Raw genomic sequence first — 351,348 nt, 5'->3', positions numbered from 1 at the left:
CCACCCACCCGACCTGCCCCAGGATTACTGCGCCGAACGCACCGCCATGATGCCCCGACGCCGCCGCACCCGCGCCCAACACCGCGCCCACCGGGTCGCTACCGAACGCCGCCACAACCGCAACGCGCGACTGAACCCTCAATCTCAGACCTGCGACCACGCCGCCCTACCACCACCCACCGACGACGAACCACCACCGTTTTAGACGGCGAACAAACGCCACTCACCCGGCACGCCCTTGAGCTGATGCGCGCCGCGGTCCTCGAACTCCAGCCCGGACCCGATCACCAGATCGCGCAGCGTGCTCGACACCAGCACCTCGTTGGGCCCCGCCAACGCGCTCACCCGCGCCCCGATGTGCACCGAGATCCCGCCGATGTCATCACCGCGGACTTCGCACTCACCGGTATGCAAACCGGCCCGCACCTCAATACCCAACGCCTGCACCGCATCCCGAATAGCCATCGCGCAACGGATCGCCCGCTGCGGGCCGTCAAACATCGCCAGGAAGCCATCACCGGACGTGTTCACCTCGCGACCCCGGAACCGAGACAGTTGCGACCGCACCACCGCGTCGTGCGCATCCAGCAGCGCATGCCAATCCCGGTCACCCATCTCAGCGGCCCGCCGCGTCGAATTTACGATGTCGGTGAACAACACCGTCGCCAAAACCCGATCATCATTCACCGCGGCCTGCTCGCCGGTCAGAAACTCGGCGATGTGACGGAAGGAATCGCGCCACGGTTCGACGAAGTGGTACATGTTGCGGCCAGGCAACTCAACGTATTTGGCGCCCGATATGTGGTCTGCGACGGCTCGCCCCATGGCCGGCGTGATCATCGGATCGTCGCTGTGCTGCACGACGAGTGTCGGCACGCGCACGGACGGAAGTACCGCCCGCACATCCATTTCAACCACAATCGGGAGCATGAGGGAAAGTGTCCACGGGCTCGCAGCCAGGCGTTCCTCTCGTGCCCACGCTGCACGGATCTGCTCGTTCCACGGCATGTCCGGATTGAGCACATGGTTGAACTCGCCCGTGCCCCACATCGCCGTCATGGCACCGAGGACTTCGCCAGGATCCATCCCAGTGCGTTCCGAAAGCGGAATCGCGTAGCTCTCAAGCAAGACCAGCGCCGCTGTACGGGACGGATATGTTGCGGCGAACAAAGCAGCTGGTGCCAACGCTCCGTCGATTGCGACGAGGACCGCCTCCGAGCTGCCGAGATCGTCCAACACTGCGGTGATGCTGTCGGCCCACTGCTCCAAGGTCGGCAGCGCGCCCGGTGTGACCGGGTCGGACGCTCCGGTGCCCAGCTGGTCGAAGAAGATCAGCCGACCCAGCGATGTCATCGCCTCGGCCCAGCCCTGGATGGGCGGTAGTTCCGGGAAGAGCTCGCAGCACGTGAACCAGTTCGGGACGAACACAATGTCGCGTGGGCCTGCACTAGACGCGCGATAGGCGACCCGTAAGTCCCCGTTCTGCGCGTAGCGCGTCTCCGAAAACATTGCGGAAGTCTAACTCCGAAAGAACGGAGTAATCACACGTTTCTGCAGCTCAAGTGCGTTCTCGATATCTAGGTGGGCCACGAACTCGCGGTGCTCCGGAAGTTGGCATTCGGCGGACCGCAGAAGTCCGAGTTGGTTCCGGCCAGCAGGACGAAATAGCCCTCGCCGCGGCGGGTGTCGCTGTACGGCGGGTAGCTCCACCCGCTGTTGCACATGGATGTCGGCGTGCCCACGGTGGCCCGGCGCCAACTGTTCTTCACGCACGCCTTCAATGCTTCGACGTCCTTCACGCTGCTCTTGGCGATCACCAGCATTCCGCCGCCCCATTGCCCGTCGGCCCTACGGTAGGCGCGCGCACCGAAACCCGCGTTGTTCGTCTGACACCCCAACGCCCGCTGCAACGGCTGGAACACGGTCGCGAGGTCGCGGTTGGTGAGACCCGCTGCGGCAGTGATGAATCCAGCGGCGTCGTTACCGTCGACCTCTTGCACGTTGGCATCGTGGAAACTGAACAGCTGCTGCCCGATGGCGGCATTGGCGCCGCCGCCGACGACCGGGCCGCTGCCGGTGGATGGCATCGGCGGCAGCTCGCCGGCGGGGTCGGCGTCGGCCGCGGGTGCCAGGGCGACAGACAAGCCAACGGCAATGACCAGGCGTGCAATTACTTTCACCGGTTACCTCCGAATCCGACATCACCATCTTCTTGTACGCGTCGGCCGTCAGCAACTGGCAGCAGACGACGTAAGGGTGCTACCGGAAGGCGGCCACGCCGGTGAACGCTTGGCCGAGAACCAGCTGGTGCATCTCCGGGGTGCCTTCGTAGGTGAGCACGGACTCCAGGTTGACCATGTGCCGAATCACCGGGTATTCCAGCGATATCCCATTGCCGCCCAATATGGTTCGTGCGGTGCGACAGATCTCGATCGCCTCCCGGGTGTTGTTGAGCTTGCCGAAGCTGACCTGGTCGGGGCGCAGGCCGACCCCGTCCTTCAGGCGGCCCAGGTGCAGCGACAGCAATTGGCCCTTGTGCAACTCGACCGCCATGTCGACGAGCTTGGCCTGAGTCAGCTGGAAGCCGGCGATCGGTCGGCCGAACTGGGTGCGTTGCGTCGCGTATTCGAGCGCGGACTGCCAGGCTGAGCGTGCCGCGCCCATCGAGCCCCAGATGATTCCGTAGCGCGCCTCCGACAGACACGCCAGCGGCCCCTTCAGACCGGTGGCCCCGGGCAGCAGAGCATCGGCGGGCAACCGGACGTCGTCGAGCACCAATTCGCTGGTGATCGAGGCCCGCAGCGACAGCTTGTGATGGATCGTGTTCGCCGCGAAACCCGGGGTGTCGGTCGGCACGATGAACCCCCGGATCCCCTCGTCCGTCGCGGCCCACACCACAGCCAGGTCGGCGATCGATCCGTTGGTGATCCACATCTTGCGGCCGTTGAGCACCCAGTCCGACCCGTCGCGCCTGGCCCGCGTCTTCATCGCGGCCGGGTCGGATCCGACGTCGGGCTCGGTCAGCCCGAAGCAGCCGATGAGCTCGCCCGCCGCCATGCCGGGCAACCACCGCTGCTTCTGCTCCTCGGAGCCGTTATTCCAGATCGCGAACATCGCCAGCGAGCCCTGCACCGACACCAGCGACCGGATACCGGAATCGGCGGCTTCGAGCTCCAGGCACGCCAGGCCATAGTGCACCGCGGACGCACCGCCGCATCCATAGCCATGCAGATGCATGCCCAGCAACCCCAGTTCACCGAACTGCTTGGCCAATTCGCGCGCCACCGGAAGGTCGCCGTCCTCGAACCACTGGCCCACATACGGGATCACCTGCTCGGCGCAGAATGCCCGCACCGTGTCGCGCACGGCGATTTCGTCGTCGGACAACGACGCGTCCAAACCGAGTGGGTCGTAGGGATCGAAGGCGGGCGTGGTCGAGTTACTTGCAGCGGTGCTCATGCCTCAATCCTGCCCTTGCCCGGTAGTCTCGCTGCATGCAACCACGGCGGGGGCCGGCCTGGCTGGGCTGGCTGGTGACCGATGTCGTGGCCGTTCTGGTGTTTTGCGCACTGGGGCGTCGCAGCCACGACGAAGGCGTCACCGCCAGCGGCCTCGCGACGACGGCCTGGCCGTTTCTGACCGGTACGGCGGTGGGCTGGCTATTGTCGCGGGGCTGGCGGCGGCCGACGGCGGTGGCGCCGACCGGTGTGATCGTGTGGGTATCGACCGTGCTGGTCGGCATGCTGTTGCGGAAAGCAAGTTCGGCCAGCGTGGCGGTGGCGTTCATCGCGGTGGCCTCGACGGTGACCGCGGTGTTCCTGCTCGGCTGGCGCGCGGCGGTCGAACTGGCCGCCCGGCGACGTTCGGACGGCTGAAAGGTCGGCCGGTTTGGTACGCGAGGACGGCGACACGTGGGATCTGGCTACCGGCGTCGGTATGACGGCCACCTTCGGTGCGGTCGCCAGGGCGGTGGGCACCAACAAGGGCCTGCTTGACGATCCCTTTGCCGAAGCGTTGGTGCGGGCGGCCGGCGTGGATTTCTTCATCCGGGTCATCGAGGACGACCGTTATGCGACCGACGGCGGCAACGATCCCACGATGACGGGCATGATCAATGTCCTCGCCGTGCACGGCCGGTTCCTGGACGAGCTGTTGACCAGCGCCGCCAGGGCCGGTATCCGGCAGGTGGTGAACCTGGGATGTGGCCTGGACACTCGGGCGTTCCGGTTGTGGTGGCCGTCCGGAATGCGGTTCTACGAGATCGATCGGTCCAAGGTGGTGGACTTCAAAGAGCAAGTCCTGCACCAGGTCGGCGCCAAACTGACCGCACACCGGTACGCGCTGGGCGTCGATCTCCGCGGTGATTGGTTGACCGCGTTGCGCCGAGTCGGATTCGACCCGGCCCAACGCACCGTCTGGGTCGCCGAAAACCTGCTCGTCGGCTACCTGCCGCCGGACGCTCAGGATCGGCTATTACGCGACATCACCTCGATGAGCGCGGCCGGCAGCTGGTTCGCTGCCGATCACCTGCCGTGGACTCCGGAGCAGCTGGAGGAGGGCCGGGCATTCCTCGATGGCTGGCGTCAGCAGGGGCTGGACATCGACCTGACCAAGGTCACCTATGAGGCCGAATTCCGTTCGGTGTCAGAATATTTGGCGGCGCACGGGTGGCACACCACCGACCGCACGCTGGTTGACCTATTGACCGCCACCGGGCTGGGCGGCCGGCGACCGGTCAGTTCACACGAAATGGCGATCACGCCCCGATACGTCACCGCGATCCTGGCCGCAAGCAGTGACGGGAACGGGTCAAGTGACAGCCGCTAACGGGGATCGACTGCGCTTCATCGCGACCGCATTGCAAGATCCACTGGCTCAGCCCCTGCTTGTGGCGCTGGCCGACGAGTACGCGGAGCGCTACGGCGGCGAGCCGGCGCGCTACTTGGCGTGGCTCGTCGACAGCCCGGACGGTGAGTTCGCCGAGCCGAACGGGGGCATGTTGATCGGCGTCGTGGACGGGGAGCCGGTGACCGGCGGCGCATTCTGCCGATTCGACGCCGAGACGGCCGAACTCAAGCGGATATGGACCCACCGCGACCACCGCCGCCGCGGCTACGCAACGGCGCTGCTGGCGGCGCTGGAATCTCAGATCGCCGCCCGCGGTTACACCAGGGTGTACCTGATAACCGGTGATCGTCAGCCCGAGGCCGAAGAGCTCTACCAGGCCACCGGCTACACCCGGTTGGCCGAACCGCTGCCCGCCCGGGGCCCGGTGTTCCCGGTGGCCTTCCTGAAAACCCTCCAACGGGAACAGACATGACGTTTCATCTGGGCGTGGCCCTCGACGGGTATGGCTGGCACACCCACGCGTGGGCATTGACGTCCGAGACCCGCTCGGTGCTCAGCGGAAACTACTGGGCCGATCTGGCGGTCACCGCCGAACGCGGGCTGCTGGACTTCCTCACCATCGACGACTCGCTGATGCCCCAGATCGGCCGCAGCTCCCGGATGCATCCGGACCGACTGACCGGGCGTGGGGACGCGGTGCTCACCGCTGCGCGCATCGCGCCGCTCACTCGGCATATCGGGCTGATCCCGGTGGCTACGGTCACTCATACCGAACCCTTCCATGTCTCCAAAGCCATTGCCACGCTGGACTTCGTATCGCACGGCCGGGCGGGTTGGCAGCCCCGCGTCAGCGGCACCGCCCACGAGGCGGCCCTGTTCGGGCGCCGAACCATCAACCCTGCCGAATTGTTCGACGAGGCAGTCGAATTCGTCGACGTGGTGCGCAGGTTGTGGGACAGCTGGGAGGATGACGCGGTAATCCGCGACGTCTACACGGGCCGCTACATCGACCGGGACAAGCTGCACTACATCGATTTCACCGGGAAGTACTTTTCCGTGAAGGGCCCGTCAATCACGCCGCGGCCGCCGCAAGGTCAGCCGGTGGTGGCCGCCCTCGCCCACGCCACACCCGTGTATCACTTTGCAGCCGAAACCTCCGACCTGGTTTTGGTAACTCCCGCCGACGAAGCCGGCGCGAGCCGCATCCTCGACGAAGTGCGCGGCATCAGCGAACACCTGAAAGTGTTTGCCGACCTCGTGGTCTCGTTTCACGGGCAGGACGACTTCCGCTCTGACACCTGGGTATGGACCGGCACCCCGATCGAACTGGTGGACCTGCTGCTGGGTTGGCAACGCGCGGGTTTCGACGGGGCGCGCCTGCGTCCGGCCGTGCACGCCACCGATCTTGCGGTGATCGCCGACCAGGTGGTGCCGCTTTTGCAACGTGCCGGCCAATTCCGCACCCAATACCGGGAATCCGAGACGCTGCGCGAGCGGCTCGGGTTACCGGTGGCACCCAATCGATATGTGGCGGTGAACCGATGATCCCGTTGTCAATCCTGGACCTGGCGCCGATCAGCGCCGGCAGCGACGCGACCACCGCGTTGCGCAACACCATCGATCTGGCGCAGCGGGCCGAGCAGTGGGGCTTCAAACGCTACTGGGTGGCCGAGCACCACTTCGTCGGCGTCGCCAGTTCGTCGCCGGCGGTCCTGATCGGCCAGATCGCCGCCGCCACCAACCGAATTCGGGTTGGCGCGGCCGCGGTCCAGCTGGGCTACACCACCGCGATTGCCGTCGTTGAGAACTTCGGCATGCTCGACGCCTTCTACCCCGGGCGCATCGACCTGGGCGTCGGCCGCTCCGGGCAGCGCCGGTCGGACGAGCGCAAACCCAAGCCGCCCAGAGACCCCCGCCCGCCGCGACAATGGCATGAGGTCGACGGAGTGGTGGTGCCAGCCCCGTTCGATCTGCGCGGGTTGCTCGACCTCGAACGGCTGCAGGCCACCATGGCGATCCTGCAACAGCCCGAGGCGATCTCACCGGACTTCGACGAACAGGTGCGTGACATTCTCGCCTTCCTTGAAGGCACGTACCACGCGGGGGAGTTCGACGTCCACGCGGTACCGGGCGAGCATTCGGGCCTGCGGCCGTGGATCTTTGGCAGCAGCCGGGGACAAAGCGCCCGGGTGGCCGGTGCGCTGGGACTGCCCTTTGTCGCCAGCTACCACATCACCCCCGCCACCGCGCTGGAAGCCGTCGAGGCGTACCGGCAAAGCTTCGTGCCGTCGGCCGCGCTGGAGCGCCCCTACGTGGTGGTCTCGGCCGACATCGTGGTGGCCGACGACACCGCTACCGCCCAGCGACTGGCTGCGGGCTACGGGCACTGGGTCTACTCGATCCGAACCGGCGTCGGCGCAATGCCCTATCCCGAACCCGATGCGTGCGGACCGCTCACCGAGGAACAGCTGGCGCTGGTAAAAGACCGTATCGCAACGCAATTCGTGGGCAACCCTGACGAGGTCGCCGAACGTCTGCAGGCCCTGCAACGGGTCACCGGTGCCGACGAACTCGTCGTCACCTCGGTCACCCACCGCCATGAGGACCGCCTGCGATCGCATGAGCTGATTGCCCGGAGGTGGGGGATAACCCCATGAGTCGCAAGCCCATTCACTTGGCGGGTCACTTTCCCGGGGTCAACAACACGACGGTGTGGACCGACCCCACCGCCGGCAGCCAGGTCGAGTTCGACTCCTTCGTCCATCTCGCCCGCACCGCCGAACGCGGATTGTTCGACTTCTTCTTCCTGGCCGAGGGCCTGCGACTGCGCGAGCACCGCGGGCGCATCCACGACCTGGATGTCGTCGGCCGGCCGGACACCTTCACCGTGCTCGCGGCGCTGGCCGGAGTCACCGACCGGATCGGGCTCACCGGGACCATCAATACCACCTTCAACGAACCTTTCGAAGTGGCAAGGCAATTCGCCACGCTCGACCACCTGTCGGAAGGCCGCGCCGGCTGGAACATCGTCACCTCGTCGGATGCGTTCACCGGTGCGAACTTCCGGCGCGGCGGGTTCCTGCACCATGCGGACCGCTACCGGCGGGCCGAGGAATTCGTCACCGTCGCCCGGACATTCTGGGACAGCTGGGCGCCCGACGCCATCGTCGCCGACCGCAGCAAACGGGTGTATGTCAATCCGGACGGCATCCGCAGCGTCGACCACTCCGGCGAGCAGTTCGACGTGCGCGGCTTCGCGACGCTACCCGCTGGGCCGCAGGGTCACCCGGTGCTGCTGCAAGCCGGCGACTCCGACGAGGGCCGCGCGTTCGGCGCTCGGTATGCCGACGCGTTGTTCACCCTGCACGGGTCATTGGAGGACGGCCGCCGGTACTACGCCGACGTCAAGGGCCGCGTGCGGGCCGCCGGCCGAGATCCCGAGCAGGTCAAGGTCTTTCCCGCCGCGACGTTTGTGCTGGGGGACACCGACGAGGAGGCCCAGGACAAGGCGCGCTACATTCGTTATCAGCAGGTCAGCGGCGCGACCGCGATCACGATGCTCGAACAGGTGTGGGGCCGCGAGCTCACCGGCTTCGATCCCGACGGCCCACTGCCCGATTTCGATCCGGTCGTCGACAGTGACATCACCCAGGGCCGGGTCCGGCACGGCGACCCGGTCGCGGTGGCCCGGCGTTTCCGGGAACGTGCCGAGGCGGAGGGGCTATCGATCCGCGAGTTGGTGATCGCGGTGACCAGCAGGCAACAGTTCGTCGGCACCGCCGCCCACATCGCCGACGAGGTGGACCGCTACGTCCAGGCCGACGCCTGCGACGGGTTCATCCTGGTTCCCCACCTCACGCCGCACGGCCTCGACGAGTTCGTCGACCGAGTGGTGCCGCTACTACAGGAGCGGGGCGCCTACCGCACCGAGTACACCGGGGCGACGCTGCGCGAGCACCTGGGCCTGGCGAGTTAGCGGGCTTTCTTCAGAGCCGCCTCGGTCGCTTCGCGGATGGGCCCGCGCCACAAGGGACCATGCCCCGGCGCCAGGATCTCGGTGTCCAGCAGCGCCAGCGCCGACAGCGTGCGGATGCAGTCCTCCTGACTGTGACTGAAGATCGCCGGCAGCAGTTGCGGCCCGTCGTGGCGTATCAGCGGGTGCCCGGTGACCAGCGCGTCGCCGCTGGCCAGCACGCCGTCGACCAAGTATGAGCAATGCCCGTGGGTGTGCCCGGGACTGAAAACGGGCCTCGGATGGCCGGGCAAGCTCGCCGCGATGTCCGGCGTCAACGGCTGCGCGGTCGGAATGCCGTCGCGGACCAACCCGCCGCTGCGCACCACATGCGCGGTCCACACCGCCCAGCGAGGACGCCAGAGCCGGAGCGCGAGATCGGCCACCGACACCTGCTCCAGGTACTCGCGCTTGGCGTGGCCCACCTCCTCGGCGTGGCAGTACACCGGCGTGCCGTGCTCCTTGGCGAACCAGATCGCGGTGCCGAAGTGGTCGATATGTGCGTGCGTGAGCACGATCGCGCGCAGGTCCGCCGGACCGTAGCCCAGCTTGCGCAGCGAGTTCAGCACCTCCTCGCGGTCACCCGGATATCCGGCGTCGATCAGCATCACGCCGGTGTCGTCGGTGACCAACACCCAATTCACAGCAGGACCGTGCGCGAGGTGGACGGTGTCGGTGACTTGAACAAGCTCCGTCTGGCTCATGGCCGCGAGTGTAGGGGGCGGGCGGGTAGGAGCGATCGCAAGCGCGGCGAAGCCGGGCGCAGCGGGTCGCGACCAGAAGGGTGGGAGCGATCGCAAGCGCGGCGAAGCCGGGCGCAGCGGGTCGCGACCAGAACAGTAGGAGTAGAAAAGACTGGTGGCTGAACTGAAACTCGGATACAAAGCGTCCGCTGAGCAATTCGCACCCCGTGAGCTCGTCGAACTGGCCGTTCTTGCCGAAGCGCACGGCATGGACAGCGCCACCGTCAGCGACCACTTCCAGCCGTGGCGGCACAAGGGCGGCCACGCGCCGTTCTCGCTGGCCTGGATGACCGCTGTCGGCGAACGCACCGAGCGGCTGCAGCTGGGCACCTCGGTGCTGACTCCCACGTTCCGGTACAACCCCGCCGTGATCGCGCAGGCCTTCGCGACCATGTCGTGCCTCTACCCGAACCGCATCTTCCTTGGCGTGGGCACCGGCGAGGCGCTGAACGAGATCGCCACCGGATACGAGGGCGACTGGCCGGAGTTCAAGGAGCGCTTCGCCCGGCTGCGTGAGTCGGTCCGGCTGATGCGCGAGTTGTGGCGCGGCGACCGTGTCGACTTCGACGGCGAGTACTACCGGACCAAGGGCGCCTCGATCTACGACGTGCCCGAGGGCGGCGTCCCGGTGTACATCGCCGCCGGTGGCCCCGCAGTGGCCAAGTACGCGGGCCGCGCCGGCGACGGTTTCATCTGCACCTCCGGCAAGGGCGAAGAGCTCTACACCGAGAAGCTGATCCCGGCGGTCAAGGAGGGCGCGGCGATCAACGACCGCAACATCGACGAGATCGACAAGATGATCGAGATCAAGATCTCCTACGACACCGACCCGGACCTGTCTCTGGAGAACACCCGATTCTGGGCGCCGCTGTCCCTCTCGGCCGAGCAGAAGCACAGCATCGACGATCCGATCGAAATGGAGAAGGCCGCCGACGCGCTGCCGATCGAGCAGATCGCGAAACGGTGGATCGTGGCATCCGACCCCGACGAGGCCGTCGAGAAGGTCGGCCAGTACGTGACGTGGGGCCTGAACCACCTGGTGTTCCACGCGCCCGGACACGACCAGCGCCGCTTCCTCGAGCTGTTCGAAAAGGACCTCGCGCCGAGGTTGCGCAAGCTTGCCTGAAGGGCAGGCCGTTCCGGCCAGCATCTACATCGCCGCACCCGAGCCGGAGACAGGCAAGTCGACCATTGCGCTCGGGCTGCTGCACCGGCTGGCCGCCACCGTCGCCAAAGTCGGTGTGTTCCGGCCGATTACCCGGCCCGGCCCCGCCCCGGACTACATTCTCGAGATGCTCCTGGAGCACTCCACCGCGGCTCTGCCCTACGAACAGTGTGCGGGCGTCACCTACCAGCAACTGCACGATGACCGCGATGGCGCGATCGCCACGATCGTCGACCGGTATCACGCGATGGCCGCAGAGTGTGACGCGGTGGTGATCGTTGGTAGCGACTACTCCGACGTGGGCACCCCGGCCGAATTGTCGGTCAACGCCCGGATCGCGGTGAATCTGGGCGCGCCGGTGCTGCTGACCGTGCGTGCCAAGGGCCGCACCCCCGACGAGATCGCCGCCGTCGTCGACGTGTGTCTGGCCGAGCTGTCCGCACAACGCGCGCACCCCGCCGCCGTGGTGGCCAACCGGTGTGACCCGGCCGAATTAGCCTCGGTTGCCGAAGCTTTGGAAGAATTCACGCCACGGGGCTATGTGCTGCCCGAGGAACCGCTGTTGGCCGCACCGACGGTGGCCGAATTGACCGAGGCGGTCAACGGCACCCCGGTGCGCGGCGACGCACCGCTGGCCCAGCGCGAGGTGATGGGAGTGCTGGTCGCCGGGATGACCGCCGACCACGTGCTGGAGCGGCTGCGCGACGGGATGGCGGTGATCACGCCCGGCGACCGCTCGGACGTGGTGCTCGCGGTAGCCAGCGCCCATGCGGCACAAGGCTTTCCGTCGTTGTCGTGCATCGTCCTCAACGGTGGCTTCGAGCTGCATCCCTCCATCGCTGCCCTGGTCGAGGGGTTGCGGCTGCGCCTGCCGATCATCGCCACCGACCTGGGGACCTACGACACGGCCAGCGCGGCGGCATCGGCGCGCGGTCGGCTGACCGCATCCTCGCAGCGCAAGATCGACACCGCGCTGGAGCTGATGGGCCGCCACGTCGACATCACCGACCTGCTCGAACAGCTCACCATTCCGATCCCGACGGTCACCACACCGCAGATGTTCACTCACCAGCTGCAGGAACGGGCCAGGGCGGACCGTCAGCGCATCGTCCTGCCCGAGGGTGAGGACGATCGGATCCTCAAGTCGGCGGGCCGGTTGCTGCAACGCTCGGTCGCCGACCTGACGATCCTGGGCGACGAAGCTCAAGTGCGTTTGCGCGCAGCAGAACTCGGCGTCAGTCTGGACGACGCGACGGTGATCGACCCGCGCACCAGCGACCTGCATGAGCAGTTCGCCGAACAGTACGCCGAGCTGCGCAAGGCCAAAGGCGTCACGCTGGAGCATGCCCGCGAAATCATCCACGACGCAACGTACTTCGGGACCATGCTGGTGTACAACGGCCTCGTCGACGGCATGGTGTCCGGCGCCGTGCACACCACGGCGCACACCGTCCGGCCCGCGCTGGAGATCATCCGTACGGTTCCGGATGTCTCGACGGTGTCCAGCATCTTCCTGATGTGTCTACCGGACCGGGTGCTGGCCTATGGCGACTGCGCGATCGTGCCGAACCCGTCGCCCGAGCAGCTCGCCGACATCGCGATCTCGTCGGCGCGCACGGCCGCGCAGTTCGGCATCGAGCCGCGGGTGGCGATGCTGTCCTACTCCACCGGCACCTCGGGTTCGGGCGAGGATGTCGAGAAGGTCAGGGAGGCAACCGAAATCGTGCGGTCCCGGCAGCCGGACCTGCTGGTGGAAGGGCCGATTCAATACGACGCGGCCGTCGACCCGTCGGTCGCAGCGACCAAGATGAAGGATTCCCCGGTGGCCGGGCGTGCCACCGTGCTGATCTTCCCGGACCTCAATACCGGCAACAACACCTACAAGGCCGTGCAGCGTTCGGCCGGAGCGATAGCGGTGGGACCGGTTTTGCAGGGGTTGCGCAAGCCGGTCAACGACCTGTCCCGCGGTGCGCTGATCGAGGACATCGTCAATACCGTTGCGATCACGGCGATTCAGGCACAGGACGTCCATGGCTGACCGGCTGGTGCTGGTGATCAACTCCGGCTCGTCGTCGCTGAAATTCCAGCTCGTCGATCCCGACTCCGGGGCGTCGCGGTTCAGTGGCAGCGTCGAGCAGATCGGGGAACCCTCCTCGGATGTCGCCGACCACGATGCCGCGTTGCGTCGCGCGTTCGATCTGCTGGCCGAGGACGGGATCGATCTGAAGCACTGCGGGCTGGTGGCGGTGGGACACCGGGTGGTGCACGGCGGCAAGCGGTTTCACCGGCCGACGCGGCTTGACGACGAGGTGATCGCCGAACTGGAGAAGCTGTCGCCGCTGGCGCCGCTGCACAACCCGCCCGCGCTGCAGGGTATCGAGGTCGCCCGCAAGCTGCTACCCGAGGTTCCGCACATCGCGGTGTTCGATACCGCGTTCTTCCATCACCTTCCCCCGGCGGCCGCCACCTATGCCATCGAACGGGAGCTGGCCGAGAAGTGGGACATTCGCCGGTACGGCTTCCACGGCACTTCGCACGAGTACGTCAGCCAGCAGGCCGCCGAGTTCCTTGGCAAGCCGCTGGAGATCGTGAATCAGATTGTGCTGCACCTGGGCAACGGTGCGTCGGCATCAGCGATCGTCGGTGGCCGGCCGGTCGAGACATCGATGGGTTTGACGCCGTTAGAGGGTCTGGTGATGGGCACCCGCAGCGGTGACATCGACCCCGGCGTGTACAGCTACCTGTGGCGCACCGCGAAGATGGACGTCGACGAGATTGAATCGATGCTCAACAAGAAGTCCGGGGTGCAGGGCCTGGCGGGTGAGCGGGACTTCCGGCGGCTGCGGTCGATGATCGAATCCGGCGACGCCGCAGCCAAACTCGCCTACGATGTGTTCATTCACCGGCTACGCAAATACATCGGTGCCTACCTGGCGGTGTTGGGTCACACCGACGTGGTGAGCTTCACCGCCGGGATCGGCCAGCATGCCGCGACGGTGCGGCGGGATGCGCTGGCAGGCCTGGTCGAGTTGGGTATCGAGTTGGACGAGGAGCGCAACGGCACCGGCTCCGGGACGCGGCGCATCTCCACCGACGATTCGCGGATTGCGGTCCTGGTGGTGCCGACCGACGAGGAACTGGCCATCGCCCGCGACTGCGTCAGCGTCCTATAAGAACCCGATTCCGGACCGTCCGGTTCCAACCGACGGGGTGGGGTCGGTGGTCAGGGTGTGCACCAGCAGGTCGTGGTAGACGTCGCGGAAATCGGTGGTGTACTTCAGGTCTCCGTGATCGAGGTCGATCAGGCTCGGGTCCTCGCCGTAGAACCCGCCCTTGACCGAAGCGCCGGCGAGGAAGGCCGGCCCGGCGGTGCCGTGGTCGGTGCCCTGCGAGGCGTTGGCCGCCACCCGCCGCCCGAACTCGGAGTAAGCCAGCACCACGACGTTGCGGCCACAGGGATCGGGTGCCATCTTCTGCAGGAAGCCGCTGATTGCTTCGTCGAAGGTCCGCAATAGCCGCTGCTGGGTGCCGCGCTCGTTGGCGTGGGTGTCGAAACCGCCGAGGTGCACGAGGTACACCCGGGTCGGCACGCGGGCAAGGATCGCGGCGGCGACCATGCTCAACCGGCTTGCCAGGGCGTTGTTTTCGTCCTGTTGCGCGGTGATCGGTGCGAAGGCCGCCTCGGTGGTTCGCGCGGCGCGATAGGACTGGCGCACGGCGGCCATCGCGGGCGTATCGGTCGGATCGTCGACCCCGAGAGCCTGGATCGTCGGCCGGAACATGTCCGTCCGGCCGGCCCGCCCGGCCGGCACTGTAGTCGTCGACAGCGCTGCCGCCGTGTGCTTTTCGCCGACCCCAACCAGCGGCAGCACGCTGCCGATGTTCACCGCCCGCAGCGGGTCGTCCCCGGTGGCATCCAGCCACCGCCCGATCCAGCCCGTCGGCACGGGTTCGGCCGGTGACGCGGTCTGCCAGATGTCCATGGACCGGAAGTGGCTGTGATCGGGTTTGGGATAGCCCACGCCCCGCACGATCGCGAGTTGCCGTTGCTCCCAGAGTTGAGCAAGTCCGGACAGTGCGGGATTCAGTCCGAGCTGTGCGTCGAGCCGCAAGACGTGTTCCGGGGTATACGCCAATTCCGGGCGGGCATCGTGATAGGCGTTGTCCGCGTACGGAATCACCGTGTTGATCCCGTCGTTGCCGCCATACAGCGTGACGATCACCAGGATGCCGACGTTGTCGGTCAGCGGTCTCTCGTGGGCCGCGTGCAACAAATCGTCCCAACCGACGGCCACGGTGCCGGACAGCAACCCGATCGCGCCGACGCCCGCGCCGCCGACGAGGAACTTACGGCGATTCATGAGGTCAGGTACTCCGGTGTGTTGACCGCGGCGGCAACCAACTGCGCCGGTCTGCGGATCACCGGTCGCAGCGCCTCGACGGTCCGATCGGTCCAGGCGCCGACGCCGATCAGGTAGCCGACCGCGTCGATGCGCTCGCCGGTCGGCACGCCGTCCAACAGGGACAGGTCGGCGTCTCGCGCCAGCGCGATCGCCGCGCGCAGCCGGGTGCGGGCCGACGCGGTGGACAGCCAAACCTGGCCACGGGGCCAGCCATTGACGTCGGTGGGGAAAAACGGCCGATGTCCCAGTGCCTTGAGTGTCGCGTCGAGCAACTTGGCGTGGGCGTCGACGGAGACCTTGAGCATCCGGACCACACCGACCAGCCATTCAACCGGGGTGTTGACGACGGTCGCTCGCCCGCCGGTGAATTCGTCGTCCACCAGGATGGCGCGCGTCAGGGCCTTGAGGTCGCGCCGTGTGCCGTAGGCGGCGACGATACGGCTCAACGCCGAAGGTGACGCCGGCTCGTCCGAGGCCAGTTGTTGCCACAGCCGCCCGGCAACGTACGCCGCAGACTGCGGCTGAGCCAGTACGGCATCGCAGAAGCCGTCCGCGTCGAAATCACCGGTGCTCCCGAAAAGCGTCTTGGGCGTCGGGTCGTGGAGCCGCGGCACCAGCACCGCCTGGCCGTCGCCGATGGTCCAGCCCGTCAGCGCTCGCGCGCCGGCGCGCACGTCGTCCTCGGAGTAGCCGTTGTTGTGGCCCAGTGCGAACAACTCCATGAACTCGCGGGCCAGGTTTTCGTTGGGGGCTTTCGCGGAGTTGAGTTGTCCGTCCAGCCAACGCAGCATCGCGGCGTCGGTCAGCATGCTGAAGGCGAGCGTGCGAAAGTCACCCAGGGCCAGGATACGCAGCTTCTGGTTTTGCGCAGCCATGTACGCCGCGACCCGCACCTTCTGCGCCGAGGTGGCAAAGTGGTTGTGCCACAACAATGTCAGCTTCTCATGTAGGGGCACGTCGACGGCGGCCATGCGGCCCAGCCACCACCGGACCAATTGATCGTTCTGTTCGGCGAGTTGGCGCCGGTACTGCGTGCGGGCCGCGGGCGTGGCGCCCCTGCCCGGCGGTTGAGGCGGCGCGAGCGTCGGCATCGGCGTCGAGACGGCACCGCGGTCCGCATCAGGGTTTGCGTTGAGCACGGTGTCGACGTAATTGGGCCAGTCCTGTCCGGCCACCGCGTCGATCTCGGGCCCGGTGGCCCCGAACCCGGTCCGGCGCAGCACGCGGGCCGTCATCATCCACCGCGGAGACTGCCCGGCCATAGTGTCCTACTGTCGCCGCTGAACCTATGTTTTTGCTGAGGGAAGGCGCTATTCGCGACGTCGATAAATCACCGCTGCTAATGTCCGCTCTTGATATGAACGAGCTGGTTTTGAGATTGTTTGCCGGACGTTCGGTTCACCCCATGTCCGACCCCGAATCGGCTGTATTGTTCGACGTTTCAAAGGAGTCGAAATGAAGTTCAAACTCGGTCGCCGCGGCGCAGCGATATTGGGTTGTGCAGCGGCGTTTGTGTTCTCTCCAGCGGTTGCCGTCGCAGATCCGCCGGACCCACACCAGCCGGACATGACCAAGGGTTGGTGCCCAGGCGGCCGTTGGGGATGGGGCCAATTGGCCGTGTGCGACGGCGAGAAATACCCCGACGGGTCGTTTTGGCACCAGTGGATGAAGACCTGGATGGTCGGCCCGCAGTTCTATTACGACTGCGTCGGCGGCGACGAGCCGATGCCCGGACCGCCGCCACCCGGCGGCTGCAACGGGGCCATTCCGCCGGACGCCCCGCCCGCACCCTGACCTAGAACGTGCTGGTGGGCCGTACCTGGTTGGCCATGTCGACCAGCGTGTAGCGGTGCCGCTGGGTCGGGGCGACCCGGGCCAGCTTGCGCAGCGACGCCTCGACACCGAGCCGCAGGCCGTGGTCGGTGAACGGGAAACCCAGAATGTGGTTGGTGCTGGCTTTATTTTGGTTGTCCTGCAGCCAGTCCATCGCCCCGCCCAGCACCAGGGCGCGGATCTGCAACACCCGGGGCTCGGTCGGTGGCAGCGCCTCCACCCGCCGGGCGGCGTCGCGGATCTGCTCCTCGGTGATCTCGCTCTGCGAGCGGCCGGACAGCAGGGTCACCGCGCTGGTCAGCCGCGCAGTGGTGAAATGCCTTGAGGTGGGCGGTACTTCGTCCAGGGTCTGCACCGCACCCTCGCGATCGCCTTGTGCGGAACGGGCTCTGGCCAACCCGAAAGCCGCCGAGATCACTCCGTCGTTGGTGTTCCAGACCGTCTGGTAGAAGTTTTGCTCGTCGGTCTTGCCGGCCAGCTCGGCGGTGGCGGCCAGCGCCAGTTTCGGCGCCAGTTCGCCGGGGAAGGTGTCCAGCACTTCGGTGAAATGCTTGATGGCAGAGTCGTAGTCGCCGGTGAGCAACTCGGCCACGGCCTTGTACCAGATCAACCGCCACTGCCAGCCGACGCGCTCGGCGAGGTCGTCGAGCTTGCGGGTTGCCTTGCTGACGTCGCCCAGATCGAGCAGTGCGCGCACTTCCATCAGCGGCAGCTCGACGGACTCCGACAGGTCCAGGCCTTCGGCGTCCAACGATCCGTGCCGCGCCGCCCGCAACGAATCCAGCGTCTGCACCGGCTGGGAGAGCACCGTCGCCTGCAACACCGGTGCGGCCACGTCGGCCGGATCCACCAGCGGTACCGACAGTGCGGTCACGATCTCCTTGGCGGTCAGCTTCTCCGAATGCACCTGGCCGTCCAGGTACACGTCGGTGTGGGCGACCAGCAGGTCCACCCCGAAGGTGGAACGGCTGGGACTGAAGACGGTGGACAGGCCGGGCCGGGAGACGCCGGTGTCCTGGGCGACCACCTCACGCAGCACGCCCATCAACTGCGCGGACATCTCCTCGGCGCTGCGGAAGCGCCGACGCGGATCGGGGTCTATGGCGCGGCGCAGCAACCGGCCGAAGGAGTCGTACTTGGCCAGCACCGGGTCGCTGTCGGGCAGCCCGTCGACGTAGCGGCCGTTGCGGGTCCGCAGATCCAGCGTCAACGCCGCCAGCGTGCGTCCCACGGTGTAGATGTCGGTGGCGACCGTCGGGCCGGTGCGCACGATCTCGGGCGCCTGGTAGCCGGGCGTGCCGTAGAGGTAGCCGAACGAGTTGATCCGCGACACAGCGCCCAGGTCGATGAGCTTCAGCTGCTCCTCGGTGAGCATGATGTTCTCCGGCTTCAGGTCGTTGTAGACCAAACCGATGGAATGCAGATAGCTCAGCGCGGGCAGGATCTCCAGGATGTAGGCGATCGCTTCGGCAACCCGCAACTTTTCGCCCTTACCGCGCTTGAGCGACTGCCCGCCGATGTACTCCATGACGATGTACCCGACCGGGTCACCGTGCTTGTCGTTGTGTTCGACGAAATTGAAGATCTGCACGATCGAGGGGTGCACGACCTCGGCCAGGAACTGCCGTTCGGCCATCGCGATGGCCTGCGCCTCCGCGTCGCCGGAGTGCACCAGGCCTTTGAGCACGACCGGACGGTCGTTGACGTTGTGGTCCACGGCGAGATACACCCAGCCCAGGCCGCCGTGTGCGATGCAGCCCTTGACCTCGTACTGGTTGGCGATCAGGTCACCCGGACTGAGCTGCGGCACAAAGGAATACGGACTGCCGCAGTACGGGCACCAGCCCTCTTTAGATCCTTTGGTGCCCTTGTCGGCGGTCGACCGGCCGACCGGCCGGCCGCAATTCCAGCAAAACCGTTTCGATTCCGGCACAACCGGATTGGTCATCAGGGCCTTGAGCGGGTCGATGTCGGGAACCCGCGGGATCTCTACCAGGCCACCACCGAGGCGCCGGACCGCGGGAAGCGCTCTCGTCGCCCCCGGCATCCGCTCCTGCGGCTGGGTTTCGAGGTTGCCCAGCGAGATGGAGAAGTCGTCGTCGTCCTCGTCGTCGAAATCCGGCCGGAACAGCGCCTGCGTGGCCTGCGGTCGGCTGCCCGTGGTCGCCGTCGCGCCGGTCTGCACGTCGGCCGCCTGGCCGCCGGCCGAGTCGTCCTGTTCGGTCGGGGTCAGTTCGTTCTGCTGATCCGCTTTGGGGGGTTTGGCCATCAGTCCAGATACCTCGGCTGCGGCGGTAGCGGCGCGGGCCCGAGCACCGTCAACCACTTGCGGTACAACGTGTTCCAGGTCCCGTCGGTGCGGATGCGTTCCAGGGTGCCGTTGACGAACCGGACCAGCCCGGTGTTGTCCAGGTTGATCCCGATGCCGTACGGCTGGGTGGCCATGTTCGGACCGACGATGTGTAGGTACGGATCCTCCTCCACCAGCCCGGCCAGGATCGAGTCGTCGGTGCTCACCGCGTCGATCTGGCGCTGCTGCATCGCCACCAGGCAGTCCGCCCAATTCACCACCGAGACGATGATCGCCGGCGGTGCGATTTCGCGGATCCGTTGCAGCGAGGTGGTGCCGCGCGCCACGCACACGCGCTTGCCGGACAGGTCGGCCACCTTCGCGATGCTCGAGTCGCGCGGGGCCAGGATGCGCTGGTTGGCGTCGAGGTAGACGGTGGAGAAGTTCACCAGCTTGCGGCGTTCGCAGGTGATGGTCATGGTCTTGACCACGACGTCGACCTGCGATCGCTGCAGAGCCGTGATGCGTTCGTCGGCCGACAGAATGCGGTATTCGACATGGTTGGGGCCGCCGAAGATGTCCCGGGCCACCTCGCCGGCGATGTCGACGTCGAATCCGGTGATCTCACCGGTGATGGGGTCGCGGAAGCTGAACAGATTGCTGCCGATGTCGAGGCCGACGATCAGCCGGCCGCGGCTGCGGATGTTGGCGACCGCGGCGTCGGCGTCGGCCTTGTTCGGGAACGGGCGCAGGCTCGCGGTGGGATTACAGTCCTGTCCGGTGGTGTTGGCCGGCAGCGGCGCCTCGACCGGCAGCACCTCCATGCCGACCGGGGTCGGCTGCGGCAGCGTCGGCGTCACCTCGGCCTTGAGCGGTTCGGAGTGGCCGCAACCGGCCAGCAGGGCCGCGACGCCGAGCAACCCGGCGGCCCGCCGGAGTCGGGACGCCCGCTTCATCACCGATACTCTTTCAGCCGGGGCCACAGGCCCAGGGCGACCGCAATCGCGGCACCGAGGCTGAGCACCACGGCGCCGACCTGTGCCCCGGCCAGTCCGCGCTTGGCGTTCAGCACGTCGTTACGCAGATGGTTGCGGCTTTGCTCGATGGTCTTGGTCAGCGCTTCGTCGAGCTTGTCGAACGCCGGGGTGGAGTCGTCCTCGCCCTTGCCGAGGGCCACCTGGGTGGCCGCGCGGTAGTTGCCGACCGAGATGAAGGCGTTGATCCGGTCGTTGGCCTGCTGCCAGCGGATCAGCAGCTGCCCGGCGCCCTGCAGATCGGGCTTGTCGACCGCGTCGTCGCGGGCCATGTAGGCGTCCAGCTGGCGGTGCATGGCGTCGATGCGCTGGTAGAAGGCCTGCTTGCGCACCTCTTCGTCGCCGCGCCGGATCAACGACAGTGTCTCGTCCGCGCGCGCCTGCTGGGCGGTGATGGCCAGATTCGTAACGGTCTTCAACGACTCGGCCGCGGTGTCCTTCGCACTACGGCTGGCCGTCGTCGAGATCGTCAGCGCCGTCCCCACCCACACCACCATGATGAGGATACCGAGACCACCCACCACCAGGCCGGGGTTGATGCGACGCCGGGTGCGCCGGGCCAGCCAGCGATGGGAGAAGGCGCCGAACACCACGGTGGTGGCCACGACGAGGATCACCGGAGCCGGGATCTGGGTGGATGCCGTGGTCTCGCTGTCCACCCGCGCCGACGTCGCCTGGTAAAGCCGCTGCGCGTTGGGCAGGATCGTGTTCTGCATCAGGCCTGAGGCCTCCGACAGATACGACGAACCCACCGGGTTGCCCGCTCGGTTGTTGGTGCGGGCTATCTCCACCAGCCCGGTGTACACGGCCAGTTCCGCGTTGATCTGGCCGAGCAGCTGCACCAGCGATTCGTCGGTCAACCCGCTGGAGGCCCGGGTCACCGCCACCGAGGCGTCGGTGATGGCCTGCTCGTAGCGGAGCCGGACCGCCCGCGGTTCGGCCTGGGCGATGAACGCGGTGGCCGCGGCGGCATCGGCTACCGACAGCGCCGTGTAAAGCTGTCCGGCCGCGAACGACAACGGCTCGGTGTGCTCGAGCACCGTGGTCAGCACCTGCTGTCGGTGGTTGATGGTGGTCGAGGTGGCGAAGGCGCTCGAGACGCCCAACGCGGCCAGCACGATTCCGATGGTCAGGATCCGGCCGGGCGTCGTAGAGATGAACCACCAGCGCGGATGAGCCGGTTCGGCGGGCGAGCGCGATCCCAGTGGCTCGGTCGACGGGTGCGCCAGCTCAACCGTCACGTTTGCTCAGCCCTCATCTTTCGGCCATTTTACGAACCCGTATAAGCAAATTCTAAGAGCAAGAGCCGACGGATGGGGGGAGGCGGAGCCAATTGCCCGCGGGTTCAGCACGCCGACTCTTGGAAGCTGCATATCCTGAATCCGTGCGGGGCGACGGCGACGGATGGGTGATCTCCAAGCGCGGCGCGCATTACTGGGGCAGATTCGGCGCGGCCGGGCTGTTGTTGCGGGCCCCCCGACCGGACGGCACCCCGGCGGTCCTGCTGCAGCACCGGGCGGTGTGGAGCCACCAGGGCGGAACCTGGGGGTTGCCCGGCGGTGCGCGGGACAGCCATGAGACTCCCGAGCAGACCGCGGTGCGCGAAGCCCACGAAGAGGCGGGGCTGGACGCGCAGCGGGTCACCGTGCGGGCGACCCTGGTCACCGCCGAGGTCGCGGGGATGGGCGGCGCCCGCTGGAGCTACACGACCGTCGTCGCCGACGCCGACGAGATGCTGGACACCGTGCCCAACGGGGAAAGCGCGGAACTGCGCTGGGTCGGTGAGGACGAAGTCGCCGGCCTGCCTCTGCATCCCGGATTCGCGGCCAGCTGGGAGCGCCTGCGCACCACGGCGGTCACCGTGGCCGAGCACGACGACGTGCCCCGCACCGTCGAGCACGGCACGAAGTTCTACTGGTGCATGCCGGGCGCCGTCGACCAGGAGGCGTCGGAGCTCAGCCAGCACATCAGCGCACTGTTGCAAGCGCCGAACTGAGTTCGGCCGCCGCCGCCCGGGGATCCTTGGCCGCCGTGATCGCACGCACCACGACCACGCGCCGGGCCCCGGCTTCGAGCACCTCCGGCAGCCGCGAGGTGTCGATGCCCCCGATCGCGAACCAGGGCTTTTCGGTGCCCAGCGCGGCGGCGGCACGTACCAGGTCCAGGCCGGGCGCCGGCCGCCCCGGCTTGGTGGGGGTGGGCCAGCACGGCCCGACGCAGAAGTAGTCGGCTTCGGCGGCGGCCGCCCGCGCCGCCTGGTCCCGGTCGTGACTGGACAGGCCCAGCACGGTGTCCGGACCCACGATGTCCCGCGCGACGGGCAGCGGCAGGTCGTTTTGGCCCAGGTGCAGCACGTCGGCGCCGGCCGCCCGGGCGATGTCGGCGCGGTCGTTCACCGCGAACAGGGCGCCGTGCCTGCGGGCGGCGTCCGCCAGAATCTCGCAGGCCGCCAACTCATCGAGCGCCTCCAGCGGGCCGAACCGCTGCTCACCGGCCGAACCCTTGTCGCGCAACTGGATGATGTCGACCCCACCGGCCAGCGCGGCGTCGGCGAACTCGGCCAAATCACCGCGCTCCCGCCGGGCATCGGTGCACAGATAAAGCCGTGCTGCGGCAAGGCGGGCTAGGGGAGGCTGCACACCGCGACGTTAGCGCGCTAGCGTGGACCGGGAGGAACACACATAGACACACGGGAGTCCCGGGACCAGCGGGGCTGAGAGTGGGCACACCCTCTTGTTGAGGACCTGCCCTGACCGTCACACCTGATCCGGATCATGCCGGCGAAGGGAGCGAACGATGCCGAACTCGTTGGCCGTCATCGGCGGCGGCGTCATCGGCCTGGCGGTGGCCCGTCGGGCCGCGCAGGCCGGCCTGTCGGTGACCCTGCACCGTCGAGACGACCAGGGCGCCTCCTGGGTCGCCGGCGGCATGCTGGCCCCGCACAGCGAGGGCTGGCCCGGCGAAGAGGGCCTGCTGCGGCTGGGCCTGGAATCACTGCGCCTGTGGCGCGAGGGCGGTTTCCTCGACGGCCTGGACCCGCAGGTGGTGACGGCGCACGAGTCCCTGGTGGTGGGGGTCGACCGGGCCGACGTCGCCGACCTGCACACCGTGGCGGACTGGTTGTGTGGGCAGGGTCATCCGGTGGCGTGGGAGAGTGCCGCCCGTGATGTGGAACCACTGCTGGCGCAAGGCATTCGGCAAGGATTCCGGGCGCCCACGGAGCTGGCGGTGGACAATCGCGGCGTCCTGGCCGGGTTGAGCCGCGAGTGCGACCGACTCGGCGTGCGGTCCGCCCCGCCGGTGCGCGACATCGCCGCGGCGCAAGGCGACACGGTAGTGATCGCCAACGGGATCGACGCACCGAGTCTGTGGCCGGGACTGCCGGTGCGGGCGGTCAAGGGCGAGGTGCTGCGGCTGCGCTGGCGAAAAGGCTGTATGCCGTTGCCGCAACGAGTGGTTCGGGCGCGGGTGCACGGGCGGCAGGTGTACCTGGTCCCGCGCGCGGACGGTGTGGTGGTCGGCGCCACCCAGTACGAACACGGCCGCGACACCGCGCCGGTGGTGTCGGGGATACGTGACCTGCTCGACGACGCGTGCGCGGTGTTGCCGGCGCTCGGCGAATACGAACTGGCCGAGTGCGCCGCCGGGCTGCGCCCGATGACTCCGGACAACCTGCCGATCGTGCAGCGACTGGACGAGCGGACGCTGGTGGCCACCGGCCACGGCCGATCGGGATTCCTGCTGGCGCCGTGGACCGCCGAGCAGATTGTGTCCGAACTGATTCCGGTGGGAGTGTCCTCGTGATCGTGGTGGTGAACGAGCAGCGGGTCGAGGTGGACGACCAGACGACCGTAGCGACGCTGCTGCAGTCGATGGGTTTTCCGAATCGCGGCATCGCGGTGGCGCTGGACGCCACCGTGTTGCCGCGGTCCGATTGGGCCACAACGCTTTCCGATGGAGCACAACTCGAGATAGTGACGGCGGTGCAGGGTGGCTGATTCGAAACTCACTATCGCCGACCGCAGCTTCGCCTCCCGGCTCATCATGGGCACCGGGGGAGCGACCAACCTGGCGGTGCTCGAGGAGGCGCTGGTTGCCTCGGGTACCGAGCTGACCACCGTGGCGATCCGCCGCGTCGACGCCGAGGGCGGTACCGGGTTGCTCGACCTGCTGAACCGGCTCGGCATCACGCCGCTGCCCAACACCGCCGGCTGCCGCAGCGCCGCCGAGGCGGTGTTGACGGCGCAACTGGCCCGGGAGGCGTTGAGCACCAATTGGGTCAAGCTCGAAGTGATCGCCGACGAACGCACCCTGCTGCCCGACGCTGTGGAATTGGTCAAAGCTGCCGAACAACTGGTGGATGACGGGTTCGTGGTGCTGCCCTACACCAACGACGACCCAGCGCTGGCGCGACGGTTGGAGGACGCCGGCTGCGCCGCGGTGATGCCGCTGGGCGCGCCGATCGGCACGGGACTGGGAATCACCAACCCGCACAACATCGAGATGATCGTGGCGCGCGCCGAGGTTCCGGTGGTGCTGGATGCCGGTATCGGCACGGCCAGCGATGCCGCACTGGCCATGGAATTGGGTTGTGACGCCGTGCTGTTGGCCACCGCGGTCACCCGCGCGGCCGACCCGCCCGCCATGGCTGCCGCGATGGCGGCCGCGGTCACCGCCGGATACCTGGCCCGGCGGGCCGGGCGCATCCCGAAGCGCTTCTGGGCGCAGGCGTCCAGTCCCTCTCGCTGATGGGACGCTATGTCGCGCTGGGTAGTTCGATGGCGGCGGGTCCCGGCATCCGGCCGCGCGCGGCGGGCGCACCGTGGCGGGCGGGCAGATCCGCTCGCAATTACCCGCATCTGGTCGCCGAGCGCGCCGGTCTGGACCTGACCGACGTCACCTATTCCGGCGCCACCACCGCCCACGTCCTCACCGATCGTCAGCACGGCAGGGCACCCCAGATCACCGCGCTGAACGGATCAGAAACGCTGGTCACCATCACCATCGGCGGCAACGACGTGGGCTACGTTCCGTTGCTGACGGCTGCGTCATTGCCGGCGCTGGCGCGGCGCCTATTGGGCGGGCTCACCGGTGAACTGCTCGACGCCGACGCGCGCGAGGATGCTCTGACCGAGGTTTTCGGCTCGCTCTGCGAGGTGGGTCGCGCGGTCCGGCAGCGTGCACCGCAGGCCCGGGTGCTGTTCGTCGATTACCTGACCATCCTGCCGCCCGCAGACCAGGCCGCGCCGCCGCTGGACCGCGGGCACGCCGAGTTGGGTCGGCGAGTGGCTGCGACGCTGGAGCGACTAACGGCCGAAGCCGCCGCGGCGACCGACTGCGAAGTCGTGCGCGCCGCGGCGGCCAGCCGCGATCATCATGCGTGGTCAGAGCGGCCGTGGACCACCAAACCTGGTGTGCCGCTGCCGTTTCGGCCGGCTCCGCTGCACCCCAACGGTGCGGGCATGCGCGCGGTCGCCGACTTGATCCTGGCCGAGTTGTAGGGCTCAGCCGTTGGTGCGCCACCACTGGTAGAGCGCGCCGGTGTTGCCGTCGGCTGCGCGAACGAAGGCGAGCACGTTCTTGGCGTCGGTGGTCCAGATGACTTCGGCTTTACCGCTATCGGTGCCGCAAGCGACCTGCCCGGCCGACTCGGTCGAGCTGCCCTGGTGCCATGTGGTCGGCGACTTGGCGTCCCCGCAGTTGGTCAGCTCGTCGCTGCCGATCAGCTTGGTGAAGGCGCTGGCCAGGTCGGCGCTATTGGGAAATTGGAAGTACTTTGCCGATGCGGGCCCGGTGCTGTCCGAGTTCTGCCCGCACTGCAGCACGGCCTGGACGGTGGGAAATGCCGACTGCACTTCCGAAACCGGTTGCGAGGAGCAGTTGCTGGAGCTGTAGCCCTTCGAGAGTGTTGAGGTTAGCGTGTCGCTCGGGTCCGCGGACGCGGTGGCGGCGCCGACGCAGGCGAAACTACTGAGGAGCGCGGCGGTGGTAATACCACGCAGCGCGTGCGAGAGGTGACTCATTGGTAGCTCCTTGTGATTGGGACGGCGCGGATCGGCAGCAAGACATACTTTGCTCATAGAATCGTAGGGCCATCTTTGTACCACGCAATATTTTTCGCAAAGAATTCTTCAGCGGTATTTTTCGCGACCCCTATTGGCCGGACCGATTGTTCAGCCGTTGGTTTTCCACCACTGATAAAGCGCCGGCACGTCGGCGTTGGGTGCCCGGATGTAGCTCAGCAAATTTTTGGCATCGGTGGTCCAGATGATCTCGGCGGCATCCTGGTAGATGCCACAGGCCACCTGCCCCGCGGTGCCGCCGTTGCCCTGGTGCCAAGTGGTCGGTGACTGGCCGCTGTCACCGCACGCGGTGAGGGCTTCGTCCTTGATGCTGGCGGTGAAACCGGCGCTGAGATCGTTGGAGTTGTTGTACAGCAAATAGGTCGCCTTGACGGGGCCGGCCGGGTCGGCGTTCTGTCCGCAGTTGATAGCGGCGGCCACCCCCGGGGGTGGATCCTTGACGGTGCAGTTGCTCAACGAGTAGCCCTTGGACAATGCCGCGGCCAGGGTGTCGTTGGGATCGGCGTCCGCGGTGGCCGTACCGGTGTAGGCCAAGCCGCCCATCAGCGCTGCGGCCGCCGCGGCGCGCAGCACAGTTTTGCGGTGAGACATCTCCGCAGTGTATTTCGCTGGCGCACCGGAGAACAGGTGCCGGTCGCAGCTCTGCATCGCGGATATCCGCTGGCCCGGGTACCAGGGGCCAAATCCATTGCAGAGCAACAGTTTCTCAGTGACACAACTGACCGTCCACCCATGCCGGCGGGCCCCGGAGCGAAACGGGAAAAGCCGCCCAGCACCAATTTCAGATTGGTAGTGCTGTTGGGTCGGGTCTCCGGTATGGTAAGCCTCGTTTCACGCCAGCTAACTTCTTCGAGCAGGAGAATCCATGACACAACCACCACCGCCCGGTTACCCGCCGCAGCAGCCGCCGGCGGGGCAGCAGCCGGACAACTACCTGGTCTGGTCGATCCTGGCGACGCTATTCTGCTGTCTTCCGCTCGGAGTCGTGGCGATCGTCAAGTCCACCCAGGTCAGTGGTCTGTGGGCGCAGGGTCAGTACGCCGAGGCCCAGGCCGCAGCGGACAGCGCGAAGAAGTTCGTCAAGTACTCGGTGATCGCCGGCATCGTCGTTGCCGTCATCTACGGCATCTTGATTGCGGTCGGTGCGATGAACACCGACGTGAACACGGCGATGGTCGCTTTCGATTACCTGAATCTGGGCTGATCCCATGGTGACCCGCCAAGGGTCGGCGCCCGTGAAGCTGGGTGCGCCACTGATTGTGGCCGCAACCGCAGCGGCAGCGTGCGTCGGCATTTGGCTGGGTGACCCGACAACCCCGCACGGCCCACTGCCGGTCTGCCCCACCAAAGCGTTGCTGGGCATCGATTGCCCGGGCTGTGGCAGCCTGCGCATGATCTACAGCTTGTTGCACGGCAATGTGTTGGCGGCCGCCAGGTTTAACGCGCTTGGCCTGGCGGCGCTCGTGCTGCTCCTGTGGGCCTACCTGGCCTGGACATACGGGCGGGTGGTGGGTCGGCGAATCGGCAGCTGGCAACACAGTCGCTGGGCTTCGGTGGTGACGCTGTCGCTGGTGCTGGCCTGGTTTGTGGTGCGCAACGTGCCGTTCGCGCCGTTCAATGCCCTGTTCGTCTAACGATGCGAAAGCCGCATTCGCCTGTGCGGATGCGGCTTTCGCGCGTGGCGACGATCTCGAGGCCCATCTGGTCTAGTCTGGGCGCAATGGTGCACAAATCGAAGGCGATGCCGGCGGTGCTTGCCGCGGTATTGATCGCCGCCCTCATGATGACCGGCTGCGGACGCGGCACCAGCCAGCAGTCCGGCGGCAGCAACCAATCCGCCACCGAGTTCGCCACCACGCTGCGCAACAAGGTCACCACCGACGCGATGATGGCGCACCTGTCCAAACTTCAGGACATCGCCAACGCCAACAACGGCACCAGGGCGGTGGGCACCCCCGGCTATGAAGCCAGCGTCGACTATGTGGTGGATACGTTGCGCAAGCAGGGTTTTGACGTCCAGACCCCGGAGTTCTCGGCCCGGGTGTTCCACGCCGAGAAAGGGTCGGTATCGGCGGGTGAGCTGACCGCCGAGGCGCGCGCGCTGGAGTACAGCCGGGGCACGCCGGCCGAGGGCGTGACCGGGCCGCTGTTGTTCGCCCCCACCGACGAAAGCCCCGGGTGCACGCCGTCGGACTACGACAGGCTGCCCGTGCAGGGCGCGGTAGTGGTGGTCGATCGAGGCTCGTGCCAGTTCGCGCAGAAGGAGGATGCCGCCGCGCAGCGCGGAGCGGCGGCGCTGATTGTCATCGACAACGTCGACGAGCAGGCGATGGGCGGCACCCTTGGAGCAAACACCGACGTCAAGATCCCAGTAGTCAGCGTCACCAAATCCGTCGGGTTCCAGCTACGCGCCAAGTCCGGCCCCGTGACCATCAAACTCGACGCGCACACCCAGGATTTCAAGGCCCGCAATGTCATTGCCCAGACCAAGACGGGGTCCACCTCGGACGTTGTGATGGCCGGCGCGCATCTGGACAGCGTCCCGGAGGGACCGGGCATCAACGACAACGGCTCGGGCGTGGCGGCCGTGCTGGAAACGGCTGTGCAGCTTGGGAGTTCGCCGCAGGTGCGCAATGCGGTGCGGTTCGGCTTCTGGGGCGCCGAGGAACTCGGCTTGATCGGTTCGCGCAACTACGTCGAGTCGCTGGACCTGGACGGACTGAAGAACATCGCTCTGTACCTGAACTTCGACATGCTCGCCTCACCGAACCCGGGTTACTTCACCTACGACGGCGACCAATCGCTGCCGGCGGACGAACGTGGCCAGCCGGTCGTGCCGGAAGGCTCGGCCGGGATCGAACGCACCCTGGTGGCCTACCTGAAGGAGGCCGGAAAGACCGCGGAGGACACCTCCTTCGATGGCCGGTCCGACTACGACGGGTTCACCCTGGCCGGGATCCCGTCGGGCGGTCTGTTCTCCGGCGCCGAGGGCAAGAAGTCCGATGAGCAGGCCAAGCTGTGGGGCGGCGCGGCCAACGAGCCGTTCGACCCCAACTATCACCAGAAGGGTGACAACCTCGAGCACATCGACCGCACCTCGCTGGGCATCCAGGGTGGTGGTGTCGCTTACGCCGTGGCCCTTTATGCGCAGGATCTCAGCGGCCGAAACGGGGTTCCGATCATTGGAGACCGCACCCGCCACGTGCTCGCCAAGCCATGACGCGTCGGCTCGCCGTCCTCCTGCTGACACTTCTGCTCGCGGCGTGTTCGGCATCGCGTCCGTCGCATCCGTCGCCGGGCGTGGCGCCCGATCCGGCCCGATCCCTGGCTGCCAAGGTGACCGCGGACGGGATGTTCGTTCACCTGCGGGCCCTGCAAGACATCGCCAACGCCAACCGCGGCAGCCGGGCGGCAGGCACGTCCGGCTATGACTCGAGTGTGGATTACATCGCGAAAGCATTACGGGACAAGGGGTTTGAAGTCACCACGCCCCAATTCCAGCGGTTGCACACGGTGTCGGAGGGCAAACCGACCCTTACCGTGGCCGGCCGTAGCTTTCCCGTTGACCAGGCCTCGTTGCTGGTCCGGACGCCGACGGGTGGTTTGACGGGGCAGGTGGTCCGGCCGACCCAGCCGGCCGGCTGTGCGGCGGCCGACTACCCGGCCGCGTTGCCCAAGGGCGCCATCGCGGTGGTCGACGACAGCCGCTGCTCGGTGGTCGACAAGCAGAACAGCGCGGTGGCCAAGGGCGCGGCGGCGGTGATCGTGACCAGCCAGCCCATCGGTCAGGGGGCCCCGGCCACCCTGTTCAATCCCGGTTACTACAACCAGCTCACCCTGCCGGTCGCGGTCGTCGGAGCCGCCGGAGCCGCTGCGCTGGGACGCGGCACGGCGACGGTGCGGCTGGTGCTGGACGCCGAGAACGTCAAGATCATCTCCCGCAATGTGCTGGCGCAGACCAAGACCGGCGCCGCGGACGAGGTGGTGATGGTCGGCTCACACCTGGACAGCCCAGTGGACAGCCCCGGCGTCAACAACGCCGGATCCGGGGTGGCCGCCGTGCTGGAAACGGCGCTGCAGCTGGGCCCGTTGCCGCCGGTGGCCAATGCGGTGCGGTTCGCGTTCTGGGGTGCCGCCGAGAACGGACTCAACGGCTCGATGGACTACGTGTTCGGCCTCGACAACGCGGCGCTCAACAACATCGCGCTGTATCTGAATTTCGACATGCTGGGCTCCCCGAACCCGGGTTTTTTCACCGATGACGGGGACCAGTCCGGTCCAGCGGGCCCGGGCGTGGCGTCGGCAGATGTGCCGGAAGGTTCGGCCGGTATCGAGCGCACGCTGGCGGGTTATCTGAACCTGGCTGGGAAGCGGCCGGCCGACATGCCGTTGAACACCAACACCGATTACCACCCGTTCCTGGTTGCCGGCGTGCCGGTCGGGGGCATGAACACCGGCGCATCACAGACCAAAACGACTGTGCAGGCGCGTCTTTGGGGCGGCCAGGCCGGCGCGGCGTTCGATCCTGGCTACCGCAGCCCGCGAGACACGGTGGAGGCGGTGAACCGCGAGGCGCTGGCGGTGATGGGCGCCGGGGTGGCGTTTGCGGTGGGCACCTATGCGGAGTCGATCAACGGGGTAAACGGTGTCACGCCCCATGACAAGCGGCATCGGACGCGAGTTTCCTAGCGCGACGCCGTGAGGTGTCTAAACTAAGGGATCCTTGCGTGCAGGCCGGTCGGGACGGGGTTGGTGGATGAAGTTGCGCTCGCACACATTGATTGCCTGGTTACGGGCTGGATCGGCGTGCCTCGGGGTGGTGCTGATGGTCGTGGGTTGCACCACCATGGTGCCCGGACGCGCGGTGTCGATCCTCAACGATCCGTTCCGGGTGGGTGGTTTGCCGGCCACCAGCGGGCCCAGCGGTACCAAGCCGAACGGACCGGCGCCCACCGGCACCGTGCTCAACACCAACAACGGTCCGATCGACAAGTTGTCGTTGTACTCCATCAACGACATCGAGGAGTTCTGGAAAGCCAACTACACAGCCCCGTTGAAGGGCTCGTTCAAACCCGTCGACAAACTGGTGTCTTATGACTCGAACGACCGGAACAGTCCGATCGTCTGTTACAACGAGACCTATCAGTTGGTCAACGCGTTCTTCACGTCGCGCTGCAACATGATCGCTTGGGACCGTGGGGTGTTCATGGCGGTCGCCCAACAGTACTTCGGGGACATGTCTGTGAACGGTGTGCTCGCACATGAATTCGGGCACGCGTTACAGACCATGGCCAAACTGGTCACCCGGCGCGACCCGACCATCGTTCGCGAGCAGCAGGCCGACTGCTTTGCCGGGGTTTATCTGTACAACGTGGCCGCGGGCAAGTCGTCGCGCTTCAACCTGAGCACCGCCGACGGGCTCGACCACGTACTCGCCGGGATCATCACCACCCGCGACCCGGTGATGGACGCGGACTCGCAGAACGACGACGAACACGGGTCGGCGCTGGATCGGGTCAGCGCTTTCCAGATGGGCTTCGTCACCGGAACTCAGGCGTGCGCCGCGATCAACAAGGCCGAGGTCGAGCAGCGCCGCGGTGACCTACCGACCGCGCTGCGGGTGGACACCAGTGGCGGCACGGAGACGGGCGAAGTGAAGATCACCAAGGAAACCCTGGACACGCTGATGGAGCTGATGGGCAAAATCTTCGCGCCGAAGAATCCGCCGACCCTGTCCATGACGGAGGGCGGTTGCTCAAATGCCAAGCCCAGCCCGCCGGCCTCCTACTGCCCGGCTACCAACACCATCGCCGTGGACCTGCCCGCGCTGGCGACCATGGGCAAGGTTGCCGGCGAGAAGGAGCACAGTCTGCCCCAGGGCGACGACACCGCGCTGTCGATCGTGATGTCGAGATACGCCCTGGCGGTGCAACACGAGCGCAAGTTGCCGATGCAGAGTCCCTGGACCGCACTGCGTACGGCGTGCCTCACCGGCGTCGCGCACAAGAAGATGGCCGAGAACATCGAGCTGCCTTCGGGTAATTCGCTGGTATTGACGGCCGGCGACCTCGACGAGGCCGTGGCCGGATTGCTCACCAACCACCTCGTCGCCAGTGACGCCGACGGTGCCAGCGTCCCCGCCGGTTTCACCCGGATCGCGGCGTTCCGCGCCGGTGTGGGCGGGGAGATGGAAGGGTGCTACTCGCGCTACCCGGGATAAGGAGGCTCCTGTGACCGAACCGCCCTACTACCCACCGCCACCGGGTGACTACCCGCCGCCGGGCGGTGGTTACCAGCCGCCGCAGGGCGGGGGCTATGGCTACCCGCCGCCGCAACCGCCGGGATATGGATATGGCTACCCGTCGCCGGGCTACCCGCAGCAGAGCGTCGGCACGAACGGGATGGCGATCGCGTCTCTGGTGACGGCGCTGGTCGGTTTCCTGATTTGCATCATCGGCTCGTTCCTGGGGGTGATCTTCGGGATCATCGCGCTCAATCAGATCCGCAACACCGGCCAGGGTGGGCGCGGGATGGCAATCGCCGGGATCATCATCGGCGGACTCGGCACCGCTTTGGCCCTGGTCCTGTTCATCGTCTTCGTGATCATCGGCGCCAACTCGAAGCCGGACGACACCTACTCCGGGGCACCCGCTCCGGTGGTCGCCGTGCAGTATCACGCGGTGCCGGCCGTGGCGGCGTAGCTACGAACGCCGCCCGGTCCACCATCCCGTGGTGGGGCCGGCGATCTCGGGATGCGGCACGTAATGGGCGGGCTCTTCCTCCAGGTGTTCGTCGCGCACCCACATCACCACGAACGCGGTGACCAGGACCCACCCGATGGCAACGGTGGGAATCGACCACAACCGCCGGACTAACAAAGCGGTGCCGCACCGGGCCGCGGTCTCGCCTTCGACCTGCGTCTGGACCACCATGGCGCCGATCCCATTACCGCAGTTGACCTTCATGCCGTAGATGTCGAACTGATCGAGGTAGACCGGGAACCACAGGGCACCCAGCCCGATCAACGCCATTGCCAGGCCGGCGATCCCGAGGTATATCTGACGACGACTCACATTTCCCCCAGACGATGTTAATGAGTGCTTGACTGGCTGCGGTTCAGGTCATGCAGACGTTCGAGAACAGCAGTACCGGCCAGGACACGATCGATCCCAAATAGGAAACCGCCAGGTCGGCGCCGTGCAGGTCGCGCAGGTGATCGGTGTGTGTATTTGACCAAACCGTCCCAACCAGCAGGTACGGCACGCCGACAACGATTCCGATGGCTAGCAGCCGCCCGACTGCGAGCTGATAGCTCAGCACCCGGCGAATTGTCCGCAACATCTGTCCCGCCCACCGATCGGAGCCCCCTCGTGCGTCCATATGTTAATGGGCATTCTACAGGGATGTGGCTGAATGTGGGATTTGGCGGTAGGCCTCAGACCAGCAGTCGAAGGGCCGCCGCGACCGCCAGCTGGGCGACGTCGAGGTTCTTGGAGCCGAGGTCGTGCCGGGCGCCGGTGATCTCGACGATCTCGGTGCGTGCCGGGATCAGCGCGGCGGCGTCGCGCAGTTCGGCGATGCTGCCGAACGGGTCGGAGGTGCCGTGGGTGAACACCGTGGGGGTGGTAACCTCCGGCAGGTGTTCGGTGCGGGCACGCTCCGGCTTGCCCGGCGGATGGACCGGGTAGGAGAACAGCGTCAGCACGTCCACCGGTGTGCGGTTTTCGGCGACCACCATGGAGGTCTGCCGCCCGCCGTAGGAATGTCCGCCGACCACCAAGGGGCCGTCGGCGAGGTCGCGGCACAACTGGATTGCCTCGACGATGCCGTCGCGGTCGGTGGCGGCCGAACCCGACGGCGGGCCCTTCGGGCGACGGCGCCGGTACGGCAGGTTGTATCGCACCGCGAGCCAGCCAACTCGGGCCCACTCGTCGCAAACCCGTTGCAACAGTGCGGAATCCCGATTGCCGCCGGCACCATGGGTCAACACCACCACGCCGTGCGGGTTGCCTTCGGGCCGGTGCGCGACTCCGGCGATCTGATCGAGGTTCACGATCCGAGCCGGAACAACGGTGATACGGGTCCGTGGCCTCCGCCCAGGGGGTAGGCGGCGCGCAGACATTCGGTCACCCAACGCTTTCCGAATGCCACCGCGTCCGGCACGGAATATCCGTGCGCGAGCGCGCAGGCCACCGCGGACGCCAGAGTGTCCCCACCGCCGTGGTCGTCACCGGTGGGCAGTCGCGGCGTGTCGAACTCGTAGAAGTCGGCGCCGTCGTATAGCAGGTCGCAACTACGGTCCGACGATCGCAGATGGCCACCCTTGACCAGCGCCCAGGCCGGACCCAGGGCGTGCAGGGCCTTGGCCGCGGCGCGCTGAGAGTCGGGGTCGACGACGTCGATGTCCACCAGCAGGCGCACCTCGTCCAGGTTCGGCGTCACCAGCGTGGCCAACGGAAACAGTTGCGTCCGAAGCGAATCCAATGCGGAGCCGGCCAGCAGCGGATCGCCGTGCATGGACGCGCACACCGGGTCGACGACCAGCGGCACGGTCAGTTCCAGCCGCCGCCAGGTCCGGGCTACCGCGCCGATGATGGACGACGACGCCAACATCCCGGTTTTGGCGGCCTGGATGCCGATGTCGGTGGCCACCGCTTCGATCTGGCCGGCCACCACATCGTCGGGCACTTCATGAAAACTCCTGACACCCAGCGTGTTCTGCACGGTGACCGCGGTGACGGCCACGCATGCGTGCACGCCCAGCAGGCTGATGGTGCGCATGTCGGCCTGGATGCCGGCACCGCCTCCGGAGTCGGATCCGGCAATCGTCAGTACCCGCAGCGGCGTCGCTGCCGGCTGCGGTAACGGCAGGAAATTCACGCGAGCGGGAGATACACCCGGTTGCCGTGTTCGGCGAACTCGCGTGACTTTTCGGCCATGCCGCTGGCGAGCATGGCCTCTACGTCTTCTTCGGTCTCCAGCCCGTGCTTGGCGGCGTAGTCGCGGACGTCCTGAGTGATGCGCATCGAGCAGAACTTCGGGCCGCACATCGAGCAGAAGTGCGCGGTCTTGGCGGGCTCGGCCGGCAGCGTCTCGTCGTGGTACTCCCGAGCGGTGTCGGGGTCGAGTGACAATGCGAACTGGTCGTTCCACCGGAACTCGAAACGGGCCTGCGACAGGGCGTTGTCGCGCTCCTGCGCGTGCGGGTGCCCCTTGGCCAAATCGCCTGCGTGCGCGGCGATCTTGTAAGCGATAACCCCGTCCTTGACGTCCTTGCGGTCGGGCAGGCCGAGGTGTTCCTTCGGGGTGACGTAGCACAGCATCGCGGTGCCCGCCTGGGCGATGATCGCGGCGCCGATCGCCGAGGTGATGTGGTCATAGGCCGGTGCGATATCGGTGGCCAGCGGTCCCAGGGTGTAGAAGGGAGCCTCGTCGCACAGCTCCTCTTCCAGGCGCACGTTCTCCACGATCTTGTGCATCGGGACGTGGCCCGGACCCTCGATCATCACCTGCACGCCATGGGCTTTGGCGATCTTGGTCAGTTCGCCGAGGGTGCGCAGCTCGGCGAACTGCGCGGCGTCGTTGGCGTCGGCGATGGAACCCGGGCGCAGGCCGTCACCGAGGGAGAAGGTGACGTCGTACTGCGCCAGAATGTCGCAAAGCTCCTCAAAGTTGGTGTACAGGAACGACTCCCGGTGATGCGCCAGGCACCAGGCGGCCATGATGGATCCGCCGCGGGAGACGATGCCGGTGACCCGTTTGGCCGTCAGCGGCACGTACCGCAGCAGCACCCCGGCGTGCACGGTCATGTAGTCGACACCCTGCTCGCACTGCTCGATCACGGTGTCGCGGTAGAGCTCCCAGGTCAGTTCAGTCGGGTCGCCCTTGACCTTTTCCAGCGCCTGGTAGATCGGCACGGTGCCCACCGGGACGGGCGAGTTACGCAGGATCCACTCGCGGGTTTCGTGGATGTTCTTGCCGGTGGACAGGTCCATGATGGTGTCCGCGCCCCAGCGGGTGGCCCACACCATCTTGTCGACCTCCTCGGCGATCGACGAGGTGACGGCCGAGTTGCCGATGTTCGCGTTCACCTTGACCGCGAATGCCTTGCCGATGATCATCGGCTCGCTCTCGGGGTGGTTGTGGTTGGCCGGGATCACCGCGCGTCCGCGGGCGACCTCGTCGCGGACCAGTTCGGCCGGCATGCCTTCGCGCGCGGCGATGAACGCCATCTCGGCGGTGATCTCACCGGTGCGGGCCCGCTGCAGCTGAGTGCCGCGGTCGCGGACCACGCCGGGTCGCGGCGGCAACCCGGCCGCCAGATCGATCACCGCGTTCGGGTCGGTGTAGGGCCCGGAGGTGTCGTACAGATCGAAGTGGTCGCCGGTGGACAAATCCACCCGCCGGAACGGCACTCGCATGCCGTCCACGTCTCGATACACCTTGTGGCTGCCCGCGATCGGGCCGGTGGTAACGGACGGTTCAATGGTGACGGTCATCCTGCATCTCCCTACGCCGGCATTACCCGGTCAGGTTCTTACGGTCGACGGCCCCAGCCGTCCTCTCAGCGCACTAGGCATGCGCTCCCGCGTCATTTGTTGGTGGCGCCTCCCACGCTAGCGCAGCGCCGCCCGCGCATGCGAGGGGAGAACGTCCGCGGCCGAGTTGAACTGCTCGTATGTGGTGTCACCGGCGAATGGGATGATGGCGGGGTGCAACCCGCCGGAGCCCGCCCCTACCTCAATGTGGGTAGCTTCCGGTTCTGGTTCGTCGGCCAGCGCTGGGAATGGTCGGACGAGGTGGCCCGGATGCACGGCTATGAGCCCGGTTCGGTCGAGCCCACCACCAAACTGCTGCTGTCGCACAAGCATCCCGAAGACCGCGCGCACGTGCAGGACCTGCTGGACTACGCGCTGCGTTCGGGGGAGTCGTTCTCCAGCAGACACCGATTCATCGATACGCGTGGTCAGGTGCATGACGCGATCGTGGTGGCCGACCGGATGCTGGACGAGTCGGGTGCGGTGCTCGGCACCGCGGGCCACTACATCGATCTCACCGACACCTTCGACGAGGCCCGCCAAGAAATGCTCGACGAAGCGTTACCCGACCTGTTCGAGAACCGCGCGACCATCGAGCAAGCCAAAGGCGTGCTGATGTACGTGTACCGGGTCAACGCCGAGCAGGCGTTTCGGGTGCTGCAGTGGCGGTCGCAGGAAACCAACGTCAAACTGCGCGCGCTGGCCAAGCAACTGCTGGACGAGGTCACGTCGCTGGCCAATCCGTCGACCGTCGCGCAGGGACAGTTCGACCACCTGTTGCTGACTGTGCATGAACGCATCCCTGCCGAATCCAGCCCCTAACCAGCGCGTTATTCTCCACAGCACTGAGAAAGGGCGGCGGAGTCGGGCATCCGCGCCTTGCCCACCGGCCGAAATCTGACACATTTAGGCGGGTAATACCGATGGAGCTGCTGAAGGTCACCCAGGAGTCGCGTGCGGACGGGGTCGTCGTGCTCGCCGAGGGGGATATCGATTCGAGTAGCGTCGACATGCTGATCGTCGAACTCAAAAGGGCGCTCGAGGTGGCCGCCACCCACCCGGCGCGCCTGGTGATCGTCGATCTGGAGCGGGTGAACCTACTCGGCAGCGCCGGGTTGAACGCATTGCTCGACAGCCATGAGGAGGGCGTGGCCGCCGGGACATCGGTGCGACTGGTCGCCGACCATCCCCCGGTGCTGCAGCCGATCGAGGTCACGGAACTGGACCGCATTCTGCAGGTCTATCCGACCGTGCCTGACGCGCTGCTCGATCACCAGGACCGCTGACCGCCTCGTATTACACGTCTTCCAGCGCCTCGCCGAGTTCCTCCAGAAGCTGATTGCGGTGATTGCTGGCCAGCACGTGCCCGGTGGCGATGACCAAGGCGACCGGCCAGTCGATGAGTTCGAAGGCCGCCAACGCCGCCAAGCCGCCGTAATAGGCCAGTTGCTCGGGCCGGGGCACGGCCACCTTGCCCACCACCGGCAGGTTGATGGCGAAGGTTTGGCCTGCCCGGATCTTGTCCACGGCGTCGCGCTGGGAGGTTTCCCGGCGAGTTTTGTTTTCCGCCATCATTTGCCTTTCAGTAACGAAGGGTTTGCCGTTGCGCCCGATGGAGCGGTCACCGTCGGGAATATGACGACGACAGATCATCTGGCTGACCCGCTGGCTTCGTCGTTCGCCGCGTTGCTGAGGGGGCCTTTGACCGAGCTTTATGCGCTGATGTGGCGCGTCGGGGTGCTTGAAGTCGGGACGAGCGATCGGGCTGATCACCGGCGCGTTGCTCAACAGTGCTGATCGCCGCGATCAGTTGGTGCTACGCAGGTTGCCGGTTCCTGCCCGCCGGCCGGATGCCTTCTTGGCCGCCGTCTTGGCTGGGGCCTTCTTAGCCGCGGCCTTGCGCGGTGTCGATGTCTTCGGCGCTTCCGTCGTCTCCGGCGCTTCCTCGGTGGGTACCGCAGTCAGTTTCGTCGGGGTCGGCGGCGCGGGCTGCCCGGGTCCGTGACCCAGCTTGCGCAACAGCAGCGCGCCGCCTCCGACGGCCAACAGGATCGGCCACTCGACCAGACCCGCGGCGCCGACCGCCCCGAGCGCCAGCGCGGCCGCGGGGGTGGACTTGCTACCGGTGCTGAGTCCCTGCTGGATGCCTTCGGCGGCGCCTTTGACGCCGCCGACGATGCCGTTGACCGCGGCGCCACCGACAGCGCCGGCCGCAGCCGTGGTCGCTGTCGCCGCCCGACTCACCGTTCGACCCACACTGCGCACCGCTCCGTCGACGACACCCATGATGACTCCCTGGCTTGGCTCTCCTGCCTGTATACCCCGCCGTCGCGCAGTTCACCAGAATCAGCAATGTGATTCACAGCAGGCCCCAAACTTGCTGGGGCCTCAGGGGGCACGAAGATCGACCAGCACCGGGGCGTGATCGCTGGGCGCCTTGCCTTTGCGCTCTTCCCGGACGATCTGCGCGTCAGCGACGCGTGCCGCCAGCGCCGGCGAGCCGAGGATGAAATCGATACGCATCCCTTGCCTTTTCGGGAAACGCAACTGGGTGTAGTCCCAATAGGTGTAGACCCCGGGTCCGGGCGTGAAAGGCCTTACCACGTCGACGAATTGCGCTTCGACGATGGCGTTGAAGGCCTGCCGCTCGGGCTCGGACACGTGGGTGCTGCCCCGGTAGAAATCGGTGCTCCAGACGTCCTCGTCGGTGGGCGCAATGTTCCAGTCGCCGACCAGTGCAATCGGGGCGGTCGGGTCCTCGCGCAGCCATTCGGAGGCGGTATCCCGAAGCGCCGCAAGCCATTCCAGCTTGTAGACGTAGTGCGGATCGGTGAGGGTGCGGCCGTTGGGGACGTACAGGCTCCACACCCGCACGCCGGCGCAGGTCGCGCCAAGGGCACGGGCCTCCGCCGCGGCGGCCACGTCGGGCTTGCTGCTCCAGGTGGGCTGTCCGTCGAAGCCGATCTGCACGTCGTCGAGGCCGACGCGGGATGCGATCGCCACGCCGTTCCACTGGTTGAACCCGACGTGCGCGGTCTCATAGCCGAGCTCGAAGAAGGGCAGGGCCGGAAACTGCGTGTCCGAGCATTTGGTTTCCTGCATCGCCAGCACGTCCACCTCCCCGCGTTGCAGCCAGTCGAGGACGCGGTCCAGGCGGCTACGGATCGAGTTCACGTTCCAGGTGGCCAGCCGCAGCGTGCCGTCGGGCATGGGTTCTCCTATCTCATGGATGGCAGGACGTACCGCCGGCGATGATGCAGCCGAAAGCCCAAAGACTGTGCCGCGCAGGTCGAGTCGGGCTCCGCCACCGCCAGGTGCGCCCGGGTGGCGCCGTGACTGGCGCCCCAGGCCAGCAGCTCCTCGCACCGTCCGGTGTGGTCCGCGGGCGCGGCGGACAGGCCCACCCACCGAGTGCCGTCGGGTGCATCGGATATCGCGGCGCGAACCGGCCCCTCGTCCGGCCGCGCCGACAGGACGGGCTCGCCCGGCTCACCGACGAGGTCGCGGACCAGAACCTGTTCGACGGTTTCGCACGCCGGATCCGGCGGCGTTGACAGCAGCCGGTCGGGAATGACCAGTCGCGCGGTCAGTCCGCGGCTTTCGTACCACGCGGCAATCGCCGGAACAGCGTCAATTCGAGCCGAAATATGCAGTGGTGCAGCACAATTGGCGGCCAAGACAGGTCCGTGCGCGCGCAGCAGCCAGCCATCGAGCCAGGTTTGTGCGGTGCCGGGCCAGGCCGCCGCGGCGACATACTCGAGAGCCCGGATGTCGGCGGTGCGCACCGGCGCGTCGGTCAGGACGCGCAGCGCCACCACATCGCCGGGTGCCACTTCGACGATAGCGCCGGACTTCGTCTGCACCCTTGCCCTGGGCTCGACGGACAGCAGGCGTCCGACCGCATCGGACAGCGGCGGGACCGAGCCGGGGGGCCGCCGGTATCGGAGCGTCACCCGGGTGCCGAGGGGCGGCCAGGAGATCATCAGTGACCGAACGGGTCGGGCCCCTCACCCGGCAACCAGGACAAACCGGGCACGCCCCAACCGTTCGACTTGACCGCCCGCTTCGCGGCGCGCGCGTGCCGGCCGACCAAGCGGTCCAGGTAGAGGAACCCGTCGAGGTGCCCGGTCTCGTGCTGCAGCATGCGGGCGAACAAACCGGTGCCCTCGATGCTGACCGGTTTGCCGTCGGCGTCGAGCCCGGTGACGCGGGCCCAGTCGGCGCGGCCGGTGGGGAAGGACTCGCCGGGAACGGACAGGCAGCCTTCGTCGTCGTCATGCCCGGCGCTGGGCATGGTTTCCGGGATCTCGGAGGTCTCCAGCACTGGGTTGATCACGACTCCGCGGCGGCGGTCGGTCAGCCCGCGGTCGTCGGAGCAGTCGTAGACGAACAGCCGCAGTCCGTACCCGATTTGGTTTGCCGCCAGCCCGACGCCGTGGGCGGCGTCCATCGTGTCGTACATGGTCTTGATGAGTTCGGGCAGATCCGCCGGCAACGATCCGTCGGCGCCGACCTGGACTGGCGTCGTGGGCGTGTGCAGGACGGGATCTCCCACGATGCGGATGGGTACGACTGCCATGGTCGGCTAGCTTAAGCGCAGCCCGGATCGGACCGGCATCCCAGTGTGACCAAGACGACGCAGCGCGCCCGCGACGGTCGCTGCCTGCTACGCAGCACGGGTCGGGGCGAACAAGTCAGCCGACTCGCGGGGCTGCATTCCGGTCCAACGCAAACGCGCGTGTTTCAATATTCGCGCAAAGCATTTGCCCCTATGTAGGTCAAAGTCATTCGAGTTTTCGCCGGAAGGGTCCAGGGGAAGCGATATGGACAGCGCGATGGCGCGGGCAAATCAAGCGGGGGGCGACTCGGAGATCACCGATGGCCTGACCCGTCGTGAACACGACATCCTGGCCTTCGAACGTCAGTGGTGGAAGTTCGCCGGCGTCAAGGAAGACGCCATCAAAGAGCTGTTCTCGATGTCGGCCACCCGCTACTACCAGGTGCTCAACGCCCTGGTTGACCGGCCCGAGGCGCTGGCCGCCGACCCGATGCTGGTTAAGCGGTTGCGGCGGTTGCGGGCCAGCCGTCAGAAGGCCAGGGCCGCGCGCCGCCTCGGCTTCGAGGTCACCTGACGGTTCCCGGCTACAGTTGGCTCGATGAACGAGCGCGTACCTGATTCTTCGGGTCTTCCCCTGCGGGCCATGGTGATGGTGCTGCTGTTCCTGGGTGTGATCTTCCTGTTGCTGGGCTGGCAGGCGCTGGACTCGGCCGGAAAGTCCGACGACGACACTTCCGCGGTCACAACGGCGCTCACCACCAGCGCGCCGACGTCGACAAGTGCAAAGCCGGCGGCGAATCAGGCCGAGGTGCGGGTGTACAACATCTCGTCTCGCGAGGGCATCGCCGCACGCACCGCCGACGAGCTCAAGGCCGCCGGGTTCAAGGTGACGGAAGTGACCAACCTGGCCATACCGGACATCCCAGCTACCACCGTCTACTACAACGACGAGGGCGAGAAGGCAACCGCGGATGCGGTCGGCCAGAAGCTGGGCGCACCGGTCGAAAAGCGCATCCCCGCACTTTCCGACCAGCCGCCGGGTGTCATCGTTTTGGTGACGGGTTGATCCTGAGTTCGCCTCGCCGCCAGGCTAGGCTCTCGGCTATGCCTAAGCTCGCCGGTCTCAATGTCGCAGCCGCCACCATTTCCGCCCTGTCTGCCGTTGCGCTGCTAAGCGCCTGCAACTCGCCCCAACATGCGTCGACGACACCCGGCACGACGCCGTCGGTCTGGACCGGAACCCCGGCGCCGGCGACCTCGGGTCACCAGGAAGCCACGCCGAGCCCGCAAGCCGGGGCCGCGGCGCAGACGTTGCTGTCGGTGCTCAAGGGGCCCGACGGAGCGCAGATCGCGACGGCGAAGTTCGAATTCGCCAACGGCTACGCCACCGTCACGATCACCACAACAGGTTCCGGCGTGCTCTCGCCCGGCTTCCACGGCGTGCACATCCACAAAGTCGGCAAGTGCGAACCCAATTCGGTCGCACCAACCGGCGGTGCGCCAGGCGACTTCCTTTCCGCCGGTGGGCATTTCTCCGCCCCAGGAGCCACCGGTCCGCACGCCAGCGGCGACCTGACCTCGTTGCAGGTCCGCAAGGATGGGCAGGGGATGCTGGTGACGACGACGGACGGCTTCACCGCCGAGGACCTGTTGGCCGGCAGCAAGACCGCGATCATGATTCATGCCGGCGCGGACAACTTCACCAACATCCCGGACCGCTATCAGGTCAACGGACAGCCCGGTCCGGACGAGACGACCATGACCACCGGTGACGCCGGCAAGCGGGTGGCGTGCGGTGTCATCGGGACTGGGTAAGGGACCGGATAAGGGTCCGAGCGCTCTGCCGGCCACCAGGGCGGCCCACCGCATCGATTTCGCTCGTTCGCCGCGCCCGACCGTCGGCGTGGAGTGGGAGTTCGCCCTCGTCGACGCCCAAACCAGGGACCTGAGCAACGAGGCCACCGCCGTCATCGCCGAGATCGGCGAAAACCCTTGCGTGCACAAAGAATTGCTGCGCAACACCGTCGAGGTGGTCAGCGGTATCTGTGAGAACGCGGGGGAGGCGATGGAAGACCTGCGCCGCACCCTGGGCCCCGCGCGCCGGATCGTCCGGGACCGCGGGATGGAGCTGTTCTGCGCGGGCACCCACCCGTTCGCGCAGTGGTCGAGCCAGAAGCTCACCGATGCCCCCCGCTACGCCGAGCTGATCAAGCGCACGCAGTGGTGGGGCCGGCAGATGCTGATCTGGGGTGTGCATGTGCACGTGGGGATTTCGTCGGCCAACAAGGTGATGCCGATCATGTCCTCGCTGCTCAACCAGTACCCGCACCTGTTGGCGCTCTCGGCGTCCTCGCCCTGGTGGGGCGGCGAAGACACCGGGTACGCAAGCAACCGGTCGATGATGTTCCAGCAGTTGCCGACGGCGGGACTGCCCTTCCACTTCCAGAAATGGTCGGAGTTCGAAGGGTTCGTCTACGACCAGAAGAAGACCGGCATCATCGACCATGTCGACGAAGTGCGTTGGGACATAAGACCTTCGCCACATCTCGGCACGCTCGAGGTGCGCATCTGCGACGGGGTGTCCAACCTGCGCGAGTTGGGTGCGCTGGTGGCGCTGACGCACTGCCTGATCGTGGACCTGGACCGCCGCCTGGAAGCCGACGAATCGCTGCCCACCATGCCGCCCTGGCACGTTCAGGAGAACAAGTGGCGGGCGGCCCGGTACGGGCTGGACGCGGTGATCATCCTGGACGCCGACAGCAACGAGCGGTTGGTCACCGAGGACCTCGACGACGTGCTGAACCGGTTGGAGCCCATCGCCAAGTCGCTGCGATGCTCCGACGAGCTCGCCGCGGTGGCCGACATCCCGCGCCGTGGCGCGTCCTATCAGCGGCAGCGCCGGGTCGCCGAGGAACACGACGGTGACCTGCGGTCGGTGGTGGACGCGCTGGTCGCGGAATTGGAGATCTGACGGAGCGCGTTCACACCGGAATCAACGCACCGCCGATTCCTGCGAATGTGTCAGTGCGGCAATCTGTCTCAGCATTCGATGGACTACCACGCGGTGTGCGCCGGTGCCGATGACCAGGGCGCGATAGATTCTCCCGTGCGGTCCCGGAAAGGCGGCAAAGGTGACCGCCCGCAGCCGGGTGCCATCCAGGTCGCTGCCATAGGGCTCGATCTCGAAGATCAGCCGGTAGACGGCGAAGGGATGCCGGCCCCGCAACGCCAGGCGGCGCGGCTCGATTGCCTCGTGCAGCTTGAAGCCGACGGGAAGCGTAGTGGGGTCTGCCGGGTCGCGGCACATCTTGCGCAACAGCGCGGACCAGACTTCGGCCGTTGAGGCGTGGATCGCGATAGCATGCTCATCGATATAGGGTAATCGTTCCATATGGAAGGATCGTACTAGATCGTGGCCCCGCCGCGGAAGCATGAAACCGATGTGATCCTGGACGCGACGCGAGCGCTGGTGCTTACCGGCGGCCCGCGTGCTGCCAGTGTGGCGGCGATAGCCAAGGCCAGTGGCGCACCGGCCGGGACGCTCTATCACCGGTTCGGCAACCGGGACGGGGTGGTGATCGCGGCATGGCTGCGCGCCCTCGAGCGGTTTCAGACCCGCGCGCTGGCAGCTTCGGCTGACAGCGCCGTAGAAGTGGCGGTGGCCATGGCCGTCGCGGCAGTCGAATTCGCCCGCGAGCAGCCGGAGGACGCGCGACTGCTGTTGACCATCCGGCCCGACGATCTGGTGGACGGCCGCCCCGACGCGTCGTTCCGGCAGACGTTGACCGCGATGAATGCGCCGCTGATCGAGCGGGTGCGGGAGTTGGCGCAAGCGTTGTACGGCACCAGCGATCCGCGCGCCGTCGATGCGGTGAATCGTGCGGTCGCGGACCTGCCGTACGCGGTCGTGCGCCGTCACGCTCACGACGATCCGCCGCCCGAATGGCTGGCCGACGACGTCGCGGCCGCCGCCCGGGCGGTGCTGACTAGTTATGGTGGGCAAGGGGATAGGAAGGGGGCGCAGGTGTGATGGATCGTGAACCCGTCGAGATGGCGATGTTCCCGCTCGAATCCGTGCTGCTGCCCGGCGAGGATCTGCCGTTGCGCATCTTCGAGCCCCGCTACACAGCGCTGGTCCGCGATTGCCTGGATCGGCCGGAGCCCCGGTTCGGGGTGGTGCTGATCTCCCGTGGCCGCGAAGTCGGTGGGGCCGATGCCCGTTGCGATGTCGGGGCGGTGGCGCGGATCGCCGAGTACGTAAACGCCGGTGCGGGCCGGTACGTGCTCGATTGCCAGATGGGCGAACGCATTCAGGTGGTGGGATGGTTGCCCGACGACCCCTACCCGCGGGCGCGGGTCCGGGCGTGGCCGGATGAGCCGGGGCCGCCGGTGGCCGCCGCCCAGTTCCGCGATGTCGAGGACCGGGTACTGGCGCTGTTCGAGCGGATCGCAGCGGTGCGCGACGTGGAGCTGCCGGAGCGCGACGTGCTGCTCAACTATCCGGACGAGGCTGCCGACGACATCGGGAAAATGTTGTACGCGTTGGCAACCCGAATCCCGATGGGCCCGGCCGACAAATACGCGGTGCTGTCGGCGGCGTCACCCGCGGACCGGTTGGTGGCGTTGCGGGAGGCGGTGGACTCGGTTGCGGCGATGATCGAATTCCAGTTGTCCGAGTAGTTCCTCAGCCGTCTCCGGCGAAGGCACGCAGCGCCTCCACCTGCAGCGGGTCCAACGAGGGCCGCACCTTTTCCCGCGCGGCGGCCAGGTCGGCCGCGGTGACGTCAGCGGCGTCGATGGAGCGCCGCATCGCCGTCAGCGCCGCCTCGCGCAGCAACGCCACACAATCGGCCGCGCTGTAGCCATCCAGGCCGGCGGCCACCACGTCCAGATCCACATCGGAGCTCAGCGGAATGGATTTGCCCGCGGTCCGCAGGATTTCGCGTCGCGCCTCGGCGTCGGGGGGCTCGACGAACACCCGGCGTTCCAGCCGGCCGGGCCGCAACAACGCCGGGTCGATCAAGTCGGGACGGTTGGTGGCGCCGAGCACCACGACATCGCGCAGCGGGTCGATGCCGTCGAGTTCGGTCAACAGTGCGGCCACCACCCGGTCGGTGACGCCGGAGTCGAAGCTCTGACCACGCCGCGGCGCCAGCGCGTCGACCTCGTCGAGGAACACCAGCGACGGCGCGGAATCCCTTGCCCGTCTGAACAATTCGCGGACTGCCTTCTCCGAAGAGCCCACCCACTTGTCCATCAGTTCCGAACCCTTGACGGCGTGCACGCTCAGCTGGCCGGTGCTGGCCAGCGCGCGAACAACGAAGGTCTTCCCGCAACCGGGCGGGCCGTAGAGCAACACCCCGCGCGGCGGGTCGACGCCCAAGCGGGAGAAGGTGTCGGGGTGCTGTAACGGCCACAGCACCGCCTCGGTCAGCGCCTGCTTGGCGTCGGCCATGTCGCCGACGTCGGCCAGGGTCACGCTGCCGACGCTGACCTCCTCGCTCGCCGAGCGCGACAACGGCCGGATGACGGTGAGCGCCCCCAGCAGGTCTTCTTGGTTGAGCTTCGGCGGCTGGCCGTCGGCGCTGGCCCGCGACGCCGCCCGCAGCGCCGCCTCCCGGGTCAGCGCGGCCAGATCCGCGACGACGAAACCCGGTGTGCGACTAGCGATTTCGTCAAGGCTGAGCTCGCCGGTCGGCACCGGCTTGAGCACCGCCTCCAACAGGGCCCGGCGGGTGCCGGCGTCCGGCAGTGGCACGCTGAGCTCGCGGTCGCACAACTCGGGTGACCGCAGCCGCGAGTCCAGCTGGTCGGGCCGCGCGCTCGTCGCGATCAGTGCGACCCCGTCGGTGGCGACAGCGGTGCGCAGCTCGGCCAGGATCAGGGCGGCGACCGGCTCGGCGGTCTCGGGGAGCAGGGCGTCGACGTCGGTGATCAGCAGCACCCCGCCGCCGTCGCGCACGGCCGTCACCGCCGACGCAACGGACTGCAGCCGGTCGTCGGCGGCCAGCGCGCCTACCTCCGGGCCGTCCAGCTCGACCAGCCGGCGGCCGGCGCACACCGCCCGCACCAATGTCACCTTGCCGACACCCGGCGGTCCCGAGACCAGCACGCCCAGGTTGGTGCCGGCGCCGAGGGTTTTGAGGAGATGGGGCTCGTCGAGTGCGAGCTTGAGCCATTCGGTCAGTTTGGCGGCCTGCGGCTGGGCACCCTTGAGCTCTTCCACCTGAATGTCCGGGCTGGCGACGCTGACCCGCTCGCGGGACGTGTCGCCGGCGCGCCGGTCGACCGCACCGCCCCAGCTGACCAAGGTGTTCGGCTGCACACTGACCGGCCCCTCCGGGTCCACCCCGGTGACGGTCAACAGTTCCGAGGTCCAGCTGATGCCGACCGACGAGGCGAGGGCGCGGGTGGCGGCCGAGGTGGACGTGCCCGGACCCAGGTCGCGCGGCAGCAGCGACACCGCGTCACCGACCGTCATCACCTTGCCGAGCAATGCCAGCCGCAGCGTGGCCGACGACAGGGATTGCATCGCCATCGTGGAGCCGCGCAGCGTCACGGTGCGCGCGCCATAGACGGTGACCGCGCTGACTATGACCTCGGTACCCTCGCGCAGCCCGGCATTCGACAAGGTGACGTCATCGAGCAACACGGTGCCGAACGGGATGGTGCCGGCGGCCATCCCCGCGACCGCCGCCGTGGTCCGAGACCCGGTCAACGACACCGCATCCCATTCCCGGATGCCAAGGGCCGCAATGGCATTCGGATGCAAGCGAACTACGCCCCGGCGCGAGTCGACCGCCGAGGTGTTCAGGCGTGCGACGAACGTGAGCTGGCTGGCGCCGGTCAAAGTCGCCTGCCCGGCTTGCGCAGCCCGAGCCGCGCCATCGACCGTCGGTGCGGCTGGGCCCGTCGGGTCGCGCGCCGGGCGGCGCGGCGTTGTTTGTTGTTGTCTTCCCACGCCTCGGGATGCTTGGCCAGCCACCGCTTGCTGCGGACCGCGAACGGGATGTGGCAGACGTAGGAAATGATGATCACCCAGATCAGGATGTAAGGCTGCAACACCGCGGCGGCCGCGGCGATCGCCAGGACCGCCAACAGCGGAGCCGCCCAGTTCGGCGGTACCGCCAGGGTGTGGAACTTCTTCATCGGCAGCGCGCTGACCATGAGCAGCGAAGTGCCGGCGATCCAGAACGCCAGGAACCAGATCGACGTCCACCAGCCCTCACCGAATTGCAGCTTGAGGGCGATCGTGCCGATCATGGACACCGCACCCGCCGGCGCCGGCATGCCCACGAAGTACTCCTTGGCGAACGGCGGCAGCGTTCCGTCGTCCTGCTGAGCGTTGTAGCGGGCCAGCCGCAGCACCACGCACACGGCGTACAGCAACACCACCGCCCAGCCGACCGGCCACTCGTACAGCAGCGTCACGTACACCACCAGCGCCGGGGTGACGCCGAAGTTCACCGCGTCGGCCAGCGAGTCGATCTCGGCGCCCATCCTGGACTGGGCGTCCAGAATTCGCGCCACCCGCCCGTCGAGCGCGTCGAGGATCGCGGCCACCGCGATCAGCGCCATGGCGGGGATCGGCTTGTGGTCGAGGGCGAACTTGATCGAGGTCAGACCCGCGCAGATGGACAGCACGGTCATCGCGCTCGGCAGCAGATGCAGGTCGACCGTCCGTCGTCCCCGGGGCTTCTCGATCATGACAACTCGGCCAGGACTGTTTCGCCGCCGACGGCGTGCTGGCCCACCCGGACGAGCGGCTCGGTGCCCGGCGGGAGGTAGGTGTCCAGCCGGGAGCCGAACCGGATCACCCCGTAGGTGTCGCCGATGGAAAGCTTGTCGCCGATGTGCGCCTGGCACACGATGCGGCGCGCCAACAGGCCGGCGATCTGGACGACGACCACCTCGGCGCCGCTGGCCGTGCGCAGCCGCATACTGGTCCGTTCGTTGGCCTCGCTGGCCTCGGGCAGGTCGGCGGACAGGAACTGGCCGGGGCGGTGCTGGACGGCGAGCACCTCACCACTGACCGGCGCCCGCTGGACGTGGACATCGAGCAGGGACAGGAAAATGCTCACCCTGGGGAGCGGGGTGTCGCCCAGGCTGAGTTCGGCCGGCGGGGCGGCGAAGTCGACCAACGCGACCGTGCCGTCGGCGGGCGCGACGACCGCGCCCGGGCGGTTGGGCGGCACCCGTGGCGGATGACGGAAGAACCCCGCGCAGGCGCCCGCCGCCACCAGGGCAGTCCGGCGCACCCACCGATGGCGATATCCGACGGCGGCCACGGCCAGGCCGGCGGAGACGAAAGGTATACCCGCCGGGTGGAGCGGGGGAATGGTCGACCGCACCAACTCGAGCCAGTGTGCAGGACCATCGGAAGAACCAGGGCGTCGTGCCACGCGGGTCATCTTACGGAAGGCTGGACAACCGGGGTTCGTTCCGGCCCTTGCTGGGAACGCATAGAACCGATTTGCCTGTCTGAGGAGTCTGATTCCAATTCCGCCGGAAGTTCTGGACGCGGCACGGCTGCGTCGCGCGAAGCTGGGTGTCACGGCGGTGTTCATTGCTCATGCTGTGGTGTTTTCCTCATGGGCTGCCCATATTCCGCAGGTCAAGGCGAGTTTGGGGCTGTCGGACGCGGCGCTGGGCACGGCGTTGTTCGGGGCGCCGCTGGGGTCGGTGCTGGCGACGGTGTGCTGCCACTGGGCGCTGCCCCGGTGGGGCAGTCAGCGATTGGTGCCCATCCTGGTCGCGGGCTACGCCTTCGCTGGGATGACGGTCGGGCTGGCGACGTCCGGCGGTTGGCTGTTCGTTGCGCTGGCGCTGTGGGGGATGTTCCAGGGCGGCTTGGGTGTTGCGATGAACACCCAGGCCGGCACGGTCGAGCGGCTCGAGCGCAGCCCGATCATGGCGCGATTCCACGGCATGTGGAGCCTGGGCGCCTTGCTGGGAGCGACGATCGGTGCGGCCTGCGTGAGCGTCGGCATCGGCCTTGCGCCCCAGTTGACGGTCCTGGGGGCGGTGGTGCTGTTGCTCGGGGCGGCGCTGGCGCGGGCCTTCGTCGCCGACGAAACCGCCAGCGGCGCCTCGGCTGAATCCAGGCGCGGCTGGATGAACGGCACCGTGGCGGTCCTGGCCGCGGTGGCGTTCAGCTCGTTCCTGTGTGAGGGTGCGGCCGCCGACTGGTCGGCCAATTACGTACATGACGTCGTCGGTGCCGGCCCGGGTGTCGCCGGAGTGAGCTACGCGGCCTACACGCTGGCGATGGTCGTGGTCCGGTTCGGCGCCCTGCGGCTGCATTCGCGGATCCGGGCGCGTCGGCTACTGCCGGCGTTGGCGGTGCTCGCCGCCGTCGGCGTGAGCGTCATGCTCGCCACCGCCAACCCCGTGTTGAGCGTGATCGGCTGGGCCAGCCTGGGCGCCGGGGTGGCACTGCTGGTGCCGACCGCGTTCAGCGCCGCCTACTCGGCCGGCAACGGCGGATCGGCGATCGCGATCGTCGCGGCAACCGGCTGGGCGGGATATCTATTGTCGCCGCCCCTGATCGGGCACCTCGCCCACTGGGTCGGGCTGAGTGCGGCACTGGTCGGCATTCCGGTGGTGATCCTGATTGCCGCGGCGGCGATAGCCGGCACCACCGCCTTCGACGCGGCCGACGAATTCCACCGGTCCTAGCGCAGGTCCCACACCTGTAGCTCGGACCCGGCCGGCACCTCGACGACATCCTCCGGGATGTCCAGTAGCGCGTTGGCCGAGGCCAGCCAGCGCAGATGGTGCGATGCCGGGGGGCCGTAACTGGTGACCTGGTTGGCCTCGGGATCCAGGACCGCCCGCCGGAATTGGCGCTTACCCCGCGGTGAGGTCACCGCCTCGGTGAGCACGGCGGTGCGATGCGGCCGGTGCGGATCCGGCAGGCCCATCGCGGCGCGCAGGGCGGGCCGGATGAACACCTCGAAGGACACCAGCGCGCTGACCGGGTTGCCGGGCAGCGTGACGATCGGCGTTCCCGCCACCCGCCCGACCCCCTGCGGCATGCCCGGCTGCATCGCCACCTTCACGAACTGCACCCCCTGGTCGCCCTCGCGGCCGAAGGCGTCCTTGACCACTTCGTAGGCGCCGGCGCTGACGCCGCCGCTGGTGATGATCAGGTCGGACTCGCCGGCGTAGCGATCCAGCACCGCGCTGAACTGCGCTACGTCGTCGCCCGCCGTCGGGGTGGCGACCACGTCCGCACCGGCGTCGCGGACGGCGGCGGCCAGCATGGTCGAATTCGACTCGTAGATCTGCCCGGGCCGCAGCGGGGTGCCCGGCGACACCAGCTCGGAACCGGTCGAGATGACCAGCACTCGCTGCCGGGGGAGCACCGGCAAGGCATCCAGACCCAGCGCGGCCACCAGTCCCAGTGCGGCCGGTGTCACCTGCTGGCCGGCGCGCAGCACTGTGGCCCCGGAGGTGACGTCCTCCCCGGCGTGGCGGATGTGTTTCCCGGCTTCGGAATGCTGCCGGATCTGCACCGTCGTCACCCCGCCGTCGGTGGCCTCGACAGGCACGATGGCCGTCGCCCCGGCCGGTACCGGGGCACCGGTCATGATCCGGTGGGCGGTCCCGGGCTGCAGCTGCAACCGGTCGGTGCGCCCCGCCGGGATGTCCTCGGCGACCGGCAGCACCACCGGGTTGTCGGGTGTGGCGGCGGCGGTGTCCTCGGCGCGTACCGCGTACCCGTCCATCGCCGAATTGTCGAAGACCGGCAGTGACAGCGGCGCGGTGACGTCCTCGGCCAATACCAGACCCAGGGCGTCGGCCAGACCGACGGCGACCGCTGGACGGCGCTGGATCAGCTCGGCGACGACACGTTGGTGTTCGGTGACGGATCGCATGTCAGACGGGAAACTTGACGCCGGTGAGTTCTTCGGAGACGTCCCACAACCGGCGTTGCAGCTCCGCGTCGTGGGATTGGGCGCTGGACTGCACCAGCTTGGGACGGCCGCGCTGCTCACCCAATCCGTCGGGGCCGTAATACTGACCGCCCTCGACGGTGGGGTCGGTGGCGGCCCGCAGCGTCGGCCACGCGCCGCTCTCCGGGCCCTGGAACAGCACGGGTGCGAGCACCGCCTTGATCGGCTGGAAGATGCCCGGCAGATTGCGGGCCAGTTCGGTATTGGAGCCGCCGGGGTGCGCCGCAACGGCGACAGTGGGGGCGGCGGCGTCGGCCAACCGGCGCTGCAGTTCGTAGGTGAAGAGCAGGTTGGCCAGCTTGGACTGGCCGTAGGCTCCGACCCGGCTGTAGCCGTGTTCCCAGTGCAGGTCGTCGAAGTGAATGGCGGCACGCATCCGGTGGCCTAGGCTGCTGACCGTCACCACCCGGGACCCGCGCACCGGCAGCAGGTGATCGAGCAGCAGACCGGTGAGGGCGTAGTGGCCGAGGTGGTTGGTGCCGAACTGCAGCTCGAAGCCGTCCTCGGTGACCTGCTTGGGCGTCCACATCACCCCGGCGTTGTTGATCAGCAGATCGATGCGCGGATAACTGGCGCGCAGCGCCTGGGCGGCGCGGCGGATTGACGCCAGCGACCCGAGATCGAGTTCCTGCAGCGTGATGTCCGCGTCGGGTTTCACCGCGATGATGCGGGCCAATGCGGCGTTGCCCTTTTCCAGATTGCGCACCGCGAGCACCACATGCGCACCGCGAAAGGCGAGTTCAGCCGCGGTGTGGTAACCGATTCCGGTGTTGGCGCCGGTGACGACGACGGTGCGACCGCTCTGGTCGGGTATGTCGGAGACTGCCCATTTGCGGTTCTTCTGGTCGTTGGAGGCCATGGCCCCGAACATACTCAGCCGCGTCGACGGCCAGTCGTGCGTGCTCAGCTCAGGCGGTAGTCGCTCAGGTCGATGGACACCATCAACTCGTCACGCATCGGCCTGCCGGCGGTGCCGCGGCGAAACGCCCGGCGCTTGGTGGGGAACGCGAAGCCATCCACCCGGACCATCTCCGAGACGTATTGAATGGCCGCGAAGCCGCCGGCGACATCGACGCGGTAGTCGTGGCGGCACAACAAGCAGTCCGCGTCGAAGTAGAACTCCTGCAGCGGGCAGTGGCTGGCGAGGGTCTCCGGGAAGCGCACCTGAAGTCCCGGCCACCGCTGGCCGTGGTCCTCGACGGGCGCAATCTCGGTGACGGTGACCCCAGGCAGTGCCATCAGGAACGGCGAGTTCAGGTACGTCCACATGGCGTAGCCGTTGAAGTAGGCGCGCTGCAACGGATCCCACGGGGTGTCGAGCCGGTGCCCGGCGAATGAATCCCGCGGATTCTTGCGCTCCGACACGACGCGGCCGTCCAGCTTTTCGATAGCGATGCGCTGGGGCGCAAAGTCCGTCCGCTGATCCGGCGCGCCGAATGGATGCAACGACGCCCACTCTTGGTGCAACGCCGCAGTCATCCGGCGCGGCGTGGGGTCCTGCGGTTGACCCTTGAGCTGGAACAGCTTGCCGCCGCTGACGACGGTTGCCTGAACCTCGCGGAGCTGTCGCCAGCGGGCCAGTCCGCCGTGCGCGTCGAGCACCGAGTCGAGCAGTCCGGCCATCGCTTGACGTTAGATCCGGGTCGCGTCCAGGGTCGCTTCGGTCAACACGTTGCGCAGCCAGGCGATGACCATAAGCACCACTTCGGGCGCCTTGCTCATCGCCACGTGTCCGGTGCCTTCGATGAGGTGCACTTCGGTGTTCGGTCGGCCCTCGAACACCAGCGTGTCGGACTGCGGGATGAAATAGTCGTCGGCGCCGTTGACCACCAGCATTGCCGAATTGCGTTGCTGCGCAAGCAATCCCCGACGGTTCAGGCGTGCCAGTCCGGCGCTGAGCTGCCCGACGGTGGGCGAATGGTCCCAGTGCATGGCGTTGCCGACGATGTCGTGCATGCCGTAGGGCAGCCTGCCGATGTGCTCGGGTGCGAACGAGTCGACCACCGGACCGCCCAGGTCGACCGCGGCGTCGACGATGCCGGCCAGCCCGGACATCGCGGCGAAGTTCCCGCCGAACGAGGCACCGAAGTGGGCCGTGCGGCCGTTGCCCAGCGCTCGGGCGTACTCAACGATCCCTACGATCACGTCGTCGGCGTGTTCGTCGAGCGGAATCGCCGTCTCACCCGTGCCGGGATGATCGAAGGCCAGTGTCGTCACACCCGCGTTGCGGGTGAACCCGACCCACCAGGGATGAAGGTCCATCTTCCAGCTGTCCACGCCGCCGCTGGCGATCAGGACCGGCCGCGTCGCATAGTCACCGTCGGCGGAGTACAGGTGGATGGGCACGTCGACGGTGCCGTCCCGGTGCCCGACCGTGATGACGCGGCGCTCGAAGGCCACCGGGAAATCCTGGGCCGCCAGCTGGAACTGCTCGAGCTGATGCTGCATGGCCCGCGTTCGCGCCGGGTCATTCAAGCAGGGAAATTTCGCGCAGCCGTAGGTCAGCGAAGCCAGGTAATGGTCGCCGCCCTCGGCGTATGCGTGGGCGAGTCTCGACCATTCGTATGGCCATCCGCCCGGGCCGTCGGCCCACATGTCGGTGGTGGCATTGCGAACTCGCTCGATGTCTTCGAGGGGAATGCCGAACTTCTCGAACTGGTGGGTGCGGTCGGTGAACATGTCGGCGGCGGCGACGTCGTAGGTGTACATGGCTGTCAACTCCTGAGGGTGGCGAAGTAGTGGGTGATGGTGGTGGTGTCGTCGAGAGAGGCGACGGCACCGAGGTAGCCGTCCGGGCGGATGACGACCCGCCCGCCGTTGCACAGACCGAACCGGCGTGCAATGACCCCGTCGGGATCGGCGATGACGGTGTCGTACCCCCCGACTGAGGCGTCGCCATCGGTGACCAGCACCTGACGTTGATCCAGGCCGGCCGGGGCAGGGGGCTCCCCGCTGGCTGCGACGGTCAGGACCACATGACCGGTGTGCCGTGCGGCGCTGAGCTGCTTTTGCACGGCGGCGTCGGGCACCGGCGGTAGGTGGTCACCGGCCGCGACCTTTGCACGCCGCGGGCGGCGGCCTACCGCGAGGGGGCTCTTGGGATAGGCGAGATTGGTTTCCTCAGCGGTATTAGCCATGGCGCGCCGGGCCGCGGGTAGGTGGGAGACCACCCGCACGACCGTGTTGCGAACCCGGCTCGGCAGACCCGACAGGGTGCCGGCCCTGGTGAGGCGATCGGTGAACGCGATGACGCCGTCGGCGACGGGCAACCGCTCGGCCTCGTAGCTGTCGAGCAGGGAGTCGCCGGCTTCGCCCTGGATGACCGCGGCCAGTTTCCAGGCCAGGTTGTAGGCGTCCTGCATGCCGGTGTTCATGCCCTGGCCGCCGGCCGGGCTGTGGATGTGGGCGGCGTCGCCGGCCAGGAAGACCCGGCCCCAGCGGTATGCCGGCACCCGCGCGTGACGGACCTCGAAAGTGGTCAGCCAGTGCGACCGGGTCAGCTGCATGCCGCCGATCCGCCGGTCGAGGATCGCCTGCAGCGCTTCCATCGTCTCGTCGATCGGTGTACCGGCGGCGTCACGCACCTGGGCGAGGAACCGCATGCGGCCGTCTCGCATCGGCAGCACCACCACGGGACCGTCCGGAGAGAAGAAGGTGTGCATGGAGTCCAGGTCCAGGTGGTGCCTGGCGTCGACGTCGCCGAGCAGGAACCGTTCACCTTCGAAGCAACCCTCGAGTTTGGTGCCCACCAGGCGGCGCACCGCGCTGTGACCGCCGTCAGCGCCGATTACCCAGTCGGCGCGGACTTGCTCGTTCGACCCGTCTGGGTGGCGCAACCTCACGTGCGTGGTGTGGCCGGCCTGGGTGAGCGCGACGAGCTCGACACCGCGTTCGACGGTTGCCCCGAGCGACCGGAGGTGCTCGTCCAGCACGCGTTCGGTCTCGGTCTGGGCCGTGGTCAGCGTGAAGGGAAAGACGGCCTCCACCCCGCCGAGCGGGACGCGGAAGAGCTTGCGATGCCCGGCGTAAAGCTGCATTGCCGTTGCCTTGATGCCGGTGCTGACCAGTTCGTCGACGATCCCCATCCGTTCGAACATGTCCAGGCTGCGCGCATGTATCGCGATGGCGCGGGATTGGTCGGTGGGTTGGGCGAGCTTGTCGATCACCCGCACGGACACGCCACGGCGGGCGAGTTCACAGGCTGCGACCAGGCCGACCGGTCCGGCGCCGACCACTAGAACGTCGGTGCTTGGGGGAGTGGTCATCGGCGGACCCCTTTTCACGCAGCGTTGAGACTTTTTGCTGAGTCTCACGCTACGTTGAAACTATTCTCAACGCAAGAGGAATTTCACGTTACGATGAAACTCGTGGCGAAGAAACCGTCGGCCCCCGGTCCCCGCGACGAACGTGGCGTGCTCTCGGCGCGCATCCTGGCCGCGGCGCGGGACGAGTTCGCGCAGCACGGGTGGGCCGGGACCACGATTCGGGCGGTGGCGCGCGCCGCGGACGTCGACCCCGCGCTCGTCTATCACTACTTCGGCTCCAAGGAGCGGTTGCTCGACGCCGCCACGAATCCACCGCAGAAATTCCTGGATAACGTCGCCAAGGTCTGGGCGACGCCCACCCAACAACTCGGTCGCGCGCTGATCGAAGTGCTGCTGGCCAATTGGGCCGACGAGGAGATCGGGCCGACGCTGCGGGCCATCCTGCAGACCGCCGCGCATGAGCAGACCACCCGAGAGAAATTGGGGCGGGTGGTGGCGAGCAGCCTGATGGGCGTTTCACACATCGGCAGCGACGAACGCGATCGCCTGGTACGCAGTGGGTTGATCTCATCGCAGCTGATGGGCTTCGGCCTGATGCGCTACATCTGGAAAATCGAACCCATTGCCTCCATGAGCGAGCAAGAGGCGATTGCCGCACTCGGCCCGAACTTGCAGCGGTATGTCGACGGCGACCTCAGGCCGACGGGCTGACCTCGAACGCCAGCCCCCTTTCTTGCACTCGGCATAGGCGAGTGCTAAGAATGACGTTGGCACTCGCGACCGGCGAGTGCCAGGTCGGGACGGTGAGGCCACTCTGGTCGTCCGTCGCGGGCACTGCGCCCGGCCAGCGTAAGTAACGGGGTCGCCCTGGTGACCCGTCATTCCCAATCCGGAGGAATCACTTCGCAATGGCCAAGACAATTGCGTACGACGAAGAGGCCCGTCGCGGCCTCGAGCGGGGCTTGAACAGCCTCGCCGACGCGGTAAAGGTGACGTTGGGTCCCAAGGGCCGCAACGTCGTCCTGGAGAAGAAGTGGGGCGCTCCCACGATCACCAACGATGGTGTGTCCATCGCCAAGGAGATCGAGCTGGAGGACCCGTACGAGAAGATCGGCGCCGAGCTGGTCAAGGAAGTCGCCAAGAAGACCGACGACGTGGCCGGTGACGGCACCACGACGGCCACCGTGCTGGCACAGGCGCTGGTCAAGGAGGGCCTGCGCAACGTTGCCGCCGGCGCCAACCCGTTGGGCCTGAAGCGCGGCATCGAGAAGGCCGTCGAGAAGGTCACCCAGACCCTGCTCAGCTCGGCCAAGGACGTCGAGACCAAGGAGCAGATCGCGGCCACCGCGGGCATCTCCGCGGGCGACCAGTCGATCGGCGACCTGATCGCCGAGGCGATGGACAAGGTCGGCAACGAGGGCGTCATCACCGTCGAGGAGTCCAACACCTTCGGCCTGCAGCTCGAGCTCACCGAGGGCATGCGGTTCGACAAGGGTTACATCTCGGGCTACTTCGTCACCGACGCCGAGCGTCAGGAAGCCGTCCTTGAGGACCCGTACATCCTGCTGGTTTCCAGCAAGGTGTCGACCGTCAAGGACCTGCTGCCGCTGCTGGAGAAGGTCATCCAGGGTGGTAAGCCGCTGCTGATCATCGCCGAGGACGTCGAGGGCGAGGCGCTGTCCACCCTGGTCGTCAACAAGATCCGCGGCACCTTCAAGTCGGTGGCCGTCAAGGCTCCCGGCTTCGGTGACCGTCGCAAGGCGATGCTGCAGGACATGGCCATCCTCACCGGCGGCCAGGTCATCAGCGAAGAGGTCGGTCTGTCCCTGGAGACTGCCGACATCTCGCTGCTCGGCAAGGCCCGCAAGGTCGTCATCACCAAGGACGAGACCACCATCGTCGAGGGTGCCGGTGACGCCGACGCCATCGCCGGACGGGTGGCACAGATCCGCGCCGAGATCGAGAACAGCGACTCCGACTACGACCGCGAGAAGCTGCAGGAGCGCCTGGCCAAGCTGGCCGGCGGTGTTGCGGTGATCAAGGCCGGCGCTGCCACCGAGGTGGAGCTCAAGGAGCGCAAGCACCGCATCGAGGACGCTGTCCGCAACGCCAAGGCGGCCGTCGAAGAGGGCATCGTCGCCGGTGGTGGCGTGGCCCTGCTGCAGGCGGCTCCGGCTCTGGCCGAGCTGGACCTCAAGGGCGACGAGGCGACCGGTGCCAACATCGTGCGCGTGGCGCTCGAGGCTCCGCTGAAGCAGATCGCCTTCAACTCCGGGCTGGAGCCTGGTGTGGTGGCCGAGAAGGTGCGCAACTCCGACGCCGGGACCGGCCTGAACGCCGCCACCGGTGAGTACGAGGACCTGCTGAAGGCCGGCGTTGCCGACCCGGTGAAGGTGACTCGTTCGGCGCTGCAGAACGCCGCGTCCATCGCGGGCCTGTTCCTGACCACCGAGGCCGTTGTTGCCGACAAGCCGGAGAAGGCGGCCGCTCCCGCGGGCGACCCGACCGGTGGCATGGGCGGTATGGACTTCTAAGTCCCTTCTACGGAGAAGCCCGGTTCCCTCTCGAGGGACCGGGCTTTTTCGTCTCCGCTCTTGTCGCGATTTGGCGCCGAGCGTGGGCCTCCAACCGACAGCCAGCCCACAGTCACCGCCAGTAGGTTGTACGCGTGACCCTTCCGCCTCCCTCACCCACCACTACCGCCGTCGTCACCGGCGCGTCCTCGGGCATCGGCGCCGACATCGCGCGCGAGCTCGCGCACCGCGGCTACGGCGTCACGCTGGTCGCCCGCCGGGAAGATCGGCTGCGTGAGCTGGCCGGTGAACTCAACAAGAATGTCCGCGTCGAGGTCATCAGCTGTGATGTCTCCGACGCCGCCGCTCGCGCCCAGTTGTTCGACGACCTCGAAAGCCGTGGGCTGACCGTCGACATCCTGGTCAACAACGCGGGCCTCGGCACCATCGGGTCGGTGACGAAGACGGAAGTCGACAACGAGATCGCGCAGGTGCGAGTCAACGTCGAGGCGGTCGTCGACCTGTGCACCCGGGCCGTGCAACAGATGGTGCCGCGCGGCCGCGGCGCAATCCTCAACGTCGGCTCCACCGCCGGCTTCCACCCGTTCCCAGGGCAGGTCGGCTACGCCGCCAGCAAGGCGTTCGTGCACTCCTACACCGAGGGGCTGGGTGGTGAGCTCGCGGGCACCGGCATCACCGTTGCCCTGCTGTGCCCGGGGCCGGTCCGCACCGAATTCCTGGTGAAGGCGGGCATGGATGAGAAGACGTTCGCCGACGCTTTCCCTAAATTCATGTGGATGCCGTCACGGGAGGTGGCGCGCGCTGGAGTGGACGCACTCGACACCGACAAGGGCACGGTGCTCCCCGGGCTGCCCAGCCACATCAGCGCGCGCCTCTTGCAGTTCATGCCGCGACGGCTGTTACTCCCGCTGCTGAAGAGCCAGCACCCGGGTCTCAAAAGGGACCTCTCACTCAGCTGAACCCGGCCAGCGCCGCATCCAGCCCTCCAGCGGCAGGGCCAGCGCATTGCACAGCGTGCAAATGGTCCGGTACCAGCCGACGGCCGCGAGCAATTCGATCCGTTGCTCGTCGTTGAGGAAGCGCCCCAGTTCTGTCCAAGTCGCCTCCGACCACGAGCCGGTGCGCTCCAATTCGTCCACTGCACCGATCAGTGTCCGCTCGGCCGGGCTCCACCGCGGGTCGTCCGGTCCGCCGGTGACCAGCGCGTCGCACTCCTCGAAAGCGACTCCCGCGATCGGCCCCCAGAACGCCGCCTGGCCACCCCATTCGTACGCGCAACCCACCAGTGCGCAGATCCGCAATATCGCGAGCGTGCGCGTCCGGGCCGGCAGCAGCGCGGCAACGTACAGCGATTCGCCAAGCTTGCGTAGCCGGGCGGCCAGCGTCGGATGACGCTGCAGGCAACGCACCAACAGCAGTGGCTCGTAGGCCCGGTCCGGGTGCCCCCAGCTGTTGATGCCGGCGGCGTCTTCTTCACTCCACGGCGGAGCGAGCGGTTGTATCCGGCTCACTGAGCCGGCACCGAAAACACCACGCAGTCGTGCAGGCAGCCCTTGGCCACCGATGGGGCGTCGGCGTTGCGGTGCAGTAACGCGCGGGTAGGCACCACCACGCAGTGGGCGGTGTCGGCGTCGGGGTCGTCGTCGGAGACTTCCGCGGTGCCGTCCACGATCAGTGAGTAACCGCCCGGCTCAGCCGGCGGCCACAGCACGGTGACCGAGCCGCGACGAGCCAGGTTCCGGCGGGTCCCCCCTCCCACCATCCCCACATCCAGCACGGCCCCGCGCAGCGTCGGCTCGACCGTCACGGTGTGCACGCGGTAGTCGTCGTCGACGCTGACCAGATAGCCGAACGGGAAGTCGGGCAGCGCTGCCGCCAGCCGCTCGAGGTCCACCTTTTTCGCGGTTTTCGCACCCATGAGCCGAGAATAGGCCGCGGGCTACTCCGACCGGATCGGGAACTTGATGATCCGGCTTTGATCACCCGTGTCGCGTCCCGCGTCCGGGTAGAAGTTCGACTTCGGAATGCCTGAATTCGGCAGGTTCGGGTTGCCGAGACCAGGATCGCGACCGAGGGTCGTCCGCACACCCTGTTCGGCGCTGCCGGGGCTGACGAAGCCGGTGACCGGGCCCCCTGGGGAGGTCCGCAACCCGGCGTTGGCCGCCGCACTGCTGGTCGGGTTGGCTGTCACGGACCCTGGGCTGCCTGCGTCGACAACGGGACCTGTGGCGGCGGCCGGGGCGACCGCGGGTGCGGTGTTCAGCCCCGAGTTCAACGCGCCCACCAGGCCGGAGTGCAGCCCGCCGGTGTTGGCCAGGGCCGACCCCAACAGTCCAGAGCTCAGCGCAGCCGTGCCCAACCCGCCGGTCGCGTAATGCGCTGAGTTGGCCAGTCCTTCGGCGCCAACCATGTTGCCCAGCCCGTCGGTGAACCCTGAGCGCCAGTAGTTCATGGCGCCGCCCAAGCCGCCGTTGATAGATCCGGAGTTGCCCAGACCGGCGTTCAACGAACCGGAGTTGCCGACCCCCATGTTGCCGTTGCCGGAGTTGAAGAATCCGGTGTTGCCAGTGCCGGAATTCCCGAAGCCGGTATTGCCACTGCCGGAGTTGAACCCGCCGAAGCCGAACTTGTTGTCGCCGGTCAGCCCGAAGCCGAGCGCGTCGCTGCCGGTGTTAGCAAAGCCCAGGTTATTGCTTCCGAGGTTGCCGAACCCGAGGTTGTTGTTGCCGGTGTTCCCGATGCCGATATTGCCGCTGCCGGTGTTGCCGCTACCGATATTGCTGCTACCGGTATTGCCGCTGCCCAGGTTGTTGTTGCCGACGTTGTAGTTACCGATGTTGCCGCTGCCGCTGTTGCCGAAGCCGAAGTTGATCTGCCCGTTCTTGCCGATGTCGATGCCGAGGTTGCGCAGCACCTGCTGCCACGGCGCCAGCTGGGCGGCCGCCGCCGATGCGTCGAAGTGATAGTTCGCCATCGCGGCCACGTCCAGCGCCCACATTTGCTCGTAGGCGGATTCGGTGTCCATGATCGCCGGCCAGTTCATGCCGAAGAAGTTGGTCGACGCCAACATTTGCACCAGGCCACGGTTTGCTGCGACGACGGCGGGCTGCACGGTCGCGGCCAGCGCGGCTTCGAAGGCGGACGCCGTCGCCGTCGCCTGTGCGGCGGCCTGCTCCGCCTGGACCGCCGCCGCGCTCAGCCAGCCCATGTACTGCGTGGCGACGACCATCATGGCCGCGGCCGACGCGCCCTGCCAGGACCCGTTTGTCAATTCCTCGGTTACCTGGCCGAAAGATGACACCGCCGAAACCAATTCCTCGGCCAAACCGCTCCACGCTGAGGCAGCCGCCAGCAGCGGTCCCGCGCCGGGACCGGCGAACATCAGTGCCGAGTTGATTTCTGGCGGCAACCACGCGAAATGCGGGCTTGTCACCAACTCAACCTACCCGCCGAAGGCCGTTAACGTGGGCGGATTGGATATCCCGGTGCAGCTAATTCCAAGGAGCGCGGACCCCCGCCTTAGAAAGCTCAGACCGGCACGGGTGCGGCCTGCCGACCCCGAACGAGTCGACCGGGACGGGCGGCGGTAGGCGCGCCGCGCTCCGCGATGATCTCGCCGGAAACCACCGTGGCCACGTACCCGTCGGCCGTCTGGTCCAGCCGGCGCCCGCCCGCGGGCAGGTCATGGATGATGATCGGCTTGTGTAGTCGCAGCGCGGCGTGGTCGATCACGTTCAGATCCGCTTTGTAGCCGACGCCGATCCGGCCGCGGTCGAAGAGCCCCGCCACCCGTGCCGGCACGGCGGTGAGTTCGCGGACGGCTTCGCTGACCGTGAACCGCCCGGATTTGCGGTCCCGCGCCCAGTGCGCCAGGAAGTACGTCGAGTAGCTGGCATCGCAGATCATGCCGTAGTGCGCACCACCGTCGCCCAGGCCCAGCACCACGTCGTCGCGGTGCAGAAGGTTGCCGACGGTGTCCAGCGAGTTGTTCTCCAGGTTGCTCATGGCCACCATCAGCATGGCTCGCCCCTCGTCGTCGAGCAGACGGTCGTACGCCTCCTCGAGCGGGCTGACCCCGCGTGCGCGAGCCCGGGCGCCGATGCTCTCCGAGGGCGACGGCTCGTAGTTCGGGTTGTCGCCGAGCGGGTAAATCCAGTCCCAGGCCTGCGCGACGTACAGGATCGGATGCCCGGTGCCGGGCTTGTCCGCCAGGATGCGAGCCCTGACCTCAGGTTTGCGCATCTCGGCAACACGCTCGGCCAGCGGTAGGTCCGCGATCTCCCGGTAGCTCGGATAGAGCACGAACGGGTTGGCGGACAGTTGCAAGCCGATTATCAACCCGATCGGACGCGGCAACAGCTGCGCGGTGATGTCCCCGCCCGCGGCGTTCGCCTTCTCGACCATCGTGATCGCGTCCGGCCAGAACGGATCCCCGGTGTTGCCGACGATCAGGGTGAAGGTCACCGGCAGCCCGACGTCCTCGGCGACGTCGAACACCGTCTGCAAAACGGGCTGGTAGCCCCCGGCAGGAATGTCCGGCACGAACTGCAGCAGTCCGCCGCCACCGTCGGCCACCCCGCGGGCGATCTCTTCGATCTCCTCGCGGGCGGCGTCGTAGCTGGGAATCGCGGCGCCGCTCTCGGTCTTGTGGATGGTCAACCGGGACGACGCGAACCCCAGGGCCCCGACCTCGATTGCCTCCCGGGCCAGTCGCCGCATCGTCGCCAGATCCTCCGGCGTCGCCGGTTCGCGGTCAGCGCCGCGCTGGCCCATCACAAACACCCGCAGCGGCGAATGCGGCAGATACGCGGCGACGTCAATGTCGCGCTTGCCCGCCTCCAGTGCGTCCATGAACTCCGGGAAGGTCTCCCAGGTCCACGGCAGACCGTCGGTCATGACGACGCCGGGAATGTCCTCTACGCCCGCCATCACGTCGACGAGCACGTCGTGGTCTTCCTGACGGCACGGCGCGAAGCCGACTCCGCAGTTGCCCATCACCACCGTGGTCACCCCGTGCGCCGAGGACGGAGTCAGCCGGTCCGACCAGATGGCCTGACCGTCGTAGTGGGTGTGCAGATCGACGAAGCCCGGTGTGACCAGCAGGCCGGTCGCATCGATTTCCCGGGTCGCCTCGCCACTCACGGTGCCCACCGCCGCGATGACACCGTCCTTCACGGCGATGTCACCGACGTACGGCTCACCCCCCGACCCGTCGACGATGGTGCCGTTGCGGATGAAAAGGTCATAGTTCACCTAAACAATCTACGACCGTGTCGGTGGGTCGTGCCAGGATCGGCGCTGTGATCGATCACCTCGGTATCAACTGTGCCGACTACGGCAAATCCCAGCACTTCTACGACACCGTGCTAGGCGTGCTCGGCTATACCCGGCAGCTCGATTTCGGTGAAGCGATCGGCTACGGCCGCGACGGGCATCCGGCGTTCTGGATCGCCGACGGAACGGGCATGGGGCCCAACCGGGAAATCCACGTCGCGTTCCAGGCGGCCGGCGAGGACGCGGTGCGGGCCTTCCACGATGCGGCCGTCGGACTCGGCGCCGAATCACTGCATGCACCACGGCTCTGGCCGGAATACCATCCGGGCTACTTCGGCGCCTTCGTGCGCGACCCCGACGGCAACAACGTCGAAGCGGTCTGGCACGGCGGCCCGTAGGGTCGGGTAGATGGCCACCTCCGATGCCGCTGCCGCCCAGGAATTGCTGCGCGACGCGTTCACCCGACTGATCGAGCACGCCGACGAGGTCACCGACGGCCTCACCGACGCGGTCGCCGACTACCGTCCGGCGGCGAATGCCAACAGCATCGCCTGGCTGGTGTGGCACAGCGCGCGGGTGCAGGACATTCAGCTGGCCGACATCGCCGGCATCGAGCAGGTGTGGATCCGCGACGGCTGGGTGGATCGGTTCGGGCTCGACCTGCCCCGCAACGACACCGGTTATGGGCACAGCCCCGACGACGTGGCCAAGGTGCACGCGCCCGCCGACCTGCTGGCCGGGTACTACCGCGCGGTGCATGAGCTCACGCTCGAGTACGTCGCCAGGGTCACCCCGGAGGAACTCGCGCGCGTCGTCGACACCAACTGGGACCCGCCGGTGACGGCGAGCGCGCGGCTGATCAGCATCATCGACGACTGCGCACAGCACCTCGGGCAGGCGGCGTACCTGCGGGGTATCGCACAGTAGATTCCTTCGCGTGCGCTTCCTCGGGGCCCTGGTCTGCTGGCTGGCCGCCACCGTTGCGCTGGCCGTCGCCGTCCCCGCGTTGTGGGCGCAGTACAACGTCATCGACGAGGACGGCTATACGCGACTGGCCGAACGTGCCGCGCAGGATCCGAATCTGCAGGCGGCCATGGCGGCCGAACTGACCGCCCGGGCGACGGCACTGGTCACCGAGCGCAGCGGCGGCACCGGGTCGGTGGACAGCTCCCGGATCCGCTTCGTCGCGAACGCCTTCACCAGCGGCCCGGCGTTCCCGCCGCTGTTCGCTCAGGTGAACCGGGCGGCGCACAGCTGGCTGTTCAGCGCTCCGCACGCCGGCGGCGACCAGCTGGTCATCGACGTGGCGCCGATGCTCAACGACGGTTCACTTCGAGAGATGTTGAACGGTTACCGCGTCACCGTGCCTGATACCTTGACGGTCCCGCTGACCGTGACCGATGCCCAACCGCTGCGGCAGGGCGAGCTGCATCCGTGGGCCGTGTGGGGTCCGCGGCTGAGCCACGGCGCGGATGCTGTTTGCGCGGTGTCCGGGTTGCTGACGTTGGTGCTGGCGCGACGCCGGGGCAAGGCGCTCACCGGCCTGGGCATCTCGGCGTTGCTCGTCGGCGCGGCCGGATGGGCAGGCCTGGAGATGGTCAGCCGCTATCTCAATGTGGCGCTCAACCGGACCACCGGCGACATCCGCCGGGTCGCCGACGTGATGGTGGGGCACGCCGAGAGCAGCCTGCATCTGTGGCTCAACCTGACTCTGGGTGCGGGCGTGGTTGTGGTGTTGCTCGGAGTGCTCGTGGCCGCGATGGGCGGCCTCGCCGGACGCCGTACTAGCTGAGCGGCAGCTCGGCCAGCATAGTGCCGGTCGGCTGTGCCGATCCGGCGCCGGGTTCGACGGTGAACGCCAGGCCGGTTGCGCTGCCCAGATCGCCAAGCATTGCTTTCGTCGACGGTGACACCGCGGTGGTGCCCATGGTGCCGGCCGACGTGGGCCCGTTGGCTCCCACCAGCCACATCTGGTACACCGTGCCCGGCGCGGGCGGCGGGACGTTGTTCATCACCAGTACGGCGGCATTGCGGTCGCGGGAGAACATGACCGTCGCCGTCCCGGGACCGAGCGGTCGGGAAACCGTGCGCACATCCGGTGCCGCCAGCACCTGCTCGGCCATCGTTTGTTTGGCGGGCGGCCGCGTCAACGTGCCCAGTCCGAACGCGCCAAGCCCGATCACGACCGCCGCAGCGGCCGCGAGAACTGTATTCCGCCAACGACTTTGGCGACCGGTATCGGGCTTCGTAGACGCGGCTCCGGCCAGGACGGCCGCGCGGAGCCGGTCCGGCGGCTCGGCGGCGTTGGTCGAGGCCACCAAGGCCATCGTCTCGCGGACGGCGCGCACCTCCTCGTGGAAGGCGGCCGCGACTGGGCCGGGCGCCGCCGCGAGCCGAGCGTCGGTATCCGCGCGTTCGGCATCGGACATGGCGTGCAGTGCGTACGGCGTGGCGAGCTCGAGCAACTCGAAGTGATCGGGAGCGGTCATGCCACGTCCAGACAGTTGCGCAGGCCGCGAAGCGCGTCGCGCATGCGCGACTTGATCGTCGACAGGTTCGCAGCCAGCCGCTGCGACACTTCGGCGTAAGTGAGCCCGCCGTAATAGGCCATCTCGATGCACTGACGCTGCGTGTCGGTCAACCCTTCCAGGCATCGCAGCACGCGGCGCCGCTCGTCGCCGGCGATCGCGGAGTCCGCGACGACATCGGCGGCGGGCTCCAGATTGGTTACGCCATAACGTGTTTCGCGTTGACTGCCGGCCTGCTCACTGCGTACCCGGTCGATGGCGCGTCGATGCGCCATGGTCAACAGCCAAGCAAGCGCGGAGCCCCTGGCCGAATCGAAGTCGGCCGCCGTGCGCCACACCTCGAGGTAGATCTCCTGCGTGGTCTCCTCGCTGTACCCGCCATCACGCAACACCCTGGTCACCAGTCCGTACACCCGGGTCTTGGTCTGGTCGTAGAACGCGGCGAACGCGGCGTTGTCCCCGCGGGCGACCCGGCGCAGCAAGGCGTCCAGGTCGCTGCTGGTTTGCAGGGGTCCGTCCATCGCTCGGTAGCCTAGCCCCATTCATTGCCGCACCACTGGCACCCGGCGTAGCCAGGCTTTGAATCCCTGCATTCGGACGCGGGTCGTCACGATCACCGGCGCCAGCGGCGAGAGGAGATGCAGGACCGCGATCCGCGAGGCCGACGCCGGCAACCGCTCACCGCACAGCGCGGCGGTGAACGTCAGCCGGCGACCACGGTGCTGCGACACCCGAATGTCCACCTGCCGCTCGGGTTGCGGCGCCGAAACGAGGTAGTGGGACACCGCCGAACTCGGCGGGTCCGACGACTGCTCGCGGACCAACACCGGCCCATCTGCGGGCGGTAGCAGATACGTGCGGTGACCGCCGTGGCCGTCGTGCATGTCGGCCACCACGTGGCGGAGCTGACCGTCACGGTCATGGCACCAAAAGATGCTCAGCGGGTTGGCGGCGGAACCGAATCCGCTCGCCTGCAACAAGGCCGTGATCGGTCCCCCGGGCAGCGGGATGTCCCGATCGGCGAAAAGCCCTTCCAGCCGTTGGCGTAACGAGCCGTCAAGGCGCGCGAACGGCCGCACCCACCACGGCAGGCGGGGTAGTCGGTCGATGTCCACATACCAGCTGTAACTGCGGTATTCGAACGAACCGTGCACCGGGACCCGGCGCGCGTGCCTGATAGTGGTCCGGTACACCACCGGGGCCGCTGTCTGCTGCATACCCAGTATTCGGAGCGCCCGGCCGTCCGGATGGTCGGGCGCCGCGTGTCACCGTTCGCTACTGAGCGCCATCATTCGATCTGTCGGCTGATCGTCGCGAGGCAGCGCGGGGCTGCGGGCCGGACGGGAACGCACCCGCATCGGCCACCAGAACCAGCGGCCCAGCAGCGCGGCAATCGACGGTGTCATGAACGAACGCACGATCAACGTGTCGAACAGCAGGCCCAGGCCGATCGTGGTTCCGATCTGCCCGACCACCCGCAGGTCGCTGACCGCCATCGACGCCATGGTGAAGGCGAACACCAGGCCCGCGTTGGTCACCACCTTGCCCGTGCCGCCCATCGACCGGATGATGCCGGTCTTCAGGCCGGCATGGATCTCCTCCTTGAACCGCGACACCAGCAGGAGGTTGTAGTCGGAACCCACGGCCAGTAGCACGATCACCGACATCGCCATCACCATGTAGTGCAGGTCGATGGCCAGGATGTGCTGCCAGAACAAGACCGACAACCCGAACGAGGCGCCCAGGGACAGCGCCACCGTGCCGACGATGACGGCGGCGGCGACGAAGGCGCGGGTCAGGATCAGCATGATGATGAAAATCAGGCACAGCGAGGCGATGCCCGCGATCAGCAGGTCCCAGTTGGCGCCCTCAGAGATGTCCTTGAACACCGCGGCGGTGCCGGCCACGTAGATCTTGGAGTCTTCCAGGGGAGTGCCTTTCAGCGCCTCCTCGGTGGCGGTGCGGATCTTGTTGATGCTGGCGATGCCGTCGGCGGACTGCGGGTCTCCGCGGTGCAGCACGATGAACCGTGCCGCGTGCCCGTCAGGCGACAGGAAGGACTTCATCGCGCGCTGAAAGTCCTTGTTCTTGAACACTTCCGGGGGCAGGTAGAACGAATCGTCGTTCTTGGCGGCGTCGAATGCCTTGCCCATGGCGTTGGCGTTCTCGCTCATCTCGTCCATCTGGCTGTAGATGCCGTTCATGGTGCTGTGCATGGTCAGCATCATGTTGCGCATGCTTTCCATGGTTTCGATCATCGGCGGGAAGGTGGCGACCATCTCCGGCATCAGCCGGTCCAGGTTTTTGATGTCGGTCACCAGGACGTTCAGTCTCTCGTCGATCTGGTCCAGCCCATCGAGCGCATCGAATATCGACCGCAGCGACCAGCAGATCGGGATGTCGTAACAGTGCTTCTCCCAATAGAAGTAGGACCGGACCGGCCGCCAGAAATCGTCGAAATCGGCTATGTGGTCCCGCAATTCGGTGGTGATCTCCTGCATCTCCACCGTGTCCTGGACCATCTTGTGGGTGTTGTCGACGAGCTGCGTCATCAGGGCGTACATGCGCTTCATCAGCGCGGTCGTCTTGGCCATCTCGTCGGCCTGCTTGAGCATGTCGTTCATCCGGTCCCGCTGGTACTTCATGGTCTGGACCTGGCCGGCGTTCTGCATGCTGATCTGGAACGGTATCGAGGTGTGCTCCATGGCAGTTCCGTCCGGCCTGGTGATCGCCTGCACGCGGGAGATGCCCGGGACGCGAAAGATGCTCTTGGCCACCTTGTCCAGGACCAGGAAGTCCGCGGGATTGCGCAGATCGTGATCGGACTCGATCATCACGATCTCGGGCTTCATTCGGGCCTGGGAGAAGTGGCGGTCCGCGGCCGCGAACCCTTCGTTGGCGGGAATGTCGGTCGGTAGATACGCCCGGTCGTTGTAGTTGGTCCGGTAGCCGGGCAGCGCCAGCAACCCGACCAACGCGATCGCCAGCGTCGCCGCGAGCACCGGCAGCGGCCAGCGCACGACGACCGTGCCGACCCGCCGCCAGCCACGCACCTTGAGCAGCCGCTTGGGATCGAAGAGTCCGAACCGGCTGCCGACGACCAGTGCCGCGGGACCCAGCGTCAACGCCACCACCACCGCGGCGAACATCCCCACCGCACAGGGGATGCCGAGCGTTTCGAAGTACGGCATCCGGGCGAACTTGAGACAGAAGGTGGCGCCGGCGATCGTCAGCCCGGAGCCCAGGATGACGTGGGCGACACCGCGGTACATGGTGTAGAACGCCGTCTCGCGGTCCTCGCCGGCCTGACGGGCCTCCTGATATCGGCCGAAGATGAAGATGCCGTAGTCCGTGCCCGCCGCGATGGCCAGTGACGTCAGCAGACTCACCGCGAACGTGGAAAGCCCGATCGCCCCGCCGTGCCCCAGCACCGCAACGACGCCGCGCGCCACGGTCAATTCCACGCCGACCGTCAGCAGCAGCACGATGACGGTGATGACGGAGCGGTAGACGAACATCAACATCACGAAGATCACCGCGACGGTGGTGGCGGTGATCTTGACCATGGACTTGTCACCCGCGGTGTGCATGTCCGAAGCGAGCGCGGCGGCGCCGGTGACGTAGGTGGTGATGCCCGGCGGAGCCTGCGTCTCCTTGACGATCTTGCGAACGGCATCGATGGATTCGTTGGCCAGCGGCTCACCCTGGTTGCCGGCCAGCGCCAACTGGACGTATGCGGCCTTGCCGTCGTTGCTCTGGGCACCCGCCGCCGTGAGCGGATCGCCCCAGAAGTCCTGAACGCTTTGAACGTGCTTGTCCGCCCGCAACTTACGAATCAAATTGTCGTAGTACCGGTGCGCATCGTCGCCGAGACGGTCCTTGCCCTCCAGGATGAGCATCGCCTGGCTGTCGGAGTTCCCCTCCTGGAAAACCTTGCCGATCCTGGCCATCGCCTCGAAGGACGGCGCCTCCTGTGGGCTCAGGGATACCGAGCGTTCCTGCCCGACCACCTCCAGGGAGGGGACGAAGACGCTGAGAATGACGCACAACGCCAGCCAGGCCAGAATGATGGGCACCGCCAGCGAATGGATAAGCCTTGCGGCCAGCGGCCTTTCGGTGTGCGTACGGATGTTCTCGGGATCGTTCGCGTATTGGACGCTCACGCGGATTTCACCAGACAGTAGGTATAGGCATTGACCTCGTTGGAAACCCGTTCCGCCTTCACCACGCCGTCCACCGTGATCCGGCAACCGATGCTGTTGCTATTGCCCTGCGCCACAATATTTCCCATCACTGCAGCCAAATTCGTCGTGACATGCAGCGTCCAGGGCAGCACGGCTCCGTCCACCCGCACCGGGTCGGAATTCACATCGAAGTAGCTGATATCGGCGACCGTCCCGGGCGGGCCGAAGATCTCGTAGGTGAGTTCCTTGGGATTGAAGGGCTTGCTGTTGTCGAGATTGCTGTCGGCGTAGGACTCGCGCTTCTCGGAGCCGAAGAAGCCGCGGACCCGGTGCACGGTGAATCCCCCGACGATCACCACCGCCAGGACCACCAGGGGTATCCATGCCCGCGCCAGCACCTTGAAGATCGCAGGTCCTTTCATCGGTCGGCAAAACTTCGGCGGACGGAACCCGTGTGCGCAGGTCCGAACTTGTTCAGAGATCGCGGTATTCGCACCCGCGCCAGGTCCTTTTGAGTCACCTCGAATCGGCCGCCCTCGACGGTGACACAAACCAAGCCTTACCTAAGTAAATCATGGCTACCGGGCCCGTCCCCCGACTCCTTCGTCCTGCTCGACGAGTGTAACGCATATCACGTGCGTAAAAGAAGCGGTCGAACCCGCCCTACCAGCACAAATCACACCATGTGCGTTATGCAAATCACATACTGTGCGTTATCCTCGGCCAGTGGCGCAACTTGCATTCCGGCGGGCTCGCACGGAGGAGAACAAGCGCCAACGCGCGGCCGCACTCGTCGAGGCCGCACGCGAACTCGCCATCGAAACCGGGGTCGCCTCGGTGACGTTGACGGCGGTGGCCAGCCGCGCCGGAATCCACTATTCGGCCGTGCGCCGCTATTTCACCTCGCACAAAGAGGTCCTGCTGCATCTCGCCGCCGAGGGCTGGGTGAAATGGTCGGGCACCGTGTGCGAGAAATTGAGCGAGCCCGAGCTCTCCCCGGCCCAAGTTGCCGAAGTGTTGGCCAACGGCCTGGCCGCCGACCCCCTGTTCTGTGACCTGCTTGCCAATCTGCATCTGCACCTCGAGCACGAGGTGGAAATCGAGCGAGTCATCGAGATCCGGCGAACGATTTCGGCAGCGGCGATCGCGATTGCCGACGCCATTGAGCGGGCACTTCCCGTCCTGGGGCGCTCGGGATCCTTCGACGTCCTGATTGCCGCCTACTCGCTGGCCGCCGCGTTCTGGCAGATCGCCAACCCGCCGGCGAAGATCTCCGACGTCTACGAGGAGGAACCAGAAGTGCTTCCGCCCGAGTGGAACATCGAGTTCGGCCCGGCGCTCACGCGGGTGCTCAGCGCTACCTGCATCGGTTCGATCCCGGGGTCCCGATGACGAGCGCGCAATCCGGATACCGGGACACCATTTGCCGAAGGGCTTGTCACACAGAGCCTTTGTGCACCACGTCGCAACGTCGCACTTGGTTGTGCATTAGGTTAGGGTAGCTAAGTTGACATCCAGGCTAACTAGTTGGCGGCTCTCGTAATGGTTAGGAAAGCACCCATGACGACGACTGAGCCACGGACCGAGCCGTTGAAGTTCCCGGAGTCTGCTCATGCCGAAAGCAGGACGCCAGCAAGCCCCCAGCGCCCCAAGCGCAGAGGGCTTTCGAAGCTCGTCACCCGGTTCTGGCTCATCCTCACCATTCTGGCCGTTGTCGCGCTGTCGGGGTTCGTCGTCCACCGGCTGCACAATGTCTTCGGCGTTCGGCAGGGCAGTTTCGGTGGCGGCTCATCCGGTGACGTCATCGACCAGTTCAATCCCAAGACCATCACGCTCGAAGTCTGGGGTTCACCGGGCAGCAGGGCGACCATCAACTACCTCGATGAGAACTCTCATCCTCAACAGGCTCTCGACGTGCCCCTACCGTGGAAGACCGAATTGAAGTCAACCAAGCCCGGGATCCCGGCGAACCTGATGGCGCAAGGAACCGGTAGCTGGATCGCCTGCCGGTTCCTGGTGAACAACAACGACGGGCGCGGCAATGTCGTCAAGGCCCCGAATCAGTCGCCCCCCAACGAAACCGTGAATGCCTTCGTCTATTGCCTGGACAAGACGGCATGAGCGAGACCACCGAGGCCAATCCCAGCCCGCCGCCGCGCGTCGACCAGCCGCTGATCCCGCCGTTCCTGCCGCGGATGATTCACCGGTTGGCGCTGCCGATCGTGCTCATCTGGCTGGCGATCGTCTTCATCACCAACACCGTGTCCCCGCAGCTGGAGGTCGTCGCCAAGACCCACTCGGTCTCGATGAGTCCGACTGACGCACCATCCTTTCAATCGATGATGCGGGTGGGATCGACGTTCAAAGAGTTCGATTCCGACAACTCGGCCATGATCCTGCTGGAAGGCGACAAGCCACTCGGCGCCGAGGCGCACCGCTATTACGACGAGATCGTCAGGCGCATCGAGAAAGACAAGAAACACGTTCAGCACGTCCAGGATTTCTGGAGTGATCCGCTGACGGCAGCGGGCTCCCAGAGCCACGATCAAAAAGCCGCATATGTGCAGGTCTACCTGGCCGGCAATATGGGCGGCGGGCTGGCGAACGAGTCTGCCGAGGCCGTCCGCAAAATAGTGGACGCCGTGCCGGCGCCGCCTGGAATCAAGGCCTACGTCACCGGCGCGGGTCCGCTGTTCGCCGACCAGTCCCACGCGGGTGAGAAAGGCGTCATGGTCGTCACCCTCATCACCATTTTGGTGATCGTGGTGATGCTGCTGATCGTCTACCGCTCGATAATCACCGTGCTGATCATGCTGGCCATGGTCTTCATCGAGTTGGCCGCGGCCCGCGGGGTCGTCGCGACGCTGGGCAACTACGGCGTCATGGGCCTTTCCACCTTCGCCAACAACATGCTGGTACTGATGGCAATCGCCGCCGGCACGGACTACGCGATCTTCGTTGTGGGCCGTTATCAGGAGGCCCGCGGTCTGGGCGAGACGCGCGAACAAGCGTTCTACACCATGTTCCACAGCACCGCGCATGTCGTGCTGGGGTCGGGACTGACCATCGCCGGCGCAATGTACTGCCTGAGCTTCTGCCGGTTGCCGTACTTCGAGTCACTCGGCGTGCCCTGTGCGGTCGGCATGCTGGTTGCGGTCCTTGCGGCGTTGACGCTGGGCCCAGCGCTGCTGACGGTGGCTTCGTTTTTCAAGCTGATGGATCCGAAGCGCAAGCTGCAGACCCGGGGCTGGCGTCGCATCGGCACCGCCATCGTCCGCTGGCCCGCACCAGTTTTCGCGGTGACCATCGTCGTCGCACTGATTGGTCTGCTCGCCCTGCCCGGCTATAAGACGGACTACGACAACCGGCATTACCTGCCGGGAGACACTCCGGCCAACATCGGCTATGCGGCCGCCGACCGGCACTTCGACCAGGCGCGGCTCAATCCCGAACTGTTGATGATCGAGACCGATCACGACTTACGCAACCCGGCCGACTTCCTCGTCCTCGACAAGGTCGCCAAAGCGGTCTTCCACATCCCCGGTATCGGCCGCGTGCAGACCATCACCCGGCCGTTGGGCACGCCGCTCGACCACAGCACCCTTGGTTTCCAGATGGGCGCCCAAGCCGCCGCGCGGCTTCAGACCCAGCACTACCAGGACGAGCAGGCACAAAACCTGCTGACCCAGGCGGACGAGTTGCGCAAGACGATGGCAACGCTGCATGAGCAGATGCGCGTCACCCAGGATCTCAGCAACACGACGCACGAAACCACCAAGCTCACCAAAGAAACTGTGAAGATCACCGAGGCGCTGCGGGACGACATCGCCACGTTCGACGATTTCTTCCGGCCGATTCGTAGCTACTTCTACTGGGAGAAACACTGCTACGACATCCCGATTTGCTGGGCGCTTCGGTCCATCTTCAATGCGCTCGACGGCATCGACCAAGTGGCGCAGAACATTCTGAGCCTGAGCCAGAATCTGGACCGGCTGGACGCGATCCAGCCCCAGCTGGTGGCTTTGATACCTCCGCAGATCGAGAGCCAGCAGCGCAACCTCGACACCATCATGTCGAACTATTCGATCACTGCGGGACTCAACGCGCAGGCGAGGGCGCAGGCCGACAACGCCACCGCCCAAGGGGATGCGTTCGATAGAGCCAAGAACGACGACACGTTCTACCTTCCGCCGGAAGCGTTCCAGAGCCCAGATTTCGAGCGGGGTCTCAAACAGTTCATATCGCCGGACGGGCACGCTGTCCGGTTGATCATCTCCCATGAAGGCGACCCGGCGACGCCTGAAGGCATCAAGAACATCGAGCCGATCAAGCAGGCCGTGCACGAGGCGATCAAGGGCACACCCTGGGAAGGCGCCAAGATCTATCTCGGCGGCACCGCAGCGACGTACAAGGACATGCACGACGGGTCCAACATCGATCTGCTGATCGCCGGAATCTCTGCTGCCACACTGATTTTCATCATCATGTTGGTGATCACCCGAAGCGTCGTGGCGGCCTTCGTGATCGTCGGCACGGTGTTGCTGTCGCTGGGCGCCTCGTTCGGACTCTCCGTGCTCCTATGGCAGTACATCCTGGGCATGAAGTTGCACTGGATGGTGCTGGCAATGGCGATCATCCTGCTGCTGGCGGTTGGCTCGGACTACAACCTATTGCTGATATCGCGGTTGAAGGAGGAGGTCCACGCCGGCCTCAAGACGGGGACGATCCGCGCGATGGCCGGCTCGGGGTCCGTCGTAACCTCGGCAGGATTGGTGTTCGCTGCGACCATGGCGACGTTCGCCTTCAGCCCGTTGAAAGTCATGGCCCAGGTGGGTACGACGATCGCGCTGGGTCTGTTGTTCGACACGTTGATCGTGCGGTCGTTCATGACGCCGTCGCTGGCCACCTTGCTGGGGCGCTGGTTCTGGTGGCCGGTCCAAGTGCGGACCCGCCCGGCCAGTCAGATGCTGCGGCCCTTCGGGCCCCGACCGGCCGTGCGCGCGTTGCTGCGAGAGGACGAGGACTCGCCGAAGGCTGCCGCGGCCACGCAGCCGCACTACTGAGTCCTGACGCGCTAGATGGCTGCGACGTCGCGCATGATGTCGCTGAGCTCGGACACCGGCGCGCCGCAGGTCAAGCAGGCGGCGTCCGGCGTCCGGCGGAGTTGTCCCAGCTGCACCAGCACTTCGGCCTCGGCGTGCCACAGGCACGCGATGCACAGAATCTCGACGATGTTCCCGAACGGGTCGACGTGGGGGTGGTTGCATGCGTCCACCGCGTGCCGGTGGACGATGAACGTCGCACGGTTGCTGCAGCCGAATTCTGATTGGCACTCAATCGCTTGCCAGTCGAGAGCCGCCAGCGTGCCAGGGATCCCGTTGCCAGTAGTTTGGCTCATGCGATGACCTCCAGCTGTCCGGAACCAGTCGCATCCATCGCCCACACACTTGGCGGATGTTTGGCTGGCCGGAGGTTCCATTATGGATAGCTTTACCCCGCCGCGGCAAGGGTCGGGCTGATGTTCTCAGGCCCCGTATAGGTGTTGTTTCCGGTCGCACAAACCATACTTTTCCCGCGACACGGGACCTATTTCCCCGGCTATCAGTCTGATTCGTCAACACAAAGGTCGCCGAAGGGATGAATTTGCGCGGGTGCTAGCCCCATGAATTCTCAGGAACTCTTCAGCCGGACGGCTCAGGGGCTAGGGGTTATTGACGCAGAACGCCACGCACAAGGCCGAGACCGGAATGGACACCCATTGCAGTTGCCCGTCTGCTTGTCGCTCACAGTAGATCGGGCCGGGTTTGCCCCAGACTTTCGCGCCTTCCGGCGAGCACTGCTTACCGAGGTCGCTGTCGGCGTGGGCTGGGGCGCTTCCGATCAGGATCGAGACCGGGACAATCGCCGCCATCGCCGCTATGCGGCCGAACCACCGTGCGCCCACGATGCCGTTACGCCCAGTTCCAGACCGACATGTCGCCAGCCGGGTACCCGTTACAGACGTCGGTGGCCTTGGCGACGACGCCCTTGTTGTTGAAGAAGATCTTCATGTGGTTAACCCAGGCAAACGTCAGCGGGTCGCCGTTGTAGAAGTTCTCGGAGTAGTCCCTGCGCTCCGCCGGCGACAGCGAGAAGAACCAGTGCGCCTTGTTGACGGTGGCTTCCTGCAGGTTTGCGTGGTTGTTGTAATCGATCATGTACCGCTGGTAGTACACCGGGCTGGTGTCCCGCACGGCCGCCAGGTATTGCTCGGCGTCGCAGGTGGTCGCGATCATCCGGCGTGGGATCGGGAAATCCTCGGTGGAATCGGCCAGCGCCGCCTTCGGGAAGGACCCCGCAAAGACCGCGGCGACGATAGCGAGCGCGAAGAAAACTGCACCTGCACGAAGGAAGTTACTCAGCCGAGACATATTGATTACCGTAACACTTTCGGAGTCGCGAAAAATTCCCAGGCGAATTCCTAGCCGATCTTACTACCCATCGCGATCAGGAACTATCAAGTGTGACGGGTTCGGCCGTAGCTCGGGGGGAGCCTGACTGTAATCCCCGAACGGTCCGTCCCGGCGTTCGACGGCGGCGCGCACGCCGTCGTGTTGCGCGGTCCGGATGAAGTCCAGCGCATCCGGGGTGTTGCGCATCAGCCCGTCCAGGATGCCGCCCAGCAATTGGGTGGAGGCCAGGCCCATGTTCTCGTAGGCCTGGTTGACGATCAGCTTCTGCGCCCGCAGCTGTGACAGCGGGATCTGGGCCAGTTCGGCGGCGATCTCGGCTACCCGCGCTTCCAGCCGCTCGAACGGGACCGCCTCGTTGATCAGCTCGATCTCGGCGGCCTGCACTCCGGTCAGCGGCCGGCCGGTCAGCGAATGCCACTTGGCCTTGGCCAGGCTCAGCCGATACATCCACATCCCCGTCAGGTAGGCGCCCCACATCCGGCTGTAGGGGGTGCCGATGACGGCGTCCTCACTGGCGATGACGAGGTCGGCGCACAGCGCGTAGTCGCTGCCACCGCCCACACACCAGCCGTGCACCTGGGCGATCACGGGCTTGGTGGCCCGCCAGATCGCCATGAACTTTTGATGCGGACCCGTCCGGGCGGTCACCATCGAGAAATCCTTGCCCGGATCCCACCGCCCGTCGGTGTTCATCACGTCTTCCCAATGCGCAAAGCCCTCGCCGAAGTTGTAGCCCGCGCAGAATGCGCGCCCGGCACCGCGCAGCACGATGACCTTGATGCTGTCGTCGCTGTCGGCCAACCCGATCGCCGCCTCGATCTCGTCTGGCATGGGCGGGACGATCGTGTTGAGCTGCTCCGGACGGTTGAGGGTGATGGTGGCCACCGCGCCGGCTGTGCGATAGAGCAGCGTTTCGAATTCGGGTGTCGGCATAGCCCGAAGCGAAGCCGCGGCGGACGGGAGTGTCAAGCGCCCCAGGTCAGCACTCGGCCGCGGCCCGCCGGTTGGCACGGCGTTTGATGGCCCAGCCGGCCAGCCCGCCCGCAACCAGCACGGCGAGCCCGATCAGCAGGTACTTGGCGTGATGGTGGGCGACCGCGTAGAGCGCTGCGATGTGACTGCCGGCGAGATAGCCGGCGAACACCCAGACGGCGACCCAAACGGTGGATCCCAGCGCGTTGTAGGCCAGATACCGCCGCCACCTCATCCGGGCCAGTCCGCAGACGATCCCGCTGGCCTGCCGCAGTCCGTCCACGAACCGGCCGATCAGCACGACGAACACGCCGCGTCGGCCGAAGAAGCGCTCGGTCGCCGCCAGGCGCTTCTCGGTGAGAAATACGTACCGGCCGAACCGCAACACCAGCGCCCGGCCCCCGAACCTCCCGATGGCGTAGCCGCTGTTGTCGCCGCATACGGCGGCCAGCAGACCGGCGATCAACACCAGAGCCAGGCTCAATTCACCCGCGCCGGCATAGATTCCCGCGGCGATCAGGATGATCTGCCCGGGCAACGGAATGCCGATACCCTCCAATCCGACCAGCAGGACCACCGCCGCGTAGCCGTAGCGGTCGAGCGCTGGGGCGAACGACTGGAAGACTCCGGGCAGCTGCGAGGACATCTCCCTAGGGTGCCCGAAGTCCGCGGCGGCTAGACGTTGCGACGCTCACGATCGGTTCGGCGTCTGCTCGAACGGGTAGGTAAGCGGGTATGCGCCCGACGGCAGGAACAGCGCGGCCGCGGCGCGAAAGCGGGTTGCGGCGGGCGCTTCAGGAGTTTCTATCGGTGCCGCTGGCCATCATCGCGGGATTCATTGTGCTTGGGGTGATCACCAGCGTGCTGGACGGCTCGGATGCCGAATGGATCAAACCGGCCGCGCACGCTCTGTCCAAACTGGCACCGCCGCAAGAGAACCAGTCAATGCTGCGCACCGTGGCGCCCGGGATGCTCACGCTGATGACCATCACCTTCGTGCTGCTGCTCACCCTGGTGCACCGGATGGCAGACGTGTTCACCTGGGTAGTGGTGGAGCAGTTCCTGCGCCGCCGCGTCAATCAAGCGTTCTTCGGGTATTTCGCCGGTCTCTCGGCGTACTACGTGGTGGTGCTCGCGCTCGTCGATCCCGAGCACGCGGTGTTCAGCACGGCCGCGGCCCTGCTACTCAGCGTGCTCGCGCTGACGGGGCTGGTGGTGTTCGGCTACCTGGTGCTCGACCAGCTGCGGCCGCCTTCGGTGGTCGAACGTATCGTGCAGCACACCATCGCCACCCGCACGCAGCAGTTGAACTGGTTGTGCCGGATGCGGCACGAGCCACAGCTCGAGCACCTGCCCGCGCTCACCGTCCGGTCCGAGTGCAGCGGATATCTCGTCGACATTCACCTGGCCACCCTGCGGCACGCGCTGGAGTCCGCCCAGGGCGAAGCCGAGATCGACTTCATCGCCAGGCTGGGCAGCCACTTCGTCACCGGGTCGGAGCTAGCAACCGTGCGGGCCGAGAACGCCGACGAACGCGCCCGGCTGGCCGACGCCGTCCTGGATGCGTTGCGCTGCGGCAGAGAGCGGCAACTGGACCGCGAGCCGTCCTACGGCGTGCACCAATTGGCCAGCATGGGATGGGCCGCTGCGACACAACGGGATCCCGAGGCCGCCCTGGTAACCGTCGACGGCCTCTACGTGCTGCTGGCCCGCTGGGCGAGCGAGTCCGCATCGGCGGCCGGGGCCGGCAACGGTGATCAACCATTGCCGATCGTCTACACCGACCGCACGATTCCCGAGGTGCTGGCGGCGTTGTCGAGCATCGCGGTCGGCGCGATCAACGGAGGCCAGCATCAAACCTGTGCCCGGGTGCTGGACGTGTTCGCCAGGGCCATCCCGCAGCTGGCCGGAGACGACCAGTGCGAAGCGGTCACACAGCTGCGTTACGCGCTGCCGACGGCAACCCGGCACCCCTTCACCGCCGACCTCGATCGGGCTCTGACCGGACTGGGCAGGGTGCTTTCGGAATATGGCCACAGCGATGCGGCATCCGAACTGGAGCGGGTCGAGGCGCGGCTGAATGGCCAATTGCCGGGTTGACCCGCGACTACTATGACCGGCGGCCCAGCGTCCGCCACAGGAACGAGTAACTCAACGCCGACTTGAACGCGAGCTGCTCATTGTCGGCCGCGCCACCGTGGCCACCCTCGATGTTCTCGTAGTACCAGACCGGTTGGCCGAGGGCCTCTAGGGCGGCGGTCATCTTGCGGGCATGCCCCGGATGCACCCGGTCGTCGCGCGTGGACGTGGTCATCAGTATCGGCGGGTACTTCCGATCACCTGAAATGTTTTGATACGGCGAGTATTCGGAGATGAACGCCCAATCGTCGGGGTCGTCGGGGTCGCCGTACTCGGCCACCCATGAGGCGCCGGCCAGCAGCAGGTGGTAGCGCTTCATGTCGAGCAACGGCACACTGCAGACCAGCGCGCCGAACTTCTCCGGATATTTGGTCAGCATGATGCCCATCAGCAGTCCACCGTTGCTGCCGCCCTGGGCGCCGAGTTGGTCGACGGTGGTGATGCCGCGCGCCACCAGATCGTCTGCCACCGCGGCGAAGTCCTCGGCCACCTTGTGCCGGCCGTCGCGCATCGCCTGGGTGTGCCAGCCCGGTCCGTACTCGCCGCCGCCGCGGATGTTGGCCAGCACGTAGGTGCCACCGCGCGCCAGCCACAACCGGCCCAGCACACCGCTGTAACCCGGCGTGTTCGACGTCTCGAAGCCGCCGTAACCGTAGAGCAGGGTGGGGGTCGGCCCCTGGCCGCCGTCAGGGCGCACCACGAAATACGGGATCAATGTGCCGTCCTTCGATTCCACGAAATGTTGTGCCACCGAGATGTTTTCGGCATCGAAGAACGACGGCGCGGATTTGATTTGCTCTAGCGCTCCCGGACCCGTGCCACGCAGCAGACGGGACGGCGCGGTGAACCCGCTGGAGTCCAGGAAGAACTCGTCGCCGGTGTCATCGGCTGCGACCACCACGGTGTTGGTCGACTCGGGCAGGCCCTGGACGGGTTCGCGTCGCCACGTCCCGGGCGTAACGATCTCGACCCGGCTGGCCACGTCGGCCAGTGAAACGAGCAGCAGCCGGTCTTTGGTCCATGCGTAGTGGTACAAGCAAGTGTGTTCGTCCGGCTCGAAAATCACCTGTAAATTCCTTGCGCCACTGAGGAATTCGTTGTAATTGACGGCCAGCAGGGATCCGGCGCGATATGTCGTTCCCCCGACGGACCAGTCCGTGCGCAGATCGATCAGGAGCCACTCGCGATGCACCGAGATGCTGCTGGCGTCGGTCGGCGCATCGATGGAAACCAGATCCGTGCCCCGCAGCTCGTATCGCTGGCGGTTCCAGAAGTCCAGCGAGCGCCCGACGAAGGTGCGTTCGAATCCCGGTGTGCGGTCGGTGGAACCGCCGGCGCTGACGTCGGTGCGTTCCCCCTCGAAGATCGTCTCGGCGTCCGTCAGCGGTGTGCCGCGGCGCCACCGCTTGAGGATGCGCGGGTAACCGGACTCGGTCAGCGAATCCGGCCCGAAGTCGGTGCCCACCAGCACGGTGTCCGGGTCGTCCCAGCCGATCTGCGATTTGGCTTCCGGCAATTCGAACCCGTCGGCGACGAATTCGCGTGTCTGCATGTCGAATTCACGCACGATCACCGCGTCCGACCCGCCCGGCGACAGGCTGATCAGCGCGCGGGTGAGCTCCGGCTCGAGCACGTCGGCACCGGCCCACACCCAGTTCTTGCCGTCGGCCCGGCCCAGTTCGTCGACATCGATCAGGACGTCCCATTCCGGAGAATCGGTGCGGTAGCTCTCCAGCGTGGTGCGACGCCACAGCCCGCGCGGGTTGGTGGCGTCGCGCCAGAAGTCGTACAGATACTCGCCGCGCCGGCGCACGTAAGGAATCCGGGCGTCGGTGTCGAGCACCTCCAGCGCCTGCACACGCATCGTCTCGAAGTCGTCGTCGCAGAACTGCGCCTTGGTCGGCTCGTTGCGGGCGCGCACCCAGTCGAGTGCCTCGTCGCCGGTGACGTCCTCGAGCCACAGGTACGGGTCTTCAGCCTCAGATGCCATAGCTGCCATTGTGGTCCCAGCGGTACTGTGAGCTGTATTACATGAACCCTAAGAGGAGCCGAGAGATGCCTGTCTTTGCACGTCCGGGAGCTTCCGGAGCCCTGATGTCGTACGAATCGCGGTACGGGAACTTCATCGGTGGCGAGTGGGTTGCGCCCGCGGCGGGCCGCTACTTCGAGAATCCGACACCGGTGACCGGTCAGCCGTTCTGCGAGATCCCCCGCTCCGACGAAACCGACATCGAGAAGGCGCTCGATGCGGCACACGCCGCCGCGCCCGCGTGGGGCAAGACTTCGCCCGCGGAGCGCGCGGCGATCCTGAACAAGATCGCGGACCGCATCGACACGAACGCACACGCGCTGGCCGTCGCGGAGGTATGGGACAACGGCAAACCGGTCCGCGAGGCCATCGCCGCCGACATACCGTTGGCCGCCGACCATTTCCGGTACTTCGCGGCGGCCATCCGTGCCCAGGAGGGCGCGCTGTCCCAGATCGACGAGGACACCGTGGCCTACCACTTCCACGAACCGCTCGGCGTTGTCGGGCAGATCATCCCGTGGAACTTCCCGATCCTGATGGGGGCCTGGAAGCTGGCACCGGCGCTCGCGGCCGGCAACGCGATCGTGCTCAAGCCGGCCGAACAGACCCCGGCCTCGATCCTGTTCCTGATGTCCCTGATCGGTGATCTGCTGCCGCCCGGCGTCGTCAACGTCGTCAACGGATTCGGCGCCGAAGCCGGGAAACCGTTGGCCTCCAGCGACCGGATCGCCAAGATCGCTTTCACCGGCGAGACCACCACGGGGCGACTGATCATGCAGTACGCCTCGCAGAACCTGATCCCGGTCACCCTGGAACTCGGCGGCAAGAGCCCGAACATCTTCTTCTCCGATGTGATGGCCGCCAACGACGACTTCCAAGACAAGGCACTGGAAGGCTTTACGATGTTCGCCCTCAATCAGGGCGAGGTGTGCACGTGCCCGTCGCGCAGCCTGATCCAATCCGACATTCACGACGAGTTTCTGGAACTGGCCGCGATCCGCACCAAGGCGGTCCGCCAGGGCGACCCGCTGGACACCGAGACCATGCTCGGGTCGCAGGCGTCCAACGATCAGCTGGAAAAGATCTTGTCCTACATCGAGATCGGCAAGGGTGAGGGCGCGAAGATCATTACCGGCGGCGAGCGCGCCGAGCTGGGCGGCGACTTGTCCGGTGGCTACTACGTGCAGCCGACGATCTTCACCGGAAACAACAAGATGCGGATATTCCAGGAGGAGATTTTCGGCCCGGTGGTGGCGGTGACCCCGTTTGACACCTACGCCGACGCGATGGGCATCGCCAACGACACCCTGTACGGCCTCGGGGCGGGGGTGTGGAGCCGGGACGGCAACACCGCCTACCGGGCCGGCCGGGAGATCAAGGCCGGACGGGTGTGGGTGAACTGCTACCACGTTTATCCGCCGCACTCGGCCTTCGGTGGCTACAAGCAGTCGGGCTTCGGTCGCGAGGGGCACAAGATGGCGCTCGAGCACTACCAGCAGACCAAGAACCTGCTGACCTCCTACTCCGATAAGGCGCTGGGATTCTTCTGATGGAGGCTCCGCCCGGAGCGCTCATCACCATCGAGGCGGCCGCGCTGCTGACCCGCCTGCAGCAACGGCACGGCCCGGTGATGTTCCACCAGTCCGGCGGTTGCTGCGACGGGTCTTCGCCGATGTGTTACCCGCGCGGCGACTTCCTGGTCGGCGACCGCGACGTCCTGTTGGGCGTGCTCGACGTGGGGGAGGAGGGTGTGCCCGTGTGGATCTCGGGTCCGCAGTACCAGACGTGGAAGCACACCCAACTGGTCATCGACATGGTGCCGGGACGCGGTGGCGGGTTCAGCCTCGAGGCACCCGAAGGAGTGCGGTTTCTCAGCCGAGGGCGGGTCTACAGCGATGCCGAGAAAGAGCTGGTTGAGGCCGCTCCGGTGATCACCGGGGCGGCGTACGAACGCGGTGAGCGACCGTCGGCCCGCGGCTTCGTGGTGGATCCGCGGGACGCGCAGGACGCGCCGGGAACGTGCCCGATCCCGTAACGGAGACTCAGTAAAGTCGTACACCGTGATTCCGCTTCCGCGTGCGTGGCTGCTTGCCAGCGCCCTGCTGATCGGGAGTGCGGCCGGGCAGCTGCTCGGCGTCGTGTCCACCGTGCTGGTGCACCGGATGCGTCCGGATGTGGCGATCGCCCTGGTCGTCGGGATCCCGAGCCTGATCGGATTGTCGGTCATCCTGTTCTCCGGACGCCGGTGGGTGACGATGCTCGGCGCGGGAATCCTTGCCCTGGCGCCCGGTTGGCTGGGCATGCTGGTCGCGTTGCGAGTGGTTGCCGGTGGCTGACGAGAAGGCGGACGACGAACGCGTCTCGAGCCCGGGAACCGAACCCTTCGTGCCGGACTTCGACAGCGGCGAGGTGCCGCTGTCGGCGGAGTACGACGCCGGTGAGCCCTCGGTGCCGTTCGTGCCGAACTTCGACGACACGGACTCCCAGCCCGTTCTCCCGTTGCCCGGCCTGGACGAGCCGGCCAAGAAGGCGGAGCCGGTGCCGGAGGAACAGCCGGCACCCGTGACCGCCGCGGTGGCGCCGGATGCGACGCCCGAGGCGCCGGGACCCGTTGCCGTGCCGGGCCGCTACCTCTACCTGAAGTGGTGGAAGTTGGTGTTGGTGCTGCTGGGCGTGTGGTTCTTCGCCGCGGTGTTCGGGCTGAGTTTGTACTACTGGTGGTACCACACCATCGACAAGACGCCGCCGGTGTTTGCGGTGTTCGTCTACGTCATGGCCTGCTCGGTGGCGGGACCGGTCCTGGCGATGGTGAGAGGCAAACCGCTGATTGCCGCGCTATCGATCGCCGTGATGTCGGCGCCTTTCGCGTCCGTGGCCGCGGCGGCGCCGCTGTATGGGTCCTATTACTGCGAGCGGGTGACGACACCGTGTTTGATGGGCGTCCTCCCCTACTGAGCTGAATTGGTGGTGACCCGCTGCGCCCCGCTTCGCGGCGCTGGCGATCACCACGGGGCCGAATGGTGGTGACCCGCTGCGCCCCGCTTCGCGGCGCTGGCGATCACCACTAGGGTGAACTGGTGACTTCTCACTATGACGTCGTCGTTCTCGGAGCAGGTCCCGGCGGATATGTTGCAGCCATTCGTGCCGCACAACTAGGGCTGAACACCGCAATCGTCGAGCCGAAATACTGGGGCGGGGTCTGCCTCAACGTCGGCTGCATCCCGTCGAAGGCGTTGCTGCGCAACGCCGAACTGGCACACATCTTCACCAAGGAGGCCAAGGTCTTCGGCATCAGCGGTGAGGCCACCTTCGACTTCGGGGTGGCATACGACCGCAGCCGCAAGGTGGCCGAGGGCCGGGTGGCCGGCGTGCACTTCTTGATGAAGAAGAACAAGATCACCGAGATCCACGGCTACGGCCGGTTCACCGATTCGCACACGCTGGCGGTGGAACTCAACGACGACGGCGGGACCGAAGAGGTCACGTTCGACCACGCCATCATCGCCACCGGCAGCAGCACCCGCCTCGTCCCCGGCACGTCGCTGTCGGAAAACGTGGTGACCTACGAGAAGCTCATCCTGACCCGCGAGCTGCCGAAGTCGATCATCATCGCCGGCGCCGGCGCCATCGGCATGGAGTTCGGCTACGTGCTGAAGAACTACGGCGTCGACGTCACCATCGTCGAGTTCCTGCCCCGCGCGCTGCCCAACGAGGACGCCGACGCGTCCAAGGAGATCGAGAAGGCGTTCAAGAAACTGGGCGTCAAGATTTTGACCGGCACCAAGGTCGATTCGATTACCGATAACGGCTCAGAGGTCACCGTCAGCGTCAGCAAGGACGGTAAGTCGGAGGAGCTCAAGGCCGAAAAGGTGTTGCAGGCCATCGGGTTTGCGCCCAATGTCGAGGGCTACGGCCTGGACAAGGTGGGCGTCGAACTGACCGACCGCAAGGCCATCGGCATCACCGACTACATGCAGACCAGCGTCTCGCACATCTACGCGATCGGCGACGTCACCGCCAAATTGCAACTCGCGCACGTGGCCGAGGCCCAGGGCGTGGTGGCCGCCGAAACCATCGCCGGCGCAGAGACTTTGGCCCTCGGCGACTACCGCATGATGCCGCGCGCCACGTTCTGCCAGCCCAACGTGGCCAGCTTCGGCCTCACCGAGCAGCAGGCCCGCGACGAGGGTTACGACGTGGTGGTCGCCAAGTTCCCGTTCACCGCCAACGCCAAGGCACATGGCGTCGGGGACCCCAGCGGTTTCGTCAAACTCATCGCCGACGGCAAGTACGGCGAACTGATCGGCGGGCACCTGGTCGGCCACGACGTGTCCGAGCTGTTGCCAGAGCTCACCCTCGCCCAGAAGTGGGACCTCACCGCAACCGAACTTGCCCGCAACGTGCACACGCACCCGACCATGTCCGAGGCACTGCAGGAGTGCTTCCACGGTCTGGTCGGTCACATGATCAACTTCTAGCGCATGCGGACCGAGACCGTTATCGGCGCGATCGGCGGGCTGATCGCGGGCTACGTCTTCTGGCTGGTGGCCATCACCATCGGCGACGACCTCACCACGGTGAGCAAGTGGAGCTTGGCGGTGCTGGTGCTATCGGTTGCGCTGGCGGTTGGGGCGGTGATCGGCGGTCTGTTGATGCGCTGGCGCCGCAAGTACGGGTGGTCGGCGTTCGCGTTCGGTCTGCCCATTGCCCCCGTCGCACTGACGTTGGCGGTGCTGGCCAACCTCTACCTCTGAGGTCTCAGCGCTCGCCGAACGTGGGCCTCACGCAGGAAAATCGCGGCCGGCACCGCCATAACCCCCACGCTCGGCGGTGCTAGTGAGGGTTGTCCAGCGGTATCGCCAGCGCGGAGATGGTGGCCGCCAGGCCGTCGTACTGGGTTGCGAGCAAACAGAATTCGATCAACCGCGCTCGGTTGAGGTGGCTGGCCAGCTCGCGCCAGGTCGCGTCGGTGATGGTGCGGTTCTTGATCAGCTCGTCGGTTGCCTGCAGCAACGCCTTTTGGCGTGCACTGAGCACCCGGCGGGGACCGTCGCCGTCCGGCGCGTCCGGCCAGGCGAAGATCGCGGCCTGCGTCTGCGCATCCAGTCCCGCCTTCAGCGCCATCCCGCGGTGGTGCTGCAGCTCGTACTCGCAGGACCGCAGGTGCGCCACCCGCAGGATCACCAGTTCACTGTCGATCGTCGGCAACCGGCCCCGCATCAGGCGTGCGGAGTAGACCGCCCAGGTCCAGAACAGCGACTGGCGCGAACCCAGGGTGGTGAACAAGTGCATCTCGGGTGCGCGCACCTTGCGTGCGGCCAGCTTGGCGACCACCCAGTTGATCGGCCCGAGTTGACGGAACCGGCCCGACGGGATGCGCGCGACCTCGTTGTCACTCATGCCTGGCGGACCAGGTAGGGCGACACCGTGCTGCGGTGCTCGTCGATATCGAGCGCGCGCCCGAGCGCGGGAAAGGCGCGCTGCGGACAATTGTCGCGTTCGCAGACTCGGCAACCCGCGCCGATCGGTGTCGCAATGTCACCCGACAAGTCGAGTCCTTCCGAGTAGACGAGTCGGTGCGCGTGGCGCAGTTCGCAGCCGAGCCCGATCGCGAAGGTTTTTCCGGGCTGACCATACCGGGCCGCGCGCCGTTCGACGGTGCGGGCCACCCACATGTAATTGCGGCCGTCAGGCATCTGCGCGATCTGCACCAGGATCTTGCCGGGGTTGGCGAAGGTTTCGTAGACGTTCCACAGTGGGCAGGTGCCGCCCGTCGACGAGAAATGAAAACCGGTGGCGGACTGCCTCTTTGACATGTTCCCGGCCCGGTCGACCCGGACGAAGGACAGCGGCACACCGCGCATCGAGGGGCGCTGCAGCGTCGAAAGCCGGTGCGCGATGGTCTCGTAGCTCACCGCATAGAAGGCCGACAGGCGCTCGACGTCGTACCGGAAGTTCTCGGCGACGTCGTGGAATTGCCGGTAGGGCAGCACCGTCGCCGCGGCAAAGTAGTTGGCGAGTCCCAGCCGGGCCAGCTTGCGGGATTCGTCGCTGGTGAATTTGCCCTCCTCGACCAGCCCGTCGATCATGTCGCCGAATTCCAGATACGCCAACTCGGCGGCCATCTTGAACACCTGCTGTCCCCAGGCCAGGTGGTTGCTGATCTCCAACGTCTTGGTAGCGGGATCGAACCGGTGCAACACCTTGTCGCCCAGGTCGATGCGCCGGGTGATGTGCACACCATGCACTTCGGTGAGTCTGCGAGTCAGCTCCTGAGCCAGGTCGGCATGATGCAGTCGCATCTTGACGGTCAGCTCTTCGGCCGCGGTGTCGAGCTGATGCAGGTAGTTCTGGCGTTCGTAGAAGTAGTCGCGCACCTCTTCGTGCGGCATGGTGATGGATCCGCTGCCGCTGCTGCCGTCGAAGTAGCGCTCCTCGGTGGCCGCGGCCAGCTGCGCTGTGGTGATCCGGTAGCGCCGGTGCAGGTTGACGACGGCCCGCGCCAGCGCCGGGTGAGCATTGACCATCTCGGCGATCTCGGTGGGGTCGACGTCGATGTCCAGGTCGCGGTCCATCGTCACTTCGCGGAGTTCGGCGACCAGCCGGGTGTCGTCCTGGGAGGCGAAAAATGTCGCGTCGACGCCGAATACCTCGGTGATCCGCAACAGCACGGCCACGGTCAGGGGCCGGACGTCGTGCTCGATCTGGTTGAGATAGCTCGGCGAGATGTCCAGCATCTGCGCCAGTGCCGCCTGGCTGAACCCGCGCTCGCTGCGCAGTTGGCGGACGCGGGCTCCCACGAACGTCTTGGACACTTTACGCAGCGTACCGGGCTTTGCGAAGATTCGCTTCGCAGACTTGGCAGGCCCAGCGGACTGGCAATCCGTTTGGTTTTTGCGGGCGGTGGTTGGCATGATTCGCATCGGGGTCTCCGGGTAAACCGGGGGTTCACACGAGGAGGGAACGGGGAGCAGCGCCGTGAGCCTGGACAAAAAGTTAATGCCGGTGCCCGACGGTCACCCCGACGTCTTCGATCGCGAATGGCCGCTGCGGGTGGGTGACATCGACCGCACGGGCCGGCTGCGGCTCGACGCGGCATGCCGGCACATCCAGGACATCGGCCAGGACCAACTGCGCGAGATGGGGTTCGAGGAAACCCACCCGCTGTGGATCGTGCGTCGCACCATGGTCGACCTGATCCGCCCCATCGAGTTCCAGGACATGCTGCGCTGCCGGCGCTGGTGCTCGGGCACCTCGAACCGCTGGTGCGAGATGCGGGTCCGGATCGACGGCCGCAAAGGCGGGCTGATCGAGTCCGAGGCGTTCTGGATCAACATCAACCGTGAGACCCAGATGCCCTCGCGTATCGCCGACGACTTCCTCGCGGGTCTGCACAAGACCACCTCGGTGGACCGGCTCCGCTGGAAGGGCTACCTGAAGCCCGGCGGTCGCGAAGACGCCACCGAGATTCATGAGTTTCCCGTCCGCGTCACCGACATCGACCTGTTCGACCACATGAACAACTCCGTGTATTGGAGCGTGGTCGAGGACTACCTCGCCTCGCACCCCGAGCTGCTGGACGCGCCCCTGCGGGTGACCATCGAGCATGAGGCGCCGGTAGCGCTGGGCGACAAGTTGGAGATCATCTCCCACGTCCACCCGGCCGGCTCGACCGAGAAGTTCGGACCCGGCCTGGCCGACCGCACTGTTACAACGCTCACATATGCGGTCGGCGACGAGACGAAGGCCGTCGCCGCGCTGTTCTCGCTCTAACCGTACGATTGTCCCGTTAAATCCCCGCTGACCTGCGGATTTTTGTTACCAGTGGGTAGCTTCTGAAACGGTTAAGTAAAAACGCTGTCTTCGCAGGATTCGCAAAATGACCGGAAGTCGTAACTAAATTCGCAAGTTAAATGGGTAGACCAGCGGGAATGCCCTGTGCCAAGGTCGTGTTAGCACATCAGTGAAGTTCAGAGGAAGTTGAGCCTGAAGCTTCCCTCCGGATGGCGATGGCCATCCGCAATTCAGTACGGAATTACTGTTAGGAGCAGCCATGTCCGAAGTTGGCACCCCGAAGAGCGCTGAGGCGATTCAGCACGACTGGGACCACAACCCCCGCTGGAAGGGCGTCACCCGCACCTACACGCCGCAGGACGTCGTCGCGCTGCAGGGTCACGTCGTCGAGGAGCACACCCTGGCCCGTCGTGGCGCCGAGGTGCTCTGGGAGCAGCTGCACGAGATGGACTTCGTCAACGCCCTGGGCGCGCTGACCGGCAACATGGCCGTCCAGCAGGTGCGTGCCGGCCTGAAGGCGATCTACCTGTCCGGTTGGCAGGTCGCCGGCGACGCGAACCTGTCCGGCCACACCTACCCGGACCAGAGCCTGTACCCGGCCAACTCGGTGCCGCAGGTTGTCCGCCGCATCAACAACGCGCTGCTGCGCGCCGACGAGATCGCCAAGGTCGAGGGCGACACTTCCGTCGACAACTGGTTGGCCCCGATCGTCGCCGACGGTGAGGCCGGCTTCGGTGGCGCGCTCAATGTCTACGAGCTGCAGAAGGCGATGATCGCCGCCGGTGTCGCCGGTTCGCACTGGGAGGACCAGCTCGCGTCGGAGAAGAAGTGCGGCCACCTCGGTGGCAAGGTGCTCATCCCCACCCAACAGCACATCCGCACCCTGACCTCCGCCCGGCTCGCCGCCGACGTCGCCGGTGTTCCCACCGTCGTCATCGCCCGTACCGACGCCGAGGCCGCCACGCTGATCACCTCCGACGTCGACGAGCGGGACCGCCCGTTCATCACCGGCGAACGCACCAGCGAGGGCTTCTACCGGGTCAAGAACGGCCTCGAGCCGTGCATCGCCCGCGCCAAGGCCTACGCCCCGTACTCCGACCTGATCTGGATGGAGACCGGTACCCCGGACCTGGAGCTGGCCAAGAAGTTCGCCGAGGGCGTCAAGAGCGAGTTCCCGGACCAGCTGCTGGCCTACAACTGCTCGCCGTCGTTCAACTGGAAGAAGCACCTCGACGACGACACCATCGCGAAGTTCCAGAAGGAGCTCGGTGCGATGGGCTTCAAGTTCCAGTTCATCACGCTGGCCGGCTTCCACGCCCTGAACTACTCGATGTTCGATCTGGCCCACGGCTACGCCCGTAAGCAGATGAGCGCCTACGTCGAGCTGCAGGAGCGCGAGTTCGCCGCCGAGAGCCGTGGCTACACCGCCACCAAGCACCAGCGCGAGGTGGGTGCGGGTTACTTCGACCGCATCGCCACCACGGTGGACCCGACGTCGTCGACCACGGCTCTGGCCGGTTCGACCGAAGAGGGCCAGTTCCACTGAGTTAGTGCTGAGCAGACGCAAAAGCACCCTTTTGCGCCGCAAAAGAGGTGCTTTTGCGTCTACTCGCGCGTGAAAGGCCAGTGCCGCGCCGGGCGACCCCCGGCCGGCGCTGAAGTAGCATAGGCCCCGCCCAGCAACCCTGGGCGGGGCCTATTGCGGTGCAACACAATTCGAAACTCGGAGAATCGAGACAAGCAGTGAGCGACACAGCAATTCAGCGGGTCGGTGTGATCGGCGCGGGACAGATGGGCTCGGGCATCGCCGAGGTGTCGGTACGCGCGGGCGTCGCGGTGACGGTGTTCGAAACCACCGAGGCCCTGGTGACCGCGGGGCGCAACCGCATCACCAAGTCACTGGAGCGCGGTGTCAGCGCCGGCAAGGTCACCGAGCGGGAGCGCGACAGCGCGCTGAGCCTGCTGACCTTCACCACCGACCTCGCTGACCTGGCCGACCGGCAGCTCGTGATCGAAGCGGTCATCGAGGACGAGACAGTCAAGGCGGGGCTGTTCGCCGAACTCGACCGGGTGATCACCGACCCCGATGCGGTGCTCGCCTCGAACACCTCCAGCATCCCGATCATGAAGATCGCCGCCGCCACCCAGAACCCGAAGCGGGTGCTGGGTCTGCACTTCTTCAATCCCGTCCCGGTGCTGCCGCTGGTGGAACTGGTCAGCACGCTGGTCACCGACGAGGCCGCTGCCGCGCGCGTCGAGCAGTTTGCCGGTGAGGTGCTTGGCAAACAGGTTGTCCGCTGTTCGGATCGATCGGGTTTTGTGGTCAACGCGCTGCTGGTGCCCTACCTGCTCTCGGCGATCCGGATGGTCGAGGCGGGCTTCGCTACCGTCGAAGATGTCGACAAGGCTGTGGTGGCAGGGCTTTCACACCCCATGGGGCCGCTGAAGCTATCCGACCTCGTCGGGCTCGACACCCTCAAGCTGATTGCGGACAAGCTCTACGAAGAGTTCAAGGAACCGCACTACGGACCACCGCCGCTGCTGCTACGCATGGTAGAGGCTGGTTTGCTGGGTAAGAAATCCGGTCAGGGTTTCTACACCTACTGAGAACGACCGAGACGCCCTACTTGGCCAGGGTGAACTGGCAGACGTCGGTGTAGCCCTCGTGGAACAGCTTCGCGCAGCCGGTCAGGTACTTCATGTACCGGTCGTAGATCTTCTCCGACTGGATGGCGATCGCCTGGTCCCGCTTGGCTTCCAGCGCGGCGGCCCAGATCTCCAAGGTCCGCGCATAGTGCAGTTGCAGCGACTGGATTCGCTGCAACGTGAAACCCGCTGACGCGGAATGCTCTTCGACCACCGGGACAGTCGGCAGGTAGCCGCCCGGGAAGATTTCGGCCAGGATGAACTGGCTGAAGTGAACGATCTCGTGGGTCAGCGACAGGCCCTTGGCCCGGGCTTCCTTGAAGGTGGGACGCACGATGCTGTGCAGCAGCATGACGCCGTCGCTGGGCAGCACCTCGTTGGCCATCTTGAAGAACCGCGGGTAGCGCTGCCGGCCGAAGTGCTCGAACGCCCCGATGCTGACGATCCGGTCGACCGGCTCGTGGAATTTCTCCCAACCCTCCAGCAACACCCGGGTCGAGCGCGGAGTGTCAAGCTCATCGAACGCCCGCTGGACATGTGCGGCCTGGTTCTCGGACAACGTCAGGCCGATGACGTTCACGTCGTACTTCTCGATGGCGCGGCGCATGGTCGCGCCCCAGCCGCAGCCGATGTCCAACAGCGTCATCCCCGGCTCGAGATTCAGCTTGCCCAGGGCCAGGTCGATCTTGGCGAGCTGCGCCTCTTCCAGGGTCATGTCGTCGCGTTCGAAGTACGCGCAGCTGTAGGTCTGGGTCGGGTCGAGGAACAGCCGGAAGAATTCATCGGACAGGTCGTAGTGCGCCTGAACGTTGCCGAAATGCGGCGTGAGCTGCACGGCCATAACGATTTCAGCCTTTCTGTCTACCGGAGAGCGCGCTCACGAGTATCGGATGCCGCGCACCGCCCGGGTGCATTCCATGCATGCTAGCCGCTGCGGATGTGTGCGTCCCCCTCGTCATCGCGACGCGGCCTGGCAGCGGATTCACAGAGAGTCGGCGTCCAAGGCGGTGTGCTGCCGTTACACGGCGGAAACAGGCCAGCGTCGGTCCTCAGCCATGGCAAATGTCACACGGCGGGCGGGGGAGCGCTAACCCTCCCGTTGTTGCTGCCACGCCGGCACGATCGGCGAGGGATGCGGTTGTGCCCGAAACTTCTCCAGCGAGCCGCCCGCTTCGACGATCCCGCACAGCGCGCTCCAGCTCAGCATCGTCAAATAGTCGATCAGTTCGTCGCTGCTCATCCTTGGATTCGACATCCAGGAGTGGGTGGCCAGCTGAACCCCGCCGACGATCAGATAGGCCCAGGGCTCGACGCCGCCGGTGTCCAGGCCCGCCTCCTGCATGCGGCGGCGCAGCATCACCGCGATCATCCGCGCGATGATCCGCTCGGAGTCCGCGATCACCTTGCTCTTACTGCCCGAACTGTTGGCCATCACAAAGCCGTACGGCTCCGGCTCGGCGGCCATGGTTTCGACGTAGACCCGGATGACCTCGCGGGTCAGGTCATAACCGTCCAGGTTTGATGACAGCGCCGCGGCCATGTTGGGGATCAGGGTGGTCTGGGCGAACCGCATCATCACCGCAGTCGTCAGATCGTTCTTGTCGACGAAGTAGCGGTAGAGCACGGTCTTGGATACGCCGATCTCCGCGGCGATCTCGTCCATGCTCAAAAATCGGCTCTGCCGGCGGATCGCTTCGATCGTGCCGTCCACCAACTCGTTGCGTCGGTCCACCTTGTGTTGGTGCCAACGCCGCTTTCGACCATCGGTCTTTGCGGCCTGAGCCGGCATATGTTGTGCCACTGTCGCGATTTCCCATTCACTACACAGACGCATCGATACTACGGCTTGCAGGGGCGCTCTGTGGCGATCGCAACGAGCGCGTGAGTGCTTCTGAACAGTGTGGGTAACACTAACCGGTGGTTTCGATGACGGATGATGGTGTGGTGGCACACAGAGCCGATACGCCGGGCCCGGCGCGGGGGCCCGGCCTCGGCGCGGGATCACCCGGCGGGCGACAGAACCGGCCCTCGCTGGCGGAGTCGTTTGCCGGGGCGGACGCCGGAGCCGACGCCGAGCGCAGGACCGCACTGCGCCGGATGAAGGTCGTGGCGCTGAGCTTCCTGGTCGGCGCCACCGTGGTGTTTCTGGCTTGCCGGTGGGCCAATGCGCACGGCACCGCCCCGGCGTGGGTCGGCTACGTCGGCGCCGCAGCGGAGGCGGGCATGGTGGGTGCGCTGGCGGACTGGTTCGCAGTCACCGCTCTGTTCAAGCACCCGCTCGGAATCCCGATCCCGCACACCGCGATCATCAAGCGCAAGAAAGACCAGCTCGGAGAGGGTCTGGGCACCTTCGTGCGGGAGAACTTCCTGTCCCCCGAGGTTGTTGAGGCCAAGCTGCGCGATGCCGAAGTGCCCAGCCGCCTGGGCAAGTGGCTGGCCGAACCGGCACACGCCCAACGGGTGGCGGCCGAGACGTCCACGGTGCTGCGGGTGCTGGTCGAACTGCTGCGGGACGAAGACGTCCAACAGGTGATCGACCGGATGATCGTGCGGCGCATCGCCGAACCGCAGTGGGGCCCGCCGGTGGGCCGCGTGCTGCAAACCCTGCTGGCCGAGAACCGTCAGGAGGCATTGATCCAACTGCTGGCCGATCGGGCGTTCCAGTGGTCACTCAACGCCGGCGTGGTGATCCAGCGGGTCGTGGAGCGCGACTCGCCGACCTGGTCCCCCCGGTTCGTCGACCATCTGGTCGGGGATCGCATCCACCGCGAGCTGATGGACTTCACCGACAAGGTGCGTCGCAATCCCGACCACGAACTGCGCCGCTCGGCGACCCGCTTCCTGTTCGAGTTCGCCGACGACCTGCAGAACGACCCGGACACCATCGCCCGCGCCGATGCCGTCAAGGAGCAGTTGATGGCGCGCGAAGAGGTGGCCAATGCCGCCGCGACCGCGTGGAAGACGCTCAAGCGTCTGGTCCTCGAGGGCGTGGACGACCCGTCCAGTGCGTTGCGCAGTCGCATCGCCGACGCGGTGATCCAGATTGGTGAGTCGTTGCGCGATGACGCGGACCTGCGCGACAAGGTCGACAACTGGATGGTGCGGGGCGCCCAGCACCTGGTTTCCCAATATGGGGTAGAGATCACAGCGATCATTACCGAGACCATCGAGCGGTGGGACGCCCAGGAGGCGAGCCGTCGGATCGAGCTGCATGTGGGCCGTGACCTGCAGTTTATTCGCATCAACGGCACGGTCGTCGGCGCGTTGGCGGGCCTGGCGATCTATACCATCGCCCAGTTGCTGTTCTGAGACGGTGCTAACATGCGCTTGCAATAGCAAGCACTCCTCCGTAGCCTGGTGGCCGTAAGCAAACAACCACCAACGAGGAGTGCACCAATGCCGCCGGAGGAGAAGCTGGGCACCAAAGTGTCCACCAAGGCTTCTGACATCGGTAGCTTCATCAGGGCACAGCGCGAGACGGCACAGGTATCGATGCGTCAACTGGCCGAGAGGTCGGGCGTCAGCAACCCTTATCTGAGTCAGGTTGAGCGCGGACTGCGCAAACCGTCGGCCGACGTCTTGCGCCAGATCGCCAAGGCGCTGCGGGTCTCGGCCGAGGTTCTCTACGTGCAAGCCGGGATCCTCGAACCGCGCGACTCCAGTCAGGTGCGCGACGCGATCGTGACCGACACGGCGATCACGGAAACCCAGAAACAGGCGCTGCTGGATACCTACGAGTCGTTCCTGCAGCAGAACGAGGCCAACGGTGCGGAGTGCCAGGGCGAATCTGGCACCGAACAGATCGAAGGCTGATCGGTCGATCGTTCGGCAGCACGCCACGTTCGACCACAGACCATCAAGCGACCCGGCTAATCAGGAGGTTTTCTGCAAGTCGCGAGGCAATGTCAATCAGCGGGTCTTGACTCCTCCCTGCGGGAGCCGCCACTTGCACCAACTTCCAGACCTTTCAGGAAATAACGCCGATATCTAAAACAGAGAAAGGAAACATCATGGCTGAGAACACGAACATCGAGGACCTCAAGGCTCCGCTGCTTGCTGCGCTTGGCGCGGCCGACCTGGCTCTGGCCACCGTCAACGACCTGATCGTGACCCTGCGTGAGCGCGCCGGAGAGACCCGCACCAACCTGCGCGAGCGCGCCGAGGAGACCCGTACCGACACCCGCAGCCGCGTCGAGGAGAGCCGCGCTCGCCTGACCAAGCTGCAGGAGGACCTGCCCGAGCAGTTCACCGAGCTCCGTGAGCGCTTCACCGCCGATGAGCTGCGCAAGGCCGCCGAGGGCTACGTGGAGGCCGCCACCAGCCGGTACAACGAACTGGTCGAGCGCGGCGAGGCCGCTCTCGAGCGGCTCCGCAGCCAGTCGGCGTTCGAGGACGCGTCCGCGCGTGCCGAGGGGTACGTCGACCAGGCTGTCGAGCTGACCCAAGAGGCGCTGGGCACCGTTGCGACCCAGACGCGCGCCGTGGGCGAGCGTGCCGCCAAGCTGGTCGGCATCGAGCTGCCGAAGAAGGCCGAGGCCGCTGCGCCGGCCAAGAAGGCTGCGCCGGCTCCGGCCGCCAAGAAGGCTCCCGCCAAGAAGGCCCCGGCCAAGAAGGCCCCGGCCAAGAAGGCTGCTGCCAAGAAGGTCACCCAGAAGTAATTCGGGGGATCTGAGAATCAACCGCTCGACTCCGGGTCGCCCCAGCTGGGGGCGGCCCGGACCAGAAAAGAATCACTCGACTCCGGGTCGCCCCAGCTGGGGTGGCCCGGAGTCGACGTTTTTGGCGCGGCCCGCATAGTCTTATGGGCGTGCGCGCCGTGACTATCGTCCTCTACGTCTTGCAGGTCGCTGTCTTGGTGACGGCGGTGTATGCGTTCGTGCATGCGGCAATGCAGCGTTCCGACGCGTACACCGCGGCTGAAAAGCTCACCAAGCCAGTGTGGTTGGCGATGCTCGGCGGCGCGGTCGCGCTCTCGTCGATCCTCGGTGTCGTGTTCGGGGTGCTGGGAGTGGCAATGGCCGCCATCGCAACGGGTGTATATCTGGTCGACGTGCGGCCGAAGCTCCTCGAAGTGCAGGGCAAGTCGCACTAGCGGATGAAACTCCTGCTGTTGGCGCCGACGATGGCGCTGCTCTCGATGCTGGGCGCCCCATCCGCCCTAGCCGATCCCGGTGCGGCTGACTCGGCGGGCTCGTCGGGGTCCGCATACGCGCCGCCGTACGTCGACCACACCGAATGGGTGTCCTGGGGGCGCGGATCCAGCCTGCGCGTGTACCCGACCCCCTCCGGGCGCGCCGCGTCCAAAGCCGGTAGCGGCCACGCCGTCGACGAGGCCTGGGCCGAAGTGTTGTCGCAGGCCCCCAACGGCGACACCCCCGGCATGCGTGCGCAATTCGTCTGTCACTGGCAGTTCGCCGAGACCGTGCAGCCCGGGAAGACCAGCTGGAATCTCGAACCGTGGCGCCCGGTAGTCGACGACGCCGCGATGGCGGCGACCGGGTGCAATCCCGGCAGCCCGGAAGAACCGTTCTGATGCCGGTCAGTCCCACTCGGCAGCAGCTGGCCGCGCTGGTCGACCACACCCTGCTCAAGCCGGAGGCCACCCCGGCCGACGTGACGGCGCTGGTGGGCGAGGCCACCGAACTCGGCGTGTACGCGGTTTGTGTATCGCCGTCGATGGTGCCGGTCGCCGTCGCCAGCGGCGGTGTCCGGGTTGCGGCGGTAGCCGGTTTCCCGTCGGGCAAGCATGTGTCGGCGATCAAGGCTCAGGAGGCCGCCGCAGCCGTGGCCGCCGGCGCCGCCGAGATCGACATGGTGATCGACGTCGGGTCCGCGTTGGCCGGCGCGCTGGATGCCGTGCGGTCGGACATCGCGGCGGTGCGTGCCGCGACGGACGGCGCCGTCCTGAAGGTGATCGTGGAGTCGGCTGCGCTGCTTGCTCACGCGGACGAGCGCATGCTGAGCGACGTGTGCCGGGTCGCCGCGAACGCGGGCGCCGACTTCGTTAAGACCTCCACCGGCTTCCATCCCGCCGGCGGGGCAAGCGTGCGGGCGGTCGAGGTGATGGCCGCGACCGTCGGCGGGCGGCTGGGCGTCAAGGCCAGCGGCGGCATCCGGACCGCCGCTGACGCCCTGGCGATGCTGGACGCGGGCGCCACCCGGTTGGGCCTATCCGGCACCCGCGTCGTGCTGGATGGGCTCAGCCGCGACTGAACTCACAGATCGGCGAAGCAGGGATCGGTCTCGCCGGCCGGGATGGTGGCGTTGCGGCTGGAGAAGTGACTCGTGACGCCGCTGTCGGTGACCTGCACGCTGTCGGCGCGGATGCCGAGCGGGAACTTCTTGGTCAGGCCCGAGGTGTACTCGTCGAGCGAGGACTGTACGGACTCCTTCGGCAATGAGAAGCCCAGCGTGTTGAAGCTGACGATCTCCAGTCTGAACCCGCCATCGGACACCACCGGCTTGGCGACGATGTCGTTCAGCAAACCTTTGAGCTCGACGGTCTGATCCTGGGGATGGGTGGTGACGCTGCTGGTGACAAACTCGCCCAGAATCGGGATCGCGTTCTGAACGGTCTCCTTGATGCCTTGCGACGTCCAGGTGATGGTGGCGTCGATCGCGCCGATCGTCCCCTTGGAGTCGGAGGTCTTGTCCAGCTTGATGTCCTGGACGCTGAGCTGCAGCTTCATGCCCTTGGCGTCGCGGATCTGGTTCCCGGCCGTCTCGACCGTGATGTTGGTGTAGTGGTCGGTGAGCACCTGCCACGTCACCAGTGGCGTCACCCCGAACGAGGCGGTCGCCTGGTCTTTCGTCACGCAAGCCGCGGCCGCCGCGATCTTGTTGTTGGCCTCGTGGCGCACGTACAGCTCGGTGCCGATGAGCCCCGCGACTACCAGCGCGAACACGATGATCAAGACGAGCAGGATCGACAGCGGATCCCGCAGCCTTCGCTTTTTCTTCTTGACCTCGCCCGCGTCTTCCTGGGGTCGGCCGATCGGTGTGGTTCGGTCGCCCGCCAGGTTGGGTGGCGGCGTGTGAATGCGCCTGGTGTCGGCATTGGCCGCCGCCTGCTCGTGCGCCGGCTGCTGCGGCTGGCCGGGCGGCGGCTGGTACCGGGGGCCGCCGGGATGCAGCGGTCCCCCCTGGGGACCCGCGCCCGGTGCCGGGGGTCGGCCGAGCGGGCCTTGATCACCCGGACGCGCCCAACCGGATGGGCCTTCGTTTCGTGGTCCCTGCGGAGTCGTCACCCAGGTGATTCTGCCCTATCGAGCTGAACAAAGCTTGAGCGGTTGCGCAGCACCGCAATGTTCTTCCGCGCCACGTCCACCGCATCCAGAGCCAGGTCAGCAACCACCAGTTCCGGCTCCGATCCCGCCGATGCCACCACTTCGCCCAGCGGGGAGGCGACCAGGCTGCCACCCACACCGGTCGGCGCGCCTTTGGTGTTGGCCGAATCGCCCGGGTCGGCCTGACCCACCGCGGCGACGTAACTGGTGGAGTCCAGCGCCCGCGCGCGGGTCAGCAGCGTCCACTGCTCGAGTTTGCCGGGCCCGGCGCCCCAGGAAGCGGCCACGACGATCAACTGCGCCCCCCGGTCGGCCAGTTCGGTGTACAGCGCCGGAAACCGCACGTCATAACAGGTGGTCAACCCGACTCCCACCCCGTCGACGGTGATGACGACCGGTTCGCGGCCGGGCGCAACGTTGCGCGACTCGGTGAAGCCGAAGGCGTCGTACAGGTGGATTTTGTCGTACCGCGTGTCGGGGTCATTGGGCGTGCCGGGGCCCGCCGCTATCAACGTGTTGGTGACCCGCCCGTCGCTGGTCGGGGCAAACATGCCGGCCACTACGGTGATGCCGGCGTCCCGCGCGATCCGCCGGACACCGTTGGCCCAGGGGCCGTCGAGTGGTTCGGCGATCGGTGCCAGCGGGACCCCGAATCGGCACATCGTGGCTTCCGGGAACACCACCAGCTTGGCGCCGGCATCGGCGGCACGCTCGCTGCACTCGCGCACGAGCTGCAGATTTGCGGCCGGATCGGCGCCGCTGAGGATCTGGGCCAACGCGATGCGCATGACCGCCAGCTTAGAGCGAGTGCACTAGCCGCTGGCGACCCACAAGGTGGTGAAGCGCTGCTCGATGGCCACCAGGTTGCCGAGTTCGTTGCCGATCAGACGCTCCAATTTCCCGCCGATGAACGGGACCCGAACCTGAACGGTCGCCTGCAGTGTCATCCGCGATCCGCCGGTTTCCGGGTTGGGCTCCAGCACGGCGGTTCCCCACACATTGACCGGAGCGCTGAGGATCGATCCGGCGATGGAGGCGGTGGCGATGCCGTCCCGCAACGGGCTCCAGGTCTCCTCGCGACGCACGCACAGGTCGCCCCGGTGCAACTGGGTGACCAGTGCTGGCAGGTTGTTGCTGCGCACCGTCTGCAGCGTGACGACCTCGATGGTCCCGTCGTCGATCCGCATCGACTCCAAGTTAGCGATGTCGACCGGCGTCTCCGCCAGCCTGCCCTCCCAATAACCGATGTCGTGGAACGCCTGATGGACCTCTGCAACGCTGCCCTCGTAGTCGACCGACATGTCGAATGAACGCGGCATAGCTGGCCACGCTACCGTTAGCGGCCATGAAACCGAGCGAACCCGGTTCAGTCTTTGCCGGTGCGCACGTCGCAGAGTCGGTTTCCCTTGCGCCGTTGACGACACTGCGGGTCGGTCCGGTGGCGCGTCGCGTAATAACTTGTGAGAGCAGCGATCAGGTGATCGCCGTTTTGCGGCAGCTCGACGCCGAATCCCGTGACGGCGCGGACCGGCCCGTCCTGGTGTTTGCTGGCGGATCCAACCTAGTGCTCGGGAACGGCTTGGCCGACCTGACGGTGGTGCGGTTGGCCAATGCCGGCGTCACCGTCGAGGGCAACCTGGTGCGCGCGGAAGCCGGCGCGGTGTGGGACGACGTGGTGGTCCGGTCGATCCAGGAGGGCCTGGGCGGGTTGGAGTGCCTGTCCGGCATTCCCGGTTCGGCCGGGGCGACACCGGTGCAGAACGTGGGCGCCTACGGCGTCGAGGTCTCCGACACCATCACCCGCGTGCGGTTGTTGGATCGCGGCAGCGGCGAGGTGCGCTGGGCCCATCCCGACGAACTCGGATTCGGCTACCGCACCAGCGTGCTCAAGCGTGCGGACGGACTGGAAATGCCGGCCGTGGTGCTGGAAGTGGAATTCGGGTTGGATGCGTCGGGACGCAGCGCCCCGTTGCGCTACGGAGAGCTGACCGCGGCCCTGGGCGTGGCCAACGGCGAGCGGGGTGACCCGCAAGCGGTCCGGGCGGCGGTGCTGGCGTTGCGTGCCCGCAAGGGCATGGTGCTTGATCCCACCGACCACGACACCTGGAGCGTGGGGTCGTTCTTCACCAACCCGGTCGTCAACCGGGAGGTCTATGCCCGGCTGGCCGAGCAGACGCATGGCGAGGTTCCGCATTACCCCGCACCGGACGGGGTCAAGCTCGCGGCGGGCTGGTTGGTGGAACGGGCCGGTTTCGGCAAGGGCTACCCGCACGACGAGACGGCTCCGTGCCGGCTTTCCACCAAGCACGCGCTGGCGCTGACGAACCGGGGCGGCGCCACCGCGGAGGACGTGATGGTATTAGCCCGGGCTGTGAAGGATGGGGTTCGTGATGTGTTTGGTATCACATTGAAACCGGAACCAGTCCTGGTCGGGTGCGACTTGTAGCTGCTGGTTTGCCTCTTCAGGTGCTTTGTTGACCCCCCGCCGCGGCTCTTTGTGGTGGGGGAGAGGGTGTTTCGCCCGGTATCTTTAACTGTTGTGAGCACTCCCAGCGCCCCCCAAAATGGCGGGGCGATCAATCGACGTCGGGCTCTGGCAGCCCTGGGTGTCGGCGTGCTCGCACCCAGCGTCCTGGCCGCCTGCGGCGGAAAGACCAGCCTGCCGCATGCCGAGAAGAAGCCGCCTCCGGCGCCCAAGCTGACCTACCAGCCGGCCGATGCGACCGAGGACGTGGTGCCGATCGCGCCGATCAGCGTCCAGGTCAGCGACGGCTGGTTTCAGCGGGTCGCGCTGACCAATTCCGCCGGCAAGCCCGTCGCCGGCACGTTCAACCAGGACCGCACGGTGTTCATGACCACCGAGCCGCTGGGATACGACAGCACCTACACCTGGAGCGGCTCCGCCGTCGGCCACGACGGCAAGGCCATTCCGGTGGCGGGCAAGTTCATCACCGTGACGCCGAAGAAGAAGATCGACGGCGGATTCCAGCTGGCCGATGGCCAAACGGTGGGTATCGCGGCGCCGATCATCATCCAGTTCGACGCGCCGATCGCCGACAAGGCCGCCGTCGAGCGGGCGCTCACCGTCACCACCAACCCGCCAGTGGAGGGGAGCTGGGCATGGCTGCCCGACGAGGCCAAGGGCGCCCGCATCCACTACCGGCCGCGCGAGTACTACCCGGCCGGCACCACCGTCAACGTCGACGCCAAGCTCTACGGCCTGCCGTTCGGTGACGGAGCCTACGGCGCGCAGGACTTCTCGCTGAACATCCAGATCGGCCGCCGCCAGGTAGTCAAGGCTGAGGTGTCGTCGCACCGCATCCAGGTGGTCACCGACGCCGGCGTCATCATGGACTTCCCGTGCAGCTACGGCGAGGCCGACAAGGCGCGCAACGTCACCCGCAACGGTATCCACGTCGTCACCGAGAAGTACGCCGACTTCTACATGTCCAACCCGGCCGCGGGCTACAGCAACGTGCACGAGCGCTGGGCGGTGCGGATCTCCAACAACGGCGAGTTCATCCACGCCAACCCGATGAGCGCCGGCGCGCAGGGCAACAGCAACGTCACCAACGGCTGCATCAACCTGTCGACGTCCGACGCCGCGGAGTACTTCCAGACGGCGATCTACGGCGACCCGGTCGAGGTGACCGGCAGCTCGATCCAGCTGTCCTACTCCGACGGCGACATCTGGGACTGGGCCGTGGACTGGGACACCTGGGTGTCGATGTCGGCGCTGCCGCCGCCGGCCGCGCGCCCGCCTGGCACCCAGATTCCGGTGACGGCACCGGCCACCCCTTCTACCGCGCCGAGCCTGTCCGGCACGCCGACCACGACGTCGAGCTCGCCTAGCTCTTCTCGTCCAGGTGGTTGAACCGACGGGTCGCTGAGGCCTGATCGCGCGGCCGGATGATGATCTGGTCGAGGTTGACGTGCGGCGGCCTCGAGGCCACGAAGCCGATCACCTCAGCCACGTCGTTTGCCACCAGCGGCGTCATGCCGGTGTAAACGGCCTCCGCGCGCTGCTGATCGCCGTCGAAGCGAACCAGCGAAAACTCGGTCTCGACAGCGCCCGGAGCAACCTCGGTGAGGCGTACCGGCTTGCCCAGCAGCTCGCCGCGCAGCGTGCGGTGCAGCGCTCCCTGCGCGTGTTTAGCCGCCGTGTAGCCGGCCCCTCCGTCGTAAATCTCAAGCGCGGCAATGGAAGTCACGGTGACGATGAGGCCGTCGCCGGAATCGATCAGCTTTGGTAGCAGCGCGCGGGTCACCCGCAGGGTGCCCAGCACGTTCGTCTCCCACATCCACCGCCAGTGCTCCATGTCGGCGTCGGCCACCGGCGCCAGCCCCCGGGCCCCGCCGGCGTTGTTGACCAGCACATCTACCCGGTCCAATCCCTGGGCCAGCGCGGCCACGTCCTCGTCTTTTGTGACATCGGCCACAATCGGGCTGCCGCCGATCTCTGCTGCCAGCGCATTGATCCGGTCCGCCCGACGGGCCACTGCGATGACGTGAAATCCTTTTGTAGCAAGGGTTTTCGCAGTTGCTTCGCCGATGCCCGAGCTGGCCCCGGTTACCACCGCTACTCGATTTCGGCTTTCGGAAGGTCTCACCGAGACAACTCTAATAAACGTGCTAAATTTTCCGGTGTGTACTGCACCGTCACGTTCCACACGACGACCGCGTGTCTCTGCGCGGGCGCGTGTTGTTGTCGCGCACTTTGCCGCGCCTGAACTGACGCAAGTCTCGGGTGTGGCCAGGGACCCGGCCATCGGAACTCGGACAAGGACTGCCAGTGCACTCAACTACTCTCACCCACCAATCACACAGCCGCCACGGCGCTAAGGGACCGCTGCGGTCGTATCGCCAGATCGTGCCGCCGGCGCTGCACCTCTCCGACTCGGCGGCGGCTTCGGTCTTCCGCGCCGTACGGTTGCGCGGACCGGTCGGACGCGACGTCATCGCCAACGTCACCTCGCTGAGCATCGCGACGGTGAACCGGCAGGTCATCGCTTTGCTGGAGGCCGGACTGCTGCGCGAGCGCGCCGACCTCGCGGTGTCGGGGGCGATCGGACGTCCCCGCGTCCCGGTCGAGGTCAACCACGAGCCGTTCATCACGCTCGGCATCCACATCGGCGCGCGAACCACCAGCATCGTGGCCACCGACCTGTTCGGGCGCACGCTGGACACCGTCGAAACTCCGACGCCGCTCAACGCCGCGGGCCCGGCGCTGGCTTCGCTCGCGCACAGTGCCAGCCGCTATCTGCAGCGTTGGCACCGGCGGCGGGCGCTGTGGGTCGGGGTGTCGATCGGTGGCACCGTCGACAGCGCCAACGGCTTGGTCGACCATTCGCGGCTGGGTTGGAAGCAGGCTCCGGTCGGCCCGGTGCTGGCCGACGCGCTCGGCCTGCCGGTGTCGGTCGCGTCCCATGTCGACGCAATGGCCGGTGCCGAACTGTTGCTCGGCATGCGGCGGTTCGCCCCCGGTTCCTCGACCAGCCTGTATGTGTATGCGCGTGAGACGGTGGGCTACGCGCTGGTGATCGGCGGACGGGTGCACTGCCCGGCCAGCGGTCCGGGCACCATTGCCGCGCTGCCGGTGCAATCCGAATTGTTGGGCGGTACCGGTCAATTGGAATCCACCGTCAGCGACGAGGCGGTGCTGGCGGCCGCCCGACGGCTGCGGATCCTGCCCGGCGTCGCCCCCAGCAATCGCGCTGGTGCCTCGACCGCCGCGACCACCGACCTGCTGCGGCTGGCCCGGTCCGGCAACCAACAGGCCAAGGAACTGCTGACCGAACGTGCCCGGGTGCTGGGCGAGGCTGTCGCCTTGCTGCGCGACCTGCTCAACCCGGACGAGTTGGTGGTCGGCGGGCAGGCGTTCACCGAGTATCCGGAGGCAATGCAGGACGTCGAGGCGGCCTTCGCGGCCCGCTCGGTGCTGTCGCCGCGGGATATCCGCGTCACCGCCTTCGGCAACCGGGTGCAGGAAGCGGGCGCCGGCATCACCTCGCTGGACAGCCTGTATGCCGACCCGCTGAGCGCGATGCGCAGGTCCGGCGTGATCGGCAGCCGGGCGGCCGACGCCGAACCGGAGGCAATCGCCAAGTAGCGCCGTGACCTGCTCGCGACGGGTCGCATCGGCGCGTCCTGTAAAGATGACAGTGTGCGTTATGCCGGTGACGATCCCCGTCGGGTTGCCCTGTTAGCGGTACACACGTCGCCTTTGGCGCAGCCCGGCACCGGCGATGCCGGCGGAATGAACGTCTACGTGCTGCAGAGCGCGCTGCATCTGGCCCGGCGCGGCATCGAGGTGGAGATCTTCACCCGAGCCACCGCATCGACCGACCCGTCGATCGTGCACGTCGAGCCCGGCGTGCTGGTGCGCAACGTGGTGGCGGGGCCGTTCGAGGGCTTGGACAAATACGACCTGCCGACTCAGCTGTGTGCCTTCGCCGCCGGTGTGCTGCGCGCGGAAGCCGCGCACGAGCCGGGCTACTACGACATCGTGCACTCCCACTACTGGCTGTCCGGACAGGTCGGTTGGCTGGCGCGGGACCGGTGGGCGGTACCGCTGGTGCATACCGCGCACACGCTGGCCGCGGTCAAGAACGCCACCCTGGCCGAGGGTGACACGGCCGAGCCGCCGATGCGCACGATCGGCGAACAGCAGGTCGTCGATGAGGCTGACCGGTTGATCGTCAACACCGAAGACGAAGCACGCCAGTTGATTTCGTTGCATCACGCGGATCCGTCGCGCATCGATGTGGTGCACCCCGGAGTCGACCTGAACGTCTTCTCACCCGGCGACCGAACGGCGGCCCGGCACGCCCTCGGGCTGGCGGTGGACGAGCCGGTGGTGGCGTTCGTCGGACGGATCCAACCGCTCAAAGCGCCCGACATCGTGTTGCGCGCGGCGGCGAGACTGCCTGGTGTGCGGATCATCGTCGCCGGGGGCCCGTCAGGCAGCGGGCTGGCCTCGCCGGACGGGCTGGCGCGCCTGGCCGACGAGCTCGGCATCGCCGAACGGGTGACGTTCCTTCCCCCACAGTCCCGCTCTGAGTTGGCGACCCTGTTCCACGCTGCCGACCTGGTCGCGGTGCCGAGTTATTCGGAGTCGTTCGGCCTGGTCGCGGTCGAGGCGCAGGCCTGCGGTACGCCCGTGGTGGCGGCCGCGGTCGGCGGGCTGCCGGTGGCGGTGCGCGACGGCGTCACCGGCACGCTGGTGTCCGGCCACGATGTCGGACAGTGGGCCGACGCCATCGACCACCTGTTGCGCATCGGCGCCGGCCCGCAAGGCTGGGCGATGAGCCGCGCCGCGGCCAAGCACGCGGCCACATTCTCCTGGGAGAACACCACCGACGCATTGCTGGCCAGCTATCGGCGTGCGATCGGTGACTTCACCGCTGGCCGGCAGCGCCGGGTGCGCGATCTCCGTGATCTCACTGCCAAGCGCAAGCCCCGCCGCTGGACGGCGCGTCGCGGGGTGGGCGCATGAGCGTCGAGCAGGTGATCGAGGACGCGCTGCGGGCCAGCGATCTGCGGTATTCGAAGCACGCCGGGGCGCGCGGCGGGCTGCCGGGCATCATCGTGGAGTTACCTGGCGAGCGCCGGTTGAAGACGAACACCATCCTGAGCATCGGGGAGCATTCGGTGCGGGTTGAGGCGTTCGTGTGCCGCAAGCCCGACGAAAACCACGAAGGCGTGTATCGGTTCCTGCTCAAGCGCAACCGCCGGCTCTACGGGGTCGCCTACACCCTGGACAATGTCGGCGACATCTACCTGGTCGGGCGGATGTCGCTGGCTTCCGTTGACGCCGACGAGATCGACCGGGTGCTGGGGCAGGTGCTCGAAGCCGTCGACTCGGACTTCAATACGTTGCTGGAGTTGGGTTTTCTCTCGTCAATCCAGAAAGAGTGGGACTGGCGGGTGTCCCGCGGCGAGTCGCTGAAGAACCTCGAGGCCTTCGCGCATCTGATTTCCGAAGACGACGATGCAGAGCGCGAAGCGCGATGAGGAGGAGTCGAGCAAATTTCCGAAGACGACGATGCAGAGCGCGAAGCGCGATGAGGTGGGGGCACCTCCCGCTTGCGGGGCAGAGTCGAGCAATTTCCGAAGTCGAGGATTAACCCGTCGGGCGTGGGCGTGCGGTACGTGAACCGGCCCGAACTCCTCCATAAGCCCCACCCTCGGTGAGCGTGAGAGACTTTCCCGCATGGGAGACATTGGCACGTTGGTGCTGCTGCGCCACGGCGAAAGCGACTGGAATGCCCGCAATCTGTTCACCGGTTGGGTCGACGTCGGCCTGACCGAAAAGGGCCGCGCCGAGGCGGTGCGAGGCGGGGAACTGCTGGCTGAGCAAAACCTGCTGCCCGATGTGCTCTACACCTCGCTGCTGCGGCGCGCGATCAGCACCGCGCACCTGGCTCTGGACGCCGCGGACCGGCTGTGGATTCCGGTGCACCGCAGCTGGCGGCTCAACGAACGCCATTACGGGGCGTTGCAGGGCTTGGACAAGGCCAAGACCAAGGAAAAGTACGGCGAAGAACAGTTCATGGCGTGGCGACGCAGCTACGACACCCCGCCGCCGGAGATCGAGCGGGGCAGCGAATTCAGCCAGGACACCGACCCGCGCTACGCCAACATCAACGGCGGCCCGCTGACCGAGTGCCTGGCCGACGTGGTCGCGCGCTTTTTGCCGTACTACACCGACGTCATCGTGCCGGATCTGCGCATCGGGAAGACGGTGCTGATCGCGGCCCACGGAAATTCGCTGCGTGCGCTGGTCAAGTACCTGGACGGGATGTCCGATGACGACGTCGTCGGACTGAACATCCCGACCGGAATCCCGCTGCGCTACGACCTGGACGCCGATTTGCGGCCGGTCGTGCCTGGTGGGACCTATCTGGACCCGGAAGCGGCCGAGGCCGGAGCCGCCGCGGTGGCCGGCCAGGGCGCCGCGAAAGGGTGATTTGGGGCGCGCACGCGGCCGGTTGCTAAACGCCGCGTGAACTGCAGCCGAACACCTGTGGCGGAGCATGTGACTTGTACGATTTTGGCCGCGCTCCGCTAGGGCACCGTTCACCTGATTTGTAGGATTTCTGGTGTGACTGTGTTCTCGGCACTGTTGCTGGCCGGGGTTCTGTCCACGCTGGCATTGGCCGCGGGTGTGGCAGCGGGTGTCCGGCTGTCAGGCCGGGTGGGGCAACGGCGCCAGCGAGTGGCCACCGAATGGACCGGGATCACCATCGCCCAGATGCTGCAGCAGATCGTCGCGTTGATGCCCATGGGGGCGGCGGTGGTGGATACCCACCGCGACGTCGTCTACCTCAACAACCGGGCGAAGGAGCTCGGTCTGGTGCGCGACCGGCAGCTCGACGACGAGGCCTGGCGGGCCGCCCAGCAAGCTCTGGGCGGGGAGGACGTCGAGTTCGACCTCGCGCCGGCCAAGCGTTCCGCCGGCCGGTCAGGGCTGTTGGTGCACGGCCATGCCCGGTTGCTCAGCGAGGAGGACCGCCGGTTCGCGGTGGTGTTCGTCCATGACCAGTCCGATTACGCCCGGATGGAGGCGACGCGGCGCGACTTCGTCGCCAATGTCAGTCACGAGCTCAAGACGCCGGTCGGTGCGATGGCCTTGCTTGCCGAGGCCCTGCTGGCCTCCACCGACGACTCCGAGACCGTGCGCCGGTTTGCCGAGAAGGTGCTGATCGAGGCCAATCGCTTGGGCGACATGGTCGCCGAGCTGATCGAGCTGTCCCGGCTGCAGGGCGCTGAGCGACTGTCCAACGTGACCGACGTCGATATCGACACCGTCGTGTCCGAAGCGATTGCGCGGCACAAGGTGGCCGCCGAGAACGCCGAGATCGAGGTCCGGACCGACGACCCGAGCGGACTGCAGGTGCCGGGGGACCAAACCCTGCTGGTCACCGCTTTGGCCAATCTGGTGTCCAACGCGATCGCCTATTCGCCGCGCGGCTCACTGGTCTCGATCAGCCGTCGCCGGCGCGGTGACAACGTCGAGATCGCCGTCACCGACCGGGGCATCGGAATCGCCCTGGAGGACCAGGAGCGCGTCTTCGAGCGCTTCTTCCGCGGCGACAAGGCGCGCTCGCGCGCCACCGGCGGAAGTGGGCTGGGGCTGGCGATCGTCAAGCATGTCGCGGCCAACCACGGCGGCAGCATCGGGGTCTGGAGCAAGCCCGGGACCGGATCGACGTTCACGCTGTCCATTCCGGCCGCCGGGCAGGCGTCGACGCCGCCGCAAGAGGACAACGACCAAGCCGAGCAACTGCTGAGCCGCGAGAAGAGGCCAGGCAGGCCACAACGAGAGGAAGAGCTGAGCCGATAATGACCAGCGTATTGATCGTGGAGGACGAGGAGTCGCTGGCGGACCCGCTGGCATTTCTGCTGCGTAAAGAGGGTTTCGAGGCCACGGTGGTGACCGACGGACCCGCGGCGCTCGCCGAGTTCGACCGCGCCGGCGCCGACATCGTGCTGCTGGATCTGATGCTGCCGGGCATGTCCGGCACCGACGTTTGCAAGCAACTGCGCGCCCGCTCGGGTGTGCCGGTGATCATGGTCACCGCCCGCGATAGCGAGATCGACAAGGTGGTCGGCCTGGAGTTGGGCGCCGACGACTACGTCACCAAGCCCTACTCCGCGCGCGAGTTGATCGCCCGGATCCGGGCCGTGCTGCGCCGCGGCGGTGACGACGACTCGGAGATCAGCGACGGAGTGCTTGAGTCCGGACCGGTCCGAATGGATGTCGAGCGGCACGTCGTCTCGGTGAACGGCGACACAATCACGTTGCCGCTCAAGGAGTTCGACCTACTCGAATACCTTATGCGCAACAGCGGACGAGTACTGACCCGCGGTCAGTTGATCGACCGGGTCTGGGGGGCGGACTACGTCGGCGACACCAAGACCCTCGACGTACACGTCAAGCGGTTGCGCTCCAAGATCGAGGCGGACCCGGCCAATCCGGTGCACTTGGTGACGGTGCGGGGACTGGGCTACAAGCTGGAGAGCTAGTTCAGGCTGCCCGCCACCTCTTCGGCCACCGCCAGCGCCATCGCCATGATGGACAGCTGCGGATTCACCTCGGGGCAGCTGGGCAGCACCGACGCATCCGCCACCCACACCCCCTCGACACCCCGCAACCGTCCCGTCGCGTCAACCGGACACACCTGCGCGTCGGAACCGGCGGCCGCGGTGCCGGTCGGGTGGAAGGCCGCCAGATGCAGGCTGCGCGGATTGCTGCGGGCCAGCACCTCGCGCAGCTCGGGCATCGACCGCACCGTCATCGCGCCGGGCAGACCGGTGAGCACCTCCACGGCACCCGCGGCGAACAGCAACTTCCCGATGGTCTCCAGCGCCACCCGCAGCTTGGCGATATCGCCCTGCGCGATGTCGTAGCGCACCAGCGTCTCGCCGCGCAGCGACAACACCGAGCCGACTCCCTCGTCGGCCACCATCGCGCCGAAGGTCGCCACCTGAGGGGCCCGGTCCAGCCAGCCCAGCAGTTCGGCGCCGTAGCCGGGAAACACCATCGAACCCATGCCCGGCGGTGTGGAAGTGGCCTCGATCAGCACGCCGTCGGACTCGTGGAACTCGTGCACGGCCGCGCTTTGCAGGATGCCGCGCCAGGCGTAGACGTCGTCGTCAAAGCGGCCGGCGAGCATCGTCGCCGGGTGCAGCGCCAGATTGTGGCCCAGTCGCGGATGCCTACCAAGACCGCTGCGCCGCAGCAGCATTGGTGTCTCGGTGGCGCCCGCAGCGATCACCACGGTGTCGGCCAGGATGTCGATCGCGGTGCCGTCCGGCCGACGGGCGCGCACCCCGCGAGCACGCCCGTCCTGAACCAGCACCCGTTCGACACGGGCTTGGGAGATGATGCGCGCGCCGGCGGCACACGCCTGCGGCAACGCGTTGAGATGGACCCCGTATTTGGCGTTGTGCGGGCAGCCGAGAGCGCACTGACAGCAGCCCGCACACCCCGGCGCGTTACGCGGAATGGGTGCGGCCTGCCAGCCCAGCGAAGTTGCGGCATCGAGCAGGAGGTTGCCGTTGCGGCCCATCACGTCGCGGCGGGCCGGCGCGACCTGCAGCGTGTGCTCGACCTCGTCGAGGTGGGCGCCGAATCGGTCCGGGTCGGCCAGGGCCAGCCCGAATCGGTCGCGCCACCGTTGCTGCACGTCGCGCGGCGGGCGGAAACAGGTCCCGGAATTGACCACCGTGGTGCCGCCGACGGCTCGGCCCATGGGCAGCACGACCGTCGGACGGCCCAGCGCGACGGTGGCGCCGGCGCCGCGGTACAAACCGGCGTAACGGTCCATGGGGTGGGTGGTGCGGATCTCCTCGACGGTCCAGCGCCGGCCTTCTTCCAGGACGACGGCATCGAATCCGGCCCGGGCCAGGGTGCGGGCCGCCATCGCGCCGCCGGCGCCGGAGCCTACGATCACCACATCGGTGGTGACGACCGAGGCGCTCTCGGTTGACGGGGTGACGTCCAGCGCAGCGTCCGGGCGGGCCACGGCGTCGCGCTGGGCGCGGGAGAGCAATTCGGTCGAATAGCTGTCCGCGCCGTTGGCCAGCAGTCCGATCACCTTCATGCCCTCGACGGCGGCCCCGGCGTCGGGGCTCAGCCCGGCGATGCGGTGCAGCAGCTGGGCGCGCCGGGCGGGATCCAGCCGGGCCATCGAGCGCCCAGTGGTGAGATAACTCGCCGCCGCCAGCGACATCAACCCCGTCCGCACCGCCAGCCTGGAGGTGGCCGGCATCCGGTTGAGATAGCGGTCGACGCGTGCGACGAACTGTTCGGGCGAGGGCCCGCCGTGCTCCTCGGGAAGCAGCGCGGTGCCGAAGGAAGCGGTCGCTCGTTCCGCCAAGCGGATCATGAGCGCGCGGACAGCAGTCGCCCCACGCCACGGCCGAGCTTGAGGAAGAACGGGTAGGTGGCGAAGATCCCGCCGGCCGCCGCGTGCAGGGGCCACTCCGCCTTCGCGGTGTCGACGCCGAAAACGCCGCTGTTCCACATGAAGTCGCGGCCGTTCTCGGCGCGGAACGGGCGCCACAGGAAGCCCAGCCCGGGCACGTTGTTGTAGAGGCCGAACGATCCGGCGAAGAACACGCCCATCACGGTCGCCTCGACGAGCTCGCGGCGCTGCATCGGGACATGGCGCTCGATGAGCACCCCCGAGGCGAACAGCAACGGTGGATCCAAAGCGAAACTCATTGTGGTGTCCTCTCATTGACAGCGGGAGCGTCGGCGCCGCGCAGGCCGACTTCGGCGTGACCGGTGCCCTGAACGGCCCACCGCCGGTCACCGAGCTCCACGTAGACGTCGGCCTGCTCGGTGTTGGTGCATACGCACTTGCCGCCGTCGGGGTCGGTGTACTCCAGGCTCACACACCGCTCCGGGGGCTGGTCGACGCGGATGAGCACGTCGCGGCGGCCGATGCGGCCCTCCAGCTGCCAGTGCTGGACGCCGAGCGTTGTCCGCATCCGCAGTGACGGCAATCCGCTTGTGGGCCAGTCCTTTCCGTCGAGGCGCAAGCGGATGAACGCCAGCGGTGACAGGCGGTTGAGCCCTGGCTTGTGCGACACCGCGGCAACGGCTTCCAGGACATCGCCGTCCCCGAGGTCGGCGTGCACCCAGGCCCAGCGCTTGGCGTTGCCGTGCCCGTAGATGTGGGCGACGTTGCCGCGCCAGTTGTCGACGGCAACGGTGCTGCCGTCGATGGTCAGTGCGCCGGTGAAGTCAGCGGTGGGAGCGAGCACGACCTGGGCACCGGGAAGCAACTCGCGTTCCCACGCCAGGCGCGGAAACGTCCACAGCGGCGCCGCGGTGTCCTTCCAGGACAGGTCCCAGGCGATGGATCGCGCGTGCCCGCTCAGCTTCTCCGGGCCCACCACCGCGCCCGCCGCGCGGAACCAGTCCGGCCCCGACGCGGGCTGGACGGGCTCGGGGCCGAAGCGCTCGGTGCGCGGCGGTCCCTCGGCCGGGAACCAGGTCGCCCAGCCGAGCGCGTAGGGCTCGCCGGCGGTGGGGGCGACCGTCTCGCAGTGCACCCACAGGGCGGCGCGGGTGGCCGGGTTGGTGAACGTGGCGTACCAGACTTCCAGGCGTCCGGGCTTGCCCCGCCAGCGCGGAGCCACCGCTGAGTGCATTTCGCTGTCCACGGCTGTTCCCTTCGTCATCTCGAGCCTACTATATTGGTTGAGCCAATGAACCAGTCAACTCCTATACCCCCGCCCGACCGTCAGCGCGTCGACGAGCAGATCGCCGCGTCGATTGCCGATGCGATCCTCGATGGCGTCTTCCCGCCGGGCTCGACGCTGCCGCCGGAGCGCGAACTCGCAGATCAACTCGGGGTCAATCGCACCTCGTTGCGTCAAGGCCTGGCCCGCCTGCAACAGATGGGTCTGATCGAAGTCCGGCACGGCAGCGGCAGCGTGGTGTGCGACCCCGAAGGCCTCACCCATCCGGCGGTGGTCGAGGCGCTGGTGCGCAAGTTGGGCCCGGATTTCCTGGTCGAGTTGCTCGAGATTCGGGGGGCGCTGGGCCCGTTGATCGGCCGGCTGGCGGCCGAGCGCGGCACCGCGGAGGACGGCGACGCGTTGGCTGCTGCGCTGAACGCGGTGCGGGAGACCGACACCGCCGCGGCGCGCCAGACGGCCGATCTGGCCTTCTTTCATGTCCTGATCCACAGCACCCGCAACCGCGCGCTGGGTTTGCTGTATCGCTGGGTGGAACACGCCTTCGGCGGCCGTGAACATGGACTCACCGGAGCATATGACGACGCCGGCGCCGTGTTGGCGGACCTGCAGGCGATCACCGACTCGGTGCGCGCACACGATGCCGCGGCCGCCGCGGCCGCGGTGGAGACCTACCTCAACGCGAGCGCGCTGCGCATGGTTCTTGCGTACACCAAGGGCAATGGCGCCGACTGAGTATTACTCGGCAGCCCGCGTCGCCGGGTGGACTGCGATAAGTCCTAATTGACTGCGGCGCTTGCACATTGCGGCCAACTCCGCGTAGGCCTTCTCGCCGAGCAGTTCGGTGAGCTCGTCGGCCAGGCTCTGCCACACCGGCTGTGCGCCGACGTGCGCCGCCGGATCCCCGGTGCAGTACCAGTGCAGGTCCGCGCCCCCGGACCCCCAACCACGGCGGTCGTATTCGGTGAGGGTGGTCTTGAGGATCTCGGTGCCGTCAGGCCGCGTCACCCAGTCCTGGCTGCGTCGGATCGGCAACTGCCAGCAGACATCGGGTTTCATGGTCAGCGGCGGCACGCCCAGCTTCAGTGCTTTGCTGTGCAGCGCGCACCCGACACCGCCGGGGAAGCCCGGCCGGTTCAGGAATATGCACGCGTCCTTGTGCTTGCGGGTGCGATATTGCGGCTCGCCGTCGTATTCGTCGAGCTCTAAATACCCTTTGCGGCCCAGGCCCTTGTCGCGGAACTGCCAGTCCTTGCCGGTCAGTTTCTGCACCGCGTCGTCCAACCGGGCGCGGTCGTCGTCGTCCGACAAAAATGCACCGTGCGAGCAGCACCCGTCGTCCGGACGGCCCGCCACCGTCCCCTGGCAGGCGGGCGTGCCGAACACGCAGGTCCAGCGCGACAGCAGCCAGGTCATGTCGGCCGCGATCAAGTGCTCGGGGTTGTCGGGGTCGTGGAACTCCACCCATTCGCGGGCGAAGTCCAGTTCGACCTCCTGCCCGGGCCGCGAGTTCTCCACGGTTGCAACGTTAGTCCAGTATCGCGGTGGCTACCGTGTTCGCCGCCGAGCGCGAGTCGCGCACCGCCCGGCAGGTCACGATCGCAACGCACGCTACTTTTAGTTCGTGCGATTGGGCGTGCTGGACGTGGGTAGCAATACCGTCCATTTGTTGGTGGTTGACGCGCATCGGGGCGGGCATCCGACCCCGATGAGCTCCACCAAGGCCACCCTGCGCCTGGCCGAGGCAACCGACAGCTCTGGCAAAATCACCAAGCGCGGCGCCGACAAGCTGATCTCCACCATCGACGAATTCGCCAAGATCGCCATCAGCTCCGGCTGCGCCGAGCTGATGGCGTTCGCCACGTCCGCGGTCCGTGACGCCGAGAATTCCGACGACGTGCTGGCCCGGGTGCGCAAGGAGACCGGTGTCGAGTTGCAGGTGCTGCGCGGTGTCGACGAGTCCCGCCTGACATTCCTGGCCGTGCGCCGCTGGTTCGGCTGGAGCGCGGGACGCATCGTCAACCTCGACATCGGTGGCGGGTCGCTGGAGGTGTCCAGCGGAGTGGATGAGGAGCCCGAGGTCGCGATGTCGCTGCCGTTGGGTGCCGGGCGGCTGACCCGGGAATGGTTGCCCGACGACCCACCCGGCCGGCGCCGGGTAGCGATGCTGCGCGACTGGCTGGACGCCGAGCTGGCCGAGGCCGCCGCAACGGTTCTGGAAGCCGGCGAGCCCGACCTCGCGGTCGCCACGTCGAAGACGTTCCGGTCGCTGGCGCGCCTCACCGGCGCCGCCCCGTCGGCCGCTGGGCCGCGGGTGAAGCGGACGCTCACAGCAAACGGCCTCAGACAACTCATATCTTTCATCTCTAGGATGACGACCGCTGATCGGGCCGAACTGGAAGGAGTGAGCGCCGAGCGTGCGCCGCAGATCGTGGCGGGAGCTCTGGTAGCGGAGGCGAGCATGCGAGCGCTGTCGATTGAAGCGGTGGAGATCTGCCCGTGGGCGCTACGGGAAGGTCTCATCCTGCGCAAACTCGACAGCGAAGCCGACGGAACCGCGCTCATGCAGACTCCGGTGCGCGATGCTGGAGGCGTGTTAGTTGATCGGACCGCGCCCACCCGATCGAGAGGCAGCAAATGATGACCGGACCTGAATCCGAGGAGACCAAGCAAATCTCGGTGGCCGAGCTGCTGGCCAGGAACGGCACCATCGGCGCGCCGGCGGTCACCCGCCGGCGCCGTCGCCGCCGTGGTGACGACTCGATCAGCGTCGCCGAGCTGACCGGCGAGATTCCCGTTATCCGCGACGAGCGCCACGAGGAGCGCCGCCAAGAGCCGCCCCGTCCAGCGCCCGCCAACAGCGGCGTCCAGGTCGCCGAACCGGACACCGTTGCGCCCCCGGTCGAGCCCAAGCCGGTCGAGCCGCCGGTCGAGCCCAAGCCGGTTGAGGCCAAGCCGGTTGAGGCCGCCCTAGCCGAGCCCGAAGCGGACGTCGAACCCGAGACGAAATCGGTGTACTGGTCCGAACCCGAGCCCCGCTGGCCCAAGTCGGAACCGATCGGCCAGCGAAAGACCGGACCCGAACGCAGCGAGTACCCACGTCCGCTGCGCCACCTGGACGTCGGCTCGGACGTCGCTGACGAGGAGGGCCAGCGGTCCGGCGCGGAGGGCATGAGTCCCGACCCGGTGGGCCATTACACCGACGCCTCCGTGGACGTCATGGACAGCGAGGTCCGCGAAGCCGAAACAGCGGTCGAGGACTCCGCGTATGTGCGTTCCTATCTCCACGGATCCGACGACGGCGAGGAACACACCCTGTTCGGTGGCCAGTCCCTCGCGGACGAGGTGGCGCGACGGCGCAGCGTGCCCGACCTGTTCGACAAGGACGAACCCCAGGATTCCGAGCGCGCGGTTCGGCCGCGGCGCTCGTCTGACCGGATGGCGGCGATCGGCGGCGGCCTACTGACGGTGCTGCAGTCGATCCTCGCGGTGGCTTTCGGCGCCGGGTTGTTCATCGCCTTCGACCAGCTCTGGCGCTGGAACTCGATCGTGGCGTTGGTGCTGTCGGTGCTGGTCATCCTGGGATTGGTGGTAGGGGTGCGCGTGGTCCGCAAGACCGAGGACATCGCCAGCACGTTGATCGCGGTCGCGGTGGGTGCGCTGATCACCCTCGGGCCCATGGCCCTGTTGCAAACGGGTTAGGCGCTACAGACAGACAGTGCGCCCAGCAATCAAAGTCGGCTTGTCGACGGCCTCGGTGTATCCCTTGCGGGCCGAGGCCGCGTTCGAGTATGCGGCCCGGCTCGGCTACGACGGGGTCGAGCTGATGGTGTGGGGCGAGTCGGTGAGCCAGGACATCGCCGCCATCGGCAAGCTGTCGCGGCGCTACCGGGTCCCGGTGCTGTCGGTGCACGCTCCCTGCCTGCTGATCTCGCAGCGCGTCTGGGGCGCCAACCCGATCGTCAAGCTGGACCGCAGCGTGCGGGCCGCCGAGCAGCTGGGCGCGCAGACCGTCGTCGTGCACCCGCCGTTCCGCTGGCAGCGGCGCTACGCCGAGGGATTCCGGGAACAGGTCATCGCGCTGGAAGCGTCCAGCAGCGTCATGGTGGCCGTGGAGAACATGTTCCCGTTCCGGGCCGACCGATTCTTCGGCTCGGACCAGACCCGGGAGCGGATGCGCCGGCGCGGCGGTGGTCCCGGCCCGGCGATCTCGGCCTTCGCTCCGTCCTACGACCCGCTGGACGGCGATCACGCCCACTACACACTGGATCTGTCGCACACCTCCACCGCCGGCACCGACTCCTTGGAGATGGCCCGGCGGATGGGTTCGGGGCTGGTGCACCTGCATCTGTGCGACGGCAGCGGTTCGCCGGCCGATGAACATCTGGTGCCCGGCCGCGGTACCCAACCGACCGCCGAGGTGTGCCAGATGCTGGCCGCGGGCGACTTCACCGGCCACGTCGTGCTGGAAGTGTCCACTTCGTCGGCGCGCTCGGCCGCCGAACGTGAGGCGATGCTGACCGAGTCCCTCCAGTTCGCCCGGACCCACCTGCTGCGCTGATGACTGAAGCCAATTTCAGCAGCGCGATGGCGCTGCGGCCGGTCGACGCCGACGACGCGTGCCACGTCTTCGAAGGCGTGTTGAACGAGCACTGGACCATCGGTCCCAAGGTGCACGGCGGAGTGATGGTGGCGCTGTGCGCCAACGCCGCCCGCACCGCGCACGGCGGTGACGCCCTGCAACCGGTCGCGGTGTCGGCGAACTTCCTGTCCGCGCCCGACCCGGGAGCGATGCGGCTGGTGACCACGCTGCGCAAACGGGGCCGCCGGATCAGTGTGGTCGACGTGGAGCTGATGCAGGGGCAGCGCACCGCCGTGCACGCCGTCGTGACGCTGGGTGAGCCGGAACATCACCTGCCCGGCGAGACCGCGCCGCTGTTGTCGGCCAACCCCGTGGTGGACCTGATGGCGCCGCGGCCGCCCCACGACCTGGCCCCGATCGGGCCTGGCCACCCACTGTCGGGTCTGGTGCATCTGGGCGCCGGTTGTGACATCCGCCCCGTGCTCTCAACGATGGAGTCTCCTGCGGATGGGCGGCCGCCGGTGATCCAGATGTGGGCACGCCCACGCGACCTGGCTCCCGACGCGCTGTTCGCGCTGATGTGCGGGGATCTGTCGGCGCCGGTGACCTTCGCGGTGGACCGCACCGGCTGGGCGCCGACGGTCCAGCTGACCGCGCTGCTGCGTTCGCTCCCCGTCGACGGCTGGCTGCGGATCATCGCCACCTGTGTCGAGATCGGGCACGACTGGTTCGACGAGGATCACATCGTGGTCGACGAACTCGGGCGGCTGGTCGTGCAGGCTCGCCAACTGGCCATGGTGCCTGCCGGGTAATCCAACCGCCGGGTCTGCCATGCTTCGGGCATGGCAAGAATCGCGATCATCGGCGGCGGCAGCATCGGCGAGGCACTGTTGTCCGGGCTACTGCGGGCTGGGCGGCAGGTCAAGGACCTGGTGGTCGCCGAACGGATGCCGGACCGGGCGAAATATCTGTCCAGCAACTACGGGGTGCTGGTGGTGAACTCGGCCAAGGATGCGGCCGAGACCGCGACGTTCGTCGTGGTCGCTGTAAAACCGGCCGACGTCGAGGCGGTCATCGACGAGCTTGCCGGGGTCGCCACCGCGGCCGAGCACGACAGCGGCGAGCAGGTGTTCGTCACCGTCGCGGCCGGTGTCACCATCGCCTCGTTCGAATCCAAGCTGCCGGCCGGGACGCCGGTGGTGCGGGCGATGCCCAACGCGGCGGCGCTCGTCGGTGCCGGGGTCACGGCGCTGGCCAGGGGCCGGTTCGTCACCGACGAACAACTGGCGGAGGTGTCCGCGCTTTTCGACGCGGTCGGCGGCGTCCTCACCGTCGAAGAGAAGCAGCTGGACGCGGTGACCGCGGTCTCGGGCTCCGGCCCGGCGTATTTCTTCCTGCTGGTGGAAGCGCTGGTGGACGCCGGAGTCGCGGTGGGGTTGACCCGTCAGGTGGCCACCGACCTGGCCGCCCAAACGATGGCCGGTGCGGCGGCGATGCTGCTGGAGCGGATGGACTCCGACCAGCGGGCGGCCGACGGCGGCCCGAGCGGGCTGCAGGTGGACACCTCGCCCGCCCAGTTGCGGGCCTCGGTGTGCTCGCCGGGCGGCACTACCGTGGCTGCGCTGCGGGAACTGGAGCGGGGGGGATTCCGGATCGCCGTCGACGCGGCCGTCCAGGCCGCCAAAAAGCGCTCTGAGCAGCTAAGAATTACATCGGAATAATTCAAGAATTTTGAACTGATTGTCTCTCACCAGTACCAGTAACCCCACTAGTCCCGCTATTCTCCTCTTTGTATGCACGTGTGGGTGCCAGCGGAGGGGAAGCCGCTGGCATTGCGCGGGCCTGACACGATTGGGTAGCGATGACGTCTACGAACGGGCCATCAGCACGGGATTCTGCAGGTAAGGCGGCGCCCGCCGGCGGTTCGGCCGAGGCCGGGCAGGGCCGGACGCAGTTCCTCACCGTCGCCGAAGTCGCGGCGCTGATGCGGGTGTCCAAGATGACCGTGTACCGATTGGTGCACAACGGCGAGCTGCCCGCGGTCCGGGTGGGGCGGTCCTTCCGCGTGCACGCCAAGGCGGTTCACGACATGCTGGAGACCTCGTACTTCGACGCGGGCTAGCCCCGATCCGGGAGCACGACCCGTTGCGTTCCTGCGCGAGCAGACGCAAAAGCCCCTGAAACGGCACGGTGTCGGGTGCTTTTGCGTCTGCTCGGCGGTCGTTTGGTGTTGTCGGCCCGCGGTTGGGTAAAGTGTCCGGGTTAAGTCATAAGCCGGACACGGGTGAAGAATGCGGAGTTCATGGGTTCAGTAATCAAGAAGCGGCGCAAGCGTATGTCTAAGAAGAAGCACCGCAAGCTGCTACGTCGCACCCGGGTGCAGCGCAGAAAACTTGGCAAGTAAGTTCTGCCGGCGCCCTCCGTCACTCGTCCGTAACGCCGCTGTTTCTGCTCGTAGCTAGGCTGTGAAAGTGGATTCGTCGAACGGAGGGCCCAGCGGCGGCGACACCGTGCACTACCCGAAGGTAGTGCTGGTTACCGGTGCCTGCCGGTTCCTCGGCGGTTACCTGGTCGCCCGCCTGGTACAGAACTCACTGATCAACCGCGTCATCGCGGTGGACGCCATCGCGCCCAGCAAGGACATGCTGCGCCGCATGGGCCGGGCCGAATTCGTGCGCGCTGACATCCGGAATCCCTTTATCGCCAAGGTGATTCGCAACGGCGAGGTCGACACCGTGGTGCACGCTGCGGCGGCGTCCTACGCACCGCGATCCGGCGGTACCGCGGCGCTCAAGGAACTCAACGTGATGGGTGCGATGCAGTTGTTCGCCGCCTGTCAGAAGGCGCCCTCGGTGCGCCGCGTAGTGCTGAAGTCGACGTCGGAGGTCTACGGGTCGAGTGCGCACGATCCAGTGATGTTCACCGAGGACAGCAGCAGCCGCCGGCCGTTCCGGGAAGGGTTTGCCAAAGACAGCCTCGACATCGAGGGTTATGTGCGCGGTCTGGGCCGGCGCCGGCCCGATATCGCGGTGACGATCCTGCGACTGGCGAACATGATCGGCCCGGCGATGGACACCTCGCTGTCCCGGTATCTGGCGGGGCCATTGGTGCCAACGATGTTCGGCCGCGACGCCCGCCTGCAACTGCTGCACGAACAAGACGCGCTGGGTGCGCTGGAGCGCGCCGCGATGGCCGGCAAGGCAGGAACATTTAACGTTGGCGCAAACGGAATCATCATGCTATCTCAGGCAATTCGTCGCGCCGGCCGAATTCCGTTGCCGGTGCCCAGTTTTGGAGTATGGGCACTGGATTCGCTGAGACGGGCTAATCGTTACAATGAGATCAATCGAGAGCAATTTGCATACTTGAGTTATGGCCGCGTGATGGACACCACCAGAATGGTTTCCGAACTTGGTTATCAACCAAAGTGGTCTACTGCAGAGGCTTTTGACGATTACGTTCGCGGTCGCGGGCTGACTCCCATTATCGATCCAGATCGGGTACGCTCCTGGGAGGGTCGTGCCATAGCGGTGGCGCAGCGCTGGGGTAGCCGAAATCCAATTCCGTGGTCGGGCTGAGATAGATTTGGATAGAAACGTGGCAGGTGAGTCCAGAGCGAATGTCATTCCCCTGCACACAAATCGGGGACGTGTAGCGGCCCGGCGCCGTGCCGGTCAGCGCGCGGACGCATCTCGTCAGCACCCTTCGATGCTCTCCGATCCGACCGGTCGCGCGTCGGCCGAAGAGATCGCCGCCGTCGTCCGCGAAATCGATGAACACCGCCGAGCGGCGGGCGCGTCGTCGACGGCTGAGGCGCCGCTCAACGACCTCGCTCAGCGCGTCGCCGCGGTGGCCGGATTTCTGCGGCAGCGGTTGACGGGCGATTACTCCGTCGACGAATTCGGCTTCGATCCGCATTTCAACGACGCGGTCGTTCGGCCTTTGCTGAGGTTTTTCTTCAATTCCTGGTTTCGGGTCGAGGTCAGCGGCGTCGAGAACATTCCTTCCGACGGGGCCGCCTTGGTGGTGGCCAACCACGCCGGGGTGCTGCCGTTCGACGGCCTGATGCTGTCGGTGGCGGTGCACGACGAGCACCCGGCCCAGCGTGACTTGCGGCTGCTGGCCGCCGACATGGTGTTCGACCTGCCGGTGGTGGGTTCGACGGCCCGCAAGGCCGGTCACACCATGGCCTGCACGGCCGATGCGCACCGCTTGCTTGCCTCAGGGGAGCTCACCGCGGTCTTCCCGGAGGGCTACAAGGGTCTGGGCAAGAAGTTCGAAGATCGCTACCGGCTGCAGCGGTTTGGCCGCGGCGGGTTCGTTTCGGCGGCGCTGCGCACCAAGGCGCCGATCGTGCCGTGTTCGATCATCGGTTCCGAAGAGATTTATCCGATGCTGGCCGACGTGAAGCTGCTGGCGCGACTGTTCGGGCTGCCGTACTTCCCGGTGACCCCGCTGTTCCCGCTGGCCGGCCCCGCCGGGTTGGTGCCGCTGCCGTCGAAGTGGCGCATCGCGTTCGGTGAGCCGATCCCGACGGCCGACTATTCGCCCAGTGACGCAGAGGACCCGATGGTCACCTTCGAGCTGACCGACCAGGTGCGCGAGACCATTCAGCAGACGTTGTACCGCCTGCTGGCCGGCCGCCGCAACATCTTCTTCGGCTAGGACCGCGAGACCTGTCACCCCCGCGAGCAGACGCTAAAGCCCCCGTTTCCGCAGGAAATCGGGGGCTTTAGCGTCTGCTCGCGCAGCAAGCGCGAGTTACTTGACCAGGGTGAACTGACAGACGTTGGTGTAGCCGTCGCGGAACAGGTCCGAGCAGCCGCGCAGGTACTTCATGAAGGTCTCGTACTCCTGCTCGCCCTTGAGCTCGATGGCCTTTTCCTTCTGCGCCTCCAAGGCGTCGGCCCAGGCGTTCAAGGTGGGCACGTAGTTCTTACCGATGAAGTGGTGGCGCTCGATCTTGAAGCCCGCCTCGGTGGCGTACCGGTCTACCTGCTCAACCTGGGGCAACTTCCCGCCGGGATAGATCTCCCGCAGGATGAAGCTGATGAAACGCAGCAGCGTCATCGTCGTCTTGAGGCCCATCGCCCTACCCTCTTCAGCGGTGGGCACCACGATGGAGTGCAGCAGGAAGCGGCCGTCGTCGGGCAGCAAGCTGTAGTACTTCTTGAAGAAGGTGGCGTAGCGCTCATAGCCGGCGTCACCGGCCCCGTCGGCGAAGTGCTCGAACGCGCCGAGCGAGACGATGCGGTCGATCGGCTCGTCGAACAGCTCCCAGCCCTGCAGCCGCACCTCTTTGCGGCGGGGGCTGTCCATCTCGGCGAACTTCTGCTCGCAGTGCGCCAGCTGGTTCTCGCTGAGCGTCAGGCCGATGACGTTGACGTCGTAGTGCTCGACGGCGTGGCGCATCGTCGAGCCCCAGCCGGAGCCGATGTCCAACAGTGTCATGCCGGGCTCGAGGTTCAGCTTGTCCAGCGCCAGCTTGCGCTTGGCGAACTGCGCCTCTTCGAGGGTCTTGGTCTGCGGCTCATCGATGTTGGGGTTCTCATCGAAGTAAGCGCAGCTGTAGGTCATCGACGGGTCGAGCCACAGCTTGAAGAACTCATTTGACCGGTCGTAGTGCGACTGCACGTCCTCCACCGGAGGCTGAAGTTGGGTGCCTTCTGATGTCATTAAATCGACGCTACCTGCTCTGTTTAGATGGATGCAATTGCCGCGACCGTTGCCTCAGCGTCGGATTCGTGACGCGCGGCTTCCCCCAGCATCGTGACCACACTGGTGATGACGGGCTTGCCTTCGGCGTCGGTCACTTCACTTCGGATTTCGGCTAAGACCGTCCCGTGGGATTGGATCACCGAATCCAAATACGTGTCGAAGTGTAGCTTGTCGCCGACCAGGATCGGCCGGTGGAACAGGAATTTCTGGTCCCGGTGCATGACCCGCGCGATGTTGATCGGGATGCTGAATTTGGTGAAGATCTCCAGCTGCACCCGCCGCCCCGCGATGGCCAAAAACGTCAACGGCGCCACCAGCGACGGATAACCCGCTTCCGCGGCGACCTCTTCGTCGTGGTGGATCGGGTGATCGTTTTGGATCGACGCGGCGAATTCGCGAATCTTTTCGCGACCGACCAGGAAGTAATCCTCCTGCCGGTAGTGCTTACCGATGATTCCTTCGGCTCCCTGGGGAACTGTCATGGCGCCGCTTTCCGCTCGAATAGATGCTCAGCGGCGCAGCTTATCAGCGTGATTGCCGTCGGGACGCCAGCGCCGCCAGCGCGCCGCCGGCCGCGCCCAGGGCCAGCGCCGACGGCACCCCGATCCGGGCGGCCTTGCGAGCCGTTCGGAAATCGCGGATCTCCCAGCCCCGCTCGCGGGCCAGACTGCGTAACCGCGCGTCGGGATTGATCGCCACCGCGGTGCCGACCAGCGACAGCATCGGGACGTCGTTGTAGCTGTCGGAATACGCCGTACAACGCTTGAGGTTCAGGCCCTCCCGGATCGCTAGGGATCGCACCGCGTGCGCCTTGCCGGTGCCGTGCAGGATCTCACCCACCAGCCGGCCGGTGAAGACGCCGTCGACCGATTCGGCCACCGAGCCCAAGGCACCGGTCAGACCCAGCCGCCGAGCGATTGTCGCCGCCAGCTCGTAAGGCGTAGCCGTGATCAGCCACACCTGCTGGCCGGCGTCGAGGTGCATCTGGGTGAGTTCGCGGGTGCCCGTCCAGATCTTGTCGGCGATGATCTCGTCGTAGATCTCCTCACCCAGCCGCACCAGCTCGTCGACGGAGCGTCCCTCGATGAAAGCCAGCGCTTTGCGGCGCCCGGCGGCGACGTCGGCGCTGTTCTCGGTGCCCAGGATCTGGAACTTGGCCTGCGCGTAGACGAACCCCAGCACGTCCCGGTAGGTGAAGTAGTTGCGCGCGGCTAGTCCACGGCCGAAATGCACCGCCGAGGAGCCCTGCACCAGGGTGTTGTCGACATCGAAGAACGCGGCGGCGGTCAGGTCGACGGGCGGCTGTGGGCGCTCGTCCGGTGGGACGTCATACAAGCCGTCCAGCGCGCGCTCGGCGCTGGCATTGGCGGCCAGCGCCTCCAAATCGGCCCGACCGGTGGGGCCCACCGGTTCAGAGGAAGCCATGGAAGCCATCAGCCGAACCTCCCAAGTCGCCGAGTGGCCCGGTTCCCGGTCCCGGGCCGACATCAACCCTATCCGGCATTGCGGTGCACACCGGAATGCCAGACTGGGGGCCATGACTCGACCCGAACACCGGGCACAGGTCGAACTGTTGACCCGCGCCGGCTGCCTGATCTGCCAGCGGGTGTACGACCGCCTGGTCGAACTGGCCGGGGAGCTGGATTTCGCGCTGGCCACCACCGATGTCGATGAAGCCGCGGCGACCGGAAATTCCGCGCTGCGGGCCGAATACGGCGACCGGCTGCCGGTGGTCCTGCTGGACGGGCGCGAGCACAGCTACTGGGAGATCGACGAACCGCGATTGCGGGCCGACCTCGCGGCCCGCTGACAGTGACCGGCCGGGAGTTGGCCAAACACGCCATTTGGTAGGTCATCTGACAACCGTCTACCGTAGACAGCAGTTCACTTTCCAAAGCTGCAAGGGAGCGGGTTAGGTGATGCTGCCGTGAGCATCTTGCTCTTCGGGGTTTCGCACCGCAGCGCGCCGGTCTCCGTCCTGGAACAACTGAGCATCGACGAGTCCGATCAAGTCAAGATCGTCGACCGGGTGCTGCAGTCATCCCTGGTGACCGAGGCCATGGTGCTCTCGACGTGCAACCGCGTCGAGGTCTATGCCGTCGTGGAGGCATTCCACGCCGGGCTGTCGGTGATCGGCCAGGTACTGGCTGAATACTCCGGCTTGTCGATGAGCGACCTGACCAAGCACGCCTACGTCCGCTACAGCGAGGCCGCCGTCGAGCACCTGTTCGCGGTGGCCAGCGGCCTGGATTCGGCCGTGGTGGGCGAGCAGCAGGTGCTCGGCCAGGTTCGCCGGGCCTACGCCTCCGCCGAGGGCAACAACGCGGTCGGCCGGGTCCTGCACGAGCTGGCCCAACGCGCACTGTCGGTGGGCAAGAGGGTGCACTCCGAGACCGCGATCGACGCGGCCGGCGCCTCGGTGGTGTCGGTGGCCCTGGACATCGCCGGACGCAAGCTGGGCACCCTCGAAGGCAAGACCGCCGTGGTAGTCGGCGCGGGCGCGATGGGCGGCCTGTCGGCGGCGCACCTGACTCGCGCCGGGATCGGCCGCGTGCACGTGCTGAACCGCTCGCTGGCCCGGGCGCAACGGCTCGCGGACAAGATCGCCGCCGCGGGCACGCCGGCCGAGGCGCGGACCTTGGACCGACTGCCCGCCGCGCTGGCCGACGCCGATGTGATGGTGAGCTGCACCGGCGCCGTGAGCCACGTGGTAACCCTCGCTGACGTCCACCACGCGCTGGTCAACGCGCGCCGGGACGAAGCCGCCAAGCCGCTGGTCATCTGCGATCTCGGCATGCCGCGGGACGTCGACCCGGCGATCGCCGGGCTGCCCGGCGTCCTGATCGTCGATGTCGACCGGGTGCAACACGAGCCGTCGGCGCACGCCGCGGCCGCCGACGTCGACGCCGCCCGTCACATCGTCGCTGCCGAACTCGCCGCCTACCTGGCCGGCCAGCGGATGGCCGAGGTCACTCCGACGGTCACCGCGCTGCGTCAGCGGGCCGCGGACGTGGTGGAGGCGGAGTTGCTCCGGCTGGACAACCGGCTGCCCGGCCTGGACACCGCTGAGCGCGAGGAAGTGGCGCGCACCGTCCGGCGGGTGGTCGACAAGCTGCTGCACGCGCCCACGGTGCGGATCAAGCAACTCGCCAGCGCTCCCGGCGGCGACAGCTACGCCGAGGCGCTGCGTGAGCTCTTCGAACTGGACCAGACCGCCATCGACTCCGTCGCCGCCGTCGCAGCCGGCGAATTACCGGTAATCGCAACCGAATTCGACGGTGCCCCGGGCGGTCCGCAGAGATCCGCCGAGTAGCTGATTGGCGCACGTGATCCGGATTGGCACTCGGGGCAGCCTGCTGGCCACCACCCAGGCCGCGACCGTCAGAGACGCATTGATCGCCAACGGCCATCCCGCCGAGTTGGTGACCATCAGCACAGCGGGTGACCGGTCGGCCGCGCCCATCGAGACGTTGGGCGTAGGCGTGTTCACCACCGCGCTGCGGGAGGCGATCGAGGACGGCCGTGTCGACGCCGCCGTCCACTCGCACAAGGATTTGCCCACCGCCGCGGATCCGCGGTTCGTCATCGCGGCCATACCGCCACGCGAGGACGCCCGCGACGCGGTGGTGGCCCGCGACGGGCTGGTGCTGGGAGAGTTGCCGCCGGGTTCGCTGGTGGGCACATCTTCGCCGCGGCGGGCCGCACAGCTTAGAGCATTGGGTCTCGGTTTGGAAATCCGCCCCCTACGAGGCAACCTAGATACCAGGTTGAACAGGGTAAGTAGTGGTGATCTTGACGCCATCGTGGTGGCCCGGGCCGGTCTGGCCCGACTGGGCCGGCTCGGCGACGTCACCGAGACGCTGGAGCCGGTGCAAATGTTGCCAGCGCCTGCCCAGGGCGCTCTCGCCGTCGAGTGCCGAGCCGACGACAGTCGGTTGGCCGCGGTGTTGGCGGAGTTGGACGACGCCGACACTCGAGCGGCGGTCACCGCGGAGCGAACCCTGCTCGCCGAATTGGAGGCGGGTTGTTCCGCACCGGTGGGCGCGATCGCGGAAGTGGTCGAGTCGATCGATGAGGAGGGGCGGGTCTTCGAGGAGCTGTCGCTGCGCGGTTGTGTGGCGGCACTCGACGGGTCCGACGTGATCCGAGCGTCCGGCATCGGCGCCGCCGATCAGGCACGGGAGCTGGGGCTCTCGGTTGCCGGCGAGCTGTTCGAGCTGGGCGCCCGTGAATTGATGAGGGGAGCGCGGGAAGACCCCGCGCGATGAAATTGACTACAGACTTGGAGCGACAACGATGACGCGAGGGCGCAAGCCGACACCGGGCCGCATCACTTTCGTGGGCTCGGGTCCGGGCGACCCTGGTCTGCTGACCACCCGCGCCGCCACCGTGCTGGCGAACGCCGCCTTGGTGTTCACCGACCCGGACGTGCCGGAGCCGGTGCTGGCGCTGATCGGCAAGGACCTACCGCCGGTGTCCGGCCCGGCGCTCGCCGAGCCGGCGCCCGGAAGCCCGGACTCGACGCCCGGCGCCGCAGGAAGCGGCGAAACCGCGCCGGCGGTGGTGGCCAGCGGTCCGGACATCCGTCCGGCTCTGGGCGATCCCGCCGAGGTCGCCAAGACGCTGACGCACGAAGCCCGGCTGGGCGTGGACGTGGTGCGGCTGGTGGCCGGTGACCCGCTGTCGGTCGACGCGGTCATCACCGAGGTGAACGCCGTGGCCCGCTCGCACCTGCACATCGAGATCGTCCCCGGCCTGGCGCCCACCAGCGCGGTGCCCACCTACGCCGGCTTGCCGCTGGGTTCGTCGCACACCGTGGCTGATGTGCGTGACCCGCATGTGGATTGGGACGCCCTGGCCGCCGCGCCCGGGCCGCTGATCCTGCAGGCCACCGCGTCGCACCTGGCCGAGGCCGCCCGCACGCTGATCGACCACGAGCTGGCCGATAACACGCCGTGCGTGGTGACCGCGCAAGGCACCACCTGCCAGCAGCGGTCGGTGGAGACCACGCTGCAGGGCCTGACCGACCCGGCCGTCCTGGGCGGCGGCGCCGACCCGGCCGGTCCGCTGACCGGGCCGCTGGTGGTGACCATCGGCAAGACGGTGACCAGCCGCGCGAAGCTGAACTGGTGGGAGAGCCGGGCCCTGTACGGCTGGACCGTCCTGGTGCCGCGCACCAAGGACCAGGCCGGTGAGATGAGCGAGCGGCTGACGTCCTATGGCGCGCTTCCCATCGAGGTGCCGACCATCGCCGTGGAGCCTCCGCGCAGTCCCGCCCAGATGGAGCGTGCCGTCAAGGGCCTGGTGGACGGCCGCTTCCAGTGGGTGGTGTTCACCTCCACCAACGCGGTGCGTGCGGTGTGGGAGAAGTTCGGCGAGTTCGGTCTGGACGCCCGTGCGTTCTCCGGCGTGAAGATCGCCTGCGTCGGTGAGTCGACGGCGGACCGGGTGCGCGCGTTCGGGATCAGCCCCGAACTGGTGCCCTCCGGTGAGCAGTCCTCGATGGGGCTGCTGGACGAATTCCCGCCCTACGACAGCATTTTCGACCCAGTCAATCGGGTGCTGCTGCCGCGTGCCGACATCGCCACCGAGACCCTTGCTGAGGGTCTGCGCGAGCGCGGCTGGGAGATCGAGGACGTGACGGCCTACCGGACGGTCCGGGCTGCCCCGCCGCCGGCGACTACCCGCGAGATGATCAAGACCGGTGGGTTCGACGCGGTGTGCTTCACTTCCAGCTCGACGGTGCGCAACCTGGTCGGCATCGCCGGAAAGCCGCACGCGCGCACCATCATCGCCTGCATCGGCCCGAAGACGGCCGAGACCGCCGCCGAATTCGGCCTGCGGGTCGATGTCCAGCCGGAGACCGCGGCCGTCGGCCCGCTGGTCGACGCGCTGGCCGAACACGCCGCGCGGCTGCGCGCCGAGGGTGCGCTGCCGCCGCCGCGCAAGAAGAGCCGTAGGCGATGACGTGTCGTGCGCTGACTCTGCGCCCAGGGCGCGAAAGTACGGGTAACTTCCGCCCGCAACTCAGAGTCAACGCACGGGTGAGGGTGTAGCCATGCGACAGCGACCGCGGCGGCTGCGGGCAACGCCCGCGTTGCGTCGGCTGGTTGCGCAAACGTCCTTGGAGCCAAGGCATTTGGTGCTGCCGATGTTCATCAGCGCTGAGGCCGACGGCATCGACGAACCGCGGCCCATCGCCTCCATGCCCGGTGTGGTGCAGCACACCCGCGACTCGCTGCGCAGCGCCGCCGCCGAGGCGGTCGCCGCCGGAGTGGGCGGTCTGATGCTGTTCGGGGTGCCGCGCGCGCAGGACAAGGACGCGATCGGCTCGGTCGGTACCGATCCCGACGGCATTCTCAACGTCGCGCTGCGGGATCTGAACAAGGACCTCGGTGACGCAACGGTATTGATGGCCGACACCTGCCTGGACGAGTTCACCGACCACGGCCACTGCGGCGTGCTGGATGAGCGCGGCCGCGTCGACAATGACGCGACGTTGACTCGGTACGTGAAACTCGCTGTGGCGCAAGCGGAATCGGGAGCACACGTGGTGGGCCCGAGCGGCATGATGGATGGTCAGGTGGCCGCGATCCGCGACGGGTTGGATGCGGCGGGACACACCGATGTGGCGATCCTGGCCTACGCCGCCAAGTTCGCCTCGGCGTTCTACGGCCCGTTCCGGGAAGCGGTGTCCTCCAGCCTGTCCGGTGACCGGCGCACCTACCAACAAGAACCCGGCAACGCCCGCGAGGCGCTGCGCGAGGTCGCCCTGGACCTCGACGAGGGCGCCGACATCGTGATGGTCAAACCCGCGATGGGTTACCTGGACGTGGTGGCCGCCGCGGCCGCCATCTCGCCGGTGCCGGTGGCGGCGTATCAGGTGTCGGGGGAGTACGCGATGATTTGTGCGGCGGCGGCCAACAATTGGATCGACGAACGCGCGGCGGCGCTGGAGTCGTTGACCAGCATCCGGCGGGCGGGAGCTGACATCGTGCTCACCTACTGGGCTGTCGCCGCGGCGAGTTGGCTGGGCGAGGGAGGCTGACATGACGGCAGCGGGGGAATCCGAAAGCAAGCCGTTGTTCCGGGAGGCGGGTGCCAGCTGGTACTGGGTGCTGGCGGGCCCGGCGTCGGCGGGGTCGCTGATCTACATCCAGTGGACCAACCATGTCGCAATCTCGTTACTGGTGCCGACAATCTTTCTGGTCCTGGTCTCGGCGTTCGTGGCGCTGCAGGTCAAGGCGGCGCGTATCCATACCTCGGTGGAGTTGACCGAGGATGCGTTGCGACAGGGCACCGAGACGATCCTGGTCTCCGAGATCGTGAAAGTGTTTCCCGAGGCCGAGAATTCGGTGAAGTCCGGCAAGCCGTTGGCCAAGTGGCAGTCGGCGCGGGCGCTGGGTGAGCTGGTGGGAGTGCCGCGCGGGAGGTACGGCATCGGTCTGAAGCTCACCGGGGGGCGTACCGCGCAGGCCTGGGCCCGTCGTCATCGCCACCTGCGCGACGCGCTGACCCCGTTGGTCGAGGAGCGGATGGGCCCCTACGAGCCGGAGGTCGCCGACGAGGCCGGCGACGACGACCACAGGTCGTTCCTGTGAACACCGGTTTTCGGGCCGGACTGGAGCTGGTTGTTGCGCTTGTCGTGGCGGTGGCGGCAGCGCTCAGCTGGACGGCGACCCGGTCGTTGATCGAGGTGGCGCCGGTGGCCGACGGTCAGCCGCCCACCACGTCGGTGATTTACGATCCGCAGCAGCTGGTGTTGACGCTGTTGCTGGCGACGGTTGCGGGGATCTTCGTGGTGGTGGCCCTGGCCAGGCTGCGCCGGTCCAGGAGCGCTAAGCCGACTTCTTGACGAGTGGCAGCACCAACTGGCGGCGCCAGGCGATGGCGTCGGCCAGGTTGCGCAGGGCTTCGTGCAGCGAGGTGGTGAGCGGGAACTCGGCTTCGTCCGGCTCCCCCAGCAAGGCGCTGATGGCCGGGTTGCCCACGAGCATCCATTCGACGCCCGCGGCGCGGCACTCCTCGTCCAGCACACACAGCAAACCGATCCCGGCCGACGAAAAGTGCGTCACCCCGGTGAGGTCGAGCACCACCGGGTTGTCGCCGAGGACGAAGCGACGCACGTGCTCACCGATCTGATCGACGTTGACGGCGTCGATCTCGCCGCGGATGGTCACCACGGTGGCCAGGGGGCGGTAATGCGCCCTCACCTGGGCGCCAGTGCAGTCCAGGGTGCCGGCACCCGGCCCCGTACGTGTCGTCATCGCCATGGTCATCGAGCTGCCCCATTCCCCTCGCACACCGGCCGAGCCCTGCCTATAAGGTGCCCGCCGAACTTAAGGGGACCGACAGTCACGCCTAACTTATTGCTAAGAAGCGTTCGGCATGGACAGTGCCGCCCCCACCGGCGCCGAGCTCGAGCTTTAGGGGAGAACAGCCCGTCAGTGCGTGCGTAGGCCCCACGTTCGACGAGCCGGGCCGGGCTCGCCCGCACCTGCTCCCGCGCCGGCGCTGTTAGGCTGCTCTGGCTGCCGGTTACCCGTGGGGACGGGTGACATGGCGATGTCGCCCCGGACAGCCGCGTTAGTCGATGAACCACACAGCAGACTCAGGCGGAAGAAACCTCGTGCCCAGCACAGCGCCCACGGATGAGATCAAGGGCAAGATCAGGGGCGAAATCAAAGCTCTGACGGGACTGCGGATCGTCGCCTCGCTGTGGGTGGTGCTGTTTCATTTCAGGCCGATGCTGACCGACGTCTCGCCCGATTTCCGCGAGGACCTCGCTCCGGTACTCAACTGTGGCGCCCAAGGCGTCGACCTGTTCTTCATCCTCAGCGGGTTCGTGCTGACCTGGAACTATCTGGACCGGATGGGTGGCTCGTGGTCGACGCGGGCCACACTCCACTTCCTGTGGCTACGCCTGGCCCGGGTCTGGCCGGTGTACCTGGTCACCATGCACCTGGCCGCGCTGATCGTGATCCTCAGCCTGCACGTCGGGCATGTGCCGTTGCCTGAAATCAGGGACCTGACCGCGATCAGCTACGTGCGGCAGGTGCTGTTGATTCAGCTGTGGTTCGAGCCGTTCTTCGACGGGACCAGCTGGGACGGTCCGGCCTGGTCGATCAGCGCGGAATGGCTGGCCTACCTACTGTTCGGGTTCGTCGTGCTGGTGATCCTGCGCATGGAGCGTGCGACGCGGGCACGCACCCTGATGCTGCTGGCGTTCGCGGCCTGTCTGCCCCCGGTGTTACTGCTGCTGGCCAGCGGCCAGTTCTACACGCCGTGGAGCTGGCTGCCGCGAATAGTCACCCAGTTCATCGCGGGTGCTTTGGCCTGTGCCGCGGTGCGCCGGTTGCGGCTGAGCGATCGCGCCCGGCATGTGGCCGGGTATGTCTCGCTGCTGCTGGTCGTCGCGATAGTGGGGATCCTGTACTGGTTCGATGCGCATCCGATCAGCGGCGTGGTAGACAGCGGCGGGGTGGTCGACGTGCTGTTCGTCCCGCTGGTGATCACCTTGGCCGTCGGTCTGGGCAGTCTGCCCTGGGTGCTGTCCACCCGGGTGCTGGTGTACGGCGGGGAGATCTCCCTTTGCCTGTACATGGTTCACGAGCTGGTGCACACCGTGTGGGGCTGGGCGGTACTGCAATTCGAGCTCACGCCGCAGGACAACCCATGGAAATGGAACGTGATCGGCCTGATCCTGATCGCCATGCTGCTGTCCAGCCTGATGTATCACTACGTCGAGGAACCTGCGCGGCGCTGGATGCGGCGGATGGTCGGCGCCCGGCCCGCGCCCGCGGGCACACTGGCGACTGACTCGCCGACCGCGAAGCTGCATCCTATCGACGGTGCGCTGTCCGGGGTCTCGTCCCGCGCAGTCTGACCGGCCCGTCCAGCGTCAGGTGGCGCTCACCCCTGGGATGCGGCCCTCGCGGAACGCCTCGACGAAATGGCGGTGGTCGTCGCGCACCACCGCGGCGTATTCCAGCCCGAACGACACCATGTCGGCGACGAACTCATCGAGGCGGTCACCGATCACCTCGACGATCGCGTGCTCGGTCTGGAAGTCGACCAGCGACTGGTCGCTGTCCGCGTCACCTACGCAGTGCACTTTCGCGACCGCCTGCCCGAGCTGCTCGACCACCTCGGCGAGCTCGTCGGGCTCGGTCAGCTCGTCCCATTCCAAATCGGATTCGTAGGGAGATAACTCGTTGACCACGAAACCGATGCCGTCGATCTCGGTGTAGCCCAGCAGCTGGTCGGCGTGGGCTTGCAGCGCCCGCTGCGAGATCGCGGTGCGGTGCCCGTGGTGCTGGAAGTAGTCCCGGACCTTCTGGTCGGTGATCACCCGGCTCGGTGCGGCGATGTTGCCCTGTTTCATCGACAGCACGATGTCGTTGTCGAGCGCCTGATTGAACCCCTCGATCAAGATCGTGTAGTTGGGTAGGCCCGCGCTGCCGATACCGAATCCCGTCTTACCGACCACATCCTTGACGTCATAGGTCACCTCTTGGCGCCGTTTGGTGTCGGGGATGGTCTCCAGATATCGCTGGAAAGCCTCGACGACCGTGTCTCGTTCGGCGTCGTCGAGCCGACGGACTCCCGGCGCGTCGCGGAATTTCCGGTCCCACTGATCCACCCGCGTCATCCGGTCCAGCATCGCCGCGCGCGTCGACAGCCGCGCCGACTGAAGCGCGGCCAGCACCGCGCCCCGCGCGGTCTGCAGATTCAGCGAGAAGGATGCGTCGTCTTCCTCTTCGACGAACCAGTGCACCTGCTTGACATAGGAGCGCACGAACGTCTCGATCAGCCGCGATATCTCGGCGTCGGAGAGCGCCTTCTGCCAGCACATCAACGCGACGCTGGCGGCGAATCGTTGCAGATCCCAGGTGAAGTGGCCGATGTAGGCCTCGTCGAAGTCGTTGACGTCGAAGATAAGCACTCCGGACCCGTCCATGTAGGTGCCGAAGTTCTCCGCGTGCAGGTCGCCCTGGATCCACACCCGGCCGGTGCGCTCATCGGCCCACCTATCGTCCCGGTCGGCCATGTCCGCGTAGAACAAGCACGCACTGCCGCGGTAGAACGCAAACGGGTCAGCGGCCATCTTGCGGAACTTGGTGCGAAAGGCGTCCGGGTCCGCCTTCATCAGATCCTCGAACGCCCCCACGAGGCAGTCCACGATGAACGACTCGCGGTCGGTGTTGTCGGCCATTACCCAGTAGTACCCACTGAGCGATGTTTGCCACGCCGACCCTGAGTGCCGGTCCGAACCGGGATTGCCATTCGCCTGTGCGGTCCCCTTCCGCAATCCACCGCCGGGGTCGTTTCGCGTCGGGGTCACCGAGCAGCCGGCGGTCTTCCCTCGGTCCCGATAAACCGCGGCGACCAGTGCACATGCGGCGGGACGTCGCGGCGCCGCGGCGTCCCGTCGGCTGCGTCGCCGGTTGCGACCGCACGGGATGTGTGACCGCTCACGTTCCGGGCGTGGCGACTGCGAAGATGCGCGCCGTCACCGTCGGTTCCTCGTACGATTTGAGTTAGCTATTCGGTCCTCCGTGGTGAAGGTTGCGATGACTCGATTGGTCCGGTTCGCCATCAGTCTGTGCGCGCTGATGGCCATAGTTGCGCCGTGCGTCACCGACCCGGTGCAGGGACGCCCCGTCCGTGCGCTGACGCTGGATCTGCGCCTCAAACACATCGCTGTGGTCGGCGACTCCTACACCACCGGTACAGATCTGGGCGGTCTGGGCGCGAGGTCATGGACGGCCCGCACCTGGCGGACGCTCGCCGCGCCCGGGTTGCGCATCACCAGCGATGTCGCGGCCGAGGGCAGGGCCGGATACGGCGCAGTTGGCGACCACGGCAACATCTTTCAGGATCTGACCGACCGCGCGGTTAAAGCGGACGACGACCTGGTGGTGTTCTTCGGTTCGCGCAACGACCAGGACGTCGATCCGGTGTTGTTGGCCCAGCGGGTGCACGCCACGTTTGTTCTCGCGCGGCAGCGCGCGCCGCACGCCAGGTTTCTGGTGATTGGACCGCCGTGGCCGACGGCCGATGTGCCGGTGCCGGTGCTGGTGATCCGCGACGTGCTTGCGGGCGCGGCCTGGGCGGCGCGGGCGGATTTCGTCGACCCGATCGGCGACCGCTGGTTCGTCGACCGCCCCGAGCTGATCGGTTCGGACGGGGTGCACCCCAACGACGCCGGGCATGCGTATATGGCGGAGAAAATCGTCCCGCTGATCCGGTGGCAATTGCTGAAGTAAGCTGGCCTTGAGGCGCAGGTGAGGGCCAAAGCGTCTGGCAGGCAACGGGTTTGATGCCGCGGCGCCCAGCGCCTCAGTCCTCGGCGTGCCTTTCGTAGTCCCAACGTTCAAGGCGCGCTTGCAATTGCAGTAAGCCAAGCCCGGCGACTGGTGCGGCTGCGCTAAGCAGAACCAACAGCATCGGACTCATTTCAGAACCTCCAAAACCCTTTTATTCGTACCACGTTCGCTTTCCCCGCGAGGTTCATTCGCGAAGATTTTCCCACCGGATTCTCCCGATTCATCCGTCTGACAGGGCCTGGTCGGCCAGCGCCCCGATCACGGGGGCCAGCAGTTGTGCATACTCGGTCGTCACGTGGTTGTCGTCGCGGAACACCAGCGTGTTGCCGACGACCATTGGGCACCGATCGGCGGTGCAGAACAGGTCGGTGAGGTCCGCGTAGGAGCCGCCGGCCGCGGCGGTCACCCGCTGCTCGGCGGCGATGCCGTCGCCGTTCACCGCCACTGCCCGGGTGGGCGCGCAGGCCCCGGCGTCGTCGAGGTGTGCGGACAGACAGGTGGGCGCCGACGATTGCGGATCGGCCACCGGTCCCAGCAGCAGGACGTGAGATCCCATGCCGCGCAGCTGCGCGACCACCCGCGCGACGGCGTCGATCCACGCCGGGTCGTAGGAGGCGAAGCTGAAGTCGGCGTGGTAGCGGCGGCTCATGCTCAGCACCACCAGCTTGGGTCGCTCGGCCTGCAGCCGGTTGACGATCTGGGCCCGCCACTGTTCGCACTCGTTGTACTTGCGGCCCAGATAGGGGCTGACGATGGGCAGGTCCAGCAGTGGACAGGTCACCTTGGCCAGCGTCTCCAGCCGCCAGTGCCGCTGCTCGGCCACCTGTTGCAGTGCGGGGTCCCACATCGCCGCATGGGAGTCGCCGATCAGCGTCACTGTGGTGGGCGAAGCGACGTCCGCGGTGGCGCATTCGCTCTGCCCCACATCGCGCCACGAGCGCATGCAGCCGTTGACGAACACCGGGGCCTTGTCGCCCGCGGCGGCGGCCAGCGAGGGGTTCAGGTTAGCCGGGACCTCGCGCCGGGCGGCGGACGTGGCCAGCGCTTCGCGGACCTGAGCGAAGGCCTGCGCGACGGCGGCTTCGTGCGGACCGACCTGCGGGCCGGGGGCGGGTGGCAGCGCAATGATGTTCGCCTGCGGAGCTGCGGCGCCGTGGCCGACCGGGGCCGGTATCGCCGTCAGCAGCACCGCGCAGGCGCAAGCGGCGACGCCGGTGGCGGCGCCGGCCACGGCCAGGCTGGTCTTGGCCGATTTGCGCAGCGCCGCAGCGAACCGGCCGGGGTTCTCCACGGCATGCATGGTGATCACCGCGAGTCCCGCGGACACCGTCGTCGCCGCCAGCCGGCCAGGCAGCCCCCCGGGATCACCAAGCAGCGGCGGCAGCAGCAGCAGCACCGGCCAGTGCCACAGGTACCACGAGTAGGACAACCCGCCGATCGCCCGCATCGCCGGTGGGCACAGCACCCGGCCCACGCCCATGCCGCCGGTGACACACCCGCCGCCGATCACCAATGCCGTACCCAGCACCGGCAGCAGCGCCGACGTACCGGGATAGGGCGTATGCGGACCCAGCTGGGTGCTGGTCAGCAGGATCAGCACGAGACCACCCCAGCCGGCGACCGTGGCGGGCAGCAGCGGCAACCGACGCCACTGGTTGATCGTGAGGGCCACCAGGCCACCGGCCGCCAGTTCCCAGGCCCGGGTGGGCAGCGAGAAGAACGCCCATGGTGGCGACACCCGCGTCCACACCACCGCCGCGGCCAGTGATGCCGCGCCGACCAGGGTCAGCAGCACCGCGTAGGGCGCCGCGCCGGCGGCGCTCCTGCCGATCCGCCTCGTCAGCAACGCGGTGGCGATGATCAGCGCGGGCCAGAGCAGATAGAACTGTTCCTCCACCCCGAGCGACCAGTAGTGCTGGAACGGTGACGGCGGCACGTCGGACACCATGTAGTCCGTGCCCTGGGCGGCGAACCGGTAGTTGCCGACATACAACGCGCTGGCGATGCCGTCGACGAACACCCGTCGGGCCTGCAACGGAGGCAGCACGGCGGCCGCGAAGACCGCGGTGACCACGCCGACGGTGGCCGCGGCGGGTAATAGCCGACGGGCACGGGCGGCGTAGAACCGGCCCAGCGCAACGGTGTTCGTCGCCGCCACCTCGCGCCAGAGCAACCCGGTGATCAGGAAGCCGGAGATCACAAAGAACACGTCGACGCCGATGTAACCGCCGGCGGTACCGGGAATGCCCGCGTGATACGCGACGACCGCAATCACCGCGACGGCCCGCAACCCTTCGATGTCCGGGCGGAACCGTCCCCGCACAGACCTCCCCTCCGCCGTTCGCGGAGAGCCGGAGGTGTCGGCGGATCGCACTGTCATCTCACTTAAGTCGCCATCCAGGCCAGCTCACCGGGGAGTTGCGCTCGCCAATAGTCCACGTCGTGTCCGCCGGGGGAGAAGCTGCCCGCCGGCCGCTTCTTGAGCTGGCCGACGAATTGGCTGGTTGCGAAGAAGAAGCGGTCGCCGATCCCACAGTCGACGCGCAGCGGGATCGAGTTCAGCACCGGCAGCCCGAACACCGTGTTGCGGGTCCAGTCGTCGACGCTGTCGAAGGCGCCGGGCGCTGTGCCGATGTAGGACATGTACAGCGCCGGGCTGATCGCGCAAATCCCGGCGGTGCGGGCCGGGCCCAGCCGGGCGCCCAGCAGCAGCGCGCCGTATCCGCCCATCGACCAGCCCAGGAAGCCCACCCGCGAGGTGTCCATGCCCATCGAGGTCAGCATCGGCAGCAGCTCTTCGAGCACCATCGTGCCGGAGTCCTCGCCGTTGGAGCGCCGGTGCCAGTAACTGCTCGGGCCGCCGTCGACGCCCACGACGGCGAAGGGCGGCTTGCCCTCACTGACCAATTGCGCCAGCGCGTCCTCGACGCCGCAGTCCAGCATCATGTTGGCGTCGCCGTCCTTGCCGTGCAACGCGATCACCGGCCGCAGCATCTTGGTCTGCCCGGGCGGCATGGCGATCACCCAGTTGGTCTTGATCCCGCCGCGGGCCGCCGAGATGAAGGACCCGGTGAGTTTGGTCGGCAGCGTCTTGCCGGCGGTAGGGGGATCGAACGGCGCCGGCGCCATGGGGGCGGCCATCGGCTTGAGTGGATCCAGCAGGCCACTCAACGCCCATACACCGGCCGCTCCGGCGCTGGCGCCTACACCCATGCGTAGCACCGATCGGCGGGTCAAATCGGCCACGGGGGCAATTTTGCCGCGCCGACAGGCCTTTTCGGGACGAGCCACGCCGTATCGCAAGGTACCTGTAATGGCGGCGTGATTTCTCCCCCGCGAACCCGGTGGGCCCCGGTGGTGCCCACGGCGCGGATGTGTTGTGGTTAGCCATGGCTAGCACTTCGCAGCTGCGCCAGGACCTCTCGCAACGGCAGCTCAGCATGATCGCCCTGGGCGGCGTGATCGGCGCCGGGTTGTTCGTCGGGTCGGGCGTGGTGATCGCCAAGACCGGGCCGGCCTCGTTCCTGACCTACGCGATCTGCGGCATGCTGATCGTCCTGGTGATGCGGATGCTGGGCGAGATGGCGACCGCGAACCCCTCGACGGGCTCGTTCGCGGACTACGCGGCGACGGCATTGGGCGGTTGGGCGGGCTTCTCGGTGGGCTGGCTGTACTGGTACTTCTGGGTGATCGTCGTCGGCTTCGAGGCGGTTGCCGGCGGCAAGGTGCTGAACTACTGGTTTCCCGCTCCGCTGTGGCTGCTCTCGCTGGGCCTGATGGTGTTGATGACCGCCACCAACCTGTTCTCCGTGTCGTCCTTCGGCGAATTCGAATTCTGGTTCGCCGGAATCAAAGTCGCGGCGATCATGGCGTTCCTGGCTGTCGGGACGGCCTTTGTGCTGGGTTGGTGGCCGGGCCGGCACCTGGATTTCTCGAACCTGACCTCGCGGGGCGGGTTCTTTCCCGCGGGGGTCGGGGCGGTGTTCGCCGCGGTGGTCGTGGTGATCTTCTCCATGGTGGGCGCGGAAGTCGTCACCATCGCGGCCGCGGAGAGCCGGGACCCCGAGCGGGCCATCGCGCGGGCGACCAGGTCGGTGGTGGCGCGCATCGTGGTCTTCTTCGTCGGTTCGGTCCTGCTGCTGGTGGTGATCACGCCGTGGAACGCGATGGAACCCGGGACGTCGCCGTATGTGGCGGCGCTCAAGCACATGGGATTATCTGGCGCAGACCAGATCATGAACGCGGTAGTGCTGACTGCGGTGTTGTCGTGCCTGAATTCCGGCCTGTACACCTCGTCGCGGATGCTGTTCGTGCTTGCCCGCCGTGGGGAGGCGCCCAGCCGGCTGGTCAAACTGAGCCGCCGTGGGGTGCCCGCCGTCGCCATATTGTTCTCCTCGGTGGTGGGCTTTCTGTGTGTATTGATGGCCTGGCTGTCGCCCGACACGGTGTTCCTGTTCCTGCTCAACTCATCCGGCGCCGTGATCCTGTTCGTCTACCTGCTGATCGCGCTCTCCCAGATCGTGCTGCGACGACGCACGCCCGCCGAGCAGCTGCGGGTCAGGATGTGGCTGTTTCCGGCGCTTTCGGTGCTGACGGCCGCGGGAATCGTTGCGGTGCTGGTGCAGATGGCGTTCGACGACACCGCTCGCAGTCAGCTGTGGCTGAGCCTGCTGTCCTGGGCGGTGGTGGTAGCCGTGTATTTCACCGCACCGTTCACGAGACGAAATGGATTGGCAGGCAACGAAATCAATATGGCGTCGCGGCCGGAGGGTGATCCGCGGCCGAACTGAGCCCGGGACGGCGGATTTGCGGCGGATCCCGTTTGGACCGCTGCAGTACGGGTAATCGGGCGGATCGGGTCGAGGAAGACACGGTGTAAGCAGCCCTGGGAGAAATAAATGTTTGTGCACAATAAAGATTTGCAGTTCGAGGTGCGCGTCAGCCAGCCGGATCCGCGGTTCGCCTCATTGTTGATGGAGCAGTTCGGTGGAGCCAATGGAGAGCTGACCGCCGCCCTGCAGTACTTCATTCAGGCTTTCGTGCTGCGGGAGAAGAATCCCAAGATGTACGACCTCTTCATGGATATCGCCACGGAGGAATTGAGCCATCTGGAAATGGTCGGATCGATGATCACCATGCTGCTGGATGGATTGAACGACGATCTGAAACTGGCCAACGAGCGGTGCGACTGGATGCCCGCGGTGGCCAGCAAGGACGGTCGGGAGCAGGCCATCCACCAGGTGTCGGTGAACCCGATGTTCCTGGTGCTCAGCGGCGGCGGCCCGGACGCGAAAGACTCTGCCGGCAACAACTGGACGGGTGCGTTCATCGACGCCAACGGTGACCCGACGGTGGACCTGCGCAACAACCTGGCCGCCGAGTCGCGGGCGAAGATCGTCTACGAATATCTCAAGCAGTTCACCGACGACCCGGGTGTGCAGGAAACGTTGACATTCCTGATGACTCGCGAGGTGGCGCACTACCAGCAGTTCACCGCCGCCCTTAACGAGCTCCCGGTGAACTTCCCGCCGGGGACCCTTTCGGGTGACTCGCGGTTCCAGAACGTGGCCTTCAACATGTCCAACGGTGGCGAGTCGGTGCGCGGTCCGTGGAACCAGGGTCAGGGTCCGTGGCCGGAGGGCATCGAATGGGAGTACGTGGAGAAGCCGACGGAGGAGTGGCTGGGTAGCACCATCCGGAAGAACAAGGGCGCCGACACCAATCCCGAAGGCTCGCCTGCGGTTCCGGACGAGAAGCCGTTCACGCACGAGCAGCGGATGCCGACCACCTAGATCATTCGGCAGAACAAAGGCCTGGCGGTTCCTATTGCAGGGGCCGCCAGGCCTTTGCTCGTGTTGACGTGTTCGTTGGCGTCAGTGAATCTGCGGGTCCGGCGGGTTGTCGGCCTCACGCCCGGTCGCCACATCGCGCACCATGTCAACCACCGCAGCACCCATCCCCATCGTCTTCTGAGTGATGGAGTCCGACGGTGTATTCGGGTGCGGGCGCGTCGGCGCAACCTTTTTCGCGGTTTCCAGCCGCCTGCCGATCACCTCGAGCTCGTCGTGATCGAGCGCCGCGGCGAACCGGGGCCACACAACGTCTTGTTCGAACATGATGTGCTCGCGACCGGCTATCACGAATTGCCTGAGCGCCTCGTGGTAGCCCGGCTCGCCCGGGTGACCATCCTCGAGCCGCTGCAGTAGCTTCTTTCCGGCCTCCTCCTGCGCGATGGCCTGATCGGCCAGTTCATCGCCGTCGTCGAGGGCACGTCGTACCGCGGGCCAGAAGAACTGCTCTTCGATCGCCTCGTGTTGTGACTCGGCGATGATGAGGTTGTTCACCATCGTTTCCAGGCCGCTGAGTTGCGCGCCGGTGCCTTCCGGTGCTCCGTCAAGCACTTCCAGCATGCCCAACACGCTCTTGTGATCTGCGCGCAGGAATGTCAATGCGTCCATGTGATGGCCTCCCTAACCTGGATGCGCCCGAAGTACCCGCGACGGATCGGCCGAAAACAGCGCGGGACGCAGAAGCCGCAGAAGCCGCAGCGGCGCCGAAAGATTCAGCAAAGGACAGCGCCTCCGTCAGCGCGGGCGCTGACGGAGGCGTGTCCGTGTCAAGGATTAGACAGTCGGCCGGCGACCGGCGGCGGGGTCAACGACGTTGTTGTCCCGGCGACGCTTCAGTCCGGCGAGTCCGGCGAGGCCGAGCAAGCCGGCGAGGCCCCACAGGCCCGAATTGTCGCTTTCCTTGTTGGTGTTTTCCGGCTCAGCCACGGTGGTTGTCGTCGATGACGGGACCGGCGCGTGGTCGACGGTGGCATTGGCGATGCCTGCTCCACCGAAGGTGAGTGCCGAGGCGGCGCAAAGGGTGGCAATTGCGGTACGCATTATTGAGTACTCCTTTTCGATCGTGAACGACCGGAAGCGGATTCGGACCAGAGTTCTCTGATCCGTCGACGTGGAGCAGAAAACTCCGGTGTCGCGGTCGAATTGATACCCCCGCGATTGCACATGAAACATTGTGAAAACCAGAGCTTCACATAACGGATATTCGATTCGCTACCGAGCCGACGCAAGGCGAAATCCCTTGCCATTACGCGAAGTAAATCGGGCCGTCGGCTGTTTCCGCCGCGGCGGGCCGGGGTACCAGAAACGCCATGGTGTCATTGTGGCTTGATAATCGCGGCTCCGTCCCGTGGGCCGACCGAACCTCCCAGAATGTCGGGGGCTCGGCCGATGTCGTCATCGTGGGAGCCGGCATCACCGGTCTGATCACCGCGGTGTTACTGGCCAGGGCGGGTAAGGATGTGTTGGTTCTGGAGGCCCGCACCGTGGCCGCGGGCGCCAGCGGTAACACCACCGCCAAGCTCAGCCTGTTGCAGGGCACCCACTTGAGCAAGATCATCACGCGCCACGGCCGTGGCACCGGGCAGGCCTACGTGCAGGGGAACCGCGAGGGCATGGACTGGGTGCTGCGCCACTGCGATGAGCACGGCATCGACGTGCAACGCGAAGACGCCTACACCTACGCGCAATCGGCCCGCGGCGTGCCCTCGGCACGCGCGGAATGGTTGGCCTGCAGTGCCGTCGGGCTCCCGGTCACCTGGGATGACCGCGCCGACGTCCCGTTCCCCTACCACGGCGGGGTGCGCCTGCCCAACCAGGCTCAGTTCGACCCGGTCCCATTCCTCGACAGCCTGGTCGTGGAGCTGCTCGACCGCGGCGGGCGACTTGTCGAAGGCGCTCGGGTGCGCAAAGTTTCGAGCGAAGGCGATGGTCTGCGGCTGCACGTCAACACCGGCGGAGGCGAGCAGACCGACGAGGGCACCGAGGCTGACGCCGACGTGTTCACCCGGCAATTGGTGCTGGCGACCGGCATCCCGATCCTGGACCGGGGCGGCTATTTCGCCCGGCTGAAGCCCAGCCGGTCCTACTGCATGGCCTACAAAGTGCCGGGTGAGATCACCCGGCCGATGATGATCTCCACCGACTCGCCAACCCGCTCGGTCCGCTACGCGCCCACCGGGGACGGCGAGCTGCTGATAGTGGGCGGCGCCGGGCACACGGTGGGCCGCAAGAAGAGTCCCACCATAGCGCTGGACGAGCTCGACAAATGGACGCGCAAGCACTATCCGGGTGCGGTGCAGACGCATTACTGGTCGGCGCAGGACTACACGCCGATCGACCAGCTGCCGTACGTGGGGCCGATTCTGCCGAACAACGAAAAGATCTTCGTGGCAACGGGTTTCAACAAGTGGGGAATGACCAACGGCCCCGCCGCGGCGTTGGCGCTGTCCAGCCGCATTCTCGGCGGCCGGATGGATTGGGCCGACGCGTTCGCCAGTTGGAGTCCGCACGAGCTGTCGGGCATCACCACCGCGCTGTCAGCCAACCTCGAGGTGGGCTTCAACCTGGCGAAGGGCTGGGTCACGCCGGCAACCCGGATCGGGCGGCCTGAACCGAAGAACGACGAAGGCGGTGTCGTCAGTGGCCCGCCGTGGAATCTGCAGGCCCGCTGCGTGGTCGACGGAGTCGAGCACAAGGTCTCGCCGGTGTGCACGCACCTGGGCGGCATCGTGAATTGGAACGACGCGGACAAGGCATGGGAATGTCCGTTGCACGCATCCCGATTCGCGCCGGACGGCACGCTGCTCGAGGGACCCGCGACGACGGATCTGACCCGGACCAAGTGACCCGGACTAAGTGACCCGGACTAAGTGACTTCCACTCTGCGGGGGGACCCGTCGGCATCGCGGCTGATGAGTCCTTCGGACTCGAATGCGCTCAGCCAGCCACCCATGGGCCACCAGCCCCAGCGCCGATGGAAGATTGCGGCATTGCGCACGATGTCGTCCAGGTGGTCCACGGGTGGATCGGTAACCGGGTGGTATTGGTGGAAGGCGTCCGCTCCGCCCACCCAGCACATCGGGACACCCTGCGCCGCAGCGCATTGCGCAAAGTCGGTGTCCTCGCCGCCGTATCCACGATACTGCTCATAGAATCCGCCGATCCGTCGCCATGTCTGGGCGCGCACGGCGAAAGACAGCGACCAGAACAGCGCGTAGTCCGTCGTGGCCACGACGGTGCCGGGCGCCGGGGCTGGCCGCGCCGGGTGCGGATCACGTTGGTGTCGCAGATCTTTGACGATGTAACCCATCGGCCCGGCCGGCGGCAAATAGGTGACCGGTCCGCACAATAGCGCCTCGCCGTGGTCGTCGGCGGCGCTACGGTACCGCTCGATGAGGTCGCTGCCGGGTATGCAGTCGACGTCAAGGAAGACCAGGAGATCGGCTCCGTTCCGCAGCGCCGCCAAGGCGCCGGCATTGCGTCCCGCTGCCAGCGGCAGTGGGTGGGCAGCCGGGTATTCGAGTACCTCTACCGGTGCGGCCGCGTCGGCGACGGCGTCGGCAATGGTGTTGTCTCCCAGTGCGACGACGATGTGCGTGTCCGGATGCACGGAGCCGGCGGCGAGCCCCTCGAGCTGGCGGCGCAAGTGGGCGGCCCGGCCGTGCACGATGGTGACGACGGCCGTCTTCACCGGGCGCGCGCCCTGCACCGCAGTGCCGTCGATTCGATCGCGGCGGCGGCGCGCTGCGCTGCGCCGGCTACCTGCCAGCGTTGCCACCGCTGCGGATTTCGGGCCCGGGCGTGCGTCAGCAGCGCCGGCCAGGCGCGCTCGTCCGGCCAGTCTTGCGCCACCACGGCGAGCTGATGCCGCCGTAGCATCACAGCGGTGGCCTGCTGCTCGTCGAACGGGCGGGCCTGAGGGATCACGATGGCGGGGCGTTGCGCCGCGGCGATATCGGCAACGCAGCTCTGTCCCGCGTGCGTGACAACGACGTCCGCGGCGCGAATCTCCGGCCACGGGTCGTCTTTCCACGAGCCGTTGCTGCCGCCCAACGCCGTCCAGGTCCAGCCGGGAATTGATGAGTCGCAACCGGATCCGAAGTCACCGCCGGTTCCGCCAAGGACGAGCACGCGCCCGTCATCCGTGCTTTTCAAGTCGTCCCGGCGACCCTCGAATCGGCTGATACCGCCGACATAGCTCGTCTTGTCGTCGTACTGCTTGAGCCAGGCGGGCACGCACAACGCCTTCGGCCACGCGGCCAGGATGTGGTCAGCGATCCGGTGCACCAGCAAATGCGGTGCATCGGTACGCTTTCCGGGCAGGGCTACGACGACCACCGGTGTGCCGAGTAGCCGGACGAACATTGCGACCTCCACCGAGACGTCGACGACCACGACTTCGGGTTGCGCGTCGGCGACCCAATGGGCGATCGCGCTCATCCGGGCGCTGAATCCCGCATCGTGGTGCGGCGCCCAATGCAGTGCACCGTGCGCGGTGGGTTCGCGCACCTCTTCCGCGTGGTCGTCGCGGGGCAACTTGACGATCGCTGAAAATGGATGCGCGCCTTCGATGTTCAGCGAGGTAAGCGCCGTCACCGGCCTGCGCAGCTGGGCGCAGATACTGCTGGCCCGGGCCAGATGGCCGAAGCCGTGGTGGTGGATGTAATAGCCGATCATTCATTCAGTTCCGCAGCGCCACGTCGTTGATCATGTTCCGGTACAGGTCGGCGTACGCGGTGACCATGGCTGTCGCCGAGCAGTGCCGGATGGCACGCTCGCGCACCCGCTTTCGCGGCAGCCGGACCGTCGAGTCGATCGCCGCCGCCATAGCGGCAATGTCGCCTGGGGGCACCAGTCGGCCTGAGTCGTCGTCGATGAGCTCCGGGATGCCGCCGCGCGCGAAGGCCACCACCGGGGTGCCACACGACATCGCTTCCGCGACGACCAGACCGTAGGGTTCGTCCCATGCCGGTGTCGCCAGTGCCGTGCAGGACTCACCTACCAGGCGAGCCAGTTGTTGATGGTCGAGGTGACCGGCGTAACTGATGCTGCCGCGCAGCTGCGGCACAATCCGCTCGACGAAGTAACTTTCATCGGAGATGGGGCCGGCCAGAAGCAGTGGGCGGTCCGCCTGTCGGGCCGCGGCGATCGCCAGATGTGGTGCCTTCTCGGCGGTGATCCGCCCGAACCAGACCAGAGCCGGCCCACCCGGACCGAGCGGCCACATTCGCGTGTCGACTCCGTTGGGGACCACGGCCATATCGTCGATGACCTTGCGCCAGGCATCCGCGGTGTGCCGGGACACCGCGCTGAATCGGGTGCCTCGCCCCGCGGCTGCGTCGATCGCGGATTCCAGCCATGGGGTCGGTGGAGTGTGCACGGTGGTCAGCATCGGAATGGGCAGGGCAGGAGCCATCGCCACCGGCAGGTAATGCAGGCTGTGATTGTGGATCACGTCGAATTGCCGGGCGCCCGGCCCTGCGAGCCACAGCATCAACGACAGGTAGGCGTGGTGGTCCGACATAAAGGCCACGCCGGGCATCGAAATGTCATGGCGCGCCGACTCGGACAGTTCGAGGAAGCGCACCGCCAGGCTCTCGCAGCCCGGGGCCAGGTCGGAGCCGGGAGCGGCGAACAGCGATACCCGATGCCCGCGCGACGCGAGGGCGCGGGACAGGTGACTGACGTGGGCCTCCAGTCCACCGGCGAAGGGTTCCCGAATCGGGAACCGATTCGAGGCAATCACCGCCACCCGCAGCGGATTCGTCATACCAGCACGCTCCGGTAGATCTCGCGGTGCGCAGCGGCCAGTCGCCGGCGCTCGGCGAGGCGGTCCTGCCACCGGGCGCGGTGACCGGATTGTCCTGCGGCCCAACGCTCGTGGGCCGCGCGGATCGCCCGATCCAAGGACAGCTCGTTGAAGTGATCCTCACCCAGGTCGAACACGTGACAGGGTCGCTGTTCACCGTAGAACCCGCAGCTGGGCACCACCACCGCGGTGCCCAGGTCGAAACACGCCTCCAGCCAGCCGGAGTGGGTGCCGAACCGGTACGGCAACACCGATACCGTCAGCGAAGCGAGATAATCCCAGAGTTCGTCGTCGGAGAAATACGGATGTACTCGGACGTCGACGTGGGCGTGGCGGTCGTAGTCCAGCAAGGCTTTGCCGGCCTCGGGGGAGAACCAATAGTTGGCCGGATCGAAGATTTCATCGTGCAGGTTGATCCGCAGGGTCGCATCCGGCAGTGACGACGTGATCTCGGTCAGCGCGGCCACCACGGGCAGCGGATCCATGTTGGCGCGCAGACTCTTTGCGTGCACGCCGACCACGAAGCGGCGCTCGCGTGCGCGGGGATGCTCGATACGGTCCCGGTCCAGGACATGGGGGTGCGGCAATACCCGGGCCTGCCGCTGCCACCGGCGCCAGATCTCCCGGGCCGCACCGGGCGTCAGCGTGATCAGTTCGTCCGCGGCGGCGATCAGCACGTTCTGCTGCTCGACATGCGCCGCTGGCTCCCCGTGATGCGGATTGCGCAGGTCGTGCACCGTGTACACGAACGGCTTGTCGTGCATTTTGAGTTCCTGGACCACTTCGGTCAGCACCTCGGGACCCGTGGCGTCGAAACCGAAGTGGACGTGGAACACGTCGAAATCCTCGTGATGATCACTCACCCAACCTGGCTCCAGCATCAACGGTGGCCACCAGCCGCCCGGCACCGTGCGACCGTCGACGGGAACCGGGTCGTCAAGTCGCACAACGTTGTCGGTAGCGGGGTCGGCAAGGTGGCGCACGTAGACGTGGGAACCTGGCACCGAAGCGACCCGCAGCAACGACGTTCACCCCCAAGGCATGGTGAGGTGCTGGGTTCATTCCAGTGGTGGAGCCCAGCGACGAAAGCGTTCCTGACTGCTGAAGAACGAGCGAGTGCTGACATACCCGGGAGTCGAAGCGTCAAACGTGGTTTACCGGAGGAGTCAGGGGCTATCCAGCTATGCCTCAGCGACTCGACACATCCGGAAAGGAACGGGCATGGGATTTCCCGAGCAGCAGCAGGACGTTCCCGGCATGCAGAGCCGAATGGACCCGGTTCCCGATTGCGGGGAAGACAGTTACCGGGGCTCGGGAAGGCTGACCGGCAAGAGCGCGATCATCACCGGAGGCGATAGCGGGATCGGCCGTGCGGTGGCCATCGCATTCGCCCGGGAAGGCGCCGACGTGCTGATCTCGTACCTGAACGAGGACGAGGACGCCCGGGACGTTGCGCGTTACGTCGAAGAGGCCGGGCGCAAGTGCGTCCTGGTGCCCGGCGACCTGTCCGACCCAAAGCACTGTCGCGCGGTCGTGGACCGCGCCGTCGCGGAATTCGGCCGCATCGACGTGCTGGTCAACAACGCCGCCTACCAGATGATGCATGACGAGCTCGACGAGATCTCCGATGAGGAGTGGGACCACACGTTCAAGTTGAACGTCGGGGCGTACTTCTACCTGACCAAGGCGGCCCTGCCGCACATGGGGCGAGGCGCGTCGATCATCGGAAGTTCGTCGGTCAACTCCGACGCGCCCAACCCGAAGCTGGCGCCCTACGCCGCGACGAAGGCGGCCATCGCCAACTTCTCGGCGAGTCTCGCTCAGCTTCTGGGCCCCAAGGGGATTCGGGTGAACAGCGTGGCACCCGGCCCGGTGTGGACGCCGCTGATCCCCGCGACCATGCCGGCCGAGAAGGTGGAGTCGTTCGGGGATAACGTGCCGCTGGGCCGTGCGGGACAGCCCGCGGAACTGGCCCCGGTGTATGTGCTGCTCGCCTCGGACGATGCGAGTTACGTATCCGGCGCGCGGGTCGCGGTGACCGGCGGCAGGCCCATTCTCTAGCTCAACTCCACTGCCGCTCGATCGTCTTGACCAAGGCGGTCACGGTGGCGTTCACCGGTGCCTCGACGCCGACCCGAGCGCCCTGACGGGGGATCGCGCCGTTGATGACGTCGATCTCGCTGACCCGGCGCGCCTCGTGGTCCAGCAGCGCCGAAGGTTTGGCGTTCGGCATCGCGGCCCCGAAATCCCGGACGTGCGCGACCGGATCGGTGACGGCGATCCCAATTCCCAACGCGCGTGCGACGTTCCATGCCTCCGTGGCCGCTGCCCGGCTGACCGGGCCCATCTCCGGATCGTCCATCAGCTCTCCGACGGTGAGGTGGGTCAGCGCGCACGGCCCGCTGTAGGCGACGTTGCAGATCAGCTTCTCCCACTGCATCGCGGCGATGTCGGTGACCGCGGCCGCCTCGAACCCGGCCTGAGTCCAGATGGTGGCGATCGAGTGAACCGTGTTCTGCGGCAACGAGGAATAGGCGCCGAAGCGCATCGCGCGCATGGCGTTGTGGTGCACGTGGCCGGGCCCGAGCCGGGCGGCACCGAACCCGCTGGCGATGCCGACCGCCACCCGCTGCTCTCCGACGATGCCGGCGACCGTGTCGGCCGAGCCGAGCCCGTTCTGGATCGTCAGTACCGGCGTATCCGGTCCCAGCATCGGAAGCGCCTGCTGTGCAGCGGTTGTCACGTCGGCGGCCTTCACGGCGAGCACGATCAGGTCCATCGTTTCGGCGGGTGCGGCGGTCGCGGCGCGCAGTGGCACCGTGTCGTCGTAACCGGGACCGCTCACCCGCAGCCCGTTGCGGGTGATATGAGCGACGCTGGCTTCGGAGCGGTCGACGACCAACACCTCGTCACCCGCCATGGCCAGTCTGGCGGCGTAGATGGATCCCATTGCACCGCAACCGATTATGGCGATCTTCAACAGTGCGCTCCCCGGCTCATGTGGTCATCTCGGCAATCACCTGGGCCAGGCCGGACTTCTGCTCCAGCCCGAATCCCGGCGCGTCCGTCGGCGCGATCCGACCGTCGGCCAGGGTGCAGCCCGCCGAGTAACCGCCGAACGGCTGGAATACTCCCGGATACGACTCGCACCCGCCCAATCCCAGGCCGGCCGCGATGTGCAGGTTGATCAGGTGCCCGCCGTGCGGAAAGGCGCGCCGCCGGTCGAAGCCGTGCGCCTCCAGCACCCCGAGCATGAGCGCGTACTCGCCCAGACCGTAGCTCAGCCCGGCGTCCATCTGGAAAACATCGCGGCCCGGCCGCATACCGCCGTAGCGAAGGAGATTCGTGACATCCGGTACCGAGAACAGGTTCTCACCGGTGGCCACCGCACCCTCATAGCAGGCCGTCACAGCGCTGTTGAGCTCGAAATCCAGTGGGTCGCCGGGCTCCTCGTACCAGCGCAGCCCGTACGGCGCCAACGCCGTCGCCCACCGCAACGCGGCCGCGCGGTCGAACCTGCCGTTCGCGTCGACCGCCACCCGTTGGCCGGCGCCGACGATGTCGATGGCCGCCTCGATGCGCGCGGTGTCCTCACGTACGTCCGCGCCGCCGATCTTGATCTTGACGGCGTCGTAGCCCTGTTCCAGGTAACCGCGGATCTCGTCGCGCAGGCCGTCGACGCCGCGGTCGGGGTAGTAATAGCCGCCGGCCGCGTACACCGGCACCGCATCGGCGGGCTCCCGTCCGAAGCGGCGCGCGATCGTGGCGAAGGCGGGCTCGTCATCGAGCTTGGCGAGCAGATCCCAGCAGGCCAACTCCAGCGCCGCGGCCGCCGCGGCGCGGTCACCGTGTCCGCCGGGCTTCTCGTCGGTAAGGGCGCGGGCTGCGACGGCGCTCGGGTCAAGGCGCCCAGTCTCGTCCAGCAGCGTCTCGGGTGGCGCCGCCAGAACCCGCGGGATCAGGCGATCGCGCAGGATGCCGCTCTGGGCGAACCGGCCGATCGAGTCGAAGGCCACCCCCACCACCGGCTTGCCCGCCCGCACGACGTCGGTCACCAGCGCGACCAGCGACACCGTGTGGCTGGCGAAGCTCACAACCGCGTTGGCGGGTGCGCCCTCGAGGCCGACCGGCCGCTCGAGGATCGCTGTGATCCGCATCGCGCTCAGGAAGTCCGGTCGAGCAACAGCACTTCCTCGAAGGGCAGCGCGCCGAACACCGACTTCCAGGCTCCGTCTACCTGCTGGGCCGCTTCATCCTTGCTGACCACCCGCGGGTTACTGACCCCGAACGTCTTGGCCCTGCGTCGCACCTGTGCGCCGCCGGCCGCCCGGATGTTCTTCAGCCAGTCCCGGTCGGGGCCATAGGCCAGCGGAATCGCCAGGCCAGGCGTGCCGTCGGTACTGGTGTAGAAGGCATTCACCGGAGTGCGGTAGGCCTTGCCTGAACGCCGGCCGACATGCTCGACAATCGCGAAAGGTGGTAGCCAGCCCGCCCACATGCGCTGGATGGGGTTGGTCACGTAGCGGTTGATCCGGGCGAGGCGTTGGGGAAATCGCATGATCGCCATCCAACTCGCCGGCCCCGGGCAAGGACAACCCGAGTGATCTCTTACACCCTGTAGTTGAACGAGCCGCGGGGGCTGGGACACTAGTCGTCATGGGGACTGACCAGGTGAAGGCGCAGACTCGCGCGTCCGCGCAGCTGTTCGCCGATGCCTGCGCGGTGATCCCTGGCGGCGTGAACTCCCCGGTCCGGGCGTTCAACGCGGTGGGCGGCACCCCGCGCTTCATCACGGAGGCACAGGGCTGCCGGCTCACCGACGCCGATGGCAATACCTACGTCGACCTGGTCTGCTCCTGGGGTCCGATGATCCTGGGCCACGCGCATCCCGCGGTGGTTGAGGCCGTCGCCACCGCGGCTGCCCACGGCCTGTCCTTCGGCGCCCCCACACCCGCCGAGACCGAGCTGGCTGCCGAGATCATCGGACGGGTCGCGCCCGTCGAGCGGCTCAGGCTGGTGAACTCCGGCACCGAGGCCACCATGAGCGCGATCAGGTTGGCGCGCGGATTCACCGGCCGGCCCAAGATCATCAAGTTCTCCGGCTGCTACCACGGGCACGCCGACGCACTGCTGGCCGACGCGGGCTCGGGTGTGGCCACCCTGGGTCTGCCGTCCTCGCCCGGCGTCACCGGCGCGGCGGCGGCGGACACGATTGTGTTGCCCTACAACGACATCGATGCGGTTCGGGAAGCGTTCGCGGCGCACGGTGAGCTGATCGCCGCGGTGATCACCGAGGCCAGCCCGGGCAACATGGGCGTGGTCCCGCCGGCGCTCGGCTACAACGCGGCGCTGCGCACGATCACCGCCGAGCACGGCGCGCTGCTGATTTCCGATGAGGTGATGACGGGCTTCCGGGTCAGCCGAAGTGGTTGGTACGGAATCGATCCCGTCGACGCGGACCTGTTCACCTTCGGCAAGGTGATGAGCGGCGGGCTGCCGGCCGCGGCGTTCGGCGGCCGGGCCGCGGTGATGGAGAAGCTGGCGCCGCTGGGGCCGGTGTATCAGGCCGGCACCCTGTCGGGAAACCCGGTGGCGATGGCGGCCGGATTGGCGACGTTGCGGGCCGCCGACGACGCGGTGTACGCCGCGCTGGACGCCAACGCCGACCGGCTGGCCGCGCTGCTGGCCGATGCGCTTACCAATGCCGGTGTAGCACACCAGATTCCGCGGGCCGGAAACATGTTGAGCGTATTCTTCTCCGAGACGCCGGTGACCGATTTCGCGGCCGCACGCGCCAGCCAGACCTGGCGTTTCCCGCCGTTCTTTCATGCGTTACTCGACGCGGGGGTCTACCCGCCGTGCAGTGCATTCGAGGCCTGGTTCGTCTCCGCGGCGCTGGATGACGACGCCTTCGACCGGATCGCGAACGCTCTACCCGCCGCGGCCCAAGCCGCGGCACAGGAGGAAAAACCCTGATGGCCGAGACAACCCGGGTGCACGTGGTGCGCCACGGTGAGGTGCACAACCCCTCCGGGGTCCTGTACGGGCGGCTGCCCGGATTCCGGCTGTCCGAGACCGGTGCGGCGCAGGCCGCCGCTGTCGCCGACTTCCTGGCCGACCGGGACATCGTCGCGGTGATCGCATCCCCACTGCAGCGGGCGCAGGAGACCGCCGCGCCGATCGCCGCCCGGCACAACCTGCCAGTGGACACCGACCCCGACTTGATCGAATCGGCCAACTTCTTCGAAGGCCGCCGGGTCGGCCCGGGTGACGGGGCGTGGCGCGATCCGCGGGTGTGGTGGCAGCTGCGCAACCCGTTCACGCCGTCCTGGGGAGAGCCGTACATCGAGATCGCGACCCGGATGGCTACCGCGGCGGATAAGGCGCGGGTGCGCGCCGCCGGCCACGAGGCGGTGTGCGTCAGCCATCAGCTGCCGGTGTGGACGCTGCGCATGCACCTGACCGGCAACAAGCTGTGGCACGACCCGCGAAAGCGGGAATGCGGCTTGGCCTCGGTGACGTCGCTGGTCTACGACGGTGACCGGCTGGTCGACGTGGAGTACTCCGAACCGGCGGCGCCTCGATAATGCGATGGCTGATCGCCGCGGCGGTGCTGATGGGTGTGCTCACCGGGTGCTCCGGGCGCGACGCCGTCGCGCAGGGCGGCACCTTCGAGTTCGTCTCCCCGGGCGGTAAGACCGACATCTTCTACGACCCGCCCGAAAGCCGCGGCCGACCCGGTGCACTGTCCGGGCCCAGCCTCCTGGACCCGGCCCGCACCCTGTCTTTGGACGACTTCCGCGGTCAGGTTGTCGTCGTCAACGTGTGGGGCCAGTGGTGCGGCCCGTGCCGCGCCGAGATAACCCAGCTGCAACGGGTGTACGACGCGACTCGCGAGTCCGGTGTCTCGTTTCTGGGGATCGACGTCCGCGACAACAGCCGCGACGCCGCGCAGGACTTCGTCACCGACCGGCACGTGACCTTTCCATCGATCTACGACCCGCCGATGCGCAGCCTGATCGCGTTCGGCGGCAAGTATCCGACCACCGTCATCCCGTCGACATTGGTGCTGGACCGGCAACACCGGGTGGCCGCGGTGTTCCTGCGCGAGCTGTTGGCCGAGGACCTGCAGCCGGTCGTCCAACGGGTCGCCGCGGAGGCTCCGGCACCGACGCCGGGACCGCAATGACCGGCTTCGCCAACATCGCCGCCGCCGGGCCGCTGATTGTGGCCCTGGGCGCGTGCCTGCTCGCCGGGCTGGTGTCGTTCGCGTCGCCGTGCGTGGTGCCGCTGGTGCCGGGCTACCTGTCCTACCTGGCGGCCGTGGTCGGAGTGGACGAGGCAGACGGTCGGGGCACCCTGAAGGCCCCGCCCGCGGCGCGCTGGCGAGTCGCGGGCTCCGCGCTGCTCTTCGTCGCCGGGTTCACCACGGTGTTCGTGCTGGGCACGGTCGTGGTGCTGGGCATGACCACCGCGCTGATCACCAACCAACTGCTACTGCAGCGCATCGGCGGCGTGCTGACCATCGTGATGGGATTGGTGTTCATTGGGCTGATCCCGGCCCTGCAACGCCAGGCCCGGTTCACGCCGCGGCAGCTGACCACGGTGGCAGGTGCGCCGCTGCTCGGCGCGGTGTTCGCGCTGGGCTGGACCCCGTGTCTTGGGCCCACCCTGACCGGCGTGATCACCGTCGCCTCAGCCACCGACGGCGCGAACGTGGCGCGGGGGATCGCTTTGGTGATCGCCTACTGCCTGGGATTGGGGATTCCGTTCGTGTTGCTGGCGTTCGGTTCGGCGCAAGCGGTCGCGGGCCTGGGCTGGCTGCGCCGCCACACGCGAGCGATCCAGATCTTCGGCGGCACGCTGCTGATCGCCGTCGGTGCGGCCCTGGTCACCGGGGTGTGGAACGACTTCGTGTCCTGGCTGCGCGATGCATTTGTCTCCGACGTCAGGCTGCCCATCTGATGGCGCCAGAGCTCCCGCGAGCAGACGCGAAAGCACCCAAAATGGCACATTTTGGGGTGCTTTTGCGTCTGCTCACCCAAAAAGGGCGCAACACTTGGCGGTCGCTGACGTCCATGGGGACCGCGCTGGTCTTGCTCTTCCTGCTCGCGCTCGGCGCGATTCCCGGCGCCCTGTTGCCGCAGCGGAGCCTCAACGCCGGCAAGGTCGACGAATACCTGCACACCCACCCGATGATCGGACCGTGGCTCGACGAGCTACAGGCGTTCGACGTGTTCTCCAGCTTCTGGTTCACCGCCATCTACGTCCTGCTGTTCGTGTCCCTGGTCGGCTGCCTGACGCCGCGGATCCTCGAGCACGCACGCAGTCTGCGGGCCACCCCGGTGGCCGCGCCGCGCAATCTGGCCCGGTTGCCCAAACACGCCGAGGCCGAAGTCGTCGGCGACCCCGAAAGCCTGGCCGCCACCATCACCGGCCGGCTGCGCGGCTGGCGCACCGCGACCAGACGCCACGGCGACACGGTCGAGGTGTCCGCGGAGAAGGGCTACCTGCGCGAGTTCGGCAACCTGGTCTTCCACTTCTCGCTGCTGGGCTTGCTGGTCGCGGTCGCCGCCGGAAAGCTGTTCGGCTACGAGGGCAACGTGATCGTCATCGCCGACGGCGGCCCCGGCTTCTGCTCGGCTACGCCGGCCGCGTTCGACTCGTTCCGCGCCGGCAACACCGTCGACGGCACCTCGCTGCACCCGGTCTGCCTGCGCGTCAACGACTTTCAGGCCCACTACCTGCCGTCGGGGCAGGCCACCTCGTTCGCCGCCGACATCGCCTACCAGGCCGGCGACGACCTCACGTCGAACACCTGGCGGCCCTACCGGCTCGAGGTGAACCACCCGCTGCGCATCGGCGGGGACCGGGTGTACCTGCAGGGCCACGGCTATGCCCCCACCTTCACGGTGACGTTCCCGAACGGGCAGGCCAGGACCTCGACGGTGCAGTGGCGGCCGGACAACCCGCAGACCCTGCTGTCGTCTGGCGTCGCGCGCATCGACCCCCCGGCCGGCAGCTATCCGACCGCCGAGGAGCGGCGCAAACACCAGATCGCGATCCAGGGGTTGCTGGCACCCACCGAGCAGCTCGACGGCACCCTGCTGTCGTCACGCTTCCCAGCGCTCAATGACCCCGCGGTGGCCATCGACATCTACCGCGGCGACACCGGCCTGGACACCGGGCGGCCGCAGTCGCTGTTCAACCTGGATCCCCGCCTGATCGAACAAGGCCGGCTGACCAAGGAGAAGCGGGTCAACTTGCGCGTCGGGGAGCAGGTGCGCATCGACCAGGGCCCGGCGGCGGGCACCACGGTCCGCTTCGATGGCGCCATACCGTTCGTCAACCTGCAGGTATCGCACGATCCCGGGCAGATCTGGGTGCTGGTCTTTGCGATCACCATGATGGCCGGGCTGCTGGTGTCACTACTTATCCGCCGGCGCCGGGTGTGGGTTCGTCTCACACCGGCAGGGGAGCCTCAAGGTACGGTCAACGTCGAACTGGGCGGCCTGGCGCGTACCGACAACTCCGGATGGGGTGACGAGTTCGAGCGGCTGACCGAGCGGTTGACGGCAGGGTTGGGCGAATCCAGCGCGCCCACCGGAATCCCCGCCAAGGCCGGAAGGGACCTCACATGAATACCCAGCACGTGAACATCGGGCTGGCCCGCTACTCCGACTGGGCCTTCACCTCCGCGGTGGTGGCGCTCGTGGTTGCGCTGCTGCTGCTGGCCTGCGAACTGGCCTACGTGCGCACCCGGAAACTCGAACCGGCGGCTGTCGGAAGCAGGGGCGGCGCCGTCACCACCGACAGCGCCACCCCCGGCGTCGTCGCGGACACTCCGAGCCGGCCGTTCGACGAACGCGTCGGCCGCGCCGGTCTCGCCGTCCTCTACCTCGGCATTGCCCTGCTGTTGGGCTGCATCGTGCTGCGCGGCCTGGCCACCATGCGGGTGCCCTGGGGCAACATGTACGAGTTCATCAACCTGACCTGCCTGTCCGGGCTGGTTGCCGGTGCCGTCGTGCTACGCCGCCCGCAGTACCGGCCGTTGTGGGTGTTCCTGCTGCTCCCGGTGCTGATCCTGCTGACCGTGTCCGGCCGCTGGCTCTACGCCAACGCGGCACCTGTGATGCCGGCCCTGCAGTCGTACTGGCTGCCCATCCACGTCTCGGTGGTCAGCCTCGGCTCGGGCGTGTTCCTGGTGGCGGGCATCGCCAGCATCCTGTTTCTGCTGCGCACCTCGCGGCTGGGCGAACCGGGTGCCGAGGGCCAACTGGCGCGGCTGGTGCACCGCTTTCCCGACGCGCAGACGCTCGACCGGATCGCTTACCGAACCACCATCTTCGCCTTCCCGGTGTTCGGCTTCGGGGTCATCTTCGGTGCGATCTGGGCCGAGGAAGCCTGGGGCCGGTACTGGGGCTGGGACCCCAAAGAAACCGTGTCGTTCATCGCATGGGTGGTGTACGCCGCCTACCTCCATGCCAGGTCAACGGCCGGTTGGCGGGATCGCAAGGCGGCCTGGATCAACGTCGCCGGGTTCGTGGCCATGGTCTTCAATCTGTTCTTCGTTAACCTGGTGACCGTTGGCCTGCACTCGTATGCGGGCGTGGGCTGACCCGAGCGTGACCGACCCGAACAAGCGGGCAACAAGGGGGAGCACGAGTGTCAGAACATCCAACGCCGGGCGCGGGGGCGCCGCGGGTCCACCCGGGTACCGGGGCGGCCGACGTCAGCCCCGAGCAGCCGACCGTGCAGGCTCAAGCGCCGCTGGGCGTGGAACCGCCGGTGGACGCCACGGCTGAGGCGCCGACCCGTGCGTTCGCGGGTTTCCGCACCGAGCGCCGGCTGTCGGCGCCCACTGACCCCCCGCCGCCGCCCCCCGCCGACGCGCCGCAGTGGGATCCGGGGCCGACGACCGGCCCGGTGTCCGGTGTGACACGGGTCGACCCGACCGCCTACGGCGCCTACTACCCGGGCCCGCCGGAGGACTCCGGCATCGAAGAGCGGCCCCAGTTCCGTCCTGAGCCGCTGCCGCACGCGCCGTATCCCGAGCTGTCCACCACCGTCCTGCTCAAGCCGGTGAAGCCGCCGCCATCGGAAGGCTGGCGCCGGCTGCTGTACGTGCTGTCGGGTCAGCTGATCAACCTGGGGGAGAGTCCCCGGGCGATGAAGCACAACAATCTGGTAGCTCAGATCAACCGGCCGCTGCGTGGTTGTTACCGCATCGCGGTGCTGTCATTGAAGGGCGGCGTCGGCAAGACGACGATCACTGCGACTCTGGGATCCACCTTCGCGTCCGTGCGGGGTGACCGGGTGGTCGCCGTGGACGCCAACCCCGACCGCGGCACCCTGAGCCAGAAGCTGCCGCTCGAAACCCCGGCCACCGTGCGACACCTGCTGCGGGACGCCGAGAGCATCGACCGCTACAGCGACATCCGCGGCTACACCTCACAGAACAAGGCCGGGCTGGAGGTGCTCGCCTCCTCGAGCGACCCGACATTGTCGGAGGCATTCAGCTCCGAGGACTACACGCGCAGCCTGGACATCCTGGAACGCTTCTACGGCCTGGTATTCACCGACTGCGGCGCGGGACTGCTGCATTCGGCAATGTCGGCAATCCTGGCCCGGTCCGACGTGCTGATCGTGGTCGCGTCGGGCTCCATCGACGGGGCCCGCAGCGCGTCGGCGACGCTGGACTGGCTGGACGCCCACGGCCATGAGGACCTGGTGCGCAACGCGATCACCGTCATCAACGCCGTGCGGCCGCGGGCCGGCAAGGTCGACATGGACAAGGTGATCGAACATTTCGCGCGCCGCTGCCGGGCCGTGCGGGTAGTTCCTTACGACCCGCACCTGGAAGAGGGCGCCGAGATCGAACTGGACCGGCTGAATCGGGACACCCGCGAGGCGCTGCTCGAGCTGGCGGCGGTGGTCGCCGACGGCTTCCCCGGTGACCAGCGGCGCTCCAACCCGCAGTTCGTCTAGCGCGGTTTGTTGTCGCCCAATCGACGCAGGAACTCCGGATCGTCGTCAGGTCCGATGACACGCGTCTTCGGCGGGCTGGTCTGTGACCGCGCCGCACGCCAGCCGAGATAGATCAGCGTCCCCAGAATAAGGACGACGAGCAGGTAAAGCACTCGACACCTCCTCTGAGCGAATATACCCGCGGCGGGCCTGTCGCTAGGCTCAAGCTGTGTCAGAAACGCCTAGCGACAAGCCCACTCGGGTTCCGTCCCGCGGTCGCGGCGTCGCCGACGTCCTGCTTTACGTCGCGGCGCGGCTGCTGCTGGTGGTGGTGATCACTGCTCTGATCTACGGCGCGGGCCGGCTGATCGGGGTGACCGACTTCCCGCTCACGGTCGCCGCACTGGGCGGCCTGGTCATCTCCATGCCGCTGGGAATGTGGGCATTCGGGCCGCTGCGCCGGCGCGCCACGGCCACGCTTGCCGCCGCCGGGGAACATCGCCGTGCCGAGCGGGACCGGTTGCGGGCCCGGCTGCGGGGGGAGACGCCGGCCGCCGACGAGGGGCCGGCCGCAGGCTGAGCCTCAGCTGTCGCTGTGCAGCGGCATGCGTACCACCTGCGCGGCGTAGGTGAGTCCGGCGCCGTAGCCGATCAGCAGCGCCAGATCGCCGGGCTGGGCCGCCCCGGTGTCCATCAGTTCCGCGATGGCCAGCGGGATGGACGCCGCGGAGGTGTTCCCGGAGTGTTCGATGTCGTTGGCGACGACGGTGTCCGGCCGCAACTGCAGGTTCTTGACCAGCAACTCGTTGATGCGGCTGTTGGCCTGATGGGGGACGAACACGTCGATCTGATCCGGCCCGACACCGGCTGCCTCCAGCGCGCGGCGGCCGACATCGCCCATCTTGAAGGCCGCCCAGCGGAAGACCGCCGGACCCTCGAGCCGCACGAACGGCCGTGGGCCGGAGGGATTCTGCGCGAACGTGATCCAGTCGATGTCCTGGCGGATCGCGCCGGACTGCTCGCCGTCGCTGCCCGCCACCGTGGGCCCGATGCCCTGGGTGGGTGTCTCGCCGACCACCACCGCGGCCGCGCCGTCGGCGAAGATGAAGCAGTTGCCGCGGTCGTGCATGTCTATCGTCGGGGACAGTTTCTCGGTGCCGACCACCAGCATCTTGCCGGCGCCACCGGCGCGGATCATGTCCGCTGCGGTGCTCAGCGCGTACCCGAACCCAGCGCAGCCGGCGGACAGGTCGAAGCCCAGCACGTCGTTGGCGCCCAACGCCGCCGCGACCATCGGGGCGGCCGGCGGCGTCTGCAGGAAATGGGTGTTGGTGGTGACAATCACGCCGTTGATATCGGCCGGAGTCAGCGAGGCGTTCTTCAATGCCCGCCGACAGGCTTCGGTCGCCATCGACGCCGCGGATTCGTCGTCCGCGGCGAACCGGCGGGACTTGATCCCGGTGCGCGAGTAGATCCATTCGTCGGAGGAGTCGATGTTCTGACAGATCTCCTCGTTGGTGACGACTCGCTCAGGGCGGTAGGCGCCGACGCTGAGCAACCCGACTTTCTTCGGGCCGTTGATCGTCGCGATCTCAGTCATAGCGATGTCCTTCCCGCCGCAGTAATCGGTCGAATCTGCCGCTGGGGCTTGATCGACTCTATGCGTGCTCGCTGCGCGCGTGCACCGGGGTCGAGCACAGACGTCGGATTACCGCAACTTGGACAGGCAAAGGACGATCGGCGGACGGTAGGCCTGTGTCCGCACCCACTGGCTGCCGGGGCAATCGGACGTGCTGGTGGTGCGTTTGGTGACCTTGTCCGTCGCGGCACTTGAACCGCAGGCGGCGGGCGAAATTGTCACCTCCCTGCTGCCGTCCTTCTTTTTCGCTCCGGTAACCCGGCGGATGCAATCGCCGACGCGAGCGTCCTTGATCGCCCGCGCCGTCGCGTCCGGAACCCCGACGGGGGTTTCGGATGTGGTCGGGGTGCTTCGCGATCGTGAACCCGCGTTGCTGTGCAGCGCCGAGTTCACCGACGCCATGAACACCAGCACGCCGACCAGCCCGATGATCCCCAGGATTGTCCCGATGTATCCCAGCACCAGCCCGGCGATGGCAAAGCCGCGGCCGTCCTCGCCGGTGCGTTTGATCTGGGAAAGCGAGATGTGTCCGAAGACGATCCCCAACGGCGCCAGGACCAGCGATGTGACGAGCGCCGCGATCGCCAGCGAGTTGGTGGAACGGCTGACCGGATACGGCGGATAGGACCCAGGCGGCGGTCCCGGCGGTCCCGGCGGTCCCGGCGGCGCGGTCGGCCCGGGCGTCCCGGGCGGCGGCGCAGGCAGACGCTGAGTCGCATCGTCGAGCCGCTCACTCATCAGAACTGTTCCCTCCGGCCCGCGCTTATCTTGTAGCGCAACACATTTGAGCAAGTAAAACACAACGGACCAGCCGGCGCCGGGGAACTCCGCGCGGTCAACCGGCCAGGGACAGCGCCAACGCGACCGCGGCGGACCACACCACCATGGCCAGCCCGGTGTCGCGCAGTACCGGGATCAACTCCGGTCCACTCAGGCCCGCGCGCACCGGCCGGTCGGCGCGCAGCGCCAGCGGCGTAGCCACCAGTCCCACCGCGCACCACGGCGTCGCCGCGAGCAGAGCGAACGTCAGAACCCCGGCGGTGGCCAGCAAAGCGTGGTAGAGCAGCCGGGTGCGGCGGTCACCCAACCGCACCGCGAGGGTGATCTTGCCGGATTCGGTGTCGGTGGGAATGTCGCGCAGATTGTTGGCGACCAGCACCGACGACGACAACGCCCCGACCGCGACCGCCAGCACCAGACCCACCCAGTCCACCCGCAAGGCCTGGGTGTACTGCGTGCCCAGGACGGCGACCAGGCCGAAGAACACGAACACCGCGGCCTCGCCCAGCCCCGAGTAGCCGTACGGCTTAGACCCGCCGGTGTACAGCCAGGCCCCAGCGACGCACCCCACACCGACCGCGATCAGCCACGGCGCACTGACCAGCGCCAGCGCCAGTCCCGCCACGCTGCCGACGAACAGGCTGACCAGCGCCGCGGTCAGCACCGCGCGCGGCGTCGCCAGCCGGGCACCCACCAGCCGCACCGGGCCGGCCCGCACGTCGTCGGTGCCCCGGATGCCGTCGGAGTAGTCGTTGGCGTAATTCACCCCGATGACGAAGGCGAGGGACACGGCCAGAGCCAGCAGCGCCTTCCACCACACGGCGGCATGCAGCCACGCCGCGGCGCCGGTGCCGGCGATTACCGGCGCGACCGCGTTCGGCAGGGTCCGCGGGCGCGCTCCGGCGATCCACTGCGCAAAACTGGCCACCAGGGCATCCTGCCTCATGCATCACAATGGGCGGATGCTCGGAGTCATCGGCGGTAGCGGCTTCTACACATTTCTCGGATCCGACACCCGTACGGTGTACCCCGAGACCCCGTGGGGCGCGCCCAGCGACCCGATCACGATCGGCGCCATCGGCCGGCACGAGGTCGCGTTCCTGCCCCGGCACGGCGCCCGTCACCAGTACTCGCCGCACACCGTCCCGTACCGGGCCAACATGTGGGCGCTGCGCGCGCTGGGGGTCCGGCGGGTGTTCGCGCCGTGCGCGGTCGGCAGTCTGAACCCGCTGCTGGGACCCGGGACGGTGGTGGTGCCCGATCAACTGGTGGACCGCACCAGCGGCCGCCCGGACACCTACTTCGACAGCGGCGGGGTGCACGCGAGCTTCGCCGATCCGTACTGCCCGACGCTGCGCAGCGCGGTGACCGATCTGCCGGATGTGGTCGACGGCGGCACCATGGTGGTGATCCAGGGTCCGCGGTTCTCCACCCGCGCGGAGAGCCAGTGGTTCGCGGCCGCCGGCTTCAGCCTGGTCAACATGACCGGCTACCCGGAGGCCATCCTTGCTCGCGAACTCGAATTATGTTACGCGGCAATAGCCCTGGTCACCGATGTGGATGCCGGTGTGGCCGTCGGGGAAGGGGTGAAGGCCGCGGAGATCTTCGCCGCCTTTGGCGAGAACATCGTGCGGCTCAAGCAACTCGTGCAGACCGCGATCGACAACGTGGCCGACGAGCGCACCTGTACCCACTGTCTGCAGCACGCCGGTGTCCCGCTGCCGTTCGAGCTGCCGTGAGAGTCCTGCTCACCGGCGCGGCCGGTTTCATCGGCTCTCGGGTCGACGCGGCGCTGCGGGCCGCGGGCCACGAGGTGATCGGCGTGGACGCTTTGCTGCCCGCTGCGCACGGCCCGAGTCCCGTTCTGCCGGAAGGCTGTCACCGGGTTGACGTGCGCGACGCCGACGCACTCGCGCCGCTGCTGTCCGGGGTGGACCTGGTGTGCCATCAGGCGGCGATGGTGGGCGCCGGTGTCGACGCCGCCGACGCGCCGGAATACGGGAGCCACAACGACTTCGGGACCACGGTGCTGCTGGCCCAGATGTTCGCCGCAGGCGTCCGGCGCCTGGTGTTGGCGTCCTCGATGGTGGTGTACGGGCAGGGGCGGTACCGGTGCGCGGAGCACGGCTCGGTGGATCCGCCGCCGCGCCGCCGTGCCGACCTGGACGCCGGTGTCTTTGAGCACCGCTGTCCGGTCTGCGGTCGGCCGGTGGTGTGGCAGTTGGTCGATGAGGACGCCGCGCTGCGGCCGCGCAGCCTGTACGCGGCCAGCAAGACGGCGCAGGAGCACTACGCACTGGCCTGGTCGGAGGCCACCGGCGGTTCGGTGGTGGCGCTGCGCTACCACAACGTCTACGGCCCGGGCATGCCGCGGGACACCCCGTATTCCGGGGTGGCGGCGATATTCCGCTCCTCACTCGAGAAGGGCGAGGCGCCAAGGGTTTTCGAAGACGGCGGGCAGATGCGGGATTTCGTGCACGTCGACGACGTCGCGGCGGCCAACCTGGCGGCGGTGAGCGCGGACCGCCGCGGCTTCACCGCAGCCAATGTTTGCTCGGGACGGCCCATCTCGATCCTCGAGGTGGCCGACGCGCTGTGTGCCGCGCGGGGCGGCGAGTTGTCCCCGGCCGTCACCGGCCAGTACCGCAGCGGCGATGTCCGCCACATCGTGGCCGACCCCACGCTCGCCGCCGAAGTGCTCGATTTCCGGGCCGGCGTGGACCCGGGCGACGGGCTGCGCGAATTCGCCTTCGCGCCGTTGCGTTAGGACGGACGGTTCGGCGGCCGGTAGATCTTGGGCCGCAACGGCCCGGTGGTTTCCGCCGACCGGAAGATCCGGGGTGCCCGGCCCGGCCCGGACAGCACCGTGGTGGGCGCGTCGTGCTCGGTGTGGGCGACGCTGAACTGCGTCGTCCTTGCTTCCGACGGCGGCGGCGGGCCACCCGCACGGGTGGGGACGGGAACCTGGGGCCGTTGCTGCCCAGCGGCGGCTCGAGGCGCCGGCTGCCGGCGTCGTGGGCGTCGTCGCGGCTTACGGATGACACCGGCGATGATGACCGCGGGGAAGATCCACAGCGCCAGCGCGACCAGCGTGACGTCGAACGTGCTGGTCATCTGCTGGACTAAATTGTTGCCGTAGACCGGATTCGGCGCCGCCCCCTGGACAAAGCGCGGCGCCAGAATCACGCCGAGAATCACCCGCGAAGCCGTCAGTGTGAACACCAGCCCGCTCAGGAACGTCGTCCATGGCGAGAAGGCGCCGCGGCCCAATCGCGCCCACGCCCACCACGCCACAAACGCCGTCGCCGCGTCGAACGCCGCGAGGATGAGGTGGTTGTAAGGGAATGTGGGGTAATTCAGCAGCACGGCCACTACGAGGTCGCTGATTCTCATCAGCACCGAGCCGGCGCACCAGACGACGATCAGCATCAACGCCAAGCGCAGTGCGTCGCGCCACACGTCGCGGTCCTTGCGTACCAGCGGCGAGCCGAACAGCGTCAGCGGCAGAAACAGTGCCGCGGCCGCCGCCCAGGCGAGATAGCCCTCGTAGCCGACGCCAGTCGTCGGGGTGTTCTGCGCGATGCCATGGAATGCATCGATGTAGCGGCCGACGGGAAGGACCCACACCACGAGCCCCGCCACCAGCGCAGAACCACCAAGCGCCACGGTGGCGAGCCGGGATGCCGGAGTGTTGCGCAGGATCCACCGCGAGGCCACCAGCACCGCCGCCAGCGCCACCGCCCCGTACACCACCGCAGTGAGGATCACGGTGGTGTTGCGGACCCCGAAAGATTCCGAGCCCGTGGTGGGCAACGCGTAGCGCACCCGCCAGCACAGGGTGAATCCGGAGCTCAAAGACACCCCGAACATCGATGCATAGCCGACCAGCCGGGCCGCCCGCAGCCACCGGTGGTAGCTCTCCTCGTCCACGGTCGGGCGGACGAGCAGCGGCTGTGCCGACAGCACCGCCCCCGCGACCCCCAGCCAGGCGCCGGGCCCGACCCCACCCAGCACCCGCGCGGCGGCCCCGGACCGGATGAATTCGAACGCGGCGAACAGCACAAAGCCGACTACCAACAGCAGGTAGGGGACATTGAGGGCGAGCCGCAGCCGGCCGTTGGGACCGGGCCGGCGGTGCGAGGCCAGCAGGGACAGCAGCGACAGCACGGTCACTGAATCCAGGATTGCCCACAGCACCCCGCTGCTGTTGGGGATGCGGAATCCGAAGTACAGGTTCCAAGGCACCAGCAAAGCCGCGACGAGGAGCGCGCCGGCCAACAGGTCGCGCCTGAGGTTGCGCTGCCGCGCGATGGGCTCGGCCGGCTGCGCTTCCGATCGTGCTTCCGGTGCCGGCGGCCCGGGCGGAGCGTGTCGCGCACCCACGATGGGGCCGGTCGGCGTGTCGTCGCTGCTCAGGCTCACGAGGCCCCCAAGGGATCGAGGTCGGTTGCTGCGGGCGCAGCTTTGGTTCTGCCGCAGGGGAACCCCCTGACTGGCCCGCTGCGTTGTTCGGTTGCGAACATATTCTCCATTCGGAAGACGCGGCCGCGGCTGTGAGCAGGCTATGAAGTGGCGAAGGAAATCCGGTGACCATCCCCCTGGGTAGGGAATCCGGTTACGCTGCGCACATAGGGAACCCTGTCGTCCGAATGACGAGTATGCCGTCAGTGTAATGATGCCGGGACATTGCTGGCTGTGGGGTAGTCAGCCGAAGGAGAGCCGTAAATGGACGTGGTGTTGGGGGTGGCCGTTACCGGCCAGGTCGCACGCCTGGCTCTGATCGAGGCCGCCCGCAGTAGCGCGGTGATCGATCAATCCACCGTCGAGCTGACGAACAATCCGGTCTCGGACCTGTCCGAGACGATCGTCGGTACGAATCGGCTGTTGGCCGACGAAGGTCACCGGTTGGTCGGCACCCGGCTGGTCTGGTCGGACCAGTACGCGGCCAACCAGCTACAACAGGCGCTGAGCTACGCCGGGGTGGCGAACGTCGAGGTGGTCTCCGAGTCGCAGGCTGCCACCGCGCTGCTGGGGCCCGGCCGTGCCGGTGCCGCGGTCCTGCTGGTCGGCAGCCAGACGGCAAGCCTGGCGGTGCCCAGTGCTGATCCGGACGCGCCGCCAACGGTGCTGGCCGCGTCGCCGGTGGAAGGTGACGCCGGCGCGACCTTCGACACGTTGATGGCGCAGGTCCCGGGCCACGCCGGTACCCCGGACGACGTCCTGCTGGTGGGAACGTCGCCCGAGAACACCGCGATGTTCGCCGACCAGCTGCAGTCCGCGTCGACCATGAGCGTCCAGATTCCGGGGGATCCCGACTTCGCCCTGGCGCGCGGCGCAGCCGCAGACGCGACGATGGCGGTGCCGACCGCATCTCCCGATGCGACGATGGCCGCCCCGTTCGCCAACCCGGACGCGACGATGGCCGCCCCGGCCGCGTCGCCCGACGCGACGATGGCGGCACCCTCCCTCGGGGACGCCACCATGGCTGCGCCGATCCCCGGGGACGGAGGCGGCGCGAATTTCCATTCGGGTGTCTCTTCGGGAGACCCGAACGTGGCCGGGGACCCGAACGCGACCGCGCACTTCCATTCCGGGGTGTCCTCCGGCGACCCGGCGGCCCCTGGGGACGCGACAGCCTTCATGCAGCCCGCCGACGGGGGAGCGCCCAGCTCGGGCGACGAGCAGCTGGCGTATTCGCAGGCCAGCGAGTACGACATTCTGCCGGTCGACACCGACGGTTTCGACGACTACGGGGACGAGTACGGCGACGAGTACGAAGACGGGTTGGACCCCGACGACCCCGAGACGGCCGGCATCCGGCCACAGCTGAGGCGGCTGTTGATCAGTAACGCCGTCATCGGTTTCGCCGTGCTCGGGTTCGCTTCGCTGGCGGTCGCTGTCGCGGTGACCGTGCGGCCGACCGCGTCCACTTTGCCGGTCGAAGGCCACCAGAACGCCCAGCCGGGCAAGTTCATGCCGCTGTTGCCGACCGAGCAGCAGGCCCCGGTGCCACCCCCGCCGCCCGACATTCCCACCCTGGGATTCCAGGGCGGCACCGTGCCCGCCGTGCAGAACATCCCGAGGCAGGCGCCCGCCCCCGTGGCTCCGGCGCCCGTACCGGCGGCTCCGGTGCCCGTGCCGGTCCCCGCACCCCTGCCGGTGCCGATCTTCATTCCGCCGTATCCGGGCTGGCAGCCGCCGTATCCGGGTTGGCAGCCGCCGTATCCGGGCTGGCAGCCGGGCATGCCGACGACGCCGCCGACGACGCCGGTGACCACTGGTCCGACGACGCCGGTGACAACGCCGCCGACCACCGCGCCCACGACGCCGCCGACGACCGCGCCCACGACAGCGCCGACGACGCCGGTGACCACGCAGCCGACGACCCAGCCCACCACGCCGGCGACCACACAACCGCCGAAGACCACGACGATTCCGCCCACCACGGAGGCTCCGACGACGCAGGCGCCGACCACCGTGGCACCGCCGCCGACGACGGTTGCGCCACAACCCACGCAGGAGGTGCCGACGCAGGCGCCGACACAGCAGGTGCCGACGCAGGCTCCGACGCAGCAGGTGCCGACGCAGCAGCAGACCGTGGCGCCGCCGACGCAGGCGCCGCGCACCCAAGCACCCGTGCCTCAGGCGCCGCAAACTCAGGCGCCGGTGCCGCAGGTTCCGCGGACCCAGGCGCCGGTGCCGCAGGCACCGAGGGTGCCGACGGTGGCGCCGCGTGCGCCGTCGGGTGGCGGCAGCAGCGGCGGCAGCAGTGGCGGGGGCGGCCGCGGGGGGTCCTTCCCGTCCTGGCCGCGCTGACCCCGGAACCGCCTTGTCCAGCGTGACGGTGGTGTTGCCCTGCCTCAACGAAGCGGAATCACTGCCGGCGGTGCTCGCCGCGATCCCGGCCGGCTATCAGCCGCTGGTGGTGGACAACAACAGCACCGACGACACCGCCGCCGTCGCCACCCGGCACGGTGCCCGGGTGATCGCCGAGTCGCGCCCCGGCTACGGCGCTGCGGTACACGCGGGAGTGGTCGCGGCGGATACGCCGGTCGTGGCGGTCATCGACGCGGACGGCTCGATGGATCCCGGTGACCTGCCACGCCTGGTCGACGAATTGCAGCGCGGCGCCGACATGGTCACCGGCCGCCGCCGTCCGGTGCCCGGGCTGCACTGGCCGTGGGTGGCCCGGGTAGGCACCGTGGTGATGAGCTGGCGGCTGCGTACCCGGCACGGCCTGCCGGTGCACGACATCGCGCCGATGCGGGTGGCCCGCCGTGAGGCGTTGCTGGAACTCGGTGTCACCGACCGGCGGTCCGGTTATCCGTTGGAGTTGCTGGTACGAGCCGCGGCCGCCGGGTGGCGGGTGGTGGAACTCGACGTGAGCTACGGCCCGCGGACGGGCGGCAAATCGAAGGTGAGCGGGTCGCTCAAGGGCAGCATCATCGCGATCGTCGACTTCTGGAAGGTGATTTCGTGAGCCTGTCGGTGACGGCGCTGGTGGTGGCCAAGGCGCCGGAACCGGGACTGGCCAAGACCCGCCTGGCGGCGACGGTCGGTGACCGGGCCGCCGCCGAGATTGCCGCAGCCGCTTTGCTGGACACCCTGGACGCGGTCGCGGACGCGCCGTTCGCCGCCCGGGTGGTCGCGCTCACCGGCAACCTCGCCAATGCCGCCGGTGCCGCCGAGCTACGGCGGCGGCTGGAGTCGTTCACCGTGATCGAGCAGCGTGGTGACGACTTCGCCGACCGGCTCGCCAACGCCCACGCCGATGCGGCCGACGGCTATCCGGTGCTACAGATCGGAATGGACACCCCACAGGTCACCGCCGCGCTGCTGACGCAGTGTGCGCAGCGGCTGCTGGAGAACGCGGCGGTGCTGGGGCTGGCGCTGGACGGCGGCTGGTGGCTACTCGGACTGACCGTCCCGGATGCGGCAGCGTGTCTGCGCGGTGTCCCCATGTCCACACCCGACACCGGCGACCTCACGCTGAAAGCGTTGCGCGACAACGGCATCGAAGTGTCGCTGGTGCAACCACTGGCCGACGTCGACCTCGTGGACGATGTCGCCGCCGTGCGTAAGGCCTGCAGCCCCGGCGGGCGATTCGCGCGCGTCACCCGCGCCGCTGGGTTGTAGTCCGCCGGCCGATGCTCGCGAGTCGAACCTGGCTGCGGGTTATTGCGCCGGATTTCGCCGTGTGGTTCGGTTCGGCGGTCCCAGTGGCTACCAGTTCGTAAAGATCACAGTGTTCAGCACCAGCGCTCCAATGGCGTTGAGCGCCAGCCATATCCGGTGCGAACGCACCGGCAGCAGCACGGGCGCCGCGGTGAGCCAGATGGTGAACGGCAGCCAGATCCGTTCCGTCTCGGCCTTACTGAGCATGCTCAGATCCGCGCAGCAGATTGCGACCACCGCGGCCAGCAGAAGCAGGTGCAGGCCCGATAGTCGGCGGATCGCGGCCGGGTCGAATGCCCGACTGAGGCCGGCGACACTGCCCAGACCGATGGCGCAGACCACGCAGGCCAGGTTGCCCCAGACCCAGTATTGGAACGGCCGGTCCTTGGCGATCCCCTGCCAATAGCGTTGCTGCACCAACTCATAGCCGTCGAACCAGTAGAAGCCGGCCACGGCGAAGCTCACCCCCACCGCCACCGCGGCCAACACGGCGGGGCCCAGCACCCGCAGCGCGGCGCGCCAGTTCGCCGCCGAGGCCAGCACCGCCAGCGCCGGCAAGCCCATCAGCACCAGCCCGTAGCTGAGGAAGATGCCCCAGCCCAGTACCACTCCGGCCGCGGCCCCCACCAGCTCCGGGAACCGCGTCGCGCCGTGCACCGCCACCGCCAGCAGGGCGATGCCCCAGGCGGCCACCCCGGCGTAGTAACCGTCGGCCGACACCGCAACCCAGATGGCCGTCGGCGCCACGGCCACGAACGGTGCCGCCCGCCGGGCGGTGGTTTCGTCGGCCACGGCGCGCACAGTGACCAGGACGGCGGCCGCCGCGCTGGAGCCCGCGAGTAGGCACAGCAGGCCGGCCCAGGCGCCCCCGTGCAGACCGATCCGGTCTAGCCACACGAACGTCAGCAGCGCTCCCGGCGGATGGCCGGAAACGTGTGTGGTCCACGAGTGCGGCTGAAAATCCAGGATTCGGCTGGAAAACGTGCGCAGGGTCGCCGGAACGTCGGTGACGCCGGGCACCTCCCACAGATATTCGTCCCGGCCCGTCAAGCGCTGCGCGAAGCCACGCCCGAAGCCGTCGATCATCGCCAGGGAGAACGCCCACACGCATGCCGTGGCCCAGGTGCCCAGCGTCACCGCACGCCAGGGAAGTCGTTGTGCCACAATGGGACCCCAATACACGGCGGCGGCCGCGAGCACGGCGGCCACCACGGTGCCCCAGCCGGCGTGGACTTTCCAGTAGCCGAAGATCGGTGTGGCGCCGGCGTGCTCGGCGAACCGATCCAGCCCGGTATCCCGGCGTGGGTCGATGCCCCAGTGCATCCGCGGCAGTGCGAACGCCGCTGCCACCAGGGCGACCGCCGCCGCGACCGCGGCTGTTTCCCGGCGGGCGATCCTCACGACAGGTCAGCTTATTGACCCGAATCGCCGTACCAACGCGGCCCGGTCCACCTTGCCGATGCCGCGGCGCGGCAATTCCTCGACGATGTGCACCTCGCGCGGTGCGGCTGTGCTGTCGAGTGTGCGCGCGACGTGGGTGCGCAGCTCTTGCAGCGTCGGTGCCTCGGCGCCCGCGCCGACGACCACCGCGGCCACCACCCGCTGGCCCAGGCGTTCGTCGGGCACCCCGAACACGGCGCAGTCGCGCACCGCGGGATGGTCGGCCAAGGCGGTTTCCACGGGACCTGGCAGCACGGTCAACCCGCCGGTGCTGATCGCGTCGTCCACGCGGCCCAGCACGGTGAGTTCGCCGGACTCGCCAACGGCGCCGAGATCGTCGGTCAGGAACCAGCCGGGTTCGGCGAACGGGTCCGGGATCACGGGGTTGCGGTAGCCCTTGGCCAGCGTGTCCCCGCCCAGCATGATGCGGCCGTCGGGACGGATGCGCAGCCTCACCCCGCTCAGCGGAACGCCGTCGTAGACGCACCCGCCCGCGGTCTCGCTCATCCCGTAGGTGCGCACCACATTGATGCCGGCTGCCGCGGCGGCGTCGAGCACGGGCCTCGGTGCGGGCCCGCCGCCGAGCAGGATGGCGTCCAGATCGGCCAGCGCGGCGGTGGCGCCGGGTTGGGTGAGCGCCTTGGCCAACTGGGCGGCGACCAGCGACGTGTAACGTCTACCCGCTCCCAAAGCTGTGATAGCGGAAGGTAATTCGTCGATATCGAACCCGGCGGACACGTCCAGCTCTACCGGCGTGGTGCCGGCCAGCACGCTGCGGACCAAGACCTGCAGCCCGGCGATGTGGTACGGCGGGACGGCCAGCAGCCAGCGCCCCGGCCCGCCGAGCCGCTCGTAGGTGGCCGCAGCGCTGGCCGTCAGGGCAGCCCCGGTCAGCAACGCGCCCTTGGGCGCACCGGTGGTCCCGGACGTCGTCACCACCAGGGCCACGTCATCGTCGATCTCTTGGCCGACGCGCAGGCCGGGTACGGCCGCGCCGTCGCGCACCGCGACCATCGCCGAGTCTTGGCCGTCGAGCACCCGTTGCAACGCGGGCAACAACACACGGGTCGCCGAACCCGCGGGGACGGGCACCGCCCGCAGGACGGCTATGCGCGGTCCCCGTTTTCGCGTGCGTCGTCGAGCGGCCAGCCCTGGGCGGCCAGCCGGATCCGGACCCGCTCGATGTCGGCGGGCGACGGCAGCTCATCGGTGTGCTGAGTGATCGCCACGCCGATGTCGATGTTGTCGATCTGCAGGTCGCCGCGGCGGGTAAGTTCGTCGGCGACCGTCCGGATCTCGTCATTGGTCAACCGGCGCGCCAACAAGGCAAGCACGGCAAAGGAATCCGTCGGCGGTATGCCTTCGGGATACCCGGCGCGCAGCCAGGCGACGATCGAACTGAGGAATCGGTTCATTCTGCGATCAATTCACCCGCCGAAGATTCAACAACATCCCATGTTATGCGCATAAGGATGATGCGGCTTCACGCTGGCTTGGCGCCTAAGAAGGGATAGTGCGTGTGATGGGCGATGAAGTCTCGGGCGATGTAGAGCACGCCGAGGATCACCACCACCGCCACCAGCGCGTAAATCAGCCATCCGACCGCCGACAGCAACGGACGCGCCCTGCCGCCCGCGTCGTTCGCACCGGCGGCTTGCAACCGCACCCCGAGGGCGAAAAGCCCCGGCAGCGCCGCCCCGGCCAACAGGCTGAACAGCAGGATCTTGCCGGTCGCCTCGATGTTGAACCAGGCGTTCACGAGGCGCTCCGTGCCGGGATCTGACCGTCGGATTCGGGTGCCGAAGCACCCCGCTTAGGGCCCGTGCCGTGCGGCGGCGGTAGGTCCGGGCCGTCGAGGCCCGCGGTCAGGTTGCCTTCCCACTCGGCGTTGACGTTCTTGTGGTCCACCTTGACCCGGCGCGAGCGCAGGTAGATGGTCGCCGCGACCGCGATCAGCAGCGAGAAGCCGACGATCGCACCGGGGTAGCCGCCGATCAGGTGCACGATCCAGTAGGTGAGCGCGCCAACCAGCCCCGACAGGGGCAGCGTCACCAGCCACGCGGTCGCCATCCGGCCGGCCACCCCCCAGCGCACCTCGGCGCCCGGCTTGCCCACCCCGCTGCCCAGCACCGAGCCGGTGCAGACCTGCGTCGTGGACAGCGCGTAACCGAAGTGGGCTGACAGCAGAATAACTGCGGCCGAAGACGATTCGGCCGCCATGCCCTGTGGTGATTTGATCTCGACCAGCCCCTTGCCCAGCGTGCGGATGATCCGCCAGCCGCCCAGGTACGTTCCACCGGCCATCGCCACCGCGCAGCACACGATCACCCACAGCGGCGGCATGCTGGCCGTCTTGCTCACCGATCCGTAGGACATCAGCGCCAGGAAGATCACGCCCATCGTCTTTTGCGCGTCGTTGGTGCCGTGCGCCAGCGACACCAGTGACGCCGACCCGATCTGACCGCGCCGGAAACCGGCCTCGGTGCGCTGGTCCCCGACGCCGCGGGTGATCCGGTACACCAGCCAGGTGGCGGCCGCTCCGACCACGATCGCCAGCGCCGCGGCGATGACGGCGGGAATGATGACCTTGGAGACCACGCCCTTCCAGATGACGCCGTGCCCGCCGACCGCTGCGATCGTCGCGCCGACGATGCCGCCGATCAGCGCGTGCGAGGAACTCGAGGGGATACCGAGCAGCCAGGTCAGCAAATTCCACACGATGCCACCGACCAGGCCGGCGAACACCAGCTCCAGGGTGACCAGATTCGCGTCGATCAACCCCTTGGCGATCGTCGCCGCCACGGCCGTGGACAGGAACGCGCCGATCAGGTTCAGCACCGCCGAGAGCGCTACCGCCGCCTTGGGCGCCAAGGCACCGCTGGCGATGGAGGTCGCCATGGCGTTGCCGGTGTCGTGGAACCCATTGGTGAAGTCGAAAGCCAGTGCGGTGATCACGACGATGATCAAGAGGAACAACTGGATGTTCACAGGGCCTGATTCTGGTGGTCGGGAGTATTGCTTGTCGAACGATTGATTAGGCGAAATGCAGGAATATCGCGAGTCGTCGCCAGATGTTACCTGTCAGTTCACCTTGGGTTCGTCCCCGTTCATTGGCGGGTGTCTTCGCGTAGCGGATGACCCTTGGGGACCTGGATGAAAATCAGGGTGACACCGTCGGGATCGGTCACGTGCATCTCGTGCAGGCCCCATGGTTCGCGGCGCGCCTCCCGGGCGATCGGAACCCCCCGGCCGCGGAGTTCGGCCTGGGTCGCTTCCAGGTCGCGCACCTGCAGCCACAGCGCGCCCGGGAAGGGTCCCCGAGAGTGGTCCGGCTCGCCGTAGCCCGCCAGTTCCAGCAAAGACTGACCGGCGAAGAAGACGGTGCCCGCCCCGTATTCGCGAGCAATCGCCAGCCCGATCTCGTCGCGGTAGAACTGCAACGAGCGCTGATAGTCGGCCGGCCGCAGGAGCATCCTGCTCGCCAGAATCTCCATCACTCGTGTCTAGCACGCCTAGGTGGTCGCGCGCCGCTGCATGAGCGTGTTGACCCAGCGGGGGCCGACGGTGTTCAGCGCCTTGGCCGCGATCGCCATCCGGGGTGCGATCTGCACCGGCCGGGTGCGTGCGGCGGTGATCATCCATTCGGCGGCTTCTTCGGAGGTCAGCGCGGGCATGCCCTCGTAAGCCTTGGTCGGCGCGATCATCGGCGTCGCCACCAGCGGGTAGTACAGCGCCGTCGAGTGCACACCCTTGGGGCCCCACTCGGTTTCGGCTATCCGGGTAACGGACGTCAGCGCCGCCTTGGAGGCGTTGTAGACCGAGAACAGCGGCGCGGCCTCGTTGAGCACACCCCAGGTCGAGACGTTGATGATGTGGCCGTCGCCGCGTTCGATCATTCCGGGCGCCAGCCCGCGGATGAGCCGCAGGGGCGCGTAGTAGTTGAGCACCATCGTCCGCTCGACGTCGTGCCAGCGTTCCAGCGACTGTTCCAGCGGACGGCGGATGGACCGGCCGGCGTTGTTGATCAGGATGTCGACTCCGCCGATGCGCTTCTCGACGTCGGCGACCAGCGCGTCGACCGCGTCCATGTCGGAGACGTCGCACGGGATGGACATCGCCGTACCGCCCGCGGCGGTGATCCGGTCGGCGAGGTCGTCGAGCAGGTCCCGACGGCGGGCGACGACGACGACGGTGGCGCCGCGCTCGGCGAACTGTTCGGCCGCCGCCTCGCCGATGCCCGACGAGGCGCCGGTCAGAAGGATGCGCTTGCCGTCGAGGTCGACGGGCTTGATCGCAGGGCGGTTCACCAGCACCTGGGGCGAGACGGGTGGCCGCATGCTGGCCAGGACCAGCTGTTCGGTCAATCGCCGCAGTGGACTCTTACTCACGCGAAGAGTCTAGGAGGGGGCCTGGCGTGTCGAGCGTCACGCCAGGGTGGCGTTGGGCGCTGGCCGCCACGCTGGCGTGGCGCTCGGCGAGCGGCTCAGAAGTAGCGGGGGAAGGGACTCCAGTCCGGGGGCCGCTTCTGCAGGAACGCATCGCGGCCCTCGACGGCCTCGTCGGTCATGTAGGCCAACCGGGTCGCTTCACCGGCGAACAGCTGCTGGCCGACCAGGCCGTCATCGAGCAGGTTGAACGCAAACTTCAGCATGCGCTGCGCCTGAGGCGATTTGGCGTTGATCTCGGCCGCCCACTGCACGCCCACGGTCTCCAGCTCGGCGTGGTCGACCACCTCGTTGACCGCGCCCATGTGGTGCATCTGCTCGGCGGTGTAGGGCCGGCCCAAAAAGAAGATCTCGCGGGCGAACTTCTGGCCCACCTGGCGAGCCAGATAGGCACTGCCGTAGCCGCCGTCGAAGCTGCCCACGTCGGCGTCGGTCTGCTTGAACCGGGCATGCTCGCGGCTGGCCAGGGTCAGGTCGCAGACCACGTGCAGGCTGTGCCCGCCACCGGCGGCCCAGCCGTTGACCAAACAGATCACCACCTTGGGCATGAACCGGATCAGTCGCTGCACCTCGAGGATGTGCAGCCGGCCGGCCCGCGCCGCGTCCACGGTGTCGGCGGTCTCGCCGCTGGCGTACTGGTAACCGCTGCGTCCGCGGATGCGCTGATCGCCACCCGAGCAAAAGGCCCAGCCGCCGTCCTTCGGCGAAGGCCCGTTGCCGGTCAACAGCACCACGCCCACGTCGGGGGACATCCGGGCGTGGTCGAGCGCCCGGTACAGCTCGTCGACGGTGTGCGGCCGGAACGCGTTGCGCACCTCTGGGCGGTCGAACGCCACCCGCACCGTCGCGTCCTGCACATGGCGGTGGTAGGTGATGTCGGTCAGGTCGTCGAACCCGTCGACGAGTCGCCACTGTGTCGCATCGAATGGGTTGTCGCTCAAGGCTCTTGAACTCCGTCCTGGTTGATGGTGAGGTCGCCGCAGCTGATGGTCTGAGCGCTCGTCACCACGGGATCCTGCGCGGACGCGGCGGTCAGCGTGTCCGACCGCCCGGTGGACGCCAGGGTGGCGTTCAGGTCGATCTCAGTCCGTCGCACCGTCCATCGGCCGGCGTCCTGCAGGGCCTGCAACCCGACCAGGCGGCGACCGTCACCGAGATCGCTGCAGCCCACGCCGGTGCCGTTGCCGGCCAGATTTTCCAGATCGAACAGGAAGGGTCTGCGGTAGTGGTTGTCGACTACGGGTTGCAGTCGACAGTCGGTGAACACATGCAGGTGCGCGTTGCGCCCGGTACTGACCACGACCTGGTGATTGCCGTCGTCCTGCGCGTCAATAGCCAACGCCTGCAACGGCATTGGGCTCGCCGTGGAGATCTGCACCTGCGAGTTGGCGCCACTGGCTGTGCTGACGCCGACGAGCCGGCCGGTGGCGACCCACAGCGTGTCCGGCAACTCGTCGCCGTCGAGATCGCCGACCTGTCGTTCGGCCGCCCCGGGTGGTGCCGGGTTGCCGGCGGGTGCACAGCCCGGCGCGGCGACGGCCCGAGGCACGGGCAACGTGAGGAAAGCCACGGCCAACGGTACGACGAACAACGGGCGGAGCATCAAACCGGATCGAACCGGAACACCGCGCAGCGTCCGGCCAGTGCCTCGAACTCCTCGGGCCGACCTTCGCTGATAAGTCCGGCCCGCTTCATGAAGCTCAGCCCGGTCGGTACCTCGTCGGGGAACGCACGCAGCACCGGCTTGGCGTCCTCGGGCGCGAGCTCCACGAGCCGAACGCGTTCGACGGTGCGGCCCCTCTGCAGCGTGACTTCGCTTGCGGCCCTGACGTTTCGGACCCAATCGGCACCGGGGAAGCCGCCCACGACGTAGCGATGTCCCTCGAAGTTCATCGGGGTGATCGGTGTCGAACGGGGCTTGCCGGACTTGCGGCCGGGGACCGTCAGCACCACTGGGCTCTCGCCGCCGAACTTCATGCCCAGCTTCGACATCTGGATGAAGACCTTGTTCGCGGGCTTCAGCCACCACGGGGGTTTGATCCGCTCAGCCATGCCTGCCAGCGTAGCGGGCCACTTTTCTGTGCCGAGCAGACGCGAAAGCACCCCGACACGCCATAAAAAGGGAACCTTAGCGTCTGCTCGCGCAGAGAAAACTAGCCGACCGCGCGGCCGGCGCCCTCCCAGAATTGCGCGCGCACCGCCTTCTTGTCCGGCTTGCCCAGCCCGGTCAACGGCAGCGCGTCGACGACCACCACCCGCTTGGGCGACTGCACCGAACCCTTGCGCTCCTTGACCGCGGCCTGAACCTCGGCGGTCATGGCTTCGATCGCCGCGTCGTCACGGGCCGCGTCGGCACGCAAGACCACCACCGCGGTGACGGCCTCGCCCCACTTGTCGTCCGGCGTGCCCACCACGCAGACCTGCGCGACGGACGGGTGCTCGGCGATCACGTCCTCGACTTCGCGGGGGAACACGTTGAAGCCGCCGGTGACGATCATGTCCTTGACCCGGTCGACGATGAAGTAGAAACCGTCCTCGTCCTCGCGGGCCATGTCGCCGGTGTGCAGCCAGCCGTCTTTAAAGGTCTCGGCCGTCGCCTCCGGCTTGTTCCAGTACCCCGCGGCCAAAAGCGGTCCGCTGACACAGATTTCGCCCGGTTCGCCCTGCGGCACCGGCTTGCCGTCCTCGCCGAGCAGGGCCACCCGCGCGAACAGCGTCGGGCGGCCACAGGAGGTCAGCCGCTTTTCGTCGTGATCGGCCTTGGCCAGGTAGGTGATCACCATCGGCGCCTCGGACTGGCCGTAGTACTGCGCGAAGATCGGGCCGAACCGGCGGATCGCCTCGGCCAACCGCACCGGGTTGATTGCCGAGGCGCCGTAGTACACCGTCTCCAGCGACGACAGGTCCCGGGTGTGCGAATCCGGGTGGTCCATCAGGGCATACAGCATCGACGGCACCAACATGGTCGCCGTAATGCGTTGTTCCTCAATAACTCTCAGCACCTCGCCCGGGTCGAACTTGGCCAGCACCACCATCTCGCCGCCCTTGACAACGGTGGGGGTGAAGAACGCCGCACCCGCGTGGGACAGCGGCGTACACATCAAGAATCGGGGGTGCTCGGGCCACTCCCATTCGGCGAGCTGGATCTGGGTCATGGCGGCGATATTGCCGGTGGTGCCCATCACGCCCTTGGGCTTGCCGGTGGTGCCGCCGGTATAGGCCATGCCGCCGATGTGGTCCGGCGGCAGGTCCGCCACCACCAGCGGCTGCGGGTCGTACTTGGCGGCCTCGGCGGACAGGTCGACAGCCACGCCCGCCAACGCCTCGGGTACCGGCCCGATGGTGAGGATCTGCTTGAGTGAGTCCACCTTCTCCAGCAACCCGAGGGCGCGCTCGACAAACATCGGGTTCGGGTCGATGATCAGCGAGCTGGCGCCGCAGTCCGAGAGCACGTAGGCGTGGTCGTCCAAGGACCCGAGCGGATGCAGGGCGGTGCGCCGGTAGCCCTGCGTCTGGCTGGCGCCCAGGATCATCAGGACTTCGGGCCGGTTGAGCGACAGCAGGCCTACCGTCACACCGGTGCCCGCGCCGAGCGCCTCGAAGGCTTGGACATACTGGCTGATCCGCTCGGCCAGCTGACCGCCGGTCAGCGTGGTGTCGCCAAGGAACAGCACCGGCCTGTTCTTGTGGCGCTTGAGCGCGCCCGCAAGCAGGTGGCCGTTATGGGTCGGATTGCGCAACAGATCGTCACTCATAAGGTCAGACTAGAACGTGTTGCAATTCCGCTCCGCCGCACCCTTGCGCGGCGCACTTATCAGTAGGGTTACTGCCCATGGTCGCCGCAGATGTCGTCATTACCGGAACCGTCCTCACCGTCGATGAAAACCGGCCGACCGCCGAGGCGATCGCGATCGCCAACGGGCGAATCGTCGCCGTTGGCGACCGCTCCGACGTCGAAGCCCACGTAGGCGAAAACACCCGCCGCATCGATATCGGCGACGGCTGTGTCATGCCGGGTTTCGTTGAGGCGCATGGCCATCCGCTGATGGAAGCGGTGGCGCTGTCGGATCGGATCGTCGACATCCGCCCGGTCACCATCCGCGACCCCGGCCAGGTCGTCGACACCATCAAGCGCGAGGTCGCCAGACGCGGAGCCGACGGTGCCTACCTCAACGGCTGGGACGCCCTGCTGCAGCCGGGGCTGCCGGACCCCACGCTGAGCTGGCTGGACGGCGTCGCACCGGACGGCCCGTTGGTGATCATCCACAACTCCGGGCACAAGGCCTACTTCAACTCCCGCGCGGCACAGGCCAACGGCCTGACCCGCGACACCCCGGACCCCAAAGGCGCCAAGTACGGCCGCGACGCCGACGGCGAACTCGACGGCACCGCCGAGGAGATCGGCGCCGTGTTCCCGCTGCTGGGCGGCGCCATCTCGGCCGGCAGCTACCCGGACATGCTGCGCGCCGAGTGCGCCCGGCTCAACCGGGCCGGCCTCACCACCTGCTCGGAGATGGCCTTCGACCCGAAGTTCAAGCCGCTGGTCGAGCAGCTGCACAACGACCTGACGGTGCGGCTGCGCACCTATGAGGTGTCCAACGCGCAGATGTCCACCGAAGCCACGCCGGGCGACGGCGACGACATGCTGCGGCAGGTCGGCATCAAGATCTGGGTGGACGGCTCGCCGTGGATCGGCAACATCGCGCTGTCCTTTCCCTACCTGGACACCCCGGCCACCCGCAGCGCGGGCATCGAGCCCGGGTCCTGCGGTTGCGCCAACTACACCAAGGAGCAGCTGACCGAGATCGTCGGCGCCTACCTGCCGCTGGGCTGGCAGATGGCGTGTCACGTGCAGGGCGACGCCGGGGTGGACACCATCCTGGACGTCTACGAGGAGGCGCTACGCCAACACCCGCGCGACGACCATCGATTGAGACTCGAACACGTCGGCGCCATCCGGCCCGAGCAGCTGCAGCGGGCCGCCGATCTCGGCGTCACCTGCAGCATTTTCGTCGACCAGATCCACTATTGGGGCGACGTCATCGTCGACGGCCTGTTCGGGCCCGAACGCGGCAGCCGCTGGATGCCGGCCGGGTCCGCCGTGGCCACCGGCATGCGCATCTCGCTGCACAATGATCCGCCGGTGACGCCCGAGGAGCCGCTGCGCAACATCAGCGTCGCCGCGACCCGGGTGGCCCCGAGCGGACGGGTGCTCGCGCCGCAGGAGCGGCTCACCGTCGAGCAGGCGATCAGGGCGCAGACCATCGACGCCGCCTGGCAGCTGTTCGCCGACGACGTGATCGGCTCGCTGGAGGTCGGCAAGTACGCCGACCTGGTGATCCTCTCGGCCGACCCGCGCACGGTCCCGCCCGAGCAGATCGCCGACCTGGACATCAGAGCGACCTACCTGGCCGGCCGGCAGGTCTATCCGCAGTGACCCCAACGCTGTCCGACCTGCTGGACCGCCTGCACGTGGTGGCGCTGCCGATGCGGGTCCGATTCCGCGGCATCACCACTCGCGAACTGGCGCTCATCGAGGGCCCGGCCGGCTGGGGCGAGTTCGGGGCGTTCGTGGAGTACGAGCCGCCCGAAGCCGCGCACTGGCTTGCCTCGGCGATCGAGGCGGCCTACCGACAGCCGCCGCCGGCGCGCCGGGACCGCATCCCGATCAACGCGACGGTGCCGGCGGTCAGCGCCGCCGAGGTACCCGATGTCCTGGCGCGTTTCCCCGGCGCCCGCACCGCCAAGGTCAAGGTCGCCGAGCCGGGCCAGAGCCTGGCGCAGGACGTGGAGCGGGTCAACGCGACGCGGGCGCTGATCCCGACCGTGCGGGTGGACGCCAACGGTGGCTGGGATGTCGAAAGCGCCGCCGCGGCCGCCGCCGCCCTGACGGCCGACGGCCCGCTGGAATACCTCGAACAGCCCTGCGCCACCGTCGCCGAACTCGCCGAACTGCGGCGCCGCGTCGATGTGCCGATCGCCGCCGACGAAAGCATCCGCAAGGCCGATGACCCGCTGGCCGTGGTCCGCGCCGGCGCGGCCGATGTTGCTGTCCTGAAAGTGGCTCCGCTGGGCGGGATTTCGAAGATGCTCGAAATCGCCGGGCAGATCGACATTCCGATCGTGGTCTCCAGCGCGCTGGATTCGGCGGTCGGGATCGGCCGCGGTCTGCTCGCCGCCGCCGCCCTGCCCGAGCTACGGCACGCCTGCGGGCTGGGCACCGGAGGGTTGTTCGTCGACGACGTCGCCGCCCCCGCCGTGCCCGTCGACGGGTTCCTCGGCGTCGAACGGGTGGCACCCGAACGGGGGCGGTTGGCGGCCCTGGCGGCGCCGGGGGACCGGCGGCAGTGGTGGATTGACCGAGTCAAGGCCTGCTACCCGTTGCTTGTACCGTCGTTCGGGTGATCAACCTGGCTTACGACGACAAGGGGACCGGTGAGCCGGTTGTCTTCATTTCCGGGCGTGGTGGCGCCGGACGCACGTGGCACCTGCATCAGGTGCCGGCGTTGCTGGCAGCCGGATATCGCTGCGTCACGTTCGACAATCGCGGCATCGGCGCCACCGAGAACGCCGAGGGTTTCACTGCCCAAACCATGGTGGCCGACACCGCGGCGCTGATCGAATCCCTGGATCTGGGGCCGGTGCGGCTGGTGGGGGTGTCGATGGGTTCGTTCATCGCCCAGGAACTGATGGTGGTCCGGTCCGAACTGGTCAGCTCCGCGGTGCTGATGGCCACCCGCGGCCGGTTGGACCGGACCCGGCAGTTCTTCCACCAGGCCGAGGCCGACCTGGACGCGGCCGGAGCTGGGCTGCCGCCCACCTATGAGGCGAAAACCCGTCTGCTGGAAAGCTTTTCCCGCAAGACCCTCAACGACGACGCCGCCGTCGCGGACTGGATCGCGATGTTCAGCATGTGGCCGACCAAACTCACGCCGGGTTTCCGCACCCAACTGGACGTCGCGCCGCTGACCAACCGGCTGCCGGTCTATCGCGCCGTCGCCGCACCCGTGCTGGTGATCGGCTTCTCCGACGACGTGATCACGCCGCCCTACCTGGGCCGCGAGGTCGCCGACGCGCTGCCCAACGGCCGCTACCTGCAGATCCCTGACACCGGTCATCTGGGCTTCCTGGAACGTCCGGAGGCGGTGAATGCGGCGATGATCAAGTTCTTCGCCGGCGTGAAGGCCTGAGCCGCCGCGGCGCAGGTTGTGACACTCTGTAGTAGTGAACCCCTCGACGACCCAGGCCCGCGTCGTCGTCGACGAATTGATCCGCGGTGGGGTGCGCGACGTGGTGCTGTGCCCCGGGTCGCGGAACGCGCCGCTGGCGTTCGCCCTGCACGACGCCGATCGGGCCGGCCGGTTGCGGTTGCACGTGCGCATCGACGAGCGCACCGCCGGCTACCTGGCCATCGGGTTGGCCATCGGGGGCTCAAACGGTCCCGCGCCGGTGTGTATCGCGATGACATCGGGCACCGCCGTCGCCAACCTCGGACCCGCCGTCGTCGAGGCCAACTACGCCCGGGTGCCGCTGATCGTGCTGTCCGCCAACCGGCCCTACGAAATGCTGGGCACCGGAGCCAACCAGACCATGGAGCAGCTGGGCTACTTCGGGTCGCAGGTGCGCGCCACCATCAGCCTGGGCCTCGCCGAAGACGCCCCCGACCGAATTCCCGCCCTGAACGCCACCTGGCGCTCGGCCACCAGCCGAGTATTGGTGGCGGCCTTGGGTTCTCGCACCGCGAACGCCGGGCCGGTGCACTTCGACATCCCGCTGCGGGAACCCCTGGTGCCCGACCCGGAACACCTGAACGCGCCCACCCCGCCCGGACGCCCGGACGGCAAGCCGTGGACCTACACGCCGCCGGTCACCTTCGATCAACCGCTCGACATCGACCTCACGCCCGACACCGTCGTCATTGCCGGGCACGGCGCGGGCAGCTACCCCAATCTGGCGGAATTGCCGACCGTCGCCGAGCCGACGGCGCCGCCGGCTGCCAACCCGCTGCATCCCCTCGCCCTGCCGCTGTTGCGGCCCCAGCAGGTGATCATGCTCGGCCGGCCGACCCTGCACCGCCCGGTATCGGCGCTGTTGGCCGATCCCAGCGTGCCGGTGTATGCGCTGACGACGGGCCCGCGCTGGCCGGACGTGTCGGGCAACTCCCAGGCCAACGGCACCCGGGCGGTCACCTCGGGAGTGCCCAACCCCGCCTGGCTGCGTCGCTGTGCCGAGCTGCACCAGCAGGCCGTCACCGCGGTGCGCACCCAGCTGGCCGAGCACCCGCTGACCACCGGCCTGCACGTCGCCGCCGCCGTGGCCGACGCGCTGCGGCCCGGTGACCAACTGGTGCTGGGCGCGTCGAACCCGGTGCGGGACGCCGCGCTGGTCGCGCTGGACGCGCGCGGCATCCGGGTGCGATCCAACCGCGGCGTGGCCGGCATCGACGGGACCGTGTCCACCGCGATCGGCGCGGCGCTGGCGCACGAACGCGTCGGCGAGCAGGACGACCCGCCCCGTACCGTCGCGCTGATCGGTGACCTGACCTTCGTGCACGACAGTTCCGGGCTGCTGATCGGGCCCACCGAGCCCACACCTCGCCGCCTGACAATCGTGGTGTCCAACGACAACGGCGGCGGTATCTTCGAACTGCTCGAGCAGGGCGATCCGCGCTTCAGCGACGTCTCGTCCCGGATCTTCGGCACCCCGCACGACGTCGACGTGGGCGCGCTGTGCCGCGCCTACCACGTGGAGAGTCGGCAGATCGAGGTCCAGGAGCTGGCAACCGCCCTCGACGAACCCGGCGAGGGCTTGCGGGTGCTGGAGGTCAAAGCGGACCGGTCGTCGCTGCGACGATTGCATGCGGCGATCAGGGCGGCCCTTTGAAGTCGCTGAAACGGTTGGTGCGCATACTGATTCATGGCACCACCGAGGACAGGCCGGACACCAGGGCCAGGATTGTGGTGCGCTGGGCGCGCATCACCGTGCTGATCGTCACCTTCCTGGTGACCCTGCAATCGGTGCTGCTGGTGGCCGGCGCGTGGCGCAACGATCTGGCGATCCAACGCAACATGGGGGTGGCCCAAGCCGAGGTGCTCAGCGCCGGGCCGCGACGCTCCACCATCGAGTTCGTCACGCCCGAGCGGGTCACCTACCGGCCCGAGCTGGGGGTGCTCTACCCGTCCGAGCTGGCCACCGGCATGCGGATCTACGTCGAGTACAACAAGAGGGACCCCAACCTGGTCCGGGTGCAGCACCGCAACGCCGGGCTGGCGATCATCCCGGCGGGGTCGATCGCGGTGGTCGGCTGGTTGGCGGCCGCCATCGCCTTGACGCTGCTCGCGGTACTGGACAAGCGGCTGCACAAACGCACCGGTTCGTAGCCCCGGCTTCCGCGACGCGTATCCCGTCGGCAACCTTTCCGACAGGCGGCGCTGCCACCGTGGTGTTGTGCGCGTTGCGATCGTCGCCGAATCGTTCCTTCCACAGGTCAACGGTGTCAGCAACTCGGTGGTCCGGGTTCTCGAACATCTGCGCAGCACCGGGCACCAGGCGATCGTCATCGCGCCGGACAACCCGGCCGGCGAGCCGCGCGCCGACCGGCTGCACGACGGTGTCTGGGTGCATCGGGCGCCGTCGCGGATGTTCCCCAAGGTGACCACGCTGCCGTTGGGCGTGCCCACCCCGAAGATGTTGCGGGTGCTGCGCGGGTTCGATCCGGACGTCGTGCATCTGGCCTCACCGGCGCTGCTCGGCTACGGCGGGATGCTCGCCGCGCGCCGGCTGGGTGTGCCGACGGTGGCGGTCTATCAGACCGATGTGCCGGGTTTCGCCGCAAGCTACGGCATCCCGATGACCACCCGGGCCGCGTGGGCGTGGTTCCGGCACCTGCACAGTCTCGCCGACCGTACCCTGGCGCCCTCCACCCCTACCATGGAAGTCCTTGCCGCGCAGCGGTTTCCACGGGTACACCGGTGGGCCAGGGGAGTGGACTTGATCCGCTTCGCCCCCTCGGCGCGCGACGAGGCGCTGCGCCGTCGATGGTCCCCGCACGGCAAGCCGATCGTCGGTTTCGTCGGCCGCCTCGCCCCGGAAAAGCACGTCGAGCGGCTTTCCGGTGTGGCAGCCGACGACTCGGTGCAGGTCGTCGTGGTTGGCGACGGCATCGACCGCGTCAAGCTGCAATCGGCAATGCCCGCAGCGGTTTTCACCGGGGCTTTGTACGGCAGCGAGCTGGCCGCGGCCTACGCCAGCATGGACGTCTTCGTGCACCCGGGGGAGCACGAGACGTTCTGTCAGGTCGTGCAGGAAGCGCTGGCGTCGGGGTTGCCGGTTATCGCCCCCGACGCCGGCGGCCCGCGCGACCTGGTCACCCCGTACCGCACCGGGCTGTTGTTGCCGGTGGAGCGGTTCGAGGCACAACTGCCCAATGCCGTCGCGCACCTGCTGCAGCGACGGCGGCGCTACGCGCCGGCGGCACGGCGCAGCGTGCTCGGCCGCAGCTGGCCGGTCATCTGCGACGAGCTACTCGGCCACTACGAAGCGGTGCTGGCCGCTCCGGGGCGGCCGAGCCTCACCCGGCGCTACGCCTGAGCCCTAGCCCTGCGCCAGTTCGGCGACGGGCTGCCATTCCTCCCAGGTGCGCAGCCGGTTCTCGTAGTCCTCCTTGGCGATCTGCAGCGGACCGGCACCGAAAAACACTCGCAGCGGCGGGTTTTCGGCGTCGACCACCTTCAGCACCGCCGCGGCCGAGGCGGACGGATCGCCGGGCTTGGCCCAGCGCCGCTTGCGCCACTCGTCCTGCGCGGCGTGCACGTCGGCGTAGTCGGGCAGTCGGGTGGCGCGCTTGGACGACGAACCGCTCCAGTCGGTGTCGAACCCGCCGGGTTCGATCAGCGTGACGTGCACACCGAACGGCGCGACCTCCTGGGCCAACGCCTGGGAGAACCCCTCCAGCGCCCACTTGGATGCGTGGTAGATGCCGACGTCGGGAAACGCGCTGATGCCACCGATCGAGGAGACCTGGATGATGTGCCCGCTGCCCTGTGCCCGCAGATAGGGCAACGCGGCCTGAGTGATCCACAGCGCGCCGAAGACGTTCGTTTCGATCTGGTCGCGAGCCTCCTGCTCGGTCAGCTCCTCGATGAACCCGAACTGCCCGTATCCGGCGTTGTTGACCACGATGTCCAGGCGCCCGAAGTGGTCATGTGCCCGCTTGACGGCAGCGAAATCCGCCTCGCGGTCGGTGACGTCCAACTGGATCGGCAACACCGCGTCACCGTATTGGCTGACGAGGTCGTCCAGCGTCGCGGTGTTTCGTGCGGTAGCGGCCACCTTGTCGCCGCGTTTCAGGGCAGCGGCGGCCCATTCCCGGCCGAAGCCGCGCGATGTACCAGTGATAAACCAAACTTTTTCGCTCACGCGAACATGTAACGCAGTGACCGGCGGTGCATTCCCGCGCGCGCCGGGCCGGTAGCGTCTGAGGCGTGAGCCGCGCGGACCTCGACAAAGATCCCCGCGACGTCGCGTCGATGTTCGACGGCGTCGCACGCCGCTATGACCTCACCAACACCGTGCTTTCGCTGGGCCAGGACCGGTTCTGGCGTCGGGCCACCCGCGCGGCGCTGGGTATCGGGCCCGGCCACAAGGTGCTCGATCTCGCCGCGGGTACCGCCGTCTCGACGGTTGAATTGGCCAAGTCGGGCGCGTGGTGTGTGGCGGCCGACTTCTCGGTCGGCATGCTGGCGGCCGGCAGCGCACGCGCGGTGCCCAAGGTAGCCGGCGACGCGACCAAGCTGCCGTTCGCCGACGAGGTATTCGATGCGGTGACAATCAGTTTCGGCCTGCGCAATGTGGCCGACTATCCCGCCGGGCTGCGCGAGATGGCCCGCGTCACCAAGCCCGGCGGCCGGCTGGTGGTGTGCGAATTCTCCACTCCGACAAGCAAAATGTTCGCCACGGCGTACAAGGAATATCTGATGCAGGCGTTGCCGCGGGTGGCGCGTGCGGTATCGAGCAACCCCGACGCCTACGTCTACCTCGCCGAGTCGATCAGGGCGTGGCCCGACCAGGCGGCGCTGGCGCACGAGATCTCACGCGCCGGGTGGTCGGCGGTGCGGTGGCGCAATCTGACCGGTGGCATCGTGGCGCTGCACGCCGCGTACAAGCCGGCCTAGTAGGCCGGCTGAGTCAGGGGGCCTAAGTTCCGGCGCGCTGCAGAACGCCGACCTGCTCGGGGCAGTAGTGGTCGATGCCGGCGCCGAGGAACTGCAGCGACTGCCCCTGAGTGGTGCCCCGGGGCAGGTTGCGCTGCAGGAATGTCGCCGCCTGGTGGGCATCGTGGTCGACACCCCGCTCCAGACGCTGACAACTGATCTTGGCCAGCCAGGCGTTGTAGTCCTGCGGGCCGTAGATGCCGAACCCGTTCAGCGTTTTGTTGAAGACCTGGTCGTAGTCATCGGCCTGCGCGGGTGCCGCAAACCCGATCGCGGCAACCGCCAGCCCAGCGAAAACAGCCAGCCGTGTGCGCTTCATTAGACGGACTATACACCTGGCTTGTGCACGCTATCGTCCCAGATGTGCCGTGAGCAGCCACGCTGCGACCGATTTGCGGCCGTCCGGTTCGTCGTGGGCGATGAAGCGCTCGCTCGTCGAGTTCGGCGGGATATGCGCGTAGATGCGGGCCGGCCGGATCTCGTCGATCACCCAGTGCTTGGCGACGGCCTCGCGCAGTTCTTCCTCGGTGACCGCAAACGGCGGGGGGTCGGGTATCGCGGCCTTGTCGAAGACCAGCACGAAGTAGCTGGCACCCGGTGCGGCCGCCTGCACGATCGCCCGCTGGTAACCCTCGCGCAGCTCGACGGGCATCGAATGGAACAGCGTGCTGTCCACGATGGTGCCGAACCGGCCGGCCGACCCCGGTGGGTAAGCGCTGAAATCGGTGATGTCGGCCACGGCGAACGTGGCGGTCGTGACCCCCTGCTTCTCGGCCTCGGTCTGGGCCAGCTTGATCGCGGTGGGCGAGGAGTCCAAGCCCACGGTGCTGTGGCCCCGCTTGGCCAAAGCCAACGAGATGGCACCCTCGCCGCAGCCGGCGTCGAGCACGTCGCCACTGAACTTGCCCTGCTCGATCAGCGCGGCCAGCTCCGGCTGCGGCTCGCCCAGGCTCCACGGAGGCCGCGCGCCCTCGCCGATGCGGCTGGATTCGCCGCGGTAGACGGACTCGAACTCGAATTCTGTCGGCGTAGTCATACCGATAGGTATATCAACCGTCCTGATATATGTCAACCAGCTTGATATCGGCGAGCAGACGCAAAAGCCCCCCACGCGCCGTGCGCGAAGGGGCTTTTGCGTCTGCTCGCCCTACCTAACTGAACGGTGGCCGGCGGTCGATCAACCGCGATGCGCGCCCGCCGCTGCGCCACGCCCTGGCCACCAGATCGGTGTCTTCGTCGGTGACCAGGTTGGCCATCACCCGCACCGCGATGCGCATCAGCGTCGTCGAGCGCATCGCGATCGGTCCGGTCGCGGGCAGGAACCGCTGGAAGGTCAGCAGCAGCGCCAGCCGGCGGGCCACTGAGAATCCACGCGCGTAGTGGTCGGTCAGCAAGGCGGGCCACAGCTGCGACAGGTCGGGCGAGTCCAGCACCTGTGCGGCCAGCCGGCCGGTCTCCAGCCCGTAGTCGATGCCCTCGCCGTTGAGCGGATTCACGCAGGCCGCGGCGTCGCCGATCAGCACCCAGTTAGGCCCGGCCACCCCGGAAACCGCGCCTCCCATCGGCAGCAACGCCGAGGCCACCGCCCGCGGGCCGCCTTCGAAACCCCACTCGTCGCGGCGCAGATCGGTGTAGTAGGAGATCAGCGGCCGCAGCGAGAGGTCGGCCGGTCGCTTGGTGGTCGACAGTGCGCCGACGCCGATGTTCACCTCGCCATTGCCCAGCGGGAAGATCCAGCCGTAACCGGGCAGCACGGCGCCGTCCGGCGACCGCAGTTCCAGGTGCGACGTCAGCCACGGGTCGTCGGCGCGGGCGGTGGCCAGGTAGCCGCGGGCCGCAACGCCGTACACCGTGTCCTGGTGCCAGCGCCGGCCGAGTTTGCGGCCCAGCGAGGACCGAGCCCCGTCGGCCACAATCAGGTGGCCGCAGGACACCTCGGTGCGGTCGGCCAGTGTCAGTGACGTCACGCGGCGTGACGAGTCATGGTGCGCACCAACAACTTTAGTACCCAATAGCATCCGCGCCCCGGACTCCTCGGCGACCTTGCGGATCCGGTCGTCGAGCTCCGTCCGCGCCACCGCGCTGCTGTGGGCAGGGAACGAGGGACCCGGCCAGGCAACCTCGACCTCCCCGCCGAAGCCACTCATCCGTAGCCCACGGTGCTGAATGCGACCGGCCAGCCACTCACCCAACCCCAGCAGCTCCATCTCGGCGATCGCGCGCGGCGTCAGCCCGTCGCCGCAGGCCTTGTCCCGCGGGAAGCTGGCCGAGTCGATGACCAACACATCCCGGCCCCCTCGCGCGGTCCAGGCGGCCGCCGCCGACCCGGCGGGTCCGGCGCCCACGACGACCACGTCGGCGTGCAGGGCTCTGGCGGCTTGGTTCTCCACGCCCACCAGTATGTTGGTCGAATGGGAACTCCGGCGACGGTGGTGGCGGGCGTGGACTTCGGTGACGCCGATTTCGCCGCGACCGTGCGCGACGGCGTGGGCCGGGTCGAGCAGCTCATGGATGCCGAATTGCGTGGCTCCGACGAGGTGATGACCGAGTCGCTGCTGCACCTGTTCCAGGCCGGCGGCAAGCGTTTCCGCCCCCTGTTCACCGTCCTCAGCGCGCACACCGGACCGGACCCGGACAACCCCGAGGTGACGCTGGCGGGCGCGGTGGTCGAGCTCATCCACCTCGCGACGCTGTACCACGACGACGTCATGGACGAGGCTGAAGTGCGTCGCGGCGCGCCCAGCGCCAACGCGCGGTGGGGGAACAACGTGGCCATTCTGGCCGGCGACTACCTGCTGGCGACGGCGTCACGGCTGGTCTCCCGGCTGGGGCCCGAAGCGGTGCGGATTGTCGCCGACACCTTCGCCGAGCTGGTGACCGGTCAGATGCGGGAAACCCGGGGGACCCCCGAGGGTGCGGATCGCATCGAGCAATACCTGCGGGTGGTCCATGAGAAGACCGGCAGCCTGATCGGGGCCGCGGGCCGGTTCGGCGGAATGTTCTCCCGCGCCGACGACGAGCAGATCGAACGATTGAGCCGGCTCGGCGCCATTGTCGGTACCGCGTTCCAGATCGCCGACGACATCATCGACATCGACAGCGAGTCCGACGAATCCGGGAAACTGCCGGGCACCGATCTGCGGGAAGGCGTCCGCACCCTGCCGATGCTCTACGCGCTGGAAGAAACCGCGCCCGAGGGTGCGCGGCTGCGTGAGCTGCTGGCCGGCCCCATTCACGACGACGCCGAGGTGGGGGAGGCGTTGGGTCTGTTGCGGTCGTCGTCCGGGATGGCCAAGGCCAAGGAAACCCTCGCGCAATACGCCGACCAGGCACATCACGAGCTGGAGTTGTTGCCCGACGGCCCCGGCCGGGCCGCGCTGCGGGCCCTGGTCGACTACACGGTCAGCCGGCACGGCTAGGACGAATTCCCGCCGTCCGGAACCTTGACTGTCCGCTCGAGCGTTGATCGGCTGAAGTCAAGACAAGCTGAAGTGTTCGTAGGAGGACACAAAAATGACCTGGCATCCGCATGCCAACAGGCTGAAGACCTTCGTGCTGTTGGTCGGTATGTCCGCGTTGATCGTGTTCGTCGGCGCCCTGTTCGGGAAGACGGCGCTCATCCTGGCGACACTGTTCGCCGTCGGTCTAAACGTCTACACCTACTTCAACAGCGACAAGCTGGCCTTGCGCGCCATGCACGCCCAGCCCGTGTCGGAATTACAGGCACCGGTGATGTACAAGATCGTGCGCGAGCTCGCCACCGCAGCCCATCAGCCCATGCCCCGGCTGTTCATCAGTGACACCAGCGCCCCGAATGCGTTCGCGACCGGTCGCAACCCGCGCAACGCCGCGGTGTGCTGCACCACCGGCATTCTGCAGATCCTCAACGAGCGCGAGCTGCGTGCGGTGCTGGGCCACGAGCTGTCCCACGTCTACAACCGCGACATCCTGATCTCCTGCGTCGCCGGTGCACTCGCGTCGGTGGTCACCGCGCTGGCCAACATGGCGATGTTCTTCGGCGCGTTCGGCGGCAACCGCGAAGGTGGCGCCAATCCTTTTGCGCTGCTGCTTGTTTCGCTACTGGGTCCGATCGCCGCGACGGTGGTCCGGCTGGCGGTGTCGCGCTCGCGGGAGTATCAGGCCGATGAATCCGGGGCGATGCTGACCGGTGACCCGCTTGCGCTGGCGTCGGCGTTGCGCAAGATCTCGGGCGGGGTGCAGATGGCTCCGTTGCCGCCCGAGCCGCAACTGGCCAGCCAGGCACACCTGATGATCGCCAACCCGTTCCGCGCCGGAGAGCGCATCGGGTCGCTGTTTTCCACGCATCCGCCCATCGAGGACCGCATCCGACGCCTGGAGGCGATGGCGCGCGGCTAGATTGGGTATATCTGCCGGTATCAACAACGAGCAGGACAACCCCAATAGGCTGTGATTGCAATGCCCCAGGGCAAATCGATGGAAGTTCATGAAGCCGGTGTCTCACTGAATGTCGCCGAGCTGATCTTTGAGACCCGGGCCGGCGCGGAATTGAGCCAGGAGCAACTTGCCACCGCACTCGGTGTGAGCAAGGCCGATGTCGACGCGTGGGAGACGGGGGCCGAGTCGCCGCGCGTCGACATGCTGGACCGGTTGGCGCAGCTGTGCGGCAAGCGGCTGCACATCGCCATCGAGGCCGACTAGGGCGCCTCGGTCCGCATTGGCGCACAAGCGAATACGGGTATCGAACCGCTTGGCGGCCTAGAAACCGGACCCGTGGACTTCGTGGCCCGGGGTCTCGGCGGCCAGACCGCGGTAAGCCTGCTCGACCGAGGACCCGTGGTTGATCACCGCATCGACCTCGCGCGCGATCGGCATGTTCAGGCCGAACTCGTTGGCGAACTCCATGATTACGCTGGCCGCCTTGACACCCTCGGCGACCTGGTTCATCGATGCGATGATCTCCTCGATTGGTTTGCCGGCACCGAGTTGCTCACCCACGTGCCGGTTGCGGCTGCGCTGGCTGGTGCACGTGACGATCAGATCACCAAGGCCGGCCAGGCCGGGGAAGGTCTGGGCGTCACCGCCCATGGCCACTCCGAGTTTGGTCATCTCCCGCAACGACCGCGCGATCACCAGCGCGCGGGTGTTCTCACCAATGCCCAGCGAATAGCCCATGCCGACCGCGATCGCGAAGACGTTCTTCAATGCGCCCGCCATCTCGACGCCGACCACGTCATCGGTGGTGTAGACGCGGAACAGGCGGGTTCGGAACAGCGTGGACAGCCGGGTGGCCAGATGCTGGTCGGGCATCGCCAGCACCGCGGCGGCGGCGTAGCCCTCGGCCACCTCGCGGGCGATGTTCGGCCCGGCCAGGATGCCGGCCGGGTGCCCGGGCAGGATCTCCTCGATGATCTGCGACATCCGCATGTTGGTGCCCTGTTCGAGCCCCTTCACCAGCGAGACCACCGGCACCCACGGGCGCAGTTCCTTGCCCAGTTCGGTGAGCACGCCGCGGAACCCGTGCGACGGAACCCCCATCACGATGACGTCGGCGCAATTGGCTGCCTCAGCGAAGTCCGTAGTGGCGCGCAGGTTTTCGCACAGCTCCACCGCGTCGCCCAAGTAGCGGCTGTTGCGGTGGTTCTCGTTGATGTCCTTGGCCGTTTCCTCTGAGCGCACCCACTGCAACGTCGGTCCCCGGCGCGCACAGATGGACGCCACGGTGGTGCCCCAGGATCCGCCACCAAGGACGACGACTTTGGGTTCGCGCTTCTCGGCTGCCATGGGGTTAGCGTAAACCCAGAACTAACTCACCAAAGCCGCTCGGTCGACCGCGCGTCCGAACACCATCGCCTCATCGATCCGGTCGAATCGGAAGTCGATCGCGTCGGCGAAATAGTTCTGGCGGACATTCCACGGCCGCCTGGTTCCCGACTTCGGCAGCGCGTGCAGCGCCCGGCGCACATAGCCGGCCTGAATGTCCCAGGCGGGCTTCTCGTCCATCGGCTCGTCGCCCAGGTGCGGGCTCGCGTGGGTGTAACCGTGCGCGGACATGTACTCGATCAATTTTGCGGTCGCCCGGGCCGTCATGTCGGCACGCAAGGTCCACGACGCGTTCGTGTAGCCCACACACCAGAACAGGTTGGGCACGTCTTCGAGCATGTGCGCCTTGTAGACGAAGCGGTCGGTGGGGTTGATCTCGACCCCGTCGATGCTGATTAGGGTGCCGCCGAGGGCCTGCAGCTGCAGGCCGGTCGCGGTGACGATGATGTCGGCGTCCAGGTGCTTGCCGGATTTGAGCGCGATTCCGGTGGCGTCGAAATGGTCGATGTGGTCGGTCACCACCTCCGCGCGGCCCTCGGCGATCGAGGTGTACAGGTCCGCGTCGGGGATCAGGCACAGCCGCTGGTCCCACGGGTTGTAGCGAGGCTTGAAGTGCACATCGACCGCATAATCCTCGGGCAGGTTCTGGACGGCCTTGCGTCGCAGCAGCCACTTGACGAACACGGGCGTCTTGCGCGACAGGAACCACAGCACCCCTTCCATCAGGGCGTTGTAGAACCGGATGGCCAGGTGAGATGGCCTGCGGGGCAATATCTTCCGGCTGAACCAAGCGAACTTGCTGTATTTCGAGGCCGCGATCATGTAGGTCGGCGAGCGCTGCAGCATGGTCACCTTGCCGGCGCGTTCGGACATTGACGGAATCAGCGTCACCGCGGTGGCCCCGCTGCCGATCACCACCACGTTCTTGCCGGTGTAGTCCAAGTCTTCGGGCCAGTGCTGGGGATGCACGACGGTGCCGCCGAACTGTTCGATGCCGGGGAAGTCGGGGGTGTAGCCCTCGTCGTAGTTGTAGTAGCCGCTGCCGAAGAACAGGAACCGGGTGAGGTATTGCTTGACGGCCCCGTCCTGCTCGCAGGTCACGGTCCAGGTGTCGGTGCTGGAGTCCCAGTTCGCGCTGCGCACATAGCTGTTGAACCGGATGTGTTGGTCGATGCCGTGCTTGCGAGCGGTGTCGGACAGGTACTGGCGGATGTGGTCGCCGTCGGCGACGCCTTCCTCGCGCGTCCACGGCTCGAACGGAAAGCTCAGCGTGAAGATGCTGCTATCCGACCGCACGCCCGGGTAGCGGAACAGGTCCCAGGTGCCGCCGATCCGGTCCCGGCGCTCCAGGATGGTGTAGCGCAGCCACGGGTTGCGCTGGGAGATGCGGTAGGCCGCGCCGATCCCGGAAATACCGGCGCCGACGATCAGGACGTCGAAGCGGTCGGTGTCGACTTGCTGGTCGGTCACGGTCATCGGAACCTCGCTTCAATTAGCGGTAGTTGACGAACTGCAGGGCGACGTCCAGGTCGGCCTGCTTGAGCAGGCCCTGAACGGCCTGCAGGTCGTCGCGCTTCTTGCTGGTGACCCGGACCTCGTCCCCCTGGATCTGGGTCTTGACGGATTTCGGGCCCTCGTCGCGGATGAGCTTGGTGATCTTCTTCGCGTTTTCGCTGCTGATTCCCTGTTTGAGGGTGCCGGTCACCTTGTAGGTCTTGCCGGAGGCCTGCGGCTCACCGGCCTCGAAGGCCTTCATCGAGATGTCGCGACGGATCAGCTTCTCCTTGAAGACGTCGACGGCCGCCTTCACCCGCTCCTCGGTGGACGAGGTCAGCTCGATGTTCTCCTCGCCCTTCCAGGCGATCTTGGTGTCGGTCCCGCGGAAGTCGAAACGGGTGGAAAGCTCCTTCGCGGCCTGGTTGAGCGCGTTGTCGACCTCCTGCCGGTCGACCTTGCTGACGATGTCGAACGATGAGTCCGCCATGCGATAGCCCTTCCTCGTCGTGCTAGCCGTTTGTGAACTGTCTACCCGTTCGTTGTAACCTGCTAGGCGGCAGGTTGCCCGAGCGGCCAATGGGAGCGGACTGTAAATCCGTCGCGAAAGCTTCACAGGTTCGAATCCTGTACCTGCCACCACAGGCGCTGGCGGCCGCATGCGGCTTGCCGGAGCCGTCGTCAGGGAAGTCCATGCAGGTCGGCGCTACCCTGAGTTATGGGTAACCGACGGGTCTGGACGGTGACTTGCTTCTTCTGTGAGCGCAACGTGCCGTTATGGCAGGCACGACGGACGGTGCAGGGCAACGCATACGGCCCCTGCTGCGCCGAGCTCGGGCGCAAGGAACACAAGCCTTACCGGCTGTTCGCGCGCTGGCGCTAGAGCGCATCCGTTGAGGCGGATGCCCCATGCGTTCGCCCGTGCCTGAATAAGACGATGACTGCATGGTTGCCTCCCACATCGAGTCCCCGGTCGTGTCCCACGAACTGTGGGACAAGGTGCTGACGGACGGGCACGCCCCGCTGGTCCGGGCACGCCACGTCTTCCGGTATCTGCCCTCGGCGCCGCGCTGCAAGCTGTGCAACAACCCGTTCGGCGGGCCGGTCGGGCGCGTCATCGCCCTGGCCGGATTCACTCCCTCCCGCAAGAACCCGAACCTGTGCAGCCGTTGCTGCGACGCGCTGCCGCCCGGTGGCGCCGAGGTGGATGTCGCAGTTCTGTTCGCCGACGTCCGCGGGTCCACGACGCTGGGCAAGCACTGCGACGCCACCGACTTCGCCGCCCTGCTGAACCGCTTCTACGCGGCCGCGACGCAGACCCTGCTGCGCCACGACGCGGTGATCGACAAGCTGATCGGCGACGAGGTCATGGCGTTCTTCGTCCGCGGCATCAGCGGTCCCAACTATCGGCGCCGGGCGGTGCTGGCCGGTCGCGACCTGCTCGACGCCGTCGGTTACGGAGGCGGGCGGGAGCCGTGGATAGAAGTGGGAGTGGCGGTCAACGCCGGTGTCGCTTACGTGGGCAACGTCGGCCACGGGGTGGTCGACTTCACCGCCCTGGGCGACCCGGTCAACGTTGCGGCGCGGATGCAGCAGCACGCCGCCGGCGGGGAACTGCTCGTGGCGGCCGGAGTCGCCGATGAACTCACGGAACAAGCGCCACGGCGATCACTGAATCTGCGCGGCCACCAGGATCCGATCCCCGCCTTCGCCTTCAGTCAACGTCATCGAGGGTGAACCCATACCGGTCGAGGGCTACCGCTGGCGGTGAAGTCCCTCATTCACCGCGCCGATGGAAGCGGATGGCACGCACCAGCAGCACGATCCCCAGCACCGCGAGGCCGCCAAAGACGAAGGTAAGCACCATGTTTACAGCTTCACCTTCGAAGCACGTCCCGCCCCGGCTACCGCTACCGCAGCTGTAGGAACGGTTTACTTCGTCGCGTGCCAACCACTTGTAGCCGAAAAACCCGGCTATCACCAGGAAGGCGGCGATCCCCAGTGTCGCGAGGATCGCGTTCAGCCACAGGCCGGCTTTCGTCATGGCTCAGGCGAGGGCCGCGGCCGTTGGCCCCGCCCGACGGGTCAGATAATCGATCTGGAGATGAATTGAGTACAGGACCAGCGGCGGCAGCACGATGAACGGAATGTTCTCGGCGATGAACTTGAACCCCAGGCCGAAGGCGCCCTGCCCGATATGGCTGAATCCAGCGCCCACTTCGGCCAGAAAGTACACGGCGGTGCTGCTCATCAGCACAGCGCATCCAGCAAACGCGATCCACAGGCTGTGGATACGTGATTCGACGGGCAAGTCGCGACGGATCAACCGCGTCCACATGATGAATACGGTCACGCCCGTGCAGACGCCCACGACTTCGAGCGCAAAGATCCACGGGTTGCCACTGACGTAGCGGGTGTCGGCCAGCCCGTACTGCCACCACAGCCACTTCCAGCCCGGGTCGGTCGTGGGCGCCCAGAGACCGAGCGGATGGCCGATCAAGAAGACAAGCTCATAGCCGATCTGGCTGCCTGCCGTGTACGGCAAATAGAAGAGGGTCAATTCGGTTGCCTTGTCGAGGCGAGACCGCTTCTCTCCCGGCGCATTCCACAAAATGACGAAGGGCAACAGCAGCACGGGTATGCCGAAGATGACGTTCGCAATGACGTCTGCCGTGAACGTCGGCGCGATCAGGCCGGTGCCGACGCCGACGGTCATCAAGAGGAACACGGCGAAGGTGAAAATTGCTGTGGCGGTATAGATCTTGAGTCGGTGCGGGGCCCAGGGCTGGGCGAAATCATGTTCTGTGTCGTCGAGCGTCGTGACGTCATCGCGCACGAGGGTCCTCCGTCGCAAGTTCAAGTATCAACTACTTGTGATGAGGGGAAGCATATACGGCGTGCCGTCGCGCGACCACGTTCCGCAGGGCAGAAATATGGGTAGATACAGCGAAAGTATGAGCGTGCCTGACGATCGACTCCTGGTTCCCGGCCAAACCTGCTGGCGCGTGGCGCCCGCCGGGCAGTTCGCGGCGGTGATCGATGCGGCCGACTATTTCCGGCACGTCAAGGCCGCGATGCTGCGCGCCCAGCACCGGATCATGCTGATCGGTTGGGATTTGGACCTCAGGATGGCTTTCGAGCGGGGCGCCAGGACCCTGCCCGGCCCCAATCAGCTGGGCACCTTCCTGTACTGGATGCTGCGCAAGCGCCCGGATCTGCAGATCTACCTGCTGAAGTCCAATCTGCGCCTGTTGCCGGTGTTCGACGACGTGTGGTTCGGACTTACCCCGGTGTCAGTGGTGAACCAGATCAGCAACAAGCGACTGCACTTCGCCGTCGACGGCAACCACCCGACCGGATCGGTCCATCACCAAAAGATCGCGGTCATCGACGATGCGGTGGGGTTCTGCGGCGGAATCGACCTCACCATCGGGCGCTGGGACACCCCGGCGCATCAGCACGGCAGCCGCCGCCGGCGCGCCCTGGGGCGTAGCTACGGGCCACGCCACGAGGTGAGCGCGGCCGTAGACGGTGCTGCCGCAGCGGCTCTCGCCGAGCAGGCCACACAGCGGTGGCAGAACGCGACCGGCCAATCGTTGGCACCGGTGCAGGCCAGGCACGCCGCGTGGCCCAGCAGGCTGGGGCCGATCCTGCGCGGCGTCGACATCGGCATCGCTCGGACAATCCCAGAATCGGACGATCGCGGCGAGGTCCGCGAGGTAGAGGCGCTGAACCTGAGGGCGATCGCCGCGGCGCGGCGCACCATCTATCTCGAGAATCAATACCTGGCGGCGCGACGCATCGTCGAGGCGCTCGCCGATCGACTGAGGCAACACGACGGGCCGGAAATCGTCATCGTCCTGCCGCGAAGAGGCAACAACCCGCTCGAACGCGGGGCGATGGACAGTGCGCGCCACCTGCTTCTGCAATTGCTGTGGGAAGCGGACACGCACGGGCGATTGGGTGTCTATTGGCCGGTGACCGACGGCGGAACACCGATCTACGTTCACTCGAAGGTGCTGGCGATCGACGATCGCCTGCTGCGTATCGGATCATCCAACATCAACAACCGCTCGTTGGGCTTTGACAGCGAATGCGACCTGGCCATCGAGGCGCATTCCGGGGATGCCGTCTACGACGAGGTCCGGCGCCAAATCGTCTGCGTGCGGGACCGATTGATCGCCGAGCACTTGGGCGTGTCCGTCACCGAATTCGAGCGGGTGGCGGGCCAATCCGGTTCTGTCCTGAAAGCCGTTGAGGCACTTCGTGGTCGGGGAAAGACCTTGCGGCCACTCACCGAGGACACCGTGTCCGGCGAGGCGGGTCCGCTGGCCGAGAACGACCTGATGGACCCGGACCACGTGCCGCGGTCATTGACCCGCACCTTACAGCGATTCATAACGGGCCTCCGGGGCTGAATCGACCGCCCGGGTCAGCGCAGCTGCGGGATCACCTTTTCGGCGAACAGCTCGAGGTGCGCCAGGTCGGACATATCGAGCATCTGCGCATAGACGCGCTGCGTCCCCAACTCCGCCCAGGGCCCGAGTTTGTCGACGATCTCGGCGGGCGTGCCGACCAGCGGGCTGTTGGAGCGCATTTCATCAACCTCCCGGCCGATCACCGAAGCACGCCGGCCCACTTCGGCGTCGTCTCGCCCGGCGCACAACACAAAGGCGCAGGAGTAGACGATCGAGTCGGGTGCCCTGCCCGCGGCCTCCACCGCGTCGGCCACCCGCTGAAACTGCTTCTGGGCGATATCCATCGAGACGAAAGCCACGTTGAACTCGGCGGCGTAGGCGGCGGCCAGTTCCGGTGTGCGCTTGGCGCCCGTGCCACCGATCACGATCGGCGGATGGGGGGTTTGCACCGGCTTGGGCAGGGCCGGTGACCCGGCGATCGTGTAATGCGCACCGGAATAGTCGAACGTCTCGCCCGGCGGCGTCGTCCACAGTCCCGAGATGACGGCCAGCTGCTCGCTGAGCCGGTCGAACCGTTCCCGCACCGGCGGGAAAGGGATCCCGTAGGCCTGATGCTCGGCGTCGAACCATCCGCTGCCCAAGCCGAATTCGACTCGGCCGCCGCTCATTTCGTCCACCTGTGCCACCGCGATGGCGAGCGGGCCGGGGTAGCGGAACGTCGCCGAAGTAACCAGCGTGCCCAGGCGTATCTGGGACGTCTCGCGCGCGATCGCTCCCAAGGTGACCCACGAATCGGTCGGACCGGGCAGGCCGTCACCGCTCATCGCCAGATAGTGATCGGAGCGGAAGAACGCGTCATAACCGAGCCGTTCGGCGATTTGGGCGACGGCAAGCTGGTCGGTGTACGAGGCGCCTTGCTGCGGTTCGACAAATACCCGAAACTCCATGGTTCCTTCCGAATCCGTCGTTACCGCAACATGTTAACGGCTCACGGCGCGTGCGTCTCCTTGCGGTGCAGATCGCTGAATTTCACGCTGACCCGTTGGAACCCCTTGACGCGTTCGGCTTTGGCTTTCCTGGTGTAGGTCTTACGGTCCGCGGGAGTCAGATCGACGTCGTCGGTGAAGGGGGTCAGCAATGCGCGCGGGTGCAGCTGCTCGACCAGGACGACGTTGATCTCGGCGCAGAGCACCAGCGTCGAGGAGATCAGGAACAAGAACGCCAGCATGCCGAGGACCAGCGCGAAGACGCTGTTGGTGGCGCTCGACGTCTTCACGACATGCCCGATGTAACCGGCACCGAACCATTGCAGCACCTGCCAGATAACTGCGCCGGCAAGCGCCCCCGGCAACACCTGTCGGTAGGTCAGCTCTCGCGCGGTGGTGACGCGGAACAGCACCAAGCAGATCACGGCGTTCATACACACCGTGATGACCGTGACACCGAGCTTGCCCACCATGCCCAGTGATCCGGTCACATGGCCGACGGCGGACAGGACAGTGGTGGCGATGGCAGCCGAGCCGAGCACCAGGAGCAGGATCAGGCTGTGTTTGCGGCTCCTGAACGGGTCGCGCCGTGCGTGCTTCGGCACGGCCCACACCGAATCCATCGCGTTCTGCACCGCCTGCCCGACACCCAGTCCGCCGTAGAGCGCGCCGAGAATGCCGACCACCACGGCGACCGTTCCTCCGCTGAGGCCTTCCGGCTGGTGTAGCTGGCTGCCGATGACCGGGAATTGGCTCAGCGTGCTTTGCAGCACCTGCGTCTGAAGATCCGGCCGGCCCCGAAGCAACACCCCAAGGCCGGTGGTCAGCAGCAACAGCAGCGGAAACAGCGAGACGAAGGCGTAGTAGGTGATCAGCGCGGCCAGGTATCCGCCCTGGTCGTCGAGGTATTTGTAGATGACCGCGACGACTATTCCCACGCCGCGGTTGCGTCGCTGCAGCCTGTCCAGCCAGCCCACCATCGCCGCTCACTTCAATCACACCGAAGCCATCCCCGCCCGCAGGGCTGCCGGTGAGATACCCCCAACGGCGCAATGTCAACCAGGCGCGCCGACAATGGTCACGGCAGGTTGGTGGCCAGGAACGTCAGCGGCAGCCCGCACACCGAAAGATCGATCTCTTCGAGGTAGTTGCCGTCGCCGGAGAAGCCCTGTCGGAATCGGGTGATCGAGCCGTACCGTTTGGCGATGTCTTCCGCGGCGGACGCGCCGGGAACCTGCACCACCACCGTGTAGACGCCGTCCCCGTGGGTGGAAAGGAATTCGTTCACCGATGCGGCGACCTCAGCGGTGGATCCCGGGTCGGGACTGATCAGTTCGATACCCCGGTCCCAGTCCAGCAGCACCCGCAGTCCCAACTCCTCCAGGGTGAGGTCGTTGAAGCTGAAGCCGAGTTCGGTGAACAGGCGCCCCACTTCGTCGTGCCGGTCCCGCTGCACCGCGAAGACGACGTGATGCAGCCGCGACGGCGCGTCGCTCATCGTTGCGGCCCGAACTCGACGGTCAGGCTGGTGGGTCCGCTCATGCCCATCATCGGCTTCCAGGGCGCCGGTCCGGCCCGACGGGCATCGGGCATCCGTCGCGCCAGAATCTTGAGCCCTTCGGCCAATTCCTTCCTGGCCAGGTTCGCGCCGAGGCAGTAGTGCGCACCGCCACCGAACGTCAACACCGCTGGCGCCCCCTGCCGGGTGATGTCGAAGCGGTCGGAATCGGGATAGATCTCGGGATCACGATTGGCCGCAAAGGAATTGACGAAGATGAACGCGCCGGCCGGGAAGGTGTATCCGCCGAACGCGACGTCCTCAGCTACGGTGCGGACCGTGCTACAGACGGCAGGCGAGTGACGCATGCTCTCTTCGACCGCGGACATGGCCAGTTCCGGACGCTCCCGCAGCAGCGCCCACTGTCCGGGATGATCCAGCAGCACCTGCAGGGAGGCGGCCAGTTGATTGCGGGTGGTGTCGGTGCCGGCAAGTAACAGTCCAGCCACCGTCATGCGCAATTCGTCAGCACTCAAGCGGTCACCGTCATCCTCGGCGCGGATGAGATCGGACAGCAGGTCTTCGGTCAGATGGTGCCGTCGTTCGGCGATCATGTCGTCGACGTAGGCGTCGAGTTCGGCCCACCCGCGCAGGACCGTCGGCATCTCCTCGACCAGGTTGACCGAGAAGTTGACCATCTTGAAGATCGCTTCGGCCCATCCTTCGAACTGGCCCCAATCTCCGCGTGGCGCACCGATTAACGCACAGATGACCGGGATCGGATAGTGCCGGGCGATATCGGTGACGATGTCGCAGCGGCCCGCGCCGGCTACGCCGTCGATCAGGTCGTTGAGCACCGTCTCGATCGTGTCGTCGAGCCGGGCGATCGCACGGGGCGTGAAGGCCCGCGAGACGAGGCTGCGCAACCGATGGTGTTCGGCGCCTTCGGCGCAGATGATGCTGCCGACGACCCGATCCCACAGTGGACCCGACGTCACGCCTTGGGCTGCCAAATGGAGGCCCGGTGGGATGACGAACCGGGTATCGCGGAGAATGCCTCGGGCAAGTTCGTGCGAAAGCACTTCGGGGCCAAGCGGGCCGAGGGCGATCGGGGCGACTTGTTGTGCCGCCCGGATTCGGCTGCAGACCGCATGTGGCGGTTCGTTGACGTCGTACTCGAGCGTTGGCAGTCCCGCATCGAAGATGCTGGGCGCACTGGTCGCGGCGGTCATTTGCGCACCAGTCCTCTTGGCCGGACCAAACCGAGATCGAGATGGGTCAGCCAACCCGGCGCGGCATCGCAAACGTCGGGGATGGCGTTGACAGCTCCCATCGCGGTCCAGTTGTAGCCGGGATGGCTCATCCTGCCGCCAGCAGACTCGACGCCTTCCAATGTCAGGGCGCTCGGCGGATCGCCGTCAATCACGATGCGGTACCGCGTCTTCCCCCAATCCCACGCAGGATCGATGCGGTCGGGGGCGCCGGTCAGATAGATGGCGTGAAAGACGATCAGAGGTTGGCCTTCGACCAACGCCGTCCAGGTGTGATGTTGCGCGGCCACCGTCCCGCTGGGAATCACACCGAGTTCGTGCGAAATGTCGCCGGTAGCGGTAGCGACGGCCAATTCGTGTTCGATGCCGTCGATTTCGACACCGAGGCCGTCCGCTAGCATGTACATCGATTGTGCGAAGAACGGCAAGCCCAGTCCCAGGATCGTTGGTGAAGAGAGGAATTCATCCTTAGCTTTGCCGAAGCCCAGCCAGTCGATGTGGTCCAGTGGCGCGTCGGCCAGCACGTTGACCACCTCGTACACCTCTATCCTGTCTACCCGACTGATGACGCGGGCGAGCGTCAGGGGCAACAGGTCACCGGCGTATCCCGGGTGGATGCCGCCGCCGTGGAAGCTGGTGCCGCCCTCGCGGCAGGCGGCTTCGATCTTTACGGCGTCCTGGCGAAAGTCCTTGGACGGGTGGAAGAATCCACTGGTGGTCACAACATTCTTGCCGGACCGCAACAGTCGACAGACGGTCTCGACGTCCATGATGATCGGCGTATAGAACACGCAGTCGGCGTCGGTTGCGACCACCGAGTCAATATCGTCGGTGGTAATGACCCCGGTCGGCGCAATGCCAACGATGTCCCCTGCGTCCTTGCCTACCTTTTCGGGCGTATGCACCAGGACCGCAACCAGTTCGAACACGGGGCTGTCTGCGAAATGCCGGAGCGCCACCTGCCCGACATCTCCGGTCATCCACTGGATGACGCGATAAGTCTTCGACATCGAATGTCCGTCCTTTCAGTTGCGTGCCAGCACGCCTCGCGGAAGTAGCAGGGGTAGATCGGTGTAGGTGGCGATGCCGGGCGGCGCCGCGACAACCGCGGGTATCGCCGTGATCGGGGGCATCGCGGTAATGGTCAGCCCGAGCATGATGTAGTCCTCGATCGATTCACCGTGAAAGTCCGGTGGCGGTTCGAAATTCAGCGTTGTCTTGATGGTGGGGCGGCCCTCGACCGTGACGGTGTAACCGAAGTTCGTCGACCAGGCCGGATCCAGGGACTGGCCCTTGGTCCAGACGGCGCGGAGCTCGACCACCTCGCGCGCATCGAAAGTCCCCTTCCACCGGACGTCGATGCCGGCCACACATCCCTTCTTGATCGTCCAGTCGCCCGGCAGCGCGAGATCTTCTGTGGTTTGGGCGTATTCGGTCGTGCAACTGATGTCGTCGAGGTGAACGCCGAGGGCATCGGCGAGCAGCTGCACCGCTTCGCGGAAGATGCCGGATCCCTTTTCGGTGATGGCGTGCAGATCCGGCTGGTCGATCGGGTACCCGAAGCCCATCGGTATCTCTGTTGCCGGCGAGTTGTAGATGCTGGTGTCGAAGGATTCGACGATCGCTATCCGGTCGACTCGGTCGGAGAGGCCGGCCGTGACGATCGCGAGAAGTTGAATGAACCCCGGGTTGATGCCGCTGCCGAAGATGGTCGCGCCGCCGTGCGCACAGGCGTCGCTGATGCGGTCCCGGGCGGAGCCCAGTTGGTGTCCGGTGATGAATTCTGAGGTGGTCACGACGTTGATTCCGGCTCGCAGAATGCGGGCCACCTCATCGGCATCGGCGAACATTGGGTTGTAGACGACGCAGTCGGGTTTCAGGCCGAGCAACGCATCGACATCGTCGGTGGCTTGGACTCCGAGGGGCGCGATGCCACATAGCTCCCCGACGTCACGGCCGACCTTCTCGGGCGACCACGCGTAGCAGCCGACGAGTTCAAGCAGTGAATTGGCGGTGATGGCGTGGACGGATTTCTTGCCCACGTTGCCCGTCGTCCACTGGACGACGCGCAGTTTGCGCGTCACGGCTTCGCGCCGGCCTGCTGTTGCGCGGCTTGGCGGGCGAGCCTTTCCTCATGGATGCGCACCAGTTCGCGGAACCCGAGTCGGTGGTATTTCGGGGTCGGCTGAATACCCCACACGTCTCTGGCGGTGTCCTTGCCTTCGGCGCCTTCCGGCGGACCCAGCGGCGGGTAGGGGTATTTGCACTCCAGATTGTCGTCGGAGTAGCGGACTTTGAGTAGCTCACTGCAGATCTCGGTGAGGCTCAACGTCGGATAGCCGTAGTAGACCGCCATAAACGGGAGCGTGAACGCGCCCTCGATGACCAGCGCCACCAGGCACACGAGTACCGCCCGCTTGATCCACTTGTGCATGCGCGCGTAATAGGGTGTCGTACCGGGTGGAAGGTCTTCTGCCGCTTCGTTTTCAGCTGTAGGTGATGGCGTGGTGGTCATGGGAGTGCTCCTTCAGCAGGCTCAGTCGGAGAAGATTTCACGGTTGACGGTGTGCAGGTACGGGATCGCAAGGAACGGCGTGATGTAGAAGATGTCGTAGAGCCACCAGCCGATCACCGGGAAAACCACTCCGGCATAGCGCACGTCGGCGTACATCGTCATGTTGAAGACGTAGGCGCACCAGATGACCGTGCCCATCCAGCACGTGATGATCATCCATTGATGGCCCCAGCGCTTCATCTGCAGGAACCCGATCGCCGCGGCGACCCGCATCGAGAACACGGTGAGAATCAGCCCGGCCACATAGGCCTTTTCACCCGGGCCTGCCGAGCCGCCGACCCACAGCTCGTTGTAGTGCCAGAAGTAGCCGGCGTCGAACATGTTGCCCCAGCCGATCATCAGCACCCGGTTGATCAGGGTGTGGTTGGCGACCAGATCCAACGCCCAGCCGAGGCTGTTGAGCATCCCGTCGATCAGCACGAGGTAGCCGATCAGCGTGACGATCATCGGGCGCACCGACAGGCCTGCACGCAGTGCCTGGCGCTGCAGCCACACCCCGCGCATGAAGATGGGGAAACCGATCAGGCCGGGAGCCCAACAACCCATCAGCCCGGCGCCGACGATCATCCATTTGTCGGCCCGTCGTTGCGCGCTTCGTGACTCGTCGTCGTGCTCGCTGAGGCCGACCGAGTCTTGCGGAGCGACAGAAAGACTCATAGATTCCACCAGCCCCGGGCAAAGGACATGTACAGCTGGATGCTGAACATGATCAGCAGGTAGCCGTAGATGAAGATCTGGAAGACGATGAGTGCCTTCTTGCGCTTGCGCTCTTGTTGGTCCACCATTTCGCTCTGCCTTTCCCTCGTGGTCCTAGGAGTTGCTCGCGACCAATGTCGCCGCCGCGACTTCACGCAAACCGTCGTTGATCGCACCGTCGGTGCTGAGCGGCGCGAGTATGCAGGCCTCGGCCGCGTTCATTTCGGAGGCGCCGGCCGCGATCAGTTTCGCCGCGGTGACCAGCACCCTCGTGGACGGCGGCTCGAAGTGAAAGACGTCGTCGGCGTTGCGAATAGCCTGGGCGCAGTGCACAAGACGCCTGGCCGTCGCGAGCTCCACCCCCGCCTCCGCGACGACCACCTCCGCCTCTTGCTCGGGCGGTAGGTATTTCATCGGGAGCGTGGCGAACCGTTGACGGAACGACGGCTTCAGCTCCTTCAGGGAGCTCCGGTAGGCGGGATTGTAGGAGCAGACCAGCATGAACGAATCAGGGGCCCGGACAACCTCGTCCGCGCGATCGAGGTAGAGAGCCCGGCGGTGATCGGTCAGCGAGTGCAGGATGGCCAACGAATCGTGCCGGGCCTCCACCACCTCGTCGAGATAACAGATTGCCCCTGCCTTGACGGCTCTGGTCAACGGACCGTCGGTCCACACGACGTCACCGCCGGTGACCATGAACCGGCCGACGAGATCGGAACTGGTGAGGTCGTCGTGGCAGCTGATGGTGACGACGGGTTGGCCAAGCAGCGCACCCATGTGTTCGACGAAGCGGGTCTTGCCGCAGCCGGTCGGGCCGGTGAGCATGACCGGAATGCGTTCGCGGTAGGCCTGTTCGAACAATTCGACTTCATTGCCGCTGGCGATGTAAGTGTCAGTCATGCGGCAACCAGCTCTCGGTGGACGTGGGCGAGCACCCGCGGGAGTTCCTCGACACGCTTGATGCGCCTGGACCGGCGCGACCCGAATACCTCGGGCAGGGGGTCGACGCGGGTGGGTCCGACACCCACGTAGTAGACGGAGACACCGGCGTCGTTGGCTTCCTCGACCGCGTGCGCCACGTCGGCCCACGCATAGCGGCCTTCATAGCCTTCATCGGAGATCAGTCCATCGCCGATCACGATGAGCAGGCGGCGCTCCGATGGCTGGGCCAACAGGCGTGACGTCAAGTGGCGAATCGGTGCGCCAAGCCTCGTGTAGCCACCGGTCATCAGGCCGAGGCTGCCCGGAGCCACGTATCGGCCGTCGCGAAAATCCTTGAGGCAGCGAACTTCGACGCGATGGCGGGTGTTTCCGGTGAACACGAAGATGCCGTGACGTTCGCGTGCGAGTGTCATCGCGCGCGATAGCGCGTCGGCGCATTCCAGTTCCAGCCGGAAGATCCGCCCGCCGTGCACACCCAATGACGAACTTCCGTCGAGTAACAACGCGGTGGTGACGTCGCGGCCGCTCGGCATGAGTTCCCGAAATATTCTGGGTTCGCTCGTCTGGGTGGTCATGGTGTCGATGTAGTGGCGGACGTATTGGTCGACGTCGAGGTCGGATCCGTCTTCGAGCCCATTGGTCATCGCGCGGTGCGTGTGTTCCTCGAACCATTTGCGAAGATGCGCCGAGAGCGGTTGCGGCTGACCGGCGCGCGGCCCGGGTGGGACTTCGAGAACCGCGACGTGGTCCTTCAGGAAGCTCTTGGTCCACGCATTCCATTCGGGGTAAGGAATGCCCTGTCGGCGATCGGGACTGATATCGAGATCGTTGTCCTCGGGTCGACTGGGCGGCGGCAGGTTGGGATTGCGCACGCCGCCGTCCCCGCCGACCGGTACGGAGTGCGCGCGGGGATGACGTTTCTGAGTTGTGGTCCACGGCATGCGGCCGAATCTCTTGATCGCACTGGCCAACCCGCGAGCACTCGAATAGGTGCGCGGTAGCGTGCCGAGCAGCGGATACTCCGGGAGCGCCCGTCCGGCACGCGCCATTTCTATTGCCCGGTCCAACATCCCCGCCGCATCGAGGTCTGGGTCGCCGACCTCGATGTCGGGCAACACCCTGCGCAACTCGGGCATCAACCCTGGCCAATTAGCGGCGATCCAGCCCAGGGCGACGCCGGCCTCGATGATCACCAGCGCGCGGTGTTCTCGGGCGGACAGATCGGTCAACCTGTATTGCGCGAGGCGATCTTTGGACGGCGAGCATTGCAGAGCGACCCCGCACGTCAGTGTCCGTAGCGTCCAGTCGCGGGCGAACGACGGGTAGGGGACGAGCACGATGTTCAAGGCGGGGCTCAAGCCGAAGCTGCGTTGGGCACCGGTCATCAACCGGGCGCCTTCACGGCGCCGGTCACTGAGCGCCACCGCCGTCAGGGCGCAACTGCGCTCCATCGACATCGCCGACGTGTCGGCCGCTTCGGTCACGTGCTTAGAACGTTCCGATGTTGGAGAACATCCAGTACCAGAACCAGATGATCAAAGCGGTACCGCCCCAAGCGGCGACGTACCGCAAAAGCTCCCAGACCATGTCCATATACGCCAATCTCCTTATCGGGTTGCGGGATTCATCGAGGCTCCAGGCTCCGGACGGCAGTAGCGATGAGCTGACCCAGCATCGCTTCGCGTGTGTGGCCGGACGGGGTCGTGCTCAGCGCACCGTAGACGCCCAGCAGAAATAAGACGGCGCTGTAGAACGGGTCGACATCAGCGTGCACTGCACCGAGATCGCGCGCTCGCTGAATTTCGTTGACCAGCAGCACAATCAGCGGGTGGTCGGTCCACTCCTCATCACGCGCGGGGCGGGTGGGGGAGAAATGGATACCTAGGAAGTCCCTGAAGAGCGGGCCGCCGAGCCGCTGTTCGAGATCGACGACGAGTCGTGCCACCTTGGTCAGCACGGCAACCAGGTCATGAGGCTTCGTCACAAAGCGCGCCAGTTCGGCGGCCATGCGCGCTTCTTCTCGAGTCTCCAGTTCGAGCAGGACATGCTCTTTGGTGGGGAAGTGGAAGAAGAACGTGCCGTGCGCGACGCCGGCGGCGCTGATGATCGCGCTCACTTCGGCGGCGGCCATTCCTGCCCGCTGAAACTCGGCCAGCGCCGCGCCGAGCAACCGCTGACGCGTTTGCAACCGCTGCGCTTCGCGCAGAGACGTTCTGACTTGGGCAGTCATCCTGCGCTCTGTTGTAGTCTCCTTGCTGACTGAAGTCAATAGAAGTAGCGTGGCGAGGCCGCTGAAAAGCTTATGATCATGGCTAAATCAGCTCAAGTGCTAAGGCACCGGCTATGACAAGAGTCAGTCAGAAAAGATCTCGCGATTGACCGTATGCAGGTAGGGGATCGCGAGGAATGGGGTGATGTAGAAGATGTCGTACAGCCACCAGCCGATGACGGGAAGGATGACGCCGGAAAAGCGCACGTCCGCGTACATGGTCATGTTGAACACGTAGCCGATCCAGATCACCACGCCCATCCAGCAGGTGATCACCATCCATTGGTGTCCCCACCGCTTCATCTGCAAGAAGCCGATCCCGGCCGCAATTCGCATGGTGAACACGGTGAAGATCAACCCGATCTCCCAGCCCTTCTCGCCGGGGCCGGCCGCGCCACCAATCCATAATTCGTTGAAGTGCCAGAAGTAGCCGGCGTCGAACATGTTGCCCCAGCCCACCAAAAGCACTCTGCCAAGCAAGGTGTGGTTGCCGACCATGTCCAACGCCCAACCCACCGTGTTGATGGCGGCGTCAATGACGACCAGATAGCCGAGCAGTGTGACGAGCATTGGCCGCACGGACAGGCCGGTTCGCTGCGCACGGCGGAGCAACCAGACTCCGCGCAGGAACAACGGAAGCCCGAAGATGCCGAGGGCGGCGGTGCCGATCAACAGCGAGCCCGAGATCAGCCATTTGTCGGCCTGCCGCTGGGCGAGCCGCGACTCCTCCATGTGCTCGTCGAAGGCCAGCCCGTCCCGGGTGCCGGGTGCGGAAACACCGTTTCCGGTGGAGCGACGGAAGTTCAGTGTGGGCAGATTCAAGGTTGCCTCCCCCGCCTGTTGTAGTCCACAAACTGACTAAGGTCAACACTGTCGGTGGCGGGGTGATTGGCCGTGACTATCGCACTCCGAGGCTTCGCAACGACCTGGTCACATAATCACCGAGCATGGCGTCGCGCGTCGGCCACGTGTTCGTCGTGGTCAACAGCGCATACAACCCCAGCAGAAAGAACACGGCGCTGTTCATCGGGTTCACGTCCGGATCAACGTGGCCGGCTTCCTGTGCCTGCGCGATCTCCTGGGCAAGGGCCACGATCACCGGATGGTCCCTGCCATCTTCTGCCGGCGGACGCGTCTGCGAAAAGTGCAGCGCCAAAAACTCTTTGAACAACACTTCGCCCAAACGGCGTTCCAGACCCGAGATCAACCGAACGGCCTCCCGCAGGGCATCCGCAAGGTCGTGCTCGGCTTCCAGGAATCGACCGAACTGGCTGGCGATACGCTGTTCCTCGCGGTGCTCCAGCTCGAGTAGCACGTGCTCTTTGGTGGGGAAATGAAAAAAGAAGGTGCCGTGGGCAACTCCCGCGGCGGCGACGATGGCCCCGACATCCGCTTCGGCCATGCCCGAGCGCTTGAACTCGGCCACCGCCGCACCCATCAGGCGCTCTCGCGTCTGTAGACGTTTGGTCTCGCGGACCGAAACCCGATTGCTCGACGTCATTGTTCCCTTCTGTTCCTAGGCGAGCCCCATTACAGACAGTATCGCGAGGATTACGGCCCGGTCGGGTGAGGTGAAGGCCCATCACCCAATCCGTCGTTGACTTAAGTCAGTTTCAGCCGTTAGATGGGAACGGCGCGGCGTCGTCCGCGGTCTGCGAGAGGGAGCTGGTATGGCTTTGGAGCAGTTCAACCTGGCTGGACAGGTCGCCATTGTTACGGGCGCCGGCAAGGGTGTGGGCCAAGGCATTGCGAGGGTGCTCGCGGAGGCCGGTGCGACGGTGGTTGGAACGGCGCGGACGGAGTCGGACATCGTGGCCACCATCGGCGGCATCGAGGCGGCCGGCGGCAAGGGGCTGGCACTGGTCGCCGACGCGATGAGCCGCCCGGACGGCGAACGCGTGGTCTCGACGGCTATCGAGCAATTCGGTCGGATCGACATCTTGATCAACAACGTCGGCGGGGCCACGTACGCCAGGTTTCTCGATATCACCGACGAAGATTTCCAACTCGCCTTCGACTGGTGCGTCAAGTCCACGTTCATCATGAGCCAGCTCGTCGCCCCGCACATGATCGAGGCCGGGCGCGGCAACATCGTCAACATCTCCTCCGGTTCAGCACGTTTCGGCATCCGCGCGCTGGCCGCGTACTGCACCGCCAAGGGCGCCCTGGAAGCTTTGACCCGCGCGATGGCCCAGGAGCTGGCCCCCAAGATCCGGGTCAACGCCATCGCACTTGGCTCGTTCGCCACCGACGGTCTACAGTCCAGCCTCGACCTGATGCCTGGATCGCTGGAGAAAATGCAGGAAGCCACCCCGCTGCATCGGCTCGGCAATGTCGAGGACCTCGGTCGCCTCTGCGTCTACCTGAGCACGACCGACTGCTACGCCACCAATGCGGTCTTTCATGTGGACGGCGGAATCGACTCTAACAACTCGCCTTTGCCGATACCGGACTACTGAGGAGGCTGCTGATGCGCCGGGTGATCCAGTTCTCCACCGGCAACGTGGGACGACATTCGTTGCGAGCCATCATCGGACGTCCAGACCTCGAATTGGTCGGAGTCCATGCCTCAAGCCCGGCGAAGGTCGGCAAGGATGCCGCCGAGTTGTGCGGGTTGGCCGAGCCGACCGGCATCACAGCCACCGACGATGTCGATGCGCTCGTCGCCCTCGGCGCCGACTGCGTGGTATACACGGCGCTGGGCGAGACCCGGCCGATGGAGGTCATCGATCAAATCACCAGATTCCTTGCCGGCGGCACCAATGTGGTTGGCACATCACTGGTTTGGCTTGCCAATCCGCGGCATGCCGATGACTGGCTGCGAGACCCGCTGCAGCGGGCGTGCGAGGCGGGCAACACCTCGCTGTACGTCAATGGCATTGACCCAGGGTTCTCCGGGGACACCCTGGTCTACTCGGCGTGCAGCCTTACTACTCGCATTTCCTCGATCACCGTCCAGGAAATATTCGACTACGCAAACTACGATGACTACGAATTCACCGGCAAGTCAATGGGTTTCGGGCTGAAACCGGATGACGACCCGCCCATGCTCTTCCTGCCCGGCGTTGTGGTGTCCATGTTCGGTGGCGCAGTACGGAATCTGGCCGACCATCTCGGGATCACACTCGACGAGGTGCGGCAACGCGATGAACGCTGGTACACCCCACAACCGATCGATTGCATCATGACCAAAGTCGAACCGGGCGGAATGGCCGCAGTCCGGTTCGCCGCTGAGGGCATCGTCGACGGGCAACCAGTGATCACGCTGGAGCACATAACCAGGCTCACCAACGCCGCGGCGCCCGATTGGCCCTACCCGCCAGACGGCCAATCCGGGGTACACCGGGTCGTCGCCGAGGGCGAACCTCGAATAGAGATCAACACACATGTCTCGCATCCGGTATTCGATACGACAGACGCCGGCTGTATCTCGACCGCCGCTCGGGCCATGAACGTCATTGACTGGGTCTGTCGTGCGCCCGCGGGATTGATTGCCGTCGATGAGATTCCACCCGCGGAGGCCCTCCGCGGCCTCATGTGGAAGGAGTAACGATGACGCAGACGGCGGAGAAAAAGTATCGCGTCATCCAGTGGGGCATCGGCAATGTCGGCACGCTCGCGCTGCGCCATTTCGCTGACAACCCCGTCTACGAGGTCGTCGGCGTGCTCTGTAGTCGCCCCGAGAAGGTCGGTAAAGACGCCGGCGAACTTGTCGGGGTGGCCCCGTTCGGTGTGCTCGCAACAACCGACAAGGCCGCCTTGGAAGCACTGGATGCGGACTGCGTGTTCTATGCACCGCTCTGGTCCGACATCGACGAGATCTGCCGCCTGCTGCGGGGCGGCAAGAACGTCGTCGCCTCCGGTGGTGCCTGGTGGTACCGAACCGAAACAAACGCCGCGGACATCGACAAGATTGCGGAAGCATGCCGCCAGGGCGGCACATCGTTTCACGGCGGCGGGATTCATCCTGGCTTCGCGGCGGACTTGCTGGTGCTGACGCTGTGCCGGATCGCGAGTCGGATCGACCGTATTCACATCTACGAAGTGGTGAACTTCAACAAGGACACGCTCAAGTACCTCGACGAAATGGGATTCGGGAAGGAACCCGCGGAATTCGAAGCGGGGAATCTGTTCGGGGCCGCGTGGCCCCTGTTCGCGCAGTCGCTGTCCATGGTGGTGGACGGCGTGGGCAAGACCGTCGACAAGTTCACGACAGAAACAAAGATCGGGCTGGCCACGCGCGACATTCCCTACGAGGGAACCGAAGACATGGATATGCCCGGATTGAAGGGGGTCATCAAGAAGGGCACCGTGGCATCCCAGCAGCACGAGTGGACGGCCTGGGTGGACGGCCGGCCCTTCATCACCCTGCATGAGATGTATTCGTTCATCGAGCACGACGCCATTGACCCCAGGCCCGACTGGGACGGCTACTACCACTACCGCCTGGTGGTGCAGGGCGACGTTTCCACCGAATTGATCCTGCGCGGCGCCGCCGATGAAAACGGTGATCACGGAAATCCCGGATACACGTGGACGGCGATGGGCCCGGTGAACGCCATCCCGGCGGTCTGCGATGCACCACCGGGGTTCCTCACCCACAAGGAACTTGGGCTGGTGACGCTACGCGGCGTGGTGCGCTGAAGGCTTCTGGACGAGCGGACTACACGAGCGCGCTCAGGCGGCAACGGCGGTACCACAGATGCCGCAGACCTCGAACTGTCGGCGACTCCACCGCGCGACCGGAACGAAGAACAGTGTGATCTGCTTGTACTCCTGCATCCGCGTCCACTGCGTCGTGTTGTGGCAGCGCGGACAGGTCCTGACCTCTCCGACGCCGAGGTACTTCTCCTTGTTGCCGTAGCTGAAGAAGAGCAACACGACACCAGCGTAGGGGTTTCGCCCCAGGACGGTCCCGGTGGGGGCAGCGTGGCGTCGAACGGTGTGGACTCCGGACCTGTTTGCCCAGACGCGATACGGGAACACAGATCAGGGTGATGGGCAACGATGAGGACCGGCTTGCATCGGCCAGTGAGTTATCCCCTGAACAGTTCACCGCTCTCGTGCTGCTCGCGGCGGCGCCGCCGGACAGGGTCGGCCAGGTGGTGGCCCGCCTGGTAGGCGATCACCTCACGATCGGCCCACTCGAAGTCGGCCCAGGCGGGATCGCGTCGGCAATGGCGCGAGGCAGGCGCGGGCGGGTCCGCGTCGCCACCTGTGATCACGACTACTGGCGCCAAATCGTCACTGTCCCAATCGCGCTCCGGGTGGAGGTACGCATAGCCGGGCAACTCGTCCGCTACCGCGGCAAGGTTGAGGTCCAGACGCGATTTCGGTTACGGCTCGACCCCCCGTGCACGGTGACCGTTGAGCTCGAAGAAGTGCAGAAACATTATGTCCGCACAACCGTCGATCCGGTCGGCTTCGGCGCTCGCCTCATCGGCTGGGTTGGTGGGGTCGATCAAATTGTCGCCGAGCAGGTCCTGTGTTACGTACAAGATCTAGTGGCAACTCCCGAGTTTGAAGCCGCCATGCACATTGACGTTGCGGGGCTGTTGGATCGCGCATGGGACGCCGGTCTGGTTGTCAAGCTGCCCGCAGGCTGATCGGTCCGCGAGCGGTCTGCACCGGATCACGCCACGCGTGCTTCGCTGGGGGTCACACGGTCGCGCGGTCGCGGCCGTCCCAATACGGCTTGCGCAGATCCTTTTTGAGGATCTTGCCAGTCGGGTTACGGGGCAGCGCGTCCGCAATGTCGATGGACTTGGGACACTTGTAGGCGGCCAGCCGTTCCCGGGTGAATGCGATCAGCTCCTGCTCGGTGACCTCACCCTCAAGGGCGACAACGGCTTTGACCACCTCGCCCCACTTCTCGTCCGGCACCCCGATCACGGCGACCTCCGTCACCGCCGGGTGTTCGGCCAAGACCCGCTCCACCTCGATCGAGTAGATGTTCTCCCCGCCCGAGATGATCATGTCCTTGAGCCGGTCCTCCACGAAGATGTAGCCGTCCTCGTCGACGCGGCCGATATCGCCGGTGCGGAACCAGCCGTCCGCGGTGATGGCTTCGGCCGTTGCCTCCGGCTTGTTGTGGTAGCCCTTCATCAATTGCGGTGAGCGAAACCACAATTCGCCCTGCTCGCCGATCGGCACGTCTTGCAGGGTGTAGGGGTCGACTACCCGCACCTCGGCGTTGGGCACCAGCGTCCCCGCACTGCTCAACCGCTCCGGATGGTCCTGCGCCCGGTGCGCCTCCGGGAGCAGGTGGCTGATCACACCGCACAATTCGGTCAGGCCGTAGGCCTGGATGAAATCGGTGTTCGGCCAGGCTTTCAGCGCCGCACGCAGCAGTGGCAGGGGCATTGGCGAGGCCCCGTACGAATACGTCTTGAGCGCGCCGAATAGTTTCACGGCGTCCTCACCGGTTTCGAGCACCTTGGCCAGCACTGCGGGAACCAGGAAGGTCCGGTTGGCGCCCTTGAGGATTGCCCCGGCCAGCGCCATGCCGTCGACGTCGCGGGTCATCACGCTCGGCACCCCATCGTGAATGCCGAACTGCACGTACGACGAACCGCCCACGTGGAACAGCGGCATGGACACCATGCTTTTGTCGCCGGGGTCGAAATCGAATCCCTCGTGTGCATTGAGCGTGTGCGCGATCATGTTCGCCTGCGTCAGCTCGACACCCTTTGGGCGCCCCGTAGTACCCGACGAGTACATGATGATGCACACATCGTCCGGTTCGACATCGGCGGAACGGTCGACCGGTGTCGCCTCGGCCAGCAGCGCCTCGTACTCGTCGCCGTCGGCGCCGTCGGGGGTGACCTCAAAGATGTGTTCCACGTTGGTGAGCGCTCCGCGTACCTTCTCCACGTTCGGCTTCAGCTCGGATCCCACGAGCAACACCTTGGCGCCCGAATCGTTGAGCACATAGTCGAGTTCGTCCGCCGCCAACCTGAAATTGATGATGGCGTTCGCAGCCCCCAGCGACGCGGCGGCGAGCGTCAGCTCGACGCAAGCCGGATGGTTCTTGTCCAGAAACGCCACCACATCCCCGCGCCGCACGCCGAGCTCGGTGAGAGCACCGGCCAACCGGCGCACCCGGTCATTCCACTGCGCCCAGGTCCAGTTCCGGTCCAGGTAGTCGATGGCTTCCTCGTCGGGTTTGGTGGCGGCCCAATGGGCGAGGCGCTCGTCGAGGAAGCGTGGGTCTGCTAGATCCGGCATGCCGTGAGCCTTCCATTGTCGGTCGAATAGGGCATCAGTTGATCCGCGCACTACCGCCCAGACCAATCTCCAACACGCTGCCGGTCACCACTCCGGGGTCGGTGACCAGGTAGACGACGCCGCGGCTGACATCCTGCGGTTGCAGCCACGGTTGCGGAATCGGGTTGGCCTTCATCATCCGGCGCACCAAGTCGTCGGGGATGTCGTCGCCGCCGGTGGGCTGCACCATCGGTGTCTGCGTCGTGGTCGGGCAGACGACGTTGACGGTAACTCCCTCTTTGGCGACCTCGAGGGCGACCGACTTGGCCAGTCCGATCACGCCCCACTTGGTGGCGTTGTAAGCCGCGAGTTCAGGGATGCCCATCCGACCGCCCATGGACGAGGTCACCACGACCCGGCCGAACCGCTGCCGCCGCATCACCGGGATGGCGGCCCGCAGCGTATGGAACACGCCGGTCAGATTGGTGTCGACCAGCTGCCGCCAGATCTCATCGGTGACCTCATCCAGCGGCCCGGTGCTGACCACGCCGGCGTTGGCCACCACGATGTCCAGGCTGCCCATGTCGTTGACGGTCTGCTCGACGACCGCGTTGACCTGCGCCGAATCCCGCACGTCGACGGCCACCGGCAGGCACCGCCGCCCCAGCTCTTCGACGAGCTTGGCCGTCTCGCGCAGGTCATCCTCGGTGCCGAGGGGATAGGTCAGGCCCGTCATCGGTGCCGGTGCGTCGGCGGCGACGATGTCGGCGCCTTCGGCCGCCAGCGCCAATGCATGCGCCCGGCCCTGCCCGCGGGCCCCTCCGGTGATTAGCGCAACCCGTCCATCCAAGACACCCATAGCGCGCAACGTTAGCGGGTGACTCTCAGCGCACCGGGAGCCTAGTGCCGCGTCCGGGGTAGTTCGGGCCTCGGGACGCAGGCACCGCGAACGCATCCCTGAACTCCGCGAGTCGGAGCGGGTAGCGCTCGGGGCGGCTGGTGACAACTGACATCGGAGCAGCCGGGACCGGGCGGCATCGGATCGGCGTGTGCGGGGGGTGGCCCGGCCAAGGTCAGCGCTGCCGCCGCCAACACTGCTGCCATCAACAACTTCACGGCGCGCACCCGCCCTCGAACTGACTGCATTTACCCAACACGATAGTCCTCGCGGCGCGGTTCGAAGCTGTCAATGTGATGCGCATAGGCTTTACATATGGGCGCCGGTGAGCAGCGGGCGGGAGTCGAGCTGACCAACCTGGACCAGCCGCTGAGTCCCGAGGCCGGCGCCACCAAGCGCGACCTGATCGACTACCTGGACGCGGTGGCCGACAGGATCCTGCCCGCACTGGCCGACCGTCCGTTGACCGTGCTGCGGGTGCTGCGCGGGCGCGCGCCTTTCATGCAGAAGAACGCACCCAAGTACACCCCGGACTGGGTGCGAACGGTGGTCATCTGGGCGGAGGCGTCCCATCGCGAGGTGCACTACCCGCTGTGCGACGACCGCCGGACGCTGCTGTGGCTCGCCAATCAGCGAGCTGTCGAATACCACCCCGCGTTGGGGTTGGCCGACAACATCTATCGGCCCACCCATCTCGTGCTCGACCTCGACCCGCCCGCCGAGGGCGGCTTTGCCGCGGTCGTGAAAGTCGCTCAGCTTGTGCGTCATGCGCTGCAGGACTGCGGTTTGGGCGGTGCGGTGAAGACCAGCGGCGCCAAGGGTATTCACGTGTTCGTACCGATCGACGACCACGCGCCGGTGGATGATGTCGCGGCGGCAACCCGGGCCCTCGCCGCCCGCGCCGAAGCGCTCGACCCTGCGCTGGCGACAACGGCGTTCATCGTGGAGGACCGCGCGGGGAAGGTGTTCGTCGACGCGACACGCGCGGGGGGTGCCACCGTGGCCGCCGCCTACAGCCCGCGACTGCGCCCAGGCACTCCGGTGTCATTTCCGTTGAACTGGTCCGACCTGGATCGGGTGAACCCCGCCGACTTCACCGTCCACTCGGCGATCGAAGCCCTCGGCGGCAGCGACCCCTGGGCCGACTCGATGCCCGGGCCGCAACGCCTGCCGCATGATCTGATTGAGCAAGGTCGCGCGATTCCGGTCGCTCGGGTGGCCGCGATGCATGAGGGAAAGCGACGTGCCCGGGCGAGACGGGCGAACGAGAACTGAGGAGCAGCGGTGTCTACGTTCAAGCGGTACCTCGGAATTCAATTCATGATATTCATCTTCGGCATCGTCGGGCCGATCTTCCTGATCATGTTCTTTGCGTCGCAGCCGGATCCGCAGATGCGGTGGGCGTTCTGGACAGGTTTGTTGATCACCTACGCCGACATCATGATCGCGCTGGCAATCACCAAGGGAACACTCGACAACGACAAACCGCCCTCGGACGTCCGCGTTGCGCTGGCGGTGGCAAAACGCCTGCAGGGTAAGCGGGACTTTGGGTTGGACGTCGACCCGTCGCTTTCCGATTAGTGGTTTATTCGGTCCGCGAAGCCTGGTAATAGGCGATCTTTCCCTCGCCCTCGGTGATCAAGACGCCGATGCGAACGCTGATCGTCGGCCGGTCGGGAAAGGAGAAGTCGGCGTGCAGGTATGCGAGCACGGCACCGGCAAGCGGACGGGTTTCCAGGATGTCATAGGACACCGTCATGCCGAGCGGTTGCGAGTCGTAGTACGCGGCAACGCCTTGCGGCCCAACGCTGTACGGCCGCAGACCCTGGAAGATGGCATCGTCGGTGAACAGCTCGGCGACCCGCTGCGGTTCGTGCGCGTCGATGTTCGCCTTCCAGCCGTCCATCACCGCACGAACCATCTGTGCTGCGTCAGTTTCCGGCACTTTGGCCTCCGTCCACGTGCAGAATCTCGCCGGTGACGAACGAGTTGCCCTCCAAGTAGAGCACCGCGTCGACAACTTCACTGATCTCACCGAGTCGTCCGAGCGGATGCATCCGAGCTAAAAAGTCGTGCGTCGACGGGTCATGCATCGGAGTGCGGATGTTGCCCAGCGCGACCGCGTTTACACGGATGCCGTGGTGCGCGTATTCGACCGCCAGCGCTTTGGTCGCGGCGTTGAGTCCGCCCTTGGTCAGGGACGCCAACGCCGAGGGAACCTGGGAGTTCGGGTGGTCGACAAGGCTGGTGGAGATGTTGACGACGTGCCCGCCGCCTTCGCGGGACAGCATGGCGGCGATGGCGGCACGCGAAACTTCAAAGAAGCCACGTAGATTCACTCCGGTGATCGCGTCGTAGTCTGCGTCGGTGTACTCCGTGAACGGCTTGGGTACGAAGATCCCGGCATTGTTGACCACGGTGTCGACCCGGCCGAAACGCTCCAGCGCCGCCGAGACAATGCGACCGCCGACCCCCGGCTGCGCGACGTCGCCCGGTACGGCGAGCACCAAGGGATCGCTGCTCTCGTTGATGCGGCGCGAGTTGGCCACCACGGCGTAGCCGCGGTCGCGGTAGCCGGCGACGAGTGCGTCACCGATCCCCTGCGAGGCGCCGGTGATGATGGCGACGCGTTCACTCATTGGCAGAACTCCTTTTGACTGTGGTGCACTCGTCAACGACCATTTGGCTGCGGTGAATTCCGGCCGCCCAGAGTGAATGGAACCACACTGTGACTCAGCCCGACATCGCCGTCGTCGGCGTCCACGTCCTTGACACGCACATCGTCGGGGTTGCCTCGATTCCGGAGGGGTCCGACGGTCAGCTGGTGGAGACGATCAAGGTGTCCCCGGCCGGCACCGCGGGTGGCACCGCCGTCGTGCTGAGCCGCCTCGGAGCCCGCGTCCGCTCCTATGGAGCCATCGGCGCCGACTCGCTCGGCGACATCCTGTTGTCGTTGCTCGGGTCCAATGGTGTGGATGTCGGGGGTTTGGCGCGGGTCCCGGGGAGCCAGACCTCGGCGTCGGTGATTCCGGTGCGGCCCAACGGTGATCGGCCCGCATGGCACTGTGTGGGAGCCAACGCCGCCTTCAGCCTTGATGCGGTCGACCTCGACGAGGTCGCCGGCGTTACCCATGTGCATCTGGGGGGTCCTGAGTTCCTGGGCGGGACCGCTGCCGCAACACTGCTGCGGCACGCCAAGGCCAACGGCTGCAGCACCTCGATCGACATTCTGGCTGCCGGTGACCCGGGCCTGCTGGCCTGGATTACCGAAGCCTTTCCGTACGCCGACTACCTGTTGCCCAATGACGAGCAGGTCCTTGGCTTCACCGGTGAGGCTGACCTGGAAACGGGCGCGCGGAAGCTGCTGTCCGCCGGCGTGGGTTGTGTCGCGGTCACCAGAGGGCAGGAGGGCGCGCTGGTGGTCACCGCGGATGACGCCTTCGCGGTGCCCGCCTATGCGGTGGACGTCGTCGACACCACCGGATGCGGCGACGCGTTCTCCGCGGGATTCATCCTCGGCCGCGCTCTGGAGCGTGATCTGGCCGAGTCAGCGCGGCTGGGCTGCGCTGTGGCGGCGCACGTGGCCGGCGGCCTGGGCACCGATGCCGGGGCGTACGACCTTGCGGTCGTCGACGATTTCGCCGCTCAGAACCAGGGCCCGGGGTAACGGCCGTCGGCGTCCTGCACCAGCACGATCTCCTTGCAGTCGCCCCGCTGGGCGGGCGCCGTCTCACCCTGGCAGACCAGCGTCCAGCCCGTTATCCGGCCGAACGGTCGGCCCGACCAGGTGGATGCGACCGGGTCGGTGCTGGGCAGGGCGAGCACCGAGAACGTGCCGCCGGTGTTGGTCACATACAGGTGGTCACCGAAGAACGACAGCTTCGAGATCGGCTGTTTCTTGGCGTCGTCTCGGTTGGTCAGCAGATCCCAGTGCTGGGTGCGCAGATTCCACACGCCGTAGCCGAACTGCGACGTATCCGAGCCGCGGCCGTCGACGAACAACTTCCCGTCCGACAAAGTCGCCACCAGGCCGCCACCGGAAATCCGTTCGCTGTCAACGATTTTGATCAGTGCGCGGGTTCCCAGGTCGAAAAACTCGGTGGACATCACCGGTGGGTTCTGGGAATCCCAATGGGTGATCTGCACCAATTTGTCTGGCCCGTCGGCTAACTCGCCCTCTACGGTGGCGACGTCATTGTCTTGATAGATGGGTTCGCCTGTGGGCAGGCGTAATTCCGCGCCTACCGTGCTGCCGGGCACGGTGCTGCGCGGGAAGGACAGCACGTCTTGCCAAACTCGCCCCTGCTGGGGGTCAGCCCACAGCTCAGCCAGATCGGTGTTGGAAAGGACCACCGTCCGCGGAGGTGCGGGCGTTCCACGGGCATCGGCGTAAGCGTTGATCCAGGCGACGCCGGTTGTGGTCGGCGCAAGTCGCCAGTCCTTTGCGGCGGCCAGTTTGAGCTCGGGGTTGGGTGGTTGCAGATCCCTGGTGGCCAGCGGCTGACTGGACTTCAGGTCGAACACGTAGGCGGTGGTCCTTGCGGCGCCGGGCTGCGGCCCGTTCTGCGGTTTGACGGTGGTGACGACGTACACGACCTTCATGTCGCTGACGTTGTTCGACAGCGCGCACATGGCGCCGGTGACGGTTTCGCCGGCCGCGACCGCAGGCACCGCCGGCATGATCAAATCGGCGGATTTCGGGTCCAGGATTTTGGGCCGAATGTCTTCGAGTGCGGATTTGCTGGCCGAGAATTCACTCGGGCACCCAAAGTAGACGGTTTCCCCGTAGGTTTTCCAATCTTTCGCCAACGCGCTGATGTGCTGGGGTGGCGGCGCAACGGTGTTGGGCGGCGGCTTGACGGTGGAGGGCGTGGTGTGGGCGGCGGGGGGTGTGACGGTCGCGGTGGTGGCACAAGAGGCAATGGCCAGGCAGGCAAAAGCGGCGGCCAGCGCACGCATGCACTTGGACGCGAACAGCCCGATAGGCACTCTCATGGCGTTTCCCCCCGCTGAGTGGTGTCCATTGAGCCTAAAGGCGTTGGCTGCGGACGGCGAATCGGGCATTTCCGGTGGCGGGAAAGACGGTTCTTTGCGAGTTTGCACGGATGTTTTGCTGTGGGTAGCGCCGAGATGCTGGATAGCATGAGCGCAACAGCCCGTCTGGACACGTTGAACTGGAGCGACTTGGGCGTGCACGAGCTGCCGACCGGCACGGTGACGCTGCTACTTGCGGACATCGAAGGTTCCACGCGGCTCTGGGAGACCCGGCCCGAGGAGGCCGCGGCCGCCGTCGCGCGGCTGGACCACACCCTGAGGGATCTTGTCGGCACGCATCACGGCGTTCGGCCCATCGACCAGGGCGAAGGGGACAGCTTCGTCGTCGCGTTCAAACGGGCCGGCGATGCGGTGGCTTGTGCGCTCGCGCTGCAACTGGCCGACCTCACGCCGATCCGGCTGCGCATCGGCCTGCACACCGGCGATATCCAGCTGCGCGATCCAGACAGTGGCGAGGCCAGTTACATCGGACCGGCCATCAACCGCACGGGCCGGCTGCGCGACCTGGCCCACGGTGGCCAAACTGTGCTGTCGAGTGCGACCGAGGCGATGGTTCTCGACAACTTGCCTGCCGACGCGTGGCTGTCGGAGTTGGGGACCTACCAACTGCGCGACCTCCCGCGCCCGGAACGGGTGCTGCAGCTGTGCCATTCGGATCTCGACAACGAGTTTCCACCGCTGCGAACAGTGAAAACGGTTGCTAAGCACAATCTTCCGGCCCAGCTGACTACCTTCATCGGGCGTGCAGAACAGGTCAGCGAGGTGCGTGATGCACTATCCGGCGGCCGGCTGGTGACGTTGACCGGAGCGGGCGGGGTAGGCAAGACCCGCCTGGCTGTAGAGGCTGCGGCTTCGATGGCCGAGGGAATGGACGGCGGAGTGTGGTTCGTTGACCTGGCTCCGATCGCCGACCCGGACATCGTGCTGATCGCGGTGGCGCGCGCGCTGGGTCTGCCCGATCAGCCGAGCCGCTCCACCAGGGAGACGCTGCTGGCGTTCATCGGCGACCGGCAGATGCTCGTTGTGTTGGACAACTGCGAGCATCTCCTGGATGCGACGGCGTCGGCCATCAAAGCGTTGCTCGGCGGCTGCGCCGGGTTGCGACTGCTGGTCACCAGCCGCGAGCCGATCGGTGTCGCGGGCGAGGCGACGCGACGGGTGCCGTCGCTGTCGCTGGACGATGAGGCGATCGAATTGTTCGTCGATCGTGCGCGCCTGGTCCGGCCCGATTTCGTGGTAGGTGAAAACGGGCTTGCGGTCAGCGAGATCTGCCGGCGGCTCGACGGCATGCCGCTGGCGATCGAGCTTGCGGCGGCGCGGGTGCGTGCGCTGTCGGTCGAAGAGATCCGGGACAGCCTGCACGACCGGTTCCGTCTGCTCACCGGCACCACCCGCATGGCGGTGCGTCGCCAGCAAACTTTGCGCGCGTCGGTCGACTGGTCACACGCTCTCCTGACCCAAGCCGAACAGGTGCTGTTCCGCCGGCTGGCAGTGTTCGTTGGCGGCTTCGACCTGGCGGCGGCGCGCGCTGTTGCCGGGGGCAGCGACGTCGAGCGCTACCAGGTCTTGGATCAAGTCACCCTGTTGGTCGACAAGTCGCTTGTCGTGGCCGAAAACGCCAATGGAGCAACGCGATACCGGTTGCTTGAGACCGTGCGTCAGTACGCGCTGGAGAAGCTGGGTGAGTCCGGGGAAGGCGAGGACGTGCGTGCCCGGCACCGCGACCATTACCTGGCCATCGCGGGCGCACTCGACGACCCGGCCCGAGCGAGCGACGGGCGGTACATCGCGCTGGCCGAAGCGGAGATTGACAATCTGCGGGCGGCGTTCGGTTGGAGTCTCGACAGGGGAGATATCGAAACCGCATTGCGAATGGCGTCCTTACTGGCCCCGCTCTGGGTGGTTCGCGGTCGCATTCAAGAGGCCCTGATGGGCTGGTTCGATGCCGCACTCGCCGAAAGCCACTCCGGCGAAGTATCACCGTCCGCGGTGTCGCGCGCGTTAGCCGACAAGGCCGTCCTGCACACCTGGGCTGTCGGTACCGATGGCGGTGATTGGGCCGAGCAGGCGGTGGGGATGGCTCGTGAGATCGGCGACCCGGCTCTGCTGTTGCGGGCGCTCACCGCCCGTGCCGTCATGGCCGCCAGTCAGGGCGAAGCGAAACAGGACTACTTCGACGAGACTTTCAACTTGGCGCGCTCCTTGGGCGATAAGTGGACTCTTGGCCAGGTGCTCGGCTGGCAGGCAAGCTTCGCATTCCTGGCCGGCGATCCGACAAACGTGCGGCAAGTAGCCGGCGAGGGGTACCGAATGGCGACCGAGAGCGGCGATCGATTCACTCTTCGGTACTGCGGCATCTGGCTCGCCTGGGCGCAATTGGTCAATGGCGATGTGGTCGGCGCCGCATCCCGACTGCGCGAGATCGAAATCGACGCGCAGGCGACCCAGGACGCACTTTCGTGGGTTTTGGCCACGATCTTTGGCGGCCTGGCGCTGTCGTACCGTGGCGATATTCCGGCCGCGCGGCTTGTGCTGAGCGCGCCGATGGGGGTGATCACCGATCTCGGTGGTCTCTGGCTGGGCAATGCCCATGGTGTGCATGCTCAGGCGGCCCTGGCTGCAGGCGCCGTCGGCGACCTTGCATCGGCAAGCACCGCGGCCTGGGAGGAGCTGCAGGTCAACCGTTTTCATCAACAGATGTACCTCTACTTGCGCGCAGAGGCAGCAATGGCCCAGAACGACCTGGACAGGGCGCGTCGGCAGGCCGACGCCGCCGTCGCGGAGAGCGTGGGCTGGCATCGGCTGTTATCGCTGGCGACTCGGGCACGCGTAGCGATCGCCGAAGGGAAATCGGAAGCGGCGGAACGGGACGTGCATGACGCCCTGGCTTCGGCGGTCAGCCTCGAAGGGGTGCTCGCCGTCCCCCAACTCTTCGAACTGCTGGCGACATTGAACGTGGATGCCGACCGTCACGCCGAGGCAGCCAGGCTCCTCGGTGCTGCGCAAGCACTGCGGCAGCGGATGGGCGCTGTCCGGTTCAAGTCCTATGACGGCGATCATGACCGAGCGATCACTGCCCTGCGGGAGGCGTTGAGCGACAACGATTTCGACGTGGTGTGGGCGGAAGGCGCCGCCTTGTCCACCGAGGAGGCGATCGCCTACGCGCAACGGGGCCGCGGCCAACGGAAGCGCCCGAGTAGTGGATGGGGATCGCTCACACCCGCCGAGCGCGCTGTTGTCGACCTGGTGAGTAACGGTTTGGCGAACAAGGCTATCGCCGCAAAGCTATTCATCTCATTGCGGACGGTGGAGAGTCACCTCACCCACATTTACACCAAGCTGGCTCTTTCCTCGCGGGTGCAACTCGTTCAGGAGGCGGCGCGCCAGGCGTGATCCGGCAGCGTGGTAGACCAAGAGCCATGACAGGCCTTGCCGAACAAACACGCTGGATGGACGCCACCGACCAGGCAGCGCTGGTCGCCGCGGGCGAGGTGACGCCCACCGAGTTGTTGGACGCGGCAATCGAACGCATCGAACAGTCCAACCCGGCGTTGAACGCGGTGGTCATCGAGTGGTTCGAACACGCCCGGTCGGTGGCGGCCGACCCGGCGCTGCCCGACGGCCCGTTCCGCGGCGTGCCGTTCCTGTTGAAGGACCTCTACACCAGCTTCGCCGGTCAGACGATGTCCAATGGCAACGTCGCGCTCAAAGACGCGGGCCGGATCGACACCGCCGACACCACGCTGGTGTCCCGGTTCAAAGCTGCCGGACTTGTCATTGCCGGGCGGACGAACAGTCCCGAGATGGGCAGCCTGCCCACCACGCAGCCGCTGGCCTGGGGGCCGACCCGCAACCCATGGGACCTAAACCGCACCCCGGGTGGCTCCAGTGGCGGCGCGGCCGCAGCGGTGGCGGTCGGGATGGTCCCGTTCGCCAATGCCTCCGACGGCGGCGGCAGCATCCGGATCCCGGCGTCGTGCTGCGGACTGGTGGGGCTCAAGCCGAGCCAGGGCCGGATCACCGTCGGCCCGCTACGCGCGGAGGTGGGTCTGGGCGTGGAGCTGTGCGTGAGCCGGACGGTGCGCGACACGGCGGGATTGCTGGACGCGGTGCGCGGACCCGGCGTCGGTGACACCGTCATTGCGCCCGCGCCGGTGCGGCCGTACCTGGAGGAGGTCGGTGCCGAACCCGGTCGACTCCGTATAGGACTGCTCGACTTCCATCCGCGCGGCGGTTTCGTCCATCAGGATTGTGTTGCCGCGGTGCGCTCAGCCGGGTCGATGCTGGAAAGTCTCGGGCACATCGTCGAGCCGGCATGGCCGTCGTGTCTGGCCGATACGACGTTGCAGCAGAAGTTCATGGCGCTGTGGGCCACGCAGCTGGCGATGGCGGCGCGTGGCTTCAGTGCGACACTGGGCCGCGAGGTGACCGCTGCGGACATCGAGCCGGTGAACTGGGTGCTCATCGAGCGGGCGCAGCACGTGAGTGCGGTCGACTATGCCGCGGCGGAGAACGCCGTGTACGCCTTCCGCCGTGCGCTGCAGCAGTGGTGGGCCGACGGGTGGGATCTGTTACTCACCCCGACGGTGTCCGAGCCACCCATTCCGTTGGCGGAGTTTGAGAACAACCCGGAACACCCGACGTCGCCCATGCGCCGCGGCGGTGAGTTCGCGGCTTTCACACCACCGTTCAACATGAGTGGACAGCCGGCGATCAGCCTTCCCCTGCACCGCAATGCCGACGGGCTGCCCATCGGTGTTCAGCTCGCCGCTGCTTACGGCAGGGAGGACGTGCTGATTCGCGTTGCCGCGCAACTGGAGTCGGCGCATCCGTGGGCCGCTGAGCGCCCCGGCGCGCCCTGAACCGCGATCGAGAAGTAATGCCTTACAACGCAAATGGGCTGACAGGACATTGCCTGCCAGCCCATGAGTAACGAATCAGGTGTTGTTAAATGGTTGTCACACCCAACGCCTGGGGACCCTTGGCGCCTTGGCCGATCTCGAATTGAACCCGCTGGTTCTCCTCGAGCGACCGATAACCGCCACCGGTGATCTCGGAGTAGTGAACGAACACATCCCCCTCGTCGCCGTCGGGGGCGATAAATCCGAAGCCTTTATCGCTGTTGAACCACTTCACAGTTCCCTGTGTCATACTTAATCAACTTCTCTCACTTGAAACGGATGTCGAAAAACATCCCGCGTCAGACTAGCACGCCCGGGTGGGACGATCGGGAACTCGTGGTGATCACGTCCGTTACGCGACATCACTGTTCTCGCTAGCGTTTTCGTAGATCTCTCGGTTCCTGAGGGAGCGGAGTGCGGCAAATCGGGGCACAAATAAATACATTGGTCGTCGACCGACACCCTTGATTCGGCACTACGCGGTGTAGGATTGAAAGCGAACACTTTCCAGCCGACGGCGATCCGCGCGATACCGAAAACTTCAACGATCGTCTGCGTTCGGCCTCATCTGTCGATCCTCACCTGAGTGTGCCGGGTCAACCCGAAGAAGGATCGATTATGGATTGCCAACAGGCGCAACGGAAATCTGCGTCGCCGTTATGAACAGCGCGATGCGTGGGCGACGCCTGGCCAGCCCGGTCCGACTCACCCTTGCGCATGTCTTGGGGTCGGCGATCGATGGCGCGTGGTGGCCCCATACAGCCTCGATTGCGCGAGAGCTTCCCGAGCTGATCGATGTGCTCTCGCCCCGGTTAGGCGAAATCGTCGATATCAGCGTCAACTGGTCGTCCTTGCAGGCTTCGCCGGACCTCGACGTGCTCTGCGGCGCCAAGCCCTCGCTGCCCGGCAATCTGGCCATTCGCCAGCGGCTAATGACCGTCAGCGGAAGTCACGCCTCGGCCAACCTGCTTGTGGTGCCCTGCCGGACGTCCGGTCCTTTGGCGGTCATGCTGTTGCGTCAGGCGGCCGACCTTCCCATCATGCCGATCGAAATCGACAGCCAGATGTTTCGGGCCGGCGATCACATAGTGCGTGCCGCACGTGCCGAAAGCGAGCTCTGCGACGAGCGGTTGCGCGCCGGTGCAACCCAGCAGGCGGGTTTGGCCGATGCCGTTGTGGTGGAGTGACGGGCCGCGTACCGGACCTGCACACGCCGCCATGTTCTTGACAGGCGAGCAGCATGAAGCGTGAAGTCGCGGCCGCACTCGAGGTCGACGTCATCGAAGCGACCACGCTGGAGTTTCAGATCGCCGTCGCGCCGCATCCGAATGCTGACGTGACGGAGTGCCTATCGTTCGAGTTGGACGGATCTCCCGTGCAGGCGCGCGAGATCAGCGGCATGCACGGTAACCGGATCCATCTGTTGGACGTGGCCCAAGGGCGGCTGTCGGTTGGGTACGAAGCGACGATCCTTGGACGGACTGACCCGGCACCAGTGACTGAGCACGACCTATCGATGTACCTACGTCCGAGCCGTTATGCCGAGGCGGACAAGTTGTACGGCTTCGCAGCGACCGAATTCGGCAGCTTCTTGGATTCGGCGGCGCTGCTGGAGAGGGTCTCTCTCTGGGTGGGCACCCGGCTCAATTATGTGCCTGGTTCGAGTGATCCGATCGACGGTGCGGTGGAGACCCTGCTCTCCGGCGCCGGAGTTTGCCGCGACTTTGCGCACCTGGTGGTCGCGCTACTGCGCGCGGTCTTTGTGCCGGCACGTGTGGTATCGGTTTACGCACCGGGATTGTGTCCCATGGATTTTCACGCCGTCGCCGAGGCGTTTGTCGAGGGCGGCTGGCAGGCCGTGGACGGCACTTTGTTGGCGCCGCGGCAGTCACTGGTGCGTATCGCGACCGGGCGCGATGCCGCCGACATCGCATTCCTGACCAACCACCGCGGTGCGATCACGTTGGACCGCATGACGGTTACCGCGATCGTCGATGGTGACCTGCCCAGGGACTCAATCGACCAGATAGTCTCGATCGGTTGAGGGCCCCTTACTAATCGAACTCGATCGGCAGGCTGATCGGGCCGCTCAAACTGACCATCGGCTTCCACGGCGCAGGCCCTGCGATTCGCGGATTCCGAATCCGTCCAGTGAGCACCGTGAGTGCCTCTGCGAGCTCGCGTCGGGCCAGATTGGCGCCCAGGCAGTAGTGGATGCCGCCGCCGAACGTCAGGATTGCCGGGCTCCCTTGCCGGGTGATGTCGACCCGCTCCGGCTCGTCATATATCGCCGGATCCCGGTTGGCCGCCGCGGTATTCGCCAGCACCATGGTGCCGGCGGGGAAGAGGTAACCGTCGAGCTCGGCGTCCTCGACCACCAGGCGTAGGGTTCCACACGCTATCGGCGAGTGGCGCATTGTCTCTTCGACCGCGGCCATTGCCAGTTCGGGGCGCCGCCGCAGTAATTCCCACTGCTCCGGGTTCTCGCACAGCACCTGCACCGAGGCGGCCAGTTGATTGCGGGTGGTGTCGGTACCGGCCAACAGCAAACCGCCGGCGAGCATGCGCAGTTCGGCCTGGCTCAAGCGGTCACCGTCGTCCTCGGCCCGGATCAGGTCGGAAAGCAAGTCGTCGGTGAGACTGTGCCGACGTCGGGCCACCATCTCGTCGACATAGTCGTCGAGCTCACCCCACGCCCGCATGACGGCCGGCTCGATCTCGGCGACACCGGCGATGAAGCTGAAGGCCTTGAAGATCGCGTCGGCCCAGCGCGAGAACCGTTGCCAATCCTCACGAGGGGCACCCAGCAACGCGCAGATGATCGGGACTGGGTAGGGGCGCGCGAGGTCCGTGACGACGTCACAGCCGCCGGCGTCGGCGACGCCGTCGATCAACTCGTTCATCATGGCGACCATCGTGTCGTGCAGGCGCAGGGTGGCGCGCGGTGTGAACGCCTTCGACGTCAGGCTGCGCAACCGATGATGGGCATCGCCCTCCAGGCACAGCAGGCTGTTCATCACCTTGTCCCACAGCGGTCCCGAAGTGATCCCCTGCACCACCAGATTCAAGCCCGGCGGAATCTGAAACCGGTTGTCGCGCAACACAGATCGGACCAAATGGTACGAAAGCACCTCCGGTCCGAACGGGCCCAGGGCGACCGGCGCTTGCTGTTGCGCCGACTGGATGCGCGGATAGATGGCTGCCGGGGTCTCTTCGGGGTCATAGGCGAGCGTCGGCAGATCGGCATCGAAGATGTTCATGGGCGCGATCCCGACTGCCATCGGGGCCTCCTATGCAGACGAAGCTGCCACGAATGTATGGCCAGTGCCTGGCAGTGTCAACGACCTCAAGCGGACGGAGGTGACGTCGGCATACGGAAATGCGCGTCCGTATGGTCGGGTGTTGACGTATCGAGGGCCGCCGCGAGGGTGCGCGGAATGCCACGGTTGTCGGCGTGTCGCTGTACCGCTACGCACGTTCGCGCCAAGGGAAGAGTTGACCCGGTGACCCCGGACGTCGACGATCGAGTCATGCCCGCAGACACAGCTGCAGCGCTGCCCCCGGGGCCGCGACTGCCCGGCTGGGTGCTGGCCGCGCTGATGATGGGCCACGGAGCGAAGGCCGTGGCGGCCTGCCGGCGCCGCTACGGCAGCGTGTTCGCGCTGCGCATCGCGTTCCTCGGCAACATGGTCTATCTGGGTGACCCGGCCGACATAAAGACGGTGTTCGCCGGTGATCCCCGCGTTTATCACGCCGGGGAAGCGAACAAGATGCTGGCCGGGCTACTGGGAGACAGTTCGCTACTGGTGATCGACGAAGACGTGCATCGCGACCGGCGCCGGCTGATGCTGCCGCCCTTTCACCGCGACGCTGTCGGGCGACAGGCCGCGGTGATGGCCGAGATCGCCGCGGCCAACGTTGCCGGCTGGCCGGTAGGTACGCCATTTGCTCTGTCGCCCAGAATGTCTGAGATCACGTTGGAGGTGATCCTGCGGACGGTGATCGGCGCCACCGACCCGGCGCGGTTGGCGGCGCTACGCGAGATCATGCCGCAGCTGCTCAAGGTCGGGCCGTGGGAAACCCTCGCGATCGCCAACCCGAAGCTGCTGCAGCGGCGCCCCTGGCGGGCGCTGCGACGACGCATCGCCGCCGCCGACGAGCTGCTCTACGCCGAGATCGCCGACCGCCGCGCGGACCCGGAGCTGGCCCGGCGCACCGACACGCTGGCCATGCTGGTGCGTGCCGACCAGCCGATGACCGACCGCGAATTGCGGGATCAGCTGCTCACCCTCTTGGTGGCCGGACACGACACCACGGCCACCGCACTGTCTTGGGCGCTGGAGCGGCTCACCCGACACCCGGCGGTGCTGGCCAAGGCGGTGCGTGCGGCGCACGCGAGCGCCGAGGGAGATCCGGCCGGCGACGAGTACCTCGACGCGGTGGCCAAGGAGACGCTGCGGATCCGGCCGGTGGTGTTCGACGTGGGCCGGATTCTGACCGAGCCGGTCGAGCTGGCCGGTTACCGGTTACCCGCGGGCACCATGGTGGCCCCCGGCATGGGTCTGGTGCACGCCAGCCCCGAGGTTTATCCCGACCCAGACCGCTTCGACCCCGATCGGATGATCGGCGCGACGCTGACCCCCACCACCTGGCTTCCGTTCGGCGGCGGCAATCGCCGTTGCCTGGGCGCCACTTTCGCGATGGTCGAGATGCGGGTGGTGTTACGGGAGATCCTGCGCCGCGCCGACTTCGAGACCACGACGGCTCCCGGCGAACGACAGAAGCTCAAGCACGTCATCTTCATTCCGCATCGCGGCGCCCGGGTCAAAGTCCGGGCGATCAGAAATATGCCGCCCCCGACACAATCCGTTGCGTGCCCGGCCGCGCATCAGGCGACCTAGTACTACTGTCGCGGTGTGGACTTCGCGCTCGACGACGAGCAACGGGCCTGGCTGGCCGAGGTGCGCCAGTTCCTCCGGGACAACGTCACGCCCGCGCTGCGGGCGGAGATGGCCGAGCACGATCTCGAGTTTCAGGGCGGCGAGCTCGCGTCATTTCGCCGCAAAATCGGGGAGCGGGGCTGGTTCGGGCTGAACTGGCCACGTGAGTACGGTGGTCTCGGACTGACCGCCATGCACCAGCACCTGTTGATGAGCGAGTTCGAGTACTGGGGTGTCCCCGGTCCGGATCTCACGGTCACCTCAGTAGCGCCGATGATCATGCGGCACGGCACCGAACAGAACAAAAAGGAATTCCTACCGCCCATCGCCAGGGGCGAGGTCGTCTGCGCGGTGGGCTATTCCGAGCCGAATGCCGGCACCGACCTGGCCAGTCTGCGCACCCGCGCGGTGCGCGACGGCGACGAGTGGGTGATCACCGGATCCAAGATCTGGAACAGCGGCGCGCAGCGCTGCACCCACGAGTGGCTGTGTGTGCGGACCGATCCGGAGGCGGCGCGTCATCGGGGCATCTCGGTGATCATGGTGCCGATCGACGCTCCCGGCATCGAGATCCGCCCGCTGTACGCCTGGTCGGGCTACCGCACCAACGAGACCTTCTTCGACGACGTGCGGGTGCCGGTGGGCAACCTCATTGGCGAGGTGAACAAGGGTTGGACATATATCACCGGCGCCCTCGACCTGGAGCGCGGAGCGCTGACCAACGCGGGTGATCTGCGGCGCGCGCTCGACGACCTGCTGACGCTGGCCGCCAGGCCGCGCCGGGACGGGACGGTGCCCGCGCATGACACCGTCTTTCGGCGGCGGCTTGCCCAAGCGGAGGCCGACGTCGAGGCCGCGAGACTGATGGGATACGAAGCGGCGTCGATCCTGGACAGCGGACGCATCCCGTCGATCGAGGTCAGTGTCGAAAAGATCTTTACCAGCGAATTGCGCCAGCGCATAGCGGATTTGGCGATTGATCTGCTGGGGCCAGACGGTTTGTTGGCGCATCGCAGTACCGGGGCGCCACTGGGCGGCTTCTTCGAACGTCTTTACCGCGTGTCACCGCTGATGCGCTTCGGTGGCGGGACCAACGAAGTGTTGCGGGATGTGATCGCCCAGCGCGGGCACGGCATGCCGTCCTACGGGCGGTGACCGGATGCGACTGTTACCTACCCGGGACCAGCACGACCTCGCCGCCGTGTGCCGAAGCCTGCTGGCCGAAGACCACTCCGCGCCGGCGTGGTGGCAGACGCTCGCCAAATCGGGAGTGCTCGGGTTGACCATCGAAGAGCCATACGGCGGATCGGGCGGCGAGTTGACCGACCTCGCTGTCTTCTGCCTCGAAGCCGGCCGGGCGCGGTGTCCGTTGACGGTGCACAGCACCCTGCAGGCGGTGCTTGCCATCGACTGGCTGGGCGGGCCGGAGGCGCGGCAGGTCTGGCTGCCCGCCCTGGTTGCCGGGACAGCGCGCGGCACCGCCGCGCTGTGGAATCCGCGCGACGCCGCGGCGCTCACCCCCACGGTGCGGGCCGTCAGGGCGGCCGACGGTTGGCTACTGAGCGGGGTCGCCGACTTCGTCCCCGACGCGGACACCGCCGACCTGATCGTCACAGCCGCTCAAAGTGATGGCCAAACAATGGGTTTCGTGGTCCCGGTCGCGGCGGTGGCCGTCCGTCCGCTCGCCCTGATGGGCGGACACCACGCATTCACAATCACCTTCGACGACGTGCTGGTCGACGATGCCCGCCGCGTCCTGGGCGGCCGAGCGGGACTGGCCGAACGGGCCATGCGACGGGTGGCGAACGCGGCGTCCGCGCTGCTCTGCCTGGATCTGGTGGGGGTGGGCGAAGCGGTGCTGCAACGCACCGTCGATTACACCAAGATGCGGGAGCAGTTCGGCAGGCCGATCGCCTCCTTTCAGGCCGTCCAGCACCTGGTGGCCGATATGCACATCGCGCTGTCTGCTGCCCGGCTTGCGGCGCATTCGGCAGCGTTCTGGCTCGGCCGGGGCGAGACCGCCACCCGGGAGACCGCCATCGCCAGGATGCACGCCGCGGCGGTCAAGCAGATCACCCTGGACGCCCACCAGTTGCACGGCGGCATGGGCTACGTGGTGGACACCGATCTGCACCTGTTCTCCGAGCGGGCCCGCGTACTGGCCACTCTGGGTGGTGGCGCCGATGTCGCGGCCAAATGGCTTGACGCAGAGATGGATTGGAGCGGCGGACAATGAGCACCGAGAGCTTGATAGATCCCGACTCCGCGGCCCGCGTCGGCACCGTCGTCGCGACCGCCGCCGGCGAGGTGAATCAGCGCGACTGGCAGCGGTGGGCCGCAGCGGTCGACGACCACAACCCGCTGTGGTTCGACCCGGACTATGCCCGGGCGCACGGGTATCGCGACATCATCTGCCCGCCGCTGTTCCTGCAATACGCGATCCTCGGCGTCAGCGCGTTACGCGATCTACGGCCCGACGGATCGTCCGGGGCGGCGACCGGCAGCCTCGCCTTTCCCCGGGCTCCGCGGCGCATGGCCGGTGGCGAGAGCACCACATTCCATCTTCCCGCTTACCACCGCGACCAGATCGAGATGGTGCGTACGGTCGAGTCGATCGTGGAGAAGCAAGGCCGTTCGGGGCGATTCGTGCTGGTGACCTGGCGCGGCGAATACCGCAACCAACACCGCGATTTGGTCGCCGAAGCAACCACGTCCATGATTGCCAGGCCCGCATGACCGGACAAGTGTTCTTCGAAGCCGTCGAAAATGGCGATGCGGTGCCACCTTTGACCGTCACCGTGACCGAGACGCAGATGTTCTTCTTCAGCGCCGCAACTTATAACGGGCACCGCATTCACTACGACAAGGACTGGGCGCGGGATGTGGAGGGTTATGACAACGTGCTGGTGCAGGGTCCGCTGCAGGCCGCGCTGTTGTCCCGGGCGCTCACCGATTGGATCGGCGGCGCAGGGCGGCTGGTGAGATTTTCGGTGCAGAACCGCGCAATCGCCTACCCAGACCAGGAACTCACCTTCGGCGGCGTGGTTACTGGCAAACGCGCACCGGATCTTGTCGACCTGGACATCTTCTGCCGTCGGGGCGCGGACGTGTTGATGCCCGGCACCGCCACCGTCGTACTGCCCCGTCGGGACACGTCGTGACCGGCCTGCGCGGTGAGGCCGCCATCATCGGCATCGCGGAACTGCCGGCCGAACGGCGTCAGAGCCGACCGCCATCGTTCACCCTCGATCAGTACGCCCTGCTCGCCAAACTGGTGATCGAGGATGCCGGCGTGGATCCGTCGGTGGTGAACGGCTTGTCGACCCACGGCATCGCGGAATCCGACATGTTCGCACCGGCCACGCTGTCTGAATACCTGGGCATACCATTGGACTTCGGTGACCGGGTGGACCTGGGCGGGGCCACCGCCGCCGGCATGGTGTGGCGGGCGGCAGCCGCTATTGAACTCGGGATCTGTGCCGCCGTGCTGGCGGTCGTGCCCGGATCACTGGAAATCCCGCGCTCCGCGGGGCGGCCCGCACGCACGCTGGGTTGGTACGGGGCGTCCAGCAACAATTACGGTTCACCGCAGGCCGAGTTCGAGATTCCCTACGGCAATGTCGGTCAGAACGCGCCCTACGCCCAGATCGCGCAGTGCTATGCGGCTGAATACGGCTACGACGCAGCGGCTTTGGCAAGCATCGCGGTCCAACAACGTGTCAACGCCTGCGCTCACCCCGGTGCGGTGTTCCACGGCAGATCGATCACCGTCGACGACGTGCTGAACAGCCCGGTCATCGCCGACCCCATCCACATGCTGGAGACGGTGATGCGGGTGCAAGGCGGCACCGCTGTCCTGATCGGCAACGGCGATGTTGCGCGACGTGGCCGTCATCGACCCGTCTGGATCAAGGGATTCGGTGAACATATCCGGTTCAAGACCCCCACCTATGCCGACGACCTGTTGCACACGCCGATCGCCCGCGCCGCCGACACGGCGTTCGCGATGTCGGGTTTGGATAGATCCGATGTGGATGTCGCGTCGATCTATGACTGCTACACCATCACCGTGCTGATGACGTTGGAAGACGCGGGGTTCTGCGGAAAAGGCATGGGCATGTCGTGGTTGACCCAGCGTGACCTGACGTTTCGGGGTGACTTCCCACTGAACACCGCCGGCGGGCAGCTCTCCTACGGCCAGGCGGGGATGGCCGGGGGCATGCACCACGTGGTCGACGCTGCCCGCCAGATCATGGGCCGCGCAGGTGACGCACAGGTCCGTGAGTGCGACACCGCGTTCGTCAGCGGCACCGGCGGCATCATGAGCGAACAAGTGGCCCTGGTGTTGGGGGGTGACTGACATGATCGATCAACGCCCGCTGCCCGAGCCGACGCCGGTATCCCAGCCGTTCTGGGATGCGCTGCGCGAACACCGGATTCTGATCCAGTATTCGCCGTCGGCGGGGAGGTACGTCTTTTATCCGCGGACGCTGACGCCGGGAACCCTCGCCGACGACTTGGAGTGGCGCGAAATCGACGGCGCCGGAACCTTGTACACCTACACCGTCGCGCGGCGCCCTACCGGACCGCCGTGGTCGGATCACCTGCCGCAGCTGCCGGCCGTCGTCGAATGGGACGCCGGCCCGCGAGTCAGCACCGAACTGGTGGACGTCGAACCCGACGACATCCGCATCGGCATGCGGGTGGTGCCGGTGTTCTGCGACGTCGATGACATCACCCTGCTGCGGTATCGGCCGGCCGATGTTTGAGACGGTTCAGCAGCTGCTGCGCTCTCGTGCGGAGGACGACACCGTCGCCGTGCGGCACGGTGACCAGACCTGGACATGGCGCGAACACCTCCGCGAGGCGGCGGCGGAAGCATCGGTGCTGCTGTCCGTCATCGAGCCGGCGCAGCCACTGCATGTCGGTGCCCTGCTAGGCAATTCGCCGGCGATGCTGCGCTCCCTGGCGGCGGCCGCACTGGGCGGCTATGTGCTGTGCGGAATCAACACCACCCGCCGGGGCGCCGGTCTGGCCGCCGACATCCGAAGAGCGGACTGCCAATTGGTGCTCGCCGACACCGAGCACATTGGGTTGCTCGAGGACCTCGACCTGCGCGGCATCCCGGTTCTGGACGTCGACGGCCAGGCTTACCGCGACGCGGTGGCGGCGGCGGGCTCCTTGGTGGCGCGCGAGGCCGCCGGAGCGGACCCGGTCACCATGATCTTCACCTCCGGCACCAGCGGTGACCCCAAGGCGGTGCGGTTCGCCCACGCGATGGCGGTGTTGTGCGGGGCGAGTCTGGTGCAGCGCTTCGACCTCAGCCCCGCCGATACCTGCTATCTGGCGATGCCGCTGTTCCACTCCAATGGGATCGCGGCCGGCTGGGCGGTGGCCATCTCGGCGGGCGCGACGATGGTGCCGGCGAAGTTCTCGCCGTCGCGGTTCCTCTCTGACATCCGCCGCTACGGTGTGACGTACCTGAATTACGTCGGCAAGCCGCTGGCGCTCGTCCTGGCCACCCCGGAACGACCCGATGATACCGACAACACCTTGCGTGCTGCGTTCGGCAACGAGGCCACCGAGCGAGATATCGACGACTTCGCCCGACGGTTCGGCTGCCAGGTGGTGGACAGCTTCGGCTCAAGTGAGTTCGCCGTCGTCGTGATGCGCGAGGACGGCACCCCGCGCGGTTCGATCGGGAAGGGCTACCCCGGCGTCAGTGTGTACCACCCGGAGACCGGGACGGAATGCGCGCCAGCGGTTTTCGACATGCATGGTGCCCTGATCAACTTCGACGAAGCCGTCGGCGAACTGGTCAACACCTACGGCGCCGGCGGCTTTACCGGTTATTACGACGATCCCGCCGCCACCCGGGAGCGGATGCGGAGCGGCATGTACTGGTCGGGCGATCTGGCTTACCGCGACACCGATGGCTGGATCTACCTGGCGGGCCGGACCGCGGACTGGATGCGGGTGGACGGGGAGAATCTGGCCGCCGGTCCCATCGAGCGGATCCTGCAACGCCTGCCCCCGGTCAACCACGTCGCGGTCTACGCCGTCCCCGACGAAAGCGTCGGCGATCAGGTGATGGCGGCGCTGGTGCTCAACAGCGGAGCGACGTTGACGCCCAAGCAGTTCGGTGATTTCCTGGCCGCGCAGCCCGATTTGTCACCGAAGGCTTGGCCGCGCTACGTACGCGTCAATGTGGCGCTGCCGCGAACCGCGACGAACAAGATCCTCAAACGCGAGCTCATCTCGGACGGTGTCAGCGCCAGCGGAGGTGTGCTGTGGGCGCGTGCGGGCCGTGGTCGGAAGTACGCGCCGGTCGGCGATTAGCGCCTAGTGCGCGACCGGGCACTTGCCGCCGTAATCCACCCGCCAATGCTTGATGCCGGTGATGAACGGCGACCGCAACCGCTCGGGTTCCCCCATTGCCGTCAGGTCGGGCATCGTGTCGGCGATCGCGTTGAACATCAGGTCGACCGTCATGCGCGCCAGGTTGGCGCCAATGCAGTAATGCGCTCCGGTGCCGCCGAATCCGACGTGCGGGTTCGGACTACGCAGGATGTTGAACGTAAAAGGATCGGCGAACACCTCTTCGTCGAAGTTCGCCGAGCGGTAGAACATCACCAGTCGCTGGCCCTTCTCTATCCGTACACCGCCAAGTTCGGTGTCTGCCAGAGCGGTTCGCTGAAACGCGGTGATCGGGGTGGCCCAGCGGATGATTTCGTCGGCGGCGGTGCCCGGCCGCTGCGCCTTGAACAACTCCCACTGGTCGGGGTAGTCGGTGAAGGCCATCATGCCCTGTGTGATCGAGTTGCGGGTCGTCTCGTTGCCCGCGATGGCCAGGGTCACCACGAACATGCCGAACTCGGCCTCAGACAGCCGGTGACCCTCCGCATCCGGCTGGATCAACGTCGTGACGATGTCCGGGCCAGGGTCTTTGGCTTTGCGTTCGGCCAATTGCATGGCATACCACATCATTTCGGCAGCTGACGTCAGCGAATCGTGCTCGGCGAACTCCGGGTCATCGCTGCCGATCATCTGGTTGGACCAGTCGAACAGCTTTTCGCGGTCTTCCAGCGGCACGCCGAGGAGTCCGGCGATCGCCTGCAGCGGCAACTCGGACGCCACCTGCCGGACAAAGTCCCCAGACCCCTCCGCCGCCGCCTGCGCGGCGATCTGCCGGGCCCGCTCAGTAAGGTCGGCCCGCAGCCGTTCGACCGCGCGCGGTGTGAACCCGCGCGCGACGACCTTGCGCAGCCGGCTGTGCTCCGGGTCGTCCATCATGATCATCGAGGCCCGGCCGAGCTCGATCTGCGCCTGCGCCACCTCTTCCGGATAGCGCGGCACGACGGACTTCTCGGCCGAGGAGAAGACGTCGCTGCGTAGGGAGACCTCGCGGACGTCTCGGTGCTTGCTCACCACCCAATAGCCGCCGTCACCGAACCCGCCCTGACCGGGCGGCTGTTCGTTCCACCAAATCGGTGCCGTCGCCCGTAACTCGGCGAACTCCTGGACCGGTATCCGGTGGGCATAGATGTCGGGGTCGGTGAAGTCGAAACCCGGCGGCAGATTCGGGGCGGCCATGAAAGATGGTAATGACGCCCCGGGGGGCGGACGCAAGAGTTTCGCAAGAAATGCGCGGCAGCCTTGAGACAGAACTGGTCCGACCGAGAAGAAGGCTCCATGAAAATCACACCGATAGCAGTTGCGGTGCTGGTCGCCACCGCGCTGGCAACGGCAGGTCCCGCGCACGCCGATCCGCGGTCCGAAGTGCAAGAGCTGCAACAACAAACGTCGGAATTGCATGCCAGCTGGGACAGCTTGACCCCGGCGCAGCGACAGGAGCGCCTGGCGCAACTGAACCGACAAACCAGCATCGTGCAGAACGAAACCCAGCATCTGCCGCCCGAACAGCAGCCGGAGGTGGAATTGAGGCTGGGCCAAGTCGCCTTGGAACTGGCCGACCTGCTCAGGAGGGTGTGGCCGGCCCCCTGATAACGGCGTCCGCGTCAAGATGGGTTGCCGCGGCGATGACGGCCCGGTCGATCTGGCGCAGCGGATGCAGCACCGACGGGTGTGTGCGCGGGTCCGGCCCGGGTGCGGCCGGACGGAAGTTGCTGTCATATTGCCGCGCCAAGGCTTCGGCCGCATCGAGGGCGTCGGCAGCGGAGGCCACGAGCGTGCTGTGCGCACCGTCGAGCTTCGCGATCAACGCATCGATGTTCAGTCGGATCCGGTCGGCCGCCGCATTGATGGCCTCCGCGAGATCATGCGGAGCGTTTGAGTCCCGGGACTGCTCGCTGCGGCGCGCCAGTATCCGGGCGTAACGGTCGCAGGCACCGAACAACCTGAGCCTGCGCTGCACGTCGCGGCGACCGGCTAAGCCGGCGACTCCAGCCAGCAGCGGCTTGGCGGTGGCCCGAATCTGTTGCAGTTTGCGGTCCAGCTGCCGGGCGCGATCGGTAGGGCTGTCCGGGCACCCATCACCGAACATGTCGGCGATCGAGGTCGCGATCAGCTCCGCGAGCGCTGTTAGGAATTCGCGGGTGTCATTGCGCAGGGTGGTCCCAATGTTGGTGGGCAGCACCAGAATTGCGACCGCCACGCCGATCACCGCGCCGATGGCGGTTTCCTCGATCCGCAACAGCAGGACGTCGAGACTGAATTGGCCGAGCAGGCCGTACAGGAGCGCCAGCATAGTGGTGATCCAGAACGCCATCAGGCTCTGGGTGACCTGCATGAAGTAGAACGCGCAGAACAGGCAGACGAAGATCATCACCAGCGACGCGGTGTGGTCACCCGCGACCAGTGTCGCGACCAGGATGCCGCAGGGTACGCCCAGAACAGTGCCGGACAGGCGTTGCCAGCCTTTGGTCAATGTGTCGCCCCAGGTGTTGGTGCCGGCGAACACGACGAACGCCGCGATCACCGCCCAGTACCAACGGGCCGGTGACACCGCGTCACCGGTGACGATCGCCAGGGACGCCGCCACGGATGCTTGGATGGCTTGCCGAGTGGTCGGCAGCAGCGCCGGGCCGGGTTGGTTCCCGTCTTCGTCCTTGTCGCCGTCGTTGTCGTCACCGGTGATCCGCTCGGGTGCGTCACCGGTCGCCGCGCGCTCGATCATTTCCCGGACTTCCGAAGTCGCCGACGCTGCCGCGATAATTGCCAAGGCCAGGCGACGAACGGCCGCTGGGCCAAGCTCGGGGGAATCGCCGGGTGACGGCTGTGCATCGATGACGTCCTGTGCTTGGCTGGCTGCGCGACGTAGTCCCGCGGGATCGGGAAGCCTAATGGCCCAGGCCAATTCACTGAGCGCCGCGGCCATTGCGAGGCGCGACGGGGTCGATATCTCCCCCTCTGCCAACGCTGCGCGCTGGCCGGCGATCGCCACCCACTCGACGGCGAGTTCGGCATCGAACAGCCACGGCGTCAGGTGTTCGCCGTCGGCGCCCAGCCATAGAACGGCCGGGTTGGCCTTGTCCTCGATCTGGTCTTGCACCATCAGCGCGGTCTCGTTCAGGCGGGAGATCCGTACCCGGAACCGGCGACGACGGCGCTGGTCGAGCCGGCCCGCCCGTAACACCTCCGCCGTGGTATCGACCACGATGGCCATCCGGGCCCGCAACGAGCGAATGGTGGCCCGCAGCACCCGTTCTGGGCGATCGGGCAGCACATATGCGGTCATGACGAACGTGCAGAGCGTGCCTACCACGACGGCGACGATCATCCACGGCAGCTCGTGCACGCCGGCCCGCAGGAACAGAGTGAAGAAGTACGCCATGAAGGCGACCATGCCCAGCGCGCGCCCCCGCGGGCCGAAACGCCGAACGTAGACGGCGATGAACACCACGACCACGAAGACGATGTCGCTGGCCAGCTGATAAGGCGTGAGCAGCGCTGCGACGCTGCTGGACAGCGCCGCCGGCAATGGCAACAGGGCCATCGTGATGCGCTGCTGACGCGGGTCGGGCTCGTTGACCGAGCGGGCCGCGATCATGGTGATCACGGCACCGAGCAGGGCCACGGTCAGGGGTTGCCGGGCCGCGCTCGTCAGCGCGACCATGATCAACATCGAACAACCCAGCGCAGCGGTGGTGCGCACCGCCAGCCGAAGCCGCAGCAGCCCCGGATCCGTGCCGACCGTCCAGATCCGGGCCCGCTCATAGCGCGTCGTCAGGGACGCGGGAATTGCGACGGTCATCCCTCAGGCAGGCTGAACGTCGGCATCTTGGTGCTCGCGATGCACGATTGGTCCACGTCGGTTCGGGGATTGTCGAAGAAGGCCGTCGTAATCTGCTGCGCACAGCGCGAAGTCGGTATCACGCCGTGACCGACCCAGGGGAACCGCAGTGCGAGTGAGTTGCTCAGACTGGGCGTCACCTCCCGCATCCACTTCGGCGCGGTGCTCGAGTCGAACGCTCCGGACAGGATCAGGGTGGGGACCTTGCTCAGGACCGGCAGGGTGTCCGCGGTATCCGACCGACCCAGCCCCCAGGCTTCGCATTCCCGGAAGATCCAGCTGCCGGTCGGGGTGACCCGCAGGACCGCATCGGGCAGCTGGGGCATCGCCATGCGAGCCTGGGACAGGGCCCGGTCCGGGGTGGTCCAGTCCGTCATTTCCTGACAGTAGGTGCCCAGTGCCAGCCCGGCGCCCAACAGCCCGCGCTCGGGCCCGGACGGGGCCGTCGCCGCGATGCCGGCGCCGGCCAGTTCGCCGTCACCGCGGGACAGAGCGAAGATCATCCGCGGAATGTCGACCACTCTCGTAGGGTCCGCGCTCCAGTCGAGGATGAGCGGCACCACCTTGGCACCGTCGATCTTCACCAGAGTCGATTCGCCCGTGGGCGTCGACGTGGTGACATCGATCGGGGTTTGGCTCAGCTTGTTGACGGTGTCCAAAAACAGCGTCGGCAGGTTGGGGTACGCGGCGGCGCACGGCGGCTGGTCCGCGCAGGCTTGAAAGATTGTCGCCAGACCGCTCGCGGGTGCCTGCCACCAGTTGTCGATGAGATTGAGATGCGGTGGGACCACGGAATCCAACACCATCGACCGGATGCCCTTGGGGTGGTCACGGAGGAGTTGCTGGGCCAGATCGGTCCCGTAGGAGACGCCGTAGACGTTCCACTGGTCGACGCCCAATTTCTCCCGCAGGTCGGCTATATCGGCGGCGTTCTCTCGGGAGGTGTACGCCGCGAAATCGACCCCGGCGGCGGCCAGACGCTTGCGGCAGGCGGCGACGGCGGCGGCGTCCAAATCCGCGGTGGCTGGTGCCTGAAGTGCCAATTGCAAACTGCGAGAGGCGAAGTCATCCATCTCGGGGCAGCTCAGGTGTGGATCGCTGTGTAGGGTGCCGCGCTGGTTGACGAAGATGACGTCGCGGTCGGCGTTCATGCCGGCGGCAACTATCCCGGGTGCGTTGAGCGTCCCAGCACCGCCGGGCCCACCGGTGAGGAACACGATCGGATCGGGTTTGGGCGTGGCAACCGCGGCCTTCACCCGCGCGACGAGAATCCGGATGGTGCGGCTCTTCGGGTCGTCGCGGTTCTCGGGCACCGTCAGATAGCCGCAGGTGTAGTTCGGGCCCAGGTCCGATTGCGGCACACCGGGGAAGTTCGGCTGCGGGCATGATGCGCCGGCGTAGGAGACCCGATCCGGTGGCCGGTGCGAGCAGCCGGTCAGCAGACCCGCGGCCACCACCGCCCACAGCAGGCAGGCAAGCGTCAGCTGCCGACGGCGACCGCCCAAAAACGTTTTGTGCAAAGGGTTTCGACCGCTATGCCACCGGGGTGAACTTGATGGCCACCAGCTTCTGCCGTTGGATCGCCTCGGCGAACTCCTCCCGCGTGGGGATGTTGTCGTCGTCCCGGAATTTCAGCCCCATCATGCGCTGGGCACGCTTGGGGCCGTAGGACTGGGCGCAGCGGTGGTAGAGATCGTGTACGTCCGGCCCGTCGGGAAGTAGCTCGCCGCGCATCACGGTGGTCTTCCCGTCGTAAACGACGTGCGCCGGTGCGCCGCCCTTGAAGTTGTATTTCCAGGCGGCCCCGGCCAGCGCGTAGAGGTTGCCGTCGATCACGTGCGCGCTTACCGGAAGGGAGAACTGTTTCCCCGATTTCCGTCCGGTGAAGTTCAGCACCATCAGCTGCTTGCGCAGGGGGCCGGCGAGCGGAGTACCCAACACGGCCTTCAACACCGGGTTCACCGCCCGCAACAAAGCCGAGGGTGGGTGCCCGACATCGACGGCATACGACTGTTCTGTCATCTGACCACCGTAAGACCAAAAGGGGTGGACAGCACCAGCAAGTCCGGAAAGTGGCCGTCCGTAGTTGGCTGGCTCAGGGGGTGGTGATGGTGGTCTGGTCGTCGATGACGCCGGTCGCATCCATCAGCTGGCCGGTCTCGTCGTCCAGCGCGTCGGCGTTGATCTGCAGCACGTAGAGCCCGTCTGCGGCTGGGATGACGACCGTCTTCTGCGCGACGGTGCGCTTTTTGCCGTTCTTGGTGTAGGAGCCGCCGAATTGCCAGGCCTTGAAGCTCTTCCCCGGCGGGACACCGAGGGTGGATTCTTTGCCGTTGGCGCTGCCGCCCTCGAACCCGGGCAGGTTCTTCAGCTCGCCGGGCGCGTATTCGAGGATCTTGTTCGGGTCGGCGTTGCCCGTGAGTTTGGACACCAAGGCCGCCAGTGTGGGCGGGTCAGCGGGATCGGCGGGTTGCCCGTAAGAGATTCCCCAGTACGGTGCGCCGCCAGGCGGGAGTAACTGCCACCCGTTGGGGATCGGCAGGTTGATGGTCGGCGAGCCGGGGTCGCCCGGGTGAACCGGCGTCTCGGTGATGTGGTTCTCGACGATGTAGTCGGCGATGGTCTTGTTGGCCTGCGCGCCCGGCGTGCTGCTGGTGGCCGGCGCGGACGAGGTGACCGTCGAGGTGGACGTCGAGGTGCCCGTGGAGTTCGACGTCTTGACTTCGGTCTTGGTCTCGGCGTGGCAGCCGGCCAGCGCCAGGCTGACCGCCACGGTCGCCACGATCGCGGTGAGGTCCTTCATCTATCGCATCTCCCAAAATCGGGCCCCGGTACCAGCGCCGGCGACATCGGGACTGAGATTAGCCGAAACGTTGCCGGACGGCGTCACGTAAGCCGGACGCATAGGGATATTGGCGGCGATCCGGCAAAACACCACCCATGCGCTGAATAGTTGCAGTATGAGACATCTATGCAGGCAAAGAGGCCGCTGAGGCTCGTCGCCGCGACAGCCGCGGCACTTAGCCTTTTTGTGCCGTTGATCATCACGTCGCCCACCGCGTACGACGGTGAACCTCCGATGGTGGGCAACCCTGTCGAATACGTCAACCCGCTCATCGGCACCGGTACAGGAGGGGATGTAGTCGGCGAGATTAATAATTTCCCTGGGGCGACGGTGCCGTTCGGAATGGTTCAGTACTCACCGGATACCGTCAACACCTACGCCGGCTACGACCACGCGAAATCGCGTGCCACGGGTTTCAGCATGACCCACGCATCGGTGGGTTGCCCTGCGTTCGGGGACATTTCAATGCTTCCGACCACCAGCCCAGTCGGTGCGCAGCCATGGAACCGGTGGGAGCGTATCGCCCACGATGGAACGGAGTCAGCTGCGCCAGGCTATTACACGGTGCGCTTTCCAGAGACTGGCGTCAAAGCAGAACTCACTGCCACCACTCGGGTCGGCATCGGCAGGTTCAGTTACCCTCACGATCGCCAGCCAGCCTACTTTCAGGTGCGCTCGGGTGCTTCGCTTGCCGGCAACGCACGAGCGGCGATTCAAATCGGTGAGGACAACACCACCATCACCGGTTGGTCGAGCAGCGGGTCGTTTTGCGACAAGAAGAACAACTACACCGTGTACTTCGCCATGCAGTTCAATCGGCCCTTCATCTCCTATGGCACCTGGGATGGCTACTTCACATTTCCCGCGGTTCGGCAAATGGATTCACCGTACAGCGGCGGATACGTGCAATTCCCGGCCGGCTCCGATCTGGAGGTACGGACCGCAATCTCCTATGTGGGGATCGACGGTGCGCGAGCCAACCTCGGCGCCGAGGGAGGCCAAAGCTTCGACGGCGCGCGGGCATCGGCAGCGGACAAGTGGAGGGCCGCGTTATCGCGTATCGCGGTGGCGAGCAGAGTTCCGGCACACACGGCGACGTTCTACACCTGTCTGTACCGATCCCTCCTGCACCCCAATACCTTCAACGACGCCGACGGCCGGTATATCGGATTCGACAGCGCGATACATGTGGTGGCAGCCGGCCACACGCAGTACGCCAATTTCTCCGACTGGGACACCTACCGCAGCCTCGCTCCGCTGCAAGGGCTCCTCTTTCCTGAGCAAGCCAGCGATATGGCCCAGTCTCTGGTGAACGACGCCGAACACAGTGGCGCCCTTCCGCGTTGGGCCTTGGCAAATGCCGCGACGAGTCAGATGACCGGCGACAGCGTCGTGCCGTTGATCGTGAATCTGCACACCTTCGGCGCGAACGACTTTGACGTGCACGCGGCGTTGCGCTACATGGTTCGCGGGGCCACCGAAGGTGGCGTCGGCATCAATGGTTATGTGGAGCGACCGGGGATCGGCAACTACCTTCGGCTCAAGTACGCCCCGCAGCTGACCGAATTCGATGCGGGCGCATCGATCACACTCGAGTGGTCGATCGACGACTTCACCATCTCCCGTTTCGCTGAAGCACTGGACGATCCCGCCACGGCGGCTGAGTTCCAGACGCGGTCCCAATACTGGCAGAACGTGTTCAATCCATCGACCGGTTACCTCTCACCGCGCGACCTGAGCGGGTTCTTCCCGTCCGGCCCCGGATTCGCCACGGACGATTCGCGATTCGGCCAGGCAGGGTTCGACGAAGGCAACGCTGAACAGTACGTCTGGCTGGTGCCGCACAGTGTGGCGGGACTGGTGACGGCGCTCGGCGGCCGGAAGGCGGTGGCCGACAGGCTCGACCGGTTCACCCAAGAGCTCAACGACGGCCCCAACAAGCCCCACCTCTGGGCCGGCAATGAGCCGAGCTTCGCGGTGCCGTGGCTGTACAACTACATCGGCCGGCCTTGGAAGACGCAGCAGACGGTCGACCGGGTGCGCGGGTTGTTCGGTCCCACGCCGGACGGTGCGCCCGGGAACGACGACCTCGGCGCGATGTCGAGCTGGTACGTCTGGGCGGCCCTCGGCTTGTACCCGAGCACTCCGGGCACGCCTATCCTCACCGTGAACACACCACTGTTCGATCGCGCCGTCATCCAGTTGCCAACAGGTAGATCGCTCCGTATCGCGGCGCCTGGCGCATCAGGTCCGAACCGCCTCAGGTACATCAGCGGTATGACCATCGATGATCATCCAAGCGATCGGACGTATTTGCCCGAGTCGACCATCGTTACGGGCGGCGACGTGGACTTCTCGCTGGCGGCTCGCCCCGACATGCGCTGGGGGATTGCCGAATCTTCGTCTCCTCCCTCATATGGGACCGGCGGTTCGGCGGTGGCCGTCAACGTTCCGGCTCCCTACCTGACGATCGCGCCCGGTGCGACGCGGACGGTGCGAATGGATGTGCAACGTCTGGTGGACAGCGCCCCGGCATATGCCGTCACCGGCGTGTCATCGAGCGGCGGAATCACGGTTGCGCCGGTCACCGAGCGGTTCACAGCGGATGGATCGGCGGCGGTCGACATCCCGATCACGGTCGCGCCATCAGTCTCTGATGGGTCCTACTGGGTCTACCTGACAACGGCCGTCGACGGGAGCATCCGGAATGCAACCATCAACGTCGTGGTATCCCAGACCGACTATGACGAATAGGCGACCGACGCCGCTACACCATGTCGTTCTTGGTCAGCCAGCGCATCACCGGCCAGCCGACGAAGACCGGTAGCCAGCACGTCAGCACCCGGTACAGCAGCACCGACGGCACACCGATACCCGCGGGCACCCCGAAGGCGGCGAGCCCACCGATCAACGCGGCCTCCACGGCACCGACACCGCCAGGGGTGGGCGCGGCCGAGGCCAGGGTTCCGCCGACCATCGTCACCACCGTGACGGTGACGAACGTGGTGCCCCCGCCGAACGCTTCGACGCTGGCCCACAGTGCCAAAGCCGCGCCCAAAGTCGTTCCGGCACTGCCTAATACGATCAGTGCCAGTCGCTTGGGCTCGCGTGCGAGCTCGGCGAGGTCGCCGGTGACCTCGTTGAGCTTGGGGCGCAGTTCGGTGGCCAGCCAGCGCCGTAGGTTGGGCACCAGCAGGAAGGTCCCGACGATGCCCAGTGCCACGCCGGCGATCAGGTACAGCACGGTGGCATTCGGGACGAAATGTGAAAGGTCGGTTGAGGTTCCGGCGACGGCGCTGAACAAGATCAGCAGCGCGACGTGCACGATCACCTGAACCGACTGCTGCAGTGCCACCGCGGCGGTAGCGCGCAACGCGGTCAGTCCGCCCTTCTGCAGGAACCGCGTGCTAAGCGCCAGACCGCCGACCCCGGCGGGCGTGGTCGTCGCGGCGAAGGTATTGGCCACCTGCATGATCGACAGCTTCCAGAAACTCACGGAACCGTCGGCGCAGGCCCACAACGCCCCAGCCGCACCGACGTAGGTCAGGGCCGACACGGCAAGGCCCAGCAGCGCCCACCACCAATTCGCGGTCCGCAGTTCGGAGAAGAAGGTCGGCACCGTGCTGATGAAGGGATAGGCGACATAGACCAGCGCGCCCAACAGCACCAGCTGAATGAACTGGGAGCGACTGAACCGGGTGATGGTCTCGGTCTCGATCTCGTCGGCGCCGGTCTGGTGCTTCACCTCGGCGCGGGCGTCGGCGATGACGGCCTTGGCGTTGGCCACTGACTGCCGGATCCGCTTGGGCACAGCGGATTTGGTGAGCCGACGTCCCGCGGTCAGAATGGTGTCCTTGCCGAAGACCTCGATCGCGGCCTCGACCGCACAACGCGCGTCGTACAACGCGGACGTCGTCACCAACAGTTGGGCGATGTCGGACTGCAGCTGTGCGTCGGTGGCACCGTATTCGGCGGCCCCGAAGCCGCCGAACAACACCTTCCCGTCGGCGACGGTGATCTCGTTGCAGCGCAGATCCCCATGCGAGATCTGGTGGTCATAGAGGACCCGCAGGGATTCCCAGACCCGGGCCACCGGCGTTTCCGCTGCGCACTCGTCGAGCGGCACGCCCTGCACGGGCTTATGGGCATACAGGGTCCAGCCCCGGTCGAGGACCGCGAGCGCGATCGTCGACGTATTGGCCACGCCCGTGTCACCGATGGCGATGGCCATCAGGGCGCGATGCTCCACAGCGCGCCGCATGGAGGTTTGCAGGGGTGCGGTTTCGGATCCGCGCAACCGCACTTTCCACCACAGCTGACGCACCGCGCCACCGCTGCGTTGATGTGGGCCGTACAACTCGACCGCGGCTCGCGATCCCGGATCGGTGGATTCGGCCGACAGCACCAGCGGCCCCGGTCCGCCCGGCCGGACCACCACCAGCCGCGACACCAGGAACCCGCGTTTGGCCATGGCTCGGACCGCGCCTTCCAGGGGCACCTCCAAGGCGGGAGTGCCCACGACCAGCACCACGAAGGCACCAACGAACCAGCCCACCGACAGCCCCACCACGGCGCGGGCCGGCACGATGGCGCTGACCACCAGGTGGATCGGTACGAATGCCAGCAGCAGCGCCCACCACCAGTGGCGCCAGCGAGCCGGCAGCCAAGGGCCCGACACCGTCAGGACCGCGGCGAGCATCGCGATCCAGCGCGGGTCATCGAGGAACTGCGCGGGCAGCGTGGTGAGTCTGTCGGACAGGTCGAAGTGCCAGCGCGGCGCGGCGATCCGGTTGCTGCTGATCGACAGGGGCAGCATCGCCATCAGGGCCGCGGTCCCGTACGCGCCGAGCAGCTTCCACTGCCGGGACAGGATCAGGCCGATCAGGATCACGAACGGCAAGGCCAGGATCGCGATGCCGTACACCAGGTACACCAGATCGGCTTGGGCAGGGCTCAGCACCCCGACGATCTCGGAGATTGACTTTTCCAGGGCGACCCAGCGCGGCCGGGTGATCAGCGAGCTGGTCACGACCGCCACCAGAGCCAGGGCGGCCAGGCCCAGCCGGATGAGGTCGTTGGTCCGACGAGTGAGTGGTTGCAGCAAGCTGCCGGACACGGTGATGTCGCGTCCGTCAACTCGCATGTGCACGGTCCTGGTCCTTCGGATCCGTTGGTCTCGCGGTCCGCAGTTCTACGACAACTTAACGTGCCGGACCCCGCCGATCCCGCTCACGTACGCTCGCGAGCGTCGTGTGCCGGGGTAGAGGAGGACTGAGCATGACGCGGACCGATGACGACACCTGGGAGATCACCGAAAGCGTCGGCGCCACCGCGCTGGGTGTGGCAGCAGGCCGCGCCGCGGAAACCGAGAGCGAAAACCCGCTTATCAGTGATCCGTTCGCGCGGGTGTTCCTCGATGCCGTCGGCGACGGGATCTGGAACTGGTTCGCCGCACCCGACCTGCCCGCAGAGGTCCTGGAAGCCGAACCCAACCTGGGCGTGCAAATGCAGGCGATGGTCGGTTACATGGCTTCACGGACTGCCTTCTTCGACACCTTCTTCCTTGACGCCGCCCGCGCCGGCGTGAACCAGGCCGTGATTTTGGCGTCCGGCCTGGATTCGCGGGCCTGGCGGCTGCCCTGGCCCGACGGCACCACGGTCTACGAACTCGACCAGCCCAAAGTGCTGGAATTCAAGGTGTCGACCTTGGCCGAACACGGCGCCGAGCCGACCTGCAACCGGGTTGCCGTCGCGGTGGACCTGCGCCACGATTGGCCGGCGGCGCTGCGCAATGCCGGGTTTGACCCGTCGGCGCCGAGCGCCTGGTCGGTGGAGGGCTTGCTGCCCTACCTGCCCGCCGCGGCGCACGAGTTGCTGTTCGAACGGATTCACGGGCTGGCGGCGCCCGGTAGCCGCATCGCCGTGGAGGCGCCCGGTCCGGACTGGATGGATGAGGGCGTTCGCGCGCAACGCAGGGAGCGGATGGATCGGCTACGCGCGTTGGTGGCGCAGGCGGATCCGCAGCGCGAGCTGCCGCGAACCGACGAACTCTGGTATTTCGAGGAACGCGAGGACGTCGGCGAGTGGTTGGGGCGGCACGGCTGGGCCGCGACGGCGACGCCTGCGCCGGAGTTGATGGCCGGTTACGGCCGCGGGATCCCCGAGGGGGTGGAGGACACCTCGCCCCGTACCCAGTTCGTCTCAGCGGTGCGCGACTAGCGTCCGCCCAACAGACGTACAGCCGGTTCACAAGCAGTTCCCGTACCTTCGCCACTGGCATGGCAGTGACGGGAGGACATGGCATGGTGCGCACCGATAACGACAGCTGGGAGATCACCGAGAGCGTCGGAGCTACGGCGCTGGGAGTGGCCGCCGCGCGTGCGGCGGAAACGCGCAGCGCGGATCCTTTGATCAGCGACCCGTTCGCGCAGGTTTTTCTCGACGCCGCCGGCGACGGGGTCTGGAATTGGCATTCCGCGCCGCAGCTGCCGGTCGAGGTGATCGAAGCCGAACCGGACCTGCCGCTGCAGATGCAGGCGATGGTCGACTACATGGCTTCGCGGACAGCGTTTTTCGACCGGTTCTTCGCCGACGCGACCAGGTCGGGCATCCGGCAGGCGGTGATCCTGGCGGCCGGTTTGGACGCACGGTCGTGGCGGCTGCCGTGGCCGTCCGGGATGACGGTCTACGAGCTGGATCAGACGCGGGTGCTGCAGTTCAAGTCATCGACGCTGGCCGAGCACGGGGCGGAGCCCGCCTGTCGGCGTATCCCGGTCGCGGTGGACCTACGGCAGGACTGGCCGGCCGCATTGCGCGAGGCGGGGTTTGATCCCTCGGCGCCCAGCGCCTGGTCGGCCGAGGGGCTGCTGCCGTACCTGCCCGCCGCGGCTCAGGACCTGCTGTTCGACCGGGTGCACGGGCTGGCGGCCGACGGGAGCCGGGTGGCCGTCGAAGCGCTGGGCCCCACATTCCTCGACGAGCGGATCCGGGCGGACCGTCGGGCACGTATGGATCGCCTGCGCGAGGTGATGGCGCGGGTGGACCCGCAGCGGGAGATCCCCCGCACCGATGAGCTGTGGTACTTCGAGGAGCGCGAGGACGTGGGTGACTGGTTCCGCCGGCACGGCTGGAAGGTGACAGTCGCGCCCGCCGACGAGTTGATGGCCCGGTTCGATCGCCGGCCGCCCAGGGAGGTCGAAGACCGGGTGCCAGGCAACTTGTTCGTCACCGCCCAACGGACGAGTGCTGGGAACTAGCGCTCACGGTAATCGGCAGCGATCCACCACGGCGGAATACTGATATCCAGCCGCCTGCTCGCTCGGTACCCGGACCAGGTCGGTACGCCCGCCGGTTGACCGCGGTAGATGCCGCGTGCCGCGGCTATAACGCGCCGGCGCTGGGTGGGCCACTGAATGTCGGTTGCTATCTGCTCCAACAGGTTTCGATCGCGTTCCAGCACTCGGTCAACAATGTCTGTGGCGGGTAATGCGCCGCTCTTGTCGCCGTTGCACCGCGCGCAGGACAGCACGAGGTTGGCCAGACCATCGATCCCTACCAACGACCAGGGCAGAACGTGGTCGATCGGGTTGTCCGCCGGTAGGTGGGCACCACAGTAGAAGCAGTGCGCGCCGAACGCGTCCTTCAGCGGGCCCCGGACGGCGGTTAGCGCGGTGCGTTCGCGACCGAACAGGTGCCCCGCAACGTCAGGCACGTCGGCCTGCAGGAATCTGTTCATGCGCCGCACATCCTCGACCCACATGATTTCCAGCGCCGGTTTGAGCAAGCCGGCGAGCCGGGCCAGGCCGTGTGCCACGCCGGGGTGCAGTTGGATGGCGTCTCCGCGTTCTCGCAAGGTCGAACGCGACACATGGTTGTGCAGGAAGGAGTCGTCATAGAGGAATGGGTCGCTGGCCACGGATCCGGGCAACCGCTGCAGTCGGTGCAGCGGTTGCTGAGCCAGGCACAAGGTGATCTCGTCGATCGCGCGCCGATAAACCCCCGGCGCCCGCACAATCGCCACGTCCAGCGTCATGCCGCTGTGTCCCGCCGCCGCGGCATTTCGTAACTGGTTAGCAGCCTTCAAAATCCGAGCCTTCGGCTGAGTTGACTGTTGAAGCTCGCGTCCATCGAAGGGGCGCACCTGCCGCCAGTAGATCTCTAGCACGCGATGCGCCAGGTCAGGGATGGGCACCAGCGCGGCATCATCCGGGCGCGCTGGAAGATTCTCAATACAGAAGTCGACGAGCGCCATCAATGTAGCCAGCTTGTAGGTTGCGGTGCGTAGGCCCGTTTCCAGAATTGCGACTACCCGCTGTCCCAGCAGTAGCGGGTCAATGCCGTCCTCAGTCATCGCCGTCACCCGGGTCCGCGTTCGGTTGTGCTTCGTCGGAATGACTGGCGTGCTCGCGCCAATGCCGGTATCCCCGGCGGGCCGCGAACACGCCGACGACGGCGGTCACGCACCACACGGCTATCGCGATGTAGGTCAGCGTCGAGGAACCCTCCCGGACCGTCGCACCCAACGTGGTGTAGACGAACGCCCGCGGAAACGAGCCGATGAAGGAGCCAACGGCGATCTGCCACAACGGAACTCCGAACGCCCCGAATGTATAGCAGGCCAGCGCGTCGGACACGCCTGGGATGAATCGTTGGCCGACAACGGCCCACAAGCCGCTCCGATCGACCAGCGCGTCCACCCGCTCGGAGCGTTTCGGCCCAAGCAGGGCCTTGGCGCTTTCTCGGCCGGCCCGTCGACCTATTCGGCTGGTGACGATCGCGGTGCCCACCGATGAGCCCAGTGTCACGAACAGGCCCACCAGCGGACCGAACAGTAATCCGCTGCCGGCGGCCAGGATTGACCCAGGCACGAACATCGAGCCCAAGACGGCCGCTGCGGCGACGTAGGCCAACGGTGCCAGTGGGCCGGTGTTCGCAATCGCGCGGTGCACCGCGTCCATGTCGATGACTCGCGCCACACCGATCAGGTAGAACATGCCGAGCAGGAAGCCGCCGAACACCACGAGCCGCACGATGTGGCGTCGTCGGGGTATCGGTGGGGAGCCGTCGTCCTCGATCATGTTGACTGCGATTGTTCCGTATAGGCGAGTGGTTCGCCGCCGCCCGCCGTGTTGCGAAAGCATCGCGCAGGGAACCGTCTCCTCTTTGCATCGTGATGTGAAGATGCTGCAATGAAGTATGCGGACCACCATCGACCTGCCCGCCGACCTGCATATGCAGGCGTTAACCATCGCGCGAGATACCGGTCGCACCCTGAACGACACCGTCGTCGACCTTGTACGCCGCGCTTTGAACTCGGGTTCTGTTGCCGCGGTCTCAACCGAATTCAGAACCGGCTTCCCGCTGGTAAGCCTCGGCACCATCGTGACTTCCGCCGACGTGCGCTCCCTGGAGGACGAAGCGTAACGACCGTGCTCGGCGCGATTGCACCGACTTTCGGCACCTAGCTGGTCTGGCCTCGCAGTCGCTGCGCCAACCCGCTGGCCCGCACCGCCCGCCGCTCGATCGCGGCTCGTACACCGGCCTCCGAGCCGATCACGCGCACCTTCTTCTTTGCCCGAGTCACAGCCGTGTAGAACAGTTCCCGGCTCAACAGCCGCGAGTCTTCCGGCGGCATAAGCACAGTCACTTCGTCAGCCTGGCTGCCTTGGCTCTTGTGGATCGTCATCGCGTGCATCGTCTCGACGTCGGGCAGCCTGCTGGTGGCGAAGTTCAGCAACTCGTCCGCGCCGGCGACGACCGCGCGCAACGACTCGTCGGCGACGATCGTCACCCCGGTGTCGCCGTTGTAGACGCCCAGCCCGTAGTCGTTGGTCGTCACCAGCACTGGTCTTCCGGCGTACCACGCCGTCCAGATCGGCTCACCGGTAGCTTCGGCCAACCACCGTTCGACTTGACGGTTCCAGTATTCGACGCCGTAGCGTCCGCGGCGGTGCGCGCAAAGTAATCGATGCTCGTCGAGCGTGGCCAGCGCCGCGGTGGCATCGCCGAGCACCGCTGCCCTTCGCAGCGCAAGGGCATGCGGCACAAGGACATTGCGCAATTGTTCGGTTGGATCCTCGGTGTCGAGCCATTCGATGTGCTCATCGCCTGCGCGCAGCAGATCGACGGCGGCGTCGGCGGCACCGTCGCGGATCGCCGAAGCCAAGTCACCGATGGATCGGCCGAACCGGTGCGACGTTTGCAGTGCTGCCACCACCTGGGCGTTGTGGTGAGCGCCCAGACCGTCGACGAGGTCGGCCAGCACCGCGCCGGCCTCCACAGACGACAACTGGTCGGGATCACCGACCAGCAGTAGCCGGGTGTGGGAACGCACCGATTCCAGCAGCCGCGCCATCATGGTCAACGAGACCATCGAGGTCTCGTCGACTACGATCACGTCGTGCGGGAGCCGGTTGCCCCGGTGATGGCGGAACCGCGACGACGTGTCCGGGCGGCTGCCCAGCAACCGGTGCAGGGTGGTGGCTCGCAGGCCCGAAACACGTTGCCGGTCAACGAGGTCCAGTTTTTCCAACTCCAGCTGCACCGCTTCGTGCAGGCGCGCCGCCGCCTTCCCGGTCGGTGCCGCCAGGGCAATACGGAGCCGCGACCTGCCGTCGCGTTCGGCCTGCTCGGCGAACAGCGCAAGCAGTCGCGCCACGGTGGTCGTCTTGCCAGTTCCCGGTCCACCGGTCAGCACGGTCAAACTCTGACCCAACGCGATGTCGGCGGCCGTGCGCTGTTCTTCATACCCTTCAGGAAACAGCCGGGCGACATCCAGCGACACGTCCGGCGCCCGCGCCGACAGCAGAGCCAGCAGATCGGCCGCGACCTGCTGTTCCTCCAGCCAGTAGCGGTCGAGGTATATCAAGCCGTCGCCGTAGATCCGCAGCACCGGTGGTGAACCGGCCAGGGGGCTGGCGCGCAATGCGGCCAGCCACTCGTCCGCCGTCGGCCACGGGAGGTCGGGCGCGCCGACCTGAGCCTCGATTTCGCGCAGGTCTATGCAGACCGAGCCGCCTCGAAGGGCGCGCACCACCAGCGCGACCGCCAGCGCCACCGACTCATCCGGTTCAGCCACCATTGTGGTAAGCCGTTGCGCCACATGTACATCGGCCGACTCCAGAACACTGGCTTCGTTGAAGGCCCGCAACAGCCCCGAGGCGCTGACCGCCTGGCGGCGATCGGCGGGATCGACGACATCGATTGTCATGCCGCCACCCGGCTCGCGTCGAGCAGGTCGGACAGTTCGGTCACCAACGCGGCCGGCGGTGCCCAGCTGAACACGCCGGCTGGATGGCCGTCGAGCACCGGGGTGTCAGGCCCGCACATGCCACGGAGGAACAGGTACAACACCCCACCCAGGTGACGCGCCGGGTCGTAGGCCGGCTGTCGCCACCGCAGCAAGCGGTGCAATACCACGCTGTAGAGCAACGCCTGCAGGGGGTAATCCGAGTGCAACATCGCCTCGGCCAGTCGCGGTCTGGTGTAGTCGGCGGCCGTCAGCGGTTTGTCCGGCTCACCCAGCCAGTTGGTCTTGTAATCGACCACCAGGTAGCGCTGACTCGACCCGTCCGGGATCCGAAGCACGGCATCGACCGAACCGCTCAGATACCCGCGCAACGGCTGTCCGCCGAGGGCATCGCCCAGCAGTCTGTCGGCGTAGGGCGCCAGCGGATCGGTGGCCGCCAGATGCGAGCGCAGCAACGCCCCCACGTCGGCGAGCCGGATCGGCGGCAGCCCACCGCGGCTATCGCCGCCGGCTAACGGAAACTCGAAGTCCAGTTCTCGTAGCCGATCTCGCAATCCGATCTGCCGCAGCGTCCGGCCGCCCGCCAGCGGACCCAGCGGGGTGTCGTGTAGCGGAATCAGGGCGGCGGCAAGATCGGCATACGGCACGCCCACCGGCCACCAGGCTGAGTGAGCACTGACCTGAGCCTCGAGCTCCGCGGCGAGGTCGGCCGCGAATGGATCGGCGGTTTCCAGTACCGCGTGCACCAGGGTGCCGAACTTCGCGCCCGTGGGCAGTGCCGCCATCGGTGACGGCACGTCCGACCCGGCGGGCGTCTGCAGCAGTGGGATGTCGCCGACCTCGTCATCCAGTTCGGTGATCTCCGGCTCGCTGGTGACTCCCGTCGTCTCGGCGGCTTTGATCAAGCCTGAGTACGAGGTGCGCCGCCAGGTGGTGTCGATGTTGCGGTGAAAGTGCCGGGTGTTCAGGCCGGACGGCGGTGGCGGGCCGGAAATGGCAGGAGCGGAGGCGATTACGGACTCTTCCAGGACCGGCCCGCCGGCGATCTCCCATTCGCGGAACCGGTCCCACGCGTCGTCGTCGGTGATTTTGGGGGGCATGCAGCGGTCCGGAACCCCCGTCTCGCCCGGCCGGCGGCCCCGCAGCAGCCGCGACAAACCACCGTTGGGTTCGTCGAATGCCGGTGACCACCAAGCCACCACCTGTGATTGGGCCCGGGTCATCGCGACATAGGTCAGCCGGCTGTCGTCGCTGGCGTCCTCTTTGATCGCCAGCGCTTCCACGGCGGCGAAGTCGGGACTTTCCCTGCCGCCGATGTGCAGACAGCGCACGCCGTTGTCATGGAACAGCATCAGGTCGCGTTCCTGAATGTTGCGGTTGAACGCGAACGGCAGATAGACGACGGGGTATTGCAGACCCTTGCTCACCCACACCGTCATGATTTGGACGGCGGCGGCATCGCTGTCGAGCCGCCGGTTGCGTTCGGCGGCGCCGCCGCGCTCTTCGCGCTGCCCACGCAGCCAATCGCGCAGCGCCGGCAGCGCATAGCCCTCGCGGTGGGCGGTCTCTTGCAGCAGCTGGGTCAGGTGCGCCAGGTCGGTCATGTGCCGTTCGCCGTCGCGCCACGACAGCACCCGGTCACCCATCCCGCCCAACTGCGCGGCCTCGAAGATCGCGGCGACCCCGCGCTCGCGGGCGTGACCGGCCCACACCCGCAATGTTTCGGCGACTTGATCGGTCAACCGATCACCGCCCACAGCAAGGGATTCCGCGGTCTCGCCGAAGAACATCGTCGCCGCGGCGGCACGCACCACGCCGGGGCGGTGCGGTTGATCGAAAGCTTCCAGCAGTGACAGCCAATCGTCGGCGGCCTGGGATCCGAACACATCGGAGTCGCCGGTGTAGACCGCCGGGATGCCCGCTCTCGTGAGTGCATCGTGGCAGGCGCGTGCATCCTTGTGCTTCTCCACAATGACCGCGATATCGCGGGCCACCAGCGGGCGGCCGTCGAAGGTGGCGTCGGCGGCCAGCAACCGGCCGATGTCGGTGGCGAGGTCCCTGCCGATGTGCTCGCGCAGCTCGTCGATGCGCGGATTGGTCAAGCCCTTGCGGCCCAATGTCTCTCGGCGTACCACTCGAAGCCGGAACGGGTCGTTGTGCGGCGCGTCGGCCAGGCGGTGGCCGTGGTGGGAGGCCGCGACGTCATGCACGACGATTCGCGGGTCACCGAGTTGGGCACCCCGCAATACGATTTGCAGCCGATCCACCAGGGCGCTGTCGCTGCGCCAGTTCGTCGCCAGGGTCCGCTTTTCGCCCGCGGTCTGCGCGGCGTCGAGGTAGGTGACGATATCGCCGCCGCGGAAGGCATAGATCGCCTGCTTCGGGTCGCCGATGAGGATCAGCGTCGAGCGTCCGCTGAATGCCCGGTCGAGCACCTGCCATTGCACCGGATCGGTGTCCTGGAATTCGTCGACCATCACGATCGGCCAGCGCTGGTGCATCCGCAGCCGGGCGGGGGAGTCCTCGGTGGCCAGTGCGTCGGCCAACCGGATCAGCAGATCGTCGTACCCCAGCACCCCTCGGCGCCGCTTGCGCTTCTCCAGTTCGGCGAGAACGTCTTTCGCGAAGTGGACGCACATCGCGGCCCGCGAGTCCGGTTCTGGGTCGCTTGGACGCAGGTCGGTCGACGGGTTGTTGACCACCGTCCGTGCCAGTCGCAGAGCGTCGCGGTAGGTCAGCTCCGGATCCTCGCGCCGGCGGCCGAAGTGAGCCAGGTAGAGGTCGTCGACGATCTCGGCGGTCAGGTCGTCCAGATCCTCGACCAGGGTGACGCCGGCATCGGTGTCACCCGCCACGCCCAGCGATTTGAGCACGAGCTGGCAGAACTGATGGGTGGTGGCGATCGTCGCCGCGTCGAAGGCGGCCAGCGCGTCGCGCAACCGCTGCTTGCGCACGGTGCGCTCGCTTTCGGTGGCGTCGATCAAATACCGCACCAGCTGGTTGTCACCGGCCACCGTCGGGTCGTCGAAAGCCCTTACCGCCTCGACGATCTGGCATCTGACCCGTTCGCGAAGTTCCTGGCTGGCGGCCCGCCCGAAGGTGATGAGCAGCATTTGATCGAGCGTGGCTACGTCCTCGGCGATGTAGCGGGTGACCAACCCAGCCAGCGCGAAAGTCTTGCCCGTCCCGGCGCTGGCTTCCAGCACCGTGGTGGAGCGCTCGGCGGGCAGCGGGCCCAGCAGATCGAACGGTCGCATCAGCCGGGCCTCCGCTCCGCGCGCAGCATCGGCCGCCACAGGCGTGCGGCGTAGGCGCCGAGCCGCGTGTCCTCGCCGGCGCATTCCTCGCCGGGCCGCACCGGTTGCATCAGTTCACTCAGCCGTGCGTTCCAGCCCCAGGCGCGCACGGACGCCGGATCTTGGTTCTCGCCGGGGAACCGATTGCTGTGCCAGCGGTAGGACGCCGCTTGCTCCGCGTCGTCACCGGTGTGCCGGGCAACCGCCCACGCGTAGGACGTTTTGATCGGCAGGGGAATCGGTTCGCGCCGCCCCGCATCGTAGATGGCCACCAGGTCCCGGAGCAGCTCGATGGCTTCCTCTCGCGGCCGTCCCAGCCCCTCCTCGCGCGGGGCGGCACCCCGCTTCGCGCGGCCGACGCAAACCGCCGACCAGTCACGCCCCGGATCGTGAGCGATCAGCGCCAGCAATGGAATCCAGCACTGCACCAGGTGCTTGCCATCCAGTTTCGAATAGGTCACCGACACCACACGATCGCCGAACACCTGCGACACCGTGCCGGTCAACCGACGCCCGCCGAGGTCGATGTCGACGTCGTAGGCCGCCGCTTCGGCGCGCCGATATGTGCGCGCCGCGTTCGCCAGGACCTCCGCCTGATCCCGGATCTCGGTGACCTTGCGCCAGCCGAGGTGACCGGGCGGCAAGGTGCCGCGACGCCATTCGGCCTGCCGCGCCTCATCCGGTGCCATGCCACCGAGCATGTCGGCCAGCATGCGGTCGCCGACCGACCATTCCTCGAGATTGTTGATGTCGACCGGCATTGCATCCTGGACACCGTCCACGTCCCAGGGCAGCGTGTATTCCAGCGCCCGGAAGAAACCCTTCACCGGGTCCTTGAAGAAGGCCAGCAGATCGGCGAGGACCACATCGTCCGGTGCCGGCGGCGGCAGCGGCCCGCCGATGAACTTCGGCCGCTCGGTACGTTCTCCGGTGGCGGACCGGGCCGCCCGCAGCACGGTCAGATCGAAGCTGAACGGCACCTCGGGCACCAGTCTGCCGGGTTCTACATTGCGGAAGTCGAACGGCTGCAACGGATGCTCGACGACGATGCGCTCGCGTACCGGCGCTTCGGTCGTCACGTCGAGGGTGTCCAGCAGTTCGGCCAGTGGGACCGCCGGTGGCCTGCGTTGACCCGAGTATTCGTTGGCGCCGGTGTAGGTGATGACCAGGTGCTCGGTGGCGGCGCCGATCGCGTCGAGCAGCAATTGCCGGTCCTCGGAACGGATGTCGCGCTCACCGGTCAGCGGACACCGGGCCAGGACGTCGTCGCCGTCGACCACACCCAGACGCGGGAAGACGCCGTCGTCGAGGCCGACCAGGCATACCACCCGGTGCGGAACCGAACGCATCGGCACCATCGTGCAGACGGTCAGGGTGCCGGTGCGGAAGTTGGTGCGGGTGGGGCGCCCGGCGAGGTGTCGCTGCAGCAGCGCGCGAATATCGGCCAGCCGCAACAGGGTACCGGCCCGCGGGCCCGCGGTTCGCAGCACGTCAGCGAATTCACGGTGCAGCTGGTCGGTCTGCCACATCTGGTCGTCGTCGACGCGGGTCAGCAGCGTGATGCCGTCGGCCAGTGCGGTCAGCCAGTTGCCCAGTGGGTGCGTCCCGGTGAGCGAGTCCACCACCCGCTGCAGCCGGTCGACGTATTCGGCAAGCTTGCCGGCCAATTCGACGCGGTTGCTGCCCACATCGTCGAGGGGCAAGGTCGAATCGATCCAACTGTGCGACGCGTCCGACATGGCGACCCCGGCCAGGATGCGGTCGATGCCGAATCGCCAAGTGTTATGGACGAAGTCGACCCCGAACGGCTTGCGGTGTTCCTGGTCGAAGCCCCACCGGATGTTGGACTGCCGGACCCAGCGGGTGATGCCCTCCAGGTCGTCGTCACTGAAGCCGAACCGGGCCCGGACCGGTGCGGCCTGGGCGAGATTGAGTACCTCGCTCGCCGTCACCCGGCCGCCGGCCAGCGCCAGCAACTCCGCTGCGACACCGAGGAGCGAATTGGTCTGCAGCAGCGAGCGATCGGCGAGCCGGACGCGGAGCCGGTGTGCGGGGTGCGCGCCGCTGACGACGTCGCCGAGCCCGAAGTCAGCGACGATCAACGGCGCGTAGGTCTCGATGTCCGGGCACATCACCAGGATTTCGCGCGGCTCCAACGTCGGGTCGTCGGCCAGCAGGCCCAGCAGCACCTCACGCAGCACGTCGGTTTGCCGGGCCGGCCCGTGACAGCTGTGCACCTGGATCGACCTGTCGTTGTCTGTCAGGGTGCGGCCGGCCCGCCGGACGGTGTTTTCGGCCAGATCCGATTGCAGCCAGCCGAGCAGGGTGTCTGGTCGTGTTGGCGCAGCCAGCGCCTCGTCCGTGGCGGGATCGGCGGGAAGGCCGCGCTGCAACTCGCGCAGGTCTCTGCCCAGGGTCGTCAGCAGCGGATGGCCGACGGCGCGGTGGCTGGTGTCCTCCCGGCGCGGTACGGCGCCGTGGATTGCCGCGAGTGCGCGCCACAACGCGTCGCTGGGGTGCGGCAGCCACAGGTGCAGTTCGTGATGGGTGGACAGCGCTTCGAGGAGCTGGATGTCGGTGCACGCCAACCGGGTATGGCCGAATAGCGACAACCGCGAGGGCAGGTCGGCCGGGCCTCTCCGTAACCGGTCGACCGTTTTTTCATGCCGGACGTGCGGGGGATCGGCGTCGATCAGCGCTACCAGGGCACGCCAGAGTTGCGGTTGCCAGGCCAAATCGGAGTGCAAATCGCCGGTGTCGCCGGTCAGCCAGTCGGCAAGTAAGCCGGGCCGTTGCCGCGCGTAGGAAGCGAACAAGCCGGCCAGGCGACGAGCCACCGCGTACCGCCGGCCCCGGCGCAGTTCCGCCTCCGCGCCAGTGTCGAAATGCCCCAGATGCTTTGCCAGCGTGGCACACCAGGGTTCGTCCAGCGAACGGTCGATCACCTCCAGCAACGGCCAGGTGATGGCATCCGGTGACCATGGGTCTTCGGCGGCAGTGCCGGTGATCTCGGCGATCAGCGACCCCGGGCTGCGGAACGACACACCCGCGCACACGCCATCGCCGCCACCGGGCCCGGTCCCCAGGCGATGAGACAGTCGCTGACTGAGCCAGCGTTCCACCCCCCGTGCCGGAACCAACACCAGCTCCTCCGCGAACGGGTCAGGCAGCGGCTCGGCCAAGAGCGCGCTGAGCCCGTCGGCGAGCAGATCGGTGCGCTCGGCACGGTGCAGATGAAGTGCCATCGCGGGCCACGATAGACCGGGACTCCGACACCGGTGGCAGCATGGGACGGGTCAAGCCGTGAGGGAGGAACCGATGGAAGCGTGGGATGCGATCCGAGCCCGGCGCAATGTACGCCAGTACACCGAGCAGCCGGTCTCGACAGAGGACCTGAACCGTATCGCCGAGGCCGGGTGGCGGGCGCCGTCGGCGAAGAACCGCCAGCCCTGGGATTTCGTCATCGTGACCGAAAAGGCGGCACTGCAGGAACTTTCGACGGTGTGGGTGGGGGCCGGTCACATCGCCGGGGCAGCGGCCGCCATCGTCCTGGTGATTCCGGAGCCGCCGGATGAACGCCGGAAGGTGATCGACCAGTACGACGTGGGCCAGGCGACGATGGCGATGATGCTTGCGGCAACGGACCTCGGCATCGGCACCGGTCATTCGTCGGTGGGGGACCAGGACAAGGCGCGGGCCATCCTCGGCGTCCCCGACGGCTACCTGGTGGCCTACATGCTCGGCATCGGCTACCCGGCCGACCGGCCGCTGACCCCGATCCGCAAGCCTAATCGCCGGCCCTTCGACGAGGTTGTGCACCGCGGGCGTTGGTAATGCTTGGCATGCTTGGGCCCATGAACAGAAACGAGATCACCGAGCAGATCGTCGTGGCCCGCCTTGCCAAGGGCCTGAGCTGGCAGAAACTCGCCGATGCCATCGACCGGCCGCTGCTGTGGACGACGTCGGCACTGCTGGGACAGCACCCGATTCCGCCCGAGCAGGGCAAGGTGCTGGTCGAGCTGCTGGGCCTGGATGAGTCCGCGGTGGCGGTGCTGGCGGCCCCGCCGATGCGCGGCGGCCTGCCTACCCCAGTTCCTACCGACCCGACCATCTACCGCTTCTACGAAGCGCTGCAGGTGTACGGCGGCGCGATCAAAGAGGTGATCCACGAACAGTTCGGCGACGGCATCATGAGCGCCATCAACTTCAGCCTCGATCTGCAGAAGAAACCGCACCCGTCCGGTGACCGCGTCGTCGTCACCTTCGACGGGAAATTCCTTCCCTATCAATGGGCTTCGGCGCAGGACTGACATGGCCGAGCAGCCCGTGCCGCCCCTCGCGCCCAGCCGCCGCAAGCCCGTCGACCTGGTGCTCTCCGGCGGTGGCGTCAAGGGTGTCGGGCTGGTGGGCGCGGTCGTCGCGATCATGGAAGCCGGCTACGCCGTCAAACGCGTCTCGGGGGTCTCGGCCGGTTCGCTGGTCGGGTCGATCCTGGCCGCGGCGTCCAATGGTGACCAACTGACCAGCGCCCAGATCAAGGAAATCGCGCTGACCCTGCCGTATGAGAAGTTCCGCGATGCCGGGCCGGTGGGTCACCTGCCGGTGGTCGGTCAGGCTTGGGGTTTACTTCGGGACAACGGCATCTATCGGGGTGACTTCGCGCACCAGTGGATCCGCAGCGAACTGAAAAACCTGGGCGTCACGACGTTCGGTGATTTGGCGTTGCGGGACAAGCAGATCCGCGCTGATCGCCGCTACCGGTTGGCCGTCACCGTCACCGACGTCACCACCGGACAATTGGTGCGGTTGCCGTGGGACTACAAGCGGCTGTACGGCCTCGATCCCGACGAGCAACCGGTGGCGCACGCGGTCCGTGCCTCGATGTCGATCCCGTTCTACTTCCGCCCGGTCACCTTGACCAGCGCCGCCGGGCTGGAGTCGACGCTGGTGGACGGGGGTGTGTTGTCGAACTTCCCGATCGACTCCTTCGACCGGTTCGACGGCAAGCCGCCGCGCTGGCCGACCTTCGGGGTGACGGTCATGCCCAATTTGCCCGAGGGCAATGACCAGTTGATTCCGGGAGTGGGTGCGCTGCGCCTGCTCGGCCCGCCTTCGGTGCTGCTCGAGCAGCTGATCACCACCATGTTCGTCGGCCACGACCAGACCTACCTGAACCAGCCCTGGGTAAGCGCGCGGGCGATCCGGGTGGATTCCACCGCGGTGAACTTCCTGGACTTCGGGATCTCCCGCAAAGACGCCGAAGCGCTCTACACCAAGGGCTACGACGCGGCCACGGCGTTTTTGTCGACGTGGAACTGGGTCCAGTACCTGGAAAGATTCCGTCAGTACCAATAGCGCCGAAGTGCCACGGTAAGCCGGCTCGAGTGCCAGAATCGGAGGCGGAGGAGGCGCCGGTGTGCAGCGGTTGTTCGGGCAACCGCTCACCCACGGCTCAGCTCGTCAAAATCTGCGGTGACAGCTCCTTGAGCATCGCGTTGGCCCACCGCATCTGCCGCAACGTCTCGGGGTGGCACCGCGAGGTCAACTCGACAAGCTCCTGATCCTTGGCCGCCTGCGCGGCCTGACTGAGTAGCTCCCAGTCCAGCGATACTCCCGCCGCCAGGCGATGCACATGGCGCAGTTCGGCCAGCAGCAGCAACCCCGGCTGTGGGCGGTGCCGCAGTGAACTACCCAGCCAGGACTGGACAGCGCTTGCGCGGGGCGCGGTGCGTGGCGTCGTGGCCAATCTCACCCCGTAGTTGCGGCCGTGCTTGGCCAGCACCCCCAGATGGCTCTGCGACCAGCCGGACAGGTCACGCGCCAGGTGCGAGATGTCCTGGTCGGACCGGTGCCGCACCGATATGCCGTTGAGGCCGCGGGCCAGCCTGCGCTCGGAGCGATGCAGTTCCCGGATGGCCAGTTTGAGCTTCATCGTCGGCCCCCCGATCGGGTTGCCTGCACGCGCGCGGCGGCGGTCTTGTAAGTCGGTTGCTTGGATACCGGGTCCCAATCGGTGAGAGTGAGTTCGTTGCCGGCGCGGTGGTGATCCCGACGATCAGCGTCCCAGTAGCCGTAGTGGAAGGGGACGAAAACGACCCCCGGCCGGATCCGTCCGATCCGGGCGGCGGCGGTGATGCCGCCGCGCGCGGTGGTCACGTCCACAGGCTGGCCTTCCTGGATCCCCAGCCGGCGGGCATCCGCGGCGGAGATCTCCACCCAGACGTCCGGCGCGGCGCGCTGCAGCTGCGGTGCCCGCGCCGTTTTGGTGCGGGTGTGGAAGTGGTAGACAGTGCGCCCGGTGATCAGGACGAAGGGATATGCGTCCGAGGGCCGCTCGTGTGCGGGCAGGTACTCGGCGGCCTTGATGATGGCCTTGCCGTAGGGATTCATGGCCCGGTATTCGGTGGGCTCCAACGGCGCGCCGGTGATCAAGTCCTTGCCGTAAGCTTCGCAATAGTCTTGGGCCGACCAGAATTCGCCGTTCGTGTAGAGCCGCTCGGTGCCGTCGGGATGCGCTGCGTTGCAGGGCCATTGAATTCCGCTGCCGGCCCGCAGTTTGGCGTAGCTGAGGCCGGTGTAGTCGCACGGGCGGCCCGCACTGCACTTCTGCCACGCCTGGAACGCCGATTCCGGGTCCTGCCAGGAGATCAGCGGCCGGTCGTCTTTGTCGCGGAAGTCCATGCGTCGCGCGTAATCCAGGAAGATGTCGAGGTCTGGACGGGCGGAACCCGGTGGCTCAACGGCCTTTTCGGAGATATGCACGGTTCGGTCGGCGTTGGTGAAGGTGCCGGTTTTCTCACCCCAGGCCGCCGCGGGAAGCACCACGTCGGCGAGTTCTGCGGTCTCGGTCATGAAGATGTCCTGGACGATCAGGAACAGTCGGTCTTGGGTGAGTATGTTGCGGATGCGCGCCAGGTCCGGCAGGGACACAGCCGGATTGGTCGCGGTCACCCACAGCATCCGCAGCGTGCCTTCTTCGGCGAATCGAAACATCTGCATCGCGTGGGTGGGCGGTGCGTAGTGCGGGATCTGTTGCGGCTCAACGTTCCATAACTTCGCGAGTTCTGCGATGTGGTCGGAATTGGCCCAGTTTCGGAAACCCGCGAGGTCGCCGTCGGCGCCACACTCACGGGTGTTCTCCGCCGTCGGCTGGCCATTCATCTGCAGCACACCACAGCCCGGCTTGCCGAGCATGCCGCGGACCAGGTGGATGTTGTTGACCTGAACGCTCGCCGCCGTCGCTTGGTGTGACTGATAGAAGCCTTGCAAGACGGTGGATACCAGTCGGTCGGCGGTGCCTAGAAGCTCTGCTGCGCAACGAATATCGTCGGCATCGATTCCACAGATCTCGGCGGCTCGGGCCGGCGGGAACTCGGCCACCCGACGCTGCAGTTCGTCGAAACCGACCGTGTGCGCAGCGATGTAGTCGTGGTCCACCCAGTCGTGGCTGATGATTTCGTGCAGCAGCCCATTCATCAGAGCGACGTTGGTCCCGGGTAGCGGCGCCAGGTGCACGGTTGCGTGCTCGGCGACGGGAGTCGATCGAGGGTCGACGCAGATGATCGCCGGGGGTGCTGAGCCGGCCAGCCGGTCCAGCATCCGCGCCCACAAGACCGTCTGCGTTTCGGCGACGTTGTGCCCGAACAGTGCGATCACGTTGGCGTGGTCGATGTCGGTATAGGAGCCGGGCTGCCCGTCGCAGCCGAACGATTCCTTGAGCGCCTCGGCGGCCGTGGCGGTACACAACCGTGTGTTGCCGTCGACGTGATTGGTCCCGATCGCCGCGTGTGCGATCACTGCCTGCGTGTAGTACTCCTCCAAGAACAGCTGTCCGGAGGTGTAGAAACCGATTGAGCCTGGGCCGTGGGAATCCAGGAGATGGTTGGTGTGCAACACGATTCGATCCATCGCGCTGTCCCAATCGGTGGCACGCAGTTGGCCGCGGATGCGCACCAGCGGGGTGGTCAGCCGGTCGGGGGACCCGTTGGCCTGCCAACCGAACAGGTCCTTGGGATCGAGCCGGCCTCGATTGACCCGGTCCACGGCACGCCCTCGCACACCGACGATGCGGTCGTCCTTGACGGCGATGTCGAGGGCGTCACCGTTGGAATGCAACACCGCTGCGGACTGCACCCAACGGTCTACGGATCCGGCATCGACTCCCCGGGCGAGGAACTCGTCGACGCGTTCGGGCCATCGCTGGTCCGGCCCGTATGGAGTTCGCGTTCCCCATGGGTCGGCGATGCGATCCACCGCCTCCATGACACGCGCGTACCCGACGGGAGATGGTCGAAACGTCCCCCGTCGGTCAGAGGCCCAACTCTTTCTCGATCCCGTCGATACCGGCCCGCATCGCTTTCAGCGCGTCGGCGCGGGTCCGTAATTTGGTGGCGGCGTGGGCTTTCTGGTTGAGGCCGGCGAACTCGCGGGCCGCTTCCTCGGCGCGGCTGACCACGACTTCGGGCAGCACCATCTCGTCAATGAAGCCCGCGGCCAGCGCGGTTTCGCCGAAGAAGGTCTTTGCCAGCCCCGTGGCCTGCTGGTAGGCCGACCGGGTCAGCCGCAGCTTCATGATCTCCAGTGCGGGATACGGGATCACCATGCCGATCGCGACTTCGTTTGCCTGAATGCTGTACGCGTGGGCGGCGATTCGGTGGTCACCGGAGGACAGCAGGAACGCCCCCATCGCGATCGCGGGCCCGGTGCAGGCCATCACCACCGGCTTGGGATAGGACAGCAGCCGGTAAGACAGCTCGAAGCCGCCGCGCAGCATGTCGACCGCGGGCTGCGCTTCGCCGGAGGTCAGGATCTTGAGGTCGAAGCCGCCGCTGAACACCCGTTCGTTGCCGGTGATGACAAGCGCCCCGACGTCGTCTCTGTCGGCCTGGTCGATCGCCTCGTTGAGGGCCTGCTGCATGGTCGGCCCGAGCGCGTTGACCTTGCCGTCGTCCATCCGGATGACTCCGATGGTTTCATCGTGGGTGTAGACGACCGGACCGCTCATAGGGCTACTCCTTCGCTGCGGACCTCGATTGAATCAGATCGTCGCGCGATCACACCCGTTGGCTGCGATGCTTACCCAGCTCGTTCTCGGCGTCACCCCAGCGCAGGCTGACGTCGGTGGGCTCGTCCAGCTGCCGGGTGCGCCATCTGTCCTGGGTTTCCTGCACCGCGCGGTTTATCCGGTCGATCTCGCTGCGGAACACCTCGGGGCGCGTCTCCTTGCTGGCGTAGTGAAAGTAGGTCAGCAGGTTGCGCAGCAGCTCCAGCTTCTGCTTCTCCCGCTTGGCCAGGTCGTGCGTGGTCATCAACTCGATCCGTTGCACCGGTGGAAGCGCGTCCCAGTCGAGCACCACCTTGGTCTCCAGCGGGGTGCGAGGGCGCTGCCAGAACTTCCAGCCACGCGGCCGGTCGGGCCGGTCGTAGTAGGTCACGGTGCCTTCGAAACGCGATTCGACGCCGTGCCCGATCTCGGCGCGGTCGAGCGCGGAGTCCCAGACCATCCGCCACTCCTGCCCGGGTGCCAGCGTCGGCAGCTCCCGGGGCAGTTGCAGTTCCACCACGTCGGCGTAACCGTCGGACGCATTCTCGTACTCGGCCACCGTCGGCGGATTGGGGAAGTTGAACCGGATGTCGTAGGCCGCGGTGCGGCCGAAGTTGCGGACCACCAGCTCGATGACGTGCCAGTCCGCCACATGCGGCTCCATCAGCATCGCGACGTGCGGTCGGGTCTTCTCCGCTGCCAAGGCACGGTTCCGCTGCAGCTGCCGGTGAGTGAAAATCAGGGCGGCGACACCCAGTGCGATCGCCGCCCACGCGGCCCACACCAACCAGGTGCTGGACTCGACGTTCTCGATTCCGTGCCAGCTTGCCTGCCAGCTGGACTCCCAGCTTCGTTGCGCCCACCCCATGGAATCCGCCCTCCGCTTGTTCCTGACCCCGGACCGGAATGTAGTGAACTGATCCTAGAGCGGGTTCCTGAGTATTGCTGCCAGGGTTATCGCCGGTGCGCAGAATGGCAGTTCGTGTTCGCCACGCCGTTAACCGCCCATCATCATTCGCCACTGGTCGAGATTGGCCGGCCGGTATACGTAATTGAAACGCTTGACCTCCGACAGCGCGGCGCTTGGGTCGGCGGAGTACCAGTGCCCGGGAAACACCGTCGGATCGCCCGGTAGCGCGGCGAGTTGCTGCAGGCTGCGGTACATCTCGTCGGAATCGCCGCCGGGGAAGTCGGTGCGCCCGCAGCCGTCCAGGAACAGCGTGTCGCCAGCGACCAACCGGCCGTCGAGCAGGAAGCACTGGCTGCCCGGAGTGTGGCCCGGAGTGTGCAGTAGTTCGATCTCGATGTCGCCGACGTTGAGTTTGTCCCGGTGATCGTGGCTGGTCAGGTCGCTGAGCGGGATGCCGGTAATCCGCGACACCCACACCGCCTCGTGGGTGTTCACGTGTACTGGCACCGCGGTGCGTTCGAGCAGCTCCGCCAGGCCCTTGAGCTCGAAACCCATCATCGAGCCGCCGACGTGATCCGGGTGATGGTGGGTCACCAGGACGCCGGACAGGCGCATGCCGTCGGCTTCCAGCGCGTCGACCAGGTCTCCCGCGGCGTAGGCCGGGTCGACCACCACACAGTCACCGGTGTCGCGGTCGCCGATCAGGTAGGCGAAGTTGCGCATCTGCGCGGCGATGGGGTCGCCGGCGGCGAAATCGCGCCCCGACAGCAGTTGACGGAAGTAGAGCCGGTCCGAGTCTGACACGGCACCAGCGTATTGGGTCGCCAAAAAACCTCTCAACCTGGCCTTCTATCGGCCCAAATCGGTCAGCACTGGGTAAAGTTGGTCCATGTTGAAGAGGGTCGACATCCTTGTAGAAGCCGATTTGCTGCAAGGGGTAATTGACAAATTCCACTTGCTGGATGCGCGGGAGGCGGTCCACCTCGCACTGAAGGCGGTGCTGGACGAGGGTCCGGAGGTCGAGCACGACCCGCAGGACGAGGACTACGACGAGTTCAGCGACCTCAGCGCCTGGCAGCTGCACCGGAACGGCGACACCGGCTGACTCGTCCTGGTTTGGAGACGTTGCGGGGCAGGCTGTAACCTCTTTCTGGCCCTTGAAGCGCACCTGCACGACTGGTCGCTACGGGTACCGGCCCCCTTAGCTCAGTCGGTAGAGCGTTTCCATGGTAAGGAAAAGGTCAACGGTTCGATTCCGTTAGGGGGCTCGGCGGACGCCGAGCAGGCGCGGCGCGCACCAGAGGCGATGTAGCTCAGTCGGTTAGAGCGAACGACTCATAATCGTTAGGTCGCCGGTTCGAGTCCGGCCATCGCTACAACACAACATCGAGACTTCGACGAGATTGACAGAGAGCTGAGAGAAGGCCATGGCTTCCAGTACCGACGTGCGGCCAAAGATCACCTTGGCGTGCGAGGTGTGCAAGCACCGTAACTACATCACCAAAAAGAACCGTCGCAATGACCCGGACCGGTTGGAGCTGAAAAAGTTCTGCCCGAATTGCGGCAAGCACCAGGGGCACCGCGAAACGCGGTAACCACGCTGTTCCAGTCTGGCCGAGATTCGTAGGTAGGTTTCAAAACCGTGGCGCTGTCCGAAGACATCGTCGGGATGCACTATCGCTACCCCGACTATTACCTGGTGGAGCGGGAAAAGATCCGCGAGCACGCGACGGCTGTGCAGAATGACGACCCCGCGTTCTTCGACGATAAGGCGGCAGCCGAACTGGGTTACGAAGGCTTGACGGCTCCGCTGACGTTCATTTGCGTATTCGGCTATAAGGCGCAATCGGCATTTTTCGATTACGCGAACATCGCCATTTCTGACGAGAAAATCGTCCAGATCGATCAGGTGCTGAAGTTCCGGAAGCCGATCGTTGCGGGGGACAAGCTCTACTGTGACGTATACGTGGATTCCGTGCGGGAAGCACACGGCACCCAGATCATCGTGACCAAGAACATCGTCACCAATGATGCTGGTGAGATCGTGCAAGAGACGTACACGACCCTCGCGGGTCGTTCCGGTGAAGATGGAGAAGGGTTTTCTGATGCCTCTGCGTGAGTTCAGTTCGGTCCAGGTGGGCGACCAGCTCCCGGAGCGCACCTACCCACTGACCCGCCAGGACCTGGTCAATTACGCCGGGGTCTCGGGTGACCTGAACCCGATCCACTGGGACGACGAGATCGCCAAGATGGTGGGCCTGGACACCGCGATCGCGCACGGCATGTTGACGATGGGCATCGGCGGCGGCTACGTCACGTCGTGGGTCGGCGACCCGGGTGCGGTCACCGAGTACAACGTGCGATTCACCGCGGTGGTCCCGGTTCCGAACGACGGTAAGGGGGCCGAGTTGGTGTTCAGCGGCCGGGTGAAGTCCGTCGACCCCGAGAGCAAGTCGGTGACCATTGCGTTGACCGCCACGACCGGCGGCAAAAAGATCTTCGGTCGGGCCGTCGCTTCGGCGAAGCTGGCCTAGCGGATGGCCCTCAAGACAGATATCCGGGGGATGAGCTGGCGCTACCCCGATTACTTCGAGGTGGGCCGGGAGCAGGTTCGCGCGTTCGCCCGCTCCGTCAAGGCCAAGGATCCGGCGAACTTCGACGAGGAGGCGGCCGCCGAACTCGGCCACGCCAGCATCGTCGCCCCGCTGACCTTCGTGTCGATCCTGGCCAAGCTCATCCAGGACGACTTCTTCCGCAACGTCGACGTCGGCTTCGAAACCATGCAGATCGTGCAGGTCGACCAGAAGTTCGTCTACCACGCGCCGATACACGTGGGCGACAAGCTCTACGGCAGCCTGCGCATCGAAAGCGTGAATGAGCGGTTCGGCGCCGACATCGTGGTCACGAAAAACTTCTGCCACAACCAGGATGGCGTCCTGGTTTTGGAGGCTTATACGACCCTAATGGGGCACGAGGGCGACAACTCGATCCAGCTGAAATGGGACAAAGAAAGCGGGCAGGTCATCAGAACCGCCTAATTAGTATCTGACTCCCACCTGGATGTACACTCGGACCTCGGGGTTTTCCCATTACAAGCGCGCTGTCCGTCGGTTCGCGATTGCCGAACGGGGAGCGCGCGAGTCATGTAAGCCCCGGGTGATAGGGGCGTAGCTCAACTGGCAGAGCAGCGGTCTCCAAAACCGCAGGTTGCAGGTTCAAGTCCTGTCGCCCCTGCTGACAGGTGACGACGCAGGCCGGTACGGCCTGAAGAGGAGCCGGACATATGGTGGACACTGGAATGGTGGCCAGCCAAAGCGGAATGGCTCGCGAGATAGCTGACGAACAAAGGAGCATGCGGTGAGCGACGAAGGCGACGTTGCCGACGACGCCACACGCGACGGCGGCGACGCCAAGGACGGTGGCCGGACGGCCGTGGTGACCAAGGCGGCGCGGCCGCAGCGCCCGACGGGTAAGCGGACCCGGGCACGTGCAGTGGAGGCCGAAGAAGACACCGACGACGAATCGGTCGAGACCGAAGCGGCCGGCAAGGGCTCGTCCAAGAAGGGCGCCGCAAAGTCGGCCGGGAAGTCTGGGAAGGCCAAGTCGACCCAGAAAGACAAGGCGAGGAAGCCGAAGAAAGCCGGCTCGGTCAACCCCTTCCTCTTCGTCTACACCTACCTCAAGCAGGTTGTAGCCGAGATGCGGAAGGTCATCTGGCCGAACCGTAAGCAGATGCTCACCTACACGTCGGTGGTGCTGGTGTTCCTGGCCTTCATGGTGGCGCTGGTAGGCGGTGCCGACTTGGGTCTGAGCAAGCTCGTGCTGTTGGTGTTCGGCTGAGACTCGAGAGTGATAGAGAGGACTGAATACCGTGACTACCTTCGACGGTGACCCGTCCGCGGGTGAGGCGGTCGACGTGCAGGATGTCGAAGCTGTCGATACTCAGGATGCCCCTCAGGCAGAGGCCCCCGCTGAAGATGTCGACCCTGCCGCCGCGCTGAAGGCGGAGCTGCGTAGCAAGCCGGGCGACTGGTACGTCATCCACTCCTACGCCGGCTACGAGAACAAGGTCAAGGCCAACCTCGAAACCCGCGTGCAGAACCTCGACGTCGGCGACTACATCTTCCAGGTGGAGGTTCCCACCGAAGAGGTCACCGAGATCAAGAACGGCCAGCGCAAGCAGGTCAACCGCAAGGTGCTGCCGGGCTACATCTTGGTGCGCATGGACCTGACCGACGACTCGTGGTCCGCCGTCCGGAACACGCCCGGCGTGACCGGATTCGTCGGGGCCACCTCGCGTCCATCGGCGCTGTCGCTCGATGACGTGGTGAAGTTCCTGCTGCCCCCGGGCTCGGCGAAGAAGGCCGCCAAGGGCGCCGCGAGCACCGCGGCCGCCGCGGAGACGGGCGGCCTGGAACGGCCGGTCGTCGAGGTCGACTACGAGGTCGGCGAGTCGGTGACGGTGATGGACGGGCCGTTCGCCACGTTGCCGGCCACGATCAGCGAGGTCAACGGTGAGCAGCAGAAACTCAAGGTGCTGGTCTCCATCTTCGGCCGCGAGACGCCGGTGGAACTGACCTTCAGCCAGGTCTCGAAGATTTAGCCCGCTGGGCACTGAACTAAGCAAAACCAGGAAGGAAGTTCGACATCTCATGGCCCCGAAGAAGAAGAAAGTCACCGGGCTGATCAAGCTGCAGATCACCGCGGGGCAGGCCAACCCTGCGCCGCCGGTCGGCCCCGCGCTGGGTCAGCACGGCGTCAACATCATGGAGTTCTGCAAGGCGTACAACGCCGCGACGGAGAACCAGCGCGGCAACGTCATCCCCGTTGAGATCACCGTCTACGAGGACCGCAGCTTCACCTTCGCGCTGAAGACGCCGCCTGCCGCCAAGCTGCTGCTGAAGGCCGCCGGTGTGCAGAAGGGCTCGGCCGAGCCGCACAAGACCAAGGTCGCCAAGGTCACCTGGGACCAGGTTCGCGAGATCGCCGAAACCAAGAAGACCGACCTCAACGCCAACGACATCGACGCCGCCGCCAAGATCATCGCCGGCACCGCCCGGTCGATGGGCATCACGGTCGAGTAGTAACCCCTCGAGAACGCGTGGGAGGGCCAGCTTCGGCCCGCCGACCACGACCCAACACAGATTGGATATCCAATGAGCAAGACCAGCAAGGCATACCGCGCCGCCGCCGAGAAGGTGGACCGCAACACCCTCTACACGCCGCTGCAGGCGGCCAAGCTCGCCAAGGAGACGTCGTCGACCAAGCAGGACGCGACCGTCGAGGTGGCGATCCGGCTGGGTGTCGATCCGCGCAAGGCCGACCAGATGGTGCGTGGCACGGTGAACCTGCCGCACGGCACGGGCAAGACCGCCCGGGTTGCCGTCTTCGCGGTTGGCGAGAAGGCCGAGCAGGCGCAGGCCGCCGGCGCCGACATCGTGGGCAGTGACGACCTGATCGAGAAGATCCAGGGCGGGTTCCTGGACTTCGACGCCGCGATCGCGACGCCTGACCAGATGGCGAAGGTGGGGCGTATCGCGCGGGTGCTGGGTCCGCGCGGCCTGATGCCCAACCCCAAGACCGGTACCGTGACGCCCGATGTCGCGAAGGCCGTCGCCGACATCAAGGGCGGCAAGATCAACTTCCGCGTCGACAAGCAGGCCAACCTGCACTTCGTGATCGGCAAGGCGTCCTTCGACGAGAAGAAGCTGGCCGAGAACTACGGTGCCGCGCTGGACGAGGTGCTGCGACACAAGCCGTCGTCGTCCAAGGGCCGCTACCTGAAGAAGGTGACCGTGTCGACGACGACGGGCCCGGGCATTCCGGTGGACCCGTCCATCACCCGCAATTTCGCTTCGGAGGCGTAGGGAGCGGCGCGGAGCTTTCCTTGCGCGAGCAGACGCAAAAGCCCCTTTTTACTCGGCGTGTCGGGAGCTTTCGCGTCTGCTCGGCATAGGGGAGTTACCCGCCGCATTCGGTGAGGCGGCGGCGCAGGAACTCGCGGCCCGGCTCAGAACCGTTGGTCTGCAACGCTTTTCGATAGCAATCGGCCGCCTCGGTGAGGCGTCCGGCCCGGCGTAACAAGTCGGCGCGCACCGACGCGACGAGATTGGAACGCGCCAGCCGCGGATCGTGGGCGACCTTCTCCAGGGCGGCCAGGCCGGCGTCGGGCCCGTCGCGGAAACCGACCGCGAGAGCGCGATTGGCCAGCACCACCGGCGAATCCGTCAGCCGCAACAGCTGGTCATACGCCGCGCAGATCGTGGTCCAGTCGGTCTGTTCCCAGGAGGGCGCCGTGGCGTGGACGGCGGCGATGACCGCCTGTGGCAGGTAGGGGCCGGTCGACCCCTGCGCCTGACGCAACCGGCTGAGACCGCGCTCGATACGGCAGCGGTCCCATCGGCGCCGGTCCTGCTCGTCGAGCGGGACCAGCGCCCCAGCGTCGTTCACCCGGCACGCCCGTCGCGAATCGTGCAGCAGGATCAGCGCCGCCAGGGCATGGGTGTCCGGCTCCGGCCGCAGCGTGCACAGCTCACCGGCCAGCCGCACGCCTTCGTCACACAGCTCGTCGCGGATCGCCGACGGGCCCGCCGTGGACCAGTAGCCCTCGGTGAACACCGAGTAGATGCAACCGAGCACGTGCGGTGTGCGCTCGGGCAGCAGCTCGGCGGGCGGTACCCGCAATGGGATGTTGGCGTGCCGAATCTTGTTCTTGGCCCGGGTGATTCGCTGCGCCACCGCAGCGTCGGACTGCAGCAGCGCGCGAGCGATCTCGGCGACGGTCAGCCCGGACACCAGCCGCAACGTGAGTGCCAGCTGCGACGCCCGGTCCAGCGCGGGATGTGCGCAGGTGTACATCATCCGGAGTTCGTCGTCGCGCACCGGATGCGGTTCGGTGTCATCGGTGCGGGCCCGAATCTGGTCGACCACAGCAGCCAATTCCTTTCCGGGGCGGGCTGTCTCGCGACGCAACCGGTCCCTGGCGCGGTTGCGCGCGACGGTCACCAGCCAGCCGCCGGGGTTTGCGGGCGTGCCGTCGCGGGGCCAGGTCCGCAGCGCCTCGGCGCAGGCCTCCTGGACGGCGTCCTCAGCCACGGTCAGGTCGCCCGACCATCGCGCGAGCGCGGCGACGGCCGACCCCCATTCGCGCCGGAAAACGCCGTCCAGGGTGGACATCTGGCGGTTTACAGCCCGGACAGCCCTGCGAGTTGCCGCACCTCGACGGTGGAGGCCGGAATCATCGAGGCGTACTTGACAGCCTCCTCGCGGTCGCCTGCGTCGAGCACGTAGAAGCCGTTGGCCACCTCGGCGCCTTCCGCGTAAGGGCCGTCGGTGATCAGCACCTCGCCGTCGCGCACCCGAACCGTGGTTGCGGTGGACGGTTGGTGCAGGGCGGCACCGCCGATGATGCGATCGCCGGCCGCGGCGGCGAATTCGCCGTGCTGTGCGGCCACCGCATTCCATTCCGGGGTGCCGGGGGCTTCGGTTTTCGACGGCGGCTCGAGCAGCAGTGCCAGCCAGTGGGTGCCGTCGCGTCGGGCCGGCTCGAAGGAACCGAAGATCGGCCACACCTCGACGGCCCCGAATTCCGCGACCGGGATGTCGCGCGCCAATGCCAGCGCCTCGTCCAGGTTTTCCGCTTCCAGGACGTAGTAGCCGCACGCCACCTCGGCGGACTCGGCGAAGGGGCCGTCGGTCACCACGGGCGCCTTCGGGCCCCCGGTGACGTGTGCGGCGGCGGCCGCGGGCCCTAACGCGTCACCGGCGCGGATCGCCGGGCCCGCTGCGGCGTGGAAGCGCTGGAACGCCGCCATGGCGGCCTGCCCGTCCTCGGGCGTGCGGTCGCTCTCTGTGCTGATCAAAAGCGCGAAGTACTGCATGTGTCGTCACCTCCGGTAGTGAGCGAAGCCCGTGTGCTCCACTCTCTACCTGTCCGACGAACGATGCACGCCCGATACGACAGGCGGCTAGGCGACGGCGCCCGGCTTCAGGTAGGTGACCAGGCTGACGTCGAGCATCTCGTCGGTGAAGTAGTGCTCGCAGCCCCGCAGATACTTCATGTAGCGGTCATAGACCTCGACCGAGGTCACCTCGATGGCCTTGTCGCGGTTGGACTGCAGCGTGTCGCCCCAGATGTGCAGCGTCTTGATGTAGTGCGGCCGCAACGAAAGCGGTTCGGGCACAACGAAACCGGCTTTCTCGCCGTGCTCGACCATCATGCCGGTGGTCGGCAGCCGGCCACCCGGGAAGATCTCGGTGACGATGAACTTGATGAAGCGCACCGTCTCGAAGGTGATCCGCTTACCGCGTGCCGCCATGTCGTAGGGGTGGTAGCTGACACTGCTCTGGATGGTCATCCGGCCGTCGTCGGGCATGATGTCGAAACACCGCTTGAAGAAGTCGTCGTAGTTCTCGTGCCCGAAGTGCTCGAAGGCCTCGATGGACACGATCCGGTCCACCGGCTCGTTGAAGTCCTCCCAGCCGTGCAGCAGCACCCGGCGGGACCGGTCGGTGTCGATGGCGTCCAGTACCTGCTGGGAACGGGCGTGCTGGTTCTTGGACAGGGTCAAACCGATGACGTTGACGTCGTACTTCTCGACGGCGCGCTTCATGGTGGTGCCCCAACCGCAGCCGACGTCCAGCAGCGTCATGCCGGGTTTGAGGTCGAGCTGGTCCAGGTTCAGGTCCACCTTGGCGATCTGGGCTTCCTCGAGGCTCAGGTCCGGCGGCTCGAAGTAGGCGCAGCTGTAGGTCCGGGTCGGGTCTTGGAACAGGGCGAAAAAGTCGTCGGAGACGTCGTAGTGCGCCTGAATCTGCTCGAAACTCTTGGTCCGAGTCTTCGTCGGGCTTGGCGGTTTCTCAGCCATTGTCGTCATGTTCTCCTGAATGGTGGTCATAGCTCATACGCATGCAAAACCGTCGGCTTGACTGTTCAGCCCTACGAAAGCCCACGATGTCACACAACCGGCGTGAGGCCTGCACCCGTAAGACACGCTGCGGCAGCAAAGTCTACTTGGTGAGCGTGAAGTGGTGGCAATCGATGTAGCCAATCCGGAACGACTCCGCGGACCCGGTCAGATACTTCATGTACCGCTCGTAGATCTCCTCGGATTGGATCGCGATTGCCTCTTCTCGGTGAGCGACGAGGGCATCAGCCCAGAGGTCAAGGGTTCGGGCGAAGTGCAGCTGCAGGGACTCGATGTGGCTGACTGAGAAGCCGGCCTTGGTCGCGTGCTGCTCGACCTTTTCCACCGACGGCAGCCGGCCGCCCGGGAAGATCTCCGTCACGATGAACTTGATGAAGCGGGCCATCTCGAAGGTCACCGGCATGCCGCGCTCCACGATCTGGCCACCGGTCAGGCCGGTGATCGAGTGCAGCAGCCATACGCCGTCGGGCGGCAGCGCGTTGTAGACGAACTTGAAGAAGTCGTCGTAGCGCTGAAAGCCAAAGTGCTCCAATGCTTCGATGGTGATGACCCGGTCCACCGGCTCGTCGAATTCGGCCCAGTCGCTCAGCAGCACCCGATGGGAGCGGTTGGTGTCGACCTGGTCGAGCAGCTGCTGGCAGTAGGCGTGCTGGTTCTTGGACAGCGTCACCCCGATGACGTTGACGTCGTACTTTTCGAGCGCCCGCTTCATGGTCGAGCCCCAACCGCAGCCCACGTCGAGCAGGGTCATCCCGGGCTCGAGGCCCAGCTTGCCCAGCGCCAGGTCGAGCTTGGCGATCTGGGCTTCCTCCAAGGTCATGTCGTCGCGCTCGAAATACGCGCAGCTGTAGGTCCGGGTGGGGTCGACGAACAGGGCGTAGAACTCGTCGGAGATGTCGTAGTGGGCCTGGACGTCCTGGTAGTTTTCCCGTCGGCTCCTGGCGCGAGTTAGGTTGTCAGACATGTGTCCTCCCAGTAGGACAGCTCACCCCCCCGCGAGGTGACTACCTTCGGCACCCTACACGTGCTGCGCCCCATCCTTCGTATTTGAAGACGCTGGCAAGGGGCTTTGTGCAGCGGGGCGGGCGCTACTTCTCCAGCGTGAACTGGTTGACGTCGATGTAGCCGACCCGGAACGCGTCCGCGCAGCCGGTCAGATACTTCATGTAGCGCTCGTAGACCTCTTCGGACTGGATCTCGATGGCCTCGTCGCGCCGTGCCTGCAGGGCCTCGGCCCACAGGTCCAGGGTGCGGGCGTAGTGGGCCTGCAGCGACTGACGACGGGTGAGGCGGAAGCCGGCCTTGGTGGCGTGCTCGTCGACCTTCTCGATCGACGGCAGCCGGCCGCCGGGGAAGATCTCGGTGACGATGAACTTGATGAAGCGGGCCATCTCGAAGGTCAGCGGCATCCCGCGCTCGATCATCTGGTCCGGGATCAACGCGGTGATTGTGTGCAGCAGCATGACGCCGTCCGCGGGCAGCACCCGGTAGGCCAGAGCGAAGAAGTCGTCGTAGCGGTCGAAGCCGAAGTGCTCGAACGCGCCGATGCTGACAATGCGGTCGACGGGCTCGTCGAACTGCTCCCAGCCCTCCAACAGCACCCGCCGGGTGCGCTGGGTGTCCATCGCGTCGAAGGTCTGCTGCACGTGGTTGGCCTGGTTCTTGGACAGGGTCAGCCCGACGACGTTGACGTCGTACTTCTCGATGGCGCGGCGCATGGTCGCACCCCAGCCGCAGCCCACGTCCAACAGCGTCATACCCGGCTGCAGACCCAGCTTGCCCAGCGCCAGGTCGATCTTGGCGATCTGCGCCTCTTCCAGCGTCATGTCCTCACGCTCGAAATACGCGCAGCTGTAGGTCTGGGTGGGATCCAGGAACAGCCGGAAGAAGTCGTCGGACAGGTCGTAGTGCGCCTGCACGTCGTCGAAGTGCGGCTTCAGCTTGTCAGCCATGTTCGGTGTTGCCTTTCCGGACCACAAAGGCCCCACGGTCGCATGCCGAAAAACGTCTCGCATACCCCCCGCGCATGCCTGAGGCAGACTATCTGATGCAGCGCTGCATCACTAAATTGCGATGACGTAATGCCTGGTCAGCCTGGTCCGCGCTATTTCGTCAGGGTGTATTGCGCCACGTTCGACAGGCCCTTCCGGAACAGGCCCGCGCAGCCGGTCAGGTAGCGCATAAAGCGGTCGTAGACCTCTTGGGACTGGATTTCGATCGCCTTTTCGCGATTCGCCTCGAGATTGGCTGCCCATATGTCCAACGTCCGCGCGTAATGCGGCTGCAGATATTGAATTTGGTCGACCGAGAATCCGCTGTTCTTGGCGTTGTCGATGATGTCGACCTCGCCGCACATGCCGCCGCCCGGGAAGATCTCGGTGGCCAGGAAGCGGAAGAACCGCAGATCGCTCATCGTCACGGTGATGCCGTGGTCGCGCCAGTAGGTCTGCTCGTGGGTGAAGATGCTGTGCAACAGCATCCGGCCATCGTCGGGCAGCATGTCGTAGGAGCGGTCGAAGAAGACCGGCCAGCGCTCCTTCTTGAACGCGTCGAACGCCTCGAAACTGACGATCCGGTCGACCTTCTCGTCGAACTCTTCCCAGCCCTGCAGGCGTGCCTCGGCGCGACGGGACGTCGGGATCTCCGCCAACCGGGCTTTGCTGCGCTCGTAGTGGTGACGGCTCAGCGTGATGCCGATGACGTTCACGTCGTACTTCGTCAGCGCGCGCACCACCGCTCCGCCCCAGCCACAGCCGACGTCGAGCAACGTCATGCCAGGCTCGAGGTTCAGCTTGCCCAGCGCCAGGTCGAGCTTTGCCAGTTGCGCTTCTTCGAGGGTCATGTCGTCGCGCTCGAAGTAGGCGCAGGTGTAGACCATGTTGGGGTCGAGGAACAAGGCAAAGAAGTCGTCGGAGATGTCGTATGTCGCTTGCGACTCTTCGTAATACGGCTTCAACTCGGCCATGTCAGAAAACCTCCAGTGTCAACGGTAGCAATTTCGCATATTGCGCGCGGCGGTGCCAACCCAAATGCCAGCCCGGATAAGGGAGGCCTTGTCGTACCTATTGTTGAGCGCTGCTGGCTGCGGCGAAGTTGCTCCTGAGTTCGCTGATTACCTTATCCCACAACTGTTTCGGCAGGTCATGCCCCATGCCGTCGACCAGCACCAGTCGTGCGCCATCGATGGCCCGCGCTACCGCGCGGCCGCCGAAGGGACGCATCAACTTATCGGCACGGCCGTGGATCACGACGGTCGGAGCAACGATGCGCCGATCGTATTGCAGCAAGCTGCCACTGCCCAATATGGCGCTGAACTGCTGGGAAATGCCCCACGGATGGAAGTTCCGATCGTATGCCTCGGCCGCGTCGGCCCGCATCTGTTCCTCCGGGGTCGGATAGCCGGGGCTTCCGATGATCTTGCTGACCCGAACCGAGTTGTCGATGATCACCTCGCGCGGGGAGTTCGGCGGCGGTCCCTTGATCAGCGACAGCAACGCGCGCGGAGCGGGCGGTGGCAGGAACCGATGATTGTTGCTGGAGAAGATGACGCCCAGAGACTTGGTTCGTTCGGCGAACCGCGCCGCGAACACCTGCGCGATCATGCCTCCCATCGAGGCGCCGACAACGTGCGCGTCGTCGATGTCCAGGTGATCGAGGATCGCCGCAGCGTCGTCGGCCAGGTCCTCTAGCGTGTAGGCCGCCTGGCTCGGCAAGCCGAGCCAGGATCGGGCCAGCCGCAGCACCAGCGGCTGCGGTGAGCGATAACGCTGCGTCTTGGTCGACAGCCCGACATCGCGATTGTCGTAGCGGATGACGCGCAAGCCCTGGCCGACGAGCTGCTCGCAGAACTCGGTCCGCCACAGCAGCATCTGCGCGCCCAGACCCATGATGAGCAGCACAGGCGGATGGTTCAGCTCACCCATGTCCTCGTAGTACAGCTCAACATCGCCCGAACCTGATTTGGCAAAGCCACTTCGAACTTCCACTTAAACCTCTACGTCCGATTGGTGCTCGCGGCTCACTTCCACCATGAAGTTGGCGAAGTACCCGGTCAGCTGCGGGTCAGACATCATCTGCCATTTCGGGGCCAGTAGCTTCATATACCGCTCGACATAGAGGAACTGCTTGCCGATCAAAACCAATTCCCGGGGCAGTTTCACGTCGTAGGCGTCGGCCAGCGCCGACAGCTGCCGGCCGATGTCGGCATAGGACATGTCGCCAAGCGACTGCATGGTCAGCGGGGTGGCGAACTTCTCCAGGTCCTTGGCGGCCTGAGCTTCGGGCTTCACGGTCCCGACCGCCCCCATCAGCACGACGATCTTGCCCGCCGCGGCGTGGTCCTTCTTGACCAGCAGCGCGTAGACCAGCTCACGCAGCAGCCAGCGGGTGCGCGGATCGATGCGGCCCATGATGCCGAAGTCGAAGAACACGATGCGGCCCTCGGCGTCGACGTAGAGGTTGCCCGCGTGCAGGTCGCCGTGGAACAACCCGTGCCGCAGCCCGCCCTCGAACACGCTGAACAACAACGCCTTGACCAACTCGGTGCCGTCGAAGCCGGCCTTGCGGATGGCAGCGACGTCGTCGATCCGGATGCCGTGCACCCGTTCCATCGTCAGCACCCGCTCGCTGGTGAAGTTCCAGTGCACCTGCGGCACCCGGATGTTCTTACCGAGCGGGGATGTGTGCAGGTGCGAGACCCAGGCGTCCATCGACTGCGCCTCGAGACGGAAGTCCAGCTCCTCGGCCAGGTTGTCGGAGAAGTCGGCGACCACGTCTTGGGCAGACAGCCGCCGGCCCAGCTTGGCCAGCTCGACGGCCTGGGCAAAGCGCTGCAGGATCTGCAGGTCAGCGGCGACTCGGCGACGGATACCCGGCCGCTGGATCTTGACCACGACCTCCTCACCTGTCTTGAGGGTGGCGTAGTGCACCTGTGCGATGGACGCCGACGCGAACGGCTTCTCGTCAAAGCTGGCGAACAGGTTCGCCGGCTCGTCACCGAGTTCCTCGACGAACAGCTTGTGCACTTCCTCGGTGTCCGCCGGCGGAACCCGGTCCAGCAGGCCGCGGAACTCGCGCGACAGCGATTCACCGAAGGCGCCGGGACTGGACGCGATGATCTGCCCGAATTTCACATAGGTCGGGCCAAGGTCGGCGAAGGTCTGAGGGATCTGCTTGATGATTTTCTGTTGCCAGGAACCTTTGCCCGGCAGGCTGGTCACCACCCGAGCGGCGGTGCGGGTGACCTGCCAACCGGTGGCAGCTACCCGGGCCGCTTCCACCGGGAGCGGCACCCGGTCAAGCTTGGCCACGTCGCGATGTTTAGTGGAACTCATTTCTGCAGTGTGCCAAATCGGAGTAGTCGTTTCCCAATTCGATCCCAATTTGCGTGACTGCGCTCACGCACCGGAATATGCGCCCCGAAATCCCCGGGTGAGGTGTTTTACCTGGACTGCCAGGGCGTTAGCCAGGGTGTTGCCGGCCAATTTTCGCGGCCGGCGATCAATTCGTACATCGTCGCGCCGTCGATGCTTTCCCGGACGATGTCGGCGTGGCCGGCATGTCGGGCCAATTCGTTGATCACGTGCAAGATCACCCAGCGCACCGACCAGGCCTCGATGTCGGTAGGGAACCAGGGGGCGTCCCGTGGCACCGGGACGCGCGCGCCGAGGTCCGCCGTCTCCACGATGCGCAGCGATTCGGCATTCTGCGCCGCCAGCGCATGCAACACTCCGTCGAGCGTCTCGTCGGGCCGCATCACGTGCTGGTCGGCGATGGCCTTGGCGATCTCGGCGAACGGGCGCGGGTCGCTCGGCGGCGCCTGTGGTGCGGCGGCAACACGGGTCATCCAACTGCGCTGCATACCGGTGGCGTGTTTGATCAGGCCACCGATGGACAGGGCGCTGACCGACGGCGTCGAGCGTGCCTGCTCGTCGGTCAGTCCGAAGGACACCGCGAAGTAGGCGCTCTGGTGGTATGCGAGATATTCGCGCAGGGCGCTGCGTTCGTCGGCCACGGGCGGGGCAAATGCGGGCATGCTCAGTCCTTCCGGCTGTGTTGGTAAAGGTCGCGCAGGCAGGCGATTTCGGCGCCGTGATGAATCGCCTCCCGGTTGATGTGCAACACCAGTTCGCTGAGCGCGTAGTCGGCGTAGGGACCTTCGGCCGGACCGCACGGGCGGCTGAGGCCTTCGGTCGATAATGACCGCACGCCGTCCATCCAGGTGGTGTAGACGTCGTCGAGTTGGTGCAGCGCGGTGGCGGCGTCGGTGGCATAGGGCCAACTCTGGTAGTCGGCGGGCGGGGCGCCGAAGTGGCTGTGGTTGCGCATCGCGAAAACGCCGACGATCACGTGCGCCAGACGCCACGCGATCGTGGTGAACGGCGACGGCTCGGGCGGCGGGTACGCGAAGTCCACCCCACCGCCTGGATGCACCGTCCAGCAGCCGGGGACCGGTTGCCAGAAGTATTCGTCGTCGGTCAGCCCGTCCAGGCGCGGGCGCAAGTGGCTGCGCCAGTGGACGTCGAGCTGGTCGGCCAGTTGGTTCGTCAGGTCGGTCATGTCCCCTAGCCTTCCAGCAATAGCGGACAGTTTCTGTCCTCGATGTGGGGCAGACTGAACTCGTGTCCGCGACAACCAGCCGGGTGCTGCAGCTGCTGGGTCTGCTGCAATCGCGGCGCGTGTGGACGGGCGAGGAGTTGGCCGAGCGGCTGGCGGTGACCACGCGCAGTGTGCGCCGCGACGTCGAGCGGTTGCGTGAGCTGGGTTATCCGGTCGAGGCGAGCAAGGGCCAGGGCGGCGGATACCGGCTGGGCGCCGGCGCCGCGCTGCCCCCGTTGCTGCTGGACCCCGACGAGGCGGTGGCCATGGCGGTTTGCCTGCGGCTCGCGGCCGGCGGCAGCGTCGCCGGGGTGGGGGATTCGGCGCTGCGGGCGCTGAGCAAGCTGGATCAGGTGATGCCGGCACGCCTGCGTGCGCAGGTGACCGCCGTGCACGACGCGACGGTCACGCTCACGTCCGAGCCCTCCGATGCCGTCGAACCCGACACTTTGATGACGCTGGCGCGGGCCTGCCGGGACCACGAGCACGTCGCCGCCGACTACACCGACCGCGACGGCAACCCGAGCCGACGGCGACTGGAGCCCTACCACCTGGTGACCACCGGCCGGCGCTGGTACCTGCTGGCATATGACCGGGACCGGGACGACTGGCGCAGCCTGCGGCTCGACCGGATGGGTGACGTCGTCGCAGCCGGTAGCACGTTCGTACCCCGGGCCGCGCCGGACGCACGCGAGTACGTGCAGCATGCGATCAGCGCGGCGCCCTACCGGTACGTGGCCCGGGTGCGCTATCGGCTGCCGGCGGCGACGGTTTCGCACTATTTCTCCCCGCAGTCGATGCGCGTCGAACCCGATGGTGCCAATGCCTGCGTGGTGACCGCCGGCGGTGACGACCCGGAAACGCTGGTACTGCATCTGGCGATGGTGCCCGGAGATTTCGAGGTGCTCGAGCCGCCGGCGGTGCGGACCGCCGCCCAAGCCGTCGCCCGACGTCTTCACCATGCCGGCGGACCGCCGTAAGGTGCGGTCATGCGGCTGGTTTCGGCGGAAGCGACCGAGCTGTTCGTCGGCCCGCCGGACGCGCCCGTGCAGCTGGCCCGCGTCACCGTTTCCGGCTGCACCGCACCCACGCCGCTGGAGATCACCGGTGACGGTCTGGGTGGGGACGCGGTCGCCCAACCCGGAGCCGAGGTCGTGGAAATCCCGGTGTGCGTACAACATCCGGTCGTCGGCCGGCGGCGAACCGCGTCGGCACGGTCCGACAAGTCGGAGCTGGCTTTCGAGTTCGTGATCGCCGAGCCGGGCTGGACGATGTTCATGGTCAGTCACTTTCATTACGACCCGGTGTGGTGGAACACCCAGGGCGCCTACACCAGCCAATGGCAGGAAGATCCGCCGGGACGATGCCGGCAGAGCAACGGGTTCGAACTGGTCCACGCACATCTGGAAATGGCCCGCCGTGAACCGGAGTACAAATTCGTGCTGGCCGAGGTCGACTACCTCAAGCCGTACTGGGACACCCATCCCGAGGATCGCGCCGACCTGCGCCGTTTCTTCACCGAGGGTCGGGTCGAGGTGATGGGCGGCACCTACAACGAGCCGAACACCAACCTCATCAGCCCGGAGACGACGATCCGAAACTTTGTGCACGGCATCGGGTTTCAGCGTGACGTGCTGGGAGCCGACCCGGCAACGGCATGGCAGCTCGACGTGTTCGGCCACGATCCGCAGTTCCCCGGGATGGCCGCCGATGCCGGGCTGACGTCGAGTTCGTGGGCCCGCGGACCACACCACCAATGGGGTCCGGGCCAGGGCGGCGACCTCGACCGGATGCAGTTCAGCAGCGAATTCGAGTGGATCTCGCCCTCGGGTCGTGGCCTGCTCACCCACTACATGCCAGCGCACTACTCGGCGGGCTGGTGGATGGACGAGTCGACCACCCTCGATGAGGCGGAGCAGGCCACCTACGCACAGTTCCACCAACTGAAGAAGGTGGCGCGGACCCGCAATGTGCTGCTGCCGGTCGGCACCGACTACACACCCCCGAACAAGTGGGTCACCGCGATCCACCGCGACTGGGCGCAGCGGTACACCTGGCCGCGATTCGTGTGCGGCCTGCCGCGGGAATTCTTCGCGGCCGTACGCGCCGAACTGGCCGAGCGCGGCGAGGCGGCCTCCCCGCAGACCCGCGACATGAACCCGATCTACACCGGCAAGGACGTGTCATTCATCGACACCAAGCAGGCCAACCGGGCCGCCGAGAACGCCGTGCTGCACGCCGAGCGGTTCGCGGTGTTCGCCGCGCTGCTGACCGGCGCGGAGTATCCGCAGGCGGCCTTCGCCAAAGCGTGGGTGCAGCTGGCTTACGGCGCACACCACGACGCCATCACCGGCTCGGAATCCGACCAGGTTTACCTGGACCTGCTGACCGGCTGGCGGGATGCGTGGGAACTGGGCAGCACCGCGCGGGATAACTCGCTGCGGTTGCTGTCGAGCGCGGTGGCCGCCGCGCCCGACACGATCGTCGTCTGGAACCCGCTGACCCAGCGGCGCACCGACATCGTCACCGCCCGGCTCGACCCACCACGCGAGCGGGTGCGGGTGCTGGATTCCGACAGCGCCGAGGTGCCCGCGCATATCGAGCACGACGGCCGCTCGGTCACCTGGCTGGCGCGCGACGTGCCGTCGCTGGGCTGGCGCTGTTACCGCGTGCTTCCCGGCGGCGAGCCGGCCGGCTGGGAGCCGACCAATGGCACCGAGATCGCCAACGCGCACTACCGGCTGACGGTCGACCCCGAGCGCGGCGGCGCGGTGGACTCGCTGAGCCGCGACGGCCGCCAGCTTCTCGCTGCGGGCCGGCTGGGGAACGCGCTGGCGGTCTACGAGGAATACCCGTCCCACCCGACGCAGGGCGAGGGGCCATGGCACCTGTTGCCAAAGGGCCCGGTGGTCTGTTCGTCGGAGGCGCCCGCGACGGTGCAGGCCTATCGCGGCCCGCTCGGCCAGCGCCTCGTCGTGCGCGGGCGCATCGGCACCCTGCTGCGCTACACCCAGACCGTGACGCTGTGGCGGGACGTGGACAGGGTGGACTGCCGCACCACCATCCACGATTTCGTCGGCGAGGACCGGTTGGTGCGGTTGCGCTGGCCTTGCCCGGTGCCGGGCGCTGTGCCGGTCAGTGAAGTCGGCGACGCGGTGATCGGACGCGGCTTCGCGCTCCTGCACGACGGGGACCGGTCGGTGGACACCGCCGACCATCTCTGGACGCTGGACAACCCCGCCTACGGCTGGTTCGGTTTGTCCTCGGCGGCGCGGATCCGCATCGGCAAGACCGCCGTGCGTGCGGTGGCGGTGGCCGAAGTGGTGGTGCCGTCGGAGTCCGAATCCGGCCCGCTGGCCCGCGACCTGATGGTGGCGCTGGTGCGGGCGGGCGTGACGGCGACCTGCGGAGGCGCCGACAAACCGCGCTACGGCCACCTCGACGTCGACTCCAACCTGCCCGACGCGCGGATCGCCCTGGGCGGCCCGGCCCGCAACCCGTTCACCGCTGCGGTGCTCGCCGGAGCCGACCGCGCCTACACCACTGAACTCGTCCGGCAGCTGGCGCATGGCGGCACGGCACGGGTGTGGGTGCCGGCTGCGACGCCGTTGGCGACGGTCTGGCAGCCCGACGCCGATCTGCGGGACCCGTGCGCGCTGCCAGTGCTGATCGTCGACGGTAGCGACGCCCGTGATCTGGCCGCTGCCATCGCCGCGGTGGTAGACGACCTCGGCGACGCCGAGATCTCGGTGACGCAGCGGGCGCCGTCGGGAGCCGAACCGTTCGAGGACCACACCGTCGCACTGCTCAACCGCGGCGTGCCCAGCTTCGCCGTCGACGCCGACGGCACCCTGCACACCGCGCTGATGCGCTCCTGCACCGGTTGGCCGTCCGGGATCTGGATCGACGATCCGCGCCGCACCGCGCCCGACGGGTCGAACTTTCAATTGCAGCACTGGACACACGATTTCGACTACGCGCTGGTATCCGGAGGCGGTGACTGGCGCCGCGCCGGGCTGCCGGCGCGCAGCGCGCAATTCGCCAATCCGCTGCTGGCCGTCGCCGCGGGCGAGAGCCACGGTGTGCTGCCGGCGGTCGGTTCGCTGCTGCACATCGAGCCCGCCGACACCGTGCAGCTCGGTGCCTTGAAGGTGGCCGGCAACCCACTGGCCGCCGGACGCGCCGCGCCGGTCGAGCCGAGCCGCGTGGCGCTGCGTCTGGTGGAATCGACCGGCGCTCCGGCCCGGGTCGCCGCCGGCACGGATGTCGGCGTGCTCAGCGCGCTCGAACAGGCCGATCTGCTGGAGCGGCCAGAACGCAGCACCCGGACCATCAACCTGCACGGGTATCAGGTCGCCACGGCGCTGGGACGGTTGGAGATTCCCGCGGTGCGCGTCGCGCCGACGGCACTGGCCGCAGACGCCGAACCGGCCCAACCGCTCTACGCGCGGTACTGGCTGCACAATCGCGGGCCGGCCCCGCTGGGTGGTCTGCCCGCGGTGGCACACCTGCACCCGCGGCAGGTCAACGTGACCGCGGGCAGCGACCTGCGCGAGGTGGTGTTGCGCCTCACTGCGGCCAGCGACTGCACGGATACGTCGCTGGGCGGCCGCGTCGAATTGGTATGTCCGGACGACTGGTCAGTGGCGCCGGTGGAGCTGCCGTTCACCCTCGGCGCCGGCGAGTACCTCGAAACCGATGTGGTGCTTAGGATTCCGGCGCGCACACCGGCCGGACTGTATCCGGTCCGAGCCCAGCTGCGCATCACCGATGCCGACGTGCCCGCCGCCTGGCGGCAGGTCGTCGAGGACGTGGCCGTGGTGGCCGTCGACACCGACACCGACGAGCTGGTGCACCTGGTCGACGGGCCCGGGGACATCGAGCTGGCGCCCGGCGAGGCGACCAGCCTGACCGTGACGGTCGGCAGCCGCGCCCGCGCCGACCTCGCGCTGGAAGCCCACCTGATCAGCCCGTGGGGGGCCTGGGAGTGGATCGGCCCCGCCGCGCAGGGCGCGTGCCTGCCTGCGGGCGGCACGGCGCGACTCGCCTTCGACGTGACCCCGCCGGCCTGGCTGGAACCCGGTCAGTGGTGGGCGCTGGTGCGGGTCGGGTGTGCGGGCCGGCTCCTCTATTCGCCCGCGGTCGAGGTGACGGTGCGATGAGCGGGCACGTCGCGGCTTTCATTGGGGGCGCCCCGGTCGCCGTCTCCGAGGTCGACGAACGCGAGGCGAGGTTGCGCGCCGGTCCCAGCGCGGCCGCGCTGCCGTCGGCCGGCAGCAGCGAGGGCCGCCAGTTGCGGCGCTGGCTCACCCAGCTGATCGTCACCGAGCGGGTCGTCGCCGCCGAGGTGGCGGCGCGCGGACTCAGCGCCGAAGGGGCCCCAACGGAGGAGGATCTGTTGCCCGACGTGACCGCCCGGCTGGAAATCGGCAGCATCGCAGCAGCCGTGCTGACCGACCCCGGCGCCCGGGCGTTGTTCGCCGCGGTGACGGCCGGCGTCGAGATCAGCGACGACGACGTAATCCGCTACCACGAACGCAACCCGCTGCGGTTCGCCGAACCCCGCGTCGAGGGCCACGGATGGCGTGCGCCACCCGTCGCGGCGGCGCCGCTGGAGCGGGTGCGGCACGCCGTCGCGCAGCATCTGCTCGATGTGGCCCGCCGCCGCGAATTCCGGGTCTGGCTGGATGCGCGACGGGCCGCGCTGGTGCAGCTGGCGCCCGGCTACGAGCATCCCGGCGATCCGCGCCAACCCGACAACACCCACCGACACTGATGCTCACCCTCTGCCTCGACATCGGCGGCACCAAGATCGCCGTCGGCTTGGCCGATCCCGCCGCCCTTGCCGATCCCGCCCGCACGCTCGTCTACAACGCCACCCGTCCCACACCGTCCGGTGTTGTGGCCGAGCGGGTTTGGGACGTCGTGTCGGCGATGATCGGTGATGCGCTGCGGGCCGCGGGCGGCAGGGTCACCGGCGTCGGGATCGCTTGCGCGGGCCCCGTCGACCTGGCCGGCGGCACCGTCAGCCCCATCAACATCCCTGCCTGGCACCGCTTTCCGCTGCGTGACCGGGTGTCGGCCGCGGTGCCTGGCGTGCCGGTCCGACTTGCCGGTGATGGGCTGTGCATGGCGTTGGGCGAGCAATGGATCGGCGCCGGTCGCGGCGCGGGGTTCCTGTTGGGCATGGTGGTTTCCACCGGCGTCGGTGGTGGACTGGTGCTGGACGGCGCCCCCTACGACGGCCGCACCGGCAATGCCGGTCACGTCGGACATGTGGTGGTCGAGCCGGACGGGTCACGGTGTGCGTGCGGCGGGCGGGGCTGTGTCGAGACCGTAGCGTCCGGGCCCTCGATGACGCGGTGGGCGCGGGCCAACGGCTGGCTGGCACCGCCCGCGGCGGGCGCCAAGGAGCTGGCCGAGGCGGCGACGGCCGGAGATGGGTTGGCGCTGCGCGCATTCGAACGCGGGGCGCGAGCGCTGGCCGCGATGATCGCTTCGGTGGCGGCGGTGTGCGACCTGGACTTGGTGGTGATCGGCGGGGGAGTGGCGAAGTCGGGGAGCCTGCTTTTCGACCCGCTGCGGACGGCGCTCACCGACCATGCCGGGCTCGATTTCCTCGCCGGGCTGCGGGTCGAGCCGGCCCGGCTGGGCGGTGACGCGGGATTGGTCGGCGCGGCCCGCCTGGCCGGCTTCGGGTAGGCCCGGACTAGGGGCGCAGGCCGTTCGCGCCCTGGGAGCCGAGCAGGAGCCCGCCGACTCCGCCGAGTCCAGGGATGCCGACGGGCGCATTGGTCGCCACGTTGCCGCCGTTACCACCATTGCCGATAAGCACGGCATTGCCGCCGCTGCCGCCATGACCGAAATCGCCGAAGTGCCCGCCGGCGCCGCCGTTGCCACCGTTGCCGATCAGCCCGGCCGTGCCGCCGGCACCGCCGTTGCCGCTGATGCCACTGACGCTGTCGCCGTTGCCCCCGTCACCGCCGGAACCGCCGAAGCCGACAAGTTGTCCGCCGTTGCCACCCGGCCCGCCGTCGCCGCCGCGGGTGTCGCCCTGACCGCCGGTACCTCCGTCGCCGCCGTCACCGAAGATTCCGGCTGCTCCACCGGCGCCGCCGGCCCCGCCCTTGCCGTCGGTGCTGAATCCGCCCGCACCACCGGCTCCGCCGGAGGTGAAAAGTCCGCCGTGGCCACCCGCGCCGCCGGCACCGGCGTTGGCTCCGCCGTTGGCGGCTCCGCCGACCCCGCCCACACCCGCGGCGCCGAACAGACCACCGGCGCCGCCGGACCCGCCGACACCGCCGGTCACCGACGAGCCCAGCCCGCCGGCACCGCCGGCTCCGCCCGAGCCGAACAGCAGGCCGCCGGCGCCGCCATTTCCGCCTGCGCCGCCACTGGTCGCCAAAAAGTTCAGCCCGAATCCTCCGGTGCCTCCGGTGCCGCCATTGCCGAAGAGCCCCGCAGCACCGCCGTTGCCTCCGCGCCCGCCGGTTCCGGTGGTCGAGTTAGCGGACCCGCCATTGCCGCCGTTGCCGATCAGCCATCCGCCGGGTGCGCCGTTCTCCCCGGTTCCGGGACGCCCATTGGCGCCGTTGCCGATCAGCGGGCGACCGGTCAACAGCACACTCGGTGCATTGACCGTGTCCAGGATCTGTTGCTGCAGAGCCTGCAACGGAGATGCCGCCGCGGCGTCGGCGGCGGCGTAGGACCGGGCGCCGGCGGTGAGGGCCTGCGCGAATCGCTCGTGATACTCGGCCAGCTGCTTGCTGATCGCCTCGTATGCCCGGGCATGCGCGTTGAAGAACGCGGCAACTTGCGTCGACACCTCATCGGCGCCGGCGGCGAGCATCGACGTCGTTTCGGCCGCGGCGGCGGAATTGGCCGCCTGGAGTGACGAGGCGATGGCGCCCAGATCCGACGCCGCCGCCGACACGAATTCGGGAACTACGACTACAAGAGACAACGGGGACCTCCCGGGCATTGGCCTTCGATACGTCACCAATCGTCTCGGGGTGCCACAGCCGCGGATACCGTAGTCGACTACTTCACTTCGCCACGCTGGGGTCGGGCGGTCGTCGGCCGTTTTGGCTGATCGAACGCGCCCAGGCTATTGTGGTTGCCGATCCACCGAAGACCGTCGGTCACCGAGCAATCGGTTGAAGGTCCGGGAGCACTCCCGGCGGCCCACGCAGGAGGACGAGGCTTTGCCGCCGGCGCCCGCGCCGGTATTCATCCGCCCCGGCCTGTTCCTGCGCCGGGGCGTTCGTCGTTTCAAGTGGGTCTAGAAGCCAGACCAGACATCAGGAGGTAGGCATGGCCAGGGCTGACAAAGCCACCGCCGTTGCAGACATTGCAGAGCAGTTCAAGGCTTCGACGGCGACGGTCATCACCGAGTACCGCGGTTTGTCGGTGGCCAACCTCGCCGAGCTGCGCCGTTCGCTGGGAGACTCGACCACCTACGCGGTGGCCAAGAACACCCTGATCAAGCGGGCGGCCTCCGAAGCCGGCATCGAAGGGCTCGACGAACTGTTCGCCGGCCCGACGGCGATCGCGTTCGTCAACGGCGAGCCGGTCGACGCGGCCAAGGCCCTGAAGACCTTCGCCAAGGAGCACAAGGCGCTGGTCATCAAGGGCGGCTACATGGACGGTCACGCGCTGACCGTCGCCGAGGTCGAGCGCATCGCCGACCTGGAGTCCCGCGAGGTGCTGCTGGCCAAGCTGGCCGGCGCCATGAAGGGCAACCTCGCCAAGGCGGCCGGGCTGTTCAACGCGCCCGCGTCGCAGATGGCCCGCTTGCTGGCCGCCCTGCAGGAGAAGAAGGGCTCCGACGCCCCCTCAGAAGCCCCGGAAGCTCCGGCCGATGCGGCCGCAGAACCGGCACCGGCCGAATAACTCAAGAAAAACCCAAGTAACGAGAGAGGACCCACAATCATGGCAAAGCTGTCCAGCGACGAGCTGCTCGACGCGTTCAAGGAAATGACCCTGCTGGAGCTCTCGGACTTCGTGAAGAAGTTCGAGGAGACCTTCGAGGTCACCGCGGCCGCTCCGGTCGCCGTCGCCGCGGCCGGCCCGGCCGGTGGTGGCGCGCCCGCCGAGGCTGCCGAGGAGCAGTCCGAGTTCGACGTCATCCTCGAGGCCGCGGGTGACAAGAAGATCGGCGTCATCAAGGTCGTCCGCGAGATCGTTTCCGGCCTGGGCCTCAAGGAGGCCAAGGACCTGGTCGACAGCGCCCCCAAGCCGCTGCTCGAGAAGGTTGCCAAGGAGGCCGCCGACGAGGCCAAGGCCAAGCTCGAGGCCGCCGGCGCCAGCGTCACCGTCAAGTAGTTCCTGCCGCGCTTGATTGCGCGAGCAGACGCAAAAGCCCCCGACACGCCGCGTGTTCGGGGGCTTTTGCGTCTGCTCAGCGCAGTAAGGCGCGCTGCGACTCCATGATCCGGTCGGGCGAATCGCCAAGAGCGACAAGCAGGTTCGTTGTCATCGACCCGAGCACGTTGAGCACCGCCGACTCGTCCTCCCCATAGAACCCGGCCAGTTCGAGCATCACGAAACCGTGGATCAGCGCCCAGAACTGGGCCGCGGTCGCGACCACGGCGGTGTCGTCGTCCGCCGAACACACAGTAATCCGACCCTCGTGCATCGACCGGTGCACCGCGCGGACCACATGCGCGAAGCTCGGTTCGTGCTGCTCGATCTCGGCGAGCGTCAGCGTCAGGACGTTGCCGGCCGGCGCGTTGATGCCGTGGGCGCTGGTGCTGCCGAACATCAGCCGGTACATATGCGGCCGCTCGATGGCGAAGCGCCGGTAGGCCGCGCCGACCGCCATCAGGTCGGCCACCGGGTCGTCGGTCGGAGTCACCGTGAGCGCGGCGTCGAACTGCCGCAGCCCCTCCTCGGCGACGGCGGCTATCAGTTCGCGCATCCCACCGAAGTGGGTGTACACGGCCATCGTCGACGTTCCCGCCGCGCCGGCCACCTTGCGGGTTTGCAGCGCGTCGGGTCCGTGCTCGTTGAGCAGCCCCACTGCGGCCTGCAGCAGCTCATCGCGCACGCTGCGCTGAGTTTGGGAAGCAGTCATCCTTGCCATCTTCTCACTGAGGGCGTACCGTGCCAATAACGCTGAAATAACAATGTTATAGGAGCTCAGGGTGACCGCCATACAATCTCTCGACGTCAAGAATCCCTACCTGGACGGCTTCCTGGCGCCGGTGCGCGCCGAGGTGACCGCGACCGACCTCAAGGTCACCGGGCGCATCCCCGAGCACCTCAGCGGGCGGTATCTGCGCAACGGACCAAACCCGGTTTCCGAGGTGGACCCAGCCATCTATCACTGGTTCAGCGGCGACGCGATGGTGCACGGCGTCGCGCTCGACGCCGGCCAGGCGAAGTGGTATCGCAATCGCTGGGTCCGGACTCCGTCGGTCCGAGCCGCCCTCGGTGAGCCGGCGGCGGACGGCCTGAACCCTCGGGTGGGCATGTTGTCCGTCGGTCCTAACACCAACGCGCTGACCCACGCCGGACGAACCATGGCCCTGGTCGAAGGCGGGGGCGCCAACTACGAGCTCACCGAAGACCTGGACACCGTGGGCCCCTGCGACTTCGACGGCACCCTGTTCGGCGGTTACACCGCACACCCGCACCGTGACCCAGCGACCGGGGAGCTGCACGCCCTGTCCTACGCCTTCACCCGCGGCCGCACGGTGCAGTACTCGGTGATCGACACCCAGGGGCGGGCGCGCCGGACGGTGGACATCGAGGTGAGCGGGTCGCCGATGATGCACGACTTCTCGCTGACCGACAAATACGTGATCATCTACGACCTCCCGGTCACCTTCGACGCCCTGCAGATCATGCCCGTGGCCGTGCCGCGTCGGCTGAGCGCGGCGGCCCGGCTGGTGCTGCAGTCGGTGCTGGGCCGCGTCCGCGTCCCCGGCCCGATCACCACAATGCTCAACCGCAACCAGCAGCCGATGCACCGGATGCCCTACCGATGGGACGCCGACTATCCCGCGCGCATCGGCGTCCTGCCCCGCGACGGTGAGAACAAGGACGTGCGCTGGTTCGACATCGAACCCTGCTACGTCTTCCACCCGCTCAACGCCTATACCGAGACACGGGACGGCGCCGAGGTCCTGGTCCTGGACGTGGTGCGGTACTCGCGCATGTTCGAACGCGACCTGCGCGGTCCCGGCGAGAGCCGGCCGACCCTCGACCGCTGGACCATCAACCTGAGTACGGGTGCGGTGAAAACCAGCTGCCACGACGATCGGTCGCAGGAATTCCCCCGGATCAACGAGACCCTGACCGGCAGCCGGCACCGGTACGGCTACACGCTCGGCTTCGACGGCGGCTACCTGTCCGCGGGGCTGCACGAGATGTTCACCACGGTGTACAAGCACGACTACGCCACCGGATCCAGCGCCGTCGCCGCCCTCGACCCCGAACTCTTGATCGGCGAGATGTCCTTTGTGCCGAACCCGAGTTCCAACCCAGCACAACAGGCCGAGGACGACGGGATTCTGATGGGTCTCGGCACGCACCGCGGCCGCGACGAGGGCCAGTTGGTGCTGCTGGACGCCCAGACGCTGGAGACGATCGCGACCGTACATTTGCCGCAACGGGTGCCGATGGGTTTCCACGGCAACTGGGCGCCCGCACCGTAAGTCGCGGAACAGGAATCGCGCCCAGGATTGTTATCTTCCCAACCCTGATGCCGCGCACCAGGCGTGCGCTACAGTGACTCAAGCCACAGACGACCTGGTGGCGGGTTCGCGCGTCGACGGAAGGGATCTCCCATGGGCGTCAGCATCGAGGTCAACGGACTCACGAAGTCCTTCGGATCCTCGAGGATTTGGGAAGACGTCACGCTCGAAATCCCCTCCGGGGAGGTCAGCGTGTTGCTGGGGCCGTCAGGTACCGGCAAGTCGGTGTTCCTCAAGTCCCTCATCGGTCTGCTGCGGCCGGAACGCGGTTCGATCATCATCGACGGCACCGACATCATCGAATGCTCGGCCAAGGAGCTGTACGAGATCCGCACCCTGTTCGGGGTGCTGTTCCAGGACGGCGCGCTGTTCGGTTCGATGAACCTCTACGACAACACTGCGTTCCCGTTGCGCGAGCACACCAAGAAGAAGGAAAGCGAGATCCGTGACATCGTCATGGAGAAGCTGGAGATGGTGGGTCTCGGCGGCGACGAGAAGAAGTTCCCCGGTGAGATCTCCGGTGGTATGCGCAAGCGTGCCGGCCTGGCCCGCGCCCTGGTGCTGGACCCGCAGATCATCCTCTGCGACGAGCCGGACTCCGGTCTGGACCCGGTGCGTACGGCCTACCTGAGCCAGCTGATCATGGACATCAACGCGCAGATCGACGCGACCATCCTGATCGTCACGCACAACATCAACATCGCCCGCACCGTGCCGGACAACATGGGCATGTTGTTCCGCAAGCACCTCGTCATGTTCGGGCCGCGCGAAGTGCTGCTGACCAGCGACGAGCCGGTGGTCCGCCAGTTCCTCAACGGGCGCCGTATCGGCCCGATCGGTATGTCCGAGGAGAAGGACGAAGCCACCATGGCCGAGGAGCAGGCGATGGTCGACGCCGGCCAGCACGCCGGTGGTGTGGAGGACATCGAAGGCGTCCCGCCGCAGATCCAGGCCACGCCCGGCATGCCCGAGCGCAAGGCCGTCGCCCGCCGCCAGGCCCGGGTGCGTGCCATGCTGCACACCCTGCCCAAGAACGCCCAGGCCGCGATCCTCGACGACCTCGAAGGCACCCACAAGTACCAGTCGCACGACTACTGATCTCTGGCCGATATCGAGCCTCATACCGGCCTCGCGGCCGATTTGCGCTTGCCGGGATTCTGAATGGCTCCCGCACGCCTCCGGTCGGTCACGGCCGCCGGTCCGCGCTGGCTCGACGTGAAAGTTTCCCGTTAACTTCCCACAACTTGCCGCATGCCCCCCTTGACGACGAGGCCCAAACGAGCCAATCTGTTGGGCAGCATGTGTCGTACCTGTCCAGGGCAACCCGAGGTGCCAGCCAGCGCCACTCCCCCGCGGACGGCTATGACTGCTGATTGGCGTGGGTATTTGAGGAATGCGCCGTCCTGCGCTATTGTTGGACGTTGCGCTGGCTACTTCCTGCCCACCTCACTCCGCCACTGACACCGTGGTCATAGCCTGAGCCCTTTTTTGCGGCTCAGCTATTCGGTTGCGTGCGTGAGATCGGACAGTTCGTCCGCCAGCCGAACCGACACAATTATCTGCGGCGAACAGACCCTCGGCGGGCAAGGCCACTTCCCAAGGCCTCCTCAGGGCTCTCATAGTCGCACGAGGTGCTGGAAGGACGCATCTTGGCCGATTTCCGCCAGAGCTCAAACAACTCCGTACCTGGGGCGCCGAACCGGGTGTCCTTCGCCAAGCTCCGTGAACCGCTCGAGGTTCCGGGGCTGCTTGACGTTCAGACCGATTCCTTCGAATGGCTGATCGGCTCGCAGGACTGGCGCGACCGCGCGATCGAGCGCGGCGAGGTCAACCCCAAGGGCGGCCTCGAAGAGGTCCTCGACGAGCTGTCGCCGATCGAGGACTTCTCCGGCTCGATGTCGCTGTCTTTCTCCGACCCCCGCTTCGACGAGGTCAAGGCGCCGGTCGACGAGTGCAAAGACAAGGACATGACGTACGCGGCGCCGCTGTTCGTCACCGCCGAGTTCATCAACAACAACACCGGCGAGATCAAGAGCCAGACGGTGTTCATGGGTGACTTCCCGATGATGACGGAGAAGGGCACCTTCATCATCAACGGCACCGAGCGTGTGGTGGTCAGCCAGCTGGTGCGCTCGCCGGGTGTGTACTTCGACGAGACCATCGACAAGTCCACCGAGAAGCTGCTGCACAGCGTCAAGGTGATCCCGAGCCGCGGCGCCTGGCTGGAGTTCGACGTCGACAAGCGCGACACCGTGGGTGTGCGCATCGACCGCAAGCGCCGCCAGCCCGTGACCGTGCTGCTCAAGGCCCTCGGCTGGACCAACGAGCAGATCCACGAGCGGTTCGGCTTCTCCGAGATCATGATGGGCACCCTGGAGAAGGACAACACCGCGGGCACCGACGAGGCGCTGCTGGACATCTACCGCAAGCTGCGTCCGGGCGAACCGCCGACCAAGGAGTCGGCGCAGACCCTGCTGGAGAACCTGTTCTTCAAGGAGAAGCGCTACGACCTGGCCCGCGTCGGCCGCTACAAGGTCAACAAGAAGCTCGGCCTGCACGCCGGCGAGCCGATCACCAGCTCGACGCTGACCGAGGAAGACGTCGTCGCCACCATCGAGTACCTGGTGCGTCTGCACGAGGGACAGCACACGATGACGGTGCCCGGCGGCTCCGAGGTGCCGGTGGAGACCGACGACATCGACCACTTCGGCAACCGCCGGTTGCGCACCGTGGGCGAGCTGATCCAGAACCAGATCCGGGTCGGCATGTCCCGGATGGAGCGCGTCGTCCGTGAGCGGATGACCACCCAGGACGTCGAGGCCATCACGCCGCAGACCCTGATCAACATCCGGCCGGTCGTCGCCGCGATCAAGGAGTTCTTCGGCACCAGCCAGCTCTCGCAGTTCATGGACCAGAACAACCCGTTGTCGGGTCTGACTCACAAGCGCCGCCTGTCGGCCCTGGGCCCCGGCGGTCTGTCCCGTGAGCGTGCCGGCCTGGAAGTCCGTGACGTGCACCCCTCGCACTACGGCCGGATGTGCCCGATCGAGACCCCGGAAGGACCGAACATCGGTCTGATCGGGTCGCTGTCGGTGTACGCGCGGGTCAACCCGTTCGGCTTCATCGAGACGCCTTATCGGAAGGTTGTAGACGGGGTCGTTTCGGATGAGATCCACTACCTGACCGCCGACGAGGAAGACCGTCACGTGGTGGCGCAGGCCAACTCGCCGATCGACAACGAGGGCCGCTTCGCCGAGCCGCGTGTGCTGGTCCGCCGGAAGGCGGGCGAGGTCGAGTACGTGCCCTCGTCCGAGGTGGACTACATGGACGTGTCCCCGCGCCAGATGGTGTCGGTGGCCACCGCGATGATTCCGTTCCTCGAGCACGACGATGCCAACCGTGCCCTGATGGGTGCCAACATGCAGCGCCAGGCGGTTCCGCTGGTGCGCAGCGAGGCGCCGCTGGTGGGTACCGGCATGGAGCTGCGTGCGGCCATCGACGCCGGCGACGTCGTCGTCGCCGAGGAGGCCGGTGTCATCGAGGAGGTGTCGGCCGACTACATCACCGTCATGCACGACGCCGGCACCCGGCGCACCTACCGGATGCGCAAGTTCGCCCGCTCCAACCACGGCACCTGCGCCAACCAGTCGCCGATCGTGGATGCGGGGGACCGGGTGGAAGCCGGCCAGGTGATCGCCGACGGGCCGTGCACCGAGAACGGTGAGATGGCCCTGGGCAAGAACCTGCTGGTTGCGGTCATGCCGTGGGAGGGCCACAACTACGAGGACGCCATCATCCTGTCCAACCGCCTCGTCGAAGAGGACGTGCTGACCTCGATCCACATCGAGGAGCACGAGATCGACGCCCGCGACACCAAGCTGGGCGCCGAGGAGATCACCCGGGACATCCCGAACGTCTCCGACGAGGTGCTGGCAGACCTGGACGAGCGGGGCATCGTGCGCATCGGTGCCGAGGTGCGCGACGGCGACATCCTGGTCGGCAAGGTCACCCCCAAGGGTGAAACCGAGCTGACCCCGGAGGAGCGGTTGCTGCGCGCCATCTTCGGAGAGAAGGCCCGCGAGGTCCGCGACACCTCCCTGAAGGTGCCGCACGGTGAATCCGGCAAGGTCATCGGCATCCGGGTGTTCTCCCGCGAGGACGACGACGAGCTGCCTGCCGGTGTCAACGAGCTGGTCCGCGTCTACGTGGCCCAGAAGCGCAAGATCTCCGACGGCGACAAGCTCGCCGGCCGGCACGGCAACAAGGGCGTCATCGGCAAGATCCTGCCGGTGGAGGACATGCCGTTCCTGCCGGACGGCACTCCGGTAGACATCATCCTGAACACCCACGGTGTGCCGCGACGGATGAACATCGGGCAGATCCTGGAGACCCACCTGGGGTGGGTGGCCAAGGCCGGGTGGAATATCGAGGGCACTCCGGAGTGGGCGACCAACCTGCCCGAGGAGCTGCGGCACGCCCAGCCGAACCAGATCGTCTCGACGCCGGTGTTCGACGGCGCCAAGGAGGAGGAGCTGCAGGGTCTGCTGTCGGCCACGCTGCCCAACCGCGACGGTGAGGTGCTGGTGAACGAGGACGGCAAGGCGGTGCTGTTCGACGGCCGCAGCGGTGAGCCGTTCCCGTACCCGGTGACCGTTGGCTACATGTACATCATGAAGCTGCACCACTTGGTGGACGACAAGATTCACGCCCGCTCCACCGGCCCGTACTCGATGATCACCCAGCAGCCGCTGGGCGGTAAGGCGCAGTTCGGTGGCCAGCGGTTCGGTGAGATGGAGTGCTGGGCCATGCAGGCCTACGGCGCCGCGTACACGTTGCAGGAGCTCTTGACCATCAAGTCCGACGACACCGTCGGCCGGGTCAAGGTCTACGAGGCGATCGTCAAGGGCGAGAACATTCCCGAGCCCGGCATCCCCGAGTCGTTCAAGGTGCTGCTCAAGGAGCTGCAGTCGCTGTGCCTCAACGTCGAGGTGCTCTCGAGTGACGGTGCGGCGATCGAGCTCCGCGAAGGCGAGGACGAAGACCTCGAGCGGGCCGCAGCCAACTTGGGAATCAACCTGTCGCGCAACGAATCCGCGTCTGTAGAGGATCTTGCCTGATCCTTTTGGTCCGTTAGGGAAACCCAGTTTTAAGTAGTTACTAAACCCGCAAGGGGAAAGGGAGTTACGTGCTAGACGTCAACTTCTTCGATGAACTCCGCATCGGCCTGGCTACCGCGGAGGACATCCGTCAGTGGTCCTACGGCGAGGTCAAGAAGCCGGAGACCATCAACTACCGCACGCTCAAGCCGGAGAAGGATGGCCTGTTCTGCGAGAAGATCTTCGGACCCACTCGCGACTGGGAGTGCTACTGCGGCAAGTACAAGCGCGTGCGCTTCAAGGGCATCATCTGTGAGCGCTGTGGCGTCGAGGTGACCCGCGCCAAGGTGCGTCGTGAGCGGATGGGCCACATCGAGCTGGCCGCTCCGGTCACGCACATCTGGTACTTCAAGGGCGTGCCGTCGCGCCTGGGCTACCTGCTGGACCTGGCTCCCAAGGATCTCGAGAAGATCATCTACTTCGCCGCGTACGTAATCACCGCGGTCGACGAGGAGATGCGCCACAACGAGCTGTCCACGCTGGAAGCCGAGATGGTGGTGGAGCGCAAGGCCGTCGAGGACCAGCGTGACGCCGACCTGGAAGCCCGCGCGCAGAAGCTCGAGGCCGACCTGGCCGAGCTCGAGGCCGAGGGCGCCAAGGCCGACGCCAAGCGCAAGGTGCGCGACGGCGGCGAGCGCGAGATGCGTCAGCTGCGCGACCGCGCGCAGCGCGAGCTCGATCGGCTCGAGGACATCTGGAACACCTTCACCAAGCTGGCGCCCAAGCAGCTGATCGTGGACGAGAACCTCTACCGCGAGCTGCAGGATCGCTACGGCGAGTACTTCACCGGCGCCATGGGTGCGGAGTCGATCCAGAAGCTGATCGAGAACTTCGACATCGACGCCGAGGCCGAGATGCTGCGTGAGGTCATTCGGAGTGGCAAGGGGCAGAAGAAGCTTCGTGCTTTGAAGCGCCTGAAGGTGGTCGCTGCCTTCCAGCAGTCCGGCAACTCCCCGATGGGTATGGTGCTCGACGCCGTCCCGGTCATCCCGCCGGAACTGCGTCCGATGGTGCAGCTCGACGGTGGCCGGTTCGCCACCTCGGACCTCAACGACCTGTACCGCCGCGTGATCAACCGCAACAACCGGCTCAAGAGGCTGATCGACCTCGGCGCGCCCGAGATCATCGTCAACAACGAGAAGCGGATGCTGCAGGAGTCGGTGGACGCGCTGTTCGACAACGGCCGCCGCGGACGTCCGGTCACCGGGCCGGGTAACCGCCCGCTGAAGTCGCTGTCCGATCTGCTCAAGGGCAAGCAGGGCCGGTTCCGGCAGAACCTGCTCGGTAAGCGTGTCGACTACTCGGGCCGTTCGGTCATCGTGGTCGGCCCGCAGCTCAAGCTGCACCAGTGTGGTCTGCCCAAGCTGATGGCGCTGGAGCTGTTCAAGCCGTTCGTGATGAAGCGACTGGTCGACCTGAACCACGCGCAGAACATCAAGAGCGCCAAGCGGATGGTGGAACGCCAGCGTCCGCAGGTGTGGGACGTGCTCGAAGAGGTCATTTCCGAACACCCGGTGTTGCTGAACCGCGCACCCACCCTGCACCGGTTGGGTATCCAGGCCTTCGAGCCGATGCTGGTGGAAGGCAAGGCAATTCAGCTGCACCCGTTGGTGTGTGAGGCTTTCAACGCCGACTTCGACGGTGACCAGATGGCCGTGCACCTGCCGCTGTCCGCGGAGGCGCAGGCTGAGGCCCGAATCCTGATGTTGTCCAGTAACAACATCCTGTCGCCGGCCTCTGGCCGTCCGCTGGCCATGCCCCGACTGGACATGGTGACCGGCCTGTACTTCCTGACCACCGAGGTGGCGGGGGACAAGGGCGAATACCAGCCGGCCGCTGCCGACCAGCCCGAGGTGGGTGTGTACTCATCGCCGGCCGAGGCCATCATGGCGGCCGACCGCGGGGTGCTCTCGGTGCGCGCCAAGATCAAGGTGCGGCTGACCCAGCTGCGGCCGCCGGCCGAAGTGGAAGCCGAGCTGTTCGGCGCCAACGGGTGGCAGCCGGGCGATGCCTGGGTGGCCGAGACCACGCTGGGCCGGGTGCTGTTCAACGAGCTGCTGCCGCTGGGCTACCCGTTCGTGAACAAGCAGATGCACAAGAAGGTGCAGGCTTCGATCATCAACGACCTGGCCGAGCGCTACCCGATGATCGTCGTCGCGCAGACCGTCGACAAGCTCAAGGACGCCGGCTTCTACTGGGCGACCCGAAGCGGCGTGACGGTCTCGATGGCCGACGTGCTGGTCCCGCCGCGGAAGAAGGAGATCCTCGACCACTACGAAGAGCGTGCGGAGAAGGTCGAAAAGCAGTTCCAGCGTGGCGCTTTGAACCATGACGAGCGCAACGAGGCACTGGTGGAGATCTGGAAGGAAGCCACCGACGAGGTCGGTCAGGCGCTGCGCGAGCACTACCCCTCGGACAACCCGATCATCACGATCGTCGACTCGGGCGCCACGGGTAACTTCACCCAGACCCGAACGCTGGCCGGCATGAAGGGCTTGGTGACCAACCCGAAGGGTGAGTTCATCCCGCGTCCGGTCAAGTCCTCGTTCCGTGAGGGCCTGACCGTGCTGGAGTACTTCATCAACACCCACGGTGCTCGAAAGGGTCTGGCGGACACCGCGTTGCGTACCGCTGACTCCGGCTACCTGACCCGCCGTCTGGTGGACGTCTCGCAGGACGTCATCGTGCGCGAGCACGACTGCCAGACCGAGCGCGGCATCGTCGTCGAACTGGCCGAGCGTCAGCCGGACGGCACCTTGATCCGTGACCCGTACATCGAAACCTCGGCGTACGCACGGACTTTGGGCACCGACGCGGTCGACGAGGCCGGCAACGTCGTCGTCGCGCGCGGCGAGGACCTGGGTGACCCGGAGATTGACGCCCTGCTGGCGGCCGGCATCACGTCGGTCAAGGTGCGCTCGGTGCTGACCTGCACCACCGGCACCGGCGTGTGCGCCACCTGCTACGGACGTTCGATGGCCACCGGCAAGCTGGTCGACATCGGCGAGGCCGTGGGTATCGTCGCCGCCCAGTCCATCGGTGAGCCGGGCACGCAGCTGACCATGCGTACCTTCCACCAGGGTGGTGTGGGTGAGGACATCACCGGCGGTCTGCCGCGTGTCCAGGAGCTGTTCGAGGCCCGCGTGCCGCGCGGCAAGGCTCCGATCGCCGACGTCACCGGCCGGGTGCGCCTCGAGGACGGCGAGCGCTTCTACAAGATCACCATCGTCCCCGACGACGGTGGCGAAGAAGTGGTCTATGACAAGCTGTCCAAGCGTCAGCGCCTGCGGGTGTTCAAGCACGAGGACGGCTCCGAGCGGGTGCTCTCCGACGGCGACCACGTGGAGGTGGGCCAGCAGCTGATGGAAGGCTCGGCCGACCCGCACGAGGTGCTGCGGGTGCAGGGCCCCCGGGAGGTGCAGATCCACCTGGTCCGGGAGGTCCAGGAGGTCTACCGCGCCCAGGGTGTGTCGATCCACGACAAGCACATCGAGGTCATCGTCCGCCAGATGCTGCGCCGCGTCACCATCATCGACTCGGGCGCGACGGAGTTCCTGCCCGGCTCGCTGATCGACCGTGCGGAGTTCGAGGCGGAGAACCGCCGGGTGGTGGCCGAGGGCGGCGAGCCCGCCGCCGGTCGTCCGGTGCTGATGGGTATCACGAAGGCGTCGCTGGCCACGGACTCGTGGCTGAGTGCGGCGTCGTTCCAGGAGACTACGCGAGTCTTGACCGATGCGGCGATCAATTGCCGCAGCGACAAGCTCAACGGTCTGAAGGAGAACGTGATCATCGGAAAGCTGATCCCGGCTGGTACCGGTATCAACCGCTACCGCAACATCCAGGTTCAGCCGACCGAAGAGGCCCGCGCCGCGGCGTACACCATCCCGTCGTACGAGGACCAGTACTACAGCCCGGACTTCGGTCAGGCGACCGGTGCTGCCGTTCCGCTGGACGACTACGGGTACAGCGACTATCGGTAGGTAGCGTTAGGTAGCGCGAGCAGACGCAAAAGCCCCCCCACGCACGGCGTGTCGGGGGCTTTTGCGTCTGCTCGCGCATCCCCACCCGCGCGCCTATCCACAGCCAGCGCTACTTAGCCCGCTGCACGGCAACAACTCTCGCGCACTTGCGACACCATGCCGTAGGTGAACGTCGAATGCGCCCCGCCGGACTACGGCGGACTCCTCACCACCGCCCAACTCTTGACCACCATGACCCGCAAGCAACTGACCGGACTCGTCAAGGCGGGCAAGCTGATTCGGGTCTGCCACGGCGTCTACAGCTTCGGCACACCTGATGCGCTGGACCGACTGGCGGCGCTGGACTTGCTGGCCCGCGAAGCGATCGTCGCTTGCATGGGTACCGCCGCCGCCCTGTACGGCTTCGACACCGAGAACACGTCGCGGCTTCATATCCTCGATCCCGGTGTGCGCATGCGGCCCTCGACGAATCTGATGGTGCATCAGCGGATCGGCGCACCGCTGCGTCGGGTAGAGGGTCGTCTCGCCACCGCCCCGGCCTGGACGGCGATCGAGGTCGCGCGGACGCTGCGGCGCCCGCGCGGCCTGGCTACGCTGGACGCCGCCATGCACATCGGGGTGTGCACACGAGGCGAACTCGACGCCGTCATCCGCGAGCAGAAGGGACGGCGCGGCATCGTCAAGGTGCGGGAGCTGATCGGGTACGCCGACGGTCGAGCCGAGTCACCGATGGAAAGTGAGGCGCGGCTGGTGTTCATCGACAATCAGGTCCCCACACCGGAATTGCAGTACACGATTGTGGATGAGTACGGCGAGACCTGGCGCGCCGACTTCGCCTGGCCGGATGCGATGGTCGTGGCTGAGTACGACAGCCTGGAATGGCATCTGCGTCGCAGCGCGTTGATGCACGATCGGCTGAAAACGGCGCGGTTGCAAGAATGCGGCTGGCTGACGGTCCCGATCACCGTCGACGACGTCCACGGCGACCCTGTTGGGCTTTCGGACCGGGTCAAGGTCCACTTGGCGAACAGACGCGAAAGCCCCCGACACGCCGTGCGTCCGGGGGCTTTTGCGTCTGCTCGCCAACCCTAGGCGACCGTGAATTCGTGGGTCGTCGCCAGGAACGGCTGCAGCCTGCGGTGGCTGTCACGGGCCATGCCGTGGTGCACGATGCGATACGTTCCCAGCGTCGCATCGGTCGGGATGTCCCAGGTGATCTGCACCCGCGACCCGCTGCGGCCGTCGCGCTCCCACCGGAACGTCGTGCACCAGTCCCCGTCATCGGCGACCCGCACCCACTGGTCACCGTCGAGGCGGAGCACCTCGATGTAGGTCCGATTGCGGTGCAGGTCGTTGTTGGGATGGGCACTGACGAATACCGCTTCGGCGGTCGTGCCGCGCCGGCAGGTACCGGTGGGCTCGGCCAGGATCGAGCCAAACGAGCCGGTGTCGGCACGAATGTCGCGTAACCAGCTGCGCGGCTTGTGCGGCCTCGGACCGGGCCCGGGATCAACCGGACGACCGTCGCGCATAGCTTCGGCCAGCCCGGCCACCGTCTGCATCAACGCCGGCAGCTCCCATCGGCCGAACAAGGTGCTGCCACCCTCGTAGCGTTGTTCGAGATACTCCTCCGGCGTGGTCACATAGTGGATGTAGGCGTTGCAGTAGCCCACGCAAAGCACATCATTCAGCTCGGCGCCGACGATCGAAGCCACCGTACGACGCAGCCGCAGTCCCGAGACGATCGTCGGCTCGCCGGGGATACCGATCAGATAGAGCCGCCCGATTCGCAGCAGGTGCACTGGCACGATCTCCTGCACGAATGGCTGCAACCGGTTGATCAGGTGAGCGGGCACCACGATGCCTTTCGGGGCGTGTGCCGCCCGCAGTCGCGCCGACAACCGGTAGATTCCACCGGAAACTTTGTCCCAGAACGGGTTCCGCCCTTGCCGGAAGCCTCGGAACCCCTCGCCTTCGTCGGTGCCCGCCATTGTTGCGGCGGCGATCTGCGCGCGTCCGGTGTGGCGCTCTTGTCCGTCGGGGGTGTATTCGCCGCGCACCCGCACCGCGCCGAGGTCGACGTAGGTGAAGCGCGAGTCCACGCCGGCGCCGATCGGTGTGCCGTTGTCCAACTGCGAGAACGCGTCCTGGAACTGGGACATCCCGATGCGCTCGGTGTTGGCCAGTTCGTCGGCCACCGTCGAGGGGCCGTAGGCGATGGGCCCGTCGACGTGGGGGCTCATGTCGCCCGCATTGGTCTGTGCGAAGGCGGCGATGAGATCGGGCTGTCCGTCGAGGTAGTCGGCGGCGCCGACGGTGCGTTCCCAGTGGTAGGCCGCGAAGCCCTTGTTGTCACTGGACACCAGAACATTGCGGTTGGTCATGCTGGTGCCGTGCGTGGCGAAGAAGTGGACGGCGCCCACGGTGCGGTCGTCGCGATCGATGCGCACCAGTGTGGTGAGCGGGTCGATGCGGCCAGGAAAGAAATCCTTGTCCTGTTCAGGATTCCGGTCGAACGACGACGGCGACCGGTTGATGCTGGCGTCGCGCAGCTCGCCGTGCGACAACGTCACCTCCGCGGGCGCGACGTCGTCGTGGGCGTACCGCACCGCCTCGACGATTCCGTCGACGATCGCTCCGAACGTCGCGGGTCGAAACCCGCTCGTCGACAGGTTGTAGAGCAGGTGCCCGCAATAGCCACCCGGCCCCGAGTGGGTGTGCGTGGTCGTGATGACGGTGTTCTGGGCGGTGTAGGTGCGGCCGTACGACGCGGACAACCGGCGCAGCACCTCGTCGGTGACGTTCTGCATCGGCAGCGGTAGCTCGGCCACCACCAGCAGCACCCGCGATTTCCCGTCGTCGAAGACGAACGCGCGTGCTCGCAACCGAAGGTGGATGCCAGCGGTGCGCTGCTCGGTCTTCCCGTAGCCGAGCATGCCGCATTCCGTGGCCTCTCCGGTGATGTCAGCGATGCCCCGTCCCACTGAAAGGCCCACAGACACCATCGCCCGTCCTCCATCCTGTTGGCTACGGACTCACACCCTATGCGCATCACTAAACTGGCCAAGTGCTTATCGGTTCGCATGTTCGTGGAGACGATCCCCTGGCCGCGGCCGCCGCAGACGGCGCCGACGCGGTGCAGTTTTTCCTCGGTAACCCGCAAAGCTGGAAAAAACCCAAGCCGCGCGAGGACGCCGAGACGCTGAAGGCGTCCAACATCCCGCTATACGTACATGCGCCCTATTTGATCAACGTCGCCTCGGCCAACAACCGCATCCGGATCCCGTCGCGCAAGATTCTGCAGGACACCTGCGACGCGGCCGCAGAGATCAATGCGACGGCGGTGATCGTGCACGGCGGCCACGCGGACGACAACGACATGGAGGCCGGTTTCGACCGGTGGGTCAAGGCGTTGAAGTACTTGGAAACCGATGTGCAGGTCTATCTGGAGAACACCGCGGGCGGGGACCACGCGATGGCACGCTACTTCGACACCATCGGCCGGCTGTGGGACCACATCGGCGACACCGGCATCGGCTTCTGTCTGGACACCTGCCATGCGTGGGCGGCGGGAGAGGCGCTGGTCGACGCCGTCGAGCGGATCAAGGCACTGACCGGTCGCATCGACTTGGTGCACTGCAACGACTCTCGGGACGCGGCCGGCTCGGGTGCCGACCGGCACGCCAACTTCGGCACCGGCCAGATCGACCCCGACTTGTTGGTCGCCGTCGTCACCGCCGCAGACGCGCCCGTGATCTGCGAGACCGCCGACGAGGGCCGCAAGGACGACATCGCCTTCCTGCGCGAGCACACCGGCTGATCGCCGAGCAACCCGCCGCGCCATTACATCCTCTTGTGCGGTTGTCGGGAAAATGTAACATGGGGTCCATGCCAGATACGCACGTCGTCACCAACCAGGTTGCGCCCCTCGAGAACCACAACCCGGCCACCTCGGCGGTCCTCATGGAGGCCCTGATCCGCGAAGGCGGCCAATGGGGCGTGGACGAGGTGACCGAGCTCGGCGCCATCAATGGCAGCGCGCAGGCCCAGCGCTGGGGCGAACTGGCCGACCGCAATCGTCCGGTGCTGCACACCCACGACCGGGTCGGGCACCGCATCGACGAGGTGGAATACGACCCCGCATATCACGAGCTGATGCGCACGGCCATCGCCCACGGACTCCACGCTGCGCCTTGGGCCGATGACCGGCCGGGGTCGCACGTGGTGCGGGCCGCCAAGACATCGGTATGGACGGTCGAGCCGGGCCACATCTGCCCGATCTCGATGACATACGCCGTCGTCCCCGCGCTCCGTTTCAACCCGGAACTCGCCGCGGTGTACGAGCCGCTGCTGACGAGTCGCGAATACGACCCGGAACTGAAGCTGGCTGCGACGAAAGCCGGCATCACCGCAGGCATGTCGATGACCGAGAAGCAGGGTGGGTCCGATGTGCGGGCCGGCACCACCGAGGCCACCCCCAATGGAGACGGCACCTACAGCCTGCGGGGCCACAAGTGGTTCACCTCCGCGCCGATGTGTGACATCTTCCTGGTGCTGGCTCAGGCGCCGGGCGGGCTGTCGTGCTTCATGCTGCCGCGCATCCTGCCCGACGGCACCCGCAATCGGATGTTCCTGCAACGGCTCAAGGACAAGCTCGGCAACCACGCCAACGCTTCCAGTGAGGTCGAGTACGACGGCGCCACCGCCTGGCTGGTCGGCGAGGAGGGCCGCGGTGTCCCGACCATCATCGAGATGGTCAACCTCACCCGGCTGGACTGCACGCTGGGCAGCGCGACCAGCATGCGCACCGGTCTGACCCGCGCCATCTACCACGCGCAGCATCGAAAGGCCTTCGGCGCGTACCTCATTGACCAACCGCTGATGCGCAACGTGCTTGCCGACCTGGCCGTCGAGGCCGAGGCCGCGACGATCGTGGCGATGCGGATGGCTGGCGCCACCGACCGGGCGGTACGCGGCGACCAGCGGGAGACGCTGCTGCGCCGCATCGGGCTGGCGGCCAGTAAGTACTGGGTATGCAAGCGTTCCACCCCGCACGCCGCCGAAGCCCTGGAGTGCCTGGGCGGTAACGGCTACGTCGAAGACTCCGGCATGCCGCGGCTCTACCGTGAAGCCCCGTTGATGGGGATCTGGGAAGGTTCGGGCAACGTGAGCGCGCTGGACACCTTGCGCGCCATGGCTACTCGGCCCGAATCCGTTGAGGTGCTGTTCGACGAGTTGACGCAGAGTGCCGGTCAGGATGCCCGGCAGGACGCGCACGTCGCACGGTTGCGTGACCAGCTCGCCGACTTGGAAACGATCCAGTACCGCGCCCGCAAGGTCGCCGAGGACATCTGCTTGGCGTTGCAGGGGTCGCTTCTGGTGCGCCACGGGCATCCTGCGGTTGCCGAGGCGTTCCTGGCCACCCGGCTCGGCGGCCAGTGGGGCGGAGCGTTTGGCACGATGCCGGCCGGTCTGGATCTTGCGCCGATTATCGAGCGTGCTCTAGTTAAGGGATGACCCACGCGATCAGGCCGGTTGATTTCGACAACCTGAAAACGATGACCTACGAGGTCACCGACCGGGTAGCGCGTATCACCTTTAACCGGCCTGAAAAGGGCAACGCGATCGTCGCCGACACCCCGCTGGAGTTGTCGGCGCTGGTCGAGCGGGCCGATCTCGACCCCAACGTGCACGTCATCTTGGTTTCCGGTCGTGGCGAAGGTTTCTGCGCGGGTTTCGACCTGTCCGCCTACGCCGACCGGACCGGCTCGGCGGGCGGCGAAGGCAGCTACCGCGGCACGGTCCTGGACGGAAAGACCCAGGGCGTCAACCACCTGCCGAACCAGCCGTGGGACCCGATGATCGACTATCAGATGATGAGCCGGTTCGTTCGCGGCTTCTCCAGCCTGATGCACGCCGACAAACCCACCGTCGTCAAGATTCACGGCTATTGCGTGGCCGGCGGCACCGACATCGCGCTGCACGCCGACCAGGTGATCGCGGCCGCCGACGCCAAGATCGGTTACCCCCCGACCCGGGTCTGGGGTGTGCCGGCCGCGGGCCTGTGGGCACACCGGCTCGGTGACCAGCGCGCCAAGCGCTTACTGTTCACCGGCGACTGCATTACGGGGGCGCAGGCCGCGGAATGGGGATTGGCGGTCGAAGCTCCTGACCCCGAGGATCTCGACGAGCGCACCGAACGGCTGGTTTCCAGGATCGCGGCCCTGCCGGTGAACCAGTTGATCATGATCAAGCTCGCGCTGAATGCCCCTCTGCTGCAACAAGGTGTCGCGACCAGCAGGATGGTCAGCACCGTGTTCGACGGCGTCGCTCGGCACACTCCCGAGGGGCACGCCTTCGTCGCCGACGCGGTCGAACACGGCTTCCGCGAGGCGGTCCGGCACCGCGACGAGCCGTTCGGTGATTACGGCCGAAAAGCGTCCGAGGTGTAGCAGATGCCTAAATCGCTGGCCCGCATGACCGCACGGTCGGTGGTGCTCAGCGTGCTGTTGGGCGCCCACCCCGCCTGGGCCAGTGCCGCCGAATTGATCAGGCTGACTGCCGATTTCGGTATCAAAGAACCAACCCTGCGAGTGGCGCTGACCCGCATGGTCAGCGCCGGGGACCTGGTCCGGTCCGCCGACGGCTACCGCCTCTCGGATCGGCTGCTGGCCCGCCAGCGCCGCCAGGACGAGGCCATGCGCCCGCCCACCCGGGCCTGGCACGGGTCCTGGCACCTCGTGGTCGTCACCAGCGTCGGCACCGACCCCCGGACCCGCGCCGCACTGCGAAACCACATGTACAGCAAGCGGTTCGGTGAGCTACGGGAAGGCGTCTGGATGCGCCCGGACAACCTCGACCTGGACCTCGACCCCGATGTTCGGGCCCGGGTGCGGGTACTGCACGCACGAGACGACGCCCCGGCCGCGTTGGCCAAGCAACTGTGGGACCTGACCGAGTGGGCACAGGTGGGGCACCGGCTGCTCGACGAAATTGCCACTGCGACAAGCGTTCCGGAGCGATTCACGGTGGCCGCCGCCATGGTGCGCCACCTACTCACCGATCCGATGCTGCCCGACGACCTGTTGCCCGCTGATTGGCCCGGCGCCCGGTTACGCGTGGCCTACCACGACTTCGCCACCGAACTCGCGGAACGCCGCGATGTGGCGGAACAACAATTACAGGAGGCGACATGAGTGATCTGGTGCGTGTCGAGCGCGACGGTCCGGTGACCACGGTGACCATCACCCGACCGGAAGCGCGCAACGCGGTCAACGGCCCGACGGCCGCCGCGCTCTACGCCGCTTTCGACCAGTTCGACCGCGACGAATCCGCGTCGGTTGCGGTGCTGAGCGGGGAGGGCGGAACCTTCTGCGCGGGAGCCGATTTGAAGGCCTTCGGCACCCCGCAGGCCAACGCCGTGCACCGCACCGGCCCGGGTCCGATGGGGCCGTCACGGATGATGTTGTCCAAACCGGTGATCGCCGCGGTCAGCGGTTATGCGGTGGCCGGCGGCCTGGAATTGGCGCTGTGGTGCGACCTTCGGGTGGCAGAGGAGGACGCCGTGTTCGGGGTGTTCTGTCGTCGTTGGGGGGTACCGCTGATCGACGGCGGCACCGTGCGGTTGCCCCGGTTGATCGGGCACAGCCGCGCGATGGACCTGATCCTCACCGGCCGCGCCGTCAAGGCCGACGAGGCGTTGGCCATTGGACTGGCCAACCGGGTGGTGCCCAAAGGCCAAGGCCTTCAGGCGGCCCAGGAGTTGGCGGCCCAGCTGGCGGCCCTGCCGCAACAGTGCCTGCGCTCGGACCGGCTCTCGGCGCTACACCAGTGGGGGCTACCGGAGTCCGCCGCAATGGACCTCGAATTCGCCAGCATCTCCCGGGTGGCCGCAGAGGCACGCGAGGGCGCGGGCCGGTTCGCGGCCGGCGCCGGCCGACACGGCGCACCGGCCACCAAGGGGAATACCAACGGGAAGTAGGGGCGTCAGCCCTTCTTGATCTCGTTGCTCGAGCCGCCGACGTTGTCCACCTTCGGCTCGCCGTCCTTATAGGTGATGGTGTTGTCCATACCCAGCACGGTGATCTTGCTGGTGACCTTGTCGACGGTGATCTTGTTGCCCTTGCCCAGGACACGCAGCGATTCGCAGTTGCCCGTCACCGTCAGGTTGTTGTCCGAACCGGCCACATTGAGCGACTTGCCGTCCGCACAATCCAGGGTGGCGGTGGTGCCCATCGAGCCGTAGGTCAGCGTGTTGCCGATCTCCACCGAGGCGGTGGTGGTCGCGCTGCCCGACGACGACGGCCCGGCGGTGCCGCTGCTGGTTGCCGACGTCGACGACTTGGTCGAGGAGGTGCTGGAGGTGGAGCCCGCGGGCGGACCGGCCGTCGAACTGCAACCGGCCAGCCCGAGCGTAGCCACGGCAACCGCCGACGCAGCGATACGTAGGGCAGGGATATTGATACGCACGGTTCTGTTCCTCCCGGTATTTGCCTGCGGTGGTTGCCGATCGACGGCTAGGTGACTCAGGGGCCTACTCGTGCAATCCGGTTGGTCATGCCCAACTCTCGGCCCCGATCCCAGATGACCGGATCGCCGTTGTGAAAGAACACCGTCCCGTCGTAGCCGTACACGGTGATGTCGTTGATGACGGTGTCGGCGATGACCGTATTGGAGCTGCCCATCATGGTCACCGCCCAGCAGGTGCCCTTTGCGGTGACGGTGTTGTTGGTCCCGTTGACCAACAGGGTGGCGTCGTTGCAGTCGATGACCGTGTCCAGGCCCTGCCCGGTGATATGCGTGTCGCCGTTTTTGGCTTGCGCCAACGGTGCCGGGGCGGCGGGCGCGGCAGCGAGGGCGGCGACCAGAACAGCCAGCGTCCCGACAGCGGTTGTCCGTTTCACTGCGGCCCCCCTTCATTGGGCGGGTGACGGCTCCGGGCACTGATGGAGACCTCGAATGAGATTACGTGTATTTGCCCGCGGGAGGACAGTCCCTTGCACATTTTCCGCCGATACTGATCGGCCGTCGTGCCGTCACCACGCGCGCCGCGTCCGCTCCGCCCGACGCGGTCAACTAGAGTCATTAGTTGACCCAGGCCGGTAATCCAACCGAAGGGCGAAGCGTCATGGCAGCTCAACCGGAACCACCGTCAGCCGGTGGCCGTCCGCGGGGAGCCAAAGCCGGCGTCCGTCAGGCCAAGCTGAGCCGCGAGGGCATCGTCGACGGCGCGCTGACATTCCTGGACCGGGAGGGCTGGGATTCGCTGACGATCAACGCGCTGGCGACCCAGCTCGGCACCAAGGGGCCCTCGCTGTACAACCACGTCGACAGCCTCGAGGACCTGCGCCGCGCGGTGCGGATCCGGGTGATAGACGACATCATCACGATGCTCAACCGCGTGGGGGAGGGCCGTGCCCGCGACGACGCCGTGCTGGTGATGGCCGGCGCGTACCGCAGTTACGCGCACCATCACCCCGGCCGGTATTCGGCGTTCACCCGCATGCCATTGGGCGGCGATGACCCCGAGTACGCGGAGGCGACCCGGGGGGCGGCCGCGCCCGTCATCGCGGTGTTGTCGTCCTATGGTCTCGACGGCGACGAGGCGTTCTACGCCGCACTGGAATTCTGGTCGGCCCTGCACGGGTTCGTGTTGCTCGAAATGACCGGAGTGATGGACGAAATCGACACCGACGCGGTGTTCACCGACATGGTGCTGCGGCTGGCAGCCGGGATGGACCTGCGCACCGCGCCGGCACCGGACCGGTCCTAGATCGCGCCGCTGGTCGGGCCTCTCACCGACCGGATTCCACCGCTTTGACCTGCCTCACCCGTGCCAGGTATTGTGGTACCTCGTGCCTGGCGGCCTACGGCGCCTGAACTTGGGGGCGTAAATAGCCGGGCCAATTCGCGTGTCCACGATGCAACGGATTCGGTTCCGGGCAACCGCATGCGACACGCCCGACCTCGGGATACTTCGGTTATTCCGGGGAGGGGCATAACTGCAGTACAGGAACTTTTAGAGACGCATTTCGAACGCACAACACAGAAAGCCGGTAGATGCCAACCATTCAGCAGCTGGTCCGCAAGGGTCGCCGGGACAAGGTCGCCAAGGTCAAGACCGCGGCCCTGAAGGGCAGCCCGCAGCGCCGTGGCGTGTGCACCCGCGTGTACACCACCACTCCGAAGAAGCCGAACTCGGCGCTTCGGAAGGTCGCCCGTGTGAAGCTGACCAGCCAGGTTGAGGTCACGGCCTACATCCCGGGCGAGGGCCACAACCTGCAGGAGCACTCGATGGTGCTGGTGCGTGGCGGCCGGGTGAAGGACCTGCCCGGTGTGCGTTACAAGATCATCCGCGGTTCGCTCGACACCCAGGGAGTCAAGAACCGCAAGCAGGCTCGCAGCCGTTACGGCGCCAAGAAGGAGAAGAGCTAATGCCGCGCAAGGGGCCCGCGCCCAAGCGTCCGTTGGTCAACGACCCGGTCTACGGGTCGCAGCTGGTCACCCAGCTGGTGAACAAAGTTCTGCTGAAGGGGAAGAAATCGCTGGCTGAGCGCATTGTTTATGGTGCGCTCGAGCAGGCCCGCGATAAGACCGGCACCGATCCCGTCATCACCCTCAAGCGCGCCCTTGACAACGTCAAGCCCGCACTGGAGGTGCGTAGCCGCCGCGTCGGTGGTGCCACCTACCAGGTGCCCGTCGAGGTGCGTCCGGACCGGTCCACCACGCTGGCACTGCGCTGGCTCGTCAGCTTCTCGCGGCAGCGCCGCGAGAAGACGATGGTCGAGCGTCTGGCCAACGAGATCCTGGATGCCAGCAACGGCCTGGGTGCCTCCGTCAAGCGGCGTGAGGACACCCACAAGATGGCCGAGGCAAACCGCGCCTTCGCGCACTACCGCTGGTGACGGGCACCAGCTGACCACGCTGGGCGCAAACACTTAGCGAACTGACAAGCAACGAAAGAGTGGGAAGACTTCTGTGGCACAGAAGGACGTTCTGACAGACCTGAGCAAGGTCCGCAACATCGGCATCATGGCGCACATCGATGCCGGCAAGACGACGACCACCGAGCGCATCCTCTACTACACCGGCATCAGCTACAAGATCGGTGAGGTGCACGACGGTGCCGCCACCATGGACTGGATGGAGCAGGAGCAGGAGCGTGGTATCACCATCACCTCCGCCGCCACCACCACGTTCTGGAAAGACCACCAGATCAATTTGATCGACACCCCCGGGCACGTCGACTTCACCGTGGAAGTGGAGCGCTCGCTGCGGGTGCTGGACGGCGCGGTCGCGGTGTTCGACGGCAAGGAAGGCGTCGAGCCGCAGTCCGAGCAGGTCTGGCGGCAGGCCGACAAGTACGACGTGCCCCGCATCTGCTTCGTCAACAAGATGGACAAGATCGGCGCGGACTTCTACTTCTCGGTGCGCACCATGGAGGAGCGCCTCGGGGCCAACGTGATCCCGATCCAGCTGCCGATCGGCTCGGAGAGCGAGTTCGAGGGCATCGTCGACCTGGTCGAGATGAACGCCAAGGTGTGGCGTGGCGAGACCAAGCTCGGCGAGACCTACGACACCGTCGAGATCCCCGCCGACCTGGCCGAAAAGGCCGAGGAGTACCGCACCAAGCTGATCGAAGCGGTCGCCGAGACCGACGAGGAGCTGCTGGAGAAGTACCTCGGCGGTGAAGAACTCACGATCGCCGAGATCAAGGGCGCGATCCGCAAGCTGACGATCAGCTCGGAGGCGTACCCGGTGCTGTGCGGCAGCGCGTTCAAGAACAAGGGCGTGCAGCCCATGCTGGACGCCGTCGTCGACTACCTGCCCTCGCCGCTCGATGTGCCGCCGGCCACCGGCCACATTCCGGGCAACGAAGAGGAAGAGGTCACCCGCAAGCCGTCGACCGACGAGCCGTTCTCGGCGCTGGCGTTCAAGGTGGCCGCGCACCCGTTCTTCGGCAAGCTGACCTACGTCCGGGTGTACTCGGGCAAGGTCGACTCCGGCTCGCAGGTCATCAACGCCACCAAGGGCAAGAAGGAGCGGCTGGGCAAGCTGTTCCAGATGCACTCCAACAAGGAGAACCCGGTGGACACGGCGTCGGCCGGCCACATCTACGCGGTGATCGGGCTCAAGGACACCACCACCGGTGACACCCTGTGCGACCCGAACAACCAGGTCGTGCTGGAGTCGATGACGTTCCCCGATCCAGTCATCGAGGTCGCCATCGAGCCCAAGACCAAGAGCGACCAGGAGAAGCTGAGCCTGTCGATCCAGAAGCTCGCCGAGGAGGACCCCACCTTCAAGGTGCACTTGGATCAGGAGACCGGCCAGACCGTGATCGGCGGCATGGGCGAGCTGCACCTGGACATCCTGGTGGACCGCATGCGCCGCGAGTTCAAGGTCGAGGCCAACGTCGGCAAGCCGCAGGTGGCCTACAAGGAGACCATCCGCCGAAAGGTGGACAACGTCGAGTTCACCCACAAGAAGCAGACGGGTGGATCCGGCCAGTTCGCCAAGGTGCAGATCTCCCTGGAGCCCTTCACCAGCGAAGACGGCGCCACCTACGAGTTCGAGAGCAAGGTCACCGGTGGACGCATCCCGCGGGAGTACATCCCGTCGGTGGATGCGGGTGCGCAGGACGCCATGCAGTACGGCGTGCTGGCCGGCTACCCGCTGGTGAACTTGAAGGTCACCCTGCTCGACGGGGCCTTCCACGAGGTCGACTCGTCTGAGATGGCGTTCAAGATCGCGGGTTCGCAGGTGCTGAAAAAGGCTGCCGCGCAAGCCCAGCCGGTGATCCTGGAACCGATCATGGCCGTCGAGGTCACCACACCCGAGGACTACATGGGTGACGTGATCGGCGACCTGAACTCTCGCCGTGGCCAGATCCAGGCCATGGAGGAGCGTGCCGGCGCGCGCGTCGTCAAAGCGCACGTGCCACTGTCGGAGATGTTCGGTTATGTCGGCGACCTACGGTCCAAGACACAAGGCCGGGCAAACTACTCCATGGTGTTCGACTCGTACGCCGAAGTGCCGGCGAACGTGTCGAAGGAGATCATCGCGAAGGCGACCGGCGAGTAGTCCGGCCCCTGCGAGTAGGCTGACGCGGTTAGTACCGCGGCAAATTTCAGAAAAATCAACACTGCTTTTATAAGCACCAACAGTCCAGGAGGACACAGAAGTGGCGAAGGCGAAGTTCCAGCGGACCAAGCCCCACGTCAACATCGGGACCATCGGTCACGTTGACCACGGCAAGACCACCCTGACCGCGGCTATCACCAAGGTCCTGCACGACAAGTACCCGGACCTGAACGAGTCCAAGGCGTTCGACCAGATCGACAACGCGCCTGAGGAGCGTCAGCGCGGTATCACGATCAACATCGCGCACGTCGAGTACCAGACCGAGAAGCGTCACTACGCGCACGTCGACGCCCCCGGCCACGCCGACTACATCAAGAACATGATCACCGGTGCCGCCCAGATGGACGGCGCGATCCTGGTGGTCGCCGCTACGGACGGCCCGATGCCGCAGACGCGTGAGCACGTGCTGCTCGCCCGTCAGGTCGGTGTGCCCTACATCCTGGTGGCGCTGAACAAGTCGGACGCGGTGGACGACGAGGAGCTGCTCGAGCTCGTCGAGCTGGAGGTCCGCGAGTTGCTGGCCGCCCAGGAGTTCGACGAGGAAGCCCCGGTCGTGCGGGTCTCGGCGCTCAAGGCGCTCGAGGGTGACGCGACCTGGGTCAAGTCCGTCGAGGACCTGATGGATGCGGTCGACGAGTCGATCCCGGACCCGGTGCGCGACACCGACAAGCCGTTCCTGATGCCCGTCGAGGACGTCTTCACCATCACCGGCCGCGGCACCGTGGTCACCGGTCGTGTGGAGCGCGGCGTGGTCAACGTGAACGAGGAAGTCGAAATCGTCGGCATCAAGCCGACCAGCACCAAGACCACGGTCACCGGTGTGGAGATGTTCCGCAAGCTGCTCGACCAGGGTCAGGCCGGTGACAATGTCGGTCTGCTGCTGCGTGGTGTCAAGCGTGAGGACGTCGAGCGCGGTCAGGTTGTCATCAAGCCCGGCACCACCACGCCGCACACCGAGTTCGAGGGCCAGGTCTACATCCTGTCCAAGGACGAGGGCGGCCGGCACACGCCGTTCTTCAACAACTACCGTCCGCAGTTCTACTTCCGCACCACGGACGTGACCGGTGTGGTGACGCTGCCGGAGGGCACCGAAATGGTGATGCCCGGTGACAACACCAACATCTCGGTGAAGCTGATCCAGCCCGTCGCCATGGACGACGGTCTGCGGTTCGCGATCCGTGAGGGTGGCCGCACCGTCGGCGCCGGCCGGGTCACCAAGATCATCAAGTAGTTCCAGCGCGACCAGACGCAAAAGCCCCCGCACGCACGGCGTGTCGGGGGCTTTTGCGTCTGCTCGCGCAGGGGCGGCCGGCCGAGTGCGGACGGGAAGTTGATCGATTTGCCCGACCAGCTGAGATTGTTGTGACCGGTAGCCGCCGTGTTGGGGCTAATGTGAATCAACTTTCGGGCTACACGAGGAGAGAATCACATGCTGGCGCGGTACATCAAAATGCAGCTGCTGGTGCTGTTGTGCGGCGGTTTGGTCGGACCGATCTTCCTGATCGTGTACTTCACGTTGGGGTTCGGCGAGTTGCTGTCGTGGATGTTCTATGTCGGCCTCCTCGTCACCGTCATCGACGTGGTGGTCGCGATCGGGTTGACCTATTGGAGCGTCAACACCTCGGCAAAGAACGAGCAACTCGAACAGACCGGAGTGCTGGCGCTGGCGCAGATCACCGGCCTCACCGAGACCGGAACCCGGATCAACGACCAGCCGATGGTGAAAGTGCACCTGCACATCGCAGGACCCGGCATCGCACCGTTCGACACTGAGGACCGGGTCATCGCCAGCGTGACGCGGCTGGGCAACCTGACCGCCCGGAAACTGGTGGTCGTGGTCGATCCCACCACCAACCAGTACCGAATCGACTGGGAGCGAAGCGCATTGGTCAATGGGCTGGTGCCGGCGCAGTTCACCCTCGCCGAGGACAACCAGACCTACGATCTCAGTGGCCAGGCCGAACCGTTGATGGAGATCCTGCAGATCCTCAAGGCCAACAACATCCCGCTCAACCGCATGGTGGACATCCGGTCGAACCCGGCGCTGCGCCAACAGATCCAGGCCGTCGTCCGGCGAGCAGCCGAGCGGCAGCAGGCCGGAGCCGGCGCCGCACCGGCCGCCCCGCAGGCCTCGATCGGGGATCGGCTGCAGGAGTTGGAGTCGCTGCGCGCCAGCGGTGCGCTCAACGATCAGGAATACGCCAGCCGGCGGGCACAGATCATCGCCGAAATCTAGCCGCGCCGGCGCCCCCGCGCGAGCTGGCCGAGCCAACCGAACCAGGCTGCGAAATTCGACGCCGAATCTCGCAGCCCGGCTCGGTTCGCGGGTACAGAGCGCCTCCGCGGGGCAACTAGAACACGTTTCAGTTTCGCTGCTAGCCTGACAGCGGCGAAAGGACAGCACGTGGTTGGATCACTGCAGGGACGGGTGGCATTCATTACCGGCGCCGCGCGTGCACAGGGGCGGTCGCATGCGGTGCGGCTTGCCCGGGAAGGCGCCGACATCGTCGCGTCCGACATCTGTGCACCGGTGTCGGACACCGTGACCTACCCGCCCGCCACTCCCGACGACCTCGCCGAGACCGTCCGCGCGGTGGAGGCGGAGGGCCGCAAGGTGCTGGCCCGCGAGGTGGACATCCGCGACGACGCGGCCCTGCGCGGACTGGTGTCCGACGCCGTCGAACAGTTCGGCCGGCTGGACATCGTGGTGGCTAATGCCGGCGTATTGGGCTGGGGCCGGGTCTGGGAGTTGTCCGACGAACAGTGGGAGACCGTCATCGGGGTGAACCTGACCGGCACCTGGCGGACCCTGCGGGCGACGATCCCGGCGATGATCGAAGCCGGTAACGGCGGCTCGATCGTGGTGGTCAGCTCCTCGGCCGGGCTGAAAGCCACGCCGGGCAACGGCCACTATGCCGCCAGCAAATACGGGCTGACCGCGCTCACCAACACGCTGGCCATCGAGCTCGGCGAGTACGGCATCCGGGTCAACTCCATCCATCCCTATTCGGTTGATACACCGATGATCGAGCCGGAGGCGATGATGGAGATATTCGCCAAGCATCCTCGCTTCGTGCACAGCTTCCCGCCAATGCCGATGCAGTACAAGGGTTTTATGTCGCCCGAAGAGGTGTCCGACGTGGTGGCCTGGCTGGCCGGTGACGGGTCGGGCACCCTGTCCGGTCAGCAGATCCACGTCGACAAGGGCGCGTTGAAGTACTGATTGTCTACCGTGCTATGAACGACCACGTGACCACCACGGACGGTAGCAACAACGGAATCGTGATCGTCGGCGGCGGCCTGGCCGCCGCCCGGACCGCTGAGCAGTTGCGCCGGGCCGAGTACACCGGCCCGATCACCATCGTCAGCGACGAGGTGCACCTCCCTTACGACCGGCCGCCGCTGTCCAAGGAGGTGCTGCGCGCCGAGGTTGACGACGTCGCCCTCAAACCGCGCGAGTGGTACGACGAGAAAAACATCACCCTGCGGCTGGGTGCCGCGGCCACCGGCATCGACACCGCGGCGAAAACCGTGACGCTGGCCGACGGAACCTCGTTGGGTTACGACGAACTCGTCATCGCCACGGGCTTGGTGCCGCGGCGCATCCCGAGTTTCCCGGATCTGGACGGCATCCGGGTGCTGCGGTCGTTCGACGAGTGCATGGCGCTGCGCACGCATGCGAGTTCGGCGAAGAAGGCCGTGGTCGTCGGCGCCGGCTTCATCGGCTGCGAGGTAGCGGCGAGCCTGCGGGGTCTGGGTGTGGAGGTGACCCTGGTCGAACCGCAGCCCACACCGCTGGCATCGGTGCTCGGCGAACAGATCGGCGAACTGGTGACACGGTTGCACCGCGACGAAGGGGTGGACGTGCGTACCGGGCTAGGAGTCGCCGAGGTGCGTGGTACCGGACACGTCGACACGGTGGTGCTCAGCGACGGCACTGAGATCAGTGCGGACCTTGTCGTCGTGGGTATCGGTTCACATCCGGCGACCGACTGGCTGGCCGACAGTGGCATCGAGGTCGCCAACGGCATCATCTGCGACGAGGCCGGGCGGACCAGCGCACCGCACGTGTGGGCGCTCGGCGACGTGGCATCTTGGCGTGATACGACGGGACATCAAGTGCGCGTTGAGCATTGGAGCAATGTCGCCGATCAGGCTCGAGTCGTGGTGCCCGCGATGCTGGGTCGCGAAGTACCGACCAGTGTCGTCGTCCCCTATTTCTGGAGCGACCAGTACGACGTCAAGATCCAGTGCCTCGGCGAGCCGGAAGCCACCGACACCGTGCACCTCATCGAGGACGACGGCCGCAAATTTTTGGCCTACTACGAGCGCGACGGTGTGCTGGTCGGCGTGGTCGGCGGCGGGCTACCTGGCAAGGTGATGAAGGTGCGCGGCAAGATCGCCGCCGCCACCCCTATCGCAGAGATGCTGGCTTAGTAGGGTGAGCAGACGCTAAAGCCCCCGACACGCCCAGCGTGCGGGGGCTTTAGCGTCTGCTCACCCAACCTACGCAACCTTCAGAACTGGCCCAGGTAGAACCGCGCGCCCTGATCGTCGGTGCATTCGGCGGACAGTCCATACGGCTGCCGCGACGGTTCGGCCAGCACGGTGCCACCGGCTTCCCGGACCCGGGCGACCGCCGCGTCGATGTTGGCGACGGTCCACATCGGCACCGTCGTGGCCTGCGAGCTGCCACCGGCGGCCCCCGACATCGGATGCGCCTCCCGCACCTGCCAGCCGTCCTTGACCCGGCCGGGTTCGAACGTCCACCGCAGCACCCGGCCGTAGAAGTCGCGGAACGCGGCGGAATTAGGCACCTCGTATGTCACATACGCCAGCTCACCGGAGCCAGAACCGTTGAGCTCCGGTCGTTTTGAGGCCGCTGCCGCGTCGAAGACCGCGAACGCCATGCCGTGCACATCGGTGGCGTCCACCGTGGTCCCGTGTGGGGTTTGCTGCGCCTCGTCCGCGGTCCCGCCGGCCTCGGCGATCGCCGCTCGGGCCGCCTCGATGTCGTTGACGGCGTAGCAGCAGAACAGGGTCGGGCGATCCTCGGTGACGTGAATGCCGGTGGGTAGCTCGGTGTTCGTGACGCGACGGGAGGCCGCGTCATAGGTCCAGCCCAGGACGTGCCCGTAGAACGCCGCGGCACGCTCGGGATCGGGAGTCGCGAGCGAGATGAAGCCGATGTCGCCATGGCGGATGCCCTCGACCGGCGGACCCAGCGGGCCGCTGAGCATCCAGCGGTGGCCGAACGGATCGATGATGGTCGCGTTGCGGGAGCCGTGCGCCTCGTAGATGTCACGCGTGACGGTCGCGCCCTGCGCGCGCGCCCGTCGCAACGCCGCATCGGTGTTGGTGACGTGCAGCATCAGGCTGACCGAAACCGCCTCGGGCAACGGAGCTTTCAAGCCGAGCTCGGGGAACTCGTCGGCCAGATACAGGACGCCGCCGGCGATTTCGAGCTCTGCGTGCCCGATTCGCCCGTCCTCCATCACGATCGGTTCGCCGACCACCGCAGCGCCGAAAGCCTCGGTGTACCAGTCGATTGCGGCTCGCGCGTCCGCGACGGCCAGATACGGCTGGGCGGCCGATCGCGGGATCACGGTGGTGTCGGGTTCGGCTACCGCTTGGGTGCTCATATCGATCCTCCTTAGAGTCTGCGGAGGCAGCGCCAGTACCGCCTCCAGGCGGCGCCGCAGTCGCGCGGCGAACGCCGGATCGGGATGCACCGGAAGGTCGTCGGCGTGCAGCACGCTGAGCGGATCACGCTTACTCATGGCTGCCTCCTTCCGGATACTCTTTTCTGAACGCCTTTTTCGCGCGGATGAGCAGGGCCTCGGTGGCGTGCACGGTGCGCCCGAGCAACTCCGCGCATTCGCCCACACTGCAGTCGTCCATGTAGCGCAGCACCAGCACCGCGCGATGCGGTTCGCTCAGCTTCGCCAGCACGTTCTCGGCCATCAGCCGATCCAGCTCGGTGTCCCAGTCGTCGGCTCCGTCGAGCGGCTCGGGTGGTTCCGCCACCGGCACCGGATCCTGGCGGCCCCGGTAGTGGTCGGCCAGTTTGTGCCGCGCCACCCCGAGCAGCCACGGCACCCCGATCGGCGGCGGATCGTCCCGTCGTGCACCGGCGGTTTGGAACGCCGCGAGGAACGTCTCTGACGTCAGATCCTCCGCGGTCCCGCGGTCCGCGCACCGGCGAGCGAAGTAGCCGTACACCGTCGGCAGCGCCTCGTCATAGAGCGCCAACAGCGTGCGCTGTGTGTCGCGATGGCGGTCCGGTTGGGCGCTCACACTTCTATCGTCGTTGCGGCGGCCCATTTTCCAACGGCCTGCGTCGAAAAAATTTCCAACCGTGACTTCAGTGCCAGCGCACCGGCGGCCCGTGGGCATGGCATTCGCCGAGCACCTGCAGCTCGCCGCCGGGCCAGCAGGCGACCCGCACCAGGAATCTCAGCGGGCTCCCGGGCCCGTCCTGGGCCGGCTCCATGGTCAGGTGCGCGAAGGGGGAGTCGGCGCGCGCCCGGGCGCCCAATTCTTCGATCCGGGCAGCAACGGCGGTGCGCTCGTCGCGGGACAGGTACTGCCAGGTGATCGAATGCCACAGCACGGTCAGTGCGCCGTCGGAGAGCGTCAGTCCGGCGGCGGCGTCGGCCGCGCTCCGGCGCTCCAACTGCGCCGGCACCTCGCGGGCGATCGCGATGGCGCCGCGCAGTCGTTGCAGCCGGGCATGCTGGTCCGGCCAGACGAAGCTCAACAGACTCAGCTCCCCGTCGGACCCGGTGATGTCGATCGGTGCGATATCGAAACCGCAGCGTTCGACGATGCGCACCGCGCCGCCCAGCGGCAGGTGACCTTGCCACGCATCCTCGACGAGGACCGGAGAGCCGGCCGGTCCCCACTCGCCGCCGGCATATCCGAAGCGGTAGCGGTCCGCCCGCAAATTCAGTCCTGCACTCGATCCGATCTCGAAAAGCCGTACCGGCAAGTCGATTTCGGCACTCAGTCGCAACAGCCCGCCGATCAGCGCGGCCGACCGGCCCACCTCGTTGGTCTGCGGCGGCCGCTCCAGTGCCGCACGCAGCACCTCGGGGTGGCGGCGAGCGACCAGCAGGATTTCGGGCCAGCCCGAGACGTCCCAGCTGCCGCCCACGCTGGGATACCACCGGCGCAGTTGCGGTGCCCGGCCATCGAGCACCATCCGGTGCAGTCCGCCGACCAGGCGCAGCGGCACCGCTTGGCCCGCGGAGGCGTCTCGATGGTCGGCGAGAATGTCCGCGAAGACGCCGCCGGATTGCACGTCGTCGGCGATCAGCTCGAACAACTCGGCGTACATCGGCGATCCGGACCCCGCGCAGAACCGTCCCTGTGCCCGAAGGGTGTGCAGCAGATGGTCGATATCGCTCAACGGGGCTCGCCAAGGCGGTCCAGCCCCGAGCCGACGACGTCGAATGCATTGCCGATCGCTTCGGTCAGTGCGACGGATTCGTCGCCGAGCCAGTGCTCGTACGCGCTCAGCGCCACCCCGAGCATCGTCCAGGCGACAGTCTGCGGCAGCAAGTCGGTGATCTTCACCCCCGCCCGGCGGGCCACGAACCCGGCGATTACCTCTCGCCAGCCGGCGTACATCGTCATCGAATAGGCCTGCAGCTCAGCAGTTTCCAGGATCACGCGCATCCGTTTCCGGTGCCGCAGCGATTCGCAATCGTCGAAAGTGTTGAACGCCAGCAGGGCTCCGCGCAGCGCGTCACGCAGCGGCACCTGTGGGTCGACGCCGTCGAGCAGGTCGCGCAGCTGGGCGAGGTGGGTGTCGAAATCACCCCAGGGGATGGCGTTCTTGGAGACGTAGTACCGGAACAGCGTCCGCCGGGCGATGCCGGCCGCCTGTGCGACGTCGTCGACGCTGACGTCGGCAAAGCCCCGCGCGGCGAACAGGTCGATGGCGACGTCGGTGATGTGGTGCGGCGTCGTCGAGCGGCGCCGACCCACCCGCGACTCCTGCAGCATCCGAACCCGCCCTTCCATTTCGGCACTCGATGCCATATTCTGACCCGGACCACGAGATGTGACCAGCACCACCCATCATTGTCGAGCCCGTTTCACGAAAGGCAATCCGCATGGACAACGAGAACCAGAACGAGACCGAACTCGTCACCGAGACGCTGGTGGAAGAGGTTTCCATCGACGGCATGTGCGGGGTCTACTGAGCTTGACCACGCCCGCGACCGCAGTCCGGCCGGCGACCCCAACAGACACTCGGATGTTCGATCCGGATCGCGGCTGGCGACTGCATCCACAGGTGGCGGTTCGCCCGGAACCGTTTGGCGCGCTGCTGTATCACTTCGGCACGCGCAAGCTGTCGTTCCTGAAGAACCGCGCCATCCTGGCGGTGGTGCAGTCGCTGGATGACCATCCCGATGTCCGCTCGGCCTGCCGCGCCGCGGGCATCGCCGATCCCGACCAGGGGCCGTATCTGCACGCGCTGGGCGTGCTGGCCGGCTCCAGCATGTTGGTACCTCAGGAGAGTGAATGAGCGCAGCAGTACCGTCGCTGATCGAGCAGTTCGAGCACGGACTCGATGCGCCGATCTGTCTGACCTGGGAGCTGACGTATGCCTGCAACCTGGCCTGCGTGCACTGCCTGTCGTCGTCGGGCAAACGCGACCCGGGCGAGTTGTCCACCCGCCAGTGCAAGGACATCATCGACGAGCTGGAACGCATGCAGGTGTTCTATGTGAACATCGGCGGCGGCGAACCGACTGTGCGCCCGGACTTTTGGGAACTGGTTGATTACGCGACCGCCCACCATGTCGGGGTCAAGTTCTCCACCAACGGTGTCCGCATCACCCCGGAGGTCGCCGCACGGCTGGCCGCCAGCGACTACGTCGACGTGCAGATCTCACTGGACGGTGCCACCGCCGAGGTCAACGACGCGGTGCGTGGTCCCGGGTCGTTCGACATGGCGCTGCGCGCGCTGGAGAACCTGGCCGGGGCGGGCTTCGCCGACGCCAAGATCTCGGTCGTCGTCACCCGGCACAACGTCGGCCAACTCGACGAGTTCGCCGCACTGGCCGACCGCTACGGCGCCACGCTGCGCATCACCCGGTTGCGCCCGTCCGGACGCGGGGCGGATACCTGGGAGGAGCTGCACCCCACCGCCGCCCAACAGGTCGAGCTGTACGACTGGCTGGTCGCCAAGGGCGAGCGGGTGCTCACCGGCGACTCCTTCTTCCACCTGGCCCCGCTGGGCTCCTCCGGCGCGCTGGCCGGGCTGAATATGTGCGGTGCCGGCCGCGTGGTTTGCCTGATCGACCCGGTCGGCGACGTCTACGCCTGCCCGTTCGCCATCCACGACCGGTTTCTGGCCGGAAATGTGTTGTCCGACGGCGGATTCGACAATGTCTGGAAGAATGCCCCGCTATTCCGCGAATTGCGTGAGCCGCAGTCCGCGGGCGCGTGTGGTAGCTGCAACCACTACGACAGCTGCCGCGGCGGCTGCATGGCGGCGAAGTTTTTCACCGGGCTGCCGATGGACGGTCCGGACCCGGAGTGCGTTCAAGGTCACGGCGCACCCGCCTTGGCGGCCGAGCGTGACACACCGCGGCCCCGCGTCGACCACTCGCGCGGCAAGCGGATCAGCACGCCGGTACCCCTGACCCTGTCGATGAGGCCCCCCGCGCACCCGCCGGCCAGGCTCTGCAACGAAAGTCCCGTATAACCCATGGCCGACGAATGGTTCGAAACAGTCGCCATCGCTCAGCAGCGCGCGAAGCGGCGCCTGCCGAAGTCCGTTTATTCATCACTGATTTCGGCGAGTGAAAAAGGCGTCACCGTCGCCGACAACGTGGCGGCGTTCAGCGAACTCGGCTTTGCGCCGCACGTTGTCGGTGCCAGCGAAAAGCGCGACCTGTCCACCACAGTGCTGGGCCAGGACATCTCCCTGCCCGTGTTGATCTCGCCGACCGGCGTCCAGGCCGTCGATCCCGACGGCGAGGTCGCCGTGGCGCGGGCCGCGGCTGCCCGGGGCACGGCGATGGGACTGTCCTCGTTTGCCAGCAAGCCCATCGAAGAGGTCATCGCCGCCAATCCGAAGCTCTTCTTCCAGGTCTACTGGCTCGGCGGCCGGGACGCGATCGCCGAGCGGATCGAGCGAGCCCGGCAGGCCGGAGCGGTCGGCATCATCGTCACCACGGACTGGACGTTCTCGCACGGGCGCGACTGGGGCAGCCCCAAGATCCCCGAAGAGATGAACCTGAAAACCATTTTGCGGCTGTCCCCGGAGGCGATCACCAAGCCGCGGTGGCTGTGGAAGTTCGGCAAGACGCTGCGTCCACCGGACCTGCGGGTGCCCAACCAGGGCCGCCGCGGTGAGCCCGGTCCGCCCTTCTTCGCCGCCTACGGCGAATGGATGGGGACACCGCCGCCCACCTGGGAAGACATCGCCTGGCTGGCCGAACTCTGGGGTGGACCCCTGATGCTCAAGGGCGTGATGCGCGTCGATGACGCCAAAAGGGCTGTGGACGCCGGTGTTTCGGCCATCTCGGTGTCCAACCACGGCGGCAACAATCTGGACGGGACGCCCGCGTCGATTCGCGCCCTGCCGGCGATCGCGGCGGCGGTCGGCGACCAGGTCGAGGTTTTGCTCGACGGCGGCATCCGCCGGGGCAGCGATGTGGTGAAGGCGGTGGCGCTGGGGGCGCGCGCGGTGATGATCGGCCGCGCCTACCTGTGGGGCCTGGCCGCAGCCGGACAGGCCGGGGTCGAGAACGTTCTGGACATTCTGCGCGGCGGCATCGACTCGGCACTGATGGGGCTGGGCCATTCGTCGATTCACGATCTGCGCCCGGACGACATTCTCATCCCGGCCGGGTTCACCCGCGAATTGGGTGCGGGCTGAGCGTCCGTCGAGTCGCCGCGGGCCATACCACATATATGTTGTTCCCGGAATGAGCTATTCGCCGAGTTTGGTACGGGCGGTGCAGCCGTGGCGAACGAGCATTGATTTTTGCGCGCGCTCCGACGACGCGAAAAATAATTTCAATAGGTAGGGCAACAATTGGTGCACGCCAGGTGAATTCGTCTTACCATCGGCGGGTGCCCGTACTCGGCGAACTGGGTTGTGTGACGTCGAGGCAATTGTCAATATCCACCTCCGCGTCAATATTGATTCCGCTGGGGTCCACCGAACAGCACGGCCCGCACCTGCCGTTGGACACCGACACCAGGATCGCGAGTGCAGTGGCCCGGGCCGTGGCCGCGCGACTGGGCGAGCGATCCCAGCAGGATTGGCTGGTCGCGCCGGCCATCGCCTACGGTGCCAGCGGCGAGCACCAGAGCTTCCCGGGAACGATCTCGATCGGTGCGGCGGCGTTGACGACGTTGCTGGTCGAGTACGGTCGCTCGGCTGCCTGCTGGGCGGACCGGCTGGTATTCGTCAACGGTCATGGCGGCAATGTGGAGGCGCTGAGTCGCGCCACCGCGCTGCTTCGCGCGGAGGGCCGCGACGCCGCCTGGAGTCCGTGCGCCGCAACCGGCGCCGACGCCCATGCGGGCCACACCGAAACATCCGTGTTGCTGCACCTTTCGCCGGGCGATGTGCAAACCGACCAATTTCTCGTAGGCAATGATGCGCCGCTGCGCGAGTTGCTACCGTCGATGCGCCGCGGCGGGATCGCGGCGGTAAGCGAGATTGGCGTGCTGGGGGATCCGACCACGGCCACCGCGGCCGAGGGGAGTCGGATCTTTGCGGAGATGGTCGAGGATTGTTTGGGTCGAATTTGCCGGTGGGTACCCGGACCCGGGGGGGTCCTGTCATGACGAAGCCAAGCGCATCGAGGAGGAGCGGCGTTGACCACCCCGACCCGACTCCCTGACGGGTTTGCGGTGCAGGTCGATCGTCGAGTGCGGGTGCTCGGCGACGGCAGGGCTTTGCTCGGTGGTTCGCCTACCAGGCTGCTGCGGCTGGCCCCGGCGGCGCAAAGCATGCTCTCCGACGGTCGCCTGAAGGTTCGCGACGAGGTCAGCGCCGAGTTGGCCCGCACCCTGCTGGATGCGACGGTGGCGCATCCACGCCCGGCGACAGGCCCGTCCTACCGCGACGTCACCGTCGTTATACCGGTGCGCGACAACCTCTTTGGTCTACGGCGCCTGGTGTCTTCGTTACGCGGCCTGCGAGTGATCGTGGTCGACGACGGCTCGTCAGCACCGGTCGAACTGGAGGACTTCGCCGGCGCCCACTGCGACATCGAAGTGCTGCATCACGTCCGCAGCAAAGGTCCGGCCGCCGCCCGCAACACCGGCCTGGCCGCCTGTACCACCGACTACGTCGCGTTCCTGGACTCCGACGTGGCCCCCCGGCGCGGCTGGCTGGAGGCTTTGCTCGGGCACTTCTGCGATCCGACCGTCGCGCTGGTGGCGCCGCGCATCGTCGGGCTGGCCCAGAGCGAGAACGTGATCGCTCGCTACGAGGCGGTGCACTCGTCGCTGGACCTGGGTTTGCGGGAAGCGCCGGTATTGCCGCACAGTTCGGTGTCCTACGTACCCAGCGCCGCGATCGTCTGCCGGACCGCAGCCATTCGGGAGGTCGGTGGTTTCGACGAGACGCTGCAGTCGGGCGAGGATGTCGACCTGTGCTGGCGGCTGGTGGAAGCCGGAGCCCGGTTGCGGTACGAGCCGATCGCCCTCGTTGCCCACGATCACCGCACCGAGCTCCGGGACTGGATCGCCCGCAAGGCGTTCTACGGGGGCTCGGCGGCGCCGCTGTCGGTGCGGCATCCCGACAAGACCGCGCCGGTGGTGATCTCGGGTTGGGCACTGGCGGCCTGGATCCTGGTGTCGCTGGGTTCCGGCTTGGCCCAGCTGGCCTCGATCGCGATCGCCCTGGTGACCGGCCGCCGGGTCGCCAAGGCAATGGACGGGGCCGAAACAACGCTGTGGGATGTGGTGGTGGTGGCCACCCGAGGGCTGTGGTCGGCGGCCCTGCAACTGGCGTCGGCCATCTGTCGGCACTACTGGCCGCTTGCGCTGGTGGCCGCAATCTTTTTCCGGCAGTTCCGGCGGGTCGTGGTGATTGCCGCCATTGTGGATGGCGTGGCCGACTGGCTGCGCCGGCGCGATGCGGTGGACGGCGATGCCGAACCGATCGGGTTGTTCACCTTCCTGCTGCTCAAGCGCGTCGACGACCTGGCCTACGGAATCGGGCTCTGGTACGGGGTGCTGCGGGAACGCAACATCTCTGCACTGAAGCCACAGATTCGGACATAACGGCTCGCCTTGTCCGCAGCCGAACGGCATAGCGATGTCTTGATCATCGGGGCCGGCAGTGCCGGTTCGATTGTGGCCGAACGTCTTTCCGTTGACTCACGGTGCCGGGTGACCGTGCTGGAAGCCGGCTCGGGTCTCGATGATGCCGAGCTGCTGTCCCGGACCCGCAACGGGTTCCAGCTGCCGATCGGGGCGGGCAGCATTCTGGCCGAACGCTATCTGACGACGCTGACCGATCATCCGGCACGGCAGGTGCCGCTGGTGCGAGGAGCCACGCTGGGCGGTTCCGGCGCTGTCAACGGCGGCTATTTCTGCCGCGGCCTGCCCGCCGACTTCGACCGGCTCGCGCTGCCGGGCTGGGCCTGGTCCGACGTCCTGGCACATTTCCGGGCCATCGAAACGGACCTCGATTTCGCCACCCCGGCGCACGGCGGCGCGGGGCCGATCCCGGTGCGGCGCGCATCGGACATGACGGGAGCCAGCGCCGCGTTCCTCGAAGCCACGCAGCGCGCCGGGTTCGGTTGGATCGCCGACTTGAACGATGTGGGTCCCGACCTGCCGTCGGGTGTGGGTGCGGTGCCCCTCAACATCGTCGACGGCGTACGCACCGGCCCGGGGGCGGCCTTCCTGCTGCCCGCGCTGAGCCGGCCCAACCTGACCCTGCTCGCGCGCACCCGGGCGCTGCGGCTGCGCTTCGACAAAACGGCGGCCGCCGGGGTCGACGCGACCGGACCTGGCGGCCCGGTGACCCTGACCGCAGACCGAATAGTCCTGTGCGCCGGTGCGATTGCGTCGGCTCATCTGCTGATGACATCAGGCGTCGGGAACGAGGCGGCGTTGACCGCAGCCGGCGTGAAAGTTGTTGCGGCGCTGCCGGTCGGGATGAACTGCAGTGACCACCCGGAATGGGTGATGCCCACCGACTGGGACGTGGCGGTGAACCGTCCGGTGTTGGAGGTGGTGCTGAGCACCGACGATGGCATCGAAATTCGGCCTTATACGGGTGGTTTCGTCGCGATGACGGGGGACGGAACGCCGGGGCACCGGGACTGGCCGCACATCGGCGTGGCGCTCATGCGGCCTGCGGCGCGCGGGCGCATCACCCTGGTGTCTTCCGACCCCCGGGTGCCGCCCCGGATCCAGCACCACTACGACAGTGCGCCAAGCGATGTCGCCGCCCTGCGCGCAGGCAGCGAGCTGGCGCGTGAATTGTGCGCAAAGGCAACACATATCGGGCCAGCGGTGTGGTCAACATCGCAACATTTATGCGGCAGCGCGCCAATGGGTCTCGACGGTGACCCGCACGCCGTGGTCGACTACCGCTGTCGGGTCAAGGGTTTGGAAAAATTGTGGGTGATCGACGGATCGATCCTGCCTACGGTTCCCAGCCGGGGCCCGCACGCCACCATCGTGATGCTCGGGCATCGAGCGGCCGAGTTCGTCGGCTGAGCCGCTCAGCCGGTTGCCGCGGCCGACTCGCCCGCCGCCTCCAACCGGGGACCCGCCGGAGCTGCCGGGGCTGCCGCTGCTGCGGCTCGCGCCGCGAGCGGCGCCGGCAGCGCAGACACCGCTGCCGCCTCAGCTTCGGTTGACTCGGGGCTGGTCGGTAGCGACGGGATTGGCTGACGCTTAGCCGACCCCGCCGATCCCGCCGCTACTGCCGACCCCACCGATCCCACCGGCGCGGCGGCCGGTGCGATCGCCGAGCCTACCGATCCGGCTGCTGCCGGACTGATAGCCATTGTTGGCGCCGCTGCCGCGGCCGCCGGCGCCGCATGGGCGCCTTCGCTCAGAACCGAGTGTCCGAGCGTCTGCTGGGGCAAGTTCACCGTGCCGCTCTGAATGCTCGACACGTTTGCGGCCTCGCTGAGCGCGTACCGCTGCGACCCGAGGTTCATCAGATGCACGAACTGGTCGTGGAACGAAGCCGCCTGGGCCGCGATCTGTTGGAAAGCCTGGGCGTGCGCCCCGAACAACGCGGCCACTTCCGCCGACACCGCGTCGGTGCCCGCCGGGATCAGTACCCCCGATGTCGGGATGGCCGCCGCCGCGCTCGCGTCATTGATCGCTGAGCCGATATTGGCCAAATCTGTTGCTGCGGCGGCCACATACTCCGTTGCAGCAATAACGTAAGACATACCGCCCCCCGGCTCGCCTGGATTGCGTTCGTCTCCCCACGAACTCGCCCCTGAGTCGGATGTTAGTTCAGCGGCACGTCGGCCGGGGCGTTTTTGCTCAAGTCGTACATATTTCCTCGACCTCGGATGCGACGGGCCAGGGGCAACTGGCGTCCGTCGCGGCCGGGTGCCCAGAAGCCGATCGTCAGCGCAGCGACGCCGACGATGACGGCCATCGTGATCATCGAGGTGTGCATCGCCGTCATGAAGGCGGTCTGACTGATCGTGGTCAGCTGATCTCCTTGCGGACCAAGCCTTTCCGCCACCTCGACCGCCTTCGGCAAGGAGTCCGACGCCGGGCCGCGCACCGGTTCGGGAAACGCCGTCAGGTGTGGGGTCAGCTCGCGGCTGTATCGGCCGGCCAAGATCGAGCCCGCCACGGCGATGCCCAGCGCCCCGCCCAACTCACGCGCGGTGTCGTTGACCGCGGAGGCGACGCCCTGTTTCTCGTCGGGGACGGCGGCCATGATGGCCGACGTGGTGGGCGCTGTACAGAATCCGATGCCGGTGCTCAGGATCAGAGTCGGCCAGGCCAGCTCCAGATAGGACGAGTTCAGATCCAGGACCAGCATGCACAGGAAGCCGACCGCCATCAGCAGGGTGCCAACGAACAGCACCAAGCGCAGCCCCAGCTTCGGCACATACCAGAACGACAGCGCCGAACAGATGCCCAGCGGCACCATGAACGGCCCGAATGCCACCGCCGTCATCAGCGGCGAATAGCCCATGATCTGCTGGACGTACTGCATGCCCAGATAGAAGAAGCCGAAGGTTCCGCCGAAGAGCACGACAATCGTCGCCGTGCCGGTCGCAAACCCCTCGTCGGCGAACAGCCGGACATCCAGAAGTGGCTGTTGCTTGCGGAATTCGACGATCCCGAACACCGCGGCGATGACCGTCCCGGCGGCAAGTCCGCCCCACACCGCAGGGTCACTCCAGCCGCGCGACGGGGCCTGCAGGATCGCGAACACTCCAATAGCGACCGCCGTGCCGATCAGCAGCGCACCCAGCCAGTCCAGGCGCGGAGCCGCGGCATCCCGGGATGACGAAATGGTGCACGCCATAACGAAGATCACCAGACCAGCGGCACCCATTGACCAGAAGATGGCGTGCCAGTCCCAAAAACGAAGTAGGACGCCAGAACCCAGCATGCCGATCACGCCGCCCGACCCCGCGGTACCGGCCCAGATACCAACAGCCTTGATGCGCTGGTCTTTTGGATAGGCCACCGTGAGCAGTGACAGCGTCGCGGGCATAACGAACGCAGCGCCGATCCCGGCCAGTGTCCGGCCCACGATGATCTGGGTCGGCGAATGCAGCAGTGCCGGGGCCACCGAGGCCACGGAGAAGATCGTCAGACCGGCCAGCAAAGCCCCGCGCCTGCCGTATCGGTCCCCGATCGCCCCCGCCGGCAACAGCAGGCAGGCCAACGCCACGGTGTAGCCGTCGACAATCCAGGTCAGCTGGGTCTGAGTGGCCGACGTGGCCACCGCGATGTCCCCCAAAGCGGTGTTCAGTGCCGTCATCGACGCGACCACCAGGGAGACGCCGATGCAGGCCACGGCCAGAGTCCACCTGCGGGCGCTATTGCCGGTGCCTGGCGCCTCAGTACGCTGATCGGGCAGGGAAAGACGTTCATCGGGCCGGAACAGGGTTGCGACCATGCTCGCGCCTCCTTTCGGCGGCGAAGTAGTTGCCGAGACTAATGGTCTCGTGCATAGACGGTTAACCTCGGACCCAAACAGGGAGGTGCGTCACAATCAGCCAAGGGAGTAGTCAGGATCCCCGTCCGGCGCGATCCCGGGCGCGGTTGCTCGAGGCCGCCGCGACGCTGCTTCGCGCCGGGGGGCCGAGCGCGGTGACAGTCGATGCGGTCACCCGCGCCGCCAACGTGGCGCGGGCCACCCTGTATCGCCACTTTCCGAGTGGAAACGACCTGCTGGCGGCAACTTTCAACAGCTTGATGCCCACCGCCCCGGAGCCGCCGACGGAGGGGTCGCTGCGGGACCGATTGCTGGCCATCGTGCTGGGGCAGGCCGAAGCCATCGCCGAGGCGCCCGCCATCCTGACCGCGATGGCGTGGCTGGCGTTGGGTTCGGACCTGCAGGAAATGCCGGAACCTCGCCACACCGACGGCGCCGAGAGCGCGATCAGCACGTTGCGCGAACGCATCGCCCAGCAGTACGCCGCGCCATTCGACAGCTTGTTCGACAGTCCGCAGGCCGCCGAGTTGGGCGAGGTGGACCGCTCGCGCGCCATCGCGCTGCTGATCGGCCCGCTGGTGCTGGGCCGGCTGAGTACGTTGCCGGACTTCGACTACCGCGAGTGCGCGCGCGCCGCCGTCGACGGGTTCCTGCACGTGCAACGCGAGCACGCCAGCGGCGGGGACGCGGCGAGTTCTGTTGCCGCGCAGTGATCCCAGGTCGCTACTAGAGGCCCGTCCGATCCCTGATGCGTTGCCGCACCGCGGACTTGCCCGTGGCCAAGGTCGCCAGCGCCAACCGGGTAGCGCTCCACCTGAATTCGTTGTCGGTGATCCAGCGCACGTACAGCAGTTCGGAATGCTCGAGCAGTTGCAGGGCCTCAAGAATGGATTCCTGTACGGGCCGGGCGCGCAGGATGAGGCCGGTCCGTTCGGGGAATCCGCGAAACATCCAGTCACTGAAATCCGACAGCGCGAGCACCGCCGCACGCCTGGGAACCTCCGGGTCGAATACCGCCAGGAGTTCGACCGCCAGTTCGGCCGGTGGCGCCCCGTTGATCCAGTCGATCATCGGCTGTGCGGGGTCAGGTTCTCCCGGATTCGGCCCGAACACGGTTGGAAGCGTACGGGTCGGCTCCGTAGGTCGCGCGCTACGGCGGAAAAGCCCTGCTAGGGTCGATGTCGGCCCGATTCGGAGAGCGTCCCGGGCAGCCCGCGGATCGTCATCACCTGGGATTTGGCCCAAGCGCTGATCTGGGGCATACTGTTCAGGTTGCCTTGCGCCAGGTTCAGGCCTGGCCGGGCATACGACCAGCGCCCACCAGGGCGCGTCCGGTCCCAACCTTGGAGCGACTATTTTGGCCGCCTACGAGGCTGCGTGCGGGTGACACACCCGAGCGCGGGGAGCGGTTGAACCAAGACAGGTAAACAGCGGCGCAGTATCCGGCGCAACGCTAGACCGGCCCTCGCAGGGCGGCCGGTCCGCGCGCCGGGGGGCACTGAGGTCGAACAACGGCTGAGGTCCGGACACGGGCTCGAAGTGTGGGAGAAGAGGTAGGAGAAGCGTGGCGGGACAAAAGATCCGCATCAGGCTTAAGGCCTACGACCATGAGGCTATTGACGCGTCGGCGCGCAAGATCGTCGAGACCGTCGTCCGTACAGGAGCCAGCGTCGTGGGACCGGTGCCGCTGCCGACGGAAAAGAATGTGTACTGCGTCATCCGCTCTCCGCATAAGTACAAGGACTCGCGGGAGCACTTCGAGATGCGTACTCATAAGCGGCTGATCGACATCCTCGACCCGACGCCGAAGACCGTTGACGCTCTCATGCGCATCGATCTTCCGGCCAGTGTCGACGTCAACATCCAGTAGGGGATCGGCGAGCAATGGCAAGAAAAGGCATTCTGGGCACCAAGCTGGGCATGACGCAGGTGTTCGACGAGAACAACCGCGTCGTGCCGGTGACTGTCGTCAAGGCCGGCCCGAACGTGGTGACCCGCGTCCGGACCCCGGAGCGTGACGGATACAGCGCGGTACAGGTCGCTTACGGCGAGATCAGCCCCCGCAAGGTCAACAAGCCGGTCACCGGTCAGTACGCGGCGGCGGGCGTCAACCCGCGCCGGCACCTGGCCGAGTTGCGCCTGGACGACGAGGCTGCTGCGGCCGAGTACGAGGTCGGTCAGGAGCTGACGGCCGAGATCTTCGCCGACGGCGCCTACGTCGACGTGACCGGCACCTCCAAGGGCAAGGGCTTCGCCGGCACGATGAAGCGGCACGGCTTCCGCGGACAGGGCGCCAGCCACGGCGCCCAGGCGGTGCACCGCCGCCCTGGTTCCATCGGCGGATGTGCCACTCCGGCACGGGTGTTCAAGGGCACCCGGATGTCCGGCCGGATGGGCAACGACCGGGTGACCGTGCAGAACCTGGTGGTGCACAAGGTCGACGCCGAGAACGGCGTGCTGCTGATCAAGGGTGCGGTCCCGGGCCGCACCGGTGGACTCGTGGTGGTCCGCAGTGCCATCAAACGAGGTGAGAAGTAATGGCGGACAAGACATTAAAGATTGACGTCAAGACTCCGGCCGGCAAGACCGACGGCTCCATCGACCTGCCGGCCGAGCTGTTCGACGCTCCGGCCAACATCGCATTGATGCACCAGGTCGTGACGGCGCAGCAGGCCGCCAAACGTCAAGGTACGCACGCGACCAAGACGCGCGGCGACGTCAGCGGCGGTGGCCGCAAGCCGTACCGGCAGAAGGGGACCGGCCGGGCTCGCCAGGGTTCGACGCGGGCTCCGCAGTTCACCGGCGGTGGCATTGTGCACGGCCCGCAGCCGCGGGACTACAGCCAGCGCACGCCCAAGAAGATGATCGCTGCTGCATTGCGCGGTGCGCTGTCCGACCGGGCACGCAACGGGCGCATCCACGCGGTCACCGAGTTCGTGGAGGGCCAGACTCCTTCGACGAAGAGCGCCAAGGCGTTCCTGTCCACCCTGACCGACCGCAAGCAGGTGTTGGTGGTCATCGGGCGCAGCGACGAGGCGGGCGTCAAGAGTGTGCGCAACCTGCCCGGTGTGCACATCCTGCCGCCGGACCAGCTCAACACCTACGACGTGCTGCGCGCCGACGATGTGGTGTTCAGCGTCGAGGCACTGAACGCCTACATCTCAGCCAACACGGCATCTTCATCGTCCGAGGAGGTTTCGGCCTGATGGCGACCATCGCTGACCCGCGGGACATCATCCTGGCGCCGGTCATCTCCGAGAAGTCCTACGGACTGCTCGACGACAACGTGTACACCTTCGTCGTGCACCCCGACTCCAACAAGACGCAGATCAAGATCGCCATCGAGAAGATCTTCTCCGTCAAGGTCGCCTCGGTGAATACCGCCAATCGGCAGGGTAAGCGCAAGCGCACCCGGTCCGGATACGGCACGCGCAAGAGCACCAAGCGCGCGATCGTCACTCTGGCTCCGGGCAGCAAGCCGATCGACCTGTTCGGAGCACCGGCCTAGGCCGAGCCCGGGCGACGAGAGAAAGACCTGATTAGACATGGCAATTCGCAAGTACAAGCCGACGACCCCCGGTCGCCGCGGCGCCAGCGTGTCGGACTTCTCCGAGATCACCCGATCGACTCCGGAGAAGTCGCTGGTTCGGCCGCTGCACGGCCACGGCGGGCGTAACGCGCACGGCCGCATCACCACCCGGCACAAGGGCGGTGGCCACAAGCGCGCCTACCGGGTGATCGACTTCCGTCGCAACGACAAGGACGGCGTCAACGCCAAGGTCGCGCACATCGAGTACGACCCGAACCGCACCGCCCGGATCGCGCTTCTGCATTTCCTGGACGGCGAGAAGCGCTACATCATTGCGCCGAACGGTCTTTCGCAGGGCGACATCGTCGAGTCGGGCGCCAACGCCGACATCAAGCCCGGCAACAACCTGCCGCTGCGCAACATCCCGGCCGGCACCCTGGTGCACGCCGTGGAGTTACGGCCCGGTGGCGGCGCCAAGCTCGCCCGGTCCGCCGGGTCCAGCATCCAGTTGCTTGGTAAGGAAGCCACCTACGCCTCGCTGCGTATGCCCAGCGGTGAGATCCGCCGGGTCGACGTCCGCTGCCGCGCGACGGTCGGTGAGGTGGGCAACGCCGAACAGGCGAACATCAACTGGGGCAAGGCCGGCCGGATGCGCTGGAAGGGCAAGCGCCCGTCGGTGCGTGGTGTGGTGATGAACCCGGTCGACCACCCGCACGGCGGTGGTGAGGGCAAGACCTCCGGTGGTCGTCACCCCGTGAGCCCGTGGGGCAAGCCCGAGGGTCGCACCCGCAACCCGAACAAAGCCAGCAACAAGCTCATCGTTCGACGCCGGCGCACCGGCAAGAAGCACGGCCGGTAAGAGGAGCCAACAATGCCACGCAGCCTGAAGAAGGGCCCGTTCGTCGACGACCATCTGCTCAAGAAGGTCGACGTGCAGAACGAGAAGAACACCAAGCAGGTCATCAAGACCTGGTCGCGACGCTCGACCATCATTCCCGACTTCATCGGGCACACCTTCGCGGTGCATGACGGGCGCAAGCACGTCCCGGTGTTCGTCACCGAATCGATGGTGGGGCACAAGCTCGGTGAATTCGCGCCCACCCGCACCTTCAAGGGGCACATCAAGGACGACCGAAAGAGCAAGCGGCGATGAGTACCACCACTATCGAATATCCCTCGGCGACCGCCAAGGCGCGGTTCGTGCGGGTGTCGCCGAGGAAGGCGCGCCGGGTCATCGACCTGGTCCGCGGCAAGTCGGTGACCGACGCCCTCGACATCCTGCGCTGGGCGCCGCAGGCCGCCAGTGAGCCGGTGGCCAAGGTGATCGCCAGCGCCGCGGCCAACGCGCAGAACAACAACGGCTTGGACCCGTCCACGCTCGTGGTGGCCACGGTGTACGCCGACGAAGGGCCGACCGCCAAGCGCATCCGTCCCCGCGCCCAGGGCCGCGCGTTCCGAATTCGCAAGCGCACCAGCCACATCACGGTGATCGTGGAGAGCCGGCCCCCAAGGGACCAGCGCGCGGCGAAGTCGTCGCGGGCACGTCGGGCCGAGGGCAGCAAGGCCGCCGCGAAGGCTGCACCTGGTTCGGACGCCAAGAAGGCGGCGACCAAGGCTGGACCTGCTTCGACGGCCAAGAAGGCACCCGCCGCCAAGAAGGCGCCCGCCAAGAAAGCGGAGCCCAAGACCGAAGCCAAGACGTCTGAGACTTCTGACGCGAAGGGAGGCTCAGACTAGTGGGCCAGAAGATCAATCCGCACGGCTTCCGGCTGGGCATCACCACCGACTGGAAGTCGCGCTGGTACGCCGACAAGCAGTACGCCGACTACGTCAAGGAGGACGTGGCGATCCGTCGGCTGCTGTCCACCGGCCTCGAGCGCGCGGGTATCGCCGACGTGGAGATCGAGCGGACCCGCGACCGGGTTCGCGTCGACATCCACACCGCCCGCCCGGGCATCGTGATCGGGCGCCGGGGCACCGAGGCGGACCGCATTCGCGCCGACCTGGAGAAGCTGACCAAAAAGCAGGTGCAGCTGAACATCCTCGAGGTGAAAAACCCTGAGTCGCAAGCACAGTTGGTGGCGCAGGGCGTTGCCGAGCAGTTGAGCAACCGTGTGGCATTCCGCCGGGCGATGCGTAAGGCCATTCAGTCGGCCATGCGCCAGCCCAACGTCAAGGGCATCCGGGTGCAGTGCTCGGGCCGACTGGGCGGCGCGGAGATGAGCCGTTCGGAGTTCTACCGCGAAGGCCGGGTGCCGCTGCACACGCTGCGGGCCGACATCGACTACGGCCTGTACGAGGCCAAGACCACCTTCGGCCGCATCGGCGTGAAGGTGTGGATCTACAAGGGCGACATCGTCGGCGGCAAGCGCGAACTGGCCGCTGCCGCCCCGGCCGCCGACCGTCCGCGTCGCGAGCGGCCGTCGGGCACCCGTCCCCGTCGTAGCGGTGCTTCGGGCACCACGGCGACCGGCACCGACGCCGGCCGCGCGGCGGGCGGCGAAGAGGCCTCGGCCCCTGCCGCGGCCGAGGCCGCCGCGGCGCCGGCAACTGAAGCGCAGAGCACGGAGAGCTGAATCATGTTGATTCCCCGCAAGGTTAAGCATCGCAAGCAGCACCACCCACGCCAGCGTGGCATCGCCAGCGGTGGCACGTCGGTGAACTTCGGTGACTACGGTATCCAGGCTCTGGAGCACGCCTACGTCACCAACCGTCAGATCGAGTCCGCTCGTATCGCCATCAACCGGCACATCAAGCGTGGCGGCAAGGTGTGGATCAACATCTTCCCGGACCGCCCGCTGACCAAGAAGCCCGCCGAAACCCGGATGGGTTCGGGTAAGGGTTCGCCGGAATGGTGGGTGGTCAACGTCAAGCCGGGCCGGGTGCTGTTCGAGTTGAGCTACCCGAACGAGCAGATCGCCCGCGCGGCGCTCACCCGAGCAATCCACAAGCTGCCGATCAAGGCACGCATCGTTACCCGAGAGGAGCAGTTCTGATGGCAGTGGGAGTTTCCCCTGGCGAACTGCGCGAGCTCACCGACGAGGAGTTGCACGAGCGCGTACGTGAGTCCAAGGAAGAGCTGTTCAATCTGCGCTTCCAGATGGCCACCGGCCAGCTCAGCAACAACCGCCGGCTCCGCACCGTGCGTCAGGAAATCGCGCGCGTCTACACGGTGCTGCGCGAACGCGAACTGGGTCTGGCTTCCGGCCCCGATGGGTCCGACGAGAAGGAATCGTGATGGCAGAAGCGAAGAAGGCACCGGCCAAGGCCGCTACCAAAGCCGCTCCGAAGGCCGCCGCCAAGGACGCCGGCTCGAAGGAGAAGGGTCCCAAGCACACTCCGGCCACGCCGAAGCCGCGCGGGCGTCGTAAGACACGTATCGGCTACGTGGTGAGCGACAAGATGCAGAAGACCATCGTGGTCGAGCTCGAAGACCGCGTGCGGCACCCGTTGTACGGCAAGATCATTCGTACCACCAAGAAGGTGAAGGCCCACGACGAGAACAGCATCGCCGGCATCGGCGACCGCGTCTCGCTGATGGAGACCCGTCCGCTGTCGGCCACCAAGCGCTGGCGCCTGGTGGAGATTCTCGAGAAGGCCAAGTAACCCTCGCGAGCAGACGTAAAAGCCCCCGCACGCACGGCGTGCCGGGGGCTTTTACGTCTGCTCGCGCAAATTCGCGCGCAGCCCGTGCACGAAGGTGCGCAGCCGTTCCGGCGTCGCGGTGTCCGGGTCGCTGAGCCGAAGCTGCAGCAGTTCGCGACCGGCGGCGTAGAGGATCCGCGCGGTGTATTCCGGGTCCTGCAGCTTGGGGTTCAGGCGCAGCAGTTCCCCTTGGAGAAAGTCCCGCACCACCGTCTGAGATTGAGCCAGCCGTTCATGTAGCACCGGCGGCGCGCCCTGCGGCGGAAACAGGAACAGCCGCCACGTCGCGGTGTGCGCGTCGACCGCGGCAAGCACCCCGTCGAACGCGCGCACCAGCGGTTGGTTGTCCTCGGTGGGCTCGCCCAACTCAGTGATCGCCTCGACGAACTGCTCGCCGGCCCGTCCCGCCTCCCGGTCGACCAAGGCGACGAAAAGCTTTGCGGGATCACCGAACAACTGATAGATCAGCGAACGGTTGATTCCCGCTTCGCGGGCGATGCGGTTCGGTGTCGCCGCATGAAAACCCTCGACGTCGACGATGGCGTGCGTGACATCCAGGATCTGCTCGCGCCGCTGTTCGGCGGTCATCCGCCGCTTGGGGGCGTCCCTGGTGGCCTGCGTCACGCTTGACAGCATAACTAACACTTTGTGAGTATTACTCACAGAGTGTTAGTTATCGAGAGGTCTGCATGGTCACCTACTTCCCAGAGCTCGCGCAGCGTGTCGCAAGTCAACGGCAGCTGCAGCCAGATCTGTACGGCGACATCGACTTTGACGAGCGGCCGTATCGGCTGACCAAACAGCCGGGCGACAAGTCGTCGCTGCCGGCGTGGGCCGCCGACCGCGACCAGATCCTCACCGACGACCGCGTCCTGGAGCTGATGGAGACTGCGACCATGCTCGGCGATGTGGTGGCCGACCCGTACGCGGCGTTGATGAGCCGCTACAGCGTCACCGAGCTGATCGACATGCTCAAGACTGCCTGCCGCCATGGCATCGACGCCGTTCCCGACGCGCCTGAAGAGCTGGTGGCGTTCATCGCCGCGATGGAGGTCAAGCCGGACTGGATCAACTTCGACCTGATCGAGGAGGGTGCGCGGCAGGCGCGCGCCGCCGCGGCGTTGCTGGCCCACTTCATCACCCGCGGCGCTTTCATCGCCACCTTCACCAACACCTACGCGGCATTGCCGATGGGCCTGACCGGTGCGCTCTCGGGTCGCCGCGCCGCGCGCCGGGTCAACGAGACGGCAAGCTTCTTCGCCGTCACCACCCTGCCGGGCGCGTTGCAGCGGTACGGGCCGGGGTTCGAAGCGGCCGCGATGGTCCGGCTGATGCATTCGATGGTCCGCTACAACGCCCTGAAGAAATCCGACAAGTGGGATGTCGACGTGTACGGCGTGCCGGTGCCGCAGGTCGACCAGATGCCGGCGGGCATGATCGGCCAGTACATGACATCCCAACAGGTGCTGCGGCAGGGCCGGGACAAGTTCAACGAGCAGGAGCGAGCGCTCGTCGAGTTCGGGCGCTACCGCTGCTTCCTGCTCGGTTTGCCCGAGGAACTGTTGCCCACCACCCCCGCCGAGACGGTTCACGTCATGCACGCCCGCGCGGCGCTCTTGCGCGACGGATTCGACTCCGTCTGCCGCGAACTCGTCGACTCCACGATGGCTGCGTATCTACGTCCTGGAACCTCGTGGTTCGACCGCGCCGCGGAGGCCGTGGAGAAGAGCTACAGCAAGGAGACGTTCGTCCGGGCGTTCTGCAACGGCCACCGCGAAACCGCCGAGGCCATGGGCGTCTCGATAGGAGTGGCCGACCGCATCCGCATCGCCCTGACCGGGCCGTTCATCGCCGGGCGCTTTGTTGCCGTGCAGCGCGCCAATAACATTCCCGCGCTGCGCCAGCTGGTCGACCGATATGTCATCCGGCTGCTCAAGTCGCGACTGAGGACCTACGGAAAGCCCGAATTCACCAGCGATTCCGCGCATTACACGCCGATACCGCACTGAGCAGGATCAGGCGCGCATCGACAAACCTAGACAAACCGTCGAGCCGCCGCGAAATCTCAGCTGATTGCTATGCGGCGCGTGTAATGTCCACGGACATTCGGATGGTCGGCGAGACGTCGATGACGACACAGAGTGAGGCTGGCGGATATGACAGGGCAGTCGGGGTCCAACGTACCGGGTCAATTTCAAGGCAAGATCGAGCTGGACATCCGGGATTCGGAACCGGACTGGGGGCCGTACGCGGCGCCCACCGCTCCGGAGAATTCGCCGAACATTCTTTACCTGGTATGGGATGACACCGGCATCGCGACCTGGGACTGCTTCGGCGGTCTGGTCGAAATGCCGGCCATGAGCAGGATCGCTGAACGCGGAGTGCGCCTCACGCAGTTCCACACCACCGCGCTGTGCTCGCCGACCCGGGCGTCACTGCTGACCGGCCGCAATGCCACCACCGTCGGCATGGCCACCATTGAGGAGTTCACCGACGGGTTCCCCAACTGCAACGGCCGCATCCCGGCCGATACCGCGCTGCTCTCCGAGGTGCTCAACGAGCGCGGGTACAACACCTACTGCATCGGCAAGTGGCACCTGACGCCACTGGAAGAGTCCAGCATGGCGGCGACCAAAAGGCACTGGCCGACGTCGCGCGGCTTCGAACGCTTCTACGGTTTCCTGGGTGGAGAGACCGACCAGTGGTATCCGGACCTGGTGTACGACAACCACCCCGTGAACCCGCCGGGCACTCCCGAGGACGGCTACCACCTGTCAAAAGACCTGGCCGACAAGACGATTCAATTCATCCGCGATGCCAAGGTGATCGCTCCGGACAAGCCGTGGTTCAGCTACGTCTGCCCTGGCGCCGGCCATGCGCCGCACCACGTGTTCTCCGAATGGGCCGACAAGTACAGCGGCGTGTTCGACATGGGTTACGAGAAATACCGCGAGATCGTCCTGGAAAAGCAGAAGGCGATGGGAATCGTTCCGCCGGACACCGAGTTGTCTCCGATCAACCCCTACCTCGACGTCAAGGGACCGCAAGGAGAGGCGTGGCCGCTGCAGGACACCGTGCGCCCCTGGGACGGCCTCACCGACGACGAGAAGCGACTGTTCAGCCGGATGGCTGAGGTGTTCGCCGGCTTCCTGAGCTACACCGATGCCCAGATCGGCCGGATCCTGGATTACCTGGAAGAGTCGGGTCAGCTGGACGACACCATCATCGTGGTCATCTCCGACAACGGCGCCAGTGGCGAAGGCGGCCCGAACGGGTCGGTCAACGAAGGCAAGTTCTTCAACGGCTACATCGACACCGTCGAGGAGAGCATGCGACTCTTCGACCAGTTGGGCGGGCCGGAAACCTACAACCATTACCCGATCGGCTGGGCAATGGCCTTCAACACGCCTTATAAGTTGTTCAAACGCTACGCTTCTCACGAGGGCGGCATTGCCGACACCGCAATCATTGCCTGGCCCAACGGTATTGCCGCGCACGGCGAGGTCCGCGACAACTACGTCAACGTCAGTGACATCACCCCGACCGTCTACGACCTGCTCGGCATGGCCCCGCCCGATACCGTCAAGGGCATCGCGCAGAAGCCGCTGGACGGTGTGAGCTTCAAAACCGCCCTTGAGGATTCGAGCGCTGACACCGGAAAGACGACGCAGTTCTACACCATGCTCGGCACCCGGGGGATCTGGCACCAGGGCTGGTTCGCCAACACCGTGCATGCCGCAACACCCGCGGGCTGGTCACACTTCGAACAGGACCGGTGGGAGCTGTTTCACATCGAGCGCGATCGTAGCCAGTGCCATGACCTGGCGACGGAGCATCCGGAGAAACTCGAAGAACTCAAAGAGCTGTGGTTCTCGGAGGCCGCCAAGTACAACGGGCTGCCGTTGGCCGACCTGAACATCTTCGAAACGTTGTCGCGGTCGCGGCCTTACCTGGTCAGTGAGCGGGACAGCTACATCTACTACCCGGACTGCGCCGACGTCGGCATCGGCGCAGCACCCGAGATGCGCGGGCGGTCGTTCGCCGTGGTTGCCGACGTGACCCTGGATTCCACCGGCGCCGAAGGGGTGTTGTTCAAACAGGGCGGGGCGCACGGCGGGCACGTGCTGTTCATCCAGGACGGGCGGCTGCAGTACGTCTACAACTTCCTCGGCGAACGGCAGCAGCTCATTCAGTCGGCCGGGCCGATCCCGTTGGGCCACCACCTGCTCGGTGCGCGTTACGAGCGCACCGGGACCGTGCCGAACAGCCACACCCCGGTCGGTGTCGTCACGCTTTACTTCGACGAGCATCCGGTCGGGACGTTGCCCGACGTGATGACCCACCCCGGAACATTCGGGTTGGCGGGTGCCGGCATCACCGTCGGACGAAACGGCGGCTCGGGAGTGTCCAGCCGGTACAAGGCACCGTTCGTGTTCACCGGCGGCACCATCACCCAGGTGGCGCTAGACCTGTCGGGTCGGCCGTACGAGGACGTGGAAAAGGATCTGGCGCTTGCCTTTTCGCGCGATTGAGTGGTTTGCGCGGCTCGCGGCGCCGGTCGCGGTGGGACTGGTTGCGGCTGGGACGGTCGGCTGCGAGTCGCACGACGGGGGAGCGGCGGCGCCGACGCGGCATCCCGACCCGGCCGAGCCGGTACCGGGCGTCGCGGCCACGCAGCCAGACCACATTCCGCCAAACGCGCTCGCCTGCCTTAGCACCGCTGCTGGCGGGAATCCCATTGAAGTGACGGTCACTGACCCCGCCGCCCCGCGCATCACCATCGCGATTCCAGAGGGCTGGAGCTCGACCCCCGGTACCGGCGACACGGCATTGCGATTGAGTGGCCCCGACACCTTGGCGGCGACGGTGACCATAGCCGCGACCGACCAGTCGCCCGAGAGCGCGTTCTTGCGTTACACAGCCGGGGTCGGTGGCACCCTGCCGCGCCGGAAATTCTCCGTCACCGGGTCACCTTTTTGCGGTTACAGCAGCCAGCAACTCGCCGGTACGCTACAAGCGCCGTCCGGTGGAATTGACTTCGCCGACCGGATCACTCACATCTGGACGAACACCAAGCAGTACCTGGTCGCGATCCATCTCGAGGCGCACTCGGGCGTACCCGGTTTCGACGCTGCCAAATCCCTGTTGACTCAGGACTTCGGGGTCGTCATACCCTGAACTGGTGTTGACGGAGCTGGTGGAGCTGCCGGGCGGATCGTTCCGGATGGGGTCGACGAGCTTCTATCCCGAAGAGG

At 66.8% G+C, this 351,348-nt stretch carries 353 protein-coding genes, 4 tRNA genes, 4 pseudogenes and 1 riboswitch (1 of these 362 cut by a window edge); of the genes and pseudogenes, 201 read left to right on the top strand and 160 right to left on the bottom strand.

Annotated elements, in window-relative coordinates; translation table 11 throughout:
• Positions 1–205: pseudogene (locus A5645_RS28405) on the top strand (HNH endonuclease signature motif containing protein); the annotation flags it as partial.
• Here the strand turns inward: A5645_RS28405 and A5645_RS21300 are convergent.
• From A5645_RS21300 to A5645_RS21290, 3 genes are all read right to left on the bottom strand, one after another.
• The gene (locus A5645_RS21300) at positions 202–1,509 is read right to left on the bottom strand and encodes an adenylate/guanylate cyclase domain-containing protein (protein WP_065130896.1); all 1,308 of its coding nucleotides are present in this window, start codon (positions 1,507–1,509) and stop codon (positions 202–204) included. The pseudogene A5645_RS28405 and the gene A5645_RS21300 sit on opposite strands and share 4 nt — an antisense overlap.
• Positions 1,510–1,577: 68 nt before the next feature.
• Positions 1,578–2,180, bottom strand: a complete 603-nt coding sequence (locus tag A5645_RS21295; protein WP_065130895.1) for a hypothetical protein — start codon at positions 2,178–2,180, stop codon at positions 1,578–1,580.
• 79 nt (positions 2,181–2,259) lie between these two features.
• A complete protein-coding gene (locus A5645_RS21290) occupies positions 2,260–3,459 on the bottom strand; it encodes an acyl-CoA dehydrogenase (RefSeq protein WP_065130894.1) in 1,200 nt (399 codons plus the stop codon).
• Positions 3,460–3,494: 35 nt separating this feature from the next.
• On the opposite strand from A5645_RS21290, the gene A5645_RS21285 reads away from it, so the two are divergent.
• The 6 genes from A5645_RS21285 to A5645_RS21260 all read left to right on the top strand — a co-directional run bounded on the left by A5645_RS21285 (position 3,495) and on the right by A5645_RS21260 (position 8,824).
• Entirely contained in the window at positions 3,495–3,875 is a 381-nt protein-coding gene (locus A5645_RS21285) for a DUF3054 domain-containing protein (RefSeq protein ID WP_065034458.1), read from the top strand.
• A gap of 61 nt (positions 3,876–3,936) precedes the next feature.
• Entirely contained in the window at positions 3,937–4,827 is an 891-nt protein-coding gene (locus A5645_RS21280; RefSeq protein WP_081288476.1) for a class I SAM-dependent methyltransferase, read from the top strand.
• Complete coding sequence (locus tag A5645_RS21275; RefSeq protein WP_065130893.1) at positions 4,814–5,320, top strand: GNAT family N-acetyltransferase; 507 nt, start codon at positions 4,814–4,816, stop codon at positions 5,318–5,320. Before A5645_RS21280 ends, A5645_RS21275 begins: the two co-directional genes overlap by 14 nt.
• Positions 5,317–6,393: an LLM class flavin-dependent oxidoreductase gene (locus A5645_RS21270; protein ID WP_065130892.1), complete on the top strand. Its 1,077-nt coding sequence runs from the start codon at positions 5,317–5,319 to the stop codon at positions 6,391–6,393. Before A5645_RS21275 ends, A5645_RS21270 begins: the two co-directional genes overlap by 4 nt.
• Complete coding sequence (locus A5645_RS21265; RefSeq protein WP_065130891.1) at positions 6,390–7,505, top strand: LLM class flavin-dependent oxidoreductase; 1,116 nt, start codon at positions 6,390–6,392, stop codon at positions 7,503–7,505. Before A5645_RS21270 ends, A5645_RS21265 begins: the two co-directional genes overlap by 4 nt.
• Positions 7,502–8,824 (top strand): NtaA/DmoA family FMN-dependent monooxygenase, encoded by a 1,323-nt coding sequence (locus tag A5645_RS21260; RefSeq protein ID WP_065130890.1) that lies wholly within the window; start codon positions 7,502–7,504, stop codon positions 8,822–8,824. Before A5645_RS21265 ends, A5645_RS21260 begins: the two co-directional genes overlap by 4 nt.
• On the opposite strand, the gene A5645_RS21255 is transcribed toward A5645_RS21260, so the two are convergent.
• The gene (locus A5645_RS21255) at positions 8,821–9,564 is read right to left on the bottom strand and encodes an MBL fold metallo-hydrolase (protein ID WP_065034464.1); all 744 of its coding nucleotides are present in this window, start codon (positions 9,562–9,564) and stop codon (positions 8,821–8,823) included. The genes A5645_RS21260 and A5645_RS21255 overlap by 4 nt on opposite strands.
• Positions 9,565–9,718: 154 nt before the next feature.
• Here A5645_RS21255 and fgd point away from each other — a divergent pair, with 154 nt between their 5' ends.
• From fgd to A5645_RS21240, 3 genes are read left to right on the top strand one after another with little or no spacing between them, the layout of a single operon-like run.
• Positions 9,719–10,729: a glucose-6-phosphate dehydrogenase (coenzyme-F420) gene (fgd, locus tag A5645_RS21250; protein WP_065130889.1), complete on the top strand. Its 1,011-nt coding sequence runs from the start codon at positions 9,719–9,721 to the stop codon at positions 10,727–10,729.
• Complete coding sequence (gene pta / locus A5645_RS21245; protein ID WP_065130888.1) at positions 10,722–12,806, top strand: phosphate acetyltransferase; 2,085 nt, start codon at positions 10,722–10,724, stop codon at positions 12,804–12,806. The genes fgd and pta overlap by 8 nt, the downstream gene beginning before the upstream one ends.
• Entirely contained in the window at positions 12,799–13,941 is a 1,143-nt protein-coding gene (locus A5645_RS21240) for an acetate kinase (RefSeq protein ID WP_065130887.1), read from the top strand. Before pta ends, A5645_RS21240 begins: the two co-directional genes overlap by 8 nt.
• Here A5645_RS21240 and A5645_RS21235 read toward each other — a convergent pair.
• Both A5645_RS21235 and A5645_RS21230 read right to left on the bottom strand, forming a co-directional pair.
• Positions 13,936–15,129 (bottom strand): DUF1501 domain-containing protein, encoded by a 1,194-nt coding sequence (locus A5645_RS21235; RefSeq protein ID WP_065130886.1) that lies wholly within the window; start codon positions 15,127–15,129, stop codon positions 13,936–13,938. The genes A5645_RS21240 and A5645_RS21235 overlap by 6 nt on opposite strands.
• On the bottom strand, positions 15,126–16,433 hold the full coding sequence (locus tag A5645_RS21230; RefSeq protein WP_065130885.1) for a DUF1800 domain-containing protein: 1,308 nt from the start codon (positions 16,431–16,433) through the stop codon (positions 15,126–15,128). Before A5645_RS21230 ends, A5645_RS21235 begins: the two co-directional genes overlap by 4 nt.
• A 193-nt stretch (positions 16,434–16,626) precedes the next feature.
• Between A5645_RS21230 and A5645_RS21225 the strand changes: the two genes are divergently transcribed.
• Complete coding sequence (locus A5645_RS21225) at positions 16,627–16,965, top strand: hypothetical protein (protein WP_065130884.1); 339 nt, start codon at positions 16,627–16,629, stop codon at positions 16,963–16,965.
• Between the two features lies 1 nt (position 16,966).
• On the opposite strand, the gene A5645_RS21220 is transcribed toward A5645_RS21225, so the two are convergent.
• From A5645_RS21220 to glnX, 3 genes are read right to left on the bottom strand one after another with little or no spacing between them, the layout of a single operon-like run.
• A complete protein-coding gene (locus tag A5645_RS21220; protein WP_065130883.1) occupies positions 16,967–19,273 on the bottom strand; it encodes a serine/threonine-protein kinase PknG in 2,307 nt (768 codons plus the stop codon).
• Positions 19,273–20,250, bottom strand: a complete 978-nt coding sequence (locus A5645_RS21215; RefSeq protein ID WP_065034472.1) for a glutamate ABC transporter substrate-binding protein — start codon at positions 20,248–20,250, stop codon at positions 19,273–19,275. Before A5645_RS21215 ends, A5645_RS21220 begins: the two co-directional genes overlap by 1 nt.
• On the bottom strand, positions 20,250–21,569 hold the full coding sequence (gene glnX / locus A5645_RS21210; RefSeq protein WP_065034473.1) for a protein kinase G-activating protein GlnX: 1,320 nt from the start codon (positions 21,567–21,569) through the stop codon (positions 20,250–20,252). Before glnX ends, A5645_RS21215 begins: the two co-directional genes overlap by 1 nt.
• A gap of 143 nt (positions 21,570–21,712) precedes the next feature.
• Between glnX and A5645_RS21205 the strand changes: the two genes are divergently transcribed.
• On the top strand, positions 21,713–22,324 hold the full coding sequence (locus tag A5645_RS21205) for an NUDIX hydrolase (protein ID WP_065034474.1): 612 nt from the start codon (positions 21,713–21,715) through the stop codon (positions 22,322–22,324).
• On the opposite strand, the gene thiE is transcribed toward A5645_RS21205, so the two are convergent.
• Positions 22,296–22,967, bottom strand: a complete 672-nt coding sequence (thiE, locus tag A5645_RS21200; RefSeq protein ID WP_065130882.1) for a thiamine phosphate synthase — start codon at positions 22,965–22,967, stop codon at positions 22,296–22,298. The two genes, A5645_RS21205 and thiE, sit on opposite strands and share 29 nt — an antisense overlap.
• Before the next feature lie 157 nt (positions 22,968–23,124).
• Between thiE and thiO the strand changes: the two genes are divergently transcribed.
• From thiO to A5645_RS21180, 4 genes are read left to right on the top strand one after another with little or no spacing between them, the layout of a single operon-like run.
• The gene (gene thiO, locus A5645_RS21195; RefSeq protein ID WP_065130928.1) at positions 23,125–24,132 is read left to right on the top strand and encodes a glycine oxidase ThiO; all 1,008 of its coding nucleotides are present in this window, start codon (positions 23,125–23,127) and stop codon (positions 24,130–24,132) included.
• A complete protein-coding gene (gene thiS / locus A5645_RS21190; RefSeq protein ID WP_065034476.1) occupies positions 24,129–24,326 on the top strand; it encodes a sulfur carrier protein ThiS in 198 nt (65 codons plus the stop codon). The genes thiO and thiS overlap by 4 nt, the downstream gene beginning before the upstream one ends.
• Entirely contained in the window at positions 24,319–25,077 is a 759-nt protein-coding gene (locus A5645_RS21185; protein WP_065034477.1) for a thiazole synthase, read from the top strand. The genes thiS and A5645_RS21185 overlap by 8 nt, the downstream gene beginning before the upstream one ends.
• Complete coding sequence (locus A5645_RS21180) at positions 25,077–25,829, top strand: SGNH/GDSL hydrolase family protein (RefSeq protein ID WP_065130881.1); 753 nt, start codon at positions 25,077–25,079, stop codon at positions 25,827–25,829. The genes A5645_RS21185 and A5645_RS21180 overlap by 1 nt, the downstream gene beginning before the upstream one ends.
• A gap of 3 nt (positions 25,830–25,832) precedes the next feature.
• Here A5645_RS21180 and A5645_RS21175 read toward each other — a convergent pair whose 3' ends face one another.
• Both A5645_RS21175 and A5645_RS21170 read right to left on the bottom strand, forming a co-directional pair.
• Entirely contained in the window at positions 25,833–26,351 is a 519-nt protein-coding gene (locus tag A5645_RS21175) for a hypothetical protein (protein WP_065034479.1), read from the bottom strand.
• 150 nt (positions 26,352–26,501) lie between these two features.
• Positions 26,502–27,002: a serine/threonine protein kinase gene (locus A5645_RS21170; RefSeq protein ID WP_065130927.1), complete on the bottom strand. Its 501-nt coding sequence runs from the start codon at positions 27,000–27,002 to the stop codon at positions 26,502–26,504.
• 274 nt (positions 27,003–27,276) lie between these two features.
• On the opposite strand from A5645_RS21170, the gene A5645_RS21165 reads away from it, so the two are divergent.
• The 6 genes from A5645_RS21165 (at position 27,277) to A5645_RS21140 (ending at position 33,112) form a co-directional block, all read left to right on the top strand.
• Positions 27,277–27,615 (top strand): CD225/dispanin family protein, encoded by a 339-nt coding sequence (locus A5645_RS21165; RefSeq protein ID WP_036351981.1) that lies wholly within the window; start codon positions 27,277–27,279, stop codon positions 27,613–27,615.
• Positions 27,616–27,619: 4 nt separating this feature from the next.
• The gene (locus A5645_RS21160) at positions 27,620–28,045 is read left to right on the top strand and encodes a DUF2752 domain-containing protein (RefSeq protein ID WP_065034480.1); all 426 of its coding nucleotides are present in this window, start codon (positions 27,620–27,622) and stop codon (positions 28,043–28,045) included.
• Between the two features lie 86 nt (positions 28,046–28,131).
• Positions 28,132–29,631 (top strand): M28 family metallopeptidase, encoded by a 1,500-nt coding sequence (locus tag A5645_RS21155; protein WP_065130880.1) that lies wholly within the window; start codon positions 28,132–28,134, stop codon positions 29,629–29,631.
• Positions 29,628–31,100 carry a M28 family peptidase gene (locus A5645_RS21150; protein WP_065130879.1) on the top strand — a complete coding sequence of 491 codons (1,473 nt, stop codon included), beginning with the start codon at positions 29,628–29,630 and terminating at the stop codon, positions 31,098–31,100. Before A5645_RS21155 ends, A5645_RS21150 begins: the two co-directional genes overlap by 4 nt.
• A 67-nt stretch (positions 31,101–31,167) precedes the next feature.
• Positions 31,168–32,631 (top strand): neutral zinc metallopeptidase, encoded by a 1,464-nt coding sequence (locus A5645_RS21145; protein ID WP_065034483.1) that lies wholly within the window; start codon positions 31,168–31,170, stop codon positions 32,629–32,631.
• Between the two features lie 10 nt (positions 32,632–32,641).
• The gene (locus tag A5645_RS21140; protein WP_065130878.1) at positions 32,642–33,112 is read left to right on the top strand and encodes a DUF4190 domain-containing protein; all 471 of its coding nucleotides are present in this window, start codon (positions 32,642–32,644) and stop codon (positions 33,110–33,112) included.
• Here A5645_RS21140 and A5645_RS21135 read toward each other — a convergent pair whose 3' ends face one another.
• The 5 genes from A5645_RS21135 to thiC all read right to left on the bottom strand — a co-directional run bounded on the left by A5645_RS21135 (position 33,113) and on the right by thiC (position 36,910).
• Entirely contained in the window at positions 33,113–33,484 is a 372-nt protein-coding gene (locus A5645_RS21135; RefSeq protein WP_231123009.1) for a hypothetical protein, read from the bottom strand. It abuts the gene before it with no gap.
• 43 nt (positions 33,485–33,527) lie between these two features.
• Positions 33,528–33,752: a hypothetical protein gene (locus tag A5645_RS21130; protein ID WP_065034486.1), complete on the bottom strand. Its 225-nt coding sequence runs from the start codon at positions 33,750–33,752 to the stop codon at positions 33,528–33,530.
• A gap of 94 nt (positions 33,753–33,846) precedes the next feature.
• A complete protein-coding gene (locus A5645_RS21125) occupies positions 33,847–34,464 on the bottom strand; it encodes an alpha/beta hydrolase family protein (protein ID WP_065034487.1) in 618 nt (205 codons plus the stop codon).
• Entirely contained in the window at positions 34,461–35,291 is an 831-nt protein-coding gene (thiD, locus tag A5645_RS21120) for a bifunctional hydroxymethylpyrimidine kinase/phosphomethylpyrimidine kinase (protein ID WP_065130877.1), read from the bottom strand. The genes A5645_RS21125 and thiD overlap by 4 nt, the downstream gene beginning before the upstream one ends.
• Entirely contained in the window at positions 35,288–36,910 is a 1,623-nt protein-coding gene (thiC, locus tag A5645_RS21115) for a phosphomethylpyrimidine synthase ThiC (RefSeq protein ID WP_065130876.1), read from the bottom strand. The genes thiD and thiC overlap by 4 nt, the downstream gene beginning before the upstream one ends.
• Positions 36,902–37,011, bottom strand: a riboswitch (TPP riboswitch). (Overlaps the previous gene by 9 nt.)
• 112 nt (positions 37,012–37,123) lie before the next feature.
• Between thiC and A5645_RS21110 the strand changes: the two genes are divergently transcribed.
• Positions 37,124–37,771 (top strand): PAS and ANTAR domain-containing protein, encoded by a 648-nt coding sequence (locus tag A5645_RS21110; protein WP_065034546.1) that lies wholly within the window; start codon positions 37,124–37,126, stop codon positions 37,769–37,771.
• A gap of 101 nt (positions 37,772–37,872) precedes the next feature.
• Positions 37,873–38,235, top strand: a complete 363-nt coding sequence (locus A5645_RS21105) for an STAS domain-containing protein (protein ID WP_065034490.1) — start codon at positions 37,873–37,875, stop codon at positions 38,233–38,235.
• Positions 38,236–38,245: 10 nt separating this feature from the next.
• Here A5645_RS21105 and A5645_RS21100 read toward each other — a convergent pair whose 3' ends face one another.
• A complete protein-coding gene (locus tag A5645_RS21100) occupies positions 38,246–38,524 on the bottom strand; it encodes a hypothetical protein (protein ID WP_065034491.1) in 279 nt (92 codons plus the stop codon).
• A gap of 60 nt (positions 38,525–38,584) precedes the next feature.
• Between A5645_RS21100 and A5645_RS28840 the strand changes: the two genes are divergently transcribed.
• The gene (locus tag A5645_RS28840; RefSeq protein ID WP_253867080.1) at positions 38,585–38,746 is read left to right on the top strand and encodes an Rv1535 domain-containing protein; all 162 of its coding nucleotides are present in this window, start codon (positions 38,585–38,587) and stop codon (positions 38,744–38,746) included.
• Between the two features lie 9 nt (positions 38,747–38,755).
• On the opposite strand, the gene A5645_RS21095 is transcribed toward A5645_RS28840, so the two are convergent.
• The 4 genes from A5645_RS21095 to A5645_RS21080 form a co-directional block, all read right to left on the bottom strand.
• On the bottom strand, positions 38,756–39,235 hold the full coding sequence (locus A5645_RS21095) for a hypothetical protein (RefSeq protein ID WP_065034492.1): 480 nt from the start codon (positions 39,233–39,235) through the stop codon (positions 38,756–38,758).
• A 102-nt stretch (positions 39,236–39,337) separates the two neighbouring features.
• Positions 39,338–40,144 (bottom strand): exodeoxyribonuclease III, encoded by an 807-nt coding sequence (locus tag A5645_RS21090; RefSeq protein ID WP_172830580.1) that lies wholly within the window; start codon positions 40,142–40,144, stop codon positions 39,338–39,340.
• Between the two features lie 23 nt (positions 40,145–40,167).
• The gene (locus A5645_RS21085) at positions 40,168–40,932 is read right to left on the bottom strand and encodes a GNAT family N-acetyltransferase, cg3035/Rv0428c family (protein WP_065130874.1); all 765 of its coding nucleotides are present in this window, start codon (positions 40,930–40,932) and stop codon (positions 40,168–40,170) included.
• On the bottom strand, positions 40,932–41,528 hold the full coding sequence (locus A5645_RS21080; protein WP_065034495.1) for a peptide deformylase: 597 nt from the start codon (positions 41,526–41,528) through the stop codon (positions 40,932–40,934). The genes A5645_RS21085 and A5645_RS21080 overlap by 1 nt, the downstream gene beginning before the upstream one ends.
• Positions 41,529–41,772: 244 nt before the next feature.
• On the opposite strand from A5645_RS21080, the gene napA reads away from it, so the two are divergent.
• The 4 genes from napA to A5645_RS21060 are packed head-to-tail and all read left to right on the top strand — an operon-like array spanning position 41,773 to position 44,478.
• A complete protein-coding gene (gene napA, locus A5645_RS21075; RefSeq protein WP_065034496.1) occupies positions 41,773–42,081 on the top strand; it encodes a nucleoid-associated protein NapA in 309 nt (102 codons plus the stop codon).
• Between the two features lie 24 nt (positions 42,082–42,105).
• Positions 42,106–42,573, top strand: a complete 468-nt coding sequence (locus A5645_RS21070; protein ID WP_065130873.1) for a LytR C-terminal domain-containing protein — start codon at positions 42,106–42,108, stop codon at positions 42,571–42,573.
• A gap of 38 nt (positions 42,574–42,611) precedes the next feature.
• Positions 42,612–43,322, top strand: coding sequence for a superoxide dismutase[Cu-Zn] (gene sodC, locus A5645_RS21065; protein WP_065034497.1), 711 nt, complete (start codon positions 42,612–42,614; stop codon positions 43,320–43,322).
• Between the two features lie 25 nt (positions 43,323–43,347).
• Positions 43,348–44,478: a glutamate--cysteine ligase gene (locus A5645_RS21060; protein WP_065034547.1), complete on the top strand. Its 1,131-nt coding sequence runs from the start codon at positions 43,348–43,350 to the stop codon at positions 44,476–44,478.
• Positions 44,479–44,499: 21 nt separating this feature from the next.
• Here A5645_RS21060 and A5645_RS21055 read toward each other — a convergent pair whose 3' ends face one another.
• The gene (locus A5645_RS21055) at positions 44,500–44,898 is read right to left on the bottom strand and encodes a hypothetical protein (RefSeq protein ID WP_065130872.1); all 399 of its coding nucleotides are present in this window, start codon (positions 44,896–44,898) and stop codon (positions 44,500–44,502) included.
• 21 nt (positions 44,899–44,919) lie between these two features.
• Here A5645_RS21055 and A5645_RS21050 point away from each other — a divergent pair, with 21 nt between their 5' ends.
• Together A5645_RS21050 and A5645_RS21045 are read left to right on the top strand one after the other, a co-directional pair.
• Complete coding sequence (locus tag A5645_RS21050; RefSeq protein WP_065130871.1) at positions 44,920–45,537, top strand: TetR/AcrR family transcriptional regulator; 618 nt, start codon at positions 44,920–44,922, stop codon at positions 45,535–45,537.
• The gene (locus A5645_RS21045; protein ID WP_065130870.1) at positions 45,537–46,187 is read left to right on the top strand and encodes an LON peptidase substrate-binding domain-containing protein; all 651 of its coding nucleotides are present in this window, start codon (positions 45,537–45,539) and stop codon (positions 46,185–46,187) included. Before A5645_RS21050 ends, A5645_RS21045 begins: the two co-directional genes overlap by 1 nt.
• A gap of 4 nt (positions 46,188–46,191) precedes the next feature.
• Here A5645_RS21045 and A5645_RS21040 read toward each other — a convergent pair whose 3' ends face one another.
• The 3 genes from A5645_RS21040 to A5645_RS21030 are packed head-to-tail and all read right to left on the bottom strand — an operon-like array spanning position 46,192 to position 49,909.
• Positions 46,192–48,357 (bottom strand): AAA family ATPase, encoded by a 2,166-nt coding sequence (locus tag A5645_RS21040; protein WP_065130869.1) that lies wholly within the window; start codon positions 48,355–48,357, stop codon positions 46,192–46,194.
• Complete coding sequence (gene pssA, locus A5645_RS21035; protein WP_065034501.1) at positions 48,354–49,214, bottom strand: CDP-diacylglycerol--serine O-phosphatidyltransferase; 861 nt, start codon at positions 49,212–49,214, stop codon at positions 48,354–48,356. Before pssA ends, A5645_RS21040 begins: the two co-directional genes overlap by 4 nt.
• Positions 49,211–49,909, bottom strand: a complete 699-nt coding sequence (locus tag A5645_RS21030) for a phosphatidylserine decarboxylase (protein ID WP_155768095.1) — start codon at positions 49,907–49,909, stop codon at positions 49,211–49,213. The genes pssA and A5645_RS21030 overlap by 4 nt, the downstream gene beginning before the upstream one ends.
• Positions 49,910–50,036: 127 nt before the next feature.
• Here A5645_RS21030 and A5645_RS21025 point away from each other — a divergent pair, with 127 nt between their 5' ends.
• The gene (locus tag A5645_RS21025; protein ID WP_065130867.1) at positions 50,037–51,185 is read left to right on the top strand and encodes an MFS transporter; all 1,149 of its coding nucleotides are present in this window, start codon (positions 50,037–50,039) and stop codon (positions 51,183–51,185) included.
• Here A5645_RS21025 and moeA read toward each other — a convergent pair.
• The 5 genes from moeA to A5645_RS21000 are packed head-to-tail and all read right to left on the bottom strand — an operon-like array spanning position 51,182 to position 56,730.
• A complete protein-coding gene (moeA, locus tag A5645_RS21020) occupies positions 51,182–52,387 on the bottom strand; it encodes a molybdopterin molybdotransferase MoeA (protein WP_065130866.1) in 1,206 nt (401 codons plus the stop codon). The genes A5645_RS21025 and moeA overlap by 4 nt on opposite strands.
• A 1-nt stretch (position 52,388) precedes the next feature.
• Positions 52,389–53,324 carry an SDR family NAD(P)-dependent oxidoreductase gene (locus tag A5645_RS21015; RefSeq protein WP_065034549.1) on the bottom strand — a complete coding sequence of 312 codons (936 nt, stop codon included), beginning with the start codon at positions 53,322–53,324 and terminating at the stop codon, positions 52,389–52,391.
• A gap of 44 nt (positions 53,325–53,368) precedes the next feature.
• Entirely contained in the window at positions 53,369–54,088 is a 720-nt protein-coding gene (locus A5645_RS21010; protein ID WP_065130865.1) for a hypothetical protein, read from the bottom strand.
• A 9-nt stretch (positions 54,089–54,097) separates the two neighbouring features.
• The gene (locus A5645_RS21005) at positions 54,098–55,174 is read right to left on the bottom strand and encodes an alpha/beta hydrolase (RefSeq protein WP_065130864.1); all 1,077 of its coding nucleotides are present in this window, start codon (positions 55,172–55,174) and stop codon (positions 54,098–54,100) included.
• A 5-nt stretch (positions 55,175–55,179) separates the two neighbouring features.
• Complete coding sequence (locus A5645_RS21000; RefSeq protein WP_081288457.1) at positions 55,180–56,730, bottom strand: FAD-dependent monooxygenase; 1,551 nt, start codon at positions 56,728–56,730, stop codon at positions 55,180–55,182.
• Between the two features lie 93 nt (positions 56,731–56,823).
• Here A5645_RS21000 and A5645_RS20995 point away from each other — a divergent pair, with 93 nt between their 5' ends.
• From A5645_RS20995 to A5645_RS20985, 3 genes are all read left to right on the top strand, one after another.
• Positions 56,824–57,441 (top strand): TetR/AcrR family transcriptional regulator, encoded by a 618-nt coding sequence (locus A5645_RS20995; RefSeq protein ID WP_065130862.1) that lies wholly within the window; start codon positions 56,824–56,826, stop codon positions 57,439–57,441.
• 197 nt (positions 57,442–57,638) lie between these two features.
• Positions 57,639–59,264: a chaperonin GroEL gene (gene groL / locus A5645_RS20990; RefSeq protein ID WP_065034509.1), complete on the top strand. Its 1,626-nt coding sequence runs from the start codon at positions 57,639–57,641 to the stop codon at positions 59,262–59,264.
• Between the two features lie 134 nt (positions 59,265–59,398).
• Positions 59,399–60,223 carry an SDR family NAD(P)-dependent oxidoreductase gene (locus A5645_RS20985; protein WP_065130861.1) on the top strand — a complete coding sequence of 275 codons (825 nt, stop codon included), beginning with the start codon at positions 59,399–59,401 and terminating at the stop codon, positions 60,221–60,223.
• Here A5645_RS20985 and A5645_RS20980 read toward each other — a convergent pair.
• The 4 genes from A5645_RS20980 to A5645_RS20965 form a co-directional block, all read right to left on the bottom strand.
• A complete protein-coding gene (locus A5645_RS20980) occupies positions 60,212–60,775 on the bottom strand; it encodes a carboxymuconolactone decarboxylase family protein (protein WP_065130860.1) in 564 nt (187 codons plus the stop codon). The genes A5645_RS20985 and A5645_RS20980 overlap by 12 nt on opposite strands.
• Positions 60,772–61,182 carry a pyridoxamine 5'-phosphate oxidase family protein gene (locus A5645_RS20975; protein WP_065130859.1) on the bottom strand — a complete coding sequence of 137 codons (411 nt, stop codon included), beginning with the start codon at positions 61,180–61,182 and terminating at the stop codon, positions 60,772–60,774. The genes A5645_RS20980 and A5645_RS20975 overlap by 4 nt, the downstream gene beginning before the upstream one ends.
• 21 nt (positions 61,183–61,203) lie before the next feature.
• The gene (locus tag A5645_RS20970) at positions 61,204–62,697 is read right to left on the bottom strand and encodes a PPE family protein (protein ID WP_065130858.1); all 1,494 of its coding nucleotides are present in this window, start codon (positions 62,695–62,697) and stop codon (positions 61,204–61,206) included.
• Between the two features lie 95 nt (positions 62,698–62,792).
• Entirely contained in the window at positions 62,793–64,517 is a 1,725-nt protein-coding gene (locus A5645_RS20965; RefSeq protein ID WP_065130857.1) for an N-acyl-D-amino-acid deacylase family protein, read from the bottom strand.
• 47 nt (positions 64,518–64,564) lie between these two features.
• Between A5645_RS20965 and A5645_RS20960 the strand changes: the two genes are divergently transcribed.
• The 3 genes from A5645_RS20960 to A5645_RS20950 are packed head-to-tail and all read left to right on the top strand — an operon-like array spanning position 64,565 to position 66,330.
• Complete coding sequence (locus A5645_RS20960; RefSeq protein ID WP_065034515.1) at positions 64,565–64,936, top strand: VOC family protein; 372 nt, start codon at positions 64,565–64,567, stop codon at positions 64,934–64,936.
• Positions 64,937–64,946: 10 nt separating this feature from the next.
• Positions 64,947–65,465 carry a mycothiol transferase gene (locus tag A5645_RS20955; RefSeq protein WP_065034516.1) on the top strand — a complete coding sequence of 173 codons (519 nt, stop codon included), beginning with the start codon at positions 64,947–64,949 and terminating at the stop codon, positions 65,463–65,465.
• Positions 65,466–65,475: 10 nt separating this feature from the next.
• Positions 65,476–66,330: a hypothetical protein gene (locus A5645_RS20950; protein WP_065130856.1), complete on the top strand. Its 855-nt coding sequence runs from the start codon at positions 65,476–65,478 to the stop codon at positions 66,328–66,330.
• Here A5645_RS20950 and A5645_RS20945 read toward each other — a convergent pair.
• Genes A5645_RS20945 through A5645_RS20925 form a run of 5 tightly spaced genes read right to left on the bottom strand, consistent with a single transcriptional unit; the run spans position 66,323 to position 71,648 of the window.
• The gene (locus A5645_RS20945; RefSeq protein WP_065034518.1) at positions 66,323–67,027 is read right to left on the bottom strand and encodes an anti-sigma factor; all 705 of its coding nucleotides are present in this window, start codon (positions 67,025–67,027) and stop codon (positions 66,323–66,325) included. The two genes, A5645_RS20950 and A5645_RS20945, sit on opposite strands and share 8 nt — an antisense overlap.
• Complete coding sequence (locus A5645_RS20940; RefSeq protein WP_065034519.1) at positions 67,024–67,587, bottom strand: sigma-70 family RNA polymerase sigma factor; 564 nt, start codon at positions 67,585–67,587, stop codon at positions 67,024–67,026. The genes A5645_RS20945 and A5645_RS20940 overlap by 4 nt, the downstream gene beginning before the upstream one ends.
• A gap of 21 nt (positions 67,588–67,608) precedes the next feature.
• The gene (locus tag A5645_RS20935) at positions 67,609–68,283 is read right to left on the bottom strand and encodes a DUF1365 family protein (RefSeq protein ID WP_065130855.1); all 675 of its coding nucleotides are present in this window, start codon (positions 68,281–68,283) and stop codon (positions 67,609–67,611) included.
• Between the two features lie 48 nt (positions 68,284–68,331).
• Positions 68,332–71,229 (bottom strand): MMPL/RND family transporter, encoded by a 2,898-nt coding sequence (locus A5645_RS20930; protein ID WP_065034521.1) that lies wholly within the window; start codon positions 71,227–71,229, stop codon positions 68,332–68,334.
• The gene (locus tag A5645_RS20925) at positions 71,226–71,648 is read right to left on the bottom strand and encodes an MmpS family transport accessory protein (RefSeq protein ID WP_080696770.1); all 423 of its coding nucleotides are present in this window, start codon (positions 71,646–71,648) and stop codon (positions 71,226–71,228) included. The genes A5645_RS20930 and A5645_RS20925 overlap by 4 nt, the downstream gene beginning before the upstream one ends.
• Positions 71,649–71,958: 310 nt before the next feature.
• On the opposite strand from A5645_RS20925, the gene A5645_RS20920 reads away from it, so the two are divergent.
• The 3 genes from A5645_RS20920 (at position 71,959) to A5645_RS20910 (ending at position 76,313) form a co-directional block, all read left to right on the top strand.
• Complete coding sequence (locus A5645_RS20920; RefSeq protein ID WP_081288456.1) at positions 71,959–72,642, top strand: TetR/AcrR family transcriptional regulator; 684 nt, start codon at positions 71,959–71,961, stop codon at positions 72,640–72,642.
• 168 nt (positions 72,643–72,810) lie between these two features.
• A complete protein-coding gene (locus A5645_RS20915; protein ID WP_065130854.1) occupies positions 72,811–73,371 on the top strand; it encodes an MmpS family transport accessory protein in 561 nt (186 codons plus the stop codon).
• Positions 73,368–76,313, top strand: a complete 2,946-nt coding sequence (locus A5645_RS20910; RefSeq protein WP_065130853.1) for an MMPL/RND family transporter — start codon at positions 73,368–73,370, stop codon at positions 76,311–76,313. Before A5645_RS20915 ends, A5645_RS20910 begins: the two co-directional genes overlap by 4 nt.
• Positions 76,314–76,324: 11 nt before the next feature.
• On the opposite strand, the gene A5645_RS20905 is transcribed toward A5645_RS20910, so the two are convergent.
• From A5645_RS20905 to A5645_RS20885, 4 genes are all read right to left on the bottom strand, one after another.
• The gene (locus A5645_RS20905) at positions 76,325–76,648 is read right to left on the bottom strand and encodes a hypothetical protein (protein WP_065130852.1); all 324 of its coding nucleotides are present in this window, start codon (positions 76,646–76,648) and stop codon (positions 76,325–76,327) included.
• A gap of 553 nt (positions 76,649–77,201) precedes the next feature.
• Complete coding sequence (locus tag A5645_RS20895) at positions 77,202–77,660, bottom strand: DUF5078 domain-containing protein (protein ID WP_065034527.1); 459 nt, start codon at positions 77,658–77,660, stop codon at positions 77,202–77,204.
• Between the two features lie 63 nt (positions 77,661–77,723).
• Entirely contained in the window at positions 77,724–78,635 is a 912-nt protein-coding gene (locus A5645_RS20890) for a crotonase/enoyl-CoA hydratase family protein (RefSeq protein WP_065130850.1), read from the bottom strand.
• Between the two features lie 46 nt (positions 78,636–78,681).
• Positions 78,682–79,320, bottom strand: a complete 639-nt coding sequence (locus A5645_RS20885) for a DedA family protein (protein WP_065130849.1) — start codon at positions 79,318–79,320, stop codon at positions 78,682–78,684.
• 89 nt (positions 79,321–79,409) lie between these two features.
• Between A5645_RS20885 and A5645_RS20880 the strand changes: the two genes are divergently transcribed.
• Entirely contained in the window at positions 79,410–80,774 is a 1,365-nt protein-coding gene (locus A5645_RS20880; RefSeq protein ID WP_065130848.1) for a DUF2254 family protein, read from the top strand.
• A 10-nt stretch (positions 80,775–80,784) separates the two neighbouring features.
• On the opposite strand, the gene A5645_RS20875 is transcribed toward A5645_RS20880, so the two are convergent.
• Entirely contained in the window at positions 80,785–82,812 is a 2,028-nt protein-coding gene (locus tag A5645_RS20875; protein WP_065130847.1) for a prolyl oligopeptidase family serine peptidase, read from the bottom strand.
• 56 nt (positions 82,813–82,868) lie between these two features.
• Between A5645_RS20875 and exaC the strand changes: the two genes are divergently transcribed.
• The 6 genes from exaC (at position 82,869) to A5645_RS20845 (ending at position 87,596) form a co-directional block, all read left to right on the top strand.
• Complete coding sequence (gene exaC / locus A5645_RS20870; protein ID WP_065130846.1) at positions 82,869–84,392, top strand: acetaldehyde dehydrogenase ExaC; 1,524 nt, start codon at positions 82,869–82,871, stop codon at positions 84,390–84,392.
• Positions 84,392–84,877, top strand: coding sequence for a DUF779 domain-containing protein (locus A5645_RS20865; protein WP_065034532.1), 486 nt, complete (start codon positions 84,392–84,394; stop codon positions 84,875–84,877). Before exaC ends, A5645_RS20865 begins: the two co-directional genes overlap by 1 nt.
• Before the next feature lie 25 nt (positions 84,878–84,902).
• Complete coding sequence (locus tag A5645_RS20860) at positions 84,903–85,178, top strand: putative holin (RefSeq protein ID WP_065034533.1); 276 nt, start codon at positions 84,903–84,905, stop codon at positions 85,176–85,178.
• Positions 85,171–85,797 (top strand): hypothetical protein, encoded by a 627-nt coding sequence (locus A5645_RS20855; protein WP_065034534.1) that lies wholly within the window; start codon positions 85,171–85,173, stop codon positions 85,795–85,797. The genes A5645_RS20860 and A5645_RS20855 overlap by 8 nt, the downstream gene beginning before the upstream one ends.
• Positions 85,798–85,919: 122 nt before the next feature.
• Positions 85,920–87,320 carry a dihydrolipoyl dehydrogenase gene (gene lpdA / locus A5645_RS20850; RefSeq protein WP_065130845.1) on the top strand — a complete coding sequence of 467 codons (1,401 nt, stop codon included), beginning with the start codon at positions 85,920–85,922 and terminating at the stop codon, positions 87,318–87,320.
• 3 nt (positions 87,321–87,323) lie between these two features.
• Positions 87,324–87,596, top strand: a complete 273-nt coding sequence (locus tag A5645_RS20845) for a hypothetical protein (RefSeq protein ID WP_065130844.1) — start codon at positions 87,324–87,326, stop codon at positions 87,594–87,596.
• A 79-nt stretch (positions 87,597–87,675) separates the two neighbouring features.
• On the opposite strand, the gene A5645_RS20840 is transcribed toward A5645_RS20845, so the two are convergent.
• Together A5645_RS20840 and ramB are read right to left on the bottom strand one after the other, a co-directional pair.
• Positions 87,676–88,242, bottom strand: coding sequence for a carboxymuconolactone decarboxylase family protein (locus tag A5645_RS20840; protein ID WP_065130843.1), 567 nt, complete (start codon positions 88,240–88,242; stop codon positions 87,676–87,678).
• The gene (ramB, locus tag A5645_RS20835; protein WP_065034538.1) at positions 88,239–89,657 is read right to left on the bottom strand and encodes an acetate metabolism transcriptional regulator RamB; all 1,419 of its coding nucleotides are present in this window, start codon (positions 89,655–89,657) and stop codon (positions 88,239–88,241) included. The genes A5645_RS20840 and ramB overlap by 4 nt, the downstream gene beginning before the upstream one ends.
• 163 nt (positions 89,658–89,820) lie before the next feature.
• Between ramB and A5645_RS20830 the strand changes: the two genes are divergently transcribed.
• The 3 genes from A5645_RS20830 to A5645_RS20820 all read left to right on the top strand — a co-directional run bounded on the left by A5645_RS20830 (position 89,821) and on the right by A5645_RS20820 (position 93,243).
• A complete protein-coding gene (locus A5645_RS20830; RefSeq protein ID WP_065130842.1) occupies positions 89,821–90,615 on the top strand; it encodes an acyl-[acyl-carrier-protein] thioesterase in 795 nt (264 codons plus the stop codon).
• Positions 90,616–90,895: 280 nt separating this feature from the next.
• On the top strand, positions 90,896–92,182 hold the full coding sequence (aceA, locus tag A5645_RS20825; protein ID WP_036352141.1) for an isocitrate lyase: 1,287 nt from the start codon (positions 90,896–90,898) through the stop codon (positions 92,180–92,182).
• Positions 92,183–92,379: 197 nt separating this feature from the next.
• Positions 92,380–93,243 (top strand): 3-hydroxybutyryl-CoA dehydrogenase, encoded by an 864-nt coding sequence (locus A5645_RS20820; RefSeq protein WP_065034539.1) that lies wholly within the window; start codon positions 92,380–92,382, stop codon positions 93,241–93,243.
• Between the two features lie 16 nt (positions 93,244–93,259).
• On the opposite strand, the gene pcaA is transcribed toward A5645_RS20820, so the two are convergent.
• Both pcaA and A5645_RS20810 read right to left on the bottom strand, forming a co-directional pair.
• Positions 93,260–94,123, bottom strand: coding sequence for a cyclopropane mycolic acid synthase PcaA (gene pcaA / locus A5645_RS20815; protein WP_065034540.1), 864 nt, complete (start codon positions 94,121–94,123; stop codon positions 93,260–93,262).
• 246 nt (positions 94,124–94,369) lie between these two features.
• Positions 94,370–95,071, bottom strand: a complete 702-nt coding sequence (locus A5645_RS20810) for a TetR/AcrR family transcriptional regulator (protein ID WP_414467380.1) — start codon at positions 95,069–95,071, stop codon at positions 94,370–94,372.
• Positions 95,072–95,223: 152 nt separating this feature from the next.
• On the opposite strand from A5645_RS20810, the gene A5645_RS20805 reads away from it, so the two are divergent.
• The 6 genes from A5645_RS20805 to deoC all read left to right on the top strand — a co-directional run bounded on the left by A5645_RS20805 (position 95,224) and on the right by deoC (position 99,495).
• Positions 95,224–96,591: a DUF445 domain-containing protein gene (locus tag A5645_RS20805; protein WP_414467381.1), complete on the top strand. Its 1,368-nt coding sequence runs from the start codon at positions 95,224–95,226 to the stop codon at positions 96,589–96,591.
• Positions 96,592–96,678: 87 nt separating this feature from the next.
• A complete protein-coding gene (locus tag A5645_RS20800) occupies positions 96,679–97,095 on the top strand; it encodes a helix-turn-helix domain-containing protein (RefSeq protein WP_065130841.1) in 417 nt (138 codons plus the stop codon).
• A 197-nt stretch (positions 97,096–97,292) separates the two neighbouring features.
• Positions 97,293–97,940, top strand: a complete 648-nt coding sequence (hbhA, locus tag A5645_RS20795; protein ID WP_065034543.1) for a heparin-binding hemagglutinin HbhA — start codon at positions 97,293–97,295, stop codon at positions 97,938–97,940.
• Between the two features lie 143 nt (positions 97,941–98,083).
• Positions 98,084–98,374, top strand: coding sequence for a DUF2516 family protein (locus A5645_RS20790; RefSeq protein ID WP_065035211.1), 291 nt, complete (start codon positions 98,084–98,086; stop codon positions 98,372–98,374).
• Positions 98,375–98,377: 3 nt separating this feature from the next.
• A complete protein-coding gene (locus tag A5645_RS20785) occupies positions 98,378–98,815 on the top strand; it encodes a DUF2599 domain-containing protein (protein WP_065130840.1) in 438 nt (145 codons plus the stop codon).
• Positions 98,815–99,495 (top strand): deoxyribose-phosphate aldolase, encoded by a 681-nt coding sequence (deoC, locus tag A5645_RS20780; protein ID WP_065035209.1) that lies wholly within the window; start codon positions 98,815–98,817, stop codon positions 99,493–99,495. The genes A5645_RS20785 and deoC overlap by 1 nt, the downstream gene beginning before the upstream one ends.
• Positions 99,496–99,497: 2 nt before the next feature.
• Here deoC and A5645_RS20775 read toward each other — a convergent pair whose 3' ends face one another.
• From A5645_RS20775 to A5645_RS20765, 3 genes are read right to left on the bottom strand one after another with little or no spacing between them, the layout of a single operon-like run.
• Positions 99,498–100,529, bottom strand: a complete 1,032-nt coding sequence (locus A5645_RS20775; protein ID WP_065035208.1) for an LmeA family phospholipid-binding protein — start codon at positions 100,527–100,529, stop codon at positions 99,498–99,500.
• The gene (locus tag A5645_RS20770) at positions 100,526–101,356 is read right to left on the bottom strand and encodes a carbon-nitrogen hydrolase family protein (RefSeq protein ID WP_065035207.1); all 831 of its coding nucleotides are present in this window, start codon (positions 101,354–101,356) and stop codon (positions 100,526–100,528) included. The genes A5645_RS20775 and A5645_RS20770 overlap by 4 nt, the downstream gene beginning before the upstream one ends.
• A gap of 24 nt (positions 101,357–101,380) precedes the next feature.
• The gene (locus A5645_RS20765) at positions 101,381–101,887 is read right to left on the bottom strand and encodes a DUF2505 domain-containing protein (protein ID WP_065035206.1); all 507 of its coding nucleotides are present in this window, start codon (positions 101,885–101,887) and stop codon (positions 101,381–101,383) included.
• A gap of 26 nt (positions 101,888–101,913) precedes the next feature.
• Here A5645_RS20765 and A5645_RS20760 point away from each other — a divergent pair, with 26 nt between their 5' ends.
• Together A5645_RS20760 and A5645_RS20755 are read left to right on the top strand one after the other, a co-directional pair.
• The gene (locus tag A5645_RS20760; protein WP_065130839.1) at positions 101,914–103,014 is read left to right on the top strand and encodes a UDP-N-acetylmuramate dehydrogenase; all 1,101 of its coding nucleotides are present in this window, start codon (positions 101,914–101,916) and stop codon (positions 103,012–103,014) included.
• 51 nt (positions 103,015–103,065) lie between these two features.
• Positions 103,066–104,442 carry a L,D-transpeptidase gene (locus A5645_RS20755; protein ID WP_155768094.1) on the top strand — a complete coding sequence of 459 codons (1,377 nt, stop codon included), beginning with the start codon at positions 103,066–103,068 and terminating at the stop codon, positions 104,440–104,442.
• On the opposite strand, the gene A5645_RS20750 is transcribed toward A5645_RS20755, so the two are convergent.
• Complete coding sequence (locus A5645_RS20750) at positions 104,417–105,178, bottom strand: SDR family NAD(P)-dependent oxidoreductase (RefSeq protein ID WP_065130837.1); 762 nt, start codon at positions 105,176–105,178, stop codon at positions 104,417–104,419. The genes A5645_RS20755 and A5645_RS20750 overlap by 26 nt on opposite strands.
• 182 nt (positions 105,179–105,360) lie before the next feature.
• Between A5645_RS20750 and A5645_RS20745 the strand changes: the two genes are divergently transcribed.
• The 6 genes and pseudogenes from A5645_RS20745 (at position 105,361) to regX (ending at position 111,596) form a co-directional block, all read left to right on the top strand.
• On the top strand, positions 105,361–106,677 hold the full coding sequence (locus tag A5645_RS20745; RefSeq protein ID WP_155768093.1) for an ROK family transcriptional regulator: 1,317 nt from the start codon (positions 105,361–105,363) through the stop codon (positions 106,675–106,677).
• A gap of 54 nt (positions 106,678–106,731) precedes the next feature.
• The gene (gene mshA, locus A5645_RS20740) at positions 106,732–108,063 is read left to right on the top strand and encodes a D-inositol-3-phosphate glycosyltransferase (RefSeq protein WP_253867078.1); all 1,332 of its coding nucleotides are present in this window, start codon (positions 106,732–106,734) and stop codon (positions 108,061–108,063) included.
• Positions 108,060–108,588: pseudogene (locus A5645_RS20735) on the top strand (type III secretion system chaperone family protein); the annotation flags it as partial. The gene mshA and the pseudogene A5645_RS20735, both read left to right, overlap by 4 nt.
• Before the next feature lie 192 nt (positions 108,589–108,780).
• The gene (locus tag A5645_RS20730) at positions 108,781–109,536 is read left to right on the top strand and encodes a phosphoglyceromutase (protein WP_065035201.1); all 756 of its coding nucleotides are present in this window, start codon (positions 108,781–108,783) and stop codon (positions 109,534–109,536) included.
• 135 nt (positions 109,537–109,671) lie between these two features.
• On the top strand, positions 109,672–110,913 hold the full coding sequence (locus A5645_RS20725; protein ID WP_155768092.1) for a sensor histidine kinase: 1,242 nt from the start codon (positions 109,672–109,674) through the stop codon (positions 110,911–110,913).
• The gene (gene regX / locus A5645_RS20720) at positions 110,913–111,596 is read left to right on the top strand and encodes a two-component sensory transduction protein RegX (protein WP_065035199.1); all 684 of its coding nucleotides are present in this window, start codon (positions 110,913–110,915) and stop codon (positions 111,594–111,596) included. Before A5645_RS20725 ends, regX begins: the two co-directional genes overlap by 1 nt.
• Here the strand turns inward: regX and A5645_RS20715 are convergent.
• The 3 genes from A5645_RS20715 to A5645_RS20705 are packed head-to-tail and all read right to left on the bottom strand — an operon-like array spanning position 111,593 to position 114,746.
• Positions 111,593–113,461 (bottom strand): GMC family oxidoreductase, encoded by a 1,869-nt coding sequence (locus A5645_RS20715; RefSeq protein WP_065130836.1) that lies wholly within the window; start codon positions 113,459–113,461, stop codon positions 111,593–111,595. The genes regX and A5645_RS20715 overlap by 4 nt on opposite strands.
• The gene (locus tag A5645_RS20710; RefSeq protein ID WP_065130835.1) at positions 113,458–113,799 is read right to left on the bottom strand and encodes a hypothetical protein; all 342 of its coding nucleotides are present in this window, start codon (positions 113,797–113,799) and stop codon (positions 113,458–113,460) included. Before A5645_RS20710 ends, A5645_RS20715 begins: the two co-directional genes overlap by 4 nt.
• Positions 113,796–114,746: a tocopherol cyclase family protein gene (locus A5645_RS20705; RefSeq protein ID WP_065130924.1), complete on the bottom strand. Its 951-nt coding sequence runs from the start codon at positions 114,744–114,746 to the stop codon at positions 113,796–113,798. The genes A5645_RS20710 and A5645_RS20705 overlap by 4 nt, the downstream gene beginning before the upstream one ends.
• A 45-nt stretch (positions 114,747–114,791) precedes the next feature.
• Here A5645_RS20705 and A5645_RS20700 point away from each other — a divergent pair, with 45 nt between their 5' ends.
• A complete protein-coding gene (locus tag A5645_RS20700) occupies positions 114,792–115,517 on the top strand; it encodes a FadR/GntR family transcriptional regulator (protein ID WP_065130834.1) in 726 nt (241 codons plus the stop codon).
• A gap of 3 nt (positions 115,518–115,520) precedes the next feature.
• Here A5645_RS20700 and A5645_RS20695 read toward each other — a convergent pair whose 3' ends face one another.
• Entirely contained in the window at positions 115,521–116,300 is a 780-nt protein-coding gene (locus tag A5645_RS20695; protein ID WP_065130833.1) for a DUF3109 family protein, read from the bottom strand.
• A 106-nt stretch (positions 116,301–116,406) separates the two neighbouring features.
• Between A5645_RS20695 and A5645_RS20690 the strand changes: the two genes are divergently transcribed.
• From A5645_RS20690 to A5645_RS20655, 9 genes are all read left to right on the top strand, one after another.
• Complete coding sequence (locus tag A5645_RS20690) at positions 116,407–117,423, top strand: Ppx/GppA family phosphatase (RefSeq protein WP_036352202.1); 1,017 nt, start codon at positions 116,407–116,409, stop codon at positions 117,421–117,423.
• On the top strand, positions 117,423–118,484 hold the full coding sequence (locus A5645_RS20685; RefSeq protein ID WP_065130923.1) for an Rv0497 family membrane protein: 1,062 nt from the start codon (positions 117,423–117,425) through the stop codon (positions 118,482–118,484). The genes A5645_RS20690 and A5645_RS20685 overlap by 1 nt, the downstream gene beginning before the upstream one ends.
• A gap of 16 nt (positions 118,485–118,500) precedes the next feature.
• Entirely contained in the window at positions 118,501–119,343 is an 843-nt protein-coding gene (locus A5645_RS20680) for a sugar phosphate isomerase/epimerase family protein (protein ID WP_065035194.1), read from the top strand.
• The gene (locus A5645_RS20675; protein WP_065035193.1) at positions 119,343–120,176 is read left to right on the top strand and encodes a thioesterase family protein; all 834 of its coding nucleotides are present in this window, start codon (positions 119,343–119,345) and stop codon (positions 120,174–120,176) included. Before A5645_RS20680 ends, A5645_RS20675 begins: the two co-directional genes overlap by 1 nt.
• A 30-nt stretch (positions 120,177–120,206) precedes the next feature.
• Positions 120,207–121,085 (top strand): pyrroline-5-carboxylate reductase, encoded by an 879-nt coding sequence (gene proC / locus A5645_RS20670; protein ID WP_065035192.1) that lies wholly within the window; start codon positions 120,207–120,209, stop codon positions 121,083–121,085.
• A gap of 140 nt (positions 121,086–121,225) precedes the next feature.
• Positions 121,226–121,486, top strand: a complete 261-nt coding sequence (locus A5645_RS20665) for a cell division/environmental response transcriptional regulator (protein ID WP_036352215.1) — start codon at positions 121,226–121,228, stop codon at positions 121,484–121,486.
• A 180-nt stretch (positions 121,487–121,666) separates the two neighbouring features.
• Positions 121,667–121,768 carry a 30S ribosomal protein bS22 gene (locus A5645_RS27280; RefSeq protein WP_003402602.1) on the top strand — a complete coding sequence of 34 codons (102 nt, stop codon included), beginning with the start codon at positions 121,667–121,669 and terminating at the stop codon, positions 121,766–121,768.
• 67 nt (positions 121,769–121,835) lie between these two features.
• Complete coding sequence (locus tag A5645_RS20660) at positions 121,836–122,942, top strand: SDR family oxidoreductase (RefSeq protein WP_036356247.1); 1,107 nt, start codon at positions 121,836–121,838, stop codon at positions 122,940–122,942.
• Positions 122,943–122,949: 7 nt separating this feature from the next.
• Entirely contained in the window at positions 122,950–124,029 is a 1,080-nt protein-coding gene (locus tag A5645_RS20655; protein WP_172830570.1) for a lysophospholipid acyltransferase family protein, read from the top strand.
• A gap of 96 nt (positions 124,030–124,125) precedes the next feature.
• On the opposite strand, the gene A5645_RS20650 is transcribed toward A5645_RS20655, so the two are convergent.
• Genes A5645_RS20650 through A5645_RS20640 form a run of 3 tightly spaced genes read right to left on the bottom strand, consistent with a single transcriptional unit; the run spans position 124,126 to position 126,507 of the window.
• Positions 124,126–125,040, bottom strand: a complete 915-nt coding sequence (locus A5645_RS20650) for a cyclopropane mycolic acid synthase family methyltransferase (protein WP_065130832.1) — start codon at positions 125,038–125,040, stop codon at positions 124,126–124,128.
• A gap of 23 nt (positions 125,041–125,063) precedes the next feature.
• On the bottom strand, positions 125,064–125,564 hold the full coding sequence (locus A5645_RS20645) for an FAS1-like dehydratase domain-containing protein (protein WP_065035189.1): 501 nt from the start codon (positions 125,562–125,564) through the stop codon (positions 125,064–125,066).
• 43 nt (positions 125,565–125,607) lie between these two features.
• Entirely contained in the window at positions 125,608–126,507 is a 900-nt protein-coding gene (locus A5645_RS20640; protein ID WP_065035214.1) for an HAD family hydrolase, read from the bottom strand.
• 112 nt (positions 126,508–126,619) lie between these two features.
• Between A5645_RS20640 and A5645_RS20635 the strand changes: the two genes are divergently transcribed.
• The 7 genes from A5645_RS20635 to A5645_RS20605 all read left to right on the top strand — a co-directional run bounded on the left by A5645_RS20635 (position 126,620) and on the right by A5645_RS20605 (position 132,937).
• Positions 126,620–126,892 carry a glutaredoxin family protein gene (locus tag A5645_RS20635; RefSeq protein WP_065035188.1) on the top strand — a complete coding sequence of 91 codons (273 nt, stop codon included), beginning with the start codon at positions 126,620–126,622 and terminating at the stop codon, positions 126,890–126,892.
• Positions 126,893–127,009: 117 nt separating this feature from the next.
• A complete protein-coding gene (locus A5645_RS20630; RefSeq protein WP_065035187.1) occupies positions 127,010–128,395 on the top strand; it encodes a glutamyl-tRNA reductase in 1,386 nt (461 codons plus the stop codon).
• Between the two features lie 13 nt (positions 128,396–128,408).
• A complete protein-coding gene (hemC, locus tag A5645_RS20625; protein ID WP_036352229.1) occupies positions 128,409–129,350 on the top strand; it encodes a hydroxymethylbilane synthase in 942 nt (313 codons plus the stop codon).
• A gap of 28 nt (positions 129,351–129,378) precedes the next feature.
• A complete protein-coding gene (locus A5645_RS20620) occupies positions 129,379–131,049 on the top strand; it encodes a bifunctional uroporphyrinogen-III C-methyltransferase/uroporphyrinogen-III synthase (RefSeq protein WP_065130831.1) in 1,671 nt (556 codons plus the stop codon).
• A gap of 91 nt (positions 131,050–131,140) precedes the next feature.
• A complete protein-coding gene (hemB, locus tag A5645_RS20615) occupies positions 131,141–132,130 on the top strand; it encodes a porphobilinogen synthase (RefSeq protein ID WP_065130830.1) in 990 nt (329 codons plus the stop codon).
• A 1-nt stretch (position 132,131) separates the two neighbouring features.
• Positions 132,132–132,683 (top strand): transport-regulating membrane protein Mce1N, encoded by a 552-nt coding sequence (gene mce1N, locus A5645_RS20610; protein WP_065035184.1) that lies wholly within the window; start codon positions 132,132–132,134, stop codon positions 132,681–132,683.
• Positions 132,680–132,937, top strand: a complete 258-nt coding sequence (locus A5645_RS20605) for a hypothetical protein (protein ID WP_065035183.1) — start codon at positions 132,680–132,682, stop codon at positions 132,935–132,937. The genes mce1N and A5645_RS20605 overlap by 4 nt, the downstream gene beginning before the upstream one ends.
• Here A5645_RS20605 and A5645_RS20600 read toward each other — a convergent pair.
• The gene (locus A5645_RS20600) at positions 132,921–133,355 is read right to left on the bottom strand and encodes an STAS domain-containing protein (protein ID WP_231123071.1); all 435 of its coding nucleotides are present in this window, start codon (positions 133,353–133,355) and stop codon (positions 132,921–132,923) included. The two genes, A5645_RS20605 and A5645_RS20600, sit on opposite strands and share 17 nt — an antisense overlap.
• 383 nt (positions 133,356–133,738) lie before the next feature.
• Here A5645_RS20600 and A5645_RS20595 point away from each other — a divergent pair, with 383 nt between their 5' ends.
• Complete coding sequence (locus A5645_RS20595) at positions 133,739–134,968, top strand: acyltransferase family protein (RefSeq protein WP_253867093.1); 1,230 nt, start codon at positions 133,739–133,741, stop codon at positions 134,966–134,968.
• A 15-nt stretch (positions 134,969–134,983) separates the two neighbouring features.
• Here the strand turns inward: A5645_RS20595 and A5645_RS20590 are convergent, their stop codons facing one another.
• A complete protein-coding gene (locus A5645_RS20590) occupies positions 134,984–136,297 on the bottom strand; it encodes a DUF2252 domain-containing protein (protein WP_065130828.1) in 1,314 nt (437 codons plus the stop codon).
• 358 nt (positions 136,298–136,655) lie between these two features.
• Between A5645_RS20590 and A5645_RS20585 the strand changes: the two genes are divergently transcribed.
• A complete protein-coding gene (locus A5645_RS20585) occupies positions 136,656–137,351 on the top strand; it encodes an Rv0518 family GDSL lipase (RefSeq protein WP_065035213.1) in 696 nt (231 codons plus the stop codon).
• Positions 137,352–137,631: 280 nt separating this feature from the next.
• Here A5645_RS20585 and A5645_RS20580 read toward each other — a convergent pair whose 3' ends face one another.
• On the bottom strand, positions 137,632–139,791 hold the full coding sequence (locus A5645_RS20580; RefSeq protein WP_065130827.1) for an acyltransferase family protein: 2,160 nt from the start codon (positions 139,789–139,791) through the stop codon (positions 137,632–137,634).
• Between the two features lie 5 nt (positions 139,792–139,796).
• Positions 139,797–140,624 (bottom strand): alpha/beta hydrolase, encoded by an 828-nt coding sequence (locus tag A5645_RS20575; protein WP_081288453.1) that lies wholly within the window; start codon positions 140,622–140,624, stop codon positions 139,797–139,799.
• A 176-nt stretch (positions 140,625–140,800) separates the two neighbouring features.
• Between A5645_RS20575 and A5645_RS20570 the strand changes: the two genes are divergently transcribed.
• Both A5645_RS20570 and A5645_RS20565 read left to right on the top strand, forming a co-directional pair.
• Positions 140,801–142,201, top strand: a complete 1,401-nt coding sequence (locus tag A5645_RS20570; protein WP_065130826.1) for an amino acid permease — start codon at positions 140,801–140,803, stop codon at positions 142,199–142,201.
• A gap of 108 nt (positions 142,202–142,309) precedes the next feature.
• A complete protein-coding gene (locus tag A5645_RS20565; RefSeq protein ID WP_065035177.1) occupies positions 142,310–143,203 on the top strand; it encodes a manganese catalase family protein in 894 nt (297 codons plus the stop codon).
• Positions 143,204–143,284: 81 nt separating this feature from the next.
• Here the strand turns inward: A5645_RS20565 and A5645_RS20560 are convergent, their stop codons facing one another.
• Both A5645_RS20560 and A5645_RS20555 read right to left on the bottom strand, forming a co-directional pair.
• Positions 143,285–143,869 carry a hemerythrin domain-containing protein gene (locus A5645_RS20560; RefSeq protein WP_065130825.1) on the bottom strand — a complete coding sequence of 195 codons (585 nt, stop codon included), beginning with the start codon at positions 143,867–143,869 and terminating at the stop codon, positions 143,285–143,287.
• A gap of 165 nt (positions 143,870–144,034) precedes the next feature.
• Entirely contained in the window at positions 144,035–144,301 is a 267-nt protein-coding gene (locus A5645_RS20555) for a WGxxGxxG family protein (protein WP_065034449.1), read from the bottom strand.
• Between the two features lie 269 nt (positions 144,302–144,570).
• Here A5645_RS20555 and A5645_RS20550 point away from each other — a divergent pair, with 269 nt between their 5' ends.
• Positions 144,571–146,106 (top strand): FAD-dependent oxidoreductase, encoded by a 1,536-nt coding sequence (locus A5645_RS20550; protein WP_065130824.1) that lies wholly within the window; start codon positions 144,571–144,573, stop codon positions 146,104–146,106.
• Positions 146,107–146,126: 20 nt separating this feature from the next.
• Here A5645_RS20550 and A5645_RS20545 read toward each other — a convergent pair whose 3' ends face one another.
• From A5645_RS20545 to A5645_RS20530, 4 genes and pseudogenes are all read right to left on the bottom strand, one after another.
• The gene (locus A5645_RS20545) at positions 146,127–146,951 is read right to left on the bottom strand and encodes a glycosyltransferase family 2 protein (protein WP_065130922.1); all 825 of its coding nucleotides are present in this window, start codon (positions 146,949–146,951) and stop codon (positions 146,127–146,129) included.
• On the bottom strand, positions 146,948–147,937 hold the full coding sequence (locus A5645_RS20540; RefSeq protein WP_065130823.1) for a glycosyltransferase: 990 nt from the start codon (positions 147,935–147,937) through the stop codon (positions 146,948–146,950). Before A5645_RS20540 ends, A5645_RS20545 begins: the two co-directional genes overlap by 4 nt.
• Positions 147,852–149,030 (bottom strand): annotated as a pseudogene (locus tag A5645_RS20535) (glycosyltransferase); the annotation flags it as partial. The pseudogene A5645_RS20535 and the gene A5645_RS20540, both read right to left, overlap by 86 nt.
• Positions 149,027–150,073: a glycosyltransferase family protein gene (locus A5645_RS20530; RefSeq protein WP_081288452.1), complete on the bottom strand. Its 1,047-nt coding sequence runs from the start codon at positions 150,071–150,073 to the stop codon at positions 149,027–149,029. The gene A5645_RS20530 and the pseudogene A5645_RS20535, both read right to left, overlap by 4 nt.
• A 217-nt stretch (positions 150,074–150,290) precedes the next feature.
• On the opposite strand from A5645_RS20530, the gene A5645_RS20525 reads away from it, so the two are divergent.
• Positions 150,291–151,130: an SDR family oxidoreductase gene (locus tag A5645_RS20525; protein WP_065130821.1), complete on the top strand. Its 840-nt coding sequence runs from the start codon at positions 150,291–150,293 to the stop codon at positions 151,128–151,130.
• 1 nt (position 151,131) lies between these two features.
• Here the strand turns inward: A5645_RS20525 and A5645_RS20520 are convergent, their stop codons facing one another.
• Genes A5645_RS20520 through A5645_RS20510 form a run of 3 tightly spaced genes read right to left on the bottom strand, consistent with a single transcriptional unit; the run spans position 151,132 to position 153,627 of the window.
• On the bottom strand, positions 151,132–152,049 hold the full coding sequence (locus tag A5645_RS20520) for a ketopantoate reductase family protein (protein ID WP_065130820.1): 918 nt from the start codon (positions 152,047–152,049) through the stop codon (positions 151,132–151,134).
• Between the two features lie 16 nt (positions 152,050–152,065).
• Positions 152,066–153,226, bottom strand: coding sequence for an enolase C-terminal domain-like protein (locus tag A5645_RS20515; protein WP_065130819.1), 1,161 nt, complete (start codon positions 153,224–153,226; stop codon positions 152,066–152,068).
• A 5-nt stretch (positions 153,227–153,231) separates the two neighbouring features.
• Positions 153,232–153,627: a nitroreductase family deazaflavin-dependent oxidoreductase gene (locus tag A5645_RS20510; RefSeq protein ID WP_065034448.1), complete on the bottom strand. Its 396-nt coding sequence runs from the start codon at positions 153,625–153,627 to the stop codon at positions 153,232–153,234.
• Between the two features lie 98 nt (positions 153,628–153,725).
• On the opposite strand from A5645_RS20510, the gene hemL reads away from it, so the two are divergent.
• From hemL to A5645_RS20490, 4 genes are read left to right on the top strand one after another with little or no spacing between them, the layout of a single operon-like run.
• Positions 153,726–155,045 (top strand): glutamate-1-semialdehyde 2,1-aminomutase, encoded by a 1,320-nt coding sequence (hemL, locus tag A5645_RS20505; RefSeq protein ID WP_065130818.1) that lies wholly within the window; start codon positions 153,726–153,728, stop codon positions 155,043–155,045.
• Entirely contained in the window at positions 155,045–155,656 is a 612-nt protein-coding gene (locus tag A5645_RS20500; RefSeq protein ID WP_065130817.1) for a histidine phosphatase family protein, read from the top strand. Before hemL ends, A5645_RS20500 begins: the two co-directional genes overlap by 1 nt.
• A complete protein-coding gene (locus A5645_RS20495; protein ID WP_065130816.1) occupies positions 155,656–156,258 on the top strand; it encodes a TlpA disulfide reductase family protein in 603 nt (200 codons plus the stop codon). Before A5645_RS20500 ends, A5645_RS20495 begins: the two co-directional genes overlap by 1 nt.
• Positions 156,255–157,034, top strand: coding sequence for a cytochrome c biogenesis CcdA family protein (locus tag A5645_RS20490; RefSeq protein WP_065130815.1), 780 nt, complete (start codon positions 156,255–156,257; stop codon positions 157,032–157,034). Before A5645_RS20495 ends, A5645_RS20490 begins: the two co-directional genes overlap by 4 nt.
• On the opposite strand, the pseudogene A5645_RS29460 reads toward A5645_RS20490, so the two are convergent.
• A pseudogene (locus tag A5645_RS29460) lies at positions 157,021–157,149 on the bottom strand (hypothetical protein); the annotation flags it as partial. The gene A5645_RS20490 and the pseudogene A5645_RS29460 overlap by 14 nt on opposite strands.
• Between A5645_RS29460 and A5645_RS20485 the strand changes: the two are divergent.
• The 3 genes from A5645_RS20485 to A5645_RS20475 are packed head-to-tail and all read left to right on the top strand — an operon-like array spanning position 157,148 to position 161,057.
• On the top strand, positions 157,148–158,710 hold the full coding sequence (locus tag A5645_RS20485; protein WP_065130814.1) for a cytochrome c biogenesis protein ResB: 1,563 nt from the start codon (positions 157,148–157,150) through the stop codon (positions 158,708–158,710). The pseudogene A5645_RS29460 and the gene A5645_RS20485 sit on opposite strands and share 2 nt — an antisense overlap.
• On the top strand, positions 158,707–159,687 hold the full coding sequence (ccsB, locus tag A5645_RS20480; protein WP_065130813.1) for a c-type cytochrome biogenesis protein CcsB: 981 nt from the start codon (positions 158,707–158,709) through the stop codon (positions 159,685–159,687). Before A5645_RS20485 ends, ccsB begins: the two co-directional genes overlap by 4 nt.
• 47 nt (positions 159,688–159,734) lie before the next feature.
• Positions 159,735–161,057, top strand: a complete 1,323-nt coding sequence (locus A5645_RS20475) for a MinD/ParA family ATP-binding protein (RefSeq protein WP_065130812.1) — start codon at positions 159,735–159,737, stop codon at positions 161,055–161,057.
• Here A5645_RS20475 and A5645_RS27885 read toward each other — a convergent pair.
• Positions 161,054–161,209, bottom strand: coding sequence for a hypothetical protein (locus tag A5645_RS27885; RefSeq protein WP_099050979.1), 156 nt, complete (start codon positions 161,207–161,209; stop codon positions 161,054–161,056). The genes A5645_RS20475 and A5645_RS27885 overlap by 4 nt on opposite strands.
• Before the next feature lie 56 nt (positions 161,210–161,265).
• Here A5645_RS27885 and A5645_RS20470 point away from each other — a divergent pair, with 56 nt between their 5' ends.
• Entirely contained in the window at positions 161,266–161,616 is a 351-nt protein-coding gene (locus tag A5645_RS20470) for a DUF4229 domain-containing protein (protein WP_065034429.1), read from the top strand.
• Positions 161,617–161,619: 3 nt separating this feature from the next.
• Here the strand turns inward: A5645_RS20470 and fabH are convergent, their stop codons facing one another.
• The 3 genes from fabH to A5645_RS20455 all read right to left on the bottom strand — a co-directional run bounded on the left by fabH (position 161,620) and on the right by A5645_RS20455 (position 164,383).
• Complete coding sequence (gene fabH, locus A5645_RS20465; RefSeq protein ID WP_065034428.1) at positions 161,620–162,636, bottom strand: beta-ketoacyl-ACP synthase III; 1,017 nt, start codon at positions 162,634–162,636, stop codon at positions 161,620–161,622.
• A gap of 108 nt (positions 162,637–162,744) precedes the next feature.
• Positions 162,745–163,413, bottom strand: coding sequence for a DUF4190 domain-containing protein (locus A5645_RS20460; protein ID WP_081288450.1), 669 nt, complete (start codon positions 163,411–163,413; stop codon positions 162,745–162,747).
• 97 nt (positions 163,414–163,510) lie between these two features.
• Positions 163,511–164,383 carry a 1,4-dihydroxy-2-naphthoate polyprenyltransferase gene (locus A5645_RS20455; RefSeq protein WP_065130920.1) on the bottom strand — a complete coding sequence of 291 codons (873 nt, stop codon included), beginning with the start codon at positions 164,381–164,383 and terminating at the stop codon, positions 163,511–163,513.
• Between the two features lie 34 nt (positions 164,384–164,417).
• On the opposite strand from A5645_RS20455, the gene A5645_RS20450 reads away from it, so the two are divergent.
• Complete coding sequence (locus A5645_RS20450) at positions 164,418–165,194, top strand: S-methyl-5'-thioadenosine phosphorylase (RefSeq protein WP_065130919.1); 777 nt, start codon at positions 164,418–164,420, stop codon at positions 165,192–165,194.
• Positions 165,191–166,222 (top strand): NAD-dependent epimerase/dehydratase family protein, encoded by a 1,032-nt coding sequence (locus A5645_RS20445; protein WP_065130811.1) that lies wholly within the window; start codon positions 165,191–165,193, stop codon positions 166,220–166,222. Before A5645_RS20450 ends, A5645_RS20445 begins: the two co-directional genes overlap by 4 nt.
• On the opposite strand, the gene A5645_RS20440 is transcribed toward A5645_RS20445, so the two are convergent.
• Positions 166,219–167,766: a DUF7937 domain-containing protein gene (locus A5645_RS20440; protein ID WP_253867090.1), complete on the bottom strand. Its 1,548-nt coding sequence runs from the start codon at positions 167,764–167,766 to the stop codon at positions 166,219–166,221. The genes A5645_RS20445 and A5645_RS20440 overlap by 4 nt on opposite strands.
• A 414-nt stretch (positions 167,767–168,180) precedes the next feature.
• Between A5645_RS20440 and A5645_RS20435 the strand changes: the two genes are divergently transcribed.
• Genes A5645_RS20435 through A5645_RS20425 form a run of 3 tightly spaced genes read left to right on the top strand, consistent with a single transcriptional unit; the run spans position 168,181 to position 171,591 of the window.
• Positions 168,181–170,271, top strand: a complete 2,091-nt coding sequence (locus tag A5645_RS20435) for a DUF7159 family protein (RefSeq protein ID WP_065130809.1) — start codon at positions 168,181–168,183, stop codon at positions 170,269–170,271.
• A 13-nt stretch (positions 170,272–170,284) separates the two neighbouring features.
• A complete protein-coding gene (locus A5645_RS20430; protein ID WP_196772974.1) occupies positions 170,285–170,935 on the top strand; it encodes a glycosyltransferase family 2 protein in 651 nt (216 codons plus the stop codon).
• Positions 170,932–171,591: a TIGR04282 family arsenosugar biosynthesis glycosyltransferase gene (locus A5645_RS20425; protein ID WP_065130808.1), complete on the top strand. Its 660-nt coding sequence runs from the start codon at positions 170,932–170,934 to the stop codon at positions 171,589–171,591. Before A5645_RS20430 ends, A5645_RS20425 begins: the two co-directional genes overlap by 4 nt.
• A gap of 87 nt (positions 171,592–171,678) precedes the next feature.
• Here the strand turns inward: A5645_RS20425 and A5645_RS20420 are convergent, their stop codons facing one another.
• The 11 genes from A5645_RS20420 to fadD8 form a co-directional block, all read right to left on the bottom strand.
• Positions 171,679–173,031, bottom strand: a complete 1,353-nt coding sequence (locus A5645_RS20420) for a hypothetical protein (RefSeq protein WP_065130807.1) — start codon at positions 173,029–173,031, stop codon at positions 171,679–171,681.
• 6 nt (positions 173,032–173,037) lie between these two features.
• Positions 173,038–174,108: an o-succinylbenzoate--CoA ligase gene (menE, locus tag A5645_RS20415; RefSeq protein ID WP_253867089.1), complete on the bottom strand. Its 1,071-nt coding sequence runs from the start codon at positions 174,106–174,108 to the stop codon at positions 173,038–173,040.
• Positions 174,109–174,176: 68 nt separating this feature from the next.
• Positions 174,177–174,485, bottom strand: coding sequence for a DUF3349 domain-containing protein (locus A5645_RS20410; RefSeq protein ID WP_065130806.1), 309 nt, complete (start codon positions 174,483–174,485; stop codon positions 174,177–174,179).
• Positions 174,486–174,553: 68 nt separating this feature from the next.
• A complete protein-coding gene (locus A5645_RS20405; protein ID WP_065035371.1) occupies positions 174,554–174,829 on the bottom strand; it encodes a hypothetical protein in 276 nt (91 codons plus the stop codon).
• The gene (locus A5645_RS20400; protein WP_065035372.1) at positions 174,826–176,058 is read right to left on the bottom strand and encodes an inorganic phosphate transporter; all 1,233 of its coding nucleotides are present in this window, start codon (positions 176,056–176,058) and stop codon (positions 174,826–174,828) included. Before A5645_RS20400 ends, A5645_RS20405 begins: the two co-directional genes overlap by 4 nt.
• A 119-nt stretch (positions 176,059–176,177) precedes the next feature.
• Positions 176,178–176,564: a VOC family protein gene (locus tag A5645_RS20395; protein WP_065035373.1), complete on the bottom strand. Its 387-nt coding sequence runs from the start codon at positions 176,562–176,564 to the stop codon at positions 176,178–176,180.
• A gap of 18 nt (positions 176,565–176,582) precedes the next feature.
• The gene (locus A5645_RS20390; protein ID WP_065130805.1) at positions 176,583–177,458 is read right to left on the bottom strand and encodes an SDR family oxidoreductase; all 876 of its coding nucleotides are present in this window, start codon (positions 177,456–177,458) and stop codon (positions 176,583–176,585) included.
• A 95-nt stretch (positions 177,459–177,553) separates the two neighbouring features.
• On the bottom strand, positions 177,554–178,456 hold the full coding sequence (locus tag A5645_RS20385) for a 1,4-dihydroxy-2-naphthoyl-CoA synthase (RefSeq protein ID WP_065130804.1): 903 nt from the start codon (positions 178,454–178,456) through the stop codon (positions 177,554–177,556).
• Positions 178,453–179,118: a hypothetical protein gene (locus A5645_RS20380; RefSeq protein WP_065130803.1), complete on the bottom strand. Its 666-nt coding sequence runs from the start codon at positions 179,116–179,118 to the stop codon at positions 178,453–178,455. The genes A5645_RS20385 and A5645_RS20380 overlap by 4 nt, the downstream gene beginning before the upstream one ends.
• Positions 179,118–179,567: a nitroreductase family deazaflavin-dependent oxidoreductase gene (locus A5645_RS20375; protein ID WP_065035377.1), complete on the bottom strand. Its 450-nt coding sequence runs from the start codon at positions 179,565–179,567 to the stop codon at positions 179,118–179,120. Before A5645_RS20375 ends, A5645_RS20380 begins: the two co-directional genes overlap by 1 nt.
• A gap of 101 nt (positions 179,568–179,668) precedes the next feature.
• Complete coding sequence (gene fadD8, locus A5645_RS20370) at positions 179,669–181,270, bottom strand: fatty-acid--CoA ligase FadD8 (protein ID WP_065130802.1); 1,602 nt, start codon at positions 181,268–181,270, stop codon at positions 179,669–179,671.
• A 77-nt stretch (positions 181,271–181,347) separates the two neighbouring features.
• On the opposite strand from fadD8, the gene A5645_RS20365 reads away from it, so the two are divergent.
• The 6 genes from A5645_RS20365 (at position 181,348) to A5645_RS20340 (ending at position 188,105) form a co-directional block, all read left to right on the top strand.
• Positions 181,348–182,952, top strand: coding sequence for an amidohydrolase (locus A5645_RS20365; RefSeq protein ID WP_065130801.1), 1,605 nt, complete (start codon positions 181,348–181,350; stop codon positions 182,950–182,952).
• Positions 182,953–183,002: 50 nt separating this feature from the next.
• On the top strand, positions 183,003–183,920 hold the full coding sequence (locus A5645_RS20360; protein ID WP_253867087.1) for an o-succinylbenzoate synthase: 918 nt from the start codon (positions 183,003–183,005) through the stop codon (positions 183,918–183,920).
• Entirely contained in the window at positions 183,917–184,705 is a 789-nt protein-coding gene (locus tag A5645_RS20355) for an alpha/beta fold hydrolase (RefSeq protein ID WP_065035381.1), read from the top strand. The genes A5645_RS20360 and A5645_RS20355 overlap by 4 nt, the downstream gene beginning before the upstream one ends.
• Before the next feature lie 34 nt (positions 184,706–184,739).
• Positions 184,740–186,398, top strand: a complete 1,659-nt coding sequence (gene menD, locus A5645_RS20350; RefSeq protein ID WP_065130799.1) for a 2-succinyl-5-enolpyruvyl-6-hydroxy-3-cyclohexene-1-carboxylic-acid synthase — start codon at positions 184,740–184,742, stop codon at positions 186,396–186,398.
• Positions 186,395–186,895, top strand: coding sequence for a DUF3592 domain-containing protein (locus A5645_RS20345; protein WP_065035383.1), 501 nt, complete (start codon positions 186,395–186,397; stop codon positions 186,893–186,895). Before menD ends, A5645_RS20345 begins: the two co-directional genes overlap by 4 nt.
• 67 nt (positions 186,896–186,962) lie before the next feature.
• Positions 186,963–188,105 carry a glycosyltransferase family 4 protein gene (locus tag A5645_RS20340; protein ID WP_065130798.1) on the top strand — a complete coding sequence of 381 codons (1,143 nt, stop codon included), beginning with the start codon at positions 186,963–186,965 and terminating at the stop codon, positions 188,103–188,105.
• A 3-nt stretch (positions 188,106–188,108) separates the two neighbouring features.
• Here A5645_RS20340 and A5645_RS20335 read toward each other — a convergent pair whose 3' ends face one another.
• Positions 188,109–188,933, bottom strand: coding sequence for an SDR family oxidoreductase (locus tag A5645_RS20335; RefSeq protein ID WP_065130797.1), 825 nt, complete (start codon positions 188,931–188,933; stop codon positions 188,109–188,111).
• A gap of 65 nt (positions 188,934–188,998) precedes the next feature.
• Between A5645_RS20335 and A5645_RS20330 the strand changes: the two genes are divergently transcribed.
• Entirely contained in the window at positions 188,999–189,688 is a 690-nt protein-coding gene (locus A5645_RS20330; RefSeq protein ID WP_065130796.1) for a demethylmenaquinone methyltransferase, read from the top strand.
• Positions 189,689–189,710: 22 nt separating this feature from the next.
• On the opposite strand, the gene A5645_RS20325 is transcribed toward A5645_RS20330, so the two are convergent.
• The 3 genes from A5645_RS20325 to menJ all read right to left on the bottom strand — a co-directional run bounded on the left by A5645_RS20325 (position 189,711) and on the right by menJ (position 192,093).
• Positions 189,711–190,046, bottom strand: coding sequence for a DUF732 domain-containing protein (locus A5645_RS20325; RefSeq protein WP_065035387.1), 336 nt, complete (start codon positions 190,044–190,046; stop codon positions 189,711–189,713).
• 30 nt (positions 190,047–190,076) lie between these two features.
• Positions 190,077–190,763 (bottom strand): class I SAM-dependent methyltransferase, encoded by a 687-nt coding sequence (locus A5645_RS20320; RefSeq protein ID WP_065130795.1) that lies wholly within the window; start codon positions 190,761–190,763, stop codon positions 190,077–190,079.
• 115 nt (positions 190,764–190,878) lie between these two features.
• Entirely contained in the window at positions 190,879–192,093 is a 1,215-nt protein-coding gene (menJ, locus tag A5645_RS20315; RefSeq protein ID WP_253867085.1) for a menaquinone reductase MenJ, read from the bottom strand.
• Positions 192,094–192,138: 45 nt separating this feature from the next.
• Between menJ and grcC1 the strand changes: the two genes are divergently transcribed.
• The 3 genes from grcC1 to A5645_RS20300 all read left to right on the top strand — a co-directional run bounded on the left by grcC1 (position 192,139) and on the right by A5645_RS20300 (position 194,407).
• Complete coding sequence (gene grcC1, locus A5645_RS20310; RefSeq protein WP_065035390.1) at positions 192,139–193,146, top strand: nonaprenyl/(2E,6E)-farnesyl/geranylgeranyl diphosphat synthase; 1,008 nt, start codon at positions 192,139–192,141, stop codon at positions 193,144–193,146.
• 94 nt (positions 193,147–193,240) lie between these two features.
• On the top strand, positions 193,241–194,104 hold the full coding sequence (gene htpX / locus A5645_RS20305) for a zinc metalloprotease HtpX (protein ID WP_036352352.1): 864 nt from the start codon (positions 193,241–193,243) through the stop codon (positions 194,102–194,104).
• Positions 194,105–194,164: 60 nt separating this feature from the next.
• Positions 194,165–194,407, top strand: coding sequence for a helix-turn-helix transcriptional regulator (locus tag A5645_RS20300; RefSeq protein ID WP_065035391.1), 243 nt, complete (start codon positions 194,165–194,167; stop codon positions 194,405–194,407).
• A 57-nt stretch (positions 194,408–194,464) separates the two neighbouring features.
• Here A5645_RS20300 and A5645_RS20295 read toward each other — a convergent pair whose 3' ends face one another.
• From A5645_RS20295 to A5645_RS20285, 3 genes are read right to left on the bottom strand one after another with little or no spacing between them, the layout of a single operon-like run.
• Entirely contained in the window at positions 194,465–195,490 is a 1,026-nt protein-coding gene (locus A5645_RS20295; protein WP_036352369.1) for an NAD(P)H-dependent glycerol-3-phosphate dehydrogenase, read from the bottom strand.
• A 21-nt stretch (positions 195,491–195,511) separates the two neighbouring features.
• Complete coding sequence (locus A5645_RS20290; RefSeq protein ID WP_065130794.1) at positions 195,512–197,005, bottom strand: flavin-containing monooxygenase; 1,494 nt, start codon at positions 197,003–197,005, stop codon at positions 195,512–195,514.
• 16 nt (positions 197,006–197,021) lie between these two features.
• Positions 197,022–197,513, bottom strand: a complete 492-nt coding sequence (locus tag A5645_RS20285; RefSeq protein WP_065035393.1) for a YajQ family cyclic di-GMP-binding protein — start codon at positions 197,511–197,513, stop codon at positions 197,022–197,024.
• Between the two features lie 68 nt (positions 197,514–197,581).
• Between A5645_RS20285 and A5645_RS20280 the strand changes: the two genes are divergently transcribed.
• The 3 genes from A5645_RS20280 to A5645_RS20275 all read left to right on the top strand — a co-directional run bounded on the left by A5645_RS20280 (position 197,582) and on the right by A5645_RS20275 (position 198,760).
• Positions 197,582–197,665: transfer RNA gene (locus tag A5645_RS20280), tRNA-Tyr, on the top strand.
• Between the two features lie 76 nt (positions 197,666–197,741).
• A complete protein-coding gene (locus A5645_RS27880) occupies positions 197,742–197,906 on the top strand; it encodes a hypothetical protein (protein WP_155768088.1) in 165 nt (54 codons plus the stop codon).
• Positions 197,907–197,968: 62 nt separating this feature from the next.
• Positions 197,969–198,760 (top strand): adenylate/guanylate cyclase domain-containing protein, encoded by a 792-nt coding sequence (locus A5645_RS20275; RefSeq protein WP_065130793.1) that lies wholly within the window; start codon positions 197,969–197,971, stop codon positions 198,758–198,760.
• Positions 198,761–198,800: 40 nt separating this feature from the next.
• Here the strand turns inward: A5645_RS20275 and A5645_RS20270 are convergent, their stop codons facing one another.
• Positions 198,801–199,067, bottom strand: coding sequence for a hypothetical protein (locus tag A5645_RS20270; RefSeq protein ID WP_065130792.1), 267 nt, complete (start codon positions 199,065–199,067; stop codon positions 198,801–198,803).
• A gap of 3 nt (positions 199,068–199,070) precedes the next feature.
• Positions 199,071–199,859: an emopamil-binding protein gene (locus tag A5645_RS20265; protein WP_065130791.1), complete on the bottom strand. Its 789-nt coding sequence runs from the start codon at positions 199,857–199,859 to the stop codon at positions 199,071–199,073.
• Between the two features lie 118 nt (positions 199,860–199,977).
• Between A5645_RS20265 and A5645_RS20260 the strand changes: the two genes are divergently transcribed.
• A complete protein-coding gene (locus A5645_RS20260; protein ID WP_172830569.1) occupies positions 199,978–201,441 on the top strand; it encodes a phospholipase D-like domain-containing protein in 1,464 nt (487 codons plus the stop codon).
• 14 nt (positions 201,442–201,455) lie between these two features.
• On the opposite strand, the gene A5645_RS20255 is transcribed toward A5645_RS20260, so the two are convergent.
• The 14 genes from A5645_RS20255 to A5645_RS20195 all read right to left on the bottom strand — a co-directional run bounded on the left by A5645_RS20255 (position 201,456) and on the right by A5645_RS20195 (position 213,179).
• A complete protein-coding gene (locus A5645_RS20255; RefSeq protein WP_065130790.1) occupies positions 201,456–202,388 on the bottom strand; it encodes an LLM class F420-dependent oxidoreductase in 933 nt (310 codons plus the stop codon).
• A 41-nt stretch (positions 202,389–202,429) separates the two neighbouring features.
• Positions 202,430–203,407 carry a YihY/virulence factor BrkB family protein gene (locus A5645_RS20250; protein WP_065130789.1) on the bottom strand — a complete coding sequence of 326 codons (978 nt, stop codon included), beginning with the start codon at positions 203,405–203,407 and terminating at the stop codon, positions 202,430–202,432.
• A gap of 98 nt (positions 203,408–203,505) precedes the next feature.
• Positions 203,506–203,925 carry a hypothetical protein gene (locus A5645_RS20245; RefSeq protein WP_065130788.1) on the bottom strand — a complete coding sequence of 140 codons (420 nt, stop codon included), beginning with the start codon at positions 203,923–203,925 and terminating at the stop codon, positions 203,506–203,508.
• A complete protein-coding gene (locus A5645_RS20240) occupies positions 203,922–205,157 on the bottom strand; it encodes a cytochrome P450 (protein WP_065130787.1) in 1,236 nt (411 codons plus the stop codon). Before A5645_RS20240 ends, A5645_RS20245 begins: the two co-directional genes overlap by 4 nt.
• Positions 205,154–206,206: an NAD(P)H-dependent amine dehydrogenase family protein gene (locus tag A5645_RS20235; protein WP_065130786.1), complete on the bottom strand. Its 1,053-nt coding sequence runs from the start codon at positions 206,204–206,206 to the stop codon at positions 205,154–205,156. Before A5645_RS20235 ends, A5645_RS20240 begins: the two co-directional genes overlap by 4 nt.
• A gap of 15 nt (positions 206,207–206,221) precedes the next feature.
• Positions 206,222–207,280: an NAD(P)H-dependent amine dehydrogenase family protein gene (locus A5645_RS20230; RefSeq protein ID WP_253867077.1), complete on the bottom strand. Its 1,059-nt coding sequence runs from the start codon at positions 207,278–207,280 to the stop codon at positions 206,222–206,224.
• Positions 207,277–207,711 carry a hypothetical protein gene (locus A5645_RS20225; RefSeq protein WP_065130785.1) on the bottom strand — a complete coding sequence of 145 codons (435 nt, stop codon included), beginning with the start codon at positions 207,709–207,711 and terminating at the stop codon, positions 207,277–207,279. The genes A5645_RS20230 and A5645_RS20225 overlap by 4 nt, the downstream gene beginning before the upstream one ends.
• A 21-nt stretch (positions 207,712–207,732) precedes the next feature.
• On the bottom strand, positions 207,733–208,428 hold the full coding sequence (locus A5645_RS20220; RefSeq protein WP_065035402.1) for a hypothetical protein: 696 nt from the start codon (positions 208,426–208,428) through the stop codon (positions 207,733–207,735).
• A complete protein-coding gene (locus A5645_RS29150; protein WP_269199538.1) occupies positions 208,425–208,556 on the bottom strand; it encodes a hypothetical protein in 132 nt (43 codons plus the stop codon). The genes A5645_RS20220 and A5645_RS29150 overlap by 4 nt, the downstream gene beginning before the upstream one ends.
• A 25-nt stretch (positions 208,557–208,581) precedes the next feature.
• On the bottom strand, positions 208,582–209,367 hold the full coding sequence (locus A5645_RS20215) for a CbbQ/NirQ/NorQ/GpvN family protein (protein ID WP_065035403.1): 786 nt from the start codon (positions 209,365–209,367) through the stop codon (positions 208,582–208,584).
• Positions 209,364–210,866 carry a nitric oxide reductase activation protein NorD gene (locus A5645_RS20210; protein WP_172830577.1) on the bottom strand — a complete coding sequence of 501 codons (1,503 nt, stop codon included), beginning with the start codon at positions 210,864–210,866 and terminating at the stop codon, positions 209,364–209,366. Before A5645_RS20210 ends, A5645_RS20215 begins: the two co-directional genes overlap by 4 nt.
• A gap of 167 nt (positions 210,867–211,033) precedes the next feature.
• A complete protein-coding gene (locus tag A5645_RS20205) occupies positions 211,034–211,639 on the bottom strand; it encodes a TetR family transcriptional regulator (RefSeq protein ID WP_065035405.1) in 606 nt (201 codons plus the stop codon).
• A gap of 123 nt (positions 211,640–211,762) precedes the next feature.
• Positions 211,763–212,500 carry a hypothetical protein gene (locus A5645_RS20200; protein WP_065130783.1) on the bottom strand — a complete coding sequence of 246 codons (738 nt, stop codon included), beginning with the start codon at positions 212,498–212,500 and terminating at the stop codon, positions 211,763–211,765.
• 76 nt (positions 212,501–212,576) lie between these two features.
• A complete protein-coding gene (locus A5645_RS20195; RefSeq protein ID WP_065035407.1) occupies positions 212,577–213,179 on the bottom strand; it encodes a TetR family transcriptional regulator in 603 nt (200 codons plus the stop codon).
• A 169-nt stretch (positions 213,180–213,348) separates the two neighbouring features.
• On the opposite strand from A5645_RS20195, the gene A5645_RS20190 reads away from it, so the two are divergent.
• From A5645_RS20190 to A5645_RS20180, 3 genes are read left to right on the top strand one after another with little or no spacing between them, the layout of a single operon-like run.
• Positions 213,349–214,137, top strand: coding sequence for an SDR family NAD(P)-dependent oxidoreductase (locus A5645_RS20190; protein WP_065130782.1), 789 nt, complete (start codon positions 213,349–213,351; stop codon positions 214,135–214,137).
• An 11-nt stretch (positions 214,138–214,148) separates the two neighbouring features.
• The gene (locus A5645_RS20185; protein WP_065130781.1) at positions 214,149–215,228 is read left to right on the top strand and encodes an NAD(P)H-dependent amine dehydrogenase family protein; all 1,080 of its coding nucleotides are present in this window, start codon (positions 214,149–214,151) and stop codon (positions 215,226–215,228) included.
• Between the two features lie 2 nt (positions 215,229–215,230).
• Positions 215,231–216,322, top strand: coding sequence for an NAD(P)H-dependent amine dehydrogenase family protein (locus tag A5645_RS20180; protein ID WP_065035410.1), 1,092 nt, complete (start codon positions 215,231–215,233; stop codon positions 216,320–216,322).
• A 33-nt stretch (positions 216,323–216,355) separates the two neighbouring features.
• Here A5645_RS20180 and A5645_RS20175 read toward each other — a convergent pair whose 3' ends face one another.
• Positions 216,356–216,559, bottom strand: coding sequence for a zinc-ribbon domain-containing protein (locus A5645_RS20175; protein WP_065035411.1), 204 nt, complete (start codon positions 216,557–216,559; stop codon positions 216,356–216,358).
• A 116-nt stretch (positions 216,560–216,675) separates the two neighbouring features.
• Here A5645_RS20175 and A5645_RS20170 point away from each other — a divergent pair, with 116 nt between their 5' ends.
• Complete coding sequence (locus A5645_RS20170) at positions 216,676–217,284, top strand: hypothetical protein (protein WP_065130780.1); 609 nt, start codon at positions 216,676–216,678, stop codon at positions 217,282–217,284.
• Between the two features lie 52 nt (positions 217,285–217,336).
• On the opposite strand, the gene A5645_RS20165 is transcribed toward A5645_RS20170, so the two are convergent.
• Both A5645_RS20165 and A5645_RS20160 read right to left on the bottom strand, forming a co-directional pair.
• Entirely contained in the window at positions 217,337–218,905 is a 1,569-nt protein-coding gene (locus A5645_RS20165; RefSeq protein WP_065130779.1) for a long-chain-fatty-acid--CoA ligase, read from the bottom strand.
• 34 nt (positions 218,906–218,939) lie between these two features.
• Positions 218,940–219,743, bottom strand: a complete 804-nt coding sequence (locus A5645_RS20160; RefSeq protein ID WP_065035414.1) for a mycofactocin-coupled SDR family oxidoreductase — start codon at positions 219,741–219,743, stop codon at positions 218,940–218,942.
• A gap of 354 nt (positions 219,744–220,097) precedes the next feature.
• On the opposite strand from A5645_RS20160, the gene A5645_RS20155 reads away from it, so the two are divergent.
• Positions 220,098–221,057, top strand: coding sequence for a DNA polymerase domain-containing protein (locus tag A5645_RS20155; protein WP_065130778.1), 960 nt, complete (start codon positions 220,098–220,100; stop codon positions 221,055–221,057).
• A 9-nt stretch (positions 221,058–221,066) separates the two neighbouring features.
• Positions 221,067–221,363 (top strand): hypothetical protein, encoded by a 297-nt coding sequence (locus A5645_RS20150; RefSeq protein ID WP_065035416.1) that lies wholly within the window; start codon positions 221,067–221,069, stop codon positions 221,361–221,363.
• Between the two features lie 4 nt (positions 221,364–221,367).
• Here the strand turns inward: A5645_RS20150 and A5645_RS20145 are convergent, their stop codons facing one another.
• Both A5645_RS20145 and A5645_RS20140 read right to left on the bottom strand, forming a co-directional pair.
• Positions 221,368–221,727 carry a nuclear transport factor 2 family protein gene (locus A5645_RS20145; RefSeq protein WP_231123098.1) on the bottom strand — a complete coding sequence of 120 codons (360 nt, stop codon included), beginning with the start codon at positions 221,725–221,727 and terminating at the stop codon, positions 221,368–221,370.
• Entirely contained in the window at positions 221,714–222,421 is a 708-nt protein-coding gene (locus A5645_RS20140) for an SDR family NAD(P)-dependent oxidoreductase (RefSeq protein ID WP_065130777.1), read from the bottom strand. The genes A5645_RS20145 and A5645_RS20140 overlap by 14 nt, the downstream gene beginning before the upstream one ends.
• Before the next feature lie 89 nt (positions 222,422–222,510).
• On the opposite strand from A5645_RS20140, the gene A5645_RS20135 reads away from it, so the two are divergent.
• Complete coding sequence (locus A5645_RS20135; protein WP_065130776.1) at positions 222,511–223,449, top strand: carbohydrate kinase family protein; 939 nt, start codon at positions 222,511–222,513, stop codon at positions 223,447–223,449.
• On the opposite strand, the gene A5645_RS20130 is transcribed toward A5645_RS20135, so the two are convergent.
• Positions 223,428–224,777 (bottom strand): hypothetical protein, encoded by a 1,350-nt coding sequence (locus A5645_RS20130; protein WP_436405514.1) that lies wholly within the window; start codon positions 224,775–224,777, stop codon positions 223,428–223,430. The two genes, A5645_RS20135 and A5645_RS20130, sit on opposite strands and share 22 nt — an antisense overlap.
• Positions 224,778–224,924: 147 nt before the next feature.
• Between A5645_RS20130 and A5645_RS20125 the strand changes: the two genes are divergently transcribed.
• Together A5645_RS20125 and A5645_RS20120 are read left to right on the top strand one after the other, a co-directional pair.
• A complete protein-coding gene (locus A5645_RS20125) occupies positions 224,925–228,230 on the top strand; it encodes a LuxR C-terminal-related transcriptional regulator (protein ID WP_253867076.1) in 3,306 nt (1,101 codons plus the stop codon).
• A 26-nt stretch (positions 228,231–228,256) separates the two neighbouring features.
• A complete protein-coding gene (locus A5645_RS20120; RefSeq protein WP_065130774.1) occupies positions 228,257–229,699 on the top strand; it encodes an amidase in 1,443 nt (480 codons plus the stop codon).
• A gap of 85 nt (positions 229,700–229,784) precedes the next feature.
• Here A5645_RS20120 and A5645_RS20115 read toward each other — a convergent pair whose 3' ends face one another.
• The gene (locus A5645_RS20115) at positions 229,785–229,988 is read right to left on the bottom strand and encodes a cold-shock protein (protein WP_065035420.1); all 204 of its coding nucleotides are present in this window, start codon (positions 229,986–229,988) and stop codon (positions 229,785–229,787) included.
• 409 nt (positions 229,989–230,397) lie between these two features.
• Here A5645_RS20115 and A5645_RS20110 point away from each other — a divergent pair, with 409 nt between their 5' ends.
• Complete coding sequence (locus A5645_RS20110; RefSeq protein WP_065035421.1) at positions 230,398–230,925, top strand: DUF5994 family protein; 528 nt, start codon at positions 230,398–230,400, stop codon at positions 230,923–230,925.
• Between the two features lie 53 nt (positions 230,926–230,978).
• Positions 230,979–231,782: a transglutaminase-like domain-containing protein gene (locus A5645_RS20105; protein WP_065130773.1), complete on the top strand. Its 804-nt coding sequence runs from the start codon at positions 230,979–230,981 to the stop codon at positions 231,780–231,782.
• 10 nt (positions 231,783–231,792) lie between these two features.
• Here A5645_RS20105 and A5645_RS20100 read toward each other — a convergent pair whose 3' ends face one another.
• A complete protein-coding gene (locus A5645_RS20100) occupies positions 231,793–233,019 on the bottom strand; it encodes a cytochrome P450 (protein WP_065130772.1) in 1,227 nt (408 codons plus the stop codon).
• A gap of 249 nt (positions 233,020–233,268) precedes the next feature.
• Here A5645_RS20100 and A5645_RS20095 point away from each other — a divergent pair, with 249 nt between their 5' ends.
• Genes A5645_RS20095 through fadD1 form a run of 8 tightly spaced genes read left to right on the top strand, consistent with a single transcriptional unit; the run spans position 233,269 to position 241,017 of the window.
• On the top strand, positions 233,269–234,639 hold the full coding sequence (locus A5645_RS20095) for a cytochrome P450 (RefSeq protein ID WP_065130913.1): 1,371 nt from the start codon (positions 233,269–233,271) through the stop codon (positions 234,637–234,639).
• Positions 234,640–234,654: 15 nt separating this feature from the next.
• Positions 234,655–235,833, top strand: a complete 1,179-nt coding sequence (locus tag A5645_RS20090) for an acyl-CoA dehydrogenase family protein (protein ID WP_065130771.1) — start codon at positions 234,655–234,657, stop codon at positions 235,831–235,833.
• A 4-nt stretch (positions 235,834–235,837) separates the two neighbouring features.
• On the top strand, positions 235,838–236,914 hold the full coding sequence (locus tag A5645_RS20085; protein ID WP_065130770.1) for an acyl-CoA dehydrogenase family protein: 1,077 nt from the start codon (positions 235,838–235,840) through the stop codon (positions 236,912–236,914).
• Complete coding sequence (locus A5645_RS20080; protein ID WP_065035426.1) at positions 236,911–237,414, top strand: MaoC family dehydratase; 504 nt, start codon at positions 236,911–236,913, stop codon at positions 237,412–237,414. The genes A5645_RS20085 and A5645_RS20080 overlap by 4 nt, the downstream gene beginning before the upstream one ends.
• Positions 237,411–237,839 (top strand): MaoC/PaaZ C-terminal domain-containing protein, encoded by a 429-nt coding sequence (locus A5645_RS20075; protein ID WP_065130769.1) that lies wholly within the window; start codon positions 237,411–237,413, stop codon positions 237,837–237,839. The genes A5645_RS20080 and A5645_RS20075 overlap by 4 nt, the downstream gene beginning before the upstream one ends.
• Positions 237,836–239,038 (top strand): thiolase family protein, encoded by a 1,203-nt coding sequence (locus tag A5645_RS20070; protein ID WP_065130768.1) that lies wholly within the window; start codon positions 237,836–237,838, stop codon positions 239,036–239,038. The genes A5645_RS20075 and A5645_RS20070 overlap by 4 nt, the downstream gene beginning before the upstream one ends.
• 4 nt (positions 239,039–239,042) lie before the next feature.
• Complete coding sequence (locus tag A5645_RS20065) at positions 239,043–239,447, top strand: Zn-ribbon domain-containing OB-fold protein (protein WP_172830575.1); 405 nt, start codon at positions 239,043–239,045, stop codon at positions 239,445–239,447.
• A complete protein-coding gene (gene fadD1, locus A5645_RS20060) occupies positions 239,440–241,017 on the top strand; it encodes a fatty-acid--CoA ligase FadD1 (protein ID WP_065130766.1) in 1,578 nt (525 codons plus the stop codon). Before A5645_RS20065 ends, fadD1 begins: the two co-directional genes overlap by 8 nt.
• A gap of 3 nt (positions 241,018–241,020) precedes the next feature.
• Here fadD1 and A5645_RS20055 read toward each other — a convergent pair whose 3' ends face one another.
• Complete coding sequence (locus tag A5645_RS20055; protein ID WP_065130765.1) at positions 241,021–242,271, bottom strand: cytochrome P450; 1,251 nt, start codon at positions 242,269–242,271, stop codon at positions 241,021–241,023.
• A 99-nt stretch (positions 242,272–242,370) separates the two neighbouring features.
• On the opposite strand from A5645_RS20055, the gene A5645_RS20050 reads away from it, so the two are divergent.
• The gene (locus A5645_RS20050) at positions 242,371–242,682 is read left to right on the top strand and encodes a hypothetical protein (protein WP_065035432.1); all 312 of its coding nucleotides are present in this window, start codon (positions 242,371–242,373) and stop codon (positions 242,680–242,682) included.
• Here A5645_RS20050 and A5645_RS20045 read toward each other — a convergent pair.
• From A5645_RS20045 to lpqN, 4 genes are all read right to left on the bottom strand, one after another.
• Positions 242,657–244,891, bottom strand: coding sequence for an FUSC family protein (locus A5645_RS20045; RefSeq protein WP_065130764.1), 2,235 nt, complete (start codon positions 244,889–244,891; stop codon positions 242,657–242,659). The genes A5645_RS20050 and A5645_RS20045 overlap by 26 nt on opposite strands.
• Positions 244,888–246,435 carry an alpha/beta fold hydrolase gene (locus A5645_RS20040; protein WP_253867074.1) on the bottom strand — a complete coding sequence of 516 codons (1,548 nt, stop codon included), beginning with the start codon at positions 246,433–246,435 and terminating at the stop codon, positions 244,888–244,890. Before A5645_RS20040 ends, A5645_RS20045 begins: the two co-directional genes overlap by 4 nt.
• A gap of 28 nt (positions 246,436–246,463) precedes the next feature.
• Positions 246,464–246,952, bottom strand: a complete 489-nt coding sequence (locus A5645_RS20035) for a hypothetical protein (protein ID WP_065130763.1) — start codon at positions 246,950–246,952, stop codon at positions 246,464–246,466.
• 73 nt (positions 246,953–247,025) lie between these two features.
• Entirely contained in the window at positions 247,026–247,733 is a 708-nt protein-coding gene (lpqN, locus tag A5645_RS20030) for an envelope biogenesis lipoprotein LpqN (RefSeq protein WP_065130762.1), read from the bottom strand.
• A 168-nt stretch (positions 247,734–247,901) separates the two neighbouring features.
• On the opposite strand from lpqN, the gene A5645_RS20025 reads away from it, so the two are divergent.
• On the top strand, positions 247,902–250,529 hold the full coding sequence (locus A5645_RS20025; RefSeq protein WP_065130761.1) for a GH92 family glycosyl hydrolase: 2,628 nt from the start codon (positions 247,902–247,904) through the stop codon (positions 250,527–250,529).
• Positions 250,530–250,542: 13 nt separating this feature from the next.
• On the opposite strand, the gene A5645_RS20020 is transcribed toward A5645_RS20025, so the two are convergent.
• Positions 250,543–252,918 carry a lysylphosphatidylglycerol synthase transmembrane domain-containing protein gene (locus A5645_RS20020; RefSeq protein ID WP_065130760.1) on the bottom strand — a complete coding sequence of 792 codons (2,376 nt, stop codon included), beginning with the start codon at positions 252,916–252,918 and terminating at the stop codon, positions 250,543–250,545.
• A 134-nt stretch (positions 252,919–253,052) separates the two neighbouring features.
• Between A5645_RS20020 and A5645_RS20015 the strand changes: the two genes are divergently transcribed.
• Positions 253,053–253,994 (top strand): class I SAM-dependent methyltransferase, encoded by a 942-nt coding sequence (locus A5645_RS20015; RefSeq protein ID WP_065130759.1) that lies wholly within the window; start codon positions 253,053–253,055, stop codon positions 253,992–253,994.
• An 83-nt stretch (positions 253,995–254,077) separates the two neighbouring features.
• Positions 254,078–255,031 carry a class I SAM-dependent methyltransferase gene (locus A5645_RS20010; RefSeq protein WP_065130758.1) on the top strand — a complete coding sequence of 318 codons (954 nt, stop codon included), beginning with the start codon at positions 254,078–254,080 and terminating at the stop codon, positions 255,029–255,031.
• Here the strand turns inward: A5645_RS20010 and A5645_RS20005 are convergent.
• Both A5645_RS20005 and A5645_RS20000 read right to left on the bottom strand, forming a co-directional pair.
• Positions 255,028–256,125: a DUF8808 domain-containing protein gene (locus A5645_RS20005; RefSeq protein ID WP_065035474.1), complete on the bottom strand. Its 1,098-nt coding sequence runs from the start codon at positions 256,123–256,125 to the stop codon at positions 255,028–255,030. The genes A5645_RS20010 and A5645_RS20005 overlap by 4 nt on opposite strands.
• Positions 256,118–256,852 (bottom strand): TVP38/TMEM64 family protein, encoded by a 735-nt coding sequence (locus tag A5645_RS20000; protein ID WP_065035440.1) that lies wholly within the window; start codon positions 256,850–256,852, stop codon positions 256,118–256,120. The genes A5645_RS20005 and A5645_RS20000 overlap by 8 nt, the downstream gene beginning before the upstream one ends.
• Before the next feature lie 118 nt (positions 256,853–256,970).
• Between A5645_RS20000 and A5645_RS19995 the strand changes: the two genes are divergently transcribed.
• Positions 256,971–257,198 carry an antitoxin gene (locus A5645_RS19995; protein ID WP_065035441.1) on the top strand — a complete coding sequence of 76 codons (228 nt, stop codon included), beginning with the start codon at positions 256,971–256,973 and terminating at the stop codon, positions 257,196–257,198.
• 37 nt (positions 257,199–257,235) lie between these two features.
• Here the strand turns inward: A5645_RS19995 and recD are convergent, their stop codons facing one another.
• From recD to recC, 3 genes are read right to left on the bottom strand one after another with little or no spacing between them, the layout of a single operon-like run.
• Positions 257,236–258,984 (bottom strand): exodeoxyribonuclease V subunit alpha, encoded by a 1,749-nt coding sequence (gene recD, locus A5645_RS19990; protein ID WP_065130757.1) that lies wholly within the window; start codon positions 258,982–258,984, stop codon positions 257,236–257,238.
• Positions 258,981–262,280, bottom strand: a complete 3,300-nt coding sequence (recB, locus tag A5645_RS19985) for an exodeoxyribonuclease V subunit beta (protein ID WP_065130911.1) — start codon at positions 262,278–262,280, stop codon at positions 258,981–258,983. Before recB ends, recD begins: the two co-directional genes overlap by 4 nt.
• The gene (recC, locus tag A5645_RS19980; RefSeq protein ID WP_065130756.1) at positions 262,280–265,564 is read right to left on the bottom strand and encodes an exodeoxyribonuclease V subunit gamma; all 3,285 of its coding nucleotides are present in this window, start codon (positions 265,562–265,564) and stop codon (positions 262,280–262,282) included. The genes recB and recC overlap by 1 nt, the downstream gene beginning before the upstream one ends.
• Positions 265,565–265,637: 73 nt before the next feature.
• Here recC and A5645_RS19975 point away from each other — a divergent pair, with 73 nt between their 5' ends.
• The 3 genes from A5645_RS19975 to A5645_RS19965 are packed head-to-tail and all read left to right on the top strand — an operon-like array spanning position 265,638 to position 267,674.
• Complete coding sequence (locus A5645_RS19975) at positions 265,638–266,153, top strand: nitroreductase family protein (RefSeq protein ID WP_065035476.1); 516 nt, start codon at positions 265,638–265,640, stop codon at positions 266,151–266,153.
• A 20-nt stretch (positions 266,154–266,173) separates the two neighbouring features.
• Positions 266,174–266,629, top strand: a complete 456-nt coding sequence (cynS, locus tag A5645_RS19970) for a cyanase (protein WP_462355777.1) — start codon at positions 266,174–266,176, stop codon at positions 266,627–266,629.
• A gap of 1 nt (position 266,630) precedes the next feature.
• Positions 266,631–267,674, top strand: a complete 1,044-nt coding sequence (locus A5645_RS19965; protein WP_065035444.1) for a patatin-like phospholipase family protein — start codon at positions 266,631–266,633, stop codon at positions 267,672–267,674.
• Positions 267,675–267,771: 97 nt separating this feature from the next.
• On the opposite strand, the gene A5645_RS19960 is transcribed toward A5645_RS19965, so the two are convergent.
• From A5645_RS19960 to A5645_RS19940, 5 genes are all read right to left on the bottom strand, one after another.
• Entirely contained in the window at positions 267,772–268,251 is a 480-nt protein-coding gene (locus A5645_RS19960) for a hypothetical protein (protein WP_065035445.1), read from the bottom strand.
• Positions 268,248–270,581, bottom strand: coding sequence for a molybdopterin oxidoreductase family protein (locus A5645_RS19955; protein WP_065035446.1), 2,334 nt, complete (start codon positions 270,579–270,581; stop codon positions 268,248–268,250). Before A5645_RS19955 ends, A5645_RS19960 begins: the two co-directional genes overlap by 4 nt.
• A 46-nt stretch (positions 270,582–270,627) precedes the next feature.
• Entirely contained in the window at positions 270,628–271,323 is a 696-nt protein-coding gene (locus A5645_RS19950; RefSeq protein WP_065035447.1) for a crotonase/enoyl-CoA hydratase family protein, read from the bottom strand.
• Positions 271,324–271,372: 49 nt separating this feature from the next.
• Complete coding sequence (locus A5645_RS19945) at positions 271,373–272,230, bottom strand: DUF8453 domain-containing protein (protein ID WP_051544983.1); 858 nt, start codon at positions 272,228–272,230, stop codon at positions 271,373–271,375.
• A 129-nt stretch (positions 272,231–272,359) separates the two neighbouring features.
• On the bottom strand, positions 272,360–273,076 hold the full coding sequence (locus tag A5645_RS19940; RefSeq protein WP_065035448.1) for an MBL fold metallo-hydrolase: 717 nt from the start codon (positions 273,074–273,076) through the stop codon (positions 272,360–272,362).
• A gap of 85 nt (positions 273,077–273,161) precedes the next feature.
• Between A5645_RS19940 and A5645_RS19935 the strand changes: the two genes are divergently transcribed.
• From A5645_RS19935 to rplA, 12 genes are all read left to right on the top strand, one after another.
• Positions 273,162–273,377 (top strand): type II toxin-antitoxin system VapB family antitoxin, encoded by a 216-nt coding sequence (locus A5645_RS19935; protein ID WP_065035449.1) that lies wholly within the window; start codon positions 273,162–273,164, stop codon positions 273,375–273,377.
• A 90-nt stretch (positions 273,378–273,467) separates the two neighbouring features.
• Positions 273,468–273,540 (top strand) — tRNA-Thr (locus A5645_RS19930).
• 34 nt (positions 273,541–273,574) lie between these two features.
• Positions 273,575–273,648, top strand: a tRNA-Met gene (locus A5645_RS19925).
• Positions 273,649–273,699: 51 nt separating this feature from the next.
• Positions 273,700–273,867 (top strand): 50S ribosomal protein L33, encoded by a 168-nt coding sequence (gene rpmG / locus A5645_RS19920; RefSeq protein ID WP_036352522.1) that lies wholly within the window; start codon positions 273,700–273,702, stop codon positions 273,865–273,867.
• Positions 273,868–273,914: 47 nt separating this feature from the next.
• Positions 273,915–274,391, top strand: a complete 477-nt coding sequence (hadA, locus tag A5645_RS19915; RefSeq protein ID WP_065035450.1) for a (3R)-hydroxyacyl-ACP dehydratase subunit HadA — start codon at positions 273,915–273,917, stop codon at positions 274,389–274,391.
• Entirely contained in the window at positions 274,378–274,806 is a 429-nt protein-coding gene (gene hadB / locus A5645_RS19910) for a (3R)-hydroxyacyl-ACP dehydratase subunit HadB (protein ID WP_036352527.1), read from the top strand. The genes hadA and hadB overlap by 14 nt, the downstream gene beginning before the upstream one ends.
• A 3-nt stretch (positions 274,807–274,809) precedes the next feature.
• Positions 274,810–275,310: a (3R)-hydroxyacyl-ACP dehydratase subunit HadC gene (gene hadC, locus A5645_RS19905; protein WP_065035451.1), complete on the top strand. Its 501-nt coding sequence runs from the start codon at positions 274,810–274,812 to the stop codon at positions 275,308–275,310.
• Between the two features lie 123 nt (positions 275,311–275,433).
• Positions 275,434–275,506 (top strand) — tRNA-Trp (locus tag A5645_RS19900).
• A gap of 123 nt (positions 275,507–275,629) precedes the next feature.
• On the top strand, positions 275,630–276,112 hold the full coding sequence (gene secE / locus A5645_RS19895; RefSeq protein ID WP_065130755.1) for a preprotein translocase subunit SecE: 483 nt from the start codon (positions 275,630–275,632) through the stop codon (positions 276,110–276,112).
• Between the two features lie 31 nt (positions 276,113–276,143).
• Positions 276,144–276,875 (top strand): transcription termination/antitermination protein NusG, encoded by a 732-nt coding sequence (nusG, locus tag A5645_RS19890; RefSeq protein ID WP_065035453.1) that lies wholly within the window; start codon positions 276,144–276,146, stop codon positions 276,873–276,875.
• Positions 276,876–276,924: 49 nt separating this feature from the next.
• A complete protein-coding gene (rplK, locus tag A5645_RS19885) occupies positions 276,925–277,356 on the top strand; it encodes a 50S ribosomal protein L11 (RefSeq protein ID WP_065035454.1) in 432 nt (143 codons plus the stop codon).
• A gap of 72 nt (positions 277,357–277,428) precedes the next feature.
• Complete coding sequence (gene rplA / locus A5645_RS19880; RefSeq protein WP_065035455.1) at positions 277,429–278,139, top strand: 50S ribosomal protein L1; 711 nt, start codon at positions 277,429–277,431, stop codon at positions 278,137–278,139.
• A 94-nt stretch (positions 278,140–278,233) separates the two neighbouring features.
• Here the strand turns inward: rplA and A5645_RS19875 are convergent, their stop codons facing one another.
• The 10 genes from A5645_RS19875 to A5645_RS19830 all read right to left on the bottom strand — a co-directional run bounded on the left by A5645_RS19875 (position 278,234) and on the right by A5645_RS19830 (position 287,757).
• Positions 278,234–279,448: an RNA polymerase sigma factor gene (locus A5645_RS19875; RefSeq protein WP_065130754.1), complete on the bottom strand. Its 1,215-nt coding sequence runs from the start codon at positions 279,446–279,448 to the stop codon at positions 278,234–278,236.
• Between the two features lie 8 nt (positions 279,449–279,456).
• Entirely contained in the window at positions 279,457–280,152 is a 696-nt protein-coding gene (locus A5645_RS19870; protein WP_065035457.1) for a YciI family protein, read from the bottom strand.
• A gap of 87 nt (positions 280,153–280,239) precedes the next feature.
• Complete coding sequence (mmaA4, locus tag A5645_RS19865) at positions 280,240–281,148, bottom strand: hydroxymycolate synthase MmaA4 (RefSeq protein ID WP_155768104.1); 909 nt, start codon at positions 281,146–281,148, stop codon at positions 280,240–280,242.
• A gap of 133 nt (positions 281,149–281,281) precedes the next feature.
• Positions 281,282–282,163 (bottom strand): cyclopropane mycolic acid synthase family methyltransferase, encoded by an 882-nt coding sequence (locus A5645_RS19860; protein ID WP_065130753.1) that lies wholly within the window; start codon positions 282,161–282,163, stop codon positions 281,282–281,284.
• Positions 282,164–282,287: 124 nt separating this feature from the next.
• Positions 282,288–283,151 carry a cyclopropane mycolic acid synthase family methyltransferase gene (locus A5645_RS19855; RefSeq protein ID WP_065035459.1) on the bottom strand — a complete coding sequence of 288 codons (864 nt, stop codon included), beginning with the start codon at positions 283,149–283,151 and terminating at the stop codon, positions 282,288–282,290.
• A gap of 152 nt (positions 283,152–283,303) precedes the next feature.
• Complete coding sequence (locus tag A5645_RS19850) at positions 283,304–284,164, bottom strand: cyclopropane mycolic acid synthase family methyltransferase (protein WP_065035460.1); 861 nt, start codon at positions 284,162–284,164, stop codon at positions 283,304–283,306.
• A gap of 97 nt (positions 284,165–284,261) precedes the next feature.
• On the bottom strand, positions 284,262–285,185 hold the full coding sequence (locus A5645_RS19845; RefSeq protein ID WP_065130752.1) for an alpha/beta fold hydrolase: 924 nt from the start codon (positions 285,183–285,185) through the stop codon (positions 284,262–284,264).
• On the bottom strand, positions 285,186–286,532 hold the full coding sequence (locus A5645_RS19840; protein ID WP_065035462.1) for an ABC1 kinase family protein: 1,347 nt from the start codon (positions 286,530–286,532) through the stop codon (positions 285,186–285,188). It lies immediately after the preceding gene.
• Between the two features lie 107 nt (positions 286,533–286,639).
• Complete coding sequence (locus tag A5645_RS19835) at positions 286,640–287,212, bottom strand: DinB family protein (RefSeq protein WP_065035479.1); 573 nt, start codon at positions 287,210–287,212, stop codon at positions 286,640–286,642.
• Positions 287,213–287,235: 23 nt separating this feature from the next.
• Entirely contained in the window at positions 287,236–287,757 is a 522-nt protein-coding gene (locus A5645_RS19830) for a DinB family protein (RefSeq protein ID WP_065035463.1), read from the bottom strand.
• A 62-nt stretch (positions 287,758–287,819) separates the two neighbouring features.
• Between A5645_RS19830 and A5645_RS19825 the strand changes: the two genes are divergently transcribed.
• Genes A5645_RS19825 through A5645_RS19810 form a run of 4 tightly spaced genes read left to right on the top strand, consistent with a single transcriptional unit; the run spans position 287,820 to position 294,498 of the window.
• Entirely contained in the window at positions 287,820–288,776 is a 957-nt protein-coding gene (locus A5645_RS19825; RefSeq protein ID WP_065035480.1) for a helix-turn-helix transcriptional regulator, read from the top strand.
• 9 nt (positions 288,777–288,785) lie between these two features.
• Positions 288,786–292,958: a glycoside hydrolase family 38 N-terminal domain-containing protein gene (locus A5645_RS19820; protein ID WP_065130751.1), complete on the top strand. Its 4,173-nt coding sequence runs from the start codon at positions 288,786–288,788 to the stop codon at positions 292,956–292,958.
• Positions 292,955–293,572: a DUF7158 domain-containing protein gene (locus A5645_RS19815; RefSeq protein WP_065130750.1), complete on the top strand. Its 618-nt coding sequence runs from the start codon at positions 292,955–292,957 to the stop codon at positions 293,570–293,572. The genes A5645_RS19820 and A5645_RS19815 overlap by 4 nt, the downstream gene beginning before the upstream one ends.
• Entirely contained in the window at positions 293,572–294,498 is a 927-nt protein-coding gene (locus tag A5645_RS19810; RefSeq protein ID WP_065130749.1) for an ROK family protein, read from the top strand. Before A5645_RS19815 ends, A5645_RS19810 begins: the two co-directional genes overlap by 1 nt.
• A 7-nt stretch (positions 294,499–294,505) precedes the next feature.
• Here A5645_RS19810 and A5645_RS19805 read toward each other — a convergent pair whose 3' ends face one another.
• Positions 294,506–295,759 (bottom strand): PE family protein, encoded by a 1,254-nt coding sequence (locus A5645_RS19805; protein ID WP_065130748.1) that lies wholly within the window; start codon positions 295,757–295,759, stop codon positions 294,506–294,508.
• 350 nt (positions 295,760–296,109) lie between these two features.
• Here A5645_RS19805 and rplJ point away from each other — a divergent pair, with 350 nt between their 5' ends.
• Together rplJ and rplL are read left to right on the top strand one after the other, a co-directional pair.
• Positions 296,110–296,688 (top strand): 50S ribosomal protein L10, encoded by a 579-nt coding sequence (rplJ, locus tag A5645_RS19800; protein ID WP_065037122.1) that lies wholly within the window; start codon positions 296,110–296,112, stop codon positions 296,686–296,688.
• A 39-nt stretch (positions 296,689–296,727) separates the two neighbouring features.
• Positions 296,728–297,120, top strand: a complete 393-nt coding sequence (gene rplL / locus A5645_RS19795; protein ID WP_036352578.1) for a 50S ribosomal protein L7/L12 — start codon at positions 296,728–296,730, stop codon at positions 297,118–297,120.
• 76 nt (positions 297,121–297,196) lie between these two features.
• On the opposite strand, the gene A5645_RS19790 is transcribed toward rplL, so the two are convergent.
• A complete protein-coding gene (locus A5645_RS19790; protein WP_155768087.1) occupies positions 297,197–297,880 on the bottom strand; it encodes a TetR/AcrR family transcriptional regulator in 684 nt (227 codons plus the stop codon).
• Positions 297,881–297,941: 61 nt separating this feature from the next.
• Here A5645_RS19790 and A5645_RS19785 point away from each other — a divergent pair, with 61 nt between their 5' ends.
• From A5645_RS19785 to A5645_RS19765, 5 genes are all read left to right on the top strand, one after another.
• The gene (locus tag A5645_RS19785; protein WP_065130746.1) at positions 297,942–299,456 is read left to right on the top strand and encodes a carotenoid oxygenase family protein; all 1,515 of its coding nucleotides are present in this window, start codon (positions 297,942–297,944) and stop codon (positions 299,454–299,456) included.
• Between the two features lie 132 nt (positions 299,457–299,588).
• On the top strand, positions 299,589–300,593 hold the full coding sequence (locus A5645_RS19780) for an ABC transporter ATP-binding protein (protein ID WP_036352586.1): 1,005 nt from the start codon (positions 299,589–299,591) through the stop codon (positions 300,591–300,593).
• 533 nt (positions 300,594–301,126) lie between these two features.
• Positions 301,127–304,612 carry a DNA-directed RNA polymerase subunit beta gene (gene rpoB, locus A5645_RS19775; protein WP_065130745.1) on the top strand — a complete coding sequence of 1,162 codons (3,486 nt, stop codon included), beginning with the start codon at positions 301,127–301,129 and terminating at the stop codon, positions 304,610–304,612.
• A gap of 68 nt (positions 304,613–304,680) precedes the next feature.
• Positions 304,681–308,631, top strand: a complete 3,951-nt coding sequence (locus tag A5645_RS19770) for a DNA-directed RNA polymerase subunit beta' (protein WP_065035246.1) — start codon at positions 304,681–304,683, stop codon at positions 308,629–308,631.
• A gap of 165 nt (positions 308,632–308,796) precedes the next feature.
• Entirely contained in the window at positions 308,797–309,723 is a 927-nt protein-coding gene (locus tag A5645_RS19765; RefSeq protein WP_065130744.1) for a type IV toxin-antitoxin system AbiEi family antitoxin, read from the top strand.
• Here the strand turns inward: A5645_RS19765 and A5645_RS19760 are convergent.
• Complete coding sequence (locus A5645_RS19760; protein WP_065130743.1) at positions 309,720–311,636, bottom strand: neutral ceramidase; 1,917 nt, start codon at positions 311,634–311,636, stop codon at positions 309,720–309,722. The genes A5645_RS19765 and A5645_RS19760 overlap by 4 nt on opposite strands.
• 62 nt (positions 311,637–311,698) lie before the next feature.
• On the opposite strand from A5645_RS19760, the gene A5645_RS19755 reads away from it, so the two are divergent.
• The 5 genes from A5645_RS19755 (at position 311,699) to A5645_RS19735 (ending at position 316,612) form a co-directional block, all read left to right on the top strand.
• Positions 311,699–312,451: a deoxyribonuclease IV gene (locus tag A5645_RS19755; protein ID WP_065130742.1), complete on the top strand. Its 753-nt coding sequence runs from the start codon at positions 311,699–311,701 to the stop codon at positions 312,449–312,451.
• Between the two features lie 68 nt (positions 312,452–312,519).
• Positions 312,520–314,148: an acyl-CoA dehydrogenase family protein gene (locus A5645_RS19750; RefSeq protein ID WP_065130741.1), complete on the top strand. Its 1,629-nt coding sequence runs from the start codon at positions 312,520–312,522 to the stop codon at positions 314,146–314,148.
• Complete coding sequence (locus A5645_RS19745; protein WP_065035250.1) at positions 314,145–315,083, top strand: crotonase/enoyl-CoA hydratase family protein; 939 nt, start codon at positions 314,145–314,147, stop codon at positions 315,081–315,083. The genes A5645_RS19750 and A5645_RS19745 overlap by 4 nt, the downstream gene beginning before the upstream one ends.
• A 15-nt stretch (positions 315,084–315,098) precedes the next feature.
• Positions 315,099–315,827, top strand: coding sequence for a PaaX family transcriptional regulator C-terminal domain-containing protein (locus A5645_RS19740; protein WP_155768102.1), 729 nt, complete (start codon positions 315,099–315,101; stop codon positions 315,825–315,827).
• On the top strand, positions 315,824–316,612 hold the full coding sequence (locus A5645_RS19735) for a crotonase/enoyl-CoA hydratase family protein (RefSeq protein WP_065130740.1): 789 nt from the start codon (positions 315,824–315,826) through the stop codon (positions 316,610–316,612). Before A5645_RS19740 ends, A5645_RS19735 begins: the two co-directional genes overlap by 4 nt.
• 5 nt (positions 316,613–316,617) lie before the next feature.
• Here the strand turns inward: A5645_RS19735 and A5645_RS19730 are convergent, their stop codons facing one another.
• Positions 316,618–317,100, bottom strand: a complete 483-nt coding sequence (locus tag A5645_RS19730) for a DUF3060 domain-containing protein (RefSeq protein ID WP_065035253.1) — start codon at positions 317,098–317,100, stop codon at positions 316,618–316,620.
• A 56-nt stretch (positions 317,101–317,156) separates the two neighbouring features.
• Positions 317,157–317,534 (bottom strand): DUF3060 domain-containing protein, encoded by a 378-nt coding sequence (locus tag A5645_RS19725; protein ID WP_065035254.1) that lies wholly within the window; start codon positions 317,532–317,534, stop codon positions 317,157–317,159.
• Positions 317,535–317,758: 224 nt separating this feature from the next.
• Between A5645_RS19725 and A5645_RS19720 the strand changes: the two genes are divergently transcribed.
• The 8 genes from A5645_RS19720 (at position 317,759) to A5645_RS19685 (ending at position 326,211) form a co-directional block, all read left to right on the top strand.
• On the top strand, positions 317,759–318,403 hold the full coding sequence (locus A5645_RS19720) for a TetR/AcrR family transcriptional regulator (protein ID WP_065035255.1): 645 nt from the start codon (positions 317,759–317,761) through the stop codon (positions 318,401–318,403).
• Positions 318,404–318,690: 287 nt separating this feature from the next.
• Positions 318,691–319,065: a 30S ribosomal protein S12 gene (rpsL, locus tag A5645_RS19715; protein ID WP_007767794.1), complete on the top strand. Its 375-nt coding sequence runs from the start codon at positions 318,691–318,693 to the stop codon at positions 319,063–319,065.
• On the top strand, positions 319,065–319,535 hold the full coding sequence (gene rpsG / locus A5645_RS19710; protein WP_036352615.1) for a 30S ribosomal protein S7: 471 nt from the start codon (positions 319,065–319,067) through the stop codon (positions 319,533–319,535). Before rpsL ends, rpsG begins: the two co-directional genes overlap by 1 nt.
• 73 nt (positions 319,536–319,608) lie before the next feature.
• On the top strand, positions 319,609–321,714 hold the full coding sequence (gene fusA, locus A5645_RS19705; protein WP_065035257.1) for an elongation factor G: 2,106 nt from the start codon (positions 319,609–319,611) through the stop codon (positions 321,712–321,714).
• A gap of 100 nt (positions 321,715–321,814) precedes the next feature.
• Complete coding sequence (gene tuf, locus A5645_RS19700; protein WP_065035258.1) at positions 321,815–323,005, top strand: elongation factor Tu; 1,191 nt, start codon at positions 321,815–321,817, stop codon at positions 323,003–323,005.
• Between the two features lie 198 nt (positions 323,006–323,203).
• Positions 323,204–324,010 (top strand): SHOCT domain-containing protein, encoded by an 807-nt coding sequence (locus A5645_RS19695; protein WP_065130739.1) that lies wholly within the window; start codon positions 323,204–323,206, stop codon positions 324,008–324,010.
• A gap of 168 nt (positions 324,011–324,178) precedes the next feature.
• Positions 324,179–324,997 carry a mycofactocin-coupled SDR family oxidoreductase gene (locus tag A5645_RS19690; RefSeq protein ID WP_081288446.1) on the top strand — a complete coding sequence of 273 codons (819 nt, stop codon included), beginning with the start codon at positions 324,179–324,181 and terminating at the stop codon, positions 324,995–324,997.
• 14 nt (positions 324,998–325,011) lie between these two features.
• Positions 325,012–326,211 (top strand): NAD(P)/FAD-dependent oxidoreductase, encoded by a 1,200-nt coding sequence (locus A5645_RS19685; RefSeq protein WP_065130738.1) that lies wholly within the window; start codon positions 325,012–325,014, stop codon positions 326,209–326,211.
• An 80-nt stretch (positions 326,212–326,291) separates the two neighbouring features.
• On the opposite strand, the gene A5645_RS19680 is transcribed toward A5645_RS19685, so the two are convergent.
• The 4 genes from A5645_RS19680 to mftR are packed head-to-tail and all read right to left on the bottom strand — an operon-like array spanning position 326,292 to position 329,784.
• On the bottom strand, positions 326,292–327,554 hold the full coding sequence (locus A5645_RS19680) for a VOC family protein (protein ID WP_065130737.1): 1,263 nt from the start codon (positions 327,552–327,554) through the stop codon (positions 326,292–326,294).
• Positions 327,547–328,098 carry an RNA polymerase sigma factor gene (locus tag A5645_RS19675; RefSeq protein ID WP_081288445.1) on the bottom strand — a complete coding sequence of 184 codons (552 nt, stop codon included), beginning with the start codon at positions 328,096–328,098 and terminating at the stop codon, positions 327,547–327,549. Before A5645_RS19675 ends, A5645_RS19680 begins: the two co-directional genes overlap by 8 nt.
• Before the next feature lie 40 nt (positions 328,099–328,138).
• Positions 328,139–329,185: a DUF2332 domain-containing protein gene (locus A5645_RS19670; RefSeq protein ID WP_065130736.1), complete on the bottom strand. Its 1,047-nt coding sequence runs from the start codon at positions 329,183–329,185 to the stop codon at positions 328,139–328,141.
• Entirely contained in the window at positions 329,182–329,784 is a 603-nt protein-coding gene (gene mftR, locus A5645_RS19665; protein WP_065130735.1) for a mycofactocin system transcriptional regulator MftR, read from the bottom strand. Before mftR ends, A5645_RS19670 begins: the two co-directional genes overlap by 4 nt.
• A gap of 110 nt (positions 329,785–329,894) precedes the next feature.
• Here mftR and mftA point away from each other — a divergent pair, with 110 nt between their 5' ends.
• From mftA to mftG, 7 genes are all read left to right on the top strand, one after another.
• A complete protein-coding gene (gene mftA / locus A5645_RS19660; protein ID WP_065035136.1) occupies positions 329,895–329,984 on the top strand; it encodes a mycofactocin precursor MftA in 90 nt (29 codons plus the stop codon).
• Entirely contained in the window at positions 329,969–330,310 is a 342-nt protein-coding gene (gene mftB, locus A5645_RS19655) for a mycofactocin biosynthesis chaperone MftB (RefSeq protein WP_065035135.1), read from the top strand. The genes mftA and mftB overlap by 16 nt, the downstream gene beginning before the upstream one ends.
• Positions 330,307–331,494 carry a mycofactocin radical SAM maturase gene (gene mftC, locus A5645_RS19650; RefSeq protein WP_065035134.1) on the top strand — a complete coding sequence of 396 codons (1,188 nt, stop codon included), beginning with the start codon at positions 330,307–330,309 and terminating at the stop codon, positions 331,492–331,494. The genes mftB and mftC overlap by 4 nt, the downstream gene beginning before the upstream one ends.
• Positions 331,495–331,497: 3 nt before the next feature.
• Entirely contained in the window at positions 331,498–332,673 is a 1,176-nt protein-coding gene (gene mftD / locus A5645_RS19645; protein ID WP_065130734.1) for a pre-mycofactocin synthase MftD, read from the top strand.
• A 173-nt stretch (positions 332,674–332,846) separates the two neighbouring features.
• Positions 332,847–333,593 carry a mycofactocin biosynthesis peptidyl-dipeptidase MftE gene (mftE, locus tag A5645_RS19640; RefSeq protein ID WP_065035132.1) on the top strand — a complete coding sequence of 249 codons (747 nt, stop codon included), beginning with the start codon at positions 332,847–332,849 and terminating at the stop codon, positions 333,591–333,593.
• Positions 333,594–333,623: 30 nt separating this feature from the next.
• Positions 333,624–335,039, top strand: a complete 1,416-nt coding sequence (mftF, locus tag A5645_RS19635; RefSeq protein WP_065035131.1) for a mycofactocin biosynthesis glycosyltransferase MftF — start codon at positions 333,624–333,626, stop codon at positions 335,037–335,039.
• Between the two features lie 9 nt (positions 335,040–335,048).
• Positions 335,049–336,488: a mycofactocin dehydrogenase MftG gene (gene mftG / locus A5645_RS19630; RefSeq protein ID WP_065130733.1), complete on the top strand. Its 1,440-nt coding sequence runs from the start codon at positions 335,049–335,051 to the stop codon at positions 336,486–336,488.
• Between the two features lie 5 nt (positions 336,489–336,493).
• Here the strand turns inward: mftG and A5645_RS28400 are convergent, their stop codons facing one another.
• Together A5645_RS28400 and A5645_RS19620 are read right to left on the bottom strand one after the other, a co-directional pair.
• Positions 336,494–337,177, bottom strand: a complete 684-nt coding sequence (locus A5645_RS28400) for a PE family protein (protein ID WP_065130732.1) — start codon at positions 337,175–337,177, stop codon at positions 336,494–336,496.
• Between the two features lie 62 nt (positions 337,178–337,239).
• Complete coding sequence (locus A5645_RS19620) at positions 337,240–338,880, bottom strand: MFS transporter (protein WP_081288443.1); 1,641 nt, start codon at positions 338,878–338,880, stop codon at positions 337,240–337,242.
• Positions 338,881–339,026: 146 nt separating this feature from the next.
• Between A5645_RS19620 and A5645_RS19615 the strand changes: the two genes are divergently transcribed.
• Complete coding sequence (locus tag A5645_RS19615) at positions 339,027–339,632, top strand: TetR/AcrR family transcriptional regulator (RefSeq protein ID WP_269199531.1); 606 nt, start codon at positions 339,027–339,029, stop codon at positions 339,630–339,632.
• Between the two features lie 13 nt (positions 339,633–339,645).
• Here the strand turns inward: A5645_RS19615 and A5645_RS19610 are convergent, their stop codons facing one another.
• Positions 339,646–340,032, bottom strand: a complete 387-nt coding sequence (locus tag A5645_RS19610) for a hypothetical protein (protein WP_155768085.1) — start codon at positions 340,030–340,032, stop codon at positions 339,646–339,648.
• Between the two features lie 451 nt (positions 340,033–340,483).
• On the opposite strand from A5645_RS19610, the gene rpsJ reads away from it, so the two are divergent.
• Genes rpsJ through rpsQ form a run of 11 tightly spaced genes read left to right on the top strand, consistent with a single transcriptional unit; the run spans position 340,484 to position 346,054 of the window.
• Positions 340,484–340,789 (top strand): 30S ribosomal protein S10, encoded by a 306-nt coding sequence (gene rpsJ / locus A5645_RS19605; RefSeq protein ID WP_003873519.1) that lies wholly within the window; start codon positions 340,484–340,486, stop codon positions 340,787–340,789.
• 14 nt (positions 340,790–340,803) lie between these two features.
• Positions 340,804–341,457, top strand: a complete 654-nt coding sequence (rplC, locus tag A5645_RS19600) for a 50S ribosomal protein L3 (RefSeq protein ID WP_036352668.1) — start codon at positions 340,804–340,806, stop codon at positions 341,455–341,457.
• Positions 341,457–342,125 (top strand): 50S ribosomal protein L4, encoded by a 669-nt coding sequence (rplD, locus tag A5645_RS19595; RefSeq protein WP_065130730.1) that lies wholly within the window; start codon positions 341,457–341,459, stop codon positions 342,123–342,125. The genes rplC and rplD overlap by 1 nt, the downstream gene beginning before the upstream one ends.
• Positions 342,125–342,427: a 50S ribosomal protein L23 gene (gene rplW / locus A5645_RS19590; RefSeq protein ID WP_036352674.1), complete on the top strand. Its 303-nt coding sequence runs from the start codon at positions 342,125–342,127 to the stop codon at positions 342,425–342,427. The genes rplD and rplW overlap by 1 nt, the downstream gene beginning before the upstream one ends.
• 37 nt (positions 342,428–342,464) lie before the next feature.
• The gene (gene rplB / locus A5645_RS19585; protein ID WP_036352677.1) at positions 342,465–343,307 is read left to right on the top strand and encodes a 50S ribosomal protein L2; all 843 of its coding nucleotides are present in this window, start codon (positions 342,465–342,467) and stop codon (positions 343,305–343,307) included.
• Between the two features lie 12 nt (positions 343,308–343,319).
• Entirely contained in the window at positions 343,320–343,601 is a 282-nt protein-coding gene (gene rpsS / locus A5645_RS19580) for a 30S ribosomal protein S19 (protein WP_011739061.1), read from the top strand.
• Complete coding sequence (gene rplV, locus A5645_RS19575; protein ID WP_065130729.1) at positions 343,598–344,185, top strand: 50S ribosomal protein L22; 588 nt, start codon at positions 343,598–343,600, stop codon at positions 344,183–344,185. Before rpsS ends, rplV begins: the two co-directional genes overlap by 4 nt.
• Entirely contained in the window at positions 344,185–345,024 is an 840-nt protein-coding gene (gene rpsC / locus A5645_RS19570) for a 30S ribosomal protein S3 (RefSeq protein ID WP_065035124.1), read from the top strand. Before rplV ends, rpsC begins: the two co-directional genes overlap by 1 nt.
• A gap of 3 nt (positions 345,025–345,027) precedes the next feature.
• The gene (gene rplP, locus A5645_RS19565) at positions 345,028–345,444 is read left to right on the top strand and encodes a 50S ribosomal protein L16 (RefSeq protein WP_036352685.1); all 417 of its coding nucleotides are present in this window, start codon (positions 345,028–345,030) and stop codon (positions 345,442–345,444) included.
• Positions 345,444–345,686 carry a 50S ribosomal protein L29 gene (rpmC, locus tag A5645_RS19560; protein ID WP_036352688.1) on the top strand — a complete coding sequence of 81 codons (243 nt, stop codon included), beginning with the start codon at positions 345,444–345,446 and terminating at the stop codon, positions 345,684–345,686. The genes rplP and rpmC overlap by 1 nt, the downstream gene beginning before the upstream one ends.
• Complete coding sequence (rpsQ, locus tag A5645_RS19555) at positions 345,686–346,054, top strand: 30S ribosomal protein S17 (protein WP_036352691.1); 369 nt, start codon at positions 345,686–345,688, stop codon at positions 346,052–346,054. The genes rpmC and rpsQ overlap by 1 nt, the downstream gene beginning before the upstream one ends.
• A gap of 51 nt (positions 346,055–346,105) precedes the next feature.
• Here the strand turns inward: rpsQ and A5645_RS19550 are convergent, their stop codons facing one another.
• Positions 346,106–346,681, bottom strand: coding sequence for a TetR/AcrR family transcriptional regulator (locus tag A5645_RS19550; RefSeq protein ID WP_065035150.1), 576 nt, complete (start codon positions 346,679–346,681; stop codon positions 346,106–346,108).
• Positions 346,682–346,782: 101 nt separating this feature from the next.
• On the opposite strand from A5645_RS19550, the gene A5645_RS19545 reads away from it, so the two are divergent.
• From A5645_RS19545 to A5645_RS19530, 4 genes are all read left to right on the top strand, one after another.
• Positions 346,783–348,102 (top strand): oxygenase MpaB family protein, encoded by a 1,320-nt coding sequence (locus A5645_RS19545; RefSeq protein WP_065130728.1) that lies wholly within the window; start codon positions 346,783–346,785, stop codon positions 348,100–348,102.
• Between the two features lie 147 nt (positions 348,103–348,249).
• Entirely contained in the window at positions 348,250–350,625 is a 2,376-nt protein-coding gene (locus A5645_RS19540) for an arylsulfatase (RefSeq protein ID WP_065130727.1), read from the top strand.
• Complete coding sequence (locus A5645_RS28835; protein ID WP_253867072.1) at positions 350,606–351,271, top strand: hypothetical protein; 666 nt, start codon at positions 350,606–350,608, stop codon at positions 351,269–351,271. Before A5645_RS19540 ends, A5645_RS28835 begins: the two co-directional genes overlap by 20 nt.
• A gap of 4 nt (positions 351,272–351,275) precedes the next feature.
• On the top strand, positions 351,276–351,348 hold the beginning of the coding sequence (locus tag A5645_RS19530; protein WP_065035120.1) for a formylglycine-generating enzyme family protein. It continues 821 nt past the right edge of the window; the window shows 73 of its 894 coding nt (coding positions 1–73); its start codon is at positions 351,276–351,278; its stop codon lies beyond the right edge, outside the window.

This window comes from Mycobacterium asiaticum (assembly GCF_001673635.1).
In the GTDB taxonomy this organism is placed as follows: Bacteria; Actinomycetota; Actinomycetes; order Mycobacteriales; family Mycobacteriaceae; genus Mycobacterium; species Mycobacterium asiaticum_C.
Note: the sequence above shows the minus strand (reverse complement) of the source record. Positions and strands in the feature narration are given on the sequence as shown.

Excerpts from the sequence above, each read along its gene's own strand:
- A5645_RS20275 (WP_065130793.1), top strand. The coding sequence starts at position 197,969 with ATGGTTGCCTCCCACATCGAGTCCCCGGTCGTGTCCCACGAACTGTGG.
- rplB (WP_036352677.1), top strand. The coding sequence starts at position 342,465 with ATGGCAATTCGCAAGTACAAGCCGACGACCCCCGGTCGCCGCGGCGCC.
- A5645_RS20730 (WP_065035201.1), top strand. The coding sequence starts at position 108,781 with ATGGGAGACATTGGCACGTTGGTGCTGCTGCGCCACGGCGAAAGCGAC.
- A5645_RS20510 (WP_065034448.1), bottom strand. The coding sequence starts at position 153,627 with ATGCGATTTCCCCAACGCCTCGCCCGGATCAACCGCTACGTGACCAAC.
- A5645_RS20025 (WP_065130761.1), top strand. The coding sequence starts at position 247,902 with ATGCAGGCAAAGAGGCCGCTGAGGCTCGTCGCCGCGACAGCCGCGGCA.
- A5645_RS20685 (WP_065130923.1), top strand. The coding sequence starts at position 117,423 with ATGACCGGACCTGAATCCGAGGAGACCAAGCAAATCTCGGTGGCCGAG.
- A5645_RS29150 (WP_269199538.1), bottom strand. The coding sequence starts at position 208,556 with ATGGTGGACCAACAAGAGCGCAAGCGCAAGAAGGCACTCATCGTCTTC.
- A5645_RS20295 (WP_036352369.1), bottom strand. The coding sequence starts at position 195,490 with ATGGCAGCCGAGAAGCGCGAACCCAAAGTCGTCGTCCTTGGTGGCGGA.
- htpX (WP_036352352.1), top strand. The coding sequence starts at position 193,241 with ATGACCTGGCATCCGCATGCCAACAGGCTGAAGACCTTCGTGCTGTTG.
- A5645_RS21015 (WP_065034549.1), bottom strand. The coding sequence starts at position 53,324 with ATGGCCTCCAACGACCAGAAGAACCGCAAATGGGCAGTCTCCGACATA.
- A5645_RS20770 (WP_065035207.1), bottom strand. The coding sequence starts at position 101,356 with ATGCGCATCGCGTTGGCCCAGATCCTCAGCGGCGCCGATCCGGCCGCA.
- A5645_RS19955 (WP_065035446.1), bottom strand. The coding sequence starts at position 270,581 with ATGGAGGCGGTGGATCGCATCGCCGACCCATGGGGAACGCGAACTCCA.
- A5645_RS21175 (WP_065034479.1), bottom strand. The coding sequence starts at position 26,351 with ATGAGTCACCTCTCGCACGCGCTGCGTGGTATTACCACCGCCGCGCTC.
- groL (WP_065034509.1), top strand. The coding sequence starts at position 57,639 with ATGGCCAAGACAATTGCGTACGACGAAGAGGCCCGTCGCGGCCTCGAG.
- A5645_RS20910 (WP_065130853.1), top strand. The coding sequence starts at position 73,368 with ATGAGCGAGACCACCGAGGCCAATCCCAGCCCGCCGCCGCGCGTCGAC.
- A5645_RS20015 (WP_065130759.1), top strand. The coding sequence starts at position 253,053 with ATGACGCGGACCGATGACGACACCTGGGAGATCACCGAAAGCGTCGGC.
- A5645_RS20290 (WP_065130794.1), bottom strand. The coding sequence starts at position 197,005 with ATGACCGTGACCGACCAGCAAGTCGACACCGACCGCTTCGACGTCCTG.
- A5645_RS20875 (WP_065130847.1), bottom strand. The coding sequence starts at position 82,812 with ATGGCAGCTATGGCATCTGAGGCTGAAGACCCGTACCTGTGGCTCGAG.
- A5645_RS21215 (WP_065034472.1), bottom strand. The coding sequence starts at position 20,250 with ATGAAGCGGGCGTCCCGACTCCGGCGGGCCGCCGGGTTGCTCGGCGTC.
- A5645_RS21105 (WP_065034490.1), top strand. The coding sequence starts at position 37,873 with ATGGAGCTGCTGAAGGTCACCCAGGAGTCGCGTGCGGACGGGGTCGTC.
- A5645_RS21225 (WP_065130884.1), top strand. The coding sequence starts at position 16,627 with ATGAAGTTCAAACTCGGTCGCCGCGGCGCAGCGATATTGGGTTGTGCA.
- A5645_RS21255 (WP_065034464.1), bottom strand. The coding sequence starts at position 9,564 with ATGAGCCAGACGGAGCTTGTTCAAGTCACCGACACCGTCCACCTCGCG.
- A5645_RS21130 (WP_065034486.1), bottom strand. The coding sequence starts at position 33,752 with ATGTTGCGGACAATTCGCCGGGTGCTGAGCTATCAGCTCGCAGTCGGG.
- A5645_RS20375 (WP_065035377.1), bottom strand. The coding sequence starts at position 179,567 with ATGGCTGAGCGGATCAAACCCCCGTGGTGGCTGAAGCCCGCGAACAAG.
- A5645_RS20885 (WP_065130849.1), bottom strand. The coding sequence starts at position 79,320 with ATGTCCTCGCAGCTGCCCGGAGTCTTCCAGTCGTTCGCCCCAGCGCTC.
- A5645_RS21005 (WP_065130864.1), bottom strand. The coding sequence starts at position 55,174 with ATGTACACCTACGACGTCGCCGCCGCCGACATGTTCACCGACCGCACC.
- A5645_RS20130 (WP_436405514.1), bottom strand. The coding sequence starts at position 224,777 with ATGAGAGTGCCTATCGGGCTGTTCGCGTCCAAGTGCATGCGTGCGCTG.
- hemL (WP_065130818.1), top strand. The coding sequence starts at position 153,726 with ATGGGGACTGACCAGGTGAAGGCGCAGACTCGCGCGTCCGCGCAGCTG.
- A5645_RS21155 (WP_065130880.1), top strand. The coding sequence starts at position 28,132 with ATGGTGCACAAATCGAAGGCGATGCCGGCGGTGCTTGCCGCGGTATTG.
- grcC1 (WP_065035390.1), top strand. The coding sequence starts at position 192,139 with ATGGGAACTCCGGCGACGGTGGTGGCGGGCGTGGACTTCGGTGACGCC.
- A5645_RS20045 (WP_065130764.1), bottom strand. The coding sequence starts at position 244,891 with ATGACCGTCGCAATTCCCGCGTCCCTGACGACGCGCTATGAGCGGGCC.
- rplK (WP_065035454.1), top strand. The coding sequence starts at position 276,925 with ATGGCCCCGAAGAAGAAGAAAGTCACCGGGCTGATCAAGCTGCAGATC.
- rpsS (WP_011739061.1), top strand. The coding sequence starts at position 343,320 with ATGCCACGCAGCCTGAAGAAGGGCCCGTTCGTCGACGACCATCTGCTC.
- A5645_RS20160 (WP_065035414.1), bottom strand. The coding sequence starts at position 219,743 with ATGGGTGTCTTGGATGGACGGGTTGCGCTAATCACCGGAGGGGCCCGC.
- hadC (WP_065035451.1), top strand. The coding sequence starts at position 274,810 with ATGGCCCTCAAGACAGATATCCGGGGGATGAGCTGGCGCTACCCCGAT.
- mftR (WP_065130735.1), bottom strand. The coding sequence starts at position 329,784 with ATGCTGCAGGAGTCGCGGGTGGGTCGGCGCCGCTCGACGACGCCGCAC.
- A5645_RS20125 (WP_253867076.1), top strand. The coding sequence starts at position 224,925 with ATGAGCGCAACAGCCCGTCTGGACACGTTGAACTGGAGCGACTTGGGC.
- A5645_RS21265 (WP_065130891.1), top strand. The coding sequence starts at position 6,390 with ATGATCCCGTTGTCAATCCTGGACCTGGCGCCGATCAGCGCCGGCAGC.
- rplP (WP_036352685.1), top strand. The coding sequence starts at position 345,028 with ATGTTGATTCCCCGCAAGGTTAAGCATCGCAAGCAGCACCACCCACGC.
- A5645_RS21280 (WP_081288476.1), top strand. The coding sequence starts at position 3,937 with ATGACGGCCACCTTCGGTGCGGTCGCCAGGGCGGTGGGCACCAACAAG.
- A5645_RS20395 (WP_065035373.1), bottom strand. The coding sequence starts at position 176,564 with ATGGAGATTCTGGCGAGCAGGATGCTCCTGCGGCCGGCCGACTATCAG.
- A5645_RS19830 (WP_065035463.1), bottom strand. The coding sequence starts at position 287,757 with ATGACCGACCTGACGAACCAACTGGCCGACCAGCTCGACGTCCACTGG.
- A5645_RS20235 (WP_065130786.1), bottom strand. The coding sequence starts at position 206,206 with ATGTCGAAGACTTATCGCGTCATCCAGTGGATGACCGGAGATGTCGGG.
- A5645_RS19790 (WP_155768087.1), bottom strand. The coding sequence starts at position 297,880 with ATGGCAAGGATGACTGCTTCCCAAACTCAGCGCAGCGTGCGCGATGAG.
- regX (WP_065035199.1), top strand. The coding sequence starts at position 110,913 with ATGACCAGCGTATTGATCGTGGAGGACGAGGAGTCGCTGGCGGACCCG.
- A5645_RS20170 (WP_065130780.1), top strand. The coding sequence starts at position 216,676 with ATGGGCAACGATGAGGACCGGCTTGCATCGGCCAGTGAGTTATCCCCT.
- A5645_RS20575 (WP_081288453.1), bottom strand. The coding sequence starts at position 140,624 with ATGGGTGTAGGCGCCAGCGCCGGAGCGGCCGGTGTATGGGCGTTGAGT.
- A5645_RS19950 (WP_065035447.1), bottom strand. The coding sequence starts at position 271,323 with ATGAGCGGTCCGGTCGTCTACACCCACGATGAAACCATCGGAGTCATC.
- proC (WP_065035192.1), top strand. The coding sequence starts at position 120,207 with ATGGCAAGAATCGCGATCATCGGCGGCGGCAGCATCGGCGAGGCACTG.
- A5645_RS20550 (WP_065130824.1), top strand. The coding sequence starts at position 144,571 with ATGGTGTCATTGTGGCTTGATAATCGCGGCTCCGTCCCGTGGGCCGAC.
- A5645_RS20140 (WP_065130777.1), bottom strand. The coding sequence starts at position 222,421 with ATGAGTGAACGCGTCGCCATCATCACCGGCGCCTCGCAGGGGATCGGT.
- A5645_RS27880 (WP_155768088.1), top strand. The coding sequence starts at position 197,742 with ATGGGTAACCGACGGGTCTGGACGGTGACTTGCTTCTTCTGTGAGCGC.
- A5645_RS21270 (WP_065130892.1), top strand. The coding sequence starts at position 5,317 with ATGACGTTTCATCTGGGCGTGGCCCTCGACGGGTATGGCTGGCACACC.
- A5645_RS21230 (WP_065130885.1), bottom strand. The coding sequence starts at position 16,433 with ATGGCCGGGCAGTCTCCGCGGTGGATGATGACGGCCCGCGTGCTGCGC.
- rpmG (WP_036352522.1), top strand. The coding sequence starts at position 273,700 with ATGGCTTCCAGTACCGACGTGCGGCCAAAGATCACCTTGGCGTGCGAG.
- A5645_RS20085 (WP_065130770.1), top strand. The coding sequence starts at position 235,838 with ATGCGACTGTTACCTACCCGGGACCAGCACGACCTCGCCGCCGTGTGC.
- A5645_RS20450 (WP_065130919.1), top strand. The coding sequence starts at position 164,418 with ATGCTCGGAGTCATCGGCGGTAGCGGCTTCTACACATTTCTCGGATCC.
- A5645_RS20285 (WP_065035393.1), bottom strand. The coding sequence starts at position 197,513 with ATGGCGGACTCATCGTTCGACATCGTCAGCAAGGTCGACCGGCAGGAG.
- A5645_RS19685 (WP_065130738.1), top strand. The coding sequence starts at position 325,012 with ATGAACGACCACGTGACCACCACGGACGGTAGCAACAACGGAATCGTG.
- A5645_RS20100 (WP_065130772.1), bottom strand. The coding sequence starts at position 233,019 with ATGGCAGTCGGGATCGCGCCCATGAACATCTTCGATGCCGATCTGCCG.
- A5645_RS20005 (WP_065035474.1), bottom strand. The coding sequence starts at position 256,125 with ATGACTGAGGACGGCATTGACCCGCTACTGCTGGGACAGCGGGTAGTC.
- A5645_RS20525 (WP_065130821.1), top strand. The coding sequence starts at position 150,291 with ATGGGATTTCCCGAGCAGCAGCAGGACGTTCCCGGCATGCAGAGCCGA.
- A5645_RS20225 (WP_065130785.1), bottom strand. The coding sequence starts at position 207,711 with ATGACCACCACGCCATCACCTACAGCTGAAAACGAAGCGGCAGAAGAC.
- A5645_RS21055 (WP_065130872.1), bottom strand. The coding sequence starts at position 44,898 with ATGGAACGATTACCCTATATCGATGAGCATGCTATCGCGATCCACGCC.
- A5645_RS19850 (WP_065035460.1), bottom strand. The coding sequence starts at position 284,164 with ATGGCCGAGTTGAAGCCGTATTACGAAGAGTCGCAAGCGACATACGAC.
- A5645_RS19545 (WP_065130728.1), top strand. The coding sequence starts at position 346,783 with ATGGTCACCTACTTCCCAGAGCTCGCGCAGCGTGTCGCAAGTCAACGG.
- sodC (WP_065034497.1), top strand. The coding sequence starts at position 42,612 with ATGCCTAAGCTCGCCGGTCTCAATGTCGCAGCCGCCACCATTTCCGCC.
- A5645_RS20410 (WP_065130806.1), bottom strand. The coding sequence starts at position 174,485 with ATGAACCGATTCCTCAGTTCGATCGTCGCCTGGCTGCGCGCCGGGTAT.
- recB (WP_065130911.1), bottom strand. The coding sequence starts at position 262,280 with ATGCGACCGTTCGATCTGCTGGGCCCGCTGCCCGCCGAGCGCTCCACC.
- A5645_RS20945 (WP_065034518.1), bottom strand. The coding sequence starts at position 67,027 with ATGACCGCTCCCGATCACTTCGAGTTGCTCGAGCTCGCCACGCCGTAC.
- A5645_RS21080 (WP_065034495.1), bottom strand. The coding sequence starts at position 41,528 with ATGGCAGTCGTACCCATCCGCATCGTGGGAGATCCCGTCCTGCACACG.
- A5645_RS20570 (WP_065130826.1), top strand. The coding sequence starts at position 140,801 with ATGGCTAGCACTTCGCAGCTGCGCCAGGACCTCTCGCAACGGCAGCTC.
- A5645_RS20995 (WP_065130862.1), top strand. The coding sequence starts at position 56,824 with ATGAAACTCGTGGCGAAGAAACCGTCGGCCCCCGGTCCCCGCGACGAA.
- A5645_RS20055 (WP_065130765.1), bottom strand. The coding sequence starts at position 242,271 with ATGGCCGCCCCGAATCTGCCGCCGGGTTTCGACTTCACCGACCCCGAC.
- exaC (WP_065130846.1), top strand. The coding sequence starts at position 82,869 with ATGCCTGTCTTTGCACGTCCGGGAGCTTCCGGAGCCCTGATGTCGTAC.
- A5645_RS20325 (WP_065035387.1), bottom strand. The coding sequence starts at position 190,046 with ATGAAGCGCACACGGCTGGCTGTTTTCGCTGGGCTGGCGGTTGCCGCG.
- A5645_RS20010 (WP_065130758.1), top strand. The coding sequence starts at position 254,078 with ATGGTGCGCACCGATAACGACAGCTGGGAGATCACCGAGAGCGTCGGA.
- A5645_RS20555 (WP_065034449.1), bottom strand. The coding sequence starts at position 144,301 with ATGCGTACCGCAATTGCCACCCTTTGCGCCGCCTCGGCACTCACCTTC.
- pcaA (WP_065034540.1), bottom strand. The coding sequence starts at position 94,123 with ATGGCCGTGCAGCTCACGCCGCATTTCGGCAACGTTCAGGCGCACTAC.
- A5645_RS21290 (WP_065130894.1), bottom strand. The coding sequence starts at position 3,459 with ATGAGCACCGCTGCAAGTAACTCGACCACGCCCGCCTTCGATCCCTAC.
- mce1N (WP_065035184.1), top strand. The coding sequence starts at position 132,132 with ATGACGGCAGCGGGGGAATCCGAAAGCAAGCCGTTGTTCCGGGAGGCG.
- A5645_RS19810 (WP_065130749.1), top strand. The coding sequence starts at position 293,572 with ATGCTCACCCTCTGCCTCGACATCGGCGGCACCAAGATCGCCGTCGGC.
- rpmC (WP_036352688.1), top strand. The coding sequence starts at position 345,444 with ATGGCAGTGGGAGTTTCCCCTGGCGAACTGCGCGAGCTCACCGACGAG.
- A5645_RS20205 (WP_065035405.1), bottom strand. The coding sequence starts at position 211,639 with ATGACTGCCCAAGTCAGAACGTCTCTGCGCGAAGCGCAGCGGTTGCAA.
- A5645_RS19815 (WP_065130750.1), top strand. The coding sequence starts at position 292,955 with ATGAGCGGGCACGTCGCGGCTTTCATTGGGGGCGCCCCGGTCGCCGTC.
- A5645_RS21000 (WP_081288457.1), bottom strand. The coding sequence starts at position 56,730 with ATGACCACTCCCCCAAGCACCGACGTTCTAGTGGTCGGCGCCGGACCG.
- A5645_RS21170 (WP_065130927.1), bottom strand. The coding sequence starts at position 27,002 with ATGTCTCACCGCAAAACTGTGCTGCGCGCCGCGGCGGCCGCAGCGCTG.
- A5645_RS20075 (WP_065130769.1), top strand. The coding sequence starts at position 237,411 with ATGACCGGACAAGTGTTCTTCGAAGCCGTCGAAAATGGCGATGCGGTG.
- A5645_RS20790 (WP_065035211.1), top strand. The coding sequence starts at position 98,084 with ATGGGCGTGCGCGCCGTGACTATCGTCCTCTACGTCTTGCAGGTCGCT.
- A5645_RS20935 (WP_065130855.1), bottom strand. The coding sequence starts at position 68,283 with ATGCAGCAGACAGCGGCCCCGGTGGTGTACCGGACCACTATCAGGCAC.
- A5645_RS20180 (WP_065035410.1), top strand. The coding sequence starts at position 215,231 with ATGACGCAGACGGCGGAGAAAAAGTATCGCGTCATCCAGTGGGGCATC.
- rplD (WP_065130730.1), top strand. The coding sequence starts at position 341,457 with ATGGCGGACAAGACATTAAAGATTGACGTCAAGACTCCGGCCGGCAAG.
- A5645_RS21145 (WP_065034483.1), top strand. The coding sequence starts at position 31,168 with ATGAAGTTGCGCTCGCACACATTGATTGCCTGGTTACGGGCTGGATCG.
- A5645_RS27280 (WP_003402602.1), top strand. The coding sequence starts at position 121,667 with ATGGGTTCAGTAATCAAGAAGCGGCGCAAGCGTATGTCTAAGAAGAAG.
- A5645_RS20710 (WP_065130835.1), bottom strand. The coding sequence starts at position 113,799 with ATGAGTTTCGCTTTGGATCCACCGTTGCTGTTCGCCTCGGGGGTGCTC.
- A5645_RS21285 (WP_065034458.1), top strand. The coding sequence starts at position 3,495 with ATGCAACCACGGCGGGGGCCGGCCTGGCTGGGCTGGCTGGTGACCGAT.
- rplC (WP_036352668.1), top strand. The coding sequence starts at position 340,804 with ATGGCAAGAAAAGGCATTCTGGGCACCAAGCTGGGCATGACGCAGGTG.
- A5645_RS21045 (WP_065130870.1), top strand. The coding sequence starts at position 45,537 with ATGGATCGTGAACCCGTCGAGATGGCGATGTTCCCGCTCGAATCCGTG.
- A5645_RS20210 (WP_172830577.1), bottom strand. The coding sequence starts at position 210,866 with ATGTCGATGGAGCGCAGTTGCGCCCTGACGGCGGTGGCGCTCAGTGAC.
- hadB (WP_036352527.1), top strand. The coding sequence starts at position 274,378 with ATGCCTCTGCGTGAGTTCAGTTCGGTCCAGGTGGGCGACCAGCTCCCG.
- A5645_RS19550 (WP_065035150.1), bottom strand. The coding sequence starts at position 346,681 with ATGACCGCCGAACAGCGGCGCGAGCAGATCCTGGATGTCACGCACGCC.
- A5645_RS20765 (WP_065035206.1), bottom strand. The coding sequence starts at position 101,887 with ATGCCGCGTTCATTCGACATGTCGGTCGACTACGAGGGCAGCGTTGCA.
- fabH (WP_065034428.1), bottom strand. The coding sequence starts at position 162,636 with ATGACTGAGATCGCGACGATCAACGGCCCGAAGAAAGTCGGGTTGCTC.
- A5645_RS20020 (WP_065130760.1), bottom strand. The coding sequence starts at position 252,918 with ATGCGAGTTGACGGACGCGACATCACCGTGTCCGGCAGCTTGCTGCAA.
- A5645_RS19620 (WP_081288443.1), bottom strand. The coding sequence starts at position 338,880 with ATGGTCGCAACCCTGTTCCGGCCCGATGAACGTCTTTCCCTGCCCGAT.
- A5645_RS21235 (WP_065130886.1), bottom strand. The coding sequence starts at position 15,129 with ATGAATCGCCGTAAGTTCCTCGTCGGCGGCGCGGGCGTCGGCGCGATC.
- A5645_RS20110 (WP_065035421.1), top strand. The coding sequence starts at position 230,398 with ATGAACAGCGCGATGCGTGGGCGACGCCTGGCCAGCCCGGTCCGACTC.
- A5645_RS19695 (WP_065130739.1), top strand. The coding sequence starts at position 323,204 with ATGCTGGCGCGGTACATCAAAATGCAGCTGCTGGTGCTGTTGTGCGGC.
- A5645_RS20190 (WP_065130782.1), top strand. The coding sequence starts at position 213,349 with ATGGCTTTGGAGCAGTTCAACCTGGCTGGACAGGTCGCCATTGTTACG.
- A5645_RS20865 (WP_065034532.1), top strand. The coding sequence starts at position 84,392 with ATGGAGGCTCCGCCCGGAGCGCTCATCACCATCGAGGCGGCCGCGCTG.
- A5645_RS20650 (WP_065130832.1), bottom strand. The coding sequence starts at position 125,040 with ATGACATCAGAAGGCACCCAACTTCAGCCTCCGGTGGAGGACGTGCAG.
- A5645_RS20635 (WP_065035188.1), top strand. The coding sequence starts at position 126,620 with ATGACTCGACCCGAACACCGGGCACAGGTCGAACTGTTGACCCGCGCC.
- A5645_RS20915 (WP_065130854.1), top strand. The coding sequence starts at position 72,811 with ATGACGACGACTGAGCCACGGACCGAGCCGTTGAAGTTCCCGGAGTCT.
- recC (WP_065130756.1), bottom strand. The coding sequence starts at position 265,564 with ATGGCACTTCATCTGCACCGTGCCGAGCGCACCGATCTGCTCGCCGAC.
- A5645_RS20760 (WP_065130839.1), top strand. The coding sequence starts at position 101,914 with ATGAAACCGAGCGAACCCGGTTCAGTCTTTGCCGGTGCGCACGTCGCA.
- A5645_RS20580 (WP_065130827.1), bottom strand. The coding sequence starts at position 139,791 with ATGACAGTGCGATCCGCCGACACCTCCGGCTCTCCGCGAACGGCGGAG.
- A5645_RS21100 (WP_065034491.1), bottom strand. The coding sequence starts at position 38,524 with ATGATGGCGGAAAACAAAACTCGCCGGGAAACCTCCCAGCGCGACGCC.
- rpsQ (WP_036352691.1), top strand. The coding sequence starts at position 345,686 with ATGGCAGAAGCGAAGAAGGCACCGGCCAAGGCCGCTACCAAAGCCGCT.
- hbhA (WP_065034543.1), top strand. The coding sequence starts at position 97,293 with ATGGCTGAGAACACGAACATCGAGGACCTCAAGGCTCCGCTGCTTGCT.
- A5645_RS19860 (WP_065130753.1), bottom strand. The coding sequence starts at position 282,163 with ATGTCTGACAACCTAACTCGCGCCAGGAGCCGACGGGAAAACTACCAG.
- A5645_RS20800 (WP_065130841.1), top strand. The coding sequence starts at position 96,679 with ATGCCGCCGGAGGAGAAGCTGGGCACCAAAGTGTCCACCAAGGCTTCT.
- A5645_RS20515 (WP_065130819.1), bottom strand. The coding sequence starts at position 153,226 with ATGCGGATCACAGCGATCCTCGAGCGGCCGGTCGGCCTCGAGGGCGCA.
- A5645_RS20095 (WP_065130913.1), top strand. The coding sequence starts at position 233,269 with ATGCCCGCAGACACAGCTGCAGCGCTGCCCCCGGGGCCGCGACTGCCC.
- A5645_RS19750 (WP_065130741.1), top strand. The coding sequence starts at position 312,520 with ATGCCAGATACGCACGTCGTCACCAACCAGGTTGCGCCCCTCGAGAAC.
- A5645_RS20120 (WP_065130774.1), top strand. The coding sequence starts at position 228,257 with ATGACAGGCCTTGCCGAACAAACACGCTGGATGGACGCCACCGACCAG.
- A5645_RS20165 (WP_065130779.1), bottom strand. The coding sequence starts at position 218,905 with ATGCCGGATCTAGCAGACCCACGCTTCCTCGACGAGCGCCTCGCCCAT.
- A5645_RS20975 (WP_065130859.1), bottom strand. The coding sequence starts at position 61,182 with ATGGGTGCGAAAACCGCGAAAAAGGTGGACCTCGAGCGGCTGGCGGCA.
- A5645_RS20540 (WP_065130823.1), bottom strand. The coding sequence starts at position 147,937 with ATGATCGGCTATTACATCCACCACCACGGCTTCGGCCATCTGGCCCGG.
- A5645_RS21300 (WP_065130896.1), bottom strand. The coding sequence starts at position 1,509 with ATGTTTTCGGAGACGCGCTACGCGCAGAACGGGGACTTACGGGTCGCC.
- A5645_RS19870 (WP_065035457.1), bottom strand. The coding sequence starts at position 280,152 with ATGCAGTACTTCGCGCTTTTGATCAGCACAGAGAGCGACCGCACGCCC.
- A5645_RS20880 (WP_065130848.1), top strand. The coding sequence starts at position 79,410 with ATGCGCCCGACGGCAGGAACAGCGCGGCCGCGGCGCGAAAGCGGGTTG.
- A5645_RS19720 (WP_065035255.1), top strand. The coding sequence starts at position 317,759 with ATGGCAGCTCAACCGGAACCACCGTCAGCCGGTGGCCGTCCGCGGGGA.
- A5645_RS19780 (WP_036352586.1), top strand. The coding sequence starts at position 299,589 with ATGGGCGTCAGCATCGAGGTCAACGGACTCACGAAGTCCTTCGGATCC.
- A5645_RS19960 (WP_065035445.1), bottom strand. The coding sequence starts at position 268,251 with ATGAAGCTCAAACTGGCCATCCGGGAACTGCATCGCTCCGAGCGCAGG.
- A5645_RS20195 (WP_065035407.1), bottom strand. The coding sequence starts at position 213,179 with ATGACGTCGAGCAATCGGGTTTCGGTCCGCGAGACCAAACGTCTACAG.
- A5645_RS20000 (WP_065035440.1), bottom strand. The coding sequence starts at position 256,852 with ATGATCGAGGACGACGGCTCCCCACCGATACCCCGACGACGCCACATC.
- A5645_RS20035 (WP_065130763.1), bottom strand. The coding sequence starts at position 246,952 with ATGACAGAACAGTCGTATGCCGTCGATGTCGGGCACCCACCCTCGGCT.
- A5645_RS19820 (WP_065130751.1), top strand. The coding sequence starts at position 288,786 with ATGCGGCTGGTTTCGGCGGAAGCGACCGAGCTGTTCGTCGGCCCGCCG.
- rplA (WP_065035455.1), top strand. The coding sequence starts at position 277,429 with ATGAGCAAGACCAGCAAGGCATACCGCGCCGCCGCCGAGAAGGTGGAC.
- A5645_RS21180 (WP_065130881.1), top strand. The coding sequence starts at position 25,077 with ATGGGACGCTATGTCGCGCTGGGTAGTTCGATGGCGGCGGGTCCCGGC.
- rpsG (WP_036352615.1), top strand. The coding sequence starts at position 319,065 with ATGCCGCGCAAGGGGCCCGCGCCCAAGCGTCCGTTGGTCAACGACCCG.
- A5645_RS21240 (WP_065130887.1), top strand. The coding sequence starts at position 12,799 with ATGGCTGACCGGCTGGTGCTGGTGATCAACTCCGGCTCGTCGTCGCTG.
- A5645_RS21070 (WP_065130873.1), top strand. The coding sequence starts at position 42,106 with ATGAACGAGCGCGTACCTGATTCTTCGGGTCTTCCCCTGCGGGCCATG.
- pssA (WP_065034501.1), bottom strand. The coding sequence starts at position 49,214 with ATGATCGAGAAGCCCCGGGGACGACGGACGGTCGACCTGCATCTGCTG.
- A5645_RS20675 (WP_065035193.1), top strand. The coding sequence starts at position 119,343 with ATGACTGAAGCCAATTTCAGCAGCGCGATGGCGCTGCGGCCGGTCGAC.
- rplJ (WP_065037122.1), top strand. The coding sequence starts at position 296,110 with ATGGCCAGGGCTGACAAAGCCACCGCCGTTGCAGACATTGCAGAGCAG.
- A5645_RS20810 (WP_414467380.1), bottom strand. The coding sequence starts at position 95,071 with ATGCCGGCTCAGGCCGCAAAGACCGATGGTCGAAAGCGGCGTTGGCAC.
- napA (WP_065034496.1), top strand. The coding sequence starts at position 41,773 with ATGGACAGCGCGATGGCGCGGGCAAATCAAGCGGGGGGCGACTCGGAG.
- A5645_RS20955 (WP_065034516.1), top strand. The coding sequence starts at position 64,947 with ATGGCCACCTCCGATGCCGCTGCCGCCCAGGAATTGCTGCGCGACGCG.
- cynS (WP_462355777.1), top strand. The coding sequence starts at position 266,174 with ATGAACAGAAACGAGATCACCGAGCAGATCGTCGTGGCCCGCCTTGCC.
- A5645_RS21010 (WP_065130865.1), bottom strand. The coding sequence starts at position 54,088 with ATGGCCGGACTGCTCGACTCGGTGCTCGACGCGCACGGCGGACTGGCC.
- A5645_RS21160 (WP_065034480.1), top strand. The coding sequence starts at position 27,620 with ATGGTGACCCGCCAAGGGTCGGCGCCCGTGAAGCTGGGTGCGCCACTG.
- A5645_RS21220 (WP_065130883.1), bottom strand. The coding sequence starts at position 19,273 with ATGGCCAAACCCCCCAAAGCGGATCAGCAGAACGAACTGACCCCGACC.
- moeA (WP_065130866.1), bottom strand. The coding sequence starts at position 52,387 with ATGCGATCCGTCACCGAACACCAACGTGTCGTCGCCGAGCTGATCCAG.
- A5645_RS19935 (WP_065035449.1), top strand. The coding sequence starts at position 273,162 with ATGTTGAAGAGGGTCGACATCCTTGTAGAAGCCGATTTGCTGCAAGGG.
- A5645_RS21260 (WP_065130890.1), top strand. The coding sequence starts at position 7,502 with ATGAGTCGCAAGCCCATTCACTTGGCGGGTCACTTTCCCGGGGTCAAC.
- A5645_RS20105 (WP_065130773.1), top strand. The coding sequence starts at position 230,979 with ATGAAGCGTGAAGTCGCGGCCGCACTCGAGGTCGACGTCATCGAAGCG.
- A5645_RS20365 (WP_065130801.1), top strand. The coding sequence starts at position 181,348 with ATGGTCGCCGCAGATGTCGTCATTACCGGAACCGTCCTCACCGTCGAT.
- A5645_RS20715 (WP_065130836.1), bottom strand. The coding sequence starts at position 113,461 with ATGATCCGCTTGGCGGAACGAGCGACCGCTTCCTTCGGCACCGCGCTG.
- A5645_RS20360 (WP_253867087.1), top strand. The coding sequence starts at position 183,003 with ATGCGGGTCCGATTCCGCGGCATCACCACTCGCGAACTGGCGCTCATC.
- A5645_RS28840 (WP_253867080.1), top strand. The coding sequence starts at position 38,585 with ATGACGACGACAGATCATCTGGCTGACCCGCTGGCTTCGTCGTTCGCC.
- mftA (WP_065035136.1), top strand. The coding sequence starts at position 329,895 with ATGGACAACGAGAACCAGAACGAGACCGAACTCGTCACCGAGACGCTG.
- A5645_RS21085 (WP_065130874.1), bottom strand. The coding sequence starts at position 40,932 with ATGATCTCCTGGCCGCCCCTCGGCACCCGGGTGACGCTCCGATACCGG.
- A5645_RS20700 (WP_065130834.1), top strand. The coding sequence starts at position 114,792 with ATGAACCAGTCAACTCCTATACCCCCGCCCGACCGTCAGCGCGTCGAC.
- A5645_RS20590 (WP_065130828.1), bottom strand. The coding sequence starts at position 136,297 with ATGGCCGACAACACCGACCGCGAGTCGTTCATCGTGGACTGCCTCGTG.
- A5645_RS20585 (WP_065035213.1), top strand. The coding sequence starts at position 136,656 with ATGACTCGATTGGTCCGGTTCGCCATCAGTCTGTGCGCGCTGATGGCC.
- A5645_RS19875 (WP_065130754.1), bottom strand. The coding sequence starts at position 279,448 with ATGTCCACCCTGGACGGCGTTTTCCGGCGCGAATGGGGGTCGGCCGTC.
- A5645_RS19745 (WP_065035250.1), top strand. The coding sequence starts at position 314,145 with ATGACCCACGCGATCAGGCCGGTTGATTTCGACAACCTGAAAACGATG.
- A5645_RS20940 (WP_065034519.1), bottom strand. The coding sequence starts at position 67,587 with ATGGACGGACCCCTGCAAACCAGCAGCGACCTGGACGCCTTGCTGCGC.
- A5645_RS20620 (WP_065130831.1), top strand. The coding sequence starts at position 129,379 with ATGACGCGAGGGCGCAAGCCGACACCGGGCCGCATCACTTTCGTGGGC.
- A5645_RS20640 (WP_065035214.1), bottom strand. The coding sequence starts at position 126,507 with ATGGCTTCCTCTGAACCGGTGGGCCCCACCGGTCGGGCCGATTTGGAG.
- A5645_RS20490 (WP_065130815.1), top strand. The coding sequence starts at position 156,255 with ATGACCGGCTTCGCCAACATCGCCGCCGCCGGGCCGCTGATTGTGGCC.
- A5645_RS20460 (WP_081288450.1), bottom strand. The coding sequence starts at position 163,413 with ATGAGTGAGCGGCTCGACGATGCGACTCAGCGTCTGCCTGCGCCGCCG.
- A5645_RS20895 (WP_065034527.1), bottom strand. The coding sequence starts at position 77,660 with ATGTCTCGGCTGAGTAACTTCCTTCGTGCAGGTGCAGTTTTCTTCGCG.
- A5645_RS20565 (WP_065035177.1), top strand. The coding sequence starts at position 142,310 with ATGTTTGTGCACAATAAAGATTTGCAGTTCGAGGTGCGCGTCAGCCAG.
- A5645_RS20600 (WP_231123071.1), bottom strand. The coding sequence starts at position 133,355 with ATGGCGATGACGACACGTACGGGGCCGGGTGCCGGCACCCTGGACTGC.
- A5645_RS19540 (WP_065130727.1), top strand. The coding sequence starts at position 348,250 with ATGACAGGGCAGTCGGGGTCCAACGTACCGGGTCAATTTCAAGGCAAG.
- recD (WP_065130757.1), bottom strand. The coding sequence starts at position 258,984 with ATGACAATCGATGTCGTCGATCCCGCCGATCGCCGCCAGGCGGTCAGC.
- A5645_RS20500 (WP_065130817.1), top strand. The coding sequence starts at position 155,045 with ATGGCCGAGACAACCCGGGTGCACGTGGTGCGCCACGGTGAGGTGCAC.
- rplV (WP_065130729.1), top strand. The coding sequence starts at position 343,598 with ATGAGTACCACCACTATCGAATATCCCTCGGCGACCGCCAAGGCGCGG.
- fadD1 (WP_065130766.1), top strand. The coding sequence starts at position 239,440 with ATGTTTGAGACGGTTCAGCAGCTGCTGCGCTCTCGTGCGGAGGACGAC.
- A5645_RS20380 (WP_065130803.1), bottom strand. The coding sequence starts at position 179,118 with ATGCTCCGCCCGTTGTTCGTCGTACCGTTGGCCGTGGCTTTCCTCACG.
- A5645_RS20050 (WP_065035432.1), top strand. The coding sequence starts at position 242,371 with ATGAAAATCACACCGATAGCAGTTGCGGTGCTGGTCGCCACCGCGCTG.
- A5645_RS19945 (WP_051544983.1), bottom strand. The coding sequence starts at position 272,230 with ATGGGGTGGGCGCAACGAAGCTGGGAGTCCAGCTGGCAGGCAAGCTGG.
- rpsL (WP_007767794.1), top strand. The coding sequence starts at position 318,691 with ATGCCAACCATTCAGCAGCTGGTCCGCAAGGGTCGCCGGGACAAGGTC.
- A5645_RS20495 (WP_065130816.1), top strand. The coding sequence starts at position 155,656 with ATGCGATGGCTGATCGCCGCGGCGGTGCTGATGGGTGTGCTCACCGGG.
- A5645_RS20645 (WP_065035189.1), bottom strand. The coding sequence starts at position 125,564 with ATGACAGTTCCCCAGGGAGCCGAAGGAATCATCGGTAAGCACTACCGG.
- mftC (WP_065035134.1), top strand. The coding sequence starts at position 330,307 with ATGAGCGCAGCAGTACCGTCGCTGATCGAGCAGTTCGAGCACGGACTC.
- A5645_RS20215 (WP_065035403.1), bottom strand. The coding sequence starts at position 209,367 with ATGACTGACACTTACATCGCCAGCGGCAATGAAGTCGAATTGTTCGAA.
- A5645_RS19965 (WP_065035444.1), top strand. The coding sequence starts at position 266,631 with ATGGCCGAGCAGCCCGTGCCGCCCCTCGCGCCCAGCCGCCGCAAGCCC.
- thiC (WP_065130876.1), bottom strand. The coding sequence starts at position 36,910 with ATGACCGTCACCATTGAACCGTCCGTTACCACCGGCCCGATCGCGGGC.
- fadD8 (WP_065130802.1), bottom strand. The coding sequence starts at position 181,270 with ATGAGTGACGATCTGTTGCGCAATCCGACCCATAACGGCCACCTGCTT.
- A5645_RS21165 (WP_036351981.1), top strand. The coding sequence starts at position 27,277 with ATGACACAACCACCACCGCCCGGTTACCCGCCGCAGCAGCCGCCGGCG.
- A5645_RS20185 (WP_065130781.1), top strand. The coding sequence starts at position 214,149 with ATGCGCCGGGTGATCCAGTTCTCCACCGGCAACGTGGGACGACATTCG.
- A5645_RS20905 (WP_065130852.1), bottom strand. The coding sequence starts at position 76,648 with ATGAGCCAAACTACTGGCAACGGGATCCCTGGCACGCTGGCGGCTCTC.
- A5645_RS20485 (WP_065130814.1), top strand. The coding sequence starts at position 157,148 with ATGGGGACCGCGCTGGTCTTGCTCTTCCTGCTCGCGCTCGGCGCGATT.
- lpqN (WP_065130762.1), bottom strand. The coding sequence starts at position 247,733 with ATGAAGGACCTCACCGCGATCGTGGCGACCGTGGCGGTCAGCCTGGCG.
- mmaA4 (WP_155768104.1), bottom strand. The coding sequence starts at position 281,148 with ATGACGACAATGGCTGAGAAACCGCCAAGCCCGACGAAGACTCGGACC.
- A5645_RS20560 (WP_065130825.1), bottom strand. The coding sequence starts at position 143,869 with ATGGACGCATTGACATTCCTGCGCGCAGATCACAAGAGCGTGTTGGGC.
- A5645_RS20270 (WP_065130792.1), bottom strand. The coding sequence starts at position 199,067 with ATGACGAAAGCCGGCCTGTGGCTGAACGCGATCCTCGCGACACTGGGG.
- A5645_RS20080 (WP_065035426.1), top strand. The coding sequence starts at position 236,911 with ATGAGCACCGAGAGCTTGATAGATCCCGACTCCGCGGCCCGCGTCGGC.
- A5645_RS20155 (WP_065130778.1), top strand. The coding sequence starts at position 220,098 with ATGGGCGCCGGTGAGCAGCGGGCGGGAGTCGAGCTGACCAACCTGGAC.
- A5645_RS20115 (WP_065035420.1), bottom strand. The coding sequence starts at position 229,988 with ATGACACAGGGAACTGTGAAGTGGTTCAACAGCGATAAAGGCTTCGGA.
- A5645_RS19680 (WP_065130737.1), bottom strand. The coding sequence starts at position 327,554 with ATGAGTAAGCGTGATCCGCTCAGCGTGCTGCACGCCGACGACCTTCCG.
- A5645_RS20255 (WP_065130790.1), bottom strand. The coding sequence starts at position 202,388 with ATGGAGTTTCGGGTATTTGTCGAACCGCAGCAAGGCGCCTCGTACACC.
- A5645_RS20785 (WP_065130840.1), top strand. The coding sequence starts at position 98,378 with ATGAAACTCCTGCTGTTGGCGCCGACGATGGCGCTGCTCTCGATGCTG.
- A5645_RS20260 (WP_172830569.1), top strand. The coding sequence starts at position 199,978 with ATGAGCGTGCCTGACGATCGACTCCTGGTTCCCGGCCAAACCTGCTGG.
- A5645_RS19855 (WP_065035459.1), bottom strand. The coding sequence starts at position 283,151 with ATGGCTGACAAGCTGAAGCCGCACTTCGACGACGTGCAGGCGCACTAC.
- A5645_RS20250 (WP_065130789.1), bottom strand. The coding sequence starts at position 203,407 with ATGGTGGGCTGGCTGGACAGGCTGCAGCGACGCAACCGCGGCGTGGGA.
- A5645_RS20435 (WP_065130809.1), top strand. The coding sequence starts at position 168,181 with ATGGACGTGGTGTTGGGGGTGGCCGTTACCGGCCAGGTCGCACGCCTG.
- A5645_RS28400 (WP_065130732.1), bottom strand. The coding sequence starts at position 337,177 with ATGTCTTACGTTATTGCTGCAACGGAGTATGTGGCCGCCGCAGCAACA.
- A5645_RS20240 (WP_065130787.1), bottom strand. The coding sequence starts at position 205,157 with ATGACCGCCGCGACCAGTGCGCCCAGCATCTTCGATGCGGGACTGCCA.
- ccsB (WP_065130813.1), top strand. The coding sequence starts at position 158,707 with ATGAATACCCAGCACGTGAACATCGGGCTGGCCCGCTACTCCGACTGG.
- hemB (WP_065130830.1), top strand. The coding sequence starts at position 131,141 with ATGCGACAGCGACCGCGGCGGCTGCGGGCAACGCCCGCGTTGCGTCGG.
- A5645_RS20840 (WP_065130843.1), bottom strand. The coding sequence starts at position 88,242 with ATGAGTGACAACGAGGTCGCGCGCATCCCGTCGGGCCGGTTCCGTCAA.
- mftD (WP_065130734.1), top strand. The coding sequence starts at position 331,498 with ATGGCCGACGAATGGTTCGAAACAGTCGCCATCGCTCAGCAGCGCGCG.
- A5645_RS20320 (WP_065130795.1), bottom strand. The coding sequence starts at position 190,763 with ATGACTACGCCGACAGAATTCGAGTTCGAGTCCGTCTACCGCGGCGAA.
- aceA (WP_036352141.1), top strand. The coding sequence starts at position 90,896 with ATGTCCGAAGTTGGCACCCCGAAGAGCGCTGAGGCGATTCAGCACGAC.
- A5645_RS19675 (WP_081288445.1), bottom strand. The coding sequence starts at position 328,098 with ATGGGCCGCCGCAACGACGATAGAAGTGTGAGCGCCCAACCGGACCGC.
- A5645_RS19995 (WP_065035441.1), top strand. The coding sequence starts at position 256,971 with ATGCGGACCACCATCGACCTGCCCGCCGACCTGCATATGCAGGCGTTA.
- A5645_RS21095 (WP_065034492.1), bottom strand. The coding sequence starts at position 39,235 with ATGGGTGTCGTCGACGGAGCGGTGCGCAGTGTGGGTCGAACGGTGAGT.
- A5645_RS20845 (WP_065130844.1), top strand. The coding sequence starts at position 87,324 with ATGCGGACCGAGACCGTTATCGGCGCGATCGGCGGGCTGATCGCGGGC.
- A5645_RS20665 (WP_036352215.1), top strand. The coding sequence starts at position 121,226 with ATGACGTCTACGAACGGGCCATCAGCACGGGATTCTGCAGGTAAGGCG.
- A5645_RS20220 (WP_065035402.1), bottom strand. The coding sequence starts at position 208,428 with ATGAGTCTTTCTGTCGCTCCGCAAGACTCGGTCGGCCTCAGCGAGCAC.
- rplW (WP_036352674.1), top strand. The coding sequence starts at position 342,125 with ATGGCGACCATCGCTGACCCGCGGGACATCATCCTGGCGCCGGTCATC.
- A5645_RS20245 (WP_065130788.1), bottom strand. The coding sequence starts at position 203,925 with ATGAGCGACGCGCCGTCGCGGCTGCATCACGTCGTCTTCGCGGTGCAG.
- A5645_RS21150 (WP_065130879.1), top strand. The coding sequence starts at position 29,628 with ATGACGCGTCGGCTCGCCGTCCTCCTGCTGACACTTCTGCTCGCGGCG.
- A5645_RS19735 (WP_065130740.1), top strand. The coding sequence starts at position 315,824 with ATGAGTGATCTGGTGCGTGTCGAGCGCGACGGTCCGGTGACCACGGTG.
- A5645_RS20300 (WP_065035391.1), top strand. The coding sequence starts at position 194,165 with ATGCCCCAGGGCAAATCGATGGAAGTTCATGAAGCCGGTGTCTCACTG.
- rplL (WP_036352578.1), top strand. The coding sequence starts at position 296,728 with ATGGCAAAGCTGTCCAGCGACGAGCTGCTCGACGCGTTCAAGGAAATG.
- thiO (WP_065130928.1), top strand. The coding sequence starts at position 23,125 with ATGCCGAACTCGTTGGCCGTCATCGGCGGCGGCGTCATCGGCCTGGCG.
- A5645_RS19975 (WP_065035476.1), top strand. The coding sequence starts at position 265,638 with ATGGAAGCGTGGGATGCGATCCGAGCCCGGCGCAATGTACGCCAGTAC.
- A5645_RS20890 (WP_065130850.1), bottom strand. The coding sequence starts at position 78,635 with ATGCCGACACCCGAATTCGAAACGCTGCTCTATCGCACAGCCGGCGCG.
- deoC (WP_065035209.1), top strand. The coding sequence starts at position 98,815 with ATGCCGGTCAGTCCCACTCGGCAGCAGCTGGCCGCGCTGGTCGACCAC.
- A5645_RS19760 (WP_065130743.1), bottom strand. The coding sequence starts at position 311,636 with ATGGTGTCTGTGGGCCTTTCAGTGGGACGGGGCATCGCTGACATCACC.
- A5645_RS19840 (WP_065035462.1), bottom strand. The coding sequence starts at position 286,532 with ATGAGTTCCACTAAACATCGCGACGTGGCCAAGCTTGACCGGGTGCCG.